The 347,847-nt window shown below is 34.8% G+C and carries 246 protein-coding genes, 1 tRNA gene and 2 pseudogenes (1 of these 249 cut by a window edge); 99 read left to right on the plus strand and 150 right to left on the minus strand.

What is annotated here, in order from left to right:
- From FLP_RS07430 to FLP_RS07460, 7 genes are all read right to left on the minus strand, one after another.
- Positions 1-1,326, minus strand: partial view of a protein-disulfide reductase DsbD family protein gene (locus FLP_RS07430; protein WP_065448890.1) — the 5' portion only. The gene continues 675 nt to the left of window position 1, outside the view; only the first 1,326 of its 2,001 coding nucleotides appear in the window; it begins with the start codon at positions 1,324-1,326; its stop codon lies beyond the left edge, outside the window.
- Positions 1,327-1,593: 267 nt separating this feature from the next.
- Positions 1,594-4,383: a M16 family metallopeptidase gene (locus FLP_RS07435; protein ID WP_065448891.1), complete on the minus strand. Its 2,790-nt coding sequence runs from the start codon at positions 4,381-4,383 to the stop codon at positions 1,594-1,596.
- Positions 4,384-4,469: 86 nt separating this feature from the next.
- The gene (locus FLP_RS07440) at positions 4,470-5,603 is read right to left on the minus strand and encodes a TlpA disulfide reductase family protein (protein WP_065448892.1); all 1,134 of its coding nucleotides are present in this window, start codon (positions 5,601-5,603) and stop codon (positions 4,470-4,472) included.
- Positions 5,604-5,697: 94 nt separating this feature from the next.
- Positions 5,698-6,891, minus strand: coding sequence for a TlpA disulfide reductase family protein (locus FLP_RS07445; protein WP_065448893.1), 1,194 nt, complete (start codon positions 6,889-6,891; stop codon positions 5,698-5,700).
- A 65-nt stretch (positions 6,892-6,956) separates the two neighbouring features.
- The gene (locus FLP_RS07450) at positions 6,957-8,363 is read right to left on the minus strand and encodes a RagB/SusD family nutrient uptake outer membrane protein (protein ID WP_065448894.1); all 1,407 of its coding nucleotides are present in this window, start codon (positions 8,361-8,363) and stop codon (positions 6,957-6,959) included.
- Positions 8,364-8,380: 17 nt separating this feature from the next.
- Positions 8,381-11,953: a SusC/RagA family TonB-linked outer membrane protein gene (locus FLP_RS07455; protein ID WP_065448895.1), complete on the minus strand. Its 3,573-nt coding sequence runs from the start codon at positions 11,951-11,953 to the stop codon at positions 8,381-8,383.
- Between the two features lie 213 nt (positions 11,954-12,166).
- On the minus strand, positions 12,167-13,318 hold the full coding sequence (locus tag FLP_RS07460) for a FecR family protein (protein WP_065448896.1): 1,152 nt from the start codon (positions 13,316-13,318) through the stop codon (positions 12,167-12,169).
- A gap of 279 nt (positions 13,319-13,597) precedes the next feature.
- On the opposite strand from FLP_RS07460, the gene FLP_RS07465 reads away from it, so the two are divergent.
- The gene (locus FLP_RS07465) at positions 13,598-14,200 is read left to right on the plus strand and encodes an RNA polymerase sigma factor (RefSeq protein ID WP_065448897.1); all 603 of its coding nucleotides are present in this window, start codon (positions 13,598-13,600) and stop codon (positions 14,198-14,200) included.
- Between the two features lie 209 nt (positions 14,201-14,409).
- Here FLP_RS07465 and FLP_RS07470 read toward each other — a convergent pair whose 3' ends face one another.
- Complete coding sequence (locus FLP_RS07470; protein ID WP_065448898.1) at positions 14,410-15,129, minus strand: MBL fold metallo-hydrolase; 720 nt, start codon at positions 15,127-15,129, stop codon at positions 14,410-14,412.
- 96 nt (positions 15,130-15,225) lie between these two features.
- On the opposite strand from FLP_RS07470, the gene FLP_RS07475 reads away from it, so the two are divergent.
- The 8 genes from FLP_RS07475 (at position 15,226) to FLP_RS07510 (ending at position 29,298) form a co-directional block, all read left to right on the plus strand.
- On the plus strand, positions 15,226-16,098 hold the full coding sequence (locus tag FLP_RS07475) for a LysR substrate-binding domain-containing protein (RefSeq protein ID WP_065448899.1): 873 nt from the start codon (positions 15,226-15,228) through the stop codon (positions 16,096-16,098).
- A gap of 303 nt (positions 16,099-16,401) precedes the next feature.
- Positions 16,402-16,989, plus strand: coding sequence for an RNA polymerase sigma factor (locus FLP_RS07480; protein ID WP_065448900.1), 588 nt, complete (start codon positions 16,402-16,404; stop codon positions 16,987-16,989).
- Between the two features lie 227 nt (positions 16,990-17,216).
- The gene (locus tag FLP_RS07485) at positions 17,217-18,257 is read left to right on the plus strand and encodes a FecR family protein (RefSeq protein ID WP_065448901.1); all 1,041 of its coding nucleotides are present in this window, start codon (positions 17,217-17,219) and stop codon (positions 18,255-18,257) included.
- 229 nt (positions 18,258-18,486) lie between these two features.
- The gene (locus FLP_RS07490) at positions 18,487-21,807 is read left to right on the plus strand and encodes a TonB-dependent receptor (protein WP_165606654.1); all 3,321 of its coding nucleotides are present in this window, start codon (positions 18,487-18,489) and stop codon (positions 21,805-21,807) included.
- Positions 21,808-21,819: 12 nt separating this feature from the next.
- On the plus strand, positions 21,820-23,190 hold the full coding sequence (locus FLP_RS07495) for a RagB/SusD family nutrient uptake outer membrane protein (RefSeq protein WP_065448902.1): 1,371 nt from the start codon (positions 21,820-21,822) through the stop codon (positions 23,188-23,190).
- A gap of 63 nt (positions 23,191-23,253) precedes the next feature.
- Entirely contained in the window at positions 23,254-24,201 is a 948-nt protein-coding gene (locus FLP_RS07500; RefSeq protein WP_065448903.1) for an ABC transporter ATP-binding protein, read from the plus strand.
- Between the two features lie 11 nt (positions 24,202-24,212).
- A complete protein-coding gene (locus FLP_RS07505) occupies positions 24,213-26,474 on the plus strand; it encodes a Gldg family protein (RefSeq protein ID WP_065448904.1) in 2,262 nt (753 codons plus the stop codon).
- A 10-nt stretch (positions 26,475-26,484) separates the two neighbouring features.
- On the plus strand, positions 26,485-29,298 hold the full coding sequence (locus FLP_RS07510; protein ID WP_065448905.1) for a M16 family metallopeptidase: 2,814 nt from the start codon (positions 26,485-26,487) through the stop codon (positions 29,296-29,298).
- 167 nt (positions 29,299-29,465) lie between these two features.
- Here FLP_RS07510 and FLP_RS07515 read toward each other — a convergent pair whose 3' ends face one another.
- From FLP_RS07515 to FLP_RS07530, 4 genes are all read right to left on the minus strand, one after another.
- On the minus strand, positions 29,466-29,948 hold the full coding sequence (locus tag FLP_RS07515; RefSeq protein ID WP_065448906.1) for a hypothetical protein: 483 nt from the start codon (positions 29,946-29,948) through the stop codon (positions 29,466-29,468).
- 217 nt (positions 29,949-30,165) lie between these two features.
- The gene (locus tag FLP_RS07520) at positions 30,166-31,569 is read right to left on the minus strand and encodes an efflux transporter outer membrane subunit (RefSeq protein ID WP_065448907.1); all 1,404 of its coding nucleotides are present in this window, start codon (positions 31,567-31,569) and stop codon (positions 30,166-30,168) included.
- Between the two features lie 18 nt (positions 31,570-31,587).
- On the minus strand, positions 31,588-34,755 hold the full coding sequence (locus tag FLP_RS07525; protein ID WP_065448908.1) for an efflux RND transporter permease subunit: 3,168 nt from the start codon (positions 34,753-34,755) through the stop codon (positions 31,588-31,590).
- A 7-nt stretch (positions 34,756-34,762) separates the two neighbouring features.
- Complete coding sequence (locus FLP_RS07530) at positions 34,763-35,923, minus strand: efflux RND transporter periplasmic adaptor subunit (RefSeq protein ID WP_065448909.1); 1,161 nt, start codon at positions 35,921-35,923, stop codon at positions 34,763-34,765.
- A 265-nt stretch (positions 35,924-36,188) separates the two neighbouring features.
- On the opposite strand from FLP_RS07530, the gene FLP_RS07535 reads away from it, so the two are divergent.
- From FLP_RS07535 to FLP_RS07545, 3 genes are read left to right on the plus strand one after another with little or no spacing between them, the layout of a single operon-like run.
- On the plus strand, positions 36,189-37,238 hold the full coding sequence (locus FLP_RS07535) for a sensor histidine kinase (RefSeq protein WP_065448910.1): 1,050 nt from the start codon (positions 36,189-36,191) through the stop codon (positions 37,236-37,238).
- Entirely contained in the window at positions 37,235-37,966 is a 732-nt protein-coding gene (locus tag FLP_RS07540) for a LytR/AlgR family response regulator transcription factor (protein ID WP_065448911.1), read from the plus strand. Before FLP_RS07535 ends, FLP_RS07540 begins: the two co-directional genes overlap by 4 nt.
- A gap of 17 nt (positions 37,967-37,983) precedes the next feature.
- Positions 37,984-38,277, plus strand: a complete 294-nt coding sequence (locus FLP_RS07545) for a DUF3861 domain-containing protein (RefSeq protein WP_065448912.1) — start codon at positions 37,984-37,986, stop codon at positions 38,275-38,277.
- A gap of 260 nt (positions 38,278-38,537) precedes the next feature.
- Here FLP_RS07545 and FLP_RS07550 read toward each other — a convergent pair whose 3' ends face one another.
- The 12 genes from FLP_RS07550 to FLP_RS07605 all read right to left on the minus strand — a co-directional run bounded on the left by FLP_RS07550 (position 38,538) and on the right by FLP_RS07605 (position 45,784).
- Positions 38,538-39,152, minus strand: a complete 615-nt coding sequence (locus tag FLP_RS07550; protein ID WP_065448913.1) for a thioredoxin family protein — start codon at positions 39,150-39,152, stop codon at positions 38,538-38,540.
- 3 nt (positions 39,153-39,155) lie between these two features.
- Positions 39,156-39,635 carry a TlpA disulfide reductase family protein gene (locus FLP_RS07555; RefSeq protein WP_065448914.1) on the minus strand — a complete coding sequence of 160 codons (480 nt, stop codon included), beginning with the start codon at positions 39,633-39,635 and terminating at the stop codon, positions 39,156-39,158.
- A 125-nt stretch (positions 39,636-39,760) separates the two neighbouring features.
- Positions 39,761-40,405: an Imm19 family immunity protein gene (locus tag FLP_RS07560; protein WP_065448915.1), complete on the minus strand. Its 645-nt coding sequence runs from the start codon at positions 40,403-40,405 to the stop codon at positions 39,761-39,763.
- A 2-nt stretch (positions 40,406-40,407) separates the two neighbouring features.
- Complete coding sequence (locus FLP_RS07565) at positions 40,408-40,725, minus strand: aminoacyl-tRNA hydrolase (RefSeq protein ID WP_065448916.1); 318 nt, start codon at positions 40,723-40,725, stop codon at positions 40,408-40,410.
- Positions 40,726-40,833: 108 nt separating this feature from the next.
- Positions 40,834-41,421, minus strand: coding sequence for a hypothetical protein (locus FLP_RS07570; protein ID WP_065448917.1), 588 nt, complete (start codon positions 41,419-41,421; stop codon positions 40,834-40,836).
- Between the two features lie 68 nt (positions 41,422-41,489).
- A complete protein-coding gene (locus FLP_RS07575) occupies positions 41,490-42,446 on the minus strand; it encodes a DUF6985 domain-containing protein (protein ID WP_065448918.1) in 957 nt (318 codons plus the stop codon).
- Positions 42,447-42,478: 32 nt separating this feature from the next.
- On the minus strand, positions 42,479-42,991 hold the full coding sequence (locus tag FLP_RS07580) for an SMI1/KNR4 family protein (RefSeq protein WP_083195820.1): 513 nt from the start codon (positions 42,989-42,991) through the stop codon (positions 42,479-42,481).
- Positions 42,992-43,051: 60 nt separating this feature from the next.
- Positions 43,052-43,765, minus strand: coding sequence for a YARHG domain-containing protein (locus FLP_RS07585; RefSeq protein ID WP_065448919.1), 714 nt, complete (start codon positions 43,763-43,765; stop codon positions 43,052-43,054).
- Positions 43,766-43,776: 11 nt separating this feature from the next.
- Positions 43,777-44,226 (minus strand): hypothetical protein, encoded by a 450-nt coding sequence (locus FLP_RS07590; RefSeq protein WP_065448920.1) that lies wholly within the window; start codon positions 44,224-44,226, stop codon positions 43,777-43,779.
- A gap of 38 nt (positions 44,227-44,264) precedes the next feature.
- The gene (locus tag FLP_RS07595; RefSeq protein ID WP_065449124.1) at positions 44,265-44,663 is read right to left on the minus strand and encodes a hypothetical protein; all 399 of its coding nucleotides are present in this window, start codon (positions 44,661-44,663) and stop codon (positions 44,265-44,267) included.
- Between the two features lie 75 nt (positions 44,664-44,738).
- Positions 44,739-45,431, minus strand: coding sequence for an SMI1/KNR4 family protein (locus FLP_RS07600; protein WP_065448921.1), 693 nt, complete (start codon positions 45,429-45,431; stop codon positions 44,739-44,741).
- 35 nt (positions 45,432-45,466) lie between these two features.
- Positions 45,467-45,784: a winged helix-turn-helix transcriptional regulator gene (locus FLP_RS07605; protein ID WP_065448922.1), complete on the minus strand. Its 318-nt coding sequence runs from the start codon at positions 45,782-45,784 to the stop codon at positions 45,467-45,469.
- Positions 45,785-45,949: 165 nt separating this feature from the next.
- Between FLP_RS07605 and FLP_RS07610 the strand changes: the two genes are divergently transcribed.
- On the plus strand, positions 45,950-46,870 hold the full coding sequence (locus FLP_RS07610) for a DsbA family protein (protein ID WP_065448923.1): 921 nt from the start codon (positions 45,950-45,952) through the stop codon (positions 46,868-46,870).
- Positions 46,871-46,949: 79 nt separating this feature from the next.
- Here FLP_RS07610 and FLP_RS07615 read toward each other — a convergent pair whose 3' ends face one another.
- The 5 genes from FLP_RS07615 to FLP_RS07635 all read right to left on the minus strand — a co-directional run bounded on the left by FLP_RS07615 (position 46,950) and on the right by FLP_RS07635 (position 53,598).
- The gene (locus FLP_RS07615; RefSeq protein WP_065448924.1) at positions 46,950-49,226 is read right to left on the minus strand and encodes an ATP-binding protein; all 2,277 of its coding nucleotides are present in this window, start codon (positions 49,224-49,226) and stop codon (positions 46,950-46,952) included.
- Complete coding sequence (locus tag FLP_RS07620; RefSeq protein ID WP_065448925.1) at positions 49,216-49,827, minus strand: biliverdin-producing heme oxygenase; 612 nt, start codon at positions 49,825-49,827, stop codon at positions 49,216-49,218. The genes FLP_RS07615 and FLP_RS07620 overlap by 11 nt, the downstream gene beginning before the upstream one ends.
- Positions 49,828-49,999: 172 nt before the next feature.
- On the minus strand, positions 50,000-50,479 hold the full coding sequence (locus FLP_RS07625) for a CinA family protein (protein ID WP_065448926.1): 480 nt from the start codon (positions 50,477-50,479) through the stop codon (positions 50,000-50,002).
- 26 nt (positions 50,480-50,505) lie between these two features.
- Positions 50,506-51,162: a DUF6766 family protein gene (locus FLP_RS07630; protein ID WP_065448927.1), complete on the minus strand. Its 657-nt coding sequence runs from the start codon at positions 51,160-51,162 to the stop codon at positions 50,506-50,508.
- 285 nt (positions 51,163-51,447) lie between these two features.
- Complete coding sequence (locus FLP_RS07635) at positions 51,448-53,598, minus strand: catalase (RefSeq protein WP_065448928.1); 2,151 nt, start codon at positions 53,596-53,598, stop codon at positions 51,448-51,450.
- A 367-nt stretch (positions 53,599-53,965) separates the two neighbouring features.
- Here FLP_RS07635 and FLP_RS25430 point away from each other — a divergent pair, with 367 nt between their 5' ends.
- From FLP_RS25430 to FLP_RS07650, 4 genes are all read left to right on the plus strand, one after another.
- On the plus strand, positions 53,966-54,112 hold the full coding sequence (locus FLP_RS25430) for a hypothetical protein (protein WP_165606655.1): 147 nt from the start codon (positions 53,966-53,968) through the stop codon (positions 54,110-54,112).
- A gap of 22 nt (positions 54,113-54,134) precedes the next feature.
- On the plus strand, positions 54,135-54,509 hold the full coding sequence (locus tag FLP_RS07640) for a hypothetical protein (RefSeq protein WP_065448929.1): 375 nt from the start codon (positions 54,135-54,137) through the stop codon (positions 54,507-54,509).
- A gap of 196 nt (positions 54,510-54,705) precedes the next feature.
- On the plus strand, positions 54,706-55,107 hold the full coding sequence (locus FLP_RS07645; protein ID WP_243397510.1) for a hypothetical protein: 402 nt from the start codon (positions 54,706-54,708) through the stop codon (positions 55,105-55,107).
- 29 nt (positions 55,108-55,136) lie between these two features.
- Positions 55,137-55,418 (plus strand): hypothetical protein, encoded by a 282-nt coding sequence (locus tag FLP_RS07650; protein ID WP_065448931.1) that lies wholly within the window; start codon positions 55,137-55,139, stop codon positions 55,416-55,418.
- 188 nt (positions 55,419-55,606) lie between these two features.
- On the opposite strand, the gene FLP_RS07655 is transcribed toward FLP_RS07650, so the two are convergent.
- The 5 genes from FLP_RS07655 to FLP_RS07675 form a co-directional block, all read right to left on the minus strand.
- Complete coding sequence (locus tag FLP_RS07655; protein ID WP_065448932.1) at positions 55,607-55,981, minus strand: SpoIIAA family protein; 375 nt, start codon at positions 55,979-55,981, stop codon at positions 55,607-55,609.
- Positions 55,982-56,845: 864 nt separating this feature from the next.
- Entirely contained in the window at positions 56,846-58,618 is a 1,773-nt protein-coding gene (locus FLP_RS07660; RefSeq protein ID WP_065448933.1) for a RagB/SusD family nutrient uptake outer membrane protein, read from the minus strand.
- Positions 58,619-58,621: 3 nt separating this feature from the next.
- Positions 58,622-61,906 (minus strand): SusC/RagA family TonB-linked outer membrane protein, encoded by a 3,285-nt coding sequence (locus FLP_RS07665; RefSeq protein WP_065448934.1) that lies wholly within the window; start codon positions 61,904-61,906, stop codon positions 58,622-58,624.
- Between the two features lie 74 nt (positions 61,907-61,980).
- Positions 61,981-62,904 (minus strand): FecR family protein, encoded by a 924-nt coding sequence (locus tag FLP_RS07670; RefSeq protein WP_065448935.1) that lies wholly within the window; start codon positions 62,902-62,904, stop codon positions 61,981-61,983.
- An 83-nt stretch (positions 62,905-62,987) separates the two neighbouring features.
- Complete coding sequence (locus FLP_RS07675; RefSeq protein WP_065448936.1) at positions 62,988-63,512, minus strand: RNA polymerase sigma-70 factor; 525 nt, start codon at positions 63,510-63,512, stop codon at positions 62,988-62,990.
- Positions 63,513-63,778: 266 nt separating this feature from the next.
- Between FLP_RS07675 and FLP_RS07680 the strand changes: the two genes are divergently transcribed.
- On the plus strand, positions 63,779-64,840 hold the full coding sequence (locus FLP_RS07680) for a phosphatidylinositol-specific phospholipase C1-like protein (RefSeq protein ID WP_065448937.1): 1,062 nt from the start codon (positions 63,779-63,781) through the stop codon (positions 64,838-64,840).
- 296 nt (positions 64,841-65,136) lie between these two features.
- On the opposite strand, the gene FLP_RS07685 is transcribed toward FLP_RS07680, so the two are convergent.
- The 7 genes from FLP_RS07685 to FLP_RS07715 all read right to left on the minus strand — a co-directional run bounded on the left by FLP_RS07685 (position 65,137) and on the right by FLP_RS07715 (position 81,960).
- Entirely contained in the window at positions 65,137-67,080 is a 1,944-nt protein-coding gene (locus FLP_RS07685) for a metallophosphoesterase family protein (RefSeq protein WP_065448938.1), read from the minus strand.
- Between the two features lie 576 nt (positions 67,081-67,656).
- A complete protein-coding gene (locus FLP_RS07690; RefSeq protein WP_065448939.1) occupies positions 67,657-69,282 on the minus strand; it encodes a glycosyl hydrolase family 18 protein in 1,626 nt (541 codons plus the stop codon).
- 303 nt (positions 69,283-69,585) lie between these two features.
- On the minus strand, positions 69,586-72,258 hold the full coding sequence (locus FLP_RS07695) for a beta-1,3-glucanase family protein (RefSeq protein WP_065448940.1): 2,673 nt from the start codon (positions 72,256-72,258) through the stop codon (positions 69,586-69,588).
- Positions 72,259-72,576: 318 nt separating this feature from the next.
- Positions 72,577-76,470: a family 16 glycosylhydrolase gene (locus FLP_RS07700; protein ID WP_243397509.1), complete on the minus strand. Its 3,894-nt coding sequence runs from the start codon at positions 76,468-76,470 to the stop codon at positions 72,577-72,579.
- A gap of 1,030 nt (positions 76,471-77,500) precedes the next feature.
- Complete coding sequence (locus tag FLP_RS07705) at positions 77,501-80,428, minus strand: triple tyrosine motif-containing protein (protein WP_065448942.1); 2,928 nt, start codon at positions 80,426-80,428, stop codon at positions 77,501-77,503.
- A 343-nt stretch (positions 80,429-80,771) separates the two neighbouring features.
- Positions 80,772-81,404 (minus strand): HAD family hydrolase, encoded by a 633-nt coding sequence (locus FLP_RS07710; protein WP_065448943.1) that lies wholly within the window; start codon positions 81,402-81,404, stop codon positions 80,772-80,774.
- A 79-nt stretch (positions 81,405-81,483) separates the two neighbouring features.
- Positions 81,484-81,960 (minus strand): NUDIX hydrolase, encoded by a 477-nt coding sequence (locus FLP_RS07715; RefSeq protein ID WP_065448944.1) that lies wholly within the window; start codon positions 81,958-81,960, stop codon positions 81,484-81,486.
- A gap of 320 nt (positions 81,961-82,280) precedes the next feature.
- On the opposite strand from FLP_RS07715, the gene FLP_RS07720 reads away from it, so the two are divergent.
- On the plus strand, positions 82,281-83,450 hold the full coding sequence (locus FLP_RS07720; protein ID WP_065448945.1) for a DUF4861 family protein: 1,170 nt from the start codon (positions 82,281-82,283) through the stop codon (positions 83,448-83,450).
- 323 nt (positions 83,451-83,773) lie between these two features.
- Here FLP_RS07720 and FLP_RS07725 read toward each other — a convergent pair whose 3' ends face one another.
- Positions 83,774-84,808, minus strand: a complete 1,035-nt coding sequence (locus FLP_RS07725; protein ID WP_065448946.1) for a LacI family DNA-binding transcriptional regulator — start codon at positions 84,806-84,808, stop codon at positions 83,774-83,776.
- Between the two features lie 362 nt (positions 84,809-85,170).
- On the opposite strand from FLP_RS07725, the gene FLP_RS07730 reads away from it, so the two are divergent.
- The 13 genes from FLP_RS07730 (at position 85,171) to FLP_RS07790 (ending at position 107,442) form a co-directional block, all read left to right on the plus strand.
- Complete coding sequence (locus tag FLP_RS07730; RefSeq protein WP_065448947.1) at positions 85,171-85,620, plus strand: NanQ anomerase/TabA/YiaL family protein; 450 nt, start codon at positions 85,171-85,173, stop codon at positions 85,618-85,620.
- Positions 85,621-85,625: 5 nt separating this feature from the next.
- Entirely contained in the window at positions 85,626-86,288 is a 663-nt protein-coding gene (locus FLP_RS07735) for a bifunctional 4-hydroxy-2-oxoglutarate aldolase/2-dehydro-3-deoxy-phosphogluconate aldolase (RefSeq protein ID WP_065448948.1), read from the plus strand.
- Between the two features lie 182 nt (positions 86,289-86,470).
- Positions 86,471-87,283, plus strand: a complete 813-nt coding sequence (locus FLP_RS07740) for an SDR family oxidoreductase (RefSeq protein WP_065449125.1) — start codon at positions 86,471-86,473, stop codon at positions 87,281-87,283.
- Positions 87,284-87,579: 296 nt separating this feature from the next.
- A complete protein-coding gene (uxuA, locus tag FLP_RS07745; protein ID WP_065448949.1) occupies positions 87,580-88,764 on the plus strand; it encodes a mannonate dehydratase in 1,185 nt (394 codons plus the stop codon).
- Between the two features lie 241 nt (positions 88,765-89,005).
- The gene (locus FLP_RS07750) at positions 89,006-90,640 is read left to right on the plus strand and encodes a pectate lyase family protein (protein WP_065448950.1); all 1,635 of its coding nucleotides are present in this window, start codon (positions 89,006-89,008) and stop codon (positions 90,638-90,640) included.
- A gap of 215 nt (positions 90,641-90,855) precedes the next feature.
- On the plus strand, positions 90,856-94,947 hold the full coding sequence (locus FLP_RS07755; protein WP_065448951.1) for a two-component regulator propeller domain-containing protein: 4,092 nt from the start codon (positions 90,856-90,858) through the stop codon (positions 94,945-94,947).
- Between the two features lie 213 nt (positions 94,948-95,160).
- A complete protein-coding gene (locus FLP_RS07760) occupies positions 95,161-98,163 on the plus strand; it encodes a SusC/RagA family TonB-linked outer membrane protein (RefSeq protein WP_065448952.1) in 3,003 nt (1,000 codons plus the stop codon).
- A 138-nt stretch (positions 98,164-98,301) separates the two neighbouring features.
- Positions 98,302-99,819, plus strand: coding sequence for a RagB/SusD family nutrient uptake outer membrane protein (locus tag FLP_RS07765; RefSeq protein WP_065449126.1), 1,518 nt, complete (start codon positions 98,302-98,304; stop codon positions 99,817-99,819).
- Between the two features lie 157 nt (positions 99,820-99,976).
- A complete protein-coding gene (locus tag FLP_RS07770) occupies positions 99,977-101,155 on the plus strand; it encodes a glycoside hydrolase family 88 protein (protein ID WP_065448953.1) in 1,179 nt (392 codons plus the stop codon).
- A gap of 149 nt (positions 101,156-101,304) precedes the next feature.
- Positions 101,305-103,719, plus strand: a complete 2,415-nt coding sequence (locus FLP_RS07775) for a glycoside hydrolase family 2 protein (protein ID WP_065448954.1) — start codon at positions 101,305-101,307, stop codon at positions 103,717-103,719.
- Between the two features lie 351 nt (positions 103,720-104,070).
- Positions 104,071-104,928: a heparin lyase I family protein gene (locus tag FLP_RS07780; RefSeq protein ID WP_065448955.1), complete on the plus strand. Its 858-nt coding sequence runs from the start codon at positions 104,071-104,073 to the stop codon at positions 104,926-104,928.
- Between the two features lie 35 nt (positions 104,929-104,963).
- A complete protein-coding gene (locus FLP_RS07785; RefSeq protein ID WP_065449127.1) occupies positions 104,964-106,775 on the plus strand; it encodes a glycoside hydrolase family 2 protein in 1,812 nt (603 codons plus the stop codon).
- A 103-nt stretch (positions 106,776-106,878) separates the two neighbouring features.
- A complete protein-coding gene (locus FLP_RS07790; RefSeq protein ID WP_065448956.1) occupies positions 106,879-107,442 on the plus strand; it encodes a DUF2911 domain-containing protein in 564 nt (187 codons plus the stop codon).
- Between the two features lie 718 nt (positions 107,443-108,160).
- Here FLP_RS07790 and FLP_RS07795 read toward each other — a convergent pair.
- From FLP_RS07795 to FLP_RS07805, 3 genes are read right to left on the minus strand one after another with little or no spacing between them, the layout of a single operon-like run.
- Positions 108,161-110,359 (minus strand): xanthine dehydrogenase family protein molybdopterin-binding subunit, encoded by a 2,199-nt coding sequence (locus tag FLP_RS07795; RefSeq protein WP_065448957.1) that lies wholly within the window; start codon positions 110,357-110,359, stop codon positions 108,161-108,163.
- Positions 110,360-110,367: 8 nt separating this feature from the next.
- A complete protein-coding gene (locus tag FLP_RS07800; RefSeq protein ID WP_065448958.1) occupies positions 110,368-111,348 on the minus strand; it encodes an FAD binding domain-containing protein in 981 nt (326 codons plus the stop codon).
- Complete coding sequence (locus FLP_RS07805) at positions 111,345-111,986, minus strand: (2Fe-2S)-binding protein (RefSeq protein WP_065448959.1); 642 nt, start codon at positions 111,984-111,986, stop codon at positions 111,345-111,347. Before FLP_RS07805 ends, FLP_RS07800 begins: the two co-directional genes overlap by 4 nt.
- 174 nt (positions 111,987-112,160) lie before the next feature.
- On the opposite strand from FLP_RS07805, the gene FLP_RS07810 reads away from it, so the two are divergent.
- A complete protein-coding gene (locus FLP_RS07810) occupies positions 112,161-113,291 on the plus strand; it encodes a cysteine desulfurase family protein (protein ID WP_065448960.1) in 1,131 nt (376 codons plus the stop codon).
- Between the two features lie 553 nt (positions 113,292-113,844).
- Here FLP_RS07810 and FLP_RS07815 read toward each other — a convergent pair.
- The 5 genes from FLP_RS07815 to FLP_RS07835 all read right to left on the minus strand — a co-directional run bounded on the left by FLP_RS07815 (position 113,845) and on the right by FLP_RS07835 (position 117,079).
- The gene (locus FLP_RS07815; RefSeq protein WP_065448961.1) at positions 113,845-114,120 is read right to left on the minus strand and encodes a type II toxin-antitoxin system RelE/ParE family toxin; all 276 of its coding nucleotides are present in this window, start codon (positions 114,118-114,120) and stop codon (positions 113,845-113,847) included.
- Entirely contained in the window at positions 114,113-114,358 is a 246-nt protein-coding gene (locus FLP_RS07820) for a ribbon-helix-helix domain-containing protein (RefSeq protein ID WP_065448962.1), read from the minus strand. Before FLP_RS07820 ends, FLP_RS07815 begins: the two co-directional genes overlap by 8 nt.
- 126 nt (positions 114,359-114,484) lie before the next feature.
- Positions 114,485-115,075: a nucleotidyltransferase family protein gene (locus tag FLP_RS07825; protein ID WP_065448963.1), complete on the minus strand. Its 591-nt coding sequence runs from the start codon at positions 115,073-115,075 to the stop codon at positions 114,485-114,487.
- A 1-nt stretch (position 115,076) separates the two neighbouring features.
- On the minus strand, positions 115,077-116,204 hold the full coding sequence (locus tag FLP_RS07830; protein ID WP_065448964.1) for an XdhC family protein: 1,128 nt from the start codon (positions 116,202-116,204) through the stop codon (positions 115,077-115,079).
- 101 nt (positions 116,205-116,305) lie between these two features.
- On the minus strand, positions 116,306-117,079 hold the full coding sequence (locus tag FLP_RS07835; RefSeq protein ID WP_083195822.1) for a response regulator transcription factor: 774 nt from the start codon (positions 117,077-117,079) through the stop codon (positions 116,306-116,308).
- Between the two features lie 104 nt (positions 117,080-117,183).
- On the opposite strand from FLP_RS07835, the gene FLP_RS07840 reads away from it, so the two are divergent.
- Both FLP_RS07840 and FLP_RS07845 read left to right on the plus strand, forming a co-directional pair.
- Positions 117,184-117,939 (plus strand): DUF1349 domain-containing protein, encoded by a 756-nt coding sequence (locus FLP_RS07840; protein ID WP_065449129.1) that lies wholly within the window; start codon positions 117,184-117,186, stop codon positions 117,937-117,939.
- Positions 117,940-118,105: 166 nt separating this feature from the next.
- A complete protein-coding gene (locus FLP_RS07845; RefSeq protein ID WP_065448965.1) occupies positions 118,106-118,438 on the plus strand; it encodes a YegP family protein in 333 nt (110 codons plus the stop codon).
- Positions 118,439-118,561: 123 nt separating this feature from the next.
- Here FLP_RS07845 and FLP_RS07850 read toward each other — a convergent pair whose 3' ends face one another.
- The 16 genes from FLP_RS07850 to FLP_RS25830 form a co-directional block, all read right to left on the minus strand.
- Positions 118,562-118,891 (minus strand): peptidase associated/transthyretin-like domain-containing protein, encoded by a 330-nt coding sequence (locus tag FLP_RS07850; RefSeq protein WP_123921654.1) that lies wholly within the window; start codon positions 118,889-118,891, stop codon positions 118,562-118,564.
- Positions 118,892-119,051: 160 nt separating this feature from the next.
- Positions 119,052-119,438 (minus strand): helix-turn-helix transcriptional regulator, encoded by a 387-nt coding sequence (locus tag FLP_RS07855; RefSeq protein ID WP_065448967.1) that lies wholly within the window; start codon positions 119,436-119,438, stop codon positions 119,052-119,054.
- A 224-nt stretch (positions 119,439-119,662) separates the two neighbouring features.
- Entirely contained in the window at positions 119,663-120,076 is a 414-nt protein-coding gene (locus FLP_RS07860; RefSeq protein WP_065448968.1) for a hypothetical protein, read from the minus strand.
- 343 nt (positions 120,077-120,419) lie between these two features.
- On the minus strand, positions 120,420-122,354 hold the full coding sequence (locus FLP_RS07865; RefSeq protein WP_065448969.1) for a glycoside hydrolase family 43 protein: 1,935 nt from the start codon (positions 122,352-122,354) through the stop codon (positions 120,420-120,422).
- Positions 122,355-122,413: 59 nt separating this feature from the next.
- On the minus strand, positions 122,414-124,960 hold the full coding sequence (locus FLP_RS07870) for an alpha-L-arabinofuranosidase C-terminal domain-containing protein (RefSeq protein WP_065448970.1): 2,547 nt from the start codon (positions 124,958-124,960) through the stop codon (positions 122,414-122,416).
- Positions 124,960-126,330, minus strand: coding sequence for a glycoside hydrolase family 27 protein (locus FLP_RS07875; RefSeq protein ID WP_065448971.1), 1,371 nt, complete (start codon positions 126,328-126,330; stop codon positions 124,960-124,962). Before FLP_RS07875 ends, FLP_RS07870 begins: the two co-directional genes overlap by 1 nt.
- Positions 126,331-126,550: 220 nt before the next feature.
- The gene (locus FLP_RS07880) at positions 126,551-128,971 is read right to left on the minus strand and encodes a glycoside hydrolase family 2 TIM barrel-domain containing protein (RefSeq protein WP_065448972.1); all 2,421 of its coding nucleotides are present in this window, start codon (positions 128,969-128,971) and stop codon (positions 126,551-126,553) included.
- Between the two features lie 185 nt (positions 128,972-129,156).
- The gene (locus FLP_RS07885) at positions 129,157-130,743 is read right to left on the minus strand and encodes a glycoside hydrolase (RefSeq protein ID WP_065448973.1); all 1,587 of its coding nucleotides are present in this window, start codon (positions 130,741-130,743) and stop codon (positions 129,157-129,159) included.
- A 340-nt stretch (positions 130,744-131,083) separates the two neighbouring features.
- Positions 131,084-132,721 carry a glycoside hydrolase gene (locus FLP_RS07890; protein ID WP_083195823.1) on the minus strand — a complete coding sequence of 546 codons (1,638 nt, stop codon included), beginning with the start codon at positions 132,719-132,721 and terminating at the stop codon, positions 131,084-131,086.
- 1 nt (position 132,722) lies between these two features.
- Complete coding sequence (locus tag FLP_RS07895) at positions 132,723-134,324, minus strand: RagB/SusD family nutrient uptake outer membrane protein (protein ID WP_065448974.1); 1,602 nt, start codon at positions 134,322-134,324, stop codon at positions 132,723-132,725.
- Positions 134,325-134,335: 11 nt separating this feature from the next.
- Positions 134,336-137,368, minus strand: coding sequence for a SusC/RagA family TonB-linked outer membrane protein (locus FLP_RS07900; RefSeq protein ID WP_065448975.1), 3,033 nt, complete (start codon positions 137,366-137,368; stop codon positions 134,336-134,338).
- A gap of 45 nt (positions 137,369-137,413) precedes the next feature.
- Positions 137,414-138,811 carry a hypothetical protein gene (locus FLP_RS07905; RefSeq protein WP_065448976.1) on the minus strand — a complete coding sequence of 466 codons (1,398 nt, stop codon included), beginning with the start codon at positions 138,809-138,811 and terminating at the stop codon, positions 137,414-137,416.
- A gap of 840 nt (positions 138,812-139,651) precedes the next feature.
- Complete coding sequence (locus FLP_RS07910; protein ID WP_065449131.1) at positions 139,652-143,692, minus strand: hybrid sensor histidine kinase/response regulator transcription factor; 4,041 nt, start codon at positions 143,690-143,692, stop codon at positions 139,652-139,654.
- 309 nt (positions 143,693-144,001) lie between these two features.
- On the minus strand, positions 144,002-146,557 hold the full coding sequence (locus FLP_RS07915; RefSeq protein WP_065448977.1) for an adenosylcobalamin-dependent ribonucleoside-diphosphate reductase: 2,556 nt from the start codon (positions 146,555-146,557) through the stop codon (positions 144,002-144,004).
- A gap of 402 nt (positions 146,558-146,959) precedes the next feature.
- Positions 146,960-148,147 carry an MFS transporter gene (locus tag FLP_RS07920; RefSeq protein WP_065448978.1) on the minus strand — a complete coding sequence of 396 codons (1,188 nt, stop codon included), beginning with the start codon at positions 148,145-148,147 and terminating at the stop codon, positions 146,960-146,962.
- Positions 148,134-148,256: a hypothetical protein gene (locus FLP_RS25830; RefSeq protein ID WP_256370408.1), complete on the minus strand. Its 123-nt coding sequence runs from the start codon at positions 148,254-148,256 to the stop codon at positions 148,134-148,136. The genes FLP_RS07920 and FLP_RS25830 overlap by 14 nt, the downstream gene beginning before the upstream one ends.
- A 92-nt stretch (positions 148,257-148,348) precedes the next feature.
- On the opposite strand from FLP_RS25830, the gene FLP_RS07925 reads away from it, so the two are divergent.
- The gene (locus FLP_RS07925; RefSeq protein ID WP_065448979.1) at positions 148,349-148,747 is read left to right on the plus strand and encodes a winged helix-turn-helix transcriptional regulator; all 399 of its coding nucleotides are present in this window, start codon (positions 148,349-148,351) and stop codon (positions 148,745-148,747) included.
- A gap of 93 nt (positions 148,748-148,840) precedes the next feature.
- On the opposite strand, the gene FLP_RS07930 is transcribed toward FLP_RS07925, so the two are convergent.
- From FLP_RS07930 to rhaT, 15 genes are all read right to left on the minus strand, one after another.
- Positions 148,841-149,743, minus strand: a complete 903-nt coding sequence (locus FLP_RS07930; protein ID WP_065448980.1) for a carbohydrate kinase family protein — start codon at positions 149,741-149,743, stop codon at positions 148,841-148,843.
- Positions 149,744-149,766: 23 nt separating this feature from the next.
- The gene (locus FLP_RS07935) at positions 149,767-151,320 is read right to left on the minus strand and encodes a glycoside hydrolase family 32 protein (protein ID WP_065448981.1); all 1,554 of its coding nucleotides are present in this window, start codon (positions 151,318-151,320) and stop codon (positions 149,767-149,769) included.
- A gap of 21 nt (positions 151,321-151,341) precedes the next feature.
- Positions 151,342-152,739, minus strand: coding sequence for a DUF4960 domain-containing protein (locus FLP_RS07940; protein ID WP_065448982.1), 1,398 nt, complete (start codon positions 152,737-152,739; stop codon positions 151,342-151,344).
- Positions 152,740-152,758: 19 nt separating this feature from the next.
- Entirely contained in the window at positions 152,759-154,450 is a 1,692-nt protein-coding gene (locus tag FLP_RS07945) for a RagB/SusD family nutrient uptake outer membrane protein (RefSeq protein ID WP_065448983.1), read from the minus strand.
- Positions 154,451-154,471: 21 nt separating this feature from the next.
- The gene (locus FLP_RS07950; protein WP_065448984.1) at positions 154,472-157,576 is read right to left on the minus strand and encodes a SusC/RagA family TonB-linked outer membrane protein; all 3,105 of its coding nucleotides are present in this window, start codon (positions 157,574-157,576) and stop codon (positions 154,472-154,474) included.
- A 23-nt stretch (positions 157,577-157,599) separates the two neighbouring features.
- A complete protein-coding gene (locus FLP_RS07955) occupies positions 157,600-159,207 on the minus strand; it encodes a glycoside hydrolase family 32 protein (RefSeq protein ID WP_065448985.1) in 1,608 nt (535 codons plus the stop codon).
- The gene (locus FLP_RS07960) at positions 159,170-160,528 is read right to left on the minus strand and encodes a sugar porter family MFS transporter (RefSeq protein ID WP_065448986.1); all 1,359 of its coding nucleotides are present in this window, start codon (positions 160,526-160,528) and stop codon (positions 159,170-159,172) included. Before FLP_RS07960 ends, FLP_RS07955 begins: the two co-directional genes overlap by 38 nt.
- 224 nt (positions 160,529-160,752) lie before the next feature.
- A complete protein-coding gene (locus FLP_RS07965; RefSeq protein ID WP_065448987.1) occupies positions 160,753-163,497 on the minus strand; it encodes a substrate-binding domain-containing protein in 2,745 nt (914 codons plus the stop codon).
- Between the two features lie 459 nt (positions 163,498-163,956).
- A complete protein-coding gene (locus tag FLP_RS07970) occupies positions 163,957-164,544 on the minus strand; it encodes a LutC/YkgG family protein (RefSeq protein ID WP_065448988.1) in 588 nt (195 codons plus the stop codon).
- Positions 164,537-165,937, minus strand: a complete 1,401-nt coding sequence (locus FLP_RS07975; protein ID WP_065448989.1) for a lactate utilization protein B — start codon at positions 165,935-165,937, stop codon at positions 164,537-164,539. The genes FLP_RS07970 and FLP_RS07975 overlap by 8 nt, the downstream gene beginning before the upstream one ends.
- 50 nt (positions 165,938-165,987) lie before the next feature.
- Positions 165,988-166,728 (minus strand): (Fe-S)-binding protein, encoded by a 741-nt coding sequence (locus FLP_RS07980; RefSeq protein WP_065448990.1) that lies wholly within the window; start codon positions 166,726-166,728, stop codon positions 165,988-165,990.
- Between the two features lie 344 nt (positions 166,729-167,072).
- Entirely contained in the window at positions 167,073-168,434 is a 1,362-nt protein-coding gene (locus FLP_RS07985; RefSeq protein ID WP_065448991.1) for an FGGY-family carbohydrate kinase, read from the minus strand.
- A 105-nt stretch (positions 168,435-168,539) separates the two neighbouring features.
- Positions 168,540-169,814, minus strand: coding sequence for a sugar isomerase (locus tag FLP_RS07990; RefSeq protein WP_065448992.1), 1,275 nt, complete (start codon positions 169,812-169,814; stop codon positions 168,540-168,542).
- A 194-nt stretch (positions 169,815-170,008) separates the two neighbouring features.
- Complete coding sequence (locus FLP_RS07995) at positions 170,009-172,150, minus strand: bifunctional aldolase/short-chain dehydrogenase (protein ID WP_065448993.1); 2,142 nt, start codon at positions 172,148-172,150, stop codon at positions 170,009-170,011.
- A 24-nt stretch (positions 172,151-172,174) separates the two neighbouring features.
- A complete protein-coding gene (gene rhaT, locus FLP_RS08000; protein WP_065448994.1) occupies positions 172,175-173,224 on the minus strand; it encodes an L-rhamnose/proton symporter RhaT in 1,050 nt (349 codons plus the stop codon).
- A gap of 388 nt (positions 173,225-173,612) precedes the next feature.
- On the opposite strand from rhaT, the gene FLP_RS08005 reads away from it, so the two are divergent.
- Entirely contained in the window at positions 173,613-174,653 is a 1,041-nt protein-coding gene (locus FLP_RS08005) for a GntR family transcriptional regulator (protein WP_065448995.1), read from the plus strand.
- Between the two features lie 259 nt (positions 174,654-174,912).
- Here the strand turns inward: FLP_RS08005 and FLP_RS08010 are convergent, their stop codons facing one another.
- Together FLP_RS08010 and FLP_RS08015 are read right to left on the minus strand one after the other, a co-directional pair.
- The gene (locus FLP_RS08010; RefSeq protein ID WP_065448996.1) at positions 174,913-175,467 is read right to left on the minus strand and encodes a hypothetical protein; all 555 of its coding nucleotides are present in this window, start codon (positions 175,465-175,467) and stop codon (positions 174,913-174,915) included.
- A gap of 311 nt (positions 175,468-175,778) precedes the next feature.
- Entirely contained in the window at positions 175,779-176,132 is a 354-nt protein-coding gene (locus tag FLP_RS08015; protein ID WP_065448997.1) for a hypothetical protein, read from the minus strand.
- Positions 176,133-176,529: 397 nt separating this feature from the next.
- Here FLP_RS08015 and FLP_RS08020 point away from each other — a divergent pair, with 397 nt between their 5' ends.
- Together FLP_RS08020 and FLP_RS08025 are read left to right on the plus strand one after the other, a co-directional pair.
- Positions 176,530-176,907, plus strand: coding sequence for a hypothetical protein (locus FLP_RS08020; protein WP_065448998.1), 378 nt, complete (start codon positions 176,530-176,532; stop codon positions 176,905-176,907).
- A 125-nt stretch (positions 176,908-177,032) separates the two neighbouring features.
- A pseudogene (locus FLP_RS08025) lies at positions 177,033-177,491 on the plus strand (transposase); the annotation flags it as partial.
- A 259-nt stretch (positions 177,492-177,750) separates the two neighbouring features.
- Here FLP_RS08025 and FLP_RS08030 read toward each other — a convergent pair.
- From FLP_RS08030 to FLP_RS08045, 3 genes are all read right to left on the minus strand, one after another.
- Positions 177,751-179,604 carry a rhamnogalacturonan lyase gene (locus FLP_RS08030; RefSeq protein WP_065449000.1) on the minus strand — a complete coding sequence of 618 codons (1,854 nt, stop codon included), beginning with the start codon at positions 179,602-179,604 and terminating at the stop codon, positions 177,751-177,753.
- 217 nt (positions 179,605-179,821) lie between these two features.
- Complete coding sequence (locus FLP_RS08040) at positions 179,822-181,948, minus strand: hypothetical protein (RefSeq protein ID WP_065449002.1); 2,127 nt, start codon at positions 181,946-181,948, stop codon at positions 179,822-179,824.
- A 487-nt stretch (positions 181,949-182,435) separates the two neighbouring features.
- Complete coding sequence (locus tag FLP_RS08045; protein WP_065449003.1) at positions 182,436-185,837, minus strand: DUF4450 domain-containing protein; 3,402 nt, start codon at positions 185,835-185,837, stop codon at positions 182,436-182,438.
- 526 nt (positions 185,838-186,363) lie between these two features.
- On the opposite strand from FLP_RS08045, the gene FLP_RS08050 reads away from it, so the two are divergent.
- A complete protein-coding gene (locus FLP_RS08050; RefSeq protein WP_065449004.1) occupies positions 186,364-187,863 on the plus strand; it encodes a rhamnogalacturonan acetylesterase in 1,500 nt (499 codons plus the stop codon).
- A gap of 209 nt (positions 187,864-188,072) precedes the next feature.
- Here the strand turns inward: FLP_RS08050 and FLP_RS08055 are convergent, their stop codons facing one another.
- From FLP_RS08055 to FLP_RS08090, 8 genes are all read right to left on the minus strand, one after another.
- The gene (locus FLP_RS08055; protein WP_055095391.1) at positions 188,073-188,249 is read right to left on the minus strand and encodes a histone H1; all 177 of its coding nucleotides are present in this window, start codon (positions 188,247-188,249) and stop codon (positions 188,073-188,075) included.
- Positions 188,250-188,567: 318 nt separating this feature from the next.
- A complete protein-coding gene (locus FLP_RS08060) occupies positions 188,568-189,896 on the minus strand; it encodes a rhamnogalacturonidase (protein ID WP_065449005.1) in 1,329 nt (442 codons plus the stop codon).
- A gap of 308 nt (positions 189,897-190,204) precedes the next feature.
- Positions 190,205-191,494 (minus strand): DUF4861 domain-containing protein, encoded by a 1,290-nt coding sequence (locus FLP_RS08065; RefSeq protein ID WP_065449006.1) that lies wholly within the window; start codon positions 191,492-191,494, stop codon positions 190,205-190,207.
- Between the two features lie 37 nt (positions 191,495-191,531).
- The gene (rhaM, locus tag FLP_RS08070; RefSeq protein WP_065449007.1) at positions 191,532-191,861 is read right to left on the minus strand and encodes an L-rhamnose mutarotase; all 330 of its coding nucleotides are present in this window, start codon (positions 191,859-191,861) and stop codon (positions 191,532-191,534) included.
- Positions 191,862-191,888: 27 nt separating this feature from the next.
- The gene (locus FLP_RS08075; RefSeq protein ID WP_123921655.1) at positions 191,889-192,959 is read right to left on the minus strand and encodes a glycoside hydrolase family protein; all 1,071 of its coding nucleotides are present in this window, start codon (positions 192,957-192,959) and stop codon (positions 191,889-191,891) included.
- Positions 192,960-193,222: 263 nt separating this feature from the next.
- Entirely contained in the window at positions 193,223-194,755 is a 1,533-nt protein-coding gene (locus FLP_RS08080; protein ID WP_065449009.1) for a sialate O-acetylesterase, read from the minus strand.
- Positions 194,756-194,905: 150 nt separating this feature from the next.
- On the minus strand, positions 194,906-196,432 hold the full coding sequence (locus FLP_RS08085; RefSeq protein ID WP_065449010.1) for a RagB/SusD family nutrient uptake outer membrane protein: 1,527 nt from the start codon (positions 196,430-196,432) through the stop codon (positions 194,906-194,908).
- A 6-nt stretch (positions 196,433-196,438) separates the two neighbouring features.
- Positions 196,439-199,582 carry a SusC/RagA family TonB-linked outer membrane protein gene (locus tag FLP_RS08090; RefSeq protein ID WP_065449011.1) on the minus strand — a complete coding sequence of 1,048 codons (3,144 nt, stop codon included), beginning with the start codon at positions 199,580-199,582 and terminating at the stop codon, positions 196,439-196,441.
- A 443-nt stretch (positions 199,583-200,025) separates the two neighbouring features.
- Between FLP_RS08090 and FLP_RS08095 the strand changes: the two genes are divergently transcribed.
- Positions 200,026-202,827 carry a glycosyl hydrolase gene (locus FLP_RS08095; RefSeq protein ID WP_065449012.1) on the plus strand — a complete coding sequence of 934 codons (2,802 nt, stop codon included), beginning with the start codon at positions 200,026-200,028 and terminating at the stop codon, positions 202,825-202,827.
- A gap of 23 nt (positions 202,828-202,850) precedes the next feature.
- On the plus strand, positions 202,851-203,975 hold the full coding sequence (locus tag FLP_RS08100; protein ID WP_083195827.1) for a glycoside hydrolase family 88/105 protein: 1,125 nt from the start codon (positions 202,851-202,853) through the stop codon (positions 203,973-203,975).
- Positions 203,976-204,088: 113 nt separating this feature from the next.
- Here the strand turns inward: FLP_RS08100 and FLP_RS08105 are convergent, their stop codons facing one another.
- Together FLP_RS08105 and FLP_RS08110 are read right to left on the minus strand one after the other, a co-directional pair.
- Positions 204,089-204,538 carry a hypothetical protein gene (locus tag FLP_RS08105; protein WP_065449014.1) on the minus strand — a complete coding sequence of 150 codons (450 nt, stop codon included), beginning with the start codon at positions 204,536-204,538 and terminating at the stop codon, positions 204,089-204,091.
- Positions 204,539-204,727: 189 nt separating this feature from the next.
- Positions 204,728-205,270 (minus strand): YcxB family protein, encoded by a 543-nt coding sequence (locus tag FLP_RS08110; protein WP_065449015.1) that lies wholly within the window; start codon positions 205,268-205,270, stop codon positions 204,728-204,730.
- Between the two features lie 412 nt (positions 205,271-205,682).
- Here FLP_RS08110 and FLP_RS08115 point away from each other — a divergent pair, with 412 nt between their 5' ends.
- The 4 genes from FLP_RS08115 (at position 205,683) to FLP_RS08130 (ending at position 210,341) form a co-directional block, all read left to right on the plus strand.
- Complete coding sequence (locus tag FLP_RS08115; RefSeq protein ID WP_065449016.1) at positions 205,683-206,771, plus strand: sensor histidine kinase; 1,089 nt, start codon at positions 205,683-205,685, stop codon at positions 206,769-206,771.
- 11 nt (positions 206,772-206,782) lie between these two features.
- Positions 206,783-208,105, plus strand: a complete 1,323-nt coding sequence (locus FLP_RS08120) for a sigma-54-dependent transcriptional regulator (RefSeq protein WP_317044545.1) — start codon at positions 206,783-206,785, stop codon at positions 208,103-208,105.
- A gap of 235 nt (positions 208,106-208,340) precedes the next feature.
- On the plus strand, positions 208,341-209,321 hold the full coding sequence (locus tag FLP_RS08125) for a helix-turn-helix domain-containing protein (protein ID WP_065449018.1): 981 nt from the start codon (positions 208,341-208,343) through the stop codon (positions 209,319-209,321).
- A 30-nt stretch (positions 209,322-209,351) separates the two neighbouring features.
- A complete protein-coding gene (locus FLP_RS08130; RefSeq protein ID WP_065449019.1) occupies positions 209,352-210,341 on the plus strand; it encodes a helix-turn-helix domain-containing protein in 990 nt (329 codons plus the stop codon).
- Between the two features lie 178 nt (positions 210,342-210,519).
- On the opposite strand, the gene FLP_RS08135 is transcribed toward FLP_RS08130, so the two are convergent.
- The 11 genes from FLP_RS08135 to FLP_RS08185 form a co-directional block, all read right to left on the minus strand.
- Positions 210,520-211,263, minus strand: a complete 744-nt coding sequence (locus FLP_RS08135) for a rhamnogalacturonan acetylesterase (protein WP_065449020.1) — start codon at positions 211,261-211,263, stop codon at positions 210,520-210,522.
- Between the two features lie 160 nt (positions 211,264-211,423).
- Positions 211,424-212,773 (minus strand): glycoside hydrolase family 28 protein, encoded by a 1,350-nt coding sequence (locus tag FLP_RS08140; protein WP_065449021.1) that lies wholly within the window; start codon positions 212,771-212,773, stop codon positions 211,424-211,426.
- 225 nt (positions 212,774-212,998) lie between these two features.
- Positions 212,999-215,008: a pectate lyase gene (gene pelA / locus FLP_RS08145; RefSeq protein WP_065449022.1), complete on the minus strand. Its 2,010-nt coding sequence runs from the start codon at positions 215,006-215,008 to the stop codon at positions 212,999-213,001.
- Positions 215,009-215,015: 7 nt separating this feature from the next.
- On the minus strand, positions 215,016-216,614 hold the full coding sequence (locus tag FLP_RS08150; RefSeq protein WP_065449023.1) for a glycoside hydrolase family 43 protein: 1,599 nt from the start codon (positions 216,612-216,614) through the stop codon (positions 215,016-215,018).
- Positions 216,615-216,838: 224 nt separating this feature from the next.
- Positions 216,839-218,059 carry a glycoside hydrolase family 88/105 protein gene (locus FLP_RS08155; RefSeq protein ID WP_065449024.1) on the minus strand — a complete coding sequence of 407 codons (1,221 nt, stop codon included), beginning with the start codon at positions 218,057-218,059 and terminating at the stop codon, positions 216,839-216,841.
- Positions 218,060-218,080: 21 nt separating this feature from the next.
- On the minus strand, positions 218,081-219,295 hold the full coding sequence (locus FLP_RS08160) for a glycoside hydrolase family 88/105 protein (RefSeq protein ID WP_065449025.1): 1,215 nt from the start codon (positions 219,293-219,295) through the stop codon (positions 218,081-218,083).
- Between the two features lie 134 nt (positions 219,296-219,429).
- Complete coding sequence (locus FLP_RS08165; RefSeq protein ID WP_065449026.1) at positions 219,430-220,395, minus strand: DUF4861 family protein; 966 nt, start codon at positions 220,393-220,395, stop codon at positions 219,430-219,432.
- A gap of 11 nt (positions 220,396-220,406) precedes the next feature.
- Positions 220,407-221,330, minus strand: a complete 924-nt coding sequence (locus tag FLP_RS08170; RefSeq protein WP_243397508.1) for an alpha/beta hydrolase — start codon at positions 221,328-221,330, stop codon at positions 220,407-220,409.
- 126 nt (positions 221,331-221,456) lie between these two features.
- On the minus strand, positions 221,457-223,160 hold the full coding sequence (locus tag FLP_RS08175; protein WP_065449028.1) for a RagB/SusD family nutrient uptake outer membrane protein: 1,704 nt from the start codon (positions 223,158-223,160) through the stop codon (positions 221,457-221,459).
- A gap of 10 nt (positions 223,161-223,170) precedes the next feature.
- Positions 223,171-226,347 carry a SusC/RagA family TonB-linked outer membrane protein gene (locus FLP_RS08180; protein ID WP_065449029.1) on the minus strand — a complete coding sequence of 1,059 codons (3,177 nt, stop codon included), beginning with the start codon at positions 226,345-226,347 and terminating at the stop codon, positions 223,171-223,173.
- Between the two features lie 43 nt (positions 226,348-226,390).
- The gene (locus tag FLP_RS08185; protein WP_394364245.1) at positions 226,391-227,764 is read right to left on the minus strand and encodes a glycoside hydrolase family 28 protein; all 1,374 of its coding nucleotides are present in this window, start codon (positions 227,762-227,764) and stop codon (positions 226,391-226,393) included.
- A gap of 342 nt (positions 227,765-228,106) precedes the next feature.
- Between FLP_RS08185 and FLP_RS08190 the strand changes: the two genes are divergently transcribed.
- Entirely contained in the window at positions 228,107-229,135 is a 1,029-nt protein-coding gene (locus tag FLP_RS08190) for a LacI family DNA-binding transcriptional regulator (protein WP_065449031.1), read from the plus strand.
- A gap of 210 nt (positions 229,136-229,345) precedes the next feature.
- Here the strand turns inward: FLP_RS08190 and FLP_RS08195 are convergent, their stop codons facing one another.
- The 8 genes from FLP_RS08195 to FLP_RS08230 form a co-directional block, all read right to left on the minus strand.
- On the minus strand, positions 229,346-230,959 hold the full coding sequence (locus tag FLP_RS08195) for a UxaA family hydrolase (protein WP_065449032.1): 1,614 nt from the start codon (positions 230,957-230,959) through the stop codon (positions 229,346-229,348).
- 89 nt (positions 230,960-231,048) lie between these two features.
- Positions 231,049-232,491 (minus strand): tagaturonate reductase, encoded by a 1,443-nt coding sequence (locus FLP_RS08200; RefSeq protein WP_065449033.1) that lies wholly within the window; start codon positions 232,489-232,491, stop codon positions 231,049-231,051.
- 205 nt (positions 232,492-232,696) lie between these two features.
- Positions 232,697-233,368 (minus strand): bifunctional 4-hydroxy-2-oxoglutarate aldolase/2-dehydro-3-deoxy-phosphogluconate aldolase, encoded by a 672-nt coding sequence (locus FLP_RS08205; protein ID WP_065449034.1) that lies wholly within the window; start codon positions 233,366-233,368, stop codon positions 232,697-232,699.
- 10 nt (positions 233,369-233,378) lie between these two features.
- Positions 233,379-234,401: a sugar kinase gene (locus tag FLP_RS08210; protein ID WP_065449035.1), complete on the minus strand. Its 1,023-nt coding sequence runs from the start codon at positions 234,399-234,401 to the stop codon at positions 233,379-233,381.
- Positions 234,402-234,592: 191 nt separating this feature from the next.
- Entirely contained in the window at positions 234,593-235,999 is a 1,407-nt protein-coding gene (uxaC, locus tag FLP_RS08215) for a glucuronate isomerase (RefSeq protein WP_065449036.1), read from the minus strand.
- Positions 236,000-236,023: 24 nt separating this feature from the next.
- Positions 236,024-236,815 carry a gluconate 5-dehydrogenase gene (locus FLP_RS08220; RefSeq protein WP_065449037.1) on the minus strand — a complete coding sequence of 264 codons (792 nt, stop codon included), beginning with the start codon at positions 236,813-236,815 and terminating at the stop codon, positions 236,024-236,026.
- Positions 236,816-236,840: 25 nt separating this feature from the next.
- Positions 236,841-237,680: a 5-dehydro-4-deoxy-D-glucuronate isomerase gene (kduI, locus tag FLP_RS08225; protein ID WP_083195828.1), complete on the minus strand. Its 840-nt coding sequence runs from the start codon at positions 237,678-237,680 to the stop codon at positions 236,841-236,843.
- Between the two features lie 86 nt (positions 237,681-237,766).
- Entirely contained in the window at positions 237,767-239,239 is a 1,473-nt protein-coding gene (locus FLP_RS08230) for an MFS transporter (protein ID WP_065449039.1), read from the minus strand.
- A 445-nt stretch (positions 239,240-239,684) separates the two neighbouring features.
- Between FLP_RS08230 and FLP_RS08235 the strand changes: the two genes are divergently transcribed.
- The 9 genes from FLP_RS08235 to FLP_RS08275 all read left to right on the plus strand — a co-directional run bounded on the left by FLP_RS08235 (position 239,685) and on the right by FLP_RS08275 (position 250,144).
- The gene (locus FLP_RS08235) at positions 239,685-240,632 is read left to right on the plus strand and encodes an alpha/beta hydrolase (RefSeq protein WP_065449040.1); all 948 of its coding nucleotides are present in this window, start codon (positions 239,685-239,687) and stop codon (positions 240,630-240,632) included.
- 1,009 nt (positions 240,633-241,641) lie between these two features.
- Positions 241,642-241,956, plus strand: a complete 315-nt coding sequence (locus FLP_RS08240; protein WP_065449041.1) for a hypothetical protein — start codon at positions 241,642-241,644, stop codon at positions 241,954-241,956.
- A gap of 228 nt (positions 241,957-242,184) precedes the next feature.
- A complete protein-coding gene (locus tag FLP_RS08245; protein WP_065449042.1) occupies positions 242,185-242,874 on the plus strand; it encodes a hydrolase in 690 nt (229 codons plus the stop codon).
- A gap of 217 nt (positions 242,875-243,091) precedes the next feature.
- Entirely contained in the window at positions 243,092-244,879 is a 1,788-nt protein-coding gene (locus tag FLP_RS08250) for an amidohydrolase (protein WP_065449043.1), read from the plus strand.
- A gap of 2 nt (positions 244,880-244,881) precedes the next feature.
- Positions 244,882-246,249 (plus strand): alginate export family protein, encoded by a 1,368-nt coding sequence (locus FLP_RS08255; protein ID WP_065449044.1) that lies wholly within the window; start codon positions 244,882-244,884, stop codon positions 246,247-246,249.
- A gap of 145 nt (positions 246,250-246,394) precedes the next feature.
- Positions 246,395-246,958, plus strand: a complete 564-nt coding sequence (locus FLP_RS08260) for a 2'-5' RNA ligase family protein (protein ID WP_065449045.1) — start codon at positions 246,395-246,397, stop codon at positions 246,956-246,958.
- Between the two features lie 219 nt (positions 246,959-247,177).
- Positions 247,178-248,101 carry a helix-turn-helix domain-containing protein gene (locus FLP_RS08265; RefSeq protein ID WP_065449046.1) on the plus strand — a complete coding sequence of 308 codons (924 nt, stop codon included), beginning with the start codon at positions 247,178-247,180 and terminating at the stop codon, positions 248,099-248,101.
- 285 nt (positions 248,102-248,386) lie between these two features.
- Positions 248,387-249,112, plus strand: a complete 726-nt coding sequence (locus tag FLP_RS08270) for an SDR family oxidoreductase (RefSeq protein ID WP_065449047.1) — start codon at positions 248,387-248,389, stop codon at positions 249,110-249,112.
- A 267-nt stretch (positions 249,113-249,379) separates the two neighbouring features.
- Entirely contained in the window at positions 249,380-250,144 is a 765-nt protein-coding gene (locus FLP_RS08275) for an SDR family oxidoreductase (RefSeq protein ID WP_065449048.1), read from the plus strand.
- A gap of 153 nt (positions 250,145-250,297) precedes the next feature.
- Here FLP_RS08275 and FLP_RS08280 read toward each other — a convergent pair whose 3' ends face one another.
- Positions 250,298-250,774 carry a hypothetical protein gene (locus tag FLP_RS08280; RefSeq protein ID WP_244894295.1) on the minus strand — a complete coding sequence of 159 codons (477 nt, stop codon included), beginning with the start codon at positions 250,772-250,774 and terminating at the stop codon, positions 250,298-250,300.
- A gap of 147 nt (positions 250,775-250,921) precedes the next feature.
- Here FLP_RS08280 and FLP_RS08285 point away from each other — a divergent pair, with 147 nt between their 5' ends.
- Positions 250,922-251,638 carry a DUF4386 domain-containing protein gene (locus FLP_RS08285; protein WP_065449050.1) on the plus strand — a complete coding sequence of 239 codons (717 nt, stop codon included), beginning with the start codon at positions 250,922-250,924 and terminating at the stop codon, positions 251,636-251,638.
- Positions 251,639-251,744: 106 nt separating this feature from the next.
- On the opposite strand, the gene FLP_RS08290 is transcribed toward FLP_RS08285, so the two are convergent.
- Together FLP_RS08290 and FLP_RS08295 are read right to left on the minus strand one after the other, a co-directional pair.
- Positions 251,745-252,443, minus strand: a complete 699-nt coding sequence (locus FLP_RS08290; protein WP_065449051.1) for a LytR/AlgR family response regulator transcription factor — start codon at positions 252,441-252,443, stop codon at positions 251,745-251,747.
- The gene (locus FLP_RS08295) at positions 252,440-253,480 is read right to left on the minus strand and encodes a sensor histidine kinase (protein ID WP_065449052.1); all 1,041 of its coding nucleotides are present in this window, start codon (positions 253,478-253,480) and stop codon (positions 252,440-252,442) included. The genes FLP_RS08290 and FLP_RS08295 overlap by 4 nt, the downstream gene beginning before the upstream one ends.
- A 165-nt stretch (positions 253,481-253,645) precedes the next feature.
- Here FLP_RS08295 and FLP_RS08300 point away from each other — a divergent pair, with 165 nt between their 5' ends.
- The 4 genes from FLP_RS08300 (at position 253,646) to FLP_RS08315 (ending at position 263,302) form a co-directional block, all read left to right on the plus strand.
- Positions 253,646-255,031, plus strand: coding sequence for a TolC family protein (locus FLP_RS08300; protein WP_065449053.1), 1,386 nt, complete (start codon positions 253,646-253,648; stop codon positions 255,029-255,031).
- Between the two features lie 10 nt (positions 255,032-255,041).
- Positions 255,042-258,326 (plus strand): efflux RND transporter permease subunit, encoded by a 3,285-nt coding sequence (locus tag FLP_RS08305; RefSeq protein WP_065449054.1) that lies wholly within the window; start codon positions 255,042-255,044, stop codon positions 258,324-258,326.
- Positions 258,316-259,404, plus strand: coding sequence for an efflux RND transporter periplasmic adaptor subunit (locus FLP_RS08310; protein WP_065449055.1), 1,089 nt, complete (start codon positions 258,316-258,318; stop codon positions 259,402-259,404). The genes FLP_RS08305 and FLP_RS08310 overlap by 11 nt, the downstream gene beginning before the upstream one ends.
- Positions 259,405-260,308: 904 nt before the next feature.
- On the plus strand, positions 260,309-263,302 hold the full coding sequence (locus FLP_RS08315; protein ID WP_065449056.1) for an ELWxxDGT repeat protein: 2,994 nt from the start codon (positions 260,309-260,311) through the stop codon (positions 263,300-263,302).
- Between the two features lie 460 nt (positions 263,303-263,762).
- On the opposite strand, the gene FLP_RS08320 is transcribed toward FLP_RS08315, so the two are convergent.
- The gene (locus FLP_RS08320) at positions 263,763-264,311 is read right to left on the minus strand and encodes a type 1 glutamine amidotransferase domain-containing protein (RefSeq protein WP_065449057.1); all 549 of its coding nucleotides are present in this window, start codon (positions 264,309-264,311) and stop codon (positions 263,763-263,765) included.
- A gap of 684 nt (positions 264,312-264,995) precedes the next feature.
- On the opposite strand from FLP_RS08320, the gene FLP_RS08325 reads away from it, so the two are divergent.
- The 7 genes from FLP_RS08325 to FLP_RS08355 all read left to right on the plus strand — a co-directional run bounded on the left by FLP_RS08325 (position 264,996) and on the right by FLP_RS08355 (position 274,233).
- A complete protein-coding gene (locus tag FLP_RS08325) occupies positions 264,996-265,667 on the plus strand; it encodes a response regulator transcription factor (protein ID WP_065449058.1) in 672 nt (223 codons plus the stop codon).
- Between the two features lie 2 nt (positions 265,668-265,669).
- The gene (locus tag FLP_RS08330) at positions 265,670-267,028 is read left to right on the plus strand and encodes a sensor histidine kinase (protein ID WP_065449059.1); all 1,359 of its coding nucleotides are present in this window, start codon (positions 265,670-265,672) and stop codon (positions 267,026-267,028) included.
- 98 nt (positions 267,029-267,126) lie between these two features.
- Positions 267,127-268,413: a TolC family protein gene (locus FLP_RS08335; protein ID WP_065449060.1), complete on the plus strand. Its 1,287-nt coding sequence runs from the start codon at positions 267,127-267,129 to the stop codon at positions 268,411-268,413.
- Between the two features lie 32 nt (positions 268,414-268,445).
- Positions 268,446-269,534 (plus strand): efflux RND transporter periplasmic adaptor subunit, encoded by a 1,089-nt coding sequence (locus FLP_RS08340; RefSeq protein ID WP_065449061.1) that lies wholly within the window; start codon positions 268,446-268,448, stop codon positions 269,532-269,534.
- Between the two features lie 34 nt (positions 269,535-269,568).
- Positions 269,569-272,673 (plus strand): efflux RND transporter permease subunit, encoded by a 3,105-nt coding sequence (locus FLP_RS08345; protein ID WP_065449062.1) that lies wholly within the window; start codon positions 269,569-269,571, stop codon positions 272,671-272,673.
- 349 nt (positions 272,674-273,022) lie between these two features.
- The gene (locus tag FLP_RS08350; protein ID WP_065449063.1) at positions 273,023-273,448 is read left to right on the plus strand and encodes a response regulator; all 426 of its coding nucleotides are present in this window, start codon (positions 273,023-273,025) and stop codon (positions 273,446-273,448) included.
- 332 nt (positions 273,449-273,780) lie between these two features.
- Positions 273,781-274,233, plus strand: a complete 453-nt coding sequence (locus tag FLP_RS08355; protein WP_065449064.1) for a GNAT family N-acetyltransferase — start codon at positions 273,781-273,783, stop codon at positions 274,231-274,233.
- 193 nt (positions 274,234-274,426) lie between these two features.
- Here FLP_RS08355 and FLP_RS08360 read toward each other — a convergent pair whose 3' ends face one another.
- Positions 274,427-275,269, minus strand: coding sequence for an AraC family transcriptional regulator (locus FLP_RS08360; RefSeq protein ID WP_065449065.1), 843 nt, complete (start codon positions 275,267-275,269; stop codon positions 274,427-274,429).
- A gap of 100 nt (positions 275,270-275,369) precedes the next feature.
- On the opposite strand from FLP_RS08360, the gene FLP_RS08365 reads away from it, so the two are divergent.
- The 14 genes from FLP_RS08365 (at position 275,370) to FLP_RS08430 (ending at position 288,520) form a co-directional block, all read left to right on the plus strand.
- A complete protein-coding gene (locus tag FLP_RS08365) occupies positions 275,370-276,299 on the plus strand; it encodes a ketopantoate reductase family protein (protein ID WP_065449066.1) in 930 nt (309 codons plus the stop codon).
- A gap of 288 nt (positions 276,300-276,587) precedes the next feature.
- On the plus strand, positions 276,588-276,815 hold the full coding sequence (locus FLP_RS08370; protein WP_065449067.1) for a DUF2683 family protein: 228 nt from the start codon (positions 276,588-276,590) through the stop codon (positions 276,813-276,815).
- Entirely contained in the window at positions 276,805-277,104 is a 300-nt protein-coding gene (locus FLP_RS08375) for a type II toxin-antitoxin system RelE/ParE family toxin (protein WP_055091471.1), read from the plus strand. The genes FLP_RS08370 and FLP_RS08375 overlap by 11 nt, the downstream gene beginning before the upstream one ends.
- Before the next feature lie 286 nt (positions 277,105-277,390).
- Positions 277,391-277,984 carry a TetR/AcrR family transcriptional regulator gene (locus FLP_RS08380; protein ID WP_065449068.1) on the plus strand — a complete coding sequence of 198 codons (594 nt, stop codon included), beginning with the start codon at positions 277,391-277,393 and terminating at the stop codon, positions 277,982-277,984.
- Positions 277,985-278,227: 243 nt separating this feature from the next.
- Entirely contained in the window at positions 278,228-279,451 is a 1,224-nt protein-coding gene (locus FLP_RS08385) for an efflux RND transporter periplasmic adaptor subunit (protein WP_065449069.1), read from the plus strand.
- 11 nt (positions 279,452-279,462) lie between these two features.
- Positions 279,463-282,624: an efflux RND transporter permease subunit gene (locus FLP_RS08390; RefSeq protein ID WP_065449070.1), complete on the plus strand. Its 3,162-nt coding sequence runs from the start codon at positions 279,463-279,465 to the stop codon at positions 282,622-282,624.
- Between the two features lie 130 nt (positions 282,625-282,754).
- The gene (locus FLP_RS08395) at positions 282,755-284,173 is read left to right on the plus strand and encodes a TolC family protein (RefSeq protein ID WP_065449071.1); all 1,419 of its coding nucleotides are present in this window, start codon (positions 282,755-282,757) and stop codon (positions 284,171-284,173) included.
- Positions 284,174-284,588: 415 nt separating this feature from the next.
- Positions 284,589-285,194 (plus strand): Crp/Fnr family transcriptional regulator, encoded by a 606-nt coding sequence (locus FLP_RS08400; protein ID WP_065449072.1) that lies wholly within the window; start codon positions 284,589-284,591, stop codon positions 285,192-285,194.
- A 63-nt stretch (positions 285,195-285,257) separates the two neighbouring features.
- Positions 285,258-285,995, plus strand: coding sequence for a GNAT family N-acetyltransferase (locus tag FLP_RS08405; RefSeq protein ID WP_065449073.1), 738 nt, complete (start codon positions 285,258-285,260; stop codon positions 285,993-285,995).
- A gap of 461 nt (positions 285,996-286,456) precedes the next feature.
- Complete coding sequence (locus tag FLP_RS08410; protein WP_065449074.1) at positions 286,457-286,837, plus strand: DoxX family protein; 381 nt, start codon at positions 286,457-286,459, stop codon at positions 286,835-286,837.
- A gap of 9 nt (positions 286,838-286,846) precedes the next feature.
- The gene (locus tag FLP_RS08415) at positions 286,847-287,056 is read left to right on the plus strand and encodes a hypothetical protein (RefSeq protein WP_065449075.1); all 210 of its coding nucleotides are present in this window, start codon (positions 286,847-286,849) and stop codon (positions 287,054-287,056) included.
- 73 nt (positions 287,057-287,129) lie between these two features.
- Positions 287,130-287,507 (plus strand): VOC family protein, encoded by a 378-nt coding sequence (locus FLP_RS08420; RefSeq protein WP_065449076.1) that lies wholly within the window; start codon positions 287,130-287,132, stop codon positions 287,505-287,507.
- An 11-nt stretch (positions 287,508-287,518) separates the two neighbouring features.
- Positions 287,519-288,028 carry a DinB family protein gene (locus tag FLP_RS08425; protein WP_065449077.1) on the plus strand — a complete coding sequence of 170 codons (510 nt, stop codon included), beginning with the start codon at positions 287,519-287,521 and terminating at the stop codon, positions 288,026-288,028.
- A 27-nt stretch (positions 288,029-288,055) separates the two neighbouring features.
- Positions 288,056-288,520, plus strand: coding sequence for a DUF1440 domain-containing protein (locus tag FLP_RS08430; RefSeq protein WP_065449078.1), 465 nt, complete (start codon positions 288,056-288,058; stop codon positions 288,518-288,520).
- Between the two features lie 239 nt (positions 288,521-288,759).
- On the opposite strand, the gene FLP_RS08435 is transcribed toward FLP_RS08430, so the two are convergent.
- Complete coding sequence (locus FLP_RS08435) at positions 288,760-288,921, minus strand: DUF1328 family protein (protein ID WP_065449079.1); 162 nt, start codon at positions 288,919-288,921, stop codon at positions 288,760-288,762.
- A 346-nt stretch (positions 288,922-289,267) separates the two neighbouring features.
- Here FLP_RS08435 and FLP_RS08440 point away from each other — a divergent pair, with 346 nt between their 5' ends.
- The 7 genes from FLP_RS08440 to FLP_RS08470 all read left to right on the plus strand — a co-directional run bounded on the left by FLP_RS08440 (position 289,268) and on the right by FLP_RS08470 (position 298,914).
- Positions 289,268-291,544, plus strand: a complete 2,277-nt coding sequence (locus FLP_RS08440) for a glycosyltransferase (RefSeq protein WP_065449080.1) — start codon at positions 289,268-289,270, stop codon at positions 291,542-291,544.
- A gap of 268 nt (positions 291,545-291,812) precedes the next feature.
- Positions 291,813-292,571, plus strand: coding sequence for an MlaE family ABC transporter permease (locus FLP_RS08445; RefSeq protein WP_065449081.1), 759 nt, complete (start codon positions 291,813-291,815; stop codon positions 292,569-292,571).
- 1 nt (position 292,572) lies between these two features.
- Positions 292,573-293,358 carry an ABC transporter ATP-binding protein gene (locus FLP_RS08450; RefSeq protein ID WP_065449082.1) on the plus strand — a complete coding sequence of 262 codons (786 nt, stop codon included), beginning with the start codon at positions 292,573-292,575 and terminating at the stop codon, positions 293,356-293,358.
- 25 nt (positions 293,359-293,383) lie between these two features.
- Positions 293,384-294,265: an MlaD family protein gene (locus FLP_RS08455; RefSeq protein ID WP_065449083.1), complete on the plus strand. Its 882-nt coding sequence runs from the start codon at positions 293,384-293,386 to the stop codon at positions 294,263-294,265.
- Between the two features lie 137 nt (positions 294,266-294,402).
- Entirely contained in the window at positions 294,403-297,222 is a 2,820-nt protein-coding gene (locus FLP_RS08460) for an AsmA family protein (RefSeq protein WP_065449084.1), read from the plus strand.
- A 7-nt stretch (positions 297,223-297,229) separates the two neighbouring features.
- Complete coding sequence (locus tag FLP_RS08465; RefSeq protein ID WP_065449132.1) at positions 297,230-297,718, plus strand: low affinity iron permease family protein; 489 nt, start codon at positions 297,230-297,232, stop codon at positions 297,716-297,718.
- Positions 297,715-298,914 carry an NAD(P)/FAD-dependent oxidoreductase gene (locus FLP_RS08470; RefSeq protein WP_065449085.1) on the plus strand — a complete coding sequence of 400 codons (1,200 nt, stop codon included), beginning with the start codon at positions 297,715-297,717 and terminating at the stop codon, positions 298,912-298,914. Before FLP_RS08465 ends, FLP_RS08470 begins: the two co-directional genes overlap by 4 nt.
- A gap of 362 nt (positions 298,915-299,276) precedes the next feature.
- Here the strand turns inward: FLP_RS08470 and FLP_RS08475 are convergent, their stop codons facing one another.
- Positions 299,277-300,302, minus strand: coding sequence for a helix-turn-helix domain-containing protein (locus tag FLP_RS08475; RefSeq protein ID WP_065449086.1), 1,026 nt, complete (start codon positions 300,300-300,302; stop codon positions 299,277-299,279).
- Positions 300,303-300,521: 219 nt separating this feature from the next.
- On the opposite strand from FLP_RS08475, the gene FLP_RS08480 reads away from it, so the two are divergent.
- The gene (locus FLP_RS08480) at positions 300,522-301,007 is read left to right on the plus strand and encodes a DNA-deoxyinosine glycosylase (protein WP_065449133.1); all 486 of its coding nucleotides are present in this window, start codon (positions 300,522-300,524) and stop codon (positions 301,005-301,007) included.
- A 346-nt stretch (positions 301,008-301,353) separates the two neighbouring features.
- Positions 301,354-301,788, plus strand: coding sequence for a DUF6526 family protein (locus FLP_RS08485; protein ID WP_065449087.1), 435 nt, complete (start codon positions 301,354-301,356; stop codon positions 301,786-301,788).
- A gap of 153 nt (positions 301,789-301,941) precedes the next feature.
- On the opposite strand, the gene FLP_RS08490 is transcribed toward FLP_RS08485, so the two are convergent.
- Positions 301,942-303,111: a hypothetical protein gene (locus FLP_RS08490; RefSeq protein WP_065449088.1), complete on the minus strand. Its 1,170-nt coding sequence runs from the start codon at positions 303,109-303,111 to the stop codon at positions 301,942-301,944.
- Positions 303,112-303,667: 556 nt separating this feature from the next.
- Here FLP_RS08490 and FLP_RS08495 point away from each other — a divergent pair.
- Entirely contained in the window at positions 303,668-304,585 is a 918-nt protein-coding gene (locus FLP_RS08495; RefSeq protein ID WP_065449089.1) for a hypothetical protein, read from the plus strand.
- Between the two features lie 194 nt (positions 304,586-304,779).
- Here FLP_RS08495 and FLP_RS08500 read toward each other — a convergent pair whose 3' ends face one another.
- The 6 genes from FLP_RS08500 to FLP_RS08525 all read right to left on the minus strand — a co-directional run bounded on the left by FLP_RS08500 (position 304,780) and on the right by FLP_RS08525 (position 314,598).
- Positions 304,780-306,798, minus strand: coding sequence for a glycoside hydrolase family 97 protein (locus tag FLP_RS08500; protein ID WP_065449090.1), 2,019 nt, complete (start codon positions 306,796-306,798; stop codon positions 304,780-304,782).
- A gap of 26 nt (positions 306,799-306,824) precedes the next feature.
- The gene (locus FLP_RS08505) at positions 306,825-308,069 is read right to left on the minus strand and encodes a glycoside hydrolase family 99 protein (protein WP_065449091.1); all 1,245 of its coding nucleotides are present in this window, start codon (positions 308,067-308,069) and stop codon (positions 306,825-306,827) included.
- Positions 308,070-308,302: 233 nt separating this feature from the next.
- Positions 308,303-309,817 carry a RagB/SusD family nutrient uptake outer membrane protein gene (locus FLP_RS08510; RefSeq protein ID WP_065449092.1) on the minus strand — a complete coding sequence of 505 codons (1,515 nt, stop codon included), beginning with the start codon at positions 309,815-309,817 and terminating at the stop codon, positions 308,303-308,305.
- A 24-nt stretch (positions 309,818-309,841) separates the two neighbouring features.
- The gene (locus tag FLP_RS08515) at positions 309,842-312,862 is read right to left on the minus strand and encodes a SusC/RagA family TonB-linked outer membrane protein (protein WP_083195830.1); all 3,021 of its coding nucleotides are present in this window, start codon (positions 312,860-312,862) and stop codon (positions 309,842-309,844) included.
- A 120-nt stretch (positions 312,863-312,982) separates the two neighbouring features.
- Positions 312,983-314,065 carry a hypothetical protein gene (locus tag FLP_RS08520; RefSeq protein WP_065449094.1) on the minus strand — a complete coding sequence of 361 codons (1,083 nt, stop codon included), beginning with the start codon at positions 314,063-314,065 and terminating at the stop codon, positions 312,983-312,985.
- 8 nt (positions 314,066-314,073) lie between these two features.
- Positions 314,074-314,598, minus strand: coding sequence for a DUF5004 domain-containing protein (locus FLP_RS08525; protein ID WP_065449095.1), 525 nt, complete (start codon positions 314,596-314,598; stop codon positions 314,074-314,076).
- 485 nt (positions 314,599-315,083) lie between these two features.
- Between FLP_RS08525 and FLP_RS08530 the strand changes: the two genes are divergently transcribed.
- Positions 315,084-316,682: a DUF6377 domain-containing protein gene (locus FLP_RS08530; RefSeq protein ID WP_065449096.1), complete on the plus strand. Its 1,599-nt coding sequence runs from the start codon at positions 315,084-315,086 to the stop codon at positions 316,680-316,682.
- A 238-nt stretch (positions 316,683-316,920) separates the two neighbouring features.
- Here the strand turns inward: FLP_RS08530 and FLP_RS08535 are convergent, their stop codons facing one another.
- From FLP_RS08535 to FLP_RS08575, 10 genes are all read right to left on the minus strand, one after another.
- The gene (locus tag FLP_RS08535; RefSeq protein WP_065449097.1) at positions 316,921-318,144 is read right to left on the minus strand and encodes a sterol desaturase family protein; all 1,224 of its coding nucleotides are present in this window, start codon (positions 318,142-318,144) and stop codon (positions 316,921-316,923) included.
- A gap of 352 nt (positions 318,145-318,496) precedes the next feature.
- Positions 318,497-319,783, minus strand: coding sequence for a Glu/Leu/Phe/Val family dehydrogenase (locus FLP_RS08540; RefSeq protein WP_243397507.1), 1,287 nt, complete (start codon positions 319,781-319,783; stop codon positions 318,497-318,499).
- A gap of 462 nt (positions 319,784-320,245) precedes the next feature.
- On the minus strand, positions 320,246-321,100 hold the full coding sequence (locus FLP_RS08545) for a DMT family transporter (protein WP_065449099.1): 855 nt from the start codon (positions 321,098-321,100) through the stop codon (positions 320,246-320,248).
- 64 nt (positions 321,101-321,164) lie between these two features.
- Entirely contained in the window at positions 321,165-321,758 is a 594-nt protein-coding gene (locus tag FLP_RS08550) for a 2OG-Fe(II) oxygenase (RefSeq protein ID WP_065449100.1), read from the minus strand.
- A gap of 607 nt (positions 321,759-322,365) precedes the next feature.
- Positions 322,366-323,829 (minus strand): AAA family ATPase, encoded by a 1,464-nt coding sequence (locus FLP_RS08555; protein ID WP_065449101.1) that lies wholly within the window; start codon positions 323,827-323,829, stop codon positions 322,366-322,368.
- A 161-nt stretch (positions 323,830-323,990) separates the two neighbouring features.
- A complete protein-coding gene (locus FLP_RS08560) occupies positions 323,991-325,109 on the minus strand; it encodes a vWA domain-containing protein (RefSeq protein WP_065449102.1) in 1,119 nt (372 codons plus the stop codon).
- 106 nt (positions 325,110-325,215) lie between these two features.
- Positions 325,216-325,611 (minus strand): YchJ family protein, encoded by a 396-nt coding sequence (locus FLP_RS08565; RefSeq protein WP_083195831.1) that lies wholly within the window; start codon positions 325,609-325,611, stop codon positions 325,216-325,218.
- On the minus strand, positions 325,583-325,810 hold the full coding sequence (locus FLP_RS08570) for a hypothetical protein (protein WP_065449104.1): 228 nt from the start codon (positions 325,808-325,810) through the stop codon (positions 325,583-325,585). The genes FLP_RS08565 and FLP_RS08570 overlap by 29 nt, the downstream gene beginning before the upstream one ends.
- 91 nt (positions 325,811-325,901) lie before the next feature.
- A complete protein-coding gene (locus tag FLP_RS25435; protein ID WP_089477420.1) occupies positions 325,902-326,048 on the minus strand; it encodes a hypothetical protein in 147 nt (48 codons plus the stop codon).
- Positions 326,048-326,590, minus strand: a complete 543-nt coding sequence (locus FLP_RS08575; protein ID WP_065449105.1) for a hypothetical protein — start codon at positions 326,588-326,590, stop codon at positions 326,048-326,050. Before FLP_RS08575 ends, FLP_RS25435 begins: the two co-directional genes overlap by 1 nt.
- An 87-nt stretch (positions 326,591-326,677) precedes the next feature.
- Between FLP_RS08575 and FLP_RS08580 the strand changes: the two genes are divergently transcribed.
- The 4 genes and pseudogenes from FLP_RS08580 to FLP_RS08595 all read left to right on the plus strand — a co-directional run.
- On the plus strand, positions 326,678-326,929 hold the full coding sequence (locus tag FLP_RS08580; protein ID WP_065449106.1) for a hypothetical protein: 252 nt from the start codon (positions 326,678-326,680) through the stop codon (positions 326,927-326,929).
- Positions 326,930-327,342: 413 nt separating this feature from the next.
- A complete protein-coding gene (locus FLP_RS08585; protein WP_041515768.1) occupies positions 327,343-327,783 on the plus strand; it encodes a KTSC domain-containing protein in 441 nt (146 codons plus the stop codon).
- 259 nt (positions 327,784-328,042) lie between these two features.
- A complete protein-coding gene (locus FLP_RS08590; protein WP_065449107.1) occupies positions 328,043-328,804 on the plus strand; it encodes a DUF4369 domain-containing protein in 762 nt (253 codons plus the stop codon).
- A gap of 18 nt (positions 328,805-328,822) precedes the next feature.
- Positions 328,823-329,209: pseudogene (locus FLP_RS08595) on the plus strand (TlpA family protein disulfide reductase); the annotation flags it as partial.
- Positions 329,210-329,994: 785 nt separating this feature from the next.
- On the opposite strand, the gene FLP_RS08605 reads toward FLP_RS08595, so the two are convergent.
- The 5 genes from FLP_RS08605 to FLP_RS08620 form a co-directional block, all read right to left on the minus strand.
- Positions 329,995-330,075, minus strand: a tRNA-Tyr gene (locus FLP_RS08605).
- Between the two features lie 327 nt (positions 330,076-330,402).
- Positions 330,403-331,926 carry a DEAD/DEAH box helicase gene (locus FLP_RS08610; RefSeq protein WP_065449109.1) on the minus strand — a complete coding sequence of 508 codons (1,524 nt, stop codon included), beginning with the start codon at positions 331,924-331,926 and terminating at the stop codon, positions 330,403-330,405.
- Between the two features lie 51 nt (positions 331,927-331,977).
- Positions 331,978-332,148: a hypothetical protein gene (locus FLP_RS25440; RefSeq protein WP_165606656.1), complete on the minus strand. Its 171-nt coding sequence runs from the start codon at positions 332,146-332,148 to the stop codon at positions 331,978-331,980.
- 243 nt (positions 332,149-332,391) lie between these two features.
- Positions 332,392-333,555, minus strand: a complete 1,164-nt coding sequence (locus tag FLP_RS08615) for a zinc-dependent alcohol dehydrogenase (RefSeq protein WP_065449110.1) — start codon at positions 333,553-333,555, stop codon at positions 332,392-332,394.
- A 289-nt stretch (positions 333,556-333,844) separates the two neighbouring features.
- Entirely contained in the window at positions 333,845-334,489 is a 645-nt protein-coding gene (locus FLP_RS08620) for a YciE/YciF ferroxidase family protein (RefSeq protein WP_065449111.1), read from the minus strand.
- Between the two features lie 672 nt (positions 334,490-335,161).
- On the opposite strand from FLP_RS08620, the gene FLP_RS08625 reads away from it, so the two are divergent.
- Both FLP_RS08625 and FLP_RS08630 read left to right on the plus strand, forming a co-directional pair.
- Entirely contained in the window at positions 335,162-336,142 is a 981-nt protein-coding gene (locus FLP_RS08625) for a helix-turn-helix domain-containing protein (RefSeq protein WP_065449112.1), read from the plus strand.
- A gap of 59 nt (positions 336,143-336,201) precedes the next feature.
- Positions 336,202-337,194, plus strand: coding sequence for a helix-turn-helix domain-containing protein (locus tag FLP_RS08630; RefSeq protein WP_065449113.1), 993 nt, complete (start codon positions 336,202-336,204; stop codon positions 337,192-337,194).
- Positions 337,195-337,295: 101 nt separating this feature from the next.
- On the opposite strand, the gene FLP_RS08635 is transcribed toward FLP_RS08630, so the two are convergent.
- From FLP_RS08635 to FLP_RS25445, 6 genes are all read right to left on the minus strand, one after another.
- Entirely contained in the window at positions 337,296-339,194 is a 1,899-nt protein-coding gene (locus FLP_RS08635) for an OmpA family protein (protein ID WP_165606657.1), read from the minus strand.
- Between the two features lie 107 nt (positions 339,195-339,301).
- Entirely contained in the window at positions 339,302-340,216 is a 915-nt protein-coding gene (locus FLP_RS08640; protein ID WP_065449115.1) for a PorP/SprF family type IX secretion system membrane protein, read from the minus strand.
- 35 nt (positions 340,217-340,251) lie between these two features.
- Positions 340,252-341,553: a T9SS type B sorting domain-containing protein gene (locus tag FLP_RS08645; protein WP_065449116.1), complete on the minus strand. Its 1,302-nt coding sequence runs from the start codon at positions 341,551-341,553 to the stop codon at positions 340,252-340,254.
- 374 nt (positions 341,554-341,927) lie between these two features.
- Positions 341,928-343,238, minus strand: a complete 1,311-nt coding sequence (locus tag FLP_RS08650; protein WP_065449117.1) for a peroxiredoxin family protein — start codon at positions 343,236-343,238, stop codon at positions 341,928-341,930.
- Positions 343,239-343,386: 148 nt separating this feature from the next.
- Positions 343,387-346,626, minus strand: a complete 3,240-nt coding sequence (locus tag FLP_RS08655) for an FISUMP domain-containing protein (protein ID WP_083195833.1) — start codon at positions 346,624-346,626, stop codon at positions 343,387-343,389.
- A 326-nt stretch (positions 346,627-346,952) separates the two neighbouring features.
- Positions 346,953-347,847 (minus strand): hypothetical protein (locus FLP_RS25445; protein ID WP_425307111.1); only part of this gene is annotated, 895 nt, incomplete at its 5' end.

Genomic DNA, 347,847 nt, shown 5'->3' on the forward strand with positions numbered 1-347,847 from the left:
AAACAAATAAAAAGCTAAAGTTCCAAAAACGGCAATCCAGATGGTTAGAAAAACTTCTCTTTCCAGCCAATGCAATTGCAAAACCAAATCGGCATTCGATAAAAATTTAAAAGCCAAAGCCAGTTCTAAAAAGCCCAAAACTACTTTTACCGTATTGAGCCATCCGCCAGATTTTGGCAGCGCATTTAACCACCCCGGAAATGCCGCAAATAATGAAAAAGGCAAAGCAATAGCAATCGAGAATCCTAACATTCCAACAATTGGTGCAATACCGCCTTTTGAAGCCGCCTCTACTAACAAAGTTCCAACAATTGGGCCTGTACACGAAAAAGACACTATGGCTAAGGCCAAAGCCATAAAGAAAATTCCAATTAATCCTCCTCTATCTGCCTGAGAATCGACTTTGTTGGCAAGCGAATTGGGCAACATTATTTCGAATGCACCTAAAAAAGAACAGGCAAAAACCACTAATAAAATAAAGAATATCAGATTGAACCAAACATTTGTCGAAAGTGCATTTAAAGAATCTGCACCAAAAACCGCCGTTACAATTGAACCTAATAATACATAAATAATCACGATTGAGAATCCGTAGATCAAAGCGTTTCTAATACCGGCAGCTTTGGTTTTACTTTGTTTGGTAAAATAACTCACCGTCATTGGGATCATTGGGAAAACGCAAGGCGTTAACAAAGCCGCAAATCCGGATAAAAAAGCAATTATAAAAATACTTATTAATCCTCTTGATTCATTTTTTTTAATCGGATTTACACTGACTTTGTTCTCTTTTTCTTCTGATACTGTAACTACTTTTTCTGCAGAAACGGTATCATTATGCATAACAGCCGTTTCTTCGGCGGAAGCCAACTTTTTAGCATTCGGAATTTTAAAAGACAATTCTTCTGATGAAGGAGGTAAACAATTACTGTCATCACAAACCATAAATTCTACTTCGGCAGCGATGTTTGCAATTTCATCTGATGTAAATTTTATCTTTTGTGTAAAAACTGCTTTCTCTTCAAAATATTTGATTTTCATATCGAAGATTTTGTCGACCGTTTCATGTCCTTTATCTTCGGCTGTTTTTCCAATTAATTCAAATTTTTTCTGCTCATTTTTAAATGTAAAAGCGGTTGGCGAAGGTCCGCCTTCTTCAATATATTGTCCGTACAAATGCCAACCGGGTTGTATGACTGCCTGAGCTTTTAGAATATACTCTTTATCTGATATTTTTTCTACTGTTGTTGTCCACTTTACCGGATTGTACATTTGCCCAAATATGCTATAACTCAGCAACAACATAAAGGTTATTAGTAATTTTTTCATTGGTTATTTAGGTTTGATATTTTTGAAAAAAAGAGCTGCTGGCAAACAGCTCTTTTCGGGTCTTTCTTAGAAAATTGCTTACTAATTCAGTTTCTAATATGAAAAAAATGAAAGACGGACTATTAAAAATTTTTGTTTTTTTGTTTCAGGTTTCAGGTTTCAGGTTTCAAGTCGCAGTCGCAGTCGCAGTCGCAGTCGCAGTCGCAGTCGCAGTAACTTTGTCAAAGTTTAAAACTTTTACAAAGTTGTCTTTACTAAAAGAGTACTCTATTTCAACGGTTTCCCTTCTTTATCAAGCGAACCCGATTTGATTACAATCATCTTATCTAATTGAATGTATTTTTTGATAGCGTCATTTACCTGTTGCAAAGTCACTTTTTCGATATCTTCTGGATATTTTTCTATGTAGTCTGGTTCTAAACCTCTTTCAACAAAACTTAAAATTGTTCTGGTCATTCCGTTTGTGGTTGACATTCCAACTTTAAAACTTCCAATTAAATTGGTTTTCTTATTTTCTAATTCTGCTGTTGTGATTCCGTCTTTAACCCATTTATCGACCTGAACCATGGTAGCATCTAATCCTTTTTGAAACAAAGTTGGATTGAAAGATGCATTAACCATCCAGTAACCTCCAGTGCTGATATTCCCTCCTGTACCGGATGAAATACTGTACGTTAATCCATCATTATCACGAACAGTCTGCATCAAACGTCCGGCAAAACCTGCGCCTAATGTATAATTGGCAATATAAAACGGAATATAATCTGCATCAGATCTTTTTAAACCTGTATACTGCCCGATAAATAATTCGGCACTTGGTTTTTCGGCGATGGTAATAACCTCTGTTTTTGATGCTGATTTTACAGCTTCTTCAAACTTCATATTTTCTACTACTCCACCGTTCCAGTTTTTGAATGATTTTTTTAAAGATCCATTTAAATTGGCTCCTTCAGTATCTCCTACAATTACTAAATGCATAGACGCTGGTCCGAAATATTTTTTATGAAAAGCTTTAACCTCATCAAGAGTTGCATTTTTAATATTTGCAATATCATCTTCTACACTTAAGCTGTAATTTGGATTCGCTTTTGGATAAATAGCCTGCAGCAAAGCAATGGTTCCTCTTTCGCCGGGGTCATTTAAATTTTGTTGTGTGTTTCCTATAAATTGCTGCTTTAAGTTTTCGAATTCTTTTGCATCAAACAATGGATTTCTTAACTCTTCTGCTAATAACGTAATGACCTGATCTAAATCTTTTTTCAAACATTTAAATCCAATATTAATTTTAAAAGTCGATGCGTTTACATTTAAATTGACACCTAATTTTTGCAGTTTTTCTGAAAATTTAAATTTGTCGTTCAGCGTTGTTCCTTTTGATAACATGGCTGCTGTTAATGACGGGATCGCAGTATTCTTTGTTTCGTTTGCATAATTCCCTAATGAAATACTTGCTGCAACAGTAACAAAATCTTTAGCCGAAGTTTTTACTGAAACAATATCGATTCCTCCTACTTTTTCTCTTTTATAAGCCGAAGGTGTTTTTTCGCTAACAGTTTCTTTTACAAATTCTACAGCGTTATTTATTGGTACTGATAAAATGTTTTGTGGATACTCTTCGTGATCATGTCCGTGGTTGGCATCTCTGTAATAAAATGGCCCGTTTTCAGGCATAAAATTATTAGCTTGAGCTGTGTCCGGATTTTGTGCACCAGTTTGTTTCGGGATAAAATATCCGGTTGTACTTTGATCATCAACTAAATATTTTTTTGCAACTCTAACAACATCCGCAGGAGTTACTTTCTTTAATCTGTCAACTCCAGTGATATAATCTGTCCAGTCTCCGGCTGCAATGGCTTCTGTCAATTCTGATGCAATAACTCCTGAACCGTCTCGTGCTAAAATAGTTTGTGCGCTAATTTTTGCCACAACACGATTTACTTCGTCCTGAGTTAAGCCCTCTTTTTGAATTTTTGCTACAACTTCACTTATTTTAGCATCAATATCCTCGTGCTTTGAAGTGGCAGGAAAACCAACTCCAATTGTAAAAAGTCCAACTTCTTTAAAGTTTGTGGCATTTGCATAAGCATAAATCCCCAAACCTGTGTCTACAAAAGTTTTGCTTAAAATCGCTGAAGGCCCCGAACCTATTATTTCGCCCAAAATATTTAAGGCTGGAAGATCTTCGTGTAAGGCTCCCGGAATTTTATAGGCTTTGTTTACAACGCCCAACTCTCCCGGCTTTTTTAGTACAATTTTACGAGGTCCATATTGTTGTGGCTCTTCGGTGTAAGGTTGCGGCATTACATTTGGCGCTTTAGTAATTTTACCAAAATACTGCTCAATTAATTCGAATACGTTTTCTTTTTTGAAATCTCCAATAATAGTCAAAGTGGCATTATCAGGCCAATAATAGGTATTATAAAAATTACGCAATACTTCGATTGGTGCTTTTTCGATATCTGATTTCCAGCCAATTGTTGAATGATGATAAGGATGTGCAATATATGCTGAAGCCCAAATTTCTTTATCTAATAAACTATTTGGATTGTTTTCTCCACGTTCGAATTCGTTACGAACTACCGTCATTTCGGCCTCTTTATCTTCTTTCAATAATAAAGAATTTCGCATTCTGTCTGCTTCTATCTGAAGCGCCAATGCAATTTTATCACTTGGCAAAGTTTCGAAGTAATTGGTACGATCGTACCAGGTTGTGGCGTTTAATTGTGCTCCTGTATTTTGAAGTACATCTGTAATCGTGTTTCCGTTTTTCTTGTTGAAAGCTGGCGTTCCTTTAAACATTAAATGTTCTAAAAGATGTGTTGATCCCGTATTTCCTAACACTTCATTTTTAGAACCTACGCGATACACAATTTGTACGGTTGCAACTGGCGAAGCATTATCCTGCAAAAGCAAAACATTCATACCGTTTGGCTGATACAAATACTCTTCGATTCCACCTAATTCCTTTATTTTCTTAAAGTTAACTGATTTATTTTGCGCTGAAACAAGCGTACAGAAAGCTAGTGAGCAATAGCCCAGAAAGATATGTTTTTTCATTTTTTGTGATATTTTTGTTTAGTTTTCAGCCGCAGTTTAAAGTTTGCGCCGAGACTGAGACTGAAAACTGAGACTAGAAGACTTTTTTAAGATTTACTGAAAATTTCTTTTAATTTTGATTGTAGTTCAGCTTCTCTAAGGTTTTTAGCAATGATTTTTCCATCAGGTCCAATTAAGTAATTGGTAGGTACTAATTTTACTCCGTATAAAACGGCAACATCATTTTTCCAGCCTTTTAAATCCGAAACATGCGTCCAGGTTAATCCGTCTTTTTCGATTGCTTTTTCCCAAAGTTTCTTTTTATCATCTAGCGAAACTCCCAACACATCAAATCCTTTATCGTGATATGTTTTGTATGCCAAAACAACATTGGGATTTTCTTTACGACATGGTCCGCACCAGCTTGCCCAGAAATCTACCAAAACATATTTTCCTTTATAATCCGATAGTTTTACGATTTTTCCGTTTACATCTGTTTGAGAAAAATCTAAAGCTACAGCACCGGGAGCCGTTTTATCATCAAGATCGATGGTCGCTTTTAATTGTTTTCCATAAACTGATTTTTGAATTTCAGGAGATAAAATTCCATAATATTTTTTTACCTGTTCCGGTGTTCCGTAAGATACAATTCGGTCGCTAATTACTAAAGCGGCACCCACTTTATCTTTATTTTTAGTAATATATTTATCTGTAAGATCATCAGCTAAAGTCTGAAGGTCTTTCCATTTTTTATCCATCATGGTTTGCTGTTCCGGTGTTAGTTTTACTTTTCCGTTTTGTTGCAAAGAATCCGATAATTTATAAACAGGTCCGGCAATCGCTTGTATTTTTTTGAATTCATCCTTATAATACGATTGGTAAATATCGTTTTGAGTTGCTCCTGTAATCTTAGCTTTAAAAATAGAGTCTTTTTTAGCTTCAATTTTAATGTCTTCGTTATCTAATAACACTAAGGCGCCATATTCCTGTCCTTTCAATTTTAAGGTATATAATAAAGGCTCATTTACTTTTCCTTCAAATGTAAAGGCTCCCTCTTTTATCTGAGCAGAATCTACAATTTGTTTGTTCCCTTTTTCATCTGTGTTCTCCAAATAAACAGTTCCTTTATCTAATCCCGAAATTGTCCCGTTGATAGTAAAACCTTCCTTTTTTGAGCAGGAAGAGATTGTGGTTATAAGTGCTAAAGCGGCTAAACCTGATTTTAAGATTGTACTTTTCATGTTGTTATTTTTTTTTAGTATTTAGTGCCAGTATCCAGTCGTAGTTTTTAGTCAGTATTTTACTGATTACTGTCACTGCGACTGTGACTGAGAACTATGATTTTAAAAGTTCTTTCAATTTTTCTTCTAATGCTTCACCTCGTAAATTGTCGCTGATAATTACACCTTTACTATCAACTAAATAGGTCGCCGGAATGGTTATTACATTAAATGCATTACTTACTTTATTGTCATCTAAGAGATTATGCCATGGCATATTTTCCTGTCCTAATGCTTTTTGCCATGCTTTTTGATCTTTATCGATTGAGATACTCAGAATCTCAAAACCTTTATCAGCATAAGCTGTATAAGCTGTTTTTAAGCTCGGAATTTCTTTACGACACGGCGCACACCAGCTTGCCCAAAAATCAATTAGAATGTATTTTTTGCCCGCTATGATATCTTTTACATTAAATCCCTTTCCGTCTTTATCATTCAATGCAAAGTTGGAAACATTTGTTCCTACCAACGATTTAGGATTTACTTCTTTTTCTACCAATTGTCCGTAGTAACTTTTTTTAGCTATTTCTGAGAATTGTGCAAAAACGGGTTTCTGATCTGGTGTCAAATAACTGTATTGCGTCATCATAAAAAACGGTCCCCACCAGGTTGCTTTATGTTTCGAAATCAAATTTTCTGAACTTGACTGTACTTTAGCAAAAAAGGCTTTTTCATCTGCTTCAAATTTTTTCCATTCCGGAGTATTTCCAATAGAATCCATTTGTTTTTTGTTGCCTGCTGTTCTCGCTTTCGAATATAATTTTGAAAGTTCCTCAGTACCTTTATGATACGCAGCGTAATCGTTATTTAACTCTTCTCTAAAAGCAGTTTCTTTTTTGAAATAATCATTTGCTTTTGATCCTGTAATAACTTCGTTTTTGAAGTTGATTCTTTGGTCTTCTTTTTTTGAAATTTCAGCTTCGGCAGTTACTTTTATTTTAGCATTTTCGACCAAAACCGGAATAAATCCTTTGCTCTTTGCAAACGAAATGTAAAATAAACGTGGTTCTTTTAGTTTTCCTGTAAAAGTAAAATTGCCGTTTTTACTTGTCGTTTCGGCAACTGCAGTTTCTGATGAATGTGTTGCTCCGGGAATTAACTCAATTATGGTTCCGTCTTCCAGACCTTTTATACTTCCTTCAAGGGTATACGATTGCTGAATTGCTTTTTTAGCCTGTGCCTGACTGGTATACGAAACCAGCGACAAACCCAGACATAATCCGAATATTTTGTATTTAATTGTGTTCATTTTTGATTGCTGTTTTTAAAAAAAAGCCTCCTTTCGGAATTTCTACTCAGGAAGCTTTTGAGGTTTTATTTTGCTACATTTTGGGTAATGGTTCCGTTTCCAGGGTTTTTAGTAGCTCCTTGAGGAAATGGCATTGTCCATAAATGAGATGTTGATGATAAGTTGTAGGTTACTCCTGCATCTACTTTTGTAAAACTTACTTTATAAATACCTTCTGCGTTTAAACGACGTGCATCTGCAAAAGGAATTAGTGTTAGGATAAGCTCATTATTTTTAGTTTTAAAAATAGCATACAAAGCAGTAGTTTTATCTTCAGTTACAATATCCTGATACGAAGCAGGAAGTATACGTGTTTTACGAACTGTGTTTAATACGTTTAGTGCATCGCTTATTTGTCCTGCACGAGCCAGACATTCTGCTTTGATCAAATATACTTCGACAGTGGTAATTCCTCCATAATTAAAATTACCTGATAATATTCTTCTGTAATATGTTTCTGCTCCAATGGTTCTAATTTTCCAGCGGGACAAGAAACGACCATCTCCTGCTTCAAAACGCTGCGCACGTTCTACCGGAATATTATTTTCTGTGGTTAATCCTGCAGTAGAGCCATGACGAAAGGTGTAATTTTCGACATAATTATATCCCATAGGCGATGGTGCCGTAATATTAGGATCCGGATTTTCGATGATTGTTTTGTTGGTATTATAATATCCTACCCAGTCATACAATTTATTATTTTCAGACAAGGCAAGATCTGCATATTTTAAAGCCTCGGTATAATTATTCATTTGCAAATAAACACGCGCATTTAAAGCATAACCTGCTCCTAAATTAGGATGCAAAGCAGTTTGAGAAACTTTGGGCAAATAAGGCAATGCTTCTTTTATATCTGCCAATATAAAATCATACAATTCCTGAATATTTACTTGCTTGCTTGGCGCATTAATATCGGCACTGGTAATTAAAGGAACTGATAATTTTGTAGAAGCTGTAGAGGCTATATAAGTATCTGCGTAGTAATTTACCAGATTATAGTAGCACATAGCGCGCAGAATCTTTGCTTCTGCCCACACAATTCTTTTTTCTTGTTCCGTTGCTTCTGTTGTTCCTAATGCATTAGTAATAATTAAATTGAAAGTCGAAATTCCGGCATAGCTTCTGTAATACATAGCTTCATCTGCCTGATTTAATTGTATACGATCAGCAGTTTCATCCCACATATAATTGGCTTTTACCAAGCGGTCAGCTGATAATCCGGCTATTGTAACAAATCTATCGTTTAACAGGTTTGAAGCGTGCTCAACAAAAACAGATTGGTTAGTATATTCGTCGCGTATAAAAGCTTCAAAATCTGTTAAAGTTGTGGGTACTTTTTTCCCTTTTGGTACATCATCCAAATAACTTTCGCAAGAGGTGAGAGTTAATCCTAATGCCAATATCAATAGTGTCTTTTTATATATATTTTTCATCTTGTTCTCTTTTTAAATTAGAAATTAATATTTACACCAAAAACTAAACTTGGAGATTGAAAGCCATTTAAAAGATATTTAGCATCTCTGCTTTTGGCTACTGTAAAAACATTTTCAGCATTCAGATTAAAGCGCACATCTTGCAATTGTATCCTTTTGATAATATCCCTTGGCATTTGATAAGCTAATGATACATTGCTTAATCTTATATTCGAAGCATCAAGAATATTGATATTTGCATAACGATAAATATCACGAGAATCTGAAGTAAAATCAGGATCGTATTCATATACAGCACGAGGAATATTTGTAAAGGCTTCGTCGCCCGGCTGCTGCCAACGGTTTACAATATTTTTGTTTACAGTTGTTATATCTGTTACATAATCACCTAATGCTCCGGAATAGTTATTGTTTAGCATCGGTAAAAATGTATTTCTAATTTTATGACCTAGTTCATAGATGAAAAGTGCCGAAAGAGAAAAGTTTTTGTAGTTTACCGAGGTATGAAATGATCCGCTGTGTGTAGGTACGGTTGATCCGTAATCTTTTACGGCATTTAGATCAGACGGATTATATTTTACTTTTTCGCCCGCTGCATTATACACCTGAGGTAAGCCTTTCTCATTTAAACCCGCCCATTCATAGCCATAAATAGTATTAAAATCATTTCCAACTCTTGGATAGGCCGATGGATAATCTAATTGCAGATAGTAAACAGGGGCTTCAACTTTTACATAATCGACTTTATTTTTGTTATACGCATATAAAACTGAAGCATCCCATGAAAAAGAAGCAGTTTTTACAATGGTTCCTCTTAAGGTAGTTTCGATACCTTTATTGGTCATTTCACCGTTATTTATTTTATAAGTAGAAAAACCAAAACCTTCTGTTGGAACTCCGTTACTGTTTGCCAATAAATCTTGTCCTTTTTTGTTGTAAACATCAAAAGTTCCGCTCAATCGATTATTAAAGAATGAAAAATCTAAACCTATATTGGTTGTTGTTGTTTTTTCCCACGATAATTCAGGATTTGGTCTTGAATTAATTCCTCCCTGAAGTCCGCCAACATTGTTATTAGGATTATAATACGCTGTTAAATAAGGAGCTGAATCTTTGGCAACATTTCCTCCAATACCGTATGAACCGCGAAGTTTTAGGACATTTATCCAGTTTACATGAAAAAATGATTCTTTATCAATATTCCATGCCGCACCCGTCGACCAGGTTGGTTTATTTTGATATTTATTATCTGTACCCCAAAGGTTAGAACGATCCCAACGCAAACTTCCTGTTACAGAATATCGCCTGTCATAGGTATATCCTCCTGTTCCGTAAAATGAAACATAACGATTTACCAATTCACGATCTGCTGCAAAATCATTTTGACTCATGTAACCTCCAAAAATAGGACCGTACACTTTAAGCAAATCTACCTGATTTACCGGAGTAAAACTCAACGTTTGTTCGTCCCAGCCATAGCGTGTATTATCAGTATATTCTACTTTTGTATGGCGTATCTCCATACCCGCAATGGCAGTAAAATCATGTACATTATTAATAGTCTTGTCAAAATTTAACTGCTGACGAAAGTTGTAAGCATTCGAAAATTGATTGGTTTCTTTTAAGATATCCCCATAAGGCAAATTAAATACGGCTTTATTATTAGCAATAGTAGCCAGACTGTTTACTGTCGCTCTAACATCATACGATTCTTTTTCTCTTGTAAGGCTTGAACGATCTGCAGCATATTCATATTGAAACATCACATTGTATGTAAATGCTTTATTGAATCTTACGTTAAATTTTGCAAAAGTTCTGTTTAAGAAGTTTTTCCCTTCATCAATATTTCTTCCAAATTCATCCATTGGCGTAATATCCATGTTATAAAGACCATAAGTCTGCATAGATGCAAGGGTATTAGTGTTGTATCTTGATGCTGATGTCGAAGTAAAGTTAGAACCATCATCGTTGACTAATTGATTGTACATTTGATATTTAAACTTTGGATCAAACGGATTATAAGCTTGTGTATTGCTTTTACTGTAATTAGTGTAAGTACCCAAATCTAAAGTTAACCAGCTCGTAATTTCGGTTGAATTTTTTAAGTTAATACCAACTGATTCATTATCAGAATAACGATCTTCAAATTTATTTCCTTTATACGTCAATGAGGCATTAAAGCTGTTTGATTCTGTTGCTTTTCCTAAACTTACATTGTGCTGAATAAAGTACTGATCACGTTTTGCATATCTCGCAACGTCATCATAATATTTATAACCTTGCGCACCTAGTCCGTTTAGGCGATTATTCATTTCTGTTTGCGAAATATTTCCCGCATAACCATTTAGCAACGTTTGCATACCCTGGCTGGTGAAAACAGCATTTTGCAATAATGATTTTGCATAAGTACTGGCATTAGCGCCCTGCAAATTAGGATTTCCTGCTGCCCATCCTTTTTCTAAATCAATAATATCTCCTGAGTCTGTAAGATTACCAGTGTAATTTCTATAAGGCGTAACGGTTAAATTACTTGAGAACGAAATATTTGTTCTTCCTGCCTTAGCTTTTTTAGTGGTAATAACCACTACGCCATTAGCTGCGCGTGCACCATAAATAGAGGATGCAGCCGCATCTTTAAGAACCGTAATAGTTTCAATATCTTCTAAATTTAAATTAGGTAAATTTTCCTCCAGACTATAATATTGATTGAATTTTGTGCTCTCTATCGGGAAACCATCAATCACGTACAAAGGTGTTGTTAAACCATTCATAGAAGTATTTCCACGAATTTTTCCGTTTTGATATCCTACAATACGTCCTTCCAGAATTGAATTTAAACTACCTAAACGCTGTTCCTGAAAATCTTTGGCTTTCAGGTTCGAGAATGATCCTGTAGATTTTTCAGCCGAAATATTTTGATATCCCGTAGTTAATACTATTTCGCCTAATTCAAGTGTTTCTTCTTTAAGCACCACATTAATAACGGCTCTACCTGCTACTTTTATTTCTTGTCGTACATACCCTAAATAAGCAAAAGCTAAAGTTGTTTCGCTACCAACGGTAATAATTTGATAATCACCATTAAAATCTGTCTGAACTCCATTTCCCGAGCCATTATCAGAAATTGCTGCTCCTACTAACGGAATTCCTTTTTCATCCGTTACCTTACCTTTTACAATAAAATCTGCAACTGGTTTTTCAGGAACAGCCTTTACGGCTTCTGATGTTTTTTTAGGCGTTAAAATAATATGAGATCCTGAAATTTTATAATCAGTTCCCGTATTTTTAAAGATCGTATTTAGAATCGTTTCTATAGAAACATCATTCAGCCTAACGTCTATTTTTCGATCTAAATCTACCGATCTTACATTATAAACAAATCTATAATCTGTAGTATATTCCAGTTTCTCAATGACTTTTCCAACGGTCATGTCACTGGCATTCAATGACATTTTTGCTTTCTGAGAATACGAAACTCCCGCCTGCATAACTGTCAGTGTGGTAAATAAAAATAGTGTGGTCAATTTCATCTTCAAATCAAATTTCAAAAAAGGCCTGTCGAACCTGATTTTGTTCAATACTTTTTTCATACTTTTAAATGTTTTTAATTGTGGTTGGTTAGTGTACTGATCGCATTTTATTCTACCGGAAAATGTTGGCGCATTTTCCGGTTTTTTTTCTAAATAACGATCCTTGTTTTGTGGATGTTTTGTTACATAGGCGTTTTTTATTTTAGATTCTGGATTTTAGATTTTAGATTTTTTTTGTCTATTCTATTCTCTTGCTTCTTTATTCTATTCTCTTTACTTAATTGTAATCTGATCTTCATTTATTTTATAATCAATGGCGTAACTATCACTAAAATATTTCAAAACGACCTCGATAGGCTCATTGTCAAAACGGGCATTGAAGATTTCTTTGCCCAATATTTTATTTTTATTAATAACAGTGACATTGTAACGACGTTCCAGTGTTTTTATAATGGCATCAAAAGAGGCATTTTTAAATACTAAACTTCCTGTTACCCAAGCTGTATAATAATCTGTATTCACAGATTCTGTTATGATTTTTTGCTGTCCTCTTATATTTGAACCTTTTAAACCCGGAGTTAGGTAAACCTGATTCTCTGCTGTTTTTTTATCTTTATAAAGCGAAACTTTTCCCTCTACCAAAACAACATTTGTACTTTCATCTTCTATGTACGAGTTCACATTAAACTTAGTTCCCAGAACTTCTACACTCACTTCTTGTGCATTTACTGTAAACGGATGTGCTTTATCTTTTGAAACTTCAAAAAAAGCTTCTCCCGTTAGATATACCTGACGGCTTTGATTTTTTGCGAACTGAACCGGATATCGTAATGATGTTCCTGCATTTAAATACACAATTGTACCATCTGATAATTGAACTTCAAACTTTTTACCGTACGGAATTTTCAAAGTATTATAAATCATTTTTTCGTTTGAATTGGTATTGAAATAAACCAATCTGTTTTTCTCCTGTTTTCCAATTACTTTTCCGTCTTTGTCTGTTACATCTCGTGTTTCAGAAATATTTATTGTTTCTGCCGATTCATTGCCTGACTGTAAAACAATATCGTCTTCTCTGGGAACAATGACATTTTCTTTAGCATGAAATAAATTTGAATTTTGATAGAAGTAAAATCCTCCCAAGATCAAAATCAAAATTGCCGCATATTTGTAATAAGACGAAAATCTTCTTTTTTGAAAAACGTTACTTTCTTTTTGGATTCTTTCTGTTAATTGTTTTTTTACTTCGGTTGAATCAAAAGTGTACATTGCAGTATCAATTGCATAATTGGTTTTTACAAAATCCTTAAATACAATTTGATTCTTCTCTTCTTTAAGCCACTCCGTCAAGGTCTCAATTTCTTCCTTACTTGCCTGATTTGTGATAAACTTAACAATTAATCGCTCTGACTTTTTCACTGTCATTTTACTTGTTTTTAATATTATTACGAAGCTAAAAAACAAAACCCTAACAATTTGATAAAGTTTTTTTCATTTTGATGATTTTTTTATTTTTCATAATTCTTTATCCCTAACAAACCATATTAATTTCATAGAATTAATGTAGTAAATGTTTTTATCTTTGCCTTTTTTACTCTTTTTATTTGTAATAATTTTCAAATAGAAAATGATAAAAAAGCTGAATTTGCCGAAATAAAGCGTGCATTTCGGCCTTAAAAACTATTAATTTATATATTTGTTTCTATGAAGATCGATAATTATGATAATAATGCCACATTAATTGAGTCTCTTAGTAAAGGAGATGAAGGCGCATATAACTATCTTATCGATACTTATCATCATCAACTTTGTGTATATGCCAATAGTCTGGTAAAAAATATTTACAGCGCCGAGGATATCGTGCAAAATGTTTTTATTAAAGTTTGGGAACAGCGCACGAGATTAAAACCAGATCATGCTTTAAAAAGTTTTCTTTACAAATTAGTTTATAACGAATTCATTGATTTGTATCGAAAAAATCAATCTCTGTTTTCATTAGAAAAATCATATTACGATGCTTTAAATTCAGTTATTCAGGAAGAAGATTCCGAGTCATTTCAGCGTGTTTTGAATGTGGTTAACAGAGAAATTCAAAACTTGCCGCCAAAATGCAAAGAGGTTTTTATATTAAGCAAAAAAGAAGGTTTAACCAATATAGAAATTGCCGAACATCTTGATGTTTCTATAAAAACGGTCGAAGCCCAGATTACAAAAGCATTCTCGATTCTGCGATCTTCATTAGAAGAAAAAATAAAAAGTGTTTTGTTTTTATTATTTGGAAAAAGAAAAAAACTAAAATTAAACTAAAAAAGGATACTCTAACGAACATCCTTTCTTTGTTATTTATACTTTTAATTAGTGGCGTATTTTTTAAACAAATAGAAACATAGATTTTTTAACTTAAAAAGGCGTTTCACTATGTATTAATTCACATAGCGATGTGCAGAAAACATCTTTATTCTTTGCTCTTTATTCTTTGCTCTTTATTCTTTCCTCTATTCTCTTTGTTCTTTCATCTAAAACTCTAAAACCGGCTTTTTCATATCATGATACAAAAGAACTTTCCAGTTTTGTTCTCTAGCTTCCTGATCCCATTTTTTTCGGGATTCCATGGCACGTTTACCATCATAATCTGTTTTGTAGGCTACGTGCATTTTTAGATACGCTTCTTGTGGCAAATCATCAGCTCCGTAAAAGGTGATCTCGTTATTTTCCTTAATCCAGAAAACCTGGTGAAATGGCGAATGTCCTCCGGAAACTTCATAGAAAATCTCATTTGTTATTTGCCCTTTGTCATCCTCCAGAAACTCAACATTAGGAAACGTTTTAAATTGATGGAGTAAATTAAGATTATAAGAAGGATGTTGTTGTGTTAAAGCAAAATCAAGTTCTCTTTCCTGCATATAAATTGTTGCATTTGGAAAATTCTGAATAAAGTTTTCTCCTTCAAAAAAACCAATTCCCTCGATATGATCTTTATGAAAATGCGAAATCAGGATTTTTGTAATTTGTTCCGGCGCTATATCATGACTTTGCAGCAAATGATGAATAAAAGGTTTTCCGTTTTTGTTAATTTCTAAACCTAAATCTAATAGTATATAATCATTTTGCGTAATAATCAAAAAAGGCTGAATGGCCATTTTAAGTCCCGAATCTAAAGGAAATTCATTGATGAGTTTGAATTCTTTCTCACTGTTAACAACATAATTTCCTTCCTGCAGTGGTATTATTTTCATTTTAGTTTTTCATTATTTTTACAAAGGTCTAAAGAATTTCTATATTTGTAAAACGTTATTTTTCGATAGCATCAATCGATAAAACCGATTTGAAACATGGAACTCAGACAACTTAAATATTTCCTTAAAGCCAAAGAATTACTCAATTTTACCGAGGCTGCAAATGCTTTAAACATTAGCCAAAGTACTTTATCGCAACAGATTAAACAGCTTGAAGATGAATTGCAAATCCCACTTTTTAACCGAATAGGAAAACGAATTAAACTAACGGAAGCAGGAGAATTATTTTCTATTTATGCCTTGCAAAGTACCAACAAAGCTACAGAAGGTTTACAATTACTGCAGGATTTGAACAATCTTGATACCGGTAAAATTGCAATTGGTGTTACGTATGCACTGCGCGATATATTGACTCAAAGCGTAATTGAATTTGCAAATCAATATCCTGAAATAGAATTTAAAATTGTTTTTGGAACTTCTAAGGAATTGTTAGAAAAACTCAATCATTTTGAACTGGACGTTATTCTGACTTTCGAAGAAATTATCACCGAAAATCATTTTAATTACCAGATCCTTTTTACATCGCCTATGACTCTGGTAACTTCGACAGATTCTAATTTAAAAAATAAAAAATCGATTTCATTAAAAGAAATAAGCAAATTATCTCTTGCTCTTCCTTCAAAAGGATACAGCACGACACAATTTATTAGTGAAGCTTTTGATAAAAATAATTTGCATCCAAAAGTTACTATCGAAATAAATGATATCCCAACCTTATTAGAGCTTGTGAAAAGTGGAAATTGGTATACTATTCTTACCCAAACCACCATTAAAAATGAAAAAGGAATTTCGTGTATTCCCATAGAAGGAAAAAACATGACGAGAAACGCCATGATTATTTCGATAAAAGAAGTATATGAAAAGAAAGCGGTAAAGGTGTTTTTAGCTATTTTGAAGTCGCTAGTTTAAAAATTCTTTTTAAATCAAGAATTTCAAAAATCATTTTTATCTCCAAAACCATTAGTTACATATTTTCGTATATTTTATAAAATAAAGCTCTTAAAGCTTGTAAAATAGAAGCTTTAAAAGAATTTCGTACTCAAAATAGTACGTTTCGTTGATTTATAAAATGACTGATGTATTTTTACAAAATAAACAAAATTTGTAGTAAATAATTAGCAAAATAACATTTCGACTAAATATTTTTAGTGCTAATAGCGCATATATTCAAAAAAGTAATAATATTGTCCAAGTTAACAAATTATTATCTCAATGTCTCTAAATTCTAATTCTGACCAAAGCAAACTCCTTTACGAGTTATCGCAAGGGAATGAACTGGCGTTTACAAAACTGTATAATGAATACAAAAATATTGTTTTTTCTACTGCTTTAAAAATAACAAAATCCAGAATGTTAGCCGAAGAAGTGGTTCAGGATGTCTTTTTGAAAATCTGGCAAAACCACGAAAATCTGGGTGAAATTACCAATATCGAAAACTATCTTTTTATTATTTCCCGCAATCATATTTTTGACATGATCAAGAAAATTGCGAGAGATACCTCTTTAGTTGTTGATTCGAATTACAAAAGTACATCGACAAATGATACTGAAGATGCTATAAAAGACGATCAATACAATATTATCTTAAATCAAATAGTTGATCAGCTTCCGCCACAGCAGCAAAAAATCTACAAAATGGCAAAATGGGATGGTTTAAGTCACCAAAAAATTGGTGAGGATTTGGGCATCTCTACAGAAACAGTAAAAAAACATATGGCTCAGGCGCTGAAATTTGTTCGCACAAAAATTTCGCCTTACATGAATATGTTCATGACATTGTTTTTATTTTTTAAAATGTAAACTTTCGGCCACAGCTAAAAAGGCTCTTTTATATTATTTTACATTTTTTTTACATTTTTTTCACTTTCGACTACTCCTTCCCTATTTTTCAATCGTCTTTATAATAAAGATCATTACTTAACATAGGTTTATCTTCTATTTTAACAAGATCCTTGCATTAAAACAAAAACAAAAAACAACCCAGGTTTACTATTATAAACGATTACTAACTCACAATCAAAACGCAAATGCAACAAAAAGTATTTGAAGAATTATTCGAAAACTACCTGCAGAATAATTTATCTGAGGCAGAACAACAAAAGCTGATGGAAATTATCCAGTCAGGCACGCATGATGATTTTATAAAAGAAAAGATTCAATCCATGATGAAGGAAAATCAGAATGTTGAAATTCTGGATAAACAAAAAAGTGATGATATCCTGAATTTTATTCTTTCTCAATCATCAGCTCCTAAAGTTATTTCGATTCATGATAATAAAAGATCTTATAGAAAAATTGGAAGAACGCTGGTTGCCATTGCCGCAGCGATTACCATTTTATTTGCATTAAGAACTGCTTTTGTTTATGAAAATGTACCTAATTCCATAAAAACAAAAGAAGAAAATATGGAGAAAGAGAGTTCGGTTTTGGCATTTAACGGAAAACAGCTTATTCGTTTACCAGACGGAAGTACGATTATCCTAAACGACAAAAGCAGTATCACGTACGACCAAAATGATTTTGACAAAGAAACCAGAGAAGTTACTTTATCCGGAGAAGCTTATTTTGATATTAAAAGAAATGAGAAAAAACCATTTATCGTGCATACAGGCAAAGTGAGTACAAAAGTTTTAGGAACTGCCTTTAATATCAATGCTTACGACACATCTGATAATATCGAAGTTACGGTCGAACGTGGTAAAGTACAAGTGGGAGATGTTAAAAAAACTTACGGTATCATCACGCCTAACCAGCAAATAAAGGTGAACAAAAACACTTTGGACTTCGAGCAAAATAATATTAAAATCGAAACTGCAATCGCCTGGAAAAGTAATTACCTGATTCTGGATGATATCAATATGGAAGAGGCTGTTGCGCTAATTTCTCAAAAATATAAAGTCTCGATTGTATTAGAAAATGAAAACATTAAAAAATGCAGAATTACTGCCAGTTTCTTAAACGAAGAAGATTTAGATCATGTCCTAAAAGTAGTCTGCAGTGTAATCGAAACCACATATCATTATAATCAAAATAACGCCATTGTCCTTGAAGGAAAAGGCTGTGAATAGCACCAATAACGGAGTATTAACCTTTTAAAAAACGATATAAAAACTAGCTAAAACCAAAATAAAAAAGCCATCTAGCTCCTACACCAGATGGCCGCGATTCTTAATAATTAATTCCAGTAACCATTAAAAAACATGCAAATTTATGAAATTACGCTGTAAAACAACCATGTTTGACAGGGAAAAGACATCTACGTCTTTTTTTAACCTGTCAAAAAAAACCATTATGATCATGCGAATCAGTTTATTCCACATTTTCTTACTGACCTGCGGCACGCACATGGTCTTTGCCAACGAAATGAGCGGTCAGAATCTGGAAGCGATATCTGTTGATATTGAACTTCATAATCAGGATATTAAAACCCTTTTTAAAACGATTGAAAATAAGACAGGATTACTATTTGCTTACCAGCCACAGATCATAAAAGATTTTCCTAAAGTGAGTACTCCAAAAGGACGCCGCAGTGTAAGCGATATTTTGAATAGTGTACTTCAGGGCAGCAATTTGGTCTACAAACAAGTAGATAAAAATGTAGTCATTTATAAAAAAGAAAAGTCTAAAACTGAAGCCGAAACAGAAACAAGTGTTGCTAAAAAAGAAAATTCAGATGATGCTGATTATATGCTGTCAGGAAAAATTCTTGATGAAAATGGTCAGCCGCTACCTGGTGTCACTATATCGCTTTTAGGCGGAAACAGACAAGGTGTTTCTGATTTCGACGGACAATTTTATGTTCAGCTTCCATCAGGAAAACATACACTGAGAATATCTTATTTAGGATATAAAACACAGGATATTACAGTTGAAAACCAAGTATCTGTTACGATCAAAATGCAGCCCGACTTGGCTAAATTAGATGAAATTGTAATAATTGGTTACGGTACCACAACCAAAAGAACTTCCACAGGATCCGTAGTGAAAATTACTGCTGAAGATATTGAGAAACAGCCGGTAACCAATATTTTGCAAACACTGCAAGGAAGAACTCCGGGGGTATTTGTAACCCAAACATCCGGTTATGCAGGATCTGACATGAATATCAGTATTCGTGGAAGAAATTTTATTGCCGGAAACAATTTACCCCTTTATATTGTTGATGGGGTTCCTTATATTGGAGATGACATTAAAGAACAGGTTCAGGACCAAAATGTTATTAGAGGTGCTCAAAAATCGACCAGTCCTCTTAATATCATCAACCCAAATGATATAGAAAGTATCGAGATCTTAAAAGATGCGGATGCTACGGCAATTTACGGTTCAAGGGGAGCGAATGGTGTTGTGTTAATCACGACCAAAAAAGGAAAATCGGGAAAAACAGAATTTACTGTAACTACCAATTCAGGAGTTTCTGAAGTAGCCCATATGGCAAAAACATTAGGCACGCCAGCGTATTTAAACATGCTGCAAACGGCATTAACCAATAATGGTGATGTTGCTGATGTTGATAGCAACGGTATCGCTATTACAGATTGGGACCCGAATACACAAACGAACTGGCAGAAAAAATTAATAGGCGGAACAGCGAATTTCAATAATTATTCTGCGTCATTAAGAGGTGGTAATGACACTACAAATTTTCTTTTAAGTGGTACTTATCACAAAGAAACTACTGTTGTACCGGGAGATTTTAGTTATGACAAATTTTCTACCAATTTTAATATCAATCACAGTACACTGGATAATAAATTAAAAGTAGGAGCTTCTGTAATTTTTGCAACAGACAACAATAAACTGCCCTTTTTTGATATCACAACTTATGCAGTAGGTACAGCTCCTAACCGTCCGTTGTACAATGCAGATGGCAGCTATTACTGGTCTCCTGATTATTTTAGCGATATTAATCCGCTTGCTGCTTTAGAGAAAAGAGTTGATGATAAAGGAACGAACTTAATTACAAGTTTAAGCCTTCAGTATGAGATTGCAAAAGGGTTTTCTTTTAAAACTGATCTTGGATACGGAAGAGCTCAAATGCAGACCAAACAATTTATGCCGGCATCTGCAAGTAATCATGTTTATGCCGAAGCCAATGGCATGGATATGAACTTTCAAAGATCGTATACTGTTTCGACAAACAATACCAATAATTTTACTGTAGAGCCTCAGCTGAATTATACAACTGAATTATGGAAAGGAAATCTTACCGCTCTTGTGGGAGGTTCATGGCAGAACAGAAAGTCCGAAATGCCTTCTTATGTTAGTTCAAGCGGATATAGTTCAGACAATTTAATTGGAAATCTTGGAACGGCAGAAAACATAACCGCTAATAACGGAAGCGCAGAATATAAATACATTTCTCTTTTCAGCAGACTTAACTATAATATTGATAACAAATACATTCTGAACATTAACTTTAGAAGAGATGGTTCATCGCGTTTTGGAGCTAATAATCGTTTTGGAAACTTTGGTTCTGTGGGTGCTGCATGGGTATTTACTCAGGAAAAATTCTTAAATAGCCTTAGCTGGCTGAGTTTTGGAAAACTGCGTTCGAGTTATGGAGAAATAGGAAGTGACGAAATTGGAGATTATCAATATGCTGAAACTTTTGACACTCGTAATTATGGTGACGGAAATGCTTCTATGGCGGCGGCCAGAATTGCAAATCCTAACATCAAATGGGGATTAACAAAGAAATTTGAAGCTGCTCTTGATTTAAGTTTCCTTAATGACCGTATCTCTTTTACTGCTGCTTATTATAAAAATACTTCAAGTAATCAATTGGTAAACTATACACTTAGTGCGCAGGCAGGTTTTACAACTTATACGGCAAACTTACCCGCAAAAGTTGAAAATCAAGGTTGGGAATTTACTCTTGCTACAACAAATATTCATACTAAAAACTTCAACTGGTCAACGTCCTTTAATATTTCGACCAATTCAAATAAGTTAGTATCATTTCCTGGTATAGAATTCACCAGCTATTACTCGCAATATGTTGTTGGAAACCCTTTAGGCGGCAGGTATTTGTATAATTATACCGGTGTAAATGCCAATGGAATTGCTCAGTTTGAAGATTTAAACGGAGACGGAAGAATTTCTACCGGATATGCTGAAACAGGTAGAGGTGACAGAAAATATGCAGGACCATCTTATCCTCAGTATTACGGGGGAATCTCGAATACAATAAGTTATAGAGCTTTTACACTTGACTTTTTGTTTCAATTCGTAAAACAAGATGGTACTACTTTACTGTCTTCTACTGGTGCTCAGCCGGGTTATCCTTATTCAACAGCGAATTTTCAGGTAGACGAGTACAATGATTATATCGCACAAGGAAATGTTTTAAGTTCAGGTTTTCAAAATAGTTTTTTCAATTATTTAGGATCAAATGCTTCTATTGTAGATGCATCTTATATCAAACTTAAAAATGTAAGCGCTTCTTACCAGATTCCTTTAGATGAGGCAACAAAGAAATATTTACAGAGTATTCGCCTTTCGGTTCAGGGACAAAACTTAGTAACATTTACTAAATACAAAGGCCTGGATCCTGAAACTCAGGGATTGGCTTTGCCACCATTACGTACCATTACTTTGGGAACTCAGTTTACATTTTAAATCTAAAAAATCATGAAAAATATTTCTATAAAATATACCTCTATATTTTCGTTTTTTCTTTTATTAGGAATTACAAGTTGTGATAATGCTCTTGATGTTGATCTTCCCAGCAATCAGCTATCATCAGAAAGTGTTTATGCTTCAGAGCCAACAGCTGAGGCTGCTGTAAACGGAATCTACCAAAGCATGGTTGCCGATTTTTTTTATAACAGAGTACATACTGTTTTAGGGGAAACCGCCGATGAATTAGTACCAAGAACAGGTATTGCCAATATTTACAGTTCGAATGAAATTCCGGAAACGGACGGAACTATAAATGCTAACTGGGGCGAATTATATAAAACTATTTATAATGCAAACAATGTAATCGAAGGGCTTACTAAAAGCACATCTATTAATGCCGTAAAAAGCAAACAATGGATTGCCGAAGCTAAATTTCTAAGAGCATATTCTTATTTTTACCTGACCAATCTTTGGGGCAATGTGCCGCTGGTACTTACTACAGATGTAGATGTATCGGCATTGTTACCGCAATCTTCACAAGAAACTGTTTATGCGCAAATTTTGCTGGACTTAACCGATGCTTCAAAAGATCTTCCTAAAGATTATAAAAATTATGATCAGGAAAGAATCAGAGCTACAAAATGGGCGGCAGAAGCTTTATTAGCAAGAGTAAATCTTTATTTAGAAAGATGGAACGAGGCGTCAAACCACGCATCTGCCGTAATTAATGAAACTGGCACTTATGGCTTAATTACCGGATTAACAGATACTAACAGTCCTTTTATTGCAGATAACAAAGAGTCTATTCTTCAAATACCGTATTTTAATGTTGATTATACTTATGAAGGATCCTCTGTATTTACAACCGGTGGTACTTTATTACTAAGAAAAGGCAATGCGCTTTTTGAAACCGGTGATGCCAGAAAAACAAACTGGACTATTGATATTACTGACAGATTAGGAGTGTTTTTAGGGATTGCTCCTCGTAAATATCAAAATGATTTTGGAGACTCTCCTTCTGAGCGCTCTACTCTGCTTCGATTAGCAGAACTTTATTTAATACGTGCCGAAGCCAGAGTAAAATCCAATGATATTACCGGAGCTCAGCAGGATATTAATGCAATTCGAAACAGAGCCTTACTAGACAATACTACAGTAACAAATCCAAACCAATTGTTAGACTTAATTGCTCTTGAGAGACAACGCGAATTCTTTGCAGAAAACGGACATCGCTGGCTGGATCTTAAAAGAACCGGAAAACTAGATGAAACACTCTCTGTTTTATCTGATAAAATCTGGAAAACTACGGATAACTTATATCCTATTCCGGAGCCGGCAATTCGATCTAATCCTTTCTTAAACCAAAATTCTGGATACTAATAAATAAAATAAACGCAAGAATGTTACTTCAAAAAAACATTCTTGCGATTTTTAAAAAACACTATGGAAACAACAATTGTAAGAGTTGAGGACTTGTCACATCAATACAGTAAGGATTGGGCAATACAAAATATTAGTTTTGAAATTAAAACAAATCGAATTTTAGGTCTTTTAGGATCAAATGGCGCCGGAAAATCGACTACAATGAATATTCTTTGCGGCGTTTTAAACCAAACCAAAGGAAACATTTTTATTGATGGAATTAATCTAAAAGAAAATCCTGTCGAAGCCAAAAAACTAATTGGTTTCCTGCCACAAACACCACCACTACATTTGGATTTAACGGTAAATGAATATTTGATTCATTGTGCAGAACTAAGACATGTAAAAAAAGAAGATTTAAAATATGCTTTAGAGAAAGCCAAAGAACAATGCGGTATTGCACATTTCAGCAACCGATTAATCCGAAACTTATCCGGAGGTTACAGACAACGTGTAGGTATTGCTCAGGCTATTATTCACGAACCTAAACTGGTCGTTTTAGATGAACCAACGAACGGACTGGACCCTAACCAAATATTGGAAGTTAGAAAATTAATCAAAAAAATATCAAAAGACAAAGCCGTTATTTTCTCCTCACACATTCTGTCTGAAGTTCAGGCAACCTGTCAGGACATCAGAATGATCGAAAACGGACACATGGTTTTTTCGGATACGCTTGATGCTTTTAATAATCATATCGAAGCAGACAAACTAACGGCAAGTTTTGAAAATCCGCCGGCTCTTGAAGCATTAACAGATATTCCTGAGATAACAGCTGCTGTTTTTCTGTCTCCAAAAAAAGTACAGATCACCTTTACCGGAACCCAGGAAGTTGCTGAAAAAATTATCGCGCTTAGCGTTTATAACAACTGGAAGTTGAGAGAAATTCAATTTGAAAAAGTATCTCTGGACGAAATTTTTGCTCAATTATCTAAAAAAGCGCCTTCTAAAAACGCTATTCTTTCTTAAAAAACAAACAAATGAAAACAATATACAGAATCGCTAAAACAGAACTCAACACGATGTTTTATTCGCCAGTTGCCTGGGTCGTTTTAGTCATATTTTCAATCCAGTCAAGCTGGAAATTCTTTGACTCTCTGGAAAGGTTTGAAAGATCTCAAAAAATGGGAGAAGGAATGAGTAACCTATCACAAATATTTTTTTCAGGGTTCAGTGGATTATATACTGAAATGCAAAATTACTTGTATTTATATGTTCCGCTTTTAACAATGGGTTTAGTAAGCCGCGAAATCAACAGTGGCTCTATCAAACTTTTACTTTCATCGCCTATTAAAATCAAAGAAATTGTATTAGGCAAATATTTGGCCATTGCCGCTTACTGTCTTTTGTTTGTTGCTATATTGGGACTACAAGTTACAATTGCGTATTTTTCTGTTGATAATTTAGATCTAAAATTTGCTGTTTCAGGCCTTATTGGTTTGTATTTACTTGTTTGTACCTATGCTGCAATTGGTCTTTTTATGTCTTGCCTGACCTCATATCAGGTTGTTGCAGCCATTAGTACATTGGTAGTTTTAGCCGGACTAAATTTTATTGGTAAATTATGGCAGGATGTCGAGTATGTAAAAGATATTACCTATTTTCTCTCGATTGCAGGTCGTGCCAATGAAATGCTTGAAGGTCTTATTATTAGTAAAGATGTATTGTATTTTATATTGGTAAGCAGTCTTTTTATTGGCTTAAGCATCTACAAATTACAAACCGGAAGAGATGCACAACCCGTTTCTAAAAGAGTTTTAAAATATGCATTACTAATAAGTGTTGTTTTGGTTCTGGGTTACATTACTTCAAGACCTCCATTGACATTGTATCACGATATGACCCGCAATAAAAACAGAACACTAACCAAAACGAGTTTAGACATTGTTAAAAAAATAGAAGGGCCTATCAAACTTACCACTTATGTAAACTTATTAGATATCAATTATTTTACGGTTATGCCGTACTCTCAAAACCAGGACATTTCGAGTTTTGAAAACTACACTCGTTTTTTGCCTCAAATGGAAATGGAATATGTGTATTATTACGACACATCAAACAATGAAGCCTTATATGCACAAAACCCAGGACTGAATGACAAACAGCTTGCGGATAAAATGATTGAAACTCAGAAATTAAAGTTTAAAAAATTATATTCTCCTGAAGAAATTAAAAAAATCATTGATCTGAAACCGGAACAAAACCGAGTAGTCAGAACAGTTGAATACAACGGAAAAAAGACGTTTTTACGAATGTATGACGACTTGTTTAAAGCTCCGTCTGAAAAAGAAATTTCGGCAGCTTTAAAACGATTGGTAGTTCCTGCACCTAAAATTGTAATCGCAACAGGAAACATGGAACGAAGCGTAGACAAAACTGGAGATAAAAATTACAAAACCGGATTTAATGAAATTTCATTTCGATATTCTTTAATCAATCAGGGATTTGATGTTTCGTCTGTAGATATTAATGCGCAGAATATTCCGGAACAAACTGGTATTTTAATTATTGCCGATCCAAAAACACAATTGAGTCAGGGTGCAATTGACCGTATTACCAAATATATCGACGAGGGAAAAAATGTAATGCTTTTGGCTGAACCTGATACCAATTCGGCTTTAGCTGCCATAACAGATAAATTAGGAGTAAGTTATACCAAACAAACGCTGGTTCAGGAAAGCGAAACCAACTCTCCGGATTATTTAGTAACCGATCTTCAAAAAAATACAGATCTTATTAAGTTTAGTGAAACCAAAAACGATAATCCAATTCCGCTTTTAGGAAGCAGCGGAATCACGATCACGAAGGAGGCTGGATTTAAAGTTACGCCACTTTTAAAAACCAATAATCAGCCTGCATGGGAATCTCAAATGGGAATTACTTCCGTTTCCGAAGAGTTGAAGAAACAGCCTTCTGTAACCGCTATTCCTCTGGTTGTTGCACTAACAAGAAACATTAACGGAAAATTTCAAAAAATAATTGTTGCCGGAGATGCTGATTTTATGGGTAATGCTGAGTTAAGCCGGGGTGGTTCAGGAACATTTCAGTTTATGACTGATATTTTTAGCTGGTTTAGCAATTACGAATTTCCAATCGATACCTCTCGTCCGGAAAATACAGATAAGAAAATAACAATAAATGCCAATCAGGTTTTCATCAATAAAATTGTATTTATTGGGTTATTTCCTTTATTGATCGTATTAAGCGCTGCTTTTATATTAATTAGAAGAAACAGAAGATAAAAATATCAAAATGAATACTAAAAAAAATATCATCATAGGCATTTTAGCGCTCTCTCTTCAGGGTGCGTTTGCTCAATTCAAAACCAATATTCCGCTGGATAAAAATGTGACAACCGGAAAATTAAAAAACGGATTAACGTATTATATCCTGCACAACGAAGAGCCAAAAGACAGAGCTAGTTTTTACTTTGTTCAAAACGTTGGTGCTATACTCGAAGACGACAACCAAAACGGATTGGCGCACTTTCTGGAACATATGGCTTTCAACGGAACGGAACATTTTAAAGGAAAAGGAATCATTAAAATGCTGGAAAAAAACGGAGTAAGTTTTGGTAAAGACATCAACGCCTATACCGCTCAGGATGAAACTGTTTACAATATTAGCGGTGTTCCGGTTTCGAACCAAAAACTCATCGATTCTACTCTTTGGGTTTTGCACGACTGGTCTGGCTCTCTTTCTTTAACAGATACTGAAATTGATGCAGAAAGAGGTGTAATCAGGGAAGAATGGAGAACCAGAAGAACAAGCGGTTTTCGTTTAAAAATGCAGACAGATCCCGTTTTATACGAAGGTTCAAAATACAGTAAAAGAGATGTTATTGGTGATTTAAATATCATCAATAACTTCAAATATCCTGAATTGCGCAATTACTATAAAAAATGGTACAGACCCGATTTACAGGCCGTAATTATTGTGGGAGATATTGATGTAAAAGCAATGGAGCAAAAAGTAAAAACCATATTTTCAGGTATACCTTTGGCTAAAAAAGTCGCTGCCAGAACCTACGCAGAGATTCCAAAACACGATGAATTGTATTTTGGAACAGCATCAGACAAAGAAGCTTCTTCTACTTCTATTACACTTCAGTATGTTCTTGATGAGCCTTTATTAAAAGACAGTATCGTGACGCGCAAAAATGTGATGAACTCTTTTTATACCAGTATTTTAAACAATCGTTTCAGAGAATTAATACTAAAAAACCAAGGTTCGGCATTAAACTTAAAAACTTATTTCGAACCGGTTTCGAGATTAAATACGTCCTTTAATATTTCGGCTTTAGCCAAAAAAGGAAAAACAATTCAGGCTTTTGAAGACGCGTATACTGAGGCAGAACGCTTAAAACGTTTTGGTGCCGCACAAGCCGAATTAGACCGGACAAAAAAGATTTTCATAAGTTCATACGATGATTTTATCAGTAATAAAGATAAAGTCGACAACGACAGCTGGGCAGATAAACTGACGAATTATTTCCTGAAAGCAAAACCATTTCTTTCTCCGGAAGATGATTATAAATTGACTGTTGGTATTATTAAAAGCATCACTTTGGAAGAATTGAACGCTTACGCGAAAACGATCCAGAAACCTACCAATCAAGTAGTTTTAGTGACAGGTTCTGATCAGGATAAAAATGATTTTCCAAACAAAGAAGCTGTTGTTAATGTGATGAAAAAGGTTGAAAGTATGACTTTAGAACCGTACACCAAAAAAGAAAACAATTCGCCTTTAATCGAAAAAGAATTAAAACCTGCAGCTATCAAAAAGACATTTGAAGTAGCCGGAATTAAGGATGCAAAAGGTTATATTTTGGAAAATGATGCAAAAATAATTGTACTTCCAACAACGTATTCAAAAGATCAGATCACCTTTTCTGCATTTTCAAAAGGCGGTAAATCTTTAGTCAAAACAGAAGATCTGGCTTCCGCCGAAATTGCAACGACATTGGCAAGATCTTCCGGTTTGGGCAATTTTGATAATATAGGTTTAAAAGAAAAACTAACCGGAAAAGTAGCGCAGGCTGCCCCTTTTATTGGCGAAAATACGCAGGGTTTTCAGGGAAGTTCCAACAAAGCCGATTTTGAAACCATGCTGCAATTGCTTTATCTTTCTTTTGAAGCGCCACGTTTTGATCCCAATATTTTTAGCATTCTGAAAGAGCAGTATAAAAACAATCTCGAAAATATTAAACAAGACAACGGAAACACTTTTAAGGATACTATTGAGCTGGCCAATTCTAATTACAACCCGCGTACCTTTATATTCAACGAAAAATTTCTTGAAACTATTGATCTTAAAAAAGCAGAAAATATTTATCATGACCGCATAAAAAACGCTGCCGATTTCACTTTTATTTTTGTTGGAAACATTCCGGATTCGGCCTTAGAACTGATTCAGAAATACATTGGAAACATTACATCAAATCCGGATTTAAAGGAAAATTATGTCGATCATAATATTGCACCTAAAAAAGGAAAAACCGAAGTTCATTTCACACGTCCGATGGAAGTTGCCAAAACAACCGTTTATTTAAACTTAACCGGAACGATAGAATACAGTAAAGAAAATGCTTTGTCAATGTATGTTATCGGCGAAATATTATCAAAACGATTCCTGCAGACGATTCGCGAAGAAGAAGGCGGCAGTTATGGCGTAAACGTTGGCGGAAATCTGGAAATAATCCCGAAACCAACTTTTAGTCTTGCCCTGACTTTTGACTGTAATCCTGATAAAGAAGAAAAATTAATGCAGATTGTATGGAAAGAATTAAACGACTTAAAATCAAATCCGGTCAATGCAAATGATTTGGAAGACATTAAAAAAGCACTTTTAAAAAACAGAGAAGAATCACTTAAAACCAATTCTTTCTGGAACAACACACTTTATAACAACAGTTTAAATCAGATTCCATTTTTACAGGATGAAGAATATAAAAATTTAATTTCTAAAATTAATCAAAAAACTATTCAGCAGTTTAGTAAGCACGTTTTGGATAGTTCTAGTAGTGTCGAAGTTATTATGAGCCCTGAAAGTAAATCAGGTAAGTAAAACTTTAGAATACATTTTTATTTTATTAGTCATTAAAGGTTGTCTTGCCAGGACAGCCTTTTTTGTTTATAAATGTTGCATGCAAAAATGAAAAAGCAGAAATAGTGCTTTAAAACAAAAAAACGCCTCATTGCTGAGACGTTCTTGAAATTTAATCCTTTTTTTATTTAGTGGTGATCATGTCCATGATCTTGATCTTTCTTAGAATTTCCTTTGGACTTACCTGGATGATCGTTTTTATTTTTATACTTGTTATTCTGTTTATAAGCCTTATCCGGTTTATTACCTCTATTTTTTTGAGGTTTTCCGTGATAGCCTTTTGGATATTCAGCTCTGTGTTTTTTATGATAGGTATAAGGAGCATCTCCTCTATAATCATTTAAAACTACTTTATATCCTCCGTAAAGATCATATTGTCTGTAGGCTGAAGGCAGTCTGCTTTGTCTTACCCATCTGCCATTATTATCATAAATAAACTGCTTTTGACTAACATCGTAATAGGTATCGATATCCGGCAGATAATAATATCTACTGTCGTCATAACCTTCCGGACCCCAGCTTGGAGGTGTACCAATATTTACATTGATCGAAACTTGCGCGTGGGCAAAAACACTCATCAGAAGCATTAGTGCAATTACTATTTTTTTCATTTTTGTGATATTTAGTATTAATGTATTTAATACAATGCTAAAGTAGTGCCATTTATTTGCTTTTATGCCTTCTATTATACAAAAACAACATACTAATCGACGAATAGCAACTCACAGCCGACAAAATCCATAAAAAAACGCCTCAAAAATTTGAGGCGTTTTGTTTATTCATATTTTAATTGGTCACAATCATCATAAGAATGATTTTTGGATAATTCTATTTCCATCCACCACCCAAAGCACGATACAAATCAACTACAGCTTGTAATTTTTGCAAATTATCATTTACCCCGCTCAATTGAGCGGCTAAAAGATTTTGTTCTGAGGTTAATACATCAGTATAATTAGTTGCAGAGCTGTATTCTAAAAGCTGTTGTGTAAAATCAACTGCTTTTTCTAAAGCTTCAATTTGTTTTTCTCTTGAATCTTCTTTCTCAACAGCCATTTCATAAGCATACAAAGCATTCGAAACTTCCTGACCCGCTACTAAAAGACTTTGCTGAAAATTATTAAAAGCCTGAACTTGTCTTGATTGTGCGTTTGTTAATCTTGCTTTATTAAGTCCCTGATTAAAAATAGGCTGTGTCAATCCTCCAATTATAGAGTAAAAGATAGACTGATCAAAGAAATTCTTCAATTGCAGTGTCGATAACCCTCCACTTGCCGTAAGCGTTAAACTTGGATAAAAATAAGTTTTAGCCATGTTTGTAGTCTCAAAAGCAGTTCTGAAATCAAACTCAGCCTGACGAACATCCGGACGATTTTCCAGCAATTGAGCAGGTAACCCTATTGCTATCTTTTCAGGAATTACCTGATCTCCTAAAGTTCCTCTCTCTATTGGTCCTGAAGCCTGACCTAACAAAATATTCAATGCATTTTCAGTCTCACGAATACTTCTTTTCAAATCGGGAATCAACACTTCGGCTGCATGTTGGTTGGCCTCACTTTGTACTACAGATGCACCTGTAACAATTGCTCCTTCTTTTAAAGCTTTTATAACTTCAACGTTTTTAATACGGCTTTCTAATGTTGATTTGGTAATTTCTAATTGTTTATCATACGATAATAATAAAAAATAATTATTAGCAATATCAGAAATTAATTGTGTCTGTACCGCTTGTTTTGCCGCATCTGTAGAAAGATAAGTTGCTAAGGCCGCTCTTTTAGAACTGCTTAGTTTACCCCAAATATCAGCTTCCCAAGACGTACTAAAACCCATTTTATAAGTCGTCGTTAATGTATTGATATTAATTCCTGCCGGAAAATTCAGAGCTGCTTTAGACTGCTTGTTACGCGTTGCATTAGCATCAAAATCCAAAGTTGGATAATAAGCCAATTTGGTCTGAAGTAATGTTGCGCGCGCCTGAACGATATTTTCGATGGCATTTTTTAGGTTTAGATTTTGATCTAATCCCTTTTGAATTAACGCATTTAGTTTTTGATCTTTAAAAACCGTTTGCCAAGGCATATTAGCAATCGTAGTCGAATCGGCAGAAGCCTGATCTCTGTATAAATTATCTGTCGATAATGTTTTGGGGCGTTCGTATTTTTGGGTAACGCAGGCACTTAAAAGTGCTGCTGCGATTACCATAAGAATATATTTATTTGAACTGTGAGTCATTTTTTCTTAATTAAATTATTACTCTTTATGAGCTTCGATTAACTGTACCTCTTCGTCATCATCTTCGTCATCATAACCATCTTTGGCCGGACCACTAATTCTTTCCTGTAAAGTTTGGAAAATGATAAACAAAATTGGAATAACAAATACTCCTAAAATGGTTCCAATTAACATTCCTCCAACAGCTCCAGTACCAATAGATTTGTTTCCTACGGCTCCTGCTCCCGAAGCAAACATCAAAGGAACAAGTCCTAAAATAAAGGCAAAAGAGGTCATTAAAATTGGTCGTAAACGCGCAACGGCTCCTTCTACTGCTGCTTGTACAATTGGCATTCCTTTACGCCTTCTTTCAAGGGCAAATTCAACAATCAAAATACCATTCTTGGCCAGCAATCCAATAAGCATGATCAACGAAATCTGCAAATAAATATTACTGTTTAATTTGAAAATGATCGAAAACAAATATGCTCCAGCCAATCCAAACGGAATCGAGAATAAAACCGCAAATGGTAAAATATAACTTTCGTATTGTGCACTTAATAAGAAATAAACAAACACAAGACATAATATAAAGATGAAAATAGTTTCACTTCCTGAAGCCAATTCCTCACGCGTTAATCCAGAAAATTCGTAGCCATAACCTGAAGGAAGACTCTCTGCGGCAACTTCCTGAATAGCCTTAATAGCATCTCCTGAACTAAAGCCCGGATTTGGTGCTCCTGTTATAGAAATAGACGTAAATAAGTTAAACCTCGAAATTGATTCCGGCCCAAAAACCCTTGTCATTTTTACAAATTCTGTAATGGGTGCCATATTTCCGGCACTATTTCTAACAAAAATTTTATTAAGTCCTTCTGTATTCGTACGGAATTCCGGAGATGCCTGAATCATAACACGATACTGTTTTCCGAATTTATTGAAATTCGAAGCATATAATCCTCCATAATACCCTTGCATGGTAGATAGAATAGAGTTAACCGGCACACCTGCATCTTTTGCTTTTGCCAGGTTAATATCCATCATATATTGAGGAAAACCAGGATTAAAAGGCGTTGTTGCATATTGTATTTCAGGACGTTTAGATAATTTTTCTAAAAAATCGGTATTCACTTTATAAAATTCTGCTGTTGAGTGACCACCTTTGTCCTGCAATTGAAATTCGAATCCACCACTTTGTCCAAAACCTTGAATTGTTGGCGGAGAAATGAAGAAAATATTAGCTTCACGAATTCCGCTTGTTTTGGCAAAAAGCTGACCAATTACATCATTTACACTCAAATCACGTTTGTCCCATGTTTCCAGCTTTACAATAACCATACTGTAGGCACTACCCGCTCCCGCTGTGAAGTTTTGTCCCACAATACGCAATGTGTTTTTGACACCCGGAATGGTTTTGGCAATACTGTCTACTTTTTTGGCTATAATATCAGAACGCTCCATTGAGGCAGATGGCGGTAAGCTAATATTAGCAAAAACAGTTCCCTGATCTTCAGCAGGAACGAAAGCAGATGGCGTAGTTTTCATCATATAAAACAAGGCTGCACCGACTACTACAATTGAAGCTAATACAATCCATTTTTTTACAGAAAGAAACTGAACTGATCTTTTATATTTATTGGTAACATTGTCAAATGCAACATTAAAAGAAGTATAAAATCGCTGAATAAAACTTTTATGTTTATGATCGTCAGCATGTGGTTTTAAAAGTAATGCACACAATGCAGGACTTAAAGTCAAGGCATTAATGGCCGAAAGAATAATTGCAACCGCTAACGTAATACCAAACTGTTTGTAGAAAACCCCTGTAGATCCTGTAATAAACGTAACCGGAATAAATACCGCCGCCATTACAAGAGTAATCGAGATAATTGCACCAGAGATTTCATCCATGGCATCAATGGTCGCTTTTTTAGACGATTTATAACCGTGATCCAGCTTGGCATGCACAGCCTCGACGACGACAATGGCATCATCGACCACAATACCAATGGCAAGAACCATTGCAAACAGCGTTAATAAGTTAATCGTAAATCCAAATAAATTAAGGAAGAAAAAGGTTCCTACAATAGCCACCGGAACTGCAATAGCCGGAATTAAGGTTGACCTAAAATCCTGAAGGAAAATAAATACTACAATAAAAACCAATATAAATGCTTCGATCAAAGTATGAATTACTTTCTCGATAGAAGCATCCAGGTTTTCATTAACGTCAACAAGAATGGTATATTTTACACCTTTTGGGAAGTTTTTTGCTGCATCTTCAATTAATTTTTTAGAATTATTAATTACATCACGTGCATTTGATCCCGGCGTTTGACTAATAGCCATTGCTGCAGATTCGACACCGTTTGTTTTAATGGTTGACGAATAACTTAAAGATCCTAACTCTACTTTAGCAACATCTTTTAGACGTAACATTTGCCCGTTTCCAACAGATTTTATGACGATATCGCCAAATTCCTGAGCACTGGTTAAACGTCCTTTATATTTAATTACATATTGAAATGCCTGATCTCCATTCTCACCAAATTTACCTGGTGCTGCTTCGATATTTTGTTCTGCCAAAGCCGCCGAAATATCACTTGGAATCAATTTATATTGCTGCATTACATCTGGTCGTAACCAGATTCTCATAGAATAATCTTTTGCACCAAAAACGGTTACATCTCCTACTCCAACTACACGCTGAATTTGGGGAACAAGGTTGATCTTGGCATAATTTTGAAGGAAAGTCTGATCGTAAGCCGGATCATCACTGTATAAAGAGAAGATCAACAAGTTACTACTCTGACTCTTTGTTACCGTTACCCCTGCCTGAGTTACCTCTACAGGTAATAAACTAGTTGCTCTGGAAACCCTGTTTTGAACATTTACTGCTGCCAAATCGGGATTTGTTCCTACTTTAAAGAAGATTTTTATCGATGCATTTCCATCATTGGTTGCTGTAGAAGTCATGTACGTCATGTTTTCTACACCATTAATTTGCTCTTCAAGCGGAATTACAATACTTTTAAGTACCACATCAGCATTGGCTCCGGTATAACTTGCCGAAACGTTTACAGTTGGCGGAGCAATATCCGGATATTGAGAGATAGGCAGCTCAACGAGGCCTAAAACACCTAAAATGACAATAATAACAGATATTACTGTCGAAAGAACAGGTCTTTGTATGAATATTTTAAACATTTTTTTCTTATTTTAAGTCGGCATATACTGATTCTGCACTTTCATTATGAGTTTTAATCTCGCTTCCGTCTTTTAACGCAGCAACTCCTTCTAATACAATCTGGTCTCCTGCTTTTAAACCGCTTGTTACCACGTAATAATTACCTGCCGTATTTTCAAGTACGGTAATGTTGACATTTTTAGTTTTTCCGTCTTTTCCTACCGTCACTGCAAAAATCTTATCCTGAAGTTCGAATGTCGCACTCTGAGGAACTAATATTGCATCTTTAACTTCATTCGGGATTCGCACTGTTGTACTGCTTCCGCTTCTGATAATTCCTTTTGAATTGGGAAAACGGGCTCTTATATTTACGGAACCGGTTTCGGTATTGATTAATCCGTTTACGGTTTCAATACGTCCTTTTTCAGGATAAGTTGAGCCATCTGAAAGTAAAAGCGAAACCGCCGGTAATTGCTTGATTTTTTCTGCTAATGAAGTTCCAGAACCACTTTTGGTAAAGTTAAGAAGGGCTTTTTCGTTCATTGCAAAATAAGCAAAAACATTTCCTATACTGGAAACTGTTGTAAGAGGTTCAGTAGTGTTAGAACTTACCAAACTTCCTAAACGAAAAGGAATCGAACCCACAACTCCATTTACCGGACTTGTAACTGTAGTGTAACCCAGATTGGTTTTTGCATTTACCAAAGCTGCATTTGCCTGAGCCAATGCCGCCAAAGCCGACTCATAAGTATATTGGGCCGATTCAAGATCGTATTTACTAATAATTCCTTTTTCTACAAGTGGTTTTACTTTATTTACGGCCAGTTTTGCTGAACTTAAATCTGCCTGAGCACTTTTTATACTTGCTGTCGCTGTACGAACTTGCTGCTCATATTCAGGTGCGCTGATTTTAAACAATGGCTGTCCGGTCTTTACTACTGCACCTTCATCTACGAAAATTTTATCGATATAGCCTTCTACTCTTGGGCGGATTTCTATATTTTGCTGTCCCTGAATACTTGCGGGATAGTCTGCGTTTAGTGTAGCTGATTTTGTCTCTAAAACCAGCGTTTTATACTCTTTTACCTGAGGTGCACCTCCGGCCTGAGCCGATTTATCATTTTTATTACCACATGATGCGATAATAACAGCTACTGCGAGAATGCTTAAAAAGGATTGCTTATTCATTGTGAAAAATGTGTAATTATCAATTTATATCGAAACAAAAGAACTAAAATATAACAAACAAAAAATTATCAATAGACGGAGCGCAAGAAACAATCGATAGATATCACATAAGAACCGATAGAACTTTATTTACGATAAACACGACATCTTATCATATGCTCGTCGGTTCTAAGATGGTTTTTACGGGTTCTGACTCTATTTTGGGCGATTGGTTTTATATCTTTTATAAATATAATGTAATATTGTCACAAAATCATAAAATAAAATGTCACCAACTTTTTTTAAACCATACATTTTCACCGGATTACATATCCTTGCCTGGCTGTTATTGGGTTTTATAATGTTATTTTACATCCCTATTACCTGGAATGTAATCCTACCGCCTGTATTTTGGTTATGGCAGATGATTGTATTGATTTTGCTTATTATTATATTTTATTCTAATGCCAAAATCATGGTTCCAAAAACAATAATCAAAGACAATACATCTCCGTTTTTGTTTTGGGCTTTCCTTATGATCTTTGTCATGCAGCTTATTGCATATTTTTTTACTTCACAAACAGACCTTCATACTAAAATCAGTTTGGTTTTAGGATTTAAAAAATATAGAAATCCTTATTTTGACAATTACGTCTTCATGCTTACCTTATTGGTTCTGGGTATTAGTACCAGTTGGGCCATGTTACACCACTGGCAAAAAGCGGCACAACACAAACAAAAGCTGGAACAGGATAAAACAATGGCCGAACTGGCAATGTTAAAAGCACAGATAAATCCGCACTTTTTTTTTAATTCACTCAATAGTATTTATTCGCTTACTTATACCAATATTGAAGATTCGCGTAAAGCACTTCATACTTTAAGCCGTATGATGCGCTACTTACTTTACAGTACCGAAGGCGAAAGAACTACTTTATTAAAAGAAGCTGATTTTATGAAAGATTTTATAGCTTTAATGAAGCTTCGCGCCAATAGCAAGTTAACAATAACAACTGATATTCCCGAAAAAATACACGATTACCCAATTGTTCCCATGTTGTTGTTACCTTTAGTAGAAAATGCTTTTAAACACGGCGTACATGCTACTGATAAAAGCGAAATACATATTAAACTCAGACAAAAAGAAAACAATCTTGAATTTGAAGTTGAAAACACTTTCTTTGAAAAAACCTCAACAACAGATCAGGGCGGAATTGGATTAACGAATACAAAACGCAGGCTGCACTTAATTTACCCCAATAATCATATTATGACATGTGGTGTTGACCAAAACGGTAAATACAAAGTAAATCTGCAAATAACATTAGAACAATGATGGTACTAAAATGTATAGCAGTAGATGATGAACCACTCGCATTAAGACTTGTGGAAACATTTATAGAACAAACTCCTTTTTTAGAATTAACCTGCAGCTGCGATAATGCAGTTGAAGCAATGAGCCTGATACGCGAACAACAACCTGATATTGTTTTTCTGGATATCAACATGCCCAATTTAACAGGTATGGAACTGGCCAGACTTTTGCAGGAACAACCGGGACCATTGCCTAAAATTATTTTCACGACCGCATATAACCATTATGCTATTGAAGGTTACAGGGTGAATGCTGTAGATTATCTTTTAAAACCTTTTAGTTATGAAGAGTTTTTGCGCGCAGCAAACAAAGTTCTTCAAATGTCTGAAGAAGCTGCAAATCAGTTTCCTTCTGTCACGGCCGATGACGAATTTATTTTCCTGAAGGTAGAATATCAATGGGTTAGAATTTCTTTAAAAGATATTTTATACATCGAAAGTCTGAAAGATTATGTAAAAGTGCATCTTGAAGACACTCAAAAATCAGTTATGTCTTTAATCTCTCTTAAAGCTCTGGAAGAAAAACTGCCTGCATCAAAATTTATGCGAATCAATCGTTCCTTTATTGTTTCACTCGAAAAAATAAATGCAATAAGTAAAAATTCCATATTCATAAATAAAACCGAAATAACTGTTGGTGAACAGTATAAAGAGACCTTTAAAACCATTGTAGAAAAATGGTTGAAATAACTATAATATAAAATCACATGGAAAAGAGATCAAATAAATACTATCTGACATTAAGTCTAAAAGAATATGCCAACGGCACGACCGAACCGGCAAAGGAATTGGGAATACAATTTGACAATCACGACGAAATATTTAGTATTATAGAAAGAATTAAAGATAAAAATATTTTTGAAGATTCTAACGAAGCGACACAATTTGCACTTGGCCTGAAATTGTTTAGCGAAATAAAATTAAAGCATCGAAAGAATCCTCTTTTTGAGGAGCTAAACGAAGTTTTTCCTGTCTTTATGAAAAAACTAAAAAGTTTGTAAATGTATAATAGAGACTGTCCTTTTTGAGACAGTCTTTTTTTGTTTTAAAATTAATTGGTTTGTGTTTGTCTACGAAGCGGTGATAAAATTGTAGAGCACGAGTGTGATTTCTCGTTCCTCGAAATTGACAAATTGCGCGTATGATGGATTAAAATCTATCTCTACAATATGATTTGTTCCTTTGGAACACTTTGAAGAAAATTATAAACAAAAAAACACCACTTTTTCAGTGGTGTTTCTTTGTATCAAAACATAAAACCTTATGCTTTCGCTTTTCTTTTTACCGTACAACCAATTTCTTTCGTCTCAGTTATAGCCGGTTTTTGATTGGTTTTTAAGGCAGCAATAACATCTTCGGCATATTTTGTTTTCTCTGTTTTAGTTCCTTCAGGATCGTTGTCGATTGCGCCTACATACTCTACAATATTTCCTTTTGCTGTTTTAGAAACAATAAAAAGTTGCGGTGTATGTTTTGCCCCATATTGGTCTGTAACTACTTGTCCCTGATCGAATAGATATGGAAAAGGATATTTTTTATCTTTTGCCAATTGCTGCATTTTATCATAAGCATCTGCCTTAGAAGCTTCAGGATCATTTGGATTAATAGCAATTACAGGATATCCTTGCGGTTTGAATTTTTTATCCAGCTCAATTATTCTTTTCTCATATGCTACTGCATAAGGACACGTATTACAAGTAAAAACAACAATAAAACCTTTTGCTTTTGGGTAACTGGCAAAAGAAACTTCTTTGCCATCAACATTTTTCAATTTAAAATCAGGAGCGGTTTGCCCGGCTTTAAGCGTGGCAGTTTGCGCCTGAGCAAATAAAATACTAAATACTAGTATCGTAACTGTGGTAATGAACTTTTGCATAATTTATAGTTTTTTATATTCGGTTAATAATTGTTCGTACGTAAATTCAGATTCGATAAATTTTCTTTTATCTCCTTTAATAAAAAGTGTTGCCGGAATACTTCCTGACCAGGATTTTTCGATTCGGTCGATATATTGTTGCGGATCGCTTTCATTCAATAAAAAAACCTGACTTTTTATGTTTTTTCTTTTCACAAAAGGAATTACAGCCGAATTTAATTTTGATTTGAAATCAACGCTTACCAATAATACAGCCAATTTTTCTGGTTTAAATTCTGCGTTTAACTTTTCAAAATGAGGCAATTCCTTTATACAGGGCGCACACCACGTTGCCCAAAAGTTCACTACATAAATACTGTCTTTTCCTTTTTCGATTCTTTCATTCAGCTGATCAATATTCATCAGCTTTACATTTTGACTGTATCCTGCAATTGAAAAAGCAAAGAATAAAAAAGTAACGATTTTAAAAGCGTGGATTTTCATATTTGGCGAAGGCTTAAAATTAAATTTGCCTTACAAATATAAACTAATGAAGATTTAGTTTTTGTTAATAAAAGTTTAATACGAAAGATTAGCCATCAAGGCACTACGTCACTAATTTATTTTTTTCAGGATCTAAGAATTCTATTTATCTCTGTTACATCTTCCTGATAGCGAGGATATTTTATTATATTCCTTACGCTGTGATTTTCATTATTTGTTATACCCGTTCCAGCTGTTTCCTGAAACGAAGATTCCATTACTAAACCATTTAAAATACAATTGGCAATGTATTCCGAATGCAATTCAAATCCCGGAATAGCTTCCAGATGTTTTGCAATAATTGGTTTCAAAACCGATCTTTGATTTTCTTGTATTCCTGTCATCGGTACAAGAAGCAAAAAGAAAACTGGATTTTTTGCAAAAGCCAACAGTTCATCTAATGTTAGAAACCATGCCTCAAAATGCCCCCCTAAATTGCCAATATAGATATCGTTCAGGAAAAAATTGATTTCGTATTCCTGAAATTCAACGGCAAAATTTAGATTTTCTGTGAGATTGCCTGTAAAGTATCTCGGGTTTTCTTCTATCGATTCATGATTAAAAAATTGCCTTTCCCAATTATAAAAATCGGTTTCATTGGTTTTGATCACCTCAACTGCTTCATCAATGTTAAGCTCTTCTTTTTCATCAAAGCCTCTGAACCAGCATAAATAAAACTTCCAAAAAAAGGTGTTTTCTCTGATTTCTTCTATTGTTATTTCGTTATTCATTATCATAAATTATCTTGTGGTGTCCACATCCTAAAGAATTTGAACATTTTTGGATATTCTTCTCTTGGTACAAATGCTGCACAAACTTCCTGATTATCCAAAGCCGATTCAGTTAATACAATATGGTCTCCTTCTTTTTGTGCATTTTTAAATTCTGTTTCAGAAACAACGCAAACCACCTTTTTAAAGATTCCGTTGATCCAGGTTTGCATGTTTTCATTATCTTCAAATTTCCTAAAACAGGCTAGAGAAGCATGCGCCGTAATTACAGGGACCAATTTATCAGGAACATTCTGTTTTACTAAAATGTACATTTTCATATTATTATCTTTTGAGGTGTTATCCTCTATCTTTTATATTGTGAACCAGCATTATTCAGCTAAAGCTACAACAACTTCATTAGTAATATTAAAAATAGTTTTTATAAATTATACTTCCACTTTAAACGGATAATTATAATCTGCTGTATAATCTGGTTTTTCATCTGAAGGTTTCAAAACAAATTCAAAAGTGGGTTCCATGCTTTCAAATTCTTTTATTTCGCCCGAAACTGTTTCTATTTCCGTAAGCTGTTTTGTTAATCCCGCTAAAACAGCAACTGTATACCAGCCATTTGGTAATTCGATCGTTGCATTTTTGAATTTCTTTAATGCTTCGACTGTTGGTGTTATAAAATTTCTTAGATAAGGAATTGTATAAAGGTAAATTCGTCCGTTTACTACTTTTAAGCAATATCCGTCACGCTGATGCTGAACTTCATTTCCTGGTTTTAAAAGCTCCGGAGTTTCAACCGAAAGATTGAAATATATGGTGTACGGATGATTTTCAATTCCTATCATCGGTACCATTACTCCTTGTTCTACAACCTGATCTCCGGTTTCTTCTGTAGTAAATTCCGTGAGTAAATCATCAGGCAAATTATTTTCAGTTTTATACTGCAATAAATAATCCGGATCGCCTAAAATGAAATAATCCATTAAATCATTTAAAACTTCGTCGAATTTGTATAGAGACATATTGATGATTTTATGTTGTTGTTTTCTAAAGGTAATTCAATTTTATGCAAAGCTTTTTCCGCTTACTCTTATTTCTCTTTATCTTCTTCTGCAATCCAGGTTAAAAACGCTGTATCTGCACCCCCAATTTCTATAATTCTTTCTTTATGCATCATTAGCCCTAACCCATGCTCACGATCCCATGAACATGAGAAAAGAAAGCCAATATACGGCAAGTCATCTTTAAAAACAGATGTTATGTAAATTGACGTTGGCGAAATTAAATCAGCAAAATCACTAATTTGTTTTATATCTGGCATAAAATCAGGTTTATCTGCCTCGCTGTAATCATATCTTTTTTGCCAATCTGGATATACTTTAAGCAATTCCTGCAAAATGCTTTCGAGTATTTTCTTTTGATTTTCTTTGAGATATTCAATTCCATTTTCATGCTCTTCAGTAATTTCTACTTCTTCCTCTTCATCATCATTGTCTGCTAAAATCTCTAATTGAATAAACTCTTCTGTACCAAAAAAAGAATTCCATTGTTCTAATTCAACTGCATCTAAAAAATCATCATCATCACTTTCGTCGTTATCATCTTGCTTCATAAGTGCACGAGGATTTTCTAAATGTTTATTGAAAAATTCATAACAAAATGGAGCTCTTGTAAATATATAATCCTGATTTTCATTGTAACACAAAAATAAATACTCAAGTGCTTTTTCTTCATTACCACATTCTAAACAACATTGTCCTTTGTAATAATTTTTAATATAATTGGGATTTCTATCTGAAGCTGAATGAAGATCACTTGTTTCAAGCCATCGCATCATATTATCAAAATCATTAGCCCAAATATATTCGTTAATCATTCTACCGCTTATAATGTAAGCCTGATAAATGTTGAATTTTTCCTCATCGGCTTCTGCCCATTTTTCTTCGATAAAATTGATTAAATCATCTTTTGTCAGCTTGTTTTTCTTTAAAGAAAATTTATCCAGAAAAGTTGATATTTCGTCTATAATGTTTTCTGCGTTTGACATTTTATGTTTTTTTTATTTCTTTTTTAATTAAATTAAACCGCATCTAATTCATCTTCTACATTTGTGGTTTTACTCAAAACTTCTTCAAGCGTATGGCCTAATAAAACCCAGCAATCATCATTGTAACCGATATTTCCGGCCGGAACGACAATGATCGGAAAACCTTCTTTTTGTCTAAGATCATACGCATAAAATTTTCCGCCGCCATTAAACGCGATCGGAAGAAATGCCGGCGCCCAAATGGGGAACCCGTAAGCAATATACATTTGCCTAATATCTTCGAGGGAGAAAAAACCAAATTCGCGTTCGCCGTTTATAATACCTCCTCCGTTTGAATATCGCAAAAGCGAAATAAACTCTTCGGGAAGTCTTAATTGCTGTGGAATAGGGAAATGCTCAGAAGTTTTGCCTTTGGGATATAAGCTTTCGATATCAGGAAATAAACTAAATTCTTCTTCTGAAAACGGTTTTGTAAAAAAATCATCCAAAAAAGGTTCAGTCAATCCCGGTTGTTTGTCGAAAAAAGTAAATTTATGAAACCACATTTTACAAGTTATTTTTTAGAAATTTTCATTTTCTAAATTATCAAAAAAAAAATCTATTCTCTAGCCCGCTACATTCATTTTTATGAATTTCAGTGTGTCATTTTTCCATTCAAATTCCCACCAGAAAGAAAATTCATCAGAGAATTCACTTGGGTATAAAGCTTCGCCAATATCAGATCCTCCTCTGCTGCTATATAGTACGGTTATATGATGCTTTTCTATTTTTAGCTCATACGCCATTACATAATCACCGTTATCAATAGTTACGCTATATAAACCTATCTGTTTTAGCCAGTTTACATCCTCAAGATTTATTTTTGTTAAGGCTTCAGTAATATTTTTGTATTGCTCGTTCTGTGCTGTAAATGAATATTTATTTTTTAAAGCAATTTTATCATTGGCAATTAATGCCGCTTTAAATGTTTTTAATTCATTCATTAATTGATCACGATCTGTTTTAAGTTCAGCCGTTCTTTGTTTAAAGAATTGTAAGTTTTGCTGTTCAATTGTGTTGTAAACAATTTTCTCATTGTCATTGATTGCTTTATACCATTTTTTATTAGAATAGTAATTGTCTATCTCACCACTTTTGAATTTATATCCTTTTCGGGCGTATAAATCGTTGGTAAGAAAACGCAATTCGTCTATGCTTAAGTTTTCTATTTGTTCCTGCTTTATTGTTTTAGACAAACAACTCGCACAATCTTTAATGGTTTGAGATTGAACTGTATTAGCAAATGTGATTGTCAGGAATATTAATTGTAATTGCTTCATTTTTTTATTAATTAAAGATGTAATGCTAAAGAATCTAATTTTTTATACTCTTGCTTCAGTAATATTTCTAAAGGTTTTATTTTAGTATAATTTACTGAATCTTCTTCTCCATTGATCAATTTATATTCTTTATCTGCATTTATTGTAATTACAATATCTGAACCATCATACTGAATACGTCGTTTACCATTATTAATACGCTTAAAATCTACCAACTTTATACTATTTATTATTTTTTTCCATGTATCGCTGGATGTAACTTCAGATCTTGTTTTTGTTTCCTTATAATTTGCCCATAGGTACTTTGTCGAATCTTTTGAGATTAAAAGACTTGAACTGGCAGCACCTTTAGCTCCATTTTCGATGCTGTAGGAAACGGAATAGATAGTGTCTGCAGTATTTCGTTTGCAGGAAACAATTGTTATTAAAAACAACACAAATAAGATTAAAGGTATTTTCATTTTTAGCAACTAGACTATTAACAGTTTATTTTTAAATGTTACTTCCTTACTATGACATCAGTATTGTTTACAAATAATAGTAACTCCATATTATCCATTTTAGTAAGTGATAATATGCCATTTTTATTCACATTTAATCCATTAATCCTAAAACAAAATTCATTTCCGTCTTTGTCCATTAATGTTATAAATTCAATAGTATCAGATGAATAATTTTGACAGGAATGCGAAATGGTATAGTGATACATTACTTTAAAAGCATTTTTATCATAATTATATACTTTTCCATCCTGACTGAAAACCCATTTCGTATCCCGGTTTTGATCCATGTACCACGTTCCAATAATTTTTTTTGATGAAGGGTCTTCACTTTGGTTTTGTCCGAAGATTGTAGATATTTGTAATAACAACAGTAAAATTAAAAATAGCTTTTTCATCATTTTTCTTGTTTAATGGTGTGTTTGATATTTATTTTGAAAGTTTCCTTCTTATTAAAATAATATTTATTACCATTACTCTTCTTCATATTCCTCGTCATCATCATACGAAAGATAAGACCAGTCAATATCTAAATTCTCTAAAATACTATCGAAACGATCCTGATGGCTTGTTCCTATAAAAGCTGCCGTGCAATTATTATCTTGATCAAAAGAAAAACTGATCAGCTCATTGTAATCTTCAGTATATACTTTTTGATTATCACGACTTATATCCGGTATTAAGATCCAGTTTTGCTCAACAAACTTTACAATGTCTGAATCAATTGTACCAAAATAATTTCCGTTATATTTTAGTCCACCCAAAGTGCCATTAAAAACAGCCATAAAAAGAAAAAAAATCTCAGTATTTTGGGTTTCAATTTCCCAGTCCGATTTTTCAATTGTATCATAATTGCCATATACCGGCGGATTATCCAGTTTGAAATCTTCTTTTTTGATTCCCCAAAATGCTACAACTTGGCTTTCTTCGTAAATAACCAAATATCCATCGTCTGAAAAACCAATTTCACTCTCTGGTTTCAAAAGCCTGTTAAAAGAGTAATTTAGATTTTCTTCTTTTCCCAATTCCAGATAATATTCTTTAAGTTTTGCCGGAAGTGTTATCTCTAATTTCTTTTCCAGTTCAAGAATCTCAGCTTCTGAAAATCCATAATTTTGATTTTCTGAAAGGTCATAAAGGCGCTTAATTTTTTGTATTATAGTCATTTCAAATTATTGTTTAAATCTAAGTTGCGTAGAATTTATTTCTCCAAAAAAAACTCCAATTGCTTAAAAATCGGAACTAAAGATTTTCCTTTTTCAGATAAATTATATTCGATATGAAGAGGTTTCAGTTTGATCACATTTTTGTTTAAAATACCAAAATCTTCCAGCTCGCGAAGAGCAACCGCGATAGATTGTTTGTTAGCGCCTTTTATATCTCGCAAAAGTCCGTTGAAGCGTAAAGGACCATTAACAGCCAATAAAAAAATCTGCGGTTTCCATTTTCCGGACAACAATTTTAGAAGCCCTTCTGCAGGACATTCATTTTCTTTTTCTGATTTATTTTCTGTAGTCATATTTTTTAGACTAATTGACTTGTGAGTAAAGATGAGCGAAGTTTGCAGTAAATTTATAAAATTAAAAACCGACCAGTAAATTTAAAACATTGATTTATGAAAATACTGTCGCTATTATTCATCCTGATTTTCAGTTGCAGCTGTCAATCGCAAATTATCACTAAAATGAACGAAAACAAAATAAATCCGTTATTGTGCGATCCCGAAACCGGAACTTGCGAAATACCGATTGACGAAAAACTTAATGAAAGAGGCACTATTGCCACAGAAAATAAACCTGTAAAAATAGTGTATTACACAGATCCCATTTGCTCTTCGTGTTGGGGAATTGAACCGCAATTGCGAAAACTAAAACTGGAATATGGCGCGTACATTGATATTGATTACCGAATGGGTGGTCTCCTAGCCGATTGGTCTTACAACAGCGGCGGAATAAGCAAACCCTCAGATGTTGCCCATCATTGGGATGAAGCAAGTCTGCATTACGAAATGCCTATTGATGGAAATGTATGGATAGAAGATCCGCTGGAATCTTCGTATCCGTCTTGTATCGCCGTGAAAGCAGCGCAAATTCAGAGCAAAGAAAAAGCAATTACTTTTATGCGAATGCTACGTGAGAAATTGTATCTCGAAAAAAAAAATATTGCAAAATGGGAAAACATTGCAGAGTCTGCGCAACTTGCCGGTCTTGACATTAATAAACTAAAAACTGATTATGAAGGAAAGGCAAAAACTCTTTTTCACGAAGATTTAACTTATGCAAAAAACCTGGGTGTAAGAGGTTTTCCAACTTTATTTTTTTCTGACGGAAATAATAATCAGCTAACGGTTTATGGTTCTAAACCTTATACTTCGTACGAAAATGCTTTATTGGCCTTATATCCTGAAGCCAAAAAGAAACCATTTATAGCTAAAAATTCGTTAGCTCTTTTTGAAATTTATCCCACTTTAGCTCCAAAAGAATATGCCGTAATTCTGGATCTATCTTATGCTGAAGCAATGGACATTTTAGATGCTTTATACGAGAAAGGAGAATTGAGTAAAAAATCAATTAGGAATGGTTCTTCACTTTATAGTCGCAAATAATCTAAAAAACAAAAGTCGTAAAGGCATTACTTTTACGACTTTTATTTTTATTAGTTTTCTGCCATCTGAATCATTAAAATCAATTTGGAATCAAAGAGTCATTCGGATCACAAGGAAAATAAATAGTAATTTCTGTTCCTTCATTCAGTTTACCAACAGCACGGATATTTCCGTTGCAGGTTTGCATAATTTTTTTGCACAAAGCGAGTCCAACTCCTGATCCATCGTATTTTTCAAGCGTATGCAATCTGGTAAATATTTTAAAAATAGATTCGGCATATTGCTGTTCAAAACCAATACCGTTATCACTAAAAGTTACCCAATTACAATATACTTTATTAGAATATTCATTGATTTCGGGTTCTTTTGAAGCTGTTACTTTTATAACAGGAAGCCTGTTTAAAGAAGCATATTTTAATGAGTTTTGCATGATATTAGAAAACAGCTGCTTCATTAAAAATGGAACAGCATGAACATCTGGAAGATTTTCGCACTCAAAAGTTGCTTTATTTTCGTGAATTATCTCTTTCATATCCTGCAAAGTTTCTTCCATAATAGTATTAAGATTTACTTTTTGAAGAGATTCTTTGGTATGTTTTATTCGGGTATATTTCAGGATATCGATCAATAAATTCTGCATTCGGTTAGCCGATTTTGTCACTCGCTGTAACGAATCTATCACGGCTACGGAAGGAATATCATTTGTATCTGATAATATTTTCGAAGTAATAAACTGAATCTTACGTAGAGGTTCCTGTAAATCGTGCGTACTAATCCAGTTAATATTTTCCAGTTCCAGATTTGTTTCTTTCAATACATCACTAAGATTTCGGTATTTCTCTTCTTCTTCACTAAGCAATAACATGATAATCTGATTATGAAGAGAATGCGCGTAAGTTGCTGCTGCATTTAGTTCCGGTTGCAACCATGCTTTACTTTGATGTTTTATGATTTGCTTCCATAAATTAAATGAATTTCGAGGATGCAGTCCTTTACTATCTATAATAATCGCTTTTTCAGGATCTCCTGCCCAATTAATTACAGCAACAGTTTCCGGTCTGTACCAGATAATATTATTGCCATTGCCTAAGGCATAATAAATTATTCCGGATACATCTTCATAACTCTCCAGATCCGGTACAAAGTTGCTTACTTTATTGGTGTTGAATGTTTTTCCGTACTCCTTATCACGCATGCTTAGAATGATCTTATCAATTTCCTGATTAGATGGAGTTATGCCGTTTTTATACATTTTATTTCCTATACAAATAGAAACTCCTGTAGCATTACAAAGTTTTAGCAATTCAGGATTAGCACAAATAATTTCAAAAGATTCATGTTCTAATGGGATATTTAAAGCTGTTAATCGTTCCAGGGCTTTATTTGTTTTACGTGCAATTTCATATTCATCATTCGACTGTCTTAAATCGATTTGAGAAGTAATAAATTGTCCCTGAAGTTTGGCCGCCAAACTAATTTCAGGAGAAATGTTTTTAGGCGAATAATGATGACAGGCAATAAGTCCCCACAATCTGTCATGATGAATAAGCGAAATAGTAAGCGTTGCACCAACTCCCATATTTTTAAGATATTCAACATGAATAGGCGATGTGCTTCTAAGGCTTGAAAGACTCAAATCAAGATTTTTATTTTCCTTGTCATCTATGGTAAAAATAGGAACCGCTTCATAACCAATATCAACAATAAGTCTCAATAGGTTTTTCATATATAATTCTCTGGCCTGAACCGGAATATCAGTATGCGGATAATGAAGTCCTAAAAATGGCTCGAGATCTTCTCTGCAGTTTTCAGCAAAAATTTCACCATTATAATCTTCATCAAAACGATAAATCATGACACGGTCATAGCCTGTTATTTCTCTTGTTCCCTCTGCAACAAGTGCGCATAACTCTTTTAATGACCTTGTATTGTTCATATTAGACACAAACTGAATCGTCTGTGCATAAATATCTGCCAATTGTTCTCTTCCTGTAGATTGTGGTTCTGCTTCAAGAACGTAAATCGCACCTGATTTATGTATGGTGATCTGAAATGCTACTTCTTTTAGTTGTACCTCAAGCGGAAAAACAAGTTGTTGTTTTTGATTGTGTACGTAATCATAAAGCTCTTTTTGTGCTGGTGCCCCAAATATTTTACTGAATTTATGACCTAATACGTCTTCATAAACCAAATCGAGAAATACATTAATATTCGCTGAACAAAATTCAATTTGCCAATCCAGATTTATTCCAAGCAAAAAACCGTGAGGCTGTATACTTCCCGGAATATGTATAGGTTCATGTTCACAGTTTGTTAGCGTGACCAAATCACGATTAACAATATCCTTAATTTTCATTCTCGACGCTATTTAAAAAATGGTTGTAAATACTATCAAAAGCATAAACAGCACCTTGTATGATTTCGGCCTGACAGTTATGCTGTTGTTCGTAAGCAGTAAGCTGATTGAGAAAAGTTTTCCAATAACTGCCTGTTTTATTGCCATAGCCCGTAAAATACGAAACGCCTTCCTGCTGATCTAATCCCGGAATTGTTTCTATATTTTTTAAAATAAAACGTCCGCCAAGCGTAGATCCTTCTATGACATACATAATCCCCAGTGCAAAAGGAACATCTATATCCTGCTTACTAAAAACCGAAACTGTGTCGTGTTTTGTGCATTTTAAAAAAGAAAGATCTTTTTCAATAAGCTGCGTTTTTTCTCTTTCTGATAAATCTGTAATATGATTTTTTAATAAAGGAAAAATAATCTCCTGAGTGCTGTAATGCACATCAAACATCAACGATAAGTAAAGACAATAATCAGCTATTTTCATTTGAGGAGAAAGTATAGATGCTGAAACCGGAAGACTTTCGAGCTTTTTATGTGCTGTTGCTGTTTGATTTTTTAAATTATCTAAAAAATCAACAGTTATAGTAGGATCTAAATTATTAGTCATTGAAGATTGTGGTAATATAAATTGTTTTCGAACGATATGCTATTTAATTAATGCCATAAGTAATGTAAAAAACACAATTATGACATCGTGGTAAATGTAGCCTTTTTAATCGGTTAAAATTTTGCTGCATTACATTTTTTAACGTATTTATAGTCCTAAAATTGTATTGCTTTTAAATTTGAACTTCTTCCAAAATTAATTCTGAAACTGCATCAATAGCCTGATCAACGATACTTTCAGGTTTTCCTTTAAATGTAAATTGTCTGGAGATTTGCTTATCCGGAAAAATAATATGAATAAAAATAGTTCCTACGGGTTTAGTTCGTGTTTCGCTTCCACCCGGCGTTGTAAGTCCTGTTAAGGCAACACAAACATCAGACATAACATATCGATGAAAATTTTGTGCCATTAACTTGGTAACAATGGCTGATTCTGCAGTATGTTTTTGAATTGTTCCCTGCGGAATTAAAAGTAAATCTTCTTTCATTGAAGTATGATAACAAACCATTCCGCCAATCAGGATTTGACCTGAATTGATCACGGTAGAAAATTCATAACTTAATTTTCCTGCCGAGGCACTTTCTACAAAACTAATGGTCCAATTTTTCTTTATTAAAGCCTCGCAACACGCTATTACTTTTTCTGAAGCCATATTATTACATAATTAATTATACTTATTTATTCTCCTGTTTCGCTATGAGGTGCGTCTACAGGTTTAGATTGTGAAGAGCCTTTTTGCCGTAAAAAAATAGACAAAACAATAATAGCAAAAACGGAAAGAAATTCGCTTTGCCAATTCTGAAAAGATTCAAACCAAAATCTTGATTCCTTACAATAATCCATGATAGAAAGTGGTGGATTTCCTTTTAAGATATTCATGGTATTTTCGTCTTTTAAACTTCCATAAAAATGAAGTATAAAAGAAGCGAAAAACAACAAAAACAAACTGATTGTTAATGAGTTTTTATATAGATAAAGCCAAATTCCTCCTTTTTTAACCGGCCATGGCGCACCTTTTCGTTGTGCAGAAGGTTCACGATCTACTGCTTCATCTCCATCAAAACCTTTAGATTCTGATGATCCTTTTTGTTTTAAAAAAATAGTCAGCCATACCAACAAAGCCATTTGCAGAAACTCACTTTCCCAGTTTTCGAAAGTAGCTTCAATGAAATGTCCGGTGGTCAGATAATTACTCATCGTAACTGCATGACCACCGTTTTCTAAAAGCTCTTTGTTATATTCTTCAATACCAAAAAATACCTGACCTATAAAGGCGCCGATAAAAAGTAACAGAAACACAATTGACAAACTGTTATGGTAGAAAAATTTTTTCATTTACTGCTTATTAGAAATTACATCTCAGTAATTTTTTTGGTTTTTATTTTTAATTTTTTTCTCGCAGATTGAGCAGATTCTTTTTTATTTTTTATTTTTTTATACTTGAAATTACGATTCAAAGTATTAAAAAATAAACTTTTTCTTTAACAGCATATTACTTTTTAGTTTCTTAGAATAAAATCTGCTAAATCTGCCAAATCTGCGAGAAAATTAAAACACATAGAAACATCAATTCTTATAAAACTCCTTTTTCTATGTAATAAATTTCATCAAATCAAAGAATTATTCTTTTTTTAATAATTCTTCTCTTTCCCAGAAACGGTGTCTTCCCATTGCTTTTATAAAAGAAGTAGCCAAAGCCTTATCTCCTATTTTTTCGCTGGTTAAAATTCCCGCATCTTTTTGAACATCATCTTTTAACGGAAGTACCTGAACACCCTGACCTTCAGCTGCGATAAACTTGCAGTGGTGGTAAGCGTCTTTTATAAATTCGCCAACTTCTTTTTTGTTTTTAAGCGCCAGGATTCCTTTTCCTGCAGGAACAAATACAGCATCAAACAATACCGAAGCGGCAATAAGATAACTCTGATCTACAGCTATTTCCAGACCTTCTTCTGATACAATGGTTCCTAAATGCGGGGCAATAATTACTGCTTTTGCTCCGGCATCCTTTAAGGCCATTTTCATGTTTTTTACCGATTCGGCATTTACACCTTCTGCACATAAAAAAGCCACTTGTCTTGTTGCAATAGTATTCGAAATAGTTGGATTTTTCAACATGCTTAAAGCATCTGAATTTTCAATAGATTGTTTTACTTCTTTAGGTTCTTGCTTTCCGTCATCATCAGCTCCAACACCGTGATTAATTGGTTGCTCTAATTCGGTTGGCACAGTCATACCTAATGCTTTGGCTACTTTTGCTGCCAGATTTTTATCGATTTGAGAAATTAGTCCCAACATACGTTCTCTGATGGCTTTTGTTTCTACTTTTCCTAATTCAAAAGACAATGCGTCTGCAATATGATTTTGCTCTATTGGCGTTTGACTGTTAAAGAAAAGTTTTGCCTGACTAAAGTGGTCTGAGAAACTCTCGCTTCTTGCACGAACTTTCTGGGCATCAATTCTTTCGTTGAAACTACTAAAACCTCCTTCATCTATTTTTGCCTGAAATGGGCAACCTCCGCCTAATGAATTAGGATGATAACTCACACGACCGGTTGGAATTTCCTGACGCATGTGCCCGTCACGCTGGTTGTTGTGCATCGGCGCAACTGTACGATTGATTGGGATTTCATGAAAATTAGGACTTCCTAATCTTGATAATTGTGTATCTGTATAAGAGAATAATCTTCCTTGTAATAATGGATCATTCGAGAAATCGATTCCAGGCACTACGTGTCCCGGATGAAAAGCAACCTGCTCTGTTTCTGCAAAAAAGTTATCCGGATTTTTATTCAGTACCATTTTACCAATAATTTGCACGGGAACTAATTCTTCCGGAATTAATTTGGTTGGGTCTAAAAGATCAAACTCAAATTTGTGTTCGTCGGCTTCCGGAATAATTTGCACTCCTAACTCCCATTCAGGAAAGTTTCCTTCTTCAATGGCTTCCCATAAATCCTGTCTGTGAAAATCAGAATTTTTACCGGAGATTTTTTGTGCTTCATCCCAAGCAACGCCATGCGTTCCTAATTTAGGTTTCCAATGAAATTTTACAAAATGAGATTCATTATTTTTATTGATGAATCTAAAAGTGTGCACTCCAAAACCTTCCATCATTCTTAAACTTCTCGGGATCGCCCTGTCACTCATGACCCACATAATCATGTGCATCGATTCCGGCATTAGCGAAATAAAATCCCAAAATGTATCGTGCGCAGATGCTGCCTGAGGCATTTCGTGATGTGGTTCCGGTTTTACGGCGTGTATTAAATCAGGAAATTTCATGGCATCCTGAATAAAAAAGACAGGCATATTGTTTCCTACCAAATCATAATTTCCTTCCTGTGTATAAAATTTAACCGAGAATCCGCGTACGTCACGCGCTAAATCAGTTGAACCCCTTGAACCTGCAACAGTAGAAAAACGTACAAATACAGGCGTTTTGATGCTTTTATCATTAAGAAAACCAGCTTTTGTATATTTCTCCATCGACTCATACAATTCAAAATAACCGTGAGCTGCAGAACCTCTTGCGTGTACGATTCTTTCCGGAATACGTTCGTGGTCAAAATGGGTGATTTTTTCTCTAAGAATAAAATCTTCCAGTAAAGACGGGCCTCTTTCGCCTGCTTTTAGTGAATTGTTGTTGTCATTAATTTTCACTCCCTGATTGGTGGTCAAAAACTGATTGTCAGCATTTGACTTATTCAGTTCTAAATCTCTTTGTTTTTCATCAGCATGATCCTGACTTGGTTTCTTTGAATTTTTCATTTTTTTGATAGTTGTTTAGGATTTTTAAAATGATTTAAAAAACAGCTTCTATTCTCATTTGATAAAGTAGTTATTGAGAAATACAAACTGTAACAAGCCTGACAAATGTAGTTTACAATATAACCAACAGCTTACATGATTATTGTCAAAAATTACATCATTTAAACATTTGATAATCAGCAACAATTAACTGATTTGCTTTTTAAGAAAATAGATTTTTATATCTCGTAAAAAGTTATATCATTAATAAAAAAACTTACATTATAACTTGCTGTTAATTATACAAGTAGAATGTCTTTTTTTGTAAGAAATCAGCAGTTCTTAGTTGGTAGATTTGTACTATAACGAATCACTAAAAAAAAATATCATGAAAACTACAGATCAAAAAAGCAGCACTTCTGGTGCAAAGGCTACAGACAAAAAAGAAACTGCTACAAAAAAAGAGACTTCTCCAAAAAAAGAGACTAAAACGAATGATAAAGATGCGAAGAAGCCTTCGACAACAAAAAAGTAATTAATTCTAAAGTACATTAACTATGGAAAATACAAATAATCAAAATTACGGTCAGGAAAATCGTGATTTTAATCAGGACTTAGATACTCTTATCGACAAAGAAAATGCTAATCAGGATGAAAAATACCAGATTCAGGAAGAATTTATAGATGACGTGAATCACCAGACAAATGATTATAACAGAAACGAAAATAATCCTGGCGGCGAACCCATTACTAATGATGAGGATCAAATAACAAACGATGAAGATCCGGAAGATTTGGATGATGCCGTAGAGAAAGACGGCGATCTTGATGATGATGATTCAGAAGATGAAGAGAATTTGAGAGATATAGAAGAAGATTTAGACGAAGTATCGCATGATCCTTTTCCGAGTACGAATCCGGAAAATTTCTAAAAATCATGAAATATTATAAATAGATAACCGTTAAGATTTAAAAACTTAACGGTTATTTTTTTGTATATTGAAATGGAATTTTGCTGTAAAATTTATAATAAAAAATTAAAACTATGTAATCTTTCCTAATACAATTAATGTAATTTTAAATTATTGGTTTTAACCCAATTAAAATTGATTAATAAAATGAATTTGTATGATGGATATAACAATTCAAATCGTCTGGTTGTTTGTTCTGGCTATCCCGATAGCTTGTATCAGCTGGACTGTAACGCATGAAGAAATATTTAAGGAGCCTCGCGAATGGTGTGTAAAACATTCTAAAAATGACAGGACAATTTTGTCCAGAAAGGCTTTTTATCTTTTTACCTGCGAATATTGTTTTAGCCATTATGTCACAATCGCTTTTTTAATCTTTTGTAATTATAAACTTTTGCTAAATGATTGGCGTGGCTACATTTTGGCAGGATTTTCGCTTGTTTTTATGGCTAATGTCTATATGAGCCTTTTTGCTTTGCTTAGACAGGCTATTAAAAAGGAAAAAGTCGAAATCGAAAAAATTGTGAACGAAAACGATAGTGATAAGCTATCTGTATAAAAAAGTATAACTAAATAAATTGAAAACGTATGGAAAATTTAAATTTTATAGATCCATTATTGCACGGAATTACTCCGGAAAAAGTAAATAACACAATACCAAACCTTTCTGCAAAACAGCTTGCCTGCGCCGGAGTTAGTTCTCTTATAGTTGGCGCTGTACTAAAAAAAGCAGGACAAAATAAAGTAGGTAACCTTATTGGAGGTTTTGCTATCCCATTATTAGCTTCAGCAGCTTACAAACAATTTACAAAAGTTAGTAAAGCAAAAAAAGAACTTACTGATAGTAGTGGTATCGAATACAATCACTAACTATATTTCATGTTTTTTTGTTTTACACTAATCTCTCATTAAACAACAAAAAATAAAAGCCACAAATTCAAGATATACGATCATGAATTTGTGGCTTGCTTTTTTATAAATGGTTTGAATAATAAGAAAGAGCCTTTAATATAATTAAAAGACTCTTTTTACATGATATTTTTACTTTTTAAATGGGATTATTTGATCTCAATGTTTCCTTCAACCCAATTTAAGGCTTTATTAAAATCGAGTTTTTTAAATCCTTTAAATTCTCCGGGAACAACATAACTAAATCCGTTGGTGAAAGTAATTATTTCGTCAGAATCTGTGATGATAGCCGCTCTGTTCCATTTTCCGAGATGTTTTAATCCCAATAAAGCATCTTCAAGCCAGGCACCGGCAGTAAAATTCTGAATATCGGTATCTAAAACTAATAGAAAATTGATTTCATTTTGTTGTTTTACTAAATGTTCTACAGCAGGAATAACTGCGGTAAGAAAATCGTCTTTAGTTACTTCTGCCAAAGCTCTGAAAGCTACAATATTGTCTGTTGTATCGATTTGATGTATCATCTTATGGTATTTTTTGAAATTATTGGTAATTGAATTTTTATACTTTATGAATTTTCGAAGGTTGAAAATTACTGTCAAATTTAGTTATAGAACTGGCTTCACATATTATAAGATCTCAACGGATTTTTATATTATAACTACTTTGTTTTAATGGACAAAGGTTCAGAGATTCAGAGAGACAAAGGTTCAGAGGTTTTCTAATTGGGCGTGCCAATTGGGCGGAAGACGCACTGCTGTGCGTCTCTACGATTAAGCATGTGTGTGTATTATTATGACAATGCAATTTGATTAATAATTAATATTGATAACGAATCGTCAATGATAAATTGATAATTAATAATTAATAATCGCTAATGATTCTTGGTAGAGACGCACAGCAGTGCGTCTAACAGTTTGCTTTTACGATCAGCATAACCGTAATCTTGTCACTTTGATCGACGGGAAAAAACACTCGTTGGTGAATAAAGACTGAAGACATTGTTTGTGGAGTTTCTTGTGTGATTTCTCCCTTCGGTCGAAATGACAACATTGGGGGTTTGTTTATGAAAGAGGTAATTTTTTATTCTTGAAAAAACAAATTATCGTCTTATGAAAACTACGCACGCATGAGGGATAGAGCTAAGCTACCGAAGTAGCAGTGAAAGCCCGACAGCATCCCGATAAGAGGGCGTATACGCGCAAAGTAACTTTGCCCTCTTATCGGGATGGTGGCATGCCCCTATTTTTAAGGTTCTGAGATGCTGAGATGCTAAGGTTCGAAGGTTTTGCTAGATGGAACAAGATTATATACCTGAATTAAAATGAAAAAGCCTGTCTCTTTCGAAACAGGCTCTTTGTAAAAAAAAATAAACTAACACAAAATTTTTAATTATATCCTTGATTTTGTTTGAATACCTTTTGGTCAATAACGGTTTGCGGAATTGGAAATAATCTTCTAAAGGGTTGAGAAGCAGCTTTTGCAGTTCCGGCTAAATCGAATTTTCCAAAACGAATACTTTGTGGTCTTCTTTGTAATTCCCAGTACAACTCAAAACCTAATTCTTTGTACAATTGTGCTGCATCTAAAGAAGTAAGTGCTTTTCCTGGTGCATTGCCAAATAAAGATTCTCTTTTTCTGCTGGTACGCAATGTATTAAGATCGATCATGGCTAAACCTGAGCTTCCTTTTCTAAAATAGGCTTCGGCTCTCATGGCGTAAATTCCTCCTAAACGGAATAACGGAATATCGACATTACTGTTACCGTTTCCTCCTTCCGGATCGAATTCGTATTTAAAAACACGGGCTCCCTGGTTGATTTCGTTTTGAGCAAAAACAGATTTAGTAGGGTCTGCAAAGGTTAATGATGGTGTAAAATTCATTCTTGTTCCCGTACTTTTTTCCATAAATAATGGAGAAACTTTGATACGGTTACCTACCATTTCAAGAGATCCTGAAGGCAATAATATAGGTCCGTATTGAAGACCAGCCTGAATTCCTCTATTGAAATGGAACCAAGGCAACGCCGGGCTGCTTTTAGGTACAATATCGGTTGCGGGAACACTTACATCTGTACCATCGTTCATAAACCATGTACCGTCAGCATATTGGTAATGTTGTTCGAATCTTGGATCGTCATGATTACCATCCCATGATGCATAGAATTCAGGAGTTATACAAGCAGCATTTGTTCCTCTGTTTGCAGCAGATGCTCTCTGATTACGCTCCATACACACATAAGCAAAACTGTTTGAACCGTTACGGATGTAATCTATTTTTTGAGAAATGGCAAAAATAAGTTCTTTACCATTGTTGTTGTCTCTTGCAAAGTTTTTGAAAAAGTCACTTTCTAAACTAAATCTTCCTGAATCGATTAATAAAGAAGTGTAATAAATTACACGGTCCATATCTGTTCCTGTGCTGCCCGTTACTGCCGGTTCATTAAAATTGAAATTTGATGATGCATTGTAACGATCTTTGAATACCGCACGATTTAAATACATGTTGGCTAAAAAAGCATAAGCGGCTTGTTTGGTAAATCTTCCCTGATAAGTTCTTTGCGTACCAATGTCAGCTAAATCAGGAATTAAAGCCTCAACATCTGTAATTAATTTATCGATTTGAGTATCTGCTTTTAAAATTTGTAAAGTCGCTTTTGTATCCATTGGATCTTTATATGGAACCTGTCCGTATAAATCCAAAGTGGTATACGTGTAAAAAGCCATAAGTGCTTTTGCTTCTGCAGCATATAATTTCTTTTCAGGAATTGAACTTTGTTCAGCCGATTGTATAGCTGTTATACAACGTGTGATACCATTTGTTAATAAATCCCAGTTACCTACAATGATTGCATTAGTAGAGCTCCAGGTAAATTCGTGCATATCTCTCCATTTTCCGCCATCTCCCCAGTCACTTCCACGAGTTGGTAAAATAGCTTCATCTGTAGTGTATTCCTGCATGGCAAAAATGGCTCCGTGATCAACGAAAGTTCCGTCACCCAATCTGTCATAAGCGGCAGCAAGTGAACCCGCAGGATCTGAAACTGTATTTCCAGGTATTTCATCTAAAAAAACTTCATCCAGATCAGTACAGCTGTTTAGAAGAAAAATAAGAGAGAATAATGTTAAAAATTTTATGCTTAATAATGTCTTTGTCTTCATAATTTATAATTTTAAAGTTGCTCCGAAACTGAACGTTCTCGAAGTTGGATAAGCTGCGTAATCAATTCCAATAGATTGGTTTCCGTCGGTTGCTTTAGGCGTATTTACTAATGGATCAAATCCTGTATAATTTGTAATTGTAATTAGGTTATTTCCTGTAACATACAGTGTTAAGCCATTAATCCAGTTCAATCCTTTCAAATCAAAATTGTAACCTATACGCGCCGCATTTAATCTTATAAAATCAGACTTTTCTAAGAAAAGCGTAGACAAAATTGGTGAGTTTGTTGGATTTGCCCCTGACTCATAATATCCTGTTGCCACGTTACGATCTGATGCTAAGTTGTTAATATTTAAAGCATTCAATCCTGTATTATTCAACAAATAACCGCCTGTTTGCCCGATAATTGAGAATGAAAAACTAAAGTTTTTATATCTCATATCACTGTTGAAACCGTAGTAAAAAGTGGGCAAAGCTCCTTCGATAATAATCCTGTCGCTGTTATCAATTTTACCGTCTCCATTTTGGTCTTTAAATATGTTTGCTCCATTTTGATCAAAACCAGTATGCTCTAGCAAATAGAATGAACCGGCCGCATAACCGCTTTTGTAAATATTAGCGTTAACACCTGATTGTCCAGGACCAGAAATAGCACCTGTTAAGATTTCTGAAAGCGGTAAGTTTTCAATTTTGTTGTTTAATGTAGATCCATTCACATCAACATTCCAGGTAAAATCTTTTCTATCGATGATTTTAGAACCCAGCATAATCTCAATACCCTTATTAACAATTTTACCGTCGATATTTGTCCAGATAAATTTTGTCTGACTCAAAGGAGTTGAAGGTATGTACAAAATAGCATCTGTAGTTGTTTTATTAAAATAGTCTACAGTTCCATAAAATCTGTCATTCCATAAATTAAAATCAAGACCTACATTATATTGTGTAACAACTTCCCATTTTAAATCTGGATTTGCTGTTCTGGAAACAGAAACACCATTTACAAGATTTAAATCATCATTTAAATAATATCCGTCCGGGCCAGCCAAAGAGTAACTTGCCTTAGTTTGCTTATTAGGTACTTCCTGATTTCCTGTTTGTCCCCAACTTGCTCTAAGCTTTAGGTTATTGATTGTTTTAGAATCTTTCAGGAAATTTTCATTAGAAATATTCCATCCTAAAGCAAATGAAGGGAAATAACCGTATTTGTTATTATCTCCAAAACGTGTAGAACCATCAGCTCTCATAGAAGCTGTCAATAAATATTTATTATCGAAACTGTAATTTAATCTTCCAAAATAAGATTGCAATTCGTTTTCCTGAGCATAACCTGTTGTACCAGACTGCGTTCCTGCAAAACCTGGATTAATAGATGGTTTTACACCTGCTCCCTGCGCTGAAATTCCATCAATACTGAAACTTGTTCCTGATCTTTCAAATTTTTGATACGAGAATCCGCCAAGAACTTCAAATTTATGTTTATCGAATGCCTTATTATAAGTTAGATAATGCTCAACCAATGAATTTTTTGAATCAAGATTGTTCTGAACATATTTACCTTTTGGATTTAGATCGGTAAGGTTTGGATAAATTGTAGTATTTCTTTCTGATGTAGAGCGATCTACACCAACGTTTAATTTATATTCTAATCCGTCGATAATTCTGAAAGAAGCCTCTAGATTTCCTAAAACTCTTAATGTACGCGTTTGATCCTCATAAATACTTAATAAATAAGCTGGGTTATAATGCGCGTTCATATTAAAATTGGTGTACTTTCCGTTAGCATCAAAAACTGATCTGGTTGGGTTCGCCATCAAAGTATGCACAATCAATTGTCCGTTAGAACCACCGTCATCACTTGTTGGAACGCCATCATCTGTAGTCTGGCTCGCAGTAAGATTCAATTTTAGTTTTAAACGTTTGTTGTCTAAAAATGATTCAGCAGCATTAATTCTACCCGAAAGACGTTTGAAATTACTGTTATGAATAATACCTTCCTGATCCATTTGTGCAACAGAGGCATAATAATTTCCTGATTCTGTTTGTTTTGCAAAAGACAAAGCATTGTTTGTAGTAATTGCAGATCTAAAAATTACATCCTGCCAGTCTGTGTTTCCGCCATGATCAAATGCTTTATCTTTTATCGCGTTTCTATATTGGCCTGCATCTAGAACATCTAATTTATGAGCAACAGTAGAAACTCCCATATAAGAGTCAAACGTTAATGTTCCTTCGCCTTTAGATCCTTTTTTAGTGGTAACCAAAACAACTCCGTTAGATCCTCTTGCTCCGTAAATAGCCGCTGCAGATGCATCTTTAAGAACTGTAATCGATTCGATATCACTTGTATTCAAAAAGTTTAATGGATTTTTTGCAGTTGAACCTCCAAAACCAACATTAGTTCCGGCAGGGCTTGTATCATCATTAGACAATGGCATACCATCAACAACAAATAAAGGTGTACTTCCGCTTCTGATAGATCCAACTCCACGAATGGTAACGTTTACACCAGCACCAGGTTCTCCGCTTGTATTCACAACACGAACACCCGCAACTTTTCCTTGTAATAGGTTATCTACAGAAACGTTTACACCTTGTTTAAAATTACCCGCTTCTAATTGTGTAACAGCTCCGGTAACATCTTTCTTAGCTTGTTTTCCGTAACCCATAACTAAAACCTCGCTCAATTCAGCAGTGCTTGGCTCCAATTGAACAGTCATAAAACCAGCCTGTGCAGCAAGAACTTTTGTGGTATACCCTACATACGAAACTTCGATATTTTTTCCTTCTCCTACAGAAAGTTCAAATACACCGTCAAAATCAGTAACAGTTGAGTTTGAAGTACCGCTTTCGATTACCGTTGCACCAGGAATTGGCAACTTGTTTTCATCAACAATTTTTCCTTTTACTCTAATTTTGTCTGCTGCTTTTACAGAAACCGTTTTTGGCGCAGCTGACTTCTGAATTAAAACCAATTTACCATTAATGTTATAATTAAAATTGGCTTTTTTAGAAAGATCATTTAAAATTAACGCCACAGATTCATTTGTGTAATTTACTGTATACGTGGTATTATCAGCAATAATAGCTTGTCCGTAGCTAAATTTATAATCTGTTTGCGCGCTCAGTTTCGAAAAAATAGAAACAAGTGTAGCTTTCTCTATTTTATTTTCTATTTTTGATTTTTTTAATGAATTAGTTTTACTAAAACCACTCTCAATGGTCAGTAACGCTAGTACTAAAAAGATGAAACTCTTTAGATTTAAATAAGAAGGTTTAAAATACATGATTTAAGTTATTGGTTTTTTTTACGATACTTAATTATTAATTGCAGTTGTTCTCAGCAACTGCTTTTTTGTTTTTAATCCACTTTTACTATTTCGCCATAAACTTTAAATTTTAGGTTTGTGATATAATTTATTTGTTCTAAAACATTCTCTAATGATGCGTCCTTCTTTATGAACACCGTTAATGGCGTTGCCAATACGAGCTTATTATCATACTTAAATGAAACTCCGTATTTATATTGTAAAACCTTAATTACTTGTTGCAAAGTGGTTTGATTGAGCGTAACATCCGTATTGTACCAATTGACCAAATAGGATTTTTCAGCCATTTGTTTGGTTAATTTTTGTGCTGTAAACAAAGCTTCTTCATTTGGAACCAAATCTACGCTCTGCCCTTTTGCAGAAACATTTACTTTACCGGTTACCACAATCACTTCGCATTTTGATTTTGACATTTGAATGTGAAATGAAGTTCCCACAACTCTCGTTTTAATTTCGCCGGAGCTAATAATAAAAGGATGCTTTTTGTCTTTGGCTATTTCAAAAAATGCATTTCCTTTTAATAAAGAAACATTTCGCTCTTCGCCCTTGAATTTTTCAGGATACTGAAATGATGAATTTGCTGCCAGATAAATTTTCGAGCCGTCACTTAATTGGATAGATTTGGGGGTATCTGACGTTTTAAATGATAATTGTTTTTCGGCTACGATAGCTGGCTTAAAGTAAAAACCTAAACCAACCAGAAAAAGAATGCTGGCAGCTGCCATATATTGTAAATAAGGATTGAAGTTTTTCTTCTTTCCTATTCTAATTTGAATATTGTTGTAAATATCCTGAGCAACTTCGTCGGGATTTCCCATTGACATTGCGTCCCAATTTGATTTTTGATATTCCTTTAAAGTAAAATTATGCAACAAATCTTCTTCTGCTCTTGAAGTTTTATGTCGGGAACTTTTATTGATAAGATATTCTAAACTGTGCTTGATTCTTTTTACCATAATACTTGTTATTATCAATAAGTACCTAAAATGTAAAATCGTACTATCGCGAAATATTATGAAACCATTAACAGAAAGTTATCTTAAAAAGTTTTGTGCAAAATAATATATGGAGCAAGCCAGGCAAGGTCTTTCAGGCCTTCACGCAATTGTTTTAAAGCAGATGAAATTTGATTTTTTACGGTTTGTTTGGAAATTCCGAGTTCTTCGGCAATCTGATCAATTGACATGTCCTGAAATTTGTACATCAATAAAACTTCTTTTCGTTTCTCCGGAAGTTTATCTAATAAAGAATAAAGTAAATCCATTAATTCAGGATCGATCGAACTGAAATTATCAATAATGTAATCTTCAAATTTATCTTCAAGAATCGTCTTGTCGAACTTGTTATTCTGATAATGTTTAAAGACCTGATTTTTTACTGCCCGAAACAAATAAGGTTCGATTGCATTTATATTAAGGTCGTCTTTTCGTTCCCATAAATCAATAAAAACATCCTGAACAATGTTCTGTGCCAAGTCTTTATCCTGAGTCATCGTATACGAAAATGCATTCAGCTTTTTCCAGTAATCATTATACGTTTTTTCAAATATTTCAGGGTTTTTCATAGCTTATTTTAGGACTTTTTGATGATGTAAAATAATAAAATGTTATACCAAGGTTTTTTGTCTGAACGTTATCTTTAAATTAAATAAAGAATTATTTTGATGTAGAAATACTACTATTTTCGAGCAATGATGACATTCTCGTTGCGATTTCTTTTTTTTTTAATAATATCAAAATCAAATTCTGTCTTTACATTAGTGTTTTCTAAAAAAGGTAATTTCTTGTGCTGCGTCCTCAGTATTAATAAAAAATTACACTTCAAAAAAACATGAAACAAATTCTCCTTACGCTATTTATTGCTGGTGCGTTGCATTGTAATGCACAGACTCCAAATGACAAGTTAAAAATCAATCAAATACAAGTAATAGGATCGCATAACAGTTACCGTCAGAATATCGAGCCGGATTTATACAATCTTATTCAGGCAAAAGATACTTCACGTTCTCTAAAAGGCTTGCAATACACTCATATTTCAATTACCGATCAATTGAACAAAGGTTTACGAAATCTTGAAATTGATGTTCAGGGAGATCCTAAAGGCGGAAAATATGCGCACCCAAAAGGTTTGGATCTGGTAAAATTTGAAGCTGCTTATGATCCGAATGGAGAGATGAACAAACCGGGTTTCAAGGTTTTTCACATGATTGATATTGATTTTAGAACATCGTGTTACACCCTTCAAAATGCTCTTGCAGAATTAAAAAAATGGTCTGATGCAAATCCGGATCACGTTCCTGTTTTTATCACATTGGAACCCAAAGATGACGATAGTTTCATGGGGACAAAAGCAGAGAAATTTACACCTGAATTATTTGATGCTTTAGATGCTGAACTCAGCAAAGGTTTAGGCAATAAACTAATCACACCGGATATGGTTCGCGGAAAATACAAAACACTCGAAGAAGCGGTTTTGCACAACAATTGGCCAACACTGAAAAAAGCAAAAGGAAAATTTTTATTTATTTTGGATAACAACGGAGCCAAAAGAGATATGTATGCGTTGAATCATCCATCCTTAAAAGGACGTTCCGCTTTTATCTGTGCCGAACCGGGAAAACCGGAAGCAGCAACTTTGATGATAGGCAATTCTGAAGATCCAAAAATTACTGATTTAGTCAAAAAAGGATACATCATAAGAACCAGAGCAGATTCTGATACCAAAGAAGCCCGCAAAAATGACTACACGCACTTTGAAGTTGCCAAGAAATCCGGCGCTCAAGTTATCACAACAGATTATTATTTACCAAGCACTTTCTTCGATTCTCCTTATCAGATCAAATACGATGATGGAAGTTATGTGAGAGTGAATCCGGTTATTGGAGGGGAATAGTTTTTTTGTTTCAGGTTTAAAGTTTCAAGTTTTGCTTTGTGTGAAACTTGGGGCTTTTTTTTGGCCACGGATGATACCGATTTAAACGGATTAACGCTGATTTATTCTCATTTTTTGTCATTTCGACGTAAGGAGAAATCTTCGCAAGAAGCTCGACAAAGATTAGCTTTCGTTACGGAGTTACTTACGAAGATTTCTCCTTACGTCGAAATAACAAAATTGTGATTATACTTAATTTATAAAATAAAAAATCCGTGCTAAACCCGTTTAAATCTGTATCATCCGTGTGCCAATCCTCATTTCAAACTCTTAATCTCCCCCGTTTTCAAATCGACACTAAAATGATCTGCAGGAACTTCGTGCATGAATTTATTAAAGATGATCAGAAACAATTGCATTTGGTTTTGCAATGGTTTTTCTTTTGATGCATCTTTTTTATGATTTTCGAAAAATAACTGAGATAGTACTTTATATTGTTTTGCCCTTTCAGTTCCAATATCTACTAAAGCCAATTCATCGGCGCTTCTGAAACGGTAGAAATCGACTAATAAATCGTAACCTGTCCAATTGAAATCTTGTCTTTTTAGGTTGTTTTCAGACAAAAGTTTATCTGTTTTACTTTCTGCTTCTGACCATTCTTTTTTGAGATTTTCTTTGTTTTTTAAAATCACATCAAAATCTTTATCCGATTGCATATTGGCTAAAACCAATAAATCTTTTGCAGAAATATTTAGAATAAAATTCTTGAAGGATTCTGGCCAGTCATCTTTAAGGAAACGTAAACGAACCAATTCTTTTAGATGAAAATCGGTAAAATCATGGTAGTTTTTGGTTTTTAGGATATCGATATTCCAAATGTCCTTTGTGTTTTGACTTGCTAAGAATTGATATTCCATTTTATACAAATCAAAAAGTTCATCGTATCGCGGAACCTCATCGATTGTAATCGTTTGAATGTCTACCAAATTATCTTTTTTGATTGTCAATAATTTATACGCCGGAATATACGCCGCCAATGATGGTGTCTGAATATTGACCAAAGTATTTCCTTTTGCTGTTGTGCGAACTCCTGTATCATTAATATGCATGTGACCGCCAAAATGAATCTTCAATCCTGCATCTGCAAAAACCTGTGCTACTTCTTCGACCGGAACGCGATTCAATTGCCATTTGTTTGGCCCAAGTAACTCTTTTATTTCCGCGGAAGCATCATCATTAAAATCAATCATCGGGAAATGACTAAAAGCAATCAAAGTTTTACCTTGTTGTTTGGCTTGCGCCGAAATTTCTTCGACCCATTTTATAAGGTGTTTTTTGTTCGAAAGTACATTATTATAACCCGTACTGGCTTCCGAATAATTTTTAGGATCTTTTGGATCTCCGTCGTTCTTTTTAGGGATATAAACATTCCCGTCGATTGCCATTAACCAAAGTCCGTCAACAGGTTCTACGACATAACTTACATCCGGAACTTCAAATCCAGGCGTTACATTATAAACTCTATTAGATAATAAGGCGGCTTTTGATGCTTTTTCGAAACTATAATCTTTAGAAGTATAAGTTGAAAATGGTGTTGCCCAGAATTTGTATTTTTTGTTGGGATAAAAACCGAAATTTTTGAGATTATCAGTAATTCCCAAATAACCCATTTTAGCAATATCGGCGGTCACAACAACAGGCTGTTCGATGGTTAAGTTTGGCTTATAGAGGCCTTCTTTGCTATAAATGGGCTGGCTTTTACCGTCTTTTCCTAAAAAATCTTCTTTACCGGATTCTTGAGCAAAAGGTCCAACGGGATCGTGATTTCCAGTGGTAATGAAAAACTCGATATTGTATTTTTTTCTGTATTCATCTAAAATTTTCTCTAAACCTTTTACGTGAATCGGCTGACCGTCATCTGTGTAATCTCCCGGAAGTGCCACATATTTAATCTTTCTTTTTGCGATATCTTCTAAAGCTGCGATGAAAGCAAAATAGTTCTCATTGAAAATTCGGGTCGAATGCAACTGAGACGCCATTGTTCTCATTAACGTATATTTTCCGGTTTTCGTATTCAGAATACCTTTAAAATCACTATCAGAAAATGTTCCGAACAAATCCTGTAAATGAACATCGGATAAAAAAGCAACCTGAACGCCGTCAAGATTCTTTTGTTTTTGTGCTGAAATTGTGGTGTTTAATAAAACAAAAAACAGAAGAAGGAGAGAATATTTAGTGGAAGAAGTAAATTTTAAAATCATAAGTTAGGCTTTTGTAATGGGGATTTTTTAAAACGATTTGCAATTTTAGGAATTAAAACTTTAAAATCCTTTATCGTATTGTTACCTAATGATAATTATTACTGCTGTACCGTGATGTTGATTTAACCGCAAGGTTCGCAAAGTTTTTTTGTAGCTGCTGCGTAATAATCGCGCAAAGTCGCGAAGGCGCCAAGTTTTTATTTTCTTTGCGCCTTCGCGACTTTGCGCGATTAAAAAAAAATCCTTGCGAACTTAGCGTAAATCTTAGCGCTCTTCGCGGTTAAACCTTAATAATCAAAAACAAGGTTTAATGACAGAACACGGACAAAAACTTATTGATATTGCAAAAGAAAACGGGAAACGGGAAATGGGAACCGGTATAAAAAAAACAATCTTGCCATTTCTGACAAGATTGTCTTAACCCTTCTCAAAGTCTACAAGTTTGACAAAGGTTGAAATAAACATAACTAACAATATGTGCAATTGCGAATTTAACCGCGAAGAAACAAAACTTTTTATTTTCTTTGCGACTCTGCGAGTTGGCGAGATTAAAAATTAAATCTTAGCAATTAAATCTTATTTTTTAATAAAACGTCTCACGGTTTGTGTACCTTCTTTTTCAAAAACAATCAAATAAATGCCTGATTTTAAAAGAGAAACATCTATGCTATTGTTGTTTACTTTTGAACCTGAAACAACAGCACCGGTTTGAGAATCTATAATACTCACATTCGCATTGCTTACATCCTGGGTAATAGAAAGTGTGTTATCAACAGAAGTTGGATATACATTTAAAGCCACAAACTCTTCTGAAGCTGCAGATTTTGCAGCTAAACCTGCTCCCGATTTCGTGATTCTGAACCAATTGATATTCACACCCGAACTTTGTATAAATATCCCGAAATTATAAGTTCCGGCATTTACATTTACGGTTTGAGAAACCGTTTGCCAGTTTTGCCAACCTCCTGTGTTTGGAATATTAACATTACCCAACTGAATGGTTCCTGCATTTAAATCAGATGAAATTCTCGCGCCATTTACAGCACTTGCTACTCTGTATTCGATTACGTAAGAACCTGAAGTTGGAAAATTAACATTCGAATATGCCATCCAGTCGCTTGTATCTGCGTAACCAACATTAAGGCCTCCGCCTGTATCTGTAGTGGCTTCTGTCTGAATACCGTTCATCGAAGAGTAGCTTTCTGCTTGTATTAAAGTTCCTGTGCCTGTTGGTGGATTACTTCCTGTAATAACCTGATTTACGGCTGTTAATAATGATTTGGCACCGGTCGCGTCCTGAGACAATTCCCAAATCATAACTCCGCCCGCATTCTGAATCGCAAATGTTGTTTTTGCTTTAATGGTTGGAATTCCGTTATAATAAATCGTATTTCCTACCTGATCCAGATTTTCTGCTCCCGGATATTGCGCTACAATATTGGCATAAGAAATTCCCTGATTAGCAGAAGCTCCAAAACCATATCCGTAAAACGGAAGTCCAATAATCGCTTTGCTTGCCGGTAATCCTCTTCCTGTCCAGTAATTAAATTGGTTTACGGCCATACTATATGGAGAATGCTGTCCGGGATTTCCCGGTTGCCAGGGTCCTGTTGCATCATATGCCATGATATTAATCCAGTCAAAAGCTGCAAAAGTAGATGCAGGTACATTTGCACCACCATATCCTTCTGAAAGCGCTGCCGAAATTAGTTTTCCATTAGCATGCAATTTCGCGGCAAGCGCTATTACAAATCCTCCGTAATCACTATTAATTGCCGGACCTTCAAGATCCATGTCGACACCATCAAAATTATGAGCCACCACATAATCGTAGATTTTCTGAATAAAAGCTGTTCTGTTGGCAGCTTTAATCAAATTGAAATAGTTATCACGAATAGCGCCTCCTTCAGAAACTGAGCCTCCTCCAAGGGAAACAAAAACTTTTACGTTTTGAGCATGTGCCGCATTAATGATGGTATTACTTCCTGAATTAAAAGACAGATATCCATTGGCATCAGGATTTTCGAAAGCAATATTAATATGCGTCAGTTTACTGTACTGAACGCTGCTCGAAAAAGCATTGAGATCTACCCAATTAGGGATATAAGCGATAACTTTTTTTTGGGCAACTGATAAGTTAACAACACCCAGAACCAAAATCAAGATCCATTTTAGCTGGATCACTTTGTAATTGTTTTTCATAGTAACATTTTTTAATAGATTAATAGATATGTAAATTCTCGGGGGAGAAAATAATTTTAATTTTTAGACTTTAGATTTCAGATTGGTTGGAACCTAAAAATCTAAAGTCTTAGATATAAAATCTCTTTTAAAACTATAAGTAATTAAATTCCAATTTTTTTAAATTCCAAATTCCAATTGCTTGTAAATCAAATCTAAAATTAGATATAAAATCAATCCTGAAGCTTTTTAAACACTTATTAATGAGTGACTTAGATCCCTGTCTTGGAATTTGGAATTTTAAAAAATTGGAATTTAACATGACTATTTTTTGATAAAACGTTTCACCGTTTTTTGGCCGTCTTTTTCAAACACTATCAAATAAATGCCTCGTCGTAAATACGAAACATCTAAACTGTTATTATTGACTTTTCGTCCGGAAAAAACAGTTCCTGTCTGAGAATCTACAATGCTTACATTTCCTCCGCTGACATCCGTAGTAATATAAAGTGTATTTTCGACCGGACTTGGATAGATGTTCAAAGCCGTTTCGACAACTTTTTCTTCAACCACTGGAGCTTGAGCTGATTTAGCTGTTAAACCGGCGCCCACTTTTGTAATTTTAATCCAGTTGATATTCATTCCTGTATTCTGAATATAGATTCCAAAATTGTACGTTCCTGCATTTACATTTACCGTTTGAGATACGGTTTGCCAGTTTTGCCATCCTCCTGTGTTTGGAATATCAACATTGCCTAAAACAATAGTTCCTCCGTTTAGATCAGATGATAATTTACCTCCCGTTACGCCACTTGCAACACGGTATTCTATTAAATAAGAACCAGTTGTTGGAAAATTAATACTGTTATAAGCCAACCAGTCACCCGTTTCGGTATAACCAACATTTGAACCTCCTCCTGTATCTGTAGTCGCTTCAACCTGAATGCCGCTCATGGCAGAATAATCTTCGGCCTGAATTAAAACAGAAGTTTGAGAAGTCGTAGCGGGAACCAATTTCCATTGTCCGCACGTTTGATTGTTATTGTCCCATTGTTGAACGACCGCGCCAGAAGCTGTACTTGCTCCTGCAACCTCAACGATTCGACCACTATGTCTGGCCACAATTTTATAAAATCCATCACCAGTTGCAACTAATACAAATTGCTGATTAGTCGTGGCATTGTATGGATATTGCTCTACTTTCGCACCATTTGCTTTACTAAAATTGTTTACGTCTAAAGACTGACCGCTATGATTAGCAATGATTTTATACAATCCGTCGCCTAAATGCGTGAAAGTAAATTTCTGATTGTTACCTGAATTCAAAGCGCCCTGATTGATGGCAGCACCATTCGATAAATTAGCATTCCATACATCCATGTACAAATTGCTGTTTCTGTTTTGAAGATAAAAAGTTTGATTATTCAAAGTAGTTACTCCATTTGCCAGAATTCTAATCGAAGTCACTTTATCATTCCAGGTGGTGTTTAAACAAGCATTATCAGAATTGATTACCGTTGAAGCTCCTGTAAAATTATCATCCTGATACAAAATCGCCTGAAAACCCTGAGCTACTTTAAGCGAAGAAATATCATCATTTAAAACTCCTAAAGTATTCAAACGCGCCAGATTATAATCTCCAATAGTCAATCCGCCGGAAAATCCGGTGTAGTTACAATCTTTATAAACCGTAATAACATCTGTTGTAGCCGGAACCGAAGGTGTTGTACCTGCATATCCTCCAAACGTAGCAATAACTTTTGTTGGCTGAGGCGAATGAAGCGATGGAGACTGATCGGCTACATCATCATAGGCAAATCCGTATGCCAGATTATCTACACTTATTCCCGGCAAATGCCAAAATTTAGAATAATGATTGGTTGGATTCACCTGATAAAATTTCGATGCATCATACCAGTTTTGTTGTCCCGGATTTGGCGTGGTAACATTTACGACATGACGGTTAATCGCCGCCGTAAGTTGCGCCTGAACCACAAGATCAAGATCTCCGTCGACCAATCTTCTGTCTAAAACACCTTTTCCTTCTAGGGCTTCCTGAGTTGATGGTCTGTTTTGAACTCTTCCTGTTCTGCCCACAAAACCTCCTGATTGTCCCACAACTTCAAGTTGTTCGCCAATCACTCTTCCTTTGAAAACTCCAGCATCTCCGGCATAAAAAATTAAATCTTCATTTTTATATTTGTTCCAAATGGCATCAATATAAGATTTCAGATAATTCGCCTGAGCTCCTACAGAAGTTCCTCCGGTTCCATCTGCGAAAGCAGGAGTTTTTGATGGTGCCGTGATTTCGCCCGTTATATTATTGACACAACCCTGAAATTCAGATGGCACATTGGCTTTGAAAGCCGCCACAATATCGGCGTGTTTTTTTAATTCACCTACTCTTTTCTGATATCCATTGGCACCAAATAACTCTAATCCCATTGGGTATTTATACGAATCGACTCTCGATGGATTTCCAAAGAAACCATATTGATTATTCGTCAATTCGATGATTTCATATAAAATGCCCTGATTTGGGTCTGTAGCATTCAACGGATTTGGAGATGTATATCCCGAAGGAGCACCATTTGCGCCAAAAAAGTAGAAATACAATTGCTGCCCTTTGGCAATAAAAACCCTGCAGCCTGCAATTTGAGGCAGCGTAAAAGTTTTGTTTGGGATTTCACTTAATTTGGTAAAACAATTGGCATATTTTGAGTTTTGTCCAGGTCCGGTATTTCCGCCAATTGTAGGTCCAGTAACGGTATTGTAAGAAGCACTCATAGGCAATACCTGACTCGTTTTGGCATTGACCCAAACGTGATTTCCGGTATTGTAATCAATACCCACTATGGCGACATACAATTCGTTGTCATTAAATGTTGACGTATTACTTATCGTAAACGGAATTGGGCCCTGCCCGTACATAAAATTGCATAGCAATGCCAGAAGCAATGCGGTAAAAAATCTTTTTTGTAATTTAAAATTTCTCATTGGTTAAAATTGTTTGGGTTAATAAACTTGTTTTTTATTCATTAGTAAGAATGAGAAAATATTAAGCTATAAATCGTCGCATTTAATTCGGAAAATTTTTTTAAACACATAGAAACATAGATTCTATGGATGAAAAAGTATACAAAAAAGAAATACATTTCTTTCGCATAGCTATCTATGTGCCTTTATATAAAGTGAAACGCCTTTTTCGCAAACAAAATCGATGTTTCTATGTGTTAAAAAGAATCATAACTACGAGTTTATTTATAAAAGTTGGGTGTAACTATTAAGGATCATTACACCCAACTGGATTTTAGATTATTGCTTGATCAGTTTTTTAGACCAGCTTTTTTGATCTGATTTAAAGTTCAAAATGTAGATTCCTTTTCTAAGTCTACTTACATCAATGACATCTTCTTTAGCATCAGCATTCAGTTTTTTCTCTACCAGCAATGTTCCTGAATCATCATAAATCGTTACGACTTTGTTGTCTAATTTTTCAGGTATTGCCAATTGAATATAATTGCTTGCCGGGTTTGGATATACTGCAAATGCAGTACTTGCTGCATCAGTTTCTTCAGTTGCAACCGCAGCTTTTTTAGCTGTAGAAGCTGATCCGTAAGCTTCGATTTCGAATAGAGAATATCCGTATGGAGCCAAAGATTTCGCTGTACATAAAACTCTAATATATCTTCCGGTTCCGTTCACAGTCAAATCATCAGTTCCGCCGTCGCTTGCCGTTTGTGTATTTACAGTTTCATTTTCTGTGAAAACAGTATCAGTCGAAATTTGTACTTTGTATTGGGTGGCAAAAGCTGCTTCCCATTTTAATACTACACGATTGATGTTGTAATTACTTCCTAAATCAACATAAATCCATTCGCTTGCATTCACAAAACTACTCGCCCATCTTGTTCCCGCATCTCCGTCTGTGGCTTTCGCCGAAGAATAAGTGGCATTTTCTTCTGAAGAAGCTAAAGTTGTTTTGGCTAAAGCCAAATTGACATTGTTCGTTGGCGGCGTGATATTTCGAACAATAACATCGCTAAAAACTCCTGTTGCCAAAGTTCCGTTTGCATGAGAAGTTACTGCCATACCCACATAAATGGTATTGGCCATAGCAATTGTTCTTGGCGTACCTAATGGTGTCCAGGTAGAACCATTATCTGACTTATAAGACGTAAATACATTTCCTGCTCTTGTTACACGAAGCCATTTTGGAGTCGTTCCTGTAGCTGTCTGAGCCGTTGTGATTGCAGAAACAGCGTCTCTCGATAAAAATTCTACTCCCGCTGCAGCCGTAATATCAGTCATGGCATGTTTAGACGTTGGCGTCAAAGTTTCACGGAACATTACTCCGGCTTTTGCGTATGTATTAGTATTTGTCAATGAATTTACTTTCGCAATAATTTCAGCATCGCCAGTAATTGGTTGGCTTACAAACTGAAATTGATCGCTTGATTCCCAAATATCATTTCCTGATCCTTTTATAGTGAAAGTTCCGCTGGCATGACTGGCTTCTCCGGCTGGAGTTACAGCACCTAAATCTGAACTTATCCACGGCGCTGGTAAAGTTGCCGGAGGATTTTCTGCTCCCACTAAATTTACCGCTCTGATATTATCAAAATAATAGGTGTTTCCTGAGTTCGTTCCCGGTTCAAACAAGAACACAAACCGGTTCACTTCAGTATCTAGTGTCGATGCATCCGGAGCACTTGCATAAGTAAACGTAATGGTATGCCAGGTATTGGTTTGTTTTACAACACCCTGATAAATACTATGTCTTCCAACAGGATAATTAGAAGGAATTGAAGCACTGCTTTCTGCCTGCCATGAAATCACAGATCCAACCGGCGCAGAGGTATACACATCCATAGCGAATTTCTTGGTTCCGCTTTTGAAATCTCCAATATTATTTAAAGTGGTATTGAAAGAAAAGTTATCATACAATTCAGTCGATTTTCTAACATATTTCCCAACGTTTGTAGAGGTATTGATTCCGCTTGCACTTGGATTTGGTGTGTTTGCCGTATAAGTTCCGATGGCATCTCTAAACGTAATATTATGAACCGTTTGGTAATCTTCGTAAACGACTCCGGGCGTAAAAGTATCCGGTAATTTAGTAGAACCAATTCTGATATTATCAAAATAATAAGTGTCATTTGTAAAAGAACCTGAATTGGCTAATATCACCATTTGATTGACCGCCAGATTGGATGTTCCCGGATCCGGACTTGAATTGTAATAGAAAGTCAGCGTCTCCCATTGATTCTGTTTGGTCGTGATGGCAACATAATTACTGTTTCTTCCTGTAGGGAAATTTGCCGGAAGCGATGTTGCACTATTCTCTAAATTCAGACTCACCACTGTACCAATTGGTGCGGTAGTATAAACATCAATCATGATTTTATTGGTCTGACTTTTTAATAAACCTGCATCTTCGATAGTACCTTGCGTATTAAAGAAAAGTACATCGTATTGTTCTGTAATATTTCGAACATACTTCGCCACATTCGCAGACGAGTTAACTGAATTTGCTCCCGGATTTGCCACAACAGAATAGACGCCGGTTGTAGTTCCTTTAATTATCTTATTGATACCATCATAATTCTGAAGAACATCTGTAGCAATAATTGGTTTTTCAGGCGCTGCTCTTGTAAGTAAATTATCAAAATAATATGTGGTACCGGTATTCGAATTCGATTCAAAAAGAAAAACTACATTATTAATCGATAAAGCGCTTGTATTGGCATCGATTACTTTTTCGAATTCAAATTCAATAGTTTCCCATTTGTTCTGAACTGTAGTTGTGGCCTTGTAACCGCTATGTCTTCCTGATGGGAAATTTGTTGCTGTGGTTACTAAGCTATTTTCGAGTTGCATCGAGATTTTAGTTCCAACTGGCGCTGAAGTATAGATATCAAAAGAAAGCTTTTTTCTGCCATACACATAATCATTCGCATTACTGATGGTTACATTTTTAATATTCATAACATCATACAATTCAGAGGCGTTACGAACATATTTCCCCACCAAAGCCGAAGTATTGATTCCCGTAGCAGATGGATTTGCCACCGCTTCTGTCAAAACTCCTGTTTTAAGTCCGTAGACGATATTTCTATTCGATTGAAAATCTTCGTAGATTCTCTCGACCGGTAAAGGCACTTCTGTTACAACGGCCAATTTATAAGTATTACCGGCACATCCCGAAACTGTAGTCGCTACAGAAACATCTCCGCCTGTAGTTCCCCAATTTACAGTGATTGTATTGGTACCTTGTCCTGAAGTAATGGATGCTCCCGCCGGAACGGTCCAATTATAAGTCGCTCCTCCAATAGAATTGATCGAATACGTTTTGCCCGTTTCGCTATGGTATACTTTTGCATCGCCCAAAACGCCATACGTAAAACTACCGCTGTAAACACGCACATAATCTACTTGTAGTTTTGCAGGAAAGTCAGCCGGAATTGGCTCTACACCTGCTCCGTTTACACTCGTATAAGGCGTTCCGCCGCTACCAACAGCCAGATTTAAAATAATATAAAACTGTTGATCATTAAAAGGCCATCCCCCATTTACGGTCGTTTGTGGAGTAGCAGTATGAAATAAATTGCCATCTATAAACCATTTAATGATGTTTGGTCCCCATTCTACCGCATAAACGTGAAATTCGTTAGATAAATCCGTGGGTGAAGAATAACTTCTTCCGGTATAATGGTAGCCACCTGCGTCATAATGAAGCGTTCCGTCTACAGATTTTGGGCTTCTGTGTTTGGCTTCCATGATATCAATTTCGCCAGTAAAGGGCCAGTTTGACGTTCCGGCAGGTAACATCCAGAAAGCGGGCCATGCGCCCATTCCGTTAGATAATTTCATACGGGCTTCGATTCTTCCGTATTTGATGGCATATTTACCTTCTGTGGTAAGTTTGGCTGACGAATACGGCTGTGACGGAAAGGCAGCATTGGGTTCGTATTTTGCCTGAATGTTCAAATAACTGTTTGTTCCTTCCTTGACAATGGTGGCCTGATTAGGATCGTAACGCTGGGCTTCGGCATTTCCGAAACCACAAAGTGACGGACAGCCGTTTCCGGAAATACTTTGCCATTTGGTCGCGTCTACTGTCGTTCCGTTAAATTCATCCGACCAAATTAAGGTGTTGCATTGTGAATGAACTTTTAGTAATGGAGATAATGCAAGAACGAGTAACATTAAACACCTTTTTACATTGTAATTGCTTTTCGGTGGTCGGCCGAAAAAAGAGTCTTTTTGCTTCATTTGTTTTTAGGTTATTTGTTAGTAAAGATTATTAACACAATAAATAACTGCTTTGTAAAAAACAGATTGTTATTGTAATAATAATGAGACAATATTAACAAATAAATCAGGCAAGACTTACATTTTACAATACGGTTTGACTACGGTGTTTGTAAAAAAATGTAATAATTAGCCGTCAAAAAGCGTAAATCTACTTAGGATTTTACTGATTTTAAAAATTCATTATGTGTTGGTTATAAACCGATCGAAGATGGATTTTAATTGTAGGAATATAAAAGAAAATGCCGTTTGCGTTTAGTTTGTCATTTCGACGGAGGAGACTCGAGCGATAGCGACTGGCGAAGCAAATCTTCGCAAGAAACTCCGTAACAAATGTAGCCCATCTTTGTAGAATTACTTGCGGAGATCCCTCGTTCCTCGGGATGACAAGATTGCGGTTATCATTGCGATTAATCTTTAACTTTTAGAATTAATACGTTATAAAATAAAACATCTGCACAAATCTGCATCAATCTTTTCAAAATCTGTTTGAAAAAATCAGCCACAGATTAAATAATTATTGTTTCACGCAGATTTGGCAGATTAAGCAGATTAAATTTGCGCAAATCTGCTTAAATCTTTTTAAAATCTGCGTGAAAAATTTTAGCCACAGATTAAGTGATAAAAAAGATTAAAAAAATCTGCTCGATCTGCCAAATCTGCGAGAAAAAATGAATTTAGATATCGCTCCGCTGGAGCTTTAATCCGAAGAACGTATATATGAGCTATAAATATTACGCTCCTCCGGAGCTTCTTTAATGCTTTACTCTGCAAATTGAGCAGATTAAATTTTGATAATCATTTGCGCACATCTGCTTAAATCTTTTTAAAATCTGCGTGAAAAATTTTAGCCACAGATTAAGGGATAAAAAAGATTAAAAAAATCTGCTCGATCTGTCAAATCTGCGAGAAAAAATAAACACATTTAAAAATTCAAAATAAACTCTGTAATATTTGCTTCTGATGATAGCTGTAATTTTTTACGAATACGATATCTCGTGTCTTCAACTCCTCGAACAGAAATTCCCAAAAGCGGTGCAATTTCTTTGGTATTAAAATTCATTCGCAAATACGCACACAATCGCATATCACGCGGAGTTAGTTCCGGGAAACTACTTTTCAATCGTTGCATGAAATTATCGTGCAGCTGATTAAAAATTTCTTCAAACTCGTTCCAGTGCTGATCTCCTTGTAATTCGTGATCAATGATTCGGTTGATTTTCTTTAGTAAACCAAAATTGGTATTAAAATCGTTGTTCTTATCAATCTGACCAATAAGCTCTTTTATAGAAAGTAAAATTTCATTTAAATGAATCAAATTCACCGTATTCGAAGCTACTTTGGCATTTTTGAGATTAATCGTTGTTTCAAGATTCTCCTTCATAATCGCCATGTTTTCCTGTTCTAACGCCAGTTTTTGCTCGTTTAATTCGGCGCGATTTCGGAGCAATTCCTTTTCCTGATTCAGGATTAATTGTTCGCGTTCGCGTTCAGCCAGATTTTTTTGGTATTTGATAATCGTATAAATCAAAACGCCAAACAATATCAAATATAAAATATAAGCCCAGTTTGTTCTGTACCATGGTGGCAGAATTTCAAATTTAAAAACAGCTTCTTCACTGACAACATCATAAATATTTTTTGCCCTTACGTGAAAAATATATTCGTTCTCCGGTAAATTGGTATATTCTTTTTCCGTCTGAAGATTCCAGTCTGACCATTTAGGTTCAAAACCTTCCAGCCAATATTCGTATTTAGTTGCATCAGCTTCATCATAGCAAAGTGATGCAAACGAAAAGTGCAAAGCGTTATTCGAATACGATAAAACAGGCGAAAATGTATTTGCCGATTCTATATTAGTTGGAAGTACATCGTATCTGCTGGAAAACAACAAACTGTCTTTAGGAAAAATACATTTAACCTCAGAAATTATCGCTTTGTAATTCGATTGATATTTCTTGTTTTTGGTGGTGTTGTAATGAATTAAACCCTCTTGTGTTCCAAAAAACACATCTCCGTTTGCAGTGGTCTGAATATTCTCGAAACCCGGAATGTATAAGTATCTCAGTTTCCGAAAAGGCAATTCTTCGATAGTGAAACCTCCATCTGCTTTCTGATTCATTTTTCCCGTATTCTCTCCAGAAATATACCAGATATTGTTTTGAGGATCTTCTTTAAGCAACCGAATATGACTTTTCATTCCCAGATATTTTTTGAAAATAGCATCAGGAATCATTTTCTTTGAATGAGTATCTTGTTTGTAAACGCCTTTTGTTGTTCCAAAAAGAATCTGGTTCTTAATTTTGAAATTATTTAAAAACAAACTCGACGGAAAACCATTCTTACCATTATAAAATTCAATGTTCGAAATAGCATCAAATGTTTTATTCAATCTCATTTTGAAGATTCCTTTGTAACCATGCGCGATCCAAATATTCTCATCCTTATCGGTTACAATTACCCTACTGCTTTCTTCAAAATCTTTTATTTTATGCTGATACACCCAGGAATTATTGATCTGTTTTAATAAATACAAACCGTTATAACCGCCAACAAGCAATAAATCAGTATGATTCGGAATAAGAACACCTTGCCAGGCGCCATCTGTTCTGGCTAACAATTGTGCCGAATTACCTTTGATTTCAAAAACTCCATTTTTCTCAAAAGCCAAAAGTGAGTTTCCAAAAATACCAATATTCCACACGTTTTCAGACATTCCTGATATATGCTGAAAGTGAACATTCTCATGCTGGCCATTTTTGTAAGCATTCCAATCCAGCCAAAAAACGCCATTATCAGTAGCGATATAGAGTTTGTTTTGATAAATCTGACTGCAATATATTTTGGTTTCTGAGTTGGACGTGTCCAGTATTTTTGATAACGGCGACGTGATCTGAATCATCGAAATACCATCTTTCAAAGTAACCCATAAATTACCTTCCCTATCCATTTTAAGATTGGTAACGTAATCGTTTTGCAAACCTGTCTGTTTATTAATATGCTGAATTAAATCTCCTTTACTATCAATAACTATCAATCCGTTTTGACGAGTTCCAATTCCGAAATAGCCATCAGAAAGCAAAATCCCTGTTGAGATCTGATTCTGTTTCAATACATTATCCGCTTCAGTCACAAAAGGTTTTACGTGATTATTTTTGTAGAGAAATAAACCTTTCTTTTGTGTCAGGATGATCAAACCTTCATTGGTTTCAAAGATTTTCCTGATCTTCATCCCGATAAATTCTTTACTGTTCGGAATTTCAATCAAAACATCATTTTCTAATTTCAGCAAACCTTTTACATTGTCTGAAACATAGATTTCTTTGCCAACTTCAAAAAATTCATCAAACTTGGCCTCAGATCGTATTACTTTGATTTTATTATTCTTATAAATAAAAAGTTCTTCATTCGAGAAAAAAATTACTTCTTTATGGCGAATAACCGTATGCAACACATCACCAAAATTTCTGGCAGACTCCAGAAGTAATTTCACTAAAGAAGTATATTTATATTGCCCGTTTGGTAATTGAACAGTATAACCAAATTCGCCCTGAGCACCAACATACATTTTATCATTTTTATCGATCGCAAGAGAACGAACCATACTTTTATTTTCCGGCTGTGCCACAATACTCCATCTCACGCCATCAAATTGCATAATACCAAAATGATTCGCAAAAAACATCATGCCTTTAGAATCCTGCAAAACATCCCAGTTTTCTGAAGCGGCTTTATAAGTTTTAGGATTATAGTTGGTGATAAAAGGAACTCCAATTTTCTTAATTTGGGCATTAACAATTGGATACAAAAGGGATATCCATAGAACTAAAATTCTAAGTAAAAATTTTGTCATTTTGTTTCGGTCTGTAGGTTAGTTCGTAGCTTTTTAAGAGCTACAGTCTCAAAAACACCCCTTTGGGAAAAGGCATTTTTAAGCAAAAAAGACATTCTTATTACTACTCTTAAAATTATAATTTGATAATTAAAAGCCTCAGAAAAAATGAATCTCTATAATCAAATATATAAAAATTTATTTTAATGTAACAAATTACATTTTAATTAAAGAATTTGGTAATGAGAAAATTAGATTATTATATAATGCTTAAAAATGCGAAAAGCTTTGTCAAAGTTTAAAACTTTGACAAAGCTAATACCTTAAAAGTAGCAGAAACCTGAAACTTGAAACCTGAAACTTTTTAATACAAAAAAGCTAACTCCTCATAAGAATGAAAAAGCTCCGCGCCTTCTTTTTCTAGGTCTTCATTGTTATAACCATTGGCAAAACCATACACTTTGAATCCACCGCTAATTCCGGCAATTACTCCGGCTTTGCTGTCTTCGATTACGATGCAATCTTTAACATCAAATCCCATTTCTTTTGCAGCGTGCAGAAAAATTTCGGGATCTGGTTTCCAGCTATTAATCTGGTATGAACTGAATATTTTATGTTCGAATTTATCTAATAAACCTGCCACTTCAAGATTCAGTCTGATTTTATCAACCGGACCGCTTGAAGCTACACAATAAGGGATTTTTAATTTATTAAGAAAATCAACGATGCCTTCCATTGGCTTTACCTGCGTTTTGAAAGCTTCAAAACTTTTCTCACGATAATCTGCTTCAAAAGTATCGGGAAGTTTTTTCCCAATAGCATTCTCAATATACAGGAAACATTCTTTTAATTTACGACCGTTAAAATCGCGATATGCATCTTCCAGTTTCATCTTAAAACCATATTCTGCTGCCATTTCAAGCATAATTCCGTTACCAATTTTTTCAGTATCTACAAGAACTCCGTCACAATCGAAAATAATACATTTAACTTCCATATTCTTTATTTACATTTTTAATTATTCGGCTCGACCGAAAATGTAAATTACAAAATTATTCTGTAAAGTAAGGCTATTTTTAGAGCGAAGAAGATATTTTAGAGATGATCTGAACAATAAAATCAGCCTGTGCGGGATTTATTTTTTTCAAAGCGTGTTCGGTTTGAAACCATTCGGCTCTGTCAACTTCCGGAAAAGATTGTTGTTTTCCTGATTTTGGAGGCCATTCCATTTCAAATTCATTGCTTTTTATGAGAGTTGCATCAATATCAAATTCTAATGCCCAGGCAAAAATCGTTTTACCTGATTTTAATTTTACTGAGTCAAGTTCAATAAAATCGCTTTCTGATTCACTTTCTAATTTAAAACCAGTTTCTTCGTAAAACTCGCGTTTTGCAGCATCAAGCGGGTTTTCATCATTGGTGAATTCGCCCTTTGGAATCGACCAGCTCTCCAGGTCTTTATTTTTCCAGAATGGACCACCGGGATGAACCAGGAAAAAGAATACGGTTTTGTCTACAAATTTAAAAAGTAATAGGCCGGCACTTTGTTTCATGGTGTTTTATTAATTTAGATATCTAAATATACTAATTAACCCATTGGTTATAATAATTTTTAACACATAGAGTCATAGAATTACTGAACTCAAAAAAGGCTTTTTACTTGCATCAACCCACATAGCATGTGTGAGAAACGTGTTTCTTTTTGATTTGCTTTTTCAAAATCATAAAAATCTAGGTCTCTATGTGTTTAAAATAATCCCATAACCCAAATTCTGCACATATTTACCCCAATTCTGTATTTTTAATCAATTATCTATTTGTAATTTTATCATTCTTAGAATGTCACTTTACAAACATTAAAAAAATAACCACTTTGAAAAAGCCTGTTTTATTTCTCGCAATTCTGGCAAGTAGTATTGCCGTTCATGCTCAAAACAAAATTATTACTGTCACCAATTCCCTTCCAATAGATCGTGAATTCGAAACCATTGAACTGACCAAAAAATCCCTTGGATTAGCAACTTCAGTTAAACTGGAAAATTATGCTGTAAAAGAAGCTGGTACAAATACTTTTTTAACTACACAATCTATCGACAATGATGGCGACGGAATAACAGATGTATTGTTATTTCAGCCTAAAATAAAAGCTTCATCACAGCAAGATTTTGAAGTTTTGGTTGCCGAAAATCCATCAAAAGAAACTACAATTAGTTGTTATTCGAGATTTGTTCCGGAACGAACAGACGATTATGCATGGGAAAACAATAAAGTCGCCTTTAGAACGTATGGTCCGGTAGCTCAAAAAATGGTCGAAGACAAAATTGCGGGCGGAACTTTAACCAGCGGAATTGATGCCTGGCTAAAAAGAGTCGATTACCCAATTATCAACAAATGGTATGAAAAAGCTACTAACGGAACCGGAACGTATCATAAAGATACTGGTGAAGGTTTAGATAATTTTCATGTAGGTGACAGTCGTGGTGTAGGCGGAATTGCCGTTAAGGTCGATGATCAATACTATTTTTCTAAGAATTTCATTAGCTGGAAAACCATCACAACGGGACCTATCAGAACAAGTTTTATCCTGACTTATGCCGATTGGGATGCAAAAGGCAACAAAATAACCGAGTCAAAATTAATCAGTCTGGATTACGGAAGTTACCTTTCTCGTTTTGAAATCAATATTACCGGAACAAAATCTATCGCCGCAGGATTAACGCTTCATGACAAAAAAGGTACTACGGGAACCAACATAAAAGAAGGCTGGTTAAGCCATTGGGAACCTATCGACGATTCTGAAATTGGAACCGGAATTGTAGCTCCAAAAAATACTTTAACGAGTTTTGATAATCATATTACCGAAGATAAAGATTTAAGTAATCTATACGGAAACATTGAGGTAAAGAACAATAAAGCAATCTATTATGTTGGTTTTGGCTGGAAAAAAGGAAGTCCGTTTCAAACTCAAAAACAATGGGAAACGTATTTGAGTTCGTTTGCTAAAAAAATAAATACACCGTTGGTGGTTAAAGTGAAGAAATAGTTTTTTATTGACCACGGATTTGACGGGTTTTAACTGGTTTTCGCGGATTTTATACTACTCGCAATCCTCTTATCCTGACAAACTTTTCGCTAAAAAACAAACCCTACAGATTTTAAAACCTGTAGGGTTTGTTCGTTTAGATTTACACCTAATCTTGTCATCCTGACGGAGGAAGCATCACACTCGAAACTCCTCAAAGAAAATCGCCAATCTTTGTCGAATCACTAGTGTGATCCTTCCTCCGTCAGGATGACAAGATTGCGAATAAAAAATAAAAATCCGTGAAAACCAGTTAAAACCCGCCAAACCCGTGTACCAAAATTCTACGATTTCCTCGCAGGAAAATAATTCTCTTTCAAAATAATTTCTAAAGGAATATAATGTGTGTTTGAAACAGTTTCCTGTAACACTAACTTTTTATACAAATGATTTATTCCCATATATCCTTGTTCTTCGGGTCTTTGGTTGATTAAGAAATCGATTATTCCTTTATTAAGGTATTCGATATTATCTTTTAATAAATCGTAACCAATAATTCTTACGCCTTTTATATTATTCTGTTCTAAAAATCTTGCCACAATATACGCTCTCGAATTAGGTACAAAAACACTATTGATACCAGAAAACATTTCCAGATTCAATTGATCGATTCCGGAATCTTTGATGGTAATTTCAGAAAATTTAAAATTCCTGAGTTCATCATGATCTTTAAAAAACGAATAAAAACCATTGATACGCTGCAAATAAACCGATGTACTTTCGATCTCTCTGGTAATTTTAAAAATCAGAATTTGTCTTTCATTCTTTACCGCAAAACTGATTAATCGTCCGGCCAAATAACCACTCTGAAAAGCATCTTGCCCTACATAAGCATGCTCTTCATTATTAGAGATATTCGAATCGATCATGACAACAGGAATGTTTTTCTCTTCATATTCACTTAAAAAGCGTACCGATTCTTCATAAAAAATAGGCGCAAATAAGAGTCCGTCGCAATCAAATTCCAGTACTTTTTTAACGGCCTCTTTAAAAGAAGCTGCATTAAAATCATAAAAGAAATAATCCAGTACAATACCGAACTTGCTAAATTCAATTGCTGCTTTTTCTATTCCCGCAATTTGACTTTTCCAATATTCCAGATTTTCATATTGTGGTAAAAAAACTGCAAAATGAAACTTTTTATTCAAGGCCAGATTACTTGCCAGAATATTACGTTTGTAGCCATATTGCTCAATAATAGCATTTACTTTATCTACATTTTTCTGAGCAACCTGCCCACGATTATGTATAATTCTATCAACAGTTCCAGGGGAAACGTTGGCTAATTCGGCAATTTTTTTTATCGTTATGATATTGATGAGTTTTAAGTTAAATGATGCTGTACATCATTCGAAATTATTATTTTTTTATTGAATATAAGTTGTTTTACTTAACTTTTTATATACATTTGTAAAAGCCCGTGTGCGTACACGCAAATATACACATGTGTTTGAAAAAAACATTATATTAAAGAAAAATATTTGTAGTTATTATCGTTCTTACAGGATTCAAAAAAAAATTTCATGACAAAAGAAAGTGTAAATAACCAATATTTATATACAAAATTTTAATATTTACAAACCAGTATTTTAAGTAACACAATGTAAAGTAATCATTTAACTAAAAAAATAGAATTAAATAATTATTTAAAGCTCAAATAGAAACATTAAAACCAAATAAAATGATTGTAGATTCATTACAAAACGCTGCAAAATATTTCAGCCTTCACACTAAATTTAAAGAAGCATTTGATTACGTAAATCAAAATGATATCAGCAAACTTGAAGAAGGCGCATTTGAAATTGCCGAAGGATTAAAAGTAATCGTAATTGTTGGCGAAGGCACAACCAAAGAAGAAAGTATAAAAGGTTTTGAATGCCATGACCAAAACATAGACATTCAGATTTCGATAAAAGGGCCGGAAACTTTTGCCTGGAAACCAAGAGAAAAATGTGTGAGTCCAAACGGGGAATACAGCGACGAAAGAGATGTTCGTTTTTTTCACGACAAACCGGATATGTTTTTTGAATTGCAGGAAAAACAATTTGCGATTTTGTTTCCCACGGATGTTCACGCAGCTATGATTGGCGAAGGAACAATTAAAAAAATCGTCATTAAAGTTAAAATTTAAAACTGATGAGCACAATTCAAAGCACTATTGATGTTATTGCAAAACAAGGTATTCTTCCGTTGTATTTTACAACAGATGAAACTATTAGTGTCGAAATTTTAAGAACGCTTTACAAAGCAGGAATCAGAGCCGTAGAATATACAAACAGAGGTCCTGAAGCTTTATCGAACTTCAAAAGAATGGTTGCCATTCGAAATGCCGAATTACCTGAAATGTTATTAGGAATAGGAACAATTAAAAACCTTGAACAGGCCAAAGATTTTAACGATGCCACAGCCGACTTTTTTATTAGTCCGGGATTTGTTCCTGAAGTGGCTGATTTCTTAAAAGATCAAGAAGTTTTATACGCTCCGGGCTGTATGACGCCAACCGAAATTATAGCGGCCGAAAATGCCGGAATAAAACTCGTTAAGCTTTTTCCGGGAAACATATTAGGAACCAAATTTTTGAGCAGCATAAAAGATGTTTTTCCGTCATTGGTTTTCATGACTACCGGCGGTGTAGAACCTACTCATGCCAGTATTGAAAGCTGGTTTTCTGCCGGAGCTTCTGCCGTTGGACTGGGAAGCAAACTTATCAGCAAAAAACGCATAGAAGAACAGGATTATGATGTAATCGAAAATGAAACTAAAAAAATGCTGGAGATAGTGGCAACAATAAGAAGATAACTAATACCTGAAAATATTTATCACATAGAGACATAACTTTTAAAACTGAAGAATGTTCTTTAAGAAAACTAGTTTATTTACATAGTCTATGATTATTAATGCAAAGTGAAACGACTTCAAACGTTCCAAAAAACTATGTTTCTATGTGTTTAAAAACATTACCTATAAATTTAAAATTTAATATGGATTCAATATTTAATCTAAAAGGAAAAATTGCATTAATAACCGGAGGTGCCGGAGTTTTGGGAAGCAACTTTGCAAATGTTTTGGCTCAACAAGGAGTCATCGTTGGAATCGTTTCTCAATCGATTGAAAAAGCCAATAAAACTGTAGCAACAATAGAAAGTAACGGTGGAAAGGCTTTTGCTGTTCAGGCGAATGTTTTAAATAAAGAAGAATTAGAAAAAGCCAAAGATTTTATCGTAGAAAAATACGGTCGTCTTGATATTTTAATTAATGCTGCAGGCGGAAATATGCCCGGAGCAACAATTAGTCCGGATCAGGCGATATTTGATATGAAAGTCGATGATTTACAAAAAGTAGTCGATCTTAATATTATTGGTACAATGCTGCCATCGCAAGTGTTTTCGGAACTTTTCGCTCAACAAAAATCAGGAAATATTATTAATATATCATCGGCATCGGCACAAAGACCTTTGACGAGAGTTGTGGGATATTCAGCTTCAAAAGCGGCAATTGATAATTTTACGCAATGGATGGCAGTTGAGTTAGCTCAAAAATATGGCGAAGGAATTCGTGTAAACGCGATTTCTCCGGGATTTTTTATAGGAGAACAAAACAAGGCTTTATTACTTACTCCTGAAGGAAAACTAACGCCAAGAGGTGAAAAAATTATCGAACATACGCCAATGGGAAGATTTGGAACTCCGGAAGATATAGACGGAGCGCTTTTATTTTTATGCAGCGATATGTCAAAATTTGTCACAGGAACGATCTTAAAAGTTGACGGAGGATTTGCTGCGACGAGTATTTAAAAATCTGCTGTCGTATTAGTTTGTCATCCTGAGGAACGAAGGATCACAAACGAAACTCGACAAAGATTGGCAACTCACTTCATGGAGCTTCTTGCGTTCCTTCGACTTCGCTCAGGATGACATAAAGAGGAAAATAGTTCTTATGAAAATGAGTGCCCTAGCCCCGATAGTAGTGGAAATCCTTTTGTGCCGGGGTTCGGCACAAAAGATTGAAACGGATAGCGGGAACAGCTCCTAAAAATGAATATATAAAAGGTTTTAAAACAATCATCATCATTCAATAAAATATACCAAAAATGGAACAAACGTTAAGATGGTTCGGACCAAACGATCCCGTTTCTTTACAAGATATTAAACAAACCGGAGCTACCGGAATTGTGACTGCTTTACACCATATTCCGAACGGGCAGGTTTGGGATATTGAAGAAATTATCAAACGAAAAGTTGAAATTGAACACGAAAATGGTGATCCTAAAAGAGGGGCTTCGGGTTTAACATGGTCGGTTGTTGAGAGTATTCCGGTGCATGAAGACATTAAAAAACAGACTGGAAATTATCTTCAATACATTGAAAATTATAAGGAAAGCATCAGAAATCTGGCTTTATGCGGAATAAAATGCATTTGCTACAATTTTATGCCGGTTTTAGACTGGTCGAGAACGGATCTGGCTTATGAAACTGCCGACGGATCAAAAGCTTTACGTTTTGATATTAATGCTTTTGCCGCTTTTGAATTGTACATTTTGAAAAGACCGGGAGCCGAAAAAGAATATTCTGAAGCGCAAATCGAAAAAGCTGCAAAATACTTTGAAGCGATGACTGATGCCGACAAAGTAAAATTACAGCAAAACATTCTGGCAGGACTTCCGGGTGCTGAAGAAGCGTATTCTGTAGAAGATTTCCTGATCACTTTAAGTGGATACAATCATATCGACAGAAAAGCTTTAAAGGAAAATTTATTCTTCTTTTTAAAAGAAATTATTCCGGTTGCTGAAAGTAAAGGCGTATTGATGGCGATTCATCCTGACGATCCTCCCTACCCTATTTTAGGCTTGCCAAGAGTGGTAAGTACTGAGGAAGATTTGATCGAATTGATGAATGCGGCTCCTTCAAAATCAAACGGATTCACGATGTGTACAGGTTCGTACGGCGTGAGAGCCGATAATGATTTACCGGGAATTGTAAGACGTCACGGCGATAAAATGAATTTTATTCACTTAAGAAGTACTGAACGTGATGCCGAAGGAAGCTTTTACGAAGCCAATCACCTTGAAGGCGATGTTGATATGTATGAAGTGGTAAAAGCAATAATCGAAGTCGAAAAAAGAAATAACAGCGAATTGCCAATGCGTCCCGATCACGGACACCAAATGCTGGACGATTTGAATAAAAAGACCAATCCGGGATATTCGGCTATTGGGCGTTTAAGAGGTCTGGCTGAATTGCGAGGACTTGAAATGGGAATTAAGAAATCGCTTTAAAAGTTGCTACAAAGTTTTTTTCGTCACGAAGGCGCTAAGGCACGAAGTTTTTGTTTTACCTAGATTACAAGTTTTTTTGCCACGAATTCACGAATGATTGTGCATAATTAATTATAAAAATTCGTGAATTCGTGGCTATTTTTTAATGACGATCACAAGACAAGCGATAAAAACTTTGCTTCTTAGCGCCTTTGTGGCGAATAGTAAATAGCCAACCACTAACTAACCAAATACCACAACCATGATCCGCCAAAACCTCCTGATTTGCTGCAGCCTTTTTGTAAATAGTATCGTCTTTGGCCAAACACCCAAAATACTTACGGATTCGAAAGCAAATTACCTGCCTGATTTTAGTTATGCCGGTTATCATTTCGGCGAAAGCCAAATTCCGGAAGTTCAGGGAAAAATTATCAATGCTACTGATTACGGCGTAAAAGCCAATGATGCTCTTGATGATTCTAAAGCTTTACTAAAAGCTGTAAAAGCCGCAAGTGCTGTTGAGGGAAATGTAATTTTGCAATTACCTGCGGGACGCATTATTCTGAGCGAAATTGTATATATCGAAAGAAGCAATTTTGTCCTTCGTGGCTCAGGTTCAGGAGAGACGGGAACTGAAATTTACTGCCCCAGACCGATGATGTATCTCAAAAATCCGGAATCATTGGCGGAACTTCGTGAATATTTAACTACGCTTGATAAAAGACAACGCGAACCCGAAAATAATGTCGATTTGCCTTTCTCGCAATACGCCTGGTCGGGGGGATTTATCTGGACGCAAATTCCGGGTGAACGAGTAAAATCATATTTGGATAAATACGAACCTACTCCAAATCCGCTGGCTAAAGTAAGTTCGGGAAATATGGGTGAACATACCATCAATGTTTCTGATGTAAAAGGTTTGAAAGTGGGCGATATTGTCGAATTACAGCTCTTTAATAAAGATGGCGAAAATGGCGAAATCATCAAAGATTTATATAAAGGTGCCAATGTAAAACCAGGTTCTCATCATTGGAAATTTCCTAAACTTCCAATTGTAAGACAGCAAGTGGAAATTACCAAAATTTCAAACTCCAAAATTACAATCAAAACTCCTTTGACGATTGCAATTAAACCAAGTTATCAGGCACAATTGGTCGAATGGAAACATTTAGATGAAGTAGGAATCGAACATCTTCGGTTTACTTTTCCTGATATTCCCAGAGTGGCACATCACGTAGAACCCGGAAACAATGCGATATTTTTGACACGCGTTTTTAATAGCTGGGTCAAAGATGTAAAAATCACCAATGCTGACAGTGGAATTTTAGGCGAAGAAATCTCGAACGTTACCATACAAGATATCATTACCGATGGCCCTCATATGTCGCATTATACGGTGACTTTGGGCGGAGTTCATAATGTTTTGGTTAAGAATCTGAAAATTTATAATAAAGCAGTTCATCCTTTAAGTTTCAACACTTTTGCTACTAAAAACATTTATCAGGATTGCGAGATTTTTGCCGATGCCCTTTTAGATCAGCATTCGGGCGCTAATCATCAAAACTTATTCGATCATATTACCGTACATATCACACCGGACAAAAACAATAGCTATTATTTGTTTGGCGGCGGCGGCGCAGATTACTGGAAACCTTCGCATGGGCCATTCAGTACTTTTTGGAATCTAAATGTTCTGGTCGATAAACCAGCTGAAATCACAAAACCAGTTTTGCTTTACGGCATGAAGGACGGGCCTTTTGCAAGAATTGTTGGTGTGAATGGCAATGCCAAATTCGAAGTCAAATATGACCCTGATGCTTATATGGAATTTTTGAATATGTCGATGGATAAGGTTCCTTCTCTTTATGAATATCAGTTGCAAAGACGCAAAAAATAATAAATGCCACAAAGTCGCAAGGGCACAAAGTTTTTTTTAAGTAAATATTAAACGTACTGTTTGTCATCCTGACGGAGGAAGGATCACACTAGTAATTCGACAAAGATTGGCGATTTTCTACGTGGAGTTTCGTGTGTGATTTCTCCTCCGTCGAAATGACAAAATGAATAAAAAACTTTGTGCCTTAGTGCCTTCGTGGCAAAATCCTCAACACCATGAAATACAAAATAGCCCTTTTGGTTTTACTTTTTATTTCCGGGAATGTATTTTCCCAAAATAAATACCGCCTTAAAAACATCTCCACAACCGATGGGCTTTCGCAGAGTTCTGTCATTGCCATACATCAGGATAAATTTGGGCAAATGTGGTTTGGTACGCGTGACGGACTGAATAAATACGACGGTAGTAAATTTACTATTTTCAGGAATGATGCTGCCAATAAACACTCGATCAGTAACAACGATATTTTATCTATCGAAGAAGATAATACAGGTAAAATCTGGGTAGGAACTTACAACGGACTGAACTGTTATGATCCTGTAAGCAATACTTTTACAAGATATTTACATACCAAAAACAACCACACCATCAGCAGTAATGCGATTTGGTCTATTAGAGAAATTGGTGACGAAATGTGGTTTGGAACCTCCAAAGGACTGACGATTTACAATAAAAAATCAAAACTCTTTACATCCGTTTTTCATTCGGATACAGATCCTTCTACGGTGCCGAGCAACAACATTATTACGATTTTAAAATCAAAAAAAGGAGCAATATGGATTGGCACAACAAAGGGTTTATGCCAGCTTATAAACCGAAAAAACGGCAAATTATCCTTTAAAAATTATCCTTTAAACAATACAGATCTTCTCAATGTTCAGGCAATTGCCGAAGATGTTTCGGGTAATTTATGGGTGGGAACAAAAAACAAAGGACTTCTTAAATTTGATAAAACATCCAATGCTTTTGTTTCTTTTTTATCTGAAGATAAATACCGCGAAATCAATACCGATATTCGTTCTCTGGCCTTTGATAATCAAGGTTCTTTATGGATTGGCGCGTATGACGGAATCTATATTTTAGGAAAAGACAAAAACGTTCAAAAAATAAACAGCAGCAATAACAGCAACGGAATCGATAAGGTAAAATCGATTTACATGGATCGAAAAGGTTCTGTCTGGATTGGCTGTTATTACAAAGGTGTGAATATTTGGGATATTTCGAATGTGAATTTCTCCAATTACAATCAGAATTCTAAAAAGATTGCGATGAGTTTTGATGTGGTGAGTTCGATTATTGCCGACAAAAAGCAGAATATCTATTTTGGAACTGAAGGCGGCGGAATCACCATTTACAATAAAAATACCGAAGCGATAAGTTATATCAACAGCAAAGGCGGTCAAAATATCAAAAATGATATTAAATCGATGTGTTTGTCTGGTGATATTTTATGGATCGGCACGTATTCAAAAGGATTATCCGCTTACAATGTTATTTCGAAAAGAATGGAAGACCACCGAATTGCCGATGATCTTACTGTTTTATTGAAAGAATCCGGTGTTTATTCGATCAAGGCAGAGGGAAACGATATCATCTGGATTGGTACTTTTGGTAAAGGTTTGATTCGGTACAATACGGTTTCTAAAACTTTTGAAACAATCGGAAACGATACTACAAAAGCCAATTATCTGACCAATAATATTGTGCGTACTATTTTAGTTGATCAAAAAAAAGGCGCCTGGGTGGGTACTCAAAACGGTTTAAATTATATTCCGCTGAACAATTTTACGCCTAATAAATATTCGATTCAACATTACTTTTTCGATTCGGCTTCTTTATCCGGCGATGATATTCTGACTTTGTTTCAGGACAGCCAAAATAAAATCTGGGTGGGAACAAAAGCAAAGGGTTTGCATTATTTTGATGGGAAAAAATTCAATAAAATCAATTTAAGAATCGGAAATACGGTTATCACTTCGATACATTCTATTCTTGAAGACGATGATAAAAATTTATGGATTAGTACCAATCAGGGTATTATAAAATACAGTACAACACTCAAAACGGTTGTTATTTACGATCAAAAAGATGGATTAGCGAGTAATGAATTTAATGACAATTCGGCTTTAAAACTCGATTCGAATCAATTTTATTTCGGAAGCCCTTCCGGCGCGACGTATTTTGATGCCAAGAAGATATCCTTAAATACGTATGCTCCTCAAGTTTTAATTACCAATCTCAAAATCAAGAACGAAAACATTCATCCTAATGATTCGATTGGCATTTTAGAAAAAAGCATTGGTTATACCAAAACCATTACGCTCGATTATGACAAGGCCAATTTTTCGATAGATTTTGCAATACCGAATTATATTCGATCCAAAAACAATCAATACAGTTATCGTTTGGTTGGATTGGAAAACAACTGGACGACAACCAAAAGTACCGAAGCTATTTTTGCGATTCAGAATCCCGGAACCTATACTTTTGAAGTTCGCGGTTCTAATAATGACGGCGTTTGGAACAAAGTTCCCACTACCCTGACCGTGATCGTAAAACCTGCTCCGTGGCGCAGTATCTGGGCATTTTTATTGTACGGAATTGTAATTGGTGTGGGATTATACGGTTTGATCTGGATCATGAAATCGAAAGCGAGACTGAAACAAAAACTGGAACTGGAATATCTGGAAACCAAACGAATTGAAGAAAATAATATCGCCAAACTGGATTTCTTTACCAATATTTCGCATGAATTCAGAACGCCGTTGACTTTGATTTTAGGGCCTTTGCAACAAATTCTGGCCAACTATAACGGCACAAACGAAATGTATAAAAAGCTACTGGTGATTGAAGGAAGTGCTAATCATCTTTTGAGTTTAATTAATCGTTTAATGGATTTCAGAAAACTCGAAAACCATCAGGTTACGCTGGAATCTGCCGAAGGAAATATTGTGAAATTTACCAGAGAAATCTTTTTATCTTTTATCGAATATGCCAAAGATGGCGGCTACAACTATACTTTCGAATCCTCTGAAGAAGAAATTCTCGTGTATTTTGATCGCTATAAACTCGAACGGGTTTTTTATAATTTAATTTCAAATGCATTCAGATATACTCCAAAAGGTGGAAATATTCACTTAAAAATATCACACGACAATGAGCATCTTTTTATCGCAATAGAAGATTCCGGAGTGGGAATTGCGCCTGAACATATTGACAAAATTTTTGATTTGTTTTTTGAAGTTCCAATGCACAACAATGTTCAGAAAAACTATAATAAAGGAACCGGAATTGGGCTTTCGATTGTAAAAAATATAGTAAAACTTCATAAGGGAGATATAGAAGTGACCAATAAAGAAACTCAGGGTGTGGTTTTTAAAGTTACACTTCCGTTAGGTAGAACGCATCTTTTAGACAACGAAATTATTACCGATTTTAGAATTAGTGATGATATCGACCAATACACTGCTCAATTAGAAAAAGCCGAAATAACAGAGCCTGAAGACATTGATGATTTTGTGGTAAATGACGAAAAACAAACTATTTTGATTGTCGAAGATCACAAAGTTTTACGATCGTTCATGAAAAATTTACTCAAGGAAGATTATAATATTATCGAAGCCGAAAACGGTAAAATGGCTTTTGAGAAAGCACTTCAGCATGTTCCTAACCTAATTATCAGCGATGTTATTATGCCCGAAATGGTAGGAACGGAACTTTGTTCGAAAATCAAAGAAAATCTAAAAACAAGCCATATTCCGGTTATTCTGCTGACTTCACGAACTTCATTGGTCTATAAATTTGAAGGTTTAGAAAGTGGCGCTGACGATTACATCAGCAAACCTTTCAATTTAATTGAATTTAAACTTCGCGTTAAAAATCTGTTGAATTCGACTGAACGATTGAAAAACAAATTCTCAAGCGATGATAATTTTATTCCTTCAGAAATAACGGTTTCTTCTCTGGATGAGGATTTATTAAAAAAGGCATTCAAAATTGTCGAGGAAAATATTTCGAACGAACAATTTGATATTCCGTTTTTCTGTACTGAATTGGGTGTAAGCCGTACCATGTTATTTTTAAAAATAAAAGCCTGGACGAATTTTACGCCAAACGAATTCATTCATGAAATACGATTAAAACGCGCCGCTCAATTATTAGAACAAAATAAATTAAACGTTTCCGAAATTAGTTATAAAGTAGGTTTCAACAATCCAAAATACTTTAGCAAATGTTTCCAAAAAAAGTATGGGGAAACGCCAACTCAGTTTGCTGACAAATTTTTTAAATCTTCAGAAATTTTTTAGGGAATTCGTTATTTTAAAGGGACAAAAAAAGGGTATCTGAATTTTTAGATACCCTTTTTTGTATTTCTATATCGTTTTCGGCTACTACATTTGTCCTATGAAAATCAAGAAAACAAAATTCTTATTACTGCAATTTCTATTTGTGATAATCATAATCGGAATGAGTTTACTGATTTTCTACTTTATCTAACATTAACCTAAAAACCAAAATGAATGTTCACAAACCAAAATTTCAAATCGCTTAAATGGTATTTGCTGGTAGCTTTTTTACTGGTAAATATTATTGGAATTGCACAGGAGAGAAAAGTCACCGGAAAAGTTACTTCCAGCGAAGACTTACTTGGGCTTCCTGGTGCTAATGTATATGTAAAAGGTTCTTCGGTTGGAGGATCTGCAGACATGGATGGAAACTATAGTGTTTTCGTTTCGGAGAAAAATGCGGTATTAGTTTTTAATTATGTGGGATATCAAACTGTTGAAGTTCCTGTGGGAAACAAAACGGTCATCAATATCAGTTTAAAACCAGATACTAAAAATCTTGATGAAGTTATTGTGGTAGGTTACGGAACCCGTAAAAAGAGCGACATTACAGGATCAGTTTCTTCTGTGACCGCAAAAGAATTAACCGCCTACCCTACTCTAAATGCAGAACAGGCTTTACAAGGCCGTGCAGCGGGGGTTTCGGTACAATCTAATAATGGTGGTGAACCTGGTGCTCCGGTAAAAATCAGGGTTCGTGGAGGAACATCAATCAATGCAAGTGGAGATGCTCTTATTGTTGTCGATGGTTTTGCAGGAGTTTCTATGCCGGCACCTCAGGACATTGCTTCTATTGAGGTTCTTAAAGACGCATCGGCTACAGCCATATACGGATCCAGAGGTTCAAACGGGGTTATTATGGTAACGACCAAAAAAGGTAAACCAGGAAAACCGGTAATCGAATTCAGTAATTCAACATCGGTACAATCTGTCAACAATAAATTAGATTTATTAGATGGGCCACAGTTTGTGGTGTACAGAAAAAGTTTTACCACGCATACAGATGGCGGTGCAAATACAGACTGGCAGGATGTAATTTATCGAGAAGGAATGATTTCGAACACCTCATTATCTTTTTCAGGAGGTTCTGATAAAATCAGGTATTATGTTTCAGGAAACTATTTCAATCAAAACGGAGTGGTGATTAATTCAGGAATCGATAAATACACCATTGTAAGTAATGTTGAAGCAGACTTAACCGATAAATTTAGAGTGGGTTTGAATATGTTTCAAAGCAAACAAAACAAACAAGGAATTATTAGCCAGACGGGCGCTGGAGGAACTGGTGCAGCGGGTGTAATTGCAGCGGCGTACAGATTCATGCCGGATAAAGGAATTTATAATGCTGACGGAACGTATACGACAACGGCTCCAATTGGGGACGATATTGATAATCCGTATGCAACTGCAATGGATAATATTCTGGAGACACTTTCGACCGTAAACAGAAGTAACTTTTTTGCTTCTTATCAAATTACAAAAGATTTAAATTTTAAAACTACTTTAGGTTTAACCGATAATAATTCTCAAACCGGAAGATATATTCCGTCGACTTTGATTGCAGGAAAAAATGTAAAAGGAGAAGCTTCTATAAACAATACTAAATTTTCTTCTTTCCTTACAGAGAACTATTTAACGTTTAAACGTGAGATTATTGACAAAGGAATCCTGACGGTTCTTGGAGGATATTCGTATCAAAAAAATAAAAATGACCGTGCTTATGCCGCATCAAGAGGATTTTTGACGAATTCTAACTCTTACCATAATTTAGGTGCAGGAACGGTGTATTTAAAACCGGAATCAAGTTTGTCTGAAACAGAATTAATATCGGCTTTTGGAAGGTTGAATTTTGATTATGATGATAAATATTTATTCACCTTTACAGCACGTCGTGACGGTTCTTCAAGCTTTAGTGAAAACTACAAATACGGAACTTTTCCTTCTGGAGCAATTGGATGGAATGTTAGCAAAGAAAACTTCTTAAAAGATAGCAAAACAGTTTCTAATCTTAAATTAAGAGCAAGTTATGGTGCCACCGGAAATCCGTCTATCGATGCCTACTCTACGCTGTCTAAATTTTCTGAAGTATATGATGTAAGTGGCGACGTGATTGTAAATGCGGTTCAGCTTACGGCAATCAATAATCCTAATTTAAAATGGGAAACTTCATACCAACAAGATTACGGAATTGATTTGGGTTTATTTGATAACAGAATCAGCGTTACAGCCGATTATTATAAAACAATTACCAAAGATTTATTGTTCAACAGGCCTTTACCGGGAATTTCAGGAATTGCTTCTCAGCTTCAAAATGTGGGAGAATTAGAAAACAAAGGTTGGGAATTGGGCATTAATACCAAAAACTTTATTGGAGCAGATTTTACCTGGTCAACTAATTTTAATATTTCTTCGAACAAGAATAAAATCCTGAAACTGGCTGACAACAAAGATCTTTTGATCAACTCTGCGCCTGGACATTTTCTTGCAACAGAATCTCAGATTTTAAGAGTTGGTCAACCGGTTGGTTCTTTCTTTGGGTTTGTGTATGATGGCGTAATTCAGCAAGGAGAAGCGGTGCTTCCCGGAAATTTTGAAACTATTGCCGGAGGAGAAAAATTCAAAGATGTAAATGGTGACGGAAAACTGGATTCTAACGATAAAACGATTATCGGAAACCCAAATCCAGATTTCATTTTTGGTTTAAATAATGATTTCACTTATAAAAATATTGATTTAAACATCTTCTTCCAGGGTTCAGAGGGCAATCAGATTTTAAATTATACTTTGATGGAACTGGCTTCTGGAAATAATAATGCCACTACAGAAGTTTTGGATGCCTGGACGCCAACAAACACCGATACCAATGTGCCAGTAAATGCGGCAAGAACGAAAAGAATTACTTCAAGATTTGTTTATGATGCAAGTTACATCCGTTTAAAAAACGTGTCTATCGGTTACAGTTTAGATGACAATGTGGTTTCAAAAATTGGATTAAGCAAAGTTCGTTTCTACATCAGTGCACAAAACTTATGGACTATTACCAAATATCCCGGTTCTGATCCTGAGGTAAATTACCTGAATGATAACAATTCAAGAAGCAATACCAACTTAGGATTGGATTACGGAAGTTACCCGAATGTAAGAACCTTCACTTTTGGTTTCAATTTAAAATTCTAGTTAAAAAAATAGTATTAAACACATAGTTATACGCAAAATGCTATGATTATTGCTGCAAGTGAAACGCCTTATTTAGCGTTCCAAAAAGCTATGTTTCTATGTGTTAAATTATACACCAAATACCTAAAAAATAGTATTATGAAAAAATATATAGCTTTTCTTTTCTTGGGAATATTCGCTTTTGGATGTTCAGATCTGGAAGAACATCCTGTAGGAACTATTCGTCCTGAGAACTTCTTTAATAACACAGATGATCTGCAAGCTGCTGTAAACGGAGCTTTTGCCAACATTGCACACAATAATTATTGGGGAAGAGAATTTACCATTGCGCTAATGTTGCGCGATGATATGGCCGATATTGGCGACAGAACTACACAAGCAGCACGTATCGATGTAAATGATATGAACATGAATGATACAAATGCGCTTGTAGCCAACTTTTGGCCACAATCGTATATCATTATCGCAGCAGCAAATCAGGCGATTGCAGGTGCTAAAAAAACTCCGGGAGATCCGGCAAAAGTAAACGCAATTGTAGCGCAGGCTTATTTTGCAAGAGCTTTTACTTACTACCATTTGGTGCGTATTTTTGGCGATGTTCCTTATATTGATTTTCCGGTAAACGAGGTTTCTCAGGTTGATAAATTAAGCAGAACAAAAGAGTCTGAGATTTATCCAAAAATCATCGCTGATCTTGAATTTGCAAAACAATGGCTCGAGGATAAACCAAAGGTAAAAGCCGTTCCCGGAAAAGGTACCGCTGCAGGTTATTTGGCATCAGTTTATCTGACTTTAGGAAATTACCAAAAAGCTTATGACGAATCTAAATATGTGATTAGCAACGAAGCAAAATTTGGTTTAGGTTTAGATGCTGATTTTCAGGATTTATTCAACGCTACAAAAGCAGCGGCTCTAAAAGAACCTTTGTTTACCATTGACTTTAATAATTTAGTTTCAGGAAATTATGGTCAGGATTATACGGCATTTTTTACAGGATCATTAAAAGATGATAGTTATAGTTACGGACAAGGATTCTCGGTAGCAGTTCCGTCGCTAAAAGTATTTAATACCTGGGATCAAAGAGATTACAGAAGAGCGGTAAGTTTTGATACGATTATTAGAAAAAAAACTGGTCCGGGTGGTGCGTTGCAAATTTATCCTTCGAGCGATAACGAAAAAGCGCCACGTCCGCATATTGCAAAATATTACCGCTTTCCGGGAAAAGCAGGTGCCAACGGAAGAACTTCTCAACACAATTATATCACCATGCGTTTTGCCGAAGTATTGCTAACCGCTGCCGAAGCTTTAAACGAAATTACTCCGGGAACTATAGAAGCTGATGGTTATGTAAACCGAGTACGCGCCAGAGCCCGAAACAAAGCCGGAAAACTGGTTTCTTTTCCTGCAAATGTTACACCGGGATTATCTCAGGCCGATTTTAGAAAAATGGTTATTGACGAAAGAAGATTAGAATTCGCTTTTGAATATATCAGATGGTACGACATCAAAAGGTTGAAAAATGGCCCGGAAGTTTTTGGTCCAAGTGGTTTAGAGCCTCACGCCAATTTTAATCCTGCAAAAGATTATTTATTTCCATTACCGGGAACTGAGTTAGCGATTAATCCTAATTTAAAACCAAATAATCCTGGTTACTAAAGCATAAGAATGAAAATTAAAAATTTAGAATTAAAAATTAAAAATCTTTGGAATCGCAATTATCCTGAGTTTCGTTTTTCATACCCATTTTAAACAAAACTATAACCAATTTTTAATTTTTAATTCTCCATTTTTAATTAAATAAACAATAATAAGTATGAGTAAAGTTAGTAATTTTGCTTTAATCCTGGGGTTTGCATTGCTGGTAACAGCGTGCAAATCAGGGATTAATTCTACAACAAAAAACACCTCTGCAGCAGCAGATAATCTTCTGGAAACCCGATACAAAATGTTACTTGCTTATCCGGTTGATTCGATGTCGATGCCACGAAGTATGAACATCAAAACCAATGAGATTAAAAAAGTTCCCTCAAGAGACTGGACAAGCGGATTCTTTGCTGGAAACCTTTGGCAATTGTACCGATTGACAGGCAACTCTGAATATAAAAACCAAGCCGAAAAATGGACGCCTTTCAGCAAAAAAGAAAGCGTAAACAGAAATTCTCATGACGTAGGTTTCAAAGTATATTGTGCTTACGGAGAAGCTTTAAAAGTAGAAAACAAACAAGAATACAAAGACGTCATTATCAAGGGAGCTGAAACTTTATGTACTCGTTTTGACGCAAAAGTTGGCGCCATCCGTTCTTGGGATTTCAATAAGGAAATTTGGGATTATCCTGTAATTATCGATAACATGATGAATCTCGAATTGCTTTTTGAAGCCACAAAACTATCCGGTAATAAAAAGTATCAGGATATTGCGATTCAGCACGCCAATACCACGCTTAAAAATCAGTTTAGAGATGATAATAGCTGCTACCATGTTATTGATTACAATCCAACAACAGGAGCCGTAAGAAAGAAAACTACACTTCAGGGATATAATGACGATTCGGTTTGGGCACGCGGTCAGGGCTGGGCAGTTTACGGATTTACCATGTCATACCGATATACCAAAGATCCCGCCTATTTAAAACAAGCCGAAGCAACAGCACAATTTTTTATGACCGATAAAAATCTGCCCGAAGACGGAATTCCGTATTGGGATTTTAGAGATCCTGCTATTCCAAATTCGGCGCGTGATGTTTCTGCTGCAACTGTTATGGCTTCTGCTTTGTATGAGTTATACGACTATACTAAAAATAAAACTTATTTGGCTTTCGCCGATAAAATAATCGCGAGTTTACATTCGGATAAATACATTTTAGATCCAAAAATAAACGCGCCTTTTATATTCGACCACAGCACCGGAAACTGGCCAAAACACGACGAAATCGACGAACCAATAATCTATGCCGACTATTATTTTCTAGAAGCATTGTTGAGGAAAAAGTGAGAAAGATAGAAAGGTTCTGAGGTTCTAAGGGACTGAGATTCTAAGATTTTAAAGGTAGAAAAGCTTTAAAACTTTGTCCCTCTGAACCTTTTTACTCAGAACCTCAGTCCCTCAGAACCTTAGAACCTAAAAAAAAAGCTTTACAATCTATGAATACCTCACCGTACCAAAATAATACATTTTATACTTTTGCACTTTTTGTTTTTTTTCAAATTTGTCTGAGCAGCAGTTTTGCTCAGACAAAAATGAATATCAATGAAAATTGGCAATATCTGGAAAATCACACTCCAAGTCTTGGCGAAGCACAAAAAGCCACTAATTGGATTTCATTAAACTTACCTCATACCTGGAATGCCGAAGACGCAACCGATCTTAATCCGGGTTACAGACGCGATGCAAGCTGGTATCAAAAAAAGCTGAACATTCCCTCTATCGATAAAAATCAGCTTTATTATTTATATTTTGAAGGATCGAATGTAACGACAAAAGTATATGTAAACGGTAAAGAAGCCGGCGGCCATATTGGCGGTTATATTGGTTTTACTATTGATATTACCAATTTTATTAAAGAAGGAAACAACGACATTTTTGTTCGTGTGGATAACAGTTATGATATTGAAGTGATCCCGTCTCAAAAAAGTGATTTCTATATTTATGGCGGAATAACCCGCGATGTCTGGTTATTGTCTAAATATAAAAATCATATCGAGAATTTAAAAATTACAACTCCGGAAGTTTCGGCTAAAAAAGCTTCTTTAAACATCGTTGCTTCAACTTTAAATTCTGATAGTGCTGCTTTATCCTTAACAATAATTCTTAAAAATCCAAAAGGAAAAAAGATTGCCAGTAAAACTGTTCCGGTTTCAGATAAAACGGCCACTATTCAATTCGAAAATCTAAAAAATCCTGAATTATGGGATACCGAAAAGCCGAATCTCTATAAAGTCACTGCTTTTTTATCAGAGAAAAATCAAATCAGAGACAGCATAAATGAAAAAGTGGGTTTCAGGTGGTTTGAATTTAAAGATCACGGTCCGTTTTACCTTAACGGAAAACGATTACTCATTCGCGGTACACATCGTCATGAGGAACAAGCCGGAGTTGGTGCTGCAATGAGCAACGAACAACATCACGCTGATATGGAATCGATTAAAAAAATGGGCGCTAATTTTGTTCGTCTGGCGCATTATCCGCAGGATCCTGAAATCTATAAAGCCTGTGATGAACTGGGATTATTGGTTTGGGATGAATTGCCATGGTGTCGCGGCGGAATTGGCGGTGAACTTTGGCAAACGAATACCAAAAATATGCTGGCCGAAATCATCAATCAAAACTACAATCATCCAAGTATTATTATTTGGTCGTTGGGTAATGAAATGAACTGGCTTCCTGATTTTCCTGACGGAGATAATACCGAAAAAACCAATGTGTTTTTAACTGAATTAAACGACATCGCACATAAAATGGATCCAACGCGAAAAACCGCGATTAGAAAATATTATGAAGGTTCACAAATTGTTGATGTCTTCTCCCCTTCGATCTGGTCGGGCTGGTATTCCGGAAGTTACAAAAGTTACCAAAAAGCAATTGACGTTTATAAAAAAGAATACAAACATTTTATTCACGCTGAATATGGCGGAGATAGTCATGTGGGCCGTCATAGCGAAAACCCGATTACAGGCGAAAACATCATAAAAGCCGAGGGTTGGGAAGAAGCTATTGTACAAACCAAAGTGGCGAATATTGCCCAAATTGGCGATTGGAGCGAGAATTATATCGTTGATTTATTCGACTGGCACTTGCATATATCCGAGAATGATCCAACGTTCGTGGGTAATGTTCAATGGGCATTTAAGGATTTTGCAACGCCGTTAAGACCGGAAGATGATATTCCGTACATGAACCAAAAAGGATTGGTGGATCGTAACGGAAATCCAAAAGATGCTTATTATGTTTTTAAAAGTTACTGGAGCAATGAACCTTTTACCTACATCGAATCGCATACCTGGACAGAACGTCAAGGTCCTGAAAATACGCCAAGAACGCTGAGTGTTTTTAGTAATTGCGAAAAGGTTACTTTATTTCATCAGGGGAAATCATTGGGTCAAAAACAAAGAAACCTTTCGCTTTATCCCGCAAATGGCTTAACTTGGGATGTGAATTTCCTTAAAGGTGAAAATATTTTAATCGCTGTTGGAGAAACAAAAGACGGAAAAAAAGTTTCGGACACGATCAAAGTAAATTATCGCTTTAATAAAAATGATACAGCAACTTCTTTACAATTATCATCAGAGAAATTAAAAAACGGCAATTATTTGGTAACGGCAATTGCAATTGACAACAACAATTTACGTTGTTTAGATTATGAGGAAAGTGTTTATTTTCAATGTTTAAAAGGTGGGAAAACGATGAAAAGCCAAGGAACTCCAACCGGAAGTGAATCCATAAAAATGGCCAACGGAAAGGCATCTATAGAAGTGGTTCCTGATGGACCTGGAATTCCTATAGAAATGACGGCTTTGAATCAGAGTTTTAAAGGTGAATATTTGAAGATTGAGAATTGAATTATTTAACCGCAAAGTTCGCAAGGGTTTACGCAAGGAACGCAAAGTTTTTTATTTTATCCTGGGGACGGGATTAATCGCGCAAAGACGCAGAGACGCAAAGTTTACACACAATCTTGTCATCCTGAGGAACGAAGGATCACACTAGAAACTCCGTCTGCAAATTCATCAATCTTTGTCGATTTACGCGTGCGATTCTTCGTTCCTCAGAATGACAAAAATGAAGGTAAACGCTTAAGAAACTGAATTCGGAAATCCTTCGTTCAGAAAGACAAGTCAGACTTCGAAGTATAATAATAAAAAATCTGCTGAATCTGCAAAATCCGCGTGAAATAATAAAGATCATAAACCATGAAAAATACAATCTTCTACGGAATTGCTTTAGCAATGACCACTTTTATAACCAATGCACAAGTAACCCTAAATGCCGATGGCCCAGATGGACTCGGCACTTATGAATTAATTACAAAAGCATTGGCGCCTGGAACTAAAAACGGCGCCGTAGAAGCTCCAGACGCTATTCATCCCAGTTTTGGAAGGCATATTACAGAAGTTTATGATGATGATTTGAAGAAATATGTTTTTGAATTTTATTTACATGTTACAAACACGCCTCCGGACAATGAACCTGTAAAAGGTAAAACGGACAGGCAGCGTGTCGAAATAAAGTCATTCGAACCTTCTCCTGATAATTTAAAAGGAACAACTGGTGAAACTGTTCAGTACAAATGGCGTTTTAAAATACCCGCAGGATTTCAACCTACTAAAGATTTTACCCATATTCATCAGATTAAAGCGGTTGATGGCGATGCAGGAAATCCTTTGTTTACTTTAACTTTAAGAAAAATAACAAACGGTTCTAACCAACTCGAACTCATTTATGTTAAAGCTGAAGCTTCAAAAATGATAAAATACCAGACAGTAAATATGTCTTTGTTTGAAGGAACCTGGGTGGAAGCAACAGAAACTATTAAAGTGGGCTTAAAAGGAACTTATGCCATAACTATAAAAAAAGTAAGTGACGGAACTATTTTAATGAATTATAGCAATTCAAATATTCAAACGATTCGCGCTGATAATTCTTTCATTAGACCTAAATGGGGAATGTATCGCAGTTTGAAAGATATTGCTAATATGAAAGATGAAACAATGCGATTCTCTGATTTTAGTATAAAAGAATTAACTACTTTATCTGGAAAAGATAAGTAGTCATCGAATATAAAATGATCAAAATAAATATAAGAATGAAAAAACTAATTACCTTATTACTATTAACAACTGCTTTTATCGGGCAGGCACAAAATTTAATCTCGAATGTTCCAAACAGAACCACAACTTCTTTAAACGGGGTTTGGAACTATATTATTGATCCTTATCAAACGGGATTTTATAGCTTTCATTTGGATCAATACGATAAACAGGCAAAACCATCTAATGGTGCTTTTTTTAATAATTATCATGCTGCAAACAAACAGGAACTGGTAGAATATGATTTTGATAAATCGGCAAGAATCAATATTCCGGGAGATTGGAATTCGCAGGTTGCGGAACTTAAATATTATGAAGGAAATGTTTGGTTCAAAAAATCATTCGATTATGAATTAAAGGATAAAAAACGTCTTTTTGTTTATTTTGGAGCGATTAATTATAAAGCGGATGTTTATTTGAACGGAAAAAAACTAGGAACTCACGAAGGTGGTTTTACGCCTTTTAATTATGAAGTAACTTCGATTGTAAAACCTAAAGACAATTATTTGGTAGTGAAAGTTGATAATACACGTCATAAAGAAGATGTGCCGACTGTGAATACCGATTGGTGGAATTATGGAGGAATCACGCGCGATGTTACTTTAATCGAAGAGAATGAATCGTTTGTAGAAGATTATAACATTCAGCTTAAAAAAGGAAATGCGGCTTTGATTTCAGGTTTTATCAAAATCAACAATTTCAATCCGGCGCAAAATCAAGTGGCGATTTCGATTCCTGAATTGAAAATTAACTATAAGGGAAAAGTAGGCGCTGACGGAATTGTAAATTTTGAAATTCCTGCTAAGAAAATCTCCTATTGGTCGCCTGAAAATCCAAAATTATATGATGTTGTAATTGATTTTAACGGGCAAAAATTAAAAGACAATATTGGTTTTAGAACCATCGAAACTCAGGAAGACAAAATTTTACTAAACGGAAAACAGATCTTCTTGCGCGGAATCTCTATTCACGAAGAAAATGCAAAAGGCGGACGTGCGAATTCTGAAGAAGATGCTTTGCGTTTATTAAACTGGGCTCAGGAATTGGGCTGCAACTATGTTCGCCTGGCACATTATCCGCATAATGAAAACATTATCAGACTTGCAGATAAATTAGGATTAATGGTTTGGGAAGAAATTCCGGTTTACTGGACAGTGGAATTCACCAACGAAAAAACATATAAAAATGCCCAAGATCAATTGACAGCGGCTATTACAAGAGATAAAAACAGAGCCAGTATTATTATTTGGTCGATGGCGAATGAAACGCCAATTTCTGATGCAAGAAATACGTTTCTGAAAAATTTGGTGGTACATACAAAATCACTGGACAATACAAGATTAATAAGCGCTGCATTATTGACTCATAACGTAAAAGGCGTTGGAATGATTGATGATGAAATTGGCAAATCGCTTGACATCATTGCTTTCAACCAATATTTGGGTTGGTATGGCGGAAATTTAGAAAACGCTGAGAAAACGTTTTGGGACACACCATACAACAAACCTGTAATTGTTTCTGAATTTGGCGGAGATGCCAAAGCGGGCTTTCACGGAGAAAAAAACGAACGCTGGACAGAGGAATATCAGGAATATTTATACATCCAGAACCTAAAAATGATCGAAAAAATACCTCATCTTAGCGGTTTAAGCCCCTGGATTCTGGTAGATTTCAGATCTCCAAAAAGATTGCTTCCAGGAATTCAGGACGGTTACAATCGTAAAGGTTTAATTTCGAATGATGGCGAAAAGAAAAAAGCTTTTTATATTATGCAGGATTGGTATGCTAAAAAGAAAAAAGAATATTAAAACTAAGCACTATTATCAATTCATTAACAAAAAACAAACTGTAATGATATGATTTTTATTCATTATTAACTTACTTTGTAGTTATTCTAAAAATTGTATTCCTATGAAAAAATTAAGTTTATTGGCAGTTACTTTGTTTGCTGTCTTTACAGTTCAAGCTCAGGAAGTAGTAAAGTTTGCTCCGCTTGATGCTAGTCCGGTTGATATTTCTTATTTCCCGAACAAAGCAGTTAAATTCAAAAAAACTGACACTCCAAATCCTGTTGTCAAAGTTACTTACGCAAGACCTTCTGTAAAAGGGCGTACCATTTTTGGTGATATTGTAAAGTTTGGTGAAGTTTGGAGAGTAGGTGCAAACGAAAACACAGAAATCAAATTCTACAAAGCAGTAACAATTGATGGTAAAAAAATTGCGGCTGGTACTTATAGCTTATTTGCTATTCCTGAAAAAGATAAATGGACAATCATCCTTAATAAAGAACTTGATTTATGGGGAGGTTATGCTTATGACGAAAGTAAAGATGTTGTAAGAGTTTCAGTTCCTGTAAAACCGGTTTCTACAGTAATCGAAGCATTATCAATCGCTTTTACAACTCAGGGTTCTGTAGCCAATTTGGTTATTGGCTGGGATAAAACAACTGTTGAAGTTCCTATTACGGTTAAATAATCAAATTATTTTTTGATATCAGAAGGGATACATTTTTAATGTCTCCCTTTTTTTGTAGATAATTTTCAGTGCTATATAAACATTGCCCGTGGTTTCAACCACGGGCAATGTTTGAAATAGATACAAAAAAACTCCAGAGGAGCGATATATTTATAGAACCAAAATGTACGATTTAAAAACGAAGTTCCAGCGGAGCGACATATATTTCACCCCTACGGGGCTTTTTTGCATATCATAAAATATTATCTATAAATATTTCGTCCCGCCGGGACTTGGTTGAAAATTTTGAAATCTCAAATAATATAGCCTGTGGTTTCAACCACGGGAACGTGGGATTGGATACGGATTGTTTTTTGATTGTGTTCCCGTTGTTGAAACCACGGGCAATATTTGAAATGGATATAAAAAAAGCTCCAGAGGAGCGATATATTTATAGAACCAAAATGTACGATTTAAAAACGAAGCTCCAGCGGAGTGACATATATTTCACCTCTACGGGGCTCTGTTGCATATCATAAAATATTATCTATAAATATTTCGTCCCGCTGGGACTTGGTCGAAAATCTTGAAATCTCAAATAACATAGCCTTTGGTTTCAACCACGAGAACATAGGATTGGATACGGATTGTTTTTTGATTGTGTTCCCGTGGTTGAAACCATGGGCTATATCTGAAAATTGATAAAAAAAACGAGACATTGAATGTCTCGTTTTTTATTTTAAACCTTTACGGTTTCTAATATTTTATCTAATGTAATGGGTAAATCTCTCACACGTATTCCTGTTGCATTAAAAACTGCATTGGCAATTGCAGGTGCCATTCCGACCAGGGCCGTTTCACCAAGTCCTTTTGTTCCCATTGGGTTACTTACAGGATCTTTTTTATTAACAAAAAACACTTCCTGTTTTTCAATATCAGCGTTTACGGGAACATGATAATCGGCAAAATTATTATTTATAGGGCGACCAAATCTGTGATCGATTTCTAAAGATTCCATCAATCCCATTCCGATTCCTCCCACTGCTCCGCCATACATTTGCCCTGCCGAAGTTTTTTGGTTGATTACAGTTCCAATATCAGCGCAGGAAACCACATGTGCCAATCTGATTTTTCCAAGATTTGGATTAATCAACACTTTTACAAAATGTACAGAGAAAGAATAAATCGAATATTTCTTTGCCTCCTCTGCAGCTTTTGATTCATTTTCTACTACTAATTCTTCTAATTTATTTGCGTTTAATACTGCGGCTAAAGAAACACTTTTTGAACTGTCTTTTTTTGAAGTTACTGAACCATTTACAAAAGCCAAATCTGCAATTGGTATATTTTTCAAGGCATCTGATTTACTTGCCAATTCAATAGCTTTTGTTATTAATAACTGGCAGGAATCGTTTACTGCTGATCCTACAGATGAAGTGGTTGCTGAACCTCCTTGGGTTGGTCCTTTGGCAAGACCGCTTTTTCCCATTTCGATGATCACATTTTCGCTTGGTATTCCGGTTACATCTGCGCCAATTGCGGTCATCATAGTGGCTGTTCCGGGTCCCATATCGTTTACGCTACATTGCAAAACCAAAGTACCATTGGTTAGAAATTTTGCTTTTACAGAAGTTGGACTTCTATAGCAGCCAAAAGTTCCGGTTCCCATTCCGTAACCTACAAGCCATTCACCTTCACGAACAGATCCGGGTTTGTTTTTACGGTTTTTCCAGCCAATGCGTTCCATACCACCTTCATAGCATTCCAGAAGATATTTGCTGCTCCAGGGTTTGTTTTGTTCGAGATCTTTCTCGGCATAATTCAGTTTACGAAATTCAATTGGGTCCATATTTAGTTTATGAGCCAATTCATCCATAGCGCTTTCTAAAGCAAAAGATCCTGTTGCTTCTCCCGGACCACGCATCCAGATTGGCGTACAAGTGTCAAGAGGAACAATTCTATATCGGGTTGAAACATTGGCACAATCATAAATAAATCGGGACATGTTTACGGTACCTTCCATAAAATCTTCATAACTCGAAGTCATCGCTATGGCTTCATGCGTTAATCCTGTTAGCTTGCCTTCTTTGGTGGCACCAAGACCCATTTTCTGAATCGTATAAGGTCGAAACCCAACATTGGTAAACATTTGTTCTCTATGCAATACCAGCTTTACAGGGCGGTTTATTTTTTTAGCACCAATAAGAGCTGCAATTTCATAAGGCCAGGTGTGTAATCCCATCCCAAAAGCACCTCCAAGATATTCTGAATTTACAGCAACATCTGCGGCAGGAATTCCAAATACATCTCCCACACTTTTGCGGGTTCCTTCCACACCCTGACTTTTGGTATAAAGTGTAGGTTTGTTTCCATCCCATTTGGCAATAATATTGGCCAGTTCCATTGGGTTATGCACTTCGGTTGGTATGGTATATTCTTCTTCCAGAATTACTGCTGCATTTTTATATCCATCCTCAACGCCACGGTGATAATCTTTTGCGCGTTCCGGAGTTTTTCCTTTATCTTTTACTTTTTCAAGTTCTGTCGAATGGTCTTCTTTTAAATAATCGGCTTTAATAAGACTGGCAGCATATTGCATACGCTCAAAAGTATCTGCAATTACCAAAGCAATGGGCTGATCATAATAACGAACCGAATCATCTTTAAAAATCTGAAGTGGCTGACCCAAGTTATCGCGTTTTTTGGGTTGCTCGTATCCAGCAGGTTTATCTACATTAAGATGCGTGATTACTGCTAAAACTCCTGGCGCCCATTCGGCTTTTTTAGTATCGATGGTTTTAATTCTTCCTTTGGCAATTGTACTTCCTACCAGGCATGCATAAGCAACGCCCGGAGTTTTATACTCGGCTGAATATGTTGCTGAACCTGTTACTTTAGCAAATCCGTCAACTCTATTTATATTACTTGTCTTGCTCATAATTCAAATTATTTAGATGCTGCTATCGTTAATGCTTCAGTAATGGCATTTGGTCCCAGTGTTAATTTAAAATCATTATCACCATAACTTCTTGCACCATGCATGGCTAAATCAGCTGCTTTCCGGAATGTGGTTTCAGAAACTGTTTTTCCTTTCAAAAATTCTTCTGCTTCTGTCAGTCTCCATGGTTTATGTGCCACGCCGCCCATTGCCAGCCTTGCATCCTTAATGGTATTATTTTGGATATCCAAACCAACCGCTACAGAAATTAATGCAAAAGCATAACTGCTGCGATCCCTAACTTTGAGATAATGAATATTTTTAGTGAAATTATTATTTGAAATCTCTATTGAAGTAATGATTTCTTTATTTTCAAGTGTATTGTCTTTTTCGGGCATATTGCCTGGAAGCCTATGAAAATCAGTAAACTTAATTTCTCTTTTTCCTTTAGGACCTTCGACAAAAACGGTGGCATCTAAAGCGGCAAGTGCCACACACATATCACTCGGATGCACAGCTATACAACTGTCTGAAGCACCAAAGATGGCATGCATTCTGTTAGATCCGCCAATGGCTCCGCAACCACTTTTGGGCGTACGTTTATTGCAGGGCATATCAGTATTATAAAAATAAGAACAACGGGTACGCTGCAACATATTTCCTCCTACGCTGGCCATATGCCTAATTTGCTGCGATGCACCGGCAGCTAATGCCAATGCCAGCAAAGGATATTTTTCTTGTATTGTTTTATCTTCGGCAACCTGACTGTTTTTGGCCATTGCACCAATTGAAACTTTTCCTGTCAGGAATTCTATTTTTTTAAAATCGACCCCGTTGATATCAATAAGTTTATCAGGAGCGACAACATTTTTTTTCATCAAATCGACAAGATTGGTTCCTCCGGCAATAAACATGGCCGAGTTTTCTTTGGCAATAGTAGTTACTGCAGATTTTGATGATAATGCTCTTATTATTTGAAAGTTTTTCATAATGGCATTCCTCCTTCCTTAACTTCTGTAATGGCATCAACAATATTATGATAAGCTCCGCATCTGCAGATATTTCCGCTCATATATTCGCGAATTTCCTCTCTGCTGTTGGCGTGACCTTCTTTGATACAGGCTATGCCAGACATAATTTGTCCGGGCGTACAATAACCACATTGAAAACCGTCATTTTTAATGAAAGCTTCCTGCATGGGATGCAGTTTTTTTCCTTTTGAAAGTCCCTCGATAGTGGTTACCTGAGCGTTTTGCTGCATGGATGCCAATGATAGGCAGGATAATATTCTGGTACCATTTACATGAACTGTACAAGCGCCGCATTGCCCGTGATCGCAGCCTTTTTTGGTTCCGGTAAGCAACAATTGTTCTCTTAATAAATCAAGCAGCGTGGTTCTGGGCTCTATATTTAGATTGTGTTTCACGCCGTTTACTTCAAGCGATAACGGAACGGTCTCTAAATATTCTGCAATTTTTTCATCCCATTTATTATCAGAAGCCATCACCAATGAAGGCGGGGTCAAAGCAAGTGCAGTGAATAAACCGGATTTTTTTATAAAATCACGACGTGAAGAATTCGCTTCTTCTTCTACTGCTTTGTTTCTAATTGTTCGTTTGGCAGCCATGCATACTGTTTTAAATTAATAAAAATCTTATGTTACTCCTAACAAATTTAGGAATCCTAGGTGACAAAAAATTACAAAATTCACATAAACACCATTTTAAATGCAATTTAGAATCATTAAAAAAATTAGATTTAAATAACAAAATTGTATTTTTACTTTATTAAGAATTTAAAAATGTCCCTACAGCAAACCATTTACCTCGATAACAACGCTACTACCCAACTTGATCAACGTGTACTGAATGTTATGCTTCCCTATTTTACCACTGCTTATGCAAATGCGAGCAGCAGTCATTTAGCAGGTTTAACCATACATGAAGCTGTCGAAAATGCTGTCTGGCAAACTGCGAACCTCATTGGGGCAAATCCGGAAGAAATAATTTTTACCTCAGGCGCAACAGAATCAATCAACTTAGCTATAAAAGGGTTCTCAAATCAAAATAAAAAACATATTGTTACGGTTAGTACAGAACACAAAGCTGTTTTGGATACCTGTCAATTTATGGAGAGTATGGGTTTTGAGGTTACTTATCTGCCTGTGGATTCTGATGGTATCTTAGATCTTCAACTTTTAGATGCATCTGTCACGGATGCGACCTTAATGGTTATTGTAATGATGGTGAATAATGAAATTGGTGTAATTCAGGACATTGATACAATAGCTGCAATAGTACATTCGAAAAAAGCTCTTTTTATGTGTGATGCCACTCAGGCTGTTGGTAAAATGGCTGTTGATGTACAAAAATCAGGCATTGATCTTCTGGCTCTTTCGGCACATAAATTTTACGGCCCAAAAGGTGTAGGTGCTTTGTATCTTTCCGCGAAAGCGAAAATAAAATTAACTCCACAAATACACGGCGGCGGACAACAACGCAAATTGCGCAGCGGGACGTTAAATGTTCCCGGGATTATTGGTTTGGGAAAAGCCTGCGAAATTGCGAAAGCTGAAATGAAAACAGATCAGGAAAGAATACAAAAACTTAGAGATCATCTTGAAAAATCTTTATTACAAATTGAAGGATCGTTTGTAAACGGAAACACTACAAACCGAACATACAATACGTCGAATATTTGCTTTCCCGGAGTGAATTCTGAAAGTCTTATCCTGGCTTTGCAAAATATTTCGGTTTCTAACGGTTCGTCCTGTTCTGCTGTTACGTCTGAACCTTCGCATGTATTGAAGGATTTGGGTTTATCTGATGAAAATGCTTTGAGTTCGATTCGTTTTAGTTTAGGGAAATTTACAACTGAAGAAGAAATTTTGTTGACGATTGAGAGGGTTTGTGCTTTGGTAAGAGAGCTTTAGTTTTTTGTTTTTTGCCACGAAGGCGCTAGGGCGCAAAGTTTTTTTTATTTGCTTAATGATTTCTGAGAAAGTCGCTTTTTTATGTTTAATAATTTCTCGCAAAGACGCGAAGTCGCAAAGTTTTTTATTTCTTTAGCTTATGATTTCTTACTAAGTAGCAACGTTTCTTTTTTTTAAGCTTCGGAGAAGCGATATATTTATAGCTAATAATTCGGGAATTGGAAAAAGCTCCAGCGGAGCGACATGTTTTTTTGGTCAAAGGCGTGAAGACACTAAGATTCTTTTATGTTTAATAATTTCTCGCAAAGACGCAAAGGCGCAAAGTTTTTTATTATGAATGTTTATGATTTCTTATTAAGCTGCTAAGTTTCTTTCTTAAGAAGCTTCGGAGAAGCGATATATTTATAGCTAATAATTCGGCAATTGGAAAAAGCTCCAGCGGAGCGACATGTTTTTTTGGCCATAAAGGTTCGAAGACACTAATATTTTTTAATACTTAATAATTTCTCGCCAAGTCGAGAAGATTTGAAGAGCTTATATCAAAGAATTTCTATTAAAAATCTTGCCTTCCAATAATGGTAATAATCTCTATTCTTTTATCTATGATTTGATAGTAGATCGTATCAACTCCACAAACACAATAACGATATCCTTTTTTGATATAGTCGGCTGATGGAAATAAAAAAGGATTTTCCTCTATTCTATCAAAACAATCATAGAACATATTAAAATATTTATCCGCCTGATTAACACCAAACTTACCAACTCCATAACAATAAATTCTTCGTAAATCTTCTTTGGCTTCGTTACTTAAAAAATAACTATACATTAGGCAGACCTTCTTTGAATTCTGCTAACATTTCTTCTCTTGTTTGTTTTTTTGCAAAACCGCTTTTTTCTCCCTTATCTATTTTAGCTCTCACAAATTCATAGTATTCCTCTTGTGTACGAGCTTGCTTAATCAAATAGTTAATAGCTTCACTTTTACTACTAAACTCTTCCGCTTTAACCTGCTTCTTAAGCCACTCTTCGTTTGGTGCAGTTAATGATATACTTTGTCGTGTCATAACAATAATTTTAAGTTGGTGTAAATTTACACCAATATTTCGAAACGAAATATTATTTTAGAGATTTTCCTGTTTTTTACCTCTAAACCTTTGTCGCTTTGTTCCTCTGAACCTTTGAACCTCTCTTTAAGAAATAAGCTTATTATAATCCTCAATAGTATCGATATCTATATTGCCTTTTTCGAAAGGAACTGCAACGGTGTCTTCAAAAAATTTATTGATTATTTTTTTTGCACCTTCCTGACCTTTTAGCTGTAGCAATTCGGTGAAATATTTTTGATGAAAAAGTACCGGTGTTCCTGCCGTTTCTGAGTAGGCAGATGCTATAATTCCTTTTGCTTTTTTTTGATATTCTTTTATCAAGTTCTCAAAAACAATAGTTGTAATATAGGGCTGATCACAAACGGTAAAAATGCTTTTTGTGATGTCAGGATATAAACGTAATAATTCTTTTAAACCTGTTGCAATAGAAGATGACATTCCTAACTCCCAATCAGGATTAAAGATTGTTTTTATTTTGGGATTGGTAATTTCCTTTTCTATCAATTCGTGATTAGATCCTGTAACGACTATAATGGCGCTGTTTGCTACCTGAGAAGCTTCGGAAATTGTGTTTTTTAAAAGAGTAGCGTTTTTATACAAAAGCAATTGTTTGGGCTGTCCTAATCTTGAAGAACTTCCGGCTGCTAAAACAACAATTCCTGTTAGCTCTTTCATATTAAACCAGAGATGTACGGGTTGAACTATGTATTTTTTCTGTTTTATACTTTAATGAAACACCTTGTTTGCCGCTCATTACCGCTTTAATTTCAGCCACAATCGATAAGGCAATTTCTTCTGCTGTTTCTGCGCCCAAATCAAGTCCTACTGGGCCGTAAATGGTAGTAAGCTTTTCTTCTGTCAATTGTATGCCTTCACTATTCAAATCATCAAGCATACGATTGAGTTTTGTTTTAGGACCTAAAATTCCAATATAGTTGCAATTGGTTTGTACCAAAAGCTTTAAAACAGCCAAATCGTATTTATAATTGTGTGTGATCAGAACAAAATACGTTTGTGCATCGATACTTATATTTTCTAATAGCTGTTCCGGTTTTACAACAAATACATTCCTGGCTTCCGGAAATCTCTTTTTTGTAGCATGTGTAGCGCGGCCTTCACAAATGGTAATTTCCCAACCTAATAAGGAAGTCATTTTTACCAATGGCTGAACGTCATTTCCTGCTCCAACAATTACCAGAGAAACGGGAGGATTTATATAGTCTGCCAAAACCTCATTCTCTTGTTCATCATGAAGTTGTCTTACCACAGTTGCTTTGATGTTCAATGCTTGCTTTACATCTTCCAGTATATTAAGTGCAGTATTATTAGCGTAAATTGGCGTTTCATTTTCCCTATAAAACAATAGGGTTCCTTGTTGGGCCGCTTGTCTTTTTAATGAAAAAACCGTTGCCACGACCGCATCTTTTCGTTCGAATTCTAATTGCTGTAAAAGCTGTATCGGATTATTCTCTACCGCATCATCAATATATTCAAAAAGAATATGAACAATTCCGTTACATCCTAATTGCAAACCTACTTCGCTATCATCTTCATTACTTGTATTATAAGTAATTAATTTATTTTGCTGCTGATGGATTGACAGCAGCGCTTTTCGCAATGCATCACCTTCTAAACAGCCACCGCTAATGGCGCCAGTAAGCAAACCATCCTCGGTAACAAGCATGCGGGCTCCGGGCTGACGGTAAGAAGAACCTTCAACCTTTACCACGGTGGCAAGTGCTGTCTTTTTTCCAGTCGCTTTTGCCTGAGAATGTGCTTTTAGAATCTCGCTTATTTCCTTCATACTAATAAATCGTGCTTAACAAAAATAGATAATTATTTTCTTGCCGAAGATTTAAACGGCTTAAAGTATTAACTCAAAAAAAATATTTTTAATCCCAATATTTAAATCGAAATGATTCCCATAACCATTGCCGTTTTTACTGCTTCGGTAGTATTGGATACTTTCATTTTTTCGATAATGTTTTGTCTGTGTCGGCGTACGGTATAAACCGAAATATTGAGTTGTGTTGCAATTTGTGCACTATTACTTCCTTTTGCAACCAGTGTAAGGATTTCGAGCTCTCTTTTTGAAAGTAATGTTTGTTCGTAATGTTTGTATTTTTCGATAGCAATAACTTCACCCGTTTCAATATTCACAATTTTTCCATCGATTCCTAAACGGGGCTGAATATCTGCCGATGGTGCGTAAAGACATAATGCCAGCCAAATGCTTCCGTTACTAAAGCTTTTTAGGTAAATCGTTCTGTGATTGATGTAGGCACAGTTTTCAAGTGTATTCTGAGTTCGTATGCGGCTTGATGTACTGTATTTGTAGCTGTCCTGATACGGTAAAGTTTTTAGATATTGAAAATAATTGAGTTCCAGAATATGACGCTCTATTAAATCGTCTGGATGAATTTTGGTAAAGATACATTCCTCAAAAGCAGAATCGATCACGGAGTTTTCAGCCGGTAAACCAAATACTTTCCCAAAATTACCGGCGTAAATATAACTGCAATCGGCTTGAAAATCTGATAAAACGGCCACACACTGATCGAGGCTTACATAACCTGCTACCAATTTTTTGAATGTTTCTATATCATTGCATTCTTCTATCGAAAATGTTTGTTCTAATAAAGTGGCTGATAATTGATTCTCGATGGATACATTTGACATAAACAGGATTAAAAAATGGTTAATTTTACGTATTGTGGCTTTTGGAAAGCAATGGTATTTTTGATCCACTAAAATATAATTTTTATATTAAAAAAAATCACTTTATGAAATCAAAAATGTATGTTTTCTGTCTTTTATCCGGTTTAACTTTATTATCGGCCTGCGGAAATAATAATCAAAAAGAAGTATCTGAAACGGCTTCAAAAAACAACAAGAAAGTAGATTCAGCCTTTGTAAACGGCAGCCCTTGCGATATTAAACTTGCTAATATTCATTTTACAAAATCTGTTAATGGCGCTGATACTTTGGCGAAAGCCGATGCGAATGGTAAAGTAATTTTCCGCGCAGGCGAAAAGAAAGATTATTTTTCTGATCCAAATGGTGAATTATCCAACAATACTGCTCCTATCCTGCTCTCGAAAGTCGATAATACAAAACCTTTTACTTTAGTTGCAAAAGTAACACCTGAGTTTACAGAGAAGGGATTATACAATGCGGGTGTTTTATATATTTATGTGCATGATAATTTCTATCAAAAGTTTTGTTTTGAGCAAGACGAACGCGGCAATCATCGCATGGTGTCGGTTCGTACCATTGGAACTTCTGACGATAACAATCATGATATTGTAAAAACTCCAACAGTTTACATGAAAATATCATCAGATACCAAAACAGTGGCCAACTACTATTCTTTGGATAAAAAAAACTGGCAAATGGTTCGTTTGTACAAAAACAATTATCCTAAAACAATCTGGATGGGAATTAGTACACAATGTCCTGTAGATAAAGGAACCCAAAGTATTTTTGAGGAAATTAGCTTAGATCAAAAAAGCGTTACCGATTTTAGAATGGGAAACTAACAACAAGCAAAGAGTATCTGGAAATTGCTAAATGCTGTAACTTTATTATATTGATAACTTTCTGATAATCAATTATTATTTTTTTTGTATTTGTATGATTTATAGGATGAAGTTTTGTATTTTTATCTGTAGCAAAATAAATAATATTTAACTTAAATAAAACTACATGGGAAAATTTGTAATTACTAAAAGAACCAATGGTGAATTCCAATTTAATTTAAAAGCAGGCAATGGCCAGACTATTTTAAGTAGTGAAGGTTATAGTACAAAAGCGGCTTGCATCAACGGAATTGAATCTGTGAAAACAAATTCTAAAGATGATTCTAAATTTGATAAGCAGGAATCTAAGAGCGGGAAACCGTATTTTAATCTAAAAGCCAGCAACGGTCAAATCATTGGATCAAGTGAAATGTATGAAAGTACTTCTGCAAGAGATAGCGGAATTGTATCAGTAAAAACAAATGCAGCTGACGCAACTACAGATGATCAAACGGTATAAAATAATTTTATAATTATAAAAAAAACGGAGTTATGCGACTCCGTTTTTTTATTGTCTGAATTTTTTAAGCTTTGATATAGTTACAATCCACTCCAAAACCTGTGGAAATAAAAAATATTTTTTTTACTGATGAAAATCGCTATTCTTATTAAACAAATAAATCCTGACCTTGTTAAGATTCCTTTTTGAAAATGCCCCAAGAGAATCCGGTGACCGATTGATTCTTTTTGCAGCGTAACCACTTTTTCTTAAAAGTATTTTACAACTTTTATTAGTTTTTACTTGTATGCTAAAATATCCTGCGCTATCGGTTTTGGTTGTATTTTCGTTACTATCTATCTGCACATTTTTAATTGGCCGTTCAGTATCATAATCATACACATAACCGGACAAGGTAGTAGTGGTGCAGCTACAAAATAACAGTATAACAATTAAGCTTATCTTTGATTTCATTTCTTAAAAAAATATTCCAACCAAATTATATCGCTTTTTCACCATACACAATACCCACTTTTAGTGATTTTTTAATACAAAAATAAAAAGGGTGCATGACAAATTTCATACACCCTTTGGTAAAATAAACTGATAAAGTACTATTTTAATAATGAGCACTTTAAATTTGTCCAAATTTGTCTTTATAACGACATAACTCTTCTTCTGTTTTGCTTAATAATTTTTCTAAGAGCCTTATTTTATCTTCATACAGTACTTTGAGAGTAGCACTATTATCAGAGTTAATTTGAATACTTCCGTTATTGTTTCCTCTGACTTTATTGACATTATTAAAATATCTCTGACTGTCAAAGCTAATAACATCTTCTACACTAACCTCGAGAATTCGGGCAATTTCGACCAATTTTACATAGGAAAGAATTGTTTTTCCTTTTTCAATTTTACTATAACCTGCCTGTGTAACTCCTAATTGATCCGCCATATATTCCTGGGTATAATTTTTTAATTCTCTAATGCTTTTAATTTTATTTTTTATCGAACTGGTCATAATTTTATTTGGGGTATTTTGTATAGCTAAAACTGACCGGCATTAAACTTTTAGTAGTATAGCTATACTAATTGAAGGTTTAATAACATACTACCACAATAGTAGGTTAACGTGATAATGTGCTTTCATTTTTTTTTAGTCGTAATTATAAAACCATATAAAATAGCCGCTGCCATCAAAACTAAATCGTAAGGGGAAATTCCTGATACTAACATTGCTTTATTTTATAGGTTGTTGTTTGTTGTTTGCAGTAATCGGTTAAAATTGAGATTTAAGAAATGATCGATCTGTTTTCCTATTGCAGAACGATCTAAACCATTAATTTTTACCTTGATTTCTTTTTTATAAATATCTCTCACAATGACATAGTATTCAAATTCAATGTCGTTATGAAATCTCAAAATAATAAGAATTGTATATACCAATAAGGTAGGCCCTATATAGTACAACTCAGATAAATTAGAAAAAACCATGCAATAATATGCCAACGCGGTTACTGCAATAAAAGTGCAATTTTCAAGAAGATAAGACTTCTTTTTTTTGAGTAAACCAAGCTCTACAATCTCATTATAGCTGTATTGCCATCGATTAGATCCATACTGAAATTGAACTTGGTCATGAGTGAGGGTAAAGAACATAATAATTGGGGGATTATTTAAAAAAAAATGTACTTATTGTAGTAAAGAATTAATGGAAACAGCTAAAAAAACAATTTCATAATTATTTTAAAACAATATTCTTCTACGCAATATTACGCATTCTCTCGTTTTTTTTTCCTACAAACCCTCTTATAGAATATAACTAAAAGTTGTAATTAAATCTAAAATGTAAATTTTTACTTCTATTTACGTCCTCTCCCTTTATTATTTATTTTATTAAAACATTTTCTTATTGTACCTGTTTTTGAGAATCATATAAAAAAAATAAGGACTATTTCTATCAAAAGAAATAGCCCTTACTGACCAAAATTAATATATAAAATTATTTAATTGCTTTTATGCCCAAATGTGTTGGAGTTACCTGTTTAATAGTCCCATCCTGATTAAACTCCAGTTTATCGATGCAAACTTCACGGTGAAAACCGCCTGCATCTCCCATTTTTATTCCTGTTGGATATGAAAAACGATGATAAACAATGTACCATTCGTCCTTATTTGTAATTTGCAGCACAGAATTATGTCCTGTTGCATAAATTCCTTCAGCAGGATTTCCTTGTATAACAATATTGTTTTCCGGAACTTCTATTGGTCCTAAAGGCGATTTTGAAACTCCATATCTTACTTTGTAATTTGGGCTTCTTGTATCGTCTTCGCTCCACAAGAAATAGTATTGCCCGTTTCTGTAAATAACATAGGTTCCTTCCCGATAAGTATTATCTACTTTGATGACTTTTGTAGTCCCTTCTTTAAGCGAGATCATATCGGCATTCAATTCGGCTACAGCCATATATCCATTCCCCCAATACAAATAACTTTTACCGGTTTTAGGATCTGTAAAAACATCCGGATCGATCTCCTGACCGCCTTTTACACCTTCTGGCCTTGTGTTTACCAAAGCTTTTCCGCTGTCTGTAAATGGTCCCGTAGGATTGTCTGATGAAGCTACACCCACTTTTTGCGCTGCCGTAAAATAATAGAAATACTTGTATTTTCCTTTGATCTTTTTCTCGACAATACAAGGCGCCCACGCATTTCTGTTGGCCCAGCTTACATCTTTTCTAAGATCTACAATAATACCTTCGTCTTTCCAGTCGGTTAAATTATCTGATGAAAAGGTTTTAAAATAGTTACCTGACCAACCATCAAATCCGTCACTCGTTGGATAGATATAATATTTCTTGGTTTTATTTGAATATAAAATCTCAGGATCAGCATAATACCCTTCAAGAGCCGGATTATTATTTATTTTTGGAAATTTCTCCGGCATTCCCCATTTGGCCACAAGTCTTTTCAACTCAGAACGTGTGACAGGTAAAATGGTTCCGTGACGAGGATTAAAATCCATTGAAATATCATTGTCAATTACAGTAAAATTCTCCAGATCTTTGGTTTTGGTAAACTGATATTTTCCTTTGGTATACACGTCGTACATCAGGATATAATCGTCAGAATTGTTGAGTTTAAACACGCTTGAACCTTCAACTCCATCATTGGTTTGCTGCAGATAATTGTCGTTTTCTGTCCATTTTCCTGAAGTCAAATCTGTTGTTGTTGCCACTTTTATTCCGGCTTTTCCGCCTTCGGTTTTATAGAAAAGATGATAAACTCCATCTTTTTCGATAATATCTCCGTCAATAGAAGCTCGTTCTGATTTTGGTACAAACAATAATTTTGGAGCGCTTTCAAGAGCGGTGAAATCTTTATTCGCATAAGCGTAATAAATTTTATCCGGACCTCCTGCATGCTGCAGACTGAAATAAATTAAATACTTTCCTGCTTTAGCATCATAAATAGTTTGCGGTGCCCAAACACGTTTTAGGTTTTCATTGCCCGGAAAAGCAGTTTGAATATTTACTACGCTGCTTTCCCATTTTACCAGATCGGTACTTTTTAGCAAAATCATGGCGCGATTGCTGTCCCAGCCCTTTGATGAAGTCATATCGGTCAAAACCATATAAAATGTTTTGCCATCGTCGCCACGCAAAATGTGCGGATCACGAACACCTCCGGTTGAACTAATCGCTTTACTGTCGATGACCGGTTTATTATTATTTAAGTGATAATAATGATAACCATCGGCACTTATGGCGTATCGTACTGCTTCTTCCTCTACAGAATTTCCTGTAAAGTACACAAATAAATAAGCTGTTAAATCTTTCTCTGCAATAACGGGCGGAGTTCCTTTTGGGTTATTCTGAGCTTGTAAGAAATTAAAAATCATTAAAAATAATACAAGACTAAAATGTGTTTTTTTCATTATCTATTCTGTTTATGGTTTTCAACTTTCAAAAAATATAACTTTAAATAGTTGAAAAATTATTTAGTTTTAATACGAATCACAGTAAACGAATAAGCAGGCAATTCTTTTGAAAATGCTGCCTTAACCGTTATCGTTTGAGATATTGGTCTGGCAGTGGTGCTCTCAGGACTTCCTGAAAATGTAGTATAACCTGCATTTTCAGTTGTCGTTAAATTCGATACATCTATTGACGGAATTACCGCAACCGGAAGCATATTGACCAACTTTACAATCAAATCTCCCGAAGCATTATCCTGAACCACTGAAACACCAATTCGCTTATGAACTTCATTATTTGCATCTGATAATTTTATTTTACGCTGTAAATAAATATCGCCCGGATTCTGTCCGTACAATTTCTGTACAAAATAATTTACTGTCGGTTTTACTTCATTTCCTGTAAAATAAATCAAATCAGGATTCCATTGCGTGTGTTTTTCACGAGCTAATAAAGGCGCATAAGAAGCCATTGTAACGACATCGCCATTTCGTTCAATAGCAGTAAGGTATAGCGCCTCGGCTAAAGCATTGTAAAATTTATTGCCACGAGATGCATATTCTCCCAAATACACTTTTGATTTAGAACGGTCGTAACTGTCATAAAAATTCTGGTTATTAATAAACCAGCCCGGACTTTGATAGTAATGTTCGTCTACAATTGGCAGTTTCAAATCATCGGCAATCGCCCATCCTTCGTTATAATCTGTGCCTTCAAAAAAGGGTCCAACAGTACCAATAATGATAATTTCCGGATATTTTTTCTGCACGGCTTTTACAATCATTCTATAACGTTCTTCAAAAACATCACTAATCAAATCTTCATTGCCAATACCAACATATTTTAAATTAAAAGGTTTAGGATGCCCTGCTTCAGCACGTTTTTTACCCCAAACACTTGTAACAGGACCGTTAGCATATTCAATTAAATCCAGAACATCCTGTACGTATTCATCCATGTCTTCCATCGGAATACCAAATTGTTGTCCGGCACCTCCATCAGATGAATTTTGACACGGAACTCCTGCCGCCAAAACCGGAACAGGAAGTGCGCCTAAATCTTCACAAAACTGAAAATATTCAAAATATCCTAATCCAAGTGATTGATGATATCCCCAAATATTACGCATTGGAGTTCGGCTTTCTAAAGGTCCAATAGTATTTTTCCAACGGTAAATATTTCCTATTCCATCGCCGTGAGCTACACAACCACCAGGAAAGCGAACAAACTTTGGATGCATATCCGCAATGGTTTCAGCCAAATCAGCACGAAGTCCGTTTTTATGATTTTTGAACGTTTTTTGAGGAAAAAGAGATACCATATCAACGGCAACTTCTCCATCAGAACTAATTTCTAAATGAGCATCGCTTACTGTTTTGGATACTTTTAGCACTGCGCTAATTTTTTTCCATGAAGTATTGGGTTTTAGTGCGGCTTCCGCCAAAGTTTCTCCGCTGGCTCCAATTAGTTTTACGGTAAATTTGGCTCCTTTTGCAAAAACACTGAAATCGTATTTTTCATTCGCTTTAAGCGGAATTCCGTCAAAACCTGAATTGCTGATTTTACTTTTGGTAAGCAAAGCATAATGTGAATTATTAGGATGAATTGGATTTTCCTTTTCTACCTTAAAATTTCCACTCCAGGCCATTGTTTCATTCCAGTTTTTATCGCTGCCTTTTTTATCGTGTAACGAATATTCAAAATCACGATTCTGGATCAATTCAGCATATAAACCACCATCTGCAGCGTAATTAATATCTTCAAAAAACATCCCGGTAAGCATATTGCTTATTTTTTTAGAATCCTTTCCGTCAATACTAATTTGAGCCGTTACAGGTTTCAGTCCAACAAACAGCAAACTATCACTTTTGGGCGAAGTATTATCTTGTTTGTCTCTAAGCCTTGATGATTCCATGTTTTTTATCAGCGAATCAACTAAAGTCCAATCGACTTCAGTAATAGTTCCTTTTTGGGTTTCTCCCTGTAATGTGATTTCACTAAACTGAGGAACTTTATTGTCATCGATTATTACTTGAGAATATGTTTTAAAATCTTTGGTAACACTAGTGTAATTTGCGTTATCTGCTTTCCAATGAATGGTATATTCTCCTTCTTTTTTGCTGACTTTTATGTTTTGAATAATTGATTTTCCTGATTCTTTTTTCGTTACATTTTTCATTGCCTGAATGTAACTTTGTCTTGTCCAGTTAATCAAATCTTTACTTGAAGCAGCTGCAAAAACATCGTCGTGCACTCCCCAAAAACAATGAAAAATTCCGTTATCATCCTGAATTAAAAAAGCTTCAGACATTGATTTACCCTCAGGTCCCCAACTCCCATAATCTGATTTTAAAAAAGAATGTTCAGGGCCTACACCAAACCAGTTTTTCTGATCTGTACTCCAGGCAAAATGAAGCCCGTTTTTTCCATTATTTTTTAATGTGGAGTACGCGAATAGATATACCTTGTCTGGTTTGTCTTCTTTTGATTTTATACCAAATGCAAATGAAATAAAAACTGCAAAAAGTACAATCAGAATTCGATGACGCAGTAAAAATTTCTTCATTATTTTTTAGCTTTTAATTGAAAAAGTACTGAACTATGAGGTTTCAATGCTGCTGAAACTGCTGTAGCTGAAACTGTCGATTTCTCCCCTGTCCATAAATTAACAGCCTGAACCGAACCTGAAATTCCAAGATCTGATAAATTTACCGAAATCGTTTCTGTCGCATTATCCGAGATATTAAATAAAGCCAGATAAACACTTCCGTCTTTAGGATTTTTTGAGGTCACTGCTATTTTGCCGTCTTTCTGGAAAAGCTGTTTTACATCGGTACTTTCATTGTGCATTTTCACCACTTCTATATTGGTTAATAATGATAAAGTAAAAGCGTCGTTACTTGGTAAATCTCCACCAAAAAACAAAGGCGATTTAAAAATATTAAAGAAAGTAATCAAAGTATATTGCTCATCTTTTGTTAATCGCGACATTCTGTCTTCGCCACGCTCTCCCCTTAAAGAAATACGTCCAAGCGGAATCATATCGCAGTCTGGCCATGTTCCCGGTGCAATGTAAGGATACCATTTTTGAGCAACATTCATCAAGTGCGTAATGTGTGGCCAGGTATCCCAAACGTCGTCTACCATTCTCCACATATTGGCGTGAGTGGTTACGTGTGGAGCGGCAGTGATAGGAGTTTCTCCCGGTGAAGTGCTCAATACAATTTTGCGTCCGCATTTGTCGATCGCGTTTCGGATCAGGTTAATTTCTCCTTCGTGATACGGTCTTGATAAATCATCGATTTTAATAAAATCAACGCCCCATTGTGCGTACAATTCAAATAACGAATCGTAATATTCCTGTGCTCCCGGCTTGTCTGCAACAACAGTATAATTGTCTCTTAACCATTCGCATTGCAATGCTGTAGAATAAATCTGATCGGCTGTGATTCCGTTTGTACCTTTGATAGGCAATTTGTCTTCAACGGCTTTTTTAGGAATTCCGCGCATAATATGAATCCCAAATTTCAATCCTTTTTTATGGATGTAATCTGCCAAAGGTTTAAATCCTTGTCCGTCTTTTGCAGATGGAAAACGATTTAAAGCCGGCAAATATCTTCCGTACTGATCGATTACATAACGCGGATCTGTTTGATTGTATCCTCCTGCTTTGTCATTTTCTACAAACCATCTGATATCAACAACAACGTATTCCCAGCCAAATTTTTTCAGGTTTTTTACCATATAGTCGGCGTTGGCTTTTACTTCGTGTTCTTCGACTGTAGAACCGTAGCAATCCCAACTGTTCCAACCCATTGGAGGCGTTTGTGCCCATTGTTTGAATTCCTCTTTTTTGAATGTTGTGGTTTGAGCATTCGATGAAACCGATGCTAAAACAACGCCTATTGCCAAAGCAATTGTATTTTTTATTTTCATTTTAAGCTTGTAAAAATTAATAAATGTAAAACATACACTTCAAATATAATATAATTTATTCCTTAAACACAAGAACCTGCCTGTATAAACAGACAGGTTCATTTTTTATCACAAATTAAAAATCAATTGTAATAAATTTTATTTGTGTTGATTTATTTAGCCAACGGACATTTTGTTAGACCTAAAAGCTTTTAAAAACCTATTCGGTCTTGCCGATTTATTATTTCACATTAATTGTAACTTCAACTGGCTTTAACCATTGACTTGTAAAGGTAACTTTTATAGGCTGAGCTTCTCCGGTTGCCTGAATGTATGCTGCAATATGTCCGTGGAAAACTCTTTGTACATTATCTGTATAATCTGTCATGTCGCTGTTGTTTCCAGCTTCCAATCCTAATAAAACTCCAGGTCCGCTAATGGTACACGTAACTTCATTATCTGAAAGCATAACCGGTAGACCGTTTTGATCCTTTACCTGAACCATGATTTTAGCAACTCCTTTGTCTTTTGTAATCGTAATGCTTTTGTCTGCAATAGTTAATTCTACAGGTTGCTGCGTAGTCGAAATAGCATATCTGCTTACTTCTTTGTCGTCTTTGCTTAAACCAACTGCTTCTAATTTTCCTGAAGCAAATGGAATATCCCAGTAGATAATTCCGGTTTTTTCGTCGTAAGCTTTTGCTTCGCCCACTACTTTTCCGTTCAGTTCTAATCTTGCTTTTGCTGCATTGGTATAGACCACTACGCGAATTTTTTCACCTTGAGTGTAATTCCAAATAGCCCATGCATCTTTAGAAACATCTTTTACATCTTTTAATGGATAAGTTCCGATATATGTCATTGGTTTATCTGACCAAAGTGACTGACGGAAATATCCTCTAGGTTTGATTACTCCTGCAAAATCAACCAATCCTGAGTAAAAACCTCTTGATGGCCATCTTCCTGATTCTCCTAAATAATCAATTCCTGTCCATAAAAATTGTCCGAAGATGTGTTTGTTGTTTTTTACTGCTAACCAAGGTTCCATGTCGTGAACGTTTTCACTTCCAAAAATAACTCTGTTTGGATATTTTTCATGATCCGATTGGTATTTACTTTCTGTATAATTGTATCCTGTAATGTCTAAAGCACCTGGATATTCTGTTTCGTTAGACATCGCAACTCCTGCTAGACCAGCAGTTGTTGGGCGTGATTTGTCGTATTTTTTAACCGCAGCTACCAAACGTTTTGCAATTGCTCCAAGACGCATTGCATCCGGCGCATCTTTTTTGTAACCACCATAATTGGCTTGTCCAAATCCGTCTTTTCCTTTATCAAGAACAGGGTGAGAATACGGATCATTTGGATAATCTACTTCGTTACCAATACTCCATGCAAAAACCGAAAGGTGGTTTCTGTCACGACGTACAAAATCTTCCAAATCTTTTTCTGCGTAATCTGCAAAAATATCAAACGTACCTTCGAATCCCGGAGTTCCGTAATTCCATCCTTCTAACCATTTACGTTTTGGAAATTCCCATTCGTCGTAAGCTTCGTTTAAAACCAATATTCCTAACTCATCGCAAAGTTCATAGAAAACAGGCGCTTGCGGGTTGTGACTTGTACGAATCGCGTTTACACCAATTTCTTTTAATGTTTTCAATCTTGTTTCCCAAACTTCTCGTGGTACTGCAGAACCTAAAACTCCGGCGTCGTGGTGCAGACAAACACCTTTCATTTTCATCCATTTTCCGTTTAATGCAAAACCATTGTTAGGATCGAATTTGAAATCTCTGAAACCTGTTTTGGTTACTGTTTCATCAATTTGTTTTCCGTCTTTAAAAACAGTTGTTTTAAGCTGATATAAATTCGGATTCTCTAAATCCCATAATTGTGGATTTTTTACATTTATTTTAGTCGAGATTTTTCCACTTTTATTAGCGGCAACCTCTACATTAGAAGAAGATTTACCTACTGATTTTCCGTCTTTAGAAATCAGTTCATTTACTACAGTAAGACTTGATTTTCCGGCTGAACCATTTTCAACCTCAACCTCAACATTTAATGTTCCTGTTCCTTTTTTTACTTCCGGATATGCATAAACACCCCATTGTGCAATATGAACCGGATTAGAATATACCAACCACACATCACGGTAAATTCCTGAACCGGTGTACCATCTTGAATCGGCACTTTGACTGTGATCTACACGAACCGAAATCGTGTTTTCTCCACCGTATTTTACGTACGGAGTCGCATCATAAGCAAAAGAAATATATCCGTTTGGACGTTTTCCTAATGAATGTCCGTTAATGAAAACCTCGCTTCTGTTGTAAACGCCTTCAAAATACAAGTAGACTTTTTCGCCTGTTTTACTTTGAGGAATCGTAACGGATTTACGATACCAGCCAATTCCGCCTGGTAAAAAACCGGTACAACTTGCCAATGTTGGGCTCAATTGTCCTTTTACGCTCCAGTCATGAGGAACGTTTACCGACTGCCATTTGCTATCGTCGTAAGCTTGTTTTTGTGCATCCGGAGTATCCTGAAGATTGAATTTCCAGTTGTCATTGATTTTCTTTGAATCTCCAAACGAGATCTGACTGAATGCAGACAAACACGAAAAGAGAAATACGGGTAGTAAGATCTTTTTTGTAAACATTTTTTTTAAGGTTCTAAGGTGCTGAGAATTTAATGTTCTAAGCTTTTGTTATTTTTTAGTTGTTATTTTTATTTTTGGTTTCAAGTTTCAGGTTTCAGGTTTCAGGTTTCAGGTTTTTAGTCGCAGTCTCAGTTTTCAAACTGTGACTGTAAACTGAGACTGAGACTGTAAACTGCGACTGAATACTAAAACTGTAACTCCCCTACAAACGTCACTATCGATTTTGCGGGAATTTCGAGATTATCGATTTTTTGAGTTGCTGCTCTTTTTAAATTCGAAGTATCTGAGGTTATGTAAGGTGTAAAATCATTGTTTTTCACCGTTCCTTTCGATAAATTGAATTTGTATTTCTGGGCTGATTTTCCAACGTTTACAGCAACTACAATTAGCTTTTTGTTTTCGACATCTTTGTAAGCGGTAAGCATTACATCGTTTGCTGCTTCCAGATCGTTTTGGTTGGGAACATCGATTCTAAGCATTCCCGGACGTACAAACAAAGAGTAATTTCCTAAAGCCCAAAGTAGTTTTGAATCGTGAAATTCTCCGTCATTCTTTACGTAATCCGGTGCTGTTCCTCCGTTGCTTTTTCCGTCATCAAGATAAATCAGACCGTCTTTGTAATCAACACGTGTTAGCGATGTCCACCATTGCCATGAAGCGGCATTGGCAACAGCAATATCATTATGAATCAAACGCCCTACGAATAAAGCAGTTTGCATTCCTAAATCTCTTCCTCCACCTGAACCGCCCGGAATTTCAGCTTCTCCCGGATTTTCTAAAATACAATATTCCGACTGCCAGTATTTTAATCCCGGATTTTGTTTGATGTTGGCAGCAATTAATTTTCTGCTTAAAACCTGTCTTTCAATTGGCCAGGTAGTAAAATAACTATGTCCTAAAATGACGTTTTTTACATTTGGGAATTTTGAAACGTTGGTTTTTGTTTTTCCAAAGAAATAATCAATTTGCTTGTCGCGGTTTTCCGAATTTACATTTTCGTATAAATAATCGATTTGTGCGGCTTCGGCAATGACGATTTCTGTATTCATTTTATTCGCTTTCAGTTTTTCTGAAAGTGATTTGGTCAAATCGTAAATTTCCTGATTGGTTGCCGGAGTTCCTTCCTGACTGTTGGTGTCACCGTGTTTTGGCATCCATTCCCATTGCGGTTCGTTTATTGGGCTTACATAATCGAATTTGATTCCTTCTTTCTTTTCCAATCCCTGAATACTTTGAACTAGAAAATCGGCAAATTTTGGCATTGCACCATCTTTTAGATTCAGTTTATTCTTTTCGGATGCAAAAGATAATCTGTTTTTGGTCATGTAAACCGGCGGACTATTGGTAAAAATCAGGAATTTTTCGACACCACGTTTTTTCGCCGCCTGCAGGAACCATCTTTGTCCTTCTTGTTTATTAAAATCGTAAGTTCCGTCTGCCTGCAAAAAAGATTCGCTTCTTCTCCACTCGTCCGACACTTTACTTTTTTCGCCTTGCTCCGTACTTCCCGCACCAAGATTAAACCTCCAGATCGAAAGTCCGATTCCTTTTGGATTTCCCTGTGCATCGATTTCTTTGCTAAAAAGCAAATCGGCAATGGCATTCTTTTTTTGTTCCGGCCAATTTTTCCCCACAAACTGGCATCTCCAGGCATCAGAGCCTCCAAAACCGTCCATGGTTTGTACTACATAATCAGTGCTAATGGTTATGGTTCGCTGTGCATACGACAGCGAACTCATGACCAATAAAAGCGAGATGTATACTTTTCTCATTATTTTATTATTCTTTCTGATTTTAATCTACTATTTTCTATGACAGCCTTGCTATATTTCGGCAGTATTACCTTTGTCAAAGTTTTAAACTTTGACAAAGGTTTCTGAAGCTTTTATCGTAATCTTGTCATTTCGACGAAGGAGAAATCTTCGCAAGTAGCTCGACAATCTTTGTCGTCCTTGATTATAGAATTACTTACTTGTCCTTCGACTTCGCTCAGGATGACATAGCTTGCGGTTATAACCTTTGTCAAAGTTTAAAACTTTGACAAAGGTCTGCGCGGTAAATCGCTATCTATTAAAACCTCAGTACCTTAGCAACTTAGTCCCTTAGAACCTCTTACTTATATGTCCCTACATAAGTCACAATTGACTTGGCAGGAATTTCAAATCCAGAAGCTTCAACAGCGGTTCCTTTTTTCAAGCTTAATGTTTCAGAAGTGGTATAAGGTGTCAATTTATTATCTGTTAATGCACCGCCTGAAAGGTTTAGTTTATAGGCTTTCGCCGATTTGCCAACGTTTACTGCTACAACTACTAATTTTTTTGTTGCGGCATCTTTGTATGCAGTAACCATTACACCATTCACGGAAGTGGCATTATCAACACTTGGAATCTGAACTCTCACCATTCCCGGTTTTACGAAAAATGAAAAGTTTCCTAATGCCCAAAGTGTTTTTGCATCTCTGACAAAACCGTCGTTTTTGCAATAATCTGCATTTCCTGCTCCGTTGCTTGAACCATCGTCTACGTGAATTAAACCGTCTTTGTAATCTCCGCGGCTGATGGCTGTCCACCATTGCCATGACGAAACACCTCCAACGGCAATATCTGTACTGATGATACGGGCTGTCCAAAGTGCGGTTTGAATTCCTAAATCTCTTCCCGGACCTGCTCCGCCTGGTAATTCAGCTGTTCCAGGGCTTTCTAAAACACAATATTCTGATGACCAAAGACTTAATCCAGGAACTGACTGTGTTCTTGTTGCCGCCAATTGTCTTGAATACACTAATTCTGTCAATGGCCAGGCTTGCCAGTAACTGTGTCCTGAAATGGTCTTTTTTACATTTGGTAATCCTGCAATATTTTTAGCCGAATTAACTCCGAAGAAATAATCGATTTGGTTCGATCTGTTTTCTTTACCAGAAACTGTTTTGTATAAATGTTCGTAAGCTGCCGTTTCACCTACAACAATCTGAGAAGTTAATCCTTTTGATTGTAATTTTGGAGAAAGTACATTTACAAAACTATAAATATTGGTATTCGTAGCCGGTGAACCTTCTTGTCCTGAACCGTCCCACTCGTATTGTGGTTCATTAAACGGAGACACGTAATCGATTGTTAAACCGTGCTCTGATTTTAATTTATCTAAAGAGTTTATCCAGAAATCAGCCAATTCTGACCATTTTCCATCTTTTAAATTATAAAATTCTTTTATTGATGCATGCGCTTTTCCGTTTTGCGTTAAATATACCGGAGCACTATTGGTGAAAGCCAGTAATTTTTCTAAACCACGTTCTTTTGCTGCTTTCATGAACCAAACCTGTCCGGCTTGTTTGTTCATGTTATAGGTAACTCCATCCGTAGTAAAACATTCAGTACGTCTCCATTCGTCTGTAATATCGCTTGCATCTCCCTGCTCAGCACTTCCTGAACCCAGGTTGAAACGCCATAACGATAAACCAATTCCTTTTGGATTTCCGTCTGCATCTACTTCTTTACTGAAAAGTAAATCGGCTATTTTGTTTTTTTTATCCGAAGGCCAATTTCTTCCTATAAAATTACATTGCCACGCATCAGAAGCTCCAAAGCTTTCCATTGTTTGAAGATTTGCATCAAGATTGATACTTAACTCCGCTGTAGTATTTTCAGCATCTGAATTCCCGTTGTTTTCTGAATCGCAGCTTACCAAAAAAGAGTTTGCGAAAAGTAAGCCTGCACACAGCAGACTTACTTTATTATTGTTGATTAATCTCATTTTAGTAATTAGGATTTTGAGTGATTACACCTCCGCTTAAATCAATTTCTAGTTGAGGTATTGGCCATAATAAGTGTTTTGCAGGATTAAAATTGATTCCTTTATCCTGAGGTTCTCTCAAATTGGTCGTTTCGTAAGGATCTGTAGAATTCAGGTTGTACTGAACAAAAGTTCCGTTTGGCCCCATCAATGATTCAATTACCGGTCTTCCTGTATTTGGATCTTTTTCACGACGGATATCAAACATACGTAATCCTTCGAAAGCCAACTCTAAACGACGCTCTTTGTAGATTTGTCTTAAAAGTGTTGGTCCTGATAATCCTGTTTTTGGATCTAATTTTACACGGGCTCTAATGATGTTGATATCTCCTAAAGCGTCTCCGCCAGTATGATAATTAGCTTCTGCACGTGTTAAATACATTTCGGCCAAACGAATCAACGGAATATTCAATGGTAAGTGACCGTCTTTTTTGTCTAATGCACGACGAGTTGCTATCGGAATATAATACTTACGAATGATACGCCCTGATTTATTGTCGTTTAAGCTGAATTTGTGTGTTGGATTTAAAACCTCATCTCCATAAGCTGCTTCTCCCCATTTTGTAATAGTACTTCTGCGACGAATTACATCATTTTCAGAAAGGTAAGCATTCTCTAAATCACTGGTTGGCATACACCATCCCCAACCGTCAAGAACATCTCCCGCATCATTACTCGGGAAGTTTTTCTTGTCTTCACCTCTGGCTCCTGCCAAAGTTGGTAAAGCAGCTCCAAGAGCTTTATCCTGTACAGACGAAGTTTGTGCTTCAAGAATAGACTCTACTCCGTTATGATTGTTTACATTCCAGATGTTTAAGAAATCAGCTTCTAAAGCAAAAGGTCCTTCGGTAATTACTTTGTTTGAATATAATTTGGCCTCAGCCCATTTTTCCTGAAACAACGATACACGCGCCAATAAAGCATAAGCTGCCCATTTGTTGATTCTTCCGTTTCTGGCTACCGGAGTATTATCCAGTTTTGCAGCAGATTCTTTAAGATCAGCTTCGATTTGAGCGTAAACATCTGCAACGGGACTACGTTGTAAATTCAGATCAGAAGTTCCTAATACTTTTGTATATAGAGGAACTGCTCCAAAAAGATTCACCAATTCGTAGTAGCAATACGCTCTTACAAATAAGGATTCTCCCATATATTGATTTTTCTGCGCATCAGGAATTGGTGATGCAGCCATTTTCTCTAAACCAATGTTGGCTGATTGAATGGTGTAATAATGAGCAGTATAAATACTGTTCATGTCTCCCATATTATCTGGCGTTATCAGGTATTGTGAAGCTGGCCTGTGTGCGCCACTATCCTGACCTGTATTTCCCATCCAGGCATCATCAGTTGCCATTTCATTGGTTACTCTTGGTGCAACTAATGTCCACCAATCCTTAGCCAATAATAATCTTTGTGTTAATTCATTGGCATAATTCTCACATTCCTGTGCGGTTTGAAAATAGTTCTCTAAGGTTTGTTTCCCTCTTTCGTCTTTTTCAATAAAATCGCTGCATGAAACTGCAACCAGAGAAAAAGCTAGTATTGATAATATCGTTTTTTTCATGTCGTTTTTTATTAAAATGCTACATTAAGACCCATCAAAATAGTCGGCTGAACAGGATAGTTCCATCCTCCAAAACCTGATCCTTTTACTCTGTCGCCTTTGTCAGGATCTCCTCCTGCAACTTCAGGATCAACACCATCGTATTTGGTCCATGTCCATAAATTTTGTCCTGATAATGAGATTCTCAATTTGTCTAAACCAAACTTGTTGTAGAATGAATATCCAACCTGAAGGTTTTTCATACGTACAAACGAACCATCTTCAACATATAAAGAAGAGAATTTGGTAAAGTTTTCGTTGTTATCATCTTTAGACAAACGAGGAACACGGTTTGAAGTTCCTTCACCATGCCATGCCATTTGGTCTAATCCGCTTACTTTGTTGGTTAAACTTGCACCATTGTATAAATCCGAAATGTTTTCGTTTACGATTTCATTTCCAATACTTGAATAAAAATTGGCTACTAAATCAAATTGTTTATAAGCAAAATTCAAATTCAGACCTACATTATAATCTGCCCATGGCGAACCAATTTTTGTACGGTCTTTTTCGTCTATTTTTCCGTCACCGTTTACATCTTTAAAACGAACATCTCCTACCTGAGCATATGGTTGTAATTTTGTTCCGTGCTCGTCTGTATGCGAATTCAATTGCGTTTGGTTTTGGAATAAACCATCAGCCACATATCCGTAGAAAAATCCAGGTTCTTCTCCTTTTATCGTTAAGGTTCTGTTTCCTGCTCCGTAAAGTTTTTCTCCTTCAGATGATAATGAAAGCATTTCTATGTTTACTGTTGTAAAAGTTACATCAACTCCATAAGAGAAATCTCCTTTTTTATCTTTATAAGAAAGCAATAAATCAATACCGCTTGATTGCATAGAACCTACATTTGACCAGATTCTTGAATTATCCGGAAAACCACTATAAGTTGGAAATTGTTTCAGGAACAACATATCCTTGGTTTTCTTTTGATAATATTCTAAAGATCCTGATAGTTTGTTTTTCCATAATCCGAAATCAAGTCCAAAACTCATATCTTCTACCGTTTCCCATTTAATGTCTTTATTCGCCATTGATGATGGGAAAGAAGTATCGCCCACTACATCGCCAATAGGATAAAATCCTTGCCCTATGTTGGATTGATAAACTGCTGTTGGCAATCCCTGATTTCCTACTTTACCCCAACCGGCTCTAAATCTTAAATCGCTTAAAACATCTTTTGTAGACTCCATAAATCCTTCATTAAGAATTCTCCATGAAACAGATGCCGACGGGAAATTAGCCCATTTGTTATTGGTCATGAATTTAGAAGAACCATCACGTCTGAATGTTCCTGTAAAATAATATTTACTGTCATAATTGTATGAGAAACGAGAAATATAAGACATCAAAGAACTTGACCAGCTGTTACCACCACTATTACGGTTTTTGGTTGCGGCATTTAATTCTCTCATGGCGTCAGTATTATTAGGAACTCCTTCTCCGTATCCCCAAAGATCTTTACCATTGTATTCTTCCATGGTATTACCTACCATTAAAGAGAAATTATGCTTTTCTGCAAATGCTCTTGAATAAGTAATAGTGTTTTGCCATGTCCAGTCAACATTTGTTGTATTCCATCTTTCGATCGTATTAATTTCTGCTTTTTCGTGTGCAGCATCAATTACGAAATCCGGTGTAAATTTGCTTCTAACTTTATCTCCTACTTCTACAGAAGCCTGAGTACGAATTACTAAACCTTTTATTGGCGTATATTGCAAGTAACCGTTTGTATTTAAGTTGTACTGATCTGTAAAATCATCATAACGTTTTACAGATGCAACAGGATTCCAAACGTATGAAGGAGAACGAGCAAAAATGCTGTATTCGTTTTCTAAACCTGTCAATTGATCTGCTGGTTTATAGACTGGCGTAATAGGATCAATTTTATCAAAATCAGCCCAGTTTCCAGGAGCTCCATAAGTTTCGTAACGAGGATTTAAAGTAATTCCGGCAGAAAATTTATCTGAGAATTTAAAATCGTTATTGATTCTCATCGTGATTCTTTCCCATCCTCCCACTTCATAAATAGATTCTGAGTTATAATAGTTTAAACTAATAGCATAAGTATGTTTATCAGAACCTCCGCTAACTCCCAAAGAAGCGTTTGTTACGGGCGCTCCGGACTTAATTCCAGCTTTCCACCAATCAGTTGTTTTTCCTTGGTATTGAGACGGATTTGGCAAATAATCTGCATAACCTGAGTTGTTGTAGGCTTTGTTCATAATTGTAGCATAACCAACAGCATCTGACATATTATAAGGATTGTTCATCATCTGAATCCCTGAACTCATATCAAAATTGAATCTTGTCTGACCACTTTTACCTTTTTTGGTCGTGATCAAGATAACTCCGTTCGAAGCTCGGGAACCATAAATGGCACTCGCAGAAGCATCTTTTAAAACCTCCATCGATTCAATCTCATTATTGCTTAAAAAGTTGATGCTTGTTCCCATCGGGATTCCATCTACCACATAAAGCGGATCTGTATTAAGGTTTACCGTAGAAATTCCACGAATTAAAACCCTTGGCTGAGCGCCCGGACCACCCTGACCTGTAACCTGAACTCCGGCAACTTTACCCTGCAAAGATTCTGCAACGTTACCCACAGTCATGGTTTGAAGCTCTTTTCCTTTTATAGAAGAAATCGAACTCGTTACATCGCTCTTTTTTACAGCAGCGTAACCCACCACAACAATCTCGTCAAGAACCTGACTTGACTCTTCAAGAATCACATTTAGAACGGTTTGCTCTCCTACCGAAATTGTTTTATTGGCAAAGCCAATGAACGAAAACTCGATCTGGGCATTTTTATTGGGAACAGAAATCGTAAAATTTCCATCAAAATCTGTAGCAGCTGAACTTGCAGTTCCTTTTACCATTAAGTTTACTCCCGGAATGGGCACATTGCCTTTATCCTTAACGGTTCCTTTTACTGTTATTTGACCAAATGTCGCAGCACTGCACAACATGGTGATAAACAACCATATAAATTTATATTTCATATTAAGATATTTTTTAATTAAATGTTATAGCCAGATGATAAGCTACTATTTTTTAGTAACAAAAAGTCTTTCCAATTCAGTATCCAGCACTACTTTGTACACTCCCGGAGCAGCCGGATATTTAGCATTTCCGTTTTCTCCCGGCGACATTGTAGCCACCCCGTTTTTGATTAACCTCCATGATGGATTCCACCATTGACCTGTAAAAGTTGCTTCCATAGTTCCTGTCAGCGTATACTCTCCTACTAATTGGTAAGGGTTATTTGGGTTGTTGGCTAAGTGTAATCCTGTTTGAACCCAAGCCGTCCAGGTATCCCAGTCAGCACCTTGAATTCCGGAACCGCAAACACTTACGAAAGGTCTTCTTTTTGCTTCTTCATCATGCCATAATCCGTTGGCTACATCAGCCCAAACTTTACTTGATGGCGTATATTTAGTTGCAGTATATTTTAGAGTATTCGGATTTACTTTGATTACATAATATCCTTTTGTAGGCAAGATAATTGGTGTCGAAGCAACGTCATCTGCCAATTCACCTGAAGCATTTAAACCAAAACAATGTGGCGCAAAATCAGATTCCTGACCTAAGAAATAAATTTCTTTATTGTCTTTATCAGCATAATATTTGAATTCGAAATCTTGTCCTTCTTTATTGTGGAAATACATCGGAACTCCAACAGCATCCGTGGTAAGACTCGTTCCTTTTGGCTGATCGCATAAGTAAATGGCAGGATACTCATTTGTAGCCACAACATTTACACTTAGCGTTCCTGTATTAGGAATCGCAAATTTGTCTTTTGCTGTAATCGTTAAAACATAATTATCAGCCGTTACCGGTAATGTGTACGTTTTATTGAAAGTATACGATTGTGGTGCTCCTGTTAACTGAACTTTTTCATCAATACCCAATGCAGCACACTGAATCTGAATATAATCAATTCCAGAATCGTCATTAACTACAAAATTCACCGGCATTTGATTGCTTGTCGATAATAAAATAACGGCTCCTTCTTTTGGAGTAATCATGGTGATTGATGGCGCAGCAAATTCTCCGTCAAGACGTAAGTTGATATCTTCATCAATTGCATTTCCTGAAACATCGGTAATCGTTAATTTTATTTTGAAAGCTTCAGAGGTTCCTCTATTGGCAGGAACTTCAAAAAAATAACTCAAATCGTATGATTTAAGTAAGGGATCAGTTGCGAAAGCAATGACTTTATCCAGTGATAATTCAGGGATTTGAATTCTCACGCTTTTTAATCCTAAATCGTCAGCCAAAGCGGCTTTAATTTCAAATTTCCTGCTTGGTGCTCCGTAGATTTCCTTTGTCGAAACTGCGACAGTAGGATTGTCAGAACTTGGAAAATCAGATTCGTTATTTTGACATCCTGTAAATAGAACAGCAAAAACAGCAAGAAAAAATAAAAATACATTTTTTTTCATTTGATTTTTAAGGTTAGGTTAGTTAAGTATTGTAAAGTGATAGTTTAAAATTGTGTAGGCTAATTTTTAAGATTTGCGTTGCTAACTATTTTTATGAGGCAATAAATAGTACAACAAAAATGGTTATGTGGTTATTTTCATATTTATTGGGTTTGGTTAATTGTTTATAATTAGATAATGTGATAATTTGACCATAAGAACATGAGATAATTAAAAACTGTGCTGATTTTTTAATTGGCAAATTGAACAACTTCAATAATATTATCTAATTATCTCATTCGCTAATTAACCTTTATTTTACCCCGCAGCTTTTTACTGCGGGTTTGATAAGTAACATGTAAAACCAACTCTTACTATCTTATTTTAAAGAAGGCTCAATTCCTTTAAACAGATCAAAAACTTATCGTAAAATAAACACTTATATTACACACAGTAATTCAACTAACAGATTACTATAAGTGCAAAGAAATGTATAAAACACACTTTTAAGGAGGGGTAAAATGGAAAAAAAAGGAGGTCAAAATTGCAATTAACTATTATTTTGGATTAAAAATTAAGGACTATGAAAAAATAATAACCTATTTTTGAATTATATGTAATTACCAAATAAAATTATGATTTCCAGCTAAAACGTTTGCGTTTTTAATGCTTACTATTTTGTCATTTCGAAAGAAGGGAGAAATCTACACGAGAAGCTCGACAAAGTAAACCCACTATTCGTCTTTGCGAGGAACGAAGCAATCTCTTTCGCTGAATCCAATTAGTGATTTTGGTAAGTGTGGTTCTTCGTTCCTCGCAATGACAAGTTTGAGCTTAAAAAAATCATTTATTACAGAAAATCTATTTAATAACATTAAGATCTGAGTTGAAAGAACTCTTGTACTTTTTGATGTATTCTGAAGGTGTCATCCCGAAGAGCTTTACAAATTGCTGTCTGAAATATTTCGGATCTTCAAAACCGACTTCTGCACTTGCCTGAGTAATATTAATATCCTCGGTAAGCATTAGCATGGCCGCTCTTCGAATTCGAACCGAACGAATAAAGGCATTTAAAGTCTGGCCGGAAATGATTTTAATTTTCGTGTACAATGTTCTATGACTCATTCCCATTTCGAGGGCGAAGTTTTTTATTGTAAAATCTCTTTTATGAATATTGGCTTCAACGATATCAATACACTTTTTCAGGATTTCCTGATACTCCTGCGGCACTTTCTGGGTGTTTTCCTTTAGTGTGATACTATCTAAGAAATAGGTACGCAAATTACTGCGGTTTCTTAGTAACGATTCGACACGCGCCACCAGAATATCATCATCAAAAGGTTTGGTAATATAATCATCTGCACCGTCGTTGATTCCCTGCAGATGGGTTTCGGGATTTTTTGATGCTGTGAGTAAAATAACCGGAATATGAGATAAAGCGTCATTCTCCTTTATTTTTCGGCACAATTCCAGACCATCCATTTCTTCCATCGTGATATCGCTAATCACCAGGTCAGGCATGTGTTTTTTGGTTAGTTTTAAACCTTCTTCCCCATTCTCGGCGCTGTAAACGATATAGGATTCTGAAAATAGTTTGATAAGATAAGCTCGTATTTCGACATTATCATCAATAATCAAAACAGTACGTTTATCGGTCAGCATGATTTTCTGGAAATCAGTTTCTGAAACGGCAGGATTCGAAACCTGATGCTCCTCGCCGTCATCGATAATAAGCTCATCAAATAACTGGCTCCTTTTTGGGATTTCATTCGTAATTTCTACGTTATCAAAATGACTGTCTCCTTTAAGGAATGTGAGTTTAAAAGTACTTCCTTTTCCAATTTCACTGGTACAGCTTACGGTTCCTTTGTGTTTGTCGACAAAATACTTAACGATATAAAGTCCGATTCCAAAACCGGTGCCAATGGATACTTTCGATTTTATTTGTTTGAATTTTTCAAAGATCACTTCAATATCTTTGGGTTCGATTCCGTCACCGCTATCTGAAATTTCTAAGTAAACCTGCTGATCGTTTTCTGTAAGTTTTAGGTTGATTTCTCCGCCAATTGGTGTGTATTTAAAGGCATTTGACATTAAATTAAACAACGAAATTTCAATTTTTTCGTAATCGCCGATAATCACAATTTCATGATCCGGAATACCAAAATTGTATCGAATACTTTTATCTTTTGCCTGATTGACAAAACATTGGTACACTTCATTACAAAGATTATTTACATTAATGGGAGATAATCTGAGTGAATCTGCATCGTTCTCTGCTTTTCTAAAAAGCAACAACTGATCGACCAGACTCAAAAGTCTCCTGGCGTTTCTGTGCGCAATTGCCAAATCACTTCCTGACGAACCATTTTGTACACTTTCTTTCTGCACTGCTTTTTTCAACGGATTTATGATCAGCGAAAGCGGCGTTCTAAACTCATGCGAAATATAGGTAAACATCGAGGATTGTTTCTCGGCAATTTCCTTTTCTTTCTTGCTTTCCAGTTCAGCAATTTTGACTTTATACTTGAGTTTTTCTTTGTTTTTATTGTATTCCAAATAGGCAAAAATAGCGCCAATACCTGCCAGTAAATACAATGCATATGCCCACCAGGCTCTGTACCACGGGGGTAAAACTTCTATGGTTATTAAACTTACTTCTTTGTTCCAGCCGCCTTTAAAATTGGTTGTTTTTACTTTAAAAATATATTTCCCTTCGGTTAATCGGGCATAATTGGCTTTTCGGGCCTGACCCACATAATTCCATTGTTCGTCCCAGCCTTCTAAATAATACGCATAATTTATTTTGTCAGCATTGTTATAATCCAACGCTACAAACTCGAGTGACAATGTCGTTTGATCGTACGGAAGACTTACTTGTTTGATTTTGCCATTCTCCCATTCTAAGTCGTTTTTGCTTTCTTCAATAGGCAAATTGTTGACATAAAAATCAGACAGCAATAAATTGTTTTTTTGATTGAATCCTTTTATGGCTTCGGGAAAAAAGGCATTAAAACCGTTTATTCCTCCAAACAAAAATTCTCCTGTAGATAATTTAAGCCCCGCATTAAAACTAAACTGATTACTCTGCAGACCATCATTTACAGAAAAATTACGGAATGTTTTTCTCTTTTTGTCGTACCTGCAAATACCATTATACGTACTCATCCAAAGGTTTCCTTCTTTATCTTCAAGCAATCTTAAAACGGTGTTTGAAGGCAAACCATCATCTGTGGTTAATCTTTTAAAAGTATTTGTTTTTCGGTCAAACAGCAATAAACCGCCTTCCTGAGTGCCCAACCAGAGGTTTTTATCCTTGTCTTCGTGAATACATCTTACAGGGTGTCCTATTGTAACTTTATTGATTTTATGTGTGTTTTTTTCGATAGAAAATAATGACGTATAGTTTCCTGCCCAAAGTTTTCCGTCGCTGGTTTCTGTCATGCATTGCAAATTAGTAACCGAGGGATCAAAAAGTGTGAAGCTGTTTTTTACTCTGTCAAGAAAATACAAGGCACCTTCGTTTGTGGCACTTGCCCAGATATTGGCTTTTGAATCTTTGTAAACAAACCAAATATTCTTCTCGATTTGTTTGGTGTAAGGATTGTAACACGTATATGGTGTAACTGAATTTGTTTTTGGATTGATTTTACTTATGCCGCCTGCCCAGCTCGATAGCCAGATTTCGTTGTTGTTGTCACGTACAATTCCGGTAATAAATTTGTTCGGAAGTTTGTTGCTGTAACTGGTATAGGAATTGTTTTTTCGATCCCAATATTTTAAACCTGCACCGTCTGTACCTACCCAAACATTGTTTTTTTCATCTTCACAAAAAGACAAAATAAAATTCTCTACAAGATCTTTTGAGTTGTATTTTATGCTTTTAAAGTATTTGGGTGTATTGCTCAGCATACTTATTCCGCCACGCAAAGAACCAAACCATTTGTTGCCTGATTTATCTTCGTATAAACTCCAAACCGAATTACTTTTGGCAACCTGATTTTCTTTTATCGCATTTGCAGGAATTGCTTTTTTGCTTGTACCAATTACTTTATAAATTCCTGAACCATCTGTGGTAATCCAGATTTCATTTTTTTTATCTAAAAGAAAATCGGTAACGCTGGATTTGCTTGAAAAGTAGTTCTCTGACAACGAACCTGATTTGGTATTAAAGAGAAACAAACCTTCATCAGTTCCTAATAATAAATTGCCGTCGGTAGCCAATTTCATCGCTTTGACTTCCATAGAAAGCGGAAAAGCGACTTTTAAACTTTTTGTTTTATAATTGTAGCTGGCAATACCAACATTTTTAATATACACCCAGGAATGATTGTTTTTTTTGTCATCCTGAATTGCAATCGCATCATAATTATTAACTGTAATTCTGTTTCCCAAAACATTTAGCGGAATGTGTTTACCAACAAAAGAACCATTTTCGAAAGCAATTAAACCCAGATTTTGAGAGGCTATTAAAACCAAATCATCAGAAACAGAACGCATTTGGTGAATGATGTCTTTTAATATTTCAGGCTTTTTGCCTGATACCGCATATTCTACAGAATGAAATGTGGCTGTGGTTTTGTTGTAAATACAAACGCCGTTTGAGCCACCGACCCAAATATTTTTTCTGGAATCTCCCTCAATATTATAAATCGTATTGAATAAAAGTGATTTTTTATCGTTGATTCGATTACGGAAAACTTTAAAATTGTATCCGTCATAACGATTGAGTCCGTCGTAAGTTCCAAACCACATATAGCCATCACTATCCTGAAAAATAGTGGTGACGGAATTGTTAGACAATCCATCAGAAATATCAAGAAATTTTACAGGATTGTCCTGTGCATAACCCAATGAAGGAAAACCAAATAGCAGTATAAAAAGTGCAACTAAATACTTCAAAATAAAAGGTGTTTTTTTGATTTTGTGTAAATAGTACAATTATAAGCTAAATTTATAAATATATCATAAAAATATAGTTATAAAAATCACTTATACCTCAGTGTTTATAGGATTTTACCTTGATCTGAATTTTTAATAAAACTATCCCTACGCGAAAAAAAGTTTTTGCCACGAAGGCACAAAGACACTAAGATTCTCTATTGCTTTGGGTAAAATAAAAAATGCCACGAAGACACAAAGTCACCAAGCTTTCAATCATTTATAGATTGAAAAAAACTTTGCGTCTTAGCGCCTTCGTGGCAAAGAAAATTAGCCGCATTTAGACGAACCGCAATCACTACAAGTAAGACAGCCTTCCTGATAAATAAGATTATCTGAGTTGCAATTGCTGCATTTTTGTCCGCGGACTTCTGTGCCATCTACTATATAACGCTTCAGGGCACGTGAAACCCCGTTTTTCCAGGTATTTATAGATTCGCTGTCTAGTTGCAAACTGCTAATTAAATCTACTACTTTATCAATAGGCATTCCGTGTCTTAGCGTACTTGAGATCAGTTTGGCATAATTCCAGTATTCCGGATTAAACTTATGCGAAAGTCCCTCGATCGTAGTTTTATAACCTCTTGTATTTTTGTACTGAAAATCGTAGCGGGTATTTCCGTCTTCATTTTTATTTTTAATAATCAATCCTTCAGAAACCCAACGCGGAATCAAGATACCATCTTCGTCATCTACCAAACCGGTAAAGATTTCATAAGGTTTGCCATCCAATAATCCGATAAAGGCAATCCATTTGTCTTTACTGTTTTGAAAACGTACTACATCCGCCTCTAATATTTGTGGACGTTTGGTTGTAAAAGTATTTGCTTGTATTTCTTTGACTTCCTCTTTCTTTTCTGTATTCGAAATTAAAACTCCTGAACGTGAGCCGTCACGATAAACAGTAACGCCTTTACATCCTGCTTCCCAGGCTTCCATATACAGCTTATTGACCATTTCCTCCGGCGTTTCGTTAGGTACATTAATGGTTACTGAAATAGAGTGATCGACCCATTTCTGGATTTTTCCTTGCATTTTTACTTTGTTCAGCCAATCGATATCATTACTGGTTGCTTTGTAATACGGTGATTTTTCTACCAGCACATCAATTTCTTCCTGACTGTAGTTTTTAGAAGTATCATATCCGTTGATCATCATCCATTCTTTGAATCGGTGGTGAAACACCACATATTCTTCCCAACTGTCTCCTAACTCATCTACAAAATCAACTCTCGTATCTTTATCGTTTGGGTTTACTTTTCTTCTTCTTTTATAAACCGGAAGAAAAACTGGCTCAATACCAGATGTCGTCTGCGTCATTAAACTTGTAGTTCCGGTTGGTGCGATTGTCAATAATGCAATATTACGACGTCCGTGTTTTTGCATTTGGGTATACAACTCTGCATCGGCTTTTTTTAATCGAAGCAAAAACGGATTATGTTTTTCTCTTTTAGCATCATAAATGGCAAACATTCCGCGTTCTTTGGCCAGATTTACTGATCCGCGGTAGGCTTCAACGGCAAGTGTCTGGTGAATTTTTTCGGCAAACAAAATACCTTCATCGCTTCCGTAACGTAAACCTAATGCTGCCAGCATATCACCTTCGGCAGTAATTCCAATTCCGGTACGACGACCCTCATTGGCTTTATGTTTGATGTTTAACCAAAGATTTTTCTCTACCATTTTTACCTCTTCGCTTTCAGGGTCCTGATTGATTTTTTCTAAAATAACATCAATTTTTTCCAGTTCAAGATCAATGATATCATCCATTATTCTTTGAGCAGCTGCTACGTGTTTTTTGAAAAGTTCAAAATCAAAAGAAGCTTTTTTGGTAAACGGATTTTTTACATAGGAGAACAAGTTTATCGCCAATAAACGACAGGAATCATAAGCACAAAGCGGGATTTCGCCACACGGATTTGTTGATAAAGTTTTGTATCCCAAATCAGCATAACAATCCGGCAAGGATTCGTTGATAATAGTATCCCAGAATAAAATTCCAGGTTCTGCTGATTTCCAGGCATTGTGTATGATTTTATCCCAAAGTTCTTTTGCTTTAATTACTTTAGAATATAAAGGTGTATCGCTAAAAATAGGATATTTCTGTTCGTACAGCGCATCGGCTTTTACGGCTTTCATAAAAATATCATCAATTCTCACCGAAACATTGGCACCGGTTACTTTTCCCTGTTCCATTTTAGCATCAATAAAATCAGCGGCATCGGGATGATTTACAGAAACCGAAAGCATCAAAGCACCGCGACGGCCATCCTGCGCTACTTCTCGAGTTGAATTGGAGTAACGCTCCATAAAAGGAACTAATCCTGTAGAGGTCAATGCTGAATTTTTTACAGGAGAACCTTTAGGGCGAACATGTGACAAATCATGCCCCACTCCTCCTCTGCGTTTCATTAACTGAACTTGCTCCTGATCGGTTTTCATGATTCCGCCATACGAATCCGAATTATCACTGCCAATTACAAAACAATTGGACAAGGATGCTACCTGAAACGGATTTCCTATTCCGGTCATTGGGCTTCCCTGAGGCACAAGATATTTGAAATCTTTTATGAGATCAAAAATTTCTTTCTCGCTCAGCGGATTTGCATATTTACTCTCAATTCTTGCTATTTCAGACGCGATACGACGGTGCATATCATCGGGAGATTTTTCAAAAATATTACCTTGAGAATCTTTAAGAGCATACTTGCTTACCCAAACTGTTGCAGCAAGACTATCTCCTTTAAAGTAGTCTAAAGAAGCCTGAATTGCTTCGTCCTGAGTGTAAATAATTGTTTGATTTTTTGTAGCTAATAATTCATCCATGATTATGATATTTTGAAGTTTTTTACGAATGGTAAATTTAGAACCAAATAAACTCTAAAAAAAATCAGATTAAAAAAGTTCACAAAAAACAACTCTTAATCAATTGATAATAAATACATTAAAAATTTATAAACATCAGAAAGTTAACAAATAAATACATTTACGACTCACAATTAGCACAAAATATGACAAAAATCATTGAATGATAATAATCGCACTAATACGTTAAATAAAAACACAAAGGGATAATTTTTCTTACTTATTTTAAATGATTGATTTTTAATTAAGGATTTTAACAAGTCATAAACTCATTTTAAAAATAAACGAACTTCATTAATAAAAAACACCCTCATATAGTAGTTAACTTTTTGAGGGCAATTTCAAATTTAAGTGAAAGGATTTTTATTTATTACTTAACATAATAGGTATTAATATTTTATTCTTCTTCTTTTCTAAAATGCTTCTGCAAGCTACCATCAACAAGGATAGTACCCCAAACCCCATTCCGGCCCACGGAACATTGCTAATGGTACTTTGAGAAATAATCCAGCCGCCAACAGCTGTACCTAGAAATACTCCCAGATTTCCAAAGGAAGTCGCTAAACTATTCGCAAATTCAAGCGAATTTGGAGCTGCCGAAATCATGTAAGCAGATGCATTTAAGAAACATGGTGCGTAAAAAAATCCCCAAATCGCCACTACAATTACAGTTATCCAGAGGCTATCTCCGGAATAAATAAGTATCACTGGAATAATCACAGTTCCGCAAAGAAAAAAGGCAACTGTTTTTGTTATGCTTCTGGTCAGCATTTTTCCGGACAACCAATTAGAAAAAACACCTACAACGCCAAACAAAAGCAAAAGATAGCTAATGGTTTCCATATCTACTTTTCTGGTTTTTATTAAATAATCAGCGAAATAACTGTAAGTTGAAAACCAGGATGCAATCATAAAAAAATTCATTGCAGTACTTAAAACAAACGATTTATCTTTTAGAATTTTAACCTGACTTCCGTATGATTTTTTCTCTGGTATATCTCCGTCTGGCATGATCTTGAAAATTGTAACTAATGCTAATGCACTTACTATGGCCTGTACAAAAAATGAAATCTGCCATGTAAAAATACTGGCCAAATAGGTCGCAACAGGCACCGTTGTAACCATCGCCAATGCGATTCCGCCAAGAACAATTCCCATCAATTGATTCTCCTGACTTTTCTCTCCGGATGATACTGCTGCTGCAATTGCTGTGGCGATATAAACGGGCTGTAAAAAGGCAGGCAGCATACGAACGATCATCAAAAGCCAAAAAGGTGGAGAAAATGCAGAAACAATTGTCGAAAATAAAAAGACAAAAATGGTAGCAAGCATGATCTTTTTTCTATCAAAACCAGAAAATAGCAAAGTCATAAAGGGTCCCGTAAGTGCAATAACCAATGCAAAGGCACTTAACAAATAAGCCGCTTTATCGATTGTAATTCCGTAATAAACGGCGATTTGTGGCAAGATTCCGATTATTCCAAATTCTGTCGTTATTATCCCAATCATTCCCAGACAGCCAACATATGCTATTTTTTTATTTAATTTCATTGCTTTCAGAGTTTAGAGATGAATAAATGGCATTTTTGATGGCTTGTCCCTGAATGGGAATTCCTGTAAGTGTTACTGCCATAATAAGCGTAAAAGTGTATTTTAACATGTTGTAATGATTTAGAGTTGCAAAACTACATACAGTACACTAATTTTACAGAGTAAACATCCCAATGTAGGGTACTAACAAAAAAGTAAGTAATGTCTAAAAGAAAGGAAAGTTCTACCAATACAGAAAACAGAAACTATATCACAACCTGCAATTTGACCTATGCTGTTTGTCTTGTAGGCGGTCGATGGAAACTGTTGATACTGTGCAAGCTTGAAAAAGGAAAACTTAGATTTGGTGAATTAAGAAACCAAATATGTAATATTACCGAACGCATGCTTACTTTACAATTGCGCGAATTAGAACGTGACGGAATGGTAAAACGTACGGTTTATGCTGAAGTTCCGCCCAGAGTCGAATATGAACTTACCGAAATTAGCCTGAAATTAGTGCCAATCTGGGGCTCAATAAGCAATTGGGGAGCAGAGCATAAAGATACTATGGCGCAAAAAAACGCCACCCAATCAGGAAACTTAACAGAGCAGGAATAAAGCTATATTTGAAATCTATAAAACAAAAAACCACTCCTATTCGGGAGTGGCTTTTACTTTATTGTTCTTCAAAAACAATTAAAGACTAAATAATTATGAAACTTTAGTCATTAAATTTTCAATTTTAGAATTCGAAATTACGGGATTTGCTCCTGGCGCTTCAGCAACCAAAGCTCCAACCGCACAAGCAAAATCTATAGCTGCCTGAGGTTCTTTTCCGGTAAGCAGGGAAGTAATTAGTGCTGCCAAAAATGAATCGCCTGCTCCTACCGTATCTGCAACCTCAACCGGATAGCCGCTATTATCATAAAGTTTGCCTTCCCACATTAGCAATGCGCCGTGTTTCCCTTTTGTTACGCACATTGCCGTAACATTTGTTTTTTCTGCCACAAAGTGCATATTCTCTTCTAAACCAGTAAAAGGTGAATTCATTGCTTCGGCAATTTCTAATAATTCTTCGTCATTAAACTTTATAAAATTAGCCGAATGCATTAATTGCTCCAAAATTTCATGCGAGTAATGTGGCTTCCTTAAATTCACATCAAAAACCTTATATACTTTTGTCTGTAACAATTCTTCGAGAGATTTTCTTGAAACTTCGTCTCTGCAAACCAAACTGCCGTAAATTAGCACATCAGCTTCGGCAACTGTTTTTTTTGCAAAATCGTTGAGTACAATTTTATCCCAGGCCGATGGATAGGCAATTTCATACGTTGCCGAACCACGCTCGTTTAAGGTAACATTTACCAATCCGGTTGGAAAACTTTCCGACTGCATGATTGCATCCGTTTCAAGTCCCAGATTTTTGACCTGATTGATAATTGCCTCTCCGTCATTATCTTTTCCTACGCAGCTAATCATGGCTACATCACAGCCTAATGTTTTCATGCGTAAAGCGACATTAAGAGGCGCTCCGCCAATCTTTTTTTCGTTATCAAAAACATCCCAAAGTACTTCTCCGTAGGCTACAGCTTTAAGGTTTTTTCCGTTATTCATTCTAAAACTATTTTATATTAATGTTATTCCGGTTGCGTAATCTGAAGGTTAGAAATACTACTATTTTGTCCTTCAGCAATTAACCCCCATTTATTTTTGTCTCTTCCGTAAATTCTATTCGTTAAAGCCACTTTTCCGTTGATGTAAAATACTACTACACTTCCTTCCGCAATTATTTCAACATCGTATTTGGTATTCGTTTGTAACTTAAATGGTATTGCAGTTACTTCCTGCGAGGCTGAATTGTATCCTATTATTTTCCCTTTGGCGATATCCAATACAATTTTATAATAACCTCCTGTTTCATTGGTATGAAAAACAAATCCCGAACTACCATTTGAACCGGATAAAGTAAGGTCAGCTTTTATTTTTGCTTTTTTACCTATAGTTTTAAACGTTACTAAAGCTTTATTTGTTGCCCCAGATAATGTATAACTTCCGGATGTTGCTGTTACATCTCCTGAAGTAGCATCGACTTCGGGCGCTACTTTTTTAGAAAATACATCTTTTACCTTTTGTGGCGACTGCGTTGATAAGGTTCCATCCGCATTTTGCGTTAGCTCATGAATTACCATATTTCCCGCCCAATCTTTATTGCCTAAATCATTTTCAGGCGTTTTTCTGGCATTCCATCCAAAAACATATCTTTTGTTTCCGTCAGAAGCTGTTTTTCCGGCATAAAAATATTCTCCATCGATTCTGTCAATTTCCGGCGTTGTCCAGGGTCCGTTTATCGAAGTCGACATTTTGTAATGTGTTCCTTTATTAGCACTCCAGTTTTCAGAAAAAATCAAATACCAGTAACTTCCCATTTTAAAAATATCGGCACATTCCATCATCAAATAATTTTCCTGTGGAGTCGTAGTGTAAATTGGCGTTTGAACATCCCACTTTCCAGAAACCGGATCAGTACTTGTAAAATGCAGCAACACTGCTTTTCTTCCTGGTTCTGTTTGTGTGCTTACCAGCATCGAATACTTTTTAAGTTCTTCGTTGTAAAAAACATGCGGATCTCTAAAATCATAATTATAATATCCGGCTGGTGCTGTGATCTTAAATGAAGGAACTTTTGTCCAGTTTTTTAAATCAGAACTTGTCGCACATAAAACACTTTCTCTGGCATTTGACTGCACAAAAGCTGGCGTTTCATTATGACCTGTATAATAAAAGTAATAAATATTACCCACTTTTACAACTGATCCTGTGCCAATGGCAAAATCAGGATCAGTCGTTTTACCAAATGGGATCATTTGGCCCTCGTAAGTAAAATGGGCTAAATCTGTACTTAAGTATTCATGAATATCATGAAATCCTGTTCCGGCGGGCTTATTTTGCGCATCGTGAAGAAAGTAAATATGAAATTTTCCGTTATCGAAAAATGGCATAATATCTCCTGTATATCCCGCGCTGTAGTAAGGATCACCAGCACCCATCCACTGCGAAGGCGGAACAGGAAAAATACTTGCTATTTCGGTATTTCCTCCTGAAATCGAGCCTCCGGTATAATTATCGTCCTGACTGCATGAGGCAAGCGAAAAGAAGATGGAAACTATGGTTATAATGTTTCTGTATTTCATTTTTTTTGAGTTGAAAGTAAATTATTTTTCAGCCAGATAATTGATGCTGTTTTGCGTCAAAAGTTTGATATTAGAAAGAAACTCATTTGACTGACTTGGTACTCCTGAGCTATTGGTTTCATTATACCAATCGTAAGCTCCCATCGAAATTACAATTACATTTTTATCCGTTCCTGTATTTGGAAACTCTGCAATGGTCACTCGTCCATTAAGGGCATCATCCCAGGCTTCACTTGCTAAGTTAGTCCCTCCGGTTTGGTTTCTCCAGCCTTCACCGTTTCCGTAACCTCCCCATTCCGGTAAAAACCACCATGCGGTATGATTTAACCTGAAAGTTCCGCCTTGCAGTAAATTGGCTTTTCCGGCTTCAAAAGTGGATAACCCCTGAAATATTGGATGATTTTCATGGCCTTTAAACGACATTCCCCAAGAACCTGCATCAACGTTTCCGTTTGGAGGAAAATCTCCGAAAACATTATTAGGTCCTTTTCCTGATGGAACAATTCCTAAAGCATCTACATATTGAGAGGCAAAAGAGGTTAAAAGTAAATTCCCTCCGTTTGTTCTGAAATTTTTTAAAGCGGTTGTTACAGCAGGTTTGTAGGCAATTGCCGGTAAATTGGCCGCGGAATCAAAATGCCACCATATTACATCAACATCGCTTAAATCTGAACCGCTTTCAATACTTGCAAATGAAATATATTTCGCTCCGCTAAAAGTAGAAAAGAACCAATTAGCAGCGGTAACTTCATCCATATTTGTAATTTCAGCTCTTGTTGCAGCAGTCCCCAAAAAGGCTACTACCAAACCTGCTACCGGAAGTCCTACATTGGCCGTATAGTTAACGCTTTTACCGTTTGAAGTCACTACAAAAGTTACAGAATTGGTAAAATCGATCGTAGTTCCTGAAACGGGCGAGATCGAAACTCCTTGAGTTAATTCGATTACAGGCTGAAGTGCTGTCAGGTTTGTGTCTTCGGGCAATGTCATGGTAATGGTTTTGCTTACATCGTTTATTGCCGCGGCAACTCCATTAATAGTAAAACTTTTAATAGGACTTAAAACCACCGTTGTCACCGTATAATCTTTATACAAATTACCATTTACCACTCTAATTTTTACAGGATTTGTAAAGTTTATTGGTACACTTACATCCAGATTTGATGTTGCTCCTTCTGCCAAAACAACTTCTGGTTTTGCAGCCGTAATATCTGATCCGTACGGCATTGTTACATTAATTGCTCCGGTTTTCTGATCGATAGTTGCTGCTACTCCGTTTATTTTAAAAGAAGTAATATTAGAAGGTGAATTGACATCGAATCCTCCGTTTTCAAAACTATTTTCGCAAGCTGTAAATACAAAAACGATAGCCAATACTGCAGCCACTTTGACCCAGTATGTATTGATAAGTTTTCTCATATTGATTTCTTAAAATAGATTAATAACCTAAATTTTGTTTGTACAATCCCTGACTGAAATTAATTTGCTTTAAAGGAATTGGGCAATACTCTTCTTTATGAGCATCAAAAAAGGCATCCTGATAGTAGGTACGTTTTGTTTTTTCTTCGCTGTAAAATGCATTCATTACTTCATCTGTAACACCCCAACGCACTAAATCAAAGAAACGATTTCCTTCCATAGCCAGTTCTAAACGGCGTTCCCAACGCAATGCTTTACGGGCAAAATCCTGTGTCCAGTTGCAATTGCTTCCGTCTACATACGTATTGATTTTAAAGTTTTTTACGTACGGAAGTCTTCCTGTACTTTGCGCTGCACGCTCTCTGATTTGATTGATTAATGGCAAAGCTTCTGATTGTCTTCCTAATTCAATCAGGGCTTCGGCACGCATTAAAATCACATCGGCGTAACGAATTTGTATTCTGTTTTTTGAGTTTCCGTAAAACGGATCGATATTTACCACACAACTACAGCTTGGCGCTACGTTTTCTTTTAATGAAGCAAAATAACCGTACGTTCCCGGAGATCTTACCCAGGCTTCTACGTACAAAAATTCAGGATCGTATTTATACGGCAAGCCCGGCATGGCCACGGTATGATACAATCGCGGATCAACAGTATTGGCATCTATATTTTTATAATCAAAATCCTGATCGTTATAGGTATCAAATTCCGGCAAACCATTCGTTCCTGTTTTAAAAGCATTTACTAAGTTCTGGCTTGGTTTATGAAAATCGCAACATCCTAAACCTTGTGGAGTTGAGAGTACATCTGAAAAATTTAATCTTCCGTATAAAGTTCCATCATTGTCTGAAAACTGAATGGAGAAAATAGATTCGGCTCCGTTTTCAAAAGTTCCCGGCAAAAAGTTATTGGCAAAATCAGGCTCTAAACTAGCTTTTCCAATTACTTTATCTGTAGCTGCAATTACTTCCTGTAAATGCTGTTGGTTGATTCCTGTTACTTTATACGTTTCATCCTGTGTATAAGCCTGATACAAACGTGTTTTTGCTAAATAAGCATAAGCTGCTTTTTGAGTAGCACGTCCCACTTGTGGCTGAGTTTCCGGTAAAGCATCGGCTGCAGCCTGAAAATCTTCGGCGATTTTGTTCCAAAGTTCTTCGTTTGAAAGTACTTTGTTTGAGATGGTTTTATAATTTTCTACCGGAATATCTTCTGTGATGTAAGGAACACTTCTGAACATAATTTTCAGCATAAAATAAAAATGCCCTCTTAAGAAACGCATTTCCGCCATACGTGTTTTTTTCAACGGATACTCAGCTTCTGAAATTTGTTCTAATGCTTTCAAAGCTTTGTTGGTTCTTGAAACTCCAACATAACTGATGTACCAAAAGTTGTCTAATTCGGCAAAATCAGGGCGGATATTATTGGATACTTCAAAAAAGTGAAAATCCTGAATATCATTCGTTCCGCTTCCGCCTTTGTAAGCATCATCAGAGCGAACGTTTCCAAAAGGCCATAAACTGTACGGCGAATCATAATGGTCGTTGCCTAATTGCGCATAAGCTGCATTCATAAATCCTTCTACTGTTTGCGGTGTCACAATATCTTCTTCTGAAAGTACGCCACGAGGATCATTTTCCAGAAAATCTGAGCAGGAACCCAAGATTCCAAGTACTAAAAAACCGGTTATATATAGTAATTTTTTCATGTTTTTTTGATTTAATCTTTATTATAAAGTAAAATTAAGACCAGCCGTAAAAGTGGTTGGCTGCGGATATCCAAATCCTGCGTTTTCAGGATCTACACCAGTAAAACTTTTTGCATCAATGATCAATAAATTTTGTCCGCTGATGTACAATCTAAAGCTGTCGAAATTCATTTTTTTCAATAAATCTTTTGGCAGGCTATAGCCAAATTGCAAAACACGAAGTTTAAGATAATTTCCGTTTTCTACATAATAAGTCGAAAATCTTGATTCTGCATTTCGGTCTACAGTGGTTAAAGCAGGAATCGTAGAGTTTGGATTGTCTAAAGACCATGCATTTAACAAACGGGTTCCTTTGTTCGAACCTACGTCATCAACACTCCAGAAATCAGTTTGGTATTTGGTGTTGTTAATCACATCTACATTACTTGCTCCTTCCCAAAAAGTAGTAAAATCCCAATTTTTATATCCTAATCCTAAATTAAATCCATAAGTCAAGCCCGGATTTGGATTTCCTATCCACGTACGGTCTTTATCTGTAATTACTCCGTCTCCGTTTAAATCTTTGTAACGAATTCTACCAAGGCCTTTTCCTTCCTGAGCGGCCGAGTTGTCTACTTGATCCTGACTTTTAAATAAACCATCAGTAACATAACCGTACATTGAATTAATCGGACGTCCTAAAATATTATCGTTTAATCCGTCTCCTCCGTAATTATTTCGTACTTCGTCCGGTAATTTTGTAATCTTATTTTTATTGGCCGAAACATTTGCCGAGATATCATATTTTAATCCAAATGAGGTTTCGTCATGGTATCCTAAAGTAAATTCCCAACCTTCGTTTTGCATCGAAGCACCGTTTACCCAACGATTTCCTCCTTCGCCAATTACTCCTAAATAAGGAGGCAAAACCAAAATATCATCTGTTTTCTTGATATAATAATCTACAGAACCGCTTAATTTTTGGTTGAATAATCCAAAGTCTAAACCTATATTAGTTTGTGTGGTTGTTTCCCATTTCAAATCATCATTTCCGGATTGAGTTGCAATAAATCCTGACGGAAGTAATCCGTTTCCATTTCCTGCAATATCATAAGCCGTACCGTAAGAAGTTGCCCATGTCGGACTTCCGCCTGCATAACTGGCCAGGTATAAACTATAAACTGCGGTGTTGCTAATTTCCTGATTTCCGGTTTGTCCCCAGCCTGCTCTTAATTTTAAATCAGAGAAAACAGGTACATTATTTTTAATGAAATCTTCGTTACTGATTCTCCATCCTGCTGAGATTGCCGGGAAGGTTCCGTACTGGTTATTTTTACCAAAACGAGAAGATCCGTCACGACGAATAGTACCGGAAAGTAAGTAACGATTATCAAACTCATAATCTATTTTTCCAAAGAAAGACAGTAACGAATATACGGTCGATGTTCCGCTGGTAAACGATTCTCCGGTTCCTGCATCAGGATACATATAATCAGGAGTTTCGATCAGGAAATCATTTTTACGCAAAGTTGTCGTATCAAAAACATCTTTGTACATCTCTGTTCCTGCCATAAAATTCAGATTGCTTTTTCCTAAATTCAAACTGTAGATAGCAGTATTGGTCCAGGTCCATTTATCGCTCAACGACTGATCAATGGTTACCGATGTCTGATCGTTTTGCAAATAACCGGACTGGTAACTTCTTTGCAGTGTACGTTTTTTATACGATCCGTAATCGATACCAAAACTACTCTTGATGTGCAGGTTTTTAATGATTTCTAAGTCGGCATACATATTTCCGAAAAGACGTAAATAATCATAGTTATTGTCTTTGTTGTATTCTAAAAGACGAACAGGATTTTGTCTGTCGTTCATTCCCCCCACTGGTCCTCCCCAGCCTTTTCCGTCTACAGTATGTACCGGAATTATTGGCAATGCGCGAAGTGCCGGATCCAGAACTCCGGGATCTGTAACTTCATTGGTACGGGTCATCGAGAAATTTTCGCCAAAAACCAGTTTCCCGTCAAAATATTTATACGAACCGTTCATTCTGGCAGAAATTCTCTGGAAATCAGTCGTTTTTACAACACCTTCATTTCCATAATATCCCAAAGAAAAAACATAACTTCCTTTATCTGACGCGTTTGAAACTGATAAATCATATGAATTTGCTATTCCGGTTTGCGAAATGGCATCATACCAATCGGTATTCGAAGCTTTCAGGGTTTGATTGGCATCTAAATATTCAGGAACCAAAACTTTGTTTAACTGTGGTTTGTTATTGTTTACCGACCAATCAAACTGATAGCGTAAATTATTGCTGTTTGGATTTAATCCGTCGTTGATATTGGCCTGCCATAAAGCCTGACCAAACTGATTGGCATTCAGCACTTCCTGTTTTCTTGAATAATCAGAAATGGAGGTATAAGTGCTAAAATTAATTCTCATTTTACCTTCTTTTCCTTTTTTGGTCGTAATAATGATAACTCCGTTTGAAGCTCTTGAACCGTAAATACTGGCCGAAGAAGCATCTTTTAGAACCTGAATTGTTTCAATATCATTAGAGTTTAGTTCGTGCATTCCGGATTTTGTTGGCATTCCGTCAATTACATAAAGAGGATCTGTGTTGTTTAAAGTTCCTACACCACGAATGACCACTTTTGTATTTCCTCCGGATGGCGAACCGTCAGACGAAACTTTTACTCCGGCAACTCTTCCCTGCAAGGCTTTTATGGGGTTAGGTTCCGGTTGTTTCATGACTTCCTTCATGTTGACAACGGCAACAGCTCCCGTAATATCAGTCTTTTTTTGTTTTGAATATCCAGTTACAACAACTTCATTCAACTGATTATTATCTACTTTCAAAATGATGTTGAACACCTTTTGTCCTTTAACATCAATCGATTGCGGTGCAAATCCGATAAAAGAAATGACCATTTTTGCATTTTCAGCTACATTTTGGAGGGAAAAATTTCCATCAAAATCTGTTACTGTACTGGTATTGGTTCCGGAAATAAGCACAGTGGCTCCCGGAAGTGGCATTCCGTCGTCTGACGAAATTACCGTTCCTTTAATTCCGCTTTCCTGTGCCGTCATCGTCAGCATAGGAAAAAAGAAAAACAGAAAATAAATGAGTTTGGTTTTCATAGATAGTGGTTTTGTTTTTAAGGTTAGTTTATATTTAATTGGTTAATTTCTAAGTTGTTCAACTCAACTCCATTGTTTGAAGAAACAGTAAGAGAGGTATAAGGTTCGTTGGGGAAAAAGATTTCGGTAATTACTTTTTCGCCATTGTTGTAAAATATTTCAATAGATGTTTTGTCCAGAATAATTTTAAAAAATCCTTCTTTTTGACTTCCTTCTAAAGCTGCTTTGGTAATTGTTGAAGCAAATTTTTCAGAGAAATCAATTTTTCCTGATTTCGAACGATCTAAAAACAAGTAGTGATCTGAATTATTAATTCCGAAAGTCACTGCTTCTCCATTCGCATTTGAAAGTGTAAAAGTGTAAATATCCTGTTTCAGATTCTTGATATTAAAATGAAGCATCGCTTTTGTTAAATCGATTTTTCCTGTTTCAATAAGGGTTAACTTTCCTTTTCCTTTCAGACTCTTCAATTTTATTGTTTTACCAATATATGTATTGATTTCTTTTACGGGATTATTCACCAAAGTATAGTCGTTTCCTTTTTTTATTACCTGAAGTTCACGGGCAATGGTGGTACTGCTTCTCCAGGATTGTGTTGGAACTTGTTGTGCATATTCCCAGTTTGACATCCAGCCAATAAACAATCTTCGTCCGTCAGCACTTGGTATATTATTCCAAGTAACGCCAGCATAATTGTCTTTTCCGTAATCCAGCCAGGCCGCTTTTTCTGTATCTAATTTTTTTGCGAAATTAGAATCTAATGTAAAAGTTGTGCCATCAAAATCACCAATAAAATATTGTGTTCCTGAACCTCCGTTTGCTCCTCCGGGATTCAAATTCTGAATCAAAACCCATTTGGTTTCATTGGTTCCTTTTACTTTTATTTCAAAGAAATCCGGACATTCCCATACACCGCCATGAGCACCAATATTTTTTCCGAACTCAGATAAATATTTCCAGTTTTTAAGATCTTTAGAAGCATAAAACTGATTACGGTCTTGCGCTGCCAAAGCCATAATCCATTGTTTATGGGTTTCATCCCAATTTACTTTTGGATCACGAAAATCGCGAATCCCGGGATTTTTTATGACAGGATTTCCTTCCTCAAATTTCTGCCATGTAAAACCATTATCATTTGAATATGCAATATCCTGTTGTTCAACATCCATCTTACCTTCTTTTTCTTTTGTCATATCATGCAGCGTATAAATCGCTACAATTGGACCAGTTTTGCCATTCCCTAATCCCGATGTATTATGCGTATCTACAACTGCACTTCCTGAAAAAATATATTTGTCTTTGTCCGGATAAAGCGCAATTGGCTGCTCTTCCCATTTAATTAAATCTTTACTAATCGCATGCCCCCAGTGCATTGGTCCCCAAACACTTTTTTCAGGATAATGCTGATAATACAAATGATAAACTCCATCAGCATAAAACATTCCGTTAGGATCATTCATCCATCCATATTTTGGTGTAAAGTGAAAATTAGGACGATACATTTTTTCTTCTGTAGCTATTGAAGTTGAGACAGCAGTTGTTTGTGCAACAGCCGTATATGGTTTACAAGCTCCTATTGATAATAGTACGGCACTATATAATGCCAGCGGCAGATGTTTCTTTGATGTCATTTTTTTTGATATTTTTTTTGGTTAGATTTTCACTTAAAACTTCTAAAGAAATTCCTTTAGTTTCCGGCATTATAAAAATTACAAATAGTAACTGCAGGACCATCATCAGTGCAAAAATTAAGAATACGACTTCGGGTCCAATTTCTGAAAACAACATTGGAATTAAAGACGGAATAATCGCCGCTAAAACCCAGTGTACCGAACTCCCAAAAGCTTGTCCTGAAGCACGAATGTGATTAGGGAAAATTTCTGAGATAAACACCCATATTACAGCTCCCTGGCCAATGGCGTGCGATGCAATAAATAAGAAAAGAAAAGTGGGTACTGATAATCCGCCCCAGTTGTAATAAAAGGAAGCAGAAACCAATCCTAAAGATATGATATAACCAACTGAACCAATGTACATTAACAACTTTCTTCCTAATTTGTCAATTAATGCTACTCCTATCAGGGTAAATATAAGATTGGTAATTCCGATTCCTATACTGCTTAATAAAGCTGTATTTTGTCCTAAACCTGCTTCTTCAAAAATTCTTGGTGCGTAATATAAAAAGGCATTGATTCCGGAAAACTGATTAAAAAACGCAATTAAAAACGCCAGAATCAATGGGAAACGGTATTTTTTCATGAAAATATTCTCGTGTTTGGTAACTCCGTTTTCTCTTGAATCATCCATGATGTCTTTAAGATCAGCAGTAGGATCAATTTTAAACAAGACTTTACGGGCTTCTTCATCACGGTTTTTAGACAATAACCATCTTGGACTTTCCGGGATTGTAAGTATGAAAAGAATATAGATAAGAGAAGGAAAAGCCTGAACTCCTACCATCCAACGCCAGGCATTTTCGCCAATATCTTTTAAAAAGTAATTGGATATAAAAGCAATTAGAATTCCCAATACAATATTAAACTGATACAAAGCTACTAGTCGGCCGCGTTTATCTGCCGGAGCAATTTCAGACACATAAGCCGGAGCGGCAATTGTCGAAGCACCAACTCCTAAACCGCCAATAAACCTGAAAGCTGCAAAAACAATAGGATCGTTTGCAAAAGCGGCACCAATGGCAGAAATAAAGTACAGAATCCCGATCCAGAACAATGTTTTTTTACGTCCTATTTTATTGGTTGGAATTCCTCCAAAAATGGCACCTATAACGGTTCCCCACAATGCCATTGCCATAACAACAGAACCGTGAAAAGCATCAGATGAATGCCATAGAAGCTGTAATTGTTTATCAGCTCCAGAAATAACTACGGTATCAAAACCGAATAGAAAACCTGCCAGTGCAGCAGTAACAGACCAAATCAATATCTTATTCATTGTAGATGTATTAAAAACTTGTTGCTAAGATATCCGCAAAAAAAACAACTTATTTTTAATGATGTTACAATTTAATTCTATAATTATTGATAGTTTGATACTTTAAGCTTAAATCCTTTATTTACAAGCCTTTACGTATATTAAAATTTATTTACGAAAACCATGTAGTTTCGATTTTGTTACATTTAATATAAAAATGATACATGAAAACATACGTTTTTGTACTAATTTGAATTAGAGGATTTGTATTCTTTTGGCGAAATTCCAAATTTATTCTTAAAAGCGGTAGAAAAATAGTTGGGAGAAGAGAATCCAAGTGAGTAGGCAATTTCAGAAATATTCATCTCATTTGATTTTAAAAGCTCTGCAGCTTTCTCTAATTTGACATTATTGATATGATCGCTAATATTAATTCCGATAATCGCTTTTACTTTTCGGTACAACTGAACTCTTGAAACACTTAGTTTGTCTGCCAAATCTTCGACAGAGAATTTAGGGTTTTCGACATTCATCTTAATGATATCATTCATTTTGGTAATAAAAGTCTGTTCCTGATTACCAAATTTTGATTCGGGTTCGATGCGGTAAATGTTATTGGTATAATAATAACGGAGTTTTTCTCTGTTGAAAAGCAAACCGGAAATGGATTGTTTTAGAATAGAAAGACTAAACGGCTTGGTAAGATATTGGTCTACTCCGCTTTGCAATCCTTTTAAAACGGCTTCTTTATTGCTTTGCGCCGTTAGTATAATAATGGGAATATGCGAAGAGCGCAAATCCTTTTTCAGCTCTTTGCTAATTTCATAACCGTCTTTATCGACCAGGTTGATATCGCAAATGATAATATCAGGCACTATATCCATTGCTTTTTCAATCGCATCGCTTCCGTCAGAAGTATGCACTGTATATTCATTTGATAATTTAGCTCTTAAAAAAGTGACCAAATCATTATTGTCTTCTATAATTAAAATCGAATGTTTCTCTGCATCAGAAATAACATGTACCTCATTTACATCTGATTCTATATCAAGATTATCTGTTATTAAACTAGGCGTTATATTTAGGTTTTCGGCTTTGCTAATGATCTCTGAAGGCTGCAAATGGCTGTTTCCTTTTAATAAAGTAATAACAAACTCACTTCCCTGCTTGGATTTTAGTTCGATAGTTCCGTGATGCAAAAGAACAAATTCCTTAGAAAGATGGAGTCCGATTCCTGAACTGTTTTTATTATTATTCGAAGCTTTAAAAAACGGACTAAACACATTAGAAAGTTCATTCTCAGGAATTCCAATTCCGGAATCCTTGCAGCTAATTTTAACCGTATTGTCCTGATTTTCGATAATCGAAATCGTGATTTTTCCGTTATCAGGCGTAAATTTAAAAGCGTTTGAGAGCAAATTAAAATATACTTTATCCATCAATCCTTTATCAATGAACAATTCCAGATTCTTATTTTTACAAATAAGCTGAAAATCAATATTCCTGCGAATGGCCTCACCTCTAAAGTTAGTCATTGTTTCATTCGTAAAATCACAGATCTTAGTATTTGAGGCTCTTAAAGTGAATTTTTGCTCTTCTATTTTTCTAAAATCCAATAACTGATTGATTAATCTGAGTAATCGGTTTGAGTTTTTATGAATGAGTTTTACTTCATCAATAAGTGCTGTTCCTTTAATTTTTTCATTTTCGATTAAAGACTCAACATAACTCATAATAAGCGTTATGGGAGTTTTAAATTCATGCGAAAGTCCGGTAAAGAAATTCAGTTTTGCTTCATTGCTTTTCTCGGCAACCTTAGCCATTTCCTGAATTTCATTGTTCTGGTCGATTACAGTCTGATTAATTCTTTCCAGTTGTTTTTTCTTTCTCGAAATAGAAATCGTCGAATAAATACTGTAGATGGTCAGACTCAAAATAATCACCAGGAAAAAACTCAGTAATCTCACCAAATTGTTTTGCGAGGCATATTCTCGTTCCTGTACTTTTATGGCACCTTGCTGCGACTCGATAACCACTTGCTGCTGATCGACTTTATCCATTTGGTTTTCGATAATTTCAGCATTGTTGTGGTCTATTACAATGGTATTAAGAATGTTGTTTTTTGAAATGGGTTCTTTATTGTACATTTTCAAAGCCAGTTTCAGCGCTTCATTTCCTCCTGTTGGATATAAAATAGTTCCGTCTAAAACGCCGCTCTTTACCAATTCGATACCGCCATTTACCGAATTTAAGCCGTCGACTCCCAAAAACTTAATTTTATTTTCAAGACCTACTGTTTTAGCTGTTTCCCAGGCGCTCAATGCCATGCGGTCGTTGTGGGCGAAAATGTACTCGATATCCGGATTTTGTAAAAGAATAGCTTTTAATGGTGCTGTTACCGATTCTTTTTCCCAATTGCCATGAATAGTATTGACAACATTAAAACGTTTGTTTCCCTGAATAATCTGACTGAAGCCCAGACTACGTTCATAAGCGGGAGACGATCCGTTTGCTCCTGTAATTTCGATAATTTTACCCGAAGCTTTACTGTGGGAAATAATATATCTGGCAGCAATTCTGCCTATTTCGATATTATCTGCGCCAAGATAAGCGGTGTAGTTTTCGCCATCAATTTTGCGGTCTACCACCAAAACGGGAATTCCGGCTCTTATTGATTTTTCGACAACGGCTGTTAAAGGTTGGGACTGAATTGGAGATACGATTATTACATCTACTTTATTGGCAATGAACTTTTCGATATCTTCGATTTGTCTGGTGACATTATTATTGGCGTCGCTAATTTTTAAATCGACCTCAGGGCGTAATGAGGCTTCAATTTTCATTGAACTGGTCATTTGTTTGCGCCAATCATCTGTGGTCATCGCCTGAGAAAATCCAACCTTAATTTTATCTCCTTGTTTCTGAGTACAGGAAACTAAACTTAATGATGCTAAAAAAAGCAGCAAAATATATTTTACAAGTGAATACATGAATTATGAGTTTATGTAATGAAAATGAGTTTTCAAAAAAAAAAAAATACCTTATTAGACCAGCAACCTGTCAAAATAATTAGGAAGGATTATTTTGTGCTGACAAGCGGGAAGGCAATATATAATTAGGTAAAATTAAACTTTTATTTGATGTACACAAACGTTATCGTATATCTGTAAACAAAAAAAAGAGGATATGGAATCCTCTTCTAATTATCTCTCTAAACTATGCCATGCAAAATTTTACAATGGATTAAAAATAAACTTACAATTGAACTATATTATTTCTCCAAATATGCAAAAGGCTGAATAGCGTACAACTTTAGTTGGATGGGAAAATAAATTATAACGAAAGGGCTTTAGCCAAACAAATATTATTTTGGATAAAGCCCTATTCTATCGAATCTGGATTCTCCAGCTAAAGCTGGGAGCCTATTCAAAATACTTTGCGTAACGATCTTAATCCAATAAAAAAACAATCAATCCTCTTGCGCCATGCGCTCCCAAAACCAATGATTGTTCGATATCAGCCGTTTTTGATGGTCCGGCAATAAAAGTTCCGAAACCGTATTCCTGATTGCCAATTCTTTCGTAAGCCTGATGCATTGTTGTGAGAATATCTTTTTTATGCACAATTATAGCAAGATATTGTGCTATAAATGGCGATACGCGTTGTCCTAATACATCATCTGTCACCCAAAGTGCACTATTTTCGGCTACGCCAAAATGAGCTTTAATCACGTTTAATTCTACATCCTGAAGCGAATGTGGATCATCGTTTGTCCAGTTTAAAGCTGCAATTTCCGCAAGTTCCGGAATTGTCGTGATTAGGCGTTTTTCGAGATTATAATTTGATTTTATATATTGGATGATGTCAGCATAATTCGCCACTTCAACAGGATCTCCGCCTATATTTTTGAGTACTGTTTTATAGGTTGAAAGCACATCAGGATTCTCTGAACTTAAAAGATTCAGATCAGGCAAATTAGTGATAAAAGCAGATTGATTTTGCTTTATTTTATTTAAAATATCTGCTTTGCTACTCATTGTCTTTTGCTTTTGCTTCTCTTGAATTTTTCTTGTACCATTCTCTAAAAGATTCCTCGGGAACTTCCGGCATTTCGCGCTGATCGTACCATTTGTTCATTTTATTATTGACCAGACCGGGAATGTTTTTCATTACAAAACGACCTGATTTTCCGGCAATATTAAAAATAGTAGGATTCGCTAAAACTGTTGCCATCGTTTTCATTGCAACGGTTTTGGCTGTTGGCGTATGTCCTTCTTTTACTAAAACCTGACGCCATTTGTACAATTGGTCGTGTATATCGATTTTTACGGGACAAACATTGGTACAAGAACCACAAAGTGTACTTGCAAAAGGTAAGTCGGCATTTTTACTCATGTCTAAATTGGGGGCTAAAATAGAGCCAATTGGCCCTGCAACAGCATTGTGATAACTGTGTCCACCGCTTCGTCTGTAGACCGGGCATGTATTCATACACGCGCCGCAACGAATACATTTGAGAGAATTTCTAAAATCTTCTCTTCCTAATTGGGTACTTCGCCCGTTATCGACAATCACGATATGAATTTCTTTGCCGTCTCTTGGTTTCTTAAAATGACTCGAAAAAGTGGTAATAGGCTGTCCTGTGGCACTTCTGGCTAATAATCTCAGAAACACACCTAAATGTTTACGCTGCGGAATCAGCTTTTCGAATCCCATGCAGGCAATATGAACATCGGCAAGGTGTGCTCCCATATCGGCATTTCCTTCATTGGTACAAACGACGATTTCGCCGGTTTCTGCAATTGCAAAATTGACTCCGGTTAAAGCTACTTTTCTCGTTAAGAATGTATTTCTTAGACTCAAACGAGCCGATTCGGTTAAATATTGAGGATCTATATTTCCTTTTTCTGTACCTAAATGTTCGTGAAACGTTTCGCTTACATCTTCTTTTTTAAGGTGAATAGCAGGCAAAACAATATGACTTGGCGGTTCTTTACGAAGCTGCACAATGTATTCTCCTAAATCTGAATCGATTACTTCGATGCCTTTTTCGGCCAAATAATCGTTTAAATGGCACTCTTCAGTAAGCATCGATTTTGATTTCACCATTTGCTTTACCTCGTGTTTTGCCATAATCGAATGTACAATTTGGTTATGCTCTTTTGCATCGGCTGCCCAATGTACTATTATACCGTTTTTCTGTGCATTGGCCTCAAATTCAATCAAATAATCGTGAATGCTTGAAAGCACATTATTTTTGATTTGTGAAGCAGTTTCGCGAAGCAATTCCCAATCGGGAATTTGATGTGCCGATTTATCCCTTTTTTCACGAACAAACCAAAGTGTTTCATCGTGCCAGTTGACGCGTTCTACATCTTTGTTAAAAATGGCCGCGGCTTCACTGTGTTCTATTGTTTTTTTTGAAGACATCTTTTGTTGGTTGAAAGTCAATTTCGATATTTTTTCAAAATTTATAATCCTTAATTTTCCATGGAATTTAAAATTTCGGCAATATGAATGGTTTTAATAGTGCTTTTTCGTCTTTTTAGAATTCCTTCTAAATGCATTAAACAAGATATGTCGCCTCCGGTAATATATTCAACGCCTTGATTTTCATGATCTTTTATCCGGTCTTGTCCCATTTTTACGGAAACAGCCTCTTCAGTAACACAAAAAGTTCCTCCAAATCCGCAACATTCATCTTTTCGAGATAAAGAAACCAAATCTAATCCCTTTATATTATGTAGTAATTGTTCCGGTTTAGAGAAAAATGGCGCATTAAGTTCGGTCATCTGCGAAAGCTTTAATCCGCGTTGACCGTGACAGCTTACATGCATTCCTACTCTATACGGAAAATTTCCATCTATAGAATCCACCTTCAGAATATCGGTAATAAACTCAGTTAATTCAAAAACTTTCTTTCGCATTGCTGTCGCAACTTCTTCTTGTTTTTCGTCATGCAAATGGTCTTTTACATGTAAAACACAACTTCCTGACGGACAAACGATATAATCGAATCCGGCAAAATTAGCGATAAAGTTGGCATCGCAGCGTTTGGTTAAATATTGGTATCCGCTATTGGCCATAGGCTGTCCGCAGCAGGTTTGTCCCATCGGAAAATGAACTTCACAACCTAATTTCTGCAAAAGCTCATAAGTTGCAATCGCTACTTTTGGGTAAAACTGGTCAACGTAACACGGTATAAAAAGTCCAACTTTCATATTCTTGGTATTTTAAAACACATAATAACTATGTGTTAAATATTTTCTCTCGCAGATTTGGCAGATTCTGCAGATTTATTTTTATCTTTTAATCTTTGGCTACTATTTTATTTCAGGCAGATCTAATTTCATTTTTGTCGTCCTGACGAAGGAAAGATCTCCACAAGTTGCTCTACAAAGATTGGCAATTTTGTTTGCCGAGCTACTTGTGGAGATTCCTCGTTCCTCGGAATGACAAAACTAAACTTAATAACAAAAAAACTTTTAAATCTTTTAATCTATAAACTATTATTTTTCACAGATCGAGCAGATTTTTAATTTTTAATTCTAAATTTTTAATTCAATCAATGCTTATAAAACTTCAAATCAATCAAATCATTCTGGATCGGTTTCGGATTCCAGTTTTGATGAATCGCTAATGCGGCACCCAAAGCACTTGCCTGCGCCATCGAAGCCGCAAAAACTTCGATATCCGGATAAGCTTCGGCCAGTAAATTCATAAAAATTGAATTTTTACTAAATCCTCCATCCACAAAAATCTTTTTTACAGGACTATTATGAATGACCAAATTAGTCGAAAAAAACTGTTGTTCAACGAGATCGAGCATCAATTGATGATACGCGACTTCGTAAGTCTTAAAATTACTCAAATCTCTTTTTTGAAACGGACATTCTTTTAGAATATCAAAATCATATTTCTTTGGATAAATAATCTGAAAATTCAGCGCTCGCAAATTCGATACTATTTTTTTATCAAAATAAACCTCTTTATACGTATCCAAAGGAACTTTAAAATGTGCTGCTAATCTTTTGGTTTGCACTTCATGTTCATTGCCTGAAAACAGACGTGCTGCTTTTACAGGCTTTTCTGTGTATTGCATGTAACACAAACAATCGTGCTGCAGTTCATCAAAAGTCAATTGTTTATTATTGAAAGGATTCAGGGAAATACTCCAGGTTCCGGTCGACAATAAAACAAAAGGTTCTGTAAAATTGATAGTATATGGAATAATAGCCGATGAACTGTCATGTAAACCAACTCCAATTGACAATCCGTCTTTTTGTTTTATAATGTCTTTTCCGTAATGAAGCGGTGGAATTTTATCTGAAATATCTTCATTTTTAAGCCATTTATGATACTTCATCTTTTTAAAATTCCAAAGATTGGTATGGCATCCAATACTTGTAATGTCAGAATAAGCTTCATTCGTTAAAAGAAAACTCAAATACTGCGGTAAATGCAAACAGTATTTTACCTGATCGAATAATTCCGGTTTTTCTTCTTTGAGCCTGTAAATCTGCATTCCGGAATTCAGACTTCCCAATACGGGCGAAGCTGTTTTTACTGCAAAAGTTTCTTTTCCTTTGTATTTATTATAAAAGTCATTTTTTAACTCCTCCGGATACTCTTTTAAGTAGTTATAAAGAGGAGTTAAAACTTTTCCTTTTTCATCAATGTACACAAAACTAGCACCGTAAGTACTAAAATTGATGGCCTTTAACACGTAATCCGTTAGGTTTTTAATTTCTGCCAATCGATCGAATATCCAGTTTTTAAGTACTTCGATATCTTCGCAGGGAAAACCATCTTCATCTACAGTTTCCTCAAGATTTACTGATTTTTCCCAGACAATTTTATAATTTTCATCAAATAAAAATACTTTCTTGTTTGTTTTACCAATGTCAAAAATTGCAACTACATTCATTTAATTATAAGTTTTGAGTTTTGAATTATGAGTTATGAGTTAGTTTTTTGTTTTATAAAAAACTGCAATAGAGTATTACTATAACTCAAAACTCATAATTCATAATTACAATCCTGTTGCCAATGTTTTTAATCCTCTTTCTCCAATTAGATTTTTTCTAACAGAAAGGCTTCTGTACAATTCGACCGGATTTAATGCAGCGCCTGAACGTAAACGAGCTTCGGCAACCAATGCACGAACATCTGTACGGAAAGCGTCCTGAAGGATTTCCTGTGCTTTTACAACATCATTTTCTTCCTGTGCTTTTTCTAATGCTTTTCTGTCTACCAAAAGTGCTTGTGCATAAGCAATCATAATGGCTTCTACCGATTGTAATAAATCTTCTAAAGGATCTTTTATGTTGTGAGAAGCATCGATCATCCAACCTAAATCTTTGGCGTGATTCATGCCGCGAGCGTCCATTCCTTCTACTAATTCATTAAAAATCAAGAATAATTGATATGGTTTTAAAGCTCCGGCCGTTAAATCGTCGTCTCCGTATTTTGAATCGTTAAAGTGGAAACCTCCCAGTTTTTCTTCCATCAATAATAAAGAAACGATTTGCTCGATATTGGCATTTGGTAAATGATGTCCTAAATCGACCAAAGTTTGTGCTTTGTCTCCTAATTTTTTTACATACGAATACGATTGTCCCCAATCTGCTACTGTTGTCGAATAAAAATTAGGTTCTGCACATTTGTATTCTAAAAATAATTTCCAGTTTGAAGGTAATGCATCGTAGATTTCTTCTAAACTTTCTAATGTATTTTGGTAGGCTTTTCTAAAGTTTAATTGTCCAGGAAAAGAAGATCCGTCTGCTAACCAAATCGTTAGTGATTCTGATCCTAATTCGATTCCGTGTTGGATAACTTCTATATTATGAGCAATTGCTTGTTTGCGAACTGCTTTGTTTACGTTTTGTAATGATCCAAATTTATACGAATTGTCCTGACCTGCCTGATCCTGAAAGGTATTCGAATTCATAGCATCAAATCTTAAATGGTGCTGTGCAGCAAGACTTTTTATCGCTTTATAATCCTGTGGAATATCCCACGGAATATGCAAAGAAATCGCTCCTGAAGCATTGTTTAAAGCATGAAGCAAACCAACATCTTCGATTTTTTCTTCGATAGAACGTGGTTCTCCGCCTCCTGCAAAACGACCAAAACGTGTTCCTCCTGTTCCTAAAGCCCAGGATGGAATCGCGATTTGAAAATCGATCAATTTTTGAATAATAGATTCTGTATCACCAATTTCTGATACTGTAAAGGCAAATTTATTTTGATGTTTTTTTAATAAATCGTCGTTGTGAGATGCGATATTGTTTGATCCGATTAACATATTATTTTATCTTTTAATAGAGATTACAATATATAAATTAAATAAATTGAACTCTGGTTTAACTTTACTCTTGTATGCTATTTGCTCATTTTTGCAGGCAGTTATGTCTAAAAAAATCTAACGTCCGAATGCTATCGAACGTTAGATCACAAAAAACCACTTTTGCTTTAAACAAACTTAAAAACTTAAACAATCTATCTGTAAAAGCCCATTGATACTCCGCCGTCTACATTCAGCGCGTTTCCTGTTGATTTGTCCAGTAAACCGCCAACGAATGCGAAACAAGCGTTTGCAATATCATCCGGCAATATAATTTCATTTAGTAACGTACGTTTTGCATAATACGCCGGTAACTCGGCAACCGTTATACCGTATGCTTTTGCACGGCCTTCTGCCCAACCGCCAGACCAAATATTAGAGTCTGAGATTACTGCATCAGGATTTACGGTGTTCACACGAATTTTATCGGCACCTAATTCAGCTGCCATCAAACGGGTTAAATGCGCCTGAGCTGCTTTGGCCGAACCATAACCCGGATTATTTGGACCCGCAACAACTGCATTTTTAGATACAATGTTTACGATATCTCCGCCAAATCCTTGTTTGCGCATGACTTCGATTCCGGCTTTCGAAACAATAAATTGTCCTTTTACCAAAATGTCATACAATCTGTCCCACTCTTCAAGGGTGTGTTCTGCAATAGATTTAGAAATACTAATTCCGGCATTGTTCACTATAATATCTGCGCCTCCAAAAGCTAATGAAGCTTCGTCTAATGCTTTTTCTGTACTTTTTTCATCGGTTACATTTAGTAATGTACTTGCTACGGCATCTTTACCAAATAACTTGATAAACTCAGCTGTAGCTTGTTCTAAACGTTCTTCGTTGATATCGTTGATGACCACACAAGCACCTTCCTGTGCAAACTTTTTGGCAATTGCCTTACCAATTCCGCCGGCAGAACCTGTAATTACAGCTACTCTTCCTGAAAGTGCTTTTGGTTTTGGCATACGCTGCAGTTTTGCTTCTTCAAGCAACCAATATTCAATATCAAAAGCTTCCTGATGTGGCAGCGAAGTATATTCTGAAACTGCTTCGGCACCTTTCATTACATTTACTGCATTGATATAATATTCTGATGCCAAACGTGCCATTGTTTTGTCTTTGGCAAACGTAAACATACCTACGCCAGGATATAAAATCACGACCGGATTTGGGTCACGCATTGCAGGCGAATTCGACTTTTTACAAGCATTGTAATAGTCCTTGTACATAGAGCGATACGCTTCAAAAGCAGGTGTTAATTTTGCTTTGATAGCCTCAACATCTGATAAATCTTCGTTTGGTTCCAATGTTAAAACCAAAGGACTGATTTTGGTACGTAAAAAGTGATCCGGACAAGAAGTTCCAAGTGGAGCCAATTTTGCTAAATCATTAGAATTAATGAATTCCAAAACTCTTGCATCATCTGTATAATGTCCAATCATTTGACGCTCTGACGAACAGAAACCTCTAAGAATTGGTGCTACTTTTGCTGCTTTCAATTTACGATCAGTCTCAGGAAGACTGTCTATTTTTTTACCTCCAAAAACAGCACGTTTTTTTCCGTAGTTACTTTCTAAATATTCAGCACATTTCTCGATTACTTCGAGTGTGTTTACATAACTTTCGTAAGCAGTATCTCCCCAGGTAAACAAACCGTGAGAACCTAACATGATACCGCGTAATTTTTTCCCTTTTTTCTCAGCTTCTTCCAAACAGCTTCTTAACTGAAGCCCCAAGTCAAAACCAGGACGCTGCCATCCTACCCAGCCAATTTCGCCGTCGAATAATTCCTCGGTAATTTTAGCTCCGTCTTTGGCAGCAGCGATTGCAATTGCCGCATCAGGATGTAAGTGATCGATATGTTTGAAAGGTAAAAAACCATGCAAAGGCGTATCTATAGAAGGCGCTTTTGAAGCCAAATCGAAAATACAGTGATTGAATAATTCGACCATTTCGTCTTCAAACTCAATTCCTCTGTACACATTTTCAAGATTGCGAAGACGATCCAGATAAAGTGCCGCACAACCGGATTTTGTAAGTGTACCAATATCTCCACCAGAACCTTTAATCCACATTACTTCAGAGGTTTCTCCGGTTAACGGATCTTTATCGGTAATTTTTACCGAAGTATTTCCACCGCCATAGTTTGTCAATCTTAAATCGGCTCCTAATAAATTAGATCGATAAATGAAAAGCGCTACTTCATCTCCTGCCAATGCTGCTGCCTTAGCGTCATCCCAAAGATAGCTTACATGCTTAAAAGTCATATTGTTTATATTTATATTCGACATTGTTGTTATGTTATGTTTGTATGTTTATAATGAATTTCCAATTCCAACCAATACAATTGAAAGCATGATCAGTGCAATTCCCCAACCAAAAGTTCTAAGGGTTCTCTGAGAAACTCCCGACCATTCTTTAAGATAAAATCCCCAGAAATTTGCGGTCAGGATAATGGTTGCCATATGCAAAATCCACGAACTTGCCCCGTTTCCTAATTTGCTTTCTCCCATTCCGTAAAAGAAAAATTGTAAAAACCACATCGTTCCTGCAATACCTGAAAAAAGTACGTTTCTGGCAATTGGCGTTTTGGTATTGGTATAATCTGAAAAGGTTTTATTTTTAAAGTTAAGGTACATGCACCAAATGAAATTGGTGGTAAGACCTCCCCACATCAAAACGATATACGTCACGTTGTTTTGAAATAATGGGTTACATCCATAATTTACTGCGGTTTCTGCCATTGGTTTTCCGGCTTCGATTCCGTAATTAAAAAACGAACTCAGAATTCCCGAAATAACGGCGATAATCAAACCTTTTACTAAACTAAACTCCTTGTCTTTGTCCTCGTGTCCTGTTGCAAAATCTTTTTCTTTTAAGATTCCTGCTTTTCCCGAAATGGCAATACCTATAAGGCATACTAAAACTCCTGCCAGAACAAGACGTCCGCCCGGATTTGAAAGCATATCGGTAAACGAAATTTTACCTTCTGTTGGATATAAATCGTAATAAACTGAAGGAACCAAGGCACCAAAAGCAGAACAAAACCCAAGAATAATCGAGTTTCCTAAAGACATTCCTAAATAACGAACTCCCAATCCGTAGGTTAATCCTCCCACTCCCCAAATTAATCCCATCAAAAAGGTGAACGCTTTTATGGTTGGCGATGCTGTTATAATAATGTCAACAAAATTTGGAATCGTTAAATACGCTGCAATGGGCGGTACTATAAGCCAGGAGAAAAATCCTCCCACGATCCAGTAGCTTTCCCAAGCCCAATCTTTTACTTTTTTGAATGGCATATAAAAACTACCCGAAGAAAATCCTCCGATAGAATGAAAAATGATTCCTAATAATGATTCCATTAATAATTTTGTTTTTGGTTAATTTGATAGTTAAATTGGTTTTGTAAAATAATAGAATGTAAAAAAGAAAACTGTCCTGTACTATCCTTTATAGTTTTGTTATTTATGTTAAAACTGAAGATTATTACAAACAACTGCCCGATATTATTGGAAATATAAATTTAAAATTTCTATTTTAGCAATCGATTTCGTAATTATTATATCCTCAATTTGCCTTAAACAAACAAATCAGCAAAAACATACAACAACCCTTATTTAATTTGAAAGCTTTTGTGAGAAAAGTACCGGACTGAATTATTTTACCTTTTGGACTAAATTTTTTTTCACGCCAATTATAACTCAAAATTAAATCGTAACTTATTGCTGCATAATTTACAAGACTTACAAAATGATTAAATTAATTAAAATAGATGAAGAGTCAAGGATTCCTAAATACAAGCAAATTGTAGATTCGATCCTGCAAAATATTGCCAACGGAAATTTAAAAATAAATCAAAAAATACCTTCTATAAATAGCTTTAGCGAAGAGTTTTATATGTCCAGAGATACTGTCGAAAAGGCGTATAACATTCTAAAAGAGCGAAAAATCATTTCTTCGATAAGAGGAAAAGGATATTACATTACCCGAACAAAACTGGAATCTAAAGTAAATGTGCTATTTGTTTTAAATAAGTTAAGTGCGTACAAAATGAAAACGTACAACTCTTTTATAAATACTATTGGAGCAAATGCGCATACGGATCTGCATATTTACCATTGTGACGAAACTTTGTTTTTGAACTTACTGGATAAATTTGAAGGTGCTTATGATTATTATGTTATTACAACACACTTTAAAACAGATGAGTTAAAACACCTGAGTTTTACAGATGAAGTTGCCAAAGCGATCCAGAGAATTCCGGAAGAAAAACTGGTTTTAATGGATAATATTAAAATTGGAATGGAGGGCGAAATCATTAAAATATATCAGGATTTTGAAAATGATATTTATAACGCTCTGAAAGAAGGATTGGCCAAAATAGCAAAATACGAAAAACTAATTCTTGTATATCCTGACAAAGCGGTTTATCCGTATCCGCGCCGTATCCTGCACGGATTCAGAAAATTTTGTGTAGAGCATGAAATCAATTTTGAAATTCTAAGCGAAGTCTACGACGATATGATCCTTAAAAAAGGGGATTTATTTATTACCATCGAAGAATCGGATTTGGTGAATTTAATGAAACAAATTCGAGATGAAAAATTTACTCTTGGTAAGGATATTGGCGTGATTTCGTATAACGATACGCCTTTGAAAGAGTTATTGGGAATAACGGTGATGTCTACCGATTTTAATGTAATGGGAGAAACTGCTGCCCGAATGATTCTGAATAAAGAAAAAGGACCAGTGAAGGTGCCTTTTAATTTTATTGATCGAAATTCTATTTAGTTTTTTTTTGCCACTAAGATGCTAAGTCGCAAAGTTTTTTTATAGATTTAAGATTTTAAAGTAGAAAGCTTCAGGGAAATCTGGGGCTTTTTTTTTTGAAAAAAATCAGGAGAATTTTATTTGATTTAGGGTTTATTAGAATAAAAAAATGCGCAAAGTCTGAGGCGTTTGGGTAGCTTTTTATGAGGAACTCTTTGGGGAGCGGGTTAGAATTTCAAAATCTCATATCACTAACTTTGAAACACTACCCCAATTATCCTCATTTTTCCTTTTTAAATTTTAAAATCTGTTTTTTTTCAAGTACAACTAATGAATCACTTGTCAGCTTTAAAATTTTCCATTGAAAATTAGACACATCATCATCATTAAAAAAATCAATTACTTGACCTTTTATTTCATATTCAAAAACCAATTGTTTATTATTAGGATAAAAGTTCATTCTCATTACCTCACCATTAATATCCAATTTAAGAATTAAATCATTTTCCTTTGCAATCCAGTTACCACAAACAGAATTTATATTTGTTTTACTAACAGGACCATCCGTTATTGAATTGTTTTTTTTTGAGTAAGCAAAAACCGCAATAAAAATAACATAAATCAGAAGAACAATTATCTTTTGAAAGAGGTTTCTATTTTTTAAGAACCATGTAAGACCAAAAGTTAAAAGTACACCTATAATACTAGAAAAAAGACTTCCTAAAATTGAAGAAGATTGGAGAACATATTCTTTAAGAAAGAAAAATGTCAATACAAATATAGACACTGTAAATCCAATCGTTTTATAAAATTCTTTATTTAATTTTTGTTTCATTATTTATTATTTTTTGTTTGTTCTTTTATTTCATCCACAACCCCAGCTCTGCGAAGTGTTCCTTATTCGAGCTGCGCAAATGTCTCTGACTTTGAGCCATTTTAAACAAATGTAAATGAAAAACGAAAAACTCTGAAAGTCTCCGACTTTAATACTAAATTTAAAATAAAGATATAGAGTTAAAGATTTTGGATCTAAAACATTTACTATTGGATTATCAACTTTTTCAATTTCTAATAATCCTGAATCATTAACGTTGACGTATTTGCGCAAATTTTAATGAGAACACTTCGGAGAGCTGGAGTATTTTTTTATTTATAGGTTTTACCATCACACTCAAAATTAAAACTTAAAATAGTATCTATTTTATGTATGCTAAAAATAAGTTCGCCTTTCTTTTTAATAATAGTGTCTCCAATTTGAATGTGTTCTTTATATTTCGCCCACCATAAATCACTTCTTTTTGAATTACAATCACAATCTTTTTTTGTAATTGGATTAGTTCCTCCATAGTCAAACCTTTCATCTGTATCACTAGGAATTTTTTTTACAATCAAAAGACACTCATCAATTCTTCGATTTTCAGCCGAAGAGTCACAATCATTAGCTGAACCGCAAGACACTAAATTTAAACACACGCAAAATAAAATGACATACTTCTTCATTATCAATATTTTTTTTTAATAATCTTCTTGTTTTGTTAATTCTATAATTAGCTCCTGTACTTGATTTAAAATTACCTCCCGCTCTCCGAAGTGTTCCTTATTCGCGTTGCGCAAATGTCTCTGACTTTGCGACATTTTAAACAAATGTAATTGAAAAACAAAAAACACACTATAAAATCACAGATATCTGAAAGCCTTTCGATAAGCTTTCCGGAAACAAGAATCAATAAATTTTAATTAGTATCATACTAACCTCACAAACTATTTAACTAATAGATCATTACTAAGAAAAAAACAAGTTTAGGTACGTATTGCGGATAACTAAATAGAACCATATCTATATTTTTGCCCAAAATCCACAATAAAGGATTCAAAACCCTAAAATAACTAAAAAACTATGTCTGATTTTTTAAAACAATTTGGAGAAGATCTAAAAAAAAATGTACCCGGTTTTATCGCAGTTTCTGTAGCTGAAATCAAAAGCGGAATGTCATATTATTCACAATCTGTAGTAAGCGATTTCGATCCTGAATTAGCTTCTGCATTTAATCTTGAAGTGGTTAAAGCAAAAATGAATGCGATAAAGGCACTAAATATGCAAGGACAAAGTGTTGATAATATCATGATTACTCTTACTTCTCAAATTCATATTATTGATGTATCTGATAATGGGGAATATTTTATTTACTTAGCCGTAGATTCTACCAAAGCTAATTTAGGTATGACAAAATCTATCCTTAATAAATACAAAAAAGAAATAGCAGAAAAATTCTAATTGCATTTTATATAAATTGTAAAAAGAGAATATTCGTTTTGAATATTCTCTTTTTTATTTATGCTCTTTCTTTGCATGCGTAATTCATTTATCTATATTTATTCGCTAAAAGAAAATAGCACTAAATGGAATTGCGAGAGTACTTCGAAAAATACCCAAATGAAGAAATCTGTATTGAAGAATTAAAAAGCAAACGTTTACAGAATGGATTGATTTGCAAAAAATGCCAGCATAATGTACATTCCTTTAGAAAATCTGATTTAAAATTTCAATGTAAAAAATGTAAAAACAGAATTGGTCTGAGATCCGGAACAGTGATGGAAAACTCCAATTTACCCATTAAATACTGGATGATCTGCATCGAATTAATGACACTCTCTAAACGAAAATTCTCCATTTTACAAATTCAATATTTGTTGGGTCATAAACGCTATGAACCCATTTGGTTAATGGTTCATAAAATTCGTCTCGTCATGCAAAAAAGAGATGAAAAATATACTCTAAGAGCCTACACCGAATTTGATCCTGAATTTCTTAGCGAAATTGGGAAACTCACAACCGCCAAAAATAAACAATCAGATAGTATTGAAATTTAATTGAAGACATGCGAAAGCTTCTTCAAACCTTTGGTTAAAGCCAAATTGTATCACTTCTTTTTTTTTTTTATAGGGATTATCATTTAATTTGTAACACAAAAAAGTGATGTATTAATTCACCCAAAAAAGTCCTTTAAAAGCTTCTTTAACATTTTTATTCTAATCTAATCTCTAAAAATGCAACTTCTGCTTGCTTTAAGTGTTAAAGTTATCGTTATTAAAAATTGATTCCACCGAATAGTACCACCTAATTCTCCCGAAATTTAACCCGTACAATATTCGGTTTTGGTGCGGGTTTCATACCTGCTCCCATATAAAAACTGGTATGTGGCGGCTGATTATAACCCACATTCTGCCATGCAACACTTAGTCTGTATTGCGGATCGTGCATCAAAGTGTATTGTCTTATTTCGGTTGGAATTGTAGTCGAATAAATTCTAAGTTCCGTATTATCTTCAGATCTTAAAATTAACTCTTCGCGCCAATCTCCTAAAATATCTGCCGAAAGTGCCGGCGTAGATTTTGTACCATTGTTTGATGCGGCTCCTGTTGCAGTAAATAATCGGCCTGCGTTGTATTTATCTATGTAATTTGAGTTGAGTAACTCTCTTGAAGAATCGCCATCCCAATAAATTAAAAAATTGATAGAACTTGGTGCTTTTCCTATTTCATTCCCTTTCATATCATGCAAAAAAGGAGATCCAGACCACCAGCATTGCGCGCCTTTTCGGGTTGGATCTATATTGTCTGCAACTCCACGCCCAACATCTTCGTTTATAGAACCGGTAAACAATACTTTTCCGTCAGCGGCAGAAAACAAAGTTACACCCGGCCCTGTAGTTCCGTTTTCTATTTCATGAATTCCAAAAACTTCCAAGCCGGGAACATCAAGATCAAGATCTGAAACGTGAAGTGCATCTCCGTGTCTAAAACCTGTTGTATACAATCCTTTTCCATCATCATCCACACACATCGATCCGTAGATAATTTCGTCTTTTCCGTCGTTATCCACATCTGCAACCGTTAGTCCGTGATTTCCCATTCCGGAATAGGAATTCTCGGCATCTTTACTATCAAAAACCCATCTTGAAGTCAATTTTTTATCTTTAAAATCCCAGGCTGCCAAAACAGTTCTTCCGTAATAACCACGGCACATTACAACACTTGGATGTACGCCATCCAGATAAGCAATGCAAGCTGTAAAACGATCAATTCTGTTTCCTTTGGTATCATTTCCTCCGCTGCCGCCATGTCCGCCCCAACCGGCAAGATCACCACGTTCCGGAATATAATCGACGGTGGTAATTAGTTTTCCGGTTCTACCGTCAAAAACCGAAAGGTATTCAGGGCCTTTTAAAATTTTACCCAAAATAGGCGAATTGGGGTCGCGTTCTACCCAATCTTTTGAGGCATCTCCAACCACATTATTCTGGCTGTCGGTAGTGCCGTCGGCAGTTTTACAAACAAATTCGGAAATTCCGTCACCATCTAAATCGTATACCATAAACTGGGTATAATGTGCGCCTTCGCGAATGTTTTTTCCGAGATTAATCTGCCACAAAAATTTACCGTCTAAGGTATACGCCTGAAATATGGGAGGATCTGTAATTCCAGTATGTGAGTTATCGTGCGCTTTTCCAGTCATGTGCACAATCAGGTCGTATCTTCCGTCTCCGTCTAAATCCCCAACCGAAAGATCATTTGGGATATATCCTTCAACCGGTTTTAGTTTAATAGATAAATAATCTTTATCTGGACTTTGGGCAGGAATGGTAAAACTTCCTTTTGCATCGGTTTCTTTTCCTTTAAGAACTGTTTTTACAAACCAGGTGTTTTCTTCCTGACTATTGGCTTTTGTGTCTATAAAATTTGTTGCACCCAGAATAGGTTTATCATTAAGTTTAACGGCTTTTTTAGTGCCGCTTTTTCGATATAAATTAAAAGCTAAATCGTCAGAATCAGTTCCCAAAACTCTCCATCCTATAAAAAACTGACCTTTGTCTTTTACAGCAATAACGCCACGATCGAGGTTTTCCATTTGCCTTTGAGCGAATGAAACTAAAGTTGATAAAAGAAATAATAGTAAAATTTTATTCTTCATGATTGGTGTTTTTTATGGTTAGTTATTGGCCACGGATTGAACGGGTTTTAGCTGGTTTGCACTGATTTTTTTAAAATCTCTCGCAAAGACGCAGAGGCGCAAAGTTTGTTTTATAAGTTTATTACTTTGCGACTTTGTGGAGAATTTAAGCTCAAAAAAATTAAATAAAAAACCTGCGACAATCCGTTCAAACCCGTCTAACCCGTGGCCCATCAAATCAAAACATCTTTTTAAATCCTTCGCTTTGTATTTTCCAGGTTCCGTCTTTTGGGAAACCCGGATTTTGTTCTGTGCTTCCGTCCCAACCGGCGCACATCATAGCAACAGCGGTTAGCAATCCTCCGTTTCCGGGCAGGTAAAGCGTTAATCTTTCTGCCTGATAATTGTGTCCGTTTTTCAAATACGTATTTGTCGTTACATTCATAAATAATGCATCAACAGCTTTTTCAGGCATTTGTAAACGTGCTGCCGACATAGCTGTCATTGGGAAATCCCATCCCCATGTTTTATCCCATGACCACGTTTTCCAAACCAGATCGAAAGTATTTTTCATGATTTTTTTATCTAAAAGGGATGTTTCCGGAAGCATTCCGAAAGTTCCTAATACCGATGGATGATCGGTTTTGAATTCCGGATTAGTATACGAATCTTTGGCACTTTCTGTGGCCAGATATACCTGATCTAAAACTGGTAACGGAGATAGTTTTGCCAAAACATTTTCCCATTTTTCAGGTACTTTTTGGTTTAATTTTTTCTTCCAGGCGATTGCTGTTTTCAAAGCCCAGTTCCAATAAGCCAACTCATAAGTTGGGTTGAAAGTTTCCATTGCCTTAAAACGTTCCTGAGCCGGAATAACACCTGGTCCTAAAACATAACGATCTGTTTTGCTGTCGTAATGGGCAAAAGAAGCCATAAAATCTGCCGTTGCAAAAACACGCTCGCTATATAAATTTAAAGTTGCTGAAGTAGGTTTGGCACGATAAATCAATTCAGCATAAGTAATAAAATGTGGCTGTTGCCAAATCAAAAATGAACCTACAGATGACGGACTTTCGTTCCCGTCTGCATCAACCATTTTCTGCCATCTTGCACCTTCAAAACCTTGCCTTTTGGCGATATTTTTGGCTTTATCAAAAACTTTCTGATACCACGGTAAACTTTTCTCTAGTAACTCAGGTCTGTTCCAGAGTGCAAAGTGAACACCATGCCACCAATGCATTTCTAAATGCGGTTTTCCGTACCAACTATTGTACGTTAAACCTGTTTCCTGAGGTGGCACTTTTCCTGTACATTGCACTTTCGTCAAATATTGTGAAAGGATTACCCGGCGCTCTAATTCTTTGGCTCGCGGATCTGTACTGCCTGAAAAATCTACGGCAGCGCCACTTTTCCAGAATTGTTCCCAACCTTTTATACTGCTGTTTTCAATATCTGTAAAAGAAGAATTTGGTATTTTTTTATCTGCTAAAGCAAAAAGACAGCTTAATTCTAAAGTATTAGTATTGGATGCTTCGATCACAAAATAATGATCTGCAGTTTTTTTAATCTCTGCATTTCCTTTCCAACTCAAATTTACGTTATATGAAATACTGTCCATTACGTGAGTTACAATAGCTTCAGTTTTCGATTTTTCTAGAAGAATACTTTTATAATCCTGCTTGCCTTCGTATTTTGTTCCCATATCTGCCCAATCTCCTGTGGGAAACGGAATTCTTAAACTAATTTTTAAGCGTTTTTGCTGTAATAAATCTGATTTTACTTTTACACCAATGGCATCTTTTTCCTGATGCGAAGCCGTAAGAACTGTTACGGGAATTCCTTCTACTTCAAAATAACTTTCTATTTCCCCTGTCCATAAATTTAGTTTTTGGGCAATCGATTTAATATCTTCGGGTTTTGCCGGAGTTCCGTCTTTTTTTGTAATCTCAAAACCTAAATTTCCCAATTGCAATAAATGCGGATTCTGGCGAAACCAATTCACCGCTTCGACTTTTCTGGCTGGTTCTTTTATCTGAACCGTGTACGAAATATCCCTGCCGTATTGCTTGTAATCTCTCAGGGTTTCTGAAAATTTATAGTTATTGGTATTTTTATAACTGTCCCAACCCCACTCTGATTGTGTTCCTAACGGAATTCCGTGTTGATATTTTTTAGGGAAAGTCTGCAAACCGGTAGCATCAACAGTAAAAGCAAAAGCACCGTTACCAACTGTGAGAGAAGCCAAAGTATCGATGGCTGTAATTTGAACATTATGCCTAGTTACTAATGCTTTTCGATTAATTTTCTGTTGGGCCGACAATGAAATCGAGAATAATGATATAATTATTAATAGATGTTTTTTCATTTGGTTAGGTTTATAGTTTCAGGTTGAAATAAAAAAATTAACCGCAAAGCACGCAAGTTTTTTATCTCTAATATTTGTTAAAAAATAAGTTCGCAAAGCTTTATCAATACAAAGCTTTGCGAACTTTCCTTTGTCATAAATCACGCAAGCATAAAAAGCTTTGCGTGCTTTGCGGTAAAATTTTAAGCGGTTTCATATTTTTATTTTAATAGGTTATCCAATTTTCTTATTGGCTTGATTTATATGTCGTCCCTACGGGACTCGAATGCTGGTAGGTGTAAATGTTTCTATAAATATATCGCTCCTCTGGAGCTTAAAAATTTCTATTTCAAAATCTAAGATCCAAAATCTATATTCTAAAATCTATATTCTAAAATCTACACTCTATACTCTACACTCTATACTCTATATTCTATACTCTATATTCTATATTCTAAACTCTATAATCTATACTCTATACTCTATATTCTATATTCTATATTCTAAATCACCTCACCAAAGTCAAACTCATCAAACCAATCACCACATCATTGGCAATGGTTTTTAAAGTCATGTTTTTTAATGTTTTATTTTTATCTAATGGTAAATCTAAAATCGTTCCCGCGCCGCCATCGACTCCATAACTTGTGAATCCTTTTATGGTTTTGAAATCTTTGAAATCTCTCGAAATTTCTCCGGTTTTAAAATAAACCCTTGGCGGTTTTGGCGCATCGGTCGTGAAAGCCAAGCCATCAATAAAATAATCCTGCTCGATAGGCCACCAGTTTTCGGGATTTTTTAGAGGCAGAATTTCCGAAGTTCCATCCGTATAATTAATGGTAATTTCTCCGTTTGTGATGCGGCTTTGCATTGGGTTTGTAGTTCCTGCGAGCATGAAATAGGCGTGTGAAGCTTTTCCGTTTAAGGGAATATTAATGCTTTCAGGAAAATTATCCCACATGGAGGTGAAGATGATATTTTTTTGATTTTCATCAGAAGGCGTTTGAAACGGAATTCCGTTTGGAGTTGTAATCTGCCCGTTTGTTTTTGCTTTTTCGCGTAAACCTTTGTCATCGATTTTTACGGAAATATTGGGATAACACCAATTCCCGATTCCTTGTTTGGGTAATTGTAAAGTCACCGTTTGCGGTCTTGGGGACAAATATTCATAATTGAAAATATCCGTCACTTTTGAATTAAAAAATGAGGTAAGCGAAATTGTTTCTGCACGTTTGTCCAATGGCGCGTCCCAGTTTGTGGCTTCTTTGCTAGAAATATTATCTGATTTTACATTTACATGAATGGGTTTCCACCAGGATAATTCTCCTTGCTTCAATTCTACAAAAAAGAGTTTATTACCTGCCGAATTCACTTTTGCCTTGAGCGAATTTTCTGTTTTGGAAATTTCGCTTAAAACTAATTGTGGATTGTAAACTGATATTATTTTAGCTTTAGAAGTTTTCAATTCTACTATTTCATTTACAGTATAATTTTCTTTTGAAGTTACTTCTTCTATCAAATCTCCTTTCCATTTAATGGTAATTTCATAAGAGGTATTATAGGGAACTTCAATACTTATTTTTGGATTTCCGATGCTTTCGGGAACCGATTTCCATGAAACTGATTTTCCATTAACAGTAATACTTTCCACAGTTTCATAAGACGAATTCAAAACCAGATTTAAATTCATTTTAGCCGAAAACTGATTTTTGATCTGGTATTTTTCCTCTTTATTTTCTCTTTTAAAATCAATTGAAATGTCCGGAATTGCTAAAGAAGCCTCATTCCATTTTTGAGGAAATCCGGGTTTGATGGTTAAAACCTCAGCCAAAGCATCCGGCTGAATCCCAAAAAGTCCTTCGACCAAAGTTCGTGAAGCCATACCAATTGGGTCAGCAAAATCGCGGTACAATTCACCACGCATGGCATCCTGATACAAAAGCTGCTCGAAACCTCCGGGCGAAGCTCCTAAATACATGCTTTCGACCAGAGCACTTTCCCACATTGTAAAAGCTTTTTCTGATTGTCCGCCTTGCCAAAACGCCAAAGAGGTATGCAATTGTTCGGCTAAAGCCACATTATTTGTCGACCATGTATAAGGCTGCCAGTTGGTGGTACTAATAACATAAAGGTCTTTTTTATCCAATCCTTCTGCCGAAATTGGAATGTGCGGAATCTGATTGTTGACATAATCCAGCATTTGATAACTCTCGAAAGGATTCGATAATTCTGAATCAATCGTGTGGTAAATACTCCAGATTCCTGGTGTATCGTGCAATAATCTGTTTCCTAAAGCATCTTTATATTCGGCAAAAATTCCTTTATTGGCTACCCAAAGCTGACTGTTTGTGGCTTTAAGAATTTTATCAGCTTCTTTGGTAAAAGGGTTTTCATCGTGTTGAATTTTCTTTGCAATCTGAGCCACTGTTTTGTTCGCATAGTAATTATACGCCGAAGAATGAATGACTCCGCCGCCACTATATTGCAAGGCATCACTCGCCCAAATTGAAGCATATGCATCGTATAATCCGTCTCCGTCAGGATCGAAATTTCTTTTTTCCCAGTTTAAATGTCTCTGGATTGTAGGCCACATTTCTTTTATAAATGCGGTATCACCTGTCCATTTAAAATGTCTGAGCATTTGATCTATAAAAACCAGATTCATATCATAATGATGCGCAACGTTATTCTTATTCGGACTTCTGCTGATATATCCGCTACTGAACATGGATGTTCCTATTTCTTCTTTTTGGCGGGCTAAATTTCTTTCTTCATCCAACACAATCGGGCCACTTTCCGGACTTGTCACCTGCGAATTGCTATAACTGGTAAAATGCGTTTTTGCCCTGTCATGCCAGCCCAAAGGATCTGCTGTATAAGCACCTCGCCAGGCATTTAAATACATTCTCCAGGCAATGGCACCATGAAGATAGGCTGGACTTTCCCAAATTCCGTCGGCAGCGATTGCAAGTGCAGATCCTAAAGTATTGATGTAAGGATCCGGAGTCGAAACCTTGACTCTATTGGCCAAAAGCTGTGTTTGCTGAACTGACTTTTCGTAAAGTTGTGCTATATTTTTTTGATTGTAATTTGTTTTGGAATCTTCTGCCAAAAACAGCCAATAATCGCCTTTTTCTGTAATTGATTTTATTTTTCCTGTAATGAGACTCAGCGATTCGGGATTTGAATTGTAAAGTTCTAATGGGGTTTTCTGAGACTTTGCATTGGCTAAATGTGCTACAGATTCCGGAAAAAATCCGCTAAGGTTTTTATTGTTTCCTGTTTTTTGTTTGTTGCTTTCTGAACCATATTCTAACAGAAATGATTGCTTTTTGATCGTGTATTTATTATTGCTACAATAATCAGGCTGCAGATAGAAAACCGATTCAGGATCAGCGCCAATATCGCCGTCACGGCTAAACTTTTTTCCGGTTGCTCCGCCAAAAGCCCAAATTAAGCTGCTGTTTTTTGATAGGTTTTTACCATATACTTTTACGACAAAACCTTCGTTTTCTTTTAAGGCGACGACATCTACAAATAATTTTCCGTTTCCTAAAATCGGGTCTTCAATGGTATAATGCATTGTGCCTAAGACATATCGGGTATCAATTTTTGAAGTTTCAGTAATCCATTTGCTTTCGTTTCCGTTTACGATACCTAACTTTAAGTTTCCTCCCATACCCGGCATATACATTGCAAACTCAGGCAAATCGCCTGTTTCTACCCTAAATCCTGTATTAGAACCGTACAACGCTCTGTTGAATTTTCGGGTGCCATTTTTTAAAACAAAACTATTTCCCTCCGGCGCGTAATGTATTTTGCGTGGTGTTTTATTTTCTTGTCCAAACGTAACGAGTGAACACATTAATAAAGCTGCCAGGGTTTGAATAGATTGTTTTTTAATTTTCATAGCGTTGTAAAAAATGAATTATCCTTAAATTCGGATAATATAATTATTCTGTTCTAATTTTATGAATGCTGTAACGTGGATGCAATTTCTTTGTTTTTTAGTGGTATAGTATCCTGTACCTACCTGATTTTCGCAATATAATAATTTATAATATTCTTATTTTTTAACATCATAGTACAGGATACTTTATAAAAACAGAACTCCTAGTTTTGAAATAATATCAAATTAACTATGCTGTAAAAAAGTTTTAGGTTTCCTGATAAGGCTTTCGCTTCGCTTAGCCTGAAAATGTAAATGACTTTTACCGCAAGGAGCGCTAAGGTTTACGCTAAGTTCGCAAGGTTTTTGTTTTGTATTTCGCTTTGCTTTGAGGTCGCTAAGGGATTGCGAAAAAAGTACGCAGATGAAACGAGTGGCTTGAAATTAAAACTTCATTGATAGCGAAGTCGAACTTTTGTTTAGTCTTTTTGAGTTACGATTATTAAAACCTATTAAACAATTACTTTTAAATAAAATATCATATTTCATGAAATCAATTAAACTATTAGCCCTGTTATCTCTGGCTTTCCTTTTTTTCAATTTCACTTTAAAACAAGAAAATAAACCAACTGTTTTTATGGTGGGAGATTCTACTGTAAAAAATGGCAAAGGCGATGGTTCCGGTGGACTTTGGGGATGGGGCGATTATATTGGTCAATTTTTAGATACCACAAAACTCAATATCGAAAATCATGCTTTGGGCGGTACAAGCAGCCGAACTTTTCAGGATAAAGGCTTGTGGATTGCGGTTTTAAATAAACTCAAAAAAGGAGATTACGTCCTGATTCAGTTTGGACATAATGATGATGGGCCTTTAAACGATAGTCTTCGCGCCCGCGGAACGATAAAAGGAATCGGAAACGAAACTCGGGAAATTGATAATATCCTGACCAAAAAACATGAAATCGTACACAGTTACGGCTGGTATATTCAGAAAGTAATTCGTGAGGCAAAATCAAAAGGAGCGATTCCGATTGTTTGTTCTCCAATTCCGCGAAACGACTGGAAAGAAGGGAAAGTGCCCCGTAACAATACATCATATGGTTTATGGGCCAAACAAATTGCAGAGAAAGAGAAAGTGACTTTTATCGATTTGAATGATAAAATGGCTCTGGAAATGGAAAAATTGGGCGAACAAAAAGTAACGGGAACTTACTTTTATAAAAAAGACCATACGCATACCTCAGCAAAAGGTGCGGTACTTTCTGCTTCGGTAATTATTGATCAACTAAAAGAAAGTAAAAACTCTTTGAAAAATTACATTTTAAAAGATCCAAAAATTGTACTTCCCGCCAAAAAGAAAGTGTATCTAGTTGGAGATTCTACAATGGCCAACAATAATGGCGATCAAAATGCCGTGGGCTGGGGAGTTCCGTTTCCTAAGTATTGCGATACAACAAGAATTGAAGTGATTAATAAAGCCAGAGGCGGCAGAAGTACCCGAACTTTTGATCATGAAGGCCTTTGGAATGAAGTTAAAGAACAATTACAGCCCGGGGATTATATAATGATTCAGTTTGGGCATAATGATGCAGGGGCTATTGATAAGGAAAAATTTAGAGGTTCTCTTAAAGGAAATGGCGACGAAACACAGGAAGTTACCCTTGCAGATGGCTCTAAAGAAATTGTACATACTTTTGGGTGGTACATGGCCAAATTTATTCGTGAAGCCAAAGAAAAAGGCCCTATACCTATTGTTTTGAGCCAAACGCCAAGAAATGAATGGCCAAACGATAAAGTAGAACGAAGAAGTGATACGTACGGAAATTGGTCGAAAGAAGCAGCCGAAAAGGAAAAAGTATTCTATATCGATTTGAATGAAATAGTTGCCCTAAAATACGAAGCTTTAGGCAAAGAAAAAGTAAAAGCCTTTTTCCCAAAAGATCATACGCACACTGGTGCAGAAGGTGCTAATCTCAATGCATTGACTGTAGCGGAAAGCATTAAAAAATTAAAAGACTGTGGACTTAGGGATTATGTGTTATGAGTTATGAATTATGAGTTATTAGTTATGGGTTTGGAGTTTGGAGTTTGGAGTTATGCACTGCGTTGTAGAATTATTCACTTATAACTTATAATTCATAACTCTTAACTCTTAACTCATAACTCACAATTCATAACTCACAATTCAAACCTTTTTCCCATAAAAAAACCTCGTTTAATTGCTTAAACGAGGTTTTATTTTGAATAAAAATATTATTTTTTTGATTCTTCGATAGAAACTTTTCTAAACTCTTTTAAAAGTTTTTCAATTTCTAAAGTAGCTTTACGAGCTCTTGGTCCAGCAGCTTTAACACCTTTTTCTGTTAAAGATTCAGCTTCTGCTCTAAATGTGTCAATTTCGGCGTTGATTTTTACTAATAGATCTTTCATGCTTATAATGATTAAATTAAGCCGCAAAAATAAAAGTTTGATTGATAGTTACAACATATTTCACGTTAAAATTATCAGTGTTTTTCAGGGTTCCCGTTAACATTAAATTTACCTCGCTTTTTTTTGCGAACCACACAAGAACCAAACAACTACTAATCAACTACTTATTTTAGCAACTATAAAAAGAGAGGCTTACACGAGGTCTAATAAATGACTGAAAATAATTTGTTATTTTTTATCTCAATTACAAAAAACGACACAAAAATTTAACATTTTGCTCCATATCGATCTGAATTTTGTTGAGAATTTGAGGAAAAACTACTCAACCAAATGTTTATTCACATAAACATTTTTAAAATTCACTCCATTTATAATGCTTTTATCAATATCAGTTTTAGTTGCCTCAATGTTTAAATTTTCAAATACAAAATTCGATAAACGAACATTTGGATCATTTTCTACTCCGTAAAAAGTATCACATTTAAGATCAATATTCTTTAAAGTAATATGATCTCCGTAAGACAATGGAACATCAGGACGGCCTTTTAAATCAAAAAATTGTTTCCAGGCAAAAACAGCCAGACAGGTTTTGGCTTGTCCCTTTATATCTTCCACTCTTATATATTCATATCGCTGTGGTGTGTCGGGTCTCATTTTTAGCCATAATAATCTCGAAGCACCTTCTATTTTACAATTACGCATAATTACGTTTTTGTTATGAATAGATTCGCTTCCGTTTGTTAGCGCAGAATGACAGAATCCAAAATTGCAATCTTCGATGATAATATTGGCATTTGGTCCGTTGTTTTTATCCTGATCGGCATAAGGTCCTTTCCCTCCCTTTAAGGCAATTGCATCATCATTAACCGAAAGGTAACAGCCTTTTACTAAAAAGTTAGTGCAAATATCAATGTCGATCGCATCTGTACTTGGGGCTTTTGAGCTAATGTGAGGTGAGAAAATATAAAGATCAAGCAGTTTTACATTATTACATTTATAAAAATGATTCGTCCAGAAACCGGAATTTATTAGTCTTACATCCTGAAGCTGCACGTTATTACAGTTCCATATAAAAACCAGTCGCGGTCTTGAAACTTCGAGATTGGTGCATTTTGGATTTTCTTTGCGTCGCGCCCAAAAAGCATCCCAATATTTTTTTCCATTTCCATTAATAGTTCCTTTTCCTGAAATCGAAAAATTATCGACTCCGTATGCATTGACCAAAGCGGGGAAATAATCCAAATTTTGTCCTTCCATTCTCGATGGCATTATTGGGAAATCGGCAATATTATCTGAACCTTTTAAAACTCCGCCCTCAGAAACATATAAAGTCGTTTTAGGTTTAAAAAATAAAGCCCCGCTTAAGTAAACTCCTTTTGGTATTATAATAACTCCACCTCCATTTGCAGCGGCTTTATCGATTACTTTCTGAATAGCAATTGTTTGAATTTTGGTACTATCCTTTCCTACTCCAAAATCTGTAATGGTGTATTTTTTGCCCAGATCTTTCAACTGAATTTTAGAATAATCCTTAAACCAATTGGTGATTTCGCTTCCATCCGGAAATGTATCATTTGCATAATGCTGCGCAAAGGATGTCTGTGAAAATCCTATGATACAGATTAAAATTTTAAAAATATTTTTCATATTGGTTATGTGTTAGTATTAGTTTATTTTTTTTTAATGAGTGTAGCCAAAGTTCTCCGCAATCTTGTCATCCTGACGGAGGAAGGATCACACTCGAAACTCCGCAAGATTAGCGATTTACTTTGTCGAGTTTCTTGCGGAGATCCCTCGTTCCTCGGGATGACAAACCGAACGGCTATTCAACTTTGTCAAAGTTTAAAACTTTGACAAAGTTTTCCGCAATCTTGTCATCCTTGACAAACTGAACGGTTATTCTTTGTCGAGTTTCGAGTGTGATCCTTCCTCCGTCAGGATGACAAACTAGGCGTTTACTTCACCTCAACCTTAATTTTAGCCGAAAGCTGCTTGGCCAATGTCGTGACGTAATTGGTAAAATACTTCGAATCTTTAAAATTACTATCTGCGCTTAATTCCCAGCCCGCTATTGGGTAATAACTCACTTGCTGATTGTTTTTTGCAGAGATTTTTATCAAATAGGAATCTGTTAGTTTTCCTGTTTTTGGTGCTTCGATGTAACCTTTATAAACCGCTTTTGGTACAATTACAGCAGTTCCTAAAATCCATTGTCGTTCATAGGTTAGTTTATCATGTAATATGAAACATACAAAATCTCCGGCATTAATTACCTGCAAAGGGTTTTGATTGTTTAAATTAGAATATGCAATTACAAGTGTTTCATTTCCTTTTAAGCCATTAACCGAAATAGTGTTTTTATAACCGTACATTCCAGGCCAAATCGATGCAGTTTCTTGTGCCTGATATTTATTTCCTGAAGCTTCCCAATTTTGATAGTTATAACTTAAAACCGAATTTACGGGACCTTCGCTAACAATTTTAAATGTTGTTTTCTCGATATTGTTTATGGTATCGCTGCCAATAATTCCGAGTCTGTTGATTTTATTATCAATTAATAAAGCAAAACCTCCCAGTCCGGCTGAATTTCCAACAGGAAAAATATCTCTTCCCCAATCGTACATCACGTGATAATTGTCTTCAACGGCTCCTTTACTGTTTATACCAACATCTTCGGGTGTAATAGCTGGTATTTTTTTTCCGAAAACATCTTTTGAATTTCTTCCGTCCAGATAATGCCTGAAACCTACTTTGTCATTTTCCCAGCTTGGGCCATCGGTTTGGTATTTTTGGTAACCTAATTTTTTATGTACCTGATTGGCCATCAACACTTCATCGGTTGCAGGATGAACAGGCAGGTTTTTAGCTTCTCTCTTTCCGAATCTTGCACTCGTTTTTATTGGAAATTTAGGATCTGTATCTGACCAGCTTAAGGTTGCTGTTTTAACTTCTTTCGGAGCAAAATCTGTTACTATAAAAAGTTCGTCCCATTTTCCGTCGCCATCCAAATCATTAACCTGTGCCGGAATTGTATCGTTTTTATATATTAAAACAGGATACGTTCCTGTTTGGTTATTTACAGACAGTTGATTTCTTTTTATCGAAATAGCTTTTTGAGGCACTTCTATAGTAGAGGTGTTTTTTAAAACAATTGTATTTCCGTTTGATTTTTTCTGCGCATTACAGTTCGCAAAAATTAATACTGATAATGCAAAGGGCGCGTAAAATTTTATAGTATTTTTCATTCTTTTTTTATTTTTATTTGGCGAACAATTTAGTCATTTAATCCAAATGAAAAACCTCTTTTAACACAATAGTTTTTGGCGAATTATCTTCATTGGTTTCCATTATATCCCCCATATAACTCCACCATTTTTTTACTATGGGATGATTGGGTAAAAAATCAACATCAAAGTCTTTGCTAAGTTTTTGAACTGCAAAAAGTGTTAAGGTTGTTTCGTCTAAAAAAATACTATAATCCTGTATTCCACTCTCTGAAAGTAATGTTTGCAATTCCGGCCAAATTGTATCGTGACGTAATTTATATTCGGCTTCAAAACCCGGTTTTAATTTCATCGTAAAAGCATTTCTTACTGTTGTATTATTTTCCATTTTTTAATTATATAAATTAATTTTCTTTTAAACTATTTTAAAAATAAAGGCCGAAGCCGTTTCGTATTTCCCTCCTTGCGAAGCAGTAAATAAATAAGTTGGTTTCCCGTTTTGGAACAACAACTGCGGACGTTCTACCCTTCCATACCGATTTAAATGTTTGGGCGCTTCGGGCTGATTGATATATTTATTTAAGGGCTGATAGGCAATTTGGGGTTTACTCCAGTTTTTCCCGTCATCAGAATCCATGTACAATCCGTAATCAATTCCAAAAACGCCCATATCTCTTGCCAGCATTTTGAATTTTTTATTTTCATACCATACAAAAGCATCTTCACATTGTTTGTTGTCTCCTAGTTTAGAAAAATCAATTACTGGATTGTTTTCGTATTTTTCATAAGGTCCGTGAAGGGATTTAGCTATCGCCAGTCCGTATTTTCTGTTGCCTTTTACGGGAAACTTTGGATGTTCGTAATTTTCTGTATCCAATGATTTATAATACAGCCAATATTCACCGTTTGGATGTTTTAAAAACGAAGGATTTGTGGTTAAAAGATCATCCCATTCGCCTTCTTTTCCCGGAAGTAATAACGGTTCATCCGGTCTTTGCCAGGGTCCGAAAAGAGAATCTGAAGTGGCTAAACCAATTCGTTTGGTATTCATTTTTCCGTTGGAATTTCCCATGAAAAAGAGCGCATATTTTCCGTCTACAAAATGAATACTTGGATTATGACAGGTTGTGGCATCCCAAAAACCTTCGCCTCGCGGTGCTAAAATTGTACTTACATATTCATATGGCCCTTCGGGATTATTAGCAACTGCATGCGCAATCTCAGAACTGTTGATCCATCCGCTCATGCCTTTTGCTTTGGGCCATCTGGAAAAAAACACGTGAATTTTACCATCGGGACCTTCTATTGGGCTGTTGCACCAAACATAATAATCTTCGAATTCTAAAGCGCGTCCAACTGGTCGAAGTCTTTTTTCGAAGTCAGAAAGCTTTGGATCATCCCATAAAGTAATGGCTTTCGCCGAAAATGGAAGACACATCGCCATAACAGCGAGAGAATTTCCGATTATAAATTGTCTTCTATTCATTTTTTTTTTTGAATTTAAGATTCGCTACTCTTTTGGTAAACGCATTTTTGTCATCCCGAGGAACGAGGGATCTTCGCAAGAAACTCGATAAAGTAAGTTAACAATCTTTGCCGAACTACTAACGGAGATTCCTCGTTCCTCGGAATGACAAACTTTATGGTAACTTTGTTAAATCTTAGTAATGTTGATGCGGTTCTCAAAATGGCATACTATACAAACTTTGTCAAAGTTTAAAACTTTGACAAAGCTTCAAAGCACTAAACCTATTTTTTATCTGTTTTAATTTCCCAATCATCTGTTCTAAAAGGTGAAGCAGGTAAATTTTCTTTATTAAATAAATTAGGTTCCGGAATGGCTTTCCAGGCAAAACGAACAGCAACGGGTTCTTTTACTTTCGAAGAAGAAACTACAATTTTTTTGCCTTCAATTTTGGCATCGGCCGGATAAAAAACCTGATCGTTTCCTGCTATTTCGAATTCTTTTAGATCGTCTCCATTTTGCTTTAAACCTGATTCGGCGTAATCAAAAAACAGTTGTGCTTTTTGTTTCTTAATTTTCATTTGGTTAAAAATAGGTCCTGAATACACCAGTTTATTTTCTCCATAGGTTTTAGCGCGTGCAATTAAAGCGAGTCTGTAACCCACGGTTTGTTTGTCTATTGGGTGAATATTATTGGCGTCTCCAACATCTGTTGTCACAACCATTCCGCTATTTGGGATTGTTTTTAAGGACATTAATTGTGCTTCGCGTATTTCGGCATTTTGTCCTTTGTGAGGTGTAATTTGTACATAATAAAAAGGGAAATCTCCTTGTTTCCATTCTTCTCTCCAGCTTTTTACCATGGCAGGAAATAAAGATCGGTATAAATAGGCTTTTCCTGAATTACTTTCGCCCTGATACCAAATAGCGCCTTTTATAGTATAATTAACTATTGGGTGAAGCATTGCATTGTACAATACATATGAGGTTTTGTTGGCTTCTTTTTTAGGCTTTTTTAATTGTCCTTTCTCGGCGTTTTGAGCAGCTGCAATTCGTTCGTTGGTAAGATTTAAATAATAGTTTTCAAGTTTTTCCTGATATGCTTTTTCGTTTTTTGCGTCTTCCTGCAAAATGGGCAAAAAGGCAACATCTTGTTCTAAAACGCTTTGCGCTGTCCACGCTTCTGCTTTTGTTCCTCCCCATGAAGTCGAGATTAACCCGATAGGTACATTTAGTTTTTGATATAAATCCCTGCCAAAGAAATAGGCTACGGCAGAGAATGTCTGAATACTTTCGGGCGTACACACTTTCCAGCTTCCGGTAACATCTTCAAGTGGTGTCTGCGCAGCATTTACGGCAACGGTAAACAATCTGATATTAGGAAAAGAGGCGTTTTTTACTTCTTCTTCATAATTTTTAACTCCGGTTTTCCAGGTTTTATCTTCTCTTCCCACAGGAAAAAACATATTCGACTGACCGGAACAAAGCCAGACTTCGCCGATTAGAATATTTCTTAGAGAGATATTATTTGATGCATTGATGGTAATATCATAAGCTTTGTCACTTCCGTTTGGTGTGTTTACTGCTGTTTTCCAGTTTCCAGCAGCATCCGCCACAACTTCAACGGGAAGATTATTCCATCCTAAATGAATGGTTATTTTTTCGTTTGGAGCTGCCCATCCCCACAAATTAACTTTTGTATTTTGCTGTAAAACCATATTATCAGCTACTAAAGCGGGCAATTTAACCTGCGCCAATACGGAGCATTTTGCACTAAAAACCAGTAGAATTAAGAGAAGTCTTTTTAGGTAAATCATTAGAATATTTTTAGATACTAAAACTTTAAATTTAAAACAGTTAAACGGTGAATCTATCCTGTGCTTTCCTGTTTATTTTAAATAAAAAAGAAGTCGTCTAAAAAAAGACAACTTCTTTAAAAAAAATAAAAAAATTGGAGCAAATTTTTCTTAATCGTAACCCGGATTTTGATCGTAAAGCCCAGGAACGGCTAAAATTTCTGATAACGGAATTGGATACAACAATGAATTGTTATCGATTGTTCTAATTTTTCCTTCGGTATCTTCTGCCGCTTTCCAGGCGTTCATTGTAGTTACTGCTTTCCCTGATCTGATAAGGTCAAACCATCTTGTCCCTTCAGAGAAAAATTCTTTTCTTCTTTCTGTAAACAAATCATCCAAAGTAATATTAGATGCATTTGCCGCAACACCTGCTCTTGTTCTTACTTTATTTACAATATCATCTACTTCTGCCTGTGATCCGCCACCACCGTGAAGCGTACATTCGGCCATCAACATCAATACATCTGTATAACGTGTTACCATAAAATCGACACCCCAGTCTTCACGACCGTTTCCGTATCTGGCAGCATCAATGTATTTTTTGAAAACAGGCAACGTATAACTTCCTTTATAGGTTCCGGTAGCAACTGTATAACTGGTTGCAATTCCGTAAATTTTTCTTTTGTCTGTTGCTTCAAACAAATTCAAAAATCCGGTTGAAATTGGTTTTGCCTCCAAAGCTCCCTGCGCTGATAAATTTACCGAAGCAAAATAAGGCTCGTAACCTAATTCTACCATAAAATTACCTCCAACGGCCAGCGGCAAACTTTGAGTATACGGAATTGTTAATACATTTTCTTTATTGGTAATTCCTTCTACTTTAAAAATGGGTTCGTAATCTGTATTAAAGGTATATAAACCACTTAACTTAATATCATTTAATTGCTGATAGGCTTTGTCCCATTCGTTTAATCCCAATGTAGCGCCATCAATACTATATGTTGGGCTTGAGCGGGTCATGTATACAAGACCTAATAATGCTTTTGCTCCGTATTTAGTAACACGACCAAAATTCGCTGCGTCGTATGTTGGTGCCAAATCCGGAATAGCTTGTTCAAGATCTGCTATGATCAGTTTATAAACATCTACAACCGGCGTTCTTGGTATTTTTGCAGCTTCGGTCGCTGTCATTGTTTTTTCTAATAATGGCACTCTTCCAAACCATCTTATCAAATCAAAATAACAGAATGCTCTAAGAAAACGGGTCTCGGCAATCATAGAAGCTTTCTCAGCCGGATTGGTAAAAATCTGATCTCCTTTTTCGGCTATTTTTTCTAATAACTGATTGGCTTTATTAATAGCGTTGTAATTACTCAAATACGCTTCTTTCACGTAAGTGTTCGAACTTATCGAAGTATAGAAACTATTAATTCCTTCCCAATCTCTTGACGCTTGGGTTGTAGCCAGCAAATTATCTGACCTTACCTCGCTTAAATTCAGGACTCTGTTGGCATAACCATACGTTCCCATTCCGTGAAAAGCCACAGAATACGTTGCATTTCTGGCCTGAACAAAATCCCCAGGTGTGGCATAGAAATTCTCAATGGTTCCCTGAGATAAAGGCAATTGATTCAATTCATCCGTGCAGGACGTTATTGCCATTATTACTGTGAGTAAATAAATATATTTTTTCATTTTATTTTAATTAAAATTAATGTTAAGTCCTATCACTAAAGATTTTGCCAAAGGAGCTCCGCCATAATCTACCGGTACAGAAAAATCGCTGTTTGAACTCGCTGATGTATTTACTGCCTCAGGATTAAAACCTACTTTATATTTGTTCCAGTAGAACCAGTTTTCTCCGGTTACATAAAGTCTCATATTATCGATTCTGCTTAAGCCCTTAATGGCTTGTCTTAGGTTATACCCAATTGTAATGTTGCGAACACTCACATAATCTGATTTGTACAACCAGTCTGAATTGGCCTGATATCCAAAAGATGTTCTCCAGTTTCCTCTTACCGAAGGATCTACGTTTAATGAATTTTCAACAGATCCCATTCCGGTACGGTCAATCGCTCTTCCTGTTAATCCGTAAACTGTTCCTCCGTTTTGTCCCTGAACTAATATATTTATATCAATATCTTTATATTTGAAGGTATTGGTGATTCCCCAGGTATATTTTGGAGTTGGATTACCCAAATCTACACGGTCATCTGAATTGATTTTTTTATCTCCGTTCTGATCAATATATCGTGGATCTCCCAAAACTAATTTATTACCTCCAATTGTAGTTCCTCCTGCATCAATATCTGCCTGACTCACTACTCCGTTTTGCTGTAATCCAAAAATCGTATACATTGGTTTTCCAACTTCTAATTTTACAAAAGGAACTCCACCATCATAGGCATTACTAATTTCAATTTTACTCTGGCCAGGTCCAAGCGCCAAAACTTTGTTTTCGTTATGGCTTATATTGGCCGAAGTTCTCCATTCAAAACTTGGTGTTTTCACGTTTAAAGAACTCAATTCAAATTCCCAACCCTGATTTTGTACTTCTCCAACATTGGTCAAATAACTTGTAAATCCGGTTGCCCCAACGATAGGCACTCTTAATAATAATTCGCTATTATTTTTTCTGTATACTTCGAATGTTCCTGTTACTCTGTTTTTTAGAATTCCAAAATCCAATCCGAAATCGACACTTCTTGATTCTTCCCAGTGCAATGATGGGTTTGCTATCGATGATGCTCCCTGACCAATTGCAGCTGCACCTCCAATAGAATAATTATAAGTCGCCAATGTTGCGTAAGATGCATAACTGCCAATATTGTTACTTCCGTTAAGTCCTCCGCTGGCTCTTAGTTTTAAGTCACTAAGCCAGTCTACTTTTTGTAAAAACTCTTCTTGTTTTACTCTCCAAGCTAATGATAGCGAAGGAAAAACTCCCCATTGTTTATCTGATCCAAATTTTGAAGAACCATCACGTCTTACACTTGCAGATAAAATGTATTTTTCTTTGTAGTTGTACTGCAATCTTGCAAAATAAGAAAGTAATGTACTTTTTTCTGCATTGGTCGATCCTAAAGATCCCGTTGGCAATGTCTCGACAGTTGAACTATTATAAAGTGCTCCTGAAGATAAATTTGATCTCATTATTTCATATGAACTAAACGATTGGCCTAAAAGCACATTAAAATTATGATCTCCAAATGATTTGTCCCAGTTTAAGGTATTTTCATTAACTAAGTTTTGTCTTCTATATGTGTTATATGCTCCTCTAATACTTGCCTGAACATCATTTGGTGTGTAACTTTCGGTTGTATTATCTGAGTTATCGAAATTTAATGTTGTCTTCCAGGTAAACCCTTTAGCAAACTGATAACTTGCATAGGTAGAAATCAAGGTTCTGTACATGGAGTTTTTTCCTGTTCTGGCCAATGCATTAAGCATATTGGTCGTACTACTTCCCCACGCATATCTGGTTGTATATTTTTCTCCTGCCGCATTGGAGGCGCTTTCAAAAACCGGTGTTGCTACAAGGGCTTTAAATAAGGTATTGTCTTTTCCTTCTACTCCCGGATCATTTTTGATGGAGTATGAAGGCGCAATATTTATTCCTGTCTTAAAATTTTCTGATAATTTAAAATCAACGTTGGCTCTTGCAGAAAATAAGGTGTAATCTGTACCAACAATATATCCTGAATTTTTTTGGTAATTGGCAGATACATAATAATTAACAACATCAGTCGCTCCGGAAGCCGATAATTGATAGTTATTGAATTCTCCTGTACGGAAAACTTTATCCTGCCAGTCGATATAATCTAATCCAGGATGTCCAGGAATATCCCATCTTTCATCATACAAATAAGTATAATATCTTGTATTAGCTGTGTTAAGAGGCGCAGTTGGATTTTTTGCATTATAAGCTGCAATTCTTTCCGCATTGTTCTGGCTTGCAGAAGCACCTGTAATTCCTGATCCTACCCATTGAGAATCGATCATGGTTTTAGCCCTGTCGATCCATCCCTGAGCTGATAACATATCTACCCTGTTGGCTTCTTTGTTTACACCGCCATACATATTAAAAGTAAATTTTGTTTTTCCTTTTTTTCCCTTTTTTGTTGTAATCAAAACAACTCCGTTCGAAGCTCTTGATCCGTAAATAGAAGCTGCTGCTGCATCTTTTAATACTTCGATCGATTCTACATCATTTGGGTTCATATTATCTAGTGGGCTTCCGCTTGAAAATCCTCCGTTGCTGTTGGATCCTTCGGTGTAAATAGGAAATCCATCTACCACATACAAAGGTTCGTTTCCGGCCGTAATAGATCCTGCTCCCCTAATTTCGATACTAAAAGGCTGCCCTGGTAAACCTGTTGTTTGTTTTACACGCACCCCGGCTACCTGCCCTATTAAACCCTGATCGATTCTGGAAATTGGTCGTTCTGTAAAGTTTTCTGTTTTAATTCCTGAAATGGCTCCTGTAGTTAATTTTTTCTTTTGGGTTCCGTAACCAATAACTACTACTTCATTTAAGTTTGAACTCTCTGCATCTAAAGAAACATTATAAGTAGTTGAAGCTCCAATTTTTAGTTCTTTCTTTAAAAATCCTACGAAAGAAAAAACCAAAGTTTCTCCTTCAGAAACTTTTATGGTGAATTTCCCATCAAAATCAGTACTAGCTCCTCTATTGGTTCCCTTAACGATTACGTTAGCTCCCGGAATGGAGAGTTTAGACGGATCAGTAACTGTTCCTGTAACCGTTTTTTCTTGCGCATAAGCCGACGTATGCAATAAAGCAAAGAAGGCCATAATCAGCAAAAGATTAAGCTTGTTTTTCATAAAAGTTAAATTTTGGTTAGTTTAATAGTTTTTTCAAATTTATCCAGAACTAGTTGCCGTGGCATCCTGTAGTATCCTGTTAGATTTCAGTACCTTATAGCCTTTTTATACTTTTTTTAAGACAAAAATCGCACAACTGACTGATTTACAATCTTTAAAAAAAATGAAAGATTAATAAATATGATATCAAAAATTTAATTAAAATATTTTTTATTATTTGGTATTTATTTATATAAAAAATAAAGAATAACAAAATAAGTAACTACATTGTTTAAACATTCCGTTTTTTAATATAATTACTAAAAACAGGATGCTACAGGATAGCCTTTTGATGGGTTACTAATACTTTTACTTCATTACTACTGCTGAAAAATTGTGCTGTATGATTTTTTAACGATGTGAAGTGATTAATTTAGTAACCACTAAAACTTTTTGAGTAAATAATGAAAATAACCAAATCCAATCTACTTATTACCCTATTCTTTTGCGGCGCTCTTAGCACTTTTGCGCAAGAAACATCAGGTTCTCCCTGGCCAAAATCTACTAATATCAATCAGCCCTGGGCACGTTGGTGGTGGATGGGAAGTGCTGTAGATAAACCCAACCTCAAAAAGAGTCTAACAGACTTTTATAAAGCAGGAATTGGTGGTGTTGAGATTACACCTATCTACGGTGTAAAAGGAGAAGAAAATAATTTTATCGATTATCTTTCGCCTAAATGGATGGAGATGTTAGATTACACTATTCATATTGCCGATAGTCTGCATATGCAAGTTGATATGGTATTGGGAACGGGCTGGCCTTACGGAGGTTCTCATGTAACATTGCCTTACGCTGCCTCAAAACTAATTGTAGAGAAATATTCGATTAAGAAGAATGAAACTTTCGATAAAAATATTGTTGTCACCAACAGTAAAGAAAAAGTACCTGCTGAACTTTTATATGTTGTAGCCTATGCAAGCGATGGCACTTATATTAATTTAACAGATCAGCTTAAAAAGAATAAAGTTAATACTAAAGATAAAGGAATTGAAGGAAATCCTGTTGCTTTACCCAACTTATCAAAACCTAATAAACTGAAATGGAAAGCCCATAAAACTGATTATACGATTTATGCCGTTTTTATTGGAAAAACAGGACAGGAAGTAAAAAGAGCTGCGCCGGGCGGCAAAGGATATACTTTAGATCATTATTCTGAAGAAGCACTAAATGCATATGTAGTTCCTTTTAATACTGCTTTTAAAGGTCGTGAAGGAAAAATAAGAGCCATTTTTAATGATAGTTTTGAGGTATACGGAACTGATTTTACACCTAATTTCTTTGAAGAATTTAAAGCCTTACGTGGATATGATCTTAAAAAACAATTACCTCTTTTACTAAATGAAACTGATAATGAAGCGGGTAACAGAATAAGAAGTGATTACAGGCAAACAATTGGCGATTTGTTATTGAATAAATTTGATAAATCATGGACTAAATGGGCGCATTCTAAAAACTTTAAAACCAAACTTCAGGCGCATGGATCTCCCGGAAATCTTATTGATTTGTATGCTTCCGCGGATATTCCGGAATGTGAAACTTTTGGCTCTATGCCATTTGACATTCCGGGTTTCAGACGTGAAAAAGAGGATATTCGTGAAGGTGATGCTGATCCGGTGATGTTGAAATTTTCGTCATCTGCCGCTCATATTTCAGGTAAAAATCTGGTTTCTTCCGAGACTTTTACCTGGCTTAGGGAACATTTTAAAACAGCATTATCGCAATGTAAGCCTGAGGTCGAAGATTTAATGCTCAACGGAGTCAATCATGTTTTTCTTCATGGGTCGACCTATTCGCCAACCAGAGCTGCATGGCCGGGATGGCAATTTTATGCTTCGGTAAATTTCAATTCTAATAACAGTATTTGGGAAGATGCTCCAGCTTTGTTCTCCTACATATCAAATTGCCAGTCATTGTTACAACAAGGAAAATCTGATAATGAAATCCTGCTTTACTGGCCTATTTTTGATACTTGGGACAAATATCAAAAAGGCAATTTATTCTTTCAGTTCAAAATACATTCTTTATCAGAATGGCTGTACGATACCTCGTTTTATGACACTACCAAAAGTTTAATAAAAAAAGGATATGGCGTAGATTTTATCTCTGATAATTTTATAGCAGATGCAAAAGTAATCAACGGAAAAATTGTTTTACCCGGCGGCAGTTTTAAATCGCTTATTATTCCATCTTGTAAAAAAATGCCTCTTGCTACTTTGCAAAAACTAATTGAACTTAAAAAGGCTGGTGGATCTATTATATTTGAAGGATTACCTGAATCGGTTCCCGGATTCAACGATTTTAAGAAACAGGAGGAAAACCTTCAAAATCTTTTAACAGCAAATGCAGCTTTAATACAGCGTGCCTCAGACATTTTTAAAGCTCTGGAAAATGTACAACTGTACCCTGAAAAACTTGTAGAAACAGGTTTAAAATATACAAGAAGAGATATTGATGGTGAAAAAATTTATTTCTTGGTCAATCATACCCCACAAACCATAGATACTTTTATTCCGCTGCAAATCGGCAATAAAGAAGTTATTATTTTTGATCCGTTAACCAGAGCTTACGGTAATGCTATTGTTACTAAAAATACCAATACAACACTGGTTAAACTTAAAATAGAACCGGGACAATCTTATTTTTTAAAAACAGAAAATACGGCGTCACAAAAAAAATGGCAATATTATGAGCCTGTTGCTAATGCCATTTCTTTAAAAGGAAACTGGAAAATAGCCTTTGACAAAGGTGGTCCGGAGCTTCCTGCAAATGCAACAGTATCTACTTTAGAATCCTGGACTAAATTAAGTCCTGATGCAGCTGCGTTTTCCGGAACGGCAACTTATACTTTAGAATTTGACAAACCCAATTCTAAAGCAGATCAATGGAGTCTCAATTTGGGAGATGTCCGCGAAAGTGCCAAAGTCTGGCTAAATGATGAATTTATAGGTACGGCATGGTCTGTTCCTTATCAATTGCACATTAAAAAACTAAAACCAGGAAAAAATATACTAAAGGTTCAGGTTACAAATCTCTCTGCCAACAGAATCAGGGATAAAGAACTAAAAGGCGAAGAATGGAAGATTTTTTATGAAATTAACATGGTCGATAAAGATTATAAAAAATTTGATGCCACAAAATGGGAACTTATGCCTTCGGGATTATTAGGCCCTGTTACGATTACGCCATTAAAACAAGAAAACTAATTATTAAATAACGAATATTAAAAATGAAAAAATTACTTTTATTTTTCGCTATATGCCTTTCATACACTAACTCGGCAAACGCACAACAAGCATTTGATAAAAAATTAGTATTAAAACAAATGATACTTGCCAATGATTATTTTATGCAAAAATGGCCTGAAACCGGCAAAACAATAATTACCAATAAAGAACGCCCAAGTAATATCTGGACGCGCGGAGTGTATTATGAAGGACTTATGGCGCTACATGAAATTTACCCTAAAGAAGCTTATTACGATTATGCTTATGCCTGGTCTGAATTTCACAAATGGGGTTTTAATGGCGGAAATACTACCCGAAATGCCGATAACTATTGTGCGGCACAAACCTACATCGATTTGTATAATCTGGAGCCGGATGCCAAAAAACTGAAGAATACAAAAACAAATATGAACATGCTCTTGAATACACCTCAATTAGATGACTGGTCGTGGATTGATGCTATACAAATGGGAATGCCGGTTTTTGCGAAATTAGGCGTTTTAGAAAAAGACAATCGCTATTTCGAAAAAATGTATCAAATGTATATGTACTCGCGTGACAAACATGGAGATCACGGACTTTATAATCCTAAAGATGGTTTATGGTGGCGCGATGCCGATTTTGATCCTCCGTACAAAGAACCAAACGGAGAAGATTGCTACTGGAGCCGCGGAAATGGATGGGTAATTGGGGCTTTGGCCAAAGTGCTTTCTATTATTCCTGAAAACGCACCTCACAGAGCGCAATATGTAAAAGATTTAAAAGCTATGGCAGCAGCCCTGGTTCCTATCCAGAGAGCTGATGGTTTCTGGAATGTAAGTTTACATGATCCCACTAATTTTGGAGAAAAAGAAACTTCAGGTACAGCATTATTTGTTTACGCAATAGCATACGGAATCAACAGCGGGATTCTCAAAAAAGAAACGTACCTTCCTGTTGTTCAAAAAGCATGGAATGCGATGACAACTGAAAGTTTACACACCAATGGCTTTTTAGGGTATTTGCAATCTACTGGAAAAGAACCAAAGGACGGCCAACCTTTATCTTATGATAAAATTCCTGATTTTGAAGATTACGGATTAGGCTGTTTTTTACTGGCGGGTTCAGAAATATATAAAATGAAATAACTTCTTTTTGAGATTATTTCGTATAAAAAAGCAGGATATCCTTGATGGGATTCCTGCTTTTTTTATTCCAACTACAACACATTAATTGGAAATTGAATTATAATTAACCAAAATTACATAAGAAAAAATAAAGCTTTATAAAAATTATTGAACTTTATTGACAATATATTCGAAGCTGCAAACTTCATTTCTGACGTTTCGGGTACCAAATCAGATTTATTTTTAAAATGAGATTTTAACTCTTTTATAATTTCAATTCTTGTCTTAGAACTATCCAACAATATCAAACTTTTAACCTCTTGTAAAAACGATAAACTATCGTATAATTGTTTATTAAACAAGCATACCAAAACATTAGTTCCTTTTTTTTCAAGTTGTAAAAACTCAACCAATTCAGACTTGTCATAGACAACATATATTGAGCGATCAAATTTTGCAGCTTCATTTTCATTTTCCGACAAAAGTGAATTTTCGAAAAAATCAAATTCATTTTTAAAGCGTCTTTTAAACATCTTTAAAAAAATGCCTTTATTATCACAAACCAAAACTCTTTCCTTTTCCATTTTTAAACTTATTTAGAAGTAATTAAAAAATTATTCTCCTTATTGTTAATCCTTAAAAACACAACCTAACTAACTAATAATCAATTATTTTAAATTCCATACAAAGGTAAATTGACAGAGATTAAATAAGGAACCCTATACGTTATAAAATGAACAGATTAAGGTTTTTATTTAAAAGTTTCCAGAAAATTATATTTTATTGATATGAGTTACGTTATGTTCTACAAAAGATATTAATTCATCGATTTTTCGGCCGTTATTGTATTTGCTTGAAATTGAAATTATATAATTATTTCGCCCCCTAACGTACAGAAAGAAAAAATCTTTAGTTAAAATTGCTTTCTCAATCTGGCTCCACTTGTGAACAACTTCACCCATGGGAGAATGCACATAGATTCTTGAATTGGTAAAATTAAATTTGTACTTTTTACTAAACCTATTATATTTTAATAGCTTTTTAATGAACTGAAAAACAACTTTACTTATGGTATTTACAAACGAATACTGAAATAAAAAAAATAATACAATAAGGATCAGATTTCGTACTAGCCATTGTATATAATCTATTTCATCATTGAGATCAAAAAAATCAAAAAAAACAGCTGAGATTAAGAGAATTCCTGAAACAACAACAACACGTTCTCTATAGAGGCTCTTAAAATACATTTTATTTAATTTTCGAATTTCGCCTATATTCAACTCAAACTCCAGAAAAAAACCAGAATTACTCATATCTTTTATGATTGCATTTGTACGTATTTGGAAATTTTTTATTTCTGTAAAAAATCAAATCAAAATTACTGCAATCACAATCTGTACTCTTACTAATGAAGACATAAAAATAGCAGAATACGACTTTTAACAAATTGCTCAAAAAGCATATAAAAATGGTTTTCATAAAATGAAATATTGTTTTTTTAATAAAATCATTTTCTTACAATTTTACAGCTATTTTTATCGGTGAAAAAAAATCAAAAAAATACCTTTATAAGTTATTAAAATATCAGAATAAGACTAAACAATAATTTATATTTAGTTTATTTTCAAATAGTTTAATTTAAATTTTATTTACTACTACTAACTAAAATATTTGCCTACATTTGAAATCAATTTAAATTCATTATAAATAATTTCCTACAAATAAATGAAACTTATTCCTACAGAAGAAAAGCTTAAAGAAAGAGTTAAAGAGTTAACTTGCCTTTATGAAGTTTCAACCATAATTGCAAGGTCTCGCACTAAAGAAAAACAAGCTTTACAAAAAATAATTTCGAGTACAAAAAAGGCATGGAGATACGATAAAGATGCCATAGTAGAGCTATTTGTTCCCGATTATATATTATATACAGCTGAACTAACTGAACATACTGAATACCAAACTAGTATCATATATATCGCAAAAAAAACTGCTGGATATATTAAGGTTCATTATCCAAAAAGTAAATACAATGCTAGTGATTTTTTGAAGGAAGAACAAAAACTGTTGGATACTATTGCATATGAAATAGGTAATTATCTGGAGAAGTTTAACACTATCGAAAAAAAACAGCGGTTAATGCGAACGGTAGAACGAATAGACAGACTCTCTATTCTGGGAGAAATGACAGCAGGAATAGCACATGAACTTAATACTCCTTTGGGCAACATATTGGGTTATGCAGAACTAATCAAGAGTAGTAATAAAGATCATGAAATAGATGCTGATATTGCTACAATAATAAACTCTGTTATTTATTGTCGTGAAATCGTAAAAAAACTAATGTTTTTTTCTTGCGAAATACCTCAGCAACGACAATTTAGAGAAGTCAAGCCTATTGTTGATTTTGCGATGTCATTCCTGAAACAAAATTTTCAGGAAAAAAATATTAAATGCGAACTGGTTTTTAAAAACGATAGTATACAGGCTAAGATCGATGATGTTCAACTTACACAAATTTTTTTTAATTTAATTATAAATGCCATACATGCATCTCCTGAAAAAAGTACCATAAAAACAATTATTGATAGTGACACTGAAAATTTGATAATAGCAATAGAAGATCAGGGAACCGGAATTCCTGATCACATTAAACAAAGAGTTTTTGAACCCTTTTTTACAACTAAAACTACAAAAGGTTGCGGACTTGGACTTAGTGTCGTTCATGGAATCGTTAAAAATTATAATGGAGATATAGTCATAGAAAATAATACGCCGGCAGGATCGATTTTTATAATAAAATTACCTTTAAACTAATTATGAGCATAATGAAACAAAACATACTTATCGTCGATGATAATTATGATATGCTTGATGTAATTCAGCGTCACTTAAAGTCCTTTGATTATCATACTTACAAAGCATCTTCTGTAATTGATGCCATCGATGTTTTAAAATATAATGATATTCATTTATTAATTACAGATCTCAATATGCCTGATATTGATGGTATTGAACTATTAAAATATACTAATGAACATTACCCCTTAATACCTAAACTAGTTGTTACAGGGTTTAACACTATTGATAATGCAATAAATTCTATAAAAGCAGGTGCTTTAGATTATTTAAACAAACCATTTTCAAGTGATGAACTTCAAAAGGCCATTAAAAAATCTTTATTGAAGGCACAAACAAGTCCGAAAACGTTATCAAACAGGATTAATTCGTCAATAGAAAACAATAATTACTTTGGTATTGTAGGCCGTTCAGAACACTTTGAAAAATTAGTAGAAATAATAAACCGTGTAAAAGACAATAACGTTAATGTATTAATAGAAGGAGAAAGCGGTACAGGAAAAGAGCTTATAGCAAAAGCAATTCATTATAAAGGTGCATTTTCAAAAATGCCTTTTATATCGGTAAACTGTGGTGCAATTCCGGAAAATCTTATAGAATCGGAATTTTTTGGATACGCTAAAGGAGCCTTTACCGGAGCATCAGAATCAAAAATTGGATTTTTTCAGGCAGCCTCAAACGGAACTATTTTTTTGGATGAAATTGCAACAGCACCGTTATCAGTTCAAACCAGACTTTTGCGTGTAATACAAGAAAAAGAAGTTATTAAAGTAGGCTCTACAAAAGTTGAAAAAATAAATGTGAGAATAATTTGTGCAACCAATAGCGATTTGTACAAAATGGTTTTGGAGGGAAAATTTAGAGAAGATTTATACTATAGAATAAACGTCATTAATATAAAAACAACTCCTCTTAGAGATAAAAAAGAAGACTTGATGTTATTAATAAACAGCTTTCTAAAAAAGTATGGTATAAAATATGACAAACCCAATACTTCGATAGATGAAAAAGCTATTGAAATATTACTTCGTTATTCCTGGCCGGGAAACGTCAGAGAATTAGAAAATATTATTCAACGTATGATTATATTAAGTGACGAAATTATAAATATTGAGCATATTCCTGAACATTTAAAATACCATGTTCCCGAAAAAAGTTTTCTCTTTAAATCATTAAAAGAATTCGAGAAAGAACAAATCATAAAAACACTTAATGCTGTAAATAATAATAAAAGTAAAGCAGCAAAAATACTGCAAATAGATCGTAAAACACTTAGCCAGAAATTATCATAATTACATCTATTATTTCTAGTGGAACTGACTTTTTTTTAAAGACAGGAAATAAATAATAATGTCTTACAGCAATTCCATCATATGAAACTACAATAAAAATCTTAGATGTAGGTCAAAGTTTTATTTGATGAAATTAAAATAAATTCAACTAATCAAATACTTTAACGCAAATAAAATACAACTAAATGCAGACCAAAATATTGCATAAAAAAACAACTTTATAAAAACACTTTACGTGAAAAAAATTGAACACTTTTATAGTGCCGACTTAAAATGGACAAAACCCTTTGCGCAGCAGCTAGAAGGAAAAATTGTTGGAAATTTTATAATTGTTCCTGAAAGTATCCAAACAGGGACCCGCTACTTTTTAGATTGTGGCGATGGAATAGTTGCCTATTATATTGATGTACAATACCATAAAAACCTTCATTTGATTCAGAAAAATTTAAGTAATGACTTTATCGGAATTTACTATAATTTAACGGAAGGTGATGCAAAATTGTCTTCAAATAATTTCATGAATGATATAGGTCGATGGAAATATAATCTGGCAGTTATCGATGGGATTTTAGAAACTGATTACCATGTAGAAAAGGGCAGCAAAACATTTGCTTTATGCATATTTATCAAAAAATCAATGATCAAATCCTTTATAAGAAAAAATGATATTCATCTTGGGGATGTAGATAAAATAACAGATCCTAAAAAAAATACCATTATTCGTCTTGACAGAATGAGTAGTGATAGCTTTCACATCTTAAACAATTTGCGAAAAATTAAAGTTGGCGGTCCTATTTTCGATTTGAATTTAACAGGAACTGTGCATATGTTACTCGCAAATTTTCTAAAAAAAATGTCTGCCAACAGAGTTATCATTCAAACAGTAAACCAAGCAGATTTAAACAAAATTATAGCATCACAAATGTTTTTAATTGAAAATATCAAAGAGCCATTTCCAAGCATTCAAATTATGGCTAATATGGCTAATATGTCTGAATCAAAATTTAAAAATTTATTTAAAAAAATAACAGGAATGACACCCAATGCTTTTTTTATGGATAATAAATTACTGCACGCAAAAGAACTTCTTGAGAGTAAGCAATTTTCTATATCTCAAATTTCGGATGATCTTAATTTTACTAATAATTCCTATTTCGCATCAAAATTTAAAGAACACTTTGGGTTATCACCCAAAGTATTTATGAAGCAATTATAATTTTATTTTTTTTAAATACGACATTTCATTATGAAAAAGTTTACTCATTTCTATAGTTTAACTCCAGAATGGCAGCATCATTTAGCTCAGGAAATGAATGGCGAACTTATTGATAATAAGATAATTGTTATTCCAAAATCGCTTGGTAACGGCCATTGCTATTTTACACAAATTACTCCTGGTATTTCAGTATTCTTTATGGATTTTATACTGAATGAGTCTGTAAAAATAAACCGGATTAAATCTGACAATGAATTATATATTTTACACTTTGATCTTAGTGAACATGCGAATGTGATCAAAATAAATAATATTGATTACAAAATCGGGACTTATCATAATCTGGGACTTGCTATTATAGATAATAAAATAGAAAGTTCTTTTAAACCGGCAATAAACAAACGAATATTAGCATTGCGACTATTGGTCGATAAGAAACTATTAAATGGTTTTTTAAAAAATCATCCAAGTGAAGAATTTAGCAAACGAAAAATTAAGGTTCCAAAAAATTCTCTTTATTATTATGATAATATTGATAGTAACAGCATTTTATTAATAAGGTCTATAAAGGATAAATCAGTATTAGATCTTAATTTTAACTCCTATCTAAAAGGTATTTCCCTAAAATTGCTGGGTAATTTCTTAAATCGGTATGAAAATTCAAAAGCTGTTGAAAATGAGGTTAGCGAATTAGAAATTGAAGCCATCAATAAAACAAAAACATATTTATTAGATAACCTTTATAATCCGTTTCCTTCTATTAATTTTCTTTCTGAAATGGCCGGTATGTCACCTTCAAAATACAAAATGCTGTTTAAAAAAAGTTTCTCCAGTACTCCAAATAATTTTTTTATAAAGGAAAAAATGATGTTGGCCAATAAATTTTTGCAAAGTGGCGATTACACGACATTAACTGAAATTATTTATGAACTTAATTATACAAAATTAAGTTATTTCTGTTCAAAATATTACGATCAGTTTCATAGAAAGCCATCAGATGATTTTATAAAAAAAATATAGTAATTAGGCTTAAATAAAGCTTCTCTTTACGTTTAAAAAAAGCCAGTGAAACTCTCTTCACTGGCTTATCTATATATTTTAATCACAAAACATTTTCCGAAATCATCAATGATGATAACTTGATTTTCAAAAGCAATCGAAAGACTTACTTTAGCAGTAAATTCATTGTGAAGTATTGCTATTTCATTGATTTTTTAAGTTTCTCCAGGGATTTATCCTGTAGGATCTTAAGCTGCTGTACGACTATAGCGGCAACTTCAACAGCCCCTTTCTTTGAAAGATGTGTATCATCTGCTTTTTCTTTATCATAATAAGCATTTTCTCCGGCTTTAAAATGCAAATGCAATTGTTTTGATTTTTCTGGTCCGTAAGATTGTTCTAATAGTTCAGTATGATATTCCAGGTCTATAAGTGGTACATTGTACTCTTGTGCTGCTAATCTTGTTTCTAGTGGATAATCTCCGTGAGTAGGCACTAACACTCCTTTTTCATTAAAATTACGTCTTGCTATAGAAGTAAGCAATATTGGAATTGCACCTTTTTCACGGCTTTCTTTTACAAAGCGAATTAAATTGTGTCGGTAAGCTGTATGCGGATTAGTATATCGCGTAGAATCTTCTATTTTTTCATCATTATGTCCAAATTCAATAAAAACATAATCTCCTTTTTTAAGCTTATTATAAACAGAGTCCCAACGTTTTTCATTGATAAAACTTTTGGTACTTCTGCCGTTTACAGCTTTATTTATTATAACAATATTATCATTAAAAAATGGCTGCAGCACCTGTGCCCACCCATGTTCCGGGTTACGTTCAGGACCTTTCTTGTCTGCCATTGTCGAATCTCCAATACAATAGACTGCTGTTTTTTGTGCAAAACAAACTGTACTTATAAGCAATGTTAGTACTATATATTTTTTCATTTTAATATATTATTGATGTTAATCATTTTTTAATTTAATGGTGGGTCGCGTTGGTATTGACAATAAAAAGTCCTGAGCCCGTATCAGGAACCTCTTTTAACCTTAGCAGCTAAAAGCCTTAGTCCCTTAATTCCTCAGTCTCTCAGTCCTTCAAAAAAAACTATTTCGCTGCCGATGGAACTGTTGCGCGCTGCCCTATAAATACATCTGTCATTAGAACGTTTTCTGCATTCTCATTCGATAACGCATTTTTAGCAGATTTGATTTCAATATTCCTTAAAGAGATATTCCTGATCTTTTTATCCGGAAATCCCTGAATTACAATTCCATTTTCTGTGGCTTTGTTGCAGGTAATATCCGAGAAAGAAATATTCGAAATCTCAGACTGGAAACCATTGCCTTCTCCGTGATAATTTGCAGTGATATATAAGCAATCTTCGACCTCATCGAGTTTGATATTTCGCACAAAAACATTTTTAATAAAACCTCCTCTATCGGCATTAGTTTTTAAATAGATTCCTCTTTTTAGATAACCAACGGTTTTACAATTCTCAACATAAACATTTTGTACTCCTGCTGACATTTCACTGCCAACTACAACGCCATGAAGTCCTTTAAAATTGCAGTTTCTAATTACAATATTTTCACTTGGTGTGGCTGAATTTGCTCTTCCTTCATGATCTCTTCCTGCTTTAATAGCCACGTTGTCGTCACCATTATCGAAAGTTACATTTTCGATTAAAACATCTTTTGCATATTCAGGATCAATACCGTCGTTATTATAATTTAACGATTTATAACGTACTCCACGAACCGTGATACTTTCGGATTTTAATAAATGTAAACACCAAAAAGGGGAATTTTCGATACGAATATTCTCCACCAAAATATTTCTGCAATTGAAAAACTGAATCATTTGCGGACGTAAAAAATGCCCCTCCCCAAATTTCCTGTCTTTAAGCGGAATATGATTATGATTCATATCGCGGCTTAGATTTTTTCCTGCTCCCTCTTTGACCTTAAAGCTTTTCCAGACCTTACCTCCTTCTCCATCAATAGTTCCTTCGCCGGTTATAGCAATATTTGAGCATTCGTAACCGTATATTAGCGGACTGTAATTGTATAACATTGTTCCTTCCCAACTTGTTAAAACCATGGGTAAGTAGTCTTGCGGGTTATCACTGAATTTAATTTTTGCTCCCTTTTCAATTTTAAGGTTAACGTTACTCACAAAATGAATTGGACCATTGATTTTATAAATCCCCTTGGGCACAATTATCGTTCCGCCCTTGTTCTTTTTACACAACGCCATGGCTTTATCAAATACAGCTTTATTATTGGTAACAGAATCTCCTTTTGCTCCTAACTTTAAAACATTTATTTGATAAGATGGAATAACCGGAAGCTGAATTCTGTTGACAATAGCATCTACTTTTGCCGATGGAAATTCAGTCTGCTGTGCAAAAGAAGCAAATGAAATCAGTAGAAAAATGAGACACTTAAAATTCATAATGTTATATTTTATTTTGGTTTGGCCCACGGGTTGTAACCGGTTAAACGGTTTTTCGCGGATTTTTTTATTACATAAAGCAAACTAATTTTTTTTAATTAGTCAAAAACCTAACGTTTAAAAAAGTCTCGCAGATTGGGCAGATCTTAGTTTTTTTTGATAAAAAACAAGAAAAGAAACCAGCGAAAACCCGTTTAATCCGTTAAAATCTGTGGGCTAATTTTTTTACTTCGAATACCAATTAGCAATAGAATCTTTTAAGATATTTTCTAATGTATATTTTGCTGCCTCTTTTTTTGAAAGCTGATGTGACCATGAAACTCTTTTTTTAGGCTGAAAACCTTCGCCTTTGCAATTAAACTCTGCATAAAAAGCAGTTTTTTCTGCTTCGGGTTTTGACCAGTTATGCCAGCCTTCTGGTTTGATATGTTTTCCCATGTCACAATCGATATAAACTGTTTTGGCATAAATACGCCAGGGTCTGCCCAAATAAACTGATGTAGCAGCTGGTTCAGCGGTAAGTTTGCATTTTTTAAAAACATATCCAAAAGTAGTATCCTGAGGAGTTGAAGCTGCTGTGATATAGGAATTTTTGATACTGTGAATTTCACAATTTTCGAATAATACAGTAGCGCTTCCAAAAATAAAATCGGTTGTACCTTCGATATAACAATCTTTAAAATATTGCTTTGCATCTTTTCCTGACACATACAAAGTATCCTGATTGCCTAGAATATTACAGTTTGATATCTTAGCTCGATTTGCTACCACAGACAATGCAATTGCTTGTCCGTTATCACCCGAAGCATTTTTTATCGTTAAATTTGATGCTGAAAAATCATCGCCTTCTACCAAAATCGTATAGGTAAAAAAGGTACTATTTCTTCCTGTGTTGATTTTCGAAAAATTATCATCAAAACTAATAATGGTATTTTCCCTGCTTTCACCAACAAGCGCTAAATGAGTATTCCACTCCGGAATTTTAATCTTTTCATTGTAAACTCCATTCTTTACGAAAACCGTTATTTTTTCATATGGAAATGAAGGACTTGCATTTATAGCATCCTGAATTTTTGTAAAATCACCTGAGCCGTCTAAAGCAACAGTAAAAAAGTTAGCTTTTTTTTTGTCTGAAGTCTCTGCTGCGGATAATTTAATTCCGTTTTTAATCGCCCATGCAGGGTATTTTTTCAATACTTCTTTTGGGGCATCTGTATACCAGGAATAGCCGTTTCTGCGCTCTGCACCAATTTCGTCAATAGATTTTTTCTTAACTCCATCACGGTCGCAAAAAAATGGTTCATTGTTGTCAAGCTCCATAAATCTTGCCCAAATTGGTGCAGCATTTTGAGAAACAACCATTTTTTTATCAATAATTTTTCCGTCATCGTTTAAAATACGTTTCTCCTCAAGATTAGTGATTTTTGTTTTTTCGAACCAAATATGTGCACTTTTTACTGCCGTCACTATTTCGGGCGAAGGTTTATCAATCGATATTAACAGTAAAACAATCTTAGCTGATTCATACCCGCTTAAAGACGCCAGTTCAAAAGCTCTTGCATTTGCGGGAGCAAAAGTAACTTCATCATGTTGCGCGCACCAAGCCGTTAAAACTCCATTTTGTCTGTATTGCGTTTTTAAGATACAATCAATTCCTTTATCGAAAGATTTTTTAGCTTTTTCGATAATTTCCTTTGATGGTTTTATACTAAAAAAATCATTATCGTCACTTACATGTTTCATAATGGTTAGTATATTCACCATCGAATCATCATTGTATGTAATGTGTGTGTAGTACCCTTTTTTCAGTGGAAAAAACTGAGGCCATCCCCCATTACTATATTGGGCCTCAAATAAGTAGTTTAAACCTTTTAAAAAAGATTCTTTATAGCGCTCGTCCTTGACCTGCGCATACATTTTAGACATAAAAAGCATTTCCTGACAGGTTGCGCTATTGTCTGTAGTAATTTCTTTAGTCGAACTTTTAAGGGCTAGTAAATCCTTTTTTTGCTGCGCGGTTAGCTCTTCCTGCATCTGAATATTTTTTGGCCATCCGCCAATATCTCGTTGATACAACAAAACATTCTCTGCTATTTTTTTAGCCTCATCTGTACCAAACCATCCTGCATCATTTTTACGAATAATATCCGGCCAGTTTTTATAGGTGTTTTGAGCATTTACTACAAAGCAAATACTAAATAAAACTAATACTATATATTTTTTAAATTGAATCATTTTAAGCTTATTTTGTTATTCTAAACCAATCTACCACAACATTTCCTGAATCGTTTGTTACTTTTTCGCTCAAGGCAAAAAGACCAACTTTGGCCCCAATCCATTTTCCTTCTTTTGCAACAAAATCAGATCCTATAGACTGATATTTTTTATCATCTAAACTATAAAAGAAACTGCAAACACCTCCCTTTTTAACTTTTACCCTAAGGTAAATAATATTGTTTTTTATTAAAACAGGAGTGGTTTCTGTCTCCAAAATTTTTTTATCAAAAGTTCCTGTTTTCTGATTGAGATAGAGCTTCCCTTTATCATTTTTAAAATTAAGATAACTGTAGTCTAATCCCATTATTATAAGTCCTGTCGATTCCGCATTTAGCCTTGTATTAAAAGTCAGTTTAGTGGTGACAGTAAACTCTTCTGCGGGAAACTTTTGAAGCAATAAGTTGGGCGCGTCAAAAATTTTCTGATTGTCTTTTATAGTAGTCTGGCAAAATAAATTAAGATATCCTAAACTTGTTGGAAAACCCCAATTGATTTGAGAATTCGCCTGCCATTGCCATTGCAAACCTAATTTTGGCTCATTAAACTCATCAGATTCTGCAGGAGTTTCTATTGGATGTTTTTTACCTACATTTGGTTTTTTAAATGTTGTAACCGGTTCTCCAATTCCGTTTTTATCAAAATCCTGTCCCATTACGGGCCAATCTTTTTCCCATTTCATGGGCTGAAGATGTACAATTCTGCCATAAGCACCTTTGTCCTGAAAATGAATGAACCAGTCTTCTCCTGTTTGCGTTTGCACCCATGCACCTTGATGCGGACCATTTATGGCAGTTTTTCCTTGTTCCAAAACTTTCTTTTTTTCATAGGGGCCGTACACATTTTTTGATCTTAAAATAGTTTGCCAACCGGTAGAAACCCCACCTGCAGGAGCAAAAATGTAATAGTAACCATTTCGTTTATAAAATTTTGGTCCTTCGATTGTGCCTTCGCTTTCATGTCCGTCTATAACCATCACTTCATCATTATTGGCTATTGTTCCTTCGGCATTCATACTGCAAACCACGATCAGACTCTTTATTTGTGCCCGGCTTCCGGCAAAGGCATGAACCAGATACACTTTCCCATCATCATCCCATAAAGGACTAGGATCGATAAGTCCGATGCCACTTTTTACCAAAAGAGGTTCAGACCACGGGCCTTCTGCTTTTTTAGCTTTAATCATATAAATTCCGAAATCAGGATCAGGATAATAAATATAAAATTCATTATTATGAAAAGTAATACTCGGCGCCCAAACACCATTGCCATGCTGCACTTTATTAAAAGTTTCAAACGGAGGTTGTTTTGGCAAAGCATAACTCAAAATTTTCCAATTTACGAGATCTTTCGAATGTAAAATGGGTAATCCGGGAATGCAATTAAAAGAGGATGCCGTCATATAAAAATCATCCTCTACGCGCACCACATCAGGATCCGAATAATCGGCATGAATTATAGGATTGGTATACGTTCCGTCTCCGTTATCCGGCACCCAAACCTGAGCAAAATTCTTTTGTATCGTGATTATGGATAATAAAAGAAAGAGGGCTTTGAAATTTTTCATTTTTGGTATTTATTATACTTTCCAATTAACCCCGACAGGTTTTAATTGCGAAGTAAGTTTTAACCTGTTTTTTATCAATTCAACGAAAGAGACACGAGCAATAGGTAATAGACGAATTGAATTGCAAGAGTTGATCTAAAAATTGGTGACTTTCTTTGCGGAATTACTTGCGGGGATTTCTCCTTCGTCGAAATGACAAACTGGTTGATTAAACGTAATAGAAGTTATCTATTCAATTCTATAGCAGCCAGAATAAAAGGTCCTGTAGCTTTAGGATCATTGTCTTTTTTCTTTTCGTTTACATAATATTCATATGATCCATCACGATAGGGAGTTCCGCCCAGACCAGCCACCTGGCAAGCTTGAGTAAGCGTTATTCCGCCATCAGCATCTACTTTTATTAATTTTTTAGTCAATCCGTCAAAAGCTTTGTTCGCTAATTTTTTATAGCTTGCTGGCAGATATCCTTTGTTGGCTCCCTTTGCAAAAGCATAAGCAAACATTGATGATCCTGAAGCTTCAAGGTAATTTCCTTCTTTATTACCTTTATCAGTTACCTGATACCATAAACCTGATTTATCCTGAAATTTAGCCAAAGCCGCTGATGCATTGTTAAGGTATTGTACTAATTCTTTTTGTTTTGGATGATCTTTTGGCATATAATCCAATACATCAACAAGCGCCATTACATACCAGCCCAAAGCCCTTGACCAGAAATTTGGAGAATTACCTGTTTCTTTATTGGCCCAAGGCATTTGTTTACTTTCATCCCAGGCATGGTACAATAAACCTGTTTTTGGATCTGTCGCATGCGACTGAATTACCTCAAATTGTTTTGCGATGTCATCAAACTTTTCTCCGTTTTCGAAAGTAAGAGTATATTGTGCATAAAATGGTTCTCCCATATATAACCCATCTAACCACATTTGGTTTGGGTATATTTTTTTATGCCAAAAGCCTCCGCTTTGCGTGCGTGGCTGCTCAGCAATTTGTTTGCGCACTAACTGCATTGCTTTTAGATATTTTTCTTCTTTTGATACAGCATATATATCAAAAAGCAAACGTCCCGGCACCACCAGATCAATATTGTATTTGTCTAATTCATAGGTTTTAATAGTTCCGTCATTTTGCACTAACTCATCTACATAACCTCGTATGTATGTTTTATATCTTGCATCCGGATTTTTCTTGTACAATTCTTCGATCGAATGCAAAACCAAAGCATGAACATAATCCCATTTCGGTTTTTTAGAATCATCAATCATATAGGCTTCAGGATGACGTTTCATTAAGGTCAAAGCCATTTTATCAGACCATTTTAAATTTTTAGAAATAGTGATTTCTTTTTTTGAAGGTTCCTGAGAAGTTACTTTACAGCTTGTAAAAGCTATTAAACAAACTAAAACAACTGATGTAAAATAACTTTGTCTTTTAGTATTTTTCATTTTTTAAGATATTTAATTTTTTTATTTTTTTAATTCTATTGCACTCAATAAAAATGCTGCTAAAGCCGGAGAACTATTATCTTTTGCTTTACTATTTACGTAATATTCATTTGTTCCGTCACGAAAAGGTTTTCCTCCTAAACCAACACTCGAGGATACATTTGAAATCATTACTTCTCCATTTGTACCTTTTTTTACAAACTCCTTAAGGTACGCATCAAATGATTTTTGAGCGATTTTTTTATAACCTGACGTTAGATATCCTTTATTGGCTCCTTTTGCCAGACTATAGATAATCATCGCAGACGATGACGACTCTAAATAATTGCCTTTCAAATCAGGTTTATCCGCCACCTGATACCATAGACCTGATGCACTTTTATGTTCGACTGCACTTTTTGCCATCTGGTTCAAATAGTCTGCCAGCTTTTTATAGTTTGGATTTGTTTTAGGGTAATAATCCAGCGTTTCTACCAAAGCCATCATGTACCAACCTATACCGCGTCCCCAGATTGTTGGAGATGTTCCTGTTACGGCATTTGCCCATGCTATTTCTTTACTCTCGTCCCAAGCCTGATATACCAATCCTGTTTTTTGATCGACCAAATGATTTTGCACCAATTCAAATTGTTTGGCAATATCATCCAAAGCTTTACCTTTTTCATACTTAACTGTATATTGTGTATAAAAAGGTTCAGCCATATACAAACCATCTATCCACATTTGATTGGGATATATTTGTTTATGCCAAAAACCTCCGCTTGCTGTTCTTGGCTGATTCTCAATTTGAGTCCTCAATTGCTCTATAACTTTTTGATAGCGGTTGTCTTTGGTTTCATCATATAAATTAAAAAGTAATTTTCCAGGATTTACACAATCAATGTTGTAATCTTTACTATTATAATCTAAAATATTTCCATCAGCATCGATTAATTCATCAGCATATTCTTTTATATAATTGAAGTATTTTTTGTCGTTTGTTTTTTGATATAATTTTTCAAAAGCAAACAAAACCAATCCCATTTTATAATCCCATTTTGGCTTTTTAGTCCCGTCGATCTGCGACGCTTTAGGATAGGTATTCAAAATAGTAAATGCCGTTCTCTCCGACCATTTTAAATTGTCAGGAAGAACAGCAATTTTATTTTCTTGCGCTATTGCTTTACTACTTAAAATGAGTAGCAATGTAAATACAACTTTATTGAAATTTACTTTTATAAAAGCTAACTTAAACATATATTCAATTTTTAGCACTGGATATCTTTTTACAAACCCCGATAGCTATCCGATAAAAGATTAATACTTGTTCTCGCAGATTTAGCAGATCAAGCAGATTTTTAATTTTTAATCTTTTTTTAATTTCTTCAAAACTACATTTTACCTTTCTTGTTCAGTAATTCTAACTTTTGATCTAAATACTTCACGAATTCTTCTTTTGATTTAATTCCGTTTGGTTCTTGTTCCCAAGCGCCTAAAAAGTAAAAAGAAGTAGCTTTCGTAGTAGGTTTAAAAACCAAAAGATAATCTAAAGTGGTATCCTCCACATTTTCGATGGTATTTGTTTGATAAAAAATAGCCATTCCTAACTTATCCGGAACCAATGATTGCTCGCCGTAAGTCGCTAAATACGCCCATTTTTTATTTTTACTTTCTTTTTTAAGTAATTCTGTATTTTTTTGCTTTACAATTCCCGTACAAATTCCTTTAATTTCTTTTGATGCCTGAATCGTATGTTGTGTGTACAGCTGATCTGGTTTAATGGTTAACACTGATGTAAAATCGATTTTATCAGAAGCCGTTTTCCATCCGTAGTAATTCACTTTTACACCAGATTCGCTCGTTTTGTTGACCACAGTTGCAATGGTTGAGTCTACTTCACGAAAGTGTAATTTTTCATTGTTTAAATAACGATCTATAGACCCAATTCCGATTCCTTTTCCGGCTTTAAGAATATCTGCACCCCAGTCGCTCATTTCATGATACGAATCAAAATTATCCTGCCCTACAAGCGGTAAAATATTCGCTGAAGTTTTCTTTCCAAAAATATCAATAGCATTTCTCCAATCCAGGTATAAACGATATCCTATTCGATTACTCTCCCAACCCGGACCTTCGTAACGAATATCAAAAGAATGGTCTGTATGTTCAGGAGCAAGTTTTAATCGATCCACATTTTTAAAAACAGTTCCTCCAATGTATTTACGTCCTTCCCATTTCCCATCCGTTTTCGCAGATATTTCGGCATACGTTTTCGCCGTCTTAATGTCATATTTTTGAGCATTAACCGCTGTAACTCCAACTAAAAATAAGGTTACTAATGTGATTTTTATTTTCATTTTTATTATAATTATTTGAATATTCTGTCTAAAAATTGTGTGGTATACTCTACCGTTTCGTCAAACCAAGGCTGAAAAAACCAAAAGGAATGAGGTGAATTTTTGATTGTTTTGACTTCATTATAAATCTTATTTTGATTTAAAATCGCAATCATATCATCTCGTCCTGCATGAAACCGGTCAAAACTGCTATTTATAAATAGTGTTGGCGGTGTGTTTTTATTGGCATGATTTAAAGCCGATGCTTGTTTCCAGTTTTCCGGGTTTTCCTCATAACTTCCGTTTAGCCAGAAAGCTGCCATTTCTCCTTCTTCTGATTCTGGATGTTTAAAAGCTAATATTCCATCAATATCAATAATTGCCTGTACTTTTGAAGATGATTTACTTTTATACTTCGCATCTTCAAAAGCTAAATCTTCGTTGGTTGTACCAATCAAAGCTGCCATTTGTCCTCCCGAAGAGCAACCTAAAACGGCAATTTTGTCTGGATCTACATGGAATCTTTTTGCATTATCTTTGATAAATTTAATAGCATTTTTTACATCGTAAATCGCTTGTGGATATTTTGCTTCCAGTGATAACCTGTATTCTATTGCAAAACAAGAATAACCTTTTGTCGTTATTTCCTGCGCTAAAACGCGCATTTGATTTTTATTTCCTGATCTCCATCCGCCACCATGAATCATGATTACGCCTGGATTATTTTTTATGCTAGTATTAAAAAAAGCATCCAAATGCAATGCTCTGTTTTTGTCTTTATAATAAATTACATTCTCAATTTGTTTATCATTTACTCCTTTATTTGCTTCTGCAATTTTTATAAAAGGATATTTTTTAATTAGTTTGACGTAAGTACTTTTTACGGTGTATGACGTATCAATACTATAACCTTGTGCTATAATACCCTGATAAACAAACAATAATACTAACAACATTCTTTTCATTTCAAGCGAACTATTATTTCGTTAAGAAAGGAGCCCGATTCATGATCGAACTCCTTTTTAACTTCTTCAAAAAAACAAAACCTCAAAAATTTTTAAATTACTAATTATACCAGATTTTTAATATGCCGGATTTTGAGGGAAATTTTTATTTCTATTTAAATCTAATGCAGATTGTGGTATTGGTCTTAAAATTTTCTGTTGACCATTTTGCCCTGCAAAAGCTGCTTCAGTAGTAACTTTAGGATTATACAAAACAGTTCTTTGAACCAATGTTCCTGTACGTTTTAAATCGAACCAACGGTGATATTCACCTAATAATTCTCTTCCTCTTTCGTCTAATATTGTATTAATATCGATAGAAGTTACTACCGGAATTGCTCCTACTACACCACCACCTGCTCTTCTTCGTACTTCGTTTAAACGTGCTAATGCAAGTGTAGGCTGACCTGCTTTAAAATAAGCTTCGGCAGCAACTAAATAAGTTTCCCCAAGTCTTGCAATAATAAAATCACGTGTACTGCTTCTGTTTGTGGCAGCAGTAATTGGCGTTGTATTATAGTTCGCACTTGTAGCACCACTATATGGAGCACTAGGGTCATCAAATTTTCTAACCGGAATAAGATTATAATCACCTCCTGAAGGAGCAGATGAAGAGTAAGATCCCCAAACATGATAACCCGGAGGCGTTAGGGAAGGCGCAACAATTTTACCCAAATTAGGATGAGAAGCAATATATGCAGCTCTTTCTAACGGAGTAAACCATTTTGGCTCATAGAAATGAGTCACTTTTGAAGCTGATTTATCTGCTGTTGTACTATACAAATCGTAATATCTCGCAAAGATTTCTGTCATAAAAGTACTTTCCCAACGTTTATCTCCTTTTTCATATAATGATATTGCATAAACAGTAGGACAAAGTGTATAACTTCTGTTCGGATAAGGATTTCCTGCAGCTGCAGCTCCCAAGTAAGGGCCAAACCAATAATTTTGAGAATTCCCAAGAGAAGTTGTTCCAGTTGCATTAGAAGCTGAAGAAAACTGAACCGAAAATACTGTCTCAGCATTCATTTCATTACCTGGTTTTACCACATCTTCAAAAGATACATTTAATGCCTGACCTGCAATTGCCTGATCTGCCAAAGTTGCTGCCGTTGTAAAATCTGTTGGTGTTCCAAAAGTTTCGTAACCTTTAGTCAAATACACTTTTGCCAATAAATCCTGAACTGCTCTTTTATTAACTCTTCCTGTGTAGGCACCCGCGGCAACTGCCGGAAGGGCTTCGTTAAGATCTTTAAAAATCTGAGTATATACTTCTTCTGCTGTGTTTCTGTCAAAAGAGGTTACTGCTGTATTGATATTATCTAATACAATTGGCACACCTCCGTAGGTTTGTACTAAAAGAAAATAAGCATTTGCTCTTAAAAATTTAAGTTCGCCAACTCTTGTATCCAATGTACTTGTTTTTTCTGTAAGCGTAGAATAATATATCCCTTTATTAGCTTGTTGAATTGCCATATAACAAGTTCTGTACAACTGATCAACTCCTGCAGCTGATGAAGATAAATTTGTATATTTAGCCAACCCTTCCGGTTCTGGATTTCTTCCTTCAGAATACATATCTGTTCCTGCTTCAAATAACCATGGATCACCACCGTAAATATCCTTTAATGTTGCATAATTTGTATTTACCAATGACTCAAAACCAGGTGCAGTAAGAAAATAGGTTTCAGCTGAACCAAAGGCAAGATTTTCTTCCTCTATAAAATCTGAACAAGAATTTAGAGTAAGCAATATTCCTATAATTAATAATATCTTTTTCATTTTTTTTAATTTAAAATTTTAAACTTAATCCCATCTGAACAGTCATTGTAGATACACGGTTTACCGCTAAAGCTGCAGTTGCCCATTCAGGGTCATATCCTTCATAATCTGTAAATACAAAAGGATTTAACACATTGACATACAATCTTAAACTTTTAATTTTTAGCTTACTAACTAAATCCTGATCAAAGCTATAGCCTAAAGCAATGTTTTGAACTTTTACAAATGAAGCATCTTTATAAAATGCTACGTTATTAGTGTCATAGTAAACACCTGCTCCACGAGGCAACGGATTTGTATTAGAATATTGAGAAGGAAGATCTGCTCCGTTTGCCGGAACGTACCAATCACCAAGATCTAATTTTTGACGACCTCTATCTGTAACATCAGCAAAATTATCATGGAATCCGCTAAATACAGTCATTCCCTGATTTGTAATTAGAGACAATGACAAATCAAATTGTTTTACTCTTAATGTTGTAGAAAAACTTCCTGACCATTTAGGATCATAATTACCTAAAATAGCTCTGTCATTATTGGCATCTATTTTACCGTCATTATTTAAATCTTTCACTTTTGCTTCTCCTGGTTTCTGTTTATACTTAGCCGCCTCAACTGCTTCATTTTCCTGCCATACACCATCAAAAACAAAATTATAGTAAGAATGCACATTTTCACCAATAAACAAGTTGTTTCCAACATCATCTACTTTATTTTGTCCATAAATAGACTCTAATTTATTTACGTTCTTTGTAAAGGTGAAACTTGTTTCCCATGACACATTTTTAGTCTGAATATTTTTAGTAACTAATGCAACCTCAATACCTTTATTTCTAATAGACCCCACATTTGATGTAATGGTAGGAACTCCAATTTCTAATGGTAAAGCTTGTTGAAATAGTAAATCCTTAGACAGACGGTTATAAACATCTACACTACCCGAAATTCTATTATTAACAAAGCCAAAATCCAAACCTAAATTGACCTCTTTTGTTTTTTCCCATCCCAAATTCGGATTTCCTAAACTTGATGCTGTATAGCCATTTCCAACTGTCGAACCATATTCATAATAAGTTGGTGTTTTTAAAAGACTCAAACTTGAATAAGGATTAACATTATCATTTCCTGTATAACCAATACTTCCTCTAAATTTAAAATTAGAAACAAAGGCTAGTTTTTGCATAAATGCTTCCTCATGAAGATTCCATCCTAAAGCTACAGAAGGGAATGCAGTCCATTTATTTCCATCAGCTAAAACTGATGAACCATCGTATCTTACTGAAGCTGTCAATAAATAGCGTCCTTTGTAAGCATAATTAAAACGAGCTGCATACGATTCTAAAGTATTTTTAGAATATGGAGTAAATACGCCCGAAGGAATTAAAGCAATACTACCACTTCCAGGAGTCAACGTGTAAGTAGGCTGAGCTCCTGATCCTAAATTATAAAAACTGGTTTCGAAAGGATTTTCTCTCGATGCTGCAAAATAAGTTTCAGTAGTATTAGAATAAAAACTCTGAAGTCCTAAGAAACTAAAAACATGATCCTTTGCTAATGTATAATTGATATTAAACTGGTTGTCCCAAGTATAATTAAAGTTTTGCACATTGGTTACATCACCTGATGGTAAACTTTTATTTTTAAGTCCAAAATCTGTTTGTGCACCAAATGATCTTCCTTCTCTGGCATCCATTTTACCCGCTGAAAAAGTGGATCTAAATGATAACCAACTATTGATTTTGTATTCTCCGAATACATTTCCAATTGTAGTAAATCTATCTATCTCGTCAACAGAATTAGCGATTTCTAAAAACGGGTTATAAGATCCTGTTTTATTAATGGCAGATGTTCCGTTTGGATATTTTAATGTACCTGGCTGTTGCGCATAAGTACCCACGATATCATTACCGGCTGCATCAATTGCCCACGGCGAAGTAAATGGATTTTGCCTGAAAGCTTCCTGCATTGCAGTTGGGCTTCCTAACTGCTCATTTGTTTTAGATATGGTAAGATTTACCCCAAATGAGATTTTATCATTTACTTTATGATTTAAACCCGCTTTAAAGTTATACTTATCAATGCCTTCGTTATCAATAACCCCGGTTTCTTTTTGTACTCCCAGTCCTATGTTATAAGATAATCCGTTATCAGCACGACCTGAAACATTTAGATAATTATTTTGAGTCATTCCACCTTTAAGGATACCGTCCTGCCAGTTATAATTTTTATTTTTCACTACTCTTTGAAACAAAAGAGGATTAGAACCTGCCTGACCTACAGCTGCTTCTAGTTCTGCCGCGTCGATATCGTTATAAGTTGGATTTGAAGTTGAAATCGTAGTCGCTAAAAATGCAGATTGATGGTAATACCACCATTTTTCAGGGCTCATTAATTTAGGCAGTCTTACCGCTTGTTTGTTACCATATGAAGAATCAAATGAAACCGTTACTCCCGACTTTGCATTTGTTCCACTTTTAGTGGTAACGATGATAACTCCGCTTCCTCCTCTGGAACCGTAGATTGCTGCAGATGAAGCATCTTTCAACACATCCATTCTTGCGATATCCTGCGGATTCAAAAAGTCGATATTATCAGTTGGTACGCCATCAACAACGAAAAGAGGTTTAGAACCATCCTTATTAATCGAGTTTGTTCCTCTAATTATTACATTAAAACCATCTCCTATACGACCAGAATTAGAAGTTACCTGAACACCTGCAATCCCTCCCTGAATAGCTTCCATTGGGTTTGTAACATTTCTTTCTGTAATTTTCGCTGCAGATAAAGTATTAATTGCACCTGTTAAATCTGTCTTTTTTGCTGTACCGTAACCCACAACCACAACCTCATTTAATGAGTTTGATTGTTCAGAAAGACTTACATTGATTTTAGATTTGCCGGCAACACTTACTTCTTGTGTCTGAAAACCTAAATAACTAATTATTAAAATGGCTTTATTATTTGTCACATTAATTTTAAAACTTCCCTCAAAATCTGTAGAGGTACCATTTTTAGTTCCTTTCTCCTGGACATTTACACCTGGTAGTGATAATCCCGCGGCATCTGTAATTTTCCCTTCTACCACAGTAGATTGAGCATGTATTGTAGTACTCACCAGGAAATTCAGGAAAAATAAAAATACTAGATTGTATTTTATTTTTTTCTTTGATAATTGTTTAAAATTCATAGTTTGGTTAAATAGTTTTGGTTAAATTGATAGTTTTTAATTTTTAATGATTTTCTACTTTTTGTTCATTCACATTAGTATTTATAAAATTGATATTCTTTACATTTTTTAGTAAGTAGGGCTGTCCTACTTTAGCTATTACTACATCTTTTAGTGTAATATTTTCTACTGGAGATTCTTCATACCCTTCTGCCCAAACTCCGTATTTTCCACCGTTTTTTACTTTTATATTTTCAAGGTTTATATTTCTTACTGTAGGTATAAAATTTCCTGTTTGCGAACCGTATACGTTATAAAACATTGTTACACGCAAAACACATTCTTTTACGGTACCTACCTCAAGATTTCTCACATAAATATCCTCTAAAACACCACCTCTTTTTGAATTTGTCTTAATACGAATTGCACGATCCAGATTAGGACTGTCCATTATGCAATTCTCAACAAAAACATTATTTACACCTGCAGATATTTCGCTTCCCATGACAACTCCGCCATGTCCATCGATCATTTTACAATTCTGAACAATAATGTTTTTACTTGGTATTGCTACCCTTCTTCCATCAGCATCACGTCCGGATTTTATGGCAATACAATCATCACCGGTATTAAAAGTGCAGTTTTTAATAAGTACATTTTGCGAATATTCAGGATCGCACCCATCATTGTTAGGTCCGTGACTATTTACCGTTACACCATCAATAATGATATTATTTGTTTTTATAGGATGTAAAATCCAAAACGGAGCATTTATTACAGTGATGTCTTTTACTAAAACCGTATTACATTCAAAAAACTCAATAAAATTGGGGCGCAAATAGCGGCCTTCTCCAAAAACTCTTTCACTAACCGGAACACCTTTTTCAGCCATTTCAATTAAAACTTCACGGTTTTGAGGATCATTCTGAGATGGAATTCCTGTTTTCCAGCCATAGTCCTTACCTCCTGACCAAATCCACCAATTTGTATCGTCAGCCTGACCATTAAGCGTTCCTTTTCCTGTTATGGCAACATTGGTTTTATTCTTGGCATATATAAGAGGAGAATAATTCATAAGTTCAGTTCCTTCCCATGAGGTATGAACCATCGGATAATCTTTTGGATTTATACTAAAAAGAATTTCGGCATTGTCTTCTAAATGTAAATTCACATTACTTTCTAAATGTATAGGCCCTGTTAAATATTTACCATTAGGAACTAAAACTTTCCCGCCACCATTCTCAACACAAGCTTTAATTGCTTTTTCAAAAACCAATGTATTTGAAGTTTTTCCATCAGCTACTGCACCAAAATCTTTTATATTGAAAGTTTTATCAGCAAATTGAGTTTTAGGAATGCTTTTTATAATTAATTCCATCTTTTTCCAAGGATCTGAATCAGAAACTGTCAAAGTTTGCTTTGTACATGATAAAGTCATTAAAGCCACAGTTACAGAGATTAAAACTGTTTTGAATGCTATAATCTTATTTATAATCATTTGAGTAAGTTTTATTATTTGATAGTCAAAACTATGTATATATGTAATCGATTACACGAAAGTATAAAATAAGTTCGATCGCACCAAATTTATTTGTAAAAAATTTATATATTTAATTTTTATTATGAATTATAATTACAGTTAATGTAAAAAAAAGCATAATTTATTGTCATTGTTGAACCGAAAACGTTTTAATTATAAATTATGGTAATCGATAACAATTTATGTTTGTTATAAAAAAAAATGTATTTTTGTCTGAGATTAATTCGAAAACCTTTCTTAATGAGCGAAAAAATAACTATTTACGATATTGCCGAAAAATTAAATATCACTGCCGCTACTGTTTCAAGGGCTTTAAACAACAATCCGAAAATAAAGGAAAGTACGCGTGAGTTGGTTATCAAAACTGCCGCTTCGATGAACTACAAGCAAAACAAACTAGCTTTAGCGTTAAAAAGTGGTCGTAGTAATAATATTGGCGTTATTGTTCCTCGTATAGACAGCAATTTCTTTGCATCTGTTATTAGAGGAATCGAAGAGGAACTTCATCCTCACGGTTATCAGGTAATTATTTGCCAAACTCATGAAAGTACAAAAAGAGAAAATGAGAATTTATATACATTAATAGATGCGCAAGTGGATGGTATCCTTATGTCAGTCACTGATGTTACTGGCGAAAACAGTGGTGCTTTTCAAAACGTATTACAAAAAAATGTTCCCCTTATCTTTTTTGACAGAAGCAAACATATTGATGGAGTTAGCTCAGTAACCATCAATGACTTTAAGGGCGGATACATCACAACAAAGCATTTAATTGATGAAGGCTGCAAATGTATTGCACATTTATCCGGAGATCAGTCTCTTGAAATTTTCAAAAACAGATTTTTAGGTTACAAGCAGGCTTTATTAGATAACGGAATGGAATTTAAGGAAGAATATGTTATACCCGTTAAAAGTTTTGTTGATGCGGGCAAAGATGCAGTAGAAATTTTATTAGAGTTAGAAACCCCGCCCGATGCTATATTTTCATCCAGCGATTTCGCTGCTTTAGGTGCAATTCAGGAATTAAGATCAAGAAATATCAGTATTCCGAAAGAGTTTTGTGTAGCAGGATTTAGTAACGAACCTTTTACCAAATTTATGGAATTATCGATAACTTCTGTAGATCAGTCACCACTTGAAATGGGAAAAATGTCAGCACGTGTTTTCCTGGAACAAGTAGACAAAACCGAAACCATTAAAATAGAAAAAAAGGTTGTTTTAGCACCAGAATTACACATTCGTAAATCTTCGTCAAGATCTAACTCTTAATATTTTTTTGCCATATAAGTTGTATAAGCTCATTTAACAGTAAGCTTGTTTTTTTTTTTTAAACCATTAAGATGTTAAGAATATAAAGCTTAGCTTAATAAAACTTAATTTTCATCATTAAGAGATGAACCTAGAACTTAACTTTCTTAATATCTTAATGGTAAAAAAAAAAACTCACTGTTTAGTGAGTTTTTTTTTTATATTTTGTTATTAAAGCGAAACTCCTCTTTTCCAAGGAATAAATACATCTTGTTTCAACTGGTCTGCTTTTGTTTCCACGTTTCCGCTCGCCAATTCTATAATGTAATCTACTATTTCTGCTCCAACCTCGGTAATGGTTTTTTCACCAGTAATCACCGTTCCGGCATTTACATCGATAATATCAGACATTCTATTAATTAATGCTGTGTTCGAAGAAATTTTTACAACGGGTGCAATCGGATTTCCCATCGGATTTCCTAAACCCGTGGTAAATAACACAACTGTTGCGCCCGATCCAACCAATCCTGTGGTACATTCTGCGTCATTTCCTGGCGTATTTAAAAGATTTAATCCTGGTTTTGAAATATATTCTCCGTAATCTAAAACATCTACAACAGGTGAAGTTCCACCTTTTTTAGCTGCACCAGCAGATTTCATTGCATCTGTAATTAATCCGTCTTTGATGTTTCCCGGAGATGGATTCATATCAAACCCTGAACCTGCATCTACAACTGATTTTTCAAAAGCTTTCATTAAAGTTAAAAACTTATCTGCTTTTTCTTCGTCCACACATCGATTCATCAATTCTTGCTCAACTCCACATAATTCTGGAAACTCTGCCAAAATTGTTTTCCCTCCCAAAGCTGCAAAAATATCTGAAACAATTCCTAATGCCGGATTAGCTGAAATTCCTGAAAATCCGTCAGACCCTCCACATTCTAAACCAATACTTAGCTTTGAAAGAGGAGCAGGTTTGCGTTCAATTTTGTTGGCTCTTTTAATGGCTTCATAAGAATCTTTAATCACCATTTGAAACATTTGATCAGTAGTTCCAATTTGTTGTTGCTCATAGATCAAAATTTCTTTATCACTATTCGGACTCATTTCTTTCAATGCCTTTTTAAAAATATCAACTTGCAAATTTTGGCAACCTAAACTTAAAACAGTTGCACCTGCAACATTTGGGTTGTTCACATATCCTGCAAGCAGTTTTGCCAACAATTCTGAATCTTGTCGAATCCCTCCACAACCACCTTGATGATTGATAAATTTTACTTCGACATTATCTAAAAGATTTTCATTTAAATTCTTATCCGAAACTTCTTCTACGCTTTTTTCTTCAATTAAAGAGCGTAACAAATTTTTATAAGAAACTTCTTTTTTGGGCATTAATTCGTTTTCGAAAATATCTTTCAGTTTTTCGATATTTTTGTTTTCACAAAAAACCAATGGAAAAAACAACCAAACGTTTTTGGTTCCAACTTGTCCATCAGTACGGTGGTATCCGTTGAAAGTTTTGTCTTTCCAACGATCTACATTTGGTGGAGTCCAACCTAAATTTCCGTTTTTACCAAAAACTTTTTCACTTTGATGTTTTACATTTTCGGTGGTAATTACTTCTCCTTTTTTTATAGGTTTAGCAGCTTTTCCCACCAAAACACCATACATTATAATATCATTACCAATTGTAAAATCTTGCTCTGCGATTTTATGTTTTGCTTTAACATCAGTTGTTGGTGAGACGGTAGTTCCTTCAAACATAATTTGTTCGTTTTGTACCAAATCGGTTAAAGCGACAATTACGTTATCTGCCGGGTTGACTTTTATTAATTTTTTTTGCATGATCGTTTTTTTTTAAAGTAACTAAGGTGCTAAGGTGCTAAGTCGCTAAGATGCGTCCCGAAAACTTAGAATTTTAGAAACTATTCCAATTAATAGTGTTTGCTAAAATTAGCAAAACCTTTTTCTATTCCGTTTTCTTCAATTTCATTTAAGGCCAGTACCAAAGCTTCAGATAAACCTTTTACCTGAGTTAAGTCTTCACCCCAGAATTCAGTATTAGCCAATATTTTAGCTACAACTAAATCTGTAGCTTTTAATTGCCACGCGTTTTTAAATGCTTCAACTATCTCCGGAGAATCTTTTACAGGCAATGCTTCATTATTCCAGGTTCCTTTGTAGAACTGAATTAAACTTGCTAATGAAAAAGTCAAATTAACAGGCAATTTTTTGTTAGTATTATAATATCCTAATAAACTTGGTAAAACTCTTACTTTGAATTTTGAGATAGAATTTAATGCGATATCAGCAAGTGCATGTTTGATAAATGGATTTTTAAATCGGTCCATTACCTCTTCAGAATAAGCGGTAATTTCATTTTTGTCCATATCAAGCGTTTCACTAATTTCACCAATAACGCTGTTTACGAATTTTCCGGTAAAATCTCCGTTAACCGTTTCCATTACTAATTTATTACCATATAAAAGTGAAAAAGGAACCATTGCCGTGTGCGCACCGTTTAGAATACGAACTTTAATCATTTTAAAAGGACGAATATCATCAACGATTTTTACATTCAAATCTGTTTTATCAAAAGGTAATTTTGCTTTTAAATCATCGCCACCTTCAATAGCCCAAAGGAAGAAAGGTTCAGCAGCAACAATTAAATTATCCTGATAATCCAATTTGTTATTGTATTCTTCAATTTCAGCTCTTGGATATCCGGGAACAATTCTGTCAACCAAAGTACTGTGATACGTACAAGCATCTGACACCCAAGTTTTAAATTCATCCTCTAATTTCCATAAATCAACATATTGTAAAATATATTTTTTAAGCGTCTCTGAGTTATAATCAATCAATTCACAAGGAATGATCGTTACCGCTTTAGAAGCATCTCCATTGAAATGTTTGAATCTTTCATATAATAAAACAGTCAACTTTGCAGGAAATGAAACTGGCGGCTGCATATCCGGAGTATCACTTTCGATGAATTCAATTCCGGCTTCAGTAGTATTTGAAACGATAAACTGAAGTTCTTCTTCTTTGGCTAAAGCCAAATAATCTGCAAATTCAGTATACGGATTTATAGCTTTTACAATATTGGTTATCAACTCAATATCCTGTATTTTTTCACCTTTTTTGATACCGTTCATAAACAAAGTATAAAGACCGTCCTGATCGTTAATCAGGTGTACCATACCGTCTTTCAAAGGCTGCACCATTGCAATACCGGCATTAAAATCAACTTCTTTATTTAGTTTGTGAAATGCGTAATCAACAAAAGCTCTCAGGAAATTTCCTTCTCCAAACTGAACTACTTTTATTGGCTGTAATTTTTCTAATCCTGTATTTTTTCTGTTTAACTGTTTCATTTTAAATCTTTAAAGTGTTATAAATAACCACTAAATACCTTATTGCTGTTTATTTTTTTTCGCTGTAAAAGAAACATTACACTTGTATAAGGAAAGTAAATTTTGCTGTGAGGAATGACAAAATTTATTTTTCAAGTGTAATGTTCTGTTACAATCTCTAAAATCTAAAAAAACTCTTGTAAATAAGGATTGGTATGATTACTCCTTATTTATTTTTAATATTTTTGATGATATCAAGAACCTGGCTTACTTTCGTTTTTAAGCCATCATAATCCTCTTTATCTAGTATATCTTTCGAAATTAATTGCGAACCTATACCTACGCAAGTTGCGCCGGCAGTCAACCATGAAGTAAGGCTTTCTACGGTTGGTAAAACACCTCCGGTAGGCATTATATTTGTCCACGGACATGGCCCTTTTATGGCTTTTATAAATTCTGGTCCGTAAATGTCTCCGGGAAATAATTTTACGATTTCACATCCTAATTCTTCCGCTCTTGCAATTTCAGTAAGTGTACCGCAACCTGGCGACCAAAGTACTTTACGTCGATTACAAGCTATGGCTATATCTTCTCTAAAAACAGGAGTTACAATAAAATTAGCTCCTAAACTCATATACAATGAAGCCGCTGCTGCATCAGTTATAGAACCTACACCCAACATCATTCCCGGCAATTCAGCCAAAGCATATTTATTTAAAGCTCCAAAAACTTCATGTGCAAAATCTCCTCTGCTTGTAAACTCCATTAATCGCGCACCACCATCATAACATGCCTTTAGTACTTTCTTGCTTACTTCTATATCTGAATGAAAAAACAACGGAACCATTCCGTTCTCTTTCATTTGTAAAGCCACTTCAATTCTTGAATATTTTGCCATCTTTTCTTAATTATCTTGATACTAATGCAGAACCATCTCCATCTATCATATTTTCAACTTCTTTTAAAGTAACCAGATTATAATCTCCTGCAATGGTATGTTTCAAACAACAAGCCGCTACTGCGAAGTCTAATGCTCTTTGGTTATTATTTTGATATTGCTGTAATCCGTAAATTAATCCGCCCATAAAAGCATCTCCACTACCAACACGATCAACTACTGGTGTAACTTCTTTAACAGCTGCCTGATAAATAGCTTTTCCGTCAAACAAAATACCTCCAATTCTTTGGTGTGATGCACTTACAGAATAACGTAATGTAGTTGCTACTGTTTTTAAATTAGGAGTTAAATCAAATAGTTTCGTATACAAAACCGGGAGTGATTTCTCATCCTGATAATTTGGGTTCACTTTAGGTATTCCTAACATGAAATAAGCTGTATCTATATCTCCCAAAATAACATTACTGTATTTTAACATTTCAGGCATAACATCACTTGGAGTTTTACCATATTGCCATAATTTTGATCTGTAGTTCAAGTCGCAAGAAATGGTAATTCCTTTTTTATGAGCTACTTTAATAGCCTCTAAACAAGCTTCTGCAGCACTTTCTGAAATTGCAGGCGTAATGCCGCTCCAGTGAAACCAAGTCGCACCTTCAAGGACTTTGTCCCAATCAATTGTACCTTTCTGAATAGTTGCCATCGAACTGTGTGCACGATCATAAACCACGTTACTGCCTCGGGTTCCTGCACCAGTTTCAAGAAAATAAATCCCTAAACGTTCACCTCCATAAACTATGTTTTTAGACTCTACGTTCATTTTTCGCATTTCTTTTAATGCCGAAGTACCAATTTCATTCTCAGGTAATCTTGTTACAAATTCTGCGTTTACGCCATAATTCACCAAAGACACACAAACATTAAATTCACCTCCTCCGTACGAAGCACCAAATGCTGTAGATTGTGAAAAACGTAAATGCCTTTCTGTCGAAAGACGCAACATAATTTCTCCGAATGCAACTACTTTACTCATATTGTTTTTATTGTTTTACCAGTAGATTTTTCTTTTTTTTACCATTAAGAGATTAAGAAAAATTAAGCTTTATACTTGAACGTTTTCTTTTTCACCATTAAGATATTAAGAAAGTTAAGCTTTACGTCTTAATGAAACTTAATATCTTAATGGTTCAAAACTTTTTAAAAATCCTTAAAGATTTAAAAATATTAGAATTTGAAATATTCTTTTGCGTTGTTATATGAAATATCTGAAACTAATTTTCCTATCCATTCCATATCGTTAGGTAATTCTCCGCGTTTGATTTCATCTCCTAACAGATTACACAAAATACGTCTGAAATATTCGTGTCTAGGGAAAGACAAGAAGCTTCTTGAATCAGTTAACATCCCTACGAAACAACTAATTAATCCCATGTTTGAAAGAGCATTTAATTGTTTAGTCATTCCGTCTTTCTGATCTAAAAACCACCATCCTGAACCAAACTGTACTTTTCCGCGAACACTTCCGTCATTGAAGTTTCCAATCATGGTTGCCATTACTTCGTTATCTGCAGGATTTAAATTATAGATGATTGTTTTAGTCAGTTTATCTTTACTATCTAAAGCATTTAAAAAGCTTGATAATTTTTGCGCTTGCGGATAATCTCCAATTGAATCCCAACCTGTATCAGGTCCTAAAATTCTGTGCATACGTGCATTATTATTACGTAATGCCCCTAAGTGAAATTGCTGCACCCATCCAAATTCATGATACGTTTCAGATAAGAATACCAAAACAGCACTTTGGAATTTTAAAGCTTCTTCCGGTGATATAATTCTGTTTTCTCTTTTCTTTTTGAAGATTGAAGAAATTTCATTTTCTGTAAATTCTTCAAAATAAATCTGATCTAAACCGTGATCACTTAATTTGCATCCATTTGCATTAAAAAATTCAATTCTTTTTCTTAATGCAGCCTGCAAATCAGCAAAAGTATTAATTGCAATACCGGACACATCCCCTAATGTGTCCAGATATGCATTATAACCATCATTAGAAATTAAGATAGCTTTATCAGGTCTGAAAGCTGTACTCATTTTAGTTCCAATAGGATTTTTAGATAGTTTCTGATGAAACTCTAAACTATCAATAGGATCTTCTGTAGTACAAACCAATTCAGCATTAACTTTTTTAAGCAGGTTTTGTGTACTGTAGGCCTGAGAATTAATTTTTTCTGTTGTTTCGATGTAAATTTTTTCTGCTGATTTTTCATTCAACAAATCATAAATATCAAAATATCTGGCTAATTCTAAATGCGTCCAGTGATATAAAGGATTACGCATCGTATACGGAACTGTTTTTGCCCAGTTTAAGAACTTATCTTTATCTGAACCATTTCCTGTAACAAATTGCTCGTTGATCCCCAATGTACGCATCGCACGCCATTTGTAATGATCTCCGTTTATCCAAACCTGTGTTATATTGTCGAAAATTTTATCTTCGGCAATAAACTGTGGATTTAAGTGATTGTGATAATCAATTATGGGTTGATTTTTTGAGTAATTATGATATAACTCTTCAGCGAATTTATTCTCAAGTAAAAAGTTATCGTTTATGAATGTTTGATTTGCGCTCATTTCTTCTTTCTTTATTATTGCGAATTACTCGTTGGATGGTTTTCCGATAGTCGCTAAAATTCCACCATCAACATACAGGATATGTCCGTTGACAAAATCACTTGCTTTTGAAGACAAAAATATTGCAGCACCTTGTAAATCTTCCGGATCTCCCCAACGTGCAGCAGGTGTTCTACTGATAATAAACTCATTAAAAGGATGACCATCTACTCTAATAGGAGCTGTTTGGCTTGTTGCAAAATATCCCGGTCCAATTCCGTTCGTTTGGATATTAAATTTAGCCAATTCCGTAGCCATATTTTTGGTTAACATTTTTAAACCTCCTTTTGCTGCAGCATAAGCACTCACAGAATCCCTTCCTAATTCACTCATCATCGAACAGATATTGATTATTTTACCCTGTCTTCTTTCGATCATTCCTTTGGCAACTGTTTTAGACATGATAAAAGGACTTACTAAATCTACTTTTATAACGGCTTCAAAATCTTCCACTTCCATTTCAATCATAGGAATTCTTTTTATAATTCCTGCGTTGTTGATTAAGATATCAATTGGACCTACTTCGCTTTCGATTTTATTTATATTTTCGATTACAGCTACTTCATCAGTTACATCAAATACATATCCGTAAGCTTCAATACCAACAGATTTATATTCTGCAACTGCGTTATCTACTGTTTCTCTTGATGAACGATCATTTATTACAATTTTTGCTCCTGCATGACCAAGTCCTTTTGCCATAGCCATTCCAAGACCATGAACTCCTCCTGTAACAAGTGCAATTTTTCCAGTTAAATCAAAAAGGTTAATTGACATAATTTTTTATTTAATTGTTATTAAGTTATCTTAATTCAGTTATTTTACAAACATCCATATCTCCGTAATCTAAGTTCTCTCCTGCCATTCCCCAGATAAAAGTATAATTACTTGTTCCAGATCCTGAATGAATTGACCATGGTGGAGAAATTACCGCCTGATGATTGTTCATCCAGATATGTCTTGTTTCCTGAGGTTGTCCCATGAAATGACAAACTGCCTGATTTTCCGGAATATCCAAATAGAAATAAACTTCCATTCTACGATCGTGTACGTGAGCCGGCATAGTATTCCAAACACTTCCCGGTCTTAATTCCGTCATTCCCATTTGTAATTGACATGTCGTTACAACGCTACCAATAATCATTTGGTTTACTGTACGATGATTTGCCGTTTCCATCGTACCTAATTCTAATTTATTTGCTTCTGCCAAACTTACCTTTACTGTTGGGTAAGTAGTATGAGCCGGTGCCGAATTGATGTAATATTTAGCAGGATTTTTACTGTCATCACTTTTAAAAATCACTTCTTTATTACCGCTACCGATATACAAAGCATCTTTAAAACCTAGTGCATACGTTTTTCCTTCTACTATAATGGAACCGCTCCCTCCAACATTAATAATTCCGATTTCTCTTCTTTCTAAAAAATAGGATGCTTTTAGCGGATCAATACTTTCTAAGACTAAATCACCTTTTACCGGAACTGCAGAACCAGCAATATATCTATCATAGTGAGAATAGGTTAAAACAATCTCATCTTCCTGCATTAAGTCATCAATTAAGAATTCACTTCTTAATTCCTGTGTGTCATACTTTTTTACAGCTTCCGGGCTTGACGCGTATCTTGAACTATATTTTGTCATAATTTTTAATTTAATGTAATCGATTGCACAAAATTAGATTTTTATCTTTAAAAAACACATTTTCAACTATTAAAATTTTCCAAATATTACATACCCGTAATCGGACTATACTTAGGGACTAACGTTTTCATCACTATCCAACCTGTTAAGTAACATACCGCACAAATAGAGAAAATGATGAAATAACCTGCTTCAATACCATGAAATCCCATAAAAGACATATTAGTTTCTTTAGCATGATCAAACAATAATCCTGAACCTTTATTGATGATAGTAGAACCAACACCTCCTGCTAATCCTCCAATTCCTGTAATAGTGGCTATTGCTTTTTTAGGAAACATATCTCCAACAGTTGTAAAAATATTTGCTGACCATGATTGGTGAGCTGCGCCTGCAATACCTATAATAATTATAGGAATCCAGTAACTTATATATCCAAGCGGTTGTGCAATTAAGGCCAATAAAGGGAAAAATGCAAAAATTAACATCGCTCTCATTCTTCCTTCATATGGGTTCATACCTTTTTTCTCTACAAAATAAGTTGGTAACCATCCTCCAACAATAGAAAGCAGGGTAATCATATATAACACAAATAATGGTAAGGCAGCCTGAGTAGAATCCATTCCATAAACAGAACTTAAATAAGCTGGTGTCCAGAACAAAAAGAACCACCAAACCCCATCGGTCATAAATTTACCAAATGCAAAAGCCCAGGTTTGTTTGTATTTAAAACATTCTACAAAAGAAACTTTAGTAGTAGTTTCCGGAACATAACCAACTAATTTACTATCAGCAACATCATCTTGCTGAATATACTCTAATTCTGCAGCACTTACTTTTGGATGTCTCTCTGGCTTATCATACATGAAAACCCAAAATCCCATCCATACAAAACCTAAAGCTCCAATGATAATAAAAGCCATTTCCCAGCCGAAAGATTTTGCAATAAAAGGAATTGATATCGGAGCTGCTAACGCTCCAACCGTCGCTCCTGCATTAAAAATACTGGTAGAAAATGCTCTGTCTTTTTTAGGAAAATATTCCGCTGTAGTTTTAATAGCGGCCGGAAAATTTCCTGCCTCACCTACCGCCAGAACAAAACGGGCAAATATGAATAATGTAACACTTACATTAATTACTAATCCTGTGTCCTGTACCAGGCCTATTGCGTCTTTTGCTCCTTCAAATCCTACAAACCAATTTCCTGTAATTATTCCTGCTGTAGCAATACCGCAAAAAGCATGTAAACAAGCTCCTAAGGACCATATCCCGATAGCCCACAGAAATCCTTTTTTAGTATCCAGCCAATCTACAAATCGGCCTGCAAATAATAGAGAAACAGCATAAAAAATTGAGAACAATGCCGTTATATTCCCATAATCGTTATTGGTCCAGTGAAATTCCGGCGCGATAAAATCGCTCCAAGTCAATGAAAGTACTTGTCTGTCTAAATAGTTAATTGTCGTAGCAAAAAACAGTAAAGCGCAAATACTCCAGCGATATGTTCCTGTAGATTTTTTGGACTGATTGGTAATAACTGTGTCTGGTGGTTGGTTCATAGTAAAATTGAATTATAAAATTGATATTTTTTTTTGCAATATTAATTTACCCATAATCTTAAAAGACAATAAAAATTAATTTGCTAAAATTTGACAAAACAAAATAATGTAATCGATTGCACAAATATAGTTTTTAATCTTTATATTCCAAATATATTATATAAAAAATTATTTTAACTAAATAAATAAACATATAGAACAAAAAAATCTATTCAAAATTACACATTAAACAATATATATGTTAAAAGCAGACATATGAAATTTGTCCTTTTGAGGGGGTAAAATTGTACCAAAAATGGATACTTAAAAATCAATTATCACGTCTATACCTTATGTCGTAATAAAAAGTTCTTTTTAACATTTTTTCAAACATAGAAATAGTTGAAAAATAGCTATTTTTGAATCTTTGCTAAAAAAAGCGCATTTTAACTAATTCCTTATAAAATTGAAAAAATCAAAAAAACAGTTTCTGAAAAAAAAGGTAACTATACTTGTTTTGCTTATTAGCATTTCATTTCAGGTAAAGGCTCAAAATAATGTAATTATACCACTTTGGAATAAAATACCAGATGAAATTAAAGCACCGGATTACAAGGAAAACGAAAGTATCAAAAATGGAAAAGTTCTAAGCACAAGCTTAGTTTCCGTGCCAACACTCAGTATCTTTTTACCTAAAAAGAGCAAACCCAATCAGGCTGCAGTTATTATTTTTCCCGGCGGAGGATATCAACATCTGGCAATTGATAAAGAAGGAACCAAAGTAGCCGAATGGTTTAATAGCCTGGGTATTGCTGCTATTGTAATAAAGTATCGATTACCAAGTGATAAGATAATGAAAAACAAAAACATAGGTCCTTTGCAAGATGCTCAGGAAGCCGTGCGTTACGTGAGACAAAATGCTTCAAAATATAATATTGACGCAAACAAAATTGGAATCTTAGGATTTTCTGCAGGAGGGCATCTAGCTTCAACGCTGGCTACACATTACGACGATAAAATATATGAAAGTAGTTTTAAAGTAAGTGCACGTCCTGATTTTTCTCTTTTAATTTATCCCGTAATATCCATGCAAAATGATATTACACACAAAGGATCACAAATTAGTTTATTGGGCGAAAATCCTTCTCAGGAATTGCGTGATTCATTTTCGAACGAAAAAAGGATAAACGCACAAACTCCACCAACTTTTTTGGTACATGCAACAGACGACACGACTGTTTTACCTGAAAATAGTATCAATTTTTACTTAGCGCTAAAAAATAATGGCGTTCCTGCTGAATTACATATTTACGAAAAAGGCGGACATGGTTTTGGTCTGGGCGTAAAAGACACTAGTAAGTATTGGACACGAGATTGCGAAGAATGGCTTAAAAATCATGGATACAGCAACTAAATTAAACTAATATAAAAGGCAAAACTTATAAGTTTTGCCTTTTATATTTTATCAAAAATAACTGAGAGAAAAAATTAAAAAATTTCCCTTTCTCTAAGTTTCAACTTTCATTCATATTCTACATCTTCAACTTTTAGATACTAATATATTCTACAGGATTTTATCCAAAAAAAAAGGGTCTTTAAATTAAGTTAAATAAATAACCAAATCTAAAAACCCTATAAAAATTAGACTTTCTCGTATGTCTTGCAAACTTATACTAAGAATTCACTATGAAATGAACAAGTCAAATTTTCATTCTAAAAAAAATGTTTCTCCAAAAACAGTTAACCTATAGAGAATTAACAAAGCTGTTTAAAAAGGCAAAAACAACCTCTGTATTAATTTCTATAACACAAATCTACAAGCTACTTTATATAAAACATTACGGGTTTCCACATTTGGACTATATTTTTTTCTATTATTTATAATCATTCAAGAATAATTAATTGGTTTACTATTAGTTAGCACCCTCTTTTTTTACTATTATAACACCACTTTTTAAATTAAAAAAAAGAATCTTTTACAAAATAACAGTATAAAAATCCTTTATCGAATTCAAAAATAAACACTTAACAACTAAAAAAACTATAAGATTAATTTCTTGTCCTAGATTAAGCCAGGGTCTTTTAGCTTCGTAGTACATTTGCTAAATAAATGCATAGTTCTTTTAAAAACTGAATCTAAAACCTGAAACAGACACTTCGACTAAAGTTTTATTTCTTGTCCTAGATTAAGCAATGATTTTTGAGTTAACCAATACATTTGTCAAACAAATCATTAGTTCTTGAAAAAAGTTACTGTCTTAACCTGAAAACATTAAATCCGAGAAAATTATTTCTTGTTCTAGATTAAGAGAAGATCATTTAAATAACAAATACATTTGTAAAACAAATTACAAGTTCTATTAAAACTGAAAAACTAAAAAACTTAGCAACTTAGTTCGTTGTAGACTTTAAAAAAAGCGATTATGAAAACTCTTGAATTCTTATTACTTGGAAAAAACGAAGCGATACTGGCCATTTTACTTCGACTTGTAAATGCAGATGAAAACTGGCATGCAGTTGCTTTTCATCACGAGAATGAAGCTCAGGAATACTTTCAAAATCACAAAATCGACATTGTTCTTTTGAGTTCCGGAATCGAAGATCATGTCGAAAAAAAGTTCACTTCTTTTTGTTTAAAACAACAACCTGAAGTCGAAGTAATTGAACATTTTGGAGGAGGAAGCGGTTTATTAAAATCAGAAATCCTTCACCGATTACATCTAAAAGGTAAAATTTAGGTACCAAAGTTTCCTTTTTAAAAACCCAAAAAAGCTTTAAAACTTTTCATTTACGAATATCCAAAAACAAATTGGCGATATATCGTTAGGACATTTATTGCCTTTTTTGAAAAAATATTTAAAATCAAAACATTACAAACAAAGCATTTAATCTGAATGCAAAACACTGAAAATCAAATACAAAATATTTTAAAAAAACCTTTTTATTCACAACAAAAATAAATTATCATGAAAAAATTAATCCTTACCGCAGCTTTATTATTTGTAACTTTTATTGGATTTGCTCAAAAACCAAGTCCGGCACAATTAGATCCTTTCAACCACACATTAGTACTTATTGATTACGAAAGCCAAATGGCATTTGCAGTAAATAACATTCCAATTGATCAACTTCGTAATAACACCGCTTTGGTTGCCGGAGCTTCAAAAATATTCAAAGTTCCTACCATTGTAACAACAGTTGCAGAAAAATCATTTAGCGGACCCGTTTTTCGTGAAATCGAAGAATTTTATCCAAAAGCAACTTCCAATTACATCGATCGTACATCAATGAATACCTGGGAAGATATTCCTGCTCACAAAGCTATAGTTGCAAAAGGTAAAAAGAAACTGGTTTTTGCAGGTTTATGGACAAGCGTTTGTATTGTTGGGCCAGCTTTATCAGCAATCAACGAAGGTTATGATGTGTATGTAATTACAGATGCAAGCGGAGATGTTTCTAAAGAAGCACATGAAATGGCCGTAACCCGTATGGTTCAGGCTGGTGCTCACCCGGTAACTTCATTACAATATTTACTGGAATTACAGCGTGACTGGGCTCGTCAGGAAACTTATGTACCTGTAACAGATTTAGTTAAAAAATACGGTGGTGCTTATGGCGTAGGTGTTCAATATGCTCACGAAATGTTGAAACATTAATTAATTTTCAATTAAAAATTGGGAATTAAAAATTAAAAATCTACGATTGTTTTGTCTTTTCGACGAAGGAGAAATCACACATGAAACTCGACATCGATTACATATACTTATGGGGAGTTCTACTGCAATTCTCAAATATTTTTGATTTTTAATTCCTGATTTTTAATTCCTGATTTTTAATTAAATCCATTCAAAACCAACTAAAAATACCACAACCATGAAACTCTCTTTCAAAATACTAGCTTTTCTTTTCATCATTTCCCTGCCTGTTTTCGCTCAAGGCAAAAGAGCCACCCTTATCGTTCATCATGCTGTAATTCATACTTTAGACGATAACAACACGATTGTAGAAGCAATGGCCGTTTCGGATGGAAAAATCCTTAAAACTGGAAAAAACAGCGAAATTCTAAAATTAAAAGACAAAAACACAACTGTTATCGATGCCAAAGGAAAAGTAATTATTCCCGGAATATTCGATTCTCATATGCACATTATCCGCGGCGGAAGATTCTATAATACCGAATTACGATGGGATGGTGTTCGTAGTCTAAAAAGAGCTTTGGCAATGCTGAAAGAGCAAGCGCAGAGAACTCCAAAAGGACAATGGGTTCGTGTTGTAGGCGGATGGAACGCTTATCAGTTTGAAGAAAAAAGACTTCCTACTTTAGCAGAAATCAACGAGGCAACCGGCGATGTTCCTGCTTTTATTCTTCACTTGTACGGTCACGCTTACTTAAATAAGGCGGGTTTAGAAACTTTAAAAATTGATGCCAATACGCCAAATCCAAATGCGGGATTAATTGAAAAAGATCCTAACGGAAATCCAACCGGATTGTTAGTTGCAGAACCAAATGCTTTTATTTTATACTCGACTCTTGCTAAACTTCCTGAATTATCTGAGGAAGAAAAATTCAATTCGACCAAACAATTTATGACCGAAATGAACCGTCTTGGTGTAACAGCGATTATGGATGCAGGAGGCGGATTTCAAAACTTTCCTGACGATTATGGCGTAACAAACGGTTTGTGCAAAGACAGCGATTTAACCATTAGAATGCCTTATTATTTGTTTGCACAAAAAGCAGGAACAGAACTAAACGATTATACCAAATGGATGCAGACGGTTGAAATTGGCGAAGGCTGTGACGACGATCACCATGCTGATAAAGTGGAATATCATGTTCAGGGCGCAGGAGAAAATCTGGTTATGAGTGCCGGCGATTTTGAAAACTTCGACAAACCAAGACCGGAATTAAGCCCGGCAATGGAAGGGCAATTAAAAGAAGTTTTATCTTTATTAGTTAAAAACAGATGGCCTTTTAGAATTCATGCTACTTATAATGAAAGCATTACAAGATTTTTAAATGTTATTGAAGAAATCAACAAAGAAACTCCATTAAACGGACTTTTATGGTTTTTCGATCACGGAGAAACAGTTTCTGTAGAAAATTTAAAAAGAATCAAAGCCTTAAACGGCGGATTGGCGATTCAGCACAGAATGGCGTATCAGGGAGAAAGCTTCATTAAAAGATACGGAAAAACCGCTGCGGCAAATACAGTTCCTCTTAAGAAAATTTTAGAACTAGGCATTAAAGTTGGAATGGGAACTGACGGAACCCGTGTAGCAAGTTACAATCCGTGGGTAGGTTTATACTGGCTGACAACCGGAAAAACTTTAGGCGGTTTAAAATATATGAATGACGAAAATATCGTAGACAGAACGACTGCTTTAAAATTATTCACATACGGAAGCGCACAGTTAATCAATATTGAAAAAGACCGAGGAATGCTGGCAAAAGATAAATTAGCTGATTTTGCGATTCTTTCTGAAGACTATTTCAATACAGCCGAAGAAAAAATCTTAAACATCGAATCAAAACTGACAGTCGTAAACGGGAAGGTTATCTATGCCGATAATGACTTTAGAACCTTTGCAAACGAAAAACCAAAAGCGATTCCGGATTGGAGCCCGGTTAATTATTTTGGAGGTTATCAAAAAAACTAAAAATGAAAAATACAATCCGATTATTGGTGCTTTTGGGAATCTTTTTTTCTGCAAATGCACAGCAAAGACCAGTTTTTCAAAAGCTTCGATATGACGATAATGTAACGTATTTGAAAGATTCTACGAGAAATTGGTACGAAAAAATAAAATACATTCCGCTGAGTCAAAACAGTAACTATTATGCCTCAATTGGCGGCGAAGCGAGATTTCAATACACCTACACTGTAAATGATAAATGGGGAGATGATTCTGATGAAGGCGATGGTTACTTACTTTCTCGTTATCTTCTGCATGCTGATGTTCATTTGGGAATTTTCAGGACTTTTGTCGAATTGCAAAGCAGTCTGGCAAACAGTAAAACAGATCCAAGTCCCGTTGATCAAAATGAATTAGATTTTCATCAGGCTTTTCTGGATATTGATTTTATTAATACCGAAAACGGACGATTAACGTTACGTTCCGGAAGACAGGAAATGTCTTATGGTTCACAGCGGTTGATCGCGGTTCGTGAAGGCCCTAACAGCCGACTTGCTTTTGACGCGGTAAAATTATTTTACAAAAAAAACAATTGGCAGACCGATGCATTTTATACACATCCAATTGCTAATAACCCTGGCACTTTCAATGATAACTTTAATGAAAATGCAAAATTCTGGGGAAATTATACAGTCATACACAAAGTGCCTCTTATCCAAAATATCGATTTGTATTATTTAGGATTATGGAAAAAAAGAGCCGTTTTTGATGGCGCAGTTGGCGAAGAAAACAGACAATCTATTGGAACCAGAATCTGGAAAAACAAAGGAAACTGGAAATATGATTTTGAAGGATTGTATCAATTTGGAACGCTAAATCAAAAAACAATTTCAGCCTGGACACTTTCATCTTTTGCCTGTTATACTTTTGAAAACATAAAATTTACACCAGAAATAGGCCTTAAAACAGAGATTATTTCAGGCGACAAAAATTCCGGCGACAATCATTTACAAACCTTTAATCCTTTGTACCCAAGAGGCGCTTACTTTGGATTAGTCGCTTTAATTGGTCCTTCTAATTTAATTGATATTCATCCATCCATTAGTTTAAGTTTAAGTGACAAACTAGAACTGGGATTTGACTATGATATTTTTTGGAGACAAACATTAAGTGACGGTTTATATGCACCAAATATGCAGCTTTTATATTCTGGAGAAAATACAACAGAACGTTTTATAGGTTCGCAGTTAATTTCAAATTTAGAATATTCGGCTAACGATTTTCTATCTTTAACCTTAGAAACGGGCTGGTTTAATGCAGGGTCATTTTTAAAAGAAGTTGGTACTGGAAAAGATTATTTTTATGCTGCTTTGACTGCTCAATTTAAATTTTAATAATAACATAAAACACATCAGCTTAAAGAACTAGAGGTTCGATTTATTTTGTAGGGATCGATTTTAATCCATTCTGGACGAAGATTATTTTTACGTGAATTTGACAATGAAATTTAAATTTTAAATTTGCAGAAAAGCAGATGTAATGGAAAAGAAATATTCAGTTGTTTTTCATCCTTCAGAAGATGGAATTGAGATAATTAAAAAACTAAAATTAGAATTATTCAATAGAATTGGATGGTACGGCAGCTGCAATTCTGTCGCACATATTACAATTGGTGGATTTAAAGCAAATGAAAATCAACTTGCTAAGAACATACAAAAACTTTTTAAAATCGCTGACGCTTTAACTCCTGTTCAAATTCATTTAGATCATTTTGACGCTTATGAGGAAAGTCGGGCATTCTTTATATCTCCAAGTGAAAATTCTAAAGCAGACTTAAAACCTATGATGAAAAAAATTCAGGAAGCACTTCTCATTTCCAGTAAAGACAGAAGTGACGATCCTCATATTTCAATAGGACGAAATCTAGCGCCTGAAAACATCCAAATTGCCCGTGATTTATTTACTACAATTAATATGGAGTTTTTATGTGATGCGATTATATTAAGAGAATTTGATCCCATTAAAAGACAATATTTTATCTTAGAAACTTTTCCTTTTGGCAGTAATCCTCAGCCAGAATTAATTCAGGGGAGCCTTTTTTAACCGCAAGGTACGCAACGGTTTTACGCAAAGGGCGCTAGTAATTTCTCGCAAAGACGCAAAGTCGCAAAGAAAATAAACTTTGCGACTTTGCGTCTTTGCGAGATTAAATAATGCAGCTTTGCGAACATTGCGTAAAACCCTTGTGGTTAAATCCATCCAAAGCAAAGAACCTGAAACTAAAATCTATTTTTCGTATATTTGAATTTTACAATTCATCTTATGAAATCACTCGATTCATTTTATCAGGACATCACCGATGGTTCTTCTGTGGAACCAAGTTCATTATTACCCAATGACATCAAAAAAGAAATTGGGCATTTTAATGTATTTGACATTAAAGAACTCTTAGAACGTATGCAGGGGAAGTCAATAATGCCTTATGACAGAAGAGCTTATTATAAGATAAGTTTAATTAGAGGAAAAAACAGATCTGAATATGCAGATAAAATAATCGAAATCGAAAAACAAGGTCTTCTGTTCGCTACACCCAAAATTCCGTATAATTATGTTCCGCAAGACACCAATCAATCCGGGCAGTTTTGTGTTTTTACCAGTGAATTTTTATCCAAAAATAAAAGCGGAATCGATCTGGATGAACTTCCTATTTTTGCTTCAGACGGTTATCCTATTTTTCAATTGTCTGACGAAGAAGTCGAAGAAGTTGCTTTGATTTTCAATAAAATACAAAAAGAAATCAACTCAGATTACATTTATAAATATGATTTGATCCGAAATTATGTAGCAGAGTTAATTCATTTCGGACAAAAATTACAACCGATAACAGCGCTTTATTCCAAACATAATTCGGCAGCGAGAGTTTCTTCTTTATTTGCTGAATTATTGGAAAGACAATTCCCCATAGAATCTCCAAATCAAAGATTAGAATTAAGAACCGCAAAAGATTTTGCATCTCGTTTATCGGTTCATGTCAATCATTTAAATAAGGTTTTAAAAGAAAACACAGGAAAAACCACAACCGAATTAATCAGCAGCCGATTGACAAACGAAGCCAAAATTCTTTTAAAGCAAACGGATTGGAACATCTCTGAGATCGCTTTTTCTCTAGGTTTCGAAGAATTGGCGCACTTTTCTAATTTCTTTAAAAAACAAACGTCGTTGACACCTTTGGCTTTTAGAAGTTAGGTTGTTTTGTTTCAGGTTTCAGGTTTCAGGTTTCAGGTTTCAGGTTTCAGGTTTCAGGTTTCAGGTTTCAGGTTTCAGGTTTCAGGTTTCAATAGAACTTTGTCAAAGTTTAAAACTTTGACAAAGTTTCGCATTACGTTTTAGAATTTGGAATTTGGAATTTCAAAAAAAATTGGAATTTAATTTCCCTCTGATTTGAATTTCGCAAACATCGGTTTGATATTTACAATTTCCCAATGCTGCCTCACCCCTACCTTTGTCTTATCAATTTAAAAGATCGAAAAGATGAATTTATCAAACAACAAAATTTTAATAACAGGCGGTGCAAGCGGTATCGGACTTGGACTTACTGAGCGATTTATTCAGGAAAACAATACCGTAATTATTTGCGGTCGACGTGAATCTGTTTTGAATGAAGTAAAAGCAAAATTTCCTTCGGTTATTACAAAAGTATGCGACTTATCATTAGAAGAAGAACGAATTGCTCTTTTTAAATGGATCGAAGAAAATCATCCTGATTTAAACGTATTAATCAATAATGCCGGAATTCAAAAATGGGTATCAATTACTGATTCTGATTTCTACGAAAGTATGAAAAGTGAAGTTACAACCAATATTGAAGCGCCATTGCATTTAACGTCATTGTTTATTCAATTAAAATCGCTGACAACTGTAATGAATGTAACTTCCGGACTGGCATTTTCTCCTTTTGCAAAAGTTCCCGTTTATTCTGCTACAAAGGCGTTTTTTAGATCGTTTACACTTTCACTTCGCCATTTATTACAATCAAAAAATATTGAAGTCATCGAAATTATTCCGCCGGCATTGAATACAGACCTTGGCGGCGCAGGATTACACGATATGCATCCAAGCGTAAATGATTTCATTGTTTCAATTTTTGAACAATTGAAAGAAGGAAAAAGCGAACTTACTTTTGGAACCAGCGAAACGAGATTAAATGCTAGTGTTCCGGAATTAAAAGCGTCGTTTAATGCATTACACGGGAATTAATTAAAAATTGAGAATTAAAAATTACAAATCTGTGGCTGAATTTAAACACACAGAAACATAGTTAGTCGGAATGCTTAAAAAAGGCATTTCATTAACCTAAAAACACATAGCTATGTGTTAAAAACCTATGTTTTCTATGTGTTTAATTTTTTCACGCAGATTGAGCAGATTTTTTAATCAATTTAATCTTTTAATCTGTGGCAATATTTTAAATAATCAACAATCTATATTCTATAATCTATATTCTAAAATCTAAAATTTAAAAAAATGGCAGTAAATACAAAAATAGCGCTTGTGACAGGCGGAAGCAGAGGCTTAGGGAAAAACATGGCAATTGCAATTGCTAAAAAAGGAATTAACGTAATTATAACCTACAACAGCAAAAAAGACGAAGCCGATTTGGTGGTTAAAGAAATAGAAAATTTAGGCCAGAAAGCAGCTTCACTTCAATTAAATGTGGCTGAAACTGGAACTTTTGATTCTTTCTTCAAAAACGTAAATGACGTTTTAAAATCTACTTTTAAAACAGATAAATTTGACTTTTTAGTAAACAATGCCGGAATCGGAATTCACAATTCATTCGTCGGGACAACTGAAGCAGAATTTGATCAATTGACAAATATTCAGTTTAAAGGGCCTTTTTTCCTAACACAAAAAGGATTAAACGTAATGAATGACGGCGGCGGAATTGTAAATATTTCTACAGGTTTAGCTAGATTTTCTTTCCCGGGTTATGCGGCCTATGCAGCTATGAAAGGCGCAATTGAGACTTTAACTAAGTATCAGGCAAAAGAATTAGGGACTAGAAAAATCAAAGTAAATGTGGTTGCTCCAGGCGCAATCGAAACTGATTTTGGAGGCGGAGTTGTTCGTGATAACGAGCAAATGAATCAGCAAATTGCATCAGTAACGGCTTTAGGAAGAGTGGGTTTACCGGATGATATTGGCGGTGTTGTTGCCTTTTTATGTACCGAAGAAGCTCGTTGGGTAAACGCTCAGCGTATTGAGGTTTCTGGTGGAATGATGCTTTAATAAATTATTAATTGTGAATTAAAAATTATTAGATAAATAATAAGAATCAAACCTGTTAGATTTGGTTCTTAACATAAAACAAAACCCGATCAGATTAAAAAATCTATCGGGTTTTTCATTTAGAAATATATTGAGTTAGTAAGTATTCCAGATTTAATCTTTTTCGACGATTACATCAAAACCACCGTTTTTATCGAAAACAACATCATAAAATTTGGAGTCTTTTTGTATTCCTACTTCATAGGTGGTTTTATTTTTATCGTCTACCACGACGGCAATTTCTTTGATGGCTTTGGCCGGATAATTTTTCTTTAAATAGGCCTGCGCTTTTGGAGGGAGTTTGCTAAGCGGAATTTGAGATTCAAAAGCTCTTAAAACACCCAGATTATCATAAACTGCCAGCGCTTCTGTCATTGCATTTGTTTTAAATTTTGCCTCGTAACGAATTTCATCATCATCGTCACCAACATATTTCAGGTTCCATACCGGAACTTTCCCTGGATATTCTTTTTGAAAAGTAAACAATACTTTTTCTGGCGGAGTAACGATTTTATCTGGAGAAGTTCCATTTTGTCCTAGTAAAAAACTACTGTATAAAAAGGTAATAATAAAGAAAAGGTTTTTCATCATTATGGTTTTAAATCAACAATCCTTAAAATAACGTATTAAAATTACTACTTTATTTTGAAGTAAATATGAAATTGAAAAAAAATGTTAAAAGAAAGAGTAACATTATCCTAAATAAGCCGTCTTATATAAAACCAAAACCACAAAACAATGAGATTTAGTTTTAAGAATTTCGAAAGTTCACCACAACTTTATGCCCGTATAGCCGGAATATTATATCTGGTTATTATTTTGATGGGAATTGGTGCTGAAGCTCTTGTTAGAAATAAACTTTTTGTTTCCGGAGATGCCAATGCAACTGCAAACAATATAATGCATGCTGATTTTTTATGGAAAATGGGAATTACAGCTGATCTGATCATGCATATTTGCGATTTGCCCGTAATGATCATTCTGTATTACCTTTTAAAACCGGTAAGTAAGAAACTGGCCTTACTTAACTTGTCTTTTAATTTGATACAAACCGCAGTTTTGGTACTCAATAAATTAAATCTTTTAGCTGCATTATTCTTTTTGGGAGATGCAGAATATCTTAAATCTTTTACTCCGGATCAGTTGCATACACTATCTTATCTTTCCATCAAGCTACATGATTTTGGTTTCGGCATTGGATTGATCTTTTTTGGGTTTGTCTGTCTTCTTGAAGGATATTTAATTTTTAGATCAGTATACTTTCCTAAAACAATTGGCGTTTTAATGACAGTTGCAGGAATATGTTATTTAACGAACAGTTTTGTATTAATACTTGCACCACAATTTTCTAGTATTGCTTTATTAATGCCATGTTTACTCGCTGAATTATCATTCAGCTTATGGCTTATTTTTAAAGGAGTAAATCTATCGATCTGGAAACAAAAAGTAGCATAATAATTTTATAATAAAACCCGAGTAAAAATAAAAAAGCCTACAAGAAAATCATTGCAGGCTTTCATTTTAAATAATTGAATTAGTAAGCACTTATTTATTTCGGGTTTTATTTTTTTAACCTGTCGGATAATTCTCTTTTATAGGTAATCCCAACGGGTAATTTTTCGTTTTTAATGACAACAAAATCTTTATCTGTTGTTTCAATTTTATCCAGCGCTACAATGTATGATTTATGAATACGCATGAAATTTTTCTCCGGCAGACATTTCTCCAGTTCGCTTGTCGTAATCGAGGCCAGATAGGTTCTTTTGGTCGTATACAATTTCACATAATTACCAAAACTCTGCGCAAACAAAAGCTGGTCTAATTCGACATTCATCAAATAACCATCAACTTTAACGCTAACGGAGTTTACAACTGTTTCTTCTGTTTTGGGTTTTACATTTTCGGTGGCAAAAAAACGATCAATTGCTTTTAAAAACCTTGGAAAATAAATAGGTTTCAAAAGGTAATCAATCACACCATAATCATAACTTTCGAGAGCAAATTCAGAATAGGCTGTTGTTAGAATCGTTTTAGGATGAGTGGGAAGAATCTTTAACAATTCCATTCCTGATATTTCAGGCATATTTATATCCAAAAACATCAAATCTACGGGATTTTCACGAAGATAATCCATCGCTTCAATACCATTATAGCCCTGAAAAGCCAGTTCTAATTGTGGATTTTGCTTGATATAATTCGCTAACACATAATGCGCTGCGGGTTCATCATCTACAATTATACATTTTTTGGATTCTCTCATTCTACAAACTTTTTCAATTGTACTTTAAAATCTACAATGTAAGTGTTCTTATCGTCCTGAATGTCTAATTTATAGTTCTTTCCGTAAATCAAATTCAAACGTTCTATCGTATTTTTTAAGCCAATTTTGGTAGAAACCACATCTGTTTTTTTCGTAGGAATTGAATTCACTACATGAAGATGCAATTGTCCTTCTTCAACAGTAATAAAAATTCTGACATAACATTTTTCAATCGCGCAGGTTCCGTGTTTAAAAGCATTTTCGATAAAAGCAATCAACAGCATCGGCGAAATTTTATACGCATTTTCATTATCGATTTTAAAATCATATGTTATTTCGCATCGATATCCAACACGTTCTTTTTCGAGCTGTACATAACTGTTAATAAACTCCAGTTCATCCTCAAGAGAAACACATTTTTTACTATTACTTTCCAGCTGATAACGCATTAACTGCGATACTTTCATGATCAAATCAGGGGTTCTCTCCGGAAACTCCAGACTAATTCCATAAAGGGTATTAAAGGTATTGAATAAAAAGTGAGGATTTAATTGTCCTTTCAGAGAGTTCAGCTGCATTTCGTTAAACAACAACGTTTCATCTGTTTTTTTCCTGTGAATCCTGTAGAATTTAAATACAATTATTGGGCTCAAAATACAAACCAAAGTTCCTAAAACACTTGCCAATTGATACGCATAACTTCTTTGATGGGAGTTTTGATAGAGATGACAATTGCTAAACATATTGAGCATTGTGATCTCGTACAAAACCACCGAAAAGACAAATACGCCAAAAAGAGTTAAAATGATATAGGTTACAGGACGTTGGGTTTTGAATAATATAGGCAAAAGAAAGAAACGATTGAATTGGGCGTGCATGTATAAAACTAAGTAGAAAAAAACTCCCATTAATATGGAAGTAAACGAACTAAATAACATCCAGTCATTTTTTAACGTATAAATCGTAAATGAAAAGGCAACAACGGCAACTTCCTGCCACCATTTGTTATCCAATATGTTATCCAATTTTATATTCATTTTTAATACTTAAATAGTTTACAAAGTACGTACAAATATTTAATTTATATTTCCAAAAAATGACGAATTCAATTGGTCATTTATTATCGTAGTACATCATTTAAGATGACATATATCAGCTTAAGTAAAATAATTTTGTTGTATCAATTTCACACCACTAATTTTATGTACTTCAGAAAAATTACTTTATTAGTTTTCTTGATTTTTGCTTGTGGTAGTTATGCACAAACCTTGTCTTTAAAAGAAGCCATAAAAACAGGTTTAGAAAACTACGGTTCCATAAAAGCAAAAAACAATTACACCAATGCTTCACGCGAGACGCTCAAACAATCTAAGCGCGATTATTTACCCAATCTTAACTTATCAGCACAACAGGATTACGGAACTGTAAACGGACAAAACGGACCTCTGTATGGTTTTGGCGGTTTAGGAGTTGCTTCATCAGGATTGCCGTTACCGCAACAAAACTGGAATTCGGCTTTTGGTGCGCTTTATTTGGTCAACATGAACTGGGATTTTTTCACTTTTGGAAAAATACAGGAAAAAATCAACTTATCTAAAATTGATGTTCAGGCCAAAGAAAAGGATTTGAAACAGGAAGAATTTCAACAGGAAATTAAAATTTCTGCTGCTTACCTCAATTTATTGGCCAGCCAAAGATTATTGATTTCACAGCAAAAGAATTTAAGCCGTGCCGAAATTTTCAAGAAAACTGCCGTAGCCCGCGTTAAAAACGGATTATTAGCAGGAGTCGATTCTACATTGGCTACAGCCGAAGTTTCAAAAGCCAAGATTTCTTTGAATCTTGCTAAAAATTTCGTGAAGGAACAAAACAGTAAACTGGTTGACTTGATGGGGGTTGCACCTCAGGATTTCGTAACAGATACTTTATTTGTAAATGATATCCCAAAAGAGGTTTTAAGAGGAACTGCAACTTCAGACAGTTTACATCCTTTATTACAATTATACAAAACGAAAATTGATTATAGTAATCAACAAGTTAAACTATACAAACGCTTTTATTACCCAACAATGACGGCTTTTGGAGTTTTACAAACCAGAGCTTCCGGATTTGATTCGGCTTATGCGACAGATCAGACTGCTTTTACCCGAAATTATTGGGATGGCGTAAATCCCGATCGTACGAATTACTTAGTCGGAATTGGAATTAGCTGGAATTTAACGACTCCGTTTAGAATGAGCAAACAAGTAAGTGCCCAAAAATATGTTTCGCAAGGTTTACAGGAAGAGTACAATCAGGCAGACAGAGAACTAAAATCGCAATTGAAACTAGCCGAAGATAAAATACAAATTACACTTGACAACTTTGCCGAAGCACCAATTCAGGTCGATGCAGCTAAGAAAGCGTATTTGCAAAAATCGACTTTATACAAAAATGGTTTGACTGATCTTACTGATATTACACAAACCTTATACACGCTAAATCGTGCCGAAATCGACCGTGATATCGTGAATAATAATGTGTGGCAATCGTTTTTGCTTAAAGTAGCAGCGACAGGCAATTTTGACTTATTTATAAATGAATTTTAATTAGATCCTAATGAATTTAATACGTTTTGCACTCCGCAAACCCATCTCCATATTAGTATTGGTTGCGGGTCTATTTTTCTTCGGAATTGGTGCCATCAAGGACATTAAGGTAGATATCCTGCCAAAAATGAACCTGCCGGTTATCTATATTGCGCATCCTTTTGGAGGTTACACGCCAGACCAGATGGAAGCTTATTTTGCTAAGACTTATGTCAACATTTTACCTTTTGCCAATGGTGTAAAATCGGTAGAAACCAAAAACATTCAGGGGTTAATGATCATGAAATTAACCTATTATGAAAACACGAATATGGCTCAGGCTGCAGCCGAATTGAGTTCACTTTCGAACAGGATTCAGGCGGCGTTCCCCCCGGGAACCCAGCCTCCGTTTATCATTCGTTTTGACGCTTCTTCATTGCCAATTGGACAATTGGTTTTGAGCAGTAAAATACGATCAAACAATGAATTGCAGGATTTAGCCAACGTTTATGTTCGTGCTTCGTTTACTTCGATTCCGGGTTTATTATCGCCGGCACCCTTTGGCGGAAGCCCAAGAACTATCGAGGTTAACGTAGATCCGGATTTATTGCGTTCGCACAATATGACACCGGATCAGGTGGTTGAAGCTATTCGTATCAACAACCAGACGGCTCCGTCAGGAAACGTAAGAATGGGCGATGTCAACTACATTACACCAACCAATAATACGATCAAAGAAGTTAAGGATTTCGAAAACATTCCGTTGTTTAAAGGAAGCGTTCAAAACTTAAAATTAGGCGATGTTGCCACTGTAAAAGATGGTGCCGATATTACACAAGGTTATGCTTTGGTAAACGGAAAACGTTCGGTTTATATTAGTATTGCAAAAGCCGGAGATGCTTCGACCTGGGATGTGGTTCAGAAATTAAAAGCCGAATTACCTAAAATTCAAAGCACATTACCCGAAGACGTAAAATTATCGTATGAATTTGACCAGTCGGTTTATGTAATTAACTCGGTAAAAAGTTTGATTACGGAAGGTATTATTGGAGCGGTTTTAACCGGATTGATGGTATTGCTTTTCCTTGGTGATAAACGTGCGGCTTTGATTGTAATCTTAACGATTCCAATTTCGATTATCTCAGGAGTTTTATTCCTTAAATTATTCGGGCAAACGATCAACTTAATGTCTTTAAGCGGATTGGCATTGGCGATTGGAATTTTGGTGGATGAAAGTACGGTAACCATCGAAAATATTCACCAGCATCTCGACATGGGCAAACCCAAGGCACTCGCCATTTGGGATGCGTGTCAGGAAATTGCATTGCCAAAATTATTGATCTTACTTTGTATTCTGGCGGTATTTGCACCGGCGTTTACCATGGTGGGTATTCCCGGAGCGTTGTTCTTGCCTTTGGCTTTAGCTATTGGATTCTCGATGGTGATTTCGTTTTTACTTTCTCAGACTTTTGTTCCCGTAATGGCGAACTGGCTAATGAAAGCACATCCAAAACACGAACATGGACCTAATATTACCGATGATGAAGCAGAGTTTAACGATTGCGGATTAACTCCGGAATCTGAAAAAGATCTGATCACGCAGAAAAAAGCCATGGTCGCAAAAGAGGATATCGACAATAATGGAAAGATTGGTGCTTTCGAGCGTTTCAGAATCCGTTTTATGCGAACGCTGGACCGATTGTTTCCTTATAAAAAAGCAACAGCTATAATATATCTGGTTGGAATTACGCTTTTGGCGGTTGTCTTTATTAATTTCATTGGAAAAGATGTTTTCCCGAAAGTAAATTCAAGTCAGTTTCAGTTAAGAATGCGTGCTCCCGACGGAACCCGTTTAGAGCGTACCGAAGAAAAAGCAATCATTGTTTTGAAAGAATTGCAAAAAATGGTGGGTAAAGAACATATCGGAATCTCGTCTGTATATGTAGGACAACACCCTTCGTTATTCTCGATTAACCCTATTTATTTGTTCATGGCAGGTTCGCATGAAGCAGTATTTCAGGTGAGTTTAAAAGAATATCACACCGATATGGACAACTTTAAGGACGACTTTAGAGCCCGAATTAAAAAAGTGCTTCCGGATGTAAAACTTTCTTTTGAACCAATCGAATTAACGGATAAAGTTTTGAGTCAGGGTTCCCCTACTCCTATCGAAGTTCGTATTGCCGGAAAAGACAAAAAACGAAATGAATTATATGCTACTCAAATTGTAGAAAAACTGAAAAAGATTGCTTATTTCAGAGACGTACAAATTGGTCAGCCTATTCATTATCCTGCAATGAATATTGATATTGACAGAACCCGCGCTGCCGAATTGGGCGTAGATATGAATGATATTTCGAGATCGCTTGTAGCTTCGACCTCATCATCAAGATATACAGAGAAAAATACCTGGGTAGACGAAAGAGCCGGATTATCATATAATGTTCAGGTTCAGGTTCCGTTGAATCAGATGAAGAGTAAAACTGATATTGGAGAAATTCCGGTATTAAAAAACTCGCTTCGTCCTGTTTTAAGTGACGTTGCCAAAATTACACCCGGATTTGTAAGTGGTGAAAATGACAATTTAGGGGCTATGCCATACATTACCGTTACAGCCAACATTAGCCAGACCGATTTAGGTACGGCAGTAAAAGATGTGGATGCAACCATCAGTTCGTTGGGAGAATTACCTAGGGGGTTATTCATTACTCCAATCGGAATGAGTAAAGTATTGGTAGAAACATTAAGCAGTTTACAGGTAGGATTATTGGTTGCCATATTTGTAATCTTCTTAATGTTAGCCGCTAATTTCCAATCGTTCAAAGTTTCGTTAGTAATTCTAACCACAGTTCCTGCTGTAGTTTTAGGAGCCTTATTAATGCTTACCATTACTGGTTCTACGCTAAACTTACAATCGTATATGGGAATCATTATGTCGGTTGGGGTTTCGATCGCGAATGCCGTTTTATTGGTTACGAATGCAGAACAGTTGCGTAAAAAGAACGGAAACGCGTTAGAATCGGCTCGTGAAGCCGCGGCTTTAAGGCTTCGTCCTATTATCATGACATCAGTTGCGATGATTGCGGGAATGTTACCAATGGCCATTGGTCATGGCGAAGGTGGCGATCAGGTATCTCCGTTAGGTAGAGCTGTAATTGGCGGATTATTATTTTCGACTTTTGCAGTATTGCTTATCTTGCCATTGATTTTTGCCTGGGCACAAGAAAAAACAACAACACAATCTGTTTCTTTAGATCCTGAAGACGAAGAAAGCATCCATTATATCTCATCATTAAATCCGAAAAATGAAAAATAACATTATACAATCGACCGCATTATTTTTTGTAGCCGTATTTTTTCTAACTAGTTGTAATTCTAAGAAAGAAGAAACCGTTACTGCCGAAATTGAACCTAAAACAGAAACATTTTCTTTAGAAAAAGAAAAGCTAACAACAGAATTGCGTTTGCCAGCCGAATTAACCGGTTTTCAACAAGTAGATTTGTACGCAAAAGTAAGCAGTTTTGTAAAATTGCTAAAAGTAGATATTGGTACCAAAGTAAAAAAAGGACAGCTTTTGATCGTTCTTGAAGCTCCGGAAATCAGTTCTCAACTGGCTGCTGCCGAATCAAGACTAAAATCGATGGAAGCTATTTATGCTACGACCAAAAGTACTTACAACCGTTTGTACGAAACGAGCAAAGTCGAAGGAACGATTTCTAAAAACGATTTAGAAATGGCCAACGGAAAGAAAAACTCTGATTACGCACAATATCAGGCCGCAGTTGCCGCCCATAAAGAAGTGTCGATTATGAGAGGTTATCTTGAAATCCGCGCTCCTTTTGACGGAGTTGTAGCAGCAAGAAATGTCAATTTAGGAACGTTTGTTGGTCCGGCAGGAAAAGGATCTGATTTACCTTTATTGACGATTCAGCAACAAGATAAATTGCGTTTGGCAGTTTCTGTTCCGGAACTTTATACAGGATATTTACACAATGGCGACGAAATGAGTTTTAATGTAAAATCATTACCGGAAACTTTTAAAGCTACAATTACCAGAATGTCAGGAGCTTTAGATCTAAAACTAAGATCTGAAAGAGTTGAAATGGACGTACACAATACTAAGAAAAACTTATTGCCAGGAATGGTTGCCGAAGTGCTGCTGCCGCTTAACGCAAAAGACAGCACATTTGTAGTTCCAAAATCAGCATTAGTGAGTTCTGCCGAAGGTTTGTATGTGATCAAAGTAATCAACCACAAAGCCACGAGAGTTGATGTGAAAAAAGGAAGAGAAATCGACGATAAAATCGAAATATTCGGGGATTTGAACCCGAAAGATAAACTGGTAAAAATTGCCAGCGAAGAAACTAAAGAAGGCGATATCATAAACGAATAACCTGCGTTTAGCTTTCTTATAGTAGTTTACCAAAAACTGTACGCTTAATGCGGCATTCTAAAATCTAATTTTAGAATGTAGATTACAATTTACCTCTTGGGCAGCACTCTGATAAAGTGCTGCCTTTTTTTTTTATATTTAATTGTTTCGCAGAGATTCGCAAAGATGGCGCAGAGATTCGCTGAGTTTTTTTAATCTCGCAATCCCGATAGCTATCGGGAGCTAAGGCGCAAAGTTTTGCAATTAACTATTACGCGTATTGTTGTCATTTCGACGCAGGAGAAATCCTCGCGAGAAGCTCGACAAAGATTGACGATTTTGCATGCGTAGAATGGATTGAAATCCATCCATACAATATAATCCGTTCCCCCGGAACTCTTTATAAAATTACGTAGGAATGATTTATTTTTTAGCAAGGTCCCGAGCCTTCAAGATTAATCCCTTGAAACGCAAAGTAACCCCAATTTTGTCATTTCGACGCAGGAGAAATCTCCACGAGTAACTAGACAAAGATTGACGATTTTGTATGCGGAGTTAGTTACGAGGATTTCTCGTGCGTTGAAATGGCAGGCTTTGTGGTTATGTTTTTTTTAAACTTTTTAATTAAATGAAAGTTCTTATTTTTTTAGGAGCTATTCCCTGCTATCATTCCAATCTTTTATGCCGAACCCCGGCACAAAAGGATTTCCACTTCTATCGGGGCTAAAAAACTAGTCTTTATCAAAAAATAAATGCTCTGTAAAAAGATAAAGTTTGACTTAAACCCAATGTTGCATATTTCAAAAATTTAGTAATAAATATCTACTAAATAAAAAAATCCTGTGATAATTTGTAAGAAAAAAATAAATACATTTGGTTAAAAACTTTTACAAAAAATTAAGGTCTTCATAAAACATAAAAATAAATGAAATTTAACTATACTCTTCTTTTTATAATCGCCTTTTTTACTTTTTCAACTGCTCAAACAATAGACGCAACTTTAATCGAATTAAATTTTCATGAAGATAGTACTCCACAGGATCTCACTTCATCATCATCAGGATTTTATTTTACTGCAACAGATGGATACTTTAAAAAATATGGTAGAGAATTATGGTATTCTAATGGTAAAGTAAACGGAACGGTTATGATTAAGGATATTAAACCCGGACAGAATTCTTCTAACCCAAGTAATTTAGTTTTAGTAAACGATATACTCTATTTCACAGCAAATGATGGCGTTCATGGAACGGAACTGTGGAAAAGTGATGGAACTGAATCCGGAACACTAATGATTAAAGATATAAGACCTAACAATAATGATGATTATAATGGTCCTTCGAATTTATTATCTTTTAATGGAAAATTATTTTTTACTGCAACCAACGATATTAATGGAATTGAGTTGTGGGAAAGTGACGGAACTGAACCTGGGACCAATATGATAAAAGATATAAATCCTAATGGAGATAGTAATCCAAATGGATTATTTGTTTTTAATAATGGCTTATATTTTATTGCAAACGATGGTATAAATGGAATGGAATTATGGAAAAGCGATGGAACAGAAGCCGGAACTTCAATGCTTAAGAATATCAATCCAATTTTTGCAGCGTTAAATTACGGAAATCAATTTCTGATTATGAATAATAACTTTTATTTTTTCGCAAATGATGGAATAAAAGGTTTCGAGTTATGGAAGAGTGATGGGACCGGATCGGGAACCATATTAGTAAAAGATATTCGTACAGGCAATAATTCAAGTTCACAAGTATTAAATGGAGCCGTACTTAATAATATAATAATTTTTGAAGCTAATGATGGAATCAATGGTACCGAATTATGGAAAAGTGACGGAACAGAAGCCGGAACTTCAATGATACTAAATATTAATAATACAAATAATAGCAGCTTAAACTATGGTAATAAATTCATAGAATTTAATAATGAGGTTTATTTTATTGCAAACGATAATATACATGGGGATGAAATATGGAAAACTAATGGAACATCAAATGGTACCATTTTATTAAAAGATATAAATGATGGAATTTCATCCATATCAATAGAAAAATTTCATGTTGATAAAGTAAATAACAAACTTCTATTTTATACTAACAGTACTAATTCCTCTGATAAAAAACTTTGGGTCAGTGATGGGACATTAAATGGCACAATAGAATTAGCAAATGTTAAAGCCAGTAATATTTCAGGATTAAAAGAAACCTTTATCAGTATTCATAATCTTACTTTTTTAACTGGTCAAAATGAATTAAACGGAATTGAGCTATGGAGTACAGATGGAACAGCTGCCGGAACATCCCTATTTGAAGATCTAAATTATTCAAATAGCAGCAATTCTTCAAAATTTACTACTGTCAATAGTAATGTCTTTTTTAAAGCACGAGGAAAAGAATATGGAAGCCAGTTATTTAAAAGCGACGGAACTATTACTGGTACGAAATTAGTTAAAGATATTAATCCTGGTTACGAAGCTATTGATGATCTCTCCGAAATGAAAGCAATAAATGGTACTTTGTTTTTTAGCGCAATTGATAATATTCATGGTTATGAATTATGGAAAAGTGATGGAACAGAAAGTGGTACTGTGATGATAAAAGATATAAATCCAGGTATCAATAGCAGTATGATAAATTACAATCAAAAACAAGAATTTACTGTAATAGATAATATTTTATATTTTTATGCAAATGATGGCGTGCATGGCTTTGAATTATGGAGAAGTGATGGAACTGAGTCTGGGACTTATATGATAAAAGATATAAAAGCTGATACTGGTGTTTTTAATGATGGTAGCTATCCCAGATACTTTACTAAATTAAATAATATAATTTATTTTGTTGCTAATGATATTACCGGTACGGGTTTGTGGAGCACAAATGGTACTGCATCCGGAACAGTTAAGATATTAAATTTAAATGACATAAGAACCTTAAAGACGGTAAATAACAAATTAATGATTTTTGCTGCGACAACTGTAACTAATGCTGGTCCAAATGATTTATGGATCTCAGATGGAACAGCAGCTGGGACAAATCATATCAAATCTTTTGCAGTTAATGTAGATAGTGATATTCGATATAGTACAATTTTAAATAATGAATTATATTTTGTTGCTACAAGCCCCGAAAGTTTTAATAAAGCAATTTATAGAACAGATGGAACTACAGCAGGTACGGTTTTATTATTTGATGGAGCAACACATCCAACACTCGCCAATCTTGATATCGATCATATTTTAACGTGCGGTAATTATGTTTACTTCTCTGTTCAGGACTTTTATAAAACCGATAAAGAATTATGGAGATGTAATAATAAGATCACTGAAAAAGTTGCAGGATCTGATACAAAGGATTTTATATCTATTAGGAATCTTACTTGCTACAATGATAATCTACTATATTTAGCTGAATTGTTTCCTCATAAAATTTGGTTAATCAATAATAATTTGAACAAGCCTTTAGATATAAACATAAATATAATAAATGGCAAAAAATTTGACGGATATGATGCAATAGAAGAATTAGGAACAAGTAATGAGAAATTATATTTTAGAGCGCGCAATGATATTAGCGGAAATGAGCTATACGTTACAAAAATAAATATTCCTTCCTTAGGGACTTCTGATTATTATAATTCTCAGAATGGAAGTCTAAAACAAGTAAATGCTTATCCCAATCCTGCAAATCAATATGTAAATATTAAAGCTACTAATGATTCTGAAATTGTTAAATTTCAATTATGGGATTCAACAGGGAAAAAAATTGACGAACAATTTAATAAAGATGAGAAAAAAGAAATTAAATATGACGTAAGTAGATTACCGAATGGAATCTATTTTATTAAGGTAACACTTTCTACTGGTAGAATTAATGATTTAAAGTTAATTGTTAATTAGCAAATTGAATCGTTATACTTTCAAACTGTCTTAATTTATTTCAACCTCTTTCATGATAAATTAGGATAAATAATCTAAACTAAAAAAAACCTCGACTTTCTAAAATCGAGGTTTTTCTTTGATAAAATACATATTTTAAAATTCTACTCCACATCCAAATAAGGATTTAAAACCTCAGCTAATTCATTCAGCCAATAAAAGCTGTTTTGTAAATTGTCGATTTCGTTTTGAAGAGTTTCATGTTGCCCTTAAAGCTCGCTCTACCTCGATCTGTACGAAGTCTCCCGACTTCGTACACATCACTATATTCCATTTCTATCTAGATTTATAATGTCTCATTGGAACAGGTACGAAGTCAGGAGACTTCACACAGCATAAATAATTACACTGGCAATTAAAAAAAAATGCAAGACCAAAATTGATCTTGCATTTTTTGTAACATGATAAATGTAAAAAGAAACTACACAGTCTGACGTTCATGTTTTCCTTCTTTAATTTCTTCCACCATTTTTTTATTAAAAGCGGGCAAATCATTTGGGTTTCGGCTGGTTACTAATCCGTTGTCTACGACTACTTCTGAGTCTTCCCATTGTGCTCCGGCATTTATTAAATCGTTTTTAACAGAGAAGAACGAAGTTACTTTTCGACCTTTTAAAACATCAGCATCTACCAGAATTTGAGGACCATGACAAATAGCCGCTACTGGTTTTTTACTTTCAAAAAAGGAACGTACAAAATTTACTGCGGCCTCTTCTCTTCTCAATAAATCAGGGTTTATAACTCCTCCCGGAAGTACCAAAGCATCGTAATCAGCTTCATTTGCCTGATCTAATACTACATCAACATTATATTCCTTGCTCCAATTTCCGTCTTTCCAGGATTTGATAGTTCCAGATTTTAAACTGATGATATCTGCATTCCAGCCTTGCTCTTCAAGATAGGCTTTAGGCGATGATAATTCTGATTCTTCAAAACCGTTTGTTGCTAATATGGCTATATTCTTTTTCATAATTCTAATTTTTAAAACGTTATTAATTTTGATTTAGTTAAAATTAGTAATTCCATACAGCCAGCGAAAACAGACGATGTTAAACATTTCTTTAAAAAAAGTTAATTAACTGAAAATCAAATTATTATTAAAAATTAAATTGAAATTATATAAGATTCAAGTCAATTTGGATTATTATTTTATAGGATGAGCGTTCAGAAAATAATTAAATTACTTAGTATAAAAATGAAAGCAGTTTTTTCTTTTAAAAAATAAAATTTTCTTATGGAACAACTGACTAGCCCTGATGGGAGGGAAAATCCTTTTTCTTGCTCCTTTAGCAAGGAAAAGATTTGGAAGGACAGCAGGAATAGCTCCTAAAAAAACTTAAATTCCAAATTTTAAAATTCCAAATTCCAAAAGGATTTATTTGAGTTTTGTTTTCATAATCCTTCAACTACGCTCAGGATGACTATTGGGGTATAAAAAACTAAATAATAGAAGACTTACACTTTTTGAAGTTTTGGGACTATCAGGATTATTATGGGTGATAATTAAGTTGTTCTTTTCCTACGAGATTCAATTTTAACAGCGATTGCGATAATTAATTGCTATTTTTGATTTTCTCTTAAAAATACAATTCATCAGGAATATTCAACTTTAGATCCTGATTCATACAAAAACCAATTATAACAATATTAGATTATGAATGTTCTACTCATTGAGGATGATAAACGCATTAGCGAATTTATTATAAAAGGTTTAGAAGAAAATAATTTTACGGTGCATCTGGCAGAAACGGGCGAGATTGCACGAGATCTTCTTCAGCACGATACCTGGGATATTATCCTGATGGATATTATGTTGCCGGGAATCGACGGAATTCAGCTCACGAAAATGATGCGTTTCAAGAAAATTCATACTCCAATATTAATGCTCAGCGCACTCAGCGATACTGATGATAAAGTCAATGCACTGGATTCCGGTGCCGATGATTATTTGGTTAAACCGTTTCATTTTAAGGAATTGATTTCGAGAGTAAATGCTTTGACGCGCAGAACTAAATTTAATTATGATAAAGTAGAAACTTTATACACCTTAGGAAGTTTAGCCATAAACCCTGAAGAACACAAGGTTACAGAAAATGATGTATTGATCGATTTGTCTCCGCGTGAATACAAACTGCTTTTATTTTTACTGGAAAACAGAAACAAGGTAATGTCAAGAACTCAGATTTTAAACGCAGTCTGGGGCATTAATTATGATAATAATACAAATGTTGTCGATGTTTATATTTCTTATTTAAGAAACAAAATCGAGCAAAACCATAAATTCATCCATACCATAAAAGGAACCGGATATATGCTTAAAGAATAGTCATGAAAATTCGCAACAAGTTTACTTTAATATCTTCTTTTACGTTTAGCGTTGTCTTTGTCATTGCTTCTATTATTACGTATTTGTCTTTTTATGGCTATTCTGAAAAGATCATTTTTAACGAACTTCAGAAAACGTGTTTGTTAACCGGAATTTTTTATCTGGAAAAAGATGAATTACCGGAGAATCAGCATTTGATTATTGGACAGCAATTCAGGGAAAATTCACTTGAGATTATTTCGCGTGTTTATAATAATAAAAATGAAATTGTATACGGTGATAAAACAATCGATGAAAATATAAATACAGACAGACTGGATTACATTCGTAAGAATCGAAAATTGAATTTTAAATCGAATCATCATTTCTATTTCGGAAGTTTTTATCATGATAATCAGGGGGATTTTGTGGTTTTTGTCAAGAAAAACGATCAGGAGTTTAAAACCATTACCAACAGATTATTGATCATTATGATTTTGGTTTTAATAAGCGGATTAATCACGATATATATCGTGAGCCGTTTGCTTTCGAATCTGGCGTACAGTCCGATAAAAAATATTATCAATCAGGTAAATGAAATCGAAGCTTCGTCGCTCGATCGCCATATTGTTTCGCCAAATACCAAAGATGATATTCAGGAACTGATCGAAACGTATAATAATTTGTTCAAGCGACTTTCGGATACTTTTATCATTCAGAAAAACTTTATCAATTATGTTTCGCATGAATTCAAAACGCCTTTAACTGCCATCTCCGGAAATCTGGAAGTATTTGCACAAAAGGACAGAACTAGTGCCGAATACAAAGAAATGTCTGAAAAAGTATTAGAAAACGTGTATCAGATCGAAGATACGATGAACACGCTGATGATGCTTTCGGGATTGAGAAACAATACAGAACTCAATGAAATTTTCAGGGTTGATGAACTAGTTTGGGACATCAACGATCAATTGCCAGATGTGTATCAGTTAAAAAGTTCTCAGATACAAATTGCGATTGAAATTGTCAATGACAAACTGCTTTCGATAAAAGGAAACAGCAACGAAATTAAGATTGCTTTGTACAATATTATAGAAAATGCCGTAAAATACTCTAACGGAAATCCGATCAAAATAAGTTTGTTACAACAGAATGATCAGCTTAAAATTGTAATTGAAGATCACGGAGGTGGCATTAGCGAAGAGGATTTAAAATTCATCAAACAAACCTTTTACAGGGGTAAAAATGTCAATGATATAAAAGGCAGCGGTGTTGGGCTTTCGTTGGCCAATATTATCTTCAAACAAAATAATATTCACTTTACGATTACATCCAAAAAAGACGTTGGAACGACGGTAACCTTACTATTTCCGCCACTCTAATCGTTTTCTAATGTAACTCTAACTCCTTTCTAACACACATCAAATTAGGGTTTAATATGCTGTAGATAGCTTTGCATCATATTAAAAACAAACTTAATTTGAAACGTATACTCTTAACCCTACTCGTTATTGTATCGCACAAAAGTGTGGCACAAATTACTGCAATAAACGATACAATTGTTCTTTCCCGAACACAGGCCGAGGCTTTGTTTCTGGATAAGAATATTGCTCTTCTTTCGGAAAAACTAAACATTGACATTGCCGATGCGCAGGTGATTCAGGCTAAATTATGGCCGAATCCTACCCTGACGATTGGTGAGCTTAACCTCTGGCACAATGCTACAGCGCAGGAAGTTCCTCCTTTGTGGGGCAATTTTGGTAAAACTACTCAGGTTACGGCAGAACTTGAACAACTCGTACAAACAGCCGGAAAACGTAAAAAGCTTATCGCGATGGAAAAAGTGAGCGCTGATATCGCTAAAGAATACTTTAAAACCTTTTTACGCAATCTAAAAATCGAGTTTAGAGGTAATCTTACTGAACTTCAATATACTCAGGCTCAGGAAGCGGTTTACAAAAAACAGCTTTCGTCGATGCAAACCATGCTAAAAGGATATGGTAATCAGGTCGCTCAGGGAAATATAGGCCGTGGCGAATACATTCGACTAAAAGCATCTGAACTGCAGTTCTTAAAAGAAATCAGCGATTTAAAAAAAGAAAACAATTCATTACAAAAAGAACTGAAGGTTTTAATGAATCTGCCTGCTACAAGCTACATCCAACTTACAGATGAAGGTTTTATTCCTGACAATAAAAATATCGAAAATATCAACTTAGGCAATCTTATGGCTTCGGCAATAGAAAATCGCCCTGATATGAAAGTTATTAAGTTAGGAAATGATTACAACGATAATAAGTACAAATACGAAAAAGCAATGAGAACGCCAGACGTTACATTGGGCATTAGCTACGATCGTGGTGCCAGTACGATGAATGATTTCGTAGGACTTGGTTTTGCATTGGATCTTCCGTTTTTTAATAGAAACCAAGGAAATATAAAAGCGGCTAAAATAGCAATTGAACAAGGTAAATTATTGACCGAAGAGAAAACAATAAGCGTACAATCTGAGGTTTTACAAGCTTATGAAGATCTTATTGTAACCAAAAAACTGTACGAAAGCGTTGAGGCTAATTATGAATCAGATTTAGATAAACTTCTGGAAAGCTACCGCAAAAACTTCATGCAGCGCAACACCAGTATGTTAGAATATCTTGATTTTGTTGATGCTTACTTAGACAACAAATCGATCCTGCTGAATTCTAAAAAAGACCTGAATAAAAACCTTGAAGAATTGCGCTACATCGCGGGTCAGGAAATCAATTAAAATCTAATTATCTAAAAATAATAACAAACATAATGAAGAAACTTATTTTACTCCCGATACTTGGGTTAATGCTCGTTTACGGATGTGGCAAAAAAGAAGAAATCAAAGATACAAAAGAGGAAAAATTTTGTATCGACAAAGACTTAAAAGAAAAAATCACAATCGAACCTGTTCAAAAACGTTCGGTTAGTGAATCGATAAACCTTACCGGAAATATAACGTATAACGCAGATCATGTAGTGCAGTTTAACAGCCTTGTTGAAGGGATTATTACCAAAACTACTTTTTCATTGGGTGATTATGTCAAAAAAGGACAAGTTCTGGCCGAGATAAAAAGTACAGAACTCAACAGTATGCAAGCTGAAAGTAAATCGTTTCAATCGCAAATAGCGGTGGCTCAACGTAATTTACAATCGACCAAATCGATGTTTGAAGACGGAATCGCTTCTCAAAAAGATTTAATGCAGGCACAAAGCGAACTGGATGTTTTAAAATCTTCGTTAGAAAATGTGAAAGCCAATCTTGCCATGTTTAGCGCCAGCAGCGAAAGATCTGTTTTCCTGATAAAAGCACCTACTGAAGGTTATATCGTAGCTAAAAACATAAGTCCCGGAATGCAGATTACAGATGGCAGCGAACCCCTTTTTACTATTTCTGATCTCAAAGAAATCTGGGTTTTGGTCAATGTATACACCAGTAATTTAAAAAATGTAAGCGAAAATATGTTGGTCGATGTAACCACACCAGCATATCCGGATGAAATTTTTAAAGGAAAAATAAAAATGATGGCTAAAGTTTTTGATGCCGATGAACATGTTCTGAAAGCCAGAATTGTAATGGAAAACAAAAACTTAAAACTAAAACCGGGAATGACTGCCGATATCATTATCGATAAAAGTAAAGGCGGCGAAATGCTTGCTGCCGTTCCTGCAAAAGCAGTCATTTTTGATAACAATCGCGATCATATCCTGATTTATAAAAACGATTGCACGATCGAAACCAGAGAAGTGAATCCGATTATAAAAAACAACAACTGGATTTATTTTGATAAAGGAGTTAATGAAGGTGAAATGGTGATTACTAAAAATCAACTGTTAATTCACGAACGATTAAAAAACTAATTATCCCTAAAAACGGATAAACACCATACAAAATATGAAAAAATTTGTACAAGGACTGGTCGCTTTCTCGCTAAAAAACTCCCTCATCGTTTTTTTCCTGACAGCAGTATTACTAGTCGCCGGAATAGTCAGCTATATCCATACCCCCATCGAAGCTTTCCCTGATGTAACCAATACAAGGGCAAGAATCATTACGCAATGGCCCGGACGAAGTGCCGAAGAAGTAGAGAAATTCATCACACTTCCGATTTCAAGACAAATGAACACGATTCCTAAAAAAGCCGAAGTACGTTCTATTTCGCTTTTCGGATTATCGGTTGTAACGGTTTTGTTTGATGATGATGTTGAGGATTTTTACGCACAGCAATATGCCTCAAATCGCCTTAACGGATTAGATCTTCCGGAAGGTGCCGATGTTGATATTGAACCGCCATCCGGAGCAACGGGTGAAATATTCAGGTATATCATCAAAAGTGATTTACCTATTAAAGAAATCAAAGCCATTCAGGATTGGGTAATCGAAAGAGAACTCATTGCTGTTCCCGGAGTTGCCGATGTGGTGAGTTTTGGTGGGGAAGAAAAAATCTTCGAAATCAAAATCAATCCAACCGAATTAGAAAACTACAACTTATCTGCACTTGATGTTTACGAAGCCGTTTCTAAAAGTAACGTAAATGTGGGTGGAGACGTAATTCAGCGTGGTGATCAGGCTTATGTAGTTCGCGGAGTTGGTCTGATTGATAAAGTCGAAGATATTGGGAATATCTTAATCGAAACCAAAGGATCATCGCCCATATTAGTAAAACACGTCGCCGAAGTTTCAATTTCAGCCAAACCAAGATTAGGTCAGGTAGGTTTAGATGGCGATGATGATGTGGTAGAAGGAATCGTGATTATGCTGCGTGGAGAAAATCCGGGTGAAGTCATCAAGAGATTGAAAGATCGTTTGGCGGAACTGAACGAAAGAGTGCTGCCGGATAATGTAAAAATAGTTCCGTTTATCGATCGTACCAAATTGGTCGACACGACGGTACATACCGTTACCAAGAATCTTATCGAAGGAATTTTATTGGTATCGCTAATCGTGTTTATTTTCCTCTACAACTGGAGAACCTCATTGATTGTGGCGTCTGTTATTCCGCTTTCGTTTTTGTTTGCTATTATCATGTTGAGAATACAGGGATTACCTGCGAATTTGATTTCTATGGGAGCGCTTGATTTCGGATTACTGCTCGAAGGAACTTTGGTTATTGTCGAACAGGTTTTTGTGTCGCTCGAAAAGAAAGCGCATAAAGTAGGAATGGAACGCTTTAACAATATGAGTAAAATGGGACTTATTAAGAAAAGCGTGGGCAGCGTAGCCACGTATATTTTCTTTGCCCTCATCATTTTAATTGTGGCACTGCTCCCTATTTTCTCTTTCACGAAAGTGGAAGGAAAAATGTTCTCTCCCCTAGCCTTCACGCTAAGTTATGCGTTATTAGGATCGTTGATTTTATCCCTTACTTATGTTCCGGCAATGTGTAAAGTCATGCTAACGAAAAACATTGTAGAGAAAGAAAATATGATCTCGCGTTTCTTTAGGGAAAATCTTTTTAAACTTTTTAAATGGAGTACCAAACATCGCAAAGCAACCTTATATGCATTCTTAGGTTTACTAGCAATATGTTGTGCTAAGTTCGCTTTTTATGGTTCAGAATTTATTCCGAAATTGAATGAAGGAGCAATTTATGTAAGAGCCACTTTGCCTAACAGTATCAATCTGGACGAAGCAGTACGACTTACCAAAGAAATGAAGGCCAAGATAAGGAAGTTCGAAGAAGTAAAATTTGTCCTCACACAAACCGGGCGACCAAATGACGGAACAGATCCAACTGGATTTTTTAATATCGAATTGCATATCGAACTAAAACATCAGGACGAATGGAAACGCGATATAAGCAAAGAACAATTAATCGCCGAGATCAAAAAAGAACTCGATGTGTATCCCGGAATTGGTTTTGGATTTAGCCAGCCCATTCAGGATAATGTCGAAGAATATGTTGCCGGAGTAAAAAGTCCGTTGGTGATTAAGATATTCGGAAATGACCTTTTTCAACTCGAAGCCATGGCTGCAAAAGTCGCCAAATCAATCAAAGATGTAAAAGGAATCGAAGATATTAATGTCTATAAGAATATTGGTTTACCCGAATTAAGGATTCAGCTTCACGACGAAAAAATGGCGCGTTATGCCATAACAACCGCTGATGCGCAAGCCGTGATCCGAATGACCATTGGAGGTCAGGCCGCAACGAAGTTTTATGATGACGAAAAAATATTTGATATCACTTTACGTTTCGAAAAAGAATATCGTGACTCAAAAGAAAAAATCGAAGACATTCTTATTCCAACTATGAATGGCAAAAAAGTCCCGCTGAAAGAAATCGCGACCGTAGAATATAAAACAGGTCCAACATTTATCTATCGAGAAGGAAACAGCCGATATATTGCCGTAGGTTTTAGTATCGAAGGACGAGACTTGGGAAGTACCATTGATGAAGCTCAGAAAAAAGTTGCCGCAGAAGTAAAACTACCTAAAGAAAATGTAATGAAATGGGCAGGAGAATTCGAAAGCAAAGAAAGAGCTTCGCGACAATTGGCTATGATCGTTCCTGTTGTATTGATCTTGATTTTATGTTTGCTGTATTTCAACTTTGGCAATTTCAAAGATACTCTGGTCGCTGTAAGCGCAATGCCTTACGCCTTTATTGGTGGTTTCTTATCGCTTTGGGCTACAGGAACCGTGTTCGGGATATCGGCCGGAATCGGTTTTATTATTCTCTTTGGAGTAAGTGCCATCGACAGTATTGTCCTCATCGGAATCATCAAAGAAAACATGAGGGCTGGAATGCATTTAAAAGATGCCATCTCAAACGGAATTTACGCCAGAATTCGTCCTATTGTGATGATTGCCCTAATGGGATCGCTAGGATTATTACCTGCAGCATTGTCTACCGGAATGGGTTCCGAAGTTCAGAAACCATTGGCTATCATGATTGTGGGCGGATTAATAACCTGTATGATTTTATCCTTAACGGTTTTACCACAAGTATTTTATCTGGTCTATCGTAAAAAAGATCTGAGCAACACCGAGTCATAATTTATCTTACTATATTTATTTTTAAAAATACCTTTAGACGTAATGTTTAAAGGTGTTTTTTTATTATAGCATACAATTGGATGTATCTCGTAGAGAATAAATATTGCTAAAAAAGCTTTTTCTAACGCAATCTTGACAAAGAAAATTTTACCGCAAAGTGCACAAAGAATTACGCAAAGTTCGCAAAGTATTGTGAATTACGCTTTGCTCTAAGTTCGCAAAGGAATTGTGTTTAAAGAATGACTTAATGAAAGCAAAACACTCTTTATAGGCTTTTATTTGATTATCAGTAAATTATAAAAACAAAAAATAGCTAAGAATAAAACATCTACCTTTGAAAAAAATATAAATGAACAAAGGCGGCCCAATTATTATAATTGAAGATGATTTAGACGATCAGGAAATTCTAACTGATATCTTTAAAGAACTTGATTATAAAAATGAAATTATCTTTTTTGCCGAAGGTGAAAAAGCATTAGAATACTTAACCTCTACACAAATTGAGCCTTTTATTATTTTTTCTGATATTAATATGCCAAAATTAAATGGCATGGAATTGCGGGAAAAAATTCATCAAAATGAAGATTTACGACTCAAATCAATTCCTTATTTATTCTTTTCTACAAGCGCAGAACAAAAACATGTTATAGATGCTTATTCCAAATCTATTCAGGGATTTTTTGTCAAGCCATCCGGCTACAAAGAAATCAAAGAAATGATTAAAACAATTGTAAGTTACTGGGAAACTTGTGTTTCTCCCAACTATGTAAAGTAAATAATTGAAATCTTTCAACTTTAAAAACACCTATGGACATAATCTTTAGAGGTGTTTTTTTGTTTTTAGGAGCAAATAAATTTCATTCCACCAGACCTTTAGTCCCGCTGTCCTCTATATCTTTTCCTGTCCGCCGCGGCGGACAGAAAAAGGATACCGTTCCCATCGGGGCTATTCTAGAAATTTAGTACTTCAATCACTTTTCAGCATTCCCCTAAAGTACCATCTTTGCTATAAAAAAAGATTAAATTCTTCATTTTATTTTGAATATATGTAGTTGACTACGTATATTTGCACGCAGATTATTTTTATAAATACATAAGTAAATTAAAATGAGTAATAACATCAGTCAAACCCATACACAAAATACAATTGTAGTCGAGAAAGTCAACGATCAAGAACAAATAGAAACCGCATTTTCAATAAGAAGACAAGTATTTGTAGAAGAACAAAATGTATCACAGGAACGCGAATCGATGGATGATGAAGAAGCGGTGCACTATCTGGCAACCGTAAATGGATTACCAGCCGGAGCAGCGCGATACAGAAAAATGGAAAAAGGAGCAAAAATCGAAAGAATTGCTGTCCTGAATACCTTTAGAGGGCAACGAATTGGCGAAGCGATTCTATTGAAAATTTTAGACGATTTAAAAAACGAAGCCAAAATTTATCTTTACGCTCAGGTAATCGCCACTCCATTCTACATCAAAAACGGATTCAGACAAACGGATAATTATTTCCTCGATGCCGGAATTGAGCACGTAGAAATGGACTTTATAAAATAATTTTCATCGTAAGCTCCAGCGGAGCGAAATATTTATAGCAAACAATTAGCACCTCATCAACAAAGCTCCAGAGGAGCGATATATATACCGCATAATTTATATCACCCCGAAGGGGTTCCTGTAGAACAAAACATATATTTTCTATAAATATTTTCGTCCCGTTGGGACTTTTTTCTATTCAGAACAATCGAATTTATGTTCCTCTAATACTCAATGATTTTTTAAATTCCGATGGCGATATTCCTGTACTTCGCATGATGAATTTATTAAAATGGCTGCTATCAATAAAACCCAAATCATTACTGATTTCAGAAAACGTCAAATTGCTTTTGCTTAATTTCTCTGTAACGACTTTCAGTTTTGTCTGCTCTATGTAATCACGTAAAGTTATATTGAGATGCGTTTTAAAATACTCACCAATATAATGGATCGAAACATTAAAATGATTCGCCATTTCTTTTTTCTTCAGCAAATGCGGATTCGCAATATTTGAACGTATATAACTTAAAATAGTATCAATTTTTAAAACTTCAGTCGTTTGAAAATTCAAACTATTCTCATTTATACTTGCATTTCTTCTAATAATCTGAATCAGTGACATCATTAAACTCTTGATTATGATTTCGTTTTGTCCTTTTGGTCTGGCAACTTCTTCAAGTATTTTCAGAATAATCATTTCACAAAAAGCTTTATCGTCTTCAAGGAAAATCAAATTTCCGTTGGTTTGATTGTGGTAATAAAACAACTTCTCTATTTCCTCGATCTCTTTTTTATTCGAAAAGAAATTAGGCAGAAAACGCAAACAATGAAACTTGGTAGCCGTTACTGTTTTGAAAGAGTGATAATCCTTTGGCGTAAGCAAATAAATATCATGTTGTTTAAAATTATGAGGAATCGAATTGAGGATATGATTTCCGGTTCCGTACTCTATGTATAACAATTCGAAGAAATTATGCCTATGAACTTCCTTTTTCCAGGTAAGTTCTTCGACCGAATAAATTTCGAAATCTTTGTATATAAAAAAGGTGTCTTTCATAATCCTTAATTTTTACAAATATAACCGATATTTTTACATCAATTAATGATCTTGAACCTATTTACTTTGCAACAAGATTTAAAACCCAAAATACTACACTATGAACTCAGATATAACAAAAATAGGAATTCTTGGCATTGGCGGCATCGGCGGATTTGTTGGCGCTCCTCTGGCTAAAAAATATAAAGACAGCGAAACAAAAATCATATTCATTTGCAGAGGCGAAACCAAAAAAGCGATTCAAAATGAAGGTTTGCTATTTGAATCAAAAGGTGAAACCACCACTATATTTCCGGATTTAGTTTCAGACAATCCAACAGAAATTGGAATTCTGGATGTTTTGATTCTGACCTCTAAATCCTATTCTTTAAAAGATGTATTATCTACTTATAAAGATTGTATCAACGACAAAACGATCATAATCACTTTGCAAAATGTGGTAAATGCCAAAGAAATAATCAGAGAAACTTTGCCAGAAGCCGGACAAATTATGGAAGGTTGTATTTATGTGGCATCAAACGTAAAGAAACCCGGACATGTTCAGCATATTGGCGGACCAGGAAAAATTTTCGTTGGCGGAAAAGAGAATATACCATTAATAGAATTATTGACTGCCGGAGGTTTAGACATTACGTATGTCGAAAACATCAATCAGATCTTATGGAAGAAGTATCTTTTCGTCGCGCCCGTTGCCGGAATCACTTCTGCCTATAAAGTTACTTTTGGCCAGCTTCTGGAAGATGAAAATCTAATGCATATTCTGGAAAATATGATGATCGAGATTCAATCGCTTGCTAAGAAAAACAATATCAATTTGACTAATGAGGATATTGAAACTTCGAAAGATTTATTAACTAAATTTCCGTTTGAATCCAAATCATCTTTGCAATTGGATTTTGAGAATGATAAGCAAACCGAGAAACAATTTCTGGTGGATTATGTTATTGAAAACGCTAAAAAATACGGAATTGAAACTCCGTTTTATAATGGTGTGAATGAAAAAATAAAAATGTTATATAACGTTTCTTAATGTGACATGATTCATTTTCAACCGGATTAAAATCCGGCCCTACAATATCAATCATTCCTCCGGAATTTTAAAATCTATGTGATATAATCATTAAAATGATTTAAAAAAGAGCCGTGGGTTCGACCTATATTGTAGGGCCGGATTTTAATCCGGTTAAAAAATATTAGTTTATCATTAAATCCCGAATTTACATTTGATAAAAGTAGAGAAAGAAATAAATTATTCGGATTAACATGAAAATAAGAGTTTTATCTTAACTTTGTTCATCAACTTTAGTAAATTAATATCATGCAAGCAATTAACATCACAGCATATACCGAAGATGCTTCTCAAATAGAAGCTGTAAAAGCTTTTATGAAAGCACTAAAGATAAAATTCGAAATAGCAAATGTAAAGTCGTATGAATTATCTACTGAACAGCAAGAAATTTTAGATAGTCAGATTAATTTAGACAAAAGTTTATACACAGATGCTGAATCAATATATACCGATTTAAAAAAGAAGTATGAACTATAAGGTTATCGTTTCTCCAATTGCATTAAAAAATATTGAAGAAGCAGTTGAATATTACATTTTAAAAGCAACTAAAAAAGTAGCTTTAGACTTTCTTAATGATTATAAAAGTACATATAAAGCTTTAAAGGTAAATCCATTCTATCAATTTCATGATAATAATTATCGCTTTTTACCTTTTAAAAAATTTCCGTATATCGCTTTTTTCATTGTTGACGAATTATCAAAAACTGTTTTTCTAAATGCAATTTTTCACACTTCTCAACATCCTGAAAAATATCCCACAAAATAAAAAAACACCATTTCTCGCCTAGCCCTGATCGAAACGGCATCCTTTTATGGTGGGGTTCACCATAAAAGATATAGTGTAGAGCAGGACAAATGGTCTTGAAAACACAAAAATCACCTGCTCCTTAAAAAAGTCATTATCGAAAAATCCCTTATAATTGAAGGCTTTCAGCGATATTTAATACTTGTCTATACAACAATAAGAAAATATTATGACAAATTTATTTCATAATCAGAAAAACCGCCATACATTTGCCTAACGGTGTTAAACAATTTAATACTTAATTAAAATGGCAAGTAAAGATCGAATTTTAAGACAAAAAGAAGAGACAAGAAGTAACATTCTTGAGGCTGCTTATGCTATCGTCAAAGAAGAAGGATGGCAAGGTCTGAGTATGCGAAAAATTGCTGACAAGATTGAATATACGGCTCCAATTATTTATGAGTATTTCTCGAATAAAGAAGCTATCCTTAACGAATTAACCGGGAAAGGGTTTATTAAGTTAACGAAAGAACTTCAGGAAGCCAAGGATAAATTTGAAAAACCGGAAGAACAACTAGAAGCCATGTGGATGGCTTATTGGGACTTCGCTTTTACAGATACTGAAATGTATCAGGTGATGTTTGGAGTACAAATGAATTGTTGTCAGCAACAATGTTCGGCTCAGGAAAGACCCTATAAATTATTCACTTCGGTAATTGCTGAAATTATGAAAAACAGCAACCCTACCGATGAAGTAATCAAACAAAAATATTTTACTTTCTTCTCTGTTATTCACGGTTTAATCGCGATTAATATTATCAATAAAAGCGAAGTTATGGAAACTATAAACAATCAAATCCTAAAGGATGCGATCGGTGGAATTATAAAATCAATTCAATAAAAAAAATTTCATTTTAACTTAACAGTGATAAATGATTTAATAGGTAATTTAGCAACTATTTTTTTACTACTTTACTTAACAGTGTTAGAAAATTTAATTAGCGTAATATAGAGGCTTTTTTTCAATTTTACTTAACAGTGATAAATAATTTAATACCGATTACAAAGTAGAATCGGAAAGTACTTTATTTGAATTTTTGCACTTATTTACTTAACGATGTTAGATAATTTAATATAATTAAATATGAATCCCGGGAATGCCACAGTACCAACAATTTTACAAAAACAGAATGTCCAACAAATTAAAACCAATACGAAAATGAAAAATGTAATTATAACCAGTTTTATTCTGGCGCTAGTGCTAAGCAGTTGTGCAGATAAATCGCAAGCTCCTGCAGCTCCTGCTCCACCATTATTACCCGTTTTAGCCATTACAAGCGAAAACACTACTACAGATGCTGAATATCCTGCTTCGATACAAGGAACGGTTGACGTTGAAATTCGCCCACAAGTAAGCGGAAACCTTGAAAGAGTTTATGTAGACGAAGGTGCTTATGTAACTAAAGGCCAGACTTTATTTAAAATAAACGAACGTCCGTTCCGTGAGCAACTAAACAATGCTTTGGCAAGTCTTCATGCTTACGAAGCTGCTTTAATCAACGCTCAGTTAGAAGTTGATAAACTGACTCCTTTAGTACAAAACAAAGTGGTTTCTGATTATCAGTTAAAAACGGCTAAAGCTTCTCAAAAAATTGCTGCTGCAAACATCGAACAAGCCAGAGCAATGGTAGGATCTGCCAAAATTAATTTGGGATATACCAATGTTACAGCCCCAGTAAGTGGTTACATTGGAAGATTACCTAAAAAACAAGGAAGTTTAGTTTCGGCATCAGATGTTGAGCCTTTAACAAACTTATCTGATGTTCACGAAGTTTTTGCTTATTTCTCTTTAGGTGAAACTGATTTCATCAACTTTAAAGCGCAATACGCAGGAAACAGTTTAGGTGATAAACTAAAAAAATTACCTCCTGTTACTTTGGTTTTAGCAGATAACAACGCTTATCCTCAAACCGGAAAAATTGATATGGTAGACGGTCAGTTTGATAAAACTACCGGAGCGATTACCCTAAGAGCGACTTTCCCAAATGCTGGCGGAACTTTACGTTCAGGAAATACAGGAAAAATTCGTTTAGGTCTTCAACACGATGATGCTGTTTTGGTTCCGCAATCGGCTACTGTAGAAATGCAGGATAAAGTTTTTGTTTTTACAGTAAACAAAGAAAACAAAGTAACCAAAATGCCTATCACGGTTTCTGGTAAAAGCGGATCAAATTACTTAATTAAAGATGGTGTAAAATCCGGTGACCAAATTGTTTTAAGCGGTATCGATAAATTACAGGACGGACAAGTGATTCAGCCTGAGAAATCATCGCCTGCAAAAGTTGCCCAAATAATTAATAAAAAATAATTTTTACGAAAATGTTCAAAATATTTATACAAAGACCTGTACTGGCAACCGTTATTTCCATTTTATTGGTCATACTAGGTATACTTGGTCTTACGAAGTTGCCCTTACAACAGTTTCCTGATATTGCGCCACCATCGGTTTTGGTAACGGCGGTTTATCCGGGAGCGAATGCAGAAACGGTTTTACGTTCTGTAGCACCATCTCTGGAAGAATCTATAAATGGTGTTGAGAACATGACGTACATGAGTTCTACAGCCAGTAACGACGGATCTCTTGCTATTACGGTTTTCTTTAAATTAGGAACAAATGCAGATCAGGCTGCTGTAAACGTGCAAAACAGAGTTGCTCAGGCAACGAGTCAATTACCTGCAGAGGTTGTTCAGCAAGGTGTAACTACTGCCAAACAACAAAACAGTTTTATCATGGCCATTGGTATGTTTACCGAAGATGAGTCAAAATACGATCAGACTTTTGTTGCCAATTATGCACAGATTAATATTATTCCGGAGATCAAACGTATTCCGGGAGTTGGTTCTGCCAGTATTTTTGGAGGTGTAAAAGATTACTCGATGCGTGTTTGGTTAAACCCAACACAAATGTCAACTTACAAAGTGACACCAAACGAAATCATGAGCGCAATTCAGGATAAAAGTTTGGAAGCTGCTCCGGGTAAATTTGGAGAAAGAAGTAAAGAAGTTTTTGAATATGTAATTAAGTACAAAGGAAAATTAACCAAACCCGAAGAGTATGAAAATATTGCTATACGTTCTAATGCAGATGGTTCAATACTTCGTCTTAAAGATGTAGCCAGAGTTGAACTTGGTGCTTATTCTTATAACAGTTTAACCCGTTTAAATGGTAAAAAAGGAGTTGTAATTGGTATTATCCAATTGGCAGGTTCTAACTCGAATGATATTCAGGTTGCGATCAACAAATTGATGGTGAAAGCCTCAAAAGATTTCCCAACAGGAATCAAACATAACATTTTCTATAGTACAAAAGTTGCCTTAGACCAGTCTATTGAGCAAGTTCAACATACTCTACTTGAAGCATTTATACTGGTATTCATCGTAGTATTTATATTCCTTCAGGATTTTAGATCAACATTAATCCCGGCTATTGCTGTACCTGTAGCAATTTTAGGAACGTTCTTCTTCATGCAGTTATTCGGATTCTCGATCAATCTTCTAACACTTTTCGCTTTAATTCTGGCGATTGGTATTGTGGTAGATGATGCGATTGTCGTCGTCGAAGCCGTGCATGCTAAAATGGAGCACAAACATTTGTCTCCAAAAGTAGCAACTCATGAAGCAATGCACGAAATAACGGGTGCTATTATCTCGATTACGCTGGTAATGGCTGCTGTATTCCTGCCGGTTGGTTTTATGGAAGGCTCAACAGGAGTTTTCTATCGTCAGTTTGCCTTTACGATGGCAATTGCAATTGTAATCTCGGCGGTAAACGCTTTAACTTTAAGTCCTGCACTTGCTGCATTATTCTTAAAAGACAATCATGCGGCTCATGGAGATGGTCCTTATGAAAAACAAGGATTTAAACAAAAATTCTTTAACGGATTTAACAAAAGTTTTGATTCACTAACCAACCGTTATGTTGGAGGTTTAAAATTCTTAATCCGTAGAAAATGGTTAAGTTTAGGAGGTTTGGCTTTAATTACTGTAGCAACTATAGTAATGGTAAAAACAACTCCTGCAGGATTTATCCCGACAGAAGATCAAGGATTTATTGCGATTGCAGTAAACACACCTTCAGGAACATCTCTTGACGGAACTCAAAAAGTAATGACCGAAGCAGAAAATATTCTGAGCAAACTGGATGCCTCAAGAGACGTTACCGCTATTTCAGGTTTCAACTTATTGACGAATTCTACAAGTCCGTCTTCAGCAGTTGTTTTCGTATTACTTAAACCTAATGAAGATCGTGGAGATGTCAAAAATATTGATGAAATTATGAATCAGGTTCGAGGTAAACTTGGCGCTATTTCAGGCGGAAGTTTCTTCGTGTTCAGTTTCCCAACTGTTCCCGGATTTAGTAATGTTGAAGCTTTAGATTTGGTACTTCAGGATAAAACCGGAGGAAAACTGGATAAGTTTAGCGGAATTTCTCAAAACTTCATCGGAGAATTGATGAAACGTCCGGAAATTGCCGTAGCCTTTACCTCTTTTAAAGCCGATTATCCTCAATTGCAATTGGATATCAACGACGAGAAAGCCAACCAATTGGGTGTGAATGTAAAAGACATTTTACAAACCATGCAAACCTATTTTGGTAGCGCACAAGCTTCTGACTTTAACAGATTTGGTAAATATTACCGAGTTGTAGTTCAGGCTGATATTGCTGACAGAGCTGATCCGTCATCAATTGACCGAGTTTTCGTGAAAAACAAAACTGGCGAAATGGTGCCCATAAATACTTTAGTAAAACTAACTCGTATTTATGGTTCAGAAACGGCTTCGAGATACAACTTGTTTAATTCGATTTCGATAAATGCAATCCCAAAACCAGGATTTAGTTCCGGAGATGCCATTAAAGCAATTCAGGAAGTTGCAGCACAACAATTACCTGCGGGTTATGGTTTTGAATTTTCAGGACAAACTCGTGAAGAGATTTCGTCAGGAGGTCAGTCGGCAACAATTTTCTTACTGTGTTTGATATTCATCTATTTCTTACTTGCTGCACAGTACGAAAGTTACATCTTGCCATTGGCCGTAATCTTATCTATCCCTGCAGGTATATTTGGAGTATTCGTAGCTATTGGATTAACAGGAATTGAAAACAACATTTACGTACAAGTTGCACTGGTAATGCTTATTGGTCTGCTCGCCAAAAATGCGATTTTGATTATCGAATTCGCCGTCCAGAAACGAAAATCAGGTCAGGCATTGGTAAAAGCAGCAATCGATGCAGCCAAACTACGTTTGCGTCCAATTATCATGACGTCACTAGCCTTTATTGTTGGATTAATCCCGATGATGAGCGCCACAGGACCGTCAGCACAAGGTAACCACTCTATTAGTATTGGTGCCGCCGGAGGTATGATTTCAGGAGTAATATTAGGGTTGTTTATCATCCCGGTTTTATTCATCATCTTCCAATATTTACAAGAAAAGGTTTCTGGAAAACCAGTAGCCGTAATTCATAACGAAGAAAAATAAAAATGGAAAACTATATAACGACAATCCTCGTAGCCATCATCATTGGCATTGGATACATATCCTATAAAATCTCAAGAGATCTTGATAGTAGAAAAGATACTTGTACAGAAATTTAATGACAACATATAAAATGAAAAATTATATAACCAAAATCGTGATGATCGCCATTTTGATCACGACTATAATATCCTGTAAAGTTTCGAAGGATATTGAAACTCCAAAAGATGCATTTCCTGAAAATTTCAGGAATGCATCGGTTTCAAAAGATACTACAAGTATTGCTGACGTGGAGTGGAAAAATTTCTTTACAGAAAAAGATATTATTGAACTTATAGATAGCGCTGTAGCCAGAAACAATGATCTACAGATTGCTACTAAAAATATCGAAATTGCACAATACAGATTCACACAATCGAAATGGGGAAATGTTCCTCAGGTTAATTTGAATGTAAGTGCAAGTACAAGCAATCCATCTGATAATAGTTTTACAGGAAAGAATTTAGGTCAGGCTTTAGGCCAAAACCATATTGATGATTATTCTGCCGGAGCAACACTTTCCTGGGAAGCTGATATTTGGGGTAAAATCCGTAATCAGAAAAAAGGGGCGTTTGCAGGTTATCTTCAGTCAGAAGAAGTAAAAAAAGCATTGCAAACGACTATTGTAGCCAATGTTTCTAAAGGATATTACAATCTTTTGATGTTAGATGCGCAGTTAGAAATCGCCAAACAGAATTATAAATTGAATGATAGTACAACCAATATCATTAAATTAAAATACGATGCCGGACAGGTTACTACATTAGCGATTCAACAATCTGAAGCACAAAAATTGGTTTCGGCGCAATTGATTCCGCAATTAGAACAAAACATTGCCATTCAGGAAAATGCGTTAAGCGTTCTAACAGGATCATTCCCGAATTCTAAAACCAGAACTACTCGTTTAAGCGTTCTTGAAGTCAAAAACAATAATGCAATCGGAATTCCGTCTTCATTAGTAAGCCGCAGACCGGATGTAAAAAGTGCCGAATTAGCACTTAAAGTTGCCAATGCAAACGTAGGAATCACAAAAGCCGACTTGTATCCTTCACTTAAAATTACTGCTCAGGGTGGCGTAAATTCATTCGAAACCAGCAATTGGTTCAACATTCCGGCTTCATTGTTCGGAACCGTTGCCGGAGGATTAACACAACCTTTGTTAAACAATAAAAAAGTAAGAACGCAATATAATATTGCCGTTGCCGAAAGAGAAAAAGCAGTTTTAAGCTTTAGACAATCGGTTCTTGTAGCGGTTAGCGAAGTATCTGATGCTTTGGTAAAAGTAGAGAAATTGCAACAGCAAGAATCTTTCCTAAAAGAAAGAGTAAAAACATTACAACAAGCCATTAAAAATGCCAATTTGTTATTCAAAAATGGTATGGCTGAATATCTTGAGGTGCTTTCAGCGCAATCAAATTTACTACAAAGTGAGTTAGAATTAGCTGATATTAAAAGACAACAGCTTTCTGCCAACACCGAGTTATATCGTGCATTAGGCGGCGGCTGGAGATAATACCCATTACCCGTTAATTATTTATTTTTTGAGATGAAAACGCTGTGAGACTTTTAGTTTCATGGCGTTTTTTTATTGTTGTCATGGCACACGGATGACACGGATTTGCTTTGCAAAAACGCGGATTTACACGGATTTTTTATTAGCAATCTTGTTATAGTGACGCAGGAAGGATCACACAAGAAACTCTGCAATCATAATCGAAGTCTGTCATCCTGAGCGTAGTCGAAGGAACGCTACGTTTTTCGAACCAATTTGTCAGTCCCTGTAAAAATGAGGGCAAAAAACAGCAAAAAAAAATCCGTGTAAATCCGCGTTTTCGCTTTAGCGAATCCGTATCATCCGTGTGCCATTTAACGTAATGTTATTACATTTTATTTCTTTACTTTTGATAAGCTTAAAACACTTCAACAAAATGTCAATCAATCAAGCAAAATACATCAACGATCTAAAAGTAAAATTCAATTACTACTCTCCTATTTCTGAGAAATCGTGGCTATTAATCGAAAATAACATTGAGATAAATTCAATAAAAAAAGGAGAATTACTTTTAAGAAATGGTCAAATTGCGAAAGAAATTTACTTTGTTGCTAAAGGTGCTTTACGCGCTTTTATAACCGATAAAGAAGGAAATATCTACAATAAAAACATCTTTCTCGAAGGAGATCTTGCAGGATCTACAGCTTCATTAATACAGCAAACTCCTTCTGATTTTTCTATTGAAGCGCTGGAAGATGCTGTTTTAATCAACATTAATTATAAAAAATACAGGGAACTCATTTTTCAAAATGATGATTTAAAAAACTTCTATATTGCTTATCTCGAAAGAAATTGGGTAATCGAAAAAGAACAAAGGGAAATTTCTATAGTGATGGAAAATGCCACCGAACGATATCTGGATCTCTTAGCCAAACATCCTGATCTTGAAGAGCGAATTGCATTGCTTCATATTGCATCACATTTAGGAATCACTCCAACCCAATTAAGCCGAATCAGGAAAACACTGGAGAAAGATTTGTAAATCAACATATGTAAAGGTTTCTTATAAAACCTAAAGTTATCTTTGTCTCTCAATTGCATTAAAATGAAAAATATAAACCTCATCCAGGACAATATTAATAACCTTACTGATTTCTGGAAAACCGTTGGAACCCCTTTCCTCTCCTATCATAAAAATGATACTTTCGAATACTGCAAAATCGAAAATTCGGGTTGGCCCAATAAATTATGGTTACGCAAAGACATTGCTAAAAAAGACTTACCGGATATTATCAAAACTATGAAATCCAATTCGGGTTTGGTTGTACCGTATTGGGATATTTTCGGAACGAAATCTTATGAAATTTTGGAAGCTTATGGTTTTGAATTAAAAACCGGACAAGTCGCAATGGCATTAAAATTAAACGAAAAATTCAAACTTGAACATGATCTTAGCTTCAAGAAAATTGATAATGAACAAGACGCCAAAATCTGGTCAGAATTATATCCTAATGCTTTTGGTTATGTAATCAGCAAAGAAATCCTGATTCAGCATTATACAAATGTTCATTTTTATTTGGTATCTAATGAAGATCAACCTGTCGGCACTTTTATGCTTTTTCAAACCGGAAACACTATAGGAATTCATGGCGTTGGCGTAATCCCTGAAATGCGAAGAAAAGGATTTGCCGAAGAAATCATGAAATTTGCACTTAATCTTTCGATAGATTTAAAAGCTGAATATGCTTTATTGCAAGCTTCTGCAATGGGAAAAGACATTTATACCAGATTAGGTTTTGAGGATTTGTTTGTGATTAAAAATTATATTTTGAAGGCGGAGTAATGGCACACGGATGAGACGGATTTGCTTCGCAAAAGCGCGGATTTACACGGGTTTCTCTATACTTTTTATTCTTCTTTTTTTACTCTCATTTTATGTCTTCCTGAGCGAAGTCGAAGGACATAAGTAACTCGATAAAGATTAGCGATTTTGATTATAGAGTTTCTTTGCGATCCTTCGACTTCGCTCAGGATGACAAACTGTATGGAAAAACTCTGTCAAAAAAAATCGATATTCTATTCTCTTTACTCTATTCTCTTTATTCTATCCTCTTTATTCTATTCTCTTTATTATATATTCTACATTCTTCACTCTCAAAAAAAATCTAAAATCTAAAATCTAAAATCTAAAATCCCCACTTTGTCCTAAATGACCTTAAAATAGTCGTAAATAACTATTCGATAAAAAAATAACATTTGTAAGTTTGTAATACATTAACTGATAACCACTTAAAAAACAAACCTATGAAAAAAGCAAAAATTATTTTTTGGATTACTACTATTATTATTTTTTTATTTGAAGGTGTTATGCCGGCATTAACTTCTCAGTCTGAGATGGCAAAAGAAGGACTCAAACATTTGGGATATCCGGAATATTTTGGGGTTGCTTTAGTTATCTTTAAAATATTAGGTGTTTTGGCATTGGTGATTCCGCAAGTTCCCAAAAATGTAAAAGAGTGGGCTTATGCCGGATTTGGTTTCGATTTTATATTTGCTTCTATAAGTCATTTTGCAGTTGACGGAGTTGGTTTTCAATCCTTTTTCCCGTTGATATTTTTAGTAATCCTTGCAATTTCATATCATTATTACCACAAAATCGAACGATATAAAAATATCGCTTTATAATCAGAAATAATGATCGAAGTTTTTAAAACAAATGTTCAGAAAGTGGAACAATCAGAAATGATTGTCGAAAAACTTTTGAAACACTTTCCAAACAGCGCTATTAATTTTGATTTGGAAGATTGTGATAAAATTTTAAGAATTCATAGTTTATCGATTTCAAGCAGAAAAATTATTGCAATTCTTAAAGCGAACGGTTTCTATTGCGAAGTTCTTACCTAAGAAACAAACACAATAATCTGATTTTTAAATAACTAAATTTAAATTTATAGTATTAATTATAAAATCAAAAAACATGAATTTACCATCAGGACATCAGACTATAATGCCTTATTTAATTTTAAAAGGCGCCTCTCGATTTATTGATTTCTGCAAAAAAGTTTTTGACGCAAAAGATTCTAATCAGCAAGTTTTACGAGATGACGGGACTGTTATGCATGCTGAAATTATAGTCAACGGAAGCACCATTATGGTGACAGATGAAACTAAAGACTGGTCGCAACAAAACGCAAATTTATTTGTTTATGTTCCTGATGCTGACGAAACGTATCAAAAAGCACTGGATAATGGCGCGACAAGTCTAATGGGGCTAAGCGATCAGGATTATGGCAGAACTTGCGGGGTCACGGATCCTTTTGGTAATATCTGGTGGATTACCTCTGTTAAACAGTAAATAACAACACGATGAAAACAGCACTTCAAAAAAATATTGTTGACACCTTTAAAAAATTTAACGAAACGCTTTCCTCCTTTTCCGAAGAAGAAATTAATACCGTTCCGTATAAAGGTAGCTGGACACCTGGTCAGGTAGTGCAGCATATCATCCTGGGCAATTCCGGTTATCCTGAATTATTTGCAGGAAAAACAAAAGCTACTATTCGTAAATACGACGAACATGTAAAAGAACTCGAAGCCATTTTTTTGAATTTCAGTATCAAAATGGATTCACCGGATTTTTTACAACCCGAAGTAAAAAACTACAATAAAAACTCGTTGACTTTATCTTTGCTTAAAATAGAATCTGATTTATTAAACGCTTCCGAAAATTATGACTTAACATTAACTTGTCTGGATTTTCAGATTCCGGGGTTTGAAAATTTCACGATCTATGAATGGATTAATTTTGCACTTGTACATTCTCAAAGACACATTCATCAACTGCAAAAAATTTCAAATTATATAACGACATTATAATTATAAAAACGCAATATTTTTATTGATATGAAATCAAAATCAGGAACTATTTTTTTATCCGGATTAATCGCAGGAACACTAGATATTCTTGCAGCAGTTATAATTTATGCTGTAGTACTGGAAAAAACAACTGCCATCAAAATTCTTCAGTCTATTGCAAGTGGCGTGTTTAAGAAAGAAGCCTATACCGGAGGACCGCAAATGGCCTGGTACGGACTTGGACTTCATTATCTGATTGCTTTTATTTTTGCCTGGTTTTATTTTATAATATATCCGTATTTGCCATTTCTTAAAAAAAACGTGATCCTTTCGGGAATTTTGTACGGCATATTTGTGTGGATTATAATGAATCTTATTGTGCTTCCAATCGTATTTCCTCTGTTACCTGAAAAGCACTTCGATTTTCCGTTGCTCTTATCGATATTAATTTTGATAGTATGTATTGGGCTTCCGATTGCCTCGATTACAAGAAAGTATTATTCTTTTCGTTAAAGTCGCGATTTTTAGTCGCAGTCGCAGTCTCACTTTTCAGTGGCAGTTTTCAGTCGCAGTCGCAGTATACGGAGTAAATTTAATATTTAAAAAAATCTCATTTTCAGCTGCAGTAAGAACTGAAAACCGGGACTGTATCCTTAGTAGCAGTCTTGCCCACAGTTCAAACAAAAAAATCCCGGTTTCCAGTTTACATTAAACCTGTAAACTGAAAACCGGGATTGTATACTTCCTTATTACTAAACGTTTCGTCTTCCTGTAATTAATGAAATTACGAATAATACCAAAAATATAAAGAATAAAACTTTTGCAATGCTAGCTGCTCCGGCGGCAATTCCGCCAAAACCAAAAATTCCTGCTATAATAGCTAGAATAATAAATGTAACTGTCCAACGTAACATAATCTTAGTTATTTAATTAATAAATGACATTTTACTATATAAAATGTTTGTTTATTCAAAGATCAATAATTCGTACAAAATGCTTTAACTCTAAACGTTAATTTTGTATCGCAATCAACTATAAATCAGATTTTTGACTTACTTTTATAATTCTCTAATTCTGTTACAAAATTCCCACATAAATGCTTTTGAGTTAATTTTTTGCTCGATTGGATTAATCGGGCCTTGGGGCTTAAAGTAATTTTAGATAAATATTTAAAAGATATGAAAGTAGCTCAGCAACGGCCAAATTCATATTCTTATATCTACCAAAGTGACTTATTAACTGAACTAAAACAGAATCCCAATGAAAACGATATCAAATAAATCTAAAATAGTTTTTCTATCTACATTTCCACCAACACAATGCGGAATCGCTACTTATACACAAGACACTATAAAAGGAATAACGGACGTTTTTGGTAAATCAATTACTTGCGAAATTTGCGAATTAGTAAAAGAACCAAAAGAGAACCCTACTCAGGCTTATACATTAAATACAAAAAACAAAGAGGAATATACGAAAGTTGCTCTTGAAATTAATAAGGATAAGGCGGTAAAATTGGTTCATATTCAGCATGAATTTGGTTTGTTTGATGGAAATTACGGAGACTATTTATTAGATTTTTTGAATGAGGTAAAAAAACCTTTAACTTACACATTTCACAGTGTGATCCAAAATCCTAATAAAGAATTAAAAACATTTGTAAAACTGCTGCTTTCTTATAGCAATTCGGTTTTTGTGATGACCAATAAGTCAAAAGAAATTTTGATGAGAGACTATGACATCGCCGAAGACATTATTACTTGTGTGCCACACGGAACTCATATTGTAATTTACGAAGCGCCACAACAAGCCAAAGAAAAATTCAATATTCAGGACCGAAAAGTACTGGCTACGTTTGGTCTTTTAGGAGAAGGAAAAAATATTGAAACAGGCTTAAAAGCCCTTCCTAAAATTATTGAAAACACACCAAATGCATTATATCTAATCATTGGCAAAACACACCCAAATTTAATAATTGATGGTGTTGACGCGTACCGTGATAAACTCGAAGGCATTGTTGCCGATTTAAATTTACAGAATCACGTACGTTTTGTAAATGAATATTTAGATACTAATGAACTTTTAGATTATTTAAAAGCTGCAGATATTTACATGTTCACTTCAAAGGATCCAAATCAGGCAGTGAGCGGCACTTTTGCGTATGCAATGAGTTGCGCTTGTCCTATCGTAGCATCAAAAATTCCGCATACTTTAGAAGTTTTAACTCCTGATTCCGGAATATTGGTAGATATTGGAGAAGTAGATCAATTTGCTGATGCAGCGATTAAATTACTTTCTAATGATGATTTAAGAGAAGAAATGGGAATTAATGCATTTAGAAAAACCAGAGCGTCATCCTGGGAAAATGTGGCCATTACTCATATGAACACTTACAAACAATTAATTGACAATCCGGCAGAAATAAAATTCAGCTATCCATCAATTCAGTTAGGACACATCAAAAAAATGACTACTGACCTGGGTATTATCCAGTTTAGCAAAATTTCGATCCCGGATTTAGAGTCAGGATATACATTAGATGATAATGCACGTGCATTAATTGCCATTTGCATGCATTACAAACTTACTCAGGACAAAGAAGATTTAGCCTATATCTTAATTTATTTAGACTTTATTATTCGCTGCCAGCAGCCAAAAGGAAACTTTATCAATTATGTCGATCAGGAAAATCGCGAGCATATTGAACAAAATGCCGAAGTAAACCTGGAAGATTCTAATGCAAGAGCAATCTGGGCTTTAGGAACTGTAGTGGCCAACAAAGAAATCTTACCTGAAACTATTATTAAAAAAGCTTCGCAATGTTTATTAAACTCATTAAAATGGGCCGAAAGTATTCAATCGCCTCGTTCTATTGGTTTTGCAACAAAAGGATTATACTTATACCATACTGCTGTTCCTAACTTATATGTAGCGGCAATTATCAATAAACTGAATGCTAAATTGCTTTCTAATTATGAAATTCACGCCTCACACGATTGGAAATGGTTTGAAAATTACATGACTTACGGAAATGGAATTTTACCGGAATCTATGCTTTTTGCTTTTTTAACAACCAATAAACCTATTTATAAAAAAGTAGCTTTAGATTCTCTTGACTTTTTAATGTCGAAAATGTTTAAAGATAAAAACTTTAAAGTTATTTCTAATAATGGATGGCTGCACAGAGATTCGCAAGAACAAGTACACGAGTACGGAGAACAACCTATAGATGTTGCTTACACGATTCATACCCTGAATTCATTTTACAGTGCTTTTGGTACTCCTGAGTACAAGCAAAAAATGAAACTGGCTTTTAACTGGTTTTTAGGAAAAAATCATTTGGGGGAAATTATGTACAATCCAATTAGCGGCGGTGGTTACGACGGACTCGAAAAAGAAAATGTCAACTTAAATCAAGGAGCTGAATCAACGGTTTGCTTTTTAACTGCCAGATTATTAATGGAAAACCTTAAACAATCCGAAATAAAAGTGATTCCGCTAATGAAAGCTAAAGCCGGAATTGCAATCAATTCATAATTGAATTACAATATATTCTAACTAAATATACTATTGAACCCAAAATCCCTTTTTATAAAGGGATTTTTTGTTTTTTAACATTTTTACCGCAACGTAACTTTATATTAATTATTGTGTTGCATTATGTTAATTATATAAACTTCTAAAAAAGTTGTGTAAGATTTTTTCTGTACTTCTAAAGTAATTTTAAGTTATCATAATCAAGGGGTACACTACCCCATAAACAGTTGATTTTCATGCATTAGCATTAACTTAAAAATATAGTATTTTGATACTTACTCTAAAAAATACATTTACAGAAATAGGAAATGCAACAGTGTTTGCGAAGCAGTTTTTTAAGGAGGTTTTTGTTCCGCCTTATGAAACAAAGGAGTTTTTGAAACAATGTTATGTTATTGGCTATAAATCATTACCGCTGGTGGCTATAACCGGATTTATTATGGGTTTGGTGCTTACACTGCAATCCAGGCCAACCTTAGTAAAATTTGGAGCCGAATCCTGGTTGCCGGGTATGGTAGCTCTTTCTTTAATAAGGGAAATTGCTCCCGTAATTACAGCCTTAATTTGCGCAGGTAAAATTTCATCAGGAATTGGTGCCGAATTAGGTTCTATGAAGGTGACAGAACAAATTGATGCTATGGAAGTTTCAGCCATCAATCCTTATAATTATTTGGTAGTAACAAGAATTTTGGCCTGTACGCTAATGGTGCCTATATTAGTGTTTTTTGCTGATGCGATAGGTATTATAGGTGGATATGTAGGTATTAATATTCATGGTGATGTCAACTTTTATCGCTATCTGACCCAAATTCTGCAATCACTTGAATTTTTAGATATAATCCCGGCAACGGTCAAAACATTCTTCTTTGGATTTTTTATCGGAATGATTGGATGTTATAAAGGTTTTAATGCTTCAAACGGAACCGAAAGTGTAGGAAAAGCAGCGAACTCTGCAGTAGTCACCGCTTCGTTAACCATTTTTATTATTGATATGGTTGCTGTACAAATAACCGATTTATTTTTTTAAGATGATTAAGGAAAAAGAAAATATAGAAAAAGATAAAGTCTCTAAAACCAAAAAGCAAGATCCTATCATTGTCATTAAAGACTTGCATAAAACTTTTGGTAAAGACAACAAAGTTCTGCAAGGTGTAAATCTTACGGTAAACAAAGGCGAGGATTTGGTAATCTTAGGACGTTCAGGATCAGGAAAATCGGTAACGATAAAATGTATTGTGGGATTAATTGAACCTGATAAAGGCGAAATAAAAGTTTTTGACGAAAATGTACTGAACCTGACAAAACCGGAACTGAATGAAATTAGAGTACGAATTGGATTTTTGTTCCAAAGCGGCGCTTTATACGATTCGATGTCGGTTCGGGAAAATCTGGCTTTTACATTAAAAAAGCATAAAAGAGAACTAACTCCTGAGGAAGTCGAAAGTGAAGTAATGGAAGCGCTGGATAATGTAGGTTTAAGTGATGCAATCGACAAAATGCCATCTGAGTTATCCGGAGGAATGCAAAAGAGGATTGGCCTTGCCAGAACTCTAATCCTTAAACCGGAAATCATATTATACGATGAGCCCACAACAGGATTAGATACCATAACATCGCGTGAAATAAGCGAATTGATTCTGGACATCAAACACAAACGCAAAACCACATCTATCATTATTACGCATGATATGGCTTGTGCAAAACTCACAGCCGACAGAATTATGGTGTTGAAAGATGGCGTTATACATGCCGAAGGAACATACGAAGAACTAGAAAAAGACGAAGACGAATGGGTTCGTTCTTTTTTTCAATAATACTAAAAATAAATAATTAGAAATCATGGATAAGCAATCTGGATATACTTGGAAATTAGGAATGTTTGTAACAATAGGTTTATTGCTTTTTATAATGGCGATTTACTTTATAGGGAAACAAAAAAATCTTTTTGGTTCGACATTCAACATCACATCACAGTTTAAAACCGTAAGCGGTTTGGAAGTGGGTAATAATGTTCGTTTTTCAGGAATTAATATCGGAACGGTAGAAGAAATTCAATTAATAAACGATTCTTCGGTTGTAGTAAGAATGGTGATTAAGGATGAAGTTCGTGAATTTATTAAAACAGATGCCCGCGCCAGTATTGGTTCTGACGGATTAATGGGAGACAAAGTTCTGACTATTTCTCCAGGTGTTAAATCTACCAAAATAATCGAAAACGGCGGAGCAATTGCTTCTGTTAACGGAATTGAAATGCAGGATTTAATGAAAAGCGTTAAAAAAAGTGTTGATAATGCCGCTGTAATAACAGATGAATTGGCCATTTTTAGTCATAGTATGAATACAGGAAATGGTGCTCTGGCGAGGTTAGTTCGTGATGATAAAATGGCGAACAGTGTTTCGAATACACTTTCGAACTTAGAATCCGGTACCAAAGGTTTTAGCGAAAATATGGAAGCCGCAAAAAGCAATTTTCTTCTTAAAGGATACTTCAAGAAAAAAGAGAAAGAAAAAGAAAAGAAAAAAGAGGAAATAAAAGAGCAACAAGAAGAACAGCAGAAAAAGGCAGAAAAAGCTAAAGAAGAAAAGGCGAAGGAAGACAAAGAGAAAGCTGAAAAAGCCGAAAAAGAAAAGGAAAAAGCAGCAGAGAAAGCCAAAGAAGAAAAAGAAAAACTGGAAAAACAAAAAGCTGAAGAGGCAAAAAAAGCTGAAAAAGGAAAATAAAAAACATGCCGGATAAAATTACTTTCACTCAAAGCGATATCTTTTTTACGTAAAAAAATACACGCCTCTCGCCATTATTCTATGAGCCATATTTTAAAATCTATCCATATCTTTTTTATGGAATAAATTGAAATACTATGAAAACTTCATATAAAAATATAAGCCTGAAAATATTAAAAGTAACAGGAATAGTAATAGCAAGTATCTTGCTATTATTGTTTTTGATACCATTGCTATTTCCCGGAACCGTTGCTACAGAAGTAAAAAAAATCGCCAACGAGCGATTAGACACTAAACTGGATTTTTCGAAATCCAGACTTTCGTTTTTTACACACTTTCCTTCCCTGACTGTTTCTCTTGATGATTTATCAATGACAGGATCGGCGCCTTTTAGCAATGATACTTTGTTAAAAGCAGAACAGGTAGCTTTTGGTATCAACCTGAAAAGACTGATTTTTGATAATGAAGTAAAAATTAATAAACTATATGTTTCTAAAGCCTTAATTAATATAATGGTCAACCAAAAAGGACAGGCCAATTATAACATTTATGTAGCTCCCGAAGATCGCGATAAAAAACCGGATGATCCTAATGCTCCGGAAGAAGGAACTGCGATTCGTTTAGAACGCATTGATCTTGAAGATTGTCATGTAAAATACAACGATCGTTCAGCCAAAATACTTGTCGATGCAAAAGGTTTTAATTATGTTGGAAAAGGAAACTTAAGTGAAGATATTTTTGACTTAAATACCGATGCCAGAATCGATAATGTCGATTTTTATTACGACCGTACCGCTTATCTTAGAAAAAAAGAAGTTCGTGCTGATTTAATTACCCGAATTAATACACATGCACTTTCGTTTATACTTCAAAAAAATGAATTGCGAATCAATAAATTACCACTAAAATTTACTGGTTTGTTTACTATTTTAAGAGAAGGATATAAAATTAATATCAAAGCAGCATCTGAAAATACTACACTAAAAGATTTATTTTCTGTAATGCCTCCGGAATATTTAACCTGGATGAATGAAACCGAAATCTCAGGTAATAGTGATTTGCTTTTTACTTTTAAAGGAGATTATAATGTTGCCAAAAAGCAAAAACCGGATTTAGCTTTTAATCTAAAGATCGATAAAGGCGCAATCAATTATCAGAATGCTCCTGCCCCATTAACTGATTTTCAGATGAATCTAAATGCAATTTTGCCTTCTCTTGACATCGAAAAACTTTTAATCAATCTTAAAACTTTTAAATTTAAAGTAGGCGAGAAAGATTATTTTACCGCGTATTTACGCAGCAAAGGATTTAACGAAATGACCGTAGATGCAAGCGTAAAAGGTGCATTAGATCTGGCTACAGTTGATGCTGCTATAGGTTTAAGCAGTATTGATCTAAAAGGAACTTTAAAAACAAATATTCAGGCTAAAGGTATTTTTAGTACTTCAAAAAAATTATTCCCAAAAACCATTGGCGGCATTTCATTGCGCAACGGCTGGCTAAAAACTGACTCGTATCCTAATCCTATCAAAGACATCACTTTTGTGGCCAATGTACTCAACAAAGCCGGAACTTTTCAGGATTTGATTGTGGCTGTTGCTCCGGCATCATTTGTTTTTGAAGGAAGTCCGATGTATGTAAATGCTACTTTATCAGATTTTAGTGATTTGGCTTATAATGCCAAAATAAAAGGAGAGCTAAACGTGGGACGAATTTATCAGGTTTTCTCGCAAAAAGGACTTGATGTAACGGGTTATGCAAAAGCAGATCTTTCGCTTAAAGGAAAACAAAGTTATGCCACAAAAGGACAATATGATAAGCTGGACAATAAGGGAACTATTATATTGAAAAACATCAAAGCTACATCAGAACTTTTCCCAAAAGCATTTTTTATCAAACAAGGAAATTTCCGTTTTCAGAATGAGAAAATGTGGTTCGAAAAATTCGATGCCACTTACGGAAAATCAGATTTTGCCATAAACGGATATTTACTCAATACGATTAATTATTTTCTTGAATCCCACGGAACGTTGAGCGGAGATTTTAAAATGAAATCAAAACTGATTAATGTTGATGAATTTATGGCGCTTAAAAAAGGGGAAAATACAGATCGTAATCTTGAGGTAGAATATGCAAAAGAAGATCATCCTAAAATGAGCGGAGTGGTTATTGTACCTAAAAACTTAAATGTTGCCCTGACTGCAGATGCGGATAAAGTAGAATACAACGGACTGGTTTTAAATAAACTGAATGGTAAAGTTGGAATGACAAAAGCGGGTTTTTATTTAGAAAACGCCAATTTTAATATTATAGATTGTTTGGTAGGAATCAATGCTACTTATAAAGACGAATCGCCAACATCTGCCCATTTTGATGCTCATTTTACTGCCAAAGATTTTAGCGTTCAAAGAGCGTACAAAGAAATTCCGATGTTTCGTGAAATGGTGTCTGCTGCTGAAAAAGCGCAGGGAATAATTTCTGTAGATTATAAAATAAAAGGTGATTTAGACGGAAACATGAGCCCTATTTATCCTTCTCTTGAAGGAGGCGGAAAATTGAATTTGCGTGACGTACAAGTCAAAGGATTAAAATTATTTGATGGGATTAGTTCACAAACCGGACAAAAAGGTTTGGACGATCCTAATTTAAAAGGAATCGAAATCAATTCTACAATCGATAATAATTTAATTCATATTGAAGATTTTACTTTTAGTGTCGCCAGTTTCAGGCCCACAATAAAGGGAACGACAAGTTTCGACGGACTTTTGGATTTAAGAATGCGATTAGGCTTACCTCCTTTTGGAATCATAGGATTTCCTATTGTAATTACAGGAACGCATCAGGATCCTAAAATTAAAATATTTAGCAAAACGGGTCAAAAAATCAATGCTGCTGTTTATGACGAAAAACACAACAAACTTATTCGTAAAGAAAAAGTGAGTAAACGTAAAAGGTAAAATGAAAATGAAAACGAAAAAATCTAAAGGAAGCGGCGCTTTCGAAAAATTTGCCACAAATGTTTCTAAAGCTGCCGGAAGTACTACAGCGTTTATAGGTGCTTTTTTGATCGTGGTGGCGTGGGCAGTTTCAGGTCCTATTTTTGGCTACTCAGAAACCTGGCAGCTGGTAATCAATACCGGAACGACAATTATAACTTTTTTGATGGTTTTTTTAATTCAGAAAGCACAAAATAAAGATTCGCTTGCAATTCAGTTAAAGCTAAACGAGTTGGTTGCTTCAAATGAATACTCCAGCAATAGCTTAGTTGATATTGAAAGCATGACCGAAGAAGAAATGATGATTGTTCAGAAATATTACCACAAACTTAGTGAACTCGCCAAAAATGAGGAAAGCATCAGAAGTTCACATTCTATTGCCGAAGCCTCTGAACAGCACGAACGCAAAGACAAAAACAGAACTAAATTACGTACCCGAAATATAACAAAAAAATGAAACTACGTTCCTCTGAAACTTTCTGGCCATTAAAAAGTGCCATGAAATACAGCTACCCGTCTATAGATTCAGATCTTAATACAGAAATTTTAATTATTGGCGGAGGAATTACAGGAGCTTTAATTGCTTATCAATTAATCTCAGCAGGAAAAAAAGTTGTACTAGTTGATCGCCGCGACGTTGCTAACGGAAGCACTGCCGCAAGTACTGCTTTGCTGCAATATGAAATCGATGTTCCGTTGCATGAACTCATCAAAATCAGAGGTGTAGAATGTGCCGTTGACAGTTACACAAATGGAAAAAAAGCAATTTTTGATTTGAGGACTATCATAGATACCATAAAAAGTGAATGCCAGTTCGAATTTAAAAAAAGTATTTATTACTGTTCCTTAAAAAAAGATATCCCCTTTTTGAGAAATGAATTTAAGTGCAGAAAAGAACATGGATTTGATGTAAACTGGCTCGAAAGATGGGATCTTGAAAAAATGGGCTTAAATGCCATTGCAGCGATAGAATCTAAAACTGCAGCCGTTATGGATCCTTACAGACTGGCGAATGATTTACTGCATTACTGCAAAAAAAAGGGAATGCAAATTTATGATCGTACCAATATTACCTCAATACAGCATCAAAAAGCAAAATCTATTGCCCATACCGAAAATAAATTTACAATCACCGCAGAACATATTATTCATTGCAGCGGTTATGAAAGTACCGAAACGCTAACTGAGAAGGTAGTTGACTTAAAAAGTACGTATGTAATTGCATCAGAAAACATAGAAATGTTACCTGCAGCATTTAAGAATGCTATTTTCTGGGATACTTCTTCACCATATTTGTATTTCAGGGTAACCTCAGACAACAGGATTATTATGGGTGGCGGCGATGAAGATTTTAAAGATGCCAAAAAGCGTGATAAATTATTAGATAAAAAAGAACAATATCTTTTAAGACATTTTAAGAAAAAATTCCCCAAAATCAATTTTAAAATTGACTATTCATGGGCAGGAACTTTTGGTGAAACCAAAGATGGCTTGCCTTACTTTGGAAAACCGGATCCCAACAAAAACGAACATTACGTTTTGGGCTTTGGAGGCAACGGAATCACTTTTAGCGTTATCGGCATGAACTCTATTCTGGATTCTATTAATAATAAAAAAAATCAGGATCTAGAGTATTATAGGTTTGGACGTTAATTTTTAAGATACTAAGGTTCTAAGAAACTAAGATTCTAAGTTTTTCTTCGAGACGCACAATGGTGCGTCTTTTTTTTGTAGATAAAAAGCTGTAATTGCAATTGAAAACATTTAATGATTTATTATCTACTCCTAAACAAAATATCTGATGAAAACGAGTGCCATAACCCTGATAGAAGCGGTATCCTTTTTCTGGCTGCTTTAGCCAGGAAAAGATACAAGTGGATAGCAGGAAACAGCTCTTGAAAAATAGTATGAACATAAAAAAAGACGCACTTGATGTACGTCTTAGTATATAGTATAATTTTTTGCAAATAAAAAAACTTAGAATCTTAGTCTCTTAGAACCTTAGCAACTTTTTATTAAGCTGTAATAGCCAATGGATTTAAGTTGAATTTATATTCTTTTGGACTGCAATTGAATTTTTGTTTGAATATTTTTGAGAAATAGCTTCTGCTGGTAAAACCAATGCAATAAACGATTTCGGATATATTAAGATCAGAAGTTCTGATTAAGATTTCGGCTTTTAAAACGCGCATGTGCGTTATATAATCGTTTACGGTTCTGTTATGTATGAGTTTAAAACCTTCCTGCAATTTATTTGGCGATAAACCTGACTTTTTGCTTAGGGATTTAATGGTAAAAGCTTCTTCTGGATTGGCTCTAATGGCTTCAGAAAGTTCTTTTATTTCTTCCATTTCGCGTAAAGTAAGACAATTTGTATCTTTAGCATTGATGCTTAAATCATCTGTATGCTGCTGAATTTCCATTGCGAGAATAATTCGAAGAATTCCTTCTTTCAAAAGATTTCTAACTATTCCGGTTTGCGTAATGGCATTTAATTGTTCGATTTTTTCGGCAATTTTCAGGTTGTAAGAACCTACGTAAAAGAAATCCTGAACATTATTATTTTCAAAGAAAGTTTCTTTTACTTTTTGATTCAGAGAATTTGTAGGATCCTGATGCAAAAGCTGAGTTCCTACTATTATAAGGGTAAATTTTGTTTTTTTATCTTTTTCGAAAAACAATACATTGTCCTGATTTTTCTTTGATGTAACTATCGCGGTCTGAAATGTTTTAAATTTTCGCTCTTCGCCGGTACTGCCAAAACTATGAGACAAACTTCCTTTAGAACAATACGCAAAATAAACTGGCGATTCTATTGGGTTTACAACATCCATTCGAACATCTTCAGCGAAAGTCATATCGAACTCTACGTACGAAATATTATCATTAAAAGAGGCACCAATAATAGCACCTTTTGCAAAACTATTGTTCGTTTCAAGTCTATATTCGTCTAAATCAAAAGTTACTTTACCGCCGAAGTTTGTTTGTAATTCTTCAAAAATATTTTGAATTTTTTCTGTGTTTATAGTAACTATTTTCATTTTGCAAGGGATTTAAAATTCAACATCATTTTATAGAGATTTATAAAAAAAGAAACTCCACTTTGTGGTTCCGGATTTCTAAAAATCAACAAATCAAAGTTCGCTCACAAGTGAACGAAAAGTGTTATATAATTTTTCGAAATTGTTTTATAATTACTTATGAATGATGTTTTTAACAGTAATATTTTTTACCTTTCTGCTATAAATAGTACAACATATATGAAGAGTTTTTCTTTTTCGCCTATCGCTAATAATGATGCTATTGTTTTGATTTTAGGCACAATGCCCGGAACAAAATCATTAGAACTAAATCAATATTATGGTCATAACCAAAATAATTTCTGGAAATTCATGTTTGAGATTTTTAAGGAAGATTTTTCGAATGATTATGAAAAGAGAAAAGCGCTTTTGCAAAAAAACAAAGTTGCATTATGGGATGTGCTGCAGTTTTGCGACAGGATTGGAAGTTTGGATAGTGCTATAAAAAATGAAATAGCAAATGATTTTGAAACTTTTTTAGAGCGACATCCAAACATTAAAACCATACTATTCAACGGGCAAAAGGCAGCTGCTTTCTTTAAGAAATATGTTCAATTAAAGAAAAATTATGAATTTATTATTTTACCTTCTACAAGCCCTGCTAATGCAAGTCAAACCTATCAGTCTAAATTACAGCAATGGAAAATTATAAGTTCGCTACAATAACATATTAATCACAATATCAACAACTTAAACCTGTATCATTATGAATTTATAGAGCAAAAAAATAACTATTCAGCTTAGAAAGTTGAAATAATGTAACATTTACACTTTAAAATATAAAAGCTTTTTTTATCAGATCAACTAATTTTACCAAACAAAATAAAGCCATTGAAAAAAGAGGATGCAGATTGAGGCTTTTTTTTAAATATAGATACTACTAAGAGAACTTTTAAATAAGTTTAATTATAAAGAGAACATTGGTTATGTTAGTTTATTTTTGGAAAAAAAGCTATTCTATTTTTTAGGGTAGCTTTTGTTTTTTAATATCACACCATAAACAAAATAAATTATGAAAATTCAGACTTACTACAATCATATCAGGTTCTACACCCCTCATCATTTTGTTTACTACCCTATTCTGACTATCTTTTTGGCTGCAAGTATTTACTTTGCTTTTACCACAAACGATACGCTAATATGGTCTTTTATAAGCGTTGTTTTTGTGTTTTTATTTTGTCTTGCTTTTATGTTACGACAGCATTATGCCCTGATTCTTCAAAACCGAATTGTACGTCTCGAACTTCGCTACCGTTATTTTACCCTGACCGGAAAAAGGTTTGAGGAAATCGAATACAAACTAACCGATGATCAAATTTTTGGCCTTCGTTTTGCTCCCGATGACGAACTGCTGCCCCTTATAGAAGACGCGCTAAAAAATAACCTTAGCGGAGATGCCATAAAAAAAGCGATCGTGCACTGGAAAGCCGATTATAACAGGGTTTAGCAATGGCAAAAAGCAATGGCAATGACAAAAATCAATTGCAATGACAAAAATCAATTGCAATGGCAATATCAATTGCAATGGCAAAAATTAATGTCAATTTTAAATTTCAATTCAAAAATTAATATGAATGTCTAAATTAAAAATCAATTTGACTTAAACTGTTTTTCTTTTATAATTGAATAAAATGTAGATTAAGAACCCTATTAACCAAGCTCCTACAACAACAGCAAAGAAGATTTCGATAATAGAGGGATGAAGATAATTGGGTTGGTAAAACAAACGTTCCAATGTATCAAATTTATCTGTTAGCGCCTTTCTGTCATAATTATTTCTAATCGCATTCAGAGGTTCATTATCATGATTTTGATAAAACCTAACGTCTTTGGCCAGATCTTTTGGTACTATACTTGTTTCGATCTTATATTTTCTTAAAAGGGTATCCAGCTTTTGAAAATTATAGAGTAATGAATCTTCTTTAATGGTATAAAGCAGCTTATATCGTTTTACCGCAGCATCATATTGTTGTTTCTCTATCGCAATACCTTTTACAGGCTTGTACAAAGCTTTATTTTTTATAAATATGCAAATATCCTCGTCGTAGTCAGGATTTACATTCCTGCCTTTGTAGATGATTTCGGTGCTGTCTTTTATAGTATTTTTTTTGATGATACGCTCCAGAAGTTCTTTTTTACCAAAACCAATGCTGTCTAAAATCGTACTCGTTGCTGTAGAGAGTTTATCTAAATCTGCTGTTAACATTTTTAGCGTGTCAATACTGTAATAATTATATTCTACACTATAATAGCTACCAATCAAAGTACTGTCGGCAACTTCAATAACCGGATAAGGTTTTGGGTATAATATATTTACAGGATTAAATAATTTCTCTGAACTGTACGAAGTATAATTATACAAAAACGGACGTAAGACATTCAGCAGCACTTTGTCCTTATTCAGCTTTTTCTCAGACAATTCAGTTCTTAATTTGGCATTTAGTCCAAAACTATAACTAATGAAAAATGAAAAACTAAAAAAAGAAATAAGGAGCAATAAGCCTCCTATTTTAAGCAGTTTTACAAAAGAATAATTTTGTTTCGAGTGGTTCTTTAATAAAAAAATCAGGAAAAAAAGCAAAAACAAACCTGTTATAAAAAATTGCGAAATAGATACATCGTCATAGAACTTAAATCTGTAAAATTCGGTATAGATGTCGATATTCCCAATTCCTTCAAACTTAAAATAGCCATATAAAAAATAGCCTAAATGAATCAATAATAGTACTACGAAAGACTTTACAAGGTATTGTTTTAATTTTTTATCCATAATTGTTTTCAGATTTACTCTCAAATATAGCCTAAATCAATTACAATGGCAATGGCAAAAATCAATATCAATGAAAATTACAATGGCAATGGCAATTACAATGGCAATGGCAAAAATCAATTACAATCAAAAATAAGATAGAATACAAAATTTTAAAAAAAATATTTCATTGATACTCTTTTTGATATTGAAATTGAGTTTTGAAATTGATATTGATAATGAATTTTAAATTGAGTTTTGATATTGAATTTTGATATTGATATTGAATTTTGATATTGATATTGATATTGATATTGAATTAGGGCGTACCACCATCGCGGCGGACTACTCCTATCCCTCACGCGGCTCACTTTTTTATAAGACATTTTCCCGAAAATTACCATTCTAATAATAAAGGTTTCTAAATTAAATGTATACTAACAAAGCCTACAAAACCTATAATTTACTGATATTCAGATGTAATTTATAAATTACAAGATCTAAAAACAAAAATGAATGATTTTTTTTGTTAACTTTAAGTGTTAAAATTTTATCAATAAATTTAAAAATAAATCCAATGAAAAAATTATTTTATTTTTTGATAGTTTCTCTTTCCTTTCTTTCAATTCAGGCACAAACCACTGCAGAAATTCCTGCAGAAAATCCTTTACCTTCTCTACAAGGAAATAGTTCAGAAGACTTTCAGGACTATGATGCTAACGAGTTACCCTGGCATGCAAGACGTTTTAAAATAACTGCGGGAGTTTTTTTTCCTGTCAATAATACACAAATCCAAGTGGGCAGCAACAATGGAAATCGTGGTACAGAAATAGACCTGGAAGATGATTTAGGATTTTCAAAATCAAGTACTTCCTTTGTGGGAACATTTGACTGGCGTATTTCAAGAAGATCAAGATTGGGTTTTGAATTTTTTGCTCTTGACAGAAGTTCATCGAAAACTTTACAAAAAGAAATTAATTTTGGAGAACACACCTATAATATAAACACAAGGGTTACTGCCTTTTTTGATGTTCAAATTGCCCGAATTGCCTATGGTTATGCCTTTTTATCTCAACCAAAATATGAGGCCGGTTTGCTAATTGGTGCTCACATTTTATTTGCTGATTTAGGAATACGCGTTGAAGCCAATCAGGCAATTGCAGAGTATAGAGATAATTTTAATTTTACTGCACCATTACCGGATGTGGGAATCTGGGGAGAATTTGTTTTAGCAAAACGATTTGGCTTATATGTTAATGCCAATTATCTTGCCCTAAAAATTGATAATATTGATGGCCGTATCATAAGTTATAATTTAGCTCTTTCTTATAATGTGCATCAAAATTTCAGTCTTACTGCAGGATATACAGGATTAAATTTTAAAGTAGATACTGAAAGAGACAGGCTAAACGGATATTTAAAATGGGGCTATAATGGTCCCACTATTAGTGCTGCTTATACTTTTGGGAATCATGTTAAGCTATATAAGCATTAGTTTTTTTAGAGGACCTAAGTTCCTAAGGTACTAAGATTCTAAGTTTTAGATACAAATGGTCAAAGGTTTTTTTCTGAAACTTGAAACTTGAAACCTGAAACCTGAAACCTGAAAAAATAACAAACCCGATAACTATTACGGCTATCGGGTTTATTGCTCAAACTTAAACTTAACTCAAAATAAAACTTACTAACTTATTTTTCTATTGGAGTAAATTTTATAGCTGTTCCTCCTCCAGCTGCCAACTTAAGATCTAACATTGTTTTATTGTTTACTTTTTGTTTTGAAATGGTCACAGGATACGGATTTGTTTTGTAATTTGCTCCTGCTCCATCTGCATACACTTCGGCTTCGTATTCTTTTCCGGCATCTAAAAACGATAATGCAACTTTAAGATTTCTTGCATAACTATTTGTGATAGCGCCCAAATACCAGTTTTTCTCGTCCCAGTCTTTTCTCGCAATGGTAGTATATTCTCCTATTTTAGAATCTAAAACTTTGGTATCAGACCACGTGCAGGGAACATCTTTTATGAACTGAAATTCCGGTTTTCCTTCGTAATTCTCCGGTAAATCTGATGCCATTTGCAACGGACTGAAAATAATGACATACAAGGCCAACTGGTTTGCCAAAGTCGTTTGTACTCTTGCTCCTGATGGTGTTTTATAATCAAAATTGAAATTCCCCGGCGTATAATCAAACGGACCAGAAAGCATTCTGGTAAAAGGTAAAGTGGTTAAATGTTCCGGAGTATTTCCTCCATCTACAGACCAGGCGTTGTATTCCTGTCCTCTTCCGCCTTCTTGCGTCATAAAGTTTGGGTACGTACGCTGTAATCCGGTTCCTTTTATAGGTTCGTGATTGTCGATCATGATATGATATTTAGCCGCAGTTTCCATTACTTTTCTGTAATGACGTGCTCCGTACTGGCTGTCGTGCCATTCTTTTTTATCCAGATATTTATTTACATAACCCGTTTTTACGGTATTTACGCCCATTTTCTGATACAGTTTAAAAGCATCTTCTAATTGGCTTTCATAATGTTTTGTGGCTCCGGCCGTTTCGTGATGTCCTATTAAACGAACATTTTTGATGGCGGCATATTTTGTAATTTCTTCCAGATTAAAATCAGGATAGGCTTTTACAAAACTAAAAGAAGAGCCATCAGCCGTCCAGTCGCCATCCCAGCCTTCGTTCCATCCTTCTACCAGAACTCCGTCAAGATTGTTTTTCGCCGCAAAATCAATGTATTCTTTTGTGTTTTTAGTCGTCGCGCCATGTTTTGGTCCTTGTCCCCAGGTGAATTTTTCTAAGTGCATTCCCCACCAGATTCCGATATATTTTGAAGGTGTAATCCAGGAAAGGTCTTCAATTTTTGAAGGATCATTTAAATTTAGCATGATGGTCGAAGTGGCTAATTCTCCCGGAGTTTTTCCTACCACAATGGTTCTCCACGGAGTTCTAAATGGCGTTTGAGCATATACTTTTACACCATTTGCCCACGGCACTAATTCGCTTTTGTATTGTTTATCATTTGTTTTAAGTAACGTCATTGAGGCAAAATCGGTTAGGTTGGCTTCGTGAATCGCCACAAATAATTTTTCTTTGGTTTCTAAAGTCGCCGGTGTATTGATGGTATCGGTTTTACTAACAGCAGTTTTACGGTAGGTACTTTCGTAATAGCTGTTTTCGCGATGCACCGGAATCCACCACACCTCATTATCTGATTTAAAAGTGAATTGCGTGATTTCGTTTGAAATTTCTACTTTCCCTAAATTAGGCTGTTTTGGAAATTCATATCTAAAACCAACACCGTCATCAAAAACCCTGAAAACAATATCAACCAGACGTTCTTCACCTTTTGATTCTTTCAAATGCACAATCAGTTCATTGTGGTGATCTCTTACTTTTTTGAATTCGCCCCAAGGCTGTTCCCAGGTTTCATCAGCTGCTTTTTCTTCGGTGGAAACTACTTCAAAACCTTCTGTCATTTTTTGGATTCCTTTAAATTCAAATCCTAATAACGAAGGTTCTATAACAGATTTTCCGTTTGATGTAAAACTATATTGCGGCTGACCCGAAGGCGTTAATTCAAAAACCAATTCGGTATTTTTTCCCGGAGAACTTATTTTGTATGTTTTTTTAGTACTGCAGGCAACGATCAACATTGATGCTAAAGCGATTAGACAGTATCTATATTTTATGTTTTTCATTATTTAATTGTATTAATTACAACTCTTTATTTAATTTCGTTTAGTAACTGTTTTGCTTTTGCTGGCTGCATCGAGACAAAATAATTAAAAGCCTGATCTAATTTTTTCTGGGCATCGGCATTGCCTTTCTTTTCTAATCTCAGATTATACATTTTACTGATTTCAGGAAAAACAGTTTCGGTGCTTTTTACGCCCGCAAATGCTTTTACTTTTTCGATATACGTATAACCAAATTCTACTGTTGGTTCGAACATTGTTCCTTCTCCAAAGTCATTCCAGGTAATTAATTGCAGGTAATTTAAATTTGCATTTTTAGCCAGAGCAAGTGTTTCATCAAGAGTTGCTCCGTTGTTGTGTTCTATTGTCCATCCAATTGCAGCTCCGCCACCACCTTCGGCATAAAAATCTTTAAAACCGGGATAAGCGCCTCCCATTGCAACAGCTAATTTTGGTTTGTTATTGGTATAAAAATTACTGAGATAAGTGTTATTTTTATATACCCAGGCATATTCTCCCGAAGCATTATCGCCGGCATCTACAGATTCGTTCCAGAGTGTTAAAAAAGTAGGTTTTGTGGTCAGAACATTAAAAACGTTGGTCCATTCGGCTTGTGTTTGTAATACGATTGGCCCGAAGTTAAGCAGTAATGGTTTTCCGTTTATTTTGATGTAATTTTTATCATCAAAATAGTTTTTCTCCATATAAGATAAATCGGTTTTGGCTGCACTGGTAACCGAAATTGCTTTTCCGGCGTTGACAACATTTGGCAAAAATCGGTCTTCATAAACAATGGCATATTCTAGTCCAACTTTGTCCAGCATCGCGATAAGCTGTTCTGTATTTTCTTTTATCATTCGATAATCGTTTACATCAAAAGTGCCGTACCAATCGATAAGAACACCATCGATTCCTGAATATTTCATCAATAATAAATGATTTTCGATTACATTTTTATCGCCTGAATGATAAGGACCAATGAGTGGATAATAATACGACGCAATGTCCCTGCGATTGTTTGCACCAATGTTGTTTGGATTTTTGTTGGACATTGTCCAGTGATATCCCCATTTTTTATCGGCACTACTTTCATTGGTTTCAAACCAAGGCATATAATGAACATAAATTTTGGTGCTATTTGTTTTTTCAATCGCAACAGGTTCAATTGTTTCCGGTTCTGTGGGAGTATCAGAATTTTTATCATCGCTGCTACAACCGGCGGCGACTAAAACATTCATGATCCCAAAAAACAATAATGTGATAGCTCTTTTCATATTGATGTATTATTTACTTTATAATTTGCCAGAGATAAAAAAGAATTAAAAATTGAGAATTAAAAATTAAAAATCTGCTGTATTTGCGTAAAAAAAAATTACTCGAAATAGTATGATCCTTAAAACATTTTTAATTTTTAATTCTCAATTTTTAATTTAAATAAGCTTCTCTACGTTTTAAAATATGTCAGCCTTCCACGACTAACCAACATGGAAGACTGACATTCAATAACCTAGTTTACAGGATACCCAGGATTTTGTACCAGATTTTTATTTGTTGTGAGCACTGTACTTGGAATTGGGAAAATCGCTCTGTATTTCTCCGTTGGTCCTTTTTCCCACCATGAGTCGAAGAATGTTCCAAAACGGATGTTGTCTGTTCTTCTTCTTCCTTCAAAAGTAAATTCCTTAAGTAATTCTTTGTCTATAAAAGCAAGATCTATTACGGTAGGCATTTCTTCTCCGGCACGTGCTGTAATTTGCTGTACAAAAGGTTTTGCCAAATCTGCAGCTCCTAAACGTACATAACATTCCGCTTGCATCATTAAAATTTCGGCATAACGAATTAAAACTAAATCATGATCACGTTCCCATTGTTCACCGGCTTTCATTTCGTATTTTCCTAAACGAACGCCCTGGTTTTCTTTGGCATCAGCCACACTTGTAATTTCTTCTGTATAAGTTAAAGGTTCTCCGTTATCCATAGTAATTACAGAACCTGTAGCTACACTAATCTGATCTCCTGCCACCATACATTTTCTTCTTTTGTCTGTAGCAGCAAAAGCAGAATAAACGCCCGGTTGTGCACACATTCCGTTGGCACTCCACGGATAATCATTTCCTGAGGCAGAAATGGTTAGTTTATGTAAATAGTGAAGCGACATTGAGTTCATATAATTTCCTACTGTTCCGGCTTTTTGATCGTAAGGAATAGCGAAAATAATCTCTGGTGATTTTTCATTTTCTGTGGCAAAATTGGCAAAGAAATCAGGCGCTAAAGTATATCCTGTTACTTTTTGGCACATATCAATACAATCCTGCCAACGCGGTGTACCAATAAAAGCTTCTGAATTTAGGTACAATCTTGCTAATAATGAATACGCTACATTTTTTGTTAATTTAGAATACACCACATTTGAAGTTAAATGCGGAATAGCGTCCAGCAATTCTTTTTCTACGAAATCATATACTTGTTTTCTGGTAGAATTTGACGGCAAAGAGGTATCTTCAAAATTTACTACAATTGGTACATTCCCAAATAAATCTAAAAGATTATAGTAATAATAAGCTCTTAAGGATTTTAATTCGGCATAAATTGGCGCTTTTGCCGCAGCTGTCAAGCTTGATTTATCTACCTGATAAATAATCGAATTGATTTTTGCGATTCCGGTGTAATTGTAACGCCATGCCGATAAAATCATACGGTTATCTGTTTTCCAGGTATGTCTTTGTGCATCCTGATATTGTCCGCCATCATACCAATTGGTTCCTCTGGTAGGAATGGTAGCCTCATCGGAAACTGTTTCATTCAAAAAGAATACGTATTCACAAGTTGGATAATTGGTAGAGATACCATCAGAGAATCCTCGTAAAGAAGAATAGGCTCCTCCTACTAATGCATCAACTTCTTTTGGAGTTTGTCCAAAATTCCCGTCTTCTACTCGATCATATAAATCTTCATTTAAATCTGTACATGATATCGTAAAAAGCATGCTTACTACTAATAATGCTGTTATTTTGACTTTCATTTTTTATATTTTTGAGTTATTCGCTTAATTATTCAGCGTAAAATTTAATCCAACAGAAATCGTAGTTGGTCTAGGATAATTATTGTATCTGTCAATTCCGGGAGCCGCTAATCCGGTTAAATCCATTACTCCGGTTTGATTGATACCGTCTTGCGCATTTAAACCAATTTCAGGATCTACACCTTTGTATTTTGTAAATACGGCAAGGTTTTCTCCCATAAGATAAATTCTAAGTTTTGAACTTTTGTATTTTAATGGCAAAGTATATCCTACTGAAACTGTTTGAAGTCTGAAAAAAGAAGCGTCTTCGATCCAGTAATCTGAATATTTTGGAGCTGATGTTATGCCGCTATTCAGGAAATCATCCGGAACATTAAAAGTGGGTAATCTGTTAGGATCGTTCAACATCATGTTGGTTGCGTTTAATGCTTTTTGACCAAACATTCCGTATCCTGTAACACCTAAATCAAAATTTCCGTAAGTAAAATTCATTCCGATACCCATTGTCAAATCAGGCTGAATATTTCCTAAATCTCTTTTATCAGCATCTACCAGAGCACTTTCTGCCACTACACTTCCCGCTGCATTATAGTATTGAATTTTACCATCTGCATCAAGACCGGCATTTTTGAATCCCCAAAAAGTTCCAACGGGATAACCCTCGGCAATAATTTGAGAATATTGTCCTGACATACCCGCTAATCCGTGAAGAGATCCGCTGTAAATGACGTCTGTTTTATAAGTAGGATTCGATAACTTTTCTATTTTTTGAACGTTATGTCCTAAAGTTAAATTGGCATTCCATGAAAATTTATCTCCTTTTATGATATCTGCATTCAATGTAAGCTCCACTCCTTTATTAGACATTTCACCAACGTTAGCCAGCATTGTTCCTACTAAATAAGGAGGCTGAGGCACTTCGTAAGTATAAAGCAAATCGTCTGTGTTTTTTGAATAATATTCGAATGAACCTGTAATTCTGTTGAATAAACTAAAATCGACACCAATGTTCAATTGTTTTGTTGATTCCCATTTTAAATCAGGATTTGGGTTTTGTTTTGGCGAATAAGCCAAACTCCATCTTCCTGTAGTGGGATCGTAATAACTGTCGTTACCCACACCTAAAATCGAAAGCGATTTGTACTCTCCAATTCCGTCCTGATTACCGGTAACTCCATAACCTACTCTAAATTTAAGAGTGTCTAACCAACCTTTTGTTGAACTCATAAATTCCTCGCTCGAAACTTTCCAGGCTACAGATGCAGATGGAAAAGTTCCCCATTTATTGTTTTCTCCAAAACGGCTTGAACCATCTCTTCTTACTGTACCGGTTAGCAAATATTTTCCGTCATAAGAATAGTTGGCGCGGGCATAAAACGAAACCAAATTTGATTTCCCTTTATATGAATACACATCGCCCAAACGATAATTGTAACCTGCACCAAGATTGTTATAACTAAAAGCATCAGTAACAAAACCACTACGCTGTGCGCCAAAACCTTCGTAAATATTCTCTAAGTAAGAATATCCGGCAAGAGCTCCAATAGTGTGTTTATCAATAACTTTATTATAATTTACATACAGTTCTCCTTGCGCATTGGCATATTCAGCATATGTTTTTTGAGCATATCCTTTTTCATCTATTCCCTCCATAATGGCGTAAGATGGCTTGTATGTGCTACCTTTTACTGCATTATGTTCGTATGAAATATTCGCTACAGCAAGAAAATCTTTTAAAAATTTCACTTCGGTTTTAAAATAACCTAATAATCTGTGTCTTTCGTTATCAACGGTTCTGTTGGTTAAAATTTCAACCGGATTTTGGTAAATATTTCCACTTACAGCAGAGAATTCTCCGTTAGCATCATAAACCGGAATGGTTGGATTTAAATTGTAAGCACGCTCAAAAATTCTGTAATCCATTGGGTGCCATTTATCAACATTGGCAAATAAACCCATGTCGAATTTTACGTCTTTATTATCTCCAAGATATTGGTAAGCGTTAATATTTCCGCTTAATCTTTCAAGACCTGTTTTTTTGATAACTCCTTCGTTGTTTAAGTACGAAAGTGAAGTTCTAAAACCGCTATCAGCTTTACCAGAATTAATACTTAAAGTATGCGATTGCGAAATAGCGGTTTGCTGGATTGCTTTTTGCCAGTTTGTATTTCCACCATAATCAACAGCATCATTGTTTCCTGTATTACGGACATAACCTCTCCATTGATTGGCTGATAAAAGATCTAAATTATCTGTTACATAACCCACACTTGATAATCCGCTGTAGGTTACAGAAACTCCTTTTGTACCAGATTTTGTTGTAATGATAATAACACCGTTTGCTCCTCTTGATCCGTAAATGGCTGTCGCCGAAGCATCTTTAAGAACGTCTACTGATTTAATATCTGATGGCTGAACGATATTGATATCAACCCCGGCAATACCATCAACCACAATAAGCGGACTGTTGCTTGCCGTAAGTGAAGTTCCTCCACGTAAACGTATGGTAGAACCTGCAGCAGGATCTCCAGAAGGACGAATGATATTTAATCCCGCTACTTTTCCTTGCAAAACCTGTTCTGTAGAAGAGATTGTTCCTTTTACCAGATCATCGGCTTTTACACTTGAAATTGCACCTGTTAAATCTGATTTCTTTTGCGTTCCGTACCCAACAGAAACTACCTGAACTTCGGCAAGCTGATAACCATCATTTTGCAAACGAACGTCGATGTTTTGTTTTGTTGCCGCTGTAATCTGAACCTTTTGGTTGGTAGATCCAATAAACGAAACTTCGATAGCACCTCCTACGGCTACATTCAAGACAAATTTTCCGTCAAAATCTGTAGTGGTTGCATTTCTGGTTCCAACCTCAATTACCGTTGCTCCCGGCAATACACTTCCTGTATTATCATAAACAGTACCTGATACCTGCTTTTTTTCCTGCGCAAACATTCCTGCGGAAAGAAAAAGCATGAAAATCATGAATACCACATTTTTAGTAGTCCACATTTGATGCAGGACTATTTTTTTATTTTTACTATTCATATCTAGTTATTTATTTTTTTATATCGGTCATATGTAATTTGCATATCAATTTTTGGCATTACGACCAATTTTTGGGTTATGCTCATTTCATTAGAATTGATGTTTTAATTTGATAGTGAATTACTTGTCTAAAGTTTTAAGTGGAATCGTTGTATTCGAAATTGTTTTGTCTTTATTGTCTTTTACCACAACATGAATTTCACTTAAATTTGGAACATCCTTAAGTTCTGAAACCAAATTCACAAATCCTTTTATTTCAGCCGTTCCTCCGGTAAACTCGCCCGAAATAACTTTGCTTCCGGCTGTAATGGTGTAGATTAATTTGTTTACACCCGATTCGTTATTTTTTCTTGACATTCCAAGAAAATCTTTCTGACTTATCTGTAAAGGGAAAAATCCAAAAACCGGTGCTGGTGGTGGTACAAAAGCTCCAGCGTACAAAACCTGATCCGGAGTTGTTCCTGCCCAGTTGTCTTTTACCATAAGGAAAACCAGATTTTCCATCACGAAACCGTCCGGAGCATTGTAATAATCTTTTGGAACTAAATCCATTTTATAAAAACCGTTTCCTAAGTCTTTCAATTTTGTTTTTTCGGCAATTTCCGGTTTCGATGCTTCGTACATTTGCTGAATAGTCCAGTCGTTAAGTCCGCTATGCATGTGTACGCTTGTTGCACCTGCAAATCCCGAAGCCAGATTGGCATTAAACAAAATACTAACTCCTTTATCGATTGTTGGTTTTGTTGGGTAAGCTCTGATCAGCTCATTCGCCGTATAAAATGAAGAAAAATCCGTGTATGGCATATTCGCCACTTCACTTTGTTTCGATCCGTTTTTGTTTTTTATACGAAGCCAAAATCCTGCACTTGCTGCAATTTCAGTTGGGGTTCTGGAGAAATATTCTGTTGGAGTTAAAGTAATACTCCAGATTTTGTCTTTTACATGAGTAAGTTTCGCAAAGTCTGATGAGTTTTCCCAATTTCCTGCATCCGGTTCTGATGGCGACCAAATCCATAAATATAAAACTTCATTTTCAGCAAATGTTGTCGCTGAAAGATCAAAAAACCACGTCACTTTTTCATCATATTTGTATACTACAGGAAATGATGTCATACTGCCTACAGCTCCGGTTGTTTCTTGTGCCTGCACAAAATTAGGAGCGATTAATAAGGCAAGTAAAATTGTATATATAAATTTTTTCATATTACTTTTTAATTAATAGCAGTTAATTTAAACACATAGGAAATAAACACACTTCCGCCGGAAACACGTGCTAACTGAATTTCCATCTCTCCGTTTTTGCCCGGAACCGATGATAATCGAAGTTCATCTGTTTTTTGAGTTTTTTGAGCATCACTGTACAAATAAATTTTGACAGGGTTACCCGGATTTGTTGGCTGAAAATCTGAACTTAACTGCCAGTATCCTTTTGGAGCAAATAAAGGAGGAACATCTCCTGTAACTTCGTAACTTGTTGGATTGTTCTTTTCATCTACATTAAACTTGATTTTAAAATCTTCGTAGTTGAAATAGGTACTCAAGTTTTCTTCGCTTGGCTCGATCTTATTTGCCTTTGCAAATTCATCGACCATTTTCAAATTTGTCAATCCCCAGTTTCCATTTACTTTCTCATAAATGGTAATCGGATCAACGTAGCTTCCGTCTTCTGTGTTATCACAGCCAATGGCAAATAAACACATAAAAACAGCTAACCAGTAAATACTTTTACATCTCATAAATTTTGGTTTTTGTTAGTTTTTTTTATCCCTTAAAAAGGACAGTACGAAACTAGAGGTTAAATAAATCTAAAAAAAAACATCTGTGAAAAATCAAGATATAATTCAGTAATTTAAAACTCTAATTAATTAAAAATCAACAAACTATAACATTTTCGTAAATTAAAAAATCAAGGTTCTGTTGAGATGAAAAACGCAAATAAACTATGGTAAAAATGACAATAACTAAATTAAAACAGATTTTTTTTTCACTATACATATATTTAATTCCTTTTTATTGTATAATTGCAAGTTATTAGAGTACTTTTAACATTCTAAACCCGGTTTCACACGATAATTACTTCACTTTTCTTATATATATTACAAAAGAAGCTACACAATTTTAAAAGTTGCTAATCATCAGCTCTTAAACTATTTTTGAATTAAAAACGAATTAACTCAAGCCGAACTAAATTTTTTCTTACCTCCTAAACCAAACCAAAAACATGCGAAGAATAGTAATTCTGTATTTTTTACTTGCAGGTTTTTCTCTCTCTGCGAAAGAGACAAATCCTGTTCTGGAAGAATTAGATAAAGTACTCCTTAAAAAGGAAATCTACTTAAAACAGAAGTATCGTAAAATAGAAACGCTAAAGAAAAACGTTTCCAAGTTTACTCTGAGCCAGAACAACGAACAGCTTTATGATACTTATATGCTGCTGTTTGAAGAATATAAATCTTTCAAATACGACTCGGCTTATTACTATTTAGAACAAGCCAAGATCAAAGCTATCGTACTTAAAGAACCTATTTATTTGGCCAAAAGCCGAATTAAAGAAGGTTTTGTATTGCTTTCCTCAGGTCTTTTTAAAGAAGCTATTGATACCCTGAATGTTATCGACGATAAAAAACTCGATCAAAGAAATAAATTCGAATTTTATTCGATCAAAGCCCGCGCTTATTATGATCTGGCAGATTATAATAAAGATCAGCGTTTCAATATCCATTACATACAGCAAGGAAATCATTTCCTCAAAAAGGCGTTAGAATTAATAGGAACCAATACGAACGAATATTGGGCCGCAGAGAGCTTAAAACGCCTAAAACAGCAAGACTGGCGTGGCGCCGAATTTGCGTTCAGCTACTGGATCAACAATTATCAATTACCATCTGATTATTACGGAATTGCAACTTCAAGTCTGGGCTATATTTATTCTGAAAGAGGCTATACTAAAAAGGCGATTCAATATCTTGCTCTTGCAGCTATCGCCGATGTCAAAAATGCTACAAAAGAAACCGTTGCCCTTAGAAATTTGGCCAATGAACTCTTTAAAATGGGGTATCTGGACAAAGCCAATGAGTACATTAATATTGCCATGGATGATGCGACTTTTTATAATGCGAGACATCGTAAAATTGAAATTTCGTCGATATTGCCTATTATCGAAAAAGCGCAATTAAACAATGTAAAAGAAAAAAATGATAAACTCGAAAAGATTATTATTCTGCTAACGATTCTTACGGTAATTATTATTTTGTTTTCGATTATCATTTTTAAACAATTGAAAGAAAGAAATAAAGCCAGAAAAATAATGGCTTCGTCATACGCGCAGCTTCAGGAAATGAATATTAGTCTGAGTGAAGCTAATGCTATTAAAGAGGAATACATTACTTATTTTATAAAGGCAACTTCAGCTTTCATTAATAAAATAGATCACATTCAGAAAAGCACGCTTCATAAAATCATTACCAAAAAAACAGACGAAGTTATTGCAAGTTTAAAACGCTATAATGTAAAGGAAGAGCGCGAGAATCTTTTTCATCAGTTTGACGAAATCTTCCTAAAGTTATTCCCCACTTTCGTAACCGATTTTAATCATTTATTCCCAAACGATCATAAATGTGTGGTAAAAAAAGGAGAACTTTTAAATACTGAATTGCGCATTTTCGCTTTGTATCGCTTAGGCATTCAGGACAGCAATCAAATGGCGGAATTTCTGGAACTTTCTGTAGCTACCATTTATACGTACAAAACCAGAATCAAAAGCAAATCAGATTTTAAGGATACTTTTGAAGAGAAGATTATGGCGATTAAAACGATATAATTTTTTTGCCCACGGATTTTACGGGTTTAAACGGATTATCGCAGATTCTCTTTTTTTCAACCTTTGAGAAAAAATAGCCACGAATTCACGAATTATTCACATAATGACTGTGCATAATAATTCGTGAATTCGTGGCTGTTTTTCTAATCCTTTATTCGGTTCCCAAATCATACAAATTCATCTAATAAAAAATCTGTGAAAATCCGTTTAAACCCGTAAAATCCGTGGCCCAATTTTTTCACTCTGAAGCCTCTAATTGAAGAACAACATTTTGATATCGTGTACTTAACGAAAATAACTGTTCTGCAAAAATCATAATGGCTAGCGGAATAAAGAAAAATGAAGTTAAATTTTCTATGTATAAAAAGTACGTCGTAAACATAAAAATACGCGCATATTCAAGATAGTACATCCATTTTCGCTGTTCTAATAAAGCACCACAATTGACTAAAGTTATGAGGATAATCGAAAGCACAAAAACCTTATCAACAACATTCAAATATTCGAAATAATACGTAAAAACTGTTAAAAATAAAGTGCAGAATCCCAATTGAATATATAGATAATTCTTAAATCGAAGCCTTTGATGCGGATTGGTTTTATCCTGCAGAAATCGCTTTTCTAATATAGGACGAATATCCTGATCCATGTGTGCGGGACTTCCAAAAACGGCTTTCCATTTGGCTTTAAAGCCTTCAGAACGTTTCCATAATTCGTAGATTTCAAAATAATAATGAAAATGCTGCCAAAGGAAACTATAACTTTTTAGCGGATGCGTTAAACCGTATTTTGGTTTTTCTTCTTCTTCCTGAAAAGTGCCAAAAAGACGATCCCAAAAGGTAAACATATCGCCATAATTTTTATCTAAATATTTCTCGTCAGAAGCATGGTGAACGCCATGAACAGATGGTGTTACAAAAACATATTCCAGCCATTTTATTCGGCCTATAAGTTGTGTGTGCGTGAAGAAAGAATAAGCACCGTGAACAATAAGCATAGTAATGACCATTGACGGATGAAAACCAACCAACGGAAGTACGCACCAAAATCCGGTTCTTACAACGGCCTGAAAAGTAGTAATTCTGGCCGCCGCGGTAAAATTAAATTCTTCGCTATGATGATGCACAATATGTGCAGCCCAGAAAAAGTTGACTTCATGCCCCAATCGATGGTACCAATACCAAACAAAATCAGTAGCAAGAATCAAGGCAAACCAAACAAAAACATTGCTTGGGATATCAAAAATTCTATAATTGTCATATATCAAATAATACAATTGATAAAAACTTGCGGCTATAAATAAATTGATCAGTCGCTCTGCAATACCAATGCTAATATTAGACACTGAACTTTCGTAGTTAAAAATTTCCGGTCTCTTTTTGCGTTGCACTAATTTATATTCTAAAAATAAAAACAGAAAAAAAGCAGGCATTGCAAAAGCTAGAAAATTAATATGTTTCATTTTAAAAATTCCTTTTTTGATTTAAAAAAAACTCAAATACATTTTACTATAAACACAGGGACAATTATTTTTAACACATAGAAACATAGCTTTTGCTTACTCAAAAAAAAGGACGTTTCACTTATCTAAATTCACATCCCGATAGCTATCGGGACTATGCGAAAGAAATGTATTTCTTTTTGTATCCTTTATTTCACATAAAATCCTATGTTTCTATGTGTTTAATAATTTTTTACGTCATACAGTGCATTACTATTAACTTAAAACAAAGATATTTTCATAGATTAATACCTTCTCTTTTGAAAATAATAGTAATCAATGAAAACAGTCTTTATATGCTAAAACCTAATTTTTAATTCTGCTTAAATTTTGGCTCAGCCAAAGCAACTTCTTTTACAGATTGTGTATCGGCTACTTTTTGCAAAGCAATAATGTAGGCAGCAATACGTGGCGTTACATTGTGTTTGGCAGCGATTCTAAAAACAGTTTCAAAACCTTTTTCTAAAATATCCTCTAAGCGTGTATTAATCTGATGGATTCTCCAGGATTCTAAAAGCGAATTCTGAAGCCATTCAAAATAAGAAACAGTAACTCCGCCGGCATTCGCTAAAATATCCGGAACTACCAATACATTATTATGATGTAATATTTGATCAGCATCAGACGAAACTGGTCCGTTTGCACCTTCTACAATAATTTTAGCACGAATGTCATGGGCATTTTTTTGCGTGATTACATCTTCTTTGGCAGCCGGAATCAATACATCTACATCTAACAATAAGAGATCTTCATGTTTGATGGCTACTGAATTTGGATATCCTTTAATGCTTTTGTTATTCAAATTATAATACAGAATTAATTCCGGAATATTCAATCCCGCGGGATTGTAAAAAGCTTCAGAAACATCACTAACGGCGACTACTTTTAGTCCTTTTTCGAACAAAAACAAAGCCGAATGCAATCCTACATTACCAAATCCCTGAATCGCCACAGTAGATCTTGCAGGTCTTAGTTTTAGTTTTTGAAGCGCCAATAAGGTAATGATGCTCACGCCTCTTCCGGTTGCTTCTACCCTGCCCAAAGATCCTCCTGAATGCAAATGTTTCCCGGTTACAACGGCATGAATTGTTTTGCCGTGAACCAGTGAAAATTCATCCATCAGCCAGCCCATTTCATCAGGGCCTGTTCCCATGTCTGGAGCAGGAACATCTTTTTCCGGACCAAAAATATCCGCTAAAGCTTTCGTATACGCTCTTGTAATTTTTTCTAATTCACTTTTAGAAAGTGTTCTTGGGTCACAAATGATTCCGCCTTTTGCTCCTCCAAACGGAATTCCGGTTACAGCAGATTTCCAGGTCATCCAGGCAGCAAGTGCTTTTACTTCGTCAAGATTTACGGCATTATCGTAGCGAATTCCACCTTTTGATGGCCCTAAAGCCGTATTGTGAATTACACGATATCCCTCGAAGTTTTGCTCTTTTCCGTTATCTAATGTGATAGAAAAATTAACAACAATTTGTTTTTCCGGTCGTTGCAGTTTCTGCCTGATAGATTCATCCAAATTTAAGATATCCGCAGCGATATTAAAGCGATCAATCATCGATTGAAAGGGATTCTGTTTTATTAATTGTGTACTCATGATATATATTTTTTTAATTTGGGTTTATTGGGTTTAGAAATTAATCCATTAAAAAAGTCCTTTTGATAGTTACAAAGAGCTTTTATTATTTTAATAATTACTACAACATGGAATTTTAATCAGACAACATTCCATCATACTATTTGTATTTCTATTTGATCTCATTTTATTCATTTTTTAATGGTTCTAAAAAAAAAGCCTTTCATGGTGCATGAAAGGCTAAAAAAAAAAATAACTAACAAGTTTTTCTCTATTAACGCCATTTCATCGCATCGTTTGACATGCAACACATCGTGAAGCTGCACATAAACGGGATGATATATAGACTAAAGTTTTTCATTGTCATTGCAAATCTATAAATTATATTTATAAATTCTATAGAATTAGTCGAGTTTATTTTAATAATTATTAAAATCAGCCTAAAAGAAGCTGTAAACTAACCAATTAAGAGTGAAAAATAAATTATTTAAATTGCGAAATAACGATAAAAACAATCGAAATCAGGGCTAAAAAGATCCCTATGAAATTAATTTTAGACAATTTTTCCTTAAAAAAAAGTAAACCAACAAGACTTCCTAAAACGATAACTCCCATATTCATTCCGGCAAAAACTGTCGAAGGATTTTCGGCGAAAGCCTTATGAGCTTTTAAATAAAACAGAATATTTCCGAAATTAAAGATTCCCACCAAAGCCCCAAAAAGGATGTTTTTAGGTTCTAATTTTACCTTTTTAATCCCTATTTCATAAATAGAAATTACTATCGCTACCGATAAAGCAACACAAAAAACAACAAATAAAGAGGTTGGATAAGGCAAACTCGTATAAAGTGCTACTTGTTTGAAAAGGATATCAATCACTCCAAATCCCAGTAAAACTGCAGCCGGGAAAAACCATTTATTTTCTGTGTTTGCAGATTGTTTTCTTAGAATAAACAAAAGAGCCATAAAACCTATAATGATCCCAATAACTTTATAAGAATTAAATTCTTCCTTAAAAATAAGCCATGCTGCCAATATGGGTATAAATAGAGATAAACGTTGCGCCGCATCAGTTTTTACGATCCCCATATGTTTTATAGAAGCCACCAGAGAAAGCAATACAAAAGGCAATAAAATCCCAATCGCAATGTAAATATTCCACGGTGCACTCGCATCGACTTCGGCCAGATTTGGATTAAAAGTAAAGTAACACAGCGCTAAAGCAATCGCATAATTGAAAGTCACAATTTGAGTTGGATTGCCTTTGTATTTTCGGGTTATTTTAAAAATCACACCCACAATTACGCTACATAAAATACTTAAAACAAGAAACAACATAGAATTAAATTTTGAGCACAAAAATAGTGTTTATCTACTTTACAACTTTAAAAAAGACAATTAATTAATCACTTTTCAACCAGCCTGTAATACTCATTCTTGTATTTTGAGTCACCAAAACTTCATGCACGAGTTCGTTGCTTTTAAAGAAAACCGTTTTTCCCTGAGTAGGCGAAATCTTTTGATTGTTATTTTCCTGATGAATCATCAATTCTCCACCGTCGCTTTCCTGCCAATTGCTGTTAAGATAGCTAATCATCGAATATTTTCGGCTTGGATTGTTTTTAAACTGATCCAAATGTTTCAGGTAAAAATCTCCAGTTTCGTATAATGAATAATGAAATTCGTAACCGGTAATTCCGGCATAACAACTTTCATTCAAATAAATAATAAAAGCATCAATTTGAGCAAAGAACTCATTTTCAAATACATTATTATGTTTTTTATCTAACCAATAAATCGAATCACTTCTAATTGCTCCATCATAAGACACTTTCTCTGAATTACCAATTCCGGCAGCCATCAACAAACTTTTCTCGTTTAAGTCGAGTAAATTTTGTTTTAAATGATTCGCCAGTTCAGGACTTAAAAAATGTTCTGAAATCCCTACTTTGTTTTCAATATAACTCGCAATCAGATCTTCGAAACCATTTTCCATTTTGTTTTTGGGAAAACTGCAAATACAGCTAACGGAGCAAGGTAGAGTAATTAAAAATGGTAACGGGTTTATTTTCAATAAATAAAAGAAGAGAAATACTTTGGGCGAGCCACCATCCCGATAAGAGGGCAAAATCACTATGCGCGTATTCGCCCTCTTATCGGGATGCTGTCGGGCTATCCGCGCTACAAGGTAGCTAGCTTCTATCCCTCTCGCGAGAGAACGGGCGTAGTATCCAGTCTCAGTTTTCAGTTTTCAGTCATTGTCTTTGTTTTTAGCCAGTCTTGTCATCCTGACGAAGAAAGGATCATACTAGAAACTCTGTAATAAAAATCATCTTTTTTTATAGAATTATGTTCGTGAGTCAACTTCTCGATAAAACTATGGCAATTTTTTTTACGGATTGTTTTGTCAGGCTGAGCGAAGTCGAAGCCCATTTCAATTGGAGCGCCCTTCGACTCCGCTCAGGGTGACAAACTTAAAAATTAGCCAAAAAAACTAAAATAAAAAACCCGACAGGTTTTTAAAACCTGTCGGGTTTGACTTGTAATACGCAATCTTAAATTAATAATTTATAACTCATAATTAATAATTGATAATTAATAATTTACAATTTACTAATATAACTTCCGTACATATCTTTAAACTGATGTCCTTGTGCAAAGCGATCTTTGCTTAATTTTTTATATTCTACCAATCCCCATAAAATAAATTCTTTAAAGAAATATTCGTCTTTTTTATCCAATTGCGGCTGGTATTTCTTCAATAAAACATCTAACGGCGTTACTTCATCCAAAATAGCCTGATATTCCTTATCCGAAGCATCATCTAATAATTCGAAACCACTTTCTGCAAAAAACCATTCGATTAAGTCTGAATATGGTGTTTTTGCATCTGGTTTTTCAAGCTTCTCGATTTTAGGTAAAAGTGTTGGGAATAACGTTCTGATAGCTGAACCTATTAAATTGTGCGCAACAAATGCCGCTCCCTCCTGCTCTCCTTCATAAACCAACTCTACTTTTCCGGTGATCGCAGGAATAATCCCAATGAAATCTGACAAACGTAAAGTCGTTTTATCTACTCCGGCTTTTAAGGCGCGGCGTTCTGCCGTACTCATTAAATTCTCGAAAGCAGTAATACTCATTCTCGCACTTACACCGCTTTTATTGTCGATGTATTCGCTGTCACGAGCTTCAAAACTTATTTGCTCTAAGATATCTTTGGCTAAACTTGGCACATAAACCAATTTATGTTGTGTTTCGTCCAGCTTTGCTTCTTGTTCTGTAATCGTTCTGGCGATAGCAACACTTTCAGGATAATGCGTCAGGATTTGAGACCCAATTCTATCTTTTAATGGCGTTACAATACTTCCACGATTCGTGTAATCTTCGGGGTTTGCTGTAAAGATAAATTGCATATCAAGTGGCATTCTCAGTTTAAATCCTCGAATCTGAATATCGCCTTCCTGCAAAATATTAAACAATGCTACCTGAATTCTGGCTTGTAAATCGGGTAATTCGTTGATGACGAAAATACAACGATTCGCTCGCGGGATCATTCCAAAGTGAATTACGCGATCATCAGCATAAGATAATTTTAAATTTGCTGCTTTTATCGGGTCAACATCTCCAATTAAGTCGGCTACGGTAACATCTGGAGTAGCTAATTTCTCGAAGAAACGTTCGTTTCTATGCAACCACGAAATTGGAGTTTCATCGCCCTTTTCGTCAATTAAATCTTTTGCAAAACGAGAAATCGGATTCAACGGATCGTCATTGATTTCAGAACCTGCAACAAACGGAATATATTCGTCTAATAATTCGACCATTTTACGCGCCAAACGTGTTTTTGCCTGACCACGAAGTCCTAATAAATTGATGTTATGACGGGATAAAATAGCGCGTTCCAGTTCTGGAATGACGGTATTTTCGAAACCATGAACCCCCTCGAAAACTGGTTTTCCGGATTTGATTTTCTCACGAAGATTATTTCGCAATTCGTCTTTGATACTTATACTTTTATATCCTGAGGCTTTTAATTGTCCTAATGTTGTTATATTATTTATTTCCATTTTTATTGAAATATGTTTTTATTGTTTTTATTTGAATGACAAAGATTGTGTCATTTCTTTGCGGAGACGCACTGCTGTGCATCTCTACGATATGCGTTGTGTATAAAAGCGCTTCGACTTCGCTCGGCGTGACAGCTGTAGACTGAGACTGAGACTAAAAACTACCTAACTCTCTTCTTCCTATTCGTCTCATAATCTTCAAAAATCATTTCACCCAAACCTTTGAGTCCGGTGTAAAACGCTTTTCCCTGATTAGCTTCGGTAAAATGATTGACGAAACGCTGTAAATACGGATCGTTTGCAATCATAAATGTCGTAATCGGAATGTGTAATTTTCTGGCTTGTTGCGCCTGTGTGTAACATTTATCGACAATATACTCGTCAAGTCCGTTGCTGTTCATATAATATGAACCGTCACGCTCGCGCACGCAACTTGGTTTTCCGTCGGTAATCATGAAAATTTGCTTGTTGGTATTTCGTTTTCTGCGCAAAATATCCATCGCCAACTGAAGTCCCGCAACCGTGTTTGTGTGATATGGACCTACTTGCAGATATGGTAAATCCTTGATTGGGATTGTCCATGCATCATTACCAAAAACCAAAATATCCAGCGTATCTTTTGGATAACGTGTCGTAATTAATTCGGCCAAAGCCATGGCTACTTTTTTGGCTGGCGTGATTCGGTCTTCGCCGTATAAAATCATACTGTGGCTGATGTCGATCATTAAAACCGTACTCATTTGGGCTTTGTATTGCGTTTCTTCGACCACCAAATCATTTTCGGTCAGCATGAAACTTTCGACACCATTATTGATTTGGGCATTTCGAAGACTTTCGGTCAACGAAATACGTTCTAAACCATCTCCAAAATTAAATTCGCGGAATTCTCCGGTATGTTCATCGCCATTTCCGGCATGTTTTGTTTTGTGATTTCCCGCTCCGGAACGTTTTAAATTTCCGAAAATTTGATCTAAGGCTTGTTGACGAATGGCGCGTTCTGTTTTGGCAGTAATTCCAAAACCGCCAGTTCCGTCTTCTTTGACCTCGTCTTTTATGTAACCTTTCTTTTTTAAATCTTCGATAAAATCATCGATTGTGTAGTTCTCGTCGGTCAGTTTATATTCTTTGTCCAACTCCCGAAGCCAGTCTATAGCTTCATCAAAATCGCCCGAAGTATGGGTGATTAGCTCTTTGAAAATGCCAAAAAGTTTTTCAAACGGAGACTGAAATGGGGCTTCGTACGACTTAAAATAAAAACCTTTTTTAAATTCGTTTTTCATAATTCTAAAATTACGCTATTTTAGAATTACGAAAAAAGAAACGTTTATTAATTTTTAGTTAAAGTATTTGAATAAAATTAGCCAAAATTGGCAAGAAGTTTATTAATTATTCAAACTTTCCATCAACATAATACCATGCATTATTTTCGAATTTGAAGGTCGAAAATTCGTAATGCACCTGAGGCTGATGGTTTGAATCGAGGAAATAGGCTTTAAATTCTACTGTGTTTTCAGTAGAACTTAAAATCTCCAGTTTCTGCCATTTATTGCTTGTTGCCCATTTTAAAATTTCTGCTTTCGAATAATATTTCCGTTCAGAAACATAAGTGGTTTCCATAAGATAATCGGCATTATGAGTAGCATATGCCGAATATCTTGAACGCATTAAACTTAAAGCTGTTGGTGCTTTTTGATTATTTTCGAGATACAATCCGCAGCAATCTTTAAACAACAAACCGGTATCACAAAAGCACTTATTCTCCATCAACCTGCTCTTCGCCATTAATTTTTACGTGTAATTGATTCAGTAAAACCTGATATCTGCTGATTTCTCTCAAATCTTCGTCTTCTTCTGCGTGATCCAGCATTTCGTCTAAAATTTCGTTTACCTCAAGCAATTTGTTATTGGCTTCTCTATTGTTTTTTGCAGCAATTAAATCTATAATTTCCTGTACGCTTACTTTTAAATCTTCGAATTTCATATTTATATGTATTGTTATTTTTGTTTCAAGTTTCAGGTTTCAGGTTCCGTGACGCAACTTGAAACTTGAAACTAAAAAAACTTGAAACTTTTTAGCTTTGTTTGTTGTCTTCGTTGAACTTTTTGATAATTTCTTTTAGTTTTTCTTTACGCGCAATTTCAGCCTGCTTTACTTTGTTTTGGGCTTTGTGCAATTTGTCGTTGTGCTTTTTGATATTCCTTTCGTTGTTGCGTCCCATTATATTTCTCTTTTAATTTCTTCTAAAGTTTTCTCGGTGTAAATCAGTTCGTTGATAATTTGCTTTCGTAAATCATCGATATCATCATAATCAAAATGTTTTGCCCATGATGTTAGTTGCTGCAAATTCCGGATTTGTTTGATTCTTTTTGTGGTTTCAAAACTGGTTCTTAAAATTGGTTTTCCATCATATTCAGGATTATTCTTGTGCTGATAAGTTACGGTATTTTTTTCAAAATCGGCTTCGATATAATAGAGTTTCTCTTCGGCATTATCAGGATAAAACTCATTCCAGTTGGCAAATCCTATTTTTGTTTTCGATTCGGTTTCCGGTTCACGTGCCACCAAACGCCATTTACTGTTGGCAAGTCTTCCCCAATGATTCGAAACGCGATACATTCCGGCTTCGGTATAATAATAGGTGCTTCCTGCTTTACTTTCAAACTGTTTCTTTAATCCTTCAATTTCATTTGAAAGGACTTCATGAAAAACACAAAATGTATTTTTGAACGAATTGGGATGTGGCTTGAAGTTTTTTTGCATGTGCAAATATACTGAGATTGTAAAGAACTCCCTAAAACAAACATAAATTGATTAACTTTGTACCTTTAATTTTAAAATAAACAAGTCATGTCTAAAGATTCACAAGAAAAAATGTTGCAAAAAGGGGTTTATACAGGCATCATGGAGAAAGATGAAAACAACAATTATTTTTGTGGTGAATATCTTTTAGATTATAAAATCGCTCATACTAATCATACTTTAGGAGAATTGATTACTATAAAGTCTGTGATTGAAAACCCTAGCGATATTAGTTATGATAAATATCCTAAGAAATCAAAAAACTTTCATAAAGCGAATCAGAAACCTGAGGATAAATAAAAAATTGTTTGAGGTTTTCTTTGTTTCAGGTTTTAGAAATGAGAGTTTAACCGCAATCCCGATAGCCATCGGGAGCTAAGATTTTTCGCAAAGTTCGCAAAGCTTACTAAAACAAAGCTTTGCGAACTTTGCGTTTTTTTACAAACTACTTAATTTACAAACCTTTGCATGCTTTGCGGTTAAAAACTTTTTTGAAACTAAATTTCTTATTAGAACTAGTGCCTGGCTCCTTACTATTTTTAAACAAACAAAAATCCTTCTTCTGGAGATTCAGAATCAATATTTTATATATTTTTCGAATATTTTTTGCTTCAAAACTAAAAAGTTAAAAAAAAGTGTACCTTTGCAAAAAATTTGTCTTTTTGAACAATTAATTTCAATTTCAAACTAATAGACAAGTAGTTACCTTATTTATGAAAAAAATAGTTGAATACCGCAAGTTACTAAACGTAGACAAAACTGCAGAGTTAAAAGATTTAAAAACAATCTATCGTAATGCGATGAAAGAATCTCATCCTGATAAATTTCAAGGTGATGATGCAGGTTTGAAAGAAGCAGAAGAAAAAAGTAAGGCTATTATTGAGGCTTATCACTTTTTGGTAAGTATTAATCCTGAGACGATTAAAGCAAATTTACCTGAATACACAGAGACTATCGCAACTTCATCAATTACTGATTATAAATTTGTTGAAGGTCGTTTGATCATCGATTTTTCTAACGGAAGTGTTTATGAATACATTAGTGTTCCTAAAGCAACTTACGTAAAAATGGTAAATGCTGATTCTCCTGGAAGATTCGCAAAAAGACACATTTTGAACTCTTTTACATGGAGAAAGAAAACAAATCAAGAATAGATTTATACTTAAATATGTATAAAAGCACTCCCTTACAAGAGTGCTTTTTTTATGCTTAAAAATTAAAAAATTATCTATTTAGATTCATAATAATAATATAATTAAGAGTTTTACAGCAAACTAACCCACCAAACACACTGATTATATGATAATTACACCAAAAAAAACTATAACAAAATTTTAGGTTACAAAATTCTTTAAGTTTTATATTTTTAGATACTTTTGTTGCACAAATCAATTAACTAATTAATTTTTTATAATGAAAAAAATACTTTTTTTACTAACCGCTTCTGTAGCGATTATTTCATGCAGTAAAGTTAAAGACGGAGAATACCTAATTACAGGAACTGCAACAGGTATTGAAAACGGAAAAACAATCATTCTTCAAGGTCAGGACCCAACTACTAAAATGGCAGTGGCTCTTGATACAGTAAAAGTTGAAAACGGAAAATTTGAAATAAAAGGAAAAGTAACTGAACCAGCTTTTCATACTTTAATTCTTCAAGGTGCTAACGGACCAATTCCTTTTATATTAGAAACAGGAGAAATTACTATTGCAATTGATAAAGATAGTATTCATAAATCTAAAATTTCTGGAACTTACAACAATGACGAGTATGTAAAATTCAATGAGGATTTAACTAAAACTCAAAAAAGTTTAGTTGACTTTCAGAAAAAGAATACTCAAAAAATGCAACAAGCTCAACAAGCTCAGGATACAGCAACTATTAATGGTTTGATGAAACAATACATGACTCTTCAAACTGAAGTTCAGGCTAATTCTAAAAAGAAATATTTAGCTTACGCTGAAACTCACCCAAAAGCTTACATCTCAGCTTTGATTATTCAAAGTATGGTTGCAGATCCAAGTGCTGATATTAAAAAGACAGAAAGCTTATTTAATGCTTTGGATGAGTCTTTGAAAAATAGTACTACCGGAAAAGAAATTAAAACAAAATTAGGTCAGGCACAATTACCTGCAGTTGGTGCATCAGCAGCTCCTGTTGGCAGCCCTAACTGAAGAGCAGATTTTTCGGCTCCTAATCCGCAAGGAAAAGTTGTTTCTCTTAAAGAAAGCTTAGGTAAAGTGACAATTGTAGATTTCTGGGCTTCATGGTGTGGACCATGCAGACAGGAAAATCCAAATGTTGTAGCAATCTACAAGGAACTTCATTCAAAAGGATTAAATATTATTGGTGTATCATTAGATAAAGAAAAAAGCAAGTGGACAGAAGCTATCGCAAAAGATGGTTTAACCTGGACTCACGTTTCTAATCTAAAATTTTGGGAAGAGCCAATTGCAAAACAATACGGAGTAGAATCTATTCCGGCAACTTTTATTCTTGATGCATCAGGAAAAGTGGTTGCTCAAGACTTAAGAGGTCCTGAATTGAAAGCAAAAATATTAGAGCTTTTAGCTAAATAATAGCACTATTCACAATACAAAAAATCTCCCTCGTGGAGATTTTTTTTTGGGATATATACAATAATTAAAGATCAACCTTACACCCCGTAGAGAGAGAAAAATAGTTTACACAGAGATTAAGCTTTATCATTTTTAGCTTTAATAAACGACATTGCGAAGCATAGAAACACAAAGCACTACATTAGACTTAACTTTTCGGGATTTGTGCTTTAGAAGCCTTAAATACTTACTCTTAGATTTGGATTAATTACACAAGACTTTATCGTTTAATATAACAAGACCTTTTATCGTTATCAAACTTTTGTCAGTATCCAAATTCAAAAAGACATATCCCTGTTCATTCAAAAAAATTAAAGCTTCTAATACTCTTGCTTGATTTTCCGTTCCAGAGGACATATTACTAGTTAATGTTGTTAAAGTATTAAAAATTGGACTAAGGAGGCTTGTCAGCTCTTCTATACTGAAGCTCATACCATACCTTTCAGCTAATGTCTGCAAAATTTTCATATGAAATATCGATAAGTTTTCCATGATAGTTCCTTTAATATGATATACGAAAATTGATCAGTGATAGATTTGTAAAAGGATTAATTATTACTAAAAATAGAATTCCAAGATGTTGTATTTTACTATAAACATCTTGCTCAAAGATTTTATCGCACAAAAAATATAAAAATTTTGAAGTGCAGATTTTGCTTTTTATAAATTTAGAAAGGCAGATTTTAAAATTTTCAACATTAAAATTTATCCATAAAAAAAGTCCTAATTTTCATTAGGACTTTTAGTGGGGAGAGCAGGATTCGAACCTGCGAAGTTTTCACAGCAGATTTACAGTCTGCCCTCGTTGGCCGCTTGAGTATCTCCCCGATCTCAGCGTTAGTGCGCTTTGTTGTTCTAAGCGGTTGCAAATATAGGAACGTTTTTCATGTTTACAAACAAAAAACGAACTTAATTTTAAGTTATTTTAAAGTTATTTTTTAATTCATTGGAATTGAATAAAATAAAAAAGTACATAGTCAGGATATTTTCTTGTTTTTTTTAAAATTATAAGATTATTCTTAACTTAAAATTATTTATTTTTCCTTTTAAATATTAGTTCTTACTTCCTGAATAGCCACCTTTCCTGATAAACTAGGAATACAATTTAAGAAATGTTATAAAACACTCAGAATTTCTCTGGCAGTCGTGATAAATTAAACTACTTCAGCGATTGGCGATTTCACCCTTGCAAACAATTTGATGATAAGGTTCTTTAGTCTATTTTGATAATCTTCTATCAACCATTCTTTATAATTCCTACTGGCATTCTCAAGGCACTTCACATATTGTTTTACCCTCCACTCAATTTCAGGATGGAGCGCTTCTGCTAATGCCACTGCTTCAGAAAGAGTGTTGGCATTTTCCATGCACATCTTTGCCTGTTGCCTAATCGATTCCTGCATAACATTCTTAGGTTTTTTATCCATTTCAAGTGCTTCATGATAGGCAGCCTCAACATCAAACGTCATTTCAAGTGTGTTGGGAAACTTGGCGCGCAATTCAGCCGAGATACTATGGGATTGTACCGCAGAATTTCCAACAGTATGATATTGTAGCTGTTTTGCAAAAGACTCGGGATTTTCAAAAACAAACTGCCAATCCAGAGGTGCTTCCCAATTACCAAAACGATGAATATTATTTCCTAAATCAGTTATTCCAAATGTTTTTTTTGATGGAAGTCTTCGCGAACCTCGACCGATCATTTGATGATACAGGGTAATAGAAGTGGTTGCCCTGTTCAGTATAATATGCTGCACGGTCGGCTCATCAAATCCCGTGGTAAGAATTGAAACCGAAGTAAGAACTGCGTCTTTTGTTTTTTTAAACCACTTTAAGATTTTCTTGCGCTCTTCATCAGATGTTTTATTATCCAAATGTTTTATCGGAATTGCTGCTTTTGTAAAAGTCTCAAAAACTTTTTGAGACGTTTCGATCCCATTATTAAAAATAAGTGTCTTTTTTCCCAGTGCATTTTCTTTATATGCTTTTAATAATAAATCCTGCATGACGGCTGAGCTGTACAATTCATTTGAAGAGTTAATCGTATAATCGCCATGGATTCCCGTTTTCAGGGTATTAAGTTCAACTTCAAAAATGAATGACTGCGGTTTTGCCAGATAACCTTCATTTATAAGTGTTTCAATGCTTTCTCCTGTGACCAGTGTATCATAATGAAGATTCATTGGCTTTGCAGTGTCACTACTAAAAGGAGTTGCCGTAACACCTATAATAAAAGCATTTTTAAAACTTCCCATTAATTTTCTGAATGAATTATGATGTGCTTCATCAATAATGACAAGTCCCACATCACGAGGTTTTATTTTCTTTGCTTTTATTCTGTTGCGAAGCGTTTCTACCATGGCTACATAACAATCACAGCCTGTTTTAAAATTACCGCTCGTACTATTAATGATGCAGTTCTGCACACCCAGGCTTTTTAATACCGTGGATGTTTGTTTGCATAATTCTTTACGATGGGTAAGGATAATGACTGTTTTAGCATATTGTGCAATAAATCTTCTGGCTATTTCTGAAAATACCACTGTCTTGCCTCCGCCTGTAGGCAACTGATACAAAAGCCTTGTTGTCGCTTTATTATCCATTTTTTCAAAAATAGATTCTATATCCTTTTCCTGATAATCATAAAAGGAAGCTTTCGGTAGCAGTTTACTAATCATCTTATTTCTTTATTTGATATTATTTAAATTGCAGGTGGAACCTGTTGTTCATTATTCTTCTGCCGGCTGCAGCTGTGACTCCATGAATTTTCCCGTCACGATAGTACCTTCTTCATCTTCCCATTGTGTTATTACGTTTTCAATAAGTTCAGGCTCGAATCCAATTACTTTCATCACCTGATTACCAAATTCCTGCTGTACATTTTGTCCTTTCTTAAACATAATTATATAATTTAGCGTTAGTAGATTATTTCTTTGAGCGTTATACTAAATGCGTTGTCTTCCTTATTTTTTTATACTTTAAAATTAGAGCAAGAACTGTATCTAACTTTTATACTATTGTAGTGGTTTATTATATTATTTTATGTTGGTAAGCACCATTAAAAAAATCATTAAAACAGAAAAAATCTACATCTTTACAGTTGTAGATTTTTTTGTTTAATATCTAAGTACGGTCAAGGCAAATTATTTCCAAGGATCCAATACTACTTTTACACATCCGTCTTCTTTCTTATTAAAAATTTCGTATGCGTGTGAAATCTCAGATAAAGGTAGTCTGTGGGTAATGATATCATCAAGCTGCACTTTTCCCTGTACCACATATTCCAAAAGTTTGTCGATGTGTTTATGTGCAGGTGCCTGCCCACCTTTTAAAATAATTCCTTTATCAAAAAACTGTCCCAGAGGAAAATTATCATAATTAACAGGATATACACCAAGCACCGACACTATACCGCTTCGTCGAACTGCGCTCATACAAGCTTCTAAAACTTTGATGGAACCTTTTTCAAAGTTGATAGTCGCTTTTATTTTGTCTGTGAAGCTTCTTTCGGGTTCAAATCCAACAGCATCAATACATACGTCCGCTCCACGTCCGTTTGTAAGTGATCTGATATGCTCCACCACATCTTTTGGATCTTCCCACAATATAGTGGTAGCACCTGTAGAAACTCTGGCTTTATCCAAACGGTATTGCAATGTATCTACGATAATAACCTGCGCTGCGCCTCTGAGCCATGCGCTTTTTGCAGCCATTATCCCAACGGGACCTGAACCAAAAATGGCAACCGTCTCTCCTCCTTTCACTTCTCCCCAGTCTACACCAGTGTATCCCGTTGGAAAAATATCGGTCAGAAAAAGTACTTGTTCATCGCTAAGGTTTTCAGGCACTACTCTGGGACCATAATTGGCATAAGGTACTCTTACGTACTGTGCTTGTCCTCCATCGTATCCTCCATACAAGTCGGTATACCCAAAAAGAGCACCACCCTTTTCCGTCAGGATTCCGCCCTCAGGACCATAGTGCTCGGGGTTGCTGTGCTCACAGTTTCCCGGCACATCATGGTTGCAGAAAAAACAGTTTCCGCATGCTACCGGAAAAGGAACAACCACACGATCGCCTCGTTTAAGATGCGTAACTGCTGATCCTGTTTCTTCAACTATTCCCATAAATTCATGCCCCAAAACCATTGGGGATGTTGGCATTGCCCCGGAATAAATGTGCAGATCTGATCCACATATGGCTGTTGATGTTACTTTCAAAATAATATCATCCTGAGCATTGATTTTTGGATCTTCTACTGTATCATACTTAACGGAACCTGGTCCGTGAATAACTGCTGCTTTCATAGTTTTTTATTTTAAAATTTACAGAAAGCTAAGTAACTTATATTTAAGACATTAAAATTACAATATATGCTAAAATTCTTATATATAAATCACCATTTTGAAATCTTATAACCAGATAAAATGGTAAGTTTTTATTCAGTTAAGATGATTTAAGATGACTTTTGAAAATTTAACAGGCGTTGTTTTACCATTATATATCATTTTTACGTTCTCTACTATAATCGAGATAAGATATTAAAAAAAAAGCCTGCAGTTTTGAACTGCAGGCTTTTTCTGTAATAGTATTTTACTATTTTTCGTCGTCTTCAGTAGCATCGAAATTAATAGTATTGTAAGCCGCTTCCGTTAAGGTAACGTCTGCTTCTTTTTCTTCGTTTAAGGTCTCAACCAATAAAGATACAGCTTCGTCTTCCCCAAGAGTTTTAGCAAATGCGGCAAGAGTTCCGTAAGTTGCAATTTCGTAATGCTCTATTTTTTGAGACGCAGCAATGATCCCTGCGTCACGAACAGCACCCGGTTCAGTTTCTTCTAAAATACCTTCCCCTTCTTTAATGAGGCCATCCATAGCATCACATTTTTTGGCTACTGCCTTTTCACCAACTGAAGCAAATACTTCTTCTAGTCTGCTTACCTGGCCCTTAGTAACTTCCAAGTGATCATTAATAGCGTCAATTAAATTTTGAGAAGTAGCATTTTTAGCCATTTTAGGAAGTGCTTTGACTAAAGCTTTCTCTGCCCAATAGATATCTTTTAGTGAATCTACAAAAAGATCTCTTAATCCTTCTGCCGCTGATGCCTTCGGTTTCACTGTCCCTTTCGGAGAAGTGGTTTTACTGTCAGCTGATTTTTTAGTTGTAGCGTCATTTTTTGATGTCGAACTACTTTTAGCAGGAGTTGCTTTTTTCGCTGCTGTTTTTGTATTTGAATCTTTCATGATATGTTTTTTAAAAAATTTGTTTTTCAAATGTACTACCACGGTGTTTTAATTTTCTTATACAATTTTACAGCATTATTGCAACATTTAAACATTTAATCACTTAAAGATCAGTCGCTAAGAAGTTTAATTATGAAATAAATTGAATCAATTATATAAATCGAAATGAATATACGAAGCGAAATAAAATTGTTACGCCTTCTCAAACAGAGTAATTTGTCTCAATAAATTAAGGGTACATATTCCAAAAAGAGCAATCCAGACTGACAGGAAAACTTTCTTTTAAGACAATTCAATTATAAACCGGAGAGAAACCAATTACAAAAATGTATCAAAAACTGGGGGCTTCCCTGCTTAATTTGTTTGGTGTGTCGAAACGGTTCCTAAAAATTCCAGTAATTTTTTTAGAGATAAATTTAATAGTATAAATTATATAATAATTCTCCGAAACATTTATAAGATACAAAATCTGCAAATCTTTAAATTCTCGATTTTCCTTGTCTTAATGCAGTTTTTTAATGCCGTTATTTCAGTATATTTCAGGCTAAAAAATACTGAAAATTATAAAGTTCATTCAGAATTGAAATGATCCATCTTAATCCATTAATACTCCAACATATTAAATGTTAAAACATTACGGAAAATTTTATTAACTTTATTAAAAATATTTCCGTGAAAACAATTAAACACTCCTATGGTGCTGATCTCTCCTGGATTGAAAATTTTGCTAATCAATTTGGAGGAAAAATCGAAGACAATTATATTATTATGCCTGAAGAATTACAAACAGGAACCCGATATTTCCTGGATTGCGGAGAAGGTATAGTTGCTTATTATATAAATGTAAAATACAATAAGAACTTTCGATTTATTCAAAAAAACGAAGACAATGATTTTGTAGGTCTTTATTACAATTTAACCGAAGGAGAAGCTACTGTCAGTAGAGAAAGTACAGTGTATGATGTAGGCAGATGGCAATATAATATGTCAGTAATTGATGCATCGCTCGAATCTGATTATAATGTTAAGGCCGGAAGCAGCACATTTGCTCTTTGCATTTTTATAAAAAAAGAAAAAATAAAAACATTTGTGAGAGATCATAATATTACATTTCGCGACATCGATTTATTGACAGATCCAAGCAGAAATACAATTGTAAGGTTTGATCGAATGAGCAGTGAAAGCTATCATTTACTAAATGATTTACGCAAATTAGAAGTTGGAGGGTCTATATTTAATTTAAATTTAATTGGAACCGTTCAAATGCTTATTTCAAATTACTTAAAAAAAATGGCTAGCCGAAGAATCATTATTCAAACAGTCAATTCTTCAGATTTATCAAATATAATTGCTTCACAAATGTATTTAATAGACCATATCGAAGATCATTTTCCAAGTATTACACAAATGGCAGGCAGAGCCAATATGTCAGAAACAAAATTTAAAAATTTATTTAAAAAAATTACCGGAATGACTGCTAATAAATTTTTCATGGACAATAAACTCCTAAAAGCTAAAGAATTGCTTGAAAGTAAGCAATTATCAATATCACAAGTATCAGATCAATTAAGTTTTACGAATAACTCTTATTTTGCTTCAAAGTTCAAGGAGAATTTTGGCTTATCTCCCAAAACTTTTATCAAGCAATTGTAGCTATTTTGAAATTTAATTTCCTAAACAGAATCCTTCTTTATCAAGATTAATAATTGCTTATGAAAAAAGTTTCACATTACTATAGTTTAACTCCAGAATGGCAAAGTGAATTTGTTCAAAATTTAGGAGCCAAATTAATTGATGATAAAATTACTGTTATTCCCGAATCAATGGGTAAGGGGCATTCTTATTTCACTCAAATAATACCTGGTATATCGGTTTTGTTTATAGATTTCACTTTAAAAGTTCCCCTAAAAATTACAAGAAATAGATCTGATATTCCTCTGTACATATTTCATTTTGACTTAAGTGAGCATGTTAATTTAATAAAAATCAACAACAAGTCTTACGAGATTGGCTCCTACGACAAATTAGATCTTGCTATTATAGACAATCAGATAGAAAGCTCCTTTAAACCCTCTGTCAATGAAAGAACAATTGCTATAAGAATACTCGTTGATAAGGCCCTGCTAAATGATTTTATAAAAAAACATTCCAAAAAAGAAGAAGTAAAACCAAGTGTTAAAAAAGGCCAAAGAGTTTTTTATCATTATGGCAATATCGACAGCAATAGTATTTTACTAATTCAGTCCATCAAAAATAAATCAGTATTCGATTTGTCATTTGAATCTTTGCTTAAAGGCGTATCCTTAAAACTACTCGGCAATTTTTTTAATAAATTTTATCATTCTCAAAATCCAAAAAGCAGTGTTACTGATAGTGAACAAGAAGCAATCAATAAAACAAAAGAATATCTTCTTAATAATTTGTATGGCCTATTTCCTTCAGTAACTTTTTTAGCTTCAATGGCAGGTATGTCAGAATCAAAATATAAAATTTTATTTAAAAAATGTTTTAATGATACTCCTAACAATTTATTTATTAAGGAAAAAATGTCTCTTGCCAAAGAACTTTTACAAAGTGGTACATTCATCTCATTAACTGCTATTATTTATGAATTGAATTATACTAAACTAAGTTATTTTTCATCAAAATATTATGAAATTTTTCAAAGAAAACCGTCCGAAGATTTTATAAAAAAACATGCTTGAAAACTTAATTCGTAAAACTATAAACTTGAAAACGGGTATCTCAAAAGATACCCGTTTCTATTTAAAATATGTTCAACTAAAATGGGGTTCAGACCAAATGATTATTTGTGATTAACCTCAATTATAAATTCTGAACGTCTGTTTTGCTGATGTTCCGCTTCTGTACACGGTACACCATTTGAACATTTATTTATTAACCTGGTTTCTCCATATCCTTCAGCACTTACGCGTCCTTTTTCAATTCCATGTGCTATGATATACTCCATAGTAGATTTAGCTCTGTTTTGAGATAATTTCATATTAAAATCATCTTTTCCTCTACTGTCCGTATGTGAATTGATTTTGATAGAAAGACTAGGGCGAACCTTTAATACTTCAACTACCTTATTCAATTCTCCTTTAGAAGATTCTCTAATTTTATAACCATTATAATCAAAATAAATTGGGTTTAAAAGAAGCGTTTTTGAAAGATCATCACCTTCAGCTATTGGTACTACCACATTATCAACAATTACCTCCATCTCATTGATAAAATCAAATGAATATTCTCGTTTTTCTCCTGGTTTAAAAGAAGGAATAATTTGTTCTTTTCCAGTAATTCCAGCTTTAGTGTATACTACTTTATAATCTTTATAAGGCAGCAAACTAATTGAATATTTACCCTCTTTGTCACTATAGGATGTTTTCACTTTTTCATTTTGATCATCATAAAGATCAATAGTTACACTTTCTGCCGGTTGTCCGTTTAGATATTTCAGCGTACCAAAGGCTATTGGTTTAATTTCAAAGTCAAAAGAAATTGGTTCATTCTCGATAAAACCATAAATATCATCATTGCCGCCACGGTTAGAAGAAAAATAACCCTTTTTATTTTCTGCCTTATAAGTATAGGCAAAGTCATCTGCATTACTGTTTACGCCGTCTCCAACATTTACAACATGATAAATGCCCGCTTCATCTTTGACTGCTGCGAATACATCTAAACCTCCAAAGCCTGGATGACCGTCTGAAGAAAAATATAATACTCCATAAGCATCAATAAAAGGATACGTCTCTCTACCTAATGTATTAATTTCATCTCCTAATTTGGTGATGTCATTCCCAACAAAACCACCTTTTTTAAGACTCACTTTATACAAATCTGAATTACCAAATTTGTTATCACGATCTGATGCAAAGTATAATTCTGTTTCGTCAGCATTCAATGCAGGATGCGCAGATGAAAAAGCATCGCTATTAACAGGATAGCCAAGTTCCTTTATATTGGTCCATTCGCCATTAACATTTTGTGCCACATAAATTTTTAAGAAAGTAGTTCCGTTTTTATCCTCTCCCAGCTTTCCGCCAAAAAAATTATTTCTGGTAAAATACATCGTTTTACCATCTTTTGTTATTGCGGGAGTACTTTGATGATATCGTGTATTTACATCTCCTTTTAAAAGAACCGGATTTTGTAATCCTCCATCAACTGTAACATCGGCTGTGTACAATTTCAAAAACGATTTATCATTCCAGCTGTGTTTACGTTTGATAACGACACCAGTATCTTTTGCTGATGAATAGATTACTTTACTTTTATTTAAGTAAGAAGTTCCAAAGTCTGAAAATGGTGAGTTCAGTTCTACAGCTTTAACATCATAGCGCTCAGATTGTTTTTTAAGTTCCGCTAATAATTTTGTCTCACCCCAACTTTCACTTTTATCTTTTTTACCCGTTTTTGTGTAGTACATTTTCATTACTGCTTCGGCTAGTTTATAATCGTGGCCATTACTTAGGGCTTGAGCATATTTAAAATAGTATTCCGGATCAATATCATTTGATGGTGTTACAATTTTTGCATAACATTGTGCGGCTTCCGGATAATTTCCGTTATAGTAATAACAATTACCAAGCTTCATGTAAAGTTCCTCCGTATTAGTACCTTTTTTTATTTCTTCCTGATATAATTTAGCTGCTTCTATAAAAGCAAATTTATTGTAAGCTTCATTTGCTTTTTCCATTTTTTTACTCTGAGCTGCAACATTGTTAACATGCAGCGCGCATACTATCAGAAAAACAAAAGCAATTTTTATTTTTTTATAAATCATCTTATTTTTATTAAGAGTTATTAGAAGAATCTTGGACTAACTAGTCTGGTTTTAGATTTACTTAACAAATCAAATCTTAAAAATATCTCATGAGATCCTGAATTATAATTTCCAAGATTTGTGATATCGCGATCATATGCATATCCTATTTGAATACCGTCTGTTACCTGAAAACCAGCTAAACCACTAACACCTGCATCCCAACGGTATGCTGCTCCAAGCGTTAATTTATCATTGATCAAGAAGTTAGCCGACATATCGACCGCAACAGGGGCGCCCACAACAAACTTAGCCAAGACTGCAGGTTTAAATCTTAAATACGGATTAATATCAAAAACATATCCTCCCATAAAGTAATAATGGGCTTTTGTTGAATATACAGATGCTGCAACATCATCATAAAAGTTTGTTTTTAATAATTTAGGAACAGAGATTCCCGCATACCATTTAAAAGTGTGAAAATAAACCCCTGCCCCAACATTAGGCGAAAATTGAGATTCCACCCCTGTCATAGTCGGATCTTCATATTCACGATTTGTTTTATTGTAATCCACTTCAAAATTGTCAAAACCTCCAGAGATACCAAATGAAACTTTTAATTCATCTGACGGCATAATAGTGTAAGCGTAGTTAACTGTAAAACCGGTATTTTTTGTTGGCCCAATTTGATCACTTACTATATTTAAACCCAATCCATTACCATGATATCCTAATGGCGTTTGAACTGAAAAATTCATCGTTTTTGGTGCTCCATCTAAACCCACCCATTGTGTCCTGTATAGCGCCATGGCGCTTAAAACTTCTCTTGAACCTGTATAACCAGGATTAAAAGTCATAGTATTGTACATGTATTGAGAATATTGCGATTCCTGTTGCGCAGAAGCCCCGAGAATGCCTAAAAACAATAATGATACTATATAAAAATGCTTTTTCATTATATCTTTTTATTACGTTCTATTTATTGATTTAATTATTGATTATTTATATACAGATAGCCCGATTTTTCGACTACCCTTTGTGTATTATTATATTTTAAAATGTAGAAATAAGTTCCTGTTGGAAGTTTTTCATTTCTATTTATAGTAGCACGTCCATCTGAATATCCTCTAAACATGTTATCTGATTCGTTATACGATTTTGTTTCAAAAACTTTAACTCCCCAACGGTTATAAATTTCAACTTCGTTGTCTGGATATTTGTCTATTCCTTTTATATGGAAACTATCATTAATTCCATCCCCATTAGGAGACACAGCATTGTAAACAATCAGATCAGTTGGGCCATCGTCTGTTTTCTTAACAATTGCCATGGTGAAAATTCCGTAACCGGTAACCTGTGAGGTTAAAAGTTGTTCATAAACTTTACTTTGGCTTGGATCACTCAATTCTCCTTTGCAACTCATCCATTTTTGCAGTTTTTCATCCCAGCGTACTATTGCCAGTTCTGTATTTGCATCTTTGTCAAAAAATGCCGAGGGAGTAGTTGCTCTGTCTAAAGTTAAACTCAGTACAATTTTTTCATCACCGCTGTCTTGTGTAACTTTCCAGTATTCGGCATCGTTTATTGCTAAAATTATTTCCTCTTTTTTATCATGAGGATAAAGAACATCTGAATTTTGATAAAAATATTGAGTACTGAATGTATTTTTTTCAGAAGAAGACGAGGCATCGTATGATGGCCTAAAATACAGCTGATTTCCAATAGGGAATTCAAACATTGCCTTTCCCTTTTTTTGCACCATTCCATCTATAAAACTTTGATTTCCTGCATTTAAATGTGAGGCATTTTCATCAAAAATCACTTTACCATCGTAGTCAGCTGCATTGACAATTCCATTTTGAAAGTCAGTCGTATTTGCTACTTCAATTGTTGTTTTAAGATCAAAGGGAACTACGGAAGCCAGATTGTCAAACACAATGTTTTTGAAGGTGGCTATTGTCGATCCGGAGATTTGTTGTGGCTGTGATCCGGTAAAAAAGGTGCTGCCAAACTTTTCTTTTGTAAAAGATACTTTACCATTATTATTCCAGTTATTGAAAATATACAGATTACCGTCATTGACAAAATCACCTGAAGTTTCATTTTCATAATCCATATAAACCGAAACAATGGTTTTGTCTGCTATTTGTACATCCCCTTTGTTAATTAATTGTGCCTGTGTCTTTTGATAACTCAATAGACCAACAAGAAGGCCTATTGCATAAAGTGAACCTTTACCATTTAACAAAATTAAATTGGGTTGGTTATCTATTTTACAGAAATTATTTTTCATACATATTTTTTTAACTTTTTTCTAAAAATTGCATCTTAAAATTAGAAGACAAAATTAGGTTAATAGCAAAGCTTGCTTATCCCTTAAAAGTCATTGATGTATTAAATAAAGACAATAAAATCAGTGCTTTTTATTCAGGGACACTTATTGAAAAACTTGATTATCAACAAGCAACTTATATCTTTCCATAGCACTCTTAGTAATGCGTTTCAAAAAAATGAAAAAACAGAGTTCCGGCTTTAAAAAATAGCTGTTGCAGCTTAAACATACAGTGTTTCGGAGTATCCCAGCCTACCCGATTCATTGAAAAGTTGTGCAAAAAAAAAGAGCTCACAAAATGTGTAAGCTCTCCAAAAATTTAATTATTTAATTATCTAATTTAAAATATGCGCATCTGCGAGATGGGCATAACGCCCTGTAATAATTCCGTTTTCGTCGATTACAAAAATGGTTGGGGTGCCAATGACACCAAAACTGATAAAATTATAACCAGCCTGCCCTCTGAAATCGCTGAATTTTTTCTTCCACGGAAAACGGTCTGCATTTTTTTGATATTCTGCAGGATCTACATCTGAGGCTGCTGTCACTATTTCATACCCTTTTTTCTGAAGTTCCTGGTAATTACCTATTAAGAGATTGATTTCGTTATCGCAATTGTTGCAGCCTGTTTCATAAAACACTAATAATGTTTTTTGCTTTTTGTCAAAACTATAATTTCCTTCTTTCCATATCAGTTCAGGAGCTTTCATGCCGGTTTGAGGTCCTCCCATAGCGGCTAATAAATTATGTCCTGGATTTTCAATTTTTCCTGATGTTCCAATATAGGTTCCTATAGAACTTACCAGTTCGTCTTTACCTGCCTTAGATAGCATAACCACAAGCTTATCTGCAAATGAAGTATATACCGGTTTTGATGGAATGCGTTCTAATATAGCCTTAGCATCTTCCACTAAAAGATTGTCATTTTTTACAACATTATTATGCATTGTAAACCAACTTGAAATAACAGGGCTCCATAAATTACTAGTGTAAAGCCATTCCATATTGACCTTGTTTCGAAAAAAATCCCTGTACTGCTGACTTTTCTCTGTTTCGTTTTGATCCAGGCTACTGCCTATACCCATCAAAAAATTATTGATTTCAATGAATCGCGATGCGTAAAGTTTGCTTTGTTCAGTATCCAACTGAACAGCTTTAAAACGCTGTTTTAATTTTCCATATTCTGTTTCCAGACCTGGATAAAGACTTTCCTCCTTTGCATAGAGTTGCAAAGCTGCATTTATAACGCTAGCTTTTTCAAGTAATTGCTGCTGCTCTTGATATTGTTTTATCAAAAATTCATTTTCTTGCGATCCTACGAATTTTATGTTATCTAAAGTAGGTTGTGCTTCGTTACAGCTTATCGTAAAATTTTCGTTATTTATTATTATATCAATTCCCCCTCCTTCTTTAAGTTGGAAAGATGACATGCCCACATAGCCTTTTTGCGACAGTGGCAACTTCAATACTGTCTTCCCTTTACTGTCAAGTTTACCTTTTGCTATAATAGTATCCTTTTTATCGCCTTTAGTAATTGCGTAAGTATAATCCTTGCCTCCAAAATGTGGCAATGACAAATGAATTGTTTGGGCTTCTATACTGCTTATTAAACAAATGCTTATTAACACTATAAAAATATTTTTCATATTTGTGCTATTATTTATTAATTTTCAAGTTTATTCTTTTTAAGAAAAAAGATGCTGTTTAAAGTATAGCAAATTTCATAATGATACTATTAAAAAAACTATTCCCTCCCTGCAAAAAAATGCTGGTAGGGAATAGCAAAATTATTCCTTATTCTTCTATGCAACGTACAGAATATGGAATATTACGGCCACTATCCATCATAACTGTCATAGTACTATTAAAATAAAATAAATATGATGATTGGTTGTAGCCACCTGCCATACCAGTACTGCACCAATAATATCCATTTTGGTTACGGTATGAGGTGCTATTTGTAGCGTTCTCATACAAACCAGAAGCTGGTAAGAACAACGAGCTTCCAAACATTATACCTGAATTGTAGTTATTTATACCCACATTCCATGAACCTACACGAGAAATGGTATTATTTTTTGTTATTCCTGTCAACTGGTCTTTGCTAGGTACTTTGTATCCAGCAGGACAAGGATCGTTAGCTGTTCTTGAAGTATCACTCCATGCATCGTAGTTTGCATAGAAATACTTATTGTAGTTAGGTAATTTTCCTTCGCCATTTTGTGGTGCTTTTGCTGCAGGATCATGTGTTCCATATGTGTAATAGGCACCATTTATACTAATTGATGGAGTGTTAGGATCTGCACTTTCATCAGCACCAAGGTTGTGACACATAAAATTTTTCCAAACTCCTGCTGCTACAAATGCTCCACAGCAAGCACAATCCTGAATTTTTACATTTACCGGTACAGAAAAATCGTTAGTACCATCATTATATACTGCATAAATTTTTACATTTACTGCCTGAGAAGTAGTTGTGCCATAAACAATACTTCCCACATCACTCAATGTTGTTTTATAGGTAACTGAAAGGGTTACCACCTTACTGTCGCTTACCGGTCCGGGAATTGCTACAGCGTCAGCATTGGTGCTTTGCACGGCACCCAAAGGATCTACAATCACAAAACGAAGGTTTTTCTTTGTACCTGTTGCACTTGCGGTAAACACGTAAGGCTGTACATTTTGTGTCTGAAAATTAGTCATATTAGCATTACGCCCCACTTGTGTTCCACATTCACCACCGTAATTAGATTTATTGATATCAAAACATGTTTTTCCTGAAAATATACCTGAACCCGGAGTAAGGGTACTTGGATCTGGAGTTACAATTACTGTAAATAAAGGAGAAGTTCCTTGGAAGTTACCCTGACAACCATTTGTTACCACACAATATAAATAAACAGTAGCAGGGCTTGCTGTTGCAGGAACAAAATTAACTGTCGCACTTGTAGCAGCGCTAAGGGCTGATCCACCAGTAGTAGAAGCCGTTGTATTAGTATACCATTGGTACGTTTGTTGATTACCATTACTTACTGCAACCTTTGCCTGTACTCCGTAACCTGCAACAGTAGAAAAAGTGGTTTGGGAAGCTGCAGACACTACAGGTGTTGGACATGCAGCACTCAATAAAATTGTTTTATTTATTTCCTCAGAAGTACCACAAGCATTGGTTGCCTTAACTTTAATATTAACTGTAGTACCGCTTGAAGGATAAGTCACACTAATACTTGCACCTGTACCAATAAAAGTTGCCCCACCGTCTACTGACCATGCATAAGTTGCAGGTCCATTTTCGATAGCCACCTGATAAGTAAGTTTATCACCAAAATTTGCTGTAGTACTGGTTGTTACCCAGCTTAATACCGGCATACTAGATACTTCAGTTGCAATTTTCTTTGTTGCAATTCCACTTATACACCCTTTAACATTTGTAACTGTTGCAGTATACACTGCACCCGGCTCTGTTGCTGTAATAGTTTGCGTAGTTTCTGGTATTAAAGTACCGTTTTTATACCATTGATAAGTGAAATTACCCGTTTCTTTTGGTACCACGGTTAAGTCTGCTGCGCCATCGCAAATTACTCCATTTCCTGTAATAGTAGGAGTTCCCGGAGCTGAACCGCCTGTAATAGATACTTCATTACTTCTTGTTTCAACCGGACAAGCGGCACCACTATTATCTGTTGCCACCATACGAAGTAATATGCTAGTTTGTCCTGCAGGAATCATATATGGACTGGTAATGATAGTTTCATCATTATACCAGGTATAAGAAACTCCCGCTTGTGGGTTATTTACTTTTAGTATTAAACTTCCTCCGGAACAAAAAGAATTTACCAGATTAATAGGCGTATTATTTACTAATACGTTAGCCGCAGTAATTGTAATTGGAGTTCCAGTAGGAATTACTACTATTGCTGAAACTGTATTGGAAGGTTTGCTGTAACAACCACCGTTGCCCGCTGCTGCAAACCAGTCTCCTGCATCTGCAGTTCCTGTTAGCGTAATTTTTGCACCTGTTTTAGAAGTATCTAAAATTCCATTTTTAAACCATGCAACTGCACCAGAAGCTCCTACTGCTGTTAAAGTGATAGTACCGCTTGGTCCGCAAATCATTCCGTTATTTGAAGCAATAATGGTACTGATAATTGAAGGAGCCGTTCCTGATTCTTTAATAATTCGCTCATTGCTGGCACTTACATTACAGCCAGCTGCACCCAGAGAAATGTTATACGTACCATTTAAAGTGGCTACATAATAATTAACTCCACGCGCTACTTCAATACCGTTACGAGTCCAGATAATTTCATCTAAATTAGCGCTATCTACAGGCACTGATAAATATACAGCACCACCTTTACATAAATTTAAAGTACTATTGCCCGGGCTGATTGCTGGCGCAGTTCCTAATGCTTCACAGGTTACCCCATTTTGCATAAAGATAAAATCTTTGTATTGGTTTGTACAAGAATTTGTAACTCTCACTAATACGGAGTGAGGTGTTACTGAATCATTTTGGTTAAAGTTTACTTTAAATGTACCAGCATTCGCATTTACATCGCTTAACATAGCATATTCATTTCCTGCTACGATCGCCATTGCAAAAGGTCCATTAGGACAATCCGGGTCTGCTACCGTAAACGTCTGGTCGCAGCCTGTTCCATCAGCCGCTACATTTGTACATGGCTGAGGACTTATCGTAGTCTGGCTTGTGCCTTCACATAAACTAATCCAACGATTGCTATTCCAATATTCCACACAATTTGTAGTGGTATTATAAATTGAAAGACCGTTTGATAATCCTTTTTTACTTGGATCAGAAATAGCAGCAAGTGCTAAAGTATTTCTTTGAGCAGTAGTCAATTGCGGTAAACGCAATCCTCCTTTGCCATTACTAATTACTTCAAGTGCTGAAAATGCTTCAGCGGTTTTAGGAATACCATTTGTGTTTCCTAAGGTAACCTGCGCACTACTATTGGATGTAAAGAAAACAGCCAATAAGAAGAGCCAAAGACTAAATAGATTATTTTTCATTAGTTCTTAAATTACATTTATACTTATTCGATTTTATCTGAGAATAAATCTCTTTATTCAAGTACACTTTAATTTAAAATGGTATCCATTTACAACATAAAGGTACATTAAAAAACTATTAATCAGTATATTATGATAAAACCACTTTAACATTCTCTCGTGTTTTTATACTAAAACACTATCATAAGTCAAGGAAATTCTAAAATTCTTATTACTAGTTTTATATTAAATCTCTTAAAAGAGTTAGATTAATTTGTGATTTTAAAACTTCAGTTCCAGGTTGTTAAACAAGTAACAACCTGTAAACTGAGTTTATAATTTAACTATTACATGAATGAAATCACATACCAGTTAGCTCCATCTGATTGCAGTGTCACTTTCAAACTTCCTCCGGTACTAGTTGAATAGTAATCTGAGATAATTTGGTTTTTGCTCACCGTATCAGAATAGATGACTTCTGTATTAAACTTCACCGCTACTTTTGCACCTGAATCGCTTTCAATATCGATTTGATTGATTACCAATACCCTACCTACATTGCTTGCAGCATCTGGTAAAGTAATTTTAATATCACTATTCAAATGAGAAGCTATTACAGTGTAATCAGCTGCAGTGACAATATAGTCTGAACTAATTACTTTAATCCCCATTACGTTGCTTGCCACAGGCGCTTTCCATTCTACTTTTGCATCAGTACCGGTTCCAGTCGTAGTTAATACCTGACCTTCAACAGTTGCTGGTACGATATTAACAGTTGCTGGTGCAAATGTTGCTCCTTTCCCTCCAGTAACTTCTAAAACAGTAGATGGAGTTGTAGTGGTTATATCCTTAAGATTAATTGTTGATGTCGTTTGTCCTTCGCCATTAAATGTCAATGTTTTCGCTGTAGGATTATGCACTAAAGTTGTTATCGTTTCTGCATTTCCAACTAACTCAGTCAAAGAAAGACTATTCATTGTACCATTTTCATCACCATACACTAAACTTTTCGCTGCACTATCATAAGTCAATGATGTTACAGTTTCCTTAAGTGCCGCTGGTTGACCAGAAGCATCTGTATAAGTTGCAATATTATGCCCCGTAATTACAGTTGGTACGAATGAAGCTACTCCATTTTCTCCAGGTTCACCTTTTATTGCAGCGGCATAATCTGCCTCAGTTTTTGTTTCGTTTCCAGGAATTTCTTTCCAGATTTCAAACGCTGATTTTCCATTAACTCCA

Origin of the sequence: Flavobacterium piscis (assembly GCF_001686925.1) — a bacterium.
Lineage (GTDB): Bacteria > Bacteroidota > Bacteroidia > Flavobacteriales > Flavobacteriaceae > Flavobacterium > Flavobacterium piscis.

Bases quoted from the DNA above. Each gene is read 5' to 3' on its own strand.
- FLP_RS08635 (WP_165606657.1), bottom strand. From the start codon at position 339,194: ATGGAAAAAGCAAATGAAGCTTACAATAAATTTGCTTTTATAGAAGCA.
- FLP_RS08530 (WP_065449096.1), top strand. From the start codon at position 315,084: ATGCGAAGAATAGTAATTCTGTATTTTTTACTTGCAGGTTTTTCTCTC.
- FLP_RS07690 (WP_065448939.1), bottom strand. From the start codon at position 69,282: ATGAAAAACAATTACAAAGTGATCCAGCTAAAATGGATCTTGATTTTG.
- FLP_RS07945 (WP_065448983.1), bottom strand. From the start codon at position 154,450: ATGAAAAAATTACTATATATAACCGGTTTTTTAGTACTTGGAATCTTG.
- FLP_RS08010 (WP_065448996.1), bottom strand. From the start codon at position 175,467: ATGAAACAAAAATTAAATAAAGAATTTTATAAAACGATTGGATTTACA.
- FLP_RS07700 (WP_243397509.1), bottom strand. From the start codon at position 76,470: ATGTTACTCGTTCTTGCATTATCTCCATTACTAAAAGTTCATTCACAA.
- FLP_RS08340 (WP_065449061.1), top strand. From the start codon at position 268,446: ATGAAGAAACTTATTTTACTCCCGATACTTGGGTTAATGCTCGTTTAC.
- FLP_RS08475 (WP_065449086.1), bottom strand. From the start codon at position 300,302: ATGAAAATAGTTACTATAAACACAGAAAAAATTCAAAATATTTTTGAA.
- FLP_RS07950 (WP_065448984.1), bottom strand. From the start codon at position 157,576: ATGAAAACCAAACTCATTTATTTTCTGTTTTTCTTTTTTCCTATGCTG.
- FLP_RS08570 (WP_065449104.1), bottom strand. From the start codon at position 325,810: ATGAAATTCGAAGATTTAAAAGTAAGCGTACAGGAAATTATAGATTTA.
- FLP_RS08500 (WP_065449090.1), bottom strand. From the start codon at position 306,798: ATGAAAAACATAAAATATAGATACTGTCTAATCGCTTTAGCATCAATG.
- FLP_RS07825 (WP_065448963.1), bottom strand. From the start codon at position 115,075: ATGAAAGAGCTAACAGGAATTGTTGTTTTAGCAGCCGGAAGTTCTTCA.
- FLP_RS08585 (WP_041515768.1), top strand. From the start codon at position 327,343: ATGAAAAAAATAGTTGAATACCGCAAGTTACTAAACGTAGACAAAACT.
- FLP_RS07835 (WP_083195822.1), bottom strand. From the start codon at position 117,079: ATGTCAAATGTATCCATCGAGAATCAATTATCAGCCACTTTATTAGAA.
- FLP_RS08115 (WP_065449016.1), top strand. From the start codon at position 205,683: ATGAAACTTATTCCTACAGAAGAAAAGCTTAAAGAAAGAGTTAAAGAG.
- FLP_RS07450 (WP_065448894.1), bottom strand. From the start codon at position 8,363: ATGAAAAATATATATAAAAAGACACTATTGATATTGGCATTAGGATTA.
- FLP_RS08420 (WP_065449076.1), top strand. From the start codon at position 287,130: ATGAATTTACCATCAGGACATCAGACTATAATGCCTTATTTAATTTTA.
- FLP_RS08220 (WP_065449037.1), bottom strand. From the start codon at position 236,815: ATGTCAATTAACCTTTTTGATTTAACTGGAAAAATTGCACTTGTTACA.
- FLP_RS25430 (WP_165606655.1), top strand. From the start codon at position 53,966: ATGAAAACTACAGATCAAAAAAGCAGCACTTCTGGTGCAAAGGCTACA.
- FLP_RS07585 (WP_065448919.1), bottom strand. From the start codon at position 43,765: ATGAAGCAATTACAATTAATATTCCTGACAATCACATTTGCTAATACA.
- FLP_RS08465 (WP_065449132.1), top strand. From the start codon at position 297,230: ATGAAAACGAAAAAATCTAAAGGAAGCGGCGCTTTCGAAAAATTTGCC.
- FLP_RS07985 (WP_065448991.1), bottom strand. From the start codon at position 168,434: ATGAATGTAGTTGCAATTTTTGACATTGGTAAAACAAACAAGAAAGTA.
- FLP_RS07520 (WP_065448907.1), bottom strand. From the start codon at position 31,569: ATGACTCACAGTTCAAATAAATATATTCTTATGGTAATCGCAGCAGCA.
- FLP_RS07695 (WP_065448940.1), bottom strand. From the start codon at position 72,258: ATGAGAAATTTTAAATTACAAAAAAGATTTTTTACCGCATTGCTTCTG.
- FLP_RS07675 (WP_065448936.1), bottom strand. From the start codon at position 63,512: ATGAAAAACCCTGAAATATTTGAAAAAACGTATAATGATTACTGGAAA.
- FLP_RS08005 (WP_065448995.1), top strand. From the start codon at position 173,613: ATGATTAAATTAATTAAAATAGATGAAGAGTCAAGGATTCCTAAATAC.
- FLP_RS07500 (WP_065448903.1), top strand. From the start codon at position 23,254: ATGGAAACAACAATTGTAAGAGTTGAGGACTTGTCACATCAATACAGT.
- FLP_RS08435 (WP_065449079.1), bottom strand. From the start codon at position 288,921: ATGTTACGTTGGACAGTTACATTTATTATTCTAGCTATTATAGCAGGA.
- FLP_RS07955 (WP_065448985.1), bottom strand. From the start codon at position 159,207: ATGACATCAAAGAAACATCTGCCGCTGGCATTATATAGTGCCGTACTA.
- FLP_RS07560 (WP_065448915.1), bottom strand. From the start codon at position 40,405: ATGAATAACGAAATAACAATAGAAGAAATCAGAGAAAACACCTTTTTT.
- FLP_RS07800 (WP_065448958.1), bottom strand. From the start codon at position 111,348: ATGAAAAACTTTCAAATAATAAGAGCATTATCATCAAAATCTGCAGTA.
- FLP_RS08485 (WP_065449087.1), top strand. From the start codon at position 301,354: ATGAAAATTCAGACTTACTACAATCATATCAGGTTCTACACCCCTCAT.
- FLP_RS08315 (WP_065449056.1), top strand. From the start codon at position 260,309: ATGAAATTTAACTATACTCTTCTTTTTATAATCGCCTTTTTTACTTTT.
- FLP_RS07755 (WP_065448951.1), top strand. From the start codon at position 90,856: ATGAAATACAAAATAGCCCTTTTGGTTTTACTTTTTATTTCCGGGAAT.
- FLP_RS07640 (WP_065448929.1), top strand. From the start codon at position 54,135: ATGGAAAATACAAATAATCAAAATTACGGTCAGGAAAATCGTGATTTT.
- FLP_RS08075 (WP_123921655.1), bottom strand. From the start codon at position 192,959: ATGAATAGAAGACAATTTATAATCGGAAATTCTCTCGCTGTTATGGCG.
- FLP_RS07510 (WP_065448905.1), top strand. From the start codon at position 26,485: ATGAATACTAAAAAAAATATCATCATAGGCATTTTAGCGCTCTCTCTT.
- FLP_RS08130 (WP_065449019.1), top strand. From the start codon at position 209,352: ATGAAAAAGTTTACTCATTTCTATAGTTTAACTCCAGAATGGCAGCAT.
- FLP_RS08360 (WP_065449065.1), bottom strand. From the start codon at position 275,269: ATGAAAGACACCTTTTTTATATACAAAGATTTCGAAATTTATTCGGTC.
- FLP_RS08350 (WP_065449063.1), top strand. From the start codon at position 273,023: ATGAACAAAGGCGGCCCAATTATTATAATTGAAGATGATTTAGACGAT.
- FLP_RS07480 (WP_065448900.1), top strand. From the start codon at position 16,402: ATGTCTCTAAATTCTAATTCTGACCAAAGCAAACTCCTTTACGAGTTA.
- FLP_RS08055 (WP_055095391.1), bottom strand. From the start codon at position 188,249: ATGAAAGATCTATTAGTAAAAATCAACGCCGAAATTGACACATTTAGA.
- FLP_RS07605 (WP_065448922.1), bottom strand. From the start codon at position 45,784: ATGACTACAGAAAATAAATCAGAAAAAGAAAATGAATGTCCTGCAGAA.
- uxaC (WP_065449036.1), bottom strand. From the start codon at position 235,999: ATGAGCGCAAATCAAACATTCATAAACGATAACTTTTTACTTGAGAAT.
- FLP_RS07915 (WP_065448977.1), bottom strand. From the start codon at position 146,557: ATGGATGAATTATTAGCTACAAAAAATCAAACAATTATTTACACTCAG.
- FLP_RS08425 (WP_065449077.1), top strand. From the start codon at position 287,519: ATGAAAACAGCACTTCAAAAAAATATTGTTGACACCTTTAAAAAATTT.
- FLP_RS08375 (WP_055091471.1), top strand. From the start codon at position 276,805: ATGAACTATAAGGTTATCGTTTCTCCAATTGCATTAAAAAATATTGAA.
- FLP_RS07620 (WP_065448925.1), bottom strand. From the start codon at position 49,827: ATGACTAATAATTTAGATCCTACTATAACTGTTGATTTTTTAGATAAT.
- FLP_RS07490 (WP_165606654.1), top strand. From the start codon at position 18,487: ATGCGAATCAGTTTATTCCACATTTTCTTACTGACCTGCGGCACGCAC.
- FLP_RS08510 (WP_065449092.1), bottom strand. From the start codon at position 309,817: ATGAAAGTCAAAATAACAGCATTATTAGTAGTAAGCATGCTTTTTACG.
- FLP_RS08630 (WP_065449113.1), top strand. From the start codon at position 336,202: ATGAAAAAAGTTTCACATTACTATAGTTTAACTCCAGAATGGCAAAGT.
- FLP_RS08400 (WP_065449072.1), top strand. From the start codon at position 284,589: ATGTCAATCAATCAAGCAAAATACATCAACGATCTAAAAGTAAAATTC.
- FLP_RS07710 (WP_065448943.1), bottom strand. From the start codon at position 81,404: ATGGAAGTTAAATGTATTATTTTCGATTGTGACGGAGTTCTTGTAGAT.
- FLP_RS07660 (WP_065448933.1), bottom strand. From the start codon at position 58,618: ATGAAGACAAAGACATTATTAAGCATAAAATTTTTAACATTATTCTCT.
- FLP_RS07495 (WP_065448902.1), top strand. From the start codon at position 21,820: ATGAAAAATATTTCTATAAAATATACCTCTATATTTTCGTTTTTTCTT.
- FLP_RS07685 (WP_065448938.1), bottom strand. From the start codon at position 67,080: ATGATTTTAAAATTTACTTCTTCCACTAAATATTCTCTCCTTCTTCTG.
- FLP_RS07770 (WP_065448953.1), top strand. From the start codon at position 99,977: ATGAGTAAAGTTAGTAATTTTGCTTTAATCCTGGGGTTTGCATTGCTG.
- FLP_RS07785 (WP_065449127.1), top strand. From the start codon at position 104,964: ATGAAAAAACTAATTACCTTATTACTATTAACAACTGCTTTTATCGGG.
- FLP_RS07900 (WP_065448975.1), bottom strand. From the start codon at position 137,368: ATGAAATATAAATTTATATGGTTGTTTATCACCATGTTGTGCAGTGCT.
- FLP_RS07655 (WP_065448932.1), bottom strand. From the start codon at position 55,981: ATGATACATCAAATCGATACAACAGACAATATTGTAGCTTTCAGAGCT.
- FLP_RS08260 (WP_065449045.1), top strand. From the start codon at position 246,395: ATGGAAAAGAAATATTCAGTTGTTTTTCATCCTTCAGAAGATGGAATT.
- FLP_RS08430 (WP_065449078.1), top strand. From the start codon at position 288,056: ATGAAATCAAAATCAGGAACTATTTTTTTATCCGGATTAATCGCAGGA.
- FLP_RS08155 (WP_065449024.1), bottom strand. From the start codon at position 218,059: ATGAAAAATACTAAAAGACAAAGTTATTTTACATCAGTTGTTTTAGTT.
- FLP_RS08455 (WP_065449083.1), top strand. From the start codon at position 293,384: ATGGATAAGCAATCTGGATATACTTGGAAATTAGGAATGTTTGTAACA.
- FLP_RS07970 (WP_065448988.1), bottom strand. From the start codon at position 164,544: ATGAGTAGCAAAGCAGATATTTTAAATAAAATAAAGCAAAATCAATCT.
- FLP_RS08290 (WP_065449051.1), bottom strand. From the start codon at position 252,443: ATGAGAGAATCCAAAAAATGTATAATTGTAGATGATGAACCCGCAGCG.
- FLP_RS07865 (WP_065448969.1), bottom strand. From the start codon at position 122,354: ATGAAAAAAACACATTTTAGTCTTGTATTATTTTTAATGATTTTTAAT.
- FLP_RS07670 (WP_065448935.1), bottom strand. From the start codon at position 62,904: ATGGTAAAAAGAATCAAGCACAGTTTAGAATATCTTATCAATAAAAGT.
- FLP_RS07515 (WP_065448906.1), bottom strand. From the start codon at position 29,948: ATGAAAAAAATAGTAATTGCACTAATGCTTCTGATGAGTGTTTTTGCC.
- FLP_RS08565 (WP_083195831.1), bottom strand. From the start codon at position 325,611: ATGGCGAAGAGCAGGTTGATGGAGAATAAGTGCTTTTGTGATACCGGT.
- FLP_RS08640 (WP_065449115.1), bottom strand. From the start codon at position 340,216: ATGAAAAAGCATTTTTATATAGTATCATTATTGTTTTTAGGCATTCTC.
- FLP_RS08305 (WP_065449054.1), top strand. From the start codon at position 255,042: ATGAATTTAATACGTTTTGCACTCCGCAAACCCATCTCCATATTAGTA.
- FLP_RS08180 (WP_065449029.1), bottom strand. From the start codon at position 226,347: ATGAATTTTAAACAATTATCAAAGAAAAAAATAAAATACAATCTAGTA.
- FLP_RS07735 (WP_065448948.1), top strand. From the start codon at position 85,626: ATGAGCACAATTCAAAGCACTATTGATGTTATTGCAAAACAAGGTATT.
- FLP_RS07940 (WP_065448982.1), bottom strand. From the start codon at position 152,739: ATGAGAAAACTTATCAATACATACTGGGTCAAAGTGGCTGCAGTATTG.
- FLP_RS07505 (WP_065448904.1), top strand. From the start codon at position 24,213: ATGAAAACAATATACAGAATCGCTAAAACAGAACTCAACACGATGTTT.
- FLP_RS08575 (WP_065449105.1), bottom strand. From the start codon at position 326,590: ATGCAAAAAAACTTCAAGCCACATCCCAATTCGTTCAAAAATACATTT.
- FLP_RS08275 (WP_065449048.1), top strand. From the start codon at position 249,380: ATGGCAGTAAATACAAAAATAGCGCTTGTGACAGGCGGAAGCAGAGGC.
- FLP_RS07965 (WP_065448987.1), bottom strand. From the start codon at position 163,497: ATGTATTCACTTGTAAAATATATTTTGCTGCTTTTTTTAGCATCATTA.
- FLP_RS08310 (WP_065449055.1), top strand. From the start codon at position 258,316: ATGAAAAATAACATTATACAATCGACCGCATTATTTTTTGTAGCCGTA.
- FLP_RS07820 (WP_065448962.1), bottom strand. From the start codon at position 114,358: ATGACACGACAAAGTATATCATTAACTGCACCAAACGAAGAGTGGCTT.
- FLP_RS07935 (WP_065448981.1), bottom strand. From the start codon at position 151,320: ATGAAATACAGAAACATTATAACCATAGTTTCCATCTTCTTTTCGCTT.
- FLP_RS08100 (WP_083195827.1), top strand. From the start codon at position 202,851: ATGAAAAAATTACTTTTATTTTTCGCTATATGCCTTTCATACACTAAC.
- FLP_RS07860 (WP_065448968.1), bottom strand. From the start codon at position 120,076: ATGTTCTTTACCCTCACTCATGACCAAGTTCAATTTCAGTATGGATCT.
- FLP_RS07645 (WP_243397510.1), top strand. From the start codon at position 54,706: ATGATGGATATAACAATTCAAATCGTCTGGTTGTTTGTTCTGGCTATC.
- rhaM (WP_065449007.1), bottom strand. From the start codon at position 191,861: ATGGAAAATAATACAACAGTAAGAAATGCTTTTACGATGAAATTAAAA.
- FLP_RS07545 (WP_065448912.1), top strand. From the start codon at position 37,984: ATGGAAAAGAGATCAAATAAATACTATCTGACATTAAGTCTAAAAGAA.
- FLP_RS07610 (WP_065448923.1), top strand. From the start codon at position 45,950: ATGAACGAAAACAAAATAAATCCGTTATTGTGCGATCCCGAAACCGGA.
- FLP_RS07880 (WP_065448972.1), bottom strand. From the start codon at position 128,971: ATGTTTACAAAAAAGATCTTACTACCCGTATTTCTCTTTTCGTGTTTG.
- FLP_RS08515 (WP_083195830.1), bottom strand. From the start codon at position 312,862: ATGAATAGTAAAAATAAAAAAATAGTCCTGCATCAAATGTGGACTACT.
- FLP_RS08020 (WP_065448998.1), top strand. From the start codon at position 176,530: ATGTCTGATTTTTTAAAACAATTTGGAGAAGATCTAAAAAAAAATGTA.
- FLP_RS07875 (WP_065448971.1), bottom strand. From the start codon at position 126,330: ATGAAAATAAAAAATACAATTGCTTTGGCAATAGGCGTTGTTTTAGCA.
- FLP_RS08365 (WP_065449066.1), top strand. From the start codon at position 275,370: ATGAACTCAGATATAACAAAAATAGGAATTCTTGGCATTGGCGGCATC.
- FLP_RS07470 (WP_065448898.1), bottom strand. From the start codon at position 15,129: ATGAAAATAATACCACTGCAGGAAGGAAATTATGTTGTTAACAGTGAG.
- kduI (WP_083195828.1), bottom strand. From the start codon at position 237,680: ATGACAAAATATAGTTCAAGATACGCGTCAAGCCCGGAAGCTGTAAAA.
- FLP_RS07580 (WP_083195820.1), bottom strand. From the start codon at position 42,991: ATGTGGTTTCATAAATTTACTTTTTTCGACAAACAACCGGGATTGACT.
- FLP_RS07930 (WP_065448980.1), bottom strand. From the start codon at position 149,743: ATGAATAACGGAAAAAACCTTAAAGCTGTAGCCTACGGAGAAGTACTT.
- FLP_RS08325 (WP_065449058.1), top strand. From the start codon at position 264,996: ATGAATGTTCTACTCATTGAGGATGATAAACGCATTAGCGAATTTATT.
- FLP_RS07810 (WP_065448960.1), top strand. From the start codon at position 112,161: ATGTCCCTACAGCAAACCATTTACCTCGATAACAACGCTACTACCCAA.
- FLP_RS07995 (WP_065448993.1), bottom strand. From the start codon at position 172,150: ATGTCGAATATAAATATAAACAATATGACTTTTAAGCATGTAAGCTAT.
- FLP_RS08060 (WP_065449005.1), bottom strand. From the start codon at position 189,896: ATGAAAAATATTTTTAAAATTTTAATCTGTATCATAGGATTTTCACAG.
- FLP_RS08545 (WP_065449099.1), bottom strand. From the start codon at position 321,100: ATGTTGTTTCTTGTTTTAAGTATTTTATGTAGCGTAATTGTGGGTGTG.
- FLP_RS07550 (WP_065448913.1), bottom strand. From the start codon at position 39,152: ATGCAAAAGTTCATTACCACAGTTACGATACTAGTATTTAGTATTTTA.
- FLP_RS07795 (WP_065448957.1), bottom strand. From the start codon at position 110,359: ATGAGCAAGACAAGTAATATAAATAGAGTTGACGGATTTGCTAAAGTA.
- FLP_RS07600 (WP_065448921.1), bottom strand. From the start codon at position 45,431: ATGACTATAATACAAAAAATTAAGCGCCTTTATGACCTTTCAGAAAAT.
- FLP_RS08015 (WP_065448997.1), bottom strand. From the start codon at position 176,132: ATGAAGAAGTATGTCATTTTATTTTGCGTGTGTTTAAATTTAGTGTCT.
- uxuA (WP_065448949.1), top strand. From the start codon at position 87,580: ATGGAACAAACGTTAAGATGGTTCGGACCAAACGATCCCGTTTCTTTA.
- FLP_RS08540 (WP_243397507.1), bottom strand. From the start codon at position 319,783: ATGAGTACACAATTAATAAAACAGAATCCCTTTCAATCGATGATTGAT.
- FLP_RS07465 (WP_065448897.1), top strand. From the start codon at position 13,598: ATGAAGATCGATAATTATGATAATAATGCCACATTAATTGAGTCTCTT.
- FLP_RS08645 (WP_065449116.1), bottom strand. From the start codon at position 341,553: ATGAAAAATAATTTCTGTAAAATAGATAACCAACCCAATTTAATTTTG.
- FLP_RS08370 (WP_065449067.1), top strand. From the start codon at position 276,588: ATGCAAGCAATTAACATCACAGCATATACCGAAGATGCTTCTCAAATA.
- FLP_RS08395 (WP_065449071.1), top strand. From the start codon at position 282,755: ATGAAAAATTATATAACCAAAATCGTGATGATCGCCATTTTGATCACG.
- FLP_RS08190 (WP_065449031.1), top strand. From the start codon at position 228,107: ATGAGCGAAAAAATAACTATTTACGATATTGCCGAAAAATTAAATATC.
- FLP_RS07775 (WP_065448954.1), top strand. From the start codon at position 101,305: ATGAATACCTCACCGTACCAAAATAATACATTTTATACTTTTGCACTT.
- FLP_RS07540 (WP_065448911.1), top strand. From the start codon at position 37,235: ATGATGGTACTAAAATGTATAGCAGTAGATGATGAACCACTCGCATTA.
- FLP_RS07650 (WP_065448931.1), top strand. From the start codon at position 55,137: ATGGAAAATTTAAATTTTATAGATCCATTATTGCACGGAATTACTCCG.
- FLP_RS07630 (WP_065448927.1), bottom strand. From the start codon at position 51,162: ATGAAAAAATTTTTCTACCATAACAGTTTGTCAATTGTGTTTCTGTTA.
- FLP_RS07780 (WP_065448955.1), top strand. From the start codon at position 104,071: ATGAAAAATACAATCTTCTACGGAATTGCTTTAGCAATGACCACTTTT.
- FLP_RS07485 (WP_065448901.1), top strand. From the start codon at position 17,217: ATGCAACAAAAAGTATTTGAAGAATTATTCGAAAACTACCTGCAGAAT.
- FLP_RS07990 (WP_065448992.1), bottom strand. From the start codon at position 169,814: ATGTTAATCGGATCAAACAATATCGCATCTCACAACGACGATTTATTA.
- FLP_RS08525 (WP_065449095.1), bottom strand. From the start codon at position 314,598: ATGAGATGTAAAAGTATTTACTGGTTAGCTGTTTTTATGTGTTTATTT.
- FLP_RS08505 (WP_065449091.1), bottom strand. From the start codon at position 308,069: ATGAAAAGAGCTATCACATTATTGTTTTTTGGGATCATGAATGTTTTA.
- FLP_RS07960 (WP_065448986.1), bottom strand. From the start codon at position 160,528: ATGAATAAGATATTGATTTGGTCTGTTACTGCTGCACTGGCAGGTTTT.
- FLP_RS07890 (WP_083195823.1), bottom strand. From the start codon at position 132,721: ATGAGATTAATCAACAATAATAAAGTAAGTCTGCTGTGTGCAGGCTTA.
- FLP_RS08205 (WP_065449034.1), bottom strand. From the start codon at position 233,368: ATGGCAAAATATTCAAGAATTGAAGTGGCTTTACAAATGAAAGAGAAC.
- FLP_RS07840 (WP_065449129.1), top strand. From the start codon at position 117,184: ATGAAATCAAAAATGTATGTTTTCTGTCTTTTATCCGGTTTAACTTTA.
- FLP_RS08300 (WP_065449053.1), top strand. From the start codon at position 253,646: ATGTACTTCAGAAAAATTACTTTATTAGTTTTCTTGATTTTTGCTTGT.
- FLP_RS25435 (WP_089477420.1), bottom strand. From the start codon at position 326,048: ATGGGACGCAACAACGAAAGGAATATCAAAAAGCACAACGACAAATTG.
- FLP_RS08450 (WP_065449082.1), top strand. From the start codon at position 292,573: ATGATTAAGGAAAAAGAAAATATAGAAAAAGATAAAGTCTCTAAAACC.
- FLP_RS07530 (WP_065448909.1), bottom strand. From the start codon at position 35,923: ATGAATAAGCAATCCTTTTTAAGCATTCTCGCAGTAGCTGTTATTATC.
- FLP_RS08560 (WP_065449102.1), bottom strand. From the start codon at position 325,109: ATGAAAAACGAATTTAAAAAAGGTTTTTATTTTAAGTCGTACGAAGCC.
- FLP_RS07740 (WP_065449125.1), top strand. From the start codon at position 86,471: ATGGATTCAATATTTAATCTAAAAGGAAAAATTGCATTAATAACCGGA.
- FLP_RS07435 (WP_065448891.1), bottom strand. From the start codon at position 4,383: ATGAAAAAACATATCTTTCTGGGCTATTGCTCACTAGCTTTCTGTACG.
- FLP_RS08120 (WP_317044545.1), top strand. From the start codon at position 206,783: ATGAAACAAAACATACTTATCGTCGATGATAATTATGATATGCTTGAT.
- FLP_RS08295 (WP_065449052.1), bottom strand. From the start codon at position 253,480: ATGAATATAAAATTGGATAACATATTGGATAACAAATGGTGGCAGGAA.
- FLP_RS08355 (WP_065449064.1), top strand. From the start codon at position 273,781: ATGAGTAATAACATCAGTCAAACCCATACACAAAATACAATTGTAGTC.
- FLP_RS08385 (WP_065449069.1), top strand. From the start codon at position 278,228: ATGAATCCCGGGAATGCCACAGTACCAACAATTTTACAAAAACAGAAT.
- FLP_RS08650 (WP_065449117.1), bottom strand. From the start codon at position 343,238: ATGAAAAATATTTTTATAGTGTTAATAAGCATTTGTTTAATAAGCAGT.
- FLP_RS08460 (WP_065449084.1), top strand. From the start codon at position 294,403: ATGAAAACTTCATATAAAAATATAAGCCTGAAAATATTAAAAGTAACA.
- FLP_RS08255 (WP_065449044.1), top strand. From the start codon at position 244,882: ATGAAAAATACAATCCGATTATTGGTGCTTTTGGGAATCTTTTTTTCT.
- FLP_RS08245 (WP_065449042.1), top strand. From the start codon at position 242,185: ATGAAAAAATTAATCCTTACCGCAGCTTTATTATTTGTAACTTTTATT.
- FLP_RS07525 (WP_065448908.1), bottom strand. From the start codon at position 34,755: ATGTTTAAAATATTCATACAAAGACCTGTTCTTTCGACAGTAATATCT.
- FLP_RS07570 (WP_065448917.1), bottom strand. From the start codon at position 41,421: ATGTCTCTATACAAATTCGACGAAGTTTTAAATGATTTAATGGATTAT.
- rhaT (WP_065448994.1), bottom strand. From the start codon at position 173,224: ATGGAATCATTATTAGGAATCATTTTTCATTCTATCGGAGGATTTTCT.
- FLP_RS07455 (WP_065448895.1), bottom strand. From the start codon at position 11,953: ATGAAAAAAGTATTGAACAAAATCAGGTTCGACAGGCCTTTTTTGAAA.
- FLP_RS08170 (WP_243397508.1), bottom strand. From the start codon at position 221,330: ATGTTGTTAGTATTATTGTTTGTTTATCAGGGTATTATAGCACAAGGT.
- FLP_RS08230 (WP_065449039.1), bottom strand. From the start codon at position 239,239: ATGAACCAACCACCAGACACAGTTATTACCAATCAGTCCAAAAAATCT.
- FLP_RS08285 (WP_065449050.1), top strand. From the start codon at position 250,922: ATGAGATTTAGTTTTAAGAATTTCGAAAGTTCACCACAACTTTATGCC.
- FLP_RS07575 (WP_065448918.1), bottom strand. From the start codon at position 42,446: ATGTCAAACGCAGAAAACATTATAGACGAAATATCAACTTTTCTGGAT.
- FLP_RS08590 (WP_065449107.1), top strand. From the start codon at position 328,043: ATGAAAAAAATACTTTTTTTACTAACCGCTTCTGTAGCGATTATTTCA.
- FLP_RS08200 (WP_065449033.1), bottom strand. From the start codon at position 232,491: ATGAAACAGTTAAACAGAAAAAATACAGGATTAGAAAAATTACAGCCA.
- FLP_RS07445 (WP_065448893.1), bottom strand. From the start codon at position 6,891: ATGAACACAATTAAATACAAAATATTCGGATTATGTCTGGGTTTGTCG.
- FLP_RS07615 (WP_065448924.1), bottom strand. From the start codon at position 49,226: ATGAAAATTAAGGATATTGTTAATCGTGATTTGGTCACGCTAACAAAC.
- FLP_RS08470 (WP_065449085.1), top strand. From the start codon at position 297,715: ATGAAACTACGTTCCTCTGAAACTTTCTGGCCATTAAAAAGTGCCATG.
- FLP_RS08380 (WP_065449068.1), top strand. From the start codon at position 277,391: ATGGCAAGTAAAGATCGAATTTTAAGACAAAAAGAAGAGACAAGAAGT.
- FLP_RS08415 (WP_065449075.1), top strand. From the start codon at position 286,847: ATGATCGAAGTTTTTAAAACAAATGTTCAGAAAGTGGAACAATCAGAA.
- FLP_RS08080 (WP_065449009.1), bottom strand. From the start codon at position 194,755: ATGATTTACCTAAAAAGACTTCTCTTAATTCTACTGGTTTTTAGTGCA.
- FLP_RS08265 (WP_065449046.1), top strand. From the start codon at position 247,178: ATGAAATCACTCGATTCATTTTATCAGGACATCACCGATGGTTCTTCT.
- FLP_RS08490 (WP_065449088.1), bottom strand. From the start codon at position 303,111: ATGGATAAAAAATTAAAACAATACCTTGTAAAGTCTTTCGTAGTACTA.
- FLP_RS08095 (WP_065449012.1), top strand. From the start codon at position 200,026: ATGAAAATAACCAAATCCAATCTACTTATTACCCTATTCTTTTGCGGC.
- FLP_RS08410 (WP_065449074.1), top strand. From the start codon at position 286,457: ATGAAAAAAGCAAAAATTATTTTTTGGATTACTACTATTATTATTTTT.
- FLP_RS08440 (WP_065449080.1), top strand. From the start codon at position 289,268: ATGAAAACGATATCAAATAAATCTAAAATAGTTTTTCTATCTACATTT.
- FLP_RS07535 (WP_065448910.1), top strand. From the start codon at position 36,189: ATGTCACCAACTTTTTTTAAACCATACATTTTCACCGGATTACATATC.
- pelA (WP_065449022.1), bottom strand. From the start codon at position 215,008: ATGATTCAATTTAAAAAATATATAGTATTAGTTTTATTTAGTATTTGC.
- FLP_RS08090 (WP_065449011.1), bottom strand. From the start codon at position 199,582: ATGAAAAACAAGCTTAATCTTTTGCTGATTATGGCCTTCTTTGCTTTA.
- FLP_RS07905 (WP_065448976.1), bottom strand. From the start codon at position 138,811: ATGAAAAAAAATGTATTTTTATTTTTTCTTGCTGTTTTTGCTGTTCTA.
- FLP_RS08320 (WP_065449057.1), bottom strand. From the start codon at position 264,311: ATGAAAAAGAATATAGCCATATTAGCAACAAACGGTTTTGAAGAATCA.
- FLP_RS25830 (WP_256370408.1), bottom strand. From the start codon at position 148,256: ATGTTAAAATACACTTTTACGCTTATTATGGCAGTAACACTTACAGGA.
- FLP_RS08520 (WP_065449094.1), bottom strand. From the start codon at position 314,065: ATGAAAAAATTTATATATACAATTTTACTTGCCTTATTAATCGCTCCT.
- FLP_RS07680 (WP_065448937.1), top strand. From the start codon at position 63,779: ATGAAACAAATTCTCCTTACGCTATTTATTGCTGGTGCGTTGCATTGT.
- FLP_RS08480 (WP_065449133.1), top strand. From the start codon at position 300,522: ATGAAGAGTTTTTCTTTTTCGCCTATCGCTAATAATGATGCTATTGTT.
- FLP_RS08280 (WP_244894295.1), bottom strand. From the start codon at position 250,774: ATGATGAAAAACCTTTTCTTTATTATTACCTTTTTATACAGTAGTTTT.
- FLP_RS07815 (WP_065448961.1), bottom strand. From the start codon at position 114,120: ATGTATAGTTATTTTTTAAGTAACGAAGCCAAAGAAGATTTACGAAGA.
- FLP_RS08330 (WP_065449059.1), top strand. From the start codon at position 265,670: ATGAAAATTCGCAACAAGTTTACTTTAATATCTTCTTTTACGTTTAGC.
- FLP_RS08240 (WP_065449041.1), top strand. From the start codon at position 241,642: ATGAAAACTCTTGAATTCTTATTACTTGGAAAAAACGAAGCGATACTG.
- FLP_RS07595 (WP_065449124.1), bottom strand. From the start codon at position 44,663: ATGAAAAAGCTATTTTTAATTTTACTGTTGTTATTACAAATATCTACA.
- FLP_RS08270 (WP_065449047.1), top strand. From the start codon at position 248,387: ATGAATTTATCAAACAACAAAATTTTAATAACAGGCGGTGCAAGCGGT.
- FLP_RS07790 (WP_065448956.1), top strand. From the start codon at position 106,879: ATGAAAAAATTAAGTTTATTGGCAGTTACTTTGTTTGCTGTCTTTACA.
- FLP_RS07845 (WP_065448965.1), top strand. From the start codon at position 118,106: ATGGGAAAATTTGTAATTACTAAAAGAACCAATGGTGAATTCCAATTT.
- FLP_RS07925 (WP_065448979.1), top strand. From the start codon at position 148,349: ATGTCTAAAAGAAAGGAAAGTTCTACCAATACAGAAAACAGAAACTAT.
- FLP_RS07635 (WP_065448928.1), bottom strand. From the start codon at position 53,598: ATGAAAAATTCAAAGAAACCAAGTCAGGATCATGCTGATGAAAAACAA.
- FLP_RS08580 (WP_065449106.1), top strand. From the start codon at position 326,678: ATGTCTAAAGATTCACAAGAAAAAATGTTGCAAAAAGGGGTTTATACA.
- FLP_RS08160 (WP_065449025.1), bottom strand. From the start codon at position 219,295: ATGTTTAAGTTAGCTTTTATAAAAGTAAATTTCAATAAAGTTGTATTT.
- FLP_RS08610 (WP_065449109.1), bottom strand. From the start codon at position 331,926: ATGATTAGTAAACTGCTACCGAAAGCTTCCTTTTATGATTATCAGGAA.
- FLP_RS08495 (WP_065449089.1), top strand. From the start codon at position 303,668: ATGAAAAAATTATTTTATTTTTTGATAGTTTCTCTTTCCTTTCTTTCA.
- FLP_RS07440 (WP_065448892.1), bottom strand. From the start codon at position 5,603: ATGAAAAGTACAATCTTAAAATCAGGTTTAGCCGCTTTAGCACTTATA.
- FLP_RS08555 (WP_065449101.1), bottom strand. From the start codon at position 323,829: ATGGAAATAAATAATATAACAACATTAGGACAATTAAAAGCCTCAGGA.
- FLP_RS07750 (WP_065448950.1), top strand. From the start codon at position 89,006: ATGATCCGCCAAAACCTCCTGATTTGCTGCAGCCTTTTTGTAAATAGT.
- FLP_RS07805 (WP_065448959.1), bottom strand. From the start codon at position 111,986: ATGGCTGCCAAACGAACAATTAGAAACAAAGCAGTAGAAGAAGAAGCG.
- FLP_RS08110 (WP_065449015.1), bottom strand. From the start codon at position 205,270: ATGAGTAATTCTGGTTTTTTTCTGGAGTTTGAGTTGAATATAGGCGAA.
- FLP_RS07980 (WP_065448990.1), bottom strand. From the start codon at position 166,728: ATGAAAGTTGGACTTTTTATACCGTGTTACGTTGACCAGTTTTACCCA.
- FLP_RS07625 (WP_065448926.1), bottom strand. From the start codon at position 50,479: ATGGCTTCAGAAAAAGTAATAGCGTGTTGCGAGGCTTTAATAAAGAAA.
- FLP_RS07565 (WP_065448916.1), bottom strand. From the start codon at position 40,725: ATGAAAATGTACATTTTAGTAAAACAGAATGTTCCTGATAAATTGGTC.
- FLP_RS08210 (WP_065449035.1), bottom strand. From the start codon at position 234,401: ATGAGTAAAGTAGTTGCATTCGGAGAAATTATGTTGCGTCTTTCGACA.
- FLP_RS08620 (WP_065449111.1), bottom strand. From the start codon at position 334,489: ATGAAAGATTCAAATACAAAAACAGCAGCGAAAAAAGCAACTCCTGCT.
- FLP_RS07895 (WP_065448974.1), bottom strand. From the start codon at position 134,324: ATGAAAAAAACGATATTATCAATACTAGCTTTTTCTCTGGTTGCAGTT.
- FLP_RS07830 (WP_065448964.1), bottom strand. From the start codon at position 116,204: ATGAAGGAAATAAGCGAGATTCTAAAAGCACATTCTCAGGCAAAAGCG.
- FLP_RS07590 (WP_065448920.1), bottom strand. From the start codon at position 44,226: ATGAAAATACCTTTAATCTTATTTGTGTTGTTTTTAATAACAATTGTT.
- FLP_RS07765 (WP_065449126.1), top strand. From the start codon at position 98,302: ATGAAAAAATATATAGCTTTTCTTTTCTTGGGAATATTCGCTTTTGGA.
- FLP_RS08405 (WP_065449073.1), top strand. From the start codon at position 285,258: ATGAAAAATATAAACCTCATCCAGGACAATATTAATAACCTTACTGAT.
- FLP_RS07460 (WP_065448896.1), bottom strand. From the start codon at position 13,318: ATGACAGTGAAAAAGTCAGAGCGATTAATTGTTAAGTTTATCACAAAT.
- FLP_RS25440 (WP_165606656.1), bottom strand. From the start codon at position 332,148: ATGTTTAAGAAAGGACAAAATGTACAGCAGGAATTTGGTAATCAGGTG.
- FLP_RS07855 (WP_065448967.1), bottom strand. From the start codon at position 119,438: ATGACCAGTTCGATAAAAAATAAAATTAAAAGCATTAGAGAATTAAAA.
- FLP_RS08050 (WP_065449004.1), top strand. From the start codon at position 186,364: ATGAAATCAATTAAACTATTAGCCCTGTTATCTCTGGCTTTCCTTTTT.
- FLP_RS08250 (WP_065449043.1), top strand. From the start codon at position 243,092: ATGAAACTCTCTTTCAAAATACTAGCTTTTCTTTTCATCATTTCCCTG.
- FLP_RS08165 (WP_065449026.1), bottom strand. From the start codon at position 220,395: ATGAAAATAAAAATCACATTAGTAACCTTATTTTTAGTTGGAGTTACA.
- FLP_RS07715 (WP_065448944.1), bottom strand. From the start codon at position 81,960: ATGAAACAAAGTGCCGGCCTATTACTTTTTAAATTTGTAGACAAAACC.
- FLP_RS07475 (WP_065448899.1), top strand. From the start codon at position 15,226: ATGGAACTCAGACAACTTAAATATTTCCTTAAAGCCAAAGAATTACTC.
- FLP_RS08085 (WP_065449010.1), bottom strand. From the start codon at position 196,432: ATGAAAAAATATATTTATTTACTCACAGTAATAATGGCAATAACGTCC.
- FLP_RS07885 (WP_065448973.1), bottom strand. From the start codon at position 130,743: ATGAGAAAAGTATACATCTCGCTTTTATTGGTCATGAGTTCGCTGTCG.
- FLP_RS07920 (WP_065448978.1), bottom strand. From the start codon at position 148,147: ATGAAATTAAATAAAAAAATAGCATATGTTGGCTGTCTGGGAATGATT.
- FLP_RS07870 (WP_065448970.1), bottom strand. From the start codon at position 124,960: ATGAAGAAATTTTTACTGCGTCATCGAATTCTGATTGTACTTTTTGCA.
- FLP_RS08105 (WP_065449014.1), bottom strand. From the start codon at position 204,538: ATGGAAAAGGAAAGAGTTTTGGTTTGTGATAATAAAGGCATTTTTTTA.
- FLP_RS08185 (WP_394364245.1), bottom strand. From the start codon at position 227,764: ATGACTTTATCATGTACAAAGCAAACTTTGACAGTTTCTGATTCAGAT.
- FLP_RS07760 (WP_065448952.1), top strand. From the start codon at position 95,161: ATGTTCACAAACCAAAATTTCAAATCGCTTAAATGGTATTTGCTGGTA.
- FLP_RS08390 (WP_065449070.1), top strand. From the start codon at position 279,463: ATGTTCAAAATATTTATACAAAGACCTGTACTGGCAACCGTTATTTCC.
- FLP_RS08550 (WP_065449100.1), bottom strand. From the start codon at position 321,758: ATGGAAAATGGTTTCGAAGATCTGATTGCGAGTTATATTGAAAACAAA.
- FLP_RS08345 (WP_065449062.1), top strand. From the start codon at position 269,569: ATGAAAAAATTTGTACAAGGACTGGTCGCTTTCTCGCTAAAAAACTCC.
- FLP_RS07850 (WP_123921654.1), bottom strand. From the start codon at position 118,891: ATGAAATCAAAGATAAGCTTAATTGTTATACTGTTATTTTGTAGCTGC.
- FLP_RS08135 (WP_065449020.1), bottom strand. From the start codon at position 211,263: ATGAAAAAATATATAGTACTAACATTGCTTATAAGTACAGTTTGTTTT.
- FLP_RS08040 (WP_065449002.1), bottom strand. From the start codon at position 181,948: ATGAAAAAACATCTATTAATAATTATATCATTATTCTCGATTTCATTG.
- FLP_RS08655 (WP_083195833.1), bottom strand. From the start codon at position 346,626: ATGAAAAATAATCTATTTAGTCTTTGGCTCTTCTTATTGGCTGTTTTC.
- FLP_RS08195 (WP_065449032.1), bottom strand. From the start codon at position 230,959: ATGCAAAAAAAATTAATAAAAGTCAACCCGGCAGATAACGTAATTGTC.
- FLP_RS07555 (WP_065448914.1), bottom strand. From the start codon at position 39,635: ATGAAAATCCACGCTTTTAAAATCGTTACTTTTTTATTCTTTGCTTTT.
- FLP_RS08615 (WP_065449110.1), bottom strand. From the start codon at position 333,555: ATGAAAGCAGCAGTTATTCACGGACCAGGTTCCGTTAAGTATGATACA.
- FLP_RS08150 (WP_065449023.1), bottom strand. From the start codon at position 216,614: ATGAAAAATTTCAAAGCCCTCTTTCTTTTATTATCCATAATCACGATA.
- FLP_RS07730 (WP_065448947.1), top strand. From the start codon at position 85,171: ATGATTGTAGATTCATTACAAAACGCTGCAAAATATTTCAGCCTTCAC.
- FLP_RS07705 (WP_065448942.1), bottom strand. From the start codon at position 80,428: ATGACAAAATTTTTACTTAGAATTTTAGTTCTATGGATATCCCTTTTG.
- FLP_RS08065 (WP_065449006.1), bottom strand. From the start codon at position 191,494: ATGAAAAATACTATAAAATTTTACGCGCCCTTTGCATTATCAGTATTA.
- FLP_RS08030 (WP_065449000.1), bottom strand. From the start codon at position 179,604: ATGAAGAATAAAATTTTACTATTATTTCTTTTATCAACTTTAGTTTCA.
- FLP_RS07975 (WP_065448989.1), bottom strand. From the start codon at position 165,937: ATGTCTTCAAAAAAAACAATAGAACACAGTGAAGCCGCGGCCATTTTT.
- FLP_RS07665 (WP_065448934.1), bottom strand. From the start codon at position 61,906: ATGTATTTTAAACCTTCTTATTTAAATCTAAAGAGTTTCATCTTTTTA.
- FLP_RS08535 (WP_065449097.1), bottom strand. From the start codon at position 318,144: ATGAAACATATTAATTTTCTAGCTTTTGCAATGCCTGCTTTTTTTCTG.
- FLP_RS08140 (WP_065449021.1), bottom strand. From the start codon at position 212,773: ATGAATTTTAAGTGTCTCATTTTTCTACTGATTTCATTTGCTTCTTTT.
- FLP_RS08045 (WP_065449003.1), bottom strand. From the start codon at position 185,837: ATGAAAATTAAAAAACAATCTATTCAAACCCTGGCAGCTTTATTAATG.
- FLP_RS08175 (WP_065449028.1), bottom strand. From the start codon at position 223,160: ATGAAAAAGATATTATTAATTATAGGAATATTGCTTACTCTAAATTCT.